Genomic DNA, 417954 nt, shown 5'->3' on the forward strand with positions numbered 1-417954 from the left:
CGTCAAGCGTTATTTTCAAAGGCTTTTCCGAGTGTCGAATTGTTGCTCAGTGCTTAACGAAGTAAGCCGCTGTGCCCCGTCGACAGGAAGCGCATTATAGGGGCCAAAAAGGAAAGCGCAACCCCAAAATCATCAAACCTCACCAAGCGCGCATTTATTAACCAGCGATACTCAATTCGATGTCTTTCATGCCACATTGGAGCAGCTTATTGCTGTGATAAAATCCATTCAGCGGCTTGCCGAAGATCATCAACCACGACATCGGCTCCCTCGATGCGCTCCAGCGGTTTACCGCTTCGAACCAAAACACAGGCGCGGACATCCGCCCGGCGGCCAGCTGCCATATCACTATTCTTGTCGCCAATCATAAAAGAACGAGCCAGATCCAGCTCATAGGCTTTTGCCGCCGCCGCCAACATACCCGGCTCCGGTTTGCGGCAATCACAATCACGAACATATGGCGCGTTGCCTTTATCTGGGTGATGAGGGCAATAGTAGACTGCCGTTAATGGAGCACCAGCGGTACTGAATTGCTCCTTCATCCATTGAGTCAAATGCGCAAACTGGGCTTCATCATAATAACCCCGAGCAATACCGGATTGATTGGTCACGACCACCAGAGCATATCCCGCATCATGCAATTGGCGGCATGCGTCCAGAACACCGGGAAGAAACTCGAACTGATCGATCTGGTGCACATAGCCATGGTCCACATTGATCACTCCATCCCGGTCTAAGAACACCGTTTTACGCATGCTTATTATCCTGTTTTTATCTTTATCACTAATGCTTTGCTCATTATCGTCATTTAGAATACCAGCACAAGGCAATGACAGCCGGTTACCCCATTCACCAAGCTGAATTTGACTTGCCACTGAGGCGGCTGTCCGGGCTTTCTGCTACACTGCGCCGCAGTTTTACATTCCCAAGAACGGCTATGACTTTCTCTTCACTTTCTCTCCATCCCGCGTTGCTAAAAGCCCTGGCGGATCTTAATTATCAGGCCCCTACTCCGATTCAGGCTCAAGCCATTCCAGAGATCCTGGCAGGCAAGGACCTGATGGCCGGCGCCCAGACCGGCACCGGCAAGACCGCAGCTTTTACACTCCCTTTGCTGCACCAACTGCTCAATCAGGCACATCAAGGCCCCAGCTTACGCACCTTAGTCTTAGTGCCCACTCGAGAACTGGCTCAACAGGTATACCGCAATGTCTGTCACTACGCCCGCCACACTCCACTAACTGCCGTTGCCGTCTATGGCGGCACTAGCTTGCGTCCACAGATGGAAGCCTTGCAGGGCGGCGTCGACCTGCTGGTCGCCACACCGGGCCGGTTACTGGACCTGCTCTCCAAGCAAGCATTGTCCTTATCTCAGGTACAACACCTGGTGTTTGATGAAGCAGACCGCATTCTGGATCTGGGCTTTAAAGAGGAGATCACTCAGATTCTGGCTCAGCTTCCCAAACAGCGACAGACTCTGCTGTTCTCAGCCACCTTTGATGACAGTATCTTCAAGATGAGCCATCGCTGGCTTACTGATCCGGTTCATGTCGAAGTCGATAGTCGCAATAGCGCCGCCGTCAGCATTGACCAGCACGTCTATGTGGTGGACGCGGACCGCAAACGAGAACTGGTGTCTTACCTCATCGGCAGTAAAAACTGGCATCAGGTGCTGTTATTCACCAAAACCCGCCAAGGTGCAGATGCTTTGGCTAAAGAGATGGTTAAGGACGGCATCAGCGCCGACGCCATCCATGGCGATAAGTCTCAAGGCGCTCGCGACCGGGCATTAGAAGGGTTTAAACAAGGGACTGTGCGAGCATTGGTTGCTACCGATGTCGCCGCCCGCGGCATCGACATAACGTCATTAGCCTACGTCATCAACGTGGATCTGCCTTTTATTGCCGAAGATTATGTGCATCGCATCGGCCGCTGTGGCCGAGCTGGCGCCACAGGCCTGGCCATCTCCCTGCTGAGCCCGGGAGAAGAGTACCTGCTGGAAGAGATCGAGGCAGTCCTGGATCAACGACTGCCGCAGCAATGGCTACCTGGGTTCGAGCCTGATTTCAGCAAGCCGGTAGAAGACCATCGCAAAAACAGCCGCACTGCCCAGCGTCGCCGCGTCAAGAAGCGCGCTCAAGGCGGCCGAACGGGGAACCGTCGCCGTTAAAAAGATAAAAAAAAGCCCGCTGAATCAGCGGGCAAAAACACTACTGGAGGGATGATCAGTCCTGCGTTTGAGCAGTCTGAGGGGAAGCCGACTCCGACGTCTCAGTGTTCTCCTTGGCTACAGGAGCCACCGTCCGCCATAAAGCACTCACCCACAAACCTTGATACGAACTCATCTCTCTTCTCCAAACGTGCTCTCATACGGGAGGAGAATTTACCTGCCGCGGCTAAATGAGTAAAATGAATAAATACCATAAATTGAATTCCATTTAGGCATGAACACATCCATCAAAGCACTGCACTGTTTCCTGATCCTGGTGAAATGCGGTAATTACACTCGGGCGGCCCAGGAGTTGTATCTGACCCAGCCAACCCTCAGCAAACTCATCCAACGGCTGGAAGAAAGCCTCGGCACACCGCTGTTATTGAGGAACAATCAAGGCATTCGCCTGACCCAGGCCGGCCAGCGCCTGCAACAATCAGCCACCGCCATCATTGGTCAATGGCATCGATTACAGGAAGATCTCAACAGCCTCGACAGCTTGAAGTCCGGCACGTTGCGCCTGGGCATCTGCCCGATGATGAGCAGCCTGGTGATCGAACTGCTGTCGCAGTTCCGGCAACGTTATCCGGGCATTGAACTGACCATGTCCGAACATGGCGGTTTTGGCTGTGAGCAGGCGCTGTTATCCGACAGTCTGGACATCGCTTTCACCGCGCTGCCGGTAACCCATGCTGAACAGCTTTGCAGCCAACCCTTGACTCAATACCCTCTGTGGGCCTGCCTGCCCAAGCGCCACCCTCTGGCACAAAAGACCACCCTGCAATGGCGGGATTTTCAAGATCAACCGTTTGTGCTGTATAACGAGGACTTCTCTCTGGCCCAATTGATTACCAGCCTAAGCCAGAAGGCGGGCATCAATCTGAACGTGGCCTTTCGTAGCGGCCAGTGGGACTTTCTCGCCACTATGGTGGAAAATAACATGGGCATCACCCTGCTTCCGGCCCCCATCTGCCATCGACTGCCGTCCAGTCAATTTGAGTTCCGGCCCATGGCTCCGGCGCTCAGCTGGGATCTGGCACTGATTTGGCGACAGTCTTTACCATTGACCCCTGCCGCTCAAGCTCTGCTTGCACTCACTAAAGAGCTGTCCTTCTCTGCCACCCCAAAAGACGGCGCCTGACTCAGTGTGTCAGCTGCAATAAAATTTTGGCTATCATTTGCCCCTGAGTGCCGCTAGCGGTCTTTCGCAGGCAGCTTTTTATCTGCTGGCGCACGGTGGTCACAGAGACACTTCGCTCAGTGGCAATGATATCGACGGTCCTGCCCACGCATAAGCCGCTGCAAATTTCAGCCTCGGCCAGAGTCAAGCCAAACAGTTGCGCAATCCAGTCAGGCTGTGGCTTCGAACTCGAGGCACAAGGCTCGAAACTGACCAACACCCCGCAGTTTTCTTGCAGCCCCCACACGCCAGTGCTGGACCAGGTCCAGGGCTTAACCGTCAGCCAGACAACCTTGCCGTTATAGCTCAACAGACTGCGCTTAGGTGTGGTTTGCCGCTTACCATCCACAAAGGCTACCGCTTCATGCAACAGGCGGTTGAAGGTCAACTGGTGATCGGTATTACGAAACCACAACTGCCCTTCCAGTCCCCGGAACAACCCGGAACGCTGTAAAAATTCGCCAGCGCCGGAGTTCTGATAGTGAATCGCCCCTTTTGCCGAACACAAAAATGACGGCGATGACTGTGAATCAAACACCGCGGTCATCTGATCGCACCGCGTCAGCAACGATTGCCGACGTTCGGCCATGTTCATCGCCTGCTCTATATGAGGCACATAATGGTTGGAAGCACGAATGTGCGCATCACTGTAATGGCTCTGGCCCTGGCTACGCATGAAGCCAAGTTCAGTGATCAATTGATTATCATGATGAATCAGGCAGCCGATGGAATGGCGAATGCCCCGAGGCCGCGCAAAGTCGCAGTAAATTTCTGACTGTAAAAACTGCTGGTCATCGTACACCTGATGACTGGGATGGAATCGGTTGTCCTTGTGAGGTAACAACGCCTGACTCCAGACATCCACCTGATAGAAATGATTTTGATAATCTTCGAAATGATTACCCTGAAACCCGTATTCAAAAAAGCCCAATGGCTGACTGTCCAGCGTATGTCTGGACATCAGGAAACAGTGACTCGAGTCGCTATGGCGGGCGATACGTCGTAGAACTTCCTGCCACAAGCGTGGCTCTTCGACAGCATGATAGATAAGTCTGATCAATTCCGTTTGCATTGAGTAGTTCAAACGATCTAGTTCATCTGTATGATTTTTATACCAGATGGTAGATGACAGTGAAAGAGTACAGAACTAAATTCAATCCATGGTTCAAAGGAAACGCCCACCATACCTTGAACGGCCCTTAGGGAAGCCACCGTGCTTCCTTTTTTTTCATTTTGCTTTTTCCCGTGACTTACCCCATCAGTAGCAGTACCCTATAAAAAAAGGATATTGTATACAAAATAAGTTATGGACACTCTTTCAGCCACCACCGTCAACCGAGCCCTCCCCTATTCGAGCCTGATTCCGGCGCTGCAGCAGGCATTTTGTCAAGCCATCACCGCGCCCATGCGCCATCATCACGACATGGACAACCCCGGACACCGGGAAACTACCCTGCTGCTGATGCCGGCCTGGCAGGCTGGAGATAAGGTCGGCGTCAAACTGGTTACCGTCGCGCCGGATCACAGCCCCGCCATTCAGGGGATCTATCTGCTGATGGATCTTGCCAGCGGCAGACCGGAACTGATGATGGATGCGCCAGCCCTGACCGCCCGCCGCACCGCCGCAGCCTCGGCGCTGGCCGCCAGCTTTCTGGCTCCCACTCAGGCCCGCACGCTATTAATGGTTGGCACCGGAACCTTATCCAAGCAGTTGATACAGGCCCACTGCGCCGTACGTCCCATCGAACGAGTGCTGATCTGGGGCCGGGATTTCAACAAAGCGCAATGCCTAGCGCAGTCACTGCCACAGATTCACTGTCAGCCCATCCGCCATCTGGAAACCGGCTGCCGGGAGGCCGACGTCATCTCGGTGGCCACCCTGGCCCGCACCCCGTTAATTGATGGGCACTGGTTAAGGCCAGGGCAACATCTGGACCTGGTGGGCGCCTACCGACCGGACATGAGAGAGGCTAACGACGAAGCCGTGCGCCGCTGCCAACTCTTTGTCGATACTCGCCAGGGGGCATTGAAGGAAACCGGCGAGCTGGTAATCCCCCTGCAGCAAGGACTGATTTCAGACTCCGACATTGTGGCCGACCTGTTCGACCTATGCCGGAAAACGCACCCCGGCCGAACCGATGAACACCAACTCACCCTGTTCAAATCCGTCGGCCATGCTTTAGAAGATCTGGCTGCCGCCAAATTGGTAGCCAGCTATTGGAGACAACACCATGATCAATGAGGCTCATAACATGGTTCACCTGCACCGACGTCAGCAGTTAATGGCGAGCATTGGCCCCACTGGCGCCATCGTTTTGGTGGCCTACCCGGAGCGACCACGATCCAAGAACATCAACTATCGCTTTGTGCAGGATAAGGATTTTTTCTACCTGACCGGTTTCGAAGAGCCCGATGCCGTAGCCCTGCTTCGACCCGAGCACCCATTGCCTTTCATTCTGTTCAGCCGCCCCAAGGATCCCTACCAGGAGACCAGCTACGGTGCCCGAGCCGGTATTGAAGGCTGCATCAACCAGTACGGAGCCGACGCCGCCTACAGCCTAGATGAGCTGGCACAGCGGTTGCCTGAGTTGCTGGAGGAGAGAACCGACATTCTCGTCAGCGATGAACTGGATCAATACAGTGACTCGCTGTGGAAATGGTGTAACCAGCAGCGACGTAACGCCCGCTTTGATGAGGTCAAACACTGCCGCAGCCTACGGCCACTGGCCGGTGTACTTCACCCGATGCGGGTCATCAAAGATGGCCATGAAATCCAGAAACTGCGCACTGCCATCAATGCCAGCTGCTCGGCCCATCGCCAGGTGATCGCTCATTTGAGGCCGGGAATCAATGAAGCCGAATTGTCGGCCCAGTTTAATCTGGAGCTGGCTCGACATGGCTGCGTCAGTGATCCTTATCCCAACATCGTAGCCGGAGGCGAACGCGCCATGTGTCTGCACTACGATCATAATAATCATCGCCTGGAGGCCGGCTCCCTGCTGCTCATCGATGCCGGCGGAGAGTTTGGCCATTACAGCGCCGACATCACCCGAACCTACCCGGTGTCCGGCCACTTTAGTGACGCCCAACGCACCTTATACCAGCTGGTGCTCAGCGCCATTGACGCTGCCATTGCCCAGGCCTGCCCCGGGGCAACCTGGAACACGCTCTACGACACCGCCATGACCGTGCTCACCCGTGGCCTGATTGAACTGGGCATACTCAGCGGCTCAGAAGAACATGCCCTGACGCAGGAAACCCACAAAGCCTATACGGTGCACAAAACCGGCCACTGGCTTGGCCTGGACGTGCATGATGTCGGCCCCTATCGCGACCCTCAGGGGCAGTGGCGACAACTGGAGCCCGGCATGGTGCTCACCATCGAACCCGGACTCTATTTTTCCAGTCAGGATTTAAGCGTAGAGGCCAAATGGCGTGGCATCGCCATCCGCATCGAGGATGACATCCTGATCACTGCAACCGGATGCGAAGTCCTGTCCGCCAATGCCCCGCGCACCATCGATGAGATTGAAACCCTGATGGCCTGAGCCCTGGGCCCGACCCTAAAGTCGGGCCTTAAGTCGCTCTTAAGACTATTCCAAAAAACCAGTGCATTGAATCGAATTTCCCTACCCAAATTTCGCCGATTGTGTCAACCATGTAAATGAGAATGGTTATCAGCCCCCATTCCAGTGATCCCAGTCACAACTCCTCTTCAATGCTCGCGAGGCCAATACCTTTAAAAATCATTCTCATTTACATTCCTTTGCAGATTTCAGGCGCCCATGCCTATGTGTTGACCGACAGGAGATCGGAATGTTCGTTGCTAAAACCCCACTCTTTTTTGCCATTGCCTCAGCCTTGGGCACCCTGCCTGCCCTGGCCGAGAGCGCAGAGCCGGTGGATGAAAACATGGTGGTTACCGGGGTGACTTTCGATAACTACAAAGCCGACACGGCCAAGGGCGCCATGCGCGCTGATGTGTCGCTGCTTGAGACTCCGCAGTCGGTTACCGTGATTCCAGAGATCATCGTCGACGAACAACTGGCCACCACCCTGGGCGAAGTGCTGATCAACGATGCCAGTGTGACCGCCGGCTCTAAAAAGTGGAACCGTGAGGTCTTCAGCCTGCGAGGCTTCGAGCTGGACTCAGGCAGCGGTTATCTGCGAAATGGCCAGCAAGCCTGGTCTCACTATGTGCACCCCATAGAGACGCTGGAGCGCATCGAAGTGCTCAAGGGGCCTTCCTCCATGCTTTACGGCCAATCGGCTCCCGGAGGCCTAATCAACATGGTCACCAAGAAACCCACCGTCGAGCCGATGTACGAATTTGGCTTCGATGTGGACGAGTATGGATCCACCCGGTTTCAAGCCGATGCCGGCGGCGCTCTCAATGAAGCTCAAACACTGAGATACCGGGCAACACTGGTGAAACAGGACGCCGAATACTGGCGCGAATATCAGGATGGCAGCAGTCAGGAACGCGACCGCTTCCTCGGCGCATTAGCGCTGGAGTACGATCTATCGGACTGGGGCATGCTGTCGGTTCATTACGACCTGACTAAAGACAAGACCGGCATCGACCGCGGCGCCTGGCTGGATGACGACGGCAGTGTTATCGGTGACGACAGCACCATCTGGGATATGCCCTGGGCCTTCACCGACAACGAAGTCGAAAACTATGGCCTGGATTTGGATCTGTACCTGAGTATGAACTGGACCGCCACTCTGGGGTTCAATCATCAGATGTTCTCCCGCCAGCGACTGGACTCCTCTCCCAGCTACGATTCGTACATGCGCCTTCGAGACCAGGGCTATGACGACGGTCGCTATGAATACACCGCCTTCGATCGCTACGACGACTGGCAGTACAAAACCTATTACGCCGATTTCAACGGCACCGTAACCGCACTGGGAGCCGAGCATCAACTGCTGATTGGTGCCAATATGCTCGACTACTACTATGGCCAACTGCGAGACAAGGGCGACACCGAAACCTACATTCCCGGTCAATCATTGCCGCCACGCCCGGATCTGGACTACAACAATGACAGCACCAAATCTGAATCGGAATACAAGTACTACGGCTTCTATCTTCAAGACCTGATTACCCTCAATGAAAACTGGCAATTGTTGTTAGGCGGCCGTTACGACATTCAGCGCAAAGAGGGCAGCGGCAACGACAGCGAATCGTTCGTTCCTAAAGTGAGTGCCATCTACCACCCAGCAGAAAACGGTACCATCTACCTAAGCTACTCGGAGAGCTTCCAAACGCAGGGCGAAGTGTCCGACCCCAGAGACGCCAACGACGGCATGAACCTGGATCCGGAAACCGGTGAGTCATGGGAACTGGGCACCAAGTGGGAGCTCGCTGACGGACGCCTGCTGCTGGACGGCGCCCTGTTTGACATCACCAAAACCAATGTCACCACCACCGAAACTCTGGAAGGCAATCCGGAGTTCGACACTCGAACCACTCAAGGCGGTAAGCAGCAACATCGCGGCGCCGAATTCTCTGCGCAGGGGCAGCTGTCACAGCAGTGGTTTGTAATGACTTCGGTGATGTATCTGGATGCCCAGTACAAGAACATCACCACAGAAGACGGCGTCGATCTATCAGGCAACACGCCAGTGGATGCGCCCGAGTGGTCGGCGTCGGCCTGGACCCGATACAAGCTGAATGACCAATGGGCCTTTAATCTGGGTGCCTTCTACGAGGGCGAACGCTTTGCCACCCTCGACAACAGCATCACCAAGGATGCCTACGTTCGCATCGATGCCGGGGCCTCGTACAAGCTGACCGTCAAAGACGTAGAGATGAACCTGCGCCTCAACGTTGAAAACCTGTTTGATGAAAACTACATCGCCGGCGGCACCAACACCGATGCCACCATCGGCGATGGTCGGAACTTCCGCTTGTCGGCCCAGTTCGCCTTTTAACCCTACCCCAGCGACTCAGCAGGCCCCGGAAACGGTGGCCTGCTTTTGTGCCATAGAAAGGAGCCCCCATGCTGGCCAAGCTTCATCGATATCTCGCCGCACTGCTGGCCCTGCCGCTACTGCTGGTGATTCTCTCCGGGCTGTTACTGGCGTTGGTGCCACTGCTCACGCCACCTGCCACATATCCGGTCACACCACAGCAGATGCAAAATACTGTGGAACGCCTGCAACAGGATGGCCCCCTGAGGTTTGCCGTCGCCTTGCCGGACCATAACCTCGTCATGGTCAGCTATCAGGGTCAGAAAAGCCGCCAGTTCCGGGATCTGACCACCGGTGAACCCACACAGCGTCCCTGGCAGTTCCAGCTTTTGGGCTTTGCCAAGGGGCTGCACAAACACCTGCTTATCGACGCTGGCTGGTTAGTGGAAGCCAGCACCTGGGCGATGTTAGCGCTCACTCTCAGCGGACTGTTTTTGAGCCGCCCCAAATGGTCCAACAGTGCCATGGGATGGCACAACAGCCTGGGCTGGTACAGCGCCCCCTTGATGTTAGTCGTCGTCATTACCGGCCTGCTAATGCTGTATCAGGGCCATGGCCCCAAAGGCGAGTCGCCTCAGGTCAACCCGGATAAACTTAGCCTGGCGGAAGCATTCGCCCGGCTGGAAACGCAACCGATAGACAGTATGCGCATGGTTAGAGACGCCGCCGACGGTTACACCCTGGCCTGGCAGGACCCGCAGGGCACGCGCTGGCAATGGCATCCGGACAGCGAATCACAGCCCAGTCAACAACCTACCCGCTGGGTACGGGTGCTGCATGATGGCAGCTTTGGTGGCCGACCCGCCTCACTGCTGTACGCCCTGCTGTCGCTGGCGGCACTGACAATGCTGATTAGCGGCTTCTACAACTGGCTGCGTCGCTGGCGGATGGCCAGACCGGGACCAACGGCCCACGGTCCCAACCACCTGGTGGCCTTTGCCAGTCAGACAGGCACCACCGCAGAACTGGCTCGCCATACCGCAGAGGCCATGACAGCCCGCGGCCTCAATGTACAACTGGCCTCACTGGCCAACCTGAGGCCAGTGGATCTTAAAGGTCGGCAGTCGGTACGGTTGATGGTGGCCACCAGTGGCGATGGTGACATGCCGGTGCAGGGGCAGGCTTTTCTAAAAGCCCTGTCGGGAGTTAATCTCAGCGAGGTTGCCTACTCTTTGCTGGGGCTCGGTGACAGCCGTTATCCGCAGTTTTGCCAAGCCGCCAAATCGATAAACCAATCCCTTCAGCAATGCGGCGCCCACCTGGTACAGCCCATGCAGTTGGCCGATGGCGACCCGTCGGAAAGTTGGGGTAAGTGGATGGGAGAGAGCCACAGCGCACCGATGCCGACGGCTCAGACACACCCATTGACACTCATCCGCAAACAGCGGCTGGATAAGCAGTTGGGCGATACCCGAGAAACCTGGCTACTGCAGTTCTCAGTACCGCCGTCCGTCTCCTATCAATGCGGCGATCTACTTAAACTGCGTCCACCCGGCTGTAGTCAGGAGCGAGCCTACTCCATCGCTTCGGCGCCCGAACAAGGACCGCTCTCTCTGTGCGTCACCCTGCATCAGTGGCAGCAGGACTCTGAAACCCACTATGGCACCATGTCCTATGAGTTGTGTCGCCAACTGGATGTCGGCCAACAGATTCAGGGGCGTATTAGCGACAATCCCGGCTTTCATCTGCCCCGCGAGGACACTCCGGTGATCATGGTGGCCACCGGCTGTGGCATTGCGCCCTTTCTCGGTTTCCTGCAACAGCGCCCCCAGGGAGACAACTGGCTGCTGTTTGGCAATCGTCATCAAAACGGTGATTTCTTATGCCAGGAGCAGATAGAGCAGAGCCTCACCCGTGGCGAACTCGACCGCCTGGATCTGGCATTCTCTCGGGATCAGGGTAACAAGGTTTACATTCAGGACCGGCTCCTCAGCGAAGGAGAGACCCTGTTGCACTGGCTTGAAGAGAAACACGCCGTGATCTACGTCTGTGGCCACCTGGCGCTTAGCGGCGGGGTCGACGCCACCCTGATCCAGCTGTATCAGGGCCAGGGCTTGTCCCAACGCCAGGCACAAACCAAGTTGTCACAACTGAAAGCCCAGGGGCGCTATCGGCAAGACGTGTTCTGAATCAGCCGGCGCCGATAAACTGCACCGACTCGGCCAATGTTGCCCGCACTGTGCGGGTAGCATTGGCCTGGGCCTCGGCAACCTCGTAACCAAAGGCGACGCCGAGCAAGATGCCCAACTCCGGATCCGGCGTAGCCCCCCTCACCGAGCGACGCTGCCGAACCAGAGCATCAAAGTCCGTCCCCCATCGCCTCCCGTGGCACCCCTACCCAGGCTTCACCGATGACGGTCTGAGTACCAGACTGAGTCACCACCACTAACTTGCAGCGAGCTTGCCACTCTTCTCCCACCTGAGACAACTCCACCACCTCGCCGCGACAACTGACGACGTCGTAAAGGTGGGTCATGGCGGTAAACCGGGCTTTGAAGCGTCGAAGCTGCGCCTGAGGCTGCCAATTGGTCAGCATTCTGCCCAGGTAGGCCATGGACAGCATGCCGTGGGCAAAAACATCGGCCTGCCCCGCTTGTTGAGCGAAATCACTGTCGATATGGATGGGGTTGTGATCGCCACTGGCGCCAGCATACAGCGCCAATGTGCTTCGGCGGATGGCGGGCAGGGTCAATTCTGGCAACGCGGTGCCCACCGCGATGGAATCTGGCATGACGCTCTCCTTACTCATTGCAGTACACCAGGGTGACCTTGGCTCGGGCCACCGTTTCTCCGGCCCGATCCAGATAATGGTTTTGCAGCTCCACCAACTCCAGTCGGCCCCCTTTGCGGGCAACAATGTTCTCAATTTGAGAATGCACTTCGATGCTATCGCCACTGTATACCGGCTTCTGGTAGTCAAACTCCTGGCCACCATGCAGCACTTTAGCGATGTCCATATCCAGCAGGGTCAACACTGGCCACGCCTGCGGCGACTCCAGGTCCAGTGAAAACAGGAAAGTCGGTGGCATCATGATGCCGGGCAAGCCCGCCTCGCGGGCCACCTGCAGATCGAAATACAGAGGGTTGGTTTCACCGATGGTGCGGCTGAAAAATGCCAGTCTTCCCGCTTCCAGAGACACCCGAAAAGGGGCGAAGCGGTGTCCTATATGAGTGCTATCGAGCATCCATTGCTCCTTTTTTTGCCTAAACTTTACATAGTGCTGAACTTTAAACAAAAATCAAATGACCAATTTGCGCACCTAAGCCGCCATATTGCGCATCGATTTTCCTCAGCCCGCTCAAATAGGCAAGCAATGCCTTAGCGAATCACGTAAAATATCGCCCTTTCTAAACAGCAAAGAGCATTTCTACCATGGCAATTAACTGGTTCCCAGGCCACATGCATAAGGCGAGAAAAGAGATCGCCGAACTGATGCCACAGATTGACCTGATCATCGAAGTGCTGGATGCTCGAATTCCCTTCAGCAGTGAAAACCCCTTGGTTCCCAAACTGCGAGGCGATACTCCCTGCATTAAGATCCTCAACAAAAGTGACCTGGCAGATCCTGAGCTGACGCTGAAATGGCAGGCGTATCTGGAGCAGGAGAATGGCGTAAAAACCATCGCCCTGACCCAGAAAAACAAGGCTCAGGTTCGCAGCCTGTTAGACCTGTGCAAAACCACGGTACCGAAAACCCCGCTCCGAACCCTGATTCTGGGGATTCCCAATGTGGGCAAATCCACCCTGATCAACACATTGGCCGGACGTACCATTGCCAAAACCGGTAACGAGCCCGCGGTGACCAAGGCACAGCAGCGCATTCGATTGCCGGAGCACATCGTGCTGCACGACACCCCCGGGTTTCTGTGGCCAAAACTCAGCCCGGCGGCGTGTGGCTTCCGCCTGGCCACCACCGGTGCCATCAAGGACACCGTGGTCGAGTACGAAGAGGTTGCCCTGTTTGCCGCCGACTACCTGCGCAAAGCCTACCCGGAGCAACTGTGCCAGCGTTACAACCTGGACGAACTGCCCCATGACGACATTGCCGTTCTCGATGCCATCGCAGCCAAACGCGGTTGCATGCGCCGCGGCGGCGTGGCCGACCTGCATAAAGTCTCGGAGATCCTGCTGCACGAACTGCGGGCCGGCTCTCTGGGTCCCCTGACCCTGGAAACCCCGGAGATGGTGGAAAAAGAACAGGCGGAAGAACTGATTCGGGCCGAGCAGGAAGCGATTGAAAAAGAGAAAAAAGAGGAACTCAGGCAAGCCAAGAAGCGCAAACGCCGCAAATAGTACCGGTGCCGAAAGGAATATAACAAAACCCGCACAGTGCGGGTTTTGTCTTTCTACCGGCCATTTAGGACAGCGGCTGCTCCATTTCGTACACGACTTCGGTCGCCAACTCCATCCGCGCCAGAATGGCCACTCTGGCATCCTCCAGGCCCTGGTTATAAAACCTTGCGCCAAGCGCCTTTATCATCAGATCCAGTAAGAACTCGGCTTCAAACTGTCCCAGCTCCAGATCCAACTCGTCAGTCAGATAATCCTGCAACTGGGCCAGTACCGGCGCGCGCTCTTCAGAGGAAAGGGAAAGCGGTTTCATCGAACACCTTCAACACATCGAAAACACCCACTCTACCATCGGCGCATTGCCAAAATCACTCCGGTTGCACATAACTGATGGCGGCGATCATCGCCCCTTGCGGATCCTTGAGCCAACAGAAACGGCCAATGTTGGGAATGTCCTCAGGGCCATACACCAGCTCCCCCCCCAACTTAGCCACATTGGCCGCCACCTCATCCACATCGCTGACCGTCACGTATCCGGTCCAGGCCGTGGGCATCTGTACATCTGCGGCGGCCATGATGCCGCCTATTCCCTGCCCATCAACCTCAATCACATGATAAGTGCCTTGTCCCATCTCCATCGCCTTAAATTGCCAGCCAAACAACTGACCGTAGAAACGAACCGCGTCACCGGGGTCACTGGTGGTCAACTCATGCCAACTGACGGCACCGTGAGTCTCAAATGCGGAACCCATACTGCTCTCCTTTCTGTGATGAATATCGGCTAAAGTGTAGCCAGTCGACATTGAAATGACTGAATATCCAGCTGAGGCACCCAATTCTGCTCAGGAGTTAATCAAACGAACCCATTCCCCCTTTACAGGCTCAACAGGATTTTCTATGATTCGCGCCGTTGGAGAGATGGCTGAGTGGTTGAAAGCACCGGTCTTGAAAACCGGCAAGGGTTTATAGCCCTTCTAGGGTTCAAATCCCTATCTCTCCGCCATATAAAGAAAAGCCCGCCTAGTGCGGGCTTTTTGCTGTTCTGGATTCGAAGAAAGTGAGATAGGTTCGAGGTGCTTAGGAATTCTGACGACCAAGCCCGATACAGCGGTCAGATCCAACCGCTACCCTCATTAACCTCAAACACCCTTCCGTCGTGCCCGCGCACGCGGGTACCCAGTGGCTTTACTGTACTACGCCCAAAGACTCTGGGCCCTCGCGTTCGCAAGGGCGACCGTGCGAGTTGGGTGGGCTTGCAGTAAACCGGCCGTAAACGCGGTATCGGCAGACCTCGGTGCTGGTCGTTACCACACCACCCTCAAACACCCTTCCGTCGTGCCCGCGCACGCGGGTACCCAGTGGCTTTTGTTGCACCCAACCAAAACCGAAGACTCTGGGCCCTCGCGTTCGCAAGGGCGACACGTTTGGAGTGCAGTGCTAGCTGGGGGCTCAGGTCGCCGCCAGGTTATGAGGCTTTCAGGCTGAAGGTTCGTGGGACATTTCGATTGCGACTGTGGTTTAACCCATCCCTCCGTCGTGCCCGCGCACGCGGGTACCCAGTGGCTTTACTGTACTACGCCCAAAGACTCTGGGCCCTCGCGTTCGCAATGAGCGACCGTGCGAGTTGGGTGGGCTTACAGTAAACCGGCCGGAAATACGGTATCGGCACAGCTCGGTGCAGTTAATTACCACACCAACCTCAAACACCCTTCCGTCGTGCCCGCGCACGCGGGTACCCAGTGGCTTTTGTTGCACCCAACCAAAACCGCAGACTCTGGGCCCTCGCGTTCGCAATGAGCGACCGTGCGATGAGAGATGATCAGTCGAAAACGAACAGCGATTTCGGTTTCAGCAGACCTCGGTGCTCATCGTTACCACACCAACCTCAAACACCCTTCCCGTCGTGCCCGCGCACGCGGGTACCCAGTGACTTTTGTTGCTCCCAACCAGAACCGAAGACACTGAGCCCTCGCGTTCGCAAGGGCGACCGTGCAAGTTGGGTGGGCTTACAGTAAACCGGCCGGAAATACGGTATCGGCACAGCTCGGTGCAGTTAATTACCACACCAACCTCAAACACCCTTCCGTCGTGCCCGCGCACGCGGGTACCCAGTGGCTTTGCTGCACTAAGCCCAAAGACTCTGGGCCCTGGCGTTCGCAATGAGCGACCGTGCTAACTGTTTTCATTCAGCTTTAAGCACTCCGCCCCTACGCAACTATGTGGACGAAAAACTCTGCAGCAGAAAGTCCAGAAACAGACGCATCCGTTTAGGCTGATAGCGGCGATCCATATAAACCACATTGAGGTTGGCACTGGACACCGACGTCGACGCACTGAAGTTCTTCATGTAGCCATCAAGCACCGTCACCAGTCGCCCGGCATTCAAGTCGGCTTGCACGTCAACGATGGATTTCAGCGCTATGCCCGCCCCCTCCAGTGCCCAGCGACGAATCACCTCGCCGTCATCAGAAAAACGTGTCGGCATCAGGGTAACCGCATCGCGCTGGCCTTGGTTCTGAAAATGCCAGGTCTTGAGCTCCTCTTGGCTACGCATCATCGCCAGGCAGTCGTGATGGGCAAGGTCCTGGGGAGTTTCAGGTATGCCCCTTTTGGCCAAATACTCGGGAGAGACGCACAGCACACGGCGACTGGGAGCAAGGCGCCGACAGATCAGGTTGCTGTCCGGCAATTCACCGTAGCGGATCACCACATCGATGCCGGACTCGGCAATGTTGGACAGATGGTCATTCAGATACAGGTACGGCACCACCCCCGGATACTGTTGGCAAAATTCTGATATCAGCGGCAGGATGTATTGCTTGCCAACATCTTTAGGAGCGGCGACTTTAAGCGCACCGCTGACCTCTGTGTGGCTATTTTGCAGCAGCGCTTCGGTTTCCCGGACATTGTCCAGAATCTCGACACAAGCCTGGTGATACAACCGGCCGGACTCGGTCAAAGACAGGTGCCGGGTGCTTCGATTCAGCAGCTTGACGCCATAGTGTTTTTCAAGCCCCTGCAACCTGGCGGTTACCGATGCCGGTGATAGCCCCAGCTCCCGTCCTGCCGCCGCCAGCCCCTGGTGTTTAACAATGCTGACAAACAGCGCCATGTCTGAGAATTTTTCCATTTCGCCGATAATTCACAAATACCAAATACTGGATTCATATCTTACCCAATTATCAATCAAGACCAAACAAATATACTGAGCGACCTGGGCCTCTGCAGAGCGCCGTCGCCCACCACAGCGTCTGAGTTCTGGATTGCCAGTACAGGACGCTCAAACCATCGAATTCTTGCCACTCCACTCAGGTAACACCATGAATAAATCAGCCATGCCGTTTCAGGTCTGGATCCTCACACTGGCCGCCTTTGCCATCGGCACCGCCGAGTTTGTCATCGCCGGCATCCTGCCTCAGATCGCCACATCGCTCTCGATCAGTGAGGGACAAGCGGGTCACCTCATCACCGCCTATGCATTGGCCATCGTCATCGGTGGTCCCTTGCTAACGCTCTACCTCGCTCGTTTTAACAAAAAGGCGGTATTGGCCGGATTACTGGTGCTGTTCATCGCCGGCAATCTGCTGTCGGCCATGGCACCCAGTTACCCTTTACTGCTTGTCAGTCGAGTGATCGCCGGCCTGGCTCAGGGGCCATTTTTCGGTATCGGTTCGGTCGTCGCCGCTGGCCTGGTCGCAGACAGCATGGCCGGCCGCGCCGTTGGCCAGATGTTTGCCGGACTGACGCTGGCCAATGTACTGGGGGTGCCCGGGGGCACCTGGCTGGGCCTCCAATACGGCTGGCACACGACCTTTATCGCAGTCTCTACGTTCGGCTTTATTGCCCTGATTTTCATTGTGATGACCATCAAATCCAATGACCATACCGACGCCAAGCCCATCCAAACTCAGTTGAAAGCCTTTAAAAACCCGATGTTGCTGTCGAGCCTGGTCATCACCGTCTTTGCATGGTCTGGCTTTATGACCTTGTATGGTTACCTGGCCCCGGTGGCAATCCATACCACTGGCTTTAGTGAGCAGGCCGTTACCTGGCTTCTGGTCAGCGTCGGTTTCGGCCTGATCATCGGCAACACCCTGGGCAGCCACTCGTCGGATAACAATTTGCAGCGCGCTTCATTGCTGTGGTCGGTGGCGATGATCGCCTCACTGCTGCTGGTAGGGCGCTCCCTTGGCAATCAGCCGCTGTTTATCGCATCGACCTTTGTGTTCGGCATCGCCGCCTTTGCCAATGTACCGGCCATGCAACTTAGGGTCATGAATCACGGCGGTGAAGGCCAGGAGCTCGCCGCCACAGCCAACATTTCAGCATTCAACCTGGCCAATGCCTTTGGCGGCTTCCTCGGAGGAACGGTACTGGATGGCCCATTAGGGGCCGATGGTATCCCCTATATCGCCACCCTGCTGCCACTGCTGGGCGTGATGCTTATCTGGAGAATGAACCAGCGTGAACGACCACAGTCTGTCCTCGATGCTCCGCTGTGCCGCTGAGTGGTGATGCAAAAATCGCCGCCTGTGGTGTTAATCCCGCTCCGGTTCACCTATCTTGTCTGAAACGGCTCACCAGCAAGGATGCTTATGACTGCACGCTGCCTATTATTGGCCCTGTTAGCCTGCTCACCCGGCTCACAAGCCATCTCCTTTTTCGACCCCATGGACGGCCAATTCGACATGGGGGAGTACCTGGCCAACAACGCCTATGGCTTTCTGCCGGTGCCCATCCTGGTCACCGAGCCTGCGGTGGGCTACGGCGGCGGACTGGCGGGATTATTTCTGCATGAGTCTGAGGCACAAAAAGAGCAGCGCCGACAACTGGCCGAGACATCGGTGGAGGGGGGCGCGCAACTGCTCACCCCGGCACTGACCGTGGTGGGCGGCCTGGCTACCGACAACGACACCTGGATCACTTTTGCTGGCCATCGCCGCAGTTGGCAACAAGATGCCATCCGCTACACCCTGATGGGCGGTTATGGTGATGTGCATATGACGTTTTACGGTCCCAAGGACAGTGATAAGAACCGAGGAGTAACACTGGCGATGGAGGGACCGGGACTGGTGCAAAAACTGCAGTTCCGCGTGGGTGAGTCAGCACTGCTGCTGGGGCTGTCACAAAAGCTGTTTGCCGCCGACTTCACTCTCGACGTGGCACCGGGCCAGGTTGTCGGAGATTTCATCAACCTGTCCCCCACCGTTTCCTCGCTCGGCCTACTGGCTGAACTGGATACCAAGAACAGTTTTCTGTTCCCCACCGACGGTTATCAGTACACCGCCGAGTACCTGCTGTTTCGCCAAGCGCTGGGGGGCGATTATGACTTCGATGCCTTGACGCTAAGCGCCATTCACTATTGGCCCCTAGACAAACGCTGGACTCTGGGCTTCAAAGGCGTCTATAAATCCGTCACCACCGATGAGGTTCGTTTACCCGCGCCAGCATACCCGGACATCGATCTTAGGGGCATTGCCCGCAACCGCTATCAAGGCAACTACACCGCCGCCATTGAAACCCAGATGATGTGGGAGGTCACGCCTCGCTGGCTGACCTCGGCATTTGCGGGATTGGGCTCCGCCACGGCCAAGGGACAGGATCTGTTCCGTGAGGACAACGCCTTCGCCTATGGAGTGGGGTTTCGCTATTTGATTGCCCGTCGCTACGGCCTGCGTACCGGTATCGATGTGGCATTCAGTGAGTTTGATGACGCATTTTACTTTACCGTGGGCACCGGCTTCTGAGTTCTCAGCGCTTAATTTATCAAGATTTGCATGCCTTAGCTCCGGCTCCAATGCTTTGCTCTCTAATCAATTACCTTGGCATCACCCGCTAAACGAACATATTTTCGAGGCTATTTTTTCGACGCCGCGCCCAATAAACACCCAAACAATCTAATTTAACTAGAGTTTTAGTACCCTCCTGTTAGGATGAGTCGCCCTGCGTGCCTTATCAGAAACCGAAATCCCAACATGAATTCGGCCAATTGGCTGAGCAACTGCTTTGAATTCAAATCATAATTAAGCCATCGTCAGGCACCCAGAGGCTCCTGAAGCAACCCGGGCTGAGGCCCAGAAGTGAGGATGAATGACCAAAGGCATCGATAAATACAGCATCGACAGTACCGACTACACCGTCGGTCAGGACAATGTCCAAAAATGGGGCTTTGATGTCCATAACCCAGTATTTGGCATCAGCGCTGGCCTGATTGGCCTGTTCCTGCTGGCGACCTTCATCAGTGACGCCGCCACCGCCAAGGCCGCGCTGGACGGAATCAAATGGAAGATCATCAATAACTTTGACGGCCTGTTCCTGTGGTCCGGCAATGTATTTGTGATTTTCTGTTTGGCTCTGATCGTGTCTCCATTCGGTCGAATCCGTCTGGGAGGCACCGACGCTAAAGCCGACTACTCTTTCCTGTCCTGGCTGGCCATGCTGTTTGCCGCCGGCATGGGGATCGGTCTGATGTTCTGGAGCGTGGCCGAACCGGTAGCCTACCTGACGGGCTGGTACGAAACCCCGCTGGGCGTCGAAGCCAACACGCCTGAAGCCGCACGACTGGCCTTAGGGGCCACCATGTTCCACTGGGGCCTGCACCCCTGGGCCATCTATGGTGTGGTGGCGCTGTCACTGGCGTTCTTTACCTATAACAAGGGCCTGCCACTGTCCATGCGGTCCATTTTCTATCCCATCCTCGGCGACCGAGCCTGGGGCTGGGCCGGTCACATCGTCGATATCCTGGCGGTATTAGCCACCCTGTTTGGTCTGGCCACCTCGTTGGGGCTGGGGGCGCAGCAAGCCGCCAGCGGCATCAACCACGTGTTTGGCACCGATGGCGGCATCGGCCTGCAGATCGCGGTGATCGTACTGGTTACCCTGCTGGCCGTGGTATCGGTATACCGTGGCATTGATGGCGGCGTAAAAGTGATCAGTAACATCAATATGATCATCGCCTTCGTGCTATTGATTGCGGTGGCCCTGATCGGATTCGCGGTGACCTTTGGTACCGTGCCGACCACCCTGATGGCGTATCTGGAGAACCTGATTCCCCTGAGTAACCCTCACGGTCGCCCCGACGAAGCCTGGATGCACGGCTGGACGGTATTCTACTGGGCCTGGTGGATCTCCTGGTCACCTTTTGTCGGCATGTTTATCGCCCGGGTGTCCCGCGGCCGCACCGTGCGTGAATTCATTACTGCGGTACTGATTGTTCCGACCGTGGTCACCCTGTTGTGGATGTCCGTCTTTGGCGGCATGGCCATCGATCAGGTGATGAACGATGTGGGTATTCTGGGCAGTCAGGGACTGACCGAAGTGCCTCTGGCGATGTTCCAGATGTTTGAAGCCCTGCCATTCAGCACCCTGCTGTCGGTCATCGCCATTATCCTGGTGCTGGTGTTCTTCATCACCTCTTCCGATTCCGGCTCTCTGGTGATCGACAGCATCACCGCCGGTGGTAAGGTGGATGCGCCGGTACTGCAGCGCATCTTCTGGGCCGCAATGGAAGGCGCCATCGCCGCCGCCTTGTTATGGGTCGGTGGCACCGAATCCATTCAAGCGCTGCAGGCAGGAGCCATCTCCACCGCATTGCCATTTACCGTGGTGCTGCTGTTGATGTGTGTCAGCCTGATCCTGGGCATGCGCACCGAACGCCGTTAATCGCGTTCACTGACTGAGCGTACCAATAAAAAAGGTTGGCCTGAGCCAACCTTTTTTTATTCAACGCCACAACTGACCAATGGCCAGATCGGGACTAAAGTGGTGGGCCACCTGAGCCTGAAACAGCTCGGCGGTGGCAATGGCATCGGTCAGCGCATGGTGCGGCTGGTACACCGGCAGGCCATAACGACTGCGGGAGCTGCCGAGGCGAACCGATTCATTCTGTTCTCTGCCTAACAACCGGCGCCAGTTCCACTGCCGCTTGTTGTGCTGCAAGTCCCACTCGATCTGCAGGGTATCGACCATAGGAAAGACAATCCCCTCCCCCAGTCGGGTCATCAGTGCCTTATCCAGGAACTGGCGCTCGATATTGCGGTAGTGAACCACCACCACCTTTCCAGCCAACGCATCCAGCACCTGATGCAGAATACGCCGTAAATCCGGAGCATCAGACAGGTCGGAGTGAGTAATGCCATGAATCACCACCGAATCCTCCTGCAGCGGACTGCGAGGGCTAACCAGCCAATGACAGGCCTGGCGACAATAGATCCGCTGCAGATCAAACGGCACCAGACCGATGCTGATGATGCTGTCATTCTCCGCATCCAACCCGGTGGTTTCGAAATCCAACGCCACAAAAGGCACCTCGGAGAGCTGAGTGTCGGCCGCTACCAGTCCCGCTCGAAAATAGTTACGCAAACGACCATCACGGGCGGTCTTGGCCTGCTCGGCAAAGCGCGCCTCCCAATCCTGTGTCGGGGTCGCCTCGCTGGCACGTCCAAACAGACGTCGAATCATTACGACTCCTTACTTGAAGGTATTGGCTTGATAGCGGAACTTGAGGAAGTTCTGAGCATTACTCAAAATCTGAAACGCGTCCTTCAAGTTTCTTCGTTCAAACTCCGACATGTTTTCCGGCTCAATATTATTATCGGCTTCAGTCTCGGCCTGAATATCCAGAGCCTGGTGGCGGATACGTACCATAGAGATGTACTCCATGGCGTCTCGTAGATCCTCCGCCTTACCTTTCGGCAAAATGCCGGCGTCGATGATGTCGTCCAGACGCTCAAACGAATTTTGCGACCGTGACCCCACTGCCAGTGCATGCACACGAATCAAATCCGCCAACGGCGCAGTGCCCCGCCGCTTCAAGTTAATGGAGTTGTTATGGCGGCCGTCTTTCTCCATCACGAACCCCTTAAAGAAGCCCAGAGGCGGCGTACGATTCAGGGCGTTGCGGGCCAGGCACGCCAGAAAACGATTGTTTTTCCGCGCCCGGCGCACAATGAAGCCGTTAAGTTGTTCGGCCCACTTCACCTTGCCATAGACGCCATCCAGGTCGAAGAAAATGGAACTGTTAAGCAGCGCTTTGGGGTTGGGGTTGTCAATCCAGTCGGCAAAACACTCCTCCCACTCCTTCTGGGTCATACGCCAGTCGGGATTGGTCGCCATAATGTCACCCGTGCAGTAAGCGTAGCCACAGCGAGCCAGAGCATCACAGACAAAGGTGGCCAATTGCTCGAAGTAGGCGCTGTGTTTGTCCGCGTCGTAATCGTCATCGAGGATGATGGCATTGTCCTGATCGGTGACGATCAGCTGCTCGTCCCGGGCCATGGAACCCAGCGCCAGAAAACAGTAAGGCACAGGCGGAGGGCCCAGCAGTTCCTCAGCCAACTCCAGTATCCGCTGCTTAAAACTGCGGCCGATCACCGCCATGGCGCTGCCGACCATGTGGGAGTTGGCGTCTTCGTTGACCATGCGCACGAAACAGTCCTTGACCTGCTCAGACACGGTCTCCAGCTCATCGACACTTTGTTGCTGAAAGATACTGCTGACCAGAAGCAAGCTGTTTTGCGACTCGTAGCGAACGATGTCGGTCACGTCGATGATCCCCAGCGGGGTGTTGTTTTTCAGCACCGGCAGATGATGGACGTTGTAGCGCAGCATGTACAACATCGCCTCATACACGTAGGCATTGCTGTCCAGGGAGATGATGTCACTGCTCATCACCTCGGAGACCGGAACACTGGCTTGCAGCCCCTGGGCCAAGACCCGGTGGCACAGGTCTCGCTCGGTGATGATCCCAACCACACCACTCTCATCCTCGTCGGCCACGGTATCCGGATCAAACACCAGCAGCGACGACACGTTTTCATCGGCCATCTTGGCGGCGGCAGTCTGCACCGACTCCCCCATGAAGATCCAGGCAGGATCGCCGGTCAACAGCGTCTTGACCTTAGAAGTGGTCAAGTCATTGGCGTCCACCGTATTGGAGACGGTCTGCCGCAGGCGCGCCGCGTCCTCCACCTCGACAAAATCGGCGAAACTGTCGTGGGCTTCATACAGCTCGTGAAACAGGGCTTCGGGAATGCAGTACAGTAAGCCGTCTTCCAGCGCCGTTGCCGGAAAACGCACCTTGTTGTTGGTCATCAGCCCCAGTTGACCGAACAGCGCCCCTTCGGCCAGGCGGTTGTACAGCTCACCGTTACGACGGTACACCTCCACCACGCCGCTGCGCACCATATACAGATCGTGTATCGCATCACCGAACTGCACAATTTCCTGCTTTTCGCGCACGTAAGCGATCTCGGTCTGGCGGGCCACCTGGGCCACCACCTCTTCGGGCAGGGCATCAAAAGGGGGGTATTGGGATAGAAATCCCTGTATCTCAAATAGTTCAGCTTCCATGGCCTGCACTCAAGCGGGTTTTTATCAATCCTAATTGAAGTTGGAACAATCAACCAGTGCCCTCGAGGTTACGACACGGGGAACGGGATCCGACCGAGGTTGTTAAGGCGATAAAAATCAGGCAGGTTAACTGCATACCCCAGCAGAGGAGACAGGCCGTGAGCCACAGCGTAATTCAAAAAGGCATGGTTGCAGCCGGCATCATCAACATCGGTGGCGTACTGCTGTTTTCAAAAGGCTTCAGCAACGACGCCCTGACCCAGGCCGACCCGATGCTGTTTTCTTCCTTTGGCCTACTGTCCATCATGCTGTGGGGCGCAGCCTATCTGGCGGTTTCCGGCAGTTATCGGCAAGTGCCCTGGATCATGGCGGTATTTGCGCTGGAAAAACTGCTGTATACCCTGGCCTGGGGACACTGGATGATCAACTACAGCCATGACCTGCCAGCCCTGTATCAGCAAGACTGGCTGGCCGGGACTTTCTTCAGCATCTATGGCCTCAATGATGCCCTGTTCATGCTGCTGTTCTTCTACGCCTTCATCAAGACGCGTCACTCCGACGTGCGCCCCTCTCAGATCACCTGAAGATCAAAGCGCCCCGCTGAGCGGGGCGCGTGAGATTACAGTGAGTAGAAGTAGTAGATTTGCGACTTCATGCGAATGATGATGCCGCGAATGACGTCCAGAAACGACATAAAGGCGATGGGCTTTTCACCACTGATCCAGGCCAGCCCCACCGAACCCACAGGCACGGTATAGCCCTCGGGCTCCTCAATCTTCAATCGTACAAAGTGGTGCTTATTCTGCACATTGGCACCAGTGGTCTGGCGCACCGCCTCTTCACGACCGATGAGGTTCCCCTGAGATTCACCGGTCGCCTTCACGATGCCGGTCACTTCGGCCTTGAAGATGGTGCCCGGGTAGATGGCCGAAGCAAATTCCGCGGTCTGCCCCACCTTAATGTTGCGCATCGCCTGATGATTGATCCTCATCAACACGTACTTTTCATCGGTAAACATGTTGATGCGGGCCACCGCCCCCACGTACTGACCGGGGCGTAAAATGAAGTTGGTCATAAAGCCGTCATCCGGGGCATACACCTTGGTGGACTCCAGGTTCCAGCGATCCTGAGCCAGGGTCTGAATCGCTACATCCACATCCGCCTGGGCACTGGCCACCGACAACTGCGCCTGATCCACCGCCAGCAACGCTTTATCGGCACTGACTCTGGCTTTCGCCAGCTTCGCCTGCAACGCCACCTGCTGAGCCTGTGCGGCGGCCACTTTGTTGTGCTGCTCGTCCAGCAAACTCTCGGTCACCGACTGAGGTACCACCCGGTTCTGCTCGATGAAGCGGGTCAATTGCGCCTGTTTCCAGTTCAGATCTTCATCGGCAGCCTTGAGTTCATTGTCGATGATCTCTATGTCTTTGACCGCTTCCTGGTGTTGAGCCTGGCTGATGGCCACCTCTTCGCCAGCCATCTTCAGCGCCACTTGCTCGGACGCCAGATTGGCCTCGGAGCGCTCGACCGCAATTCGATAGGGTTCATCATCCAACTCGTAGATCAGCTGCCCCTGAGTAACGTAATCGTTCGGGGCCACATGCAAGGCTTTCACCTTGCCTTTAATCGCAGTGTTGCCGGGGCGGAGCTGCACATGGGGTGCCTGCACCACTGAACCACCGGACATGTCCATCGGGGTGTAGTTGAGCAAGCCCACCCAGACAAACAACAACCAGCCGCTGCCGCCCAGGTAGGCAAAGCTCTTGGTGTAGGTATTCCAGGGCATGCCGATCATTCTCAGCAGGTAGATAAACAGTGCCCAAACCGCCAATCCCTCAAGCATGGTCGCCCTCCTTTAGCGGAGATTCACGCCAGATATCACGCACCCGACGCAGGGCACTTTCACCGTCGACAAATGCCAGAATGACCGCCAGGACCCACACCCAATGCCACACAAAGCCTATCCAGGTCAGTATGGTGATCAACCCAGTCTGATGATGTTTGCGATTATGGGCCTTACTGATAGGTAACTCGTGCAGCTTCCAGAACCCATACAGGGCCGCCGCAATACTGCCAACCAACACCACCGCCGCCACGACGTGCAAGGTGGTATCGGCGCCGGTTCCGACAAAAGGTGAACTCAATAAACTCATTGTGGTGCCAAACTCCCGAGTGTGTACTGTGCCCTGGCGCAACGCCGTTTCCCGCCGACTCAAGTCGAAGAAAACTGAGCAACACAGACAAAAAAGCGAAGAGGTTCAATCGGCCATGATCATGACCAATGATCTAACATGCTGAATACAAAGGTATTTTCGCCATCTCGAACCATCCTCTGTATCGATGGCAGACAATGTTACATTTTGTTACTGAACCAAGACTTAACTCAGGCGGGGAAATCATTAATGTCGGCTTAATCAACCGAAAGGTTGTCTGGTTCCGGCCATCCGCCAGTACGGCGGACGGCCGCGTTGCGGCTCAATCCAACTCAGACTCGGCCGCTTGGAGTTTGTCGGCATAGCCCTTGGGCGGTGGGGTCCAGCTGCGCTCGGCTCGAGAATGGCGCTCACTGTCCTCTTCCTGCATCGCTTCAACCAACAGCTCCTCCAGTTGCATAAACAGCTCACGATAATGAACACCGAAGCGATCCTCGTCGCTGGACTGCAACCAGGATTCGTACAACAGCTTATCGTGCTCACGATCCAGCTGTTCGTAGAATGCCCGCCGCTGCCGCACCCGGAATGGGTGCCCGCCCAGAGCAATCATCGCATCGGAGGCTAAAGTTAACGCCGACTGCATGGTCTCCTTGATGACGTAATCCACGCCGACACTTCGCAGTGCATAGACATGGCCACGGTCATAGCCGCGGGCAAACACTTTCACCTTGGGGTAGTGACGCTTCACGTACTCCACCAACTCAACCGATCGCTCCTTTTCATCCAGAGCCACCACCAGCATCGAGGCTTGTTCAATGCCGGCGGTATGCAGCAAGTCTGGCCGGGTGGCGTCGCCAAAGTAGCTCTTCACATTGACACTTCGAAGAATTTCCACCTGAGCTGCATTGTGATCCAGCACCACGGTTTTGATGCCGTGGGCGATAAACATACGGTTGATGATCTGGCCAAAACGACCAATGCCAGCAATGATGACCGTCCCCGGCTCGTCGATTTCATCCGCCTCGCGATCGTTACTGCGCTTCTGATATCTGGGCAAAATCACCTTGTCATACAGGATAAACAGCCCGGGAGTCAGGAACATCGACAGCGCCACCACCAAAGACAGCATCTGCCCTAAGGCCGGTGCAATCACGTGCTGCTGCTGGGTATAGCCCAACAACACGAAACCAAACTCACCGGCCTGGGCCAGGCTTAAGGCAAACAGCCAGCGATCGCTGCCGCGAATCCGGAATACCAGCCCCAATAGGTACAACACCACCAGCTTTATCAGGATCACCGCCGCCGTCAGTGCCAATACGGTGCCTAACTGCTCCACCAGTACCGAAAAGTTGATGCCGGCACCGACAGTGATGAAAAACAGGCCCAGCAACAACCCCTTAAACGGTTCGATGTTGGACTCCAGCTCATGGCGAAACTCACTGTTGGCCAACACCACCCCCGCCAGGAAGGCCCCCAGAGCCGGCGATAGCCCCACCAGCCCCATCAGTGCCGCGATGCCAATCACCAACAGCAGAGCGGTGGCGGTAAAGATCTCACGCAAACCGGAGTCGGCCACAAAGCGAAACAGCGGCCGACTGAAGTAGTGCCCGGCGGCCACCAACCCAATGATGGTCGCCATTACCACCAGCGCATAGGCCCAGCCGGGCAATCCGGCCACCAGAGACAGGTCATGATGCTCAACCGCCTGAGCCAGCCCTTGAGCCGCCTGCTGCAGTTCCAGCAGTGCCAGCAATGGGATGAAAGCCAGCATGGGAATGACGGCAATATCCTGAAACAGCAACACCGAAAAGGCCGAGCGGCCACCATCGGTTCGTCCCAAGCCTTTCTCGTTAAAGGTCTGCAACACAATGGCGGTGGAAGAGAGAGAGAAAATGAAGCCGATGGCCACAGCCGTCTGCCAGGCCAGTTGAAAATACAACCCCAGCGCCGTCATCGCCGCCGCCGTGAGGGCCACCTGCAGCCCGCCAAGTCCCAGCAGCCGGTGGCGCATCTCCCACAGCATTCGCGGTTCCAGCTCCAGCCCCACCACGAACAGCATCATTACCACCCCAAACTCGGCGAAATGCTGAATGGTGGCGGTCTCTTCGCCAACTAAACCCCAGAGGGGGCCGATCACCACCCCGGCAATCAGATAACCCAGTACCGACCCCAATCCCAACTTCTTAGCGATGGGCACCGCAATCACGGCGGCCAGCAAGTAGATAAATGCCTGCAAAAAATAGGCGGTCATGAACGCGGCTCCCCATCGTCAAAGCAAGAGTTACAGGTTTCCAGATCCAACAATGGCCGCCAATCAGTATCGTCTCTGACCAGGCTGGTGAGCAGCCGCTTCCAGCGCTCGATGTGCTGCCCAACCCGCAACTCCTCCACCGCGGTTCTGGCACCGAACAGCACCAACGGCGGCAGATATTGCATGCCAATCAGGCGCGCGGTCTGTTCCAGCGGCCGCAACAACTCCCGAATTGAAAAGTGATTGTAGCCCTGTTCCTGATAAGCGCTCTGAGCGCCTCCGGCGCTGACAACACACACCAATCGCTTACCATGCAGCGCGTCTCCGCCCTGGCCATAGGCAAAGCCATATTCCAGTACCAGGTCCTGCCACTCTTTGAGGATCGACGGAGTCGAGTACCAGAACAGCGGGAACAGAAACACCACCACATCGTGCTCTTTCAGCCGTTGCTGCTCTCGTTCAACATCGATGCGGTAATCCGGGTAGTCCCGGTACAGATCCACCAAGGTGACGCCATCAAGGCCATTGGCAGCCTGGAATAGCGGCGCATTGATCTCAGATCGGTGTGATGACGGATGGGCATAGAGAATCAAAACGGATTGTTGGTTTTGCATCAGTGCTTCCATGGCAGTGGGAATCAAACTCACACAAACGGTCGCCCTTCAGAGAGAGGCGGCGGCTTGCTCCCTATAACTATAATCGTGATATAAGAAGCATACCAATAACTTAGAATGAGGCGATCACAGTGAGCACAATAAGAAAAGCCTGCCGCGCCTATGGCAGTTGCGCATCGATGCCATTCTCAGCGGCTGTCGCGGCCACTACCCGGAGTCGCTGCTCAAACGCTGGACTGAAGGCGAACTCACCACCGAGTTTGTGAATCACGTCCGCGATCATTTCTGGGTGATTGAACAGTCTCAGCGGATCATCGCCTCTGGCACCATCGACCTTGACTCCGGTAAGCTCGATGCCATCTTTGTCTGTCCTTCGGCCATGGGAACCGGCGCAGGCCGCAAAATGGTCACCCACCTGCAGCAGCTGGCTGTCGACGCGGGACTGGCTCAGATCAGCCTTGAAGCGACCCTCAATGCCGCGCCGTTTTATCGTCGGTTGGGATTTAAGGGCGAGACCACCAGCCTGTACCACAGCCCCCGGGGATTCAGCCTGGAGTGTATGGTCATGCACAAGCTCATAAGGAAAGCCGCGGGCACTTGCAGCCCGAGCATGAATGTACTCTAATGCCCTACCCGCATTTTCCAGCTCCAGATTATGACCCAGACTACCCGCGTTGATTTTCACAACTGGCACCCTCAACTCTCTAGCGCCCTGAAATACGTTGTCATCATGGCTCGTTACCAGCAACAGTGGCTGTTGGTGCGCCATCACCAACGTCAGACTCTGGAGATCCCCGGAGGTAAAATCGAGGCGGGCGAAACGCCCATCGAGGCCGCCCGGCGGGAGTTGTATGAAGAAACCGGCGCCACTGATTTCACCCTGACGCCGATGGAGGTCTACCGGGTGAGTAGCGGCAACTCGGAGCCGAGTTTCGGGCTGCTGCTGACTGCAGAGATTCGCAGCTTGTCGTCGTTGCCCAAGGGCTCGGAGATTGCCGAGGTTCACCCGGTAACCCACCGCCCCGAGGACTGCGACATGACCTGGGCCGCTATTCAACCGGTGTTATTCGATCACGTCACTCGCCGGCAGCAACTGCTTGAACAGCTTGGGGCCTATCAGCACGTCATCTGGGACTGGAACGGCACTCTGGTGGACGATGCGCCGCTGGCCACCGACATTGTAAACCGCCTGATGGCCAGCCAGAGCCTCGGCAGTATCAGCCTGGAACAGTATCGAAACGACTTCTGTCACCCGGTCATCGATTACTACCAGGGGTTAGGGTTCGATTTTAACCGTCTGCCTTTTGATCAGCTGTGTCAGCAGTTTGGGCAACAATATCGCGCCGGTCGAGACCAGCTGAAACTGCACAGAGGCAGCCGCTTTCTGTTGCGCTCCCTCAGTCGGAGTCATACCCAGTCGCTGCTGTCCGCCAGTGCTCAACACAGCCTGGAACAGTGCATCAGCCATCATCGCCTGGAGGGGCTGTTCGATTACCTCTACGGCCTGGATAACCACCATGCCGCCAGCAAGATCGATCGCGGGCGTGAACTGCTGCAGGTCAGTGGTATCGCTCCGGAACGGACGTTAATCATCGGCGATACCGATCATGACTGGGAGGTGGCCGACGCGCTGGGCACTCGACTCTGGCTCATTGCCGACGGTCATCAAAGTGAGGCCAAACTCAGCGCATTGCACGATACCGTCTTCAGCAACTGGCAACAGCTCAACCCCGGTGCAGCGTGACCATTGCCGTTAGAATAACGCCAGGCGCAGATTCTCTACAATCAATATCAGGATCACAATCCAACTGAGCAGCGTGCCCCAAAAGCGGCCTAAATGATAGCCGCCATTGCCGCCGGTCAACCCCCAGGGATGAAGTATCCGGGCTACCAGCCAGATAAGGCCACAGCCGTGCAGTAGCCAGCCACTGGCGCCATTGGACTCGGCCGCGATGAGCATCAACAACATCAGAGGCGCGTACTCCAACAGGTTGGCGTGGCTGCGGATCCGTATCTCCAGCGAGCGGTTGTCGCCGCAGCCGACGCCTATGCCGCAGGCACGGCGCATGGCCACCACTCGATAAGCCAGCACCATCATAATGGCGGCGGTGGCTGCGATATAAATTCCACTAATCATCAATGACATAAACTCTCTCCCTAAACCAATTACCCTATCACCATCACCGCGTACTGCCCAGCCTCTGCCGAAACATAAAAAAAGCGCCCAATGGCGCTTTTAAGGGGCATAAAACCGACTCAGTAGGACTCGGGTGAGTAATACGGCTTAAACAGGGTCAATTTAAACACACCGACCCCCAAGCGGAACATCAGCCACAGCCAGCTGAAAAACAGCAGGTGCCACGCCTCTAGGGCCCATACCAATAGCGCCCCTCCGCCAATGAGTACCACCGAAACCTGAAACACGTTAATGACATTGGTGTAATGATCCTCGATAACGGTTTGGTAGGCTTCGGGCTTTTTCATCAAGGTCCAAACACCACCGCAGACCCAGAACAGGGCACACAATGACCAGAACCAGGGGCTGACCAACCCGAGAGGACTGATCAGCAGGCTGACGCACATCAGGATGTATGAAATTTGCGCATCGAGGCGCGCCATTTCGTTGCGCTGGGGAAATGGCAACAACCCAGGAACCGAATGGGTGTGGCGAGCTGACATCATACCTCCTTGTATAAACTGTCAGTGTTGCAACGGCATGGGTCGAAGATAGGCGGCATTGATTATCAAATCAACAGATAAAATCACGGTTTTACAATATCTTGAGAAACTAAAGTGAGGCTAAATCGCCAAGATTGTCGACCTAGAGCGAACGGGAATCCGAGCTATCGGCATGTCGATGAAAGTCGACGCCATTGATGTAGGCAGTGATCACCTGTTCCATCGCCTGCTCTTTGGGCCCAGCCAAAGGCATGCGAGTAACCGCCAAAGCCGCGTAGCAGAGGCCGTCTTTAGTCTGAATGCCGCGATCCACGATCTGCTGCAACAACTGCACTTTGTGGGCATCACTGATGCCTCGGTCGGCGGCAAGCAATGCCATGTTGAAATCGCCCTCCTGCAGCGCTGCACTCACCAGTTGCTGCAGTGCCTGGGCCTGCCGGTCGACCAGTTTATGAGCCAGGGCCGTCTGATACATGGCATACAGCCATTTCCGTTCACCGCTGTACTCGGGTTTATCCAGGCTGACATCGATGGGGTCGCGCCCCGCCATGACCAGGGCTTCCATCGCCTGTGCAGAGCCGCCAACGCTGCCTTGTTTGACCACCGTCGTTGCCCGCATCGCCGAGATGCCCAGCGCCATCACCGCCACTACGGCCAGCACATGATGTAGTTTCAAGCCAATTCCTTGTTGTTCATGCCACCGCGACCACTGCCGCCGGCTGTCACCTTCATCCCTGAAACTGATCGCCGAGCAACCCGCTAAAACATGCATTGCTAATTTAAGTCAGTCTACAAAGCCGTCGATGAGGATGCAAACGGCGAAACGAAATCGACCGCCTTTAGGGTATGAATGGCTTCAAGCTCTTCAAGGACAAAACGAGTCTGCCGATTGACAACGCTCTGCTTTGCGCAAAATTAAATCGCCCCGCTATCCCCGATTATCTCGAAACTCCGCCGGAGTCTTACCGACCCACTTTTTAAAATTTCGATAGAAGACCGAGGGCTCGGAGTAACCCAACTGCTCGGCGATGTCGCTGATGGGCAATTCAGATCCAAGCAGTAACTTGACCGCCCTTCCCCGACGTACCTTATCTTTCAACTCCAGAAACTGGTGCCCTTCTCGCTTCAGTCGCCGGCCCAAAGTGGCTACGCTGATATTAAAGTGACTGGCCACCATCTCCTGGCTCAGAGCTTCCAGCTCCTGCTGGCCATCAATGAAGTCGCGTACCCGGGCACTGAGCGAGTCGTCTTTGCGGTAATGTGTCAGCAGTTGTTCCGGGCTGTTGGCCAAAAACGGTGACAAGGTGTCTGGGCTTTGCTGAATCGGCGCCTGCAGGTAGCGCACCGGCATCACCAGTTCGGTGACCGAGGCATCAAAACGAACCGGGGCCTGTAACAGGGCCGACAAGTCGGTATCAAAGCTATGACGGGAAAAAGAGAACTGAACCCGGCTGAGCAGCAGTGGCGAGTCAATCATCCAGGCAGACCAACGGTGCAGGATAATGCACAGGCTCAGCAGTAAAAAACTGATGTTACTGTCATCCTGCCCGTTGACCATTCGTAACTGAAACCGAGCCTCTTCCCCCTGCTCCAGTAACTGCCACTGGTATTCATCGGACATCAGCCGAAAGTACTCGATCACCCGCAGCAGCGCCCGGCGCAGGTTGCGACAGCCAATGCTGGCATGACACATCATTCGAAAACTGCCCAGGCGCATCGGCCTTTGTGCATAGCCGGAGGACTCATCATTCAGCCGCTGCCACAACTGCCTCAGCAGCGCCGCATAGTCGCGGGCGTTCAACCCTCGGCCCTGCTGAAGCGCCGGCCAATCCAGTGCGTAATCCGCAAGTAATCGGTCGACATCCAGGCCTTGGCGCCTGGCGGCGGTGAGCGCACCAATGATAAAGGCGCTGTCGATCATCCCTTCCCTGGGGTGTGCACCGTGTCTGCTCTGGGTCATCTCCCTACCCCGGTTGTCCATACCCGCTCAGAGTATCACAACTCAATTGGGCCCAGGCAACTCACCCTTCAACCAGGGCAATGGACACCTCAAGGCCTCAAGTCAGCAGCCCAAACACCGCCGCCAGTTTATCGGGCGCCGACAACTCCAGACATTTTTCCAGATTATCGACATATGAGGCATTGTGCTGCCGTTTCTTAGCGTAGGCCGAGATGACATCCACCACCGTCCTTTTATCCATTTCACCAGACTCAACGGCAATGCCTGCCAGATACGCTTCGATCACCAACAGGTCCACCATCAACACCTGAAAGAACTGAGTCGGTGTTCGTTCGATAGCCAATAAAAATTGATTGTTGTACAACTGATAAAGCAGGAAATTGAGCAACATGTGAGGATGCTCTGCCAAAAATGGTCCCATTACGGCATGGGATTCTTTTAGCAAAGCATCAAAGATGTCCGGTACACCAAATATCACCATAGCGCTGGCAGATAAGGAAGGTAAGTCACTGCCATTTCCCCCCCTACCTACTCGCTGTTCCATCTGCCGCATCAACGGCAACTGAAACTGCAACAACCTCTTTTCAGAAGGGCTCACCCTAAAGTTGTTTGCTCCCTCTTTGGTGACTTCCGAGCCAATCTGCACCAGTTGAGAGGAAAGTATCTTCCATTTGTGACCTTTAAGTTCCGGTAGCGTGGAAAACGACTTCCTCATTGAGCCATCTTTCATCCATTGAAGGTTTCTTTGCAAAATGGTCTCAATCTTCAACGGATTTTCTAAATGATCATCGATTTGGTGGTAGGTAATTCCCAGTATAAACAGTCGCTCAGGAAGACTCAGTTGATGATTCAACAACACCTGAAAACTGAACTCTCTCACGATATTGGCCCAATGGGGCAAGACATGAGAAGGCAGTCCTAACTTTTTGTAATGCTCTTTAAAAGAATCACTTTCCTCCACCTGACTCAATATCATAGCCTCGGGGTTAAACAGGATCTCCTCTGCCGCAGCCGGACAGGATAGTGATAAACTCAGCTCCAGACGGTCGCCGAAATACTGAGGCAACCGCGGGTATTGCTGACAAGTGATGGATAACGCTTTCTCTCCCAGACGTTTATGTACCTCGCACCAGCCCTGATCGTCCAGCATGGGGCAGTGGCCCTGGCTGTCCAAACGGATGTAGCCATAGCTAAGATCGCTGCTTCTTTCCTTCGGCATTCTTTTGTAGTGCTGCTTAGACAACACCTTTATCACCGTATCTGCGGATTTCCGCGTCTCTTTAAAGGCCTTCTTATCCAAGGAGATCGTCCAGGAATGACAACAGTTGGACGGACACTGGTCACCGATACAGCGAAAATTGCGTACAAAAGTAGGCTCAAAGACCTTAAGAGGTTGTTCGGGGGACATCTTCGACTCAATTAGAAATGCACATATCAAAATGAATGCAATTTCTTTGCCAATGGCACTAAAAAGCGTGGATCAAAAAAGCCGGGCAAATGCCCGGCTCTGGTTGGGATAGATAACGCTTGGGTAATTAACCCAACAGGCCCATCACCAGGTTGGTGTTCTGGTTGGCACGGGACAGGATATTGGTGCCAGACTGAACCAACAACTGGTTCTTGGTCATCGCCGCACTCTCTGCAGCAAAGTCGGCATCCATAATACGACCTGAGGCCGCCTGGGTGTTCTGGCTCACGTTAGCCAGGTTGTTGGAGGTGTGCTCCAGACGGTTGATGTTGGCACCCAAAGAAGAGCGAGCCTTACCAACGTTATCAATCAACTTATCGACTTCACCCAGGGTAGTGGTGGAATCGGCTGCTGATTTAAGGTTTTTGGTAAAGATAGTCTCGTCAATCTTGTCGGTGGAAACGTCCAGCTTAACGGTCAGTGTTTCAGTGGTACCGGCACCAATCTGGAATTTAACACCATTGGTTTTGTCGGTCAGAGAGTTTGCGCTTTGATCAAACAGTTTGTTACCGGCAAATTCCGTGTTATCGACAATACGCTCGACTTCAGCTTTAAGTTCGGTGAATTCGGCATCCAGAGCATTGCGATCGTCTGCTGAGTTCACGCCGTTGGCAGACTGAGTCGCCAACTCCTTCATGCGCATGGCGATGTTGTTAATTTCGTCCAGGGCACCGTCGGCAGTTTGCAGCATAGAGGTGGCATCGCCGATGTTACGCTGGGCGGTGTTCATGCCGGTGACGTTGGCGTTCAGACGGTTAGCAATCTGCAGGCCAGCCGCATCGTCGGCAGCAGAGTTGATGCGAAAACCGGTGGACAGACGCTCCATGGCGGTGTTGAGGCCATTGTTGCTCTGACCCACAGAGTTTTGAGCAACCAAGGATGGGAAGTTAGTTTGTACTGAAAGCATTGGGTTATCTCCGTGAGATGTGTTTTCTAAGTTCAATAATCAAAAGCGCCACTAATTCAAAGATCTTTAAATTTTTTTCCATCCTTATGAACACACTCGCTTTGAGTGCTGGCCTGTCGCGCACTGACGCCCGGCCACAGATACTCAATACTCCTTTCGCACTGGCTAAGGTGCATAAAAAAACACCCCTAAACCAACCAGTCTAGGGGTGTTAATCACCATCACTTCTATAGAGGGACCCCCTCTTTTAGAGGCGACTCAGCTACCAAAGAGGATTAGCCCAGCAGGCCCATCACCAGGTTGGTGTTCTGGTTGGCACGGGACAGGATGTTGGTGCCAGATTGAACCAACAGCTGGTTCTTGGTCATCGCCGCACTTTCTGAGGCAAAGTCGGCATCCATGATACGGCCAGCAGCCGCTTGGGTATTCTGACTGACATTGGCCAGGTTGTTTGAAGTGTGCTCCAAACGGTTGATGTTAGCACCCAAAGCAGAGCGGGAAGTGCCAACAACGTCAATCAAGGCGTCTACAACGGCGATAGCGCCGTTTGCATCAGCAGTCAAATCAACAGCCGTCAGATCTTCACCACCACCTTTTAAGTCGGAAGTATCAATAGCAGCAACGGTCACGGCCAGAGTTTCGGTAGAAGATGCACCAATCTGGAAAGTAGTACCACCGTCCAGTGCTGCGAACAAGTCGTTGCCAGCATACTCGGTCTTACCCAAGATACGGTCAACCTCTGCTTCCAGCTCTGTGAATTCAGCGTCCAGCGCTTTCAGGTCGTCGGCCGAGTTCACGCCGTTGGCGCCCTGAGTCGCCAGCTCTTTCATGCGCATGGCGATGTTGTTGACTTCATCCAGAGCACCGTCGGCAGTCTGCAGCATAGAGGTGGCATCGCCGATGTTACGCTGGGCGGTGTTCATGCCGGTAACGTTGGCGTTCAGACGGTTAGCAATCTGCAGCCCAGCCGCATCGTCGGCAGCAGAGTTGATGCGCAGGCCGGTGGACAGACGCTCCATGGCGGTATTGAGGCTATTGTTACTCTGACCCACAGAGTTTTGAGCAACCAAAGATGGGAAGTTAGTTTGTACTGAAAGCATAGGGTATCTCCATGAGAAAAATCTGACTATCAATACCCAAAAGCGCCTGTTTATTGCGAATCTTTAATTTTCCTTGCTGCCTGACAAAAATCTATCCCCCTCTAAAGCGACAGAATAAAAAAAGCCCCGCCAATGGCAGGGCCAAACCCGAACCGCTAAGGGTTACAACACGTACTTCAGGGAGAACATAAACCGACTCAGATCGGCGTCGCTGCCGTCGGTGCGTTCGTTCAGCGCGTACAGGTACTCTACGCCGACCGTGATCGGCTTCACCGGCGAATACAGCAGGTTGATGTTGCCGCTGTAGGAGGTTTCATTGACCGCCACCATGGGCGAGGTATCGTAATCCGCTTCCAATGCCGAGGCGGTAATGTTGGAACGCCACTTCTCATCCCACCAATGCTGGTAGGAGGCAAAACCGGAATAGGTGGTGATCGCTTCTACTTCGCCATTTCCCAGTACCGCGCCATTGACGAAGTTCAGTGCCATGTATCGGCCCGCCCCTTCGCCGTAGTTAGCCATGAATTTAATGGTATCCTTGCCGGAACCCACCGGAATCACCCCGGAGCCGCTCAGCGCCCAACCAAAGGTGCTTTCATCCATGTTGTCCTCTTCGTACTCCAACTCCCTCAGCAGCGCCGCCAGCATGAACTTGCTGTTTCCGGTTTTGAAGTTGTAGCGGGCAATCAGGTCCGGGATCAGATCCGAGCTGCTGGTCTTTCGAACGCCGGTGGTGTAATCGGTAAAGGTGCTACTGGGGTTTTCCAGAGCAAACTGCCAACCGCCGTTGGTGTAACGAATCTGCCCCTGGCGGGCGAAGGTGGTGCCTTCAGCGGCCCCAACAAAATCCAGCGCCTCGGGCAAAGCCCCCACATCTTGGAACGTGGTCCAGGTCTGTCCCACTAACCAGTTGTCGACACTGACAAACGCGTGCCTGAGCCGGGGTGAGTAACTATTGGACACCCGCTCATTGCCATCCGCATGGGTCAGAAAGTCCATCTCTACGAAGAATTTCAGCTTATGACCATCGAGGTCGTTAGTGGCGGCAAAGTTAAAACGGGTCTCCCTGGCATGGAAGTCGGTGACACTGGTGCCCCGAGCACTGTCACCATAAATGGCACCGGGTACATAGAACTGGCGCGAAATGTTGTTGTCATCCGGCGCCCCCTCGCTGTAGTTGCTCACCATCAGATCCGCCTTAACATAGCCACCAAAAGCAAACTCGGTGTCACTGAGGGATTGCAGGGATATGGCCGCCTGAGTGGCCGCAACGGGGGTCAGCAATGCCGCGACCGCCAGGGCCGTGCGATTAAGCAGTTTCATCGTCATCTCCATGATTTTTTTGTAGTCCAACCCACTATCATCCATAGATAAACGGTTGAAAATTAGCCAAAGGTCGAAGATGATTCGACAACATTTTCCTGAAAGTTAAACTACGCCCTGATGACAATTGCCGTTTCAACCCCAACCTCAGGCCGCAACTCAGCCACCGTCGTCCGCCTTTCAGGCACAAAAAAGCCCCTGACGAGCAGGGGCTGTTTACAGTCTTTGGTTTCAGAGCCTAGTTGGCGCTGCCGTCCTGAGGCGCCATGGTAAAGCGCTTCATCCAGCCGAGGACATTGTCGTACCACTGCACCAGGTTGTCCTGATTCAGAATCCAGTGGTTTTCCTTTTCAAATACCAGCAGCTCCGACGGAATATTCTTACGCTGCAACACGGTAAAGGCCGCCAGTCCCTGCTCCAGGGGTACGCGGTAGTCTTTGGCACCATGGACCACCAACATCGGCGTACGCCAGTTGTTGATGTGATTGACCGGATTGAACTTCTCATAGTTGTCGGTGGCGTCCCAATAGCTGCCGCCAAACTCATGCTCGGGGAACCACAGCTCTTCGGTCACCATCGAGAAGCTGCGCATGTCGAACAGGCCGGCATGGTTCACCAGGCATTTGAAGCCATCGGGCCAGTTTCCGGCAATCCAGTTCATCATGTAACCGCCGTAAGAGCCGCCGGCGGCGCAGGCGTTCTGGGTGTCCAGCCAGGGTTGCTGCTGCCCTACGGCAGCCAGGCCTTTCTGAAGATCTTCCAGTGGCTTACCGCCCCAATCCAGAGAGATGGAGTCGGTGAACGCCTGGCCGTAACCGGTCGACCCGTGGAAATCCACCATCACCACCCCAAAACCGGCGGCGGCCCACAACTGCGCATTCCAGCGGCTGTGCCAGCGGTTACCAAACGAACCCTGGGGGCCGCCATGAACCAGGAAGGCCACCGGGTATTTGCCACCCTTTTCGAAGTTCGCTGGTTTGATCCAGTAACCGTAGACGGTCTCGTTGTTCCAGCCTTTGAAGTTAAACTGTTGGAATTCACCCAGTCCCTGCTGGTTCAACAGGTCCTGATTCAAGTGAGTCAGTCGCGTCGGCTCACTGCCATTGAGACCCACCACATACAGATCGTTAGGTGACTTGAGGCTGTTGTGGGTATAGAACAGTTTGCCCCCCACCACTTTCACCAGGGCGTTGCTGCCCTCCTCCACCAGTGGCCGCTTGTCGCCAAAGCGCACGTCCATGGCATAGATGGCCACCTGACCCAGGTTCTGGGCGGTCACGTACAGGGTGTGGCTCTCCTCGGCAAACGCGATACCGGAGGCGCTGCGATCCCACAGTGGCGACACCTCACGGGTTTCGCCACTGCGAAGATCTTTCAGCATCACCCGGAATCGATCGGCTTCAAAACCCGGCTTGCTCATGGCCAGGTAGGCCAGATAACGGCCATCATCGGAAAACACCGGGTTGGCGTCCCAGGCCAGGTTAGACTCGGTCAGATTGACGGGCTCGCCGCCGGTGACTGGCACCTGCCACAGGTCATAGTTGGTCTGCCAGGCCTGATCGCGGCTGGGGGCCTTGGCACTGAACACCACATGCTTCCCGTCCGGAGTAAAGCTAACCTCCTCCATACCGGAGAAAGGCTTAGGCGGCGTTTCGGTATCCAGGCCCGAGGTCACGTCCACCGGGTTAGACAGGCTCTCGCCCTCGATCTTGGCCACAAACAGATGATTGCGCAGTCCGTCGCCCCAGGTATCCCAGTGGCGCACCATCAGCTGATCGTAGTGGCGGCCCTTCTGTTTGTTCTTCTTTTGGGCATCCTGTTTGTCCTTACTGCAGGCCAGGGTGTCGCACTCCACATTGACCCGAATCTGCATCACCACCTGGCTGTTGTCGTTAGACAGCTTAAAGCCGTCCACGTCCAGAGGCAGGTTCGACAGCTGCACCGCTTCACCGCCGTCCAGAGCGATGGACCAGATTTGGCTGCTGCCGCTGCGACCACTGAGGAAAAACAGCCGTTTTCCATCTTTGGACACCACCAGGTTGTGTTCGGTGGATTTGTTGTTGGTCAGGCGACGCGGTTCGCCATCCAGAGTCTGCAAATACAGATCGGAACGGGCACCCTCGGCGGTCTTCTTCTTGACGCCATACACCACGGTGTTGCCATCCGGCAGCACCACGGTGGAGTGCAACTTACTCAGCCCGTTGAGTTGGTGGATATCAAATGGGGCCGTTGTCGGCGCCGCCACCACAGAGGCCGACAGCGCCAGCGCGCTGCTCAGCACAATACCGTGTTTCATTTTTGCTTTTCCCTTCGATGCGAAGTCCGGTCTATTGCCGGACTAAAAAGACGCCCACTGGGGTGGGCGTCATTGTTGTTATCCCTGCCTGGCAGGATTATTGACTCAATTTGGTGTCCATCTCTTCAATCTTGGCATGCCAGATGGCCGGCCCGGTCTGATGGACGTTATTGCCACTGGAATCCACGGCGACGGTGACCGGCATGTCTTTCACGTCAAACTCGTAGATCGCCTCCATACCCAGCTCTTCAAAGGCGACTACCCGCGACTGTTTAATGGCCTTCGCCACCAGGTACGCGGCACCGCCAACGGCCATCAGGTAGGTTGCCTTGTGCTTGGCGATGCTGTCGACGGTGGCCGGTCCACGCTCGGCTTTGCCGATCATGCCCATCAGGCCGGTCTGTTCCAGCATCAGATCGGTGAACTTGTCCATTCTGGTGGCCGTGGTCGGCCCCGCCGGGCCCACCACTTCATCGCCCACGGCATCCACCGGGCCGACGTAGTAGATAAAGCGGCCTTTGAAGTCGACCCCGTCCGGCAGCCCCTGGCCGGAATCCAGCAGGTCCTTGATCCGTTTGTGGGCCGCGTCCCGGCCGGTGAGGATTTTGCCATTCAGCAACAGGGTGTCACCCGCTTGCCATTGCAGCATCTCCTCCTGGGTAATGCTGTCCAGGTTCACCCGCTTAACGCTCTCACCCACCTCCCAGGTCACTTCCGGCCAGTCAGCCAGATCCGGTACCGGCAATTCCGCCGGGCCGCTGCCATTCAGAGTAAAGTGGACATGGCGGGTGGCGGCGCAGTTGGGAATCATCACCACAGGTTTTGAGGCGGCATGGGTCGGTGCCGACATGATCTTCACATCCAACACCGTGGTCAGCCCCCCAAGCCCCTGGGCACCAATCCCCAGCTTGTTGGCTCGCTCGAAGATCTCCAGGCGCAACTTCTCTTCGGTGGTCTCGGCACCGCGAGCTTTCAGCTCGTGAATGTCGATGTGCTCCATCAACGACTCTTTGGCCATCACTCCGGCTTTCTCGGCGGTACCGCCGATGCCAATGCCCAGAACCCCGGGAGGGCACCAGCCCGCGCCCATGGTGGGCAGAGTCTTCTCGACCCAGGCGGCAATGTCATCGGAAGGATTCAACATCACCATCTTGGATTTGTTCTCAGAGCCACCGCCTTTGGCAGCCACAAACACCTCGACGGTGTCACCGGCGACCATCTCTACGTGCACCACAGAGGGGGTGTTGTCGCGGGTGTTTTTGCGCGCGCCTGCCGGATCGGCGACGATGGAGGCCCGCAGAGGGTTGTCGGTATTGGTATAGGCCTGACGCACGCCTTCGTCCACCATTTGTTGAACGGTCAGGTCGCTGTCCCACTGCACCTGCATGCCAATTTTGACAAAGCAGGTGACGATGCCGGTGTCCTGACACAGTGGCCGATGGCCCTGGGCGGACATGCGGGAATTAATCAGAATCTGGGCAATGGCGTCCTTGGCTGCCGGGTTGGCTTCCCGCTCGTAGGCAGCGTTCATTGCGTCGACGAAATCTTTCGGATGGTAGTATGAGATGTACTGAAGAGCATCAGCCACGGAGCTGATGAAATCCTGCTTGCTGATCACGGCCATTAATCTACTCCACTGAGGCATCCAGCCCCATTTCACTATGCCTGTGTTTTTATTGTGGTTATCAAATCCGATTAATCATACCCCGAGGCAGCGGTAACGCGCCAGTGCTGTGCTCAGTCCGACAGCAAAACGGCAAAAAGCCATCCGACAACGGCAATGACCTGATGGCTTGCCGTTATACCGCGGCCGCCCGTGCCTCGGCGATGCCGCTGGCCAGTGTCGCCAGGGTGACCGGCTTGGTGAGAAACCCATCCATGCCGCAGTCCAGACAGCGCTGCTTGTCCTCGGTAGTGGCGTTGGCCGTCAGCGCCACTATCAGGGTGTCGCCTCCCCGGCCCAAACGGATCTGTCGGGTGGCGCGATAGCCGTCCATCACCGGCATCTGACAGTCCATCAGAATCAGGTCGAACGAGTGCTGCTGGCTGGCATCCACCGCCTGTTGACCATTGGCCGCAATCTGCAACTGCTCACAGCCCAGTTTTTTCAACATAATCTGCATCAGCTTCTGATTACTCAGGTTGTCTTCCGCCAGCAAAATCGACAGCCCCTTCAATGGCTGGGGGTTGGCGGCGTCTTCGGTTTCAACACCACCACCAGGTACCGACTGCACCAGAGGTAGCGTCAGGGTCAGGGTAAAGCGGCTGCCTTTACCCACCTCAGACTGCACCTGCAACTCGCCGTCCATCAGCGCGCTAAGCCGCTTACAGATGGCCAGTCCCAGCCCGGTGCCACCGAAGCGTCGGGTTACCGAACCGTCCGCCTGGGTATAGGCATCGAAGATGTACGGCAGTTTGTCACTGTCGATGCCGATGCCGGTGTCGGTCACCGCCAGTGCCAGGGTGCACAAAGCATCCTTTTGGCTGATAACCTCGGCCGACAACTGCACCTGGCCAGAGGGGGAAAACTTGATGGCATTACTGAGCAAGTTGCCAAGAATCTGTTCCATTCGGCCTTCATCCAGAGCCACGCACGGCGGCAGGTCGTCGGCCAGATCCAGCCCCAGCAACACCTTGTGCAATCGCGCCGTACCCTGGCAATGCGCATGTACCCGCTGCAGAAAATCCACCAACGCCGTTGGCTGAGGGTCCAGACTCAACTTTCCCGACTCCAGGCGGGAGAAATCCAGCACATCATTGACGATGTGCAACAGGCTCTGTGACGCGCCCTGCAACAGCAACAGTTGCTGTTGCCCCTCAGTATTTAAGCGACTGCGCTGAGCCCCCAGACACTCGACAAAACCGATAACCGCATTGAGCGGGGTCCGAATCTCATGGCTGGCGTTGGCCAGAAAGTCACTCTTCGCCTGCAGTGAATGGCTGAGGCGGGTATTCAGATCTTCCGCCTGAATCTGCTTGTCGTGCAGGGCCTGATCCGACCGTTCCAGCACTCGAGCCAACTCCGCCAGTTCACTTTTCTGCATGCCTGTGCGAGGGAAGCGCACCGCACCACTGCCCATGGCTGGCAACTGACTCACCAGCTCCGCCATGGGCCGACTGAGCCAGCGGTTAAGAATTCGGTAGATGGCCGCGAACGCCAGCAAGGAGAACAGCAAGGTCATCGATACCTGGCGGGCAACCTGCCATTGCAGATCCTCGGTATCCACCTCCATGGTGTAACTCAGCCAGGGCGAGGACTCGTACTCCAGTTGCTGACTGATGTACATGCACCCGTTGAGCAAGGGTGACAACCAATTCTGCTGCTGCGGACAGGCCACCGCCATCGGCTGACGGCGGTATTCGTAGCGACGCTCGCCATCCAGGCTGAACAGGGTCACCCCGTTCAGGTGCGGGAAATTTCGCAAGCGTCGATTAAACTCGATGCCAGCCTCGGCCTGATCCAGCATGACCACTTCGATCATGGTCGGCGCCACACTGCTGGCCACGCCGACAAACTGAGTTTCCAATGTCTGCCGATCCACCCGGTAGGTCCAGGCACTGCTGGCCAGCGCCAGCAGCACGAAACTCAGGAAGATCGCCGCGTTGAGCCTGACCGTCAGAGAGTTAAACATAAGGCCTCATCGCTCTACCGGCAGGTCGCGCGCCGACCAGTCCAGCCAGGAGCCATCATAGTGCATCACATCCAATCCAGCTTGGCGCATCAGGAAATACCCCAGTGTTGAGGCTTTGCCGGAGTAGCAATAGGTAATGTAACGTTGGTTTTTATTCAGCTTTGAAAACAGCAGCGCCAACTGCTCGGCACTTTTTATCCTCGGCTGACCGTCATCGCCCGGCTCATAGAAGGCGGTCATGGGGATGTTCACCGCCCCCGGAATGTGACCAAATTTGTCGGTTTCGGAGCGTTGTCCCAGATAGTCTGGCTCCGGCCGGTTGTCGATGACGGTAAAGTCCGGGTTGAAGCCAGCCAGTTGCGTCATCCTGGCGTTGGCCAGCACGTCGGGATTCAATGAGGGCAGATAGCGAGACGGCGACACTTGAGTCGCCTCGGTGGACAACGCCGTCTTGGGCAGCGGCGCATTCAGTAGGTAAATCTGCGGCAGGCCATAGAGCTCCAGTACCCAGGCCAGACGCGCCGCATCCAGCAGTTGACCGTCATCATAAACCACGATGGCCACATCCGCCCGCGCTCCGGCCTGGCGCAGCCGTTCGGTCATGACCGAAATGGTTTGCGCCAACAACACCCCGTCGACCTCACGATAGGTGCTGCTGACCGGAAAGCTGATGGCACCCGGTCGATGTCCCGAACCATAGGCCTGAGGTTCGCGGGCGTCATACAGCAACACCGGCAGTCGCTGTTGCTGCCAACGCTGCCACTCGGCCAGAGACAGGGATTCGGCGGCCCGCACAGGCCCCGCCAGCAACAGCAGCAATGCGACCGTCAGCACTCTCCCCATGCCAATCTCCTTGTGGCTGATCTTCAACAGATTTCATCCTGAATCTTGAGTATAGTAGCCAAAAGTTCGCCAGGGTGTCACGCCACAATCATGCCCGCCGGCGCCACACAGTTTGTTCACCTTTTGCTTTCACAGTGGTGGCCTTCTGTGTGACTCTATCAATAAGAACTCATCTGCCTTCAAGGAAAGAGTATGCGCAGTTTGTTGCTGTTTGTGTGTGTCTGCCTGTTCAGCGTCGGAGCCTGGGCGGCACCGGCACAGGATTTTGACATTCCGGTCGGAGACCAGACTCGATCGATGCTGGCACTGAGCCACAACGGCCCGGTGTATGTGGACTTCTGGGCCAGTTGGTGTGGCCCATGCCGACGGTCGTTTCCCTTTATGAATCAACTGGTACAGGATTTTGGCGACAAAGGGCTGACCGTAGTGGCCATCAACCTGGATGTCGACAAACAGGATGCCAATCGATTCCTGACCGAGTTTCCCGCCAATTTTGCCATCGTCTACGATCCGGACTTCGCCCTGGCCGAAGCCTATCAGGTGGGGGGCATGCCCAGCAGTTACCTGATCCACCGGGGTGAGATCATTGAGACTCATGTGGGGTTCAGACCCAAGGATGCCGAACAGACCCGCAAGACGCTGACGCGATTGCTGCCATAGACACCGGGAAAAGGGGCCGTCATGAAGACCACCACAACCCTGTTCATGTTACTGCTGCCAGTGCTACTGGGCGGATGCACCAATCTGGGGGTGAAGCCCTACGAGCGGGATCTGCTGGCTCACCCAGCCATGGCGCTGGAGGCCGATGCCATGGACAAGGCCTTTGACGATCACGTCTATTTCAGCAAAGAAGCCAGCAGCGGGGGTCGCAGCAGCGCCGGAGGGGGCTGCGGATGCAATTGACGCCGTTCAGCAACATCACCGCCGCCCTGGCCGTCGCCACCGTGCCGCTGGTGCAGGCCGACGGCCGCGTTGCCGGACTGGAACCGGAGTGGAACTTTGATGCCGCCTTCCTCTACTACAGTGAAGGCGCCAACCGGGTCGATGCCTACGAAGGGGTATTGCAAGCCACCCGTACCAATGCCGAGGATCAGGTACTGGGGCTCACCGGCACCCTGGACGTGCTGACCGGCGCCTCCCCCAATGGCGCGGTTCCGCAAAATCAGCTGCAGACCTTCACCCGGCCGTCAGGCAAAGGAGAGTATCAGATTCAGCCCGGCATACTGCCGCTGGATGACAGCTTCAAAGACACTCGGGCCCAACTGAACCTGCAATGGACCAGCCCGCTGAACCGGGCCATGGGCTACACCAGTGGCCTGCACATCTCCAAGGAGTATGACTACCTGTCGCTGGGCCTCAACGGCGGTCTTAGCCGCGACTTCAATCAGAAAAACACCACCCTGTCCCTGTCTGGATCCGCCTTTTTCGACACCATTGAGCCCGAGGGGGGGACCCCAATCGGCTTATCGACCATGGCGATTCGCAAAGACTTCCCCAGTGAAGAGGCGTTCCAGGCCGCCTTCAATGCCACCCGCAGTGGCAGCGACGACCGCAAAACCACCTGGGATCTGCGTGTGGGCGTCACCCAGGTGTTCAGCCGGCGATGGGTCATGCAGGCCAACGTCAGCTACGCCGAGGTCCACGGTTATCAGAATGACTTTTTAAAACTGCTGAGCGTGGTGGATGCCAACGGTACCGCTCAGCACTACCTGTATGAACGGCGCCCGGACAGCCGCAGTAAGGTGGCGTTTTTCTGGCAAAGTAAGTACCACTTCGGCCCCATTGCCGATATCAGCTACCGCTACATGAGCGACGACTGGGACATCGACTCCCACACGCTGGACGGACGACTGCGGTTTGAGTTTGGCCGCCACAGCCTGGAGCCCCACCTGCGTTATTACACCCAGACCGCCGCCGAGTTCTACCAACCGTTCCTGACCACCGCTACCGCGTTGCCACACTACGCCAGTGCCGACTACCGCATCGGTGAACTGGATACCTATACCCTGGGGATAAAATACGGCTACCGGCTGGACGACGGCCACCGAATGGCACTGCGATTGTCCTGGTACCATCAAGCCCCGGTGGATGGCGGCACCTCGAAACCCGGCCAACTGCAACAGCAGGATCTGTATCCAAGCCTGGACACCTTGATGCTGCAATCGAGTTACCACTTCTGATGTCGGCGGCCGAAAAGATCCCTCTGGGCCTGAACTGGCAACCTCAGGCTGGCCACTTCAGAGGCCATTTCGAAGCCATGGCGTGTCGCTGTGAGCTGCTGATTCGCACCAAAGACCCCTCACGGGCCCGGGCGGTGCTGGCAATGGCAGCATCGGAAGCCCTGCGGATACAGCACAAATTCAGTCGCTACAATCAACAAGGCGTGTGTCACCGCATCAATCACAGTCAAGGCCAGGCCGTCGCCATCGACGCCGAAACCCACGCGCTGTTGACGCTGGCCGACACCGCCTATCACCTCAGCCAGGGGCGGTTTGATATCAGCAGCGGTATCCTCGGACGCCTGTGGCGATTTAACCCTGACCAGACCATCCCCTCGCCGCAGCAGATTGCCCGCCTACTGCCTTTGATTGGCTGGCACCAGGTTCAGTTTGACACCGACTCCATTACCCTGCCTTCTGGCATGCAACTGGATTTTGGCGGCCTGGGCAAAGAGTATGCCGTCGATCGCTGCGTTGCCCTTATCCAACAGGCCTACGCAGACATTGAGGTGCTGGTCAATTTCGGTGGCGATCTCGCCACTACCGTCAATCCGGCCATGCCCTGGGAGGTGGGAGTCAGTCATCAGGCCCATGCTGGCGCGCCGTTTACCCGCCTGTCCCTGAGTCAGGGTGCGATCGCCACCAGTGGCGACAGCGAACGCTTCCTGATCCATAAGGGCCAGCGCTTGAGCCACATCCTCGATCCCAACACCGGCTGGCCAATCAGCGACGCGGCGGCCAGCGTGACGGTACAGGCCGATCGCTGCATCGACGCCGGCTTGTTGGCCACCCTGGCAATGCTGCAGGGCGAGCATGCAGAAGCCTTTCTCGGCGCCCAGCAAGTCCGCCACTGGGTGCAACGACGCTGAGCCTCGGCGCCCGCGATCGTCGCCTCCCGCTGGCTGAACTGGTATCATCGGGCAAACACTAACCCTGCACCGCCGATAACCATGCCTCAGTTTGTCCGCCGCACCCTGGATTGGGCCTGCGACGCCCCGACCCTGTTCGCCCCCCTGCAACATCGCCCCTGGGCCATGTTACTGGACTCCTGCTGCTCCGATGGCGAGGGCCACCACCCCGATGCCCGTTATGACATTCTGGTGGCCGATCCGCTGGCCACCCTGGTCACCCGTGGCGCCCACACCGACATCGACAGCCCGGACGGCCACCAACGCAGTAATGACGATCCGCTGCGACTGCTGCAACGCGCACTGAGCCGACACCTGCCCTCACTGACCGACGCCCAGGACCTGCCCTTTATTGGCGGCGCACTGGGCCACTTCAGTTACGACCTCGGCCGCCGGTTTGAGCGCCTGCCGGTGGCCGCCGACGACGACATCAACCTGCCGGAGATGGCCGTCGGCCTGTACGACTGGGCCCTGGTGTTGGATCAGCAGCAGCAGCGAGTCGAACTGATCGTCATCGGCGACGAATTGCACTGGCAGCGACGCTACCTGTGGCTGCAACAGTGCCAGCAGCAGCCTTCGGCCCCGTTCCGGCTGCAGCAACGCTGGCACCATGACAGCAGTCGCCAGCAGTACCTGGCCGCCTTTGAGCAAGTTCAAGCGTATTTAAGCAGTGGCGACTGCTATCAAATCAACCTGACCCAGCGGTTTCAGGCGCCCTACAGTGGCAGCGAATGGCAGGCCTATCTGACCCTGAGACAACATAACCAGGCACCGTTTTCCGCCTTTATCCGTCTACCGGAGGCAACCCTGCTGTCGGTATCACCGGAGCGGTTTCTGCAGGTTCAGGGGAATCAGGTACAGACCAAGCCCATTAAAGGCACCCAGCCTCGAAGCCATGACCCGCTCATCGACAATCACAACGCCCTGACGTTGGCCCACTCCGAAAAAGACCGGGCCGAAAACCTGATGATTGTCGACCTGCTGCGCAACGATCTGGGCCGGGTCAGCGCGCCGGGGTCGGTGCAGGTGCCCTCTCTGTTTGCCATCGAGAGTTTTCCGGCGGTGCACCACCTGGTCAGTACGGTGACCTCAACGCTGGCAGACGGCATCAGCCACTGCGACCTGCTGCGGGGGGCATTCCCCGGCGGCTCCATCACCGGCGCCCCCAAGATTCGCGCCATGCAGATCATCGAGGAGCTGGAGCCCTGGCGCCGCAGTCTGTACTGCGGCAGCATCGGCTACCTCAGTTGTCATGCCAAGATGGACACCAGCATCACCATCCGCTCGTTGGTGGCCACCGGTCAACGCCTGTATTGCTGGGCCGGGGGCGGCATCGTTGCCGACTCCCGCGCCGACGCCGAGTACCAGGAGTGCTTCGACAAACTGGCCCGCATCCTGCCCGTGCTTGAGCCCGAAGGGGACTGATGCCAGCGGCGGCCACCGACCAAAGGCGGATTCCCAAGCGGGTCCGCCTTTGTTATGTTGAAGACTGAGCAGCCACAAGGAGCAGCCTGCCCGTGAACCGTCAGCAGTTTCTGTCCCAATTTGCCCTGCAGCCCATGGTCGCAGGCGAGAACCCGCTTCGCCGTCATCCGCTGGCACCCAGCTTCAAAGACGCCTCGGTTCTGCTGGCCCTGTGCGACAGCGACGATGGCCTGCAACTGCTGCTGACCAAACGCGCCAGCCACCTGCGTCACCACGCCAATCAAATCAGCTTTCCCGGTGGCAAGATGGACGCCGAGGATCGATCGCCCTGGCATACCGCCACTCGGGAAGCCTGGGAAGAGGTCGGCCTGAGCCCCAACGCACTGACCCAGGTCGGCGCCCTGCCAGAGTTTCACACCATCTCCCGGTTTCGAATGCAGCCCCAGATCGCCTTTATCGAGCAGGATTTCATTCCCCGCCTGAGCCAGGACGAAGTCAGTGAGTGCTTCTTTGTGCCCCTGGCCCACCTGATTGAACCGGACAACCGCCGCACCGTCACCATTGAGCGCCATAATGGCAGCCATCCTGTGTACTTTATGTTCTACCAGCATCATCGAATCTGGGGCGCCACCGCCGCGGTGATCGAGCAGCTTATCCGCCACCTCGGCTACCCCAGGGCGCCAAACTGAGGCCAATGCACCACTTTTCTTGCAACCGCAGTGGGAATTCTCCCTTAAGCCCTTGAGAATCGAAGTCAGCAAGGTAAGATTAACGGTTCGAAGTCCGTCGGCCAGAGCGCCGACCCTAGACTAGTTTTTTATCTCGCTGGAGAGACAACCGAGAATGAGTGTGGCAACTATCGCTGACGTCTTAAAGGGCGTTCACGCCGTCGGTAGCGAAGTCACGGTACAGGGGTGGATCCGCACCCGCCGTGATTCCAAAGCCGGTATTTCCTTCCTGGCCGTTTACGACGGTTCCTGTTTTGATCCCATTCAGGGCGTGGTGCCCAATACCCTGAATAATTACCAGGAAGATGTGCTGCGCCTGACTGCGGGTTGTTCCGTAAAAATGACCGGTGAAGTGGTTGAGTCCCCTGGAAAAGGCCAGCAGTTTGAGATTGCGGTTACCGGCGTTGAAGTCATCGGCCTGGTGGAAGATCCAGACACCTACCCAATGGCGGCCAAACGCCACTCCATCGAGTACCTGCGTGAAGTGGCTCACCTGCGCCCCCGTACCAACCTGATTGGCGCGGTAATGCGAGTGCGTAACTGCCTGTCTCAGGCCATTCACCGCTTCTACCACGAGCAGGGATTCCTGTGGGCCTCGACCCCGATTCTGACCGCCTCCGACTGTGAAGGTGCCGGTGAGATGTTCCGGGTGTCGACGCTGGACATGAACAACCTGCCTCGCACCGACAAGGGTGACGTGGACTACGACAAGGATTTCTTCGGCAAAGAGACCTTCCTGACCGTATCTGGCCAGTTGAATGCCGAAACCTACGCCTGCGCCCTGTCAAAGGTGTACACCTTCGGACCGACTTTCCGTGCCGAAAACTCCAACACCAGTCGTCACCTGGCCGAGTTCTGGATGGTGGAGCCTGAAGTGGCTTTCGCCGACCTGGAAGACGCCGCCAAGCTGGCCGAAGATATGCTGAAGTACTGCTTCAATGCAGTACTGGAAGAGCGTATGGACGATCTGAAGTTCTTTGAGCAACGGGTGAACAAAGAGGTGATCACCCGCCTGCAGGACTTCGTCAAGGCCGATTTCGCTCAGGTGGATTACACCGACGCCATTCAGATCCTCAAGGACTGTGGTAAGAAGTTCGAGTTCGACGTGGAGTGGGGCATCGACATGTCCTCCGAACACGAACGCTACCTGGCGGAAGAGCACTTCAAGGCCCCGGTGGTTGTGAAGAACTACCCGAAAGACATCAAAGCCTTCTACATGCGCATGAACGACGACGGCAAAACCGTGGCCGCCATGGACGTTCTGGCTCCGGGAATTGGCGAGATCATCGGTGGCTCTCAGCGTGAAGAGCGCCTGGACGTTCTGGACAAGCGTATGGAAGAGATGGGCTTGCCTAAAGACGAGATGTACTGGTACCGCGACCTGCGTCGTTACGGCACCGTGCCTCACGCCGGCTTTGGCCTGGGCTTCGAACGACTGGTGAGCTACGTCTCCGGCGTGGCCAACATTCGCGACGTGATTCCTTTCCCTCGCGCCCCTCGCAGTGCCAACTTCTAAGTTGCCACGCGGCCAAAGATGAAAAAACCAGCCGATTGGCTGGTTTTTTTTGTTCGACACCCGGTGCTACTGAGTGCCACTGGCCACCTTGAGGTAAACCCATGCAAACAACGCCGCAAACAGCAATGCCGTTGCAAGCAGCTTTACCCATAACCACCTCATCCTTCCCAGCCTCCGCTGCAGTTCCTGATTGAAGTCAGCCTACCACATCGACAGCGACAGTAAGTGTTGCGGTATCACCCACACCGCGGCCCCGTCCAGTTACACTTGATTACAGATCCGCTAACAATGGCCTTTCCGTTTCGCAACCCTTTCCGGTATGGTATCCGCTGACCCTCTGTGGGTAACACAGAAAACCAACACAATAATAACGAATCAACCACCCGCCTCCGCGGTTCTTCCGGCGGGTGCTGCAACCAGCAAATTTCAAAAGGACGAAATCATGCTTCGACAAACTCTGGTGGCTTCGGCGATCCTGTTTTCTTTAGCCGCCTGCTCCTCCATGGAAACCAACCAAGACGTGACTTCCCAGACTCAGGCAGTGGCCCAGTTGGCCGACAGTAACCCACTGAAGCACAAAAGCACCCTGCAATACCAGGCTCCGGATTTCAGTGTTATCGACGACAGCCACTTCAAACCCGCCTTTGAAGCCGGCATGGCCAGCCACATGGCCGAAATTAATGCCATCGCCAATAACCCGGAAGCGCCAACGTTCGACAACACCATTGTTGCCATGGAGCGCAGCGGCGATCTGCTGAATCGCACCGCCAGTGTATTTTACAACCTGGTCGGCTCCACCGGTAACGATGCCCGCCAGGCACTGCAGACCGAAATGAGCCCCAAGCTGTCCGAGCACCAGGACAACGTCTACCTCAACAGCAAGCTGTTTAAGCGAGTGGAAGCGGTCTATAACCAGCGAAATGAACTGAATCTGAACCCAGAGCAGATGCGCCTGGTTGAGATCAGCTACGACGGCTTTGTGCTGGCCGGCGCCAAGCTCAGCGATGAGCAGAAGACTCAGGTTCGAGCACTCAACAAACGCCTGTCGGAACTGACCAACACCTTTGGCCAGAACCTGCTGAACGCCAGCCAGGACGCCGCCATTCTGGTTGATGATGTTAACCGTCTCGACGGCATGGCTCAGTCTGACATTCAAGCCGCCAAGCTGGCCGCCGACAAAGCCGGCAAATCCGGTTACCTGTTGACCCTGACCAACACCACCCGTCAGAGTGCGTTGGCAACACTGAACGACCGCGACCTGCGTGAACAGTTGTGGCGTGCGTCTGCGTACCGTGCCACCAGCGGCAAGACCGACAACCGCCCAGTGCTGCTGGAGATGGTGAAACTGCGGGCCGAGAAAGCCAAACTGTTTGGCTACGACAACTGGGCCGAGTACCAGCTGCAAACCAACATGGCCAAATCCCCCACCGAAGTGATGGACCTGCTGGGCTCCATGGCACCGAAAGTGGTAGCCAACGCCAGCAAGGAAGCCGCCGACATTCAAGCCATGGCCAGTAAAGATCACCCGGGCTTTGAAGTGAAGCCCTGGGACTGGCTCTACTACGCCGAGAAAGTGCGCCAGCAAAAATTCAACCTGGATCCGGCCGAAGTGTCTCAGTACTTCGAGTTCAACCGGGTACTGGAAGACGGCGTGTTCTTCACCATGGATCGCCTGTTCGGCATCAGCCTGAAGCCGCGCCCGGATCTGCCGGTTTATCACCCGGACGTTAAGGTGTACGAGATCTTCGATAAGGACGGCAGCAGTATCGGCCTGTTCTATGCGGATTACTTCGCCCGCGAAGGCAAGCGTGGTGGCGCCTGGATGAATGTGTTCACCGGCCAGTCGCACATGAACGGCACCAAGCCCACCATCATCAACGTCATGAACATCAACAAGGCACCGGAAGGTCAGCCGCAACTGGTGAACTGGGACGAAGTCACCACCATGTTCCATGAGTTCGGTCATGGCGTTCACGGCCTGTTCTCCGACGTCTACTACCCGAGCCTGGCAGGCACCAACGTCTCCCGCGACTTCGTTGAATTCCCGTCCACCTTCCAGGAAGACTGGGCCGCCAATCCGGAAGTGATTGCCAACTACGCCAAGCACTACCAGACCGGTGAAGCCATTCCTGCACCGCTGCTGAAAAAAGTGCTGGCCGCCGGTAAGTTCAACCAGGGGTACGACACCCTAGAGTACTTGTCTGCCGCCCTGGTCGACATGGAGTGGCATGCGCTGGATGTGGAGCACGCCGAAGTCGCCGATGTGGAAGCGTTTGAAGCCGCCGCGCTGAAAAAACACGGCGTCGATGTGGCAGCCATTCCACCTCGTTACAAATCCACCTATTTCGCCCACATCTTTGCCGGTGGCTATTCCGCAGGCTACTACGCCTACATGTGGAGTGAAATCCTGGCAGCGGATGCCTTTGCCTACATCCGCGACCACGGTGGCCTGACCCGTGAGCAGGGTCAGCACTTCCGCGACACCATCCTGTCCAAAGGCAACAGCCAGGACCTGATGAAAACCTACGTCGGCTTTAAGGGCGAGAAACCCAGCACAGAAGCTCTGCTGCAGCGCCGCGGCATCTCTCTGGCTAAGTAAGCGGTCACCCCCTAACAAACCGGCCCATGTGGCCGGTTTTTTTGTGGCTGAACGTCGAGATTGTGCATCGGGGTTTTGCCCAGGTTCAGGCACCTCTGCTATTCTGGGCCGCACAGGGTCACGGTCGACCCCATAACGGAGGAACTTTTAATGATTGTAATCACCCCCAACCGGGCAGCGGTTTCCTAACCACAGACTCCCTTGCCCGGACACGTTCCGGGGCACACGCCCCCGATTTCTCTAAAATCATGACGCCATGGCGTCAGGGGTACCATTATCATGAACCAAACACTGTCTTTGTCCCAACTGGGATGGCGACCCTATTTCCAACAACAACTGACTCTCGAAGAGCTGGAATGGCTGACACCGGTGCGCATCAGCAGCCACCACCGCAGCCAGGTTACGGCACTGGGAGAGCACGGTGAGCTGACCTTACCACTATCGGCGCAGGGAGACCCCCTCACCGTCGGCGACTGGGTGCTGATTGATCCCCAGCACCGCATACAGCGACGGCTGAACCGGCAATCCCGGTTTCAGCGCCGAGCGCCCGGCAGCAAACTTGAGACGCAATTGATCGCCGCCAACATCGACACGGTGTTTGTGGTGTGTTCGCTCAATCACGACTTTAACCTGAATCGCATCGAACGGTTTCTGGCCCTGGCGAATGACGCCAATGTCCAACCTGTGGTGGTGCTCACCAAGGCGGATCTCTGTTCAGAGGTTCAGTTGCACCTGGCTCAGGTACAGCAACTGGATCCACTGCTGATGGTCGAGGCGATCAATGCGCTGGCACCCGACCACCTGGCTCGATTGAGCAGTTGGTGCGGTCAAGGTCAAAGCGTGGCACTGCTGGGTTCATCCGGGGTTGGTAAGTCCACCATCATCAATGGCTTGTTGCAACATCAGGGGCAACAGACTGGCACCATTCGCGAACAGGACAGCAAGGGGCGGCACACCACCACCCGTCGCTCGCTGCACTTGATGAGCCAGGGTGGCCTGCTGATGGATACCCCGGGCATGCGAGAGCTGCAGATCAGCGATTGCGAGCAAGGGGTTAACGACACCTTTGCCGATCTGCACTCTCTGGCTCGAGACTGCCGCTTTAGCGACTGCCAACATCAGCAAGAACCCGGATGCGCGGTTCAGGCCGCCATTGCCGGCGGAGAACTGCCGCTGCGGCGACTGAAAAGCTATCAGAAACTGATGCGCGAACAGGCTCTCAATGGCGCGACGTTGGCGCAAAAGCGGGCTAAGGACAAAGCGTTAGGAAAGTACTACCAGCGCGTTCAATCGGCGAGCCGACAACAAAAGAAAGGCTATTGAGCCTGGGGATCGCCACGACGATCCCGTCAACAAAGAGCCGCCCAATGGGCGGCTCTGTTTGACCTTAATAGTAGTTGAGGTACTTCTTAGCGTACTTGCGCAACTTCTTGTTCGGTGCCGAAGCCGCAATCTCTTCAACCACCGGCCGATAGGCACTCTCTGCCGAACCTGCCAGGGCCTTGGCCATCCAGGCGTAAGTGTCGATGGTCAGCTTACCATCGTCCATCTCCGGTACCCGACGCTGCAACTGCTGCGCCAGAGTCTGCAGCAGGTAATCCGGATACAGGTGTTCAAAATGCACCCGCTTGGCGGCGATGCGCTGCAACTCCAGCTCATCACTCTTCATCATGTTCGCCAGCCGGTTTACCTTCAGCGGTTGCGTCGGATCAAAACCGGAAACATCATTGATAATGGGATTCCACTTCTGATGCTGAGTCAGCAGGGTCAGCCCCTGCTTAGCGTATTTACGCAACTTTTTCGGATACGGCTTCTGACTGTACTTCTCCAGCAGCGGCCGGTATTTGTCGTTACCGGAAAAGCCCAGCGCCTTGAGTAGCCAGGCACCATGTTCTTGATTAGCCTTTGAGTTTGACTCGGACGTTACTCGCTCCAGTTGCTCAGCGACGCTGTCGAACAACACCTCGTCACCGAGCCCGGCCCACTCCAGGCTGCCCGCCGCCTGAATCTGCTGCTGGCGATTGCCGGAATCAAACTGCGCCTGGTAGTAGGCCAGGTCAAACTCCTCGGCCGCCAGCAGTGGGCTCAGCAGCAGCACCATCAACCCCAGCCATTTCCCCAATCTGTTCATGCTTATCTCCGATTTGATTGCATCTACTGCGCACAGGGTAAACCAAAGCCAGCCCGAGTTGCATGGGAATACCGAAACATAATGTTCCAAATCAATAATTTCGACAGCCTTAACGGCTTAATGTACGATGTTCACCACAGTCACTGCCGATACCAATTCGAGATGGCCCCTGCACGTTCGTTGACACTGTTACTACTGATATTCTGGCTGCCGTTGTCGGCCACTGCGGTGCCCGCTCTGTGGCTCAGCGGCGGCTATGGCCCCCAGCCTGGAGACCGCCACCAGAGTAACAGCGCCATTGGCCTCGATTGGGTACCCTACCACTACGCCCGTTCGAACCGTCAATGGCTCTCAGTCGGCGCCTCGGTCGCAAGGCTGCACGCCCATGGCCAGCAAGGCAATGAGGCCTTATGGGCCCTGTCGCTGTTTCCACAGCTGACCTTGAACGGTCCTCTATGGGGCAATCATCAGGCATTTTTCCAGGTTCGGGCCCTGGGGCCCACCTACCTGTCCGACACCTCTCTGGGCAGTCGCCATCAGGCCAACCACTTCGCCTTTCAGGCCCAGATTCTCGCCGGAATCCATTTCGGCACACGGCAACAACACGCCGTCGCCATTGCCTACCGGCACTATTCCAACGCTAACCTTAACCAACCCAATGACGGACTGGATGTTCCGTTCATGCTGTCGGTTGGTCTCACTCTTTAATCAAAGGACCCAACAATGAAGAACATGCTCTGCACCGCTGCCCTGCTGGCCTCCACTGTACTGGTGGCTCCGGCCACCATGGCCCGCGATGACCTGGTTCAGTTTGATATTCAGACCGCCATGGAACATGGCAAAGAAAAGCAGGTACTCAATGACAGCATCAAGATGGTGTTTGGTGAGGAGCACCAACTGACTCCGGTGCAGGAGTTCGGCGAATTCACCTCCAATAAGAAGACCAATGCCTTTGCCAAGTCGGATCAGACCGCCTGCAACTGGGCATTTTTGTCGGCGGTGAAATCCCTGCAGGAGCGAGCCGTCAAAAGCGGTGGCAATGCGGTGATCAACATCCGCTCCTACTACAAGAAAAATGACTTCCGCTCCGCCACCGAGTTTCAGTGTGGTGCCGGCACCATTATGGCCGGAGTCACCTTAGTGGGTGACGTGGTCAAACTGTAACACGCCCGGCGGGTGCCGGACGGTGCCCGCTTTGCCTACAAGATGTATTCCCACAGCGGTCCGCGTTTGCCGGCGGCGCGCAACATCGAAATGCTGTCACTTTGATCTTCATCCGGCAGCACCCAGCGCTGTTTCACCCCATGCAGTTGTTGCTGCAACACCGATTCATCAAACTCCGGGCTCAAATAGTAGCGCGGATGCAGTAGGTCGTCCCCGGGCTTAAGCTCTCCCGCCGCCAGCATCTGTTGCTGCAACAGGGTATCCGGATACACCCGCATGCCATAGAAGGGAAACAGCACCGTCGACGGCAATCGCTCGGCGTTGGCGATGGTGTCACTCAATGTCTGCCGAGTCTCGCCCCAGCCTCCCAGAATCAGAAAATGAGCCTGGTGAATGCCCAGATCTGCGGCCACTTCGGCGGTCTTCAATACCTGTTTAAACCGAAACGGCTTGCCGTAGCTGGCCAGGGTCTGATCCGACATCGCCTCGGTGCCAAACTCCAGGTGGGTCAACCCCGCCTGCTGATACAACGCCAGTTGTTGCCGACTGAGACGATGGGGGGCAAAGTAGGCCCCCCAACGGGTCGGCAGCCCCTCTTTAATCAGGGCACGGGCCAGAGCCTCGTTAAACTGCGGTTCGAGATTGAACACCGAATCGGTAAAGAACACATAATCGATACCATGCTGCTCCCAGGCCTGGCGCAGTGTCGATACGATCTGCTCCACCTTCAGAGTACGAACCCGGCGGCCATCGATGATCGGATAGCTGCAATAGACGCAGCGATGGGGGCAGCCCCGCTTAGTCTGAATGTTCAGCATGCCGCTGTAACGCCAATAATGCGCCACCAGATCCGGCTCAAACTCCAGAGTAGGATCGTCGATGTGATGCTGGCGCGGCGTCAGGCGACAACCTTGCCCTTCAGGGATCACCAGCCCGCCGATGCCGGACACCGCACCGCCCCGCTCCAGCCCTTGCAGCAGTTGCAACAGGGTCTGCTCTCCTTCGCCAACAATGCCGTAGTCGGCCCCAAGGGCCTTGAGAATCCGCTCGGGAAACAGCGAATAGCCCGCCCCGCCCAGAATCACCGGTGCCCGGGTTCCACCGCGAATGGCGGCGACCACCTGAGCGTAGCCGTCGATGAAACTGCGCTGCTGTGTCAGGTCCACATCATCGACATTACGCAGTGATACCGCCACATAATCCGGTGCCAGCGCCGCCACGCGCTGCTGCAGCTCGGCTTCATTGAGCTGGTTCATGTCCAGCAGGGTAACGGTCAACTCGGGCCACTCACGGTTGAGGTAGCTTTTCAGGTAACTCAACCCCAAGGGGTAGACAGGGTAAGGGTTGGTAAATCGATTGGCGGATACCAGAAGCAGATGGGGCACAACAAAATCCCTAAATGGTGGGCAAAACCGGGGGCATAGCCCCCGGAAAAAGGTGGGTCAGGGGCGTTTGAATATCAGAGACGTATTGATGCCACCGAAGGCAAAATTATTAGACATCACCGCCTGGCACTGAATGTCACGGCCGCTGCCGGTGATGTAATCCAGATCACCACATTCGGGATCCAGTTGCTCCAGGTTGATGGTAGGGGCGAACCAGCCATCACGCATCATCTCAATGCTCCACCAGGCCTCCAACGCACCACAGGCACCCAGGGTATGGCCGACGTAGCTTTTCAGGGAGCTGATGGCCGCTCGGCCCATCACCGCCACGGTGGCCTGAGTCTCGGCCACATCGCCGCGATCGGTGGCGGTACCGTGGGCGCACACGTATCCGATGTCGGCGGCACTCATGCCGGCGTCATCCAGGGCCTGTTGCATGGCGATGGCCATGGTGTCACGATTTGGCTGGGTAACGTGCATGCCGTCGGAGTTGGTGCCAAAGCCCACCACTTCGGCGTAGATGGTGGCGCCCCTGGCCAGGGCATGCTCACGCTCCTCCAGAATCAAGGTACCGGCGCCCTCACCAATCACCAGACCATCCCGATCGCGGTCAAACGGTCTAGGGGTGCGCTCTGGGGCGTCATTGCGGGTACTGGTGGCAAACAGGGTATCAAACACCGCCGCTTCAGAGACGCACAACTCCTCGGCGCCTCCGGCCACCATCAGCGTCTGGCGGCCAGCCCGAATCGCCTCAAAAGCATAGCCAATGGCCTGGCTGCCGGAGGTGCAGGCGCTGGAGGTGGTATGGACCCGGCCCTTAATGCCGAAGAACACCCCCACGTTCACCGCGGTGGTGTGGGCCATCATCTGGATGTAGCTGGTGGCCGTCACCCCGTTCATCTCGCCGGTTTCCAGCATCCGCCCGAAAGGGATAATGGGGTCGGTAGACCCTGTGGAGGAGCCGTAGGCCACGCCCATGGCGCCGCTTTGCACCACGGGATCGTTCGCCAGCCCGGCATCTTCCAGCGCCAACTCGGTGGCTCGAGTGGCCATCAGCGACACCCGCCCCATGGAGCGCACCATCTTACGTTTGTAATGCGCCGGTTTTTCAAAGTCCATGACCGGCGCCGCCAGACGGGTATTCATCTGTGCCACCCGATCCCAGTCCGCCTGATAAACGACGGCATTCTTACCGGCACGCAGACGCGCCTGAACGCTGGCCCAATCCTGCCCCAAAGGCGAAATACCGGCCATACCGGTGACCACGACCCGCTTCACAGCATGCCTCCGTTGACCGACAGCACCTGCCGGGTAATGTAGCTGGCATCGTCGCTCATCAGGAAATCGACGGCGGCGGCCACCTCTTGGGGCTGACCGAAGCGACGCACCGGCACCATCTCTTTCAACTGAGCCTGGGGCAAGTCGTCGGTCATGTCGGTCTCGATCAACCCGGGGGCCACGCAGTTAACGGTGATTTTGCGTTTTGCCAACTCCAGCGCCAGCGCCTTAGTGGCGCCAATGATGCCCGCTTTGGCGGCGCTGTAATTGACCTGACCTCGATTGCCCGCCACGCCGGACAGCGACGACAGGGTCACAATCCGCCCCCCTTTGCGCGCTTGCACCATCGGCATCACACAGGGGTGAACCACATGGTAAAACCCGTCCAGGTTAGTGCGCAGCACCTTGTCCCAACTGGCTTCGGTCATCGCCGGGAAGGCACTGTCATCACTGATGCCGGCGTTACATACCACGCCATAATAGGCACCATGGCTTTCAATATCGGCCTCGAGTACGCTTCGACAAGCCTCGCCATCGGCCAGGTCAAATTGCACCAAACGGCACTCGGCCCCCTTTTGGCGACAGGCCTCAGCCACCGACTCGGCCGCCGCCTGGTTGCTGTGATAATGAAGCACCAGCTCCACGCCATCATTGGCCAGGCGCTCGGCAATGGCGCGGCCGATCCCCCGGCTGGCACCGGTAATGAGTATGCGTCGTGTCATCAGGGTGTTCCTAAAAATTCATTAACGTTATTGGGTTGAAAGACATTGATTTTCGCACTGGCTATGGCGATCTCATCCTGATGGATGTCACACTGAAACGACGCCATGCCGTCCGAGTCCTGATACAGCCTTTCTACCGTAATTCGATAGGGTTTTCCCAACTCAAAAGCGGGATTGTGAACCGTGTAACGACGGGTGCCCAGCAGAAAACCGATGCGCACTGGCCGACCTTGTTGATGCGCCTCGATGCCGGCCAGCGCCGCCACCGTCTGAGCCATGTACTCCATCCCGACCCACTCTGGGACCCGTTGCAGTTTGGCATCATAGAATGGCGATGTCTCACTCAGTTGCAACTGGCAACACAGCCGGTTGTCCTGATGACACACCAGTTCATCAATAAGGATCATCGGCTCATCATGCGGCAGGTACGCCGCCAGAGGGTGACTCATCAATTACCTCTCACAAGAAAAAATCAGGGCGATGTTACTGCCGCCAAACGCAAAAGAGTTGCTCAACAAATAGGCACCAGAGCGCGGCAACCGGTGAGATTCCTGGGCCAGCGACACCGGAGCCAGGGCACTGTCCCACTCCCCCCACAGTCGCTGCGGAGGCAGTTTGAGTTCGCTATTGCTGTCACTGAGCAACGCCCAGCACATGGCGGCTTCTAATGCGCCGGCGGCACCCAGTGTATGGCCGGTCATCCCTTTGGTGCTGCTGACTGGCACCCGATCACCAAATATTCGAAACACCGCATCGCACTCCATGGCATCATTGAGCGGCGTGCCGGTACCATGAAGGTTGATGTAGCTGATGGCCTGCGGAGAGATCCGTGCCATGGCCAGCGCAGCGCGCATCGCCGCTTCGGCGCCGTGTCCCTGTGGGTGGGGGGCCGACACATGATGCGCATCGCTGCTCTCACCCGCGCCGCACAGGCGCACACCACCGGCTTCCCGAGTCATCACAAACAATACCGACGCCTCGCCGATATTGATGCCATCACGCCCCTGGGTCAGGGGGGCCCCCTGCCCCTTTGAGTAAGACTCCAGGGCATCGAAGCCATTGATGGTCAGCCTGCACAGGCTGTCACTGCCACCACAGATCACCGCGTCCACCTTGCCTTGCTGCAGCAGTCTGGCGGCCGCCGCCAGCGCTTTGGCCGCCGAGGAGCACGCCGTTGAAATGGTGTAGGCAATGCCTGGCAGGTTAAACCGCTCGGCCACAAACAGGGCACAGGTCCCCATCTCCTGTTTACGATAGTCATAGCTGCGCGCCTCGGGCGCCCGGTCATCATCGGCCCACAACGTGTTCTCATAGGCCTCGATGCCCGACGTTGAGGTGCCCAGAATCACCGCCAGCCGATCACGGCCATAGCGGTTGACGGCCTCCTGAACCTGGCCATCGATCTGCTCACAGCAATTGGCCAACATTCGGTTGTTGCGACAATCCCAATGAGCCAGCGATTCCGGCAACGGCTGGCTTAGGGCAGCGGCCTGCCCCACGACGGTAGCACGGTTCAGATGGAAGGCGTCGCTGCTGGCAATGGCACCGGCCTCGGCGGCAAGGATTCCCCGCAACAACTGCTCGGGAGTCTTGCCCAAAGGGCTGAATACCCCCGGTTGCCCCAGTTTTACCCCGTTCATAATGACTCCTGGATCAGGGTGCTAAGGGTCATGCTAACCCCGTACAGATGGTGTTCAAACCGGCGCTGATCCGCCGGCCCGGTGATGGTCACCAGCGGCACGCCTTCGCTGCTGAGTTGGCGGCAATTCAGACCGTCGCACTGCGACGTTAATTGAGCCGGTCCATTCAGGCGCGATGCCAACTCGGCCAGTGGCCGCTCCGACAGTTGCACCATCGCCAGCAACCAGGCCGGATCTAACCCTCCAGGCAACCCGTGAACCTCGGACTCAAGCTGGTTGTCACTCCACTGAATCACCAGACTGATCTGCCCCAGCCCACCGGTGGCGGCCAGCACTCGCCGGCCAGGCAGACGCTCATCCACGCCCTGCAACGCCAATGCCGGCAGCGTTGGATCGTCAAACGCCAACTGCACCCGCTGCACAACCCGCGTCGGGGCAATGTCGGTTGCCGCCGGCAACAGGCAGTAAGACACCGACGGACTCAAGCGGGCACACTCGCCGCCCGGTAATCGCATCGCACACCCGGATAACGCCAACAGCAACACCAGACTCAACCACCGCATCACTGGCATACCTCTACCAGGGCCGCCAACCGCCGGGCACTGTCCTTCACAAAGGGGTTATCTCGGTCCCAGGCGTAACCAGCCAGGATTGAGCACACCATCTGCCGAATCTTAGGGTTGGCGTTTTCATGGAACACCACGCTCTGAAAGCGGCCGTCGTACCAGGCTTTGACGTAGGTTTTAAAGGTGTCCACCCCCTCCTGAAGCGGGCGGCTGTACTCCTGCTGCCAGTCCACCGCTTGCCCCTGAAGTTGCCGATGCAAAACGTCGGCAGCCAGCACCGCCGATTTCATGGCAATGGTGACGCCGGAGGAAAACACCGGATCGAGAAACTCGCCGGCGTTGCCCAGCAGGGCAAAGCGAGGCCCCGCCAGACGACTGACGTTGGCTGAATAGCCTTGCAACTGATTGACCGGCTGATCGAAACGGGCATCAGCCAACACCGCCGCCAGGCTGGGAGTATCGGCAACCCAGCGCTTCAGCGTCTCGGCGCAGTCCTGATCCTCCTGCCCGTCAAAATACTCTGCCGATGCCACCACTCCTAACGACGCCCTGCCATCGGAAAAGGGGATCAGCCAAAACCACACATCTTCATAGTCCGGATGGACGGTGATCAGAATTTTGTTGCGATCGAAACCGCCCTGGGCGCGATCTTCGATATGGGTAAACAGCGCCTTGCGGTTGGGAAAATCCGACGGCGACTCCAGTGATAACAATCTGGGCAACACTCGGGCAAACCCGGACGCATCCAGCACAAACTGACAATCGATTCGGTAATGACCACCGTCGTCGGTCTCCACCTCCAGCACGGCTCCGTGCTCCTGCATCTGCACCGATGTCAGTGAGTGGCCGTAACGAATCTCCACGCCCTGAGCGGCGGCCCCGTCCGCCAGCAGTTGATCAAACCTGCCCCGTTGCACCTGATAGGTGGTGCCAGGGCCCGGAGAGAATTTATCGGTAAAATCAAACTCCGCATAACGTTGACCACGACAAAAAGCGGCACCATTTTTAAACTGAAATCCCGCCTGCTCCACCGCCTCGGCAAGCCCAGCCTGCTGCAGGTACTCCATGCACTGGGGCAACAGGCTTTCGCCGATGGAAAAACGCGGAAAATGCGCCCGTTCCAGCACCAACACCTGATGGCCCTTGCGCTGCAACAAGGCACTGGCGACCGCACCGGAGGGACCAGCCCCGATAATCACAACGGTGCGGCTTTCTTGTTCTGTCATTTTGATTCCTTTCTAATTTGTCGTTCGACAACCGGTGCCAACACCGCTGCCGTTAATAACCCCATACTCAGGCTCTGGCCAAAGGCAGCCAGAGGCGGGGTGCTCGACAACCCCAGCATGCCAAAGGCAGCCACCGTCGACAGCACACTGAGCAAGATAGCCAGGCTGCAATGCCCCCACTCCGATTTCGGGGTCGAAGCCAGGAACAGAGTCTGATCCAATGCAATGCCCAGCATCAATAACAATCCCAGCATATGAAACAGAGTCATGGGGATGCCGGCCAGCCCCCAAACGGCCGCCACCAGCAGCATGGCCGCCACCGGTGGTAACACCACCAACAGCGCCAGTTTCCATGGATGCACACGAGAGATCAGCAGCAGCGCCATAACCAGAATCAGCAGGGTGATCGCCATCAAAGCCAGTCGATAATGGGCCATGACCCGCCCGAGATCTTCAACGCGATCCAGGTAACGAACGCCCTCCCTCTGCGCCAGCGCCTTAAGCGGTGCCACATTCTGCACTCCGGTCAGCAGCACCACGCTGCGCCACCCCGACGGGCCTTCGCCCAGCCACTGCAGTTTCAGCGGCGAGTTTCCAGGCTGGGCCAGCCATTGCGCCGGCGTCAGCACCGGCGCCTCGGCCAATTGCTGACTCAGGCCCGGCATGAACCCGGCCGCGAAACCGAGTTGCTGCAGCCCCTGGGCCAGTGACGGTGAAGCGTAAGCCCGGGCCAGCACCTGACGGCTGGCCTGTTGCCGGGCCAGCGATGGCAGGGTATCGGTCAGCAACGATGCGCCCTGCAACTGCTGCGAGGCGATCAAGGCCTGTAGCGGCGCTCGCAACGACTCTTCCAGTTGCAACAAGTGCTGCTCACTGTCGGCGCTCAGCAACAACATTCGGTGCTGCTCCGGCAGTGGCAACAACTGATTCAGGTGACGCTGCTGTTGCAGCAGCGATTCCGAGCTCTGCTGGAAATGACGCACGTCATCGTCGAAGCTCAAGCGCCCTAAGCCGAACAGGGTCACCAGTGTGAGCAACAACCACAGCCAGGGCGAACGGGTTAAGCGAGCGCCCAGCTGTGACCCGCGAGCGGCGACTCTGACACAGTAAGGATCGGCCGAAGGCTTGATAAACCCCATGACTGGCATCCACTGCACGGTCAAGAACGCCCACAGCAATCCGGCAATGGAAAACACCGCCATCTGCTTAAGCCCGGGAAACGGCATAAAAATCATCACCAGATACGCCAGGCAGGAACTCAGCAGCGCCAGCAGCATCGGCAACCTCAGGGCACGAGCCGACCGGCGGGCACTGTCACCAGGCTGGCAACTGAGGTGCAAGGTATAGTCCACCGCCACGCCCACCAAGGTGGTACCAAACACCAAGGTAATGGCATGAAGTTGCCCCAGCACCAGCAAACAGGCCGAAGCCCCCACCAGCAGGGCACTGCCAATGACCAGCAACAGCCAACCCAGCGGTGCCAGGCGCCGGAATACCACCAGGGTAAACAGCACCACCAACAGCAGCGAAGCGGAGCCAAGCCAGGTCATCTCCCGCTTGGCCTGAGTCGTGGCTTCGGCGGCGTGAAACACCACCCCCGCCCGAGTCAGAGTCACCTCGGGCCACTGTTCGGCCTCACCCTCGATGGCCTGCAGTAACCGCTGCTGTGCCCCGGGTTCAAACGCGGACTGCTGCAGTTGCCATTGAGTCAGCAGCAGTTGTCGCTGCTTCCAACTGCGGCTCAACCCCCGCGCCTCGGGCTGCCAACCCTCAACCCCCTGTGCCAGGGATTGCAGGTAGTCGGGGAACAGCAGCAAAGGGTCGCCCGCAATCAAGCCGGCGGCCGGGGTCACTCCCGGCGTCGACAAGGCGCGATACAGGCGGCTAAGCCACTGTTGTGGTTCCTGTTGTTGCAGCTCTCGCTGCTGGTCCGCCGTCAACAATCCAAACCGGTAGGGATAAAGAAACTGCCCCAACGATGCCATTCCGGACTCGGACGCCGATTGCAACACCGCACCACTGTGGCTCAGTCGTTGGCCGAGGCTGTCCGCCATGGCCGCAGCCATGTCACTGTCCGGGGCATCCAGCAACAGAAAGAACGTCTGTCCGCCGACACTGGCAAACCGATTCACCACTTCCGAGGCCGCCTCATCCTGATCCGAGGGCAGCAACGTGGTGATGTCAGTACTCATGGCCGGCCAGGAAAACCCCAACCGAACGGCGGTAACCAGCAGCAACAACAGCAACACTGCCAACCAGCCAGCTATCCCTTGCGCCGGTGTCCAGCGGCGAACCGAATCAGAATTGGGCAAGCTCGCTCTCCAGCAGGGGCCCATCCTGGCGATCGCCGAACCGGATCACCGTTGGCTGGCCAGCAGAATCCGTCAGGGTCAAGGTGCCGATGGCCTGATGTTCGCCGGTCAGTTCAATCTGCCGGAACAAGGTGGATAACAGGCTGTCCGTCGGGGTCAGGTGCAGTTGCCAGGCGTCCAGATCGCCGCTGGCGTGCATCTCAAAATGGCGCGCCAGGGCATCGATATCGCCCCGCATCAGGGCGGTCATCACCGGCAGCATTGACGCCATTCCCGGCTGCTGCAGGCGCTCACCATCCAACACCAGCTCGCCCTGACTGATTACCATGGTCTGAGGCCAGGGCGTGTGCTGTTTCCACACCACGCCGTGATCCGGCGCGATCAGGTACTCGCCTTCACTAAGCATCGGCGCACTCAAAAACGGCAGGGTTTTACTCTGGCTGAAACTGCCCCGCACCGGCTCAGGTTGCCCCAGCGCCTGCGCCAGGATCGTCAGGTCCAGGGCCTGACAGGAAAACGCCAGCGCGGTGAGCAGCAGGATTAGGCATCGAGCCATGGCAACAACCTCTGTTTCAATACCGGCGGCGACGCCAGGCACATCTCGCCAGTGGCGCCGCTGACTGCGACCTGAACCGTCTCGCCTTTGACCAGACGGCGGCCGCTGGCGGCATCGCATACCCGATAACGAATCCGCAGCCGCTGTTCCCACTCGATAAGCTCGGCGTAAACGTGCAGCTGTTGCTCAAATTCGGTCGGCTGTGGGTAACGAATCTTAACGTCGATGATCGGCCAACGGTAGCCGGACGCTTCCATCTGTCGATAGTTGTAATCCAGCTTGTCCAGCAACTCACACCGTGCCAACTCAAAGTAGCGCAGATAGTTGCCATGCCAGGTAATGCCCATGGGATCGCAATCGTGAAACGGCACCTTTACCTCGACTCTGGCAGAGACGATTACGGCCATTGTGGTACCTCCCAACGACGTCGCTGAATGTCCGCCATTGTCTGGCGCAACGATTGCTCCAGCGGCCGGTCTTCGATCACCAGGTCGAACTCGGACGCCACCTGAGTGGTCAATTCGGCGATGCCGGTCGTCAGGGGAAGGCCGCCCTCCTGGCGTTGTCTCAAGGTCAGAGCCTGATAGGACGCCAGTAACAACGCCGCCGCCACCTGCTCGGTCAGGGTCAGCACCCGCAATGCATCGCGGGCAGAGATGGTTCCCATGCTGACCTTGTCCTGGTTATGACACTCGGTGGAGCGGCTGAAGACCGACGCGGGCATGGTCTGTTTCAGCGCTTCGGCGGTCCAGGCCGAGGCCCCAATCTGAACCGCCTTGAATCCGTGGTTGATCGCCGCACGCTCTCCGGTCGACGCCGACAGGTTTCTCGGCAGACCGTTGTTAAACTTGGTGTCGACCAGGTGCGCAAGCTGCCTGTCCATCAAGTCAGCCAGGTTGGCCACCGCATTTTTGAGGCTGTCCATGGCGAAGGCGATGTGCCCGCCATAGAAGTGGCCGCCATGAAGGATACGGCCGGCGTCGCCATCGATAATGGGGTTGTCGTTGGCGCTGTTGAGTTCGGTCTCGATGGTCTGACGGAAAAACGGCAGTGCATCGGCCAACACGCCGATAACATGAGGGGCACAGCGCAGCGAATAACGGTCCTGCAAGCGCGGCGGGTTGGGATTACCGTCATTGCCCCCGAGATCCTGATAGATCCAATCGGCAACCTGAGCCTGACCGGGATGCGGTTTGGCTTCAAACAGCAGCGGGTCGAAATGGTAAGGGTTGCCCTTCAGGGCCAGAGAGCACAGGGCGGTCAACCGGGCGCAAAGACGGGCCAGGTAGTCGGCGCGGGAATAGGCTTCGCAGGCCACCGCCGTCATCACCGCGGTGCCATTCATCAATGCCAGCCCCTCTTTGGGTCGGAGTACCAGAGGTTGCCATCCCAGTTCGGCGTAGACATCCTGAGTCTCTCGAACCTGGCCCTGGTAATAGACCTCTCGTTCGCCAACCAGCGCCGCGGCGATGTAGGACAATGGCGTCAGATCGCCACTGGCGCCGACCGACCCCTCTTCGGGAATGCGCGGAATCACGCCCTGATTGAGCATCTCCACCATCCGTTCCAGCAGCGCAATGCTGACGCCGGAACGACCGATGCACAAGGAAGCCAGACGCGCAGCCAGAATCGCTCGGCCCTGAGTCTCATCGAAACAGCGCCCCATGCCACAACCATGGAAGCGGGTCAGGTGCAGCGGCAACTCCTGAACCAGTTCGTCTGGGATGGTAACCGTGCAGGAGTCGCCATAGCCTGTGGTGACCCCGTAGATCTCACCATCTTGCTGCAACAGGGTGTCAAGCAGATCGGCACTGCGCTGCAACCGTTGCCGCACCTCGGGACTGTCGCTGAGACTGACCCGGGCTCCTGCAGCGATGGCGTTAACCTGATTGATGGTCAACGGGCCCGCACCAAATTCAATCGGGGCGGACTGGGACAGTTGGCTTAACTGCGATTCCATCTGTTATTCCTTATCTACTAACTGGCCATCATCACGCAGCCAAAAATCATAAAAGTTGAACCAGTGCAACGGGTGTCGTATCACCTGTTGCTCCAGCTTACGGGCATAATGGTCGATGCATTCGCCAATACGCTGCTGGCGGGTTTTGCGCGGCCCGCTGAGGGGAGCCGCCAGTTTTTCAAAGTGCAGCTCCGGGGTCGGATCGCCGGGTAAGCCCAGCATTAGATACAGCGGGCAATCGAGCACCGACGCCAACACGTAAGGACCGATGGAAAAAGCCGCCGCTTGACCGAGAAAATCGCTGTAATGCACCCGACCGAAATTGGTGGCCGAAGTGCGGTCACCGGCAATGATCACCAGTTCGCCAGCCGCCACCCGCTCCTGCAGGACAATGGCGGTTTCCGGTCCCAGCTCATCCACCTGCAGCAACTCGACCTGAGATCGAGGGTTCAATTCAGCCAATATGGCATTGAACTTCGCCGCATGGCGGGTCAGGGCCAGTACATTGATGCGCTTGCGAAACTCGGACTCAGCGGCGGCCCTGAAAATCTCTATATTGCCAAAATGCGCGGTCAGGATCATCGCTCCCTGCCCCCGCTCAAACAGATCGACCATCAACTGCCGGTTGGGGAACTGGGCCGGGCCGACATTCAGTTTGCCACTCCAGGCATCCAGTTTGGTCAAGGCAGCCTGCCCAAATGTCAGGAAGTGGCGGTAACTGGCCCAGTTGCCCGAGCCGATGCTCGGCAAGCCCTGGGCCTCACGGGCCGCGTTGGCCCGGGTCAGGTAGGCTTTGGATGCCTGTCTGGCCTCTGTGCCGGTCACAAAGAAATAGCCGATGATGAACGGCAGCACCGCCCGGCAAAGCCAGCGGCCACCATGGCGGTAGAGCCACAGCAGGGTTTTCAGTCCCCACATGGCACCGCGCTCTGACACCGAGCTCCAGTGCTTACGACGGCGCTTTCTGAACAGCAGTGACGGCAGACGCCACAACATGCCAAAGACCAGACGGGTGTGCATGCAACTGATTAGCCAGTTGTCTTCCAGGGCTCGAAAATGAGACCGTCCCTGTTCGGGGTAGATCACCGACGTTGGCTGCTGGATGATCGGCGTCCCCTGCCAGAACAATCGCACCAGTATCTCCGGGTCGAAGTCCATGCGGTCACCGACCCGCTGCTGTTCGATGACGTTAGCCACCGCGGCAACCGGGTAGACCCGAAAACCGCACATGGTGTCTTTCAGTTCCAGACTCAGGGTTTCCACCCATACCCAGACATGGGTCAGGTAGCGCGCCAGGTAGCGGTGCCGGGGCACCGACTCGTCGTAGCGGGGAATGCCGGTAACCACGGCGTCGGGCTGCCGTTTCGACAATGACAACAACTGCGGCAGATCATCGAGATCATGCTGACCATCGGCATCGACTTGAACCGCATGGCTGAATCCCTGCTGACGCGCCCACAGGATGCCGGTCTTCACCGCCGCCCCTTTACCGCCGTTGACCGGACGCCGAACCAGAGTCACCCAGTCGTGACGCGCGGCCAGCGCCTCTACCGCCGCCAGCTCTTCGGCACTGGAGCCATCGTCCACCACCACACAGGGCAACGCCATGGCCGCAAGCCGTTCAAGCACCGGCGCCAACTGCTGGCCATGGTTGTAGTGAGGAATCAGCAAGCAGGCGGTCATACCGACTCCGGCTCAAACACGATCCGACCACTGGAATAACGCTTTTCCGTGCAGAAGAAAGCAAACCGCACCCGACCCTCGTCGAGCCGTTCCAACTCCAGGGTCAGCTGTTGCCCGGGTCGCTGAAGCTGCTGAAACTTCACCACCTCGAGTCGGGCACAGCGCTCAGGCATGCCGTAGCAGGCCTGAGCCTGAGTGATGGCCCACTGCAACTGAACCACCCCTGGCAATACCGGCGCACCATTAAAGTGGCCGTTAAAATAATCCAGGTCTTCAGGAATCATCAGCGTGAATCGCGTCACACCGTCGACCTGGCGCTGTTGCAGCCACACAGGGTCAATCTTGGTCATCATGGAATAACTCCAGCAAAGCCGCCCTCGTCAGCTTACCTTGATGGTTAAATGGCAGGCGCTCAGGATAGCGCCAGCGTCTGGGCAAAGTCACCCGTTCAAAATGCCCAAGCAGGTGATCTTTCCAGCAAAGTGCCAACTGCCTGCCACCGAGATTGGCACGGGCCACCAGGCCGGCCTCGGTTAACTGCACCACAGCGCCAATTTGCGCACGCGCCGAGGGCAGCAACACCAAGGCCACCTGGGCGACCCATGGATGGCGCTCAAGCTCCTTTTCCATGCTCACCAGGCAGACCCGCTTTTCGGCGATTTTGACGGTGCGATCGGCACGCCCAAGCAGCTGCATCCCGTCGGCACTGAGGCTAACCCGGTCGTCGGTGCGATACCAGCGATCACCGTCGAGGTAGGGGGAACGAATCCACAACCGTTGCTGCTCACTCTTGACCTGGACACAGTCAAACGGCTGCCACAGCGGGTCCGGATGCTGTTCGCTGGCCCGGCGATGGGCAATGCCGCCGGTTTCGGTGCTGCCATAGATCTCCACCACCCCTTGTTGCCAGTGCCGGCAGCGCTCCAGCGCCGCATCGCGACGCAGGGGGCCGCCAGAACTGAACGCCATCACCGGCGCCACCCCCTCCTGCAACTGCCAATGTTGCAGCAGTGACGGGCTGGCGACCAGGGCGGCAGGGGCGTGGTGGGCCAGCGCCGCAGTCAGCGTTTCCGGGTACAGCAGGGTCTCAATAACAAAGGGACGCCCGGCGCAAAATGGCCACAACAGCCGAAACAGCAATCCGTAGATGTGCTGATGGGACACACTGGCCACCATCGTCGATCGCGCCAAGGCCTCACCGAACTGTTGCTCCAGCTCATTGATTTCGGCTTCCAGCTGCGACAGGGACTTGTCCACCGCTTTGGCTTCACCGCTGCTGCCGGAAGTAAACAAGCGCAAGCGCCCGCCAGGGCGCCATACGACCTCCTCGAAGTCGCAGTCTGCGGCCTGCCAGTGGTCGTCCATCTGCAACTGGTGGTGGTCCTCCAAGCGCTGCAAGGTCGATGCCTGGCCGTTGGCAGGCAGTATCACCTCAACGCCCAGCCCCAACAGCGCCAATAGGCGGATCAGGAAAGTCTGGGCATTGTCGCTGAACAGCAGCACCGACGCCGGAGGCTCGGTGCCGAGACTGGCCTGCACCCTGGCCACCTGCCGGCGCACATCGCTCAGCAGGATCTGGCCGTCCTCGGCGCCGCGACAGACCACGGAGTCATCGGCAAACAGTCGCGCCGTCAGCGACAGGGTCATACCGCCTCCTGGTACTTTGGCCGAATCAGCAACTCTGCAACCACCATCAGCCCCATCAGCCCGTAAGAGATCAGGCCGTTGTAAAGTGTCCAACACTCCATATCCCCGTAGATCACCGTGGCCGTTGCAATGCTGCCATTGACCACAAAAAACACGCACCAGGCCAAGGTGACCCGGCGCAGATAGGGCTGCGCCTGCGCCGGCAGATTCGGGTGCCGAAGGCGAGCAAACTGCTCCACCATCGACGGTGGGCGCCGCAACGACCAGCCAAAGGCAAGCAACATCAGGCCGTTGACCAGCACCGGATACCACAGCAGCACCCTTTCATCCCGGGTAAGCAGGTACAAACCAACCAGGCCTGCGCCCACCATGGGGATCGCCCGGCTTGAGCGGGGAACCATGGCGGCACGGATCAACAGCAGTGCCAATAGTAGAAAAGCAAAAGTCGGCCCCAATTGTTGCTGGACCGACACATACACTAATCCCGGGTACGCCACCAACAGCAGCGTCACCGTGATGGCAAACAGGGGCTTCATCAGGCGGGAATCAATTTTTCCAGTGCATCCAGAACGTCATTGACACTGCGAACGGCCTTAAACTCCTCAGGCTGAATCTTTACCCCTGTGGTTTGCTGCAGCTTGATCACCAGATCAACCGCATCGATGCTGTCCAGATCCAGGTCTTCATACAGGCTGGCCTCTGCGGTGATATCAGCGGCTTCAATTTCAAACTCTTCGACCAGAATGGCCGACAGTTCGGCAAACAGCTCTTCACGACGGCTCATGACTGCTCCCCTTGTTCAGTTTGGCTGCGAATAAAACCGGCCAGGGCCTCAACACTGGCAAAATGCGAACGGGTGTCTTCGGCATTGGGATCCAGTTTCACCCCATAGCGTTTCTTGATGGCCACCCCCAGTTCCAGGGCGTCGATGGAATCCAGACCCAGCCCTTCAATAAACAACGGGGCTTCGGTTTCAATGTCATCTACCGTAATCTCTTCCAGCTCCAGCGCGTCAATGATCAGCTGCTTTAACTCGGTAATTAATGGGTTCATTCTTTTTCTAACTCCGTATTAAATCTTTGTTCCATCTCGCGGGTCAGTCGCCTGACTTGCAACGACTCAGGCGCCCCCTCATCCGCGGGGCAGTCGATCGGGTCACCGACGTTCATGCTGATCACGAACCTCGATGGCGAGACCCTATACCAAGGCGTGCCCTTGGTCAGGGTCGTCGGGGTACAACGCAGGGTGATGGGCAATACCGTTGCCCGGCTCCCTAATACAATTCGGGCAGCGCCTCGCTGCATCTTGATGGGGGCGCCTGGGGTGGTTCTGGTGCCTTCGGGAAACACAATAATATTGTCGCCCTGCTGCAACTTCTGCCGGCTCAATCTTACCACGTCATCCGGACAATCATTGGCGATATAACCCGCGGCTTTGATCACCCATCGCATAAACGGGTTTCGCAATAACGATTGCTTGACGATGCAGTTGGTATGGGGAATCGCCGAAATCAACACCACCACATCCAGCAAGCAGGGATGGTTGGCGATGATCACCATTCCTTTGGCTTGCTGAAGCCGTTGCGGCTGGTCTATGACCACCCGAGTCACCCACAGCAACTCCATAAACCGCACGAAGAAACGAAACAACCAATGGACACAGCGCTGAGCACGCCGTTGCTTCTGCGCCGGGGCACCTGGCAGCAGCGACAGCAGCGGAAACAGACCGATGCCGGCGATAAGCCCACCCAAGCCAAACACGGCAAAACTCAAGCCGGTGGCGAGTATTCGATAGCCGTGATAGAGGGCCCGTATCACCGCAGCAGGCTCCAACGGTAACGCAGCCGCTCCTGTTGCATAACCGCACCACCATCGGCACCACTGAGCAGTCTCAGCACTTGCCAGGGCACCGAGGTCAGTCGCGGGTGATCGGCCGGGTCGTCGGTGACCTCGGCCTGCAACCGCATCGAGGCAGACAGTGACAAGCGCAGCGACAGGGCCATGGCGGGTTGTTGCGGTTCGGACGCCGTCAGGAATCGGTCCGGTACCGGTTCATCCACATACACCACCAACACGTCGCGGTCGGCACTTAACTGACTCTGGCCCTCAATCAGGGCCATCAGCAGAGTATCGCTGCCTGCGGCAATGGAGGTGGAGGGCTGGGTATTGGAAAAATGGATGCCATAACTGCCAGAGGCAAAGTTATGCACCGACTGACTAAAGCGAGTTGGCGATACCGCCTCACCGGCCAGCAGACCATCGAGCATGCCAACGGTCTGGCCGACTTCACCATGCTGGGACGCAAACACCGTCGGCAATGACTCCTCCCCGTTCAGCGGCTCTGCCACATACAGCGCCATCTTTGCCAGTCGGGTCAGGCGACGACGCTTCATCGCCGGTACAAACGGCAATGCCGGAGTTGATTCATCATCAGCACCGGGATAAATGGGCAGTTCGTTGGCAGAATTCCGGGTTGTCGATGTCCACCCCTGCCAACCCAGAACAGGGAAAGTATGTTTCATATCTCGTTGTAATTATGATTAAAGTCGTTATTCTGATTTACGCGAGCGCTACAATATCGTTTTTCGTCTACCCACACAAGAATGAGTAAACAAACCGAGCCAGAAATGACGCTTCCTACTCAGATTCATTCATTATTTTCATATAACGATCAACAGCTGCGAATTATTATCGGGGAATTTTTCGGCAGTCCAAATCGAAAGCAATTAAAACAAGCTCAGCGGGTCGCGGTGTTAAATCTATATAACCAACTCAATATTGACGGAAAATTCCCCGATAGCTGGTCAAAAGATATCAATGGCAAACCCTACTTTCGTGATCACTCCTGGCAATTGTCCATCAGTCACAGCGATCACTTCGTCGCCCTGGCCGTGGCCAGCCACGGCCCCCTGGGTATTGATTTGCAAACCCATGGCCGCCGGCGTCAATCACAACTGGCCCACTACCTGAACTGGCCCAAGCCACAGTTTTTCCATCGCTGGTGCCTGTACGAAGCGGCCTACAAAGCGGGGCTGGCTGGGCCGCGTCCGCTACAGGAACTGATTGCGGACACCGAGTTGTCGCCGTCCCCCTTTGCCGTTCTCAATGCCAGTGGCCACTGCTGGTCACCCCGTCCCAAGTTGTCTGCCGCTTTGATCACCGCGCCGGACTTGTCGACACCAGCTCTCTGTACTAGTTTGATAACAACGTAAAAAATTCAATTCTGCTCGGACGCATCCCACTTCGATGAGGGCGCCATACCCATGCCGACGTTGTTTTTTTATTGTCTGCTGCTGCTCCTCAGCGGTTGTAATAACCTGTATTTTTACTCGCCTAAGACCCAGGAATCACCGCTTCTGGCCTCACAAGATCCAGGCTACCAGGATCACTGGCTATCGTCGCAGTCCGGCAACCGGCTTCATCTTCAATACCACTTTGCCGACACTCGCAGCGATCGGTTAGTGATCCATTTTCATGGCAATGCAGGCAATCTCAGTGAAACCGGAGAAAAGGTGCTGTGGTTGCTCGAGCACGGGTTCGACGTGCTGATGTTCGACTACTCCGGTTATGGCCATTCCACTGGCCGAGCGACCTCAGAAGCGTTGGCGCAGGATGCCGAAACGCTGCTGCGCTTTGTCAGCCGCAATCCCATGACCCGTCACAAAGAGATCACCATCATTGCTACCTCCATGGGCAGCGCCATCGCCCTGGAGGGGTTAGCCTTAACCGGGCTGGAAAACCACTTTAATCAACTTCTGGTGGACAGCTCGTTTGATCTTTACTCACTGCTCGCCCGGGATGTGGTGGCTGACTACCCAGGAGGCCGACTTTGGCGCCACCTGATTCCCTGGTTTGTGGATGACCGCGCGTCACCCGTGCATACCGCCACCCAACTCAAGCAACTGCCGGTCATCATCTCCCACTGCCGCGACGACCGCCTCATCCCTTACCAGCGAGCCACTGGGCTCTATGACTCTCTGCATACCAATAAGCAGTGGTGGTTACTGGAGAATTGCCAGCACGCCAGAGGCTTTACCAACGACTACCCTGGCTATCAACAGCAATTACTGTTTCGACTTAATATGGGCAATACCGATCTTTTCGCCGACTCCGAATCGAAATCAAGCGAAACCACACGAACAACATCGGATAATTCGACGTCGATGGGGAATGACTCTTTTAGTAGTTCCCAGGCTAAATAATGCTGCGGGAACTGATGCTAAATATGCAGATTAAGTCTAAAAAGTATCGCTCAACCTAAATATCCTGCCAAAAATAAGAAATAAAAAGCGCAGCCATTAGCCGCGCTTTTTTTCATCTTATTCGGGTTAACATGATTGGCTTACGACACTATTCTCATGTTTTCAGACTGATCCGCGTGATATCCGGGACTCTACCGCCTCATCGAGGCGGGCATTGCACCACCTTTTAAGATGAGCCTGATGCTGCCACCGGTATCAAGCGCGCCCAGATCTGCGTCGATGGGCTGGCCTTATCTCGGTTCGCGCTGGCTATTCACGCTCATCCACGGCCACGCGAGCCGGATCCGGCGCCACCCATTGGCGTCGCTGGCCGGGTTCGGAGATCACATAACCCAGCATGACACCGATGCAACTCAGGCCGATGGCGATGCCCACCGCTTCCAGAGCCCGGCTGGCAAACAGGGCCACCGCCGCACTGGCTGCGAAACTGATGCTAATTTGAATGCTGTTTTGTAACCCTGCGGCGGTCGCCGGACACTCTTTGGCGCAACGCAGGGCTCGGTTGACCACGATGGGGTACAGGGCGCCGTTGGCGGCGGCCAGCAAGCAGAACGGCGCAATCAAAGGCCAGATCACCGGAATCGACAGCTGAGACACCACCAGCAGAATCAACGACGCCAGAGCAAACACCAACAGCAGCTGTTTCAGTACCCAGGCATCACCACACTTCTCGACCGCCCGCTTGCCCAGATAACCGCCGGCCATAAAGGCCAGTGTCTGGGGAATGAATACCCCGGCAATGTCACCGGCACCGTAGCCCAGGGAAGTCATCACCTTAGGCAGGCCGGTCAGAAACGCAAAGAAAGCCGCCGATCCAGCACTGTAGATCAGCACATTTCCCAAATAATTAGGCCGGCGCAGCAGCAAACCGAAATCGGCGGCGATGCCGGTGCTGACCGGCTGAGGCCGATCCGCAGGGCGCATCAAAGTTACGCCAAAACAGAGCGCCCCCATAACCGCCAGGGCAACAAAAATGGCTTGCCAATCAAAGCTATGCATCAGCACCACACCAAGTTGGGGTGCCAATGCCGGTGTCAGCGCCACCAGTGGCATGATGGTGGCAAACAACCGCTGGGCATCGGACTCGCTTTTCTCCGCGATCACCATCGCCTGCCAGATCACCGCTGCCGCCGACACGCCCAAGGCCTGTAACGCCCGCAGCAACAGCAGTTGCCAGATGCTGTCCACCACCAGAACCGCCAGCGACGACAGCACAAACAGACCTAAGCCCAACAACAAGGCATTGCGGCGACCGAAGCGGTCGGAGATCACGCCCCACAGCAACTGCCCCAACGCCAGTCCGGCCAGAAACACCGACAGGCTCAGTGCCACCGCTTCGGCGCCGCTACCAAAATAATCCTGCATCCGCTCAAAGGCAGGCAGGTACATATCGGTGGCCACAAATCCCAGCATCGACAAGGCTGCCAGGTATATCATTTCCAATCGAGCCATCTTCATAACATTTCCAATCAAAATTATTAATCAATGGGGCGGCGCCTACCCCATACATATCAAGGGCTGCGATTGTAGAGTTCGTAATGAAGAAAATTAAACGATATAATCCACCACTATCGTTCAAAAAATTTGAATCGTATGTTTTCCAAACACACCTTGGTGATGCTGGACACCGTCGCCCGGCTAGGGAGCTTTACCCAGGCCGCCCAGCAGTTGCACAAAGTGCCGTCCGCCATCAGTTATAACGTCAAGCAGGTTGAGCAGGACCTTGGCGTCACCCTGTTTCAGCGGCTTCCCCGTCGAGTCGAGCTCACGGAGGCGGGCCATCACTTCATGGCAGAAGCCCGCGTGATGCTGAGGCAGATGGAGGAGCTTCGGCAACAGACTCAGCGAGTCGCCAATGGCTGGCAACATACGCTTCGGCTGGCGCTGGATAATGTGGTCAAGCCGCTGCGAATCACCGCGCTGGTGCGCGATTTCTACCGTCAATTTGACGATGCGGAACTGGTGATCAGCATGGAAGTGTTTAACGGCGTATGGGATGCTCTGGCAGACGGTCGAGCCGACATCGCCATTGGTGCCACGTCGGCCATTCCAGTCGGCGGCGACTTTGGTTTTCGGGACATGGGAGAGTTACACTGGCGCTTTGTCATGGCCCCCCACCACCCGTGCGCCCAAGAGGCGGTGTTGACCCATCAGCAGCTGGAGCGCTACCCGGTGATCTGCCTGGAAGACAGCGCCCGCACCCTACCCAAACGCAGTAACTGGCAACTGGATAATCAGCGCCGACTGATGGTACCGGACTGGCCCAACGCCATTGCCTGTTTCATCGAAGGGCTGGGGCTGGGCTGCATGCCCAGCCACTATGCCGACCCCCTTATCAACCGGGGGTTGCTGGTGGAACGCTCGCTGCCGGATCCGCGCCGACCCAGCGCCTGCTGCCTGGCCTGGCGCAACGACGACAGCAACGCGTTGCTGGCCTGGGTCCTGGACTATCTGGGAGACAGCGAGCAACTGAACCGGGAGTGGCTCAGTTAAAGACCCGCCTCAACCAAAGGCCGGGTGATAGGCAACCTCACCCGTTGGGACGCTTCCCTTCAGGCTTCGAGCCATAAAGTACTCGGGCGGAACCCCTGGGTAGGTCAGCGACGATTCCGCCACGAAGCCAAAACGGCCGTAATAGGCCGGATCGCCCACCAGCACCACGCCGTTGACGCCTTGAGTGCTAAGCCGCAAAATCGCCTCATTGACCAGCGCCGAGCCAATACCCTGGCCCTGGCTGTCTGGCGTCACCGACACCGGCGCCAACCCGACCCAACCCAGGTTCTCACCATCAATGGTCACCGGCGACACGGCGATATGCCCGACCACTCGTTCCTGCTCCACTGCCACCAAGGACAACACCAACGCCCCCTGCTGGCGCAGCTTTTCCACGATCAGGTGCTCAGTCGGTTTCTCGCCCGGTTGGTGATGCGGATGGTCGACAAATGCCTCATAGGTAATGCGGCCGATGGCCTCGCTGTCGCCCCTGTGTTCAACTCGTATCTGCATAGCCCACCTCGCCAATGTTATTTTCCCCAAAGTGTACCTGAGTGGCCCTCGCAAACAATCACTTACACAGTTTTATCCGTTGCCTGGCCTTCGCTTTTACAGCGCCAGTCGCTTTTCCCTGGCCACCGAACAGCAGGGTCTGGTGTCGAACCCAGTTCAGGCCATCATGGATACGCCCTCTGTCGCAAACCGGTTTAGAAACCGTAAACAAGCTGTGGTATTTTTGCCGCTCCTCTGCGTCTATCCGCAACAATAAATTACAACAGGAACACCGCGTGTCATTTCGATCTCTTTTGCTAGGGCTGTCTCTGGTCGGTTCAGTCGCCATGGCGGCCGATCCATTGTCGGTTGCCTCCGACCCTTTCCGTCAACTGGATGAACTGCTGCCCACCCCGACGGTCTATCGAACCGCATCCGGCCAGCCCGGCCACCAGTACTGGCAACAGCAGGCCGACTACCGCATTCAGGTCACTCTGGACGATGCCAACCAGTCGTTGTCGGGTAAAGAGACCATCCACTATCAAAACCACTCCCCGGACCGATTGCGCTATCTGTGGGTTGCACTGGATCAAAATAAATTCCGCCAGGATTCTCTGGCCAACCGCATGCGAACGGTCGATGTTGCCCGCGAAGGCGACCAAGCCAATCGCATCGACATGGGCAGTTACCGCCGTGCCCTGAAGACCCAGACTCACCCGGCCGGCGTGACCCTGTCCCTGGTGGCCGATGGCCAGGGCCAGCCATTGCCCTATACCGTGGTTGATACCATGATGCGGGTCGATCTCGCCGCGCCGCTGGAACCGGGTCAGAGCACCGACCTCACCATCCACTGGCAATATCAGATTCATGAGCAAAAGGCCCTCGGGGGTCGCTCGGGCTACGAGTATTTTGAGCGGGACGACAACTACCTGTACGAAGTGGCTCAGTGGTTCCCCCGCATGGCGGTGTACAGCGATGCCCATGGCTGGCATAACAAGCCCTTCCTGCGTCACGGAGAGTTCACCCTGGAGTTTGGCGACTACGACGTCAGCATTACCGTGCCCGCCGACCACATCGTCAGCGCCACCGGCCAGCTTACCAACCCACAGCAGGTATTGACCGAGACTCAACGGCAGCGGTTACAGCGGGCAAAAACAGCCGACAAACCGATCAAGATCATTACCCTGGATGAAGCGCTGGCCAATGAAAAACGCCGGGCAACCGCCAATAAAACCTGGCGTTTCAAGGCCGAGAACGTGCGCGATTTCGCCTGGGCATCATCACGCAAGTTCCTCTGGGATGCACAGGGTTTCAAACAGGGTGGCACCGATACCCTGGCGATGTCGTTCTACCCCGAGGAAGCGACCCCTTTATGGGACCAGTATTCCACCGCTGCCATCATCCACACGCTTGGGGTCTACAACCGCTACAGCTTCGACTACCCCTATCCGGTCGCCATCTCGGTTAACGGCCCGGTGGGTGGCATGGAATACCCGATGATCTCCTTTAACGGCCCCAGACCGGAGATCAATAAAGAGGATCGCAGCGACCGTACCTGGTCCAGGCGCACCAAGTACGGCCTGATCACGGTGATCATTCACGAAGTCGGCCACAATTACTTCCCGATGATCGTCAACTCCGACGAGCGTCAGTGGACCTGGATGGATGAAGGCATCAACACCTTTGTCCAGTATCTGGCGGAACAAAGCTGGGAGGCCGACTACCCTTCCAAAGGCGGCGAACCCCGCCACATCACCGGCTACATGAAGAGCGACGGCCAGGTACCGATCATGTCCAACTCAGAATCGATTCTGCAGTTTGGCAATAATGCCTACTCCAAGCCGGCCACCGCCCTCAACATTTTACGCGAAACCATCCTCGGCCGAGACTTGTTTGACTTCGCGTTTCGCGAGTATGCCGAACGCTGGAAATTCAAACGCCCCATGCCGGCGGACTTCTTCCGCACCATGGAAGACGCCTCCGGCGTGGATCTGGACTGGTTCTGGCGCGGCTGGTTCTACACCACGGATCACGTCGACATCAGCATCGACGACGTACGCCAGTTCAGCGTCAACACTCAGGATCCCGACATCGAGTCTCAGTGGCAACGTCAACAGGAACAGGACAAGCCGGAAACCATCACCGATCGCCGCAATCAGGGCATGAGCCGCTTTACTGACGGCAAACCGGAACTGTTCGACTTCTACAACGAGCACGACAAGTTCACCGCCACCAATGCGGATCGCAACACCTATCGCGAAGATCTCGACAAGCTGGAGCCTTTTGAGCGCGAGTTGCTGAAAGACGATCACACCGTGTACCTGCTGGATTTCAGCAACCGAGGCGGGCTGGTGATGCCGATCCTGCTTGAGCTCAGCTACGACGATGGCAGCCGCGAGCATCTGACTCTGCCCGCCGAGATTTGGGTAAAGAATGCCAGCCAGGTCACCAGTATGCTGATTCGCCCTAAGGACAAACAACTGACTCAGGTGGTGGTGGATCCCCATTGGCAAACCGCCGATGTGGATACCAGCAACAACCACTTTCCGCGCCAAATTCAGCCATCTCGATTGCAGCTGTTTAAGGAGAAGAAAAAGAAAAACATGATGCAGAAACATCGGGAAGCCTTAAAGGATGCCACTGAAGATAAAGGCCACTCATGAGACGGCTTATAGCGACACTGTTGCTGGCGGTGCTGGCTCTGCCCTGCTGGAGCCACCGCTACCACTTCGGCATGACCCAGATGACTCTAAGTGCCGATGGTGCCAGCCTGGAGATCGTCCACCGATACAGTGCCCATGACATGAGTGCGGCGCTGGCCCTGCAGGCCGATGAGGAGTTCGAGGGCAACGAGGCTCGGCTGCAGGCCTACCTGAAACAGCACTACGTGCTGCTCGACGGCGATGATCAGGTCATTGCCCCTCAGTGGGTTGGTCAGGAGTCGGACGTTCGGGATCTGTGGCTCTATCAGGAGCTGCCGCTCACCGACCGGTTGCGCGCGCAGATCAGCCAGGGGGTTCGCGTCGGCGTCACCCTGCTGTTCGAACTGGAGCCCTCTCAGGTCAACACCCTGACACTGCAGGGGCAAAATTCGCTGCAGACATGGCAACTGGATCGCCGCCAACCGGCGGCCACCCTGCGCCTGAATCTGCAATGATCATTGGCCCGGAGTGCGAACCCGGGCCATTATCAGCGCATCCACGTAGTGGCCGTCCCTGAAGGCGTAATCCCGGGCACGGCCCTCCAGCTCAAATCCCTGTTTGCGATACAGTGCCTGCGCCACGGGATTGTCCGCATACACCTCCAGCTCGATGCGCCGCAAGGCCAGCCAGTTGTCGGCCAGATCCAGCAGGGCCATCAACAGCGCGGTGCCTATCCCCTGCCCTTGCACCTCCGGCGCCACCGACATCCCCAGATTGGCCACATGGCGCCGCCGCGGTGCCGTGCACTGCTCCAGCGCACCGCTGGCTACCACCCGGCCATCCAGCTCCACCACCAGAAAGTGCACATGCTCCGGCGAATCCGTGATTCGCTTTTGCCACATCTCCTCGGTTGGGTAAGGCAGCTGCAGAGTATTGCCATAGCAACTGGGGGCCGACATGGCCTGGGCGATGTCGGCGGCATCGGCGGGTCTGGGGGCTCGAATCAGCATGCAGCGTTCCTCAATTGGCGCATCTCTTTGGGTTTAAGACCTCTCTTTCTCTCACGATTTCAAAGGCTTTACAACCACAGGCTGGGGTAACCCCTGCCTCTAAAGCAAAGGCAGGGGCAGTCGCCGGACGACTGTGCCAACGTCAACGGCTAGCCCTCGTCATAGGGGTTGGCCATGCTGGCCTTAAGCGAGTAGCCAGCGGCAAACGTCTCCATGTCGTAAGTCACGGCACTGAGAGTCCCGGTTACCCAGATGGCATCCCAGACGATGTCCTGAGGCAACCCCTGCGGGTAACTGACGTAGACGATCTGGTTGGTGGGCGGTGGCGGCACATGAATGCAGGCGCCGTAGTAAGGCACCAGCAAGAACTCAGTCACCAGTTCACCGTCCCCTTCCAGGGGCACCACAAACCCTGCCAGGCGTACCTCTTTGCCATTGAGTTCGCTAACCACCTTGCCGTAGGTCTGAACCCAATCGATGGGTGCCGACTCATCAGCAAACATCGGATGAATGGCCGCCGAGGGCGGCGGCGGCGGATTGTCTCGCTCCTCCTGAGGAATCAATGCGTCCCACTCCAGTACTCGGGGTTCCGCCTGAGCCAGCTGGCTCAGCAAGGCCAAAAAAGCCACTGCCAGATATCGTGCTTTCATCTACTCTCCTTACAACCTTTGAGTCAGGCCATCATTCAGGGTTTGACGATATGCCCGCCAGGCGGGCAACACCCCTGCCAGGCTGCCTGCTATCTGCACCGCCACCATCATCCACAGGACAGAGTTTGCAGGCAGACCCAAACTTAACTCCAACCCGTAATTGGACCGAGCCCACGGCGACAGAGCCAACACCCCGAGCTGAGCCAGCAGGTAGCCCAGTAGCGTACCCACCAGACTGAGCAAGGCCGCCTCGCCCCACAACAACAGGAAAATGTGCCTGGGCCCGGCGCCCATCGCCCGCAGAATCGCAATTTCTCGCCGCCGCTCACCCAGGCTGGCCAGCAGTGTAGTCAGCATGCCAATCAGCCCCACCGCCACCACAAAGCCGGAAACAATCGCCAGCGCCCGCTCCCCTTGTGATAACAGCGCCCACAGTTGCGACAGCGCCAGTCCCGGCAAAATCGCCGACAGCGGCTCGCTGCGATTGGTGTTGATGGCACGTTGTACGCCAAGCAGTTGCAGTTTGCTGTCCAGTCCGACCAGAAATGCCGTCAGGGTTTTGGGGGTCAAATCGTACTCAGCCGCTTGTTCGCCACTCACCGCATAGCGGCGACTGCCCCCCTGCCAACCAAGGTGAATCGCCTCAATCGCCTCCAGGGAAACATGCAGGCTGCGGTCCACCGGTGTGCCCGTCGGCGCCAGCACGCCGACGACACGAAATGGCATCTCGTCGTGTTTGGAAAAACTGACCGATCCGCCGGCGCCGTGGGCCAACACCAGCTCATCTTCGAGCTGATAGCCGAGTTTAGCGGCCACTTCAGACCCCAGCACCACCTCGAACAAGCCGCTGAAAGGCACTCCCTTTGCCAGGCTCAACGATTGCCCCTGGCCAAAGCGGTAGTAACGGAAATAGTCCAGGTTCGTCCCCACCACCCGGTAGCCTCGGTGTGAGTCTCCCAGGGACAAGGGAATGGTCCAGGCGATCCCTTTGGTGGAAGCCAGGCGCCGATAGGTGTCATAACCAATGTTGTTGGTGGCATCCCCAAGACGAAACACAGAATAGAGCAACAGGTTAATACTGCCGCTGCGGGCACCGACCACCAGATCGGTCCCGGAGATGGTGTTGGCAAAGCTCTGTCTGGCCTGAGTGCGGACCATCTCTACGCCAATGAACAGGGCCACAGACAAGGTGATCACCAGCAAAGTCAGGCCGACACTGGTGCGTCGGTTGGACAGGCTACGAGCCATCAAGGTCAGCATGGCAGTACCTCTGTGCCCAGGGCACCCTCGACAAGCCGATAACTTCGGTCGACCACTCGGCTTACGGCCGGGTCATGACTGACCAGCAACAGCGCCGAGCCGCAAAGCGCGCATTGCTCGGTCAGCAGCGCCAGGAATCGATCCCTGGCGGTCGGATCCAGGGCCGACGTCGGCTCATCCGCCAAAATCAGGCCTGGCGCACCGATCAGCGCGCGGGCGGCGGCCACCCGCTGTTGCTGCCCCACCGACAACCGGGTCACTGGCTGTGACAGCAGTGATTTATCCAGCTCCATCGCCTGCAGCAGTCGCGCCGTCTCCCCTTCGGCATTACCGGCGCGGTGACGCCGCGGCTTAGAAAATCGCAATGGCAGCAACACATTTTCTGCCACACTCAGGTAAGGCAACAGGTTAAATTGTTGAAAAATAATGCCCATGGATTCGGCCCGCAACCGATCCCGGGCAACGGCCGACAACGACCCAAGCGAGGTGCCGTCCACATCCAGTCGCCCCTGGTAGCCGGGCAGCACCCCGCTCACCAGATTGAGCAGGGTGGACTTGCCACTGCCTGAGGCCCCCTGCAGCAACACCCGCTCTCCCGGCTGCAGTGACATCTGCGCCACCTTCAGGCTGCGCTCGCTACCGGCCCAGCGGTAACTGAGTCCTTCAATGACCAATCGAGTCATGCCCCCCCCTACCAGTCGAGAGTGACATGCTGGCGATCCAACTGCCCGCCACCACTGCCCGTTGGCGTCAACCGTTGCACCGTCAACTGACTCAGCTCGGGAAACTGGTCAAACAGCCGCACCGTCACCTGGGTCAACGCCGCCGGGGAAGCACAGCGCCACTGCCATTGCACCTGCAGGTCCATATGATCCTGCGCCGATGGCTCATCCAGGCCCAGGGGGCGCTCGACAGACACGCCATCAGGCTGGCACTGGGCGTCCGGGGACAGGCTAAACAGCCGGTGTCCCGCCTCCAGGTTCGACAGCGCCTGAGCGACTCTCTGCTGCTCGTCAGCATTGGTCGGGGCGTGTTCAAAGCCCCACAGCGAGTGGGTGTCCACCTCCAGGCTCAGCTGCAGCAATTGCTGATCCTGAACCAGGGTTAATAAGCCTGCGCCATGAACATGGGCCTGATGGGATTCGAAATCATGGTGGTGCTCATGGTGGTGGTGCTCATGCTCCGATGCCCAACTGGACAGCGACATGGGGGCCAGGCACAGCACCAGGGCCATACGGCCGAATACAACTTGGGTTTGCATAAATAACTCCGTCTTGGGATTTGAAGATTAGGTTCAATCAGGACGGAGTGGCAGGAGGGTCGCGATTACCGCTGTTGCACTGAAACAGGTGCAGGGTTGGCCAAGACTCATTCGCGGTGACTGTCGCCACCATTGGCAGGGCCGGCCAGTGGCAAGACGGCGTTGCCGCAGCCTGAAACCAGTGATCGATCAGCAGCGCATGGGCACAAGGCACGCCGGCCTCATGATGGTGCAGCGACTCCTCCAGCCCCTGGCTGGCCAGCATCGACAGGCTGACTGTCCACAGCAGCAGCAACAGGGCGACCGCCCTGATGGGGAGTCGGGTCATCGGCACAGGCATGCACACATAATCAGGCTAAAAAGTTCTTAAAATAGTAGACGACTTATACCATTAGCGGCAGATCGGCAACAGCCCTGAGTTGTAAGCGGACGCGTCACCAGACGCCTCGACACGGGCGCCACAATGCAAAAAGCCCGGCTCGATGCCGGGCTTTTGACAGGCAACTCGCTGCCGTTTAACCGATGTGGGTCAAACCGCCCATGTAAGGGCGCAATACTTCTGGAATCTCAATGCGACCGTCAGCCTGCTGGTTGTTTTCCAGGATGGCCACCAGGGTGCGTCCCACCGCCAGGCCTGAGCCATTCAGGGTGTGCAGCAGCTCTGGCTTACCGGTGTCCGGGTTACGCCAGCGCGCCTTCATGCGACGAGCCTGGAAATCGCCCATGTTGGAACAGGAGGAGATCTCACGGTACTTGTCCTGGCTGGGTACCCACACTTCCAGATCGTAGGTTTTGGTGGAGCCAAAGCCCATGTCACCGGTGCACAGCACCACCTTACGGTAAGGCAGGTTCAGATTCTTCAGGATCTGCTCGGCATGACCGGTCAGCTGTTCCAGGGCGGCCATCGATTCGGACGGCTTGCTCAACTGAACCAGCTCAACCTTGTCGAACTGGTGCTGGCGGATCAGGCCGCGGGTATCACGACCGGACGCACCGGCTTCACTGCGGAAGCAAGGTGTATGAGCCGTCAGTTTGACCGGCATATCTTTGGCTTCGATGATCTCATCGCGAGCCATGTTGGTCAGTGGCACCTCGGCGGTTGGGATCAGGCTCAGGCGACGATCGGTGTCCTCTTCCAGCTGCTCGGTATGGAACAGGTCTTCACCAAACTTTGGCAACTGACCGGTGCCGCGCAGGCTGTCCGGGTTCACCAACAGCGGTACGTACATCTCGGTGTAACCGTGCTCCTGGGTATGCAGATCCAGCATGTACTGGGCCAGGGCGCGATGCATGCGGGCCACCTGCCCTTTCATCACGATAAAACGGGCACCAGACAACTTGGCGGCGGCACCAAAGTCCAGGCCGTTGACGCCTTCACCGACATCGACATGATCCTTGATGTCAAAATCAAACTGGCGCGGCTCGCCCCAGCGGCTGACTTCGACGTTTTCATCTTCATCGGCACCGATGGGGCAAGAGGCGTCCGGCAGGTTAGGAATGCCAGCAACGATGCTGTCCCACTCCTCCAGCAGTTTGTCTTGTTCCGCCTTGGTGGCGGCCAGCTTATCGCCCATGGAAGCCACTTCGGCCAGCAATGGCTCGATGTCTTCACCGCGGGCCTTGGCCTGTCCGATCGACTTCGAGCGACTGTTACGTTCAGCTTGCAGTTCCTGAGTTTCGACCTGCAGCGCTTTACGCTGTTCATCCAGTTTGGTCAAACGAGCCACATCCAGGATGTAGCCACGAGTTGCCAGACGCTCGGCGGTTTGCTCGAGGTCGGCACGTAGGTATTTGCTGTCTAACATATCGCTCTTATTTTAAATTCGTGCATAAACCAGTTGCTGACCGCACAGCACCATCAACAGACAGAGGCCGACGTTCAGCAACACATTCAACATGGCTTTAATCCAGAATCCTTCCTGCATTAACAGAATGGACTCATTGGAGAAGGTCGAGAAGGTGGTTAACGCACCTAACATGCCAACCCCAATGAAGGCTTTCAAGGCCGGAGGCAGATCGGAAACGTCGCCCCACGCATAAAGCGCCCCCATGATCAGAGAGCCGATGCAATTTACCATCAGTGTACCAAAGGGAAAGCCAGTTCCGAATAGCTTTATGGCCATTAGTGATATGCCATAACGTGCGCTCGCTCCCACTGCGCCACCAAAAGCCACAGCGATCAGGTTATTCATAGCGTTTGTTCTCGCTTAGACGGTCTAAATCCGCCAAATGAGCCAATTTTTCCTTAATTTTCCTCTCCAGCCCACGATCCGTTGGCTGATAAAATTGTTGCTGCGCCAGTTCCGGCGGCAGGTAGGCCTCGCCGGCGGCATAGGCTCCGGGTTCATCGTGGGCATAACGGTACTCGGCACCATAGCCCAGATTCGCCATCAACTTGGTCGGGGCGTTTCTCAGGTGCACCGGCACCTCCAGATGCCCAGTTTCCCTGGCGGCCACCCGCGCAGCTTTGAAGGCGGTATAGACGGCATTGCTCTTAGGTGCGGCGGCCAGATAGACGATCGCCTGGGCGATGGCCCGCTCCCCTTCGGCCGGCCCCACCCGATGGAAACAATCCCAGGCGTTTAAGGCGATCTCCATGGCGCGAGGATCGGCATTACCGACGTCTTCTGAGGCGATGGCCAGCAAACGTCGAGCCACGTACAGCGGATCACCGCCACCCTCCAGGATGCGGCAGAACCAATACAAGGCGCCATCGGGATTGCTGCCCCGTACGGATTTGTGCACCGCCGAAATCAAGTCGTAATACTGATCGCCCTTATTGTCGTAGCGGGCGATGGGTTCACCGGCCACGTCCGCCAAATGCGACAGGGTCAGCGGCGCACCGTCGCTCATGTCCACCATCAGTTCCAGCAGATTCAGCGCTCGGCGGGCATCGCCATCCACCAGTTCGGCCAACGCCTGAGCCACCTCTTGTGGCAGCACCACCTGTTGCTTACCCAGCCCGCGTTCTTCATCCGCCACCGCCTCACAGACAATGCGCTTAATGGCGTCGGTGGAGAGCTTTTTGATCACATACACCCGGGCTCGCGACAACAGTGCACTGTTGACCTCAAACGACGGGTTCTCGGTGGTGGCACCAACGAAGATCACCGTGCCGTCTTCGATAAAGGGCAGGAAGGCGTCCTGTTGGCTCTTGTTGAAGCGATGCACTTCGTCCACAAACAGCAAGGTTCGGCGGCCATGGGCCTGAGCGATGTCCTTGGCTTTGGCAATGGCATCGCGGATCTCTTTCACCCCGGAGGTTACCGCCGAGATGCGCTCGACGTGCGCGTTGCTGTACTCGGCCACCAACTCGGCCAGGGTGGTCTTGCCGGTGCCTGGCGGGCCCCATAGAATCATCGAGTGAGCCTTGCCGGCCTCCAGTGCCTGTCGCAGCGGCTTTCCCTTGGCAAACAGGTGCTCCTGACCGATGTAATGCTCCAGCTTGCTGGGACGCATCCGCGCCGCCAGTGGCCGAAAATCGGGGCTGAAGTCCAGATTCAGAGTACTCATTGCCCGCGCTGATCGTCGATCTCGGTCCCCTCGGGGGCGTCAAAAACAAACATCGTATCCGCCAGAGGGGCAGTAGAGAAGTTGGTCAGTGCAAACTCACTGCGCACCGCCTGGCTGTCGGTCATGGCCAACGAGGTGATGGTCTCACCGGCAAAACACACCGACATCTTGCGCACATGACTGTCCTCGTCCTTGGGCTCGGCATCAAAACAATCGCCACGCTGGCTAAACTGGTAGCGTTGCCAGGCTTGCTCATCGGTACGGGTCAATATGGTCAACGGGGTCTGGGCAATGGCGTCGTCCTGACGGTACACCGACACCGATTCCATCAGCGGCTCATACACCCACACCGCCTCGCCGTCGGCCACCAACAGGCTCTCTTCCGGTGCGGTCAACTGCCACAAAAACCGGTCCGGCGCCCGCAGCGCCAATTTGCCCTGGCCGGTTTGAATCAGGTTACTGTCCTCGTCGAAGACCTGCTGCTGAAATTCGGCCTGAAACTGACTCAGGTTATCCAGTTTCTGCTTCAGGTTCTGCTGAGCATCGGCGTGGGCCAGCAGTGGCAACAATGCCACCGCGATTGCAATTCGTTTCATTCAACCTCTCACTGTCGTGCTGGTACCAGCACTTCTCGGTTTCCGTTGTGCCCCGGCGCGCTCACCAGGCCACTTTGCTCCATCTCCTCCACCATTCTGGCAGCGCGGTTATAGCCAATCTTCAGCTTGCGCTGAACACTGGAGATGGACGCCCGGCGTGACTCAATCACAAAAGCCACCGCCTCGTCGTAAAGTGCGTCTTTCTCAGCCTCGGAATCGGAACTCTCTCCCGGCAGCAGCACCTGTTCACCGCCGCTTTCTCCGGCCAGAATCTCTTCGATGTAATTGGGCTTGCCCCGGGCGCACCAATCTGCCACCACCCGATGCACTTCGTGATCATCCACAAAGGCGCCGTGAACCCGCACCGGCACACCGGTACCGGGCGGCAGGTACAGCATGTCACCCTGGCCCAGCAACTGCTCGGCACCCTGCTGATCCAAAATGGTCCGTGAATCCACCCGGCTGGACACCTGGAAGGCGATCCGAGTCGGTATGTTGGCCTTAATCAGGCCGGTAATCACATCCACCGACGGACGCTGGGTCGCCAGAATCAAGTGAATCCCGGCAGCCCGGGCCTTTTGGGCGATTCGAGCAATCAGCTCTTCCACCTTCTTGCCGACGATCATCATCATGTCGGCAAACTCATCCACCACCACCACAATCGACGGCAACTTCTCCAACTCCGGCGGTTGCAGATCCATGCTGTCGGTGGGTTGCCAGAACGGATCCGTCAACGGCTGCCCCTGCTGCTGGGCTTCCAGAATCTTGGCGTTGTAGCCCTTGAGGTTTCGCACCCCCATGGCCGACATCAATTTATACCGGCGCTCCATCTCCCCTACACACCAGCGCAGGGCATTGGCCGCCTCTTTCATGTCGGTCACCACTTCGCACAACAGGTGTGGAATGCCTTCGTACACCGACAACTCCAGCATCTTGGGATCGATCATGATCAGGCGCACGTCTTCCGGAGTCGACTTGTACAGCAGGCTGACGATCATCGCGTTCACGCCCACCGACTTACCCGAGCCGGTGGTACCCGCCACCAGCAAGTGCGGCATCTTGCCCAGATCGACCACCACCGGATAACCGGAGATGTCCTGCCCCAGCACCATGGCCAGGTTCGACTTGGACTGCTCAAACTGTTCGCAGCCGAGCACGTCTCGCATAAACACGGTTTCACGGCTCTTGTTGGGCAGCTCCAGGCCGATCACCGACTTGCCGGGAATCACCTCCACCACCCGTACGCTCACCGCGGACAACGCCCGCGCCAAGTCCTTAGCCAGGTTGGTGATTTTAGACACTTTGACACCGGGAGCCAGATCCAGTTCAAACCGGGTGATCACCGGGCCGGGGTGAACATCCACCACCTTGGCCACCACATTGAAATCGGCCAGTTTCAGCTCCACCAAACGGGCAATCTGATCCAGCTCCTCCTGGGAGATGGGATTCTGCGCCTTATGGGGCCGGTCCAACAGTTCCAGCGTCGGCATCAGGGTCTGGGCTTCCATCTGCGCCGGAGTTAGCGCTTGCTGGTCCGCTGACGCCGCTTTCGGCGCCGGTGCGGGTTTCGGCGCCGGTTCCACCGCCCCGGCCTGCGGCTCAGGCGACAGTGCCGGGGCCTCGTCCGGGAAGGGTTCAGTCAGGGTCTCGGGCAGCAAGGGTTCCAGCGGGCTTAGCTTTGGTTCGGCCCTAGGGCCGTCCATCGCCTGTTTCAACGCTTCGGGCAAGGGCACCGACTCATCGGTGGCCGTCAGCGCTTCGTCCTGCTCCTCTTGGGGGCCGTACACCCGTTCGTCGTACCATTCGACAAAGCGTTTAAACCAGGCAAAACGATGCAGCAGCGGCACCTTATCCAGCCAGTCGGAGAGCTCGTCGTCGGTCGCCGCCGACTCCGGTGCCTCTTCGGCCAATACCGGCCCGGCTCGGCCCGGCTTAGGCTGAGATGACGTGCGCTGCTTATGAGACTCGGCCACCTGCAGCAGCTCATCGGCATCACCGTCATCATTGCGGTCTCGGTTCATCAACCTCGACGGCAGTCGCCACAACCAGGTCACTGCGGTAATCACCCCGAAGCCGACTGCTTCCACCACGGTTGCCCAACTTAAGCCGGTAAACAGGGTAAAGCCGGCGCCGACAAAGCACAGCAGCAGCAGGGTGGTGCCCAGCAGGTTGAAATAGGGCAACATGGCATCGCGAATCACATCACCAATGACGCCGCCGGCAGAAAAGTAGTAAATGTCATCGGCATTCATCGACGCCAGGGTAGAAAACCCCAGTAACATCAACAATAAACCAACTATTCGAAGGGCCACCGAGAAGTAATCGATCTCGTCGATGCGGTAGCTGCGGCGAAACATCAGCCAGCCGGTTACCGCGGTCAGCAGCGGCACGGACCAGGCGCTGAGGCCAAAAGAGAAGTACAGCAGATCGGCAAGCCAGGCGCCCACCCGTCCCATGAGGTTATGTATCTGCCCGTCCCAGGCGGTTTGACTCCAGCCGGGATCCGCCGGATGGAAGCTGCCCAAGGCGGCCAACAGATACAGGGCCAGGGCGCAACAGACTATCAGCCCACCTTCCAGCAACCGCTGAATCCCATTGAGGGTACGGGGCTGAATCGCTTGGTCACTCAAGCTCGTTACCTTTTATGCACTTAACTAAATTACGATAAAGAATACCATATCAGACAACGGTCGCTGATGCATGGTTATCTATACAGTTATCTGGGGGCGGCGACGCCGGCCGTCCCACCGGCAAAACTCGAACGGCTAAAACGAAAAAATGCCTCATAAAGAGGCACTTTTTGGGTAAACCAGAGCGGGACCGGGCTTAGGCTGGCACGCTGTGCTGGGCAATAAGTACCCGGCTGGTCTGTTTTACCTCTTCCATCACCACGTAGGTGCGAGTGTCTTTTACACCGGGCAGTTTCAACAGCGTTTCCGACAACAGCTGACGATAGGCGGACATGTCGCTAACACGAGTCTTCAGAAGGTAATCGAAGTCACCGGAGACCAGGTGACACTCTTGGATGTCATCCAGCGCCATCACGGAATGGTTGAATTTATCGAACACTTCTGGGGAATCGCGGTTCAGGGTGATTTCGACATAAACCAACAAAGAGGCGCCAAGATAATGAGGATTTACCAGTGCGGTGTAGCCCTGGATAAAGCCTTGACGCTCAAGACGTTTCACCCGTTCCAGGCAGGGTGTTGGGCTAAGGCCAACGCGCTTGGAGAGTTCAACATTGGAGATACGACCATCCTTTTGCAGTTCATTCAGGATGTTGCGGTCGATTCTATCCAACTCTTTGAGTGGCTTTTTCTTATTATATGCCATTATGTGCTTCCTTTTCCCTTCTTGGTTGGGATTTTATCCTAATAATGCCCAAATATATCGGAAGAAAAACTTCCGACTGAATAATATACTGATTCGCACCCGATAGCCACGAAAAAATCATATTCAGGCGCATAAATTCACTACATACGCCTATGGATTAGTATAAAACAACAAAAGGGGAAAATATGATCATCGGTGTGCCAAAGGAGATTAAGAACCACGAATATCGCGTCGGCATGGTACCGGCCAGTGTGCGGGAACTGACCCGTCGCGGCCATAAAGTACTGGTGCAAACCCAGGCGGGTAGCGGTATCGGCTTCGACGATCAAGACTACATCAACGCCGGCGCCGAGATCCTTGACAGCGCCGCTGCCGTCTTCGCCAGCGCGGAGATGATTGTAAAGGTAAAAGAGCCTCAGGCAGTGGAACGCGCTATGCTGCGTCCAGGTCAGATTCTGTTTACCTACCTCCACCTGGCACCGGATCTGCCGCAAACCCAGGATCTGGTGAACAGCGGTGCCGTCTGCATCGCCTATGAAACCGTTACCGACAACAAAGGTGGCCTGCCTCTGCTGGCGCCGATGTCGGAAGTGGCCGGTCGCATGTCGATTCAGGCCGGTGCCCAGGCACTGGAGAAATCCAACATGGGACGTGGCATGTTGCTGGGCGGCGTGCCCGGTGTCGAGCCCGCCAAGGTGGTGGTCATCGGCGGCGGCATGGTCGGCCGCAACGCGGCCCTAATGGCCGTCGGCCTGGGCGCCGACGTCACCATACTGGATCGTAACGTCAACGTACTTCGGGATCTCAACCATCAATTCGAAAACCGCGCCAAGGTGATCTACTCTACCGCCGAAGCGCTGGAAAAACACGTGCTGGAAGCAGACTTGGTGATTGGCGGGGTGCTGATTCCGGGCGCGGCGGCACCGAAACTGGTGACCCGTGACCACATCAGCAAGATGAAACCCGGTGCTGCCATTGTCGATGTGGCCATCGATCAGGGCGGCTGTGTCGAGACCTCCAAGGCCACCACCCACCAGGATCCGGTGTTCATCGTCGACGATGTGGTGCATTACTGTGTGGCCAACATGCCTGGCGCCGTGCCCCGCACCTCCACCTTTGCCCTGAACAACGCCACCCTGCCTTACATCATTGCGCTGGCAGAAAAAGGCTATAAGCAAGCGCTGCTGGACGACGAGCACTTGCTGAACGGCCTCAATGTCATCAACGGTAAGATCACCTGCGAAGAGGTCGCCGAAGCGCTGAACTTTGAGTTCTTCGACCCCCGCAGCGAACTGACTGGATAAAAAACCTGACAGGGCAATCGAAAAAAGGGGGCAAAGGCCCCCTTTTCTTTTGCCCGTCAGCCCCATAAAATCCGGACAATTCCGTATAAAAGGATGGAGACCCTAATGAGCCAGGTAAAACACTGTGGCCTTTTAATTCTAGGTTCCGGCCCCGCCGGCTACACCGCTGCGGTGTACGCCGCCCGTGCCAACCTGAACCCGGTGCTGATCACCGGCATGCAGCAAGGCGGACAGCTGACCACCACCACCGAGGTGGAGAACTGGCCTGGTGACGCCAGCGACCTGACCGGTCCGGCACTGATGCAACGGATGCAACAGCACGCGGAGAAATTTGATACCGAGATCCTGTTCGACCACATCAACGAAGTGGATCTGAGCAATCGACCGTTCCGCCTCAAGGGCGACAGCGCCGAGTACACCTGCGATGCCCTGATCATCTCTACCGGTGCCTCCGCCAAATACCTGGGTCTGGACTCGGAAGAGGCATTTAAGGGCCGCGGCGTGTCTGCCTGTGCCACCTGCGACGGCTTCTTCTATCGCAATAAACCGGTGGCGGTGATCGGCGGCGGCAACACCGCTGTCGAAGAGGCACTGTACCTGTCTAACATCGCCTCGGAAGTGCACCTGGTGCATCGCCGCGAGGGCTTCCGGGCCGAGAAGATTCTGATGAAACGACTGATGGACAAGGTCGAGAACGGCAACATTGTCCTGCACACCGATCGCACCCTGGATGAAGTCCTGGGTGATGAGATGGGTGTCACCGGCGCCCGCATCAAAGACACTCGCTCCGAGGCCACCGAAGAGCTGAGCGTGGATGGCGTGTTTGTGGCCATCGGTCACCAGCCCAATACCGGCATCTTCGACGGTCAACTGGCGATGAAAGACGGCTACATTCTGGTACAGAGCGGCCTGGAAGGCAATGCCACTGCCACCTCCGTGGCCGGTGTCTTTGCCGCCGGTGACGTGATGGATCACAGCTATCGACAGGCGATCACCTCCGCCGGCACCGGCTGCATGGCCGCCCTGGATGCCGAGCGCTATCTGGATGCCCTGGCGGACCAATAAGGCCGCCCCTATCCACCTGAATCAAGAGGGAGCCGGTCTCCCTCTTGTTGTTTGTCAAAGAAGATTCTATGGACAAAGCGTTACAGCGCCAACTAAGCGGCTGGCTGCGTGGAGCCGCCAGGCCCGCCCGCAGCTGGCTGCTGCTTACCATCGGTTTCGGCATGCTGGCCGGCCTCTGCATCATCGGTCAGGCCTGGGTACTGGCCAACTTGCTGCACCAACTGGTGATTGAGCAGGTCGACAAAGCCACACTCATTCCCGAGTTCCTGCTGCTGGCGGCACTGATCGCCGCCAAATCCCTGGCCCTGGCCGGCCGGGAAGTGGCCAGTTTCCGCATCGGATCGCTGGTCCGTCACAACACCCGCCAGGCGATTCTGGACAAACTCGACCGTCTCGGCCCAGCCTTTACCGCCAGCAAAAGTGGCGGCGCCTGGACCACCATGTTGCTGGAACAGACCGAGCAGATGCAGGACTTCTTCTCCAAGTACCTGCCACAGATGATGCTGGCCGGACTGATTCCACTGATGATTCTGGTGCTGCTGTTTCCCATCAACTGGATCGCCGGCCTGATTCTGCTGGGTACCGCGCCATTGACGGTACTGTTTATGGCCATCATCGGCATGGGTGCCGCCGACGCCAACAAACGCAACTTCCAGGCCCTGGCACGCCTGTCCGGCACCTTCCTAGACCGGTTGCGCGGCATGAGTACCATCCGTCAGTTTGCCGCCGCCCAGTCTCAGGCCGACACCCTACGTGATGCCTCCGACGAATTCCGCCAACGCACCATGGAGGTGCTGAGGATGGCATTTCTGTCATCGGCGGTGCTGGAGTTTTTTGCCGCCATCTCCATCGCCCTGATCGCGGTCTATTTTGGTTTCAGCTATCTGGGCCATTTGGATTTTGGTCATTATGGCGCCGGCATCACCCTGTTTACCGGCTTCCTGGTGTTACTGCTGGCACCGGAGTTTTACCAGCCGCTGCGGGATCTGGGGGCGTTTTATCACGCTAAGGCTCAGGCACTGGGAGCCGCCGAGTCCATCGTTGCCTTCCTGGATCATCAGTCCGAGGTCAATCAGGGTGACCGCGACCTGAAGGCCGGCTCGCCACTGCACGTCCGCGCGTCACAGTTGGTGGTCTGTGCCCATGATCATACGCCACTCACTCAGCCGCTGGACTTTGAGCTCGCCCCGGGACACAAGCTGGCGCTGGTCGGCCCTTCCGGGGCCGGAAAAAGCTCGGTATTGAAAGCCCTGATGGGGCTGCTGCCCTACCAGGGCAGCCTCACCGTCGACGGTATTGAAGTTCGGGACCTCGACCGCGACCCCTGGATGGGTCACTACAGCTGGTTGGGCCAAAATCCGGCCCTGGTGCACGGCAGCGTTCGCGACAACCTGTTGATGGGGCGCAGCGACATCGATGACGCCCGCCTGCAGCAAGCCTGTGAACGGGCCCATCTGGATCAGGCGCTGGCGCAGTTTGATCAGGGCCTGGAGCACAGGGTCGGCGATCGCAACAGCGGCCTGTCTGTTGGCCAGGCCCAGCGCATCGCTCTGACCCGCGCTCTGCTCAAGGATGCGCCCTTACTGCTGCTGGATGAGCCCACCGCCAGTCTGGATCAGCGCAGTGAACAACTGGTCATGGACGGGTTGAGACAACACTGGGCCGACAAGAGCGTGGTGATGATCAGTCATCGCAATGACAGCCTCAATGAGATGGACACCGTGGTCACCCTGATGCCTAAGGAGCGCACCGATGCGTGATTTGCTGCCGTTCGTGGCCCTGTTCCGCCCGCATTGGAAACCGATGCTGCTGGGCGTGTTTCTGGCCATTGTTACCCTGTGTGCCAGCATCGGCCTGCTGTCGCTGTCGGGGTGGTTCCTGGCCGCCTCGGCCAGTGCCGGCCTGGTGGTTGCCACCCGGGGCCAGTTCAACTACATGTACCCTTCCGGCGGCGTTCGAGGCCTGTCCATTCTGCGTACCGCCGCCCGCTGGGCCGAACGGGTCGTCAGCCACGACGCCACCTTTCGGCTGCTAACGGATCTTCGCGACCGGTTCTTTCGGGTTCTGGCTCCCCTGACCCCGGCGGACCGCAGCGATCTGCGCGATGGCGATCTGCTCAACCGCATGGTGGCCGACGTTGATACCCTGGACCACCTGTACCTGAGGCTGATCTCCCCCCTGGTTGCCGCCCTGGCAGCCATTGCACTGGTGTGCTTGCTGGTGGCCAGCTTTGATCCACAGTTGGCGCTGACTCTTGGCGCCGTGCTGTTGAGCCTGCTGGTACTGCTGCCGCTGTTGTTCTACCGCCTGGGCCGCCGTCCCGGCCAGCAACTCGGTGACAGCACCCGCCTGCTGCGGCAGCAATTGGTGGATCTGATCAGCGCTCAGACCGAACTCAGTGTCTACGCCGCCACCACCAACCAGCGGCGAAAGATTCTCTGCGCCGAAAACCAGTTGATTGGTGCCCAGGCCCGCCTGACCCGGGTGACGGCCCTGTCCCAGGCCCTGTTGCAACTGCTCAACGGCTGGACTCTGGTGCTGATGCTGTACCTGGCCGCCGATCAAGTGGGCAGCGCCGCGCCTCCGGGGCCGCTGCTGGCGCTGATCGCCTTTGTGACCCTGGCCAGCTTTGAAGCCCTGATTCCCGTCGCCGGCGCCTTTCAGCACCTGAGCCACACCGTCAATGCCGCCCAGCGACTGAAACCGGTACTGGAGCAGCGTTCCAGCGTCCGCTTCGGCGATGCCCCCTGGCAGCAAGGTAGCATCACTCTGGACAATCTCCATTTCAGCTACCCAAACAGCCCCAACCCAGCCCTAAATGGCGTGTCGCTGACCCTGGCTCCAGGCGAAAAGATTGCCCTGGTGGGCAAAACCGGCTGCGGCAAATCCACCCTGCTCAGCCTGCTTAGCCGCGAATGGCAACCCCAGTCCGGTCAGATTCGCCTCAATGACACCCCGTGGGAATCGCTGTCCGAAACCGCCCTGAGGCAACAACTCTGCGTGGTGGAGCAGCGGGTGCACGTCTTTAATGGCAGCCTGAGAGACAACCTGCTACTGGCCAGCCCCGGAGCCGACGATGCCCGGCTGATTCAAGCGCTGAGCCAGGTCGGACTGACTGCGCTGTTGGACGGAGATGGCCTGAATCAGTGGCTGGGAGAGGGTGGCCGTCAACTTTCCGGTGGTGAAGCCCGGCGCATCGGTCTGGCCCGCGCACTGCTGCATCCGGCTCAGGTGTTGTTGATGGATGAGCCTACCGAAGGCCTGGACGATGCCACCGAGGCCGAGGTGCTCAAACAGTTGTTGCAAGGAGAACGCAGCGTCATCTACGTCACCCATAAACAGGCGGGACTGGCGCAGATGGATCGGATACTGAACATGGAGCAAGGGCAACTTCGGCCCTGAAGAAGAAACAACGAGGGCGCCGACAGGCGCCCTTCGCTTTGGCGGCGGATTACATCGCCTTATCCACCCGGACACTGCCCCCTTGAAGGTACACCAGTCGCACCTCGTCCCCGGCCTGGAACAACATACTGGGATCCCGGTCCTGCAGCACCATCAGTTGGTCACCGGCCTCGGTCTTAACCATCAACTCCACCAGCCGAACCTGCCGCACCTGATAGGCCGGGTTGTTGTTGTGTACCATACCGGCCCCCAACAGCGCGCCGACCACGGTTGCCACGTCCTTGCCCGAACCTCCGCCAAACTGGTTGCCAATCAGGCCGCCCACCAGGGCTCCGCCAAAGGTCTTCCAGCCCCGGTTGCGATCCTCGATCAATTCATCCTGCGTCACCTGGCGTACCGACTCTACTGTGGCATAATCCACCTTCTGAACGGGCACCGCCTGATTGCGATTGTAAACCTGAGCCTGGGCCTGAACCGTAAACAACAGCACCAAAGCCAGTAATCCTCGTTTCACCCACATGATTTTTTCGCTAACTTTAATAGATACACGGTTTAATAGTACGCCTTATGGTTAAAGTTGTCCGCTACCTGAATACTGAAAGTCATTGGTTTCCTACTCCGCAGGAGGCCCTCAATGACCCCAATGGCCTGCTGGCCATTGGCGGCGATCTGTCACCGGAGCGTTTGATCCAGGCCTATCACAGCGGCATCTTTCCCTGGTTCAATCCCGACGAACCCATTTTATGGTGGTCGCCGGATCCCAGGGCGGTATTCCGGGTGGCGGATCACTGCCCCGGCAAAAGCCTCAAGAAGAGCCTGCGCCGGGCGGGGTGGCGGATGAGTCTCAACCGGGACTTTGCTGCTGTCATCGATGGCTGCGCCGCCCCCAGGGCCAAACAGGACGGCACCTGGATCAGCCCGGCCATGCGTCAAAGCTACCTGACCCTGCACCAGATGGGGGTGGCCCACTCCATCGAAGTCTGGGATGGCGACGCACTGGCTGGCGGGCTGTATGGCCTGCGTGTCGGCGGCCTGTTTTGCGGCGAATCGATGTTTCACCGCCAGACCGACGCTTCAAAAGTGGCCTTCTGGGCCCTGAACCATCACCTGCGCCAGTGTGGCATCCACTGGATTGACGCCCAGGTTCCCAACGCCCACCTGGCTAACCTGGGAGCCCAAACCCTGTCGCGGGATCGATTCCTCAACCTGTTGGCCAGACACCGGGATCAACCGGTCAACGCCAGTCAGTGGCAACCTCAGGAGATTGAGCTAGATGTCTGAAGTCAGCCGCCTGCCCCTGGGGCTCAGCCAGCCGTTCGACTGCAGCTACCGACCGGAGAAGAAGGAGCAACTGCTCATTGTCCAGAGCAAGATGACGCCAGCTCACTTCGAGGGACTGATGCGACTGGGGTTTCGCCGCAGTGGCAGCGACGTGTATCGGCCTCACTGCCCGGAATGCCGCTCCTGCCAGCCAGTCAGGGTCGACGCGGCTCGCTTTCGTCCCAGTCGTTCACAAAAGCGGGTTCTGGCCAGAAACCGTGATCTGACCTGGACTGAAGTGGCCGCTCCCACCGAAGAGCAGCGGCGCCTGTATCACGACTACATTCGTCTGCGCCACCACGACGGCCCCATGTATCCGCCCACCGATGAGCAGTTCAACCGATTTCTGCCGTGCCCCTGGTTGCCACAACGTTACCTCGAAGCACGACTGGACGGACGGCTGGTGCTGGTGGCGGTCACCGATGAACTGGAACATGCCCTGTCGGCGGTCTACACCTTTTTTGCCCCCGAGCTGGCCCGGCGCTCCCTCGGGGTACTGGGCATCCTCAAACAGCTGGAGCTGGCGCAGCAGCAGCACAAAGCCTTCCTGTACCTGGGATACCAGATCGATGAATGCCGAAAAATGGCCTATAAAACCCACTATCACCCCTATCAGGTGCTGGTTACTGGGGGCTGGCAAGCCATTGATTAATAAAACATCATCACCGGTGTCTGTGCCACTTTCCAGGGCTGCAACCAAAATCTTTGCCCGCCATCGGGGCAAACCGGGCACAGGCTAGCGTTGTGGCGTATAGTTGGGGCAGGTGTAAGCGTTTGACCATTGCTGACCAAAGCCGCTGAAGAGGCTGATGAAGCGCGCATTTCGCCACTGATGGGTATATCTTTACAGTGGCCGGTTTTTACGGCATGATACGCCCGATTTTTGTTTCGTAACAGGATAACCATTTAATGGCAAAAGAAGACAGTATTGAGATGCAGGGGACCATTTTGGAAACCCTACCTAACACTATGTTCCGTGTTGAGTTGGAAAATGGTCACGTTGTTACCGCCCACATCTCTGGTAAAATGCGTAAGAACTACATCCGTATCCTGACTGGTGATACCGTTACCGTAGCTCTGACTCCTTACGACCTGACCAAGGGCCGCATCGTCTTCCGCTCCCGTTAATCGTCCGTTTCGACTGCGCGATTCACTCGCGCCACCGACCGATTAAAATAAAAGCCCAGCACAACGCTGGGCTTTTTCGTGTCGGAACAGCACGCCAATCAGGCTTCGGTAACGGCGCTGTCCTCGCTGGAGTAATCGAAGCACAGTTCGTCCGCTTTAACGCTGACGCTGACCTCGCCGCCCTGCTGCAGTCGACCAAACAAAATCTCGTTGGCCAAAGGCTTTTTCAGTTGCTCCTGCACCAATCGGCTCATGGGGCGGGCCCCCATGTTCTGATCGTAGCCCTTCTCTGCCATCCAGACCCGAGCGTCCTCGTCCACGGTCAGGGTCACGCCCTTGTCGTCCAGTTGCGCCTGCAGCTCCACCAGGAACTTATCCACCACCTTGGCGATTACCTGCATATCCAGATGATTGAACCAGACAATGGAATCGAGGCGATTGCGGAATTCAGGGGTGAACACCCGATTGATTTCACTCATGGCATCCAGGCTGTGATCCTGCTGCCGGAAGCCGATGGACTTGCGCACCGTCTCCTGCACCCCGGCATTGGTGGTCATCACCAGAATCACATTGCGAAAGTCCGCCTTGCGACCGTTGTTGTCGGTCAGGGTACCGTGATCCATCACCTGCAACAGCAGGTTATAAACATCCGGGTGAGCTTTCTCAATCTCATCCAGCAACACCACACTGTGGGGTTGCTTGAGCACCGCATCGGTCAGCAGTCCACCCTGGTCGTAACCGACGTAGCCAGGAGGCGCACCCACCAGGCGACTGACACTGTGGCGCTCCATGTATTCGGACATATCAAACCGAATCAACTCAATCCCCAGCAATCGGGCCAGCTGGGCGGTAATCTCCGTTTTCCCCACCCCGGTCGGTCCGGCCAGCAGGAAGTTACCCACGGGCCGATCTTCGTTGCCCAGACCACTGCGCGACAGTCGAATGGCGGCCGTCAATGAATCGATGGCCTGATCCTGGCCGAACACCACCAACTTGAGGTTACGATCCAGGTTGGCCAGCAAATCCTTGTCCGAGGCCGACACCGATTTTTCGGGAATACGGGCGATTTTGGCGATGATGGTCTCGATGTCGGTCACCGACACCGTCTTCTTGCGCTTTGACGGCGGCAACAACGCCATCCGGGCCCCGGCCTCGTCAATGACATCGATGGCCTTATCCGGCAGATGACGCTCATTGATGTGCTTGGCCGACAACTCGGTGGCAGCGGTCAACGCCGACTGGGTGTAACGTACGCCATGGTGCTGCTCATAGCGCTCTTTCAGGCCCTGCAGAATGCGAATGGTCTCCGGCACGCTGGGTTCGACCACGTCAATTTTCTGGAATCGGCGCGCCAGGGCACGATCTTTCTCAAAGATCCCCTGAAACTCCTGATAGGTGGTGGAACCAACACAGCGCAGTTTGCCGCTGGACAACAGTGGCTTCAGCAGGTTGGAGGCATCCATCATGCCGCCGCTGGCAGCACCGGCACCGATGATGGTGTGAATCTCATCAATGAACAGGATGGCGTTTTTACGCCGCTGCAGTTGCCGCAGCACCGCTTTGAAGCGTTTCTCAAAGTCGCCGCGGTACTTGGTGCCCGCCAGCAGCGAGCCCATGTCCAGGCTGAAGATGATGCAGTCTTTCATCACCTCCGGCACCTGCTCATTCACAATCCGATAGGCCATGCCTTCGGCAATGGCGGTTTTACCGACGCCAGCCTCCCCCACCAGCAACGGGTTGTTTTTACGGCGCCGACACAGCACCTGAATCGCCCGTTCCAGCTCAGAATCCCGGCCAATCAGCGGATCAATCAGGCCCGCCTGAGCCTGCTCATTCAGGTTGGTGGCAAAATTCTCCAGCTTCTCGCTGCCCTCGGCGGACTCCTCGCCCTGAATCTCGTCCTGAGGGCCGTCATTACTGGCATCGAGTTCGTCGCTGCCGCCTTTGACCACGCCATGGGCGATAAAATTGACCACATCGAGGCGGGTCACATCGGATTTGCGCAGCAGGTACACCGCCTGGGACTCCTGCTCGCTGAAAATGGCCACCAATACATTGGCACCGGACACCTCATTGCGGCCGCTGCTCTGGACGTGGAACACCGCCCGCTGCAGCACCCGCTGAAAACCGAGCGTAGGCTGAGTCTCACGCTCCTCATCGTCCTCGGGGATCAGTGGCGTTGTCTGCTCAATGAAGCCCTCTATCTCCTGCTTGAGGGTCACCAACTTGGCGCCGCAGGCTTCCAGGGCTTCTTTGGCTGCCGGGTTATCCAGCAGGGCAAGCAGCAGATGCTCCACGGTCATAAACTCATGGCGGCTGCTTTTGGCCCTTTGAAACGCGTTATTCAAGGTCAATTCGAGATCTTTGTTCAACATATAGATTTCCCCTGAGTTACGTTGCACATGCCTGTTAGACGCGCTCTGTTGAGCACAACAGAGGGTGGTCGTTTTCACGAGCGTAGCGATTCACCTGGGCAGCCTTAGTCTCGGCCACGTCCAGAGTATACAAACCACATACGCCTTTTCCCTGATAGTGGATCGCAAGCATTATTTCCGTTGCTTGTTCAACTGTTTTCGAAAAATACTTCTGCAGGACCAGTACCACAAAATCCATGGGGGTGTAGTCGTCGTTGTTCAGTATCACTTTGTACTGAGGGGGTGGCTCTACCGCCTGTTGTTGAGATTCCTTTTCAACAACAAAATCCGTTTGGCTCTCTCTGCTCATAGTAAAAGCGTAGTCACTCTGGGTCGATTTGTTGAAGATTGTGCGGTAATAAAGTCTTGACTCCGATGTTATCCATTTGTTAATAGATAGGGAGTCAACATCATAGTTGGCCGCTATGTTTCATTCCTATCTCTGTTATATGGGTGAAACCAGACGATTACAAGACGATTCAAGACAATGGAAGGAAGTCGAGGTATGGCTAACGGAACGGTTAAGTGGTTTAACAACGCCAAAGGATTCGGATTTATCTGCCCTGAGACTGGCGGCGAGGACGTGTTCGCGCACTACTCCACCATCCAGATGGAAGGGTATCGCACGCTGAAAGCTGGCCAAACTGTGGAATTTGAAATGGAGCAGGGTCCGAAAGGCATGCACGCTTCAAACATCACTCCCGCCAAGTAACACCTGGCCGGAGGCCGAAAAAAAGCAGACCCGAGGGTCTGCTTTTTTTATGTAAGCGGGTTTATCAGCCTCGATCACATGTTATCGATGATGGCATCGCCAAACTCGGAACAGCTCAGCAACGTGGCATCGTCCATCAAGCGGTCGAAGTCATAGGTCACGGTTTTGGCGGCAATCGCCCCTTCCATGCCGTTGACGATCAGATCCGCCGCTTCGATCCAGCCCATGTGGCGCAACATCATCTCACCGGACAGAATCAGAGAACCCGGGTTCACCTTATCCTGACCAGCGTACTTAGGTGCGGTACCATGGGTGGCTTCAAACAGTGCCACACCATCGCCGATGTTGGCGCCAGGCGCGATGCCGATGCCACCCACTTGCGCCGCCAGGGCATCGGAGATGTAGTCGCCATTGAGGTTCATGGTGGCGATGACGTCGTACTCTGCCGGACGCAACAGAATTTGCTGTAGGAAGGCATCGGCGATCACGTCTTTAATGATGATCTCTTTACCGGTCTTGGGGTTGGTCATCTTGCACCAGGGGCCGCCATCAAGCAGTTCGGCGCCAAACTCGCGCTGGGCCAGCTCATAGCCGAAGTCCTTGAAGGCCCCCTCGGTGAACTTCATGATGTTGCCTTTGTGCACCAGGGTCAGCGAATCGCGGTCGTTGTCGATGGTATACTGAATGGCCGCTCGCACCAGGCGCTCGGTACCGGCCTTGGAGATCGGCTTGATGCCAATGCCACAGTTGTCTTCGAAACGAATCTTGGTGGCGCCCATCTCTTCGGTCAGGAACTTGATCACCTTGTTGGCATCGGCGGTACCCGCCTGCCACTCGACGCCGGCGTAGATGTCTTCACTGTTCTCGCGAAAGATCACCATGTCGGTCAGCTCAGGCTGCTTCAGCGGGCTTGGGGTGCCGCTGTAATAGCGAACCGGACGCAGGCACACGTACAGATCCAGCTCCTGACGCAGGGCCACGTTCAGGGAACGGATTCCGCCGCCCACCGGGGTGGTCAGCGGGCCCTTGATGGCCACTGCGTAGTCCTTAACCGCCGCCAGCGTCTCCTCAGGCAGCCAGGTATCGGCGCCGTACACCTGAGTGGATTTTTCGCCGCAGTAGATCTCCATCCAGTGAATCTTACGCTCGCCGCCATAGGCTTTTTCGATGGCAGCATCCAGGACTTTTCGCATTGGCGGGGTCACATCCACACCGATGCCGTCACCTTCGATAAATGGAATGATGGGTTCATTGGGAACGTTCAGCGCACCGTTGTCGGTAACCGTGATCTTCTGACCTTCGGCAGGAACGACAATCTTTGACTCCATGTTATTCTCCTTTTTCCTTGCGCTTGATGTGCGGCCGACTCGGCGACCGGCAGTTTGAGCTTTGTCACAATTCGCCGTCATCATAAAACATTCCGCTTGGTTTAGAAACGGCCAGCCGGTGAACTGTCCGCCAGTATTCATCAGCCCCGCGTCCGACTCCATTGCACCTTGGTCTAGTCCCCGGACGCAAAGCCCGGTACACTGTTCCCATGCAAAAACAACGCCCAGTCAGAGCCGCCAAGCGGCCTGGACAGCGACCTGCGCCACGACCGAAACGACCTCGTGGCCCCCGACAGGTTCTGCTGTTCAACAAACCTTTCGACGTCTTGACCCAATTTACCGATGACGCCAATCGAGCCACCCTCAAAGATTACATTCCCGTCGAGGGGGTGTACGCCGCCGGCCGCCTGGACCGGGACAGCGAAGGCCTGCTGGTACTGACCAACGACGGTCAGCTGCAGGCAAAACTGACCCAGCCGGGCAGAAAAACCAGTAAAACTTACTGGGTCCAGGTGGAAGGGATTCCCAGCGATGATGCCCTGACCCAGCTGAGCCAGGGGGTCACCCTCAATGACGGTCCGACCCTGCCGGCCAAAGTGGAGCGCATCGACGAGCCCGCCATGCTGTGGCCCCGCACTCCCCCCATTCGGGAGCGCAAATCGATTCCAACCTGCTGGCTGGCCATCACCCTTATCGAGGGACGCAACCGCCAGGTGAGGCGCATGACCGCCCACATTGGTCACCCCACTCTGAGGCTGATTCGCTATCGAATGGGCAACTGGACCCTGGACGGTCTCGACAGCGGCGACTATCGCCAGGTGTAAACAACAGCGACTCGACGCCAACGGACATTTTTTGATTGGCCCCTTGAAGCCATTCGCCAATAGCCCCATATGGCCAATTCATGGTAAAATCTGCGCCCGCGCACCAAAGGGCGCATTTTTCTTTTTGCACTTACTCTATTCGGAAATAGCGTGTCTATGTCAGATAACCGTTCCAAGAAGGTGATCGTCGGCATGTCCGGCGGCGTTGATTCCTCCGTGTCTGCCTACCTGCTGATGCAGCAGGGCTATCAGGTCGAAGGCCTGTTTATGAAAAACTGGGAAGAGGACGATACCGATGAGTATTGTGCCGCCGCCCAGGATCTGGCCGATGCCCAGGCGGTGTGTGACAAGCTGGGAATCACTCTGCACAGCATCAACTTTGCTGCCGAATACTGGGACAACGTGTTCGAGTACTTCCTCGAGGAGTACAAGGCGGGTCGTACCCCCAACCCAGACATCATGTGCAACAAAGAGATCAAATTTAAGGCGTTCCTGGAGTTCTCTGCCGAGGCGCTGGGGGCCGATTACATCGCCATGGGTCACTACGTCCGCCGCCGTCAAGCCGCCGACGGCCGCTTTGAAATGCTGCGGGGCCTGGACGGCAACAAAGATCAAAGCTACTTCCTGTATACCCTGAGTAGCGAGCAGGTCGGGCAAACCCTGTTCCCCGTCGGCGATCTCGAAAAACCGGAAGTGCGCCGCATCGCCGAAGAACAAGGGCTGGTCACCGCCGGTAAAAAAGACAGCACCGGCATCTGCTTTATTGGCGAGCGCAAATTCACCGACTTCCTGGCCCAGTACCTGCCCGCCCAGCCCGGCGACATCGAAACCGTGGACGGCGAGTGCATCGGTACCCACCAGGGGTTGATGTACCACACCCTGGGCCAACGCAAAGGGCTGGGCATCGGCGGCATGAAAGAGTCTGGCGCCGAGCCCTGGTATGTGGTCGACAAAGACCTGAAACGCAACGTGTTGGTGGTGGCTCAAGGTGCCGATCATCCAAGGCTGTTCTCCACCGGCCTGGTGGCCAACCAGCTGCACTGGGTCGACCGCCTCGGTCCCGCCGACGGCAGCAAATTAAGCGTTAAAACCCGTTATCGCCAACAAGATATTCCTTGTTCCATCAAGGTATTGGATAATGGCGATCTTGAAGTCCTGTTTGACGAGCCGGTCTCCTCCGTGACTCCGGGCCAGTCTGCCGTGTTCTACGACGGCGACGTGTGCCTGGGCGGTGGCATTATCGACGCAGTCATTCGTTAACGGAAACTGAGATGCAAGAGAACCTGCAAGCACGCACCATGGCTTTTGCCGCCCTGACCCAGGCCATCTGGCAGGTGCAACAGCTGTCCCGCTATGGCCGGGTGGACGACGACGCCATGGCCATGAGCCTGAACGCCATCCTGATCACCGATCCGGACAACCCGGAGGACGTGTACGATCGCGACCGCCTCAACGCCGGCTATCGCACCCTGGTGGACCAGATTGGCGACGGCAACCGCAAAGACGTCGATTTGACTCGCTACATCGTTGGCATCATGGCGCTGGAACGCAAGCTGGCCAAGAATCCGTCGGCCCTGAGCATGCTGAGCGAGCGCCTGTCCCAGGTAAAACGTCAGCTGCACCACTTTGAGATTACCGATCCCCAGGTGCTGGCCAACCTGTCCTCCATCTACAGTGACGTCATCAGCCCTCTGGGGGCCAAGATTCAGGTGGTCGGCAACCCGGAGCAGCTGCAGCAGACAGTCAATCAGAACCGCATTCGAGCCCTGTTGCTCGGCGCGATTCGAGCGGCGGTGTTATGGCGACAACTGGGCGGAAAACGGCGGCAGCTGATGTTTGCCCGCAGCGCCATGGTCAAGACCGCCATGCAGGCGATTAAATAGAATACTCATAAGATGCGCCGGGCTCCCTCGGCGCATCTTCATTATAACGAACCGTTGCCCGAGCAATGGTCACACTCTCTGACTTTGTACCCAAGGAGATTTACATGGAGCTGTCCAGCCTTACTGCCATCTCGCCCGTTGATGGCCGTTATGGAAGCAAAACCGCCCCTCTTCGTTCCATCTTCAGCGAATTCGGCCTGGTAAAATACCGGGTTCAAGTGGAGATCAGCTGGCTGAAACTGCTGGCCGCCTGCCCGGACATCGCCGAAGTGCCCTGCTTCTCCGAACAGGCTCTGGCGACACTGGATGCCATCACCGCCAACTTCAGCGAAGCGGATGCCGCCCGAGTCAAAGAGATCGAGCGCACCACCAACCACGACGTCAAAGCGGTAGAGTACTTCATCAAGGAGCGCATCGCCGACTGCGCCGAACTGCATGCCATTAACGAATTCGTCCACTTTGCCTGCACCAGTGAAGACATCAACAACCTGTCCCACGGCCTGATGCTGACCGAAGCCCGGGATCAGGTGCTGCTGCCTTATTGTCAGCAACTGGTGGACGCCATCAAGGATTTGGCCCGTCGTTACGCCACCATCCCGATGATGGCCCGTACCCACGGTCAACCCGCCTCCCCCACCACCATGGGCAAGGAGATGGCCAACGTCGCCATTCGTCTGGAGCGCCAGGTAAAACAAATCGCTGAGGTAGAGATCCTCGGTAAACTGAACGGTGCCGTAGGCAACTACAACGCCCACCTGTCTGCCTACCCGAATGTGGACTGGCACCACCTGTCCGAGCGCTTTGTGTCTGGTCTGGGCCTGACCTGGAACCCCTGGACCACTCAGATCGAACCCCACGACTACATCGCCGAGCTGTTCGATGCTTTCGCCCGTTTCAACACCATCCTGCTGGACTTCGACCGCGACCTGTGGGGCTACATCGCCCTGGGTCACTTCAAGCAGAAAACCGTCGCCGGCGAAATTGGCTCCTCCACCATGCCACACAAGGTCAACCCCATCGACTTCGAAAACTCCGAAGGCAACCTGGGCCTGGCCAATGCCCTGTTCAGCCATCTGGCCGCCAAGCTACCGGTGTCCCGCTGGCAGCGCGACCTGACCGACTCCACCGTGTTGCGTAACCTGGGTGTCGGCGCCGGCTACAGCCTGATCGCCTACCAGTCCACCCTCAAGGGGATCAGCAAACTGGAAGTGAACGAGCAGAGCCTGCTGGATGAGCTGAACAGCAACTGGGAGTTATTGGCCGAGCCGATTCAGACCGTCATGCGTCGTTACGGCATCGAAAAGCCGTACGAGAAGCTCAAGGAGCTGACCCGGGGTAAGCGGGTCAACCAGCAGATCATGGCCGAGTTCATCGATGGCCTGCAACTGCCGGACGGCGTCAAGGCGGAGCTGAAGCAGTTGACGCCGGCCAACTACATTGGCCGCGCGCACGCCTTCATTGAGCAGTTGTAACCTGCCGCACTGCCGTCAACGCCACCGCTAAGGTGGCGTTTTTCTTTCCTCATTCCATTAAAAACTTCGTCTAGGCTAAACAGAACGCTTTTTTTCATCGGAGCCCCAGATGAACTCCCTGAAGCCTCTGCTGTTTAGCCTGCCGCTACTGCTCGCCTGCTCCCCGGAACCGCAACCACAACGCGCCGCCGCCGTCAGGCCGGTAAAGCTGTTCACCATCACCGACGCCCAGCGCAACCAAGTCTATGAATTTCCTGCCGTGGTGGACGCTTCCCGGGACGCCGCCCTGAGTTTTCAGGTCAGTGGCCTGCTCAAGGAGCTCAACATCATCGAGGCTCAACAGGTTCAGGAAGGTGAACTGCTGGCCAAGCTGGACCAGCGGGATTTCCTCAATAAGCTGGCGTCGGCTCAGGCGGAGTATGACAACGCCGAGCGGGAATACCGACGACTGGAGCAAGTGGCCTCCAAGGGACTGATCTCCCAAAGTGATCTCACCAAGCAGCTCTCCGCCCGCGACATAGCCAAAGCCAACCTGGGGATCGCACAGAAGGCCCTGGATGACAGCGTACTGCACGCGCCCTTCTCTGGCACCATCGCCCAGGTGCCGGTAATCAACCTACAGAACATCACTGCCGGAGAGCTGGTGGCTAAATTAATCGACACCCAGGAACTTGAGGTAAATTTCAATGTTCCCTCCAGGCTGATTAAGTCCGGCCAGCCACCCAAAGTTGAGGTGATCATCAATGCCGACCCGGAGCGACGCTACACCGCCCGATTCAAGGAAATTGGCCTGATTGCCGACCCCAGTTCCCAGACCTATCCGGTTACCTGGCTGTTCACCCCACCGAAGGGCAAACTGATACTGCCTGGCATGCTGGCCACGGTCGAAGCCTCGCCCCCCGGAGCTGGCAGCACTACTCTGGCCATCCCGCTGGAGGCGGTTCAGCAGCAGGGAACCCAAACCTATGTGTGGCTCTACCAGCAGCAGAGCGGCTCCGTCATCCGCCGGGATATCCAGGTCTCCGATGGTGTGGGTGACCTGGTGCCAGTCAGTGCGGGACTGGCCATCGGCGATACCATAGTTGCTGCCGGCGGCGCCTATCTGGCGGAGGGGATGGAGGTGAAACCATGGCAGGATTGAACCTGGCAGAGTTCAGCATTCGCAACAAGGTCTTCAGCGTTATCCTGATTATCCTGGTGTGCATGGGAGGCTGGAACGCCTACCAGGAGATGCCCCGGCTGGAGGACCCCGACTTCACCATTCGAGAAGCACCGGTGATCACACTTTACCCCGGCGCCAGCCCCGAGGAGGTGGCCGAAGAGGTCACCGATCCTCTGGAGCAGGCGATTCAGGAGATGCAGGAAGTGGACTACCTGGAGTCCACCTCATCGGACGGGGTATCGGAGATCAAGGTCAACATCAAATATGAATTCTCCAAGAGCAAAGACGCCCTGAGTCTGGTGTGGACCAAGCTGCGCAACAAGGTGCGCGATGCCCAAACCGACCTGCCCCCTGGCACCTACGAATCTGTAGTGGTGGATGACTTTGGCGACGTCTACGGCCTCTATTACCTGATCACTGGCCAGGGATTTTCCGATGCGGAATTGCGTCGCTACGCCAAGCAGTTGCAGAGCGAACTGCTGCAAGTGGAGGATGTGGCCAAGGTGAGCCTGGGCGGGGAACGCAGTGAGGGAATCTATGTGGAGATCTCCCGGGCCCATGCCACCGCCCTGGGACTTAATATCAACAATATCTACGCCACTCTGGAGAGCCAGAATACCGTCAGCAGCGCCGGTGACGTCAAGATTGGCGATAAACGGGTAATCATCTACCCCAGTGGCAACATCGATTCGGTGGAGTCCATTCGCAACCTTCAGGTCTCCTCCACCGCAGATGGCCAGGTGGTCTACCTCAAGGACATCGCCAATGTCTGGCGCGGCTATCAGACCCCCAGGGATCACAGCTACCGCTTCAATGGCCAGCCTGCCGTCGCCATGGGGATCTCAGCGGTTCAGGGTAGCAACATCGTCAAGGTGGGCCAAGCGATAGACGCCAAGCTGGCGGATGCGGAAAGCCGCCGCCCCTGGGGCATGGAGGTCAACCAGTTCTACCATCAAGGGCAAGAGGTGGCGGCTTCTGTGCAGGGGTTTGTGGCCAACGTGCTTATCGCACTGGTGATTGTGGTGGTGACCCTGCTGCTGTTTATGGGCCTGAAGTCCGCTGCGGTGATCGGCGCCATCTTGCTGCTGACCATCGCCGCCACCCTGGCCACCATGCACATCAGCGGCATCCCCATGCACCGCATCTCATTGGGGGCATTGATCATCGCCCTGGGAATGATGGTCGACAATGCCATTGTGGTCACCGAAGGAATACTGGTGGGGATGCAGCGAGGCACAAAAAAACTGGCCATAGCCAAAAACATCGTTACCCAGACCCAGTGGCCATTGCTGGGAGGCACCCTGGTGGGCATCATCGCCTTTGCCCCCATCGGCTTCGCGCCCGGCGACACCGCCGAGTACACCGGCCACCTGTTCTGGGTGATCCTCATCTCCCTGCTCTACAGCTGGCTGTTTGCCCTGACCCTGACGCCCCTGTTTTGCTACTGGCTGTTTAAAGAGCAATCACCGGACAGTGATGCCAATGCTGGCGACGGTGCCTTTACCCGAGCCTATAAGTCCAGCCTGACACTGGCCCTGAAGCTACGTCTGTTGGTGTGTGCCGGAGTGGTGGCGCTGTTCATCGCATCGGTATGGGGCTTTCAGTTCGTCAAGGACGGCTTCTTCCCCGCCTCCACCACGCCTCAGATGGTGGTGGATTACTGGCTGCCCCAGGGGAGTGACATCGAACGCACTTACCAAGACTTGGCCGCGGTCGAAACCTTTATTCTGCAACAGCAAGGGGTGAAGTCGGTCAACGCCACCATAGGTGCAGGAGGCCTTCGCTACATGCTGGTGTACTCGCCGGAATCGGAAAACAGCGCCTACGGCCAGCTGCTGGTGCGCCTGGATGACTATCGGCGCAACGATACCCTGATCCCCAGGATTCAGAATTACATTGACCAAAACTTCCCCAATGCTCAGGCCAAGGTGTGGCGCTTTGTACTGGGGCCAGGAGGTGGCTCCAAGATCGAAGCCACCTTCAAGGGACCTGACCGGGCCGTACTCAGGCAACTGGCGGATCGAGCCAAGGCCATCATGATTGCCGATGGCGGCGCCATCGCCATCAAGGATGACTGGCGCCAACCGGTTAGCGTCATTGAACCCATCTACTCAGAATCGGAAGCCCGGCGAGCCGGCATCAATCGGGAAGACCTGGCCATGGCGCTGTTGACTAACTTCTCCGGCCGGCAGATCGGCACCTTTCGAGAATTTGATGATCTTATCCCCATCTTCGCCCGGGCGCCGGCACTGGAACGAGTCGGCATCAAGGGCATCCAAAATATTCAGGTACTGAGTGCCAGCACCGGCCAGACCGTACCCATTGCTCAAGTGGTTGAAGAGTTTCGCACTATCTGGCGTGACGGGCAGATAAAGCGAGAAGACAGGCTGTGGACCATCAAGGCCCAGAGCGACCCACTCCCCGGGGAGCTGGCATCGGATCTGCTTACTCGCATCAGGGCTCAGGTGGAGGCGATCCCCCTGCCCAACGGCTACAGTCTGGAGTGGGATGGAGAATTTGGCGATTCCACAGAATCTCAGCAGGACCTGGCCTCAGTGATTCCTCTCGGGGTGATGTTTATGGTCGTCATCGTGTTTGTGCTGTTCGGCACCGTTCGCCAACCGGTGATCATCTGGCTGGTGGTGCCACTGTCCCTGATCGGGGTGGTGGCCGGCCTGCTTGCCACCTCTACACCCATGGAGTTCATGGGGATCCTGGGGCTGCTCTCCCTCTCCGGTTTGCTGATCAAAAACGCCATCGTCCTGGTGGATCAAATTGATCTGGAGATTGCGGAGGGCAAAGCCCCCTATCAAGCGGTCATCGACGCCTCCGCCAGCCGGGTCCGGCCGGTGATGATGGGGGCCCTGACCACGGTACTCGGGGTACTGCCGCTGTTTTTTGACGCCTTCTTTCGCTCCATGTCTGTGGTCCTGGTCGGCGGACTGTCGTTTGCGACCCTGCTGACGCTAATCCTGATTCCCGTGTTGTACGCCCTGTTTTTCAACATTCGAACCCCCGCCCCCTGAGCGTGTATAATCCGGGCCTGCCAAGCTGGCCCGGACTCTTTCTCAAGGACACCTATGTACTCGCTGCAACCTGACGCCCTCGACGCCATTCGCCACCATTGGCAACAGCGGCCGCTGTATATCCCCGCCGCCTTTGCCGATTTCATCGACCCGCTGGAGCCGGATGAACTGGCCGGCGTGGCTCTGGAGGAAACCGCCAGCAGCCGCGTCATCATTCAACAGCAGGGTCAGTGGCGCGCCGAACCCGGACCGATTGAGGATTTCAGCCGCTTCGGCGACCAAGGCTGGCAACTGCTGGTGCAGGCCGTGAACCACTTTGTTCCCGCCGCCGCCGAGCTGGCCAGCGCATTTCGCTTCCTGCCGGACTGGCGCTTTGACGACCTGATGGTTTCTTTTGCCGCCCCCGGAGGCGGCGTCGGCCCCCATGTCGATAACTACGACGTCTTCATCATTCAGGGCCAGGGCCGGCGCCGTTGGCAGGTGGGCAACCGTGGCCCCCATCGCCCCAGAGCGGGACACAGCACCATGGCACTGGTGGAGGATTTTGACGCCATCATCGATGTGGAGATGGCTCCGGGCGACCTGCTGTATATTCCGCCGGGCTACCCCCACTGCGGTCAGACTCTGGTGCCCTCCCTCTCCTACTCGGTGGGGTTTCGGGCTCCCAGTCAACAGGAGCTCATCAGCCAATTGGCTGACTGCCTGCAGGACCAGGACCTGGGCAAGCGCCGATTTATCTCCAACAGCGAGCCGGCCCAACCGCAGCGCATCAGCCAGGCGCACCAACAGGGTATGGCCAAGCTGATCAGCCAACTGGTGGCCGATACGGCCACCCTGGGGCCGATGCTCGGCACCCTGCTCAGCCAAAACCGCTTCGAGCTGGATCTGCAGCCACTCCAACCCCCATTGTCACTGTCGCAGCTGCAACACGCGCTGCAACAAGGCCAGCACCTGCAGCGGGTAGGCGGATTAAAGTGCCTGCAACTGGAGGGCGATGACACCAGCCTGTTTCTGGACGGCCAGCGTTGGTGCCTGCCCAACGGCCTTGCCGATGCCATCACCGATCTGGCCCGGCATCATAAGCTGGAGTTCCCCATGCTAACGCCCCTGCTTAGCAATCCACAGAGCGCCGCCGAATTGCTGCAGTGGGTCAACCAGGGTTACTGGTATCTGCAAGACAACCACTGAGCACAAAAAAAGGGAGCCGCTGGCTCCCGTTTTTATCAACCCTGATGGGCTAGTCTGCCAGTAGCGCCACGGCAATGGCGCCGGTGTTGCTGTAGCGCTTTGACGGTACCGCCTGGCCGTTTTGCTCAACCTGGAATTTCAGGTCATGGCCGTACGCCTCGTAAGTGCGACGGTCTTTTAACGCTATCCGGTACTCCCCTTGATCGGCGTTGAACACCAGATGGATGGGGGCAGAGGTGTAGTGATCATTGGCCTCAGGATGGCTAATGAAAGGATTGATGTAACGCAGGGTCACCACCTGCTTGCCCTGCCCCAACTCAATGGTTTGTTGCTGCCGAGATACCGCTTCGCCGTTGACGTTCATCGCCTCAAATCCCAGTGGCAACTGCAATGTTGCGGCCGAAGTGGTCGCCGAAGCCAGCAGCAGTGCCGCACCAAGCATAAGTTTGTTCATGTTATCGTCTCCCTGATACCGGTTTGCGGGCCCGGTGTCCGATGCCATCAGGCCCAGTCCCTATTAGATCTAACAGAAAATGTGACATTGATCACATTTTGATTTGCAATTAACAGCAGAATCTGAGGCAAATCGCCCCAGTCATGACCATGACTGACTGCCAGCAACCGCAATCTCTGCCTTGATACCCATTAGATTGACTAACAAACACAGTTCATTCTGAATGAATATGGTAGGAGGTGCAGAGGCGGGATCGATGACGTGGCCATCGGAAAGGAAAGGATAAAAAAAGGGGAGAGCCCAAAGGCTCTCCCAAATCGTGCAGGAATTGATTGTTTCAGAGCTTACTTGGCGTACTTAGCCGCTTGCTCACCGGCCAGGCGACCGAAGGTGACGATGTCAGAGATGGCGTTACCACCCAGACGGTTAGCACCGTGAACACCGCCAGTCACTTCACCGGCACCGTACAGGCCAGGAATCACCTTGCCTTCAGCGTTCAGAATCTCAGACTTGTTGTCGATCTTGACGCCGCCCATGGTGTGGTGAACACCTGGAGTCACTTCGATGGCGTAGTAGCTGCCTTCGTTCAGTGCGCGAGGCAGTTGAGGACGCTCGAAGTCACTGTCTTTACCGGCTGCAACCAGCTCGTTGTAACGGGCAATGGTCTTCTCCAGGTTGTTACCGTTGATGCCCTGAGAATCTCCCAGCGCTACGGCAGATGCGTTGCTAGGAACCACACCCAGACCGATGTACTTCTCAATCTTCTTCAGAGAGTGACGTACAGAGTCATCGAAGATCAGGAAGGCAGTACCGCCGGTTTGCTTCAGAATCGCCGCCGCCGCTTTATCACGGGTGGTGATTTCATTGACGAAACGCTTACCTTCACGGTTAACCAGGATGGCACCGTTACCGCGAACCGCTTCGGTTACCATCACACCACCGGCCACAGACAGAGTTGGGTGAGCCTGGATGTACTTCAGGTCAACCATGTCCGCACCCGCTTCGGCCGCCACGTCCAGACCGTCACCGGTGGCACCAGGTTGGTTGGTGGCTTTAAAGCCTTTCAGCTTAGGATCCAGCTTGGACACGCGTTCGTTGTTCTTACCGAAACCACCGGTTGCCAGTACCACGGCGTCGGCTTTCACCCAGTAGTAACCGGTGTACTTACCTTTCACCAGCATGCCTTTCACTTTACCGGCGTCGTCTTTCAGTACTTCAACACCGCGGCTGTTCATGCGCATGTCGATGCCACGCTTAACGGCGTTATCGTACAGAACCTGAACCACGTGAGCGCCGACACCAGCACCACCGGTAGGACGGTGAGTACGGTTTACAGACGCGCCACCCATGCGGCCCACATCGCTCAGGTCGGCACCCATGTTGGTCATCCAGTCAATGGAGCCGGCAGAGTGCTCTACCAGTACCTTAACAAGGGCAGGATCGTTGATGTTACGGCCACCTTTCATGGTGTCTTTGGTCATCAGCTCGATGCTGTCTTTGATGCCCTTAGCCGCTTGCTGCTTAGTTTCTGCAGCGTTCATGCCGCCGGCGGCCAGTTTAGCGTTACCACCGATAACCGGCTCTTTCTCAATCAGCATTACCTTGGCGCCATTATCAAACGCCGATACCGCCGCGGAGAAGCCAGCGCCACCGGAGCCAACAACCAGCACATCGACGGTGTCACGAGGGGCTGCAGCCAGTGCTGCCTGACGATCGGCCTTGTCTTTGTGCAGCTCGGCGATGCTAGGCTCGTGACGCTCCCACTTGCCGCGGTACGGCATGTCGAAGTCGAAGCTGTGGCAGGAATCACAGTAGTTCAGAGATTGCTGGTGACCGCTGTGGCAAGAGGTACAGGCTGGCTCACCCGGGAAGTGAGAGTCGTGAGCATTGTAGTGCTCATGCTTGGTGGTTTCAGCAACCTCTTTCAGGTCACCGTGGCAGGACACACACTGGGCATTTTCATGGCTCAGGTTGTCATCGGACAACTCCATGCTTTCGGTGTGACAGGCATCACACTCCATGTTTTCACCATGAAAATCGGCCAGATTATCGGCAGCGAAGGCGCCGGTAGATAGCAGGCCGGACACCAATACCGCACCAATGGAAAGTGCATATTTGCGAGCGTTCATCAATATCTCCTAAGTGTATTTAGCAATCCGATAATTAACGAGTAACACGGACAACCAATAAAGTGCTTAAAATAAAGGCTGTGACCAAACATTCAGTACGCAATTTATTTCAGCTTTCTTTTGATACCTATAATTGAGTACTCAAAACTCAGATTCAAGTGCCTTGAACAGAACTGGAGATCGGGTCACAACCGGCCGTCAAGGCCATGCACAACTGCATGATACACAAGGGCGCTATGCAGTTTTGCATAGCGCCGCGCCAAGCCGATCAAACAAAAGGGTAAAAATTGGAAGACGGGCAAAAAATACGAAATGAGATAGATTCAAAAAACAAATTTGGTAATGGATCACATAACAACATTGAATCTTTCCTTAATCTAGCCAGCAAATAATCCCCACTCTAAATAAAAAGGGTTTTAAGATGAAAAAAAGCATTATTGCTTCTTCAATGCTGCTGGCACTGATGGGTTCCGCTGCTGCTCAAGCTGAAATGCCAACCTTCTACGGCGCCATGCGTATGGCCGTAACCAACGCCGACACCGGCTTCGCCTCCAACCCTGGCGGCGGTGAAGGAACCACCATCGAAAACGATTTCTCCCTGGTGGGCATTAAAGGCACCGTTGGCCTGAACGACGCCCTGGATTTGGTCTACAAAGCCGAAGTCATGGTAAAAGGCGATGACGAAGCCAATGGCTCCAACCCATTCTCCTCTCGTGACACCTACCTGGGTCTGAAAGGCGGCTTCGGTGAGATGACCTTCGGTCGCATGGGCCAGGCGTTCTGGAAAGCGGAAGGCGGCGTGGATCAGTTCAACGTCACCAACACCGATATCAACCGTCTGTTCTCCGGTAACAGCCGTCACGGTGACATGATCAGCTTCACCACCCCTTCTCTGGGTGGCGTTACCGTTATCGGTACCTACCAGCTGGAAGATGACGCTAAATCAGATAATTTCGACGAGACTTGGGATAAACAAGGCGATCTGTACTCCGTTGCCGCCCTGTACGGCGACAAGAAACTGGCCAAGAAAAACTACTTCGTGGCCGTGGCCTACAACGCCGGCATCGGCGGCGACGAAGCCTACCGTGTAACCGGTCAGGTAAAACTGGGTCAGGTAAAACTGGGCGCCATGTTCCAGGATACTCAGGATCTCGAGCACAGTAACCTGGATGGCAACGGCTTTGCCATCGACGCCAGCTACCCGCTGACTGAAAAACTGAGCCTGAAGGCCCGTTACGGCCAGGACGATTCCGGTAACGGTAAGTACGCTGGCAACGTCATCAAGAGCCTGTCCGGTCTGGATAAAGCCGACATCACCACCGCCGAAGTGACCAACTACGCCGTGGGTGCGGACTACAAACTGAGCAAAGCTGCCAAGGTTTACGCTCACTACAGCCGCTTCGACGCCGAGATTGCCACCGCCGGTGCCAAACTGTACGACGAAGGCGACAACATCTTCTCCATGGGTCTGCACTACAAGTTCTAAAACCACTTGCACTGACTCACAAAAAGGGGCCATACGGCCCCTTTTTTTCATCCCTGACTGAGTCAAATTCGCGACCTCGAGCACACCCCTGCCGACCGGCCTTAGGTATCATTCCGGGCTATGAAATATTGTCTGCTTTTGCTTATTGCGTTTTCGGGCTTCGTCAGCGCCAATGCCGACCCCGTCATCTTCGGTGTGCACTCCAATACCGCGCCATTGGAGTGGCGCAACAACGGTGTCGACCAGGGATTTCACGTTGAGCTGATGTCCCGCATCGGCCAGTTGACCCACCGTCAAATCCGGGTGCGACGAAAATCGTTCCAGCAGCTGGTACGGGACGTCCAGAACCCCGACAGTGACATCGACGTCATCGCCGTAGTCAGTCCGGTCAGCATCAACCGCACCCTGCAACAATCCGACCCCATCTACGCCACCCACGCTAAGGCTTACACCTTGCAGGGAAAGAGCTTCATCAACAACTGGCAAGATCTGGCCAGCAAGCGGGTTGCGATAAAGGTTGGCTCATTTGTGGATGTCTACCTGCAGGGCCACCCACAGAACTTCATCCGTATCGATGTCGACCTCTATGAAACCGGCTTTAAGATGCTGCTGCAGAAACGGGTCGACGTGGTTCTAGCAGAGAACTTTGTGGCACGGCGACTGCAACCCCACTACCCTTCGGTTCGAAGTGCCAGTGATCCGTTGATTTTCGGCGCCTTTAACTTTGTCAGCAACGACAAAAATGCCGAACTCATGGGGCAGATCAATTCGGCCCTGAGACAACTGAAACTGTCTGGCGAGTACGATCGGCTGGTCAACAAGTGGTTTGGTACCGGGCGAGAGAAGGTGGATCTGATCTCCACCCAGGAGAAGGTGATGTGGTGGGCGCTGTTCGTGGCGACCCTGGCTGCCACCGGCATGGTATTTACCTGGTCCATGAGCCGACGACTGCACAAGCGCACCCTGGATCTGGACAGCGAACTGGCCCAGCGCCGCGCCGCCGAAAAGCAGATTTCCCAGCTGTCGGAACAATTCCAGTCGGTGCTGGACGGCATTCCCCATGGCGTCATCCTCTACGACCGCCAACAAACGCGGCTGTGGAGCAATGGCAAAAACATCGAACTGCTGGAGTCCAGTGCCCTGCTCAATGCCAGCGGCTTGCACTTTCAACTGGCGCCGCTGCTGCGGCTGGTGCTGAACACTCAGAAACCTCAGGTGCGCGAACTGCATCAGGAACAGCGCTACTGGCAGTTGCAGGTCCACCCCATCGGTGGTGAACAGGTGGTGGTGCTGCTTGAAGAAACCACCGAACAGCATCAGCTGCGCCAGGCCAACGATCAGGCCAGCCGCCTGGCCTCACTGGGGGAGTTGTCCGCCGGCATCGCCCATGAAATCAACAACCCCACCGGGCTGATTGTGCATGCCATCGCCCTGTTCAGTGAGGCGATGCAGGATCTGAAACCGGCCATCGAGCACTACCAGCACCAGGACCCCTTCTGGCTGATCGCCGGCCTGGAGCCACAGCGGGCGGTGCTGGAGCTGGATCACGGCAGCCAGACCATCGAAGAGGGGGCCCGGCGCATTAGCCGCATCGTCAATGACCTTAAACAGTATGCCCAGCCCGAACAACATCGCAATCACCAGGCCCTGAACGTCAATGACGTCATTCAGGTGTCGCTGCGACTGACCGCCAACCAGGTCAAACGCTTCAGTATTGAAACCCACCTGACCGAGCCCGGCCCGCGGATCTATGGCGACGCCCAGCAGCTGCAACAGGTGGTGATTAACCTGATTCAAAACGCCTGCCATGCGATGACTCGGGACAGCGGCAAACTGATTCTCAGCAGTGGCATCGAAGAGGAGATGGTTTACATTCGCGTGGCCGACAACGGCTGCGGCATGGACCATGCCACCCTGCAACGCATTAAAGAGCCTTTCTTCACCACCCGCCGCGCCATTGGCGGCAGCGGACTGGGACTGTCGGTGTGCAGCCGCATCGTCAATGAACACCACGGCGACTGGCAGGTTCAGTCCAGTCCGGGGAAAGGCACCACCATGACTCTGCTGTTTTCCGAGGAGCCCAGTCAATGAAACTGGCAAGAAATCTGCTTTTGGTCGATGACGAGTCGCAGTGGCTCAGAACCCTGTCCATGACTCTGAATCGACTGGTACCGGAAGCCAATGTGGACACCTGTGTCGACAGCCGCCAGGTCATGAACCGCCTCGACACCAAGGACTACGCCCTGGTGCTGCTGGATCTGACCATGCCATTTCACTCCGGTGAGGAGTTGCTGGAATCGATTCGCAACCAGTACCCCAATACCCGGGTCATCATCGTCACCGGAGTCAATGAGGTGGACACCGCCGTGCGCTGCATGAAACGAGGCGCCTACGATTACTTCATTAAAACCGGCGATGTGGACGACCTGGCGATCTCGGTTCGCCGGGCACTGGAAGTGGTGGGGCTGGAGCGTAGCTATCAGCACGTCAAAGACAGCTTCCTCACCAAGGAGCTGAGCCAACCTCAGGCCTTCAACCACATCCTGACCTGTGAGCCGGCCATGCTGGATCGGCTGCGCTACCTGGAGGCGTTGGCCATCAGCCCCGAGCCGATACTGATCACCGGCGAGAGCGGCAGTGGCAAAGATCAATTCGCTAAAGCACTGCACCTGTTGAGCTGTGCCGATGCGCCCTTTGTGTCCATCAACCTGGCCGGCCTGAACCTGTCCACCATCGAGGCCACCCTGTTTGGTCAGATTCGCGGTGCCCTGGGTGCCGATGAACCCGCCCGGGCCGGATTGGTGCACAGCGCCGCCGATGGCGTGCTCTACCTGGATGAGATTGGCGATCTGCCGCTGGAGGCCCAGAGTAAATTGCTGGACCTGCTGCAGCACCGTCAATACTACCCGCTGGGCAGCGATCGACCTCAGCCGGTGCGGTGCCGAATAGTCGCCTCGACCCAACACGATCTGCTGGCGCTGAAGCAGGCGGGTAAATTCCGCAACGATCTGCTGTACCGGCTAAGGTCCCACCGCATCAACCTGCCGCCACTGCGGGATCGCCCCCTGGACCTGACCATGCTGATCAATCACTTTATTGAGATGGCGGCCAACGAGATGCAGCGGACGGCGCCGTTGCAGCCTAGGGATCTGGCCGACAAGCTGCGTGGCTACCAGTTCCCTGGCAACCTGCAGGAGCTGAAAGGGATGGTGTTTGATGCGGTCAGCCGCAGCGACGACACCCACCTCAATGTGGCCCCGTTTCTGGAAGCCATCAACGAACTCAATGGCTCGGCGGCGCCCATCGACCAGCAGTTGCGCTTTCCCGATAAGCTCCCCACCCTGGCCGAGGCAGGGAAGGCGCTTATCGACGAAGCCATGAGCCGCACCGCCAACAATCAAACCGCCGCGGCCCAGATGCTGGGAATCAGTCAAAGCGCCCTGAGCCGGCGCATCGCCAAGGGGGAGTGACCCCCGAGGCAAAAAAAGGGAGCCACTGGCTCCCTGTCTGGTTGCTGTGCACTCAGCCTTGCTGCTGCCAGTAGCGGTCGGTCATGTGCATGGTGGCCATCGACTCGGCTCTGGCGATCATCAGGTTGGCAAACTCCACCTGCGTCTTGTCTTGGGTGGTGCGCAGAATGTTCTCCGCCTTCAACTGCCAGTTCAGGGCAAAGTGACGCAGCGCCTCTCTGGCGTCCGGAATGTTCTGAGCATCCAGCAGATCCGTCGGCAGGTCGCCACTGATCACCCAGAAACGACGGCTGGCACTGCCATTTTCCTGAATTTTCCAAAGCGTCACGAACGGGGGCAGAATGCGGCTGTCCTTATCCAGCACCTTACCGGGAATCAAGCCCTTCTCTGCCATATGGCGATTGGCCTTTTGAAACTGCTCACGAATCCAACGCTGTTCCTCGGTGCCTTGTTGTTCTGTCATTACCTCTTCCTTATTTATTTCAGCGCTTACCAGTCAAGCCTTAGGCTGATGCCTTCAGAGTGTGATCTATGTCAACTTTGCTTGCCATCTTTGCCACTAAGGTACCGTGGTTCGACTTGGCGCACCCGGTCGTCACTGGTATGGTTGCGTCCATAATCACATATAAGAAGGCCTGAGACCAAGGCCAAACTGCACAGGGAGCAAGCTAGTGGCTATTTTTGAGCACATCTCTTTTGACGGGCACGAGCACGTCATGTTCTGTCATGACCAGGCCTCAGGCCTGAAAGCGATCATCGCTGTCCATGACACCACTCTGGGCCCTGCAGTCGGCGGATGCCGTATGTGGCCCTATGACAGCGAAGCGGACGCGGTCAACGACGTTCTGCGTCTGTCCCGGGGAATGACCTATAAAAACGCCCTGGCCGGACTGGAGTTTGGCGGCGGCAAATCGGTGATCATCGGCGATCCCAAGTCCGACAAATCCGAGGCCCTGTTTCACGCCTTCGGCCGCGCCGTGGACTCTCTGGGCGGACGGTATTACTCCGCCGAAGACGTGGGCATCAACACCTCCGACATCATGACCGCCCACGAAGTCACCCCCTATATGTGCGGCCTGGAAGGCCAGAGCGGCGATCCCTCGCCGTTCACGGCGCTGGGTACCTTCCTGGGCATCAAGGCTGCGGTAAAACACCAACGCGGCCTCGACAGCCTGGAGGGGATCAAAGTGGCGGTTCAGGGACTGGGGCACGTCGGCTTCGATACCTGCCGTTACCTGCACGAAGCCGGGGCCGAACTGGTGGTCTGCGATCTCAGCGCCGAGCAACTGGACCGCGCCGCCACCGAATTTGGTGCCACCATCGTTGGTCTGGACGAGATCTACAGCCAGGCGGTCGACGTCTATTGCCCATGCGCTTTGGGTGCCACCATCAATGACGCCACCATCCCCCAGCTTAAGGCCACCATCGTCGCCGGCTGCGCCAACAACCAACTGGCCGAGCCTCGCCACGGCGAAGTGCTAAAGCAGAAAGGGATTCTGTACGCGCCGGATTACGTCATCAACGCCGGTGGCATCATCAACGTCTCCTTTGAGAAGGACTATGACGCTGCCAAATCAGACGCCAAGGTGCGTAAAATCTACGATACCCTGCTGACCATCTTCCGCAGCGCCGAAGAACAGGATCGGACCACCGGCGACGTGGCCGATGTCATGGCCCGGGAGATCATTGCCAAGGCCAGAGCCGCCAAAGCCTGATTCTCTGACCCAGCCTGCACAAACCCCGCCCTGCGGGGTTTTTTTCTGCCTCCAGCCCGGCCTTCACGGATCCTGTTTTGTGATCCTGCGCCTTGAACCAAGCCAGACGGGCTCATACACTCACTCGAGACTTAAATACAAGATGTTGATGAAAAAGACATTTACTCATAACGATAGCCCCATATGGCGGCCGAATCGCTAAGGCGTCGGACGCAAAATTTAAGGATGAATGGATGAAACCAGCCCTGCTGCTGTGCGTGGCCCTGCTGCCGCTGCACGCCGTTGCCAACACCTCCTCCCACAGCGTCGAGTACCAGATGGATTTTTCCGTCATGGACAGCGATCGCAGCGACATCACCCATGAGCTGAATGATGTCGGCAGTGCCCACAATACGCTGTCCTACCGCTACGCCGTCACCGATTGGATGTCGGTGGGCGTCGGCTACCTGTGGGGCGACAGTGACGACTTTGCCCTGTTCCCCGTCGACGCGTTCACCGATTCCAAACTGGAGTACCAGGGCATTCAGTACAGCGTCCGCCTGCAACTGCCACTCTCACAGCGCAACCGCTTGTACCTGCAGGCCAATGGCCTGGATTTCGACTACGACGTCTTTGATGACGGTGAGGTCGTTGGCAGCGACGACGGCTTTGATTTCGGCCTGTCGGCGGGTTGGCGCTACGAATGGGACATCGGCCTGGGCCTGAAAGTCGGCTACGACTATCAGAAGCTCGGCGACCACATCGATATTAAGGGGATCAGCGTCGCCCTCAGCTACCGCTTCTGACCATTTCCTCTCCCGGACGCCGTGCCCGCCTGGGCACGGCCCCCATTCACTCCCGCAGCTAACCGTTTATCGCCGATAACGGCCCTTGGTCGCATCGGCCGGCAGCGCGGCCCTGACCCGGCTAATCTGCTCCTGACCCTGTTTAATGGATTAAGGAGCCGACCATGAACCCCCTCATTACCACCCTCACTGCCGCCCTGCTGACGTTCAGCCTGTCTGTCGCCGCCACCCCCGGCGTCGAACTGATTCACCTCTATAACCAGGCCGCCCAGGGGGATGAAGACAAGGTAGATCAGGCCTATGACCAATTCAATGAGCTTATCCGCAGCGAAGGCGAGACCCCGCTGACCCTGGTGTATCTGGGCGCCAGCGAAACCCTGAAAGGTCGCGACACCTGGCTGCCCTGGAAGGCGATGGGCTACGTCGAGTCCGGCCTGAGCCACATCGATCGCGGCTTGAACCTGCTCAATGAGCAATCGCTGCCGCTGGCTCAGCAGCCTCGAATCCAGGGGCTGCCCGAGAACTATCTGGCCCGGGCCACCGCCGCCGTCACCTATACCCAACTGCCAGGCATGTTCAATCAGTTTGACAAGGGCTATGACCTTTACCTGGTGTTGCTGGAAGAGCCGCAGTTTCAACAGCAGCCCTTTGCCGCCGTCAGTTGGATCTACCACTATGCCATCGCCGCCGCCCTCAAAGCCGACGACGACTACCAGGCCAGATTGTGGCTCAAGCGGATGCAGCAACAGGCACCACAGCACCCGGACACCCTGGCCGCCCATGCCTTGCTGGCTAAGGGGTAATCCGATGCTGCGTTTCGATGAACTGCACAAAACCTATGGCCATGGCCAGCAACGGGTGCACGCCCTGCGCGGGGTCAGCGGTCAGATTGACGCGTCAGAGATGGTGGCCCTGTGCGGCCCCTCCGGCTCTGGCAAAAGCACGCTGCTGAACCTACTCGGCCTGCTGGACCGTCACGACGCCGGCGAGATTCGCTTTAATGATCAGACTCTGCCTTCAGACGCCAGGGCGGCGGCCCTGTTTCGCCGCCAGCAGATGGGCTTTGTGTTCCAACGCTTCAACCTGGTGCCGGTGATGACCGCCGAAGAGAATGTCGCCTACCCCCTCTATCTGGCTGGACTAAGCCGAGCCGAACAGCGCCGCCAGGCCCGCAGCATGCTCACCGAGGTGGGACTGAAATCGGTACTGGATCATCGCCCCGATCATCTCTCCGGCGGCCAGCAACAGCGAGTCGCCATCGCCCGGGCCTTGGTGCACCAACCGGCGCTGGTGATCGCCGACGAACCCACCGCCAGCCTGGACAGCGACAACGCCAACCTGATCATCGATATCATGAAACGGCTGGGACACCAACGGGGCACCACCTTCATCATCGCCACTCACGACTCAAGAATGGCCGGCCGTTGCGATCGTACCCTGTCGCTGCTGGACGGCCAGATGCACAGGGAGGCCAGACAATGGGCCAGCTGACAGCACCTCTTTTCCCCTACTCATTCAAACTGGCGGCTCTGAATCTGCTGAGAAATGGCCGCCGCAGCAGCCTGGCGGTGATCATTATCGCCATCGCCGTCTTTGCCCTGACCAGCGCCGGCGGCTTTGGCCTGTTTACCTACCGGGCCCTGCAGGAAGCCACAGCCCGGGACAGCGGCCACCTGACCCTCAGCCAACCGGGTTACTTTGAACAGGATGAGGAGATGCCACTGAGCAATGGCATCGACAACAGCCAGGCGCTCATCCAGGCGCTGTCTGACAACCCGGAGATCAAGGCGATTCAGCCTCGCATCTACTTTACCGGTTTGATCTCCAACGGCACCACCTCCACCATCTTTATGGGGATCGGGGTGACCGCCCGAGAGTTTGAACTCAAAGGCCCTTTCCTGGATATCCGCCAGGGCCACGCCCTGACCGCCATCGACTCGCCCCGCTATGATGCCGATGCGCCCCAGGTCATGCTGGGTCAGCAACTGGCCAGCAGCCTCAGAGTTGAGCCCGGAGACTGGATCACCTTGCTGTCCACCACCAGCGAAGGCGCCCTGAACGCCCTGGACTTTCAGGTCCATGGTATCTACTCCACCGGGGTGCCGGATCTGGACAAACGCCAGTTGTATCTGCAACTGAATTCGGCCGCAGAGCTGCTGGCCAGTGATCGCATCAGTACCCTGTCGCTGTTTCTTCACCACACCGACGCCACCGAATCGGTGCGCCATCAGGTGCAACAGAGCCTGGCTGAGCAGCAGCGCACCCTGGAGGTGACCCCCTGGCAGGAGCGGGCCTTTTTCTACCGCGGCGTCAAAAACCTGTATGACCGCATTTTTGGCATCATGGGGCTGGTCATGGCGCTGGTGGTGTTCGCGTCCCTGTTCAATACCCTGACCATGTCCGTCAGCGAACGCACTCGTGAGATTGGCACCCTAGCGGCCATGGGCACCCTGCCAATGGAGATCGTCAACGGCTTTGTCCGTGAAGCCGGCTTACTGGCGCTGCTGGGCAGCATCGCCGGCGCCCTGGCCACCGCCTTGGTCAGCGTGTTTCTGCTGCTGGTTGAGGTGCAGATGCCGCCACCACCGGGACGCAGCAATGGCTACCCGCTGCACATCCAGTTCTCCTGGGAGCTGGTGCTGATGGCCACCGTCGGCGTCACCCTAATCTGCCTGCTGGCCGCCTTTCTGGCCGCCCGTAAAGGCGTCCGCACGCCCATTACCGAGGCCCTGACCCATGTATAAACTCCTGTGCTCATTGACCCACTCTCTGCGGTGGCTGGCGATGCTTCTGCCTCTGGCTGCCATGGCGACTCCGGACCGCACTCCCGCCGAACAACTGCGCATCGCCGACGGCTATCGCCTCGATGAACAGGCCTCCAAAGTGGTCACCACCGTGAGCCTGTTTGAGAATGACGTGCTCAGCAAGACCCGCCGCTATCACGTCTATACCCGGGCCAACCATCAGTCTCTGGTGCTGTTCAAATCCAAGGCTGAAGCCGGCCAGAAGATGTTGATGCTGGAGGACAACTATTGGCTGCTGATGCCTAAAAGCCGCCGCCCCATTCGCATCACTCCGATGCAAAAATTGCTGGGTGAAGCCTCGGTGGGCGATCTGTCCACCTTGACCTGGAGCGACAGCTACCAGGGACAGTGGGTCAGTGCTGAACGGATCACGCCGCCTCACGGCGCCGCCATCGACTGTAACCGGCTCAGCCTGACCGCCCGCTACCCGGGTGCCAGCTACCGCCACATCGACCTGTGGCTAGCGAAAGACAGCGACTTCCCGGTGCGGGCGGATCTGTATCTGCACTCCGGTAAACTGGCGAAACAAGCCTGGTTTGAACCAGGGACTCGAGCGCAGAAACCGGCGGTGATCGCCATGACTCTGCTGGACCGCATTCAGCCCCACAAACGGACCCGGGTGGAGTATCTGCAGATCACTCCCGCCTCATTACCAGACAAGTACTACAACCCGGCCTACTTGTCCCGCAACAGCCTGTCGGAGCTCTGATGCGCGCTCTGCCACTGATCCTGTTGGGCACCGCCCTGTCGGCCCAGGCCGATTCGCTGCGACTGGACTGGGACTGGCAACTCAGTGCCGCAGGACAGCAACCGCGAAACAGCGTGCTGTTTGCCGAACCGCAACAGGATCACCGCCACTCCGTGGACGCGCTGCTGGAGCTGGAATTTCAGCATTCTCAATGGCTCGGCAGCCTGGCTCTGCGCACCAACAACCTGGTCGCCAGTGACGACGCCGAGTTGGATGCCGATCTGCTGGTGCGGGAGCTGACCTGGCAAGGCAGCCTGAGCAGTGGCGACCTGACGCTGGACCTGACGCTGGGAAAATCCCGCATCGACTGGGGCGTCGGCTACGGCTATCGCCCCCTGGACATCTTCAAAGGTTATCGCCGTAACCCCATCGGCATTCAGGTTGAAGAGGGCGTCGGTACCGCTCTGCTGTCCCATTTCGACCTGAATGGCGAATGGACCCTGCTCTACACCGACTCCTCCTGGGTGTCGCAAACCGGCACCCCACTGGAGCAGGCGAGCGAGCAGCAGGGCGTGGGCCTGCGCCGTTACTGGCTCGACGGCGATCAGGAGTACCAGCTGATTGGCTATTATGACGATGTCCGCCATGGCCTGCTTGGCGCCAGCTGGGTCAACGTGCTCGGCCTGGCCTGGGAGCTGCACGCCAGCGCCCTCATCCAACGCCACTACTATGGCTATCAGCTTCCCGACGACCCCCACCAACCCGCCATTCTCAACCATCAGCAAGGGGCGGGGCAGGCGCTTGTTGGCTTCACCTGGGCCAACGAAACCGGCCACAACGTCATCATGGAATACTGGTACGACAGCCGCAGCTGGAGCCAGTCACAATGGCAACTGGCCCGGCAACGGGCCGTCGACCACCAGGGCACGCCTTGGCAGCCCCTGAGTTACAGCTACGCTCAGGGCTACTGGCACGCCAACATTGTCCGCCACAACCTGCTGGCGCACTGGAGCCTGGACAGCAGCGGCTGGCACCACTGGGACTGGAGTCACTCTTACCCTTGGTTGCAGCAGCTCACTCCGACTCTGGATCTGCTCTACGCCCCGGAGGATCACGGCCTGATCGCCACACAATGGCTTAGTTGGCAGGCCATCGACGACGGCGATAGCAGCCTGGTCGTCGAGCTGGCCGCTCGCTTTAGCTGCGGTGCCAGTGACTCGGCCTACCACAATCTCCCGGATAAGCGTATGATTTTGCTAAATCTGAAAGGACGATTTTAATGAACGACGTGCACATCGGACGCTTTCATCGCGACAATTTGAAATCCTTTGGTTTCACCGCGCTGTTTTGCTTTGTCATCGCCATAGCCACCTATCAGCTGTGGCCCAGTGCCTTTACCGTGCACCTGCTGATCAGCTATGGCTATGGCCTCAGCGGCTTTGCCGGTAGCCGGCTGATCATGACTCTGTGGCCCAGCCTGAATCAACGCTGGACCGTTCTGGGTGCCGTTTCCGGAGCCATGAGTATCGGCTCTGTCAACGCCTGGTTCTGGCTCAGCGATGCCCCTGGCTTTGACTCATTTGACGGCATGAAACCGGTGCTGATGCTGGCTCTGCTGTTCACCGTCACCTGCTATTACTACTACTACGCCAAGGCTCAGAAGGCGATCATCGAGCAACAGATGGAAGCGGCCCGCCGACGCCAAAGCGAACAGGAGCGGGCCCTGGCCCTGAGCCAACTGGCACAACTGCAAAGCCAGATTGAGCCACACTTCCTGTTCAATACCCTGGCCAATATCATGGTACTTATCGACACCGATGCCGACAAAGCCAAGCGAATGTTGGAACGCCTGACCCAACTGCTGCGCACGACCTTGAAAAGCAATCGGGCTCAGCAAATCGGCGTCGACGAAGAGATCAGCCTGATCCGGGCCTACCTGGAACTGCAACAGATTCGATTGGGACAGCGGCTGAGTTTTGATATTCACTGCGACCCGGCGCTGATGGGCCACTCATTGCCACCGCTGTTACTGCAGCCATTGGTGGAAAATGCCCTCTACCACGGCCTGGAGCCCCAGGAGGACGGCGGCCACATTCAGGTATGCCTGAGCCAGCAACAGGACCGGGTACAGTTGTTGGTCAGCGACAACGGCGGTGGCCTGCAACATTCTGGCAAAACCCATCAAGGGCAAGGGCTGGGCCTGAGCAATCTCCGAGCCCGACTCAAGGCCCTGTTCGACGGCAAGGCCTCTTTGTCCATTGTCGAAAACGCCAGCGGCGGCGTCGACAGCCGGGTGTCCCTGCCCCTTACTGAACTGTCCTCACTGCCGGAGCCCAGCCATGACTGAGATTGTCACTGCCGTCATTGCCGATGACGAACCCCTGCTTCGCCACCATCTCGATCGGGCCCTGGCCCAGATCTGGCCGCAACTGCAGATCGTCGCCAGTGCCGCCAATGGCCAGCAGGCTTTAGAGGCCATCCACCGCCATCAGCCGGACGTGGTGTTTCTGGACATTCGCATGCCCAAGCTCGATGGCATGGCACTGGCCGGGCAATTGGCCCGCCTCAGCACTCCGCCTCTGGTGGTGTTCACCACCGCCTATGACGAGTATGCCCTGCGCGCATTTGACAACAACGCCGTGGACTACCTGCTAAAACCGCTGTCGGACGAGCGCCTCCAGCAGGCCTGTCACAAGCTGCAGCAACGGCTGGCCAGTCAGGCCGCACCTGCGCACGACCACGCCCGCCTGCAGCAACTGATGACGCAACTCAGTCAACTGGCACCGGCGATGGCCAAGCCGTTTCTGTCGTGGATAAAAGCCAGCCGTCAGGAGGAGATCCACCTGATCGCCATCGACGATGTGCTCTATTTTAAGGCCGACGACAAATACGTGTCGCTGTTCACCCGTGTCGCCGGTGAAGCCCCGGTCGAGTACCTGATCCGCAGTTCGCTAAAAGAGCTTTTGCCGCAACTGGATCCGGACTGCTTCTGGCAGATTCACCGCTCCACCATCGTCAATGTGGCCGCCATCGACCGAGTAACCAAGGAGTTCGGTGGCAAACTCAAGGTACAGATCGGGCCTCACTCCCTGGCCGTAAGCCGCAGTGCCCAGTCGTTATTCAAAGAGATGTGAGGCTGCAACGACTGCGATAAAATTCCGCGGTTGGCCGCTTATGGTCACGGCCCCTGTGACAGCACCCGGTGGCAATGGTATCCTAGCGCCCTCACAGCAACCGACTTAGCTCTTATATGCCTCAACTGACACAACCTGGACACGCCGATCTGCACCGCTGGCTAGAAGCCTTGCAGGTGGAATTTTACCTGTGTGGCGCCTGCGACGGCTTTCACCTGACCCGCCTTCAGGAGTGCCCCGGAGTATTTGACAGCAAGCTGGAACTGGCTGAAGACCAAAGCCTGATCCAGTTCAGTACCTCGATGGAGCTGCGTCCGGCGGCGCTGTTTAAGCTACACAGTGAGTTGGGCGAGCTTAACCAACGCTTCGGTGATCTGAAACTGTTTATCGAACTGCTGGATGATACCCTGCCGAAACTGATCATCAGCGCCCAGGTGCGTACCGCCGCCGGCCTGAGCGAAGCCCAGTTCAACGATTTTGTCAGCCATCACAGCCAGCAACTCCAGACCCTGCTGGCCTGGGTGCATGAGCAAGGCTATGCGCTGCTGGAGGGGGACGACGACGAGTTGCCGGCCGAGATCGAGATTGAACTGGGTCAACAGCATCAGCTTCACTAACCCGGCGTTCAACCACAAAAAAAGGCTCCCCAGGGAGCCTTTTTTGGTTGCCGGCAGAGTTAGCTGATCTTCGCTGCCACCAGCGCCTTGCCGGCGTCGTTGGCCAACCGCAAACCCTCGCCATCGCGCTCGATGGTGCCAGTGCAGGGCATCAGCACCGGACGCTGAAACTGGAAACTGGCCTGAGTCAACGGCTCGTTAACGCTGGCCAGCATCTTGGCCACCAGGTACATGCCGTGAGCGATAGGGGCGTCAAAACCGAACGGCTTGGCGGTCAGACGATGCAGGTGGATAGGGTTGTAATCGCCGGAGATCGACGCATATCGTCGAGCATCAGCCTCTTCCAGCGCAATCTGGCCAATCGCCTTCCAATCGTAAGCGATCTTGGGTTCACGGGCAGGGCGTCCGCGTTTACGCGGCCCATCCAGCTTCAACAGGCAGCGGCTGACGTAACGGGCAACGCACTGACCGGCCACATAAAATTCGCCAATCAACTCAAACTCCAGTCCCTTGATGGTTTCCTGCTGATCACCGACCTTCAGGGTGAAGTCGTAGTCCTGATCCAGGCTCAGGGGCTGCAACAGCTCGAAGCTGACGCCGAGGTGAATCATGCCGAGGGGTTTCACCGGCACATCTCGCTGAATCAATAGCATCAACTGCACCGGCTGAGTGGCCACAAACAGGTAGCTCAGCGGCAGGCTGCCCGAGGCGAACCCACAAAAGGCGTTGTACTTCTCCAGCTTGCTTTGATCGAATCGAAACCCGGTAATCTCGATGGCCTTTTCAGGCAATTCTGCAGGCACGGCGCGCTTCATAATGGCGCGGGCAATCAGGGGGATCGAAGCAGGGATCTGGTTAGCATGGTATTGAAGCACGGCGTTTCCTTGAGGGGGCATAACAATGCCTGACAGTTGAATCTACAACCCACTAGGATACCGATTTTCCCGGACCACATGGACAGACCAGTATGAATTCAGGGGCTAACGCCCCGTCAAAATGCGCGATGAGCCGCTAAATTCTTCAGCTTGGCCATGCTGGCTTCATTCAGGGACAAACGGTCTTCCGCCTGCTCCTGCATCCAGTCAAACATCGCCTTCACCGCAGGGGTGTCTTTGCGATCCGGATGACAGACCATGTAATAGCGTTGGCCTGCGGGCACGAACGACTCTATCGGCACCACCAGATTACCGGCCTCCACCTGAGGGGCGACCATGTTCCAGCGACCGATGGCGACCCCCTGTCCGGACATGGCCGCCCGGTACGACAGATCGGCCCGGTTAAACACGAAACCGCGATCCACCGACAATCCGTCAATCTCTGCCAGGCGAGCCCAGTACTGCCATTCGGTATAAAAACCGGAGCCCTGCCAGGCGGTCTCATCGTGCAACAGCAAACAGTCGGCCAGCTTGCCCGGGTTGTTCCACAGGTCGTGGTTGTCGGCGTACTCCTTGCTGCACACCGGAACCAGGCTCTCCTCCATCAAATCTTTACCGAACAGACCGGCACTGAGGTGATCGGAGTAGTAGACGGCAATGTCCACCGACTCGTGCTGAAAATCCGTGGCCCGAGACTGGGCGCGCACCTGCAGCGTCAGACGGGGGTATTTACTGTGCAAATCCCCCAGTCGCTCTGCCAGCCAACAGCGGGCGAAGCTGTGGGGCACGGCAATGCTCAGAGTGGAGGAAAAATCCTGCTGCTTCAGGTCCCGAATGGCGATCTCCAGCCCCCCCAGAGACTGATCCAGCTCCGCCAGCAGCCCGGCGCCCTGCTCGGTCAATTGCAGCCGACGGTTAAAGCGCAGGAACAGCTTGAATCCCAGCTGCTCTTCCAGTTTCTTGATGCGATGACTGACCGCAGATTGGGTCAGGTACAGCTCTTCCGCCGCTTTGGTGAAGCTCAGGTGGCGAGCCGCACACTCGAAACAGTGCAAAGATGACAATATGGCGCCGTTCAGCATACCGACCTCGGATTAATACGATTAATTCGAGGATAATAATAATTCGTTGGTCGACATTGGCAAGGCTAAGTAGTATCAACCCATCGACAGCGGGACAGGGCTCACAAAACAAGTGTGTGTGCCCATCGAGTTAGCGCTTAGACATCCCAGTCGAATGCGGCCTTTCGATGCTCCCTTACCTTTCGAAAGGCCGTAACATATTGCACTCTGAGCGGCAATGGAATGCCAGCAGAGTCGCAATAACCTCGCCCCGCCTTACCCCTTGCTGTTTACTAAATCATCAAAACAACCTAAGCCAGATTAAATCCATTCACCTCAAGATGTGATGGTGATCGATTTTTCATCAGCGCCAACCCCGGCATGGTCACCTTTTAACCGGTCAAAATCTGATGCAGGGCTTCCAACGGATGCCGTGGCCGCTGCTGTTGATAACGTTTAACCTGGGAACGGCAAGAGTAGCCTGATACCAACACCTCTTCGCTGGAGGCCTCAATGGCCGGCTGCCACGACAAGCGGTACAAATCCTGGGAAATCTGCAGATTTGACTGCTCATGGCCAAAGGTACCTGCCATACCACAACAGCCGCTGTTCTGGTTGTGTAACCGCGCACCGAAATGGGCAAACACCTGTTGCCACTGGGCCACCGCCTGCGGCCGCAGACTGTTCTCGGTACAGTGGGTCATCAACCTGAAACTCAGGCCACTGCTGGCCCGCTCCGGCCAGCGCTGCAACTGGGTCACCAGAAACTCATTGAGCAGCCAGACTTTAAAGTCACCCCTGGCCTCCCCCAGCACCTGATCGTACTCATCCCGGTAAGTCAGCACCAACGCCGGGTCCACCCCCAGCAGAGTCACACCGTAGCTGGCTACCCGGTTTAAACAACGGGCACCCCGAGCGGCGGTAACCGCAAACCGATCCATAAAGCCTTTGATGTGCTGTGGCTTGCCATTGGCAATAAAGTCCATCACCCGCACCCGGTAGCCTAACTGCTGCAGCAACTCGGCGGCCTTGACCACCACCTCGGCATCGTAATAACTGGTGAAGGGATCCTGCACCAGCACCACGGTGTCGGTCCGCTCCTGCTCCGACAGTTGAGCCAGCTCTGTCTCATCCAGACGCAGCGACGGTGGCAGACGCTGTGCCAGCGGTGGTACCGACAGCGCCGGCGTATCGACATAGCCAAACAGGCGTTGCGCCATCCAGGCAGACAGCGGGTTCTGGGTCAGGCGATTCACCAGTCTCGGCGCCTTGGCCATCCACACCAGGGCCCCTTCGATGCCAGCTACCAGGTGGTCCTTGGCCGGACGCAGGTAACGCTTGTGATACAGATGCAAAAACTCGGCCCGAAAACTGGGCACATCCACCTTAACCGGACAGCCGCCAGAGCAGGCTTTACAGGCCAGGCAGGTTTGCATCGCCTCATACACCTCCACCGAGAAGTCGTCTTGCTTATGACGGCTCAGGGTCGCCTTAATCCGTGACCGCAGTGACGCCATCGGCACCGATTTCAGGTTGGCGGTATCCACCCCGTCGTTGGCCAGCAGCCGCAACCATTCACGCATCAGGGTGGCCCGCCCCTTAGGCGACCACACCCGGTTGCCGGTGACCTTATAGGAGGGGCACATGGGGCTGTTGCGGTTGTAGTCGAAACACAGGCCATTGCCGTTGCAACTGATGGCTTTATCAAACTGAGCCCGCCCCTCGACCGCGATCTGGCGGTCAAAGCTGCCCCGTTTGATCTCGTCGATGCTGTACAGATTCGACTCGCTCTGCAGCGGCGCACAGATCTTGCCAGGATTGAGTTTATTGTCGGGATCGAACCAGCCTTTTATCCGGCGCAGGTCATCAAACAACTCGCCAAACACCGCCGGGCCATATTCGGAGCGCACTCCTCGCCCATGCTCGCCCCACATCAGGCCACCGTACTTTCGAGTCAGGGCTGCCACTTCATCGGAGACCTGACGCAACAGGACTTCGTCGGCGGGATCGCACATGTCCAGCGCCGGGCGCACATGCAGCACCCCGGCATCCACATGCCCAAACATGCCATAGCGAAGCTGGTGACCGTCCAGCAGCGCCCGAAACTCCATGATAAAGTCGGCCAACTGCTCCGGCGGCACCGCGGTATCCTCGGCAAAGGCGATGGGTTTACGGGCCCCCTTGGCGTTGCCCAAAAGTCCCACCGCTTTTTTACGCATCTGGTACACCCGGGCGATCTCGGCCGCCTGATCGCACAGGCGATAGCCCAGCACGCCATTGCCTTTAGCGGACAACGCCGCGATCAACTGCTGCACCTTGGCGTCGACCTCATCGGCACTGCCGGCAAACTCCACCATGTTGATGCCGGCCATGGCGGCGTCAAAGGCGTTGGGCACCAACTCGCCCACCGAGTGCCAGATGACGTCCTCCTTGGCCAGTCCCAGTACCGTGGAATCGATGGTTTCCACCGCCGTGGCCTCAGCCTGAACCAGGCTGGGCGCATGCCGCAGCGCCGACTCGAAGCTGTCGTAACTGATGTTCACCAGCCGGCGCTGGGCCGGAATCGGAGTCAGATCAACCTTGGCACTGACGACAAAGGCCAGGGTGCCTTCACTGCCGCACAACAGTCGGGTCAGATCCAGCACGTCGGTGTCGGCATCATAGGCGTGGCGCAGATCATAGCCGGTCAGGAAGCGGTTAAGCTCGGGAAAGGTATCGCGGATCTGGGATTGCTTCTGCTGGCACAGTGCCAACACCGCCTCCGCCAGGTGGCGGGCGCGCCCCCCGAGGGCAGCCCGCGCCTCGGCATCCCAGGGTCCAGTCTCCAGCAGCGAACCATCGTCCAGCACGGCGGTGATCCCCAGCACATGATCCGAAGTTTTGCCGTATACCAACGAGCCCGCGCCGGAGGCGTCGGTGCTGATCATTCCCCCCAAGGTGGCGCGGTTGGAGGTAGACAGATCCGGAGAGAAAAACAGACCGTGAGGCCGCAGGGCATCGTTGAGCGCGTCTTTGACCACCCCGCTTTCCACCACGGCGGTGCGGCCGCTGGGGTCGATATGCCGAACCTGGTCGAAATAGCGGCTGGTATCCACCACCACCCCAAAGTTCAGGCTCTGGCCATTGGTGCCGGTGCCGCCGCCACGGGGGGCAAAATGGATCTGCCGAAACGCCGGCGCCTGAGCCAGGGTCATGAGCAGTTGCAGATCGCCGCAATCTTTGGGGAAGACCACCGCCTGCGGTAGGAATTGGTAGACGCTGTTGTCCACCGCCATGCTCAGGCGGGTGCCATAGCGGGCGTCAATATCGCCTTTGAATCCCTGTTGGAAAAGCTGCTCTAAGTAATTTTTATAATGCGCATCGAGTCCTTGCGCCGTCAGCAATGCTGGGATCATTCGACTGCCTGTCCCTGTGGTGCGAAAGTGTCCCCCATGATAATAAAAAAGGGGCCGCTTTAGCAGCGGCCCCTTAAGTTATCTTAGAATTTACCAGACTTATTTCTTAGGCAAGGTCTTGCCCAGGTACAGCCAGGTTTCGATAACGGTGTCTGGGTTCAGGGACACCGAGTCGATGCCCTCCTCCGCCAGCCAGGCGGCGAAGTCTTCGTGATCCGAAGGACCCTGACCGCAGATGCCCACGTACTTGCCACGGGCCTTGGCCGCTTGAATGGCCATGGACAGCAGTTTCTTGATCGACGGGTCACGCTCATCGAACAGGTGGCTGATGATACCGGAGTCGCGATCCAGACCCAGACCCAACTGAGTCATGTCGTTGGAACCGATGGAGAAGCCATCGAAGTGATCCAGGAACTGGTCTGCCAACAGGGCGTTGGAAGGCAGTTCGCACATCATCTGCACCTTCAAACCCTCTTCGCCACGTACCAGGCCGTTTTTACCCAGCTCGGCAATTACGCCCTCGGCTTCACCCAGAGTCCGGACGAATGGAATCATGATTTCTACGTTGGTCAGGCCCATCTCACCGCGAACCCGCTTAATCGCTTCGCACTCGAGGGCGAAACAATCGCGGAAGCTGTCATCGATGTAACGGGACGCGCCGCGGAAGCCCAGCATTGGGTTTTCTTCTTCAGGCTCGTAACGCTCACCGCCGACCAGGTTGGCGTATTCGTTAGACTTAAAGTCAGACAGGCGCACAATCACCCGCTTCGGGAACACCGAGGCGGCGATGCAGGCCACGCCTTCCGCCAGACGCGCGGTGTAGAACTCAACCGGGTTGTCGTAACCGGCCATCAGTTCGTCGATTTCCGCCTTCACCTCGGCTTCCTGAACGTCGTAGTTCAGCAGCGCCTTCGGGTGCACGCCGATCATGCGGTTAATGATGAACTCCAGACGCGCCAGGCCAATGCCTTCGTTAGGCAGGCGACCGAAATCGAAGGCACGATCCGGGTTACCCACGTTCATCATGATCTTCATGGGCAGTTCAGGCAGGTCGTCCACCCGAGAGGAGGTCAGGGAGAAGTCCAGTTTGCCGGTGTAGATGAAGCCGGTGTCGCCTTCGGCGCAGGACACGGTCACTTCACTGCCGTTTTCAATCTTATCGGTCGCATCGCCACAGCCTACAACCGCAGGAATGCCCAGCTCACGGGCGATGATTGCCGCGTGACAGGTACGGCCGCCACGGTTGGTCACGATGGCACTGGCACGCTTCATGATCGGCTCCCAATCCGGGTCGGTCATGTCGGTAACCAGTACGTCACCCGGTTGAATCTTGTCCATCTCTTCGATGGAGTCCAGTACCTTGGCGGTACCGGCGCCGATCTTATGCCCAATGGCACGGCCTTCACAGACCACGTCACTGCTGCCTTCCAGGGTGTAGCGCTCCATCACCTGAGCGTCTTCATTGGAGCGAACGGTTTCAGGACGGGCCTGTACGATGTACAGCTTGCCATCGATGCCGTCTTTGGCCCACTCGATGTCCATTGGACGACCGTAGTGCTTCTCGATGATCACCGCCTGCTTGGCCAGTTCCAGCACCTCTTCATCGGTAACGGAAAACTGCTTCTGCAGACCGGCGTCCACATCGACAATCTCAACCTGCTTACCGTGAGCCTCGTCGCCAGAGTAGATCATCTGCACCAGTTTGGAGCCCAGGTTGCGACGCAACACGGCTTTGTGACCGGACAACAGCGTTGGCTTATGCACGTAAAATTCATCAGGGTTAACCGCACCCTGCACCACCATCTCGCCCAGACCGTAAGCAGAGGTCACGAAGACCACATCTTCATGGCCGGACTCGGTGTCGATGGAGAACATCACACCGGATGAGGCTTTATCGGAGCGAACCATGCGCTGAATACCGGCAGACAGCGCCACACCACGATGGTCGTAACCCTGGTGTACACGGTAGGAGATGGCTCGGTCATTAAACAGTGATGCGAATACGTGTTTGATGGCGACCATGATCGCATCGATGCCACGTACGTTCAGGAAGGTTTCCTGCTGGCCGGCGAATGACGCGTCCGGCATGTCTTCGGCGGTTGCAGAGGAGCGTACGGCGAAAGACGCATCTTCGCTGCCACCCTGATTCAGTTCTGTGTAAGCCTCAGTGATGGCCGCTTCCAGGGCAGGCTGGAACGGGGTATCAATAATCCACTGACGAATCTCCGCACCGGCTTTTGCCAGGGCATTCACGTCGTCCACGTCGAGGGTGTCCAGAACGGTATGAATCTTCTCGTTCAGGCCACTTTGCTCCAGGAATTCGTCATAGGCTTCAGCCGTGGTCGCATAACCACCTGGAACCTGCACACCCGCGTTCGCTAGGTTGCTGATCATCTCGCCGAGAGAGGCATTCTTACCGCCAACTCGGTTGACGTCGTTCATGCCAAGTTCCTGATACCAGAGTACGTATTGGGTCACTGTTCTGTCCTCACAACCTCAGATTTATTATATGCCCCTTCCTAAGGGGTCGCTGGCATCATACACTTCCCCCCAAGTAGCGCAAAAGCCTAATTATTCTGTAATTTTATTACTACAAGAGGCCTGTATGACCCGCAAAGTATTCTACATTTCTGATGGCACAGCGATTACTGCTGAGATATTTGGACATGCTGTTTTATCGCAATTTCCAGTTGATTTTGAGCAGAAGACCATCCCTTTTGTTGAAACTCTAGTGAAAGCTGAGGAAGTCAGAAACTTAATTAATGATTGTTTTATTACAACGGGCGAACGGCCATTAATCTTCCATTCCATTGTTAATCCAGAGATTCGTGCCATCATCTACTCCTCCGAGGGCCTGGACTACGACTTTCTCAATACCTTCGTGGCACCACTGGAACAGCAACTGGGGATCAAGGCCGAGCCCAAGGCGCACCGAACCCACAGCATCGCCAACGACTCCTACGATGCCCGTATCGACGCCATTCACTACGCCATGGATAACGATGACGGTGTCACCCTGAAGAATCTGGAGGAAGCGGATGTGATTCTGGTGGGCGTCTCTCGCTGCGGCAAGACCCCATCCAGCCTCTACCTGTCGATGCAGTTTGGCATCAAGGCGGCTAACTACCCCTTCATTGCCGAAGACATGGAGAACCTGAAACTGCCGACTGAGCTGAAAAAACACAAGAAGAAGCTGTTTGGCCTAACCATCAACCCTCAGCGTCTGCAGGAGATTCGTCAGTCACGGCTGGCCGACTCCAAATACGCCTCGGCACGTCAGTGCCGCATGGAGGTCAAAGAGGTGGAGTTTCTGTTTAAGAAAGAGCGCATTCCCTTCCTCAATACCACCAATAACTCGGTGGAAGAGATTGCGACGAAAATCCTGTCAAAGACCGGATTGGAAAGAAGTATGTTCTGAACCATCAAACCGCCACCGGAGCCAACGGGCTCCGGTGGCGAATTCCATTAATGCTTATGTTCCGGATAGTAACCGGCCAAGCCTTCGATGGCACTGGTCAGCGACTTGGCAAACTTAGGGTCGGCGTTCTGCTTGGCCTTCATGGCGGCCACAATCACCGCATGATGATCCATTAACCGCTTCTGGTAATCCTTCTGGCTCGTCTTGACCCGTTGAGTCAAAAAATAATCGCTAATGGTCTCGATCACCTTCTGGGCGTGTTGTTCTTTATTCATCACCCAACGCACCATCTGATTCTGCGACTGGGCATCGCTCTTGCCACTGAGCTCGGCCATCATGGCGGTGGCTTTGGCCACCGTCGCCGCATCCTCCAACATCTGTTTTACCCGGGCATGATCATCGTAAATACCACAAGGCACCTGACAATGAGACCAGGCCAGCGGTGACATCAGCCCCAGGCACAGGCTCAGCAACACCATCATCTTTTTCATCGTTCGTCTCCTTTTTCCATGCAGTGAGAGAGCCAGGCACCAAAGAGCAACCTCTTCAAACCCGTGCCTTTTTACTCTCCCGAAACCGAATTCCCTTTGCAGTATGGCTTGCCAGCGCCGGGTCTGCCGAAAAAACACCCTCATTCCCGCTGTCCTGCTCATGTCGGCATTACCACGGCACCAGCCCGGCTCAATTCAGCTCCACCACACCGTGAATGTCACCCGTCTGAGCTTCGACCAGCTAGCCTAGCACGTCGCCACTGAGACTGGCCGCGTCACTGACAGGCAGAGCGACAGGGTCAAGCCGCATCAGCTTGTCGCTGCTCCCGACCAGTGGCATCAAACCCAGGCCGATCAAAAGCCGTCTTGCCAATGACACATCAACACTCCTCTGTTGGTTCATAGCTCATTGGCGAGACACCGCTCATCCGTGCATTTGTTTGCCGAATCTACTGCGACCCCTTTTCACAACCGTTGGCTGCTTTGCTTTCATATCAATTTAATAGAACTACAAAGCGCACACAAATCAGACGAAAACCTCCCGAGACTGTACATTCTGCCACCACCGCGACAGACACTAACGTTCCCCGGGCCAGCTGCGACGGTCGTCTTTGCCAATAAGGCGGTCTCCCCAGGCCTGGGAGCCTTTGCATCAACGAATGAAAATCAGTACCATCCGCCGAAATGAAAATAGTTATCACTCAAGAGCTCGTGTGCCTAAGACCAACGCCTCGTCCGGCAAGCTAATCGCTTACCGAATTTTCCTCGCTTTCATCGTCGGCTTTGCCGTGATTAACAGCATCGGCATCCTGTTATCGCTGCTGCTCCCCGGCGACCGCCTGACCAACATCAGTTGGATTAACCTGCTGGCGTTTTTGGCCTTTACCGCCCTCATCATGTGGGTGTTTCATGAACCGTCACTGAAACGCATCACTCGGGTACTGGTGTCGCTGCTGGTCTCCAGCGCCCTGATTTCTGCGGCGGTGGTGCTATGAACGGCTTCAGAAAGTCCATGGGCGGGCTGCACACCTGGGCTGGAATACTCTTCTGCTGGGTCATGTACTTTATGTTTGTTACCGGCACCCTGGGCTACTTCGATGATGAGATCGACCTGTGGATGCAACCCGAACGCAGTGCTCACATCGATGCCCCGTTTGAGCGACGTGTCGAAACCAGTTACCGCTACCTCAATGAGCACGCACAAGGGGCCGAGTATTGGTACCTGTTCCCCGCTGGCGGGCGCCACGCCACCGCTCCAGAAGTCTCCTGGCGCCTGCCCCAATCGGAGCAGCCTCAGCCCCGGCGGTTTCGAAAACAGATCGACGCCATTGACGGTGGCGAGTTGCATCAGCCGGCCCGAGAGACCGGTGGCGGCCAACTGCTGTATAAGATGCACTACAAGTTGCATTATCTGGACAGAACCATCGCCTTCTACTTTATCGGCGTGGTCACCGTGGTGATGTTTCTGACGGTGGTGACCGGCGTGGTCATTCATCGTAAGTTCTTTGCCGAGATGTTCACCTTTCGTCCCCATAAAGGCCTGCGTTCCACTCTGGATCTGCACAATCTGCTCAGCGTGTCGTCACTGCCGTTTCACCTGATGATCTCCTACAGCGGTCTGGTATTTATGATCAGCTCACTTCTGCCGCTGATCGGCTTCGGCGGCCTCGGTTTCGATAGAGACATCAGCAAACAGGAGCTGGCCAAACTGCGGTTCCGACCGCAGATCGAACGCAGTGGCCAGGCCGCCCCCCTGCTGCCTGCCGAGCGGCTCACACAATTGATTGCCCGCTACGGCGATGCCGACCGAATTCGCAGCATTCAGATTCAGGCCCCTGGAGATGCCAATGCCCGCATCTACGTGCGTCAATTTGACGGCATTGCCACCCGCTCGGCAACGCTACTGGAGTTTGACGGTGTCAGTGGTGAGCTGTTATCCCAGCGCTCCCCTGCCCATAATTCGGCGGTCGAAGCCGGCCAGATCCTGCTGTCTCTGCACGAAGGTCAGTTTGCCGGACCACTGCTGCGTTGGCTCTACTTTATCGCCGGCCTGGCGGGCGCCGGCATGATCGCTACCGGCGCACTCCATTTCGTGCAAAAACGACGCCTGAAGCAGCGCCAAGCCGGCCCGGCAGCCGGAATACGCCTGGTGGAAAGACTGAATGTCGGCATCCTGGTTGGGTTGCCGATGGCCATCGGCGCTTACTTGATTGCCAACCGGTTATTGCCGCTGGGCCTACCGGAAAGGGCGGACTGGGAGGCCCACAGCCTGTTTATGGTCTGGGGCCTGGCCCTGATTCATGGCCTGATTCGCTCGCCAAGCAAATCCTGGTCCGAACAACTGGGGCTGGCCGCCGTCACCTGGCTGGCGGTGCCCATCATCAATGCCATGACCACCTCGAAGCACCTGGGTCATACCCTGGCCAGCGGCCAGTGGTTGTACGCCAGCATCGACCTGGGCGCCCTGACGCTGGCGGCAGCCTGCCTGTTCGCCGCCGTACGGCTGCAGCGACGGTCACTCTCTAATTCTCGACTGACGGTACACGCTTGATGATCTCCCTGTCGCTGTTCTTACTGATGTTCATCGCCGTCTCGGCCCTGGCGCTGGCCATGCCCAAACACCATCGACAACTCGGGTGGCGCTGGTCGTTGACTCCCCGGCGCCAACGGGCATTGCGGGTTGTGGCAACCGCCGCATTGGGACTGACCCTCGCCGGTCTCACTTCGGTATACGGCGTTGGCATTGGCCTGACCCTGTTCATGGGGCTGTTGGCGATCGCCATCAAGGCGGTGGCGCTGCTGCTCAGCCTTGGTCCTCCCCGCGGCCGTTCCACTTAAGCCAATGATATTGCGGCGTCCCGCTTAGCCACTCTGCCAACCAAAGCCAGTCATCGAGACTGGCTCGCCTTCATCGACAGCGGCGGGACATCGCTAACCAACCCGGTAGCCAACTTCAAAGACCGGGGATGCCATCAACCACTTCCCGCGCACCGCCTCAACTGCCAACACCAAATAAATCAAGGCAAACCCAAAAATAATTCGGGAAAACCGAATCGAAATGCGATTAGAAACGGGTGATTATCACCGCCGACTTTATTTACAGCGTTATAACTAAATAATATTATTGAGCCATGGATAACAAAAACCAATTACTCAATAAATAAAAGGAATGATGATTATGAATCAATTAGTTAATAAGCGGATTTCGGGCAAAACCATGGCCGGTGCGGCGGTGGCCGTGGCCCTTGGCATACTGTCGCTGTCGACGTTTTACACCGTCGACGAAGGCCATGTCGGCATTGTGAAGCGCTTCGGTGAAGCCCAGCAACAGGTCAATCCAGGGTTGCACTTTAAAATTCCACTGGCCGATCAGGTACAAAAACTGGAGATTCGGACTCGCAAGAACGTCGAAAAGCTCAAAGCCGCCACCCATGAGCAGATGCCGGTGGACATCGATGTCTCCATCAACTGGACGGTGATCCGCTCGGAAGCCTTTGAGCTGTATCGCAACTACGGTGGTCTGGATCAGTTCGAAAACCGCATTCTCGACCCGCGCCTGCGCTCGGCAGCCAAAGATGCCATCGCCCGCTACAAGGCGGAAGAGATTGTTCAGAATCGCGGTCAGGTGATCGGTAAGATCGAAGAGATCGTCATCCAAACCATGAAGGAATTTCCGGTCAAACTGGACAGCGTTCAAATAGAGAACCTGGGGTTACCGCAGAAATACCTGCAGAGCATCGAAACCAAACAGACCGAAAAAAACCTGGCGGCGGCGGAAAAACACCGCCTGGAGCGCCAAAAACTGGAAGCGATGCGGGAAGTCAACACCGCCGAAGCCAAGCGCGATGCGGAAAAGGCTCGAGCCGACGGTAATGCCTACGCCATCACCACCGAAGCCCAGGCAGAATCGGAGGCGATTCGCATCAAGGGTCTGGCAGAGGCGGAAGCGATGCAAAAGAAGGCCGAAGCCATCAACCAAAGCCCACTGCTGGTGGAGTACGTCCGCGCCCAAAACTGGGACGGCAAGATGCCCTCGACCATGATGGGCGCCGATCAAAACGTGCTGTGGAACATGCAGAGCGTTAAACGCAACCCATAACTCACCCCAACACCGCCGAACCGGCTAGGCCCACCGGCCCGGTTCGGCGGCCATTTTGGTCCATTTATTAACCAACTTGTCGCCCAATGGGTATTGTGCCTTACCTAACGGCCAAGATTCGGTATAATCCGTCAGATTAGTTGCAAACGGTGACCTGTACTCACCCCGTTGTAGGCACGCATGACATTTAAGACCGATGAATTACGGACCACGCTTCTGTGCAAGGTGATTTCCCCTGCCGAGCTGGCCAAAGAGTTTCCCTTATCCGATCCAGCCGCCGAAGCACTGCTCAGTGCCCGTCGCCAGGTTGAGGCCATTCTCAGTGGTGAAGATTCCCGCCTGCTGGTCATTATCGGCCCCTGCTCCATTCACGACGCCGACGCCGCGCTGGATTACGCCAAGCGCCTGGCCGTGTTGCAGAAAGAGCTGGCCGATGACCTGATGATCGTCATGCGTGTGTATTTCGAAAAACCCCGCACCATCGTCGGTTGGAAAGGCCTGATCTCCGATCCGGATCTGGACGGCAGCTTCAGCGCCAACAAGGGCCTGCGTCAGGCACGAAAACTGCTCACCGACATCACCGAATTGAAACTGCCCATCGCCACCGAGTTCCTCGATATGGTCAATGGCCAGTACATCTCCGATCTGATCACCTGGGGCGCCATCGGCGCCCGCACCACCGAAAGTCAGATTCACCGCGAAATGGCATCGGCGTTGTCCTGTCCGGTTGGCTTTAAAAACGGCACCGACGGCGGCATGCAGATCGCCATCGACGCCGTCCGCGCCGCCCGAGTGCCGCACATCTTCTACTCGCCGGACAAAGACGGTCAGATGTCGGTGTACCGCACTCACGGCAACCCCTTCGGACACATCATCCTGCGCGGCGGCAAGTGCCCCAACTACGACGCCGAACACGTCATCGCTGCCAGCAACAAATTGTCTGAAGCGGGCATCAGCCCTCGATTGGTGGTGGACTTTTCCCACGGCAACAGTCAGAAAGATCACCGTCGCCAACTGGATGTGGCCGCCGATGTCATGGCCCAGATGGCACAGCCGCACGGTGGCATGATTGCCGGTATCATGGCGGAGAGTTTCATCAATGAAGGCAACCAGAAAGTGGTCGCCGGCCAACCGCTGACCTATGGTCAGAGCATTACCGACGCTTGCCTGAACTGGCAGGACAGTGAAATCCTGCTCAAAGATTTGGCCAAAGCCAGCCGCGCCAGACGGCGCCGTTGTCCCTGAGGCTGACGCACTCAGATCCGATCAGAAGGGGCCACCACGCGTGCCCCTTTGTTTTTGATTAAAATTTGCATAAAGTAGTGGCACTATAATTACAAGGACCTACGCCACCATGGATCAGCCTGACCGCTCAATCATCATCGCCGACGATCACCCCCTTTTTCGCCAGGCGCTGAAACAGTCATTGAGTCTGTTCATGGCAGACACCCGCTGGCTGGAAGCCGACAGTGCCGACACCCTGGAGCACTGCCTCAACCATCACCCCGACGTTGACCTGATCCTGCTGGATCTGCAGATGCCCGGCAGTCACGGCTACTCGACCCTGATCCACCTGCGCAGCCACCACCCGGCGATTCCGATCATGGTGATCTCTGCCCATGAAGACAGCCAAACGGTCGCCAAGGCGATGCACTATGGCGCCCAGGGCTTCATTCCCAAATCGGCCCAGCCTCAACAACTGGCCGATGCTCTGCAGCGGGTTCTGGAGGGCGACATCTACCTGCCTCAAGGTATGGAAAACCTTAACGAAGCACAGCGAGACGACGACGACATCGGCGCCCGCCTGGCCGAGTTAACCCCGCAGCAGTACCGAGTATTGCAGATGTTTGCCGAAGGCCTGCTCAACAAGCAGATCGCCTATGAACTGGCGGTCTCCGAGGCCACCATCAAAGCCCACGCTACTGCCATCTTTAAAAAGCTCGGCGTGCGCAACCGCACCCAGGCCGTCATCGCCCTGCAGGGACTGGATATGGACAACCGTCCGGTCTGAATCCAACAGCCAGCACCGCGGGCCCGCCGATTGCGGGCCTTTTTGTTTCCCTCAAAAAGCGCAACCAGTAAATACAACACCGACAAAACCAAAGCTATAACAAGCATTGACAATAGAAGTTATGATTAAATTTCAAATAGTTAAAATGAATCAGCGTTCAAATTGAGATCACACAAAATCAAAAGTGTAAGATTTAATTGCGACTATTTGATCGAGGTCATTCTTTTTTCAGCCTGACTGAGTCCATCATACAGCCATGGTGAATCCGGTGACTCAATCACCCGCAGCACCATAGCTATCCAAGGACATCAGGAAGGCAATGAACCCAGGGGTTTTCTCTCTCCCACCCCCAAGAGCAACGGCTCATCCCCTTCCTGTTCGGCCAGGTCACCGTGCCCGGCCCAACTCGTACAGAGATCAGGAAACACGATATGAGACAACAATTTTTCGCCTGCACCGCCCTGACACTGGCATTTTCCGTTCAGGCCAGCCCCGACCTCGACCGGCTGTACGGCCCGGTAATGCCACCGGCCTACATCAAAGCCTACGAAGTGGACAATCACCACAACATCGCCCTCAACCCCTATCTGCAGGTCGGCAACGATCAGCAACCGCTGATTCTGGATGAGGGGGAAGGCTACGTCTGGGTTATCGACGAAGCGGGCAACTTCATCATTGCACCGGAAGTCACCACCCCTTGGGGCACCAAGTACCCGCAGGGCATGATGCGCATCGAAGATGGAAAACCCAAAAAGTGGGGCTACAAGGAAAAATATGGCCACACGGCACTGACCGGCGGGGCCAAGGCCCGCATTGGCGGTGAGCTGGAGATGGAAAACGGCCAGTGGTACCTCAATAACAAATCTGGCCGCTACAACAAACTGCGCCCGGGACGGACCGAAACGGCACTGCACAACGCCGGCGAAATGCTGATTCGCATCGCACCGCAGATCGACTCGCTCAACTACGAATACCTCAAGGACTACGGTCCGGCCAAACCGGTCTCCATGGCACAGATGGAGGACATCGAATGGCATTACCTCATCGATACCGACTTCTTGTGGGACGGCGAAAGCAAACAGTTAGGACAACGATTTGTCGACAAAACCCCGTTCATCGACTGGCGTGCCAAGGTGAAATTCAAAGAGGGTTTCTACATGGACACCGAGGACCGGTTCCTCAAAAGCCGTGACGAAATCTTTCGGGTTCGCATGGACGTCAGCAAGGTGCGTAAGTCCAAATTCACCCACAAGCTGCGGGCCGATAGCCTGGATAATCTGCGACCAATGATCAAAGGCGAAGGCGAAGTGGATGTCTCCCTGGGAGGCGATCAGTACAGCCTGTCTACCGACGTCGGCTTTAACATCTTCGAGTTCGATTTCTATGGCGCCAGCAATCAGGAGATCTTCGACTACCTGATGTTTGCCAACCCGAAAGCCTACAAGCAATTGACGCCACTGATGCGCCACGGTGCCAGTAAGGTGCTGAAAACCGACATCATGCGTCAATCCAAGTACAAGGGCTGGATCAACAGCGGTCCGTTCAAAGGCCAGGAAGTAGAGATTCAGATCTGGAAAGCCATCAAGGACCCCGGCCAGTTCGGCAAAAACGGTCAGTATGGCAAACCCCTGCTGCTGGAGATCGGCTTCGAAGGCAAAACCGCGAACCGGGCCGAGCTAGACAAACTCAATGACTGGCTGTACGCCAAGCTGAAAGCCGCCGGCCTGCTGGCCAAAGACCAGTCCCTGTCAAAAACTGAAATCGCCTTTCAGGTCAGCAACCGCTTTCACGCCAAAGCCAACCCCGCCAAGCCCGCGACCAGCAAGCCCATCGGCATCGCCCAACTGGATGGCACCAAGGTACGCAACCTCGATGGCAGTGTGAACGTTCGTACCGGCAACGACAGCCTGGTGATTGCCGGCAACAGCGCCATCGCCGCCACCGTGTATCAGACCCGCCATCAAGATCACCCTCTGAAGGTCGCCGTCATTGGTGCTAACAAGAACCAGACCCTCGCCAAAGCGACCCTGGTCGGGGCTAAGGATGGACTGTTGGTGGCCGTTGCCACAGGCTCCCGCTATGACACCGCCAAAGAGCGTCAAAAACTGGCCGCCCGCCTCGACGGTGGTAACGCCCTCAAAGGCTATGAGCTGTTGGGCGACAGTGCGGTGAATTACCTCAAACCGGTGATCAAACAACACATCGACACTCAGGCACGCAGCAACCACCTGTACTACTGGGCCGGAACCGAACTTTAACACTCTCATGGACAGGAAGGTGCCCCGCCGGGCACCTTCCGCCAACACAAGGATCTCATTATGACCACACGCACCCTTAGCCTGGCCGCCCTGAGCCTGGTAACGGCCATCGCCTGGCCGGCGTTCAGTGCCGACTTGGACCTGACGCTCAACGACCACCCCATTGACCAGAACACGCTGTGGTTTGGCCACATCAATCCAGACACCGACACCATCGTCTCCGCCATGATGGCGGCCAAAATCTACGGTGGCCAGGCCCGCAGCACCGGCAAGCTCAATAAAGAAACCCAGTACGTGCTCGACACCCTGAAGCTGGACACGCCGCCCCTGGCCACCAACCTGGCCGCAGCCAACGTCGCGCTGGTGGACTTTAATCAAACCACGCAACTGATGCCCGGCGTCAATCAAAACAACATCCAGGCGGTGATTGATCATCACGCCCTCAGAGACAACCCCATCGCCCTGTCCTCGCCCATCAGCATCAACATCAAGCCCTGGGGTTCCGCCGCCACCATCATTGCCGATGACGCCGAACGCCACGGCATTGCCCTGTCAAAGAGTGACGCCGGACTGCTGCTGGCCGGCATCCTGTCCGACACCCTGAACCTGAGCTCGGCCACTACCACCGAACGGGATCGGCAACTGGTGGCCAGCCTGTCTGCCACCGCCGGTCTTGATGCCGATGAGTTTGCCGCCAACATGTTTAAAGCCAAATCGGATCTGTCCGACGTCAGCGCTTACGACATCGTGGTCGGGGACTACAAAAACTACAGCATCAACGGCAAGAATGTCGGCTTTGGGGTTGCGGAAGTACTGAGTTCCGACGAACTGCTGGGGCGGGTCGAGGAGTTGCGCCAGGCGCTGGGTAAGGCCCGAACCAGCCAGAAACGCGACCACATCTTCTTTGCCATTGTGGATATGCAGAAGAAAACCGCCTACGTGATCACCGAAAATCGCGCCGATGAAAAACTGGCCAACAAAGCCTACGGGGTCAAAATGGATAAACGGGGACTGTTCGTTCTCAGCGACACCCTGTCACGCAAACGGCAGATGATGCCTGCCATTAAAGGCGCCTTGTCGAAGTAACTACAATGACAGCAGGAGGCTGGCTCCGGCCTCCTGCCCTGCCGATCTGCACCGGGGTCAGCGTTTAGACTCGGTGAAGGTTACACCACCGCCAGTACGTCCTCGGCCAACAACCGAGCCTTGGGCAGTCCATGGTTATAGTCTTCCCCCTGTTTGTGATAGCCCATTGCCAGTGCCACTTCGCAGACATGGCCATCCAGTTCTGGGGCGAACTCCTTGCCGATCAGTTCGGCATCCACCCCTTCCATTGGCGTCGAGGCGATCCCCAACCGGGCCAGTACGTGCAACAAGTTGCCCAGAGCCAGGTACACCTGGGCCTTGGTCCAGCCACCATTGAAGCCCTGGGCGTCGGTGTTGGCTTCGGCAAAGGCGTAGGCCCCCATAAAGGCATCGTACCGCTCCGCCGGCAGGTGACCAGAGCGCACTTCCGCATCGACCCGCTTGCTGTACTTTTCTTTAGTGAATTTCGGATCATAGGCCAACAGGATGGTGTGCGACGCCTCTTTGGCATGGGGCTGATTAAATTGGTGCTTATTAACAAAGGTGTTGTGGAATCGCTGTTTGGCCTCGTCACTTTCCAGCACAACAAACTTCCACGGCTGAGAGTTGATGGAGGACGCCGACAGGCGCAGCGCTTCTTTGATAATGGCCATGTCGTTGGCCGAGATGCGCTTGGATGGATCGTATTTTTTGGCGGTATAGCGGGCGTTTAGATCGGCAATAATCTGCTGAGACATGGTCTGCTCCGTAACTGGGTGAATTCATACATCAATCAATGACGGAGAGTATATTGGTCAGCCCGGCGAACAATAAACCGGCCGCCACCATAAACAGTTTTCGTTTTGAATTGATAATGGCCCAGGCCGTGGCCGTGGTTACCGCAAACCAAGGCGCCGGTCGCCCTGGTGACCCGGCACGCGTTGGTAACCGACACGCCCCGGCCCGCCTCACTGGGGGGTAGTGCCAAACCACTGCTGCAGCTGCTGCGATGCCCGCTGCCAATGGGCACTAGTAACGTGAGCCGCCACCGTCGCCAATGCCACCGTCAAAGCGCCTAAATCATCACTGAATCCCACTCCTGGCGTTAAATCCGGAATCACGTCCATGGGCAGAATCAGGTAACCCAACGCCGCCACGATTACCGTCTTGGCCTGGGTCGGCGTTTGCGGGTCGGTCAGGCAGAAATAGAGCACCAACGCCTTTTCCACCGCTTCCCGGCCAATGCGAACGGCATAACGGCGCAGGGTGTCCCAGAACGAGTCTTCGCTGAAGTACTTTGCATAATCGTCCATCACTTGCCTCGAGGTTCACACGTTGTTGTCAATACAAGGTATACTACGCTATTGCGACGGAAGGTGGCAGCGCCCGCGCCCTTTCTCCGGCCCACAATCTAAGGTAACACCATGAATTTGAAACAAGAGCTCCAGCAACTGAATAACCGGCTGGATAAAGTCCGTCGTAAACTGAATGCCGCCCACGAGCGCGGTGACGTGGCGATGATCGACAAGTTCTTTGAAGAAAGCCAGGCTCTGACCAAACAGATCGACAACGTCAAGAAGACCCAGACCCGTCAAATCAGCCAAAAAGGGAATAAGGTCAGTAACCTGCCTTTTAAACGCGTGCTGACCAAAGAGGAGCAGGCGGACATGGGCAAACTGAAAAAATCGGTCCGTGGACTGGAGGTGGTTCACCCGATGACCGCCCTGGGCCGCGAAATGGGCATCAGCGAAGTCACCGGCTTTGCCCCGAAGAAGTTCTGACCCCAGGCCATCGCCTCCAAACCCACGCCGGCTCAATGCCGGCGTGGTTGTTTCTGAGCCCAGGCCCGTTTTTGAGCCAACAACGCCTGAGGATGCCGTTGGACTTTCGCGCGCCAATGCCACACTCTGAGCCCCTGCCCTGAATCTGTGAGACCCCGCCATGTGGATCGCCTTTACCCTGCTCGCCGCCTTTGCCCAGTCGTGGCGCAATGCCCTGCAGAGCCAGCTCAGCAAAGAGGTCAAGGTCGCTGGCGTCACCCTAGCGCGTTTTCTGTACGCCGGACCGCTGGCGCTGCTGTACCTGGGGACACTGCACCTGTGGCGCCCGGCTCCGTTGCCACAGCTGTCTTTGCCGTTAACCGGCTTCATTGTCGGGGCGGCGGTGATGCAGATAGTGGCAACGGGCCTGATGGTGCGGCTGTTCCAGATGAAGAACTTCTCCGTCGGCGCCGGACTAGCAAAAACCGAAGCCCTGATGGCCGCCATTCTCGGCACCCTGCTGTTTGGTACGCCCCTGTCTGCACTGGGCTGGCTTGGGGTCTGCGTCGGCGCCGTCGCCGTGGTGCTGCTCAGTGGCCGCGGTCACTGGCGCCAGTTGTCGGGGACGACCCTGGTGATCGGCCTGGCCTGTGGTACTGCGTTTGCACTGACTTCACTGTGGATTCGGGAAGCCAGCCTGGTGCTGCCGCTGCCCTTCCCCCACCGTGCCGCCTGGGTGCTGGTACTGGTGATCGGCCTGCAAACCCTATTGCTGCTGGGCTACCTTGGCCTGCGGGACAGGACGACTCTGTTAGCGCTGTGGCAACGCCCCAAAGCCACGTTTCTGGTCAGCCTGTGCAGCTGCATCGGTTCCATTGGCTGGTTTTCCGCCATGGCCCTGAACGCGGTCCCTTACGTCAAGACCCTGGGTCAGATCGAGGTGTTTTTTACTCTGGCCATCGCCGCCTTGTGGCTAAAGCAACGGGTGCAACTGAAAGAAGCGGCCGGGCTGGTGCTGATCGCGGTGGCTGCCATCATCGTCATGTGGAGCTAGGCTGTCGCCGCCCTTACAGCGCCCCTTTCAGCTCCTGAGCCAACCAATCAATAAACTGCTGCACGCCTCCCGAGCGGGCCGGATCAGTCAATGATAACGCCACATACTCGACCCGAGTTTCCACAAAGCCAAAGGGCGCAATCAGGTGGCCCCGCTCCATATCATCCACCACCAGAGAACGCGGCCCTACGGCCAGGCCGAGCCCGGCGACGGCGGCCTGAAGGCTGAAATAGAAGTGATCGAAATAGCGCTCGGACTCCGCCAGCAAGGGTTGGCCGGCCAACGCCTGCCAATCTTCCCAGGCATGAGGTCGGGTACGACTGTGGAGTAAGGTTGTTGCCCCATCACGGTGTCGCAACCAATAGTCGGGGTGGCACACCAAACCGATGCTCTCCCTGCCAAGTGGACTGACCCAATAATCCTGGGGCCACTTAAAGTCAGAGCGCCGAATGGCCAGATCCAGCCCCTGGGCCACCATGTCCACCGGTCCTCCCGCCGTAGAGAGGTGCACATCTGCAACCTGAGACTGCTGATAAAAGCCACTCAGGCGGGGCATCAGCCAACGCATGGCCAACGACGGTTCGCAGGACACCGCCAGGCTGGCGCCTTCCGGCTGCCGCATGCGTTCATTCAGCCCCTGCAACTGGGTCAACATCACCGAAGCATGCTCGGCCAGATAGCGCCCCTTATCGGTCAGAAATACGCGCCGATTCCGACGCTGAAACAGCGCCGCCCCATAGTAGTCTTCCAGCTGTTTTACGGCGCGACTGATGGCCCCATGGGTGAGATTCAACTCCTGAGCAGCCCTGGTAAAACTCTGGTGTTTGGCGGCAGTACAAAATCCGATAAGGGGTGCCAGAGGTGGAAGGTTTCTAAGCGTCATATTCGTGAGATTTATTCACAGTATTTGCGTGTATTATTCGCTTTTATCAGCCGCTTTTCCAGCCAATAATCATCAGCCCAAACCCTACAAGAGACCGACATCATGATCATTGACCCTCAACTGGCCCTGGTGACCGCCATCATCGCCCTGGCCATCATCAGTCCCGGGCCGGATTTCGCCGTCACGGTGCGCAACAGCCTCGCCCAGGGACGAAGCGCCGGCCTGGCCACGGCCGCCGGCATCGCCGCCGGCGTATCGGTGCACATCGGCTATACCGTGATGGGGCTGGGTTACCTGATGTCTCAGGCCATCTGGATGCTGGAGCTGATTCGCTACCTTGGCGCCGGTTACCTGATCTGGCTCGGCATCACCGCCCTATTGAGCCAGCGCCCCGCACATGGCGGCGCCACATCAACCGACGAGTCCGTCTCGATTGCTCACTGGACCATGGCCAAACAGGGGTTTCTGTGCAATGCCCTCAATCCTAAGACCGCCCTGTTCTTCGTGGCGCTCTTTACTCAAGTCGCCGATGCCGAGGCCGGACCGAATCAGCAATTGCTGCTTGGACTGGTTATCGCTCTGGGCCACCTGCTGTGGTTCTCCGCGGTGGCGATGCTGCTGACCACTGCCGGCGCTCAAAAGCGTCTGAGCCGCATCGAGACCGGACTCAATCGTATCATCGGCGTGGCGATGATCGGCCTGGGCACTCGACTGGCCCTGGCCGATTAACCGAGCACGTTCGCGACAACGACGCCAATGCGGCGCCGTTACAGCAACAGTCGCACCTCTACCCGCCGGTTACAGCCCAGCTGGTCATTGTCAGCACGGCTGCACACCGGGCTGCCTTCTCCGTAACCCACGGATTCCAGGTGCAGGTCCGGGCGCACCTGGGCGATAAACTCTGCCACGGCTTTGGAACGGCGCCGGGACAAGCCGAGGTTGTAGTCCGTGCTCCCCAAGCGATCGGCGTGGCCGGCCACGCCGATGCCCAACTGGCCCTCCCGTTCCACCATCACCAGCAACTCCAGCAACGCCTGCTTATGCTCCACCGACAACCGATAGTGATCCAGTGGATAGTGCAGCAACAAGGTCAGCCGCTGCGGATCAAAGGCGCAGGCTTGAGTCAGGGACTGCTGCTCGGTGGACTCGGCCTCCGTCGCCACCGCTGTTACCGTCAGCAACCGGCCACGATCATGATGGCTGAGTTGGTAGGCCGCTCGTTCACGGCTGCTCTGCTTATACAGCGCCTGGCTGTCCATGCAACCAGCTAACGCCGGGGCGGCAGAGACGGCGGCCATCAGCACGCCGACAGCCCAAAAGTGCGTCGATATTGTCATTCCAATCGTCCCGTTTCTTCGTTCAGCATCTGCAAAATGTACTTGTACACGTCCGGCCCCTGACTGGCGTGATAGATGTTGCGTTCACCCACGCAGTTGTAGAAACCGTTACTCTCTTTATCCAACAGAAAGTCCACGCCGATGACCCCGGCCTTGACCGAAATCGCCTCGCCATGGCGACCGGTTTTGCCGCGCATGTTGTCAAACAGTTGTTGGCATAACCCCGCCCCCACCAACATCTTCAGATAGCGGTTGGTTTTAATCCCATTGTAAGTTTTGGTGTTGTCATGGCCGTCGGAGAGCACAATAAACACCTGGTCCGGATTGAGGTTGGTGGCCTCATCGGACACCACCGCCGCCCTCAGCATTCCCTGCCAGGAGTAGGTACCGGCATTGCGGGCATTGGCGGTCATGGTATTGAGCTCTGAGAGGAAGTGGTCGTAATCCTCGGTCAGGGGAATGTCATGAAAGTTCTTTGGGTAGTAATAGCTGTAAGACTGGTAGTAACTGGATGCCGCCGGCTTGTCCTCAAACATATGCGCCACGGTGTCGGTGACGTTGTCGTAGATGTCCATGTTGTACAGCGTCCGCGAACCGCCGACCTTACGCACACTGAAGCGGTTAAAACCGATCAGGGCGATGCGGCTCTTGTCCTGATTGTACTTATTGTACAGCTTAAGCTGATCCACCACCCGCGACAGGGTGTCTTTGACTATGGTGTATTTCTTCTGGCCATCGGTCCAGGTCCAGTTCATCGAGTAACTGAAGTCAACAATCAGGTACACGTCCACCGGCTTAGGCAGGTAGCGCTTGGACAGGGAACCGCCCTTGAGCTCAAACTGCTCTTTGATGCCGATGGAATCAAAACTGAGCCAGCTGTCGTAGCGGGAATGCACCTGCACATCGGTTTGCATCGACGGCGCCAACTCCCCCGCCTCCTGCATACAGCCACTGGCGTAGGTGCAGGCATCCTGACCGACGCTGACACTGAGGGCACCGACGTTGTCCTTGATGTAGAAATCGACAATCTGCTGTGCCAGCTGTTCCGACTGGGTCTGGGTGGCCTCATGCTGGGCCGCCACCGCCAGGCTGGCCACCTCGGCCGCCTCCAGCAGACGCGCATGGGCCAGCATCTGCTGAGCCAGGTGCATGGCAAAGGCAAACAGCATCATCATCACCGGCAGCATGCCGACAAAGACGATCATCGCCGCCCCTCGCTGTCTGGGTAATGCTGAACGTTTCATCAGAACCTCGCGTAGGAGATGGAGCTGGCGACGATGTTAAACGGGTCGCCCTGAGACACACCGATGAGATTAAAATCGGTTCGGTAACACAGCGACACCTGGTAGATTGGCAACTTCCGAGCCTTGGAAGTCAGCGGCGACAATGGATCCATGCCACTGTGATTGATGGAAGCAAAGCCACAGCCCTGCCGGTTGCCACTGCTGCGCACCGCATAGGACGCCGCTGGCGGTGCCGGAATGTACTCCTCCACCACCACCACCAGGGCACTGGCATCAAAACTGGCCATGGATCGCGCCAGGCCGGCGGCGACGATGGCCTCAATGTCACTGACCAGGCTGGCGCACTTGCTGGCGTCATTGCCGTTGGTGCCACACATCTGGCCCTCATCATCGAAGAATTGCCGCCGCTCCGACACCAGGGTCACCGCCGAGAAGGCCGCCCGGTCCAGAGCTCCCTTTTTCGCGACCGCAATCATGTAATTGACCTGCATGGCGAAGAAGCCAGACAGCACCAGCAACACCATCGCCAGCTCAACGGTAAATACCCCTTTGCTGTTAGCCATCGCATCCCCCCCAGTACTTGAACTTACAGCGCTGATACTCCTGCACCGCCACCACCTCGCGGTGCACCCGCAGCTCGGGCAGGTAGACGTTAAACATCGGCTGGTAACGGTAATCCACCTGGTACACCGCCACCGAGGCATTAAGGCCGGAGCTGGAGGCCTGGGCGCAGCTTTGCAGCTCAGCGCCGCCCTGACTGCACTGAGCCAGCGCCGACAGATCGGAGAAATAGACCACCTCTGCCCGTACCGCACCCAACTCCTCACTGCTCATCCACCATTGGATGCCGTTCTCCCGCAACGCCTGCAGCAAGGCATACTCGTAATCCGCCACCACGGTAGAGCTAAGACTCCCCTGTCGTTTGGCGGCATTCACCGCCGTCGCCAACGCATGATCGGTGGCGGCCATGGCGTAGGTCAGGACACAAAACTCCAACCAGGCCAGCACCATCAGGATCAGCAGCGGCAGGCCCAGCGCGGCCTCCACCGCCACGGTTCCCCGCTGACGTTTCACAGCGCGACCTGCTGATGACAGCTGGACTGGGTCACCACAAAGGCACGGGGCTCGCGCACCTGAGCCAGAAACTCGCTGGCCTCGCCGACGGTATCGAAATCACCGACACAGTAGCGATACCTGGCCTGGACTTGCTGTTCAAACAGTGAGCCGTAACGCTGAATAAAGTCGCGGCGCATGCCCCGGCTCAGCGGCCGGTCCCAGGAGGTCACCTGAACGCAGAATCGCTTGTCCTGGCCGTCAGCGGGCACGGCGCAGGCAGCCGGGCCCTCGCCGGACTGAGGCCGCGGCGCGGGTTCAAAAGGTTGAGAGCGTGGCGGCGCCGGGGCGGTGGTCCCTGGGGAACTCGAGGCCGGTGACGGCGGCGACTTGCGCCACAGCACCGGCTGGCTGTCGGCGGGCAGCACCCCGGCCATCAGCGCCTGCAACTGGCGTTTGGCCTGCTGCTCGTCATCGCGGTGACGCAACACCTCCAGCGCCAGCAGCGGCCGCTGCGCCTGAATCGCCGCCACAATCAAATTGGCGCGAATGCCGCCATCCTCCGGGTGGCTGAGGTACAGGGGCTGCAACAATGCCAGCGCCTGCTGCGGGCGCTGCTGCATCAGGTACACCACCGCCTGATTATTCTGCACCTGCAGGTCGCTGGCCCCGAGGCGACGGGCCTCCTCAAACTGGTCGATGGCCTGTTCAAACTGCTGCTGGGCGGCACTGGCCCGCCCCAGCAGCAGCAGGGTCTGCACCGAATCGCCACCGGCCTGGCGATACTGCTGCAACTGCGACTCACACTGCGACCACCGTTGCTGCAGACACTGTATTCGGGCCAGTGCCAGCCGCACCTGTGGTTGCCGTCGCTCCTGCTCGCTGAGCAGGGTGGTGTACAGCTGGGCCGAACGCAGATCCTGCTGATCCAGGTACAGGCTGATCAGCCGCTGTTTATACTCGGGCCGCTGGTTCAAGTTGGCCTTGTAGTGGGCCACCAGGCCAACCTGATTGCCCGACGCCAGCAGCAGCGCTTCCCGGGTCGCCAACGGATCCTCGACAGGGCGACTGGCGCAGCCGACCAGGATCAGGGCCAGAAACAGCCCGGTTACAACGTTATGCATGGCTCCACCTCAGGGTTAACTCATCATTCGGACGATGCCCGGCGCGGCGATCAGCACCACGATGGGCACCATGATGAACAGGATCAGCGGAATCGACATCTTGGCGCCCAACTTGCCGATTTTCTCCTCCAGGTTCATCATGTTGATCTCGCGAATGTCCGTCGCCAAAGACGACAATACCGGCCCCACCGATGAGCCATACTGCAGGCTCTGCACTATGGTCATCACGAAACTCTGAGTTTCACTGGTGGGCACCAGCTCGTAAAATTCATTAATGGCTTTCTCGATGCCGACCACCTTGGAGCGCTCCACCGTCACCCGCACCACCCGGGCCAGGTGCGGATCCACCATCACCAGCTCACCGGCCAGGTGCGCCAACGAGGCTTCGATGGTCATGCCGGTGTGGACACAGACGTTCATCAAGTCCAGCAGGAAGGGCAAACGGCCGCTGATCTGACGAATCAGCCGCTTGGCCCGCATCTCCAGGTACAGATCCGGCACGACCAGAAACCCCACTGCCGACAGGCTGATCAACAACACAAACCGAGTCGAACTCAAATGGCCCCGCAACAGCAGATACAGGGCAACCGCCAGTAGCACCACAAACGGAATGAACTTCAGAAAGTAGTAACTCTGCGCCACCCAACGCGGATAGATGCCGGCGGCATGGAGCTTTTTCTCTACCTCGCCCTGATTGAAACTGAAGGGGGACACCAACCGGTCCCACCACTGGCCTCGCACCGGCTCTGAACCAGCGTTGCCCAGCAGCGAATTGACACTCCAGCGAATGGCAAACCGCTCCCAGACTCGAACCCCGACCCAAGCCAGCAACAGCGCACACAGCAGCGCCACCAGATAGAACCCATAGGGAGGCAGGCCAGTCATCTATTCCACCCCCCGCAAAATCCAGGCGATGCAGGCAAAACCGATCAGTTCACTGATCAGCACGTAGTAGAAGATCGGCTTGCCGCCCTCTTCGAACATCACGAAATGGTAGTTTTCCGGGCTGGTGTACTTGAGGATCAGCAGGAAGATCAGCGGCAGCGCCGCCACAATTTTGGCCGACGCCCGCGCCTCGGAGGTCAGGGCGCTCTTTTTCTTATCCAGGCTGCGGGCATCGAACATCAGCCGGTTGATGCGATTGATCACCTCTTTAAGCTGGCCACCCCGGCTCAGGTTCAGGCGAATGGTGGAGACAAAGAAAAAGTACTCGACATAGGGAAACGACGCACCACTGCGTCGCAGAACGTCATCGGGATCCTCACCAATCAACAGCCGCTCCGACATCAGTTTAAACTCACGGCCCACCTCATTATCCAGCTGCTCCCCCACATACTCGAAGGCGTGCACCACGCTCTGGCCTGCCGACAACGCACCGGAGAGGATGTTGAGGGCATCGGGGAAATCGTCCTGGAACCGCGCTTCGCGACGCCGTTTCAGTTGCAGCACAAACACCACAAATGCCAGCGGATACCCCCAGCCCAACACCGGCATCAGGCTTTGATGCAGCAACATCTCGTTGAGGGCCACCAGCCCCCCGGTGGCAACGCCGGCAAACAGCAGCAACTTGGCTCCAGGCTTGGGAGCCATCAGTTTCAGCAACGCCTGCCAGTGCAGCCGCAACCGGGTCTTCAGGCTGGCATCGAAGCGGGAGGCATCGATCACCATCCGCGCCACCGCCATCGGCTCGCCGCCCCGCTCCAGGCCAATCAACTGGTTGAGCCGGCGCTCACTGCAGCGGCGGCGCCACCACAGCCACAACAAGGCCAGCAGCAACACCACCATGCCCAGGCTGATCATTCAAAGATCTCCCGCAACTCATTCTCCAGCCCAAAGAAGCGAGCCCGCTCATAGATCACCGAGCGGGTGGACAGACCCGGAGTGCGAAAATCGCCCTTGATCCGGTTGCCAGAGAAGCCATCGATGCCGGTCTCAAAACGGAAAATGTCCTCGAGCACCACGCTCTCCCCTTCCAGCCCCACCACCTCGGAGATGTACATCACCTTACGGCTGCCATCGTGCAGGCGCTTAACCTGGACAATGAGGTCGACGGCGCTGACGATGGAACGACGAATGGCAGCCAGTGGCAGGCTGGCGGTGGCCATCATCACCATGCTTTCCACCCGGGCAATGGCATCGCGGGGGCTGTTGGCATGCAGGGTCGACATCGAGCCATCGTGGCCGGTATTCATCGCCTGCAGCATCTCAAACGCTTCGGCGCCGCGGCACTCACCGACGATGATGCGATCCGGGCGCATCCTCAGGGCGTTGATCACCAGTTCACGCGCATCCACGGCGCCGGTGCCCTCGACACTGGCCTGGCGAGTTTCCAGGCGCACAATATGGGGCTGCTGCAGCTGCAGCTCGGCGGCATCCTCGATGGTCACCACCCGCTCCCGCTCGCCAATGAAGGCCGACAACGCGTTCAACAGCGTGGTTTTGCCCGAACCCGTGCCACCGGAGATCAGCACATTGCACTTGCAGTGCGAGGCGATGGACAGCAGTTTGGCCATCTCCATGGTCAGGGCGCCAAACTCCACCAGGTTCTCCATCTTGATCTTCTGCTGCTTAAACTTGCGAATGGAGATGGAGGTGCCGTCGATGGCCAGCGGCGGAATCACGATGTTGACCCGGCTGCCGTCTTCAAGGCGGGCATCGCACAACGGCTTGGCTTCATCGATGCGCCGACCGACGTTGGAGGCGATGCGCTTGGCGATGGTGTTCAGCTGCTTCTCGTTGACGAACTGCACCTCGGAGCGCTCGACCTGACCACCAATCTCGATAAACACATCGTTGGGACCGTTGATCATGATGTCGGAGATGTCGTCGTTCTCCAGCAGTACCTGCAGTGGCCCCAGGCCTTTGAGTTCGGCGAACAATGCCCGCACCAACTCCATGCGCTGAATGTTGGTGACCTGCAACTGACGCTGATCCACCAACAGATCCACCGACAACCGCAACTGCTCCTGCAGCTCCTCGTGGCTGACGTCGGCGATACTGGCGGCGTCGATGGCATCGAAGATCTCATCCCGCAGATCGATGTAGATTTTCTTCAGCACACTCATCGTGACAACCACCTCAGGCCACGACCGCCATACAGCCGCTTACCCGCCAGCTCATCGACGATCACCGCCAGAGTGCGGAGCAACTTGCGTGAACTCCAGAAGCCGTCGCCTTTCTGAATCAAGCCCTTTTCCAGCCCCGGCTCATAGGCCAGCACCAAGGCCGACTCCATCTTAAGCTTGTCGCGAGCGTCGGCCAGTGACAACGCATAATCGCCGTTGGGGCGGGACTGATTGAGGATCACCTGATGCGGCACCTTGTCCAGCTTGCGCTTCATCTGCTGATACGCCCGCAGCGCCGACACCGACGGGTCCAGCACCAGGAAGATGCGGTGATACCGCTCCACAAAGCCCGGATCGTTGATCTCATCAAACAAGGTGGCCGGTACCGAATCGACGATGAAATTGTAATCCTGAGCCAGCTGCCGCGACAGCTCCAGCAGGTTGGCACCGTGAAACCCGACACAGCTGTTGACGCTCTCCAGCATCAGGCTGTCGGCACGGTCGTTGACCCGGTTGAGGTAGGTGCGAGCGATGGAGGCGTCAATCTCTTTGTGGCTGAGGTCGGCACTGTTCTGGCGCACCTTCAGCCCCTCGATCCCCAGGTAAAGATCGCTGCTGATGGCACCGTTATCGTGTTCCACCAGCAAGGTGGGCAAACCGGCCTTGGCCGAAAACAGATGCACCAGGGCACTGCTGACGCAGCTGACACCAACGCCCCCCTTGCACCCCAGAACCAGAATCCGCTTGGCGGTACGGGCCCGCACTCCGGAAGCCGTCGTCCCCGGACGACGAAGCTCACCAATGCAGTGAATCAGGCCATTGAGGTTGCCCTCCCACAACAGGTAACGGGCCCCTTGAGACTCCACCCAATTTTTGAGCCTGATGGAATCCATCAGCCCCAGAATCACCACGTTAATCTGCACATCCAGCTGAGTGGTGTTGGCTTCCACCACCAACCGCAGTTCATCCTCATCGCAATGACGCAGATCCAGCACCAGGTTGCGGCTGCCGTTGTCTTTGTCGGCCCAGCTTCGTATCGACGCCAGCACCGCCTGAGTCAGCGGTTTTCCAAAGCCCTCGATGGCGTAGATTTCAGTGACTTTCTCCAGCAATTCACTGTCGGCAGAGATCACCAGATCCCCGCATTGGCGCACGGTTTTTTTCTCGGTGGCGCCGGCCTTAAAGATACTGCTCAGGTTCATGGTTGCAGCCTCCTTGGCAAGGGGTTAACCAGGGTATGGACCCGGTTGTGCTCCAGCGAACAGCCAAAGCGGTAATCCTGAGCCGATTTGAGGCTGACCACGCCACACTGCTGGCCCTCGATCAACAGGTAGTCGGCGTCGATGGTCAGGGCATCGGTCCCAGTGGACGCCGCTGGCTTCAGGGTCACCGACCGGGGTGACAGGCCCGCATCGATGGCCGCCTGTTTCAGGGCCAGAGCCAGAGGCCGAGCGCCGGGTCCAAAAGTCAGGGTCAACTCCAGACGATCGCTGTGCTGGCGCAACGGGGTCAGAAACGCGTGTGCTCGCTGATGAGCACCGGGTAAGCGTGCCGAAACTATCTGCAACTGGCTTTCCATCTGCCGAACCGTCACCCGGTTGGGCTCCGACATGGGCACCGAACAGCCGCCCAGAAGCAGTACCAGAATCAGTATCATGGGCTTCATCTGAACCCTCCTTCGGTCAACAGCGGTTGCAGGGCCTGGCGCTCAGAGCCATTGAACTCCAGCCCCAGCAAACGCTCGATGTCGCTGCTCCGTTGCATCATCGGCAACCGAATCTGCTCCGGCGAGGTGGGTTGCACCAGGTTGACGGTGGCGACGATGATCAGCTCAGTTTTGCTGTAATCAGACTCGGTTCGGCTGAACAGGCTTCCCAGCACCGGAATGTCTCCCAGCAACGGAACCCGTGACAGCAGCTCGCGCTCCTCGGAGGTCAACAGCCCCGCCAGCACGAAGCTCTGGCCGTCTTTCAGCTGCACCGTGGTGTGGGCGCGGCGGGTTTTCAGGGCCGGAATGTTGGCCAGGGTGCCTTCGTAAGAGTTCTTGGCATCGACGGAGCTGACTTCAGGCATTAACGACAGACGAATGTTGTCCGAGTCCATCACCTTGGCAACGATGTTGAGTTTGATGCCGTACTCCTTGTAGGTAATGGAAACGGTATCATCGGTCCGAACGGCGATGGGGATCTCGCCCCCCACCAGGAAGCTGGCTGACTCACCGGAGATCACCGACAAGTTGGGCTCGGCCAGTACCTGGCCCAGGGTCTCGTCCTTCTTGGCATCGATCACCGAGATGATGTCTTCGGCGGAGAAATCCAGCAGGTAATCCACAAACTGGCCGGTATCGGCGCCGGCGGAGCCATAACTGACCCCCAGCTGGCTAAGCAGGCCACTGGAGACTTCGGCCACGGTCAGCTTGACGTTGATCTGTTCGGTGGCCAGTACCTTGAGATTGTTGATCACACCGCGAAACACGCTGATGCGGCCAAATTCCAGGTTGGCCAACTCATGCCCATTGCTGTCGTTGACCACCACTTCGTTGACCTGCACCTCTTTACTGAGCATCTCCCCAACCAGCTCGTACACCGACTGCTTGACCGTCTCGCTGGAGACCGTGCCTTCGAGCACCACCTGTTCCAGCACGTTACGGATGGTGATTTTTTCATCCGGATAATGGGCCGAGATCAGCTGCTCCAATACCACCGGATTGAGATTGACCACCAGAGTGTGGTTAGCCAGTTCATTGCCGGATTCGTCGTACAGGATGATGGTAGACAGACCAGGACTGACACCAAACACCACCACTCTGGAGTTATCCACCACCTTGTAGTCGGCCACCTTGGCGTTGGACACAAACACCGTATCGATGGCGGTGGTCGATCGCAGCGTCGTGGCTGCCCCCTGATCCAGGTTGAGAGAGCCCGCCAGCACCTGCCAGGACAGCAGGGTGGCAAGGATCGCCATTGTGCACATGTGCCAGCTGAGTCTCATTGTGCCTCCCCGGCCCGCATCTCGCGCACGCCACTTAACCGCTCAATGATGTCGCTGCTTTTCACCGACAGTGTTTTGCCAGTCAGGTGGGATGGCACCAGAGTGATGTCTCCCAGTTTGCCGGCCATCTCCAGATGCAGAATCTGCTCTACCGTCAGGGCAATCAGCAGGCTGGCACTGGATTGTTCCGATTCACCGGCCTCGACCGGAGTGCTGAGCACCTGAATCACCTTGGCGTCATCGACAATCACTCGACTGGTGATGTCCGCCATCTCGGCGTAACCGGCTTCCTTAATGTTATGGGTCGATGAGGTAGTGGACACAAAACTGACGCGATCACCCACGGCAATGGGCACAGTTTCGATTATTTGGTTGTCGTTAGACGAATAGAAATAGGGAACGTACTTATCCCCGATGGACAGAACCAGATAACCGGCGTCTCCTGGGTTGGACACCATTTCCGCCGACAAGAACTGTCCTGATTTGAAATCACCAGCAAACACACTTCCCTTGGTAAGATTCAACGACTTTGCGGTTGGAATGTTTTTACTCAGCACCTCATTTTCATTCAGTGAAAAAAACTCTACCGATGCTGGCGAGATCGATTCCGCTCTCGACACATCGCGGCTTAACCTCGCCACCTCAACCACTTTTATTGGCGATTCCGTCGCATTAAGTTTCGGTGCTGGAGTAATTAACATCCCCTCCAGGGAGAAGATGGTAAACAGTACCACTCCAAATATCATCAAAAAAATTAATAACCTAGTCATGGCATCTACTAAAAAGGAGGGGTGGCCTCCTCTCTGCTCTTATTCGATATTTGGTTCGGCTGCCGGCAGGCTGATTGAATGACCAAGCAGACTGCCGGAACCACCTGTGCCGAAATGATGGTCGGACGATACTTTTTTGACAACGTTAATTAGTTGGCAGTGCCTGCCGAAGTCATGTTGCCCTGAATCGAAGTGATGGCGCTGGTCAGTGCGGTTTTCAGGGAGCCGTCATTGAATACGACCAGAATAATCGCCGACATGGCAACCGCAATAATTGCGTATTCCACCGCCGTCACACCGCGCTCGTCCTTAATATATTGACCAAATGAAAGGTAAAATTTAGATTTGATAAAATCGAACATAATCAGGTTTCCCGAATTTAATTTGGCTACAGTGAGTTAGTATTGCTTTGCCGTTCCAATACTAGGGTTTTATCTCAAACCTGACATAGCGTTTTCTGCTTATATTTTTATAAGAAAAAATGAAAAGAATTTGTTAAAGCCTGGTTTCATCTTGCCGATACCGTATTGAATGCCATGGTACTTAATGGGGTGGAAAAATGTCGTTACTTGTATTAGGGGCACTCAGCCTGATAGTGATGATGTCTGACATCAGGAAAAGAAAAATATCAAATATAACAGTGGTTTTAATTGGAGTAATTACTGTAATTATTACCCTTATGTCCGATTCCAAAACGATAGACCAGCAGCTATTCCAGGCAGCAATTACAATTGCTGTCGGCTTCTTATTAACCATGCTAAATATATTCGGAGCCGGAGACAGTAAATTACTGGCCGCTTACTCCCTTGGCATTAGCCCGGCACTCTACCCTGGCGTGCTGTTTGTGGTCTGTGTGCTCGGCGCACTGATTGCCATCGCATTGTGGCTGAGCAATCGACAGCAGCTACGCCAACGTGGCGTCCCCTATGGGCTGGCCATCGCCCCGGCCGGGTTGGCCGCAGTGGCACTGTCTGCCATCGGCTAGCCCGACAACTGAGCAAAAGCGAAATTATCACTCTAGAATCAAAAGGAGACTCAGGAAGGGTAATGACAACGGGTAGGGAAAACACAGCCATCAGTACTGGTCTTGGCACCGACGACCGTCAACGGGGCGAAAGATGAAACACTCTATCGATGTTAAGTTCCTGAAAACCTTTGCTTGTGTCGCCGACAAGCGCAGCTACAGCGACGCCGCGGCCACCCTGTTTATGACTCAGCCGGCAGTATCACAACACGTCAAAAAGGTCGAACAACACTTCGGGAAACGGCTACTGGAAAAAAGTGCCGGTCTGCGACTGACCCGCGAAGGGCAACTGGTGTTCCTCTATTCCCAGAAAGCGCTGCGACTGCAGGACGAGATGATGAGTGAGTTCGCCAAGCTGAACCAGCAGCAGTCCCTGAGTATCGCCTTCGATGACGGCCTGAGCCCGGATCTGGTGGTGGCCATCGCTCGCGTGCTGTCTGAATTGAGCAGCCTCAATTTGACCATTAGCCGTTTCAGTGGCCCGCTTGCCGCCGGCCCTGAGGAGCGGGACCTGCTGCTGGGGATTGGTCGCACAGCGGATCAGATACCGGCCCGGGACATCATGCTGGAGCGGCCACTGCTGATGCAACACGGCAGTGCCGCCGAAGGCAATGACACCATCAAACGGGTCTTCTATTCCAGTACCCTGGAGCAGAAAGACGTCAGCGCCATCGCCGCCGATCACGGCCTCAACATTGGCGATGACTGCCTGTGGGTGCAGGCTGCGGCGGCCCCCCTGCTGCAAGACGGCGGCAATCAATCGGGGCAGTTGCTGATCGCCCCGCCTTGGTCGCTGCCGGCGCCGCAAACGGCCACCGAGCTCAGCGATCATCGGGTCAACTTCTATCTGCGGGCGTCACAGCAGTTTCGCAAGCATTTCGACATGTACGATCTCACCGACCGAATCCTGACGGTGGTGACCCAACACAGCCACAGAGAATGACCGCCAGGTTCAGCGCAGCCCCCCTCGAGCGGCCATGGCTCGGGCATAGAGGTACAACAGCAAGGCAACAATAAAAATCACTGCGATGAACCCCAACGAAAATGGATCCCCCATCACCGCCATGCCATCGCTGATGCCATAGTTGTGCACCGTGGTCACCATCATCGCCAACCAGGACACCAGCAACACTCCCACGGCACGACGGGAGCGCAGCAACAGCAGCAGAGCCCCGAGCACGCCCCCCCACACCGCCAGCGCCCAGCAGGCGACTACCCAGGACGGCAAAGCATAGAAAAATGCCAGTTGTTCCTGGGTAAACTGGGCCATGTAGTCCTGATGCCGGGTCTGGGTCATCAGATAGTCGAAGGCCCCAGCAGCATTCCACAGCAAGGCCAGTATTGCCACCAGCCACAGGTGCCAGGGGGTCGATGCGGTTGTTGGTGTCATCACGCACTCTCCTTAGTGGTATCACTCGGGCGTCGACGGCCGTCAGCGTGCCAGCCAGTCGCTGGCCAACGCCGCCATCATCACCTTGTCCAGAAAGCGGCCATGCCGAAACCCCGCCTGGCGAAGCACCCCTTCGTGGACATAGCCGGCTTTTTCATAAGCCCTGACTGCGGCGGGGTTGCTGGCAAAGGCGGTCAACTCAATGCGGTTCAGACCCAGCTGCCGGAATCCGTATTCGGTCACCAACCGGGTCACCTCAGTCCCCAGTCCCCGCCCCCAGTAACGCTTGTCACCGATCAGAATAAAATACTCGCCACAACGGTTAAGCTGACTGATGCCAACGATTCCAGCATAGCCAATCAACGCACCGCTGTCCGGGCACTCAATCGCCAACGACACGCTGCCGCGCTCATCATTAACCTGAGCCAGCCACTGGGCATACTGGGCCTGGGACTTGGGCAGGGAGAAACTGGACAGGCTGTACTGCACCACCTCCGGGTCACAAGACCAGAGGTAAAACTCGGCCGCATCCTCTACTCGCAGGCTGCGCAGACGTACCCCATTACCTTGAATCATCATACTAGTCGGTGACTCCCAATCGATTATCGCCCACCGAGCAGGCCACCACCCGCGACAAGCTGGCCAGGGGCAAGCCACTCTCATCCAGCCAGCGATTGAAGACGGCCTGAGCCTGACTCTGGCCCCGTTTTGAGGTGGGTGACGCATCCAGTAACTCATGAGCCTTGAGGTAGGCGATGATGTCTCCGGTCATCAGAAAGGTGTCGATGCCGACACTGCGCAAAAAATAGGGGCCGGTGTTACCGCCAAGTCGGCTCCCCCTCCGCTTCAGCTCCGCCCACAGGCCGATGACATCGCGGCTGTCCCACTGACGCAGCCAATGGCCGAAGCTGCCATGCTCCTCCGCCAACGCCTGCACCATCTGGGCATTGTCCATGATCGCCTGCATCTTCTTGCCATGGCGAATCAAGGCCGGATCGCTGGCTCGCTGATCCAACTGCTCCGGTGACATCAGCAGCAGTTTCTGTGGGTCAAAGCCCCAGAATGCCTGCTCAAACGCGGGCCATTTGTTGTCGACCACCCGCCACACAAATCCGGATTTAAAGATCTGGGCACTCATGGCCGACAGCAGTTGGGCATCGCTTAGGGACGCCGCCCCATCGCCGGTCAGGGGCAACAAGGCGGTCAAGGCCGCATCGCCCCCTTTACGTTCGGCGGCCCGCTGCCAGAGCGCCTTAAAGGGTTCCTGTTTACTCATTCTGTTTCACGATTTCCTGATTGAGCCCCGCCTTCGATCGGGGACGACTTAATCTTGCTCCGACACCAGCGCCGACACCATGGCCCGAAGCGCCGCCGGTTTGACCATTTTAGCCATGTAACGGTAGCCGCGCTGAGCCACCTCCTGCTTGAGCTCCTCACGGGTATCGGCAGTGATCAGCACTCCGGGCACCTCGGCACCGTAGCGGCGACGAATCTCATCCATGGCGTCCAGGCCATTGCGATGGTCATCCAGATGGTAATCCGCCAGCATGATGTCCGGTTTGAATCCCTTAAGCCCCATCTCGATGATCGCTTCTTCCAGGCTTTCCGCCAAGGCCACCTCGCATTGCCAACGCTCCAGCAATGTGGACAAGGCTGCCAGAATCGCCGACTCATTGTCGATGCACAGCACCCGAACCCCCTGCAGCGGACTCAAAGACACCAGCTTGGGCGCACTGCGGGCCGGTACTGGAGCCGAGGTCACTGGCAAGGTTACCGAAAACATTGACCCCTCCCCCAACGAGGAGCGGACTTTCAGGGTATGACCCAGTACCTTGCTGATGCGATCCACAATCGCCAGTCCCAGGCCAATGCCCCCCACCCGGGCATGCAGGTTCAGTTGTTTGAATTCGTAGAAGATCTCCCCCAGCTTATTGTCGGCAATGCCACAGCCATTATCCCACACCTGGATCTCCAGCTGTCCGCCATGCAAGCGGGTCCCCATCACCACCCGCCCCTTGGGGGCGTATTTCAGGGCGTTGGTCAGAAAGTTCTGCACAATTCGCCGCAACAGGTTGGGGTCGGTGTTGATGCTGCAGGAACGCAGGTGGGCGGAAAAGCGCTGACCGTTGCTGCTGGCCAGGGCCGAAAACTCGGTCACCAAGGGCTCGAGGATGTCCATCACATTGACGTCACTGCGGTTGACCTCCATGGTGCCGGACTCCAGCTTGGAGATGTCCAGCAGATCCGCCAGCAGATCGCCGGCGGTATGCAGAGAACCAGACACGTTCTCCACCGTCGGCAACAGCGCCCGGTCCAGCTTCTGGTGCTGTGCCAAGGCCGCCGTGAACAGCCGGGCGGCATTCAATGGTTGCATCAAATCGTGGCCAATGGCCGCTAGGAATCGACTCTTACTCTGGTTGGCCTCCGCTTCCGCTTCCTTGGCCAGCCGCAATTTCTGGTTCAGGCTGGCCAGCTCCCGGGTGCGCTCCTCCACCCGGGCTTCCAGGGTCACGTTCAGCGCCTGCAACTGCGCCTCCTGCTGCCGAAATTCGGTGATGTCGGTGAAGGTCATCACGAAGCCACCACCGGGCATGGGATTGCCCCGAATGCTGATCACCCGGCCATCCTGACGACGGCGTTCAGAACTGTGGGCGCTGCCCTGACGCATAAAGTGCACCCGTCGATTGACGTGCTCCTCGATGCTGCCGGGGCCGCAATAGCCTCGCTGGGCGTTGAACTCGATGATCTGCTCCACCGACATCCCCAGTTGCAGGAAGCCGTCCGGGTAGTGGTACAGCTCCTGGTAGCGCTTGTTCCAGGCCACCAGCTTCAGATCCTGGTCCACCACACTCATCCCCTCATAAGCGTGTTCGATGGCACCGCGAAGCATGTCCTGGGACAATAAGATCTTGGCGCTGGCTTCGTCCATCAGCGAGAACACTTCGTCCAGGGCCAGATCCCGGCCCCGCAACACGCTGTCCATCACCAGGTCCGCCGACGATGCCCCCAGCACGCTGGAGAGCAGGCGCTCGGTATGGGCGATCAGCTCCAGGGGGGCACTGCGTCCCCAAGAGCGGGAATCGACGCTGGAGGGACTGAAATCGGAAAAGCTCTGATAGGCCCGGGTCGGCCCCACAAACCGCGATGCCAACAGCAACAGATCGTGCTGAGTGACCACCCCCAGTAACTTGCTGGTGACCCGGCGCTCCTCCGGCAACTGCACAAAGGCACTGGTCTGAATCCGCTCCGCCACCCCGGCCCGGAACACCATCGACCCCACCACGTAAAACAGGCCATTGGCCAACAGGGCCAGGAACAGGTCCACCACCGTCTGGCTGACTCCAAACACACTGGTCTGCTGCCCCAGTTCCGGCTGCAGCATCACCACAAACCACAGGATGAAACCGATGGTGAGGCCGCTAAGAACACCATTGCGGTTGCCACCTTTCCAGTACAGTCCCCCTACCAGCCCCGGGGCCAGCTGAGCGAAAGCCCCGAAGGCCAGCATTCCCAACCGTGCCAGCGACTCCTGCGAAGTGATGCTCTGGTAGGCCAGCAGCCCCGCCAGCAGCAATAAAATGATGGTGATGCGGCGAGTGTTGAGCAGCAGGTTGGAAAACTGAGAAAAGTTTTGACTGCGAATGCGCCCGGAACGCAGCAGCAGCGGCACCAGCCACTCGTTGGACACCATGATGGAGATGGTCACCACCGCCACGATCACCATGCCGGTGGCGGCCGAGATGGTCCCCAGCAGCGCCACCACCGCAGTCCAGAAGTGACCGGTGGCCAGCGGCAGACTGATCACCATGGTGTCGGCAGCGGCACCGTCGGGCAGCAATAGGCCGCCAGCCAACGCCAATGGCACCACAAACAGGCTGAAAATGACCAGGTAACTCGGGAATAGCCAGCGTGAACGTTCCACCGCCCTGGGCTTATCGCACTCCACCACCATGACATGGAACATTCGTGGCAGGCACAAAAATGCCGCCATGGATAACACCGTTTCCGGTAACAGTCGCTGCAGGTGCAGGTTGTGGGACGTCTCGGTCATCAGCCCCTGGGCCCGAGCCTGCCCCAACAGGTCCCCCAGGCCATCAAACAGGCCAAATACCACCAACAGGCCGACGCCCACGAAAGCGGCCAGCTTCACCAGCGACTCAAAGGCGATGGCCAGCATCAGCCCGGGATTGTGTTCGGTGGCGTCCAGCTTGCGAGTGCCAAACAGGATGGCAAACACCGCCAGCACCGCCGAGATCAGCAACGCCAGGATGTCCCCTTCGATGGCACTGGTACCAGGCTGAAACAGGCTAAAGCTGAGCACCATCGCCTTCAGTTGCAAGGCGATGTAAGGCATGATGCCGAACACCGCAATCAGGGTCACCAGGGCCGCCAGTAGCTGAGATTTGCCGTAACGGGCGGCAATGAAATCCGCCACCGAGGTGATGCTTTGCTGTTTGGAGACGGTTACCAGTTTTCGAATCACCCCGAAACCGACGGTAAACAGCAAAATGGGGCCGATGTAGATGGGAATGAACCCCCAGGGATCGGTGGTGGCCTGACCGACGGTACCCAGAAAACTCCAACTGGAGCAATACACCGCCAGCGATAGGCCATACACCCAACGCTTGACCCGACCCGGAATCTGGCGGATATAGCGGTCGCCTCCCCAGGCGATCAAAAACAGCAGACTCAGGTAGCACAGGGCGGCAATGCCGATCAGCAGGGTCGAATTCATGTTGTTATTCTCGTTATTCCTTCAACGCTTATCATGCCAGCTCAACCAGTTAGCGCAAAGTCACCGCAGGCAACTATGCTCAATTAGCTAGACCAATGTCTAATGGTTGAACTCCGGCCATCTTGCAAAACTCACAGTCAACACGACATGAATCAAGAGAAGGATTCCTCGATGAGCACGCAGTCTCTCTATCCGGTGAATGCCGACTTCGCCGCCGGCGCAAAAGTGAACGAAGAACAATACCGCCGCATGTATCAGGAATCGGTGGTCAATCCCGAGGGCTTTTGGCGTGAACACGGTCAACGCATCAGCTGGTTCAAAGACTACACCAAGATCCGCAAAGTCTCCTTTGATGACCACAACCTGTACATCAAGTGGTTCTACGACGGTACCCTTAACGCCTCCTACAACTGCCTGGACCGTCACCTGGACAGCCGCGGCGACCAGCCGGCGATTATCTGGGAAGGGGACGACGCGTCCGAACAGTTAACCCTGACCTACAGCCAGTTGCATCAGCAGGTCTGTGCCTTTGCCAACGCCCTGCGCGGCCAAGGCGTCCAGCGCGGCGACGTGGTCACCATCTACATGCCCATGGTGCCGGAAGCCGCAGTGGCGATGCTGGCCTGTGCCCGCATCGGCGCCATCCATTCGGTGATTTTCGGCGGTTTCTCCCCCGACTCCATCGCCAGCCGCATCATCGACGGCAAGTCCAAGGTGGTGATCACCGCCGATCAAGGGGTTCGCGGTGGCCGGATTATTCCGTTGAAAGCCAACGTCGATGCCGCCCTGGACAACCCGGACGTCACCACGGTCGAGCGGGTGATCTGCCTGAAGCGCACCGGAGGGGACATTCAATGGCAGCAGGGACGCGATATCTGGTGGCACGAACTGATGGCCGTCAGCTCTCCCTATTGCCCCGCCGAAGAGATGGGCGCCGAAGATCCGCTGTTTATCCTGTACACCTCCGGCTCCACCGGTACCCCCAAGGGCGTGCTGCACAGCACCGGCGGCTACATGGTGTACGCCTCCATGACCCACGAATACGTGTTTGATTACCGCGATGGCGAGATCTACTGGTGCACCGCCGACGTAGGCTGGATCACCGGTCACTCCTACATGGTGTACGGGCCGCTGGCCAATGGCGCCACCCTGCTGATGCACGAAGGGGTGCCCAACTGGCCCAGCCCGGCCCGAATGGGCGAGATCATCGATCGCCACAAGGTCAACATCGTCTACACCGCGCCGACACTGATTCGGGCCCTGATGGCCGAAGGCGAAGCGCACTTCGACGGTTTTGACGGCAGCAGCCTGCGGGTGCTGGGCTCGGTGGGGGAACCCATCAACCCGGAAGCCTGGCGCTGGTACTACGACGTCATCGGCAAAGAGCAGAACCCCATCGTCGACACCTGGTGGCAGACCGAAACCGGCGGCATCCTGATTTCGCCGCTGCCCGGAGCCACGGATCTGAAACCCGGCAGCGCCACCCGGCCCTTCTTCGGTGTGCAGCCGGCATTGGTAGACAACATGGGCAACCTCATTGATGGCGCCGGTGAAGGCAATCTGGTGCTGCTGGATTCCTGGCCCGGGCAGATGCGCAGTGTCTACGGCGATCACGACCGTTTTGTTCTGACCTACTTCAAGACCTTCCGCGGCATGTACTTCACCGGTGACGGTGCCCGCCGCGACGAGGATGGCTACTACTGGATTACCGGACGAGTGGACGACGTCATCAATGTCTCCGGCCACCGTCTCGGCACCGCCGAAGTGGAAAGCGCTCTGGTGGCCCACCCGGATGTGGCCGAAGCGGCCGTAGTGGGCTACCCCCATGACATCAAGGGCCAGGGGATCTACGCCTACGTCACCCTCAACAAGGGCACCGAGGAAACCGAAGCCCTGCGGCAAACCCTGCGCCAGTGGGTGCGCTCCGAGATTGGCGCCCTGGCCACGCCGGACCTGATTCAGTGGGCTCCCGGACTGCCCAAGACCCGTTCCGGTAAGATCATGCGCCGCTTCCTGCGTAAGATTGCTGCCAACGAGGTAGGCAGCCTGGGTGATTCCTCGACCCTGGCGGATCCAACGGTCATCGATAGCCTTATCGAAGCCCGTCTGAATCGCAACGAATCCTGATAACCACCTATCGTTACCCTTGCCCGGCCCCACCTCGGTGGGGCTTTTTTCTGTCTGGTCGCCCGCCCCTGGTCATAAAAGTGTCACAACGCTCGCCTACCCTTGCCAAGACTCCTTCAGGTAACCGGCTATGTTTGCTGTTTTTAAAACTTTTTTTCTTCTTGGCTGCATCAGTTTTGGCGGCCCGGCAGCCCACATCGGCTACTTCAGGCGTGCCTTTGTAAGCCAACGCCGCTGGCTCAGCGACCAGCAGTTTGCCCAATTCGTGGCCTTAAGCCAGTTCCTTCCCGGCCCAGGCTCCAGTCAACTGGGGTTCGCCATTGGCTATCAGCGCCGGCGGTTACCCGGGGCCATCGCGGCCTTCGTCGGCTTTACCCTGCCCTCGGTGCTGCTGATGTTGATGCTGGCCATGGCCAGCCACCAATGGCAGGACAGCCACAGTTTTGTCGCAGTGGTTCACGGACTCAAACTGCTGGCCGTGGTGGTGGTGGCAGACGCAGCCCTGGGGATGTTCAATAACTTCTGTCGCCATCGGGTCACCGCCTCCGTGGCCATCCTCAGTGCCGCGGTACTGCTGATGGCTCCGACTCTGGCAACCCAGATGCTGGTGCTGCTGATGGCGGCGCTGCTGGGGGCCCGGCGGGGGCGAGCGACTCCGGCCTACGAAGCAGTCGACGGGCACTGGCGCTGGAGGCCATTGCTGCTGTTTGCCGCCCTGATGCTGTTGCCACTGGCGCTTCCCGGCCAACCACTGGCACAGCTGTTTGGCCAGTTCTATCAGGCCGGCACCCTGGTCTTTGGCGGTGGCCACGTGGTATTGCCACTGTTACAGCAGCTCGTTGGAGACACCCTGAGCCCTGAGCAGTTCCTCGGCGGTTACGCGGCCGCCCAGGCGATGCCCGGCCCCATGTTCACCCTGGCCACATTTCTGGGGTTTCAGTTGTCACCGACAACCCCGCTCATCGGAGCCCTGCTGGCCACCATCGCCATCTTTCTGCCGGGGTTTCTGTTGCTGCTGACGGTGTTGGGGCGCTGGCAATCCCTGGCCTGCCATCCCCGTTGTGCCGGAGCCATTGAAGCGGTCAATGCCAGTGTGGTTGGCATCCTGATCGCCGCCCTGTACGACCCGGTGTTTGTGTCCTCAGTCGCGTCCGGGCAGGATATGGCCCAGGTGCTGCTGGGGTTGGCGCTGCTCAGGGGCATGAAAATGCCCATTGTGGCGCTGGTGGCTGGCTTTTTGCTCATCGGCGTGGTGCCAACCCTGGTGTGATCGCCCCGTCACTCCGGCTGCGGGTAGATTTTGCACTTGCGACAGGGGGCGTCGGCATAACCCAGGGTGAACTTACACCGCGGACAGGGGCGCTGCTGAGGCGGCTGCACCACCAGTTGCGGCTTCGGTGGCGCCAGCACCCGCTTCAACACAGCCCCCAGCACCAGGGCTATGACCGCCAGGCCGGCTCCCATCATCCAATTCATACTGCGTCACTCATCATCTTGGTGGCCATGGCCGCTTCTCTGTGCGGCTCAGGTTAGCCCCATTGGGCCCCAGCTGTCTGTGACCGGTGGCTAACGGCCATAAAAAACCCCGCCGAAGCGGGGCAAGGACGGAAGGAGCCATTAACTGAGGCTGGCACCGGACGCCAGTACCACCCGGTTGCGCCCTTGCTCCTTGGCGCGGTACAACGACTGGTCCACTCGTTTGATCAGTTGGTTGAGACGCTCGCCCGGCAACGTCTGCGCCACCCCGAAACTGGCGGTTACCGAGGTTGCCATCGGCATCTGCTCGATCAATGCACGCAGTTTTTCTGCCAACAGACCGGCGCTGGCTTCGTCGGTGCCCGAACAGATCACCAGGAACTCCTCGCCGCCCCAGCGCCCCAGGTGATCCACCTTACGCACGTTCTCCTTCATGCTCTGGGCAACCTGCACCAGCACCTCATCCCCGATCTGGTGACCCAAGCTGTCGTTGATGGCCTTAAAGTGGTCCAGATCCATCAGAATCACAGAGAAAAACTGCTGATAACGCTGATAACGCTCCATCTCCGCCAGCATCAGCTGATCGAGGCGACGACGGTTGTGAACATTGGTCAGCACGTCGGTAACCGACATCTTTTCGATGGCTTTACGATCGGTGATGTCGGTGGCCACCTGCGAGAAACCGATCACCTGACCTTTACTGTCCAGTTCCGGAGTGATCACCGTATCCACCCAGTACTCCTGGCCCTCTTTGTGCAAGTTCCTCAGTTCTCCGCGCCAACTCAGGCCGTTGGACAGCGCCTGTCGAATCTCCTGGTGCTGCTGCAGCGGGTTCTCTGGGTGGCGAACCACGGCGTGGGTTTTGCCCTTGAGCTCCCACAGCTTGTATCCGGAGGTCTCGCAAAACGCACTGCTGGCCTGAGTGATTCTGCCCTGGGCGTCGGCGCTGCTGGTAATCACATGCTGATCCAGACGCTCGGTGGTTCGCCTCAACTCCCCGAGAGTATCCTGTAATCGGTTCTGCAAGTGCGCCGGAACCACTGCTGCCACCCAGGACAACGGAAAGGAGATCAAAATAACGCTGCCGGCAATCAACAGTGCCGCCAGCGTATTGGCTTCCATCATCTGGGTCAGCGACTCGCGGGTGGGCGTCATGATCACCTTGAGCTTTTCGCCGTTATCAAACAACTCATCGATGCTGAAGCTGTGCACCTGAGTATTGCGACTGTCACTGCCTGCCAGTATTGCCGGCGCCAATGCCGGCATCATATCGAACAGGGTGCTGCGATTGGGCAGATAGCGACTCCAGGATTGAGCCGAATTCGGGCTGACCAGCACCTCCCCATCGCCATCCACCAGCAGCACTTCGAAATCCACCGCCCGGGTTAACTCCTTGAGCATCAGCTTGGCTTCGGTATTGATGATCACCATTCCGGCAAAGCGGTTGTCCACATAGATCGGGGTCGCCACCCGGAACGTCGGCCGAATCGGCTGCTCCAGGGCACCGTTTTCCCTGTTCAGATCCAGTTTGGAGTGCCAGTGCTGTCGCGCCGGCAGATGACGGGTCTCGGCAAAATAGTAGCGCTGACTCTTATTCTGCAACCGATCCGGGCTGACCAGAGCCGGGTTGATGTCGCCGCGCCGACGATCCACTCGAACCCGTTCCATGCCGGAACGATCCAGATAACGGACCTGCATGTACTCTGGTTGCGACCGAGCCGACATCAGGAACAGATTGTTCATGGCCTGCAACCGCTCCTCAGAGGGGGCATCGATGTACGCCAGTGTTAGCGGGTTCTCCGCCAGAGCGGTCACCATTGACTCCAATGACGCCACCGAGGTACGCAGCTTTTCCAGTTTCAGGTTTTTTTCCGCATCAAACCTGTGCTCTACCGACTGGTCGATGTTGGTAGACTGCAACCGATAGTTGATCAGTGACGACAACAAGGCCACGGCAATGCCGAACACGATAAAACACACCGACAACAGCAGGTAACTGTTACGGTTGCTCAGCGACCGCTTGCTCAGCCACCGGTTGATAAAGCTCTCTCTACTCATGAATCGAAACCAGTCCGCTGCACCCAATAAGGAGGCATGCTACCGCAAACGCCGCTAACTGACAGTGGTCCGCGCTGTGGTCGTTTCGGCCCGGGCCACGGCCCTCCTTCGACGCCCTACCGCATTTGCGGTCAACGCAACAGTCCCATTTTGGGGGATTCCTGGCCCCATTTCGCCCCATATTGGCCTCTCGGTGGTCCCACCTCGAAGGCGTTGACCGAGGAATTCATAAAAAGTTAAAACGCGATCACAGTCAGACTTCACCCCCATGCCGACGACTGGCGGCCAATTGTTGGTCATTTGAGTCATCAAAGCGATCCCCGACGAGGACCCCGATTGATAATTGCCTGCTGGAGGTGTAGAAAGAGAAACACGATTCTTCGAAGGCGAATTCGCAATGTCCAAGATCAAAAACGAAAAAGCGTTACTGAAGAAAGCGATGCAGATAGGTGAAGCCTACGCCGTCAAGGCAGGCTACCACTCTTTCAGTGGCACCGATTCGGCGGATCAGAAGGTAGAGTGCATCTACCGTTTGCTGGTGCACGACAAGCTGCTGACGCCCCTGCCTCAGGAGCAGGAAAACGGTGTCAACATGAAGCACCGACTGGTGAAATGGATCGCCGGCAAACTGCCCAAAGACCACCCCCTACTGCAATAATTTCCCCGGGTGCGGCTTGCCGCACCGTCTTCACTGTCCAGCGTACGGCCAACAGATTGATGCAACTTCGTCCATACCAACACGCCTCGGTTCAGGCGGTGATTCGTCACTTTCGTCTGCACCAGAGCCCGGCGCTACTGGTGCTGCCCACCGGTGCCGGAAAAAGCGTCATCATCGCCGAACTGGCGCGATTGGCCCGGGGGCGGGTGTTGGTCTTGACCCATGTACAGGAGTTGGTGGAACAGAATCACAGCAAGCTGGTGGCCATGGGCCAGAATGCCGACATCTTCTCCGCCGGCCTGGGTAAGAAGCAAGCCGATGGAAAGGTGGTATTTGCCTCGATTCAATCCCTGGCCGCCGCTCCTAAGGCCTGTGACCAGGCCTTCTCCATGGTGATCATCGACGAGTGCCACCGGGTCAACCTCAGTGGCGACAGCCAGTATAAACAGGTGATTGATGCCCTGAATCACGCCAATCCGTCGCTGAAAATACTGGGGCTGACGGCCACCCCTTATCGGTTGGACCAGGGCTGGATCTACCAACAGCACAGCAACGGCACCCTGCGTAGTGCCGATCCTAAGCCCTTTAAAACCTGCCTGTTCGAGCTGCCCATCGGTCAGTTGATCAAGGAAAAGTTCCTGACTCCGGCTCGCATCATCGACGGCGCCGTGGCCTCGTTGCTGCTGCCCAGCGACAACGACGATCCGGACACCATGCTGATCAACCAGGGCCGAGCCACCAGCCTGATCTGTGATCAGCTGGTAAAGCTGGGGCCGCAGCATCAAGGGGTGCTGGTGTTTGCCGCCTCGGTACGCCATGGCGAGGAGATTGTCGGCAAACTGCCTGCCGGGGACAGCGCCCTGATCACCGGCGCCACCCCGGGGCCGGAGCGGGACACCATCCTCCATCAATTCAAGCAGCAGAAACTCAAGTACCTGGTCAATGTCTCGGTGTTAACCACCGGTTTTGATGCCCCGCACATCGACCTGATCGCCATCCTGAGGCGTACCGATTCGGTGGCGCTGTTCCAGCAGATGGTGGGGCGGGGACTGAGGCTGCATCCGGGAAAGACCGAGTGCCTGGTGCTGGATTTTGCCGGCAATGGCTATTCGCTGTTCTCTCCGGAGGTGGGCGAACCCAAGCCCAAAGCCGACGCCAGTGTCGTCGAGGTTCCCTGCCCCAAATGCGGTCACCACAACCATTTCTGGGGCAAGGTGGATGACAACGGCTGCATTCTCGAGCACTTTGGCCGCCGCTGCCAGGCATTGATCGAAGACGGTAACACTCAACAGCAGTGCGATTTTCGATTTCGATTCAAAGAGTGCCCTAACTGCCTGGCCGAAAATGACATCGCCGCTCGCCACTGCCACCAGTGTGATACCGCCCTGGTGGACCCGGATAAACGCCTCAAAGAGGTATTGAAACTCAAGGATTACCTGGTTCTGCGCTGCGCCGGCATCGCCTTTAGCCCGGTCCAGCTCAAATCCGGCCAGGCGGGCGTCAAGGTCAGTTGGTTCGACGAAGACGGCACCGAGGTCAGCCAACACTTTGGCTTTACCACTGCGGGTCAAAAAGGCGCCTTTTACCACAACTTTGCTCGCATGCACCTGCGTGCCCCGGGCACGCCTCTGCGACTGCCGAACGTGGAGGCGATTCTGGCCTCGGCGTCACTGTTTCGCCACCCCGACTTTGTGGTGGCCCGCAAAGAAAAATACGGCTGGAAGGTGATCGAGACCCTGTTTGACTATCGAGGTCGCTACCGGAAAGCCGATAGTGCTTATTAGTGATACCGATTGAACTGTGATAACCCCATATAAAATAAAGAAAATTCGTTTTACAGTATAAAAAACCCAATTTAGCGTTAGCCGCAATGTATGGTATAAATTAGTCAGAATTTTGATGGAGAACCCCATGTTTGTTGTCATTTTTGGCCGTCCCGGCTGCCCTTACTGCGTTCGTGCCAAACAGATCGCCGAATCCCTGACCGAATCCCGCGAGGACTTTAAGTTCCGCTATGTGGACATGCACGCCGAAAGCATCAGCAAGGAAGATCTGGAAAAGACCGTCGGTAAACCGGTTGCTACCGTGCCTCAGATCTTCATCGATCAGGAACACGTTGGCGGTTGCACCGAATTTGAAGCCTACGCCAAAGAAAATCTGGGCCTGTACGCCTAACCGCACCAAGGGCGGAAACAGGACGTTTCCGCAATGCCCCTTCAACACCGAGATCCCTCTCACACCTTCACAAATAGAAACGATTATCATTTGCAATTAATGGCAATTCAAGCGACACTGACCACTCTCATCCCATTCCAAGGAATCGACCGCTGTGCCCCACATCGCCACCCAAGCCAGTTCAGAGCGATTACTGATCCTTAAACAGGCGTTTTTCAACGGCATCGTGGCGACACTGGCCAGCATCGGCCTGGGATTTGGCTTTAAACTGTGGCTGGCTCAGTGGGTAGCCAAGTCGGACCTCGCTCTCTATAACACCGTCATCGACGTCATCTCGCTGTCGCTGATCCTGTTGACCGGATTCCGTTCCTCGATGGTGGTCAGCTACAGCCAGACCCGCAAAGACCGCGATATCATCAACATCTTTCGCATCAGCTTAATCCTGATGGTGCTGCTGACTTGGGGCTTGGTCATCCCTTACATCAAGCACCGCCTCCACATCGATGTGGGCTATTTCGAGCTGGTGGGGGTCATCATGGCCATGGGACTGAAGGTCTACGCCAGTAATCTTCTGGGAATGTACCGCCTGTACCACCTCAGCAACCGTTTTACCTGGATAGAACCGCTGGCCAACATCGGCTTCTTCCTGGTGTTGTGGTTTGGGCTGCAACTGGGCGCCATGCAGGCCCTGTTTTACAGCATGATTCTCTCCAGCGGCAGCACCGCCATCTACATGTTGCGTCAGCGGCGCAAGGTGATCGCCACTCAACCCATTGGCAAAGTGCAGATGGAACCGGCGATGGTGGCCTATGTGAAGAAGAGCTTTACCGCCGCCCTTGAGGCCGGTGCCAGTATCCTGATGATCTACATCACGGTGCTGCTGACCATTCGCGACTTCAGCATCAGCGAATTGGGGGACTTTCAGGTGGTGATACGGCCGATCCTGACCTACATGACGCTGCTGTTCGTCTTCCCCATCTACCGCTTCGTGTTGCCGGAGTTAACCCATTGTCTTCGCGATGGCGCTCATCATCAGGTCGAGGCGATCAAGCGCTGGGTTTTTCGATTGTCAGGAACGGTCGGAGTCACGTTCTTTGCTATCACCGCCCTGTTTGGTGACACCCTGATTGGCTGGCTGTTTCCCGAAGAGTACGCCCAGGCGGCGCCGGTGCTCACCCACCTGGCCCTGTTCTTTGTCTTTATGATGCTGAACGCCTACCAACTGGCTTACATTAAGGCCAACGGCCGTTTTACCCTGAGCCTGGCCATTCGACTGACCGGCATTGTGACCCTGCTGATCAGCTACAGCATCCTAACCCTGCTCACCGACAACGTGGTGGCGGTGGTGATTGCCCAAGGCTGCGGCTACGTGATGATGTTCGTTCTGTCGATGTTCGCCGAACACCAGCTGCAGCGGCGCCACCCTGGTTCCGGGCTGCAAACCGCTTAGGCGACCAAGGCGCAGCGGCTCCCGGACTCAACTGCGTTTAATGCGAACCACCTTCATCACCTCGACCTCAAATCCGGCGACACTCTCCACATCGGCGTAGTAAGTCAGATTGACCCGGGCCCCTTTCAAACTTTGGTAACGCTGTTTGCGCTTATATTTGAAGGCCACAGAGTGGCCCTCCAGCATCAGGGTATTGCTGATCCAGTCGCCGCTGTCCCGCTGCACGTGAGACACCACTTTCATAAACTCGGAGTGAACCAGTTGCCGATGCCGCTGAGTCAGGGCCGTGGGGTCGGAGGCTTTCATCAGCATACCCTGGTCAGTTGATCGGCCAGGGTCAGGCAATGACGGCGCAGGGTATCGATCACTTCAGGGTCGATGTCGGTTTTTTGCTCCAGCTCAGTCTTCAGTGCCGCCGCCTGTTGTTGAAGCGCCTGGCCAGTTTCGGTCAGGGCAATCACCTTGCGGCGTTCATCCTCACTGCTGACGGTACGGGTCAACATCCCTTTTCCTTCCAGGCGCTTAACCACCGGGGTCAGGCTACCGGGGTCGAGCCGGGTTTGTCGGGACAGTTCGGTCAGGCTGACCCTGTCCTCCAGCCACAGCGCCTGCATCACCAGATACTGACCATAGGTCAGATCAAATCGCTCCAGCAGAGGCCGGTACGCTCGAGTCAGCGCATTACTGGCGGTATAGAGGGCAAAACACAGGTTGTCTGACAATTGCGGTTTCATAAATTCTCCCGAGTGAAGCTGCATCATACCCGTCCGCAAGCATTTCTCAAATAATTAGCGCGCAAAACATTTGTGCTCAAACAGTTCATGCGCTACAGTGGCGACATTAGTTAGCGCGCAAACCAATTGCACAACAGTCATTAAGGATAAACCATGAACAGCCACATGATTACTCTGGCCAGTCGCCCGGTAGGCCTGCCTACCGCTGACAATTTTCAACTGCAGTCCCAGGAGCTGGCGCCGCTTCAACCCGGGCAGGTACTGATTAAAAACCTGTGGATGTCGGTCGACCCTTACATGCGTGGCCGTATGATTGACCGCAAGAGTTACATCGCCCCCTTTCAGCTGGGCGAGCCACTGGAGGGCGGTGCCATCGGCGAAGTGATTGAGTCCCAACACCCGGATTTTTCCGTCGGCAGTCATGTCAGCAGCATGCTGGGCTGGCGCAGCCACTTCATCAGTAATGGCGACGAATTGACCCGCCTGCCTGACACTCCGCTGCCGCTGCAGAGTTTCCTCGGCATTATGGGCATGCCCGGCATGACCGCCTGGGTCGGACTCAATCGCATTGCATCGCTCAAAGCCGGCGACACCGTCTTTGTGTCGGCGGCATCGGGTGCTGTCGGCAGCGCCGCCTGTCAGATCGCCAAACTGGCAGGCTGCACCGTCATCGGCTCCACCGGCTCGGCCGAAAAAGTAGCCCAGTTGAAACAGCTGGGTGTGGATGAGGTGATCAACTACAAGCAGGTGGCCTCCCTCAGCGACGCCATCGCCACCGCCGCACCACAGGGCATCGATGTCTATTTTGAAAATGTCGGCGGCGATCATCTCGAAGCGGTGTTGAACCACATGAACGATCATGGCCGCATCGCAGTGTGTGGCATGATAGCCCAGTACAACGACACCGAGGCTCAACCCGGGCCGGCCAACCTGGCCAACCTGATCATCAAGAAGCTGAAGATGGAAGGCTTTATCGTGTTTGATCACTGGGATCATTATGGCGAATTCGCCGCCCAGATGGGCCAGTGGCTTGCCGAAGGAAAAATTCAGGCTCAGGAAACCGTTTATCACGGACTGGAGCAGGCAGCCAATGCCTTCATTGGCCTGTTTGAAGGCAAAAACAACGGCAAGATGCTGGTGAAACTGGCCGACTAACCGCCGTTTGCCCGGGGTTGGCGCCACTCCCTTCCGGCGCCAACCCCAACTCAGTGTTATGCTTACTGGTACGGGTCAGGGAATGTCGCGCCAGTGGAGGAAGGAATAGTGCATCACCATGCGTTGATCAATGCCTTAAAGGCCAGCCAAAACTGGATTAACCAGTTCAATCACGGCAATCTCGACTACTGCGTCGCCAGCTACACCGAAGAAGCCCAACTCGAAGTGATTCCCATGGGGCGCTTCGAGGGACGCGATGCCATTCGCGAGTTCTGGCAGGGCATCATGCAATCGGGCGCCGCCGACCTCTGTTACCGCAAAACCTGGCTGAAACTCATCGATGACAACAATGTCCAGCTGGGCAGCGAGTGGTCAATGAACATCGGCCATGGCATCATCACCTTGGAACAGTGGCAACGTCAGGCCGACGGCCACTGGAAACTGACCCACGATGCGTTTGAAATACTGGAGCAATACTAATTCCCCCTCTGCCCCACAGTTGCAACTTGCTTCAGCTGCCGCTAATTTAAAGGGCTGACGCTTCGACCAAGGATCGACATGGACAGTTTGCAATTCACGCAGGTCGCCCCACCCAACGACAACGAGATCGCGGCACTAAAGCAAGGACTGACCGGCTTTAACGATGCGGTCAGTGGCAGCCTGCAACATGAAAAAATTGCCTGCTTCATTAAAAACAGCTGTGATGACATCGTTGGTGGCATCGCCGGTGAGGTAAAGCTTGGCTGGCTCCATGTCGACGGCATCTGGGTTCAGGAGTGCCAGCGACGACAGGGAGCCGGCTCGCGGCTGCTTGCTCAACTGGAGGGGTACGCCCACGCCAAAGGCGCTCACGGCATCCACATCAAAACCACCAACTTCATGGCACTGGAGTTCTACCAGCAACACAGCTACGAAGTCTTTGCCAAGCTGGAAGACATGCCTCCGGGGTATGTCAGCTTTTTCCTAAAGAAAGAACTCAACGCCCAGATGTAAGTCATCGCTGCTGCGACAGGCCACCATCAACGTCGTCCTGGCTGGGCGTCAAAGAACCGGTACCCAGCAACCAATCAGTGAGCGGCCAGGTAATGTTAAAGTTGACTCGATTCATTCGTTTCGGGTGATGATGCAGTCGATGGCGCTCGCGCATTCTGGCCAAGCACCCTATTCGGAACAACCGGTGAGTCGCCGGCAGATGCCAGCAGAAGTGGCTGACCTCGTACCACAGGTAGGCGGCCACCGTCGTCGCCAGCCACAACCAACCACTGTTGGCCCCCAACCATGCTGACAACAACAGTCCAACCGCCGCATTGCTTAGGCTGATCACCACAATCAGATACAGCGGAAACAGCACCACCCGCCAATCGCGACTGTCCCGACACAGCAGATCCTGGTGAGTGAAAAAACGATGATGATCGCCACTGTGACGTTGATAAAACAACGGCAGAATTCGGGTCCGCCGGTGCCCGAGCCAGCGATGAGCGACGTACTCAAGCACATTGGCGATCAACAGGGCCACCGCCACTGTCCACCATTGCCACCCCGACACCGACTCCAGTTGTCCCAGAGCCAGGGCGATCACTCCGCTTCCCAGCAGCGCCACAGCCGCCGCATGCCAAGGCCCGCGGTAATTGGCCGATACCCCCTGCCGGTAGTGTCGCTGAAAAGCCCGTTGCTGCTCCATCGTATCCATGCTGGCGATTCCCTTTGCTATGCCCGATCGCTCAAGCTAACGGCATTGCCACCAAACTACAACCGCCGGAAAAATCATCAATGAACAAAACTAAAATAAAACAGGCACTCACTATCGACGACCGCGCAAACTCCAATGCCCATTGCCACGACGCATTCACTCATAAGACCTTTCCATGGCACAATCTGTTCAAAACACCCCAACAAAGTGACATAATACCCCACCAAAATGGCATCAGATTTACAAATAAAACCATTAACAACAGATGTTTAGAGTAATTCGCTAAGGCGTAAATGGCAGGTGGCGCGGAGTCATAATGGATTATCAACAAGTTGAGCTGTCAAAGGTACAAGACACAGCCAAACAGTGGCTGCCCGGCCTGCAGCTGCTGGAACGCTCCCTGGGAGCCCACGCCCTCATCGCCTTCCTGGACCACGACGATGCCCTGCAGCCTCTGCTCGCGTCCCCGGCCCTGACTGAGGACGAACAGCGTCAACTGATGCAGGAAGTCACCGCCAAGCGGATCACCGAGACGGCCTTTACCACGAGCATGACTCCGACCGACGCGGCGCCTGCACCGCAACTGATGATTGAGCTGTTCTTTCCCACTCAGGCCCTGTTCGGAATTCTGTGCCTGTGCACCGGCAATGACTCCCTGCTCTGCGACGATGCGCTTATCTTTGCCGACAACCTGGCGGGCCGCATTCAGCGGGACCTGGCCCGGTTGCAGCAGCACAGCCTCAGCCAACTCAATCAGCAACGAAGCCAGTCTACGCCTCCCTCATTGCCGACACTGCAGGCATTCATCAACAGCATCGAAGGCCATATCTGGATCAAGAATCTGCAGGGCGTCTATGTCTGTGCCAACCACAACGTCAGCCGTGACTGGGGCACCTCCCCCATCGGCAAAAACGACTTGCAGCTGTTTGGGCCCGAACGCAGTGCCATTTTTGATGCCGCCGACCGCAACGCCATCCGCAGTGGCAAGCCCATCGTCACCGAAGAGTGTGCCGATGCCGATGACTCGGATCAGAGCCGCTGGCTGGAAACCACCAAGAGTCCGGTGATTTCCGAGTCCGGTGAGGTGGTGGGCGTCATCGGCATGACCCGTAACATCAGCCAGAGAAAGGCGTTTCAGGATCAGTTGTCCCTGGCAGCCACGGTGTTTGCCAACTCGGTCGAAGGGGTCCTGATTACCGATCGCCACGGCACCATTATCGAAGTCAATAACGCCTTTACTGATATTACCGGCTACCGACGTGAGGAGGCGCTCAGCCTCAACCCCCGCATTCTCAAATCCGGCCGTTACGACACTGGCTTCTACGAAGCGATGTGGCAATCCCTCACTCAGGAGGGCCAATGGCAAGGTGAGTTGTGGAACCGCCGCAAGGACGGCAGCCTCTACCCTCAGATGACCACCCTCAGCGCGGTGTACGACGACCACCAACGCATTCGATATTACGTGGCGGTGTTTGCCGACATCTCGGAGCAAAAGCAGGCCGAGGAGCGCCTGGCCCACATGGCCTACCACGATCCGCTCACCGGACTGCCCAACCGGGCCAAGATGCAAGCGGAACTCAAGTTGGCCATCGAGCGGGCCGAAGAACACCATCAGCAGATGGCGGTGGTGTTTGTCGACGTCGACCATTTCAAACTGATCAACGACAGTGCCGGCCACCTGGTGGGAGACGAAGTGTTGTGCGAAGTCGCCAAGCGGCTGAAACAACAGGTTCGCCAGGTCGATACCGTCGCCCGGATCGGAGGGGACGAATTTGTGGTGCTGCTGTCGGGCATTTCCGATAGCCAGGCGGCCACGGCGGTGGTCAGCAAACTGATGGCCCTGTTTGAGCGCCCGATAGTTCTGGGCAGTGGCGATCAGTTACGCCTGACCTCCAGCCTGGGCATCGCCCTGTACCCCCAGGACGGCCACGACAGTGACACCCTGCTGAAACACGCCGACAACGCCATGTATCGTGCTAAACAGCAGGGACGCAACAGCTTCTCGTTTTTCACTCAGGCACAGAATGAGCGTTCATTGGAGCACCTGAAGCTGCAGAGTGATCTCCACGATGCCGTCGCCAACCACGAGTTGCGCCTGAACTATCAGCCGCAATACGAACTGGCATCAAACCGCATCGTCGGCATCGAAGCGCTGATCCGCTGGCACCACCCCAGACTGGGGGTGCTGGCGCCGGCCCGGTTTATCAGTATTGCCGAGCGCATGGGGCTGATCACCGACATTGGCCTGTGGGTGTTGACTCAAGCCTGTCATCAGGCCAGCCAATGGCTGTCTCAGGGGTTAGAGTTTGGCCGAATTGCGGTGAATGTCGCGGGCCCGCAACTGTTACGGCGGAACTTTACCAGCGAGGTTCAGGCGGTACTCAAGCAAACCGGCTGTCCGGCCAGTGCTCTGGAGTTGGAAGTCACAGAAAACTTCCTGATTCAGAACCCCGATGACGCTATCCGCAACCTGGATCAGCTTAGAGCGTTGGGAATCCACATCGCCATCGACGACTTCGGGACCGGCTACTCCTCCCTCAGCTACCTGAAGCGATTGCCACTGACCACGCTGAAGATCGATCAGAGCTTTGTTCATGGCATCAGCGTCGACAATGACAATCAGGTCATCGCCAAAGCGATCATCTCCATGGGCAACTCTCTGGCTCTGAATGTCATTGCCGAAGGGGTGGAGACCAGGGAGCAGGCGCAATTCCTGGCTCAAAATGGCTGTCGCCAGGCCCAGGGCTTTCTGCTCAGCAGGCCGGTCGGAGAATCGGTCATGCAGAAGCTGTTGACACAACAGCAGACCTCGCCGCTGGTGTAACGACTTAGTCGAAAGCGGCATGGCGTCCAACATCGTCCTGCCGGTCGAAGCCCATACCCGGTGAGGATCAGGCCCCTCAGGCTAGATCATGATGCCAATGCTGCCTAAGGCAATAAACAACACCGACAGAATGAAGCACTCTCGAATCACTATCTTCATCATCTCTCCTCACGCCAAATGGGTACCCCCCAGCCCCTGATGAGCCAAAGTCTGCAGCCGAAGGCCGTGCCTCCGCGCCCGTTCTCTTAGACAGAAGCCCGGCTTAACTGAACCGCAAAGCGCCAAAGCCTGACACCCGCGGTGGCAAAGCTGACTGACCCTGGCAGGCCAAAATTCGATGGCACGACTCAGGGAGTGGGGTCTCAAAGTTCGCCAGAGCGCATGGGTTACCATCGTCTGAGAACCAAGGACTCCATAATGACACAAAAATTGATTAGACATCAAATTAAAACGAGGGTGGGAGTGCATATAAATGCAAGTAGCAACGGTGATTTTTGGTAAAATTGCGTTCGAAACGACTCAGCAATGAATAGATACAGAAGTCTTCGTTTGACCTCAAATTAAAACATCAACACAGGTCGCTGCGGACTCTGTGAACCTAAAGCGACAAATTACGGTTGGAGAACGCCAACACCCTGCTGGCGGCTGCTCAGCTGATCGAGAGGATTGAAGTGACGGTTAAACACCGCCCATCGAGGAAAAGAGCTCGGAGTGAATGAGCGCGGGGCGACGGCCCTGGCGCGGCGACTGTGGCCGCTAACGGACACTGCGGCTATACACCTCCAGTCCCCGGTCCAAAGACGACAACCAGACGGTCAGAGACTGATGACCTCGCATCAATTCCACTTCGACACTGGTCCCCTCAGAAGCCAGTCCGGCCAACTTTAGGTCTTCGCGATTAAAGGCACGCTGGCCATCTATGGCCAGGATCACATCACCAGGCTTAACGCCCTGGCGACTGGCTTCGCTGTTGGAATAGACACTGCCCACATACAATTGATTCGGCAAACCAGCCCTGGCCAAGGCACTGCCATAAGCCTCACTGGACACCGACCGCCGCGCCTGCTGCCAGATCGCCAGTCGTTGACGCTTCAAAGAGCCGTCGAAGGCCCAGCCTTCGGACAGCGCCTGGTGCTGTAACGCCTGATCCAGCGCCATTGCTTGCTGAATCTGAGCCAGTGCCTGCTCGGCCATGCCCACTTCATCACTATCGGGAGTCGGGGTCTCGGTGGCCAGGGGGGCGTCCACAGCAACGCTCGCAGCCGTCCGATCGGGACCACGCTCCGACGGGGCAAGGCCGGCCAGTGGAATATCATGACGCTCGGCGATGTGGTACACCACCGCCATCAACAGCGCCAACTCCTGATTCAACAGCCGGTTTTCCTCCTGCAGCAACTTTAACGCCGCAGGCTCGGGAGCCGGGAGTTCAACCACCGGCGCTACGGAAATCGTCGATTCAAGCACGGTGGCGCCAAGCGCCCCCAGCAACACTCCGGCCACTCCCCAGCTCAGTGACTTCTGCACCATCCCCTCCTTCACCCTCGGGCAATTAACCCCAGTAAAACAAAGGCTGAGTCACATTACAAACGGGATATAAACAAGATTTTTCGAAGGGAAATCAACCGCAGTCACGACTCAATCAGATGAGACAGCCTGGCTTGATCGCCGGACTCATCCAACATCACCTTACAAATTCTAAGGCGATAATGACGAATCAGGTCTCGGTGGTGGGGGTCTTCAGCGACGATGCGCTTCAGGTGCTGATGCCAATGATCGACGTCCTGAGTGCTTTGCCAAAACGACAGGCTTAACAACCGATGCTCATCCATCATGCTCTGGAAGCGCTCGATGGAGATCAGCCCCGGATGCTCATTGATCAGCTCCAGCAGTTGACTGGCTAGGGCCATTAACGCGCCCTTACCGGTTTCGGTGGGATACACCTCAAGAATTACCGTTATCATCATCGCTCCCTGCTCGGGGTCACCCATAGGTGACCCCTGCTCCTCGAGGCCGCTTCTGTTTGCCCGAGGCCAAAATCAGCGCTGCGCCGTCAATTGGCACAGCTTGACGATCACCTCGACCGCCTGCTCCATTCCCTCTAAGGTAATGAATTCGTGCTTACCATGAAAGTTAAATCCTCCTGTGAACACATTGGGGCACGGCAGTCCCTTGTAGGACAACACTGCCCCATCGGTGCCACCACGAATCGGCTTGATGTCGGGCTCGATACCGCAACTGCGCATGGCATCTTCCGCCAGCTCGATGATGTGCGGATGGGGCAGCACCTGCTCTTTCATATTGCGATAGCCCTCCTGCCACTCCAGTACACAAGGCATTCCCTGAGCGGTAAAAGCCTGAGCCTGGGCCTCCAGGTAGGCTTTACGCAGATCCAGGGAGGTCAGGCAGAAGTCCCGCACAATGTAACTCAGGCTGGCTTCGGCAGTACCACCGTTGATGGCGACCAGGTGGTAGAAACCCTGATAACCGTCGGTGTGCTCTGGCGTTTCGCTGATGGGCATCTGCTGATGAAAACGAGTCGCCAAAGTCAGGGCATTGACCAACTTGCCTTTGGCAGTCCCCGGGTGAACCGAGTTACCGGTAAATCGCAACGTGGCACTGGCGGCGTTGAAATTTTCGTACTCCAACTCCCCCACCGGACCACCATCGATGGTATAGGCCCACTGGGCGCCAAATTTGGCTACATCAAACTCACTGGCTCCACGGCCAATCTCCTCGTCGGGAGTGAATCCAATGCGAATGTCACCATGAGGGATCTGCGGGTTGGCCTTAAGCACCATCATGGCGGTGATGATCTCGGCAATACCCGCTTTGTTGTCGGCCCCCAACAGCGTCGAGCCGTCGGTGGTGATTAAGGTCTGCCCCTTAAGGCTGGACAGTACCGGGTACTGAGCCGGGTCCAGGCGATCACCCTGCTCGCCAAGCGCGATAATGCCGCCATCGTAATCTCGAACAATCTGAGGCTTAACGTCTTTACCCGAGGCATCCGGGGCGGTATCCATGTGCGCCACAAAGCCGATGCAGGGCACCGGAGTGTCGATGTTGGCCGGCAGGGTCGCCATCACATAGCCGTTGTCATCCAGGCTGACGTCCGTCAGGCCCAGAGTCAGCAACTCGTCATGCAGCGCTCGGGCCAGAACCCACTGTCCCTCAGTACTGGGCAGCGACTCACTGGTGGCGTTGGACTGGGTGTCGAAGGTAACGTAATGCAGGAATCGATCTAACAGCTTTTCCATAAGGACTCTAATCTGGCTAGGGGCAAACGCCCATTATGCCAGCGCTCAAGAGCCACTGGGGGTGCGTCAGATCACGTCTGTGCCAACGCAACCTAGTCTGAGTGCGCTCGAACCTGCCTCAGACAGTGCGCCATGACCTCGTTGTTGTACTGGTGGACCACATTCTGAGCATTAAATAACTGGGGTAACTCCAGTAGCAGCACCAGGGCGATCAATCCCAAGCCCCAGGGCTGCGGCAATACCAACAGCAATAGGAGGCCCAGCAACATCATCGCCAGATTGAACATGCCACGACCAAAACGCCTCAGGTAGAAGTGGTGCAACCCGGCAACAAAACACCAGTTCAGGGCGGCATAGGTATCCGGATCTTTTACCAACTGCCGCTCCATGGCGTAGTATCGCTGCCGCTGAGGGTCACTCAGCGTCCGAATCTCCTGCCTCAATTGCTCTTCCTGTTGGCGCAGCTGTTCACTTTGCTGAGTCATGGGTACTCCCTGGGAATCGGGTCATGAATAATATGGGGACAATCCGGGTCACTGCAGCGACGAATCCGCTGCCAACCGAGCACAATGCCACGGCGGGCACCGAAACGCGCAATCGCCTGACGGGTGTATTCCGAACAGCTGGGCTCAAAGTTACAGCTGAGATTAAAATAACGCCGGGCACCGCCGCCGCGCTGATAGCGACCAATCAGGGCAAGGCACAGCCGTTGCCCCAAGCCTAGCGGCTGTTTCAACGAGTGCGCCCCAGAGTCACGATCACCGCTTCCCGCTCCCAAAACAGCAAAAAGCGCTTACGCTCGATGACCTGAAACACCAATTGCCAGCCGGCGGCGGCTTCCTCGTTGAGGGTCGCTTCCACTTTTTTCAACGGCAGGCCACTGGAACCCAGCAACAGGGTTCCGCAGCCGCCTTCGGCGATGTGAATCACTTTGTATTCGCTAAACTGAGACATTGTATTTCCAGACTAAACCACGATGATGGTTTAAATTACTCGGTTCAAAATACAAAAATCAACTGCGATAACAAATAATTACACATCAAGAAACCAAGGTCACATTCGCCACGGTCCAACCAGGGCCAGGACCGAGGCTCTCCGTTCAGATTCGGCCTACAATAACAGCTGTGGCGCGGCCGCCAGCAGTTGGGAGGTGGACAGGGTCTGACTGGCAGCGCTGAAGCTGACCTGATGCATTCGCGCCGACCACTCATTAATGGCATCGGCGCCACCGAGAGCCCAGGAATCGGCAGAGGCGGTCGTCACATCCACAACCTGCTGCCACTCCTTGGCCACCTGCGACAGGGCAAACAGCGTCACCCCCTGTTTATCGATCACCGCCTGCAGTTGCGCCACCACCATCTTCATCTGCGCCAGGGCCAGGCTGGCCTCATCCAGCTTGGCCCAGGCCGATTGCAACTGTTTGAGCAGCGACATCGCCGTTGCCGACAACACCACCTCATGAACCGTGTCCTTGGCAATCTGGGTGCTGCCCTTGGCAAAAGGCTTGATGGGATCCTGCTCGGTGGCCAGTGCCACACTGACATCAATGGCGGTGGCCACCACGGTGGTGCCCATGGACAGCGCCGACTCCGTCAGCTTTTGTTCGCTCTGATCGAAGGCATCGTTCAATTGCGCCACCAAGGCCATCAGCCGAGTCACCTCGGCCTCGTCGGCGCCTTCGATGGCTGTGGCAATCGCCGCCAGTTGCCTGACCAGCCCCTCACCGTCGGCAATGTAGGACACCACCTCATCCACCACAGAAATCACTTTGGGAACCGGATTGTCGGGTTCACACAGGATGCCAACCACCTCCTGCTGGGTCTCGATGTGCTTACTGAACAAGTTGTGAATCTCATCGGCCTGAGCCACCACTTGTCCATTGAGCAGCCCCTCGTAATAGGCCTGCCACAGCAGCTGTTGCCACTCCTCAAACCGGGTCACCAGGGTGCGGTTTTCCGGCTGAGTGCTAATGGCAGGCGGCAAACGCGCCTGCTGTACGGCGATCAGAAAATCATTCACGCTGATCAGGTGATTCAAAATTGGAATAACCGGTAATAACTGGGCCATTGGAACCTCCGTCATCTCAGGCTGGTGAACCGCCGGGCGATCCACCAGACCTGATAGGGATTAACTGTGAAAGGGAATTAGCTCGCTGGCAGCGAGGCGATCTGAATCCAGTTGTTGTCCTGAAGGGTCTGGCCCTGATGCATCCACAATTGACCGATATTGTCGGTGTAATAGACCTTATCGGTGTTGCTGCTGAAGACGCCAGTCGCGATGTGGTTGAAATTGGTGGCCTGCGGCGGCTGAGCCTGAGCATCGACGAACCACAGAGACTGATCGTCGGCACTGATGATGAACTGGCTGCCGTTGCTCAACTGGGCTCCGTTGGAGACCTTATCGGCACAGAAGCGCGGTGCCCCGTCAGCGGAGGCATCCAGGACGTAAGACTTCTGGTCAATATCGATGAGTCCCAGCTGATTGCCGTTACTGGTAACACTGGCGTACTGCGTTTCTGACACCAGGCTCCAGCTGTCGTTAAGGTACACATACAGCAGCTGGGAGTTGTTGGCCAGGGCGTACACCTTACCGGCGGCCACCGCAATCTGGGTCGCGGCATCGGGCCCCGGCAGGGCTGCCAATTTACGCCAGTCGGTGCCACTGCCGCTGTATTGGTACACCTGGCGATCCTCCTGAGCCTGGTTGATGCAAATCAGCGTCTCCCCTTCAACAGCAATGGCGGCCACCGCAAACTCTGAGATAAAGGTCCAGCGACCAATGTCAGGGTTGTAGGTTTTCACCAGGTAGGTGGGCGGCTTAGGGTCCGGGTTGACCGAGGCCCCGTCGATGGGCGCCCCGTCAATGGCGGCAATCATCTTCGGGCTGGCGACACAGCTCAGCACCGAACCCGGCAGAGACGTCCAACGGTTATCCGCATCCTGATACTGGAACAGCTGCCCGGACAGGCTGACACAATAGGCGGTGTTATCCACCGCACTGAAGCTGGTGGGGCTGGTCAGTTGAATGGCATTGGGCCAGATGTAAGCGGTCAACCCCTGCAACACCGAGGCGGCGCCGACAATCTCGTTCCACTCCTGCTGGGCCTGTTCCAGTTCACCGGCATCCAGATCCGCCAGCGCCACGCCGATGTCATCGGCCAGGGTCTGGTACAGATTTTCCAGGGTGGTCAGTTCCCGCTGGGCCGCGGTATTCATGGAAGAGAACCCCTGCACCTGAGTGCTGAAGGCATTGATCCCCGCCGCCACGGCCGAGTCCTCTTTTTGCCACAGTTCGTCGTTTTTTATCTTGCTTTTCATCACCGCAATCTGGCCTTTCAGGGTCAGGATCTCCGAGATGGCAAAATAGGCACCGACGGCACCGGCGCCCATGGCAAACCAGCCAAAGGGGTTCCAGAAGTTGGCGACTCCCACCAGACCCAGCGCAATGGCGGCGGCCGCCGCAAAGCCCAGGCCGATGATCTTACTGTTGTCTTTGCTGATCTGCTTGTTGAGATCCTTGATCTCCTGCACCAGGCCGTCAATCTCCTTGGCATAGGCGTCACTGAGCTTCTTCAACACACCGGTGTTGGCCGCTTCCACTATGGTGACTGCCGCATTCTGAAGGTTGCTGCCCAGAGTTTCCATCTGGGTTTTAAGGGTGTTGATGTCTGGTAACTCGGCTCCGATCAACGCTTTGAGCTGAGCTAAAGTTTGCTCGTACGCCGGCGTGCCCGGCTCCTGAGCAGACAAGATGGTGAACTTGGCCGCCACCGATCCACTGATGGTCTGAAAGGTATTGGGCACCGACACCAGTTGGGAGAAGATGCTGGCAGACCCGGAGCTGGGATCGGTATTGATCCAGGCCCCCGCCTGCCCCTGGAACGTGGCCACCTGACTCCTGAACAGGTCATAGGACTGTTGCAGCTCTGGATTATGAATGCCGGGGCCGGGATCCGGCCCGCGGAAAGTCACGGTGGGCAACTGTGCTTCGGTTAGCGAGTACACATAGGCTGAGATGGCGGCAACACTGAGTACCGACGCCGACGATTGAGCGGCAACCGCCATGGCCACCTGACCCAAGCGAGTTTTAGGCTGACTGGAGACCAGAGTCAGGGTCGCCGAGGTCAGCATCGCCTGGCTGGTTTGTGCCATGCCTTTGGCAGCAGAGATCTCTTGTAGATTTGACATAAAAATGGACGTCCTTATCAATCAGAAAAACACTTCGACCGGCACCACAACCACCAAGCCATACTCCCTGTGCTCGGTGCGCCGGCCAAAACCCAATAGAGTGTAGTTAATCCTGTTTGCGGCACGACCGTGCCGGTGCCAACACGGAACCACGACCGGGCAAACGCTTCCGTGGCTGCCTAGGCGGCAATAGCGCTCAGTGTATTGATAAGGCGATGTTTATTATTTAACTTTGCCGATGTGCAAACTGGAAAGAGACGGGGTAAGGGGCCCGGAACGAGCGCATCTCTTTCGTGAATCAGGGCGATTGTCTGACAGTCTCCATCCCAGCGTGAAACACCAAGCCGATGGCATCATCGCCACCGGCTTCCTCGACGATTAGCTCACCAGTTGCAGATCCGCCAACTGCTTATACAAGGCGTTTTTCGCCACCAACTCCCGATGGGTTCCCACGGCAGCGATGCGGCCCTGCTCCATCACCACAATGCGGTCGGCGTTAACCACTGTGGCCAGGCGGTGGGCAATGATCAAGGTCGTTTTGCCCTTCATCAACTCATCCAGCGCCAGTTTCACCTGCTGTTCACTGGCCGCGTCCAGGGCACTGGTGGCTTCATCCAGCAACAGCACCGGCCGGTCGGCCAGTAGCGCCCGGGCAATGGCAATACGTTGCTTCTGACCACCGGACAGGCGCACGCCCCGCTCTCCGAGATCGGTGTCATAGCCGTTAGGCAGAGCCTGAATAAACTCATGGGCCCGGGCCGCGCGACAGGCCGCTTGCACCTCTGCCAGGGTCGCTTCGGGACGACCATAACGAACGTTCTCCAGGGCACTGGTGGCAAAAATCACCGACTCCTGAGGCACCAGGGCAAACTGTTGTCTCAGTTCGGTAGGCGCCAACTGCTGAATGTCGATGCCATCCAGCAAAATCCGTCCTTGCTGGGGCAGATAGAAGTGCTGCAATAGCTGAAACAGCGTCGACTTACCCGCACCACTTGGGCCCACCAACGCCACCCGCTCACCGGGCTCAATGGTCAACGCCAGATCCGACAACACCGGTAGGTTTGGGGCACTGGGGTAGGCAAACCCCAATCCCTGCAAAGCCAGTTGCCCCCGAACCGGCGAAGGCAGCGACCGCGGCGACGCCGGAGCCACAATCGAGGGCTGGGTATTGAGCAACTCCATCAACCGCTCGGTCGCCCCCGCCGCCCGCTGAACCTCACCGATCACCTCACTGATGGTGGCCACCGCTCCGGCAACCATCACCGCATAAAACAGAAACGCGGTCAGTTCGCCGGCGCTAAGGCCACCGCTGAGCACCTGAAGTGCGCCCAGCCAGGCCACCACGGTGATGGCGCCGATGCTCAGGCTCATCACCAATGCAATCAGCAGTCCGCGGTAGTAAATCCGCGAGGCGGCGGCATCGATCACCGCCTCAACCCGGCTCTGGAAGTGAGTGCGATCCACCTGCTCATGGGTATAAGCCTGAACGGTATGAATCTCGTGCAGGGTTTCATCGACGTAGGCACCGATGTCCGCCACCCGATCCTGACTGTCCCGGGCAAAGGTGCGAACCTTGGCCCCAAGCACTTTGATGGGCACCAGCACCACCGGTACGGCAATGGTCACGTACAGCGTCATCAACGGGCTGGTCACCAGCATCATCAGCAGCCCCCCCACCAGAGTCACCGACGAGCGCAGCGCCATCGACAGGCTCATTCCCACCACGGTCTGAATCACGGTGGTATCGCTGGTAAAGCGGGAGATCACCTCTCCGGTACGGGTCGATTCGTAGAAGTCCGGCGACAAGGTCAGCAGATGCTGGTAAACCTTGGAGCGAATGTCGGCACTGACCCGCTCCCCCAGCCACGACATCAGGTAAAAACGGAAAAACGCCGCCGCCCCGCCCACCAGGTTGATGCCCAACACCACTAACATGATCTGGTTGAGACGTTCACCGTTGTCGCTGAGGAAACCTTCGTCCACCAGCAATTTGACTCCTTGCCCCAAGGCCAGCCAACTCAGGGACCCCAGAGCCAGGGCAACGCAGGCCGCCGCCACCCGGCGGCGATAGGGTTTTAACAGCGTACCCAGCCAGGGCAACACCGCGGTCACGCGACTTTTCTTCATGCAATTCCAATCTATTCAAAGGCATTCAATACAGATGCGATTGAACCATCATAAACAAAAACCGGCCCCTGTTGGGGCCGATATCCTAGTCGTTCAGTAACGGGCTGTGTCTGTCGGTGTCGTCAGGCACTGCGGGCATGCCCATGGCCTTTGCCATCGCCGGTCATCCAACTGACGCTGTTCAGATCCTTGCCACCAATGGCAAAAGCCTGACCAAATCCCTTCACAAACAGGCCCTTACTGGGCTTAAGACAGTAGAGGTTAAAATCCGCCAGTTGAGCCAGATTGTCGGCAATCTCACCGAAACGTTGCGCCAACGCCGCTGCCCCTTGGCGAAACACCGGGGTGTCGCGCTCAATCAGTTCGGCAGTAACGTCAAAGGTCAGGCGTTTACGACCATAAATGGACTTAGCACTGGCCTCGTCCTGCACCATCATTACCGACAGTTGCTTGTTCACCTTAAGGTTCATGCCATGGCGAGCGATGTCACTGACCATGATAAAAAAGCCCTGTTCGCCTTGAGCAAAAGGCGCATAGCTGACATTGGGCTGTCCATCCGCCCCCAGAGTTGCCAGCATCAGGGTCTGGCAGGCCGCTTTAAACTCTTCCATCTCCGGCAGCAGACGTTCCTGCAACCGCTGTTGTTTCTGATTATCCATAACAGGTCATTTCCTATAGTTATACGGCCTTTGGTCACTCATAAGGCAGCGACAACCGCCGCTGCCCCAGTGCTCAGGCAGCAGAAACAATCTGCTGCTTCAATGCGGTAAATCGTTGTACCTGATCCGCCAGCAACAACCGTTTTTTGTCTCTGCCCAAGTAGATCTTGAAGATAATGGCTCCAGAGGCATCGAACATCTGAATGCTGTGACTGTCACTGCCCATAAAGGGTTTGCTCACCAGCGCCACCTGGGCCACCGCGTCCAGCTTCAAATGACCGTGAAGCCCCTCCCCTTTGGTCACCAGGTTGTAGTAACCGTGGCCAGGCTTGCCTTTTGGAAAACTGCCTTTAAATTCGAAAATGCTGCCGGCAACGCTGACAATGGTGGTCATCGGTCCCCACTCCGGCAGGTCCGCCATCAGCGCATCCAGCTGCTCACGCGGCAACACCGTGCCCATGTCATCCGGCAGGGAGGCCACGACCTCAAATTCAGACACGCCCAGTTGGGTGGCAATCTGACCCGGCATGGTGCTGGGATTCTCATTAATGATATCGGCAACAGACTGAGCTATATCACTCATGCACTTTTCTCCATAGAAAGGGGGTTGGTATCAAGGTAACTGAGCAGGCCATTGCACAGGTTGAGCTGCCAAAAACGGCCCGCCAATGTAAAGGCCACCGCAGTGTCTGACACCCTGGCCAGCCCACGCTGCTGCCACTGGGCAAACAGTGGCCGGGCATGCTCATAAAGATCGTGTCCAAGCAACCGCTGCGAAATAACGCCCTTGTCGCAGGCGCCAACCAGCTGGCTCTTGAGATGAGTTTCAGATTTCGGCAACAACACCATGATCGGCCATTGCTGCTGTTCAATACTCGATTGGTAGCGCTCCAGATCCCTGGGCTGCATCAGGGCAAAGCCCCCCAGGTTGCCGCCGGCCCCTGCCCCCAGAGGCAGAATTTCAGCACCGGCCTTGACCATGGAGTTGTACAAACTGCGCTCGCGGTTGTCCTGAGACCAGTGGCAGCAACTGAGCCGCTGAAAATGATGCCTTTCCATGAACTCATTGCCGTATCGGTACATCTGCGACTTGGTGGCCGTGTCTGCGGGTGGCGGCGCCGTGCCTTTTTCGCACTGCTCCAGCATCGGCGTCCCTTTCAGGTCTATCAACTGATACAGGTCGACACCGCTGACGTTAGTGGCCAGCATGTCGTCCAGATCCTGTCGCCAGATGCGGTCGCTTTGATGCGGCAATCCAAACAACAGATCGATGACGATAGGGGCCAGCCCGGACTGGCTCAACTCGGTCAGGCGAGCCATCACGGATTCTCGGTCGTCCAGGCGCTTGGCCGCCTTACGCACCTGAGTATTGAAACTCTGCACCCCAAAGGAGAAGCGGTTAAAGCCCCCCTCCAACGCCCCGTTAAACTTGGCATCATCAAACTTGTTGATGCGCCCCTCCAACGTCAGCTCACAGTCACTGGTCAGAGGAAAGTTCGCCCGCAGTGCCTGCCCAAGCTGTTTCAATTGCGATGCCGACAGATCGGTCGGTGTGCCACCGCCGATATAGACCGCATGAAAAGGCGCACTCTGGGCATACTGAGTCCGGCCTTTACGTTCAATCTCCTGCAGCAAAAAACCGAAATACTGATCCACCAGTTTGCGACTGGAGGCGTACTGAAAAAAACTGCAGAAGGTACAACGGACCCGGCAAAACGGAACGTGCACATACAGGGCCCGGCGCTTATCCGGGGTGGCACCGGCACTCAACAATGACGACAAACGCTGCTGGGCCTGCTCTGGCGCCAAGGGTGGCATACCCGGCCCACCGGCATGGGCACCGCGTTTTTGCTCAAACGCGAATTTCAACGGCTCCGGCGTATCCTTGCCGGTCATCAAGTCATCCATGGTAGGGGTGAAAGGCATCTCAACTCCAACGAATTCAACCAATTACCACCAGGGCCAAACTCCTACCGCTCGTGAGAGTAAGTGACTGACACCAATGCTATTTCTTGGTTTTGGTAACTCAATGACCACGGACTCTACCGGAGATTGAGATTTAGATCAAATGCGAATCATTTTTATTTGCACTAGCAATGTCATCCATTCTATTATCTGTGCATCGTTTGTATAAGGATCCCTGGTTGTGACTCCCAATCGTTATCTACTGTCTGCCGTTACCGCTGTGCTGATTCAAGGCTCGGTTATTGCTGCTATGCCTGTGGAAGCCCCCTTGGTGATGCAGTCGGGTCAGGTCACCACGCAGATCAGCCTGTCATTGGCAAAAGCGGTAAATACCGCCGACGCCCAACCGGAGTCAAAACCTGAGCCGAAAACCAAACCTGAGCCCAAGCCCAAACCGGAGCCCAAGCCCAAACCTGAGCCCAAGCCCAAGCCCGAGCCAAAACCGGAGCCCAAACCGGAACCGAAGCCAGAGCCCAAACCGGAACCGAAGCCAGAGCCCAAGCCACAACCGGAGCCCAAGCCTCAATCCGAGGCGACAGCCCCTCAGGTTGCCGCCAAGCAAGGGGTGATGGATCTGCCGGAACTGGTGAATCAACCCTCATTTTTAACGCCACCGAAGCCGCCACACTACCCAAAATCCGCCCGCAAGCGCGGCCAGCAGGGGGTCACCCTGGTGGAGGTGTGGCTCGACAGTCTGGGGGAGCAGGTCAAGCTGGAGATCATCCAGAGCAGTGGTCATAACAGCCTGGATCGGGCGGCACTGGCAGCCGTTCAAAACTGGCAGTTCGCCCCGCTGTCTCATGGCTCGACCGCAAAGGCTTCTCGAATCCAGATCCCAGTACGCTTTGCCTTGAATTAACAATAATCCCTTAGGAGTTCGCCCCCATGGCGCCGTTCGAAACCTACCTCAACCACCTGGGCGTCATGGCCTGGCCTCTGCTGTGCTGCCTGACCCTGACACTGATCATCCTGATTGAACGACTGGCCAATGTGGCCATTAACGCCCCCTGGCGGGACCGCTGGCTTAAACGACTCGACTGCCAGAATCCACTGGACTGCCCGGCACTGGAACAACAACTCAGCGGCCGCCGCAGCCTGTTGTCCCGAGGCACTCAGATGCTACTGGGCCACGCCAGTCAGGATAAGGCGTTACGTGAAGAGATCGCCGGCCTGTGGCTGCTGAAACAGAAACGGCAACTGATGGCCGGCCTCAAAGTCCTGATGGTGATCGGCATCATCAGCCCGATGATGGGATTGTTGGGCACCGTACTGGGCCTGATCCAGATGTTTCAGGAGATCGGTGCCAGCAACGGTCCGGTGACACCGGCTCAACTGGCGGATGGCCTGGGGCTGGCCATGTACACCACCGCCGCCGGGTTGATCATCGCCCTGCCAGCCGTCGGCGGGGCTCACCTGCTGACCCTGTGGGCCGAACGCCAGTTGGGGAAAACCGAGCACGTGCTCAACCGCATCAACCTGTGGCTGTCCGGCATCGCACCGCGTTCGCAACAGGAGATTGCGGCATGATTCGGGTTCCTGAGTCTGCCGCCGACAGCGCTGGCGCAAGCGTCGACTTAACCCCGCTGATCGACATCATTTTTATCGTGCTGGTGTTTTTGCTGTTAACCGCCAATACCCGCCTGCTGGCATTGCCAGTGGACGTCCCCGAACAGGCGGAGTCGGCCCTGGGCCCGGTCAGCGAAGACAAAACCCTGGCAGTCAATGTTCTGGCCGCCGCCCCTCATTACGCACTCAACCAAACCCCTTACCGAGGCTGGGAGGAGTTTAAATCTGCGTTTCTGGCCGCCCACAGCCAACACCCGGACTACACCGTGGTCGTGGCCGCTGACAAACACGCACCCATCCAACCCTTGATGCAACTGCTGGCGTTAATGCAGGCCCGGCAGATTGACCAGACCCAGATTCTGATGGAGGAATAACCATGAATCGTCACTTTCCCCTTACTGCGGTTTCCCTGATATTCGGCGCCAGCCTGAGCCTGTCTGCCCTGGCCGCCGAACGTGTCGTCAGTGCCGGCGCCGCAGTCACCGAGCTGGTGGTGGCACTGCAGGGCGCCGACAAATTGGTGGCCGTTGACGTCACCAGCAAGGTCCCGGAAGGGATGGAGATTCCCATGCTCGGCTATCACCGAACCCTGTCTGCGGAAGGCATTTTGTCCATGAACCCGGATCTGCTGGTGGGCAGCGACGAGATGGGACCGGATGCCACCCTGAATATCATCCGCCAAGCGGATGTGGAAGTCGCCAGCCTACCGGCGGCTGAAACCCCGGAGCAACTGCTGACCAACATCGACACTTTGGCCGGGCTGCTGAACTCCCAAGCCACGGCGCCCACGCTGAAGGCCAAAATCAAGCAACAGGTTACCCGCATTGACGCAGCAAAAAACCAATTGGGTCGCTCCCCCCGAGTGGTGTTTGTGTTGCTCCGGGGCGATCGAGGTGCTCGACTGGGTGGCAACCACACCCCAGCCGACATGCTGATCAACCTGGCCGGGGGCACCAACGTGGCTGGCTTTGACGGCTACAAATCTGCCAACGAGGAAACCCTGTTGGCCCTGGAGCCGGAGATGATTCTGGTCACCAAACCCAGCATGGACGATGACGATGCCGCTAAGGAGCTGATCGAGTCGCTGCCACTGCTGGCGCACACTCCAGCAGGCAAAAATGGTCACATCGTCAACCTGCCCGCCAAGGCCCTGCTCGGTGGCCTGGGTCCCAGCGCCCTTGATGCCGCAGAGCACCTGGCTCAGCAAATGGTGGAGATCCACTGATGGACCAAGCCCGACTGTTGTGGCCGCCACTCATCGCGTCATTGATGGTGGCCAGCCTGTTGTCAATTACCACCGGGCCCCTGGCCATTGACCCTCTGGACAGCCTGAGGGCGCTGTGGGCCACCATAGCCAATACCGAGGTCACCTCACTCAAACCTCATGAACAACTGGTCATCAGTAACGTGCGCCTGCCACGCACCCTGCTGGCCATCGTCATTGGCGCTTTATTGGCGCAATGTGGCGCGGTGATGCAGGGACTGTTTCGAAACCCGCTGGCGGATCCCGGCATCATCGGCGTGGCCTCGGGGGCGGCACTGGGCGCCGCCATCTCCATCGTCATGTTTCCGTTTGCCGGCGACTACCTGGTGCCGGTGGCCGCGTTCCTGGGCGGGCTGGCCACCACCCTGGCGGTGTATCGTCTGGCCCACAGTCGCAACGGCACCTCGGTGACCCTGCTGCTGCTGTCCGGGGTGGCCATTGGCGCCCTGACCGGTTCCGGCATCGGCTTTCTGACCTTCGTCGCCGACGAAACGGCCCTACGGGATCTGACCCTGTGGCAGATGGGGTCTCTGGCTTCGGCCCAGTGGCACAGCATTGGACTGTGTCTGGTGGCCTTTGTCATCCTGGCCTGGCAATTTCAAAAGCACGCACAATCCCTCAATGCCCTGCTATTGGGTGAGGCGGAAGCCCGTCACCTGGGTGTGGAGGTGGAGAAACTGAAAATCAAACTGATCATGCTCACCGCGTTAGGCGTAGGCGTCAGTGTGGCCGCCGCCGGCATGATTGGCTTTATTGGATTGGTGGTTCCCCACCTGATTCGCATGATCATCGGACCGGATCATCGCACCCTGCTGCCACTGTCCGCCGGTCTGGGCGCCGCCATTTTGTTGCTGGCGGATCTTGGCGCCCGCACCTGGATGGCACCGGCAGAGATGCCTGTGGGCCTGGTCACCGCCATTCTCGGCGCGCCGTTTTTCCTGGCGCTGCTGCTTAATCAACGCAACCGGTTGGGGTAAACATGGATTTTCTGCACATTCAGGGGCTGGACGTGGCCGTGGGCGGCAAGCCACTGCTGCAAGGCATTACCCTTGCAACCCAACCTGGGCAATTCACCGCCCTGCTCGGCCCCAACGGGGCCGGTAAAAGCACCCTGCTCAAAGCCGTCTGTGGCGAAATCGGTCATCAGGCCGGTCAGATTCAATTTCTGGGCCGCCCCATGGAGCAGTGGCCTCGAATCGAACTGGCCCGTCACCTGGGGGTGTTGCCTCAGCACAACAGCCTCAGCTTCCCGTTCCGGGTCAGAGAGGTGGTCGAGATGGGGTTGTTTCCACTGAGTGCCGGTGCCAGTGAGTCCCGAATGATCGTCAATCACGCCCTGGAACAGGTGGACGTTTGCCATCTGGCCGAGCGTCGCTACCCGACCCTGTCCGGCGGTGAAAAACAGCGGGTGCAACTGGCTCGGGTACTGACCCAGCTGGCCCAAGCCAGTGAACCGCCACTGCTGCTGCTGGACGAACCCACCTCGGCGCTGGATCTGTCACAGCAACACCGGGTATTGGCGTTAGCCAAGGCACTGGCAAAAGAGCAGGGATTTGGAGTCATCGCGGTACTGCATGATCTCAACCAGGCGGGGCGCTATGCCGACCACTTGGTGGTATTGGACAACGGCGGCATTCGCTACCAGGGCAGCGCCAATGAGGTACTGACCGGTGATCAGGTAGAGTCGGTATGGCACTACCGTCCCACCATCGTCAACGACCCCAAATGGGGGACTCCTGTGGTGCTTTGAAGCGCCCCGGTTCCTCTCCCCTCAGGGCGAACGGCGCACGTCGGTCGCCCTTTTTGATCCCGCTCTGCCGCGACAACATCGCTTCGACCGGGCCCGATTCGGCGCCAATCCAGCAACCTCGAATATCAACAAAGACCCAGGCCCACTCCGCGCCGCCAGAATGGTGGCATAAAAAAGCCGACCCCGGATTACGAGGTCGGCAAGCGTACCCAGGGGTACTGATGAACTCCAGCCGTTGCGGCCCTGCCTATTCGAAAAAAAGCCGGTTCTGGCAGCGAACCGGCAAAGCACCTAAGGGAAGGCAGAAACGGTTAAGGGGTCTTAATTTTAAACAACATGGCGTACAACACCGGCACCACCACCAGAGTCAGTACCGTCGCAAAGCCCAGGCCAAACATGATGGTCACCGCCAGCGAGGCAAAGAAGGCATCAAACACCAACGGGATCATTCCCAAAATGGTGGTCAAGGCGGCATTGCTCACCGGTCGTACCCGGCTGATGGCACTGTCGACGATGGCCTGATAGGGCTCCTTGCCACTTTCAAGCTCCAGATTGATCTGGTCCAGCAACACGATGCCGTTTTTCAACACCATGCCGCTGAGGCTGAGCAGCCCCAGCAACGCCGTAAAGGTGAAAGGCTGATTGGTGACCAGCAGACCGATGGTGACCCCGATCAGTGACAAGGGTACCGTCAACCAGATCACTGCCGGTTTGCGGAAGGAGTTAAACAACACCACGGTAATGATGAACATAAACAGGTAGCCCATCGGCAGAGAGCCGAACAGCGACGACTGCGCATCCAGGGTCGACTCGTATTCACCGCCCCACTCCAGCTCATACCCGGCCGGCAGCACCAGAGCTTCCACCTGAGGACGAATCCGTTTAAACAGCACATCGGCGGTCTCGTCGCCCAGCACATTGTGATCGGCCATCACCGTGATGGTGCGCTTGCGGTCTTTGCGCTGAATCAGCGAGTCGGTCCACACCAGATCGATGCTGCGCACCACCTGTTGAATCGGCACATAATGCTGCAGGGTCGGGCTCCAGACCTTCAAATTATCCAGGGTGGCATAATCATCGCGGTACTGCTGCTCCAGCCGGCTGACGATGGGCAGCATACGGGTACCGTCCCGGAACATGCCCACGGTGCTGCCACCAAAGGCCATCTTCAGTGTCTGGGCCACGGCTTCATTGCTGATCCCTAAACGACGGGCCTGAGAGTCGTCCAGCACGGGCACCAGCTCCTTGGTGCGTTCGCGCCAGTTATGGCGAACCCCGCGGGCGCCGCCATCCTGATTGAGAATGTCCTCAACCTGGGCCGCCAGCTGTCGCAGCACGTCGGGATCGGCACCGGAGAGACGGGCCTCAATCTTCGACTTCGGTGACGGCCCGAACTCCATCAGTTTCATCTGAAATTGCGGCTCGACAAACTCCTTGGGCAGTTGCTCATCCAGTACCCGAGCCAGTGCCATCATGTTGTCCTGATTGTCGCTGCGAATCGCCAACTGCGCATAGGAGGCATAAGACTGCTCCGGCGCATAGGTCAGGGTGAATCGAGGCAAGCCCTGGCCGATGGTGGACGCCACAAACTCCGCTTCCGGTCGCAACAAAATGTACTGTTCAACCTGCTTGACCATCGCTTCGGTTTCACGAATGTCGGTTCCTTCGGGCAACCACATGTCCAGGTAGAACATCGGCGTGTTGGAAGGCGGGAAGAACGCTTGTTTGACCAAGCCAAAACCCGCCACGGAACCTGCCAGCAGCAGCACCATCGCCACCATGGTGGTCTTGCGGAATTTCAGCGACCAGCGTAACAGGCCGCCAAAGATCAGGAATACCCGACCTTGATAGGGGTCCTTACTGTCCTCCTGAGTCGACGGCGCAGATAACAAGATGTCCGCCAGGAACGGTGTCAAAGTCAAGGCGGTTACCCAGCTCAGAAACAGGGAGAACAGCAGGACGTAAAACAGAGAATTCATGAATTCACCGGTGGCATCCGGTGACAGCCCGATGGGGGCAAAGGCCACAATGGCAATAATAGTGGCACCCAGCAGTGGCCACTGAGTCTGGGACACGATGTCCTTACACGCCTCGAGCTTGCTCTTGCCCCGCTGCATGCCAACCAGTATCCCTTCCACCACCACGATGGCGTTATCCACCAGCATCCCCAGGGCGATGATCAAGGCGCCCAGAGAGATTCGCTGCAACTCAATGTCGGCGTTTTCCATCAGGATAAAGGTACCGAGCATGGTCAGCAGCAACACCGACCCGATGATCAGGCCACTGCGAAGCCCCATGGTAAACAGCAGAATCACGATGACGATGGCCACCGCTTCCGCCAGGCTTAGCAGGAATCCGTTGACCGAATTCTCCACCTCCTGAGATTGGTGATAAAGCGGATGCAACTCGATGCCAACCGGCCGGTCCTGCATCAGTTCCGCCATTCGCTGGTCCACCGCCTGGCCCACCTCCACCACATTGACGCCGTCGGAAAAGGCAATGCCCAGACTCAGGGCCTGCTGACCGTTGTAACGCATCAGGTGAGTGGGGATCTCCTGGAAGCCCCGGTGCAGGGTCGATACGTCACTCAGGCGCACCAATTGACCAGAGTCACGGCCATGAATGATGGGATCGATGCTGCTGCCCACCGAGCTTGGCCGCAGGAACAGCGATTCGCCATTGATGGTCATCTGGCCGGCATCCAAAACGGCGTTTTCCTGGGTCAGCAGATTCACCACCTGACTCATGTCCAGGTTCAGCGCCGCCAGCCGGGTCAGGGACATCTCGATGAACACCTGCTCCTGCTGCTCGCCATCGATGCTGACCTTGCCGACGCCCTCCACCAGCTCCAACTCCCGGCGCAGGGTATCGACGTACTGCTTCAGGTCATCGAATTCATAGCTGGGACCGGTCACCATATACAGCACACCGTACACGTCACCAAAATCATCGATCACCGCCGGGGTGCGGGCCCCCGAAGGCAACGACGGCGCCAGATCATTGACCTTACGACGCACCTCATCCCAAATTTGCGGCAGTTCGCTCTCATCGTATTCCATCTTCATGGACACGGTGATCTGTGACAGGCCCGGCGCCGACGTAGAGACAATCTTGTCCACATAAGGCAAACGACGAATCGCCTTTTCAATGGGGTAGGTCAGTTCCTCCTCCACCTCTTCGGCGCTGGCGCCCGGATAGGTGGTGACCACCATGGCATCTTTAATGGTAAATGCAGGGTCTTCCAGACGACCCAGGTTCAGAAAAGAGTTGGCGCCGCCAATGGCCAGTATCAACAAGAATAGCCAGCTGATGACTCGGTTTTTAATGGTGTATTGGGCGATATTCATGTATCGGATCAGTCCTTGTTGACGACGGTAACAGCTTTACTGGGGCGCAGTTTCGCCAAGCCGGAGGTAATAATGCGGTCGCCTCCGGACAGGGCGCCCATCACCAGCGCGCCCTCCTGAGACATCTGGGCCACTTCAACGGTCGTCGGCTCGGCGGCCTCTCCCCGGACCCGCCAAATCTGAAATCGATTGGCTGAATCCGTGGCCTGCAACGCCGTCAGTGGCAAACGATAGCCACTGGTCACCGGCAGTCCGGCCGCCTTCAGGTCGATGCTCACTTCAGCGGCTTCACCAGGCAACATCTGCCACTGCGGGTGATCCAGGGCCAATTTGGCCACATAGGCTCCGGTCTGCGGATCCAACCGTAACGAGTGCTCCAGATAGCGCATGGCAATGGACTCCGTCTGGCCTTTCAAGGTGACTTGAGGCTGATAGGTCATGGTCGGAGCGATGCTGACCGCATGGCTTAACAAGGTATCGGGAACCTGTATCTCAACGTCGATACGATCACGGCGATACAGGGTCAGCACGGTTTCTCCCGGAGCGGTGGTTTCGTGGGCCTGCTGTTCCAGGGTGTCAACAATGCCATTAAACGGCGCCCGCAACTCGGTGTAGCTCAGTTGTGCCTTCGCCGAATCCAGGCTGACCCTGGCCAGACGCAAGTTGGCGTCGATCTCATCAAAGTCAGACTGAGCCATCAGCCCCTTGTCCAACAGTTTAGAGGCTCGCTCCCACTGCTTTTGCAGCAACTGCTGCTGAGCAGTGGCATCCTGCAGTTGTTGGCGCTGAATGGTGTCATCCAGCCGAGCCAGAATCTGCCCCTGCTGCACCTCCTGGCCGGGCAATACCGCCAGACTGACCATTTTGCCTTCGATTCGAAACGCCATTCTGGTCAGTTCCGCCACTGCGACCTGGCCATTGAAACGACGTTCCAACAGGTGTTGAGGGGTATCCAGGGTAATGGTCTGAACCAGTTGCGGCGCCTGAGACTGGTGCTGCTGATCCGATCCACAGGCGGTCAGTGCCACGATAGACGACGCCACCAGGGCCCACTTGAATGCTGTTGTCATGTTAAATCCCCCGCTCTCTTTCCCACACCCGTACCGTCTGCCCCGAATGCAACCGGTTGGCGCCGGCGGTGACAATGCGGTCACCGGATTGCAGCCCGGACTTGAGAGTACCGTCGTGGTTGAGCTCTACCTGGATCGCCTCCAAGGTGCTGTGCTGCGGATCGATGCGCCAAACCTTGGCCTGCTGACCAAGTTGGCTGATGAACGCCCCTTGGGGCAGAGTGACCGGTGTCATGGTGTTATTGAAACGATTCAGCTCCACCCACGCGGTCATCCCGGTGAGGGCATTAACCACTTTGGGGCGCGGCATAATCAAGGTGATGCGGTAGCTATTGGTATCGGGATCCGGCTGAGAGGCAAACTCCTTGATGCGGGCATTGGCGTACCGCCCCGGGTGGCCACTGAACACCACACTGGCATTGACTTCGCCACCCTGACGCAGATCCTGACCGTACTGCAGCGGCAGGTTAAAGCTGACGTCAACCTGATCGTTGTTCTCGACACTCATCACCACCTGATTGGCGGCCATCACTTCGTTGGCGCGCGCGAAGGTCATCGACACGTAGCCACTGAATGGCGCCCGAATTCGAGTGTCATCGAGATCGCTCTGAGCTTGGACCAGGCGGGCCTTGGCCACCACCCGATCGGTCTGGCTGCGGTCGAACTGGTCCTCGCTGATCAGTTTTTGTGCAAACAGGCGCTGATCCCGCTCGGCACGAATGGTGGCCAGATCAAACTCCGCCTGTCGCGACTGAACCGCCAACCGATAATCGGTGGGATCCAACTCCGCCAGCAATTGGCCCTCAAACACCCGCTCGCCCATGCGCACATACACCCCGCGCAGCTCACCGGGAATTCGAAATCCCATCTGTGCATGCCGGCTGGCCTCGATTTCGGCGGCAAACGGCAACGATTGCACCTGTTTGCCAATCACCATCGCCTTTACCGGCTGCACCAGCGCCGATGGCGACGGCTCATCATTCGACTGACTCTGAGCCTGAGAGTAGGCATAACCGGCCCAGGCCATTACAATAACGGTCAGCAGCGCCAGGCGCCGATGCCGTTTCCCGAGAGGATTAACTGCAGTTTTAAACATTGAAACCACGCAACACCATAAAGACTAATTTACTATCCACGCGTATAGCCTATATACTGCACAAGCGGATAGCAACACTTACTATACAAATGTATAGTAAATAAAGTATGGCTAATTCGCCAAGTTAGATGAGGCTAATAAGTGAGAAGCAATGACAGCTAAACGATCCGGTAGACAGAGTGCCAACTCGGCGCAGCAAACCCGTAAGCAGATTCTGTGTGTTGCAGGTGATCTCTTTGTCGAAAAAGGGTTTGATCGGGTGTCGGTCCGTGAGATAGCCGACAGTGCCGGGGTATCTCATGGTCTAATCCGCCATCATTTTGGCAGCAAGCAGCAGATCTGGGAGCAGATTTGTGACCTGGTGCTGCAAGACGTACTGATGCAGATTAAGACCATCCTATCCGAGCTGGATCCCAACCTACCGGCCAATGAACGCTATTTTTCGCTGATTACTCGATTTCTGGCCACCCAACTGTGCGACCCCCGACCAATGCGGCTGATGGTCGATGCCGTCCGTGACAACGAAATGTTGTTTAACTACTTTCAGGAAGCGCCGGCCGACATTGAGGAGTTATTTGACTCAGAACTCAGAGCGGTGCAGGCACAAGGTTACCTGGAAGGGATGAAGGTCAAAGAGATGAAGTGGCTGATCTGCATGTTCACCGACGCACCGGCCACCCTGGCACCACTGCTGATTGACGTATACGACACCAGCCTCGACAAGGCCAGGGTCCAGCACTGGATGCTCGCCTGCCAACTGCTGGCTACCCCTCTGGGCATCGCCAATGACAAACTCCCCAAGCCGGACAGTCTGGAAGAGGTGGCCTTGCCCTGGAGCCGCTGCATCACCGACGGCCGCTGCGATCCGTGATCCCCTCCTGGGCCCCGACGTGCGGGGCCCGGCGGTCACCACTGACCGCGATCAATCCAGGCTCTTCTTAAACCGGGAGGACGCCAGTACCAGGCCGAGAACGGTAAAGCCCGCCAGCCACAGGGTGTCCTGCCACATGGCACCGAGATCCGATCCCCGCAGCACCACACCGCGAATGATGCGCATGAAGTGGGTCGCCGGCAGCACTTCGGCAATCCACTGGGCCGCATTGGGCATCGCTTCGTAAGGGAACATAAACCCGGACAGCAGAATGGAAGGCAGCAGCACAAACACCGTCATCTGCATCGCCTGCAACTGAGTGGTTGCAATGGTGGAGATCACCAACCCCAGGGTCAGGCTGGCTGCAATAAACAGCAGGGTGCCCCACAGAATCTGGCTCACTTCACCATTGATTGGCACCCCAAATACCAGCACGCCCAAGCCGAGAATGATGGCGACCTGCAACAAACCAATGAAGATATAAGGGATGATCTTAGCCACCATCAGCTCCAGGGAGTGCACCGGCGTAGTGATCAACAGCTCAAGATTGCCCCGTTCCCGTTCGCGAACGATGGCCGCCGAGGTAAACAGGATCATGGTCATGGTCAATATGACCCCCAACAACCCCGGCACAATATTGACGGCTGACCGCCTCGAGGGATTGTAAAACAGTGCCACCTCAAAGGTTTTCTCCTGCACTCCGGAGAAGTTGGCCATCTCGGCAATGGGCATAGACTGGAACTGCAAGATCGCCGAGCTGACCATGGTGTCGCTGCCGTCCACCAGCCACTGTCCTAACTGGCGCCCCTGGGCAGCCCGTTGATTCAGATCCGCTGGCAACACCAGCGCCGCCCGAATACTCCCGGCACCGATGGCGTCCTCCGCTTCGGCTACCGTCGCCAACCGCTGTTTCACCTCCACCACCTGAGTCGCTTTCACTGACTCGGTCACCACCCGCCCCAGCGCCGACTGGCTTTGATCCACCACCGCCACCGGAATGTTACGCACGTCAGTGTTGATGGCAAAACCAAACAGCAGCAGCTGAATCAAGGGAATCATCACCACCATACCAAAGGTGATTCTGTCCCGGGACAATTGGCGCAGTTCTTTAAAAACAATGGCTTTAATTCTAAAAACGCTGTTCACTGCCGCCCCTCCCCGGTGCAGGTAACAAACACATCCTCCAGGCTGGGACGGGCCAGAGTCAGCAGCCCCTGACGCAGGGCCGGCTGCTGCTGTCGCAACCACTCGATAGGGTCTTCAATGGCCTTATCCACCAGCACCCGCAATCGAATGCCCAACTGGGCGGCGGATCGTACCTGGGGCAACGGCAACAGCTGCTCTTTTAACTGTCGTAAGCCTGCCGCTTCCACCTCCACCACCGACACCCCCATGTCGTTCATCAGGGTTTCCGGGGCGCCGTCGGCGCGAACGATGCCGGCCTCCATGATCGCCAGGGCGTGACAGCGCTCCGCCTCATCCATGTAGTGAGTGGTCACCAGAATGGTGGTGCCGGCATCGGACAGATCAAACAACTGCTCCCAGAATTCACGGCGATTCTCCGGATCCACCGCCGAGGTCGGCTCATCCAGAAACAGCAGATCCGGCTTATGCATCGTGGCTGCCGCCAGCCCCAGCCGCTGCTTCTGGCCTCCACTCATGCCGCCGGCCCGTTGCGCTGCCAGCCGGGTCAGGCCATAGGTGGTCAGTTGCTCATCGATTCGTCGACGCAACTGCCGATCGGGCATGCCATAGATCTGACCGATAAACTGCAGGTTCTCCCTGGCGGTCAGATCCTCGTACAGGGAAAATTTCTGGGTCATGTAGCCGATGCGTAGCCGCAACGCCTCCGCCTGTTTGGGAATGGACAGTCCCAACACCTCGACACTGCCTTCACTGGGGCTCAACAGGCCGGTCAACATGCGAATGGTGGTCGACTTGCCGCACCCATTGGGGCCAAGAAACCCATAAATGCTGCCGGTAGGCACATTCAGATTCAAACCATCGACGGCTTTGAAGTCGCCAAATTTACGCACCAAGCCGTCAGCCCTAATGGCGTAATCACTCATGGGGCATCTCCACCTGGGCGGGAACGCCAGACGGCAGATGGCGGGCTGACTCGGGCAGACTCACCTCGGCCAGGTACACCAGCCGGGCCCGATCCTGCTCATTCAACGCGTAATAAGGGGTAAAGGCTGGCTCGGTGGCAATCCAACGAATCTGGCCTTGATAGCTCTGGTCATCGCCGTCTACATGCACCGTCAACCGGGTACCGGCACTGAGCTGAACCCGATAAGGCTCGGGCACATACACGCGGGCAAAGGGGGTCATGTCAGCCTGAATGGCGGCAACGATGCCATTGGTGGGCACCCGCTCACCGATGTTGTAAGGCAGGCTGTCCAGAATGCCGTCCCGGGTTGCGACAACGGTCAAATCGCTGAGAATCTGCTCCTGCAACGCCACCTCCGCTTCACTGGCCTGCAGCGCCGCCTGAGCCTGAGTAATGTCCTCGACCCGGCTGCCACGGGTCAGTTTCGCCAGGGTTTCTCTGGCCGAGTCCTGATCCGCCTTGGCCGCATCCCGGTTGGCCCGGGCGCTGTCCAACGTTGCCATGCTGGCGAGCTTCTTTTCCACCAGGGTCAATGCCCGCTCCAGGCTCTTCTCCGCCTCCAGCAGGGTTGCATCCGTCCTCTCCAGAGTGGCTTGTGCGGCCGCAATGTCTTCCGGGCGCTCGCCGTTGGTCAGTCGCAGCAGGTAGGCTTCGGCTTTGGCTTGCTCGGCCTTGGCTCTGGCCACCACCGCCAGCTGCTGTTTATCGTCCAGCACCACCAGAATGTCGCCGCGACGGACAAACTCCCCCTCTTTAATTGGCCGCTGACGCACGATTTGATTGGCAGTCGCCGTCAGGATCACCCGATCCCTTTCCAGAGTTCCCAGCGCCTGTGACGGCACCGAGTCGGTGCAGCCTGTCAGCACGACGGCCATCATTACTGCAAACAGTTTCCATTTCATAGGGGTACGCTTCTCCGAACAGGGGTTGACTACCAGTCTACGAAAACCGGTTCAATACACCACAACGTCAATTCTCACTGTGAGTACAATTTGATGAATTTTCAAGCGTGACAATGAGTAAAGCCTTTGCTCGCGCGACCGACACCCCGTCCGTCCGCGTTGAGCTCAGGCGCCGCGATCGGACAGAGTGGGGGGGCGTGCATCAGGCTGGCGACAGAATGAAGGAAGAGGTCGTGCTGAGGACCCGGCGATGGCCGGCCTCGATGGGCCCGAGAATACAACACCAACAGGCGTCAGCACATCGATGCCCATCGGCTCAGAGCTCGGCATCGTCGGGTCGGCTGCGGCTGTGAGCCTCCTGCAACCATACCCTCAGGTTGTTGCCGGTCAGCAACAGCAACACCACCGCCACCATAAACACCAGCAGGCTGCCTTTCCAGAGCGAGACTATCGCCAACCCCAGGCCAAAAACGAGAATAAAAAACTGACTGAACAAACCCCCTCCTTGCGCCCCATGAGGCTAGCGTGTCGTCCCACCCTGACCGACGCACGGCCGCTCCCCGGCTCACTCCGTTAGACCGGACTAACCCATAATAATTTCATCGCCCGGCCTGTTTTCTTGAGAAACCAGGCCGCAACGAATTGGGCCTCAGCCATACCGCAGTCAGGGGGCCTGATTCACACTTTCACACTGTTTATTCGACTCTCGTGCAATAACCCGGGCAGATCACAACGTGGAATCAGGTTCTTACCTAATATCAGCGGCACTATCACTCCTTATTTAGCAACAGTCATGACCATTATTGAAGCCCTGACCATCGGGCTGGGGTTGAGTTATGCCGCGGCGCTGCTTTACGCCAGTCAGCAACGTTACGGTGCCTTGGCCCTACTGGGGACTCTGGTCCTCGCGGTGCTGATCGCCAACCAGGCCAGCCTATGGCTGGCCGTCGCCCTGTCGGTGGCGATCGCGGCCGCCCTGCATCGCAGCCGCTGGGGCCAACAATGGCTCACCGAGATCGATGCAGAGCGCCTACGACTGCTGTGCCAACACACATTGGCACTGTCGATGCTTATTGCCGCCATTCAGTACGGAGGTCATCTGTGGTTTCTCGAACAGGGCCAGACACCGCCCCTGCCCCGTCCGGATGTGGTGGATGCCTTTTTGCCCGTCGCCGGCGGGCTGGGGCTTAGGGGCGCCATGGAAACCGGTCAGCTGGATCAGCACCATCCGGCCGCCATGGTGATGCTGGCTTTGGTATTACTGACCGGGCTACTGCTGAAACGGGCGTTCTGCGGCTGGGTGTGCCCACTGGGACTGGCAGGAGACTATCTGCACCGACTCGGTAACCGGCTGTTTCCCGCCCATCGCGGTGTCCCGTTATGGCTGGACTGGCCTCTGCGAATGATCAAATACCTGCTGGCATCGGCACTGGTGTATCTGGTGGTCGTGGCGCTGCCGGCTGCGGCGCTGCCTGGCTACCTGAAAAGTTCGTACCACATCATGGCCGACGTCAAGATGGCACAGTTTTTCGTCGCACCAGGGCCGCTGACTGTGGCAGCGATGTCGATCCTGATTCTGGCGTCAATGTGGCGCCGACAGGCGTTTTGCCGCTACCTGTGCCCTTACGGTGCCCTGATGGGATTGCTCAGCTTGCTGAGCCCTATGAAGATTCAGCGTCAACCGAATCGATGTCTGAACCACAGCAAGGGCTTGGCCTGTGACAAATGCAGTCGGGCCTGTCCTGCTGGCATTGCCGTGCATCAACAGCGTCGAATTCACAGTGATGAGTGCCAGGCGTGTCTGCGTTGCGTCAGTGCCTGCCCCAAGCGAGCTCAGGCGCTGGCCCTGACCCTTGCCAACCAACGACCAGTGGAGGCCACCAGCCTGTTTGCGCTGCTGGTCGTCACCCTGTTGCTGCTGCCTCTGGTCGCACAGCTGTTTGGTTTATGGCACAGCAACACCGATCCGATGATTCGAATGCAACTGATGCAGATGCTGGATCGGCTTGGCATGTCATGACTCAGGACTAACGGGATCCGCAACGGCTCTGGCACAGAGCCGCGTACACCCGCGCGATCCCCTGTTCATCGAGGCGGTGCAGATAACGGTCCCAGGCCAACTCTGCCATCACCTGAGAATCACCGGTCATCGAGTCTTTCCACTGAACCAGCTCGACGATCTGCTCTCGACTCAGATCGCGTTGCCCCAGACAGCGTAACCCCTCTTCCAGACTTAACATCGCACCCTCTCCTTTTGTTCCGTCACTACGAGGCCATGGCGCATTCGGATCACCGGCTGCGATGATGACCACTGTATTGAGCATAGCCTCTGTTTGAGAACTCAGGGCGCCGGGCGGCGGGGCCAATGCGGCTGGCACGCCCTGTCGCCTGACCCGATAGGGGAGTTTTTTTGCTCAACCTTGTAACTCATTGCTAAAATTATCATTTTCAAGCACTCCCGAGCATACCCATGACCTTCGCTGCACGAACACTGTTGCTGGCATTACCCCTGGTTATTGCGGGCTGCGCCACGCCCCTGCCCCAGGTAAGCCAAACCGAGTCCTACGCCCTCGCACCGGATACCAACCAACAGGCTTGGGAGGCCATTCGAACCCTGCAACAGGCTCATCCCGGCCAATCCGGGGTCTACCCAATCAGTGATGGCCGTGAAGCCTTCATCGCCCGACTGCACGCCGCCACCGATGCCCAGGCCAGCATCGACCTGCAAACCTACATCTATCGGGACGATGATACCGGCCGTGCGGTGCTGTGGAGCCTGTGGCAAGCCGCCGAACGCGGAGTCCGAATACGGCTATTGCTGGACGACATGCAGACCTCAGGCAACGATGAAGCTCTGGTATTGCTGCATCAGCACCCCAACATTCAGGTTCGGCTATTCAACCCGTTTACCAAGCGCCAATGGCGAGGCCTGGAGTTGATTGGCAGTTTTGACCGCACCAACCGGCGCATGCACAACAAGGCCTTTATTGTCGACAACAGTGTCGCCATCACCGGCGGCCGCAACATTGGCGACGAGTACTTCGATGCCAGCCATGACGTCGCGTTCGGCGATTTCGATGTGCTGCTGATCGGTCCGGCGGTCATCGACATCAGCACCCAATTCGATGACTACTGGAACAGCGACTACGCCATTGCGGTCGATGCCCTGCTCGACGCTCAGCCGATTGCCAACCGGGACGACATCACTCGCACCTTTGAGCAACGCATCGAAACCGATAAAAAACAGCAACAAGCCTACATCAACAGTCTCTACCAAACCGAGCTGGTCGCTCACCTGGAGCGCGGGGAGCTGCCGCTGTACTGGTCTGATGCCCGGGTCATTGCCGACTCCCCCCACAAAGCCAACAGTGGCGGAACCGAATCCAGCCTGATGGTGGACGCGCTGGAGAAAGAGTTTCGCCATTCCAGCGACTCGCTGTTGCTGGTTTCGCCCTATTTTGTTCCAGGTCAGGCCGGGGCCGACAACCTGGTGGCCATGGCGGAACGCGGGTTGTCGATCAGCATCATCACCAACTCTCTGGCGGCCACCGATGTGGTGGCGGTACACTCCGGCTATCAAGGGTACCGTCGGCAACTGCTGAAGGCCGGCATCACGCTGTACGAAACCAAGCGTCGTCCCGGGGTCAAACCTGGCAGCTGGGCGGCCTCGTCACGGGCCAGTCTGCATGCCAAAACCATGGTGTTTGATCACCGCACCCTGTTTGTCGGCTCCTTCAACCTGGATCCCCGTTCTGCCCAGATCAACACCGAAATGGGGGTGCTGTTCGACTCACCACAACTGGCTGAGCTGATGACCCAATCGCTGTTACAACAGCTTCCAAAGTTCACCTACCGCCTGAGCCTCGAGGATGACGAGCTGCGCTGGCACGACGACCAAAACGGCACCGTGCTCACCACTGAGCCCGACGCCAGCGTGTGGCGACGGATGGGCGCCTGGTTGATGACCTGGCTGCCCATAGAGGATCAGCTTTAACGCCTGTCGAAGGCTAAAACTCGGCACTCCTGGCCATTTTTTTCGCCCTCGCCGGCGCTGGTGATGGCGGCGCAGAACTTTTATTTTGACCCCCATCACGCTTTGGCTGTGACCCCGGTCTCCGTGCCACAACACAGCTCCCCCCACTTTTGTGAGATGACTCCGATTCATCGCCACTCAACCCTTAGTTTTCATTTCCCGACGACAAATATTTTCATTTAATACCCTGCGGTTGAGAAAGTTTTGTCTGTGAAGCCATCACGGTGGTCCGGTTCTGTTTTCCCTACTCTGTGCCCATCAAAACACGCAGTAGCACTTGGAGAAACCATGTCGAACAGACGCTCATTCCTCAAACTGGGGGCTGGCATTGCCGCAGGAAGCCTGACCGCCAGCATGCCGGCACTGGCCGCTCGGGGAGAGGCACAACACTGGGACGAAGAGGTAGACGTTCTGGTGATCGGCTCAGGCTTTGCAGGCCTGTCCTGCGCCCTGAACGCTCAGCGTCAGGGCCTGGGAAAAGTACTGGTACTGGAAAAAATGCAAGTCATCGGCGGCAACTCCGCCATCAACGGCGGCTGGTTTGCGGTACCCAAAAACCCGATTCAGTTAGCTCAGGGCATCAATGACGACAGCCCGGCCGAATTGGTCAAAGATCAGATGATCTCCGGCCGCGGCATGGCCAGCGAACCGATGCTAACCAAAATTGCCGAGCACGCCCTGGACGCGTACCACATGTGCATCGATGCCGGCGTCGAGTTTCGCAACAACTTCAACATTCAGGTAGGCGGCCACAACAAGGCCCGCGCCATCCGCACCAAGCACGGCACCGGCGGTGACATCACCACCAAGCTGTACGAAGCCGGTGTCAAAGAAGGGGTCGACTACCGACTGCAGCACTACATTGAAGACTTCATTCGAGTCGGCGATGAAGTTCAGGGTGTGGTCGTACGCCGGGGCTATCGATTCCCGGATCAGAAAACCGGGTCACTGCTGCGCATTAAGGCCAACAAGGCGGTCATCTGCGCCTCCGGGGGCTTTACCCGCAACATGGCCCTGCGCGCCGCCGTGGATCCCTCTCTGGATCCCACCCTGGACGGCACCAACCATCTCGGTGCCACCGGTGAAGTGATGCTGTCCGCCATGGCTCACGGCGCCCTGCCGGTGCACCTGAACATGATCCAGACCGGTCACTGGGGCTCACCGGACGAAGGCGGATTTGGCTGGTCCAACGCCCTGCTGTCCATCGGTTGGCACCAAGGCATGTCCGTCAGTGTCCTTAGCGGCAAGCGCTACATGAACGAACGCGCCGACCGTCTGACCTGCTCCACCGCCATCATGAAAAACCGCTATCAGGACGGCACCCCGGCCTACCCGCTGGTGTTCTTCAACTATCAGGATCATCCCGATGACGATCGTGTGGTTCGAGCCCTGCGCGACAAGATGGCCTGGAAGGTCGATAGTCTCGAGCAGCTGGCCCAGCAGTTCAATGTGCCGCTGGCCGAGCTCAAGCAGACCGTGGCCGAATACAACCGTCATGTTGAGCAGCGCACCGACCCCGACTTTGGCCGCAAGATGGACACCGCCCGGGTACTCAAAGCCCCCTTCGTGGTCTCCCGCATCTGGCCCAAAGTGCACTACTGCATGGGTGGCCTGAAAACTGACCTGGATGGCCGGGTTTTGGATGGGCGCACCATGAGTCCCATCAAGAAACTGTACGCCGCCGGCGAAGTCACCGGCGGGGTTCATGGCCACGCCCGTCTGAGCTCAACCTCCTGCCTGGAGTGTCTGACCATGGGGCTGATCGTACCCACCACCATCACCGCTGACGCCTAAGGACAACAGCATGAAAACAGTACTGTTAACCCTGGCTCTGGGTTTGGGAATCGCCGTCACCGCTAACGCCGGCGACCTGGTCGCCGTCAAGGGCAGCATCAAGGGACGCGACAACCATCAATTCCTGTATGAAGACGGCTGTAAAGCCTGCCACTCAGGATCGGCAAAGAAATACGTCGACGACAGCGCCTGCCAGGATTGCCACGGCAGCATCAACGACATTGAAATTACCCGCGAGTTGGTGCTGGAAGAGGCCAACCCGCACAACAGCATTCACTTTAATCAGGGCGCCAGCTGCCTGGCGTGTCACGCAGAGCACCAGAAAAAAGCCCCTGTGTGCTCCGAGTGTCACCGCACCTGGTTTGACGTGATGTAACACCCCTGGCACCGGAGTGACTCCGGTGCCATCCAAAACAAAAAAGTACCATTCCAATAGGATGAAGATGATGAAAAAACTTGCTTTGCTAATCGGCGTATTCTGCTCCGGCTCTGTCCTGGCCAACGCCCACCTGGAGCACGCCCAGCTGCCTTACCAGCAAGCGACTGCCATCCCGTATGACAGCACCCCGTACTCGCCACAGGACACCATGCCTGAGCAGTGTAAAGATCCGATGGTGATGCAGTACATCGCCGACTGGGAAGCCGGTCGCGTCGACTTCAACACCATTCAGTCCAACGACTCCATTGCCAAGGATCAACGCTTCTGTAAGACCATGGACGACGACGGCAACATCATGGAAGCCAAAGACTGCAAGCTGGAAAATGCCCCCGTCGGCTACCTGTGGAAGGAGCTGTCCGACGCCCCAGTGGTTATCGGCATCACCAACGGCGGCCGCTCTGATCATGCCCCCCATTTCCACGGTCAACCCGAGTGTTACTACGCGGTATCCGGTCGTGCCCGCACTCTGGCCGACGGTCAGTACAAGTGGATGGAAAAGGGCCAGTACTTCTACATTCCTGGCAACACCATCCACAACACCCCGATCACCGATGAGCAAGGCTTTGGCGTGATGTACTGGTATCCGAAAAACGCCCACTTCGACGGTTTCAAATACTACTGGCGCAAAGACGTGAAGAACCTGCGCGTGGCCGAAGAAGCCTTTGACCGGGTTGACGCCCTGCGTAAAGCCGCCATGGATCTGGGGCCTTACGGCACCAACCAGGACAAATTCGAAAAATAAACAACCCGAACCATGTTTTGGAGCCGGTATTGCCGGCTCCCTTTAAGGCAGTGAAATAATGAACAAGCTAACCAAACTTTCTCTGGTGGCAGCGGCGGTCATGCCCCTGCTGACCACGCCGGCTCAGGCTCAGGAACAAGACGGCATCAGCGTCGGCGGCGCAGTCCGGGTCAACTACGGCATGAAATTCTACAGCGATGCCTCCAAAGACAAAGGCGGCGACCTGAGCTTTGACATGGCCGCCATCAAGTTTAACGGCAAGCATGGCGACTGGGGCCTGGCGTCCGAGTACCGCTTCACCTCCAGCACCGATTACATCAAGTACGGCTACGGCTACTACGACGTCAGCCCGGAATGGCAGCTGCAGTTCGGTATTAACAAAGTCCCCTTTGGCAACCGTGAATTCATCTCCAACAGTTGGTGGTTCGGTATCCCTTACTACCTGGGCTTTGAAGACGATCATGATGTGGGTCTGAAAGCCACTTTTGATGACGGTCAGTGGCACACCGACCTGGGCTTCTACAAGAACCCGGAATACGGCGCCTCAGAAAACAAGCGCTACGCCACCGATCTGTACACCGGCACCATCAACGGCACCGACTACGCCAACGAAGAAACCAATCAGCTGAACCTGCGCCAGACCTATACCCTGAGCCATGACGGCGGCAGCACCACCATTGGTGGTTCGGTTCAATGGGGCCAGATCTACAACAGCAAGACCGAGAAAAATGGCGATCGCTATGCCATCGCCGCGCACCTGGACTCCAGCTTTAACGGCTGGAACATTCAACTGCAGGCCATGCAGTACGAATACGATGCCGAAAATCAAGCCGGCGTCGACGGCAATAAAATCGGTGTATCGGTGGTCAGCTGGCAATATGAGATCGCCTCCAAAGGCCAGGCCTACAACTTCAACATCGCCAAAACCATCCCAACCAGCTGGGGCAGCGTCAAGGTATACAACGACTTTGGCATCATGACTCCGGATACGGATGACGACAGCTTTGACAACAGCTACCAGAACGTGACCGGTGCCGCCATCGCCGCCGGCCCGCTGTACATCATGGCTGACTTTGTCATGGGCCGTAACATGACCTTCTCTACCGAGATGGACGACCACGTGGGCCTGGAAGAGGCTGGCGACGGCTGGGATCAACGCATCAACATCAACTTCGGCTACTACTTCTAAGCCAAAACACCGTCATCAACCACATCGCAAAACGGCACCTCAGGGTGCCGTTTTTTTACCGTGCCACAACTAAAGCAAGCGACGCTAGGGACGCTGCTGCATCTGCTGGCAGTTACGACAGCTGTTAAAGCTGTCGCGATGATTCTGATAGTACAGATGCACCCTCATGCCAATGCGCTCAAACGCTGCCAGTGTCAGCGGCTCCCGCCACTGATAGGGGCTGAACACCTTTTTCAGTTGCCGGAACAACGTCTGCCGCTGTTCCTGCAGATAACCTTCGTCAATAAGCCGACTTTCAAAGGCCGACAACGCGCCACTGAGATAGAAGGTGATCGCTTGAGCAAATTCGCGAATCTCATCCTCGCTGGCCACCAGTTCCCCTTCGGCCACCGCCTGCCCCAAAAAGCCGGTAATGCTTTGCCAGAACTGATTGATCCTTTGCTCAAACACCTTCACTTTCTCCGGGCTGGCCAGCCGCCAGACCATGGAGTTCACCGCCACCTGACGCACCAGGTTAAAGGTGGGAGAAAAGTGCGTCGCTTCAAAGGTGAAGATAATCGGCATCAACACCTTCTCGATGGGGGTCAGATCAGGATACTGACGCTCAAAGGCCGCAAAATGATTGGTGGTGGAGTTACGCAGAAAACAGCACACCAACAGATCTTCCTTACTTTCAAACAACTTGTAGAAAGTGCTGTTAGACAGCTCTGATTCTTTGCTGACCTGTGACAACTTAAAGGAGATCAGGCCCTGCTTTTCGATCAGGGACTCTGTCGAATCAAGCAAGCGCTGACAACGCTCAAGCTGAGCCTCGGAATGGGGGCATTGCATACGTTCACTACCTATAGAGACGGCATCAAACAGCCGCCGCCATTGTACTAAAAACCGGGTTAACCCAGACCGCAGCAGGTCACATTTGCCACATTAACCAGCCATTTCCCATTCACTTGAGATCACAAATAAACCCAATTCAGTCATCGAAGCGGCAAACCTCTGGCAACCCAGGGGCGCTGAATCAACAACTCAAACAAAATCACCCCATAGCACGCCGACTGAATGGTCCACCAGGCCGTCACCGACACCGGTAGGCTCAACACCAACGCCAAGGTCACCGGGCCATGAACCGGCAATCGCCACCACAGGCCACGACTCTCGGTGGCCAGAGGCAACGACGGGATCAGGGCAATCAGCCCCAGCACCAGCACTCGCGCGCCTAGACAGGCGCCAATGGCCATCGCCATGACCCAATAACGCTCGGTAAACATCGACAGGGTCAGACTGAACCCCAGCACCAGCACCAGGACATCGGCCCACAACCGGGCCCCCTCGGTGATAAAGTCGCGACTGCCGGCGTCGATACGAGGAGACAGCAGCAACACCGCCACTGCCGCGGTCACCACCCCAGACAAACCCAGGCCCCATTCCGCCCCCCAGAACAGCAGGTAGCTCAAGGGTAAGAGCAACCGGGGAAAGCGCGCAAGCAGCGGTCGCATCAGCCAGTGCGCGCACCAGGCCAGTATCAGGCTAGCCAGCATCAGCCGAATGAAGTCCCAACTCAATGACAACGGCTGCAGTTGCGATAACGACCCCGCGGCGATCAACAGCATCAGTCCCACCACCGCCAGCATCTCTCCCCACAACCCTTCGCCCTCCAGCAGCACCAGTAACCCCCGTTTGTGCGGAATCAGCAACGAGCTCCAACTGGGATCCGCCGCCGCCAGTAATACCCCGGCGATCAGTGCCGACAGCAGCGGAAATCCGGGATGATCTATGCTCAGGTACAACACCATTGCCACCGTCATTGCCGTCACCGCAAACACCAGGCTGGATGGAATCACCACCCAGGGCCACAAGCGGGACAATCGCCGCCGGGAGATGTGCAGCGCCCCCTGAACCATCAGCCAGGGCAGCAACAGGAAATAGATCCCCTTAGCCAGACCCGCGGCCGTCACCCCGGTTTGCCAACCAAAACCGGAAACCGCTTGCCCTGCCAGCAGCCCCAGCAACAGCAGCAGCGGGTGACGCGCCAACAGCTCCAGTCGGGCCGTCGCCACCACCGCCATAATGGCAGCCAGGCCCAGTAACCAACTCGGCTCCAAAATCGCACCTGAACCTTAATTAGATAATTGATTTACCTAAGCATAGTAGGCATTTTCACCGCTGCACGGCGGTGGCATTGCCCGGTCCCCGCCCCGCACGTCCAGCCGATATCCCGCCCGAATCCATGGCTCACAGTCCGACAAAGTTGCCTGAAGCCTCTCTGCTGGCAATGACGCGGTCGAATTCAGCTCCTAAAACCAGCACAAACTGGGAGCCAGCGCTCACTTTGCCGCCAACCCCGGCAGTTGTGAGCATTTTGAGGGTCGAGTCGTGACCGCCAGGTTAACGAAATGGGTCGAGTCCACCCAAACCACAACCAAACCATCGGCGATACGCCCGGCCAGCACCGGCTTTTGGCCCTTCTGGCGGGCTCAAAACCGGCCTCAAATCATGATGACATTAGAATTACCAAAGTAATCCAACCGCTTGAAGCAGTAATTGACGAAGATTATCGAAACATAAATTGGTGTTTTCAGCCGAGTTTGATTGTGTAATTCAAATTCAATAAAGGCCAATATTTTGCCTTTAATTGGCATTATGTTCGTAATTTTCCTACACATTTCAAGACGACAAAACAAAATAGCCTTCGGCAAATGAGTTTTTAGATTAAAGAGGTTCTAATCAGGTTCAAAAAGTAAAATTCACTTTATTGAGCGATATTCAACCCGCAGTCTGGATAATGACAACCATTCACATTAAGAACCGCTAAAAACGAAACATTATAGATTCCGAATGTATAGCCAAGCCATTGATTATAAAGAATAAAAATAAGTTGTGAATTTTTCGTTTCAAAAGTCAGAAAAAAAGTGTGATCGCCATCACTAGCTATGGTCGCGCAAAAATGGCATGGATCACAAAAAATCATCAATTGGGATGAGAAACTCATTCCCGATTGCTACTAAAATGTGAAGTTCATCAACATTGATTTGGATCAATTTTCTTTCCCGCTTTCCGCTATTGAATACGCTACCAATTACTAGCGTTCAGCTGTGGATTAATAATTTTCAGTTGACGTAGTGAAAGTGAAAGAAAGTAATCATTCCTCAATAGAAGGGAAAACGGCGTGAATCTCATACAGACCATCGCAACGCTCACACCGATTATTTCGGTACTTGTATTCTTGGTGCTATTGCGCATGCCTGCTTCAAAGGCAATGCCAATCTCTGCAGTATTAACCGGTTTAGCAGCTGCCTTCATCTGGCAGATGGATACCACCATTCTTGGTGCATCCGTCGTCCAGGGTATGCTTGATGCGATAACCCCGCTGACCATCATCTTCGGTGCAATCTTCCTGCTGAAGACTCTGGCAGCTTCCGGCGCCATGGATACCATCCGTGCGGGCTTCACCAACATCAGTGCCGATGCCCGTGTTCAGGTCATCATCATCTGCTGGCTGTTCGGCGCCTTCATTGAAGGTTCTGCAGGCTTCGGTACTCCAGCTGCCATTGGCGCTCCACTCCTGGTACTTCTGGGTGTTCCGCCACTGGCTGCTGCCGTTGTTGCGCTGATTGCTGACTCCACTTCAGTTTCCTTCGGTGCCATCGGCCTGCCGGTACTGTTCGGTATGGACAAAGGTCTGGACGCCGGTGGCGTTTCCATGGCCGCTGAGCAGATCGCTGCACTGGGTGCCAACGCAACCTTCGCTGACTACGCTCAGCAGATTGCCATGCACATGATCACCATCGATCTGGTGACCGGTTCACTGATTCCTGTGGTACTGGTTTGTGTACTGACTGGCTTCTTTGGCCGCAACAAGTCCTTCGCTGAAGGCCTGGCCATTTGGAAGTTCGCCCTGTTTGCCGGTCTGGCCTTCACCATCCCAGCCTGGCTGATCAACTACTTCGCCGGTCCTGAGTTCCCATCCGTTATCGGTGCTCTGGTTGGTATGGCTGTGGTTATCCCTGCGGCTAAGAAAGGCTTCCTGCTGCCAGCCAAGCCTTGGAATGACTTCGCTGAAAACGACGGCAAAGCCGCGTCTGCTACTGCGGGCCAACCACAGGCTGCTGGCGCCGACGTCACCAAGGCCCAGTTTTCCCAAGCCGCTGCCTGGACCCCATACCTGGTAATGGCCGGTCTGCTGGTACTGTCTCGTGTTGTTGCCCCTCTGAAGAGCTTCCTGCTGAGCTTTAACATCAGCTGGCCTGGCCTGATGGGCACCTCCCTGAGCTCCGGCTTCAAGACCCTGTACGCACCAGGCGCCTTCTTTGTGGCCGTGTGTATCCTGGGCTTCTTCATCTTCAAGATGAAGCCAAAGGCCTTCACCGGTGCGTTCACAGACTCTTGCAAGTCCATGATCCCAACCATCATCTCCCTGGGCGCCTCGGTTCCTATGGTGAAGATCTTCCTGAACTCCGGTGAAAACGCCGCAGGCCTGATGTCCATGCCTAAGGCACTGGCTGACCTGCTGGCCAACACCATGGGTGCCGTTTGGGAATGGACCGCGCCAATCGTTGGTATCTTCGGTGCCTTCCTGTCTGGCTCCGCCACCTTCTCCAACATGATGTTCTCCGGCCTGCAGTTTTCTGTTGCCGATAACATCGGCATGAACCACGCATTGGTACTGGCCCTGCAGGGTATCGGTGCTAACGCCGGTAACATGATGTGCGTAATGAACGTGGTTGCCGCCGCTACCGTTGTGGGTATGGCTGGCCGCGAATCTGAAATTATTCGTAAGACCATGCCTGTTGCCCTGGCCTACGCCTTCGTAGCGGGTACCATCGCCTTCTTCTGGGGCGGGTTCTAACACCTTCACCAGAAATGAAAAAAGCCGGACTAAAGAGTCCGGCTTTTTTATTGCGAACCATAACCATATCACTTCATCCCCGGCGCCCTGATTAACACTTTTTACATTTACAAAAATAAGAAAATTCGAAATTCAATTTATATAACAATACGTAGGTGGTCGAATTTATCGACTGTTGCATAAAAAGCTCACCCCCACACCCACAAATAACCCCTCCCGGTTTCACCCCCCCCTAACCGCCTCATGGTGCCAAAATCAGATTTTGTGCACACATCCAATCAGCGCAGCGCGACGAACCTCAAACCCAACGTACCATCCCTGCCGATGAAGGGCATTCCATTTTCCATTTCAGAAAGCAAGGCGGCAGGCATGCTCATCAAGTCGAAGCTCGCTTGGTGATTCAATCAGGCAGGCTTGCAACCATGGGCAACAAGCGTGCTCTGAAAACCGACACTGCCTCGACGGCCAGTGGCAAAGGACCACTCGCACACCGGATGCTGCCGAGTCTATTTCAGGGAAGACCGGCGTTATCACAGATCTCTCAGGCAAGCGTTATCAGGCAGTAAGCAGCGGTAACCCGGCGAAGGCTCCCCCCAGACCAGGGTCAATCAAGCGGCGCTGATAAGGCAAACCCAGTGCAACAAAAATCACCATGGTGAGCCGCGCCGGCATCTGCAGCGCTGGCGAATACCCCTGTGCCGTTCCCCAGCAACGGCACGCCCCTGTGATGGACTCGGTCGCTGGGCCACGCTCGACCATCGGCCGCCTTGTTGAGCAACTGCTCTGTTGCACCTTTAAGAGAGACCGCAACCAACCCCGGCAGCCATCAGGAATTATTTTCGATGATTTTGTTCACTTGCACAAAAACCAGGGTCTTTTTTAACTCTATATTCGGTCATTCGTCCAAAGATGTAGAAATGCCCTTATGGCATAGTATTGATGTTGAATAAATGTGATCCAGGTGCGGGCTATACCAAGTGCAATAAATATTTGTTCAAATATTTAACTCCCTTGGTACACAATATAAGGGTATAAAAAAGTGCTAACTGCTAACTACAGTGAACTGGCTAACAAACTTAACCAGATTCTAGACCAGGACCGCGTTCACACCGACTACCTTCGCCGGGTAGCCTGGGGTACCGACGCTTCTTTTTATCAAAAACGTCCACAGATCGTTGTTCACCCGAAGACCGAAGCTGAAGTGGCGGCCTCCCTGGCGGAGTGTCATGCCAATAAGACTCCGGTTACCTTCCGTGCTGCCGGTACCGCCTTGTGCGGTCAGGCCATCTCCGACTCCATCCTGATGGTTGCCGGCAGTGGCTGGGACAAGTACGAAGTACTCGATGGTGGTGCCCGCATGAAACTGCAGGCCGGTGTGATCGGTGCCAAGGTCAACCAGGTGCTCAACCCGCTGGGGTGGAAGTTTGGTCCCGATCCAGCCACCATCGCTTCAGCCATGGTGTCCGGTATTGTGGCCAACAACGCCTCAGGCATGAACTGCGGTACCCACCACAACGCCTACCGCCTGATTGAATCGGCCCGCATCGTTATGGCCAACGGTTTCGTACTCGATACCGCCAGTGAAGCCAGCCGCAAAGAGTTCGCCGCCAAGCACCCTGAGGTGATCAAAGGCATCGAGCAGATCCGCGACGAGATCGCCGCCGACGAAGAGATGACTGCGCGCATTAAGCGTAAGTATTCCATCAAGAACGTGACCGGTTTCGGCATGAACTCCTTCGTTGATTTCCATGACCCGTTCGACATCATGCTGCGCCTGATGGTGGGGTCAGAGGGAACCCTGGGCTTCCTGTCTGAGGTGACCATGAAGAGCGTGGTGAAATCCTCCCACTCCGCCTCTGCCATGGTGTACTTCGACTCCCTGCGTGGCGCCTGTGAAGCGATTGTGGAACTGCGTAAAGACGCCTTTGACGAGACCAACGCCGCCGAGTTGCTGGATAACTTCGCCCTGAAAGCGGTCGCGGCCTCCAAGTACCAAACCCCAGACTTCCTGAACGACATCCACAAGGACGTCACAGCGGTACTGTTCGAAACCTTCGGCATGAGCCAGGAAGAGATCGACGCCAACATCGCCAAGATGACCGCCATCATGGCCAAACACGGTCTGTACAAGCCGGCCGAGTTTACTCAGGTAGGCTCTGAAATCGCCAATATGTGGGCCATCCGCAAGGCGGTATTCCCTCTGGCGGGCTCCATGCGTCCGGCGGGCACCTCCTGCATCATCGAAGACATCGCCTTCCCTATCGAAGTGCTGCCTCAGGCCACCATCGATCTGCAGAACCTGTCTTTCGAACACGGCTACAACGATGCGGTGATCTACGGTCACGCCCTGGAAGGCAACTACCACGTTATCTTCTCTCAGGACTTCAGCACCCAAGCCGAAATTGATCGTTTCGATAACTTCATGGCAGCGGTCGTTGAACTGGTTGCCACCAAGTACGATGGCTCCCTGAAAGCGGAACACGGTACCGGCTTCGGTATGGCCGCCTTCGTTGAGAAGGAGTGGGGCAGCAACATCTATGGCATGATGAAGCGGGTTAAGAAGGTGATGGATCCGTCCGGCATCCTCAACCCGGGCGTCATCATCAACGATGACCCACACTGCCACTCTAAAGGGTTTAAGCCACTGCCTAAGGTGCACGATCTCATCGACAAGTGCATCGAGTGTGGTTTCTGCGAGCAGCACTGTGTCGCCCACAGCCTGACCATGTCACCCCGTCAGCGCACCGCCGTTGCCCGAGTGATGAAAACCTTGGAAACCACCGGCAAAGAGCCGGAAGTACTGGCGGATCTGCAAGCCAACTACCGTTACTACGCCATGGACACCTGTGCCGCCGACGGCCTGTGTAAGCTGGGCTGTCCCATGGGCATCGACACCGGTAAGTTCATCAAGAAGCAACGTGCCAAGTACGCCACTTCCATGGACAAGAAGATCGCCAACTTCACTGCCAACCAGTACGACAACCTGGAAGGGGTAGCCCGCTTTGCGCTGGGTGCCACCGACATTGCCCGTGCCGTGATTGGCGAAGGTGGTATGGGCGCGGTCACCGGTCTGGCGCGCAAGATCATGCCTGGCATGCCGATTCCTCAATGGACTGAAGGTATGCCTAAACGTGGTAAGGCCCTGCCTGAAATGTCCACGAAGGGTGACACCAAAGCGGTGTACTTCCCTGCCTGTCTGAACCGCATGCTAGGCACCGCGCCAAGCAACAAGGATCAACGTTCGATTCCTGAGACGATTAAGTCTCTGTTCGAAAAAGCCAACATCGAGATGCTGTGCGGTGAGAAACCTCAGGGTCTGTGCTGTGGCCAGTCCTGGGAGTCTTACGGTCACGACGAACAGGCGGATCGCAAGTCTGACGAGCTGTCCAAATGGCTGCTGGAAGTCTCCAACAACGGTGAGCACCCGATTCTGGTGGAAACCACCGCCTGTCTGGAGCGGATGCGTCGTGCCTGTGACAAGCGCCTGAACATGCTCGGTCCAGAGGAGTTTGCCATGCAGTTTATGGTCGACAAGCTGGACATCACCAAGATCGAAGAGAAGATCGCGGTGCACCCAACCTGTACCTGTCGCAAGATGGGCATCGTCGATGACCTGGTTGGCCTGGCCAAGCTGTGCGCATCCGACGTTGTGGTACCAGAGCGTGACAAGGTTGGCTGTTGTGGTATGGCCGGTAACCGCGGCATGAACTACCCAGAGCTGAACGCCCACGGCCTGCGTAACCTGAAAGCGGAAACCAAAGACAAGGGTTGCACCAGTGGCTACTCGGTGTCGGCCACCTGTGAGATCGGCCTGACCACTCACTCCGGCATTCCGTACAAAAACATCCTGACCCTGCTGGACAAAGCATCCAAGGCCAAAGCCTAAGCGGTCCTGAGATGACAAAGGCCACCCTCACGGGTGGCCTTTTTTTTCGGATAACCGTTCGCTGAAGGGCTCATATCGACGTCACACTGCTCAAGTCTCTTCAGGCCCTTACCATTGGCTTACAACGCCGTTATCTCCCTCTTATGGCCGCGTATTGGCCCTGTGTCAGAGACACGAGCTCGTCGGGAGCCAACTCAATCTCCAATCCCCGTCGTCCCCCAGAGACAAAAATCGTGGCATGGGCCTGTGCCGATTCGTCCAGCAATAGCGGCAGTCGCTTTTTTTGCCCCAGGGGGCTGATGCCGCCGACCACGTAGCCGGTGGCTTTCTCTGCCATCTTAGGATCGGCCATGGCCAAGCGTTTGGCTTTCACGGCCTTAGCCAGGGCTTTTAGATCCAACGACCCGGTTACCGGCACCACTGCCACATACAGTTTGCCACCGTCGTCTGCAGCCAGCAGGGTCTTAAACACCCGCGCCGAGTCCTGCTGCAGTGCATCGGCGGCCTCCAGGCCATAGGAGGGACTGGCGGGATCGTGGTGGTATTGATGAAGTTGATACGCCACCTTGGCTTTCTTGGCGGCATTTACGGCTGGGGTCATAGTGGATCGCTGTTGAGTCAATCAGAACCTCCCAGTATGCCACACTCACGGTCTTCCTCGGTCAGAGTGGATCACAAATCTGCTGCCTTTGATGACCCGGGCAGCATAAGACGACCTATTTTTGTTGCTAAAATAGGCTTTACGCCCTCATAAAGATTAACAGAACGTTATATTATCTTTATATTCAAAGTTCGAAAACAATAAAGATAATTCAATATTGAAATACTGAAACTTCCCCATTGAAATTGTGACCCACAGTCAGGAAAAAAGACAAAATAGAATATAGGATTTGCTCATTCTCTCTCCCAGGCAATATCAATGAATAGCAAGCTCAATAAGCTGGATTATTTTACGCTGAGTGTGTTTGTCGAGTTGTATGAACAGCGCAGTGGCATCGCGGTGGCGCGTCAACTCAATAGCACCCAACCTAAAGTCAGTCGCGCCCTGACCTGCCTTCGCGAAGTGTTCGAGGATGAACTGTTTGTCCGCCAACAATACGGCATGATCCCGAATCAACGAGCCGAGTTTTTTTACCCGATGGCCAAGGAACTGGCCCGCCAGTACCAGCAGTTGTCCCAGGCCCTGGCCCACGATTATACCCAGAGATGGGAGGTCAACATCGCCGCCCAGGAGCACCTGTTCCGACTGATGGTGGATTGCCTGAACCAAACCCGCGCCGAACTGGGCAACGGCTTCGGCTACAACCTGCACCCCTGGACCCCTGATTCACACAAGCAGATCAATCTGGGCCAACTGGACTACTGCATCTCGATCAACCCCAAACACTCGGATTCCGTGGACTTACACCACATTGGCACCGTGAAAAACTACTTCCTGGTCGCCCGTAAAGGCCACCCGGTGTTTGAACAAACGGTGTCGCTGCCTAACCTGCTGCAACACCCGATGGTGTTGTTTAACTATGCCTTGAGCAGCCTCAAACATCACCGCATCGAAGTGGCGGCCCAGGAGCTCGGTTGTGCCATCGAGGTGGCCATGAAAACCTCCAGCATGTCGCTGCTGCTGGAACAGCTGGCCCGGACCGATCACATCAGCATTCTGGCGTCGGTGTTCGCTCTGGAAGCGGTCAAGGAACGCAGCGAACTGGCGTACGTCAACATTACCGACTACTGGAGCAAACAGGTGTTGTCACCTCACAGCACCAACGAGTTCCAATTCTATCTGGAAAGCAAAGGCAGCGCCGACAGTCGTTTAACCGAAATATTTGCCAGAAACCTTCGGGATAAAATTTTTACCTTGCAATCAAAGCAAGATAGTGAACAAACTTATTAAAAACCCATTTTCAATATACCTTTTACCTTATTGAATACTGAGTTGTTCATTTTTAATAAAACAGCAAGCTCGGAAGTGTAAATTTATATTTCAGGTGAAGGAATCGATAATTATTATTATCTTCATCTTTCTACACCGTCTCAACCCCCATAAAAACGCCACCCGAAAAGGTGGCGTTTCCTTCCATCGGCTCACTAATACTGATAAGCAAACGTCAGTGTGTACTCACTGCCGGCATTCTTCCAGAACACGCGGTGATTCTCCTGCTCATATTCACTCTCTTCGCCCAACAGGTTTTTCACCTTCAACTTGGCCGACAGCGAGTCGGTAGGATAGAAGCTGTAGGTGAAATCCAGCGAGTGAAACGGCTGCTCATAGACATCATCCAGCCCCCCGGTACCGGCATAGGCGATGCGCTCACCAAAGACGTTGTACACCAGGGTTGCCGAGTGCATGGACCCCGGAGAATCAAAACTCAGCTGCAGGTTGGCCACGTACTCGGAGTGACCGGTCATTCGGCGGGCCGTGTTGGTGGGATCGATGTTGCCTGAAGGCGTGATCTTGATCTCTGAGTCGCTCAGGGTCAGGTTACCGGCCACAAACAGGCCATCGAGAATTTCACTGCCTTCATTAAACACCCCAAGACGCTGAAAGAACTCGGTTTCAATTCCATAGATCCAGCCATCTTCGGCGTTTTGGAAGGTCAGCAAGGTGTCCTGTTCGGTCACCACCTGCACCGACTCAATCGGGGCATCGAAACGCTTGTAGAAGCCACCTACGCTGAGGTTGCTGCCCGACTCCAGGTACCACTCCCAACGCAGGTCAAGGTTCTGAATGTCCGAGCTCTGCAAGTCGGCATTACCGATCATATCGAAACCAGTGACCGGGTCCTGAAATCGCACCGGCGCCACTTCACGCAAATCCGGGCGCACCAGGGTCATGCTGTAGGCCAGTCGCAACTGCATCTCGTCACTGAGGGTCCAGGTTGCCGCCAATGACGGAAACCAGTCATCTTCACTGGTAGCGTAATCGGTGATCGCGTTACGGCCCCCCTCATCGGACACCTGCCCCTCCTGAGTCAGTGGCAGCACCAGCTGACGGAAATCCTCATAACGAACCCCACCAGTGATTCGGAACACCTCATCGAAGTTCCAATCGAAGCCAAAGAAGGCGGCATCGTTCATCTGAGCGGCAATGTAATCGTCGGTCTCAGAGGTGGTATCCAGCAGGGCAAAACCGTTGTCTGGATTAAACAGGTTGTCATCGCCGAACACCTGTCCGAACTCGCCGGTCAGATTCTCACTCTTGTAACGGGATGCATCAAAAGACAGACGCGTGGAATACGAGGTTCGAGCCCGCTCAAAGTACTCATAGCCACCGGACAAGCGCAATACCGACTCCCCCAGGTCAATGGGCAGGGTCAGCTCGAAACCGTAGTTCTCGGTATCGTCATCCAATCGGCTATAACGATACACTGCGGCATCTGAGCGGCGGGCCATGGAACGACTGGCAAAACTGCCGTCGTCATTTTGTACCACCGAGTATTTGTAGTTCAGCTCATTGGGCGCATCACGCTCGGCACGGGCGTCGGTATACTGCCAGCTGGCCTCCAGATCCCACAGAGTTGGGAAATAATGCTGGCCACGAATCTGGTTGCTGATCAGCGTTCGTTCTTCATAGTCAATGGCATAGCGCTGCAACGCCTGATCTTCACTGATGGTATCCAGGGTTTCATCAATGGAGACTCGAACATCGTCAGAGGTATCCCTGAGGTAGGTGCTGAACGTTTCCAGCTTATGATCCTCGGTCAGCTCCAATCCCATGTTCCACATCGCCGACCACTGCACGATGTCATCGGTGCCTTTGGCGATCGAACTGGCGTTCAGCTCCCCCTCCTTGTTGACCAGCTCATACTCTTCCTGCTCATAGTTCTCGGTCTGTTGCTTGTAATAACCAGCGCCGACAAAGCCAAGGATATAGTCACTGCCGGCATCCAGATCAAAGCTGTCACCAAAGGCCAGGCTACCCCGAAAGCCGGGACTGCTATCCTTGGCCTGCACCGTCATGTCGCGATTCATGTCCTGAGCCAGTTGCCGGTTTATGGCGATGGACTGTTCCGCATCGCCAGTGACCCGAAAAATGTCAGTCACCGACACGCCACCATAGGTGTTAAACGCATCACTGATGCTCTGCGGCATCGCTCGAGTGCCGTCGTCCTTGCCTTGCCAGTCGTCACCGCCGCCGGAATAGGTCAGGCGATCGTTGGAGTGCAGGGAGTTGTACTGGCCACCAACCGACACTTTAAAGAAGGTGTCCGCCGGAATCGATTTGGTTCGAATGTCCACATGCCCGCCGCCAAAGGTGGCTGGCGTGTCCGGTGACGCCGATTTTTGCACCGACAACGACTGAATGATGGCCGCGGGAAACATGTCCAGCGGAATCACACTGCGGGTCGGGTCCGGCGAGGGCACCTGGGCACCGTTCAATGAGGTGCTGGAGTAACGCTCTCCCAGACCGCGTACGTAGATAAACTTGCCGTCTTTCAGAGTCAGACCGGTGACCCGACGCAGCGCTGCGGCGGCATCGCTGTCGCCGGTACGGGCGATCTGATCGGCGCCCATCAGGTCCGCGACCTGGGGCGATTCCCGGCGCTCTTCGGTCACCTCAGAAGCGGTGCGCTGGAGGCGGCCGGTAATGACGATCCGCTCAATGGGGAAGTCGTCGGCACCACTGGCCTCCTGTTCGGCCCAGGCCGGCGCTGCCGCCAGGGCTGCCAGTACCGCCAAAGACGCCTGGCTGATGTTGAATGTTGATTGGGTTTTCATTGTCAGACTGTCCTGTGTCCTGATCGGCCAGGTTGCCCCGCAGCCCTTGGCAGCGGGACAACCCAGAGTGGATTGGGTATGCATGATGGCGGTCAGGCCGCCCCGGCATTACGGCTTAAATGCCCACCCTTCAGTCCAGTCGGTGACACCATCAAAGGCGCCGATGTAATCGGTGGCATCAAAGAAGGCATCACCACTCATGTCTTTCCCCGCCCCCAGTGCCGGCGAGCCGACGGCAGGCATGCCCTTGGTCAGCATCGCATCGGTCAGGCTGTTGCCTTGCTGAGCCGTCCACCAGGCCGTGGTGTCATAGCCGTCGTCCTTGATGGCCTCGACACAGTCGATGATGCTGTGGGTAAAGGTGATGTCGCCACTCTGGGTGTTGGCCCAGGTGTCGTCGCCGTCGATCTCCAGGCACTCACCGGTATTGGCGCCGCCCTGGATAATCAGGTTGGCCAGGTGCGCTCCGGTCGCCACCCGCAGAATCATCCCTTCGGCATCATCGGAGCCGTTGTTGCCTTGGGCAGGCAGAATGGTGACGTTAGACAGGGTCGGCTGTGACATCGGCAGCCCCAGCGGGTCCGACTTGCTGCTGTCCGCTTCGATCCCCCGGTTGGCATTGTTGTCTTCCTGAGTGATGAACACGTACTGAGCCTTACCGGTCCAGCCATTGGTCCAATCCAGAGAGTCATCGAAGTTGTCGGTCAGGTACACGTACTTCAGGTTTACCGAGCCGCCCCAGAACTCGACCCCATCATCGCCATTGGCATGAATCTGAATGTGGTCTACCTGGGTGTTGGCCCCCACACCGGCAAAGCTGATGCCGTTCATCTCTTGAGTGTCATTGATTTTAAAGCCGGCGTACTTCACCACCACGTAGCTAAGCTGACCGCTGCTGTCGCTGCTGTCGTTGCCGCCAAAGCTGTGATTGCCGACCTCAAAGCCCTGATCGCAGTTGTCCAGATCCGGGCACTTGTTGGTCGGTGCATTGCCCAGCAGTACCAGACCGCCCCATTGACCGCGGTCGGTCGCCAGCCCGGTCACATCCTGTTCGGAGGTAAACACGATGGGTTCCTCGGCGGTTCCCTGGGCCATGATCTTAGCGCCGCGGCTGATGACCAGGTAGCTGTTGCTGGTGCCGTACAGCTCCACCCCCGCCTCAATGGCCAGGGTGGCGGAGTTGGTGTTGTCACCACCAATGACCACCGCGCCGCCGTCCAGTTTGTATTTGACGTTGGTGCCCGCCAGCAGGGTCAGGCTGCTGGTATAGTTGCCTTGCAGGGTGCACACCAGGTCGATGCCCTGTATCAACGCTGCCGATGCGGCATCATTGCTGGTACCCGCCGGGCAGGACGTCAGTGGCTGTTGAGTCACCGGCGCATCGACCTCATCGTGAATGTCGGTGGTCCACCCGAGCGTCCAGTCGGTGCTGCCATCAAAGGCCCCAATGTAATCGGCGTCCACCAGGCGCGAGTCCAGGTTCGCCAGCTCGGTCTTACCACCGGACAGGGCCGGAGACGACGGATTAGGCTGGTAATCGTTCAGGTCTGCCGCCACCGCCAGGTTGCCCTCCTGCCCCAGGAACCAGGCCTGGGTGTCGAGGATAACCACATCGCTGTCGTCCTTGCTGCTCTTGAACGGCTCGACACAATCGATAAGGCTGTGACTGATGCTCAGATCGCCGCTGTTGGCGTTGGCCACGGTCGAGGCATCATTCACCTCCAGACACTCGCCAGTATCGACGCCGCCCTTGACCAGAGCGTTGTAGACGCTGCCGCCGGTGCCAACCCGGAACAAAATCCCTTCGGCATCGTCATCGGAACCATTAGTGCCCCCCGCCAATTGCAGAGTCAGGTTAGACAACACCGGCATGGATACCGGCGTGTCGGTGCCGCTCTTGGAGCTGTCAGCTTCAATGCCTCGGTTGGCGTTGTTGTCTTGCTGACGAATAAACACATGCTGCGCCGAACCACTCCAGCCGTTGGTCCAATCAAAGGAATCATCCAGGTTGTTGGTCAGCACCAGGTGATTGACTGAGACGTTACCGCCCCAGAACTCGACCCCATCGTCATCGTTCATGTGAACCTGAAGATAATCGACGCTGGTCCCGGAACCCACACCGGCAAAGCTGACGCCATTGAGTTCCTGGGTGTCGTTGATTTTGAATCCCGCAAACTCTACTCGTACGTACTTAAGCGTACCGGAATTGTCTTCGGTGTCATCGCCACCAAAGGCATGGTTGCCCACTTCAAAACTCTGATCACAGCTGCTGAGATCCGGACATTTATTGGTCGGCGCATTGCCCAGCAGCACCAGCCCACCCCATTGACCGCGGCCGGTTTCCAACCCCAGGCCAGACTGCAGGGAAGTAAAGATAATGGGCGCATCAACGCTGCCCTGGGCGTTGATTTGAGAACCGCGACTGATCACCAGGTAGGCGTCACTGTTACCCAGGATCTTGGTGCCGGCTTGCACATTCAGCGTGGTCTGATTCTCATTGTCTCCGCCGACAACCACGGCCCCGGACAACTCCCAGACCACGTCGTTGCCCAGAGTCAACTGGCCATTGGCAGCCCCCTCGGGACCAATCAACGTCCCCTCCAGGCGCCAGACCTGCTTGCCATCGACCGCGCCGATGCTGTCGCTGCGGCTGGCGAAACCACTGTACTTGTCGGCGATAGGGTCGCTCGGGTCAACCGGATCCGGGTTGGTGACCGGTGGCTGAGCGGTATCACCACCGGTATTCAGGTTGATGTCTCCACCACAGCCCGCCAACAGCAGCGAGGTCGTCAATGCTCCAACAGCAAAACGCTTATTCCATTCCATCTTTTTCTTCCCCAAGAACTCAGAGTCCTGTTTACGGTTCTGTTTACATAGTGCTTTGGGAAGCTAGACAGAAATTGTGACAATCCCGGTACGATTTCATGTCACTAAGGCTGCAGCTTTGTTGCCCATTTGTGTCACAACGAAACGGCCGCCAGAAACAAAAAAGACACAAAAATGCAGCATCGGGCTGCTAGAAATAGCTCAAGTCAAAGGCTTGCGGCCCCAACAACGGTACGTCGCAGCCCCGGCCGGTGGCCGCTCAAGGTCATCACCGAGCATCACTTTGATGACTGCCTTTTCGATGTCTCGGTCCGTCGCGGATTTCTTCTCAGGTTTCGAGTCGGCGGCTCGAGTGAATGATCATCAAGGATCGCCTTGAACCGGTGCCTGGCACCGGTTCCTTTTTTCTCACTGCGGGACATTTTGTCCCAGCCTGATGGTTATTCCTTGTAATCCTTGTTCTATAAAGGTTTTTTATGTTGATCCACATCCCATCACTTCGAATTCACATTTGCTGAAAACCCATCACAGATCAACCATGCCCGCAGACGTTCCCTTGGGCGCTGCGGCCCGACTGTGCATCCATCGCCGCAGCGCCATTTTTTTCGGAGTTTCCCATGGCGTATCGTGCCCTGATTACCGGCCTGCTGTGTTTTGCGACCCTGTCGGCTCATGCCATCGAATGCAAAGCCAGTTATGGCGATGGCCAGGTTGAGTTCAAATTGGCAACCGGCAGCCCTGGCGAGCTGGGCCTGCTCAAAGCCCTGGCGGAAGACTTTAATCAACGGCATGACAGCCGTCTGTGCTGGGTCAAAGCCGGCTCCGGCAAGTCCCTGTCCCTGCTGAAATCCGGCGACGTCGATATGGTTATGGTGCATGCCCCCGCCGCCGAAAAACAGGCCGTCGAACAAGGCTGGGCCACACAGCGCACCCTGATTGGCAGCAACGAATTCTACCTGGTGGGACCCAGCTCGGATCCCGCCGAGGTTCGTCATGCACGCAGCATCACCCAAGCCTATCAGCAGATAGCCGATAGCTCGGCGCTGTTCCTGTCCCGGGGCGACAACTCTGGCACTCACAAGAAAGAGCGGATGATTTGGGAGAAGGCCCAGCGTTCGCCTCAGGGTCAGTGGTACCGGGTCACCGGCAAGTTTATGCGCGCCACCTTACGTCAGGCCAATCAGCAGCAGGGCTATTTTATGACCGACAGTTCCACCTGGGTGGCAGAAAAAGCCAACCTGTCAAAATTAAAGGTGCTATTTGCCGGCGACCCCATCCTGGTCAATACCTACCACGCCCTGCGTGGCAGCCAGGGAGACGCCGCCGCGATCACACTGTCCCAGCACTTTATCGATTTTGTCGGCTCCGAGGCCGGCCAGTCGATTCTTACCCAGTACGGTAAAGCCGATCACGGCGCCGCCATGTACACCGGCATCGCCGATACCACTATCAGCCACTAAGCGGCTGCACCCCTTCGCTCCGGCGGGTTGTCAGGTTTCTAATCACCTCCTGCGCATCCCGCCCTCTCTTGCCAAAGCTGGTGGATCACTGAACCCAGCCCAAAAACTGAATTTTATTTTCATAACATTGCGCCAGAGCATTAAAATGTCAGAGTACAACTGGCATTATCTGCCCAAACTTATAGGGTTCCCCTGATCAGGCTCGAGTGTTAATGAACGAAAAATTGACCAAATCAGAAGAGAAACAACTAACTCAGGTTTTGGACGAAGCGGCCCAGTTCGGCGGCATGACGCTGATGCAAAGTCGCGGCTATCTGGCCCACATCCACTGTTTTCCACGGACCATCGATCCGGGCGTGTGGAGTGCTCACATCGCCAACATGAAACCGGAAAAAGAACTCTGGCCTTTTGAGAACAAGACCATGGAGATGCTGTTCACCCTCTACAACCAGCTGCATAATGAAGTGGTGGAAAAGGGCCAAGTACTCTCCCCCCGCTGCCAGCCACTGCTGGAACAGGTGAAGGCACGCACCATTCCCCAGGATTTGCGCCACTGGTGCGCCGGCTTTATGACCGGCTACATGGTGCTGCGTGAAAACTGGCAGGAGATCTGCGACTCGGAGCAGTTACAAGAGGTCGAATCCTGCAGCCACATGATGGGGTACCTGGCCACTCTGGGCAGCGAAGAGGAGCATGCGCTGGCCTGGCGCAACGAGCAGGCCGAGCCAGAGCCACAAATGCTGCTGGAGGCCATCGCCGAAGCCATGGACTACATGCACGGCTGGTCGCAAATGGAGCTGGATGACAACAACCAGCCGGTCAACGCCATGATCAATCCAGACTCCGCCAGTCACTGATCGACCTCACAACGCAAACAGGCTGCCAATGGCAGCCTGTTTCGTTTCCAGCACGACTCGATTACACCGGCATTCGCTTCAGAGGGTTGCGTTTCAGGTAATCACACAAAAACTGCATCAGCGCCCGCTGTACCTCGGGCAGAAACCGCTGTGCCGGATGCAGCAGCCACACCGGCACTGCTGGTGGTTCATAGTCACTGAGGACAGGACGCAGGGCGCCGGTATCAAATGCCCGCCACAACTGAAAATCCGCCAGTTGCACCACCCCGCGGTCCGCCTGCGCCTGGGCGCGAATGCACAGGCTGTCGTTACTTTCGAAGTCGCCATCCACCTTGACCGGAATCCGGTGGCCCCCCTCCTGGTACAGCCAGGAGCGCGGCGTACGGTGAACGTTATTGATCAAACAGTTATGATCTGCCAGATCCGCAGGATGCTTAGGAGTGCTGTTTAACGCCAGGTACCCCGGCGAGGCCCCGGTCAACATCCGCATGGTAGTTAACTTGGTGGCCACCACATCCGCATCCGGCTGTTTACCGGTTCGAATGGCAAAGTCATAGCCCTCCTGAACCAAATCGCATTGCCGGTTCAGCAGCCTCAGTTCGATGGCGACCCCGGGGTTTTCCCGACCAAACTCCGCCAACGCCGTTGGCAGGATCGACTGACCGAAGAGCACCGGCGCCACCAGTCGAATGGTGCCGGCCAGACCATCGCCGGTCTGAGTGCTACCGTACAGCCCATCCACCTCTTTACAGATGGACTCCATCTTAGCCAGGTAGCGCTGCCCTTCGTCGGTCAGCCGCACCGAGCGGGTGGTCCGCTGCAGCAACTGCACCCCGAGATGGCGCTCCAGCTCGCTGACCTGCCGGCTGACCGCCGACGGCACCAGGTTTAACGAGGATGCGGCGGCGGAGAAACTCTGTTGCTCCAGCACCGCTCTGAATATCCGTATCGATTTTAATAGATCCATCGTTGCCAGAATTAGAACAATTGATTGTTTAATAGATGTCTATTCACATTTTGGACTCAATCAAGCGGCCATAGCAATAGACAAATGAAAATATCTGCCCGGCCACTACCAATGGGCCGAACTGAACACATTGTGGCTGGCCAGCGAATGTTGCTGCAGGAACGTGCGCAGTTGCGCCGCCGGCATGGGTCGACCATGCAGATAACCCTGGGTATAGTCGACACCGACGCTGTGCAGATACTGCAGTTGATGGCGGGTTTCCACCCCCTCCGCCACCACCTTCAATGCCAGCGTGTCTGCCAACTGACAGATGTGCTCAACCAGAGAGCGCTTCAACGACGGGGCTTCCACCCCGCAGACAAAGGAGCGATCAATCTTCAGAATGTCGACCTTGAGGTTCTGCAGCGACTCCAGGTTGGAAAACCCAGTCCCAAAATCATCGATGGCGACCTGGAACCCCAGGTTCCGCAGTCGTTTAACCTGCTCAACCAGGTTGTCCATATCGTCAATGCGCTTCTCGGTCAGTTCGATGGTGATCCAGCCATACAGGTGCGGCGGTAACAACCGGGTCAGCAACCGCTCCATATGGCCGGTGGCGATATCCTGGGGAAACACATTGATGGCAACGCGCATTCTGCCCAACAGCCCCAGTTGCTCCAACTCCAGCAGGCAGCCTCGGGTCACCTGTTCGGTCAGATGGGCCGTCAGGCCACACTGCTCCACCACAGGAATGAAGTCATCCGGCGGCACTGGTTGGCCATCGCTTCGCTGCCAACGACACAGTACCTCACAACCACTGACGAGGCCGCTGCCGGTGTCCAGTATCGGCTGGTAGTGAAGACTCAACTGCTGCGGATTGAGGCCCTTGCGAACCTGCCTGGACAAACCGTACAGATGATCATGGCAGGCGGCCCCCAGCAGGTAGAACAGCACCACGCTGCCCGCCAATAAGGCGATGATGAGCAGCGTCGCCAGCCACTGGCCACGAAAGTAGCCCCGAATGTCCACCGCCGCCACGATGCATTGCAACTGCTGAAAACAGAGGCTTTTCACCCAAAATCCCTGCTCCATCCAAGAACGGGGCGCCAGATCAAACTCCAGCCGCTGCAACCGGGTCTCGTCCTCTCCATAGACCCGCACCTGGCGGCCGCTGCCATAGTCGTAGCTGGAATAGTGCAGCCACGGCAACGAGCCCTCCAACTCCGTGTCCGGATAATCTAAAAAGACCAGGAAATTATCCACCCTTACGGTTCGCCCAAACACCACAGAGGAGAACAGTGGTACCCGCTCGTTGATGGTGAACGAGGCCCCGCTTCGAAACTCGACGTCCGGCTTGGACAAGGGCACGGGCACCTCGAGATGCCCCTCGAAGGAGTTGCAGACAATGTGGTCCTTGTTCACCAAAGAAAAGTAGGTCAGGTACTTAGCCTGGTAGTCGGCCTGGCGCATCGCCAGAATCAGCGCCTCATTGCACTCGGGAGTAGGAAACTGGGCATTGAGGGTCATTACCGACTGCAACACATCGGCACGAATGCCCTGGCTGACCCCTTGCATATTTTGCATCACGGCGGTTTGATGGGCGCTCCACGACTGCAACAGGCACCACAGGATCACTGGCAAGGTCAACAGCAGCGAAGTAACCGCCATCAGCGCCGACAACTGGCGCCTGCTCAAACGGGCTTGCATATTAGTACTGCTGTTCCTTAAGCTCTGCCGGCGCCTGCGAGGAAGCGGGCGAGGAAGCGGGCAACCCACCGTCATCGGAGACCCAACCGTCCCGCCCATTGCGCTTGGCCGCAAACAGCGCCTGATCCGCCCTTCGAAACAGGGTTTGCTGAGTGTCACCCGCCCGCCACTGCGCCACGCCAACGCTGACACTGACTCTGTGGGAAACCGGCGAGGCCGGATGGGGAATGTTGTCACGTCTCAGGGCGGCAATCATCGCCGTTACCACCTGCTCGGCCGCTCGCAGATCACAGCCGCCAAGCAGCACCGCAAACTCCTCGCCTCCAATACGACACAGGCTGTCGTTGTTGCGGTCGACCACGCTTTGCAACAGTTGAGCCACCTTGCGCAGGCAATGATCGCCATAATCGTGGCCGAGGTTGTCGTTGTAGAGTTTAAAGTAGTCAATATCGATAAGCACCAGACAGAATCGGTTACCATGGCGACCGGGTTGAGTCACCGCTTCAGTCAACACCTTATCGAAGCCACGGCGGTTGGCGACGTTGGTCAGTGGATCGAGATAGGTTTCCTGTTTGAAACGGGCAATCAGTTTCAAGTTTTCGGTGTAGCGATCCATTCCGAAGAAGTACCATTTGCGCAGGAAATGGGCACTGAGCAGCACCAGTACCGGAAACTTCAGCACCGACAGATAGGTGGTCACCGACTGAAAACCACTGTAGAGGTAGGTCAGGTAGACGAAGGACAGCATGATCATCGAGGTGCCGATGGCCAGCATGGTGCGACTGGTGTACCAGCCAATCACCATCGACAGGCATCCCAGCACAAAGATCTGCTTGGTAGACTGAAACTCCATCCAGCTTTCAACAATATTGATGGACAGAGTGCTCCAGGCCAGGCCGCAACAGGCGGCCAGGCCAACCCGAACCCAGCGACAGGCCGGTCTCACCTCACTCACCTGAGTCTTGAACAGCAGAATCAGCATCAAACAGGCCAACAACTGTGTGGCGGCCAGCCCTTGCGACCTGGCCGAGTAGCTGTTCAGGTGCAAACAGTAATTGGCAAAAAACAGTGCCTGGGTAATGAAGGTCGCCAACAACACCCACTGAGTTCCCTGGCGAAAATTACGGGCCTGAATCGCCTCGACAACCTCTTGGTAACGCCGTTCAGGCATCGCTGTTCACCGGTACTCACCCCATCTGGTCTCTGCTGGCCCCGAAAGGGCGTTGATTGGGCCGCAGTGTACCCCAGAGGAATTTCAGTGTGCCTTGTTTGGACTTTGACTGAATCTTAATCAAAATGACGATTCTGGTCGCCATTCCAAACCAAAGTGAATTTTTTTATTTTTAATCAATACGTTGATTCTTTGGGCTAGGGCAACTCCGTTCTGACGCTGGCGCAGTAACGTCAGGCAGCGACGGCAGTGGCTACCATGACCCCGTACTTCGGCCATGGCAACCGCCCTAGTCGGACGAATCAGACTGCTGAGCTTTGGCTGACTGAATCATGCCGGTGATGCTGGACCCCTGAACCAGAATCGAGAACACCACCACCGAATAGGTCATCACCAATATGATCTCTTTGATGTCTATGCCCTTCTGAGGTACCACCATCACCCCGGCGGGCACCGACATCGCCATCGCCAACGCCAGGCCGCCCCGCAGCCCGCCCCAGGTCAGAATCCGCTCCGACAGCGGGTTGTAGTGCCGAAAACGCCGAAAGCCCAGATAGCAGGCCTTGACACTCAGGTAGCGCCCTGCCAGCACCACGGGAATCGCGATGACCATCAATATCCAGTCCTCATGATGAAACTGATACTGCAGCATCACCATGCCTATCAGCAGAAACAGTACGCTGTTGAGAAACTCATCCACCAGCTCCCAGAAATGATCCAGATTACGCTGACTCTCGGCGGAGAAGCCGGTATGGCGAGTCCAATTGCCGATCATGATACCGGAGACCACCATCGCCAACGGACCGGACACATGGATCGCGTCCGCCAGCACATAGCCGCCGGTGGGAATGCCCAGGGTCAGCAGCAACTCCATGGAGTGATCGTCGGTGGCGCTGATCAGCAGATGAAACACCCATCCCAGCACCAGGCCATAGAGGATGCCGCCGCCGGCCTCCTGTAAAAACAAGCCGGCGACCCCTGCGACCGTCGGGGCCTGGTTGTCAAAAGCGACAGTAAACAAGGTGACGAACAACACCAGGCCAAAACCATCGTTGAACAGGGACTCGCCCTCGATTTGAGTGGCGATCCGTTTAGGGGCATCCAGCTTCTTGACGATGGCCAGTACCGCGATGGGGTCCGTGGGAGAAATCAGGGCACCAAACAACAAGCAATACACAAAATCGATGGGGATCTGCAGCAGAGCAAACAGCCCGTACAAGGCCACGCCAATGAACAAGGTCGATATCAGGGTCGCCGCCAGCGCCAGTGAGGCGATCTCCCACTTCTGATCTTCCAAGTTCGGCAGCTTGATCCCCAAGCCACCGGCAAACAGCAGGAAGCCCAACATCCCCTTGAGCAGAAAGTCTTCGAAGTTTAACTGGCCAAGATAGGTACCGGCCACATCGCGCAGGTAAAACCAGTTCTGGTTACCCGCCACCACAATCAGCAGTGACAGCAGCAACGCGCCCGCGGTAATGGCAATGGTGGGTTGCAGATGGCCAATTTTGCTGTTGATAAACGCAATCAGCATCGCCAACGCCGCGATGGCACACAGGGTGACGTACACCGTCATAACCGTTCCTTTTTTCTGTCGATGACCGGCGTGCCGCAGGCGACCGCCTCATCGCTGTCCATATTGAGGCCGCAGTGTAGTGCACTGGCGGGCAATTTACAGTCAGGTACTAAAGTAAACCGAATCAACGGCGTAAAGCCAACGGCACAAACCTCACCTTCGACTTGCCCTGGCTAGCGAAACCAACCAGCGGCCGCACCGTAAAAAACGACATTCGCGATCCAGATCCGCGCTGACCACGGCCGCTGTGATCCAGCCCTCGGAATTCACCGGCTTAATCCTGCATTTTATTAATGGATATTCGCATATAGGAATATATTAATGAAAAGAACTGACACACTGGATGTTTCCCGCCGCCAGTTGCTCCGCACTGGCGCCGCCGGCACCCTGCTCACCGGGCTCACCGGTGGCTTCGCGTTTGCTCCGGTTATGGATGCCATTGCCGCCGAATTGCCCAAAGTGGATCTGCGTACCAACACCGGCACCTGGGTGCCCACCACCTGTCAGGGCTGCACCTCCTGGTGCGCCAAACAGGTGTACATCATGGATGGCCGTGCCATCAAGGTTCGCGGCAACCCTTACTCCAAGATTCACGATACCGCGGGTTGTCCACGCCAACACCTGGGATTGCAGATGGTCTATGACCAGGACCGTCTGAAAACGCCGATGATGCGCACCAACCCGAAAAAGGGCCGCCACGAGGATCCCAAGTTTGTGCCCATCAGTTGGGACAAGGCCCTGGATATGCTGGCCGATCGCATTCTGGCACTGCGAGAACGTGGTGACAGCCACAAATACGCCCTGCTTCGCGGCCGCTACTCCCTGGCCCGAGACCTGCTGTACGACAAGATGACCAAGATCATTGGTTCGCCCAACAACATCTCTCACAGCGCCATCTGTGCCGAAGCCCATAAGATGGGCCCCTTCTTTCAAGACGGCAACTGGGGCTACAATCAGTACGACGTCAAGAGCACCAAGTACATTCTCTCCTTTGGCGCCGATCCCATCGCCTCCAACCGTCAGGTGAGTTTCTACTCCAGTGAATGGGGCAACACTCTGGATCGCGCCAAGGTGGTGGTGGTCGACCCTCGCCTGTCAGCCTCCGCGGCCAAAGCCCACAAGTGGATCCCCATCGAAACCGGCCAGGATTCGGCTCTGGCACTGGCCATCGCCCACGAATCCCTGGTTGCCGGGCTGTGGTACAAACCCTTTGTCGGTGACTTCAAAGATGGCAACAACCACTTCGTCGCCGGCAAGCAGATTGAAGAATCCCTGTTCGACGATCGCTACAGCCACGGCCTGGTGAAGTGGTGGAACCTGGCCCTCAAAGACTACAGTGCCGAATGGGGTGAGAGCATCACCGGGGTCAAGGCCGCAGAGATTCGTACCATGGCCAAAGAGATGGGGGCCGCCGCACCCGCGGTGCAGGTTTGGACCGCTCGAGGCGCCATCATGCAGACCCGCGGCACCTACACCTCCATGGCCTGTCATGCCCTCAACGGCCTGTTCGGTGCCATCGACAATGAAGGTGGCCTGTTCCCGTACAACAAGGCACCGCTCAACAAGTCCTTCCCCGACGCCGATGACTATCTGGATGACATCGCCAGAAAGGGCAAGAAGCACGAAAAAATTGACCAGCGCGGGCGTCTGCAATTCCCGGCCATGAAGAAAGGCAAATCCGGTAAGGGCGTGGTCACCAACAACGCCGCCGACGGCATCATCAACGCCGACCCCTATGAGATCGAGGTGATGCTGGCCTACTTCAACAACTTTGCGTTTTCCGCGCCGGAAACCGAGCGTTGGGAACACGCCCTGAGCCGAGTGCCCTTCATGGCGCACGTGACCACCAACATTTCCGAATTCAGCTGGTTTGCCGATCTGCTGCTGCCCGCCAGTCACCACATGTTTGAAAAGTGGGGGGTGCTGGCGGCGGCAGGAAACGGCGTCAGCCATGTCTCGCTGCAACGACCCAGTATAGAGCGGATGTACGACACCCGTCAGGATGAGACCGAGGTGCCCTACCTGCTGGCGAAAAAGCTGGCGGATAAAGGCTTCGACAATGCCTGGCGCTACATCAATGAGCAGATCGTCGATCCTGAGACAGGCAAGCCCGCCGAGGACTCGGAAGAGTTCGCCGAAATTGCGGTGAAATACGTCACCGCCCCGCTCTGGCACAACGATGCCTCCAAATATGGCGAAACCCTGTCCGGCTGGAAAGAGTTTGTGGAGCGCGGCGTCTGGAACTCTCACCCCTATGAATACCGCAAGCGCTGGGGCAAATTTAAGACCGAGACGCACAAGTTTGAGTTTTACAGCGTCACGCTCGAGCACGCTCTGGCCAAACACGCCAAGCGCCACCACGTGTCCATTGACGAGGTGGTCAAAGCCTGCGAATACACCGGCTTCGGTGAAAAAGCCTTCGTGCCTCACTATCAGCAGCCGGTTCGCGACGGCGATGCCACCACCTTCCCGCTGCTGCTGGTGGATCACAAGTCCCGACTCAGCCATGAGGGACGCTCGCAGAACAGCCCCTGGTTTTATGAGTTTGGCGATCTGACCCCAGGGGATGAAGCCCACCAAGACGTGGCCAAAATCAACCCGGTGGACGCCAAGACTCTGGGCATTAAGGATGGCGATAAGATCCGCCTCATCAGCACCGTCGGCGAGTTGACCTGCGTTGCCAAACTGTGGGAAGGCGTGCGCCCCGGCAGCGTCGCCAAGGCCTTTGGTCAGGGCCACTGGGCATACGGCCGCCACGCGTCGAAGGAGTTTGGCATCACCCCGCGCGGTGGCAGCAACAACGCCATTATCCCCGCCCGTTATGATCGTTTCAGCGGCGCCTCGGCCTTCTATGGCCACACCCGTATCCGTATCGAAAAAGCGTGAGGTAACAACAGATGAAATTTGGAATGGTTATCGACCTGCAAAAATGCGTAGGTTGCGGCGGCTGTGACCTCGCCTGCAAGACGGAAAACAACACGGCAGATGGCATCCAATGGTCCCATCACATCACCAGGACCGAGGGAACCTTCCCCGACGTTCGCTACAGCTATATCCCTACTTTGTGCAACCATTGTGAGGACGCCGCCTGTGTCAAAGTGTGCCCCAAGGGTGCCATGTACAAAGCGGACAACGGTCTAACCCTGCAGGATAACGACAAATGCATCGGCTGTCGTCGCTGTGAGCGAGCCTGCCCTTATGGCGTCATCAGTTTCAACAAGCAGACCCCGCACCGCTACTGGCAGGACGACCATGCTCTGGTGGCTGGCGGCACCGTCTCTCCCAAAGAGGTGCTGATGACCTCCGGCGCCCACCGGTCTCCCCACGAAAACCCGGAGCGCGGTGATACCTACCCGGTAACCCGTCCACGCCGAACCGTGGAGAAGTGCACCGGCTGTGATCACCGCCAGGCCGTCGGTCTGCAGCCCGCCTGTGTCGACGCCTGCCCGGCCGGTGCCCGGGTCATCGGCGATTTGGACGATCCCAACAGCGATGTCTCACGGCTTATCAAGCTGCACACGCCGATGCAGCTGAAACCGGAAGCGGGTACCAAACCCAGGGTGTATTACATTCGCAGCTTTAACGTGCACACAGTTTAGGCCGCCAATACCGGCAGCGGCCCCGGCCGCTGCCCTTTCTCCTCGCAACCCACGGTCTTGCCACCATGCCACTTGTAACCCACTTGCTGTCTCAGCCGCACTCGCAGCAGACGCCTCAGCACCGTGCCATTTGCCGCCAATTGCAAGCCCAGGGCCTGGATCTCATCACCACCACGGACGATGACCCTGCTCCGGGCAAGCCACTGTTGCGACAATTGCAACGGGCACAGATGGTGATCGCCGCTCCGTCGGCACCATTGCTGCAGATCGCCGTTGCCGCCGGTTACTGTGCCCGCGCCGGTATCCCCTTGATTGTGCTGCAATCCGGCAACCTCTCTCTGGATCCAAGTCTGACGGCACTGGCCAGCCGAGTGATTGTGTTCCGCCAGCCCCATGAGATACGGCTGTTTGATTGACCATCTTCCATAGATTTCGAAGTAAAAAATTTCCCCCAACAATCAACGATCATAAAGGAATGAGTAACTGAACATTTCACTGACCTATAGCAAGAAGGACGAACCCAACAGCGGGTACCGCTCTATCACCGACCAGATCCGCCTCACTTCTGGATAAAGTCCCAATAATTCAGTAATCTGCAAAATCTGGCATCTTACAAAAAACTCATGCTTGATGATGCTTACAGTGGGTTTACCCTGTTCATATAGTGCTTTCCCCTTATAAAAATGTATCCCTAAAGGGGCAGGCATAGCGCACAACATTGCATCTAGAGGTATCTGATTTGGATTTTCAAACAACAGGGCTGCTAGTGCTGCTCCCGCTTCTTACTGTCATCGCGGTTCAAGGTTATTTCAGGTACCGAGACAAATCCGCATTAAATTCACTTCAAGAAGAACTGGATAAGATCAAAGATAAAACCAGCCACCTTTGGCAATACGAAGCCATTGTGGACGCCGATGAAGAAGCCAAGAGCATTAGAGAAGAGGTTGCAGCCTGGGAGAAACAGAAAAAAAGAGCAGTAGAAAAGGAATCAGAAGATGCTCTGGCAAAAGGAAAAGCGGACGTCGCCCGCATTATCGCAAATGCCAAAAGCGACGCATTGGACATAGAACGATACGCCCAACAAGACAGACAAAGCCTCCTAGACGAAGCAAAGAAAATCCGACAAGAAGCCAAAGAGGTTCGAGAGAAAGCCACTGCCAGAAATAAGGTTGCAGCTGAAAAGGCGGCCGAAATCGTATCCGAAGCACACACTACCGCAACCGGCATCGTCGAGCAGGCTCGAACTCAGGCAGAGAACATAGCCGGGAGTGCTATTGAAGCCAAAGAACACGCTGAAAGCTACGAAGCAACCGCCAGTGCAATGCGCAACCTCATAGATGGCTATGGAGATGAGTACATCATTCCAAACCACCACGTTCTTGATGACCTAGCCGAAGAATTCGAGCATAAAGACGCCGGGAAAAAACTTAAAGAGTGCAGACAAGTAACCAAATCCATGGTCGTCGCAGGTAAAGCGGCTGACTGCGACTACGTTGAACCAAAGAGAAAGAAAACCGCCGTTCACTTTGTTCTGGATGCTTTCAATGGAAAAGTAGACACCACCATGACCAAAGTTAAAAAGGACAATTTTGGAAAACTAACGCAAGAGATAAAAGATGCTAACGCTTTGGTCAATCATCATGGCGCAGCCTTCAGAAACGCTCGCATCACCGACACCTATTTACAAGCCAGAATCAACGAACTGAAGTGGGCTGTCGCAACCGAAGAACTGCGATTGAAAGAGCGCGAAGAGCAACAGGCAATCAAAGCAAAAATCAGGGAAGAAGAGCGGGCTCAGAAGGAATTTGAGAAAGCTCAACGAGAAGCAGAAAAAGAAGAACGAATGCTAGAAAAGGCGATGGAAAAAGCTCGGAAAGAACTGGCTAAAGCCAGTGAGGAAGAAAAAGCTCGCTATGAAGAGCAACTCGCCGAACTACAAACGAAATGGGAAGAAGCAGAAAGCCGCAACCAGAGGGCCATGTCGATGGCTCAGCAAACCCGTACTGGGCACGTTTACGTGATATCGAATATTGGCTCATTTGGTGAAAATGTGTTTAAAGTCGGAATGACACGACGATTGGAACCGATGGATCGAGTCAAAGAGCTCGGCGATGCTAGCGTGCCTTTCAATTTTGATGTCCACGCAATGATATACAGTGAAGACGCGCCTCGCTTGGAAAATGAACTTCACCGTAGATTTGGCTACTGTCGCATGAACCGGGTCAACCTTCGGAGAGAGTTCTTCAAAGTGACCCTTTCTGAGCTTCGACAGGTAGTTGAAGAGCTTAATATTGAAGCACACTGGACAATGAAAGCTGAGGCTGCACAGTATCGCGAATCCTTGGTTATCGCGAAGGAAGAGCAAGAAGCGCTTCAGGCTGCCGTCATTGCCTAAGTTTTTTTGAAACCCCTCTTTCCCAACTGATCATCCTGCCCCCGCATTATCGGGGGCATGCTCCCCCGGCACCAACTCCCTCTTAGCGCACCGATTTGCCGGTTATCCATTTCAGCCGCCATATTTTCAGGATATCGACTATGACAGCGAGCTGGGGGTGTACCGCATTCGCGAGCAGGTCTCCAGCTCGACCACCTACAACGACAGTTCAACCAGCACCAGCAACTTCCAGTACCGGCTGCAAGTGACCAGCCACACCCGCTTTCACGCCACCGCCCAGGTGAGCAAGCAGGTACTGGGGATCATCTCAACCGAAGCCTAACCGTTTAAGGAGAATTTAAATGGCGTTAACCATTCCGAGTATTGAACTGGCCTCCGGCATTACCCTGACCAATGCCTGCCTGGCCATCACCCAGTTAAACACCAACAACACCACCAGCCTGACCCAGACCCTGGACGACCACAACCAGGTGCAGGAAACCCCCGGCGGCCAGTACAGCTGCGCCTTTCAGGTCGGCATCTTCGCCAGCGAACAGGCCATCAGCGACCAGTTGCCGCCGGTCGACCTGCTGCGCGACGGCCGCACCATCCGGGTCTTCCAGCTCAACCTCAACGACCCCGAGTACCAGCAGATGACCCCAAGACAAGCCGCCTACCAGTACCTGCAAGGCCTGCAGGAGTTCAGCGGCAGCTCGCCAGTAATAGAATTAGAAGCATGAAAAAGCCCGGGTACTAACCCGGGCTATCATCAATCTTTCCGTGATTTACTAGTAAACTTCCCAATGTAAATAGTGATGTTGCCAGTTTTCAGATTATTCCCGACAAAAATCTTGGCTAACGCACTTACAGCACCAAAAATCAAAACAATCTGTATGGCTAATTCACCGCTTTGGCTCATAAACCTTCCTTAAAAAAGGCGAGCTAGAGCTAGGTATAAAGAGGCTCTAAGCTCGCTAGTGACAAATATAAGGGAGTGAGAGATTCCCTCGGTTTTTCCGTGCTTTTGAGCGAAACGCTCGCCACATAATGTAACTCCGAAAAATGATTGGCGCAACATATGAAAAACATACAATATAGAGCACAGGAAGTTAGCGACCACTAACGAGAGCTGGTTGACTTTCGGCTGACACACCTGTATATGCACCCAGTGGAAATAGTTGTTACTATCGTAATAACCGAATTAAGTGAGATGTTATAACACTGGTGTCTCACATTGCCTCTGAAACCCGCAGCACAGCTAGGATAGAAAAGGTTGCAACAAAAATAAATCTACACTAAGGTGGAGCCGAGCTAGGTATAAAGATGCTCTTTTCGTTAGGAATCGAACGAAAGCTGTCACTTCATTATTGGGGTGACTAGAACCCCGGGGTGAGAGCCGGGGTTTTTCTTTATCTGCGACATACGCACCTGCTCAGCCCCCCAAAGCAATCGCGTAGAGAATCACGCAACACACCCCATCAGGATCAAAAAAAGGCGAGACCATCACGATCTCACCTTCATCAGCAGGCAGCCACCCTACCCCGAATTTCTCATTTTATCCGACGCCGTTTCTCATTCTTGGCGGCGCGCTACAGAAATTCAGGCACAAAAAAAGCGCCCCTCGGGGCGCCTTTTTCAAGCCAACGCGACATTAAGCGCGTTTAAAGTCCAAGTGGGTAACTTTAGGCTTGTAGGGGTGACGCTGCATGTCCTGCACCTTCACCTTCACTTCTTTACCGTCAACGTTCAGAGTCAACTCGGAAGTGTAGAAAGACTCACTTTCTTGAGCTTTCAGAATAACGTTGTGATCCAGCTCGATGGATACAGCGGCTTCTTCGCCACCGTAGATGATGGCTGGGATCTTGTCCGCGTGACGCAGGCGGCGGCTCGCACCTTTGCCCTGGTCTGCGCGTACTTTAGCTTCGAATACGAAAGACATGGTAATACCTTATTTTCAGATAAAATAATGCCACTGCTTGCGACCAGCAGTGGCACTTTGCAAAAAGCGGACGGAGTTTATCACGGGGCCGCGGTTTCTCCAACGACTTTCGGGAGCAAAGCGGATTGGTTACCAGCGCCGCACTCGACCGGTATCCACATGGACAAAGCCCGAGCGGGGATAGAAGCCCACTCCGCCACGCTTAAGCTCCAGCGCCGCATTGCGCAGATCCTTCAGTTCGACCCCGGGGATGGCGATATCAATGGCCATGCCACGAGTGTGGTAGCTCTTCTTAGCCACCCCTGACGACTTCCCCGCCAGCATGGCATTGGTTTTCGGGCTGCGATAGCCGGAAATGATCTCGATGCGATTATCGGTACCCAAGCTTCGTTGCAGATCATACAACAGGTTAAACAGATCCTGATCCATCTGAGTGACTTCGCCGGTACGGTGATCGCGCAGCACCTGATTAAAGCTCTGCAACGCCTGAGGGTCATACTCTCCCCCCATCCAGAAGGTATGATTGCTGGTCTCACCGGTATGGCGATTATAGAAGCTCAGACTTTTCGGAGTGGAGCGGCTGGCCAGGGCGACCTGGGGCAGTTGGCACAGTACGGCCGATGCCCCCAAGCCCAACATCAGGCGGCGGCGCAAAAGATCACAATGCGTCATTATAATACTATCCAGTGCAGCGAAGACTCGAAGAGGCAAGGCCCCCTTCCCTCAGTTGGTCGACACGCTAACGGTTATTTTTTGCACTGGCAAGTTGGTAAATCTTCTGCTACCGCTTACAGATTTGGGGTAAACATCGGATTCAAAACGGGGTTATCGGCTGAGCTGGTGGCCCATGGCGATGGTCATTTTGTGATCGAGATCACCCTCCTGATGATACAGGTCCCGTCGATAGCGGGGTTTGTGGTCCTGGCCCATCCAGGCACTCCAATACACCAGATACACCGGTAGCGGTCGCTGCATCTTAAACCACTGGGTGGCATTACTGCGGCGGGAGCGAACAAACCTGGCCTCACTGATGTCGCCGTACTGCACCAGTTGCCGGGCCAGCAAATCCGCATCCTGAACCCGGACACACCCGGAAGAGAATGCTCGGGAGGGCTTGTCGAACAGGCTTTTTTTCGGAGTGTCGTGCAGATAGATGGCTTGATTGTTGGTCAGGTGGAACTTGTAACGACCCAGAGCATTGCGGTTGCCCGGGCGCTGGCTGAGCCGAAACGGGAACCGGCCATAGCTGGCCTGTTGCCACTGCTGCGGCGTTTTCTCGACCGGGCTCCCTTGCCAGTCATAGGCGTCGAAATGCTGCTGGGCCAGATAGTCGCCGTTGCGGCGAATCTTAGGAATCAGGTCCTTGCGCACAATCGAGCGCGGCACGTTCCAGCTGGGATTGACCACCACACTGACCATCTCGGTGGCCATTCTCGGGGTTCGGCGGCTGTTGCGACCGACAATGACCCGGCTCTGAAACCGCTGGCCCTCGGGGGTGACCCAACGCAGAGAGAAATCGGGAATGTTAACCAGCAGGTACTCTTGGGCAAACCAGCGACGGTCGTGACTCTGCCGCAGAATGTTTCGAGCTAATCGTTGGGCCCGCACCGCCGGAGACATGGACAGCCACGAGCGGGTCTTTGGCCCGATCACCCCATCGGCAGCCAATCCATGTCGACGCTGAAACCGCTGCACCGCCGCCACCAAGTCGGCATCGTACTCCTGCCCCAACACCGGCCCCTGATAATCGTTTAACAGCTTCAGCACCACCCGGATTTGCTCCACCTCCACATGGCGCTGGTGTGGCTCAATCAGGCGGGTGGCGGTAAAACGAGGCCAATTAAGATGCACCATCTGCTGCAACTGTTCCACCCAATGGCGAGCCGCCAGATAGTCGCTGCCTCTGGGTTCGAGATCGATCACCAGTTGAATCAGGCGCTGCTGGCTGACGGCAGTGGCCAGTTCAAAGGCGCTGCCTTCCGGGCTGGTAAGGTGAAGGGGCATCTGGCCGAGTTGATCGGCGCCGATGGGACGGGAAGCCATCGTTTGGTTGAACCCCTGAATCAACAGGTAAGCCTCGGTCAGCAGCTCGCTCTGTTGCCTCAGTGTCAACGCCTCCTGATTCAGCAATCGCTGCAGCTCGTTGAACTGATGAGAAACATTGGCCGCCGCCATGAAATTCACCTGCTTACGCAGCTCCTGGCCCGCCTGACGCTGAGCCGGATTGTCGAACCACAACGGCGCCGCAGTGATGCCGGAAGACACCAAGACCAACGCCAGTACTAACCACCACACTCGTCCCACTGCTACCCCCTTAGAGCCGGTCATCACTCCACCTTGACCGTCGGGCCTGAATCCCATCCTGGGGGCGCCAATTATGTCGCTGTTATCGAAATCGGTGTTGCCGGCGGCGACGCTGATTTCTCGCATTCAGCAGTAAGTATGGCAACAGACTGGGGAAATCATCGGAAAAAATCACAAAGCTCAGGATAGAGCACTGAAAAAAAAGGCCCTTTGGCATGAACGCCTGAGGGCCCGGGATTTCAAGGTCAAAACAATAACAAGGGAGCGTTCAAACGCATGCGGGCCACTGTAACGGCAGCAGGTTGCAGTTTCATGACATTCAGCCTGACACCTGTCCCAACTTGCCATTAAGGAAGGTCAACCAGGACTCGCCTCGCTGCGACTGCCCATGTTCAGTGGCGTTGACCGCCGCCTCACGGGCCCGGTGATACTGTTTTAACTGATAGTGAGCATTCACCTGCGCCAGATACAGTTCCCCACGACGATCTGCCAGAGACTCCACCAACAGCGCCTGATCCAGCACCACCAAAGCCCGTCGATGCTGACGCTGTTGCATCAGCAACTGGATCTGTGGCCATAACAGCGCCGGACGCTGCGCCGCCGCGGTTTCCCAGGCCTCAATGGCCAGTTGCCACTCCCGCGCGGATTGCCAGTAACGAGCCAGTTGCTGCAGCTGCTCCGCCGACGTCGCGATCAGGCCCAGCTCCAGGTAGTGCTGCAGATGACGGGCGGCCAACTCCGGCAACCCCTGGCTGGCAAACAGCTGCACCAGGGTCAGATGATCGGCGTCACTCTTTAGCACGCCGCTGCGCTGTGCCAACGCCGAAGTCACCAGGGCGGCCTCCACCCGGTTTTGCTGCAGCTGAGCACTGATGCTCTGGCGCCACCAAGCCAGGCGCGTTGGCTGCAACGCCAGCAGCGCCTCCAGCGTCTGCTCCGCCGCCGCCCATTGCTTCAGGTTCCACTGGGCGGTCAGGCTCAACTGCCGGGCCACCAGCACTGGGTTGCGAGAAGCCTCATCGTCGCCAAGCAGTGCCAACGCCTGCGCTGCCGCAGTCTGCACTTGCGGCCACTGCGCCAGCCGGGCCTGAGCTCTCGCCAGCCCGAAATGCCATTGGGCGACTCGAGCATCCTCATCGACCTCGCTGCGGCTGGCAATCAAGGCCCGATACTGGACGATGGCTTCATCGAAACGTTCCTGACTCAGCAGCAATTGCGCCAGCTCATGTTGAGTCTGGCGTTCGCTGAGCGGATCCAGCCCGCCGCTGTCCAGCGCCCGTTGCATCTGCGCAATCGCTTCCGGGTAGCGCTGCGCCGCCGAGTACAGCCCCGCCAGCATGCGGCCAACGTAGGCCGAGGCATCCGCCGACGAAGGTGTCAACGACTCCAGCAGTTCAATGGCCTGCTGCGACTGGTCCTGCTCATACAACTCATAGGCTTTTTGTAATTTGGCGGCCACAAAGGGACTGATGGCCGCCTGCAGCGGCAAGCTGCAGAGGCAGATCAGAACCAGGCACAATCGTCGTATCACTGTAATCGAAACTCCAGTTTAAGGGTTTGCCCCGGTTGTGGCACCGCGTTGCCATCCACCATCTTGGGTTGGTACTTCCAGCGCGCCAAGGCCTTAACCGCCGCCTGATCGAACACCCGCACCGGTTGCGATTCCATCACCGCTATCTCGGTCGGACGGCCGTCGGCAGCGATGGTAAACTTCATCACCACAAAGCCTTCGGCCCGCATCCGTTTCGCCCGTGGCGGATACGCCGGCTCGACTCGATACAGCGGCATCGCCTGACGATCCGATTGGCTAAACCCGGGCTTACCCGGCATGGATACCGTCAGGCTGCCAACGTCAGACAACGCCATCGGCGCCAGGCTCGGAGGCATGGGCCGGGTCACGTCACTGCTGTTTGTCACCGTCGCGGTGGGCAGAGGTGGCAGCGGCGGCGGCGGTTCAGGCAGAGTGCGCTGCCGTCGTTCCAGCCGCTGCGGCCGTTCAACCATGGCAATAGTGATAGGCTCCCTGGTCGTCGCCGTGGGCGCCTGAAACCCACTGCCCCCCACCATCCAGGCCATCAGACTAAACAGCCCGGCCGTAACCGCCAGAGCAATGACACCATAGGCCAGCAACGACTTCATGGTGCCGACTCCGTTGCCAGGGCGATATCATCAATGCCCGCCGCCTTGGCCGCGTCCATCACCTTGACCACCATGCCATTAAACGCCCGCTCATCGGCCTGAATCACCAGAGGCGAGTCCGGTTGATCCACCTTCAGCCGTTCCAAATTGGCCTGCACCCGTTCCACATCCACCTGACGGGAATCGATGAAGATCTGATTGTGATCATTAATGGCCACGAACAGGCCGGCGCCGGCCTGGGAGGCTCCCTGGCTGGCCTGAGGGCGGTTGACGTCGATGCCAGACTCCCGCACAAAGGAGGTGGTGACAATAAAGAAGATCAGCATGATGAACACCACATCCAGCATGGGAGTAAGATCCACTTCCGCGTCTTCTTGAGTGTCGGTTTGTCGTAACAGTCGCATCCTACTCTACCTCTTGCATGTTGATCGCCAGTCGCTGCAGAGTGCGTTGACAGCTTTTCGTCAGTCGGGCATGGACAAACAGGCCCGCCAATGCCGCCACCATGCCGGCCATGGTCGGCAGCGTCGCCATGGCGATGCCCGCCGACATCATCTTAGGATCGCCGGTGCCGTTGGCGGCCATCACCTCAAACACCGAGATCATGCCGGTCACCGTGCCCATCAACCCCAACATGGGACAGATGGCCACCAGCGCCTTTATCAGACTCAGGTAGCGATGCAGGCCCCGTTCGGCCCGGGCCAACAGCCCCTGACGCTGCGCCTTGGCATACCAGGACAGGTGCTCCTTGCGCTGCTGCCACGCCCGCAATGCCTGCCGCTGCTGGCGAGGAAAGCCCAGCAGCAGGTAGCCGATGCGTTCGGCGATCAGAAACCAGGTCAACAACACGCACCCGGCCAACCCCCACAACACCGGCCCGCCCTGAGCCATAAACCGGCTCAGCCACTCCCACCAGGCGATCATCAGGCGGACTCCACCGGGCTTTGTTGCTCGGCATGGTGCGCCACCAGCGCCAGACTCTCTTTCTCCAGGATGCTGCGAAGGGTTCGCACTCGAGACGACAGCAGGTTATGGGCCAACAACAACGGAATCGCCGCCATCAGGCCAAGCACCGTGGTCACCAGTGCCATGGAGATGCCTCCGGCCATGATCTTGGGGTCGCCATTGCCAAACTGAGTAATGGTCTGAAAGGTACCGATCATCCCGGTCACCGTACCGAGCAGCCCCATCATCGGTGCGATGGCGGCCATCAACTTCAACATCGACAGGCCTTTTTCCAGACCCTGCTGCTGGGTGACGATCGCCTCGGTCAACTTCAGCTCCAGAGTGTCCAGCGGTTGATGACGATGTTGCTGATACACCGACAATATCCGTCCAAGCGGGTTGTCCGACGGCCGCTGCGGCTGCGCCAACTGACGATTAATGCTCAGCTGAATCCGCACCAGTGTCTGTGCACGAAACAGGGCGATGCCGCCGCCGATGGCGAGCAACAAAGCGATGGCCTTGCCAACCAATCCCCCTTGCTCAAATCGCTGCGCCAGGGTCGGGGTGGTCTGCATCTGAGTCAGCAGCTCGCCCTTAGCCGGATCCAGCAGCAACGGCTGCCAACCGGTCGGCGTGGGCATTGCCGCCCCCTTCGGCTGACGCGGATACACCGATACCAGGCCACGCTCACGGTTCAGTTGCAGGTAACCTTGCTCGGACACCAGGTTAAAATGGCCCAGGCGCCATACCTGCTGGTCGTGGATCTGGCCCTGCCTATCCGCCACGGCCAAGGTCACCGGTCCAACCCGTTTCGACGCCTCGATATCGGCGTTGATTACGGCCATCATCTGCTGCAGTTGTGGCAACGACGGCAGACGGTCGGTGTTCGACAATCGCAGCGCCAATTGCCGCTGTTCAGGTTGTAATAGGCTACCCGGTCCCTGGGAGAGCTGCCGCTGAAGCTCGCCCCCCGCCTGACGAACCACCCCGTAAAGCTCCCCGAGGCTGCTGCTGGCCAGGGCCAGCTGTTTCTCGGTATCGGCCAGCGCCCGCTCGTTGCTGGCAAAGGCCTGGCTCAGCGACTCGACCCGGGCCTGAAGCTCACTCAACGCCTGCTGCTGGTGCTGCAACGACTGCTCAGCCTGCTGATGCTCGGCCAAAAAACGCGCCTGGCGCTGCTGGTTATGCTGCTGCTCCTGAGCCAGCGCCTGCTGACTGGACAGGTTCAGCTCAGTCAGTGGTTGCGCCGAAACCGTCGCCGAAATCAGTAAGGTCAATCCAATCAGAGTCACCTTCATTGTTGCTCCTCCCCGACAAACACCGGCACACTCATGAGCTGGGGCACCTGTTGCCCCCCGGCCACCCGGTAAGCCTGCTCTAATTCACTGAGCGGGTGATCCTCAATCACCTGCCAACGCCGCTGCTGTGGATGCCAGCGCCAATAGAGGCTGCCATCCAAATTTCTGGCCAGCAGGGTCAGTCGCCCAAGGTGCAACAGTTCCACCTCTCTGGGGCCCTCCCCGTTGAAGCTGATGCTGTCGCGATACACCGCCACCTTGCGGCCATACTCCAGCTCAATTTGATAGGCTTCGAGGAGACGACGAAACTTCTCGGCGTCGGCGACATCGGCGCGAGACATCAGGGCGCGGAGCTCAGCCAATCGCTGCTGACGCAATGCCACCTTGATGGGCAGGTCGTCGGCGATTCTCAATTCGAGATCCGTCAGCATCTGATACATCAGCGGCACCAGCCCAGTACGGGTGGTATCGATGCCGTCGATCTGCGCTTGCTTGTCCGTCAGCTCCCGCTGCTGATCCTGCACCAGCGCCTGCAGGTGGTCATGGTAGACCTGAAGGTTCTCCAGCTCCTGAGCCAGCCGCTCGGTTTCCGCGCGCATCTCCAGGGTGTCATCGGCGAGGCGCTCCACCTGCTGCTGAGTCGCTCTGCCTTGTTGCTGGAGTGCGGACTGGGTCTGGCGGGCCTGCTCAAGGGACTCGCCGGCCTGGGCACTGGCAACCAACGCCAGCCAAGCCAATGTAAATAGGGTGTGAATGGGCTTCATACTCTCTCTCTGGGGTTCCCCGATCGGCATCGGATGGTGACAGAGACCCCCTAGCATCTCAATGAAAATCATTCTCATTTTAATGACCCGGATCACAGTTCAAATAAGATCGGCTAAATCGCATATTAAGCACGGTTTTACCGACCCTGATTCGAACCGCATAATGCTTCAATAAGTAAATGATTTTAAATGGAATGTACTATTTGATGGCGGAAGTTATCTTTCCTGTCTGGTTTCTGAAGGCCCGTGAGCCAACTCACAGTCAGCATTAACAAAACCGCATACACTTCAAAACGCTTAATGTTCCCAAAGCATGTCATGTTGCGCCAGCTCCCCTTAGTTGGCGCTTTCTTTTGCCCGTCGAATCGACCAAGTATCCAGCAGTCAGCCGAACAGAGTTCGATTTTCTCCTATGTTTCAGGTATAAAGCCGCTCCTTAGCGACAATCCGAGACTAGTATGAATCGCCAACAACTGATCCAATTGATGGCTGAACGTAGCGGCCTGAGCAACAGCGATTGCCAGAAAAGCCTGAAAGCGCTACAGGAGAGCATTACCCGAGCCCTGCATGAGGGCGAGAAGGTGTATCTGCCAAAGATGGGGGTGTTTGAGATTCGCCATCATCTGCCCAAGACCGGTCGTAACCCGCAAACCGGCGAGCCGATGGAAATCCCCTTTCGAACCAGCGCGGCGTTTCGCCCCAACGACAGCTTTAAAGCCGCCATTCAATAACCAACGGTCACAAAAAAGCCGTCTGAAACAGACGGCTTCAACCCTTGCTTGCGGCCAGGTTACTGCATCAGCTCGCGGATGTACTTCACCGGCGCCGAGCCGTAGCTCAGGAAGGTTTCATGGAAACGCTGCAGGTCAAACTGCTGCCCCAGTTGCGCCTTATTGTCTTCACGCCAGTCGTAAATCTCACGGAAGCCGGAATAGTATGAGGTCAGTTGTACCTGACTCAGGGTCGCCCGACGCCACTTCTGCGCCGCTTCCTCCTGCTGCTGGAAGGCCCCGTCCACCATCAGTGACATCGCCCGCTGCCGATCGATGCCCTTCACCTGAATCTCGTAGTCGATGATGGTGTTGGTGATCACCCGCAGGTTCCATTTCCAGTACATCAACCACAGCTCCGGCTCGTAGCCGCCATAGCCCTGCTCCAGCATCACCCGCTCGGCGTACACCGCCCAGCCTTCGATCATGGCGCCGTTGCCAAACAGGCTCTTGATCAGGCTGGGGGATTCATTGGAGTACACCAACTGAGTGTAGTGACCGGGAATCGCTTCATGGATATTGAGGATCTGCAGGATCCAGTGGTTGTACTCGCGCAAGTAGCTCTCTGCCTGCTCATCACTCATGCCATCAAGCGGCGTGACATTGTAGTAGGTGTTAGCGTGCTTATCGTACGGACCCGGTGCAGAAATCGAGGCACCGGCAAACCCGCGCATGTAGGCCGGGGTTTCCCTGACCACCAGCGGCTTCTCCGGATCCAGGGTCACCAGTTTGCTGTCGTTAACAAACTGCACCAGCTCCGGAATCTGTTTGCGCACTTCGCTGACAAACTCATCACGCTGAACATGATGAGCCGACAGGTGATCGATCATCTGCCGCACCGCCACCAACTCATCGGCAGGCATGGCGGTATTGGGGAAATACTTGGGCCACAACTGCTCGGTGATGGTCACCATCTGCTTCTGAGCTTGAGACTTGTCCGCCAGCGCCTTCTGATACAACTGCTTGGCGGTCATGCCCGCCTGAATGTCGAGGGCAAACTTCTCTTCATACAGGGCTTCACCGATGCGAAACGAGCGGGCCCCGTCCTTCTTGAGCTGGGCCACCTTGGCTTCCAGCCAGCCGATGTGGCTCTGAATCGCCTGCTTGGCGACGTAGAAACGCTGCTCAAACAAGGCCTTTTCCTGGGCAGACAGGCCGGAGTCCTGCGCCATGGTCAGCATGGCATCTGAGAACACCGTCAGGGCCCCCTGATTCTGCAGCAACGCCAGTTCGGTGTGTTCCAGAGTCGGATGACTGATGTTGGCCCGGGCGGCGCTGTAATAGTCTGGCACCAACTCCATACGAGCGAGGATCGCCCGCAAACGCACCTCGTCGGCGGCGTAGGGCTCATTCATCAGCCGGGCAAAGGGACCGGCCACATTGTAGTTGGCCGGATTCCACTGCCAGGATTTAAAACGGGTATTTTCCCATTCCATCTTATCGAGCACATTGGTGATCAGTGCCAGGTCGATGCGGGCACCACTGGTCAGGGATTGCTGGGCAAACGGCGCCAGCCTGGCCCGCCAACGGGCCACAAACTGAGCCTCGGAGGCCCGGCTCATGGCATCGGGAATCTCCAGTTGATCGGCATAATCGTAGAAGCCACTGTACAGTGCCCAAGTCGGCGACTGACGCCACAGATCCTGAACAAACTCCTGGCCCACCCTATCGAACTTTGCCGATTGGCACTCGGCCAGACAGGGAGCGGGAGTGGTAACTTCGGCAGTAGGAGACTGGCAGCCCGCCAGGCCGACGGCGGTTAGCAGCGCCAGGGCGGCGATTTTCAATTTCATTATTATGACTTCCCTGAGTCTGATGGGGGATTCTCAGGGGTCAGTAAACCATGAATCCGGGGTCGATGTTAGCCCCGGTTAAAGTTGGTAACAATTTGTTGAAATGACTTGATGTTCCATAACTTAGACCGCAGCGCCAACAGACCCAGACACAACAGAAGATACAGCGCCGGCTCATACCAGCCGGACTTCACCGACCACCAAAAGTGCACCGGTGCCAGCAGTGCCACCAGGTAGACCCAGTTATGCAGTCGCTGCCAGCGACGACCCAGCCGACGCTGCATGCCCTGAGTCGACGTCAATGCCAGCGCCGTCAGAATCACAAGCGCCAGCATGCCCACCACGATGTAGGGACGCCGAACCACTTCGGCCAACAGCAGCCCCCAGTCCCCCAGCAGATCCAGTGCCAGGAAGGCCCCCAGGTGCAGCAGCGCGTAGGCAAAGCTCCACAACCCGATCAGCCGCCGCACCCGAACCAGCGCTCCCAGCTTCCACCACCGCGCCAGCGGCGACACCAGCAAGCTGGCCATCAGGCCATGCAGGGCCCCCATGCCCAGGAAGTGGATCACATACTGTACCGGATCACCGCCGGCGGCCCCCGCTTGCACTGCCACCACCAAATACAGAAGCGGTAGCAGGAAACACAGGTGCAACAGGGATTTCAGCGCCAGCAGCCGGCCTTTAGTGAGCCTCATCAATACCACTGCCTCATGTCCAGATCGCCATACATGCCCGCCACCTGTTCGCCGTAGCCATTGAACAGTTCGGTGGGAATGCGCTTGGCCGACAGCAGGCCACCGGCACCGATGCGACGCTCACTGGCTTGAGACCAGCGGGGATGATCCACCTGGGGGTTCACATTGGCGTAAAAGCCATACTCATGGCTGGCCAGCAGGTTCCAGGTGGTGGGTGGCATGGTTTCCACCAGGCGTATGCGAACAATGGATTTAATTGACTTAAAGCCATACTTCCATGGCACCACCAGCCGAATCGGTGCGCCGTTCTGCGGCGGCAGGGTCTGGCCGTAGAGGCCGACGGAGATCAGGGTCAGCGGATTCATCGCCTCATCCATTCTGAGCCCCTCCACATAGGGGTACTCGATGCCTCCCCCCACAAACCGCGACGCCTGCCCCGGCATCTGTTTCGGGTCGTACAGGGTCTCGAAGGCCACGTACTTGGCCCGGCTGGTGGGGTTGGCCTTCTTCAGCAACGCCGACAACGGAAACCCCAACCAGGGGATCACCATCGACCAGGCTTCGACGCAGCGTAAGCGGTAGATGCGCTCCTCAATGGGCAGGGATTTGATGAGCTCGTCCACGTCCAGAGTCAGTGGCGTGTCGACCTCGCCTTCAATGGACAAGCTCCAGGGCTGGGTTTTCAGTCCCTGGGCATGTTTGTAGGGGTCGGTCTTGGCGGTGCCGAATTCATAGAAGTTGTTGTGGGTAAGGATCTTATCCTCGGGCGTCAACTCATCGCTGATGCCGTAGTTGTTGCTGGATACCGATGTCAACGGTCGCCGCGGCGCCATGGCATCCTTGTCACTGCCCTGGCTAAACCAGTCCAGCAACCCCGCCTGCACATTCAGTGGCACACTGGCACTGATGGCCCCCAACCCCAGCGCTTTGGCGATCTGACGCCGGGCCCGAAATACCTCTTCGGGGGTCACGTCGTTGTCTTTGAATCTGTCCCACTGTGGCTTGCGAAAGAATGTCATTGCGCTGTCCCTATTTGCTACTTACCCCTGTTAGACCTTGATAACGGCTAAAGCATTTCAACAGCTTCTCAATTAATTGAAGCATCGGTGAGGGGGCGAGACCAGGGGCGACACTCAGTTCAGCAGGTCTTCCACCTCCACACACTCCAAAATATAGCGACGCAACGCCTCCAACAGCCAGGCCGGGCAGGACTGTCGCTCTTTGTAGGTCAAATAATACCCGGGCTCGCGAGCGCCATTACCGATGCCCTGATGAAGACGACGGCGGATTTGGCTGGGTACCAGCCGCACCTTCAAGTTGTCGTTGGCCCTTAAAAACTCCACAGTGCGGCGGCCACCGGTAAAACTGAAGCTGTCCCGGTGCCCCAACATGCTCACCAGCTCATCCAGCGTATTGACCCGGGCACGAATGTTCAGTATGCGGCCATTGAGCTTGGCAAAATCCTCCATGGGGTCCTGATTATCGTTAAAGGAGGCGCACTCGGTCACCACAAAGGGGTAATCAAAGATCACCTCTTCGAACCGGTCAAACTGCTGCCACAGAGGGTGCGTTTTATCCGCCACCACGCAGGTGTTTTTTGAAAAAGCAATGAACTCGGACTCCGCGCCCTTAACCGGTACGGCACTGAGATAGATCCCGAGATCGATGGCATCGGAGTTGGTGTCAGTGTTGAGACTGCCACTCCAGATTCGCAGGCTGATGTCGATCTCTTCACCTTGGCTGCGCGCCGCCTCCAGCAGGTAATTGGTCAAGCCGTTACTCAGGGTCGCCGGCACCGCCAGATTGACCTTCTGCCGCTCTTGCTTAGCCCGTCCCTGATTGCCCATCACCACCGGCACCATACGATCCAGATTGGCTTTCACCGACTCCATCAATGGGTACAGCTGCACCGCCAGTGGCGACGGTTCAAAATTGTACTGCCGCCGAATAAACAGCTTGTCGTTGAACACTAAGCGCATGGCACTCAGGCTGCGACTGACCTTGGAGGGCAGCACCTCCAATTCGCTGGCCACCGCCTTAGAGTTCAGATATTTCCCCAGATAGACAAACACCTGAACATCGAAGAACGACAGACCTCGAACCTGTTTATGCAACTGTTCCAACGTTTCCATTTTCACCTCTGAGCACCCTCTTTTGGGGTTTATCAAGCCGCTCCAGGCTCTGTTAACAGAGTTTCGGATTTGGAGTCGGCGAGTTCCAATTCCTGCATCATCACAACATCTTGCCGGCTTCTCAATGCCATCCGCCAGCAAAATACCGAACTGTGAACCACACGCCCACCTGATGACGATATCACGATCGCAAAATGCGCAATTGGCATTTCCACCCAGTAGAATCCCACAGTTCGATCTTGCCGTCGGCTTTGGGCTGGACAGCGGCATGTCGGCGGCGTAGGTTTAACCACATGGATCGCCCACGGCTCGCCACTGACGGGGAGCGGATTAAGGATGACACGCTTATGGCTTATCACCCCCGAACCATTGCTCCCGGCCCTTTGATGTCCCTGCGCCACGTATCAATGAAAACCTACCGGGTCAGTTTTGATGCCACCATGCCAGAGCCTGACCAACTGAACGAAGCGATGGCTTGGATCACCCCGTTCATCATCAAAAAGCCCCCGTTTCAGCATGCCCATGTTGGCTTTGCCATCCTGCACCGCGGCGTCGAGCGGGACTACCTGGTGGTGTGCTACTGGGCCAATCACAACGAATGCCTGACTCAGGTTGCGGTGCGTGATCGCGACGCCGATGGCCACTGGCGTCTGGCCGACAACGAGTCCTTCTGTGTCTGGGACATGCAAATCATGGCGTTTGAGCGTGACCAGATGGTGAAACATGTATTGACCCCGGCTCAACCGGCGTTGACGGGCTACCTGGGACTGCACCTGAGCATTGATGGCAAAACCGACGGCCACTGAGGCGAAAACCAGCAGTTGCATCAGTGCCGCTTGCGGGCCCTGGCTGTCAATGACACTCTAGTCACTCACTGATTTAATGTTGCTGCAGGTGCCATGTTTACCGACCCTCTCGTGTTAGCCGCTCTGGGCGTTACCTTTCTCATCGCTGTGGCCATTGGCTGGCTGGGGCAGTCCAGCGGCCGGCGACAAGCCGAACACCGGTCGGTAACCCTGGAAGCCACCAACGAACAACTGGCGGAACAACTGGAACGACACGACAACCGCCTGCAGCATAAAGAACAGGAGCTAAATCAACTGCACAGTGCCCTGGCGGACAGCCGCGCCCGGGAGGAATCCCTGCGTCATCAAGTGCAGCAGGCTCTGGACAGCGAAAAGCGCCTCACTCTGCAGTTTGAAAACCTGGCCAACCGAATTTTCGACAACAAAAGCCAACAATTGAGTGAGCAAAGCCAGTCTCAACTCAGTGCCGTACTGACCCCGTTGCAGCAACAACTGGATGGCTTTCGCAAACAGGTTCAGGACAGCTACACCTCGGAAGCCAAAGAGCGTTTCGCCCTCAAGCATCAGTTGGACGATCTCAAGGCCATGAACCTGAAGATGAGTGAAGATGCCCTCAACCTGACCAAAGCCCTCAAGGGCGACAATAAGGCCATGGGCAACTGGGGCGAAGTGGTGCTGGCACGATTGCTGACTCAGAGTGGCCTGAGGGAAGGCCACGAATACGACACTCAGGCCGCGCTGAAACAGGACGACGGCAAACGCTACCAACCCGATGTCATTGTGCACCTGCCCGACGACAAAGATGTGGTGATCGATTCCAAGGTGTCGCTGGTGGGGTACGAGCGTTTCTTCAACGCCGAGGACGACGACGATCGTCAGCGCGGCCTGAGAGACCACCTGGCATCAGTACGGGCCCATATCAAAGGCCTGTCCGACAAGGACTACCAGCAGCTTAACGGCATTCGAACCCTGGACTACGTATTGATGTTCATTCCGGTTGAACCGGCCTTCCTGGCCGCCATTGAATCGGATCCAGAATTGGTAAATTTTGCCTTGGAGCGGAACATTTTGCTCACCAGCCCCACTAATCTGATGGTGGCCCTGAGAACCATCAACAACCTGTGGCGGTTTGAGTACCAGAGTCGCAATGCCCAGGAGATCGCCGCTCAGGCGGGAAAAATCTACGACAAGCTGGTGGGCTTTTCCGATGACCTGCTCAAAGTGGGGCGGGCACTGGATACGGCTCAGGGCAGTTACCAGAAAGCCCTGGGCAAGTTCTCCTCCGGTCGCGGCAACCTGCTTCGTCAGGCGGAGCAGATGAAGCAACTGGGGGCCACCACCAGCAAACAGCCGCAGGCGGCCCTGGTGGACGACGCCCTCAACCCGATGCTGGATCACAGGGACGCGGTTGACACAAAAGAGTAACCCTACCTGGACTACACTGAGTCCTGGTGGCAGCAGAAGGACGAACTATGGCCCGGATTGGCTGGATGATCATCACACTGTTTTGGGCTGGCTTACTGTCGGCCCAGCCGGTCTTATCGCCGCAGCAACAGCACTATCAACAGGCGCTGGCGGCACTGAAACAGGGTGACAACGACGAGTTCCGCCGGTTACGAAACCAGCTCAAAGACTACCCGCTGCAGCCTTACCTGGACTTTGAACACCGCTCCGGCCAGATGCATAAGCTGACCGCCCAGCAGGCGGTGGAAATTCTCTCCTCCCTGACCGATACGCCGCTGTATGACCGCTTTAAACACCGCTACCTGGTTCAGGCGGGCAAACAGAAGCGCTGGTCGATCTTCCTCAGCATCAGTCCTCAACCTCCCCGTAACACCGATCTACGCTGCTACTATTACCGAGCCCGGCTGGCTGAAGGGGACATCGACACCGCCTGGTCTGGCGCCCATGATCTGTGGCTGACCGACCGCAGCCTGCCGGATGCCTGTACGCCACTGCTGCGTGCCTGGCAAAAAGCCGGCCAGCGCAACAACGCCATCATCTGGCAGCGAATGCTGCTGACCTTTGAAGGCAATCAAGGCCAGCGACTGGCGTACCTGAACACCCTGCTGTCCCGCAGCTGGCGCGAGCGCGGCGACCTGCTGGTTCGCCTGTATCAACACCCGAAAGAGATTCGCCAGCGCACCACCATCAAACGCCAGCATAAACAGGCCCAGCAGATCGCCGCCGTGACCCTGTACCGACTGGCGCGTCGTGCTCCGGAATACGCCCTCAAGCATTACCTGCGCTGGCAGGGGCAGCTCGGTGAGCATGAAAGCAAGGTTCGGACCCGAATCGTACGTTTTGCCCTGGCCGATAACCTGTGGACCCCGGAGCTGGCGCAACTGATGGAGTCCTTCCCACAAGACGAGTTGATCGTGCTTCGCACCCGCCAGCTGATCGCCCGCGGCGACTGGCAGGCCATCAACCACTGGCTGGCCCGAATTCAGAACACCGAAGCCGACGACTGGCAATACTGGCGTGCCCGAGCCATGGAGGAACTGGCCCTGACCGAGGAGGCCGATGCCGCCTACCGAGCCCTGGCCAAACGCCGCAGCTACTATGGCTTCCTGGCAGCGCAGCGGCTGGGGCTGCCCTACCGCATGAACCAAACCCTGCCTGAGGATGATCCGCAACTGACCGCCAGGGTGTCGACACTGGCGTCGGTACAACGCATTGGCGAGTTGCTCGCCCTTGACGATCACCGCGCCGCCCGCAGTGAGTGGCGCTGGCAACTGCTGCGAGCCAACAAGACGCAGCAGTGGGCCCTGACCCGACTGGCGTATACGCAGGGCTGGCACTACCTGAGTGTCCAGGGCACCATCACCGCCAAGAGCTGGGACGCGGTCCCCTGGCGTTTTCCCGACGCCTACGGCGATGACTTTTCCCACTTTGCCCGCCAGCAACAACTGGACGACACCCTGCTCAGGGCCGTTGCCCGAAGGGAGAGTGCCCTCTACCCGCTGGCCCGCTCCGGTGCCAATGCCTATGGCCTGATGCAACTGCTGCCCACCACCGCCAAACAGGTGGCTCGCCAGCAAAAGCTGCGCTATTCCGGCGCCCGATCGCTGTATCAGCCCAGATTCAATATTCAGCTTGGCAGTGCCTACCTGAAACAACTGATGGATCAATACCAGGACAACCGCATCCTGACGGCTGCCGCTTACAACGCCGGTCCAAGCCGGGTTAAGCGCTGGCTAAAGAATAGCGATGGCAAGTTGGCCATGGATCAGTTCGTGGACACCATCCCCTACCGGGAGACCCGGGACTACGTCAAAGCCATCCTTAGCTACCAGTTAATCTATCGAACCCTGCAACAACGGCCCTCGGACCTGGTGAGCCAAGCGGAATGGCAGCGGCGCTACTAAAGCCTCCCACGCCGATAAAGCTGAACTATTCTTGTTGAAGCTGAATCAACAAGGAGTGTTCGATGCCGCAATCTCTGGAACCGGTGATTCACCAGTTACAACAGGTGCTGCTGGACAAACCCGTCGCCATTCGGCTGGCCCTCACCTGCCTGATTGCCCGAGGGCACCTGCTGATTGAAGACCTCCCCGGCATGGGCAAAACCACCCTGTCCTACGCCCTGGCTCGTACCCTGGGTCTGAGCCACCAGCGGGTGCAGTTCACCGCCGACATGCTGCCGGCGGATCTCATCGGCGTGTCCATTTATACCACGCCAAAGCAGCAGTTTGAGTTTCATCCCGGCCCCCTGTTCAGTCAGTTGGTGCTGGCCGACGAGGTCAACCGAGCCAGCCCCAAGACTCAGAGTGCCCTGCTGGAAGCGATGGCCGAAGGTCAGGTCTCCACCGACGGCATTACCCGGGCATTGCCGCAACCCTTCTTTGTCATCGCCACCCAAAACCCCATGGAGCAATCCGGTACCTTTCCCCTGCCGGAATCGCAGCTGGATCGCTTTATGATGAAACTGAGCCTGGGCTACCCCAGCCTGGAAGCGGAAAAGCAGCTGCTAACCGGTCAGCATCTGGCCGACAGTGGTGACCGCCTCAGCGCCCTGATGGGGCCGGCGCAGCTGCAGCAGCTGCAGCAACAGGCCGACCAAGTCGGTGTCGCCGATATGGTGCTGGATTACCTGCTTGAGTTGATTCAGGCCAGCCGCAATGGCCATCAGGGCACGACGCCACTGTCCCCGCGCTGCAGCCGGGCACTGTTGGCTGCCACCAAGGCCTGGGCCCTGCTGCACGGTCGCAGCTTTGCCGTGCCGGATGACGTGCAGGCGGTGTTTACCGCGGTCACCGAACACCGGCTCGAAGCCGGTCATCATCGCGGCAACGGCCGGGCCCAATCCCTGCTGGAGGCGGTTAACCCGATACGCTGATGACTCTGTCGTTCTGGCGGCGGCCGCCGCTGCAAGCCTGCCCGCAACGGACCCTGAGCCACAATGACATCCTGATTGTGCCCACCCGTTTCGGGGTGCTGTTTCTGGCGCTATCGCTGGTGCTGTTCCTGTTTGGCTCCAACTACCAGAACAATTTGATACTGATGTTGGCATTTCTGATGTTCAGCCTGTTCAGCTCCTGCCTGCTGATCTGTTACCGCAACCTGGCCGGAGTCACCCTTCGCCCTCAACCTGCCTCCGGCGTCCACGCCGGTGATCCGGTGCACTTTCCCATTAACTTGTCCGGCAGTGGCCACAACTACCACCTGCAGCTGAGGTTTGTGCAAGGGGACAAACAACAGTTGCACGCCCTGTCCGCCACCCCCTCCCGACTGGACGTGCCCTGGCCCTCCAGCCAACGAGGGCCGCTGACTCCGCCTCCGCTGATCATCAGCAGCCGTTACCCCCTTGGCCTATGCCGAGTCTGGAGCCGCCTGACCCTGAATCAGACGGCCTGGATCTGGCCGCGCCCCCTGACCGAGGGCACCCCGGCGCCGCCCCAATCCCGGCCGAACCAGGGAGAGGACCGCCAATCAACAGGCGACGAGTTCGAGGGGCTCAAACCCTGGCAACGGGGCCACAGCCTCAGTCGAGTTGCCTGGAAGCAGCTGGCCCAGCAGCGAGGAATGCTGATCAAGCAGTTCGACGGCCCCAGCCCTAACCCGCAGTTGCTGACGGTGGACAGCCAGCACCCGCAACTGGAGCAACATCTCAGCGAACTGACCGGACGGCTACAGCAACTGCACCAACAGGGGATCCCCGTTGGCCTGTCCACCCCTACCGAGACCCTGATGCCGAAACTGGGCCGGTCGCACCTGCATCACTGCCTGACCCTACTGGCCCGAGTGGAACCCCATGATCCCTGAGCCAACCCTGACCACCGTTGCCCTGCGCCAGACTCAAGGCTGGCTGCTGATGACTCAGCAGATGCTGGTGATTCACCTGATCGGTATGGTGCCGAATTGGGCGCTGGCCATCGTCAACCTGTCACTGCTATGGAGCCTGGCCATCTTTCTTGGCAAGGTTCGGCGCCCTCCAACCTGGCTGCTGTTTACCCTGACCCTGACGGTTCTGCTGGCGCTGATCCCCATCTATCTTCAGCAGGGCATCGCTGTCACCCTGGGGATCATGATCGCCCTGAGTTACTGCCTCAAATCTCTGGAGGTACGCAGCCGCCGGGATATCCTGACCCTGGTGTTGGTGGGCTTTTTCCTCATCACCCTCAGCCTGATTGAGCAGCAGTCCTGGCTAAAACTGATGTCAGCCCTGGCGCTGTTTATCCTCAACGCCACCATACTGCTGAGCCTGCATCGCCCCATGAGTGCCCCCCACAACCTGAGAATGAGCCTGAAGCTGGTGCTGGGCAGCCTGCCAATGGCTGTGATTCTGTACCTGCTACTGCCACGATTAGAACCGCTGTGGCAACAACCTGTGGGTGGCCGCGCCAGCACCGGTTTAAGTGCCGAGCTGGCCTTGGGGGAGATTGCGCTGCTGACTCAATCCAATGAACCGGCCTTCAGCGCTCGCTTTACCCGGCCGCCTCAAGACCGTGACCTGTACTGGCGGGTGTGGATTCAGTCTCACTTTGACGGCCAGGTATGGCGGGCACAACCCACGCTGCCCCGCCGCTCACCGAATCACGAACAGGGGGACAGTCACCACGGCTACCAACTGCTCGGCTGGCCACAGACGGAGTTACGAATCCCCAGCCTGGCAGGCAGTCACAGTCGGGATGCCTCTCTGGGGCAAATCAGCGGCGATCTCTGGCAAAGGCTGTATCAATCCGGCTCACCGCAACTGACCTTTCGCTGGCAGCCGGGTCTCGCCCCCACGCCGGCCAAGGCCGGCCTGGACTACCTGCAGCTTCCCGAACACAGCAATCCCAGGACCCTGGCCTGGGGCCAACGGCTGCGCTCAGAGGGCCTGCCCCCCAGAGCCGTGCTGCAACGACTGCTGCTCTACTTCCAGCAGCAACCCTTTGTCTACACCCTCAGGCCGCCCGCCACCGGCCGCCACCAGGTGGATGACTTCCTGTTCACAACCCAAGCGGGATTCTGTGGCCACTACGCCAGCGCCACCGTGACCCTGTTGAGGGCGGCCGGAATTCCCGCTCGCCTGATCAGTGGCTATCAAGGGGGACGCTGGTTGCCGGACGGCCGGCTGATGGTGCGCCAGCTCAATGCCCACGCCTGGGTGGAGTTCTGGGTCGAGGGAGCGGGCTGGCTGCGCAGTGACCCCACCCAGCAGGTATCACCGGACCGCATCGAGCAGTTGGGGCAGCAACGGCTGTTCCAGGCGTTGTCCTGGCCGACGTGGCTGCAAAACCCTGCCCTCACCGATTCCATGAACGCCCTGCTGGACCGCCTCGATTACCAGTGGCAACGCAGTGTGCTGGAGTTTGATAAACAGCAACAGCGGCAATGGCTGGCAGAACTGCTGGCCCACAGTGGCAGCCACCACATCCTGCTGCTGACCGCCGCGGTGCTGGCGACGCTGGCACTGATTCAACTGGGGCTGGCCGGCATGCTGCCTCGCTGGCGGCCGCCGGCATGGGAGCTGCTGCTGTGGCGACAACTGCGCCACCTATTGACTCGGCGGGGCCTGAGGGTAACGGCCAACGCCTCCATGACCTCGATCATCCACGACGCTGCCATTCGCTGGCCCGGCGCCGCCGCCGACCTGGGGGCCTTTCAGCGCCGATTTGAGCAGTTACGCTATAACCCGAACCCGGCTGGCGTCCCCCGGGGCCGGCGGCTTCTGTGGCACCGACTGCTGCGGATTCGACGCCACCTGGCCCGCGCCGCTGCCCACGAGCGAAGGTAGCCATGGCGACTCAGTGGTGATGCAGGTCGGCATCAATGTCTTTGTCGGTGAGTGATTCCGGCACGTCAAAGCGCCACTTTGCAAACCAGAGCCAAGCCGAAACGGCAACCAGTACAAACGTCAGTGTCAGGGTGAAATGAATTAATCCGGTAGTTGCGGTTGAAAATGCTGACATAAACACCTCCCTTTTGCCCGAGGATTACGGAACAAAACCCAGTGACTTCAATCATGTTGGCGCTTTCCAATTCGATAACGGCAACCCGTTGGTTGCGATTGCAACGGCATCAGCCGGGCTCTGACAAGCACACTGTCCATAAACACAGCCCTTGTTCTACCTCGACGTTAAACCAAATAATTAGGCGATGCTGCCTAAATTTTAACCAATGAAGACACCGGCGGACCGGAGCGAGCGGCAGTCACCAGCTAACCACTGATGAGTAGGGCTTAGTTAATTGGCGTATTGCACGCCGCTTCAGGCATGGAAATCCGTCATACCTCGCTGTAAGGCCACCGGTTTTGGAGACCGTCGCATAGGCTCGGCCACTCAATGGGTTAACGGTTATCTGTAAAAAAACAGTGCATCGCAACGGCCGTTTCCGATGGTTTCAACGCCGATTTACGCAGTGACACTGCCACCCGAGACTGACCTGTGCCCGCTTAGGCCGGCGACGCCTGTGGCAGCGGCTGCTGCGAATTCGCCGCCATCTGACCCGCCCCCTGCCGACGGGCGGGAATAGTGGTGTATACTCAGCGCAAACCCTTTAAAAGAAAACAGATTGATGACTGACGGCCCAACTCTGCTGTGGCACGACTATGAAACTTGGGGCGCCAATCCAGCCCAGGATCGCCCGGCGCAATTCGCCGCCATCCGCACTGACCTGGATCTGAACCCCATTGGCGACCCGATTGAACTGTTCTGCCAACTGCCGGCTGACTACCTGCCCAGCCCAGAGGCGATGTTCATTACCGGTATTACTCCACAGCGAGCCAACCGCCTCGGCGACGTCGAAGCCCAGTTTATCGCCAAAGTTGAAGCCCAGATGGCCCAGCCAGGCACCTGCACCGTGGGATACAACTCCATCCGCTTCGACGATGAAGTGACCCGCTACACCCTGTATCGCAACTTCTTCGACCCCTACGCCCGCGAATGGCAGAACGGCAACAGCCGCTGGGACATCATCGACCTGGTCCGCGCTTGTTACGCCCTGCGTCCCGAAGGCATCGAGTGGCCACTGCGCGAAGACGGCAACCCCAGCTTCAAGTTGGAGCACCTGACCGCGGCCAATGGCCTGGACCACGGCAACGCCCACGATGCGGTGTCCGACGTGGAAGCCACCATCGCCCTAGCCCGACTGATCAAAACCCATCAGCCCAAGCTGTACGACTGGTTTTTCTCCCTGCGCCGCAAACAAGCGGTCTCCAAGTTGGTGGACGTACTGGCGATGAAGCCGTTGCTGCACGTATCGTCACGTTTTCCCGCCAGCCAGGGCTGCGCCACTCTGGTGATGCCGATGGCCTGGCACCCGGACAACCGCAATGCGGTGGTGGTGGTGGATTTGCACCAGGACATCACCCCGCTGCTGGAGTGGGACGCAGCGCGACTGAAACAGCGACTGTACACCCCCAGCCGGGAACTGGAACCGGGGGAACCTCGAGTGCCGGTGAAGCTGCTGCATTTCAATAAGAGCCCCTTTATCGCGCCGGCGGCCACTCTGGAAGATCAGCAGGCCGAACGCCTGGGCCTGGACAAACAACGCTGTCGCGACAACTTCGCCCTGCTGCGTCGCCACCATCAGCAGGTTCGTGAAAAACTTACCGCCCTGTACAGTGACGACCGCGACGGTCGTGACGACCGCGACGTCGATCAGCAGTTGTACGGCGGCTTCTTCTCCGACGCCGATCGCAGCCAGATGGAACTGATACGCGCCACCGCTCCGGAGCACCTGGCGGCACTGAACCCGCAATTCAGCGACGCGCGCCTGGCGCCGCTGCTGTTCCGCTACCGCGCCCGCAACTACCCCTACACCCTGTCGGAGCAGGAGCAAAAGCGTTGGCAACTGCACTGTCAGGAAAGAATCAATGATCCGGAATACGCCATGAAGCTGGAGCAGTTAGTGGAGACCCATCAACAAGATGAGACCAAAATGGCGTTGCTGAAATCCCTCTACCACCATCTTCAGTCACTGTAAATCTGAGAAATGTCGCCCACTTCCCCTATATTTGGAAGTGGGCGTGATCGTGATCACATCAGATTGATCAACAACTCCCTAAACTGTAATTCAGTTCCATAAATTGAGGATTGAGGATGAACAACCGTTTTAACGACGCGTTAACTCAATTGCCCAAAGCGCTGGCCGACGCGGTGTCGCCAATGCTGACGGACCATTTTGCCGGACACCTGTCCGCTGAGCAGTTAAAGGAATTAAGCGATCAATCCGGCCTGTCTGGTACCGAGCTGTATCTGGCACTGCTACCCATTGCCGCGACGCTTTCATACGCGCCCATCTCCAATTTCTTCGTTGGTGCCATCGCCCACGGTGAGTCCGGAGACATCTACATGGGAGCCAATATGGAGTTGGTGGGCGAAGCCCTGTTCCACTCCGTACACGCCGAACAGTCTGCCATCAGCCACGCCTGGCTGGCGGGGGAACAAAAGCTGGTTGGCATCACCGTCAACTACTCACCGTGCGGGCATTGTCGTCAGTTTATGACTGAACTGAATAACAATGACAATCTCACCATCCGTCTGCCGGAGCAACCGCCTCAACCCTTGACCCACTACCTGCCTTACGCCTTCGGGCCAAAAGATCTGGGCATGGAAGATGGCCTGCTTGATGGCAATGACCACGAGATGACTCTGGACAGCGACGATCCGCTGGTACAACGTGCGTTGCGGGAAGCCAATGCTTCCTATGCCCCTTACAGCAACACCCCGGCCGCCATCGTGCTGGCCACGGAATCGGGCCAGGTGTTCGTCGGCCGTTACGCCGAAAACGCCGCCTTCAACCCCAGCCTGCCCCCGATGCAGATGGCCATCAATGCCATGGCCCGTCAGGGCATCGGCTTTGACCGCATTCATCGCGCCATTTTGGTGGAAGGTGACAAGGGTCAGATCAGCTTCCTTCACAGTGGCAGCGACGCCCTGGGCACCATCAGTCAGGTCCAACTTGAAACCTACAAAGCACAGAGTTAAAACTCGCAAACTTCAGGTGGCCCACCGCCGTCTGAGGTTTCTGCGAGCCGCTTCGGCGAAACCATCAACAAACAGCGCTGCCTAGGGGCAGCGCTTTTTTATTGCGGTTGGCACTGTCAAAAGACGCTCAGGCGTATCCCAGTGCCTGAGCCGCCACCACCACCACGCTGGAGATCACGAACAGCATCAACATAAAACGCCAGATAAAACGAAGCCAATCGGTCCAATCGATGCGACACACCCCCAGCGTGGCCATCAGCGATGCCGAGGTCGGCACCAACACATTGGTAAAGCCATCCCCAAGCTGAAACGCCAATACCGCCACCTGACGACTGACACCAACAATGTCCGCCAGCGGTGCCATCAGTGGCATGGTCAGCGCCGCCTGCCCCGACCCTGAGGTCACAAAGAAATTAAACACCGACTGAAATACCAGCATAAACCAGGCGGACAGCATCTCTGGCATGCCACCGATGGCAGTACCGGCACTGTGCAGAATGGAGTTAAGCACCGACGCTTCGGCCGGGTCACTGCCGCCAAGAAGCAATAAGATACCCTTGGCTGCGCCCACCAGCAGTGCCGGTGGCAACATCAGCCCGGCGCCCTCTTTAAAGGCATCGGCGGCGTCGTTCATGGTCATGTTGTTGAGTTTAAACAGCACCGCGATGAGGGCGGTCACCACCCCCATGGTGAAAAACTGCGATGCAATTTCCGGGATATACCAGGCGTGCACGACTACCCCCCAGATCACCCAGATGACGGTCGCGACCACGGTGAGCATCACCAGGCCATCGCCCAGATTCCAACGGCTGTCTTTCAGGTCCGGCTGCGGTGCGTCCCGCAGCGGTTGATCGGAGGCATAGCTGTACGAACGGCGCGGATCGGCCTTTACCCCTTTGGCGTACCACAGGGTAAACGCGATGCCCAGCAGGGTGAAACCGAGCCACAGCGCCATGCGAAGATCCGCACCGGACAGCACCGGCACGCCGCTGACTCCCTGGGCGATGGCCACCGAAAACGGATTCATCCAGGATGCGGCAAATCCCACCTGAGTCGCCACATAGGTCACCATCACCGTGGTGATGCCGTCGTAGCCAAGACGGATCATCAAAGGCGAAATGATGATGGCAAAGGCCACCGCCTCCTCGCCCATACCAAACACAGCACCGCCTAACGAGAACAACGCAAACATCACTGGAATAAACAGCGACTCATTGCCCTTGGTCTTAGCGATGATGCGCAGAATGCCATTATCGATGGTTCCGGTTCGCATCACGATGCCAAAGGCACCGCCGATGATCAGCATAAACATGATCACGCCGATGGCACTGCCCCATTTCGAGCCAGAAACCAAGCCTTCAAAGGCGAAGTTAAGCAGGCCGACACCGCCGCCCCCTTCAAACAAGCCGACGCGGTTGTAGACAATCTCGCCATTGTCATCGGTGGCATAGGCAAAGGACGCCGGGTCAATGACGGTTCGGGTCTTCTCAACCCCGTCCATGGCATAGGTGGCCGTTTGAGTATCAAAACTGCCTGCCGGAATCAGATAGGTGGCGGCAGCGGCCAGCACACCAATCACAAAAATCAGAATCAGGGTGTCCGGCATCTGCCAGGTTTTGCTGCCCGGCGTGGTTACGGCGGTGGCTTGAGTATCGCTCATGATGGTATCGCTATGGCGTGATGGTCACTGTGGGTAATGGCAGCGATGATAGAGGAATCTTGGACAATGAACACCCTTTAACCGGTAAAATCGTGACCATCGCGAATTTTAACCCAGATTGAGTGCATAACCATTTACCTGCATTGCTCAAATCTTGGCCGCATTCCAGAGTTGAGGCAAACGCCGCTGAGCACGGATGGAGGGTTCTGGTCATCAGCAAGACGACTGCCACCGCCCCTCTCGATGGCGTCCTCCTGGCCAAAGAACAAGGGTCAAAAGGGGCAGAATACCGGGAAAGCGGCAACGCCCTGTGAGCGTAACGGGCCACGGTTCCCGGTAATGGCTGACGCCGCGTTGTGATGTGGTTTGCGACTTTATTTGCGCTTGGGAAGGCGCATCTTCAGCGACGACGTATCGAAGCGACTGCCACCCAGACGCTGCACATCGGCGTAAAATTGATCCACCAATGCCGTCAACGGCAACTGAGCGCCATTGCGCCGCGCCTCATCCAGGGTAATGCCCAGATCCTTACGCATCCAGTCCACGGCAAAACCAAAGTCATACTCATCTTTGAGCATGGTGGCGCCGCGGTTGTCCATCTGCCAGGATTGCGCCGCCCCCTTTCCGATCACCTCCAGCACCTTGTCGCCATCCAAACCGGCTTGCTGAGCGAAATGCATCCCCTCGGCCAACCCCTGCACCACCCCGGCAATGCAGATCTGATTGACCATCTTGCACAGCTGGCCGCTGCCCACCGGGCCTAACAACTCGGCACAGCGGGCGTAGGCCTCCATAACGACACGGGCACGCTCAAACGGTTGTGGCTCGCCACCGGCCATCACCGTCAGCACCCCATTCTCTGCCCCAGCCTGGCCACCGGACACCGGTGCATCCACAAAGCTCACCGAGCGCTGGCGCGCCACCGCAGCCAACTCACGGGCAACATCGGCCGAGGCGGTGGTGTGATCCACCAACACCGCGCCCGCCGCCATGGCTCCCAAGGCACCGTCGTCCCCGAGCACCACTTGGCGCAGATCGTCGTCATTGCCAACACACACAAACACCAACTCACACTCTTTGGCTGCCTCGGCCGGCGTCATGGCGTACTCACCGCCATAATGCTGTTGCCATTGCTGAGCCTTGGCGGTGGTGCGGTTAAATACCGTCACCTCGTGCCCGGCTACCTGAAGATGCCCGGCCATGGGGTACCCCATGACGCCCAATCCGATAAAGGCCACCTTAGCCATCGCTGTCCCTCTTTGATCAAGTGCTTAACAAGACTCCCATTGTGGGTCAGCGGCAAAGAGAATGCGAGGCCTTCAGCCCCAACATTCATCCATTTGATCTGGTGATGCTTTATATGCTCCATTCCACCGGTTGGCTCGACACCGGGAACACCTTTTGCAATGGCGCTTTGTCCACGTCGTAGAACCACACCTCCACCAGGATCTGCGCCTGGTCCACTGCGGCCATGACCTCGGCTTCAAAGCGGCCATTATGAACACCGCCACTGGCCAACCGGCGTTGATAGTCGGGCTGATACCCCTGGCCATTCGCTTCAAAATGGGTGTAGAGCGACACAAAAGCCCGCTCCTCTGCTGCCAGAGACACCACCACCTTCAGGCTGCTGGCCCCTTCAAAACTCATCTGCGGCGACGCCACCAGATCGGCGGTGAGCATCGGCCCCGGCTCCGCCGCCGGGTCGTCACCGGGCTCGGCTTCCGGCTCCTCTTCCGGCTCATCTTGGGGTTCATCCACCGGTGTGGTCGGAGGCTGTGGCGCTGGCGTCTCGCTGCCACCACCACCGCCGCCGCCACACCCAGCCAGCAACACACTCACAAACAGCACGGACAACAAGTTGATGATTTTCATAATTCAGTCCTCGTCTCAGAATCAGTTAAACAGCTTGACGGCATTGGCATTGTCGCGATGGTACCAATCCAGATACTGGCCACCGTCATACTCGATGTACTGCTGAAACTGGGGATAGGTTTGCAGCAGATCCTGCTTCTCCGCCGGGTAATGCCAGCTCTGCGGGAACTGCAATCCCCAGGGCAAACTGTTGCTGTTGCGGTAATAACGATTGCTGCCCGGGTTACTGTCGTCATCAAAGGTGCCAAAATAACTGCTGCTGCCCAGATCCGTGGGTGGAAAATCCGCCAGATGAATCTCTAACTGCCGCCCCGGAGGGGTGTCGAAGCCGGTGCGGTAGCGGTTCGGGCTGGCAAAGATGAAAGGATCGTACGGTGCCGCTGGCATCGCGTTGGGGTCAACCCCTTCGGCAAACACCAGGGTCAGCTGAAACTGGAACTGCAGGCCATCATCACAGCCCGCCTGGGTCCGGTAAAAGCCACACCCCACCGTCACCTCATCGAACAGATCTTCACTGATGATCAGCACCGCGTTGCTCTGGCCAGTTTCCAGCACCGTGCTGGTATCAGCGGCCACGCCGTTTTTCAGGTATTCCAGTTGAGCCACATCGATGTTGCTGCGGCTGATTTGCGGCAGATGAATGGCAAAGCCGCTGTGCATCTCCGCCCCCAGCGCCTGCAACTTGCCATTGATCACCACCTTGGTGACCTTGGCCAGCTGGGTGTATTCGGTGATCTGCAGATCCATCACCACGTCGTTCATGTCGTAATCGGCCTCGAATGGCCAGCGATCCTCAAAGGCGATGCTGGCGAACTCGCCCTCATTGGGGTAGGTCTGAGTGGTCGAACCCGGGGTGCTTATCGCCACCGCGTAGTCTTCCACCTCGCCGTCTGCCGCCCCGCCTTTGGGGCCCAAACCGGTGTCCGAGGCGATGCGGAATCGGGCCTGGGTGACGCCGCCCAAGGCGGTTGCCGGCACGGCGATGGCAATGCTGGTACTGCCCAGTTGCAGTTCCCTGTCGGTGATCACCTGCTCATCGGCCCCGGCAAACACCCCGTCCTGGTTCCAATCGATGAACCCCTGCAAATAGCCGACCTGTTGAGTGACCTCAACCTGAATCACGGCGCTGGTTCCGGCTTCAAAGGCGGTGACAAACGCCACCCCGTCTTCATCGTCCAGGCCATTGAGGTCATCGCTCCAGGGCGCACTGAAACCGTCGCTGTCCGCATCCGCGTTCGCCCCCAGTATCGGCCCCTGGCTACCCAGGGCATGGCGAGCGCCGTTGTCTTCCATACGGGTGCCATAGCTGGCCGGGGCATCGCCGAAGTCGACGTTAACGGGGATCACGTCGGCACTGGCGCAGCGGGCACCGTCGTTGGAGGAGGACGCCGGGCCATAGGCGAAGAACTCGGCGCTGGCATCCAACTGCTCCGGATTACGCAAGTCAATACGGAAGATATGGCCATCCTGATTTCGGCTCAGATAGTAGTAGCCGCTTTTCTCAAAATAGCCGGCGCCAAAGGTACCGGTAATGCCACTGTTGCCCAACACCTGGCGGGAACCATCCGTGATATCAATCTGATACAGGTCGCCGCTGCTGTTATCCACCGCGTACAATTTTTGGTTACTGGGGTGAAAAGCAAAATCGGTCAACACCATGCTGGTATCGGCGCCCACCACCTTCTGTGCCTGTAAATACTGCGGCGAGGTCTCATCCAGGGACACCGAGAACAAGCCGTGGTTCCTGTGATAAATCCAATAGGTATCGTCATGCACATCGCCGACGAAAAAGTGCACCCCGGAAGGCAGACCGGTCACATTCAGGGCGCTGGCCTGATAGTCCGAGTCCACCTGAACCACATCTTTCAGGTGTTTGCTGAAGCCATAGATATAGCGATCGGTTTCATTAAAACCGATGCCATTGACGTTACCGGGAATCCCCAGATCATCACTGAGTTCCTCGTAGGCGCCGGTCACCAAATCCACCCCGTACACCACCGTGTCTTTCTGAAACAGATACGCCTCGGTCGGGCAACTGGTAAACGCCGCCCCCTGAGCCTGGCTGGCGAGCATCGCCCCTAGCAACCACCATTGATTTCCCATTAGCACTCTCCCGTTAGCAACATGACAGTGCTTAAGGAAAAATCATGCCAAACTTATAAGGCCATGTTATTCATCATGAAAAAATTGAAAGAATGAATTGAATTGCATTCTGCAATAGCGTCTCAGAGGCCATGGCATGACAATTCGCAAACCGAAGCGGTTGATTTATGCCTTGAAAAATCAAACAATAATAAAAACTAATATATCAACAGCGATAAAATACCGTTCAGTATTATTATCGAGCCGATTACACCTCAGGGAAAGAGTATGAAACTGCAAATTGAAGCGGTGCGTGCGTTTGTCGCGGCTGCCGAAAATGGTTCATTTACCGCCGCAGGAAGGGAATTAAAAAAGACCCAGGCTGCCATCAGCCAGCAAGTTCAGAACTTAGAAATTGATCTCGGCTTTGACCTATTTAGCCGCGTCGGAAAATACCCGGTATTAACCCCCAAAGGCACCCGATTGTTGAAAGACGCCCGCGTCATGCTATCCCAGGTAGAGCACTTCTCCGAACAGGCGAGGGCCATGGAGGGCAATGTCGAGCCCAGCCTGAGACTGGGCGTGGATCCCCTGGTCTGTGCCCCGGAATTGGTCAACCTGGTGTCGGAGTTTGCCAACACCTTTCCCCACATCGAACTGTCGCTGTTTCAACAAAACAGTCTGTCGCTATCACAGAAACTCAAAGATAATCAACTAGATGCTGTGTTGGGGTTGTTTCCTGAGCGGGACAACATCGGTTACTCGGCCGTCGATGCCTTCCAGGTTGCCTGCCATTGGGTCGCCTCGCCACAACTGGCAGAGTCACTGGGCGACCCCATCAGTTATGGCGCATTGTGCCACTCGCGATTGCTGCTGCCCACCAATCTACCGGACCGAAGTCTGGACCCGATGACCGACCAGATCCAGGTATGGGAGGTGGAAGACATCAATACTCTACTCAGCTTTTGTCGCAGTGGAATAGGTATTTCATGCCTTCCAGACTTTGTGGTTCAGCATGACCTTAATGCCGACATTCTGCGTCAGGTGCGCTTCGATTTCGACCGGATTTCTAAATTCAACTGGCGCGCGACCATGCTGTGGCATAAAGGCTACAAATTCCACGAAGCCGGCGAGTGGATATTTAAAAAGCTTACCGAATTAAAAATCAAATAATCGTCTCATCAAATTTGATGATTTAGGGTTACCCCTGAATCCCCCACCGTGATATGACTGCCCTTCAACTCACCATCGCAAGGAAAAATCACCCCGGTTTCCTACCCCAGCCGGCATAGGAAACCGGAAAACACACCCAAGGCGACAAAAAATGCCATCAACGCCGACTTAGCCCCGCGATACCCGCAGCCACCCAACCATAAGCCTTGCTAATAGTATCCATTTTTCTGCTGCCACAACAATCAAATAACATTGCTGCCGTGTACCTATCACAACTCATTTAAAGTTATAAGGAGATGACCATGATTAAGTCTATTGCCAACCTGCAAGCCCTGATGCACAGCCTGAAACAGGACCAGCGCGGTGTTACCGCCATCGAATACGGCCTGATCGGCGTGGCCATGGCTGCCGCCCTGGCGACTGTGCTGGGCACCACCGACGGCCAGTTCCTGAAAGAGCTGACCGACGCCTTCACTGGCATTGCAACAAAACTCAGCAACGCTAACACCTAATCAGTAAGGCGAGATGGAATGCTATCTGTGGTCATCGGCCTCAACTCGGTGTGGATAGCGTTGACGGACGTCCGCCTGCGGCGGATCTCCAACCTGCAGACTGGCCTGATGTTGCTGGTCTGCGGGACTCTGGCCCTGAGTAGCGGGCAGGGATGGGTCGGCCTGCAAAGCCTGGCTCTGGCCTCTGCCATCGGCGTGGTGCTGTTTGTTTTGGGCGTCTGGGGCGGCGGCGATACCAAGTTGTATGCGGCCATGGCCCCCTTGTTTAGCCCCACTGAACTGTTGTACGCCAGTGTGTGGATGATGGGATTTGGCGGCCTGCTGGCCGTGTTTTACCTGATTAAATATCGATTGATCAACCGGAGCAAGGAAGACCCCGGCTTACCCTATGGCCTGGCCATACTGCTTGGCATGGGATTCCAGCTTCTGATCTCTGCGCTAACCTCTTAACCCAGCTGCGGCGAACAGATTATGAGTTCAAAAGTCACTTTTGCCATTGCCTTTCTGGCGGTGGTGTTCGGCCTCTATGGCATCCTGGATCGGATCGGCGGCAACGACGCCCCGGCCACCCCGCCGGAGCCGGTGATCAAGATGATCACCCTGTGGCAAGCCACTGTGCCCCTGGTGGCGGGACAACACCTCAACCAGGGCGACCTGAAGCGCCTGAGTTTACCCGAAGCCGACGCTCGTCAACTCGGTGTCGACGGCGATGTCACCCTGACCCTGACCCCAAGTACTCTGGTCAGCACGGCGCGACACGCCAACGACTGGGTGTTTCCCGAGCACCTGAGTCAGCCGGACAATCCCGGCTACCTGGATCTGCTTACCAGCGACGGTATGACCCTGTATCCGTTAAGTATCTCGGCCAAAAACTTGATTGATAACTACATTCGTCCCGGTGATTACATCGACATTCTGGCGGTGGGCTCCCCCCACACCAACCTGTCCAACGCCACCGTGGAGCTGACCAATTTCGACGGCGTCCACGCCGGCCTGCTGCTGCAGCGGGTCAAGGTGCTGGCCCTGGACAACCAATCCGATGCCCCCATTAATCCCAGAGTCGACAGCGCCGGCGATCTGGAGGCCATCGTGGTGATCGAAGTGGCGCCGGAATCCCTGGCCAAGCTGTCGTTGGCACAACGGACCATGTTCATCGAAATCTACCGCAGCCAGCAACAACACCCAATCCCCGACGCCGATGTCAGCGACGTGATCGTCAATTACACCGGCGTCAAAGAGCTGCGTGGCAGCCAGAGCCAAACCAGTCTGCCGGAGATATTCTGATGTTGATTTCCCCCCGCTCCCTGCGCCTGTTGCTGAGCCTGATGCTGCTGCCCTGGATCACTCTGGCCGCCGACCGCGCCCTGCCCCTCAATGACGCCGTCAGCCTCGGCTTTGACAGCGACGTCGGCACCGTGTTCATCAGTCAACCCAGCATCGCCGACTACAAGGTGCTCGATAACCGCCAGGTGGTGGTATTTGGCCAGGCGCTGGGCCAGGCCCGGCTGATCGTCTACGGCAAGCAGGGGCAGATACTGCTATCCGAACTGCTGCACGTCGATCTGGATCTGGCGCCGATTCAGCGTCAGCTGTCGCTGCGCTACCCGGAATTGTCGATTCAGCTGGATGCCGTCGGCGAACAGGTGGCCATTCGAGGCACGGTATTTACCACCCAACAACGGGATGAGATCTACGCCCTGGTGGCCGGCCTGCTCGGCCGCGAGCGCATCGACCGCTTCAGCGAAACCGAAGTGCTGGAGTTCGATAACGGCATGAAGGAGAGTGGCCTGGCCACCTTCCATCGCCTGTATACCTATCAGGGCATTGTCGAAGGCCTAACTCTGGATCGCCCCCAGCAGGTGAACGTTAAGATTTCGGTGGCCCAGGTCACCGACGAATTCAACGAAACCATCGGCGTCGACTGGTCCTCGGTAGGCCAGTTGCCGGGCACCTTTACCTTTGACGACTTCAAGGCCGCCGATCTGTCCACCATCATTACCGCCCTGGGAGACGATTCTCTGGCCGAAGTGCTGGCGGAGCCAAACCTGACGGTGATCTCTGGCGAGTCCGCCAGTTTCCTGGTGGGGGGCGAAGTCCCCATCATCGTGACCAACAGCAACTCCACCACGGTAACCTTCAAGGAGTTTGGCATCGGCCTGGATCTGACCGCCAAGGTGCTCAGCGATGAACAGATTCGACTGCAGCTGGCGCCCGAGGTCAGTGCCATCGAAGGCTACGTGCGCTCGGTTGGCATCGAAGTGCCGCAGCTGAGTTCTCGCCGCGCCATGACCACCATTGAGCTGGGGGACGGCGACAGCTTTATGCTCGGCGGCCTGATGAACAGTGAAGAGATTGAAGAGCTGAGCCGAGTGCCACTGCTGGGAGACATTCCCTATCTGGGCAGCGTATTCCGCAAAAGCACCACCACCCGGCGCAAAACCGAACTGGTGATCATTGCCACCGTCAACCTGGTCAAACCCAGCTCGCCAGACAGCCTGATGCTGCCGCACATTCAGCGCTCCAGCACCCTGAGCCGCTGGTTCAACATCAAAAACCCCACCAATGGCAACGACACTCAGCAACAGGCGTTGACTCTGGATCTGCTGCAGCGCGGAGGCTTTATCCAATGACCCATCCATCCTTGCTTGTGCCCCTGGCGCTGCTGGCAACCCTAATGCTGTCGTCCTGTGCCGATCACGCCTACGACGCGCCGGGCAGCGAAGCGCTGGTGTACGCCGAAACTCACAGCTTTGCCATCGACGTCGATGCCCAGCCGGCGAACGGGCTGTCGCAAAAGCTGGTGGCTCTCAGCCATCAGTTTGATGCCGATGCCAGCGACTTTACTCTGGCCCACCAACCGGGCTGGCAAGGTCAGGCGAAGCGACTGCGCCAAGCCCTGATCGACGGCGGCCTCAACCCACAGCGCGTTCAGGTTCGGTCCGACACTCACCTGCCTACGCCGCTGCAACTGACGGTGCAACTGTGGCGCACGGCGGTTGAACCCTGCCGGCCGCATCGATTGGATCAGCCCTACCCCAGGCTCGGCTGCGCCACCAACGCCAACCGCATCACCCAAACCATGAATCCGGCCAACCTGACTCAGGGAGAACACTAGTCATGTTTGATCTCGCCAAAGCGGTCAGCGCATCGACCAAGAAAGAACAGCAGGATACCGGCCCCGGTGGCTGCAGCCTGTTCTATCAAAGCCCGGAAGTTCATGAGTTGATCGAGGAGATCTGTCGCTTTGAGGGCTGGCCGGCGCCGGAGTGCCAGCGGGAGTCCCACTCCAGGATTGCGGTGGACAAGTTGCAGGATCTGGTGATTCTGGAGCTGAACCAATCCAATGATGTGGTGGCCGATGCCCGCCGCTTTGCCAGCCAGATGCCCAACAAGAGCGGCATCGTGGTGGTGGGCAAGGAGAACGCCATTACCACCTTGCGCGAACTGAAGGCGATGGGCTTCTACTACCTGTTCTGGCCGGTAGACAAAAAAGAGTTCACCGATTTCCTGCGCCACGTGCACAGCAATCAGAAAAAATTCTCCGGGGTCAGCCAGAACCGCAAAGCCAAGCGCATCTCGGTGATCGGCACTCGTGGCGGCACCGGCACCACCCTGATCGCCACCGAGCTGGCCTCGGCCCTGGCCGGCTCCGGCGCCGAAACCCTGTTGGTGGATCACAAATACCTCAACAGCAACATCGACATCATTTTGTGCCGCAAGGACATCATCAAGACCGATGTCAAGAACATCGCCGTGCAACTGCACGAGCTGGACGAGGATGCCGCCTTCAGCTACCTGACGCCCATCAGCAAACGGCTGCACCTGCTGGGCCTGACCGGCAACCGGCCACAGAAAGATCTGATGGAGTTCAGTCACTCCATCGGCGACCTGCTGCTGCGCCGCACCAATTTCATCGTCGAAGACTATTCCGCCTCGGTCGACTTCCCTCTGGATGTGGCGGTACTGGCCAAGCGCAGCGACATGGTGGTACTGGTGCTGGAGCCCTCGGTGACCTCGCTGCGCAATGCCCAGCGAATCATGGAGCAGCTCGGCAAAATCACTCTGCCCAATGGCGCCGAAACCCGGCTGCTGACGGTGGTCAATTATCATCGACCCGACGGTGCCTTCTCCCTCAACCTGCAAGAGATGCAGCAGTTTCTGGAGGCGGAGATCGACATCGTCATTCCGTTTAACAAGCAGTTCGCTCACATGGTGCTGGAGGGGCGGCGATTGCATAAACAGGAGAGTGGCAAACAGAAACCGCTCACCGCCCTGTATCAACTGATCAATGGCCAACTGGCCCCCTCAAGGACCTCGCCCCTGAGCCTGTTCAAAGAGGTGTTTAAACGATGAGCACCAGCAAGGCGATCTACGCCGATTTTCGCACCCGCATCTTCGAGGTTCTGGACGCCAGTGCCATCTCCGGCATGGACCGCCAACAACTGACCGGCCAGATAGAGGGCGCCGTCGGCGTGCTGGCCAACAACTACCCCAGCCCGGTTCCGGCGGTGATGCGGGCCGGCCTGGTCAAGAACCTGGTGGACGAACTGGTGGGACTGGGGCCGCTGCAGCCACTGATGGAAGACGACAGCATCACCGACATCATGGTCAACGGCGTCAACGACATCTTCTTTGAGCGCGGCGGCCGCCTGCACCGCTCCGAGTTGTCGTTCGTCAACGACCAGCAGTTGGTGGAGATTGCCCAGCGCATCGCCTCCCGGGTCGGCCGGCGGGTGGATGAGTCCTCGCCGATGGTGGACGCCCGCCTGGATGACGGCAGCCGGGTCAACATCGTCCTGAAACCCATCGCCCTGGACGGCACCACCATCTCCATTCGCAAATTCCGCGAGCAGAAGATTGGCCTGGAAGACATGGTGAAGTACGGCACCCTGTCCGAGCCGATGGCCCGAGTGCTGATGATCGCCGCCCGCTGCCGTCTCAACGTAGTGATTTCCGGTGGTACCGGCTCGGGGAAAACCACCCTGCTCAATGCCCTGTCCCAGTACATCGCCGAAGATGAGCGCATCCTCACCATCGAGGACGCCGCCGAACTGCGGATGATGCAGCCTCATGTGGTGCGACTGGAAACCCGGGCTCCCAGCGTCGAGAACACCGGTGCCATCACCCAGCGTTCTCTGGTGATCAACGCTCTGAGGATGCGGCCCGACCGCATCATCCTCGGCGAGTGCCGCGGCCCGGAAGCCTTTGAGATGCTGCAGGCCATGAACACCGGCCACGACGGCTCCATGTCGACCCTGCACGCCAACTCGCCGCGGGATGCCCTGGCCCGAATTGAATCGATGGTGATGATGGCCAACCTCAACCTGCCGCTGACCGCCATTCGCCGCACCATCGTCTCTGCCGTTCATCTGATTGTCCAGGTCAGCCGCATGCGTGACGGTTCTCGAAAAATCACCAGCATCTCCGAAGTGGTGGGGTTGGAAGGCGACAACGCGGTGATGGAGGAGCTGTTCCAATTCCACTCCGATGAACACCAGGCCAAGGACAAAATCAGCGGAGAGTTCGTCTCCTCCGGCCTGATGCAACGTTCGGTATTGATGAAACAAGCCTCCTACTACGGTCTGCAGGAGGAGTTGATGGAAGCCTTCCATAGCGGGGTGCCGGCATGAGTCTGTACATCGCCTGCCTGCTAGGTGGCCTCGCCCTGTTGCTGTATGGCAAGACCAGACCCGATCCCAAAGCGGCGTTCCTGAAGCCGGAGCAACAGGTGCAGGAAAAAACCCCTTTGGCGGTCAATCTGAAAAACTTGGGAAAATCCCGCCTCTACCTGAAACTCAAAGAACTGGCCGATCCCGCCCTGGATCTGCTCGGCGACGGAGCCTGGATCAAGATTGGCGCCTTCCTGACTCTGGTGTTCTCCGGCGCCACCTTTGCCAATCAGAAGTGGCTGCAACTGCACCCACTGCTGCTGCCGGCGCTGATCACCCTGGCGGCCTTCATCTGGGGCTGGAGCTTTATGCTGCGGCGCCGTAAAACCAAGTTTGAAGAAACCTTCCCCGATGCCCTCAACATTATGATGAGTGCGGTCACCGCCGGTGACAGTGTCACTCAGTCCATCACCTACGTCGGTAAGACCCTGGACAACACCATCGGCCGCGAATTCAAGCACGTCGGCGAGCGACTGAAACTGGGCGAACCCCCGGAATCGGTGTTCAAACGCTCCTGCAAGCGCTTTCCCTATCCCGCCTACCTGTTCTTCGTGGTGACCATCCGCGCCAACATGACCCGGGGTGGTCAACTTAAAAACGTCATGGCTCGCCTGATTCGGGTACTGGTGGACTCCCGCGCCATGGAGAAGAAAAAGATGGCCCTGACCTCGGAAGCCAGACTGTCGGCCAAAATCGTCGCCGCCCTGCCGCTGGCGTTCATGGGGATCATGCACCTGATGAACCCCGATGACCTGCAGTTTGTGCTGTTCCACCCCGATGGCCGCTGGATTCTGTTTTACGTGCTCGGCAGCGAAGCCCTGGGCCTGACCATTATCTGGCTGCTGGTACGGGGAGTGCGCTGATGGTGTATCTGACCCTGTTCATAGCCTTCAGCCTGGCCCTGGCACTGCTCGCCACCCGGGCCATCAACCAGCGGGCCCGGGAAGCCCGCATTCGCCAATACCTGACACCAAAGGACGGCAGCGCCATCAGTTGGCTAAACCAGTTCCTCGGCACCCTTGGGCAAAACCAGCAAAAAGAGGTACAGCAAAAGCTGATCGAAGCCGGCATCTACCAAGGCTCACTGGCACGCTACTTCATGCCTGCCAAGTACGTGCTGCTGGCATTGGCGCTGTTGACCGTGGTGCTGGTCGACCTCAGCCAGACCAACAAAATCCTGCTGTCCGCCCTGTCGCTGATCACCATCATCGTGATGCCGGACCTGCTCCTGGGGCTGAGAAAAAAGTGGCTGATCACCAAAACCGCCCGCCAGTTGCCCTACATGCTCGACATGATGGCGGTGTGCATTCAGACCGGCATGACCATCGAAGCTTCATTCCGCTATCTGGGCGAGGAACTGCAGGCTTTCGACAAGGATCTGTGCTACCAGATTCGCCGCACCTCCGATGCCGCCAGCATCAAGGGACTGGAGAAGGCCCTGCACGATCTGAGCGAACGTCTGCCCACCCCGGAGGTGCGCAGTTTCGCCTTTACCCTGATTCAAAACCTGCAGTACGGCACCTCCATCGCCAAGGTGCTGGGCGACCTGTCGGAAGACATGCGTCGAATGCAGGTTCTGAGCATGGAGGAGAAGATTGGCAAACTGTCGGCAAAGATGAGCATTCCGCTGATCCTGCTGATCATGTTTCCCATCGTCATTCTGATTCTGGCACCGGGTATCTCCCAGTTAATGATGGAGTTTGGTCAATGATGCGCGTAACCCTTCTGGCGCTGTGCGTCGCCCTCGGCGGCTGCGCCGCCACCGACGTCCGCAAAGACCCCGAAGCTCAGCTGACCGCCGCCGCCAACTACGGCGGCCTGATTCAGCTGTACAAATCTCAACTCAGTCAGCAACCGGATCAGCCTCAGCTGCTACTGAAACTGGCACGCAGCTACTACCTGAATCACGACCTGGAATCGGCCCAGTTCTACCTCTCCCACTTAAGCGACCTCGGCAGCGACCTGCCCGAGCAATACTTGCTGCAGGGGAAAATTCACAGCGATCGTCAACAGTATCAGGCTGCCTACCTTAACTACCAGAAGGCCGAACAACGGGGACTGACAGAGTCCGAGCTGGCCTTGCGTCAAGGGGTTGCCCTGGCACAGCTTAAGCGCTTCGACGAGGCCGAACGGGCCTTCAATCTGGCCCGGCTCCGTGGTCACGATGAAGTGGCGGTGAAAAACAACCTAGCGATGTTGCAGATGCAGCAAGGGCACTACCAACAGGCGGTAGCACTGCTGGAGCCGGTGTACCGCGCCCATCCGGACGTCCCCCAGGTGCAAGCCAATCTGGCGCTATCGCTGGTAAAAAATCATCAACTGGAACAGGCACGGCGACTGTTGGCCAGCCTGTATCCGCAACAGCCACTGGCGCCGCTGATTCAGCAGCTGCAACAGTTGTGAAGGTGACTCCATGATTCGGCGACCCAACAAGCAAAGAGGCGTGCTGAGCATCGAGTTTGCCCTGGGCGCCTTCGTGCTGTTTCTAACCACCTTTGCCATCTTTGAGATGAGCCGGTTTATCTACATCATCAACCTCACCGAGGCGGCACTGTCGGAGTCGGTGCGCGACACCAAGGTGTTCGAATCCGAACGCATGAACCTGTCCTACAGCCAGCGCCTGTCGGCCATGTTCAGTCAACAGGGACAAGTGTGGCACAGCCTGGTTGAAGTGAATCGCTATCACTTCAGTCGCCATGAATACCCCAGCCTGCAAGCACTGGAAGACAACACTCCCAGCGTCAATTGTCCACGCTGTCCCATCGTTCAAATCGAACTGAGTTACGACTATCAACCGGTGTATTTCGTCGGCGCCGTGGGCAACCGCACCATTCGCCGCTCGCTGCTGTCGGTTCAGGAACATGAGGGCTGGCAAGATGCACAATAATCACCAACGAGGCGCCTTTGCCATTGAGATGGCCTTTGTGCTGGCGTTTCTGGCGATGCTGTTCCTGTTCAGTACCGACCTGTCACAGCAGTTGCTCAACCGCACCCGCCTCGACCGGGTCAGCTATTCCCTGGTCAATGTGGTCAAAGAACGCACCCGTTTCTACGCCGGCCGAGAGCCGGTCAGTCAGCAGGATTTCGATCAACTGACCCAGATCGCCGCCCGACTGCTGGCACGGGAAAGCGTTGAACTTTCGGACAGCTTTGGCATCGCTCTGCAATCCCTGGTGGATGGCCAACCGGTGCGCTTCAGCAAGAGCTACCTCGACGCCCTCCCCTGTCTTCCAGAGCAGGACATTCAGGCCCTCACCGAACTGGTGCCGGAAAACGATGCCGGCAAGCGCTACCCCCTGTACCAGGTGACGCTGTGCCTGAACTCACAAGCCTGGTTCGATAAGGCCGCTGGCGACCACCTGCTGGCTTCCAGCTCAACCATGGTGGGCCGCTGATGAAGACCCGGATAACGCGACAACGGGGCGTGGCAGCCATCTATCTGGTATTCCTGTTGATCCCTCTGTTTGGCATGGTATTTCTGGCCATCGAGGGCACCCGCTACATTCAGAAGAAAAACCGGTTGGCGGACGCCGCCGAGGCGGCAGCACTGGCGGTGTCCATCGCCAACCGCAGCGCTCCCGGTGCCGGCGGCCAGACACCTCAGGCCTACGCCAACCACCTGGCCGAGCAATACGTTCGCGCCTACGTGCGTCACATCGACGCCGTCGACCAGCTGCAGGTGCAAAAAACCGAAGGCACCGAGGTGATCGAAGAGGAGGAGATGGAATACATCCAGTACCGGGTCACCGCCACCACCCAACACCAGTCCTGGTTCGCCAGCGACGCCATTCCCAGCTTTGCAGCCAAAGAGCAGATTGCCAACCGGGCGGTGGCCAAGAACTACCCCATCAAGCAGGAGCGCAATCTGGACATCGTGTTTGTGGCGGACTTCTCCAACTCCATGAACCGCGGCTGGAACAGCTACAAAACCAAGATTCAGGTACTGAAAGAGGAGATCAACGCCATCACTGCCAGCCTGCTGTCCTCCCAGGCTAAGGCCGATGGCTTCGATCACCGAGTCGGCTTTGTGCCCTTTAACATGCGCACCAGCGAGCGCATCGGTAACAGTCAGCGCTGCATTACCCAACTAAGATACCGAAACAAGAGTAACACCAGTACCGAGGTCAACTACGAGTCAGTCCACTGGCAGCACTGGGGCAACTACTCCTACAACGACGCCTACTACTGCGCCAACAACTACAACAGCTACTACTGCCATGGCCGCTCCCGGGCCGAGGCCCGCACCGTACTCAAGGTATTCGATGCCGCCAAAACCGAAACCGGCAACTCAGACGCCTACTATCTGGACCCCTTTGATTTCATCGCCTTCCAGAAATCGGTCAATAAGGTGTTTGAGAAAAAGACCAGCCGCGCTCATCTGCACCCCAATCAATATCAGAACCTGTACGGCTGGGGCCTGTGCGAAACCGACTTTACTACCCTGGAGCTGGCTAAAACCCCACCCAAAATCAATAGCATGGATGCCAACGGTTATACTGCGGTATTTCAGGGGCTGATGCGCGGCGCCCAGGTGCTGGCGGATGGCATCCCCTCGGCAGCCGCATCCGAAGCAGTCCAGGAGGAGTACAAACGCCGGGCCAAGATGATCATCATCCTCTCCGACGGCTCCGAGCAACCGTTTCACGACACTTTCGGCAAGCTGGTGGACAAGGGCTTGTGCACCACCATCCGTGACAAATTCAAAGGCAGCGATCTGCCGTTGTACATCGGCGTGCTCGGCATCGCCTATCAGGCCACCGAACAGCGGGCGTTTGAGCGCTGCGCCAATGAAGTAATCGACGTCAGCCGCTCCGGTGATCTCAAGAAGAAAATTGAAGAGCTGATCGCCAAGGGTGCCCGCACCGATGGCATCAGCCGTCTCTACTACCGACATTCAGGGTAACGGACTATGAAAATCCCTCTGTATCTGCTCTCTGTGGCCCTGCTGGCCGCCCCGACCCTGGCCAGCCAGGATCCGAACTCCCGCCTGCAACAACTGTGTGCGCTCGACGACTATCAGATTCAACACCGGGTACAGATTGAGCAAGCCAACATCATCGGCAGCAACCGCGACACCCGCCTGCAGATCAGAGAACCGCTGGCATCAGACCCGGCGTTGTCGGTCCCCAGCCAGCCCATCGACCTGGGCCAGGACTGCCTGGAGTTTCTGGGCGCCGAAGGCCTGCTTAACACCGATCCCCTGGCCCGCATCTACTTTGATTTCGACCGCAGCGATCTGACTCCGGCGTCGGTGGCAATTCTGAAAGAGGTGGCCCAGAGATTAAAACACCCCCCCCGGGCCATCGCGGTTACCGGCCACACCGACGACCGTGGCAGCGCCAGTTACAACCAACAGTTGGGTCTGGCCCGGGCCGATACCGCCAGCCGTGCGCTGGTAGAGATGGGGGTCGACGAATCCAACCTGGACAGCACTAGCGCCGGCGAAAGTCAGCCCTGGAAAAGCAACGACAGCAGCGAAGGCCGAGCCGCCAATCGCCGAGTGGAGATTCACCGCGACTGACCCGCCCCAAACACAAAAAACGGCACCAATAGGCGCCGTTTTTTTTCATCACTGTGCCATTTAGCAACCGCTATGGGTAATGGCCTGAGCCAGCTTAACGGCGCCACTGGAGCGAGTCAGCGACAGATAACACTGAGTCGCCTTGGCTTTGGTCAACATGTCATTGGACATCGCGCCGTCCACCAACGAGTCGAACCCGGCCGGTACCACCACCAACTCAGTTAGAAGGCCATTGCTCACCACCACAAAGCCATCAATCTCCATCATGCCACGAAGGTTATGGGGAGTGAGTTTAATGGTGCCATGGGCAGAGGACACCAACTCAACGTTGTTGTCGTCGTACAGAGTCTGGCCGGTGGCCGAATTTATATCCAGCCCCTCCAGCGCAAACTTGGTAATCACCAGCCGCTCCGCTTCGGTAAAGGCGCCGGCAAAAGCGTTCAGACTCTGTTGTCTGGCTTCAGAGGAGGGGGCAATCAATGATGGCGCCGCCACCACGGCCAACACCGCCAGCACCACGATAACGATAATCAGTTCAACCAGGGTAAAGCCCCGGGGCTTAGCAACCACGTATGCCATCTAAGAACTCACATTGGAAAGAACAAACAGGGGGCACCGGGCGGTGCCCCTTTGAATCAGGCTTTCTTAAACAACAGAGAGCCGTTGGTACCACCAAAGCCGAAGGAGTTACACAGGGCGTACTCCAACTCGGCCTGACGCGCAACCGGACCGACGAAGTCCAGATCGCAGCCTTCATCCGGGTTGTCCAGATTGATGGTCGGTGGCACCTGCTGATCACGCAGGGCCAGGATGGTGAAGATCGATTCAACCGCACCGGCGGCCCCCAACAGGTGACCGGTCATGGATTTGGTGGAACCCATCATCAACTTGTAGGCATGTTCGCCGAACACCGACTTAACGCCGTTAACTTCGGCGATATCACCGGCAGGCGTAGAGGTGCCGTGGGCGTTGATGTAACCCACCGATTCTGGCGCCACACCGGCGTCACTCAGGGCATTGGTCATCGCCGCCGCCCCACCGCGACCGTCACTCGGTGGTGACGTCATGTGGTGGGCATCGCCACTCATGCCAAAACCCACCAGTTCGGCGTAGATCTTGGCACCACGGGCCTTGGCGTGCTCGTACTCTTCCAGCACGATCATGCCGGCACCGTCACCAATCACGAAGCCATCGCGGTCTTTATCCCAGGGACGGCTGGCCTTGGTGGGCTCGTCGTTGCGGGTCGACAATGCCTTGGCTGACGCGAAACCGCCCACCCCCAGTTCGGTGGTGGCCATCTCGGCACCGCCGGCAATCATCACGTCGGCATCGCCATAGGCAATCATCCGCGCCGCGTGACCGATGTTGTGTACACCGGTGGTACAGGCGGTGGTGATGGCGATGTTCGGGCCAGTAAAGCCGTACATGATCGACAGGTGACCGGCAATCATGTTGATGATGGTGGATGGCACAAAGAACGGTGAGATGCGGCGCGGGCCGGATTTAACAAACTGGCTGTGATTGGCTTCAATCAACTGCAGTCCGCCCATGCCGGCACCGATGGCAGCACCGATGCGATGGGCATTAGTGTCGTTCACTTCCAGTCCGGAATCCTTGAACGCCTGCATGGACGCGGCCATTCCGTACTGAATAAACAGGTCCATCTTGCGGGCATCTTTCTTGGAAAGATAAGCCTCAATATCAAAATCCTTGACCGAGGCAGAGAAGCGGACAGCGAATTCGCTGGCATCGAAGTGGCTAATGGGCGTGACACCACTCTGACCGGCCAGTACGTTGGCCCAGGTAGTATCAACGTCATGGCCAACTGGGGTAACCGCCCCAAGGCCTGTGACCACAATGCGGCGCTTGGTCATTTTTATTCTCCGTCAGAAACAAAAACAGGCGGCCCAAGCCGCCTGTTTTAAAATTCGTCGGCTTACTGGTTAGCCGTTACGTAGTCGATCGCTGCCTGAACGGTAGTGATCTTTTCTGCTTCTTCGTCAGGAATCTCAGTATCGAACTCTTCTTCCAGAGCCATTACCAGCTCAACGGTGTCCAGAGAGTCAGCACCCAGGTCATCAACGAAAGAAGCTTCAGCTTTTACGTCGTCTTCTTTCACGCCCAGCTGTTCGATAATGATCTTCTTAACGCGTTCTTCGATGTTGCTCATAGTCTTCGCTTTCCTATTAATTTTACGCCATTGCGTAGAGTTGCGAGTAGTTTATTCGATTCGTCTGACAATGCAAGTCACGCTTTTGTGGTCAAACCACGGAGATGACTTCATTTAGCCGAATTTCGCTTCAAATTAGCTACTGGATCACGGTTTCAGCCTAAATTAGGCCATTACCATTCCGCCGTTGACGTGCAGGGTTTCGCCTGTGATATAGCTTGCACGATCTGACGCCAGAAATACAACCGCATCAGCAATTTCTTTGGCCTGACCCAAACGGGCCACCGGCACCTGGCTCATGATGGCTTGTTTCTGGTCATCATTAAGCTCTTCGGTCATGTCGGTCTGGATGAAACCCGGAGCCACCGCGTTGACGGTAATGCCACGGCTGGCAACCTCTTTGGCCAGCGACTTGGTAAAGCCCAGCAGACCGGCTTTAGCGGCACAATAGTTGGCCTGGCCGGGGTTGCCCATGGTACCCACCACGGAACCAATGTTGATGATTCGACCGGCGCGCTTTTTCATCATCGCCCGCAATACCGCCTTGGAAGTGCGGAACAGGGAAGTCAGGTTGGTGTCGATGATGTCGCACCACTCCTCTTCCTTCATCCGCATCATCAGGTTGTCACGGGTAATACCGGCGTTGTTCACCAGAATATCGATATCACCATGTTCGGCCTTAATCGCCGCAAAAAGTTCCTCAACGGAGCTCTGTTCGGTCACATTAAGGACCATACCCTGGCCATGAGTCCCCAGGTACTCGCTGATGGCGGCGGCGCCGCGCTCGCTGGTGGCGGTGCCGATCACCTTGGCGCCGGCAGCCACCAGAGTTTCGGCAACCGCGCGACCGATGCCACGGCTGGCGCCGGTTACCAGGGCCACTTTTCCGGTCAAATCGATGCTAATGGTCATGAGAAGTTTATTCCTTATTATAACGCCGCAGCTAAAGTTGCAGGACAGTTCAGCGCCGCAGCGGAGATCGTCTTGTTAATTCGTTTCGCCAGGCCGGTCAGGACCTTGCCTGGCCCGCATTCGTAGGTAGTTTCAATCCCTTGCTCAGCCATGGCGTTGATGGTTTCGGTCCAGCGAACCGGGCTGTACAGCTGTCGAATCAGTGCCTGACGAATGGCATCGGCATCGGTTTCGGCGGTCACATCAACGTTGTTGATCACCGGCACCTCTGGGGCACTCAGGGTCAGATCATTCAACGCCAGTGCCAGCTTGTCGGCAGCAGGCTTCATCAGGGCACAGTGAGACGGCACGCTGACCGGCAGCGGCAGCGCACGCTTGGCGCCGGCTTCCTTACACAGGGCACCGGCACGTTCCACGGCGTCTTTTTCACCGGCAATCACCACCTGACCCGGGCTGTTGTAGTTCACCGGCGACACCACCTGCCCTTGAGCGGCCTGCTCACAGGCGGCAGCAATGGCGTCGTCATCCAGACCGATAATGGCATACATGGCACCGGTTCCGGCAGGAACGGCATCCTGCATCGCCAGGCCACGCAGTTCCACCAGTTTAATGGCGTCTTTAAAATCCAGTACACCGGCACACACCAGGGCGGAGTATTCACCCAGGCTATGGCCCGCCATGGCCGCTGGAACCGCGCCACCGGCCTGACGGTAAGCGCGGTACAGCGCCACACTGGCGGCCAGCAACGCAGGCTGAGTACGCTGGGTCTGATTCAGATCCTCGGCCGGGCCCTGGCTAACCAGGTTCCACAGGTCATAGCCCAGCACCTCTGAGGCCTCGACAAAAGTCTGACTGACGACCTCGTTTTCTGCGGCCAGTTCGGCCAGCATGCCAACGGTTTGGCTTCCCTGACCGGGAAATACGAATGCAAATTTAGACATGATGAATCCTTAGAATTTAACCAGGGCCGAGCCCCAGGCAAAGCCGGCACCAAAGGCTTCCAGCAACAACACCTGACCGCGTTGAATGCGGCCATCACGGACCGCCACATCCAGGGCGATCGGCACCGAAGCCGCCGAAGTGTTGCCGTGTTCGGCCAGGGTCAGTACCACCTGGTCCATGCCCATGCCCAGCTTTTTGGCCGTGGCCTTGATGATGCGATAGTTGGCATTGTGGGGAACCAGCCAGTCGATCTCCGACTTGTCCATCTGGTTGTCCACCAGAGTCTCTTCCACCACTTGGGCCAAGCGGGTAACGGCGTGCTTAAACACGTCATTGCCCTTCATAAACATGTATTCCTCTTCGCTGGTTGCGCGAGGGGTCTTGCTGCGAACCGGGTTGGCCGCTTTTAGCAGTGGGCCATGGCGACCATCCGCATGGATGTGGGTCGACATCACGCCGGGCTGCTCAGAAGCACCGACCACGGCGGCACCGGCGCCGTCACCAAACAGGATGATGGTGGAGCGGTCATCCGGATCGCACAGGTCTGCCAGGGCATCGGCACCGATCACCAGCACCTTCTGACAGGCACCGGATTTCACGAACTGATCCGCCACCGCCAGGGCATAGATAAAGCCACTGCAGGCCGCCGCCACATCAAAGGCAGGAATGCCCTGAATGCCCAGCATCGCCTGCACTTCACAGGCCGCAGACGGGAACGCATTGGCGGCACTGCAGGTGCCACAGATGATCATGTCGATCTCGGACGCGTCCACCCCGGCCATTTCCAGCGCCTTTACCGAAGCCTGATGGCTCATGTAGGACACCGTCTCTTCGCCGGTGGCGATATGACGCTGGCGAATGCCGGTGCGCTCCAGGATCCACTCGTCGGTGGTGTCCACCATTTGTTCCAGATCGGCATTGGTGCGGATCTGGGTGGGCAAGTAGCTCCCAGTACCTAAAATTTTTGTATGCATAGGAATATCAACAGGATTTTTCTAGTAGCACCGACTCGAGTCGAGCTTTGATTTTGCCAGGCACCTGCCTTTGAACCTCCGTTATGGCCTCTTCGATGGCACGCAAATAGGCCATCTCATCGGCGTTCCCGTGGCTCTTTACCACAATATGGCGCAATCCTAACAGACTAGCACCGTTATAGTGGTCGGGGTTCATTTGCAAAAAAAGCTTTTTTAATCGCCCTTTCAGCAGCCAGCTCAAGCAGCGGGCCACCAGATTCTGATTCACCGACTGTGCAATCTGGTGCATCAGCAGGCGGGCGATCCCTTCGGTGGTTTTAAGAGTGACATTGCCGACAAAGCCATCGCAGACGATCACGTCCGCGTCACCGGTAAAGATTCGGTCGCCTTCGACAAAGCCAGTGTAATTGATGTGGGGAGTACTCTGCAGCAACCTTGCTGCTTGCTGAACCTGATCGTTACCTTTGATCTCTTCGGTACCGATGTTAAGCAGGGCCACTCTCGGATTGGGGTTGCCCGCGACCTGTTCCGCCAATACGGCCCCCATGACCGCAAATTGAAACAGGGCTTCCGAGTCGCAACAGGCGTTGGCGCCCAGGTCCAGCAGGTAAACCGGCTGTCCATGCATGCTGGGTAGTGCGCTGACTAAAGCCGGTCTGTCCACCCCGGGCAGGGTTTTGAGTACCACCTTAGCCATGGTCATCAGTGCACCGGTATTACCGGCACTGACGCAGGCGTTGGCCTGGCCATTGGCCACCAGGTCCAGCGCCAACCGCATCGAACTCTGCTTCAGTCGCCGCAGGGCATGCAGAGGCTTGTCGCCCATCTGCACCACCTGATCGGCATGCAAAATCTGCAACCGAACGGATTCGGACGCATGATGCTGACGTAATACAGAGAGAATCTCGGGGCGATCGCCCACCAGAATAAGATGCAGGTCGGAATAAACCGACAGCGCCTGCAAAGCTGCAGGCACTGTCACATGGGGGCCGTGATCGCCCCCCATGGTATCTAACGCTAGGGTTAGATGAGTCAAGATGGCATCAACTTACTTGTTGATTACCTTCTTGCCACGGTAGTAACCGTCGGCAGTCACGTGGTGACGACGATGAGTCTCACCAGAAGTCGCGTCTACAGACAGTTGACACTCAGACAGAGCATCGTGTGAACGACGCATACCGCGACGTGAACGAGTCACTTTACTTTTTTGTACGGCCATGGCCCCAATCTCCTAATTACTTACTTTTAAGGTTTTGTAACACCGCAAAGGGATTCGGACGCTCTTCTTCAGGACTGACGGGTGGCAATTCACCCACGACGATCTCAGTTTCAGGGCGGTTGCAATCAGCCAGATCATGCATAGGCATCATCGGTACGGCCAACAACAACTCGTCTTCCACCAATTCCTGTAGTCTAATCTCGCCGTGCTCATTGAGTTCGACGGGATCGTAAGCATCCGGGAGCTCTTCGACCTGTGAATCGTCGGTCACAGGACTGTATGCGAATTCAACTGCGATAGGATGCTGAAAAGTTTCCATACAGCGCTGACACGTCAGAGTGAGCTCCGTCACAGCCTTCCCCTTGAGGTAGACTATCCCCTGGATGTCAGTGCCGCATTCAACGGACACTTCAGCATCAGTGCAATCGCCGGAACTCACACCAATCAAACGCTTCAGGTGCTTGGCTCGAAGGATACCTTCATAGCTAAGACCCCGTTGAGCAGCTCGTTTTGGGTCGAGCGATACCGGAATTTGAACATTCTGCATAGGGCGCGCAGTTTATAGATTGAGTTCCACAGAGTCAAAGAATATTTTAGACCCTGAGTTCCCATTCGGACACGCTGTAATCAGCGCCCCGCCTTAGTTTACTCGCCACATCAACATCACCACAACCCGGTCGATTCCACTGATCGCCTCTTTTGTCCCTATTCAGTACCCCGCTCTCACTCCTGCCCCTGTTGCCGAGGCTGATCACAAAGCGGGTAAAATGGCCCCTCAGAATCCAATTCGGCCGAATCTGTGACCATTTTCTATCGAAGTTTGCCCCGGCATTGAACCAGATCAAAAACCCACCATTCGCCCTTATGGTGATTTCGAATCTCATCTGCTAGTCTTGCGGCCTGAAAATTTGTATCAACTTTTGAAGTGTCATCATGAAAAAGCCGCTTATCCTTGGCTCCACCTCACCTTTTCGACGCCAGATTCTCGAAAAACTGAATCTTCCTTTCCGTTGTGAAAAGCCTGAGGTCGATGAAACCCCACTGGACGATGAAACCGCCTACCAACTGGTGATGCGCCTGGCCGAAGCGAAAGCCCGCGCCGCCGGCCAGAGCCACAACGATGCCTGGGTCATCGGTTCCGACCAAGTTGCCGTCATCGACGATGAGATTCTGGGTAAACCCGGAACCCACGACAACGCCGTCGAACAACTGCAAGCCGCCAGTGGTAAGAAAGTCACCTTCTATACCAGCTTGTGCCTGCTGAACACCGACACCGGTGAGAGCCAGGTGGATGTGGAAACCTTCAAGGTCTACTTCAAAAACCTCAGCCTGAAGCAGATTGACGCCTACCTCAATGCCGAGCAGCCTTATAACTGTGCCGGCAGCTTTAAGAGCGAAGGACTGGGCATCGCCCTGTTCGACCGTCTCAGCGGCCGCGATCCCAATACGTTAATGGGGCTGCCACTGATTCGCCTGACCGAAATGCTGCAAGCGGAAGGGTTCGACGTGCTGCGTGCCCAGGCGGACCTTGCCTCCTGAATGCAGTCATGATAAACCTGTTCTGATTAACTTTTAGTCAGAACGGGTTTATGGAACAGCGATTCACCTCATTTCAGGAATTTTACCCCTTCTATTTAGGGGAGCACCAAGATCGCCGCTGCCGCGTGTTGCACTACATCGGCTCGACACTGGTGTTGTTGACCGCCGGCATTGCCGTTGCCTCGGGTCAATGGCTGCTGCTGTTGCTACTGCCGCTGATTGGCTATGGTTTTGCCTGGGCGGGCCACTTTGGTTTTGAAAAAAACCGTCCGGCCACCTTTAGCTACCCCTTCTACAGTTTGCTGGCCGACTGGGTGATGCTCAAAGACGCCATCACCGGCGAACTGGAACCCAAACTCAAACAACTGCAGGCCCTTAAACACAAGCCAATTCGGTGAAACCTGAGTCATTGGTCCCTGAGCCGAAAACCGGGTTCGCGAGTCGGCTCGCAACGGCATCAATGACGCTACCCTCATTCACCAGCAATAAGATACACTGGCGCCCTTCCCGAACTGCACGTATCTGAAATCACCATGAGCCAAGCCCGGACTGGCAATGCCTTGGCGGCATTGTCTTTTGTTCTATGGGGCATTTTGCCTCTGTACTACCACTTTCTGCCCCAGGCCAACATGAATGAGCTGCTGGCGATCCGCATCATTACCTCGGTGCCGGTGATGCTGCTGCTGATTCGATTGCTGAGTCGCAAGCCGATGCCACTGACGGCGGTGGTGGCAGATCGTCGCTCCCTGGGGTTATGCCTGCTGGCTTCCCTGTTGATGTGCGTCTCCTGGTACAGCTTTACCTACGCCCTCACTCACGGACAGGTACTGGCTGCCAGCCTGGGGTTTTTCATCAACCCCCTGGTTGCCATCGCCCTGGGGGTGATCTTTCTGAGCGACCGGCTGTCGCCGGCACAATGTATTGCGGTGGTACTGGCCACCCTGGGCATCGGCTATCAGGTCTATCAATATGGCGAATTGCCGTGGATCTCTCTGCTCATGGGCTGCTTTTTTGCTCTGTATGGACTGGTAAAAAAGTACATCCGCTATGACTCCCTAACCTCGGTGGCGGTGGAGGCGGTACTGTTAACCCCGCCGGCACTGGCGTTTCTGCTGTACGCTCAGGCCACCTCAGGCTTATCGTCCCTTGGCGGCGGCACCAGCACCCTGCTGCTGTATCTTGGCGCGGGTCCCATCACTCTGGCGCCGCTCATTTTGTTCACTCTGGCCATCAACCGCACCTCGCTGACCATGGTAGGGCTGATGCAATACATCGAACCCAGCCTGCAGTTCTTGCTGGCCACCGTGCTGTTTGCCGAGGTGTTTGATCAAGTTAAAGCCGTCACCTTTGGCCTGATCTGGCTGGGGCTGTTGCTGTGCTCGGTAGAAGCCCTGACTCAGCAGCGGCGGAAACGACGGCTGCACCCTTAGACCCTGGTCACACTAAATCCGCCGATGAGGTTCAAAGTTTTTCCATTGCACCCCCCTTACCAGCGACAGGGGTGATAGGGTTTACCGATTGCTATTCAAGGAGTGGATGTCATGATCCCCAAGCTGGCACTGCTGGTGGCCTTCAGCATCTTCGGCCTGATGCCCCTGTATCTGCCGCTGATGCCCGGTGCCGACGTGGTTGAACTTATCAGTCTGCGCATCGTATTGAGTGCCGTACTGCTGTTGTCACTAATGCAGTGGCAAGGACAAAGCCAGCGAATCCTGGACGCCTGTCGCCATCATCGGCCGGCACTGCTGCGCTGCGCTCTGGCGGCCCCGTTACTGGGAGCCGGAGGCATGCTCTCCACTTGGGCCTTTAGCCACAACCAGATTCTGGCCGCCAGCATGGGGCAGTTTTTATCACCGCTACTGTCGATGGTGCTGGCTGTGGTGGTATTTCGCGACTGCCTCAGCCGCATACAGTTGCTGGCACTGATGCTGGCAACGGTGGCCGTGGTGATCCAGTTCCACAGTCATGCCGACAGCGTGGTACTGGCATTGGTGCTCGGCGGTTTGTTTGCCGCCTACGGCGCCTTAAAAAAACAGGTACAACTGGATACCCTGACGTCATTGTCTTTAGAACAGCTGGTGGTGCTACCGCCGGCACTGCTGTATCTGGGCTACCTGTGGCTCAACGGCGACTCGGTGCTGCAGCAAGGGGACGGTGCCCAGATTGCCTATCATCTCGGCTTTGGTGGCCTGATTCTGACCGCGGTGACTCTGGTCAACTACGCAGTGAAACGGATCAGTTTCTGTCATTTCAGTTTGATGCAGTATTACGACCCCAGCCTGCAGTTCCTGGTGGCAGTGTGGATCTTTGACGAGACCTGCCACCCCAATCGTCTGCTCGGCTTTGTACTCATATGGGGAGGGCTGGCTGCCGTTATCGGCACCGAGTTGTGGCGGCGGCACCGGCGCCCGTCATTGGCCAGTGCACCAACCAGTTAGCAAACTCACCAACAGTTAGTCAATTGCCGCAACATCTTGTTAACCCCACCAGTATCCTGGCATCCTCATCGGCTAACCCATTGATTTAAAAAGCCTCATAACTTTGGCACAGAGCCTGCATTTCCGACGCTAACGTTCGACTTCAGCAACCAAGGAACCGTGCTATGAATTGCCGCCTGTCTGTGACTGCCCTGTCTCTGATCCTCACCCTGACCGCCTGCGGCCAGGCTCCTGCCAACGACACCGGCGCCGACACCACCGAAACGGCCCAGACCAGCGAAACCGACCAGAACATCGTCACCCTGCCGGTGGAGACCCGGGATGTGGTCACCGGCACCGTCGCTTCCTACTACAGCTCTACCGCCATCTTAGAAGCGCCGGAAGAGGCGATGGTGGTCAGTCGGGTCCCCGGCATCATTACCCACATCGCCGTCGAAGAGGGCGACAAGGTGGTCGCCGGCCAATTGCTGGCCAGCATTGAGTCCGAGCGCTACCGCTACAACCTCAATAAGGCTCAGGCCGAACTGGACGTCATCGATCAAGAACTGAACCGTTTGAAAAAAATCGCCAACAAGCAACTGGTGAGCGAAGAGACCATGGCCAAACTGGAGTTCCGTCGCCTATCGGCCATCGCCGATAGGGATCTGGCGGCACTGCAATTGAAAGAGTCCAGGGCGGTGGCCCCCTTCGATGGCGTGGTGGCCAAGCGACTGGTCAAGCGCGGCAACATGGCCGAGCAATACAAAGAGCTGTTTTACGTGGTGCGTCAGGATGAACTGCACGGCATCCTGTACTTGCCGGAACAGGAGCTGAGCCAGGTGCGCAAAGGCCAGTTGGCCCAGTTGATCCTCGGGGCCAACGATCAGCGTTTTGAGGCGCAGGTGGAACGCATCAGTCCCATCGTCGACAGCGACACCGGCACCTTCAAGGTAACCCTGACGGTGCCCAATGATAAAGGACAGCTAAAAGCCGGCATGTTTGCCAAGGCCAAGCTCAAATACGACAGCCACGACAATGCTCTGGTGATTCCCAGGACCGCGCTGCTGCGTCAGGATCAGGGCCATGCGGTGTACGTCGTGGAAGAAGGCAAAGCCCATCGACGCCAGGTTGAGCTGGGATTTGAAGACGAAGGCCGCATCGAGATCCTGTCCGGCCTGAGCCTGCAGGACAAAGTGGTGGTCCGCGGTCAGCATCAACTGAAAGAGGACGCCCACGTCGAAGTGATCGAGCCTCTGCAACTGGCCCAGCGCTAAGGGTTCGGCATTATGGGAATCATTAATACCTCAGTAAAACGGCCGGTTACCGTTTGGATGTTCATTTTGGCGGTGGTGATGTTCGGACTGGTGGGCTTCAGCCGCCTGGCGGTCAACCTGCTGCCTGACATGAGCTACCCCACCCTCACCGTGCGCACCCAATACGCCGGCGCCGCCCCCGCCGAAGTGGAGCAGTTGGTCAGCAAGCCCATCGAGGAAGCCATCGGCGTCGTCAAAGGGCTGCGCAAGGTCTCCTCCACCTCCCGGGCCGGGTTATCCGACGTGCTGCTGGAGTTTGAATGGGGCACCGACATGGACCTGGCGGCCCTGGACAGCCGGGAAAAACTCGATGCCATTCAACTGCCGCTGGACGTCGACAAACCCCTGATCCTGCGCTTTAACCCCAACCTGGATCCCATCGTCCGGCTGGCGGTCACCGCCGAGGACAGCGCCCAGGCCAACCTGGTGGCGCTGCGCACCTGGGTCGAAGAGGAGCTCAAACGCACCCTGGAAACCGTTCCCGGTGTGGCCTCGGTGCGCCCCTCCGGAGGCCTGGAGCAGCAGGTACAGATCCTCATCGACCAGCAGAAAATGGCCCAGCTTGGCCTCAGTGTCGAGCAGCTGATTGAACGTATCCGCAATGAAAACATCAACCTGTCCGCCGGCAAACTCACCGAGGGCGATCAGGAACTGCTGATCCGCACCCTCAATCAGTTCCAGAACCTGGACGAGCTGCGGCAACTGATCGTCTACCGCGACGGCCAGCGCCAGGTGCGGCTGTTTGAGATTGCCGAGGTTCAGGACAGTTTCAAGGAGCGCGACAACATCAGCCGCTCTGCCGGCCAGGAAGCGGTGGAACTGGCCATCTACAAAGAGGGCGATGCCAACACCGTGGCGGTGGCCCAGGCCCTGAAACGCAAGCTCGAGCAACTGCAGCCCGACAGCCGTTACCCCATCACTCTGCTGTACGATCAATCTCGCTTTATCGAAAGTGCCGTCAGCGAGGTGACCAGTGCCGCCCTGATCGGGTCGGTGCTGGCCATGGTAGTGATCTTCCTGTTCCTGGGCGAACTCAAACCCACGTTGATCATCTCGCTGTCGATCCCGGTGTCGGTGATCGCCACCTTTAACCTGATGTACTTCGCCGGCATCAGCCTCAACATCATGTCTCTGGGCGGCATCGCCCTGGCGGTAGGGCTGCTGGTGGACAACGCCATCGTGGTGCTGGAAAACATCGACCGCCGCCGAGCCCTGGGGGACGACCTGCAGCAAGCCGCCCGCACCGGTACCGAAGAGGTCAGCGGTGCCATTATCGCCTCCACCCTGACCACTCTGGCGGTGTTTGTGCCGCTGATTTTCGTCGACGGCATCGCCGGCCAGTTGTTTGCGGATCAGGCCATGACCGTGGCCTTCGCCCTGATCGCCTCACTGCTGGTGGCCCTGTCCGCCATTCCGATGCTCTCTTCCCGCAAGGGCATTACCCTGCGCCCGCCAGCACCGACCGCCCCCAAACCCCGAGCTGATACTCGGCTGGGGCTGGTGCGCCAGCGCGCCGCCACGGTATTCAGCTTTCCGTTTGTGCTGCTGTTCTCCTACCTGCCGAACCTGCTGATCGCCCTGGTCCTGATGCTAAGCCGGCTGCTGCGCCGAGTCGCACGACTGCTGTTCACGCCAATCCTGTGGGCCTTTAATGCCCTCTACGCCGGCCTGACCTGGTGCTACCCGAGAATGCTGAGGCTGGCGATGTCCGCCCGCTGGCTGACCCTGGCCCTGGCCATTGCCATCACCGGATTTGCCGTCACCCTGGTGCCGAAACTGGGCATGGAGCTGATTCCGCCAATGAATCAGGGCGAGTTCTATCTGGAGGTGCAGCTGCCACCGGGCACCGAAGTCGGCCACACCGACCGGGTGCTCGACCATCTGGCCACGGCCATTGTCGACGATGCCGATGTGGAGCAAGTCTACTCCCAGGCTGGCAGCGGCGGCCTGCTCAGCTCCGCCTCTCAGATCGGCGGCGAAAACTGGGGCCGCCTGCAGGTGGTGCTGGCCAATGCCGGCGCTCAGCCCAGAATCATGGCCCAGCTTCGCGCCGTCGCCAGTCGCATTCCGGATCTGGAGTACACCGCCCAGTCGCCGGAGTTATTCAGCTTTAAAACCCCCATGGAACTTGAGATCAGCGGCTACGACCTGCAGCAGCTGAAACAGGCCAGCCTGATGGTGGCTCGAGTATTGGGTCAGTCCGGCCGCTTCAAAGACGTGCAAAACAGCCTCAAAGAGGGGCAACCGGAGCTGACGGTGCGTTTTGACCACAGCAAGTTAGCCACTCTGGGACTGACCGCACCAGACGTCGCCAACCGGGTGGCATCGGTGATCGGCGGCAGCGTGGCCTCCCGCTACACCGTGCGCGATCGCAAAATTGACATCCTGGTGCGAGCCCTGCCCAACCAGCGGGATCAAATGGACGACCTGGCCAGCCTGATCGTCAACCCGGGCTCGGAACACCCCATTGCCCTCAGCGCGGTCGCCAACATCAGCGAAGAGATTGGCCCGGCGGCCATCAACCGCATCGCTCAGCAGCGGGTGGCCATCGTCTCGGCTAACCTCAGCTTTGGTTCCCTCAAGGAAGCGGTAGCCGATGCCACCGCTTTGCTGCAACAGCTGCAACTGCCCGCCGGCACCAGCATTCAGTTTGGCGGCCAGAACGAGGAGATGGAGCATTCGGTCAACTCGCTGTACATCGCCTTGGCCCTGGCCGTGTTTCTGGTGTACCTGGTGATGGCCAGCCAATTTGAATCCCTGCTGCATCCCCTGCTGATTCTGGTGGCAGTGCCCATGGCCCTGGCCGGCAGCGTCTACGGCCTGTGGCTCACCGGCACCCACATCTCGGTCATCGTCTTTATCGGCCTGATCATGCTGGCGGGTATCGTGGTCAACAACGCCATCGTGCTGGTGGATCGCATCAACCAACTGCGCGGCAGCGGCCTGGATAAAGCGCAGGCGATTCAGGATGCCGCCCACTCTCGACTGCGACCGATCCTGATGACCACCCTGACCACCACCTTGGGACTGGCACCGATGATGATTGGCCTCGGCGACGGCGCCGAGATGCGCGCACCGATGGCAATCACCGTCATCGCCGGCTTGCTGCTATCGACCCTGCTGACGCTGGTGGTGCTGCCGGTGCTCTACAGCCTGTTCGACAACAAACACTTTGCCACGGAGGCTGCTCATGACCAGTAACCTGACCGCCCTGGCCCTGAGGCGACCGGTAACCGTGTCCATGGCCTTCATCGCCATGCTGCTGATGGGCATCGTCTCCAGCCGGTTGCTGCCGCTGGAGATGTTTCCCGGTCTCGACATTCCAGAAATCATGGTAGAGGTGCCCTATCAGGGGGCGTCGCCACAGGAGGTGGAGCGCAGCATCACCTCGGTGCTGGAGGAGTCGCTGGCCACCCTCAGCGACGTCAAGGCGATGCGCTCCACCTCGACCGAGAACGGCGCCTTCATTGAGCTGGAGTTTGACTGGGGCAGCAGCCTGGCCACCAAAACCGTGGAAGCCCGCGAGCGGCTGGACTCGGTGCGCCACCTGTTGCCCGAGGACGTAGAGCGGGTGCTATTGCGTCAGTTTTCCACCGCCGACATGCCCATCTACACCCTGAGGATCTCTTCCGAACGGGATCTCAGCGGTGCCTACGACCTGTTGGAGAAACAACTGAAACGGCCACTGGAACGCCTGCCCGGCGTGTCTCAGGTGACCCTGTACGGCGTCGACAAACAGCGCATCGAGATTCGCATCGATCCGGATCGGCTTACCGCCAGTGGCGTGCCGGCCTCGCTGCTGCAACAACGATTGAATCAGGAGAACTTTGTCATCAGCGGCGGTAACCTGCGTACCCAGCAAACCCTGTGGCAGCTGTCGCCCAAGGGGGAGTTTCGCAGCCTCGACGAGATCAAGCAGTTGATTCTGGCGCCCAACATTCGCCTCGGGGATGTGGCCAGCATCGACTACACCCTGCCGGAGCGTATCGATGGCCGCCACCTCAACCGGGCCTATGCCATCGGCCTGGACATCTTTAAGGAGTCCGGCGCCAACCTGGTGGAGGTCGCGGCCCGGGTGACCAAGGTTATCGATGCCACCAACGCCAATCCGCAGTTTCGCGGCATCGAACTGTTCTCCATGGACGATCAGGCCAAGGGGGTCAAAAGCTCGCTGCATGATCTGCTGATGGCGGGCCTGGTGGGGGCGGCACTGTCGTTCGGTGTGCTGTTTCTGTTCCTGCGCAACGTGGCCATGACCCTGGTGATCGTGGTGTCGGTACCGATCTCCATCGCCATCACCCTGGCTGCCATGTACCTGATGGGCTATACCCTCAACATCCTGTCGATGATGGGGCTGCTGCTGGCGGTGGGCATGCTCATCGACAACTCGGTGGTGGTCACCGAGTCGGTATTGCAAGCCCAGGAACACCGCGACGATGGCGATCGCCATCAGGCGATACTTGATGGCGTCAACAAGGTGGCCCTGGCGGTACTGGCCGGCACCCTGACCACCATCATCGTGTTCCTGCCCAATATCTTTGGCATCAAGGTGCAGATGACCATGTTCCTGGAACACGTCGCCATCGCCATCTGCATCTCACTGCTGGCATCACTGCTGCTGGCCAAGACCCTGCTGCCGCTGCTGTTGTCCCGGCTTGGCCGCATTCGTCTCGGCTCCCACAATGCCCCCAAGGGCCAACGCCATTATCAACGCGCCCTAAGCTGGTGTCTGAACTGGCCAAAAACCACCGGCCTTATCACCCTGGTGATCCTGGCCAGCACCGCCCTGCCCGTCAGCCAGGTCAACATGGCCGACGACGACGACGCCGAAGATCGGCTTTATCTGCGTTACCACCTGGAAGGCCAGCACGCCCTGGCCGTCACCGAAGGGATGGTCAACCGGGTGGAAGAGTACCTGTATGCCAATCAGCAACAGTTGGGGTTTGACAGTGTCTACAGCTACTACGCCACCGATAACGTCGCCACCACCCTGATCATGAAGGAAACCCTGCCAGCGGACATCGAAACCATTAAGCAGACCATTCGCGACAACATGCCGAGGCTGACCGACGCCAACCCGGAATTTGGCTGGAATGGCGGCAACAACGCCGGCATGCGGGTCACCCTCACCGGACGCTCTACCACGGTGCTGATGGAGTTGGCCGACCAACTGGTGCCGCTGTTTCAGGACATCGACGGCCTCGAGGACGTTCGCTCCGACATCAACAGTGGTCAGTATGAACTTCAGGTACAGTTCGACCGCCAACAACTGTCGCGGCTCGGCATTGACATGGCCGGTGCGGCTCAGACCGTGGCGCTGGCCGTCAGAGGCGACAACCTGCGATCCTTCCGCCACGATCCCAGTGGTGAAGTGCAGATTTTCCTGGCCTGGGACCGGCAGTGGCGCCAGTCACTGCAACGACTGAAGCAGCTGCCGCTGGCTCGACATAATAACCGGGTCTATACCCTGGAGATGCTGGCCAGCATCACTCTGGAACCCAGGTTGCAAGAGATCAAACACTACAATCGCCAGACGGCCCTGACCATCGGCGGCAACGTCGAGGACAGCTCGATGGATGAAGCCAAGGCGGCCCTGACTCAGGTGCTGGACTCATTGCACTGGCCAGAGGGCTACGACTACCAGTTTGGCGGCGGATTCCGCCAGCAAGAGGACGACCAGGCGGTAATGATCACCAACATGCTGCTGGCCATCGCCATGATCTACATTGTAATGGCGGCGCTGTTTGAGTCGCTGTTGCTGCCCACGGCGGTGATCTCCTCAATCCTGTTCTCCATCACCGGGGTCTTCTGGACCTTCTTTATTCTCGGTCAGGACATGTCGATGATGGCGATGATCGGCATCCTGATCTTGATGGGGGTGGTGGTCAACAACGGCATCGTGCTGGTGGATCAGATCAATCAGCGGGAACCGGACATCGACAAGCTGAAGCAAGCCATTGTCGATGCTGCCGGATCGAGGCTACGGCCGGTGCTTATGACGGTAGCCACCACGGTGCTGGGTCTGGTGCCGTTGGCGCTGAACGATACCCGACTGGCCGGCGGCGGCCCCTCCTACACCCCGATGGCGCTGGCGATCATCGGCGGGCTGCTGTTCTCCACCGTTACCAGCCTGTTTCTGGTGCCTTACTGCTACCTGTTGCTGACCCGAATGCGCCATTTCTACGCCCAGAAAAGCGCCCGCATCAAACAATGGAGCGACGGCGCCCTACCCAGGTGGCTGTAAGCCATTGCCGTGTTGTTGTATCCCGATGGCCAGTTGTTCCCCTGGCCAGTTTGGAGAGGCCTGTGCCTCTCCTTTTTTTCCACCATGGCATTAACAACCCTAAAAACCAATTTTAAGTACTTGTTTGGGCAATAAAAATTACAGCTGTCGTTAGAACAGTCCGCGCTGATTTATCGCGTTTGATTCTAATTCCATAAAAATGGAAATGTTAACCTTGCCACCAATCAATATTACTAATAGTTATAAAAAGGCATTTCCTTATGCGCGCAAACCTTGTTGCGTTGGCTGTCGCAGCGAGCATTACAGCCCCCCAGACCCTGGCCTCACAGGACAAGGTCGAAACCATCGAGGTGATCGGCTCCCGCATCGCCCTGCGCACCGCCACCGACAGTGCGGCCCCCATCGACATCATCAGCGGTGAGCAACTGCAGGCCACCGGCATGACCGAAACCGCTCAGGCACTGCAGTTCGCCGCGCCCAGCTATGCCTTTCCGTTCTCGTCGGTTACCGACGGCACCGACGCCGTGCGCCCGGCCAATCTGCGCGGCATGTCACCGGACCACACCCTGGTGCTGGTGAACGGCAAGCGTCGCCACGGCTCGGCGCTGGTGCACACCAGCGGCACCGTCGGCAAGGGCTCCTCCAACGTCGACCTGAATGCCATCCCCATGGCTGCCATCAAGCGGATTGAGATTCTTCGCGATGGCGCCGCCGCCCAGTACGGCTCCGACGCCATTGCCGGGGTCATCAATGTGGTGCTGAACGATGCGGATCAGGGCGGCAGCATCGCCACCCAGATAGGTCAGACCTACGAGGGGGATGGCGAGCAGGTTCGAGTTGGCCTTAACCATGGCCTGAGCCTCGGCGACGACGGCTTCCTCAACCTGTCATTGGAGGCCCAACAGAAAAACGCCACCAACCGGGCCGGTGCCGATCCCCGTCAGCAATACCCAACCCTGGCCGATGGCAGCCCGGATCCCCGCGAGGCGAGCTTTGATCGCAACAGCCACCACATCGGCAACAGCGACTACGACAACTACGGCCTGTTCGCCAATGCCGGCTACTCCCTCGATGGCGAGGACAACCTGTATGCCTTTGGCGGCATCAGCCAGCGCGAATCCAAATCCGGCGCCTTTTACCGCCGCGCCCTGGATGGCCGCAATCTGCCCGAGATCTATCCGGACGGCTTCCTGCCTCAGATTAACCCGGAAATCATCGATTACTCGCTGGTGCTGGGCTATGAGTTTGCCCTTGGTCAGTGGCAACTGGACGCCTCCGCCGGCTACGGCAGCAACAGCTTTGAATACCGGGTGGTCAACAGCCTCAACGCCTCACTGGGACCAAGCAGCCCCACCGAGTTTGATGCCGGCACCCTGTCCACCGAAGAGCTGAACCTGAACCTGGACGCCTCTCGCTACTACGAGTTTTACAACGACTCCGAGCTGGTGGTGGCCCTGGGCCTGAGCTGGCGCAACAGTGGTTACCAGATAGAAGCTGGCGACGAGGCGTCCTACCTCAAGGGCGACTACCAGAATAAATCCGGCGGCAGCCAGGGCTTTAGTGGTTTTACGCCGCAATCGGAAGTGGACGAGGATCGCCACAACCTGGGGCTGTACCTGGAACTGGAAAATCAGTACAGCGAACAATGGTACTGGGCCGCGGCGGTGCGTTTCGAGGATTACTCCGACTTTGGCACCAACACCAGCTGGAAACTGGCCGGGCGCTACGACATCACCGACAACCTGGCCCTGCGGGCCACCACCAATACCGGATTCCGCGCCCCCAGTGTGCAGCAACTGTACTACACCAGCATCTCCACCTTTTTCGACCCGGATCCGGACACCGGCGAGTTTGTTCCCAGGGAGTCGGGCACCTTTAATACCCTGTCCCCCATCACCCAGGCTCTGGGCATCGATGAACTGGAGCCGGAGATCTCCCACTCCTACAGCCTGGGACTGGTGTACCTGACCGACTTTGGCCTCACCGTCACCGTCGACGCCTATCAGATTGATGTCGATGACCGCATCATCCTGTCCGGCTCGCTGGATAAGGACGCCTCGCCCGCCATCGCCGCCCTGTTCGAGGGCACCAATGCCGAGTCCGGACGTTTCTTCCTCAATGGCCTCGACACCCGCACCCGGGGTATTGATGTGGTGGCATCTCAAGACATCGATCTGGGCCGCTGGGGCGATCTGGAGGCCAACCTGGCCTACGCCTATAACAGCACCGACATCGAACAGGTGAATCTGCCGGCCATCCTCGACGCCCAGGAAGCGGCACTGTTCGATCGTCGCGAGGAGATTCGACGTACCGATGCCAACCTGCATCATAAAGGCAATCTGGGCTTTAGCCACCGCTACGGCGATTTCACCAGCCACCTGAGGTTTAACTATTTTGGCACCTACACCGTGGGTTACTCCCAAAGTGAGGTCAAATACGACGCCAGCTGGACCACGGATCTCAGCGTTCGCTATCAGGCCACCGACGCCATCAGCCTTACTGCCGGCGCCCAGAACCTGTTTGACACCTACCCGGAGAAGCGTCCCGACGACAATAACTTCAACGGCATCTTCCAGTATCCGGTCACCAATACGCCCTATGGCTTCAACGGCGGCTACTACTTCGTCGATCTGACTTACAGGTACTAAGTCGAAGACAAAAAACAGCCCGGCAGTTGCCGGGCTGAATTGTTAAGGAAGGATACCCAGCTCATAGGCCTTGGCCGTCAAATGAATCCGGTTTCTGGCATTGAGGCAGGATTTCAGATTGTCCAGGTGATAATCCACTCCACGACTGGAGAGGTTTTTCAGCTCGGCAATCTCCTTGGTGATGTACCCCTGAGACAGCAGCCTGAGTATCTCCAGCGCCTGCTCCGGAATCAGCCCTGAATCAAACCAGGGGTTGAGCTCCTTGAAGTAGCGCCCACACATCTGGTGATGAAACCGCTCCAACTCGCAACGAATCTCACTTTTCCTGTTCAGGGCAGAGCGTTCAAACGGTTCCGACTGCTGGGCCGAGGTCAGAAAAAAGAAACCAAAAAAGCCCCGCCTGACCCTGTCCAGCACACCGGTTCCCATCTCGGCATTCACATGGTGGCTGGCCATCAGCTTTAACAGCGCCTGATTTTTGCGCTCGCCGCAGCGAGGCTGATAAAACTCAAACTCCTCAGACGCCTCGTAGTGATAGCATTTATCCTGTTCTGCATAACGTTTGAGGTACTGCTCGATGTAGGGCAGTGTTGCCTGATCCCCTCCTAATACATAACTCTTTCTCAGCATCCTGGCTGGCGAGTAGGTTTTGAAATCCACTTTGTTGGCAAACTCCATATCCAACTCATCTTCACTTTCGGGAAGATAAAACAGGGTGTAGTAGAAGGAACTGATGCCGAAATCAGCCAGAGCAGTCACGAACGTCTGCTCCTCCTCCACCCTTAATCTGCCTCGCTTCATAATGCCCCCTTGACTCGAGCTGCGACTGCCCCGAGCGACCTCGAGGCAGTCGATTTTTTTAGGGCTATTTTCCGCCTACCAGCACATCCTGCTCGTTGTTATGACAACTGACGCAAGAGTAAGGATCGGGGAAGGTGGCACTCTGACCTTTACCCAACTTTTCGAAGGGATGAGCCGTGAAATTCGCCTCGATGGCATCGCCATGGCCAACCATGTCAAAGTGACAACGGTAACAGCCGGCTTTCTGATCGTGGCCCTTGGGCGCACCGTTGTTGCCATGACACTCGGCACACTTAGCCGGTTCAATCAGCCTATCGTCCGCCAACGTCGGGTGTTTGCCGTAGTCCATGTCCTTGGCAGTATGACACATGCCGCAGTTTGCCACCTTCCAGCCGAAATGCGACTCGGACAATGGCGCCACAGGCTCAAGAACACTGCCTCGGGTCAGGCGATAGGGATCACGCTCATCCCCCTGCACAAACTCCTGTACTTCGTAGTAGGAGCGATAGAAGTCGCCGTACTGGAATACCATCACGTCCGGATTGGCCAGCACCGCCATGTCACCGACAATGTGCGGCGAATAGTCAAACGGCGTCTGATTCAATTTCTGATAGGGCGCCCCCTCGCTTTCAAACAGCATCTTATGGCTCCAGTTGTAGTTCCAGCCATAGAAGCCACTGGAGTAGAGACCATCGATGTCATTAATGGCGTAGGTCTCCACCGTGGTATTGGTATCCAGAGACGGCCACAGGATCAGGCTGCCGGAATGACCGGGGACGTCGTTGAGGGACAGGGCCACATCCGCCATGGTCACCACACCATCGTAGTAGTAATCCGGGCGCAGATTATGCGGCGTCACTTCCACGTCACGAATCACGTAATCCGGTTTGTAGTCCCAGCAGATGAAGCCTTCGATACCGCAACTGATGAACATCCCTTCCATCACAAAACCGGTGTGATACATCGGCTGGCCATTATCATCCAGTTGCGCTTCGGAGCGCTCTTCGGTGAACTCCGACTCGTAAGGGTTGGCGCGGTTGTACTCCTTGATATAGCGGGTCTCAAACTCCATGTCACTATTCAGACGCATGCGGGTCTGCACCTGAATTTCAGAGACGATCACCTTGCCGTCGTTGTCGTTCAGGCGGCTGATCTCCTCCTGCTGCGCCTGGTGATAGAAGTCCACCTCGTCCTGGGGATAGGGGGCAAAGCCAATGTTCATTTTGTGCTTCACCAGGGTCTCATCCGGCCTGAAATAACCGATGTGTTCCAGCCCCCAGTTGTTGGCTGCGGTTTCATCACCGCCATCGTAGTCCTGGGCGGCCATCCAGTTACCTTCACCATTAACGGTGATGTCGAAACTGCGCCGCTGCGGGTCCCACTGGTACTCCAGGTTGACCTCACAGTCCGCCGGCTTGCCCCAGCGGTCGCAGATCTCCTGCTTGCGGTTCTCGGCGGCATAAACCAGGGCATCCAACTCGGTAAAGTTGCCCGGTTTGAACATCTTCACGTACTCGTTTTTGATCGACTCACCACCATGGTGCTGATCCAACCACTGCAACACCTCGTCGCCGCTGATCACGATGGGCCGAGTCGCCGGTGGCGTTATTACCATCCCTCCCGGGTAGAAGTAAAAACCGCTGCCCTCATTCCAATACAGATTGAAATTTTTGCCGGCCATGGTGTGGGTGGGCCGGGGGCCAAATACCCGCTCGGCGGGACGGTCGGGATCCACCACCGGCGGTTTCGGTGGCTCGGGAGCATCATCGTCGCTGCCACCACAGCCGGTCAGCACCGATGCCACCGCGGCGCACAGTAGCCATTTTTGCGTTTCTCTCATCATCATTATCACCTTTTTATAAATGGCCTTGCGGCCTTGAGGCGATAATAGGAGGCAAAAATATGCAAATAACCCGGCATTTACATATTGACTTTTCTTCACAGAGACGGATTGAGGGCCAACTCACATCGAATGCTGCGGAAGCTCACAGAATTCCCGTGCCGATGGCCACAATCATTGAGTACCAACGACAAAGCGACGCATGCCCTTGCCCGAATGGACCATTGCGGCGTGCAGTCAGCCAACAACAGCAGTGAACCCTAGCCCGAGCCTACCCAGCACTGAAAAACGATGCTATTTTCAACAATCCCCCCTCAATCTGGATGAGTCACTATGCGCAAGCTGCTGCTGTTCGCCCTGATCTGTGCCCTGCCCGCCAGCGGCGACGATCGGTTTAAAGATGTCGAAATTCAGGCGCTCGAACTGGCCCAGGGCGTCTACATGCTCACCGGCAGTGGTGGCAACATCGGTGTCAGCGCCGGCGAGGATGGCGTGTTGATCATCGACGACCAGTTTGCTCCCTTGGCGGATCGCATCGCCGCGGCCCTGAAAGCCATCAACCCCAGGCCGGTCAAGTACCTGTTGAATACTCATTATCATGGCGATCACACCGGCGGCAACGCCGAGTTTGCCGACCAGGCCACCATCTTCGCCCACCACAACGTGCGGCTGAGACTGGCTCAGGACAGCCAACTGACAGACGCCCACCTACCGGTAGTCACCTATGGCGACGGCATCACCATCCATTTCAATGGCGAACGCCTGCGAGTGGTGCACCTGCCCTCCGGCCACACCGATGGCGACAGCCTGGTGCGCTTTGATCAGGCCAACGTGGTACACATGGGGGACCTGTTCTTTAAAGACACCTTTCCCTATGTGGATCTGAAAGGCGGCGGCAGCGTCGAGGGCTACCTGAATAACGTCACCACCGCACTGAGCTGGATGGACGACGACACCCGGGTCATTCCCGGCCACGGCGGCCTGGCGACCAAGGCGGATTTACAGAACTTTCAAAAAATGCTGCTAGACTCAATAAGATGGGCTAGAAAGCAACCGATGGACGCGTCTTTGCAGCAGTGGCAGGCAGCCTTTCCCGAATCCCTCCACTCCTGGAGCTGGCGCTTCATCACCACCGAACGTTGGGTAACCACGCTGTACGAGGACAAAGCGCGCATCCATGATTGAACTGCTGCTGTTGATCGTTGGCATTTTGATGGTGGCCATGGTACCGGTGTACCTGGCCGCCATTCTGATCCGATCGCCCACACCAGGCATGTTCATCGGCATCATTACGGTGGCGGTGGCGTTAACCCTGATCGAGTTGTCACTGCGACAGGTCGAGGGCCAATGGGGATGGGTGGTGGGGGGCGCCTTCGCGGCGGTCAGTTTCAGTCTGCTGTTTGCCACCAAAACCTGGCGCGGAATGCTGTTGGCAGCGGTATTATGCGCCACTTACGCCTACGGCACCGAGCACCTGTTGCACGGCAAAAGCCTGGGGGCCAAATTGACCGCCCAGGCCAGCATCGCTCAACAACAGTTGTGGCCGAAATGATGACTCAGCGGCTCAGAATGGCCTGAACCCGAGCCAGATCTTCCGGTGTATCCACCCCGGCCGGCGGCGTTTCCAGCGCCCGGGCCACGTGAATTGACTCACCGTAATACAACACCCGCAACTGCTCCAGCGACTCAATCGCCTCCAGCGGGCTTGGTGCCCAGTTCACATAGCGACGAATGAAGCCGGCTCGATAACCGTAGATCCCCACATGCCGCAATGCGCCCGGGCTGACTGCCGGCCCCTGAGCAAAGGCATCACGATCGTGAGGGATGGCGGCGCGGGAGAAGTACAGCGCTTTGCCATCCTCGGCGCACACCACCTTGACCGCATTGGGATTGAACATCTCATCGCAGTCGTCAATGGCCACCCCCAAGGTGGACATCGGGGTACCACTGGCCACCAGGTTATCCGCCACCTGACGAATGTTTGCCGCCGGGATCAGCGGCTCATCGCCCTGAACGTTGACCACGACCTGATCGTCGTCCAGTTTCAGCAGCGTCACTACCTCCGCCAGCCGTTCGGTACCGGAGTTGTGATCGGCGGAGGTCATGATCACCTCGCCACCGAAGGCGGTCACCGCCTGCTGCACCCGAATGTCATCGGTAGCCACCACCACCCGCTCGGCACCGGATTGCTGAGCTTTTTCGCACACCCATTGAATCATCGGCTTGCCGGCAATGTCAGCCAGCGGCTTACCAGGAAGACGGCTGGATGCATAACGCGCCGGAATCACCACCACAAAGGACATGGGTTATTCGCCTTTCATCTCGGTGGCGCGGTTTTCCAGCAACACCGGAATGCCGTCGTCGATGGGGTAGACCAAGCGATCGCCCTTACAGGTGAGGGTTTGCTCGGCTGCGTTAAACTCCAGTTTGCCTTTGCAGACCGGGCAGGCAATGATTTCCAGCAATTTTGTATCAAACGCCATGTTGTTATTCCTTCAGTCGTGACAGCAACGCGCCGTCAAAATCTTTCGACAAGCTAGCAGCAACCGGCAAGTAAAACCAGTTGGGCTGCGCAAAAGCGCGGCATTTAACCGCATCTTTTTCAGTCATTAATAGGGTTTCAGCCGCCGGGGTCAATTGCCTCAGCTCGGGGGCGGTATAGGGGTGGTGATCGTCAAAAGGCACGCAGCGTACCGGCATCAGTCCCTGGCTTTCCAGCGAGGTAAAGAAGCGTGGCGGATGGCCGATGCCGGCCATGGCAACGATGTCCCGATCCGCATCGAACGCGCGATCACTGCCGTCCACCGCCCTCAGCGGCAGCGGCTGCAACTGCATCGAATACTCACCGGGCCTGGCGGTGCCGCCGTTGCAGATCACCAGATCCACGCTGGCTAACCGACTGACCGGCTCCCGCAACGGGCCCATAGGCAGTCGATAACCATTGCCAAAGCGGCGTTCGCCGTCCACCACCACCAGCTCAACCTTGCGGCCCAGACGGTAGTGCTGCAGGCCGTCGTCAGACAGAATCACGTCGACCTCGGTACGCTCCAGCAGCATCTGGGCAGCGGCGATGCGATCTGGCCCTACGGCCATGGGCACTCCCGTTCGCTGAACGATCAATCTGGGCTCGTCTCCCACCAGCGCCGCGGGTGTGTCACTGGCGACCCACTGTGGCCAGTTGTCCGCTTCACCGCCATAGCCTCGGGAGATAACCCCGACCCGCTTGCCCTGCCCCTGCAGTAGCTCAATCAGGTACAGCACCACCGGTGTCTTGCCATTACCGCCAACACTGAGGTTGCCCACCACAATCACCGGTACTGGCAATGTGACGGATTTCAGCAGCCCCACCGAGTAAGCCCAGCGCCGCAAGCCGCTGATCACGATGAACAGCAGGGTAAAGGGCGCCAGGACCCACAGCAGCAGACTGCCCTGCTGCCAGGCGCGCTCGAGCCAGTTACTCATTGTCACCAAACTGCATCTGATGCAATTGACTGTAGACGCCGCCTTTGGCCAGCAGTTCGGCGTGGCTGCCGCGTTCGATCACTTCGCCCTTATCCACCACCATGATCACATCGGCGTTTTCGATGGTCGACAGGCGATGGGCGATCACCAGCGAAGTTCGGCCCCGCTGCAGGTTATCCAGTGCCGCCTGAATGGCGCGCTCAGACTCGGTATCCAGCGCCGAGGTGGCCTCATCCAGGATCAGCACCGGTGCATCGCGCAAAATGGCCCGGGCAATGGCGATGCGTTGACGCTGGCCCCCGGACAGCAGGATGCCGTTTTCACCGACCATGGTATCCAGTCCCTCGGGCAGATCCCGAACGAACTCCATCAGATACGCCGCTTCGGCGGCGGCTTCAATCTGCTCACGGCTGCAGTTGTCGCAGGCGTAAGCAATGTTGTTGGCGATGGAGTCGTTAAACAGGGTCACCTGCTGCGACACCATGGCAATCTGGCTACGCAAGTTACTCAGGGAATACTCATTCACATTGACGCCATCGAGCAGCACCTCGCCCTCGGTCACATCATAGAAGCGTGGCAGCAAGTTGGAGATGGTGCTCTTACCAGAGCCGGAGCGCCCCACCAGCGCCAGGGTCTGACCGGCCCCCACCTGCAACGACACATTGCGCAGGGCCGGCTCCTCTTTGTTGGTGTTGGGATAACTGAACGTCACATTGTTCAGTGTCAGCTGGCCCTGTACCCGCTCCACCTGATGAGTACCGCTGTCGGCGGCATCGGGCTTGTCCAGTACCGCAAACACGGTGTGGGCGGCGGTAATGCCTCGCTGGAAGTCGGCATTGACCTTGGTCAGGTGCTTCATCGGCTGCATCAGCCCCATCATGGAGCCAATGATGGTGACGAAGGTGCCCGGAGTCAGGGTCTGCAACACCGAATCAAAACTGGCCACAAACAACACCACACCGATGGCACCGGAGCCAATAATCTGAATGATGGGCTGGCTGATGGCCTGGGCGGCAGACAACTTCATGTTCTGACGCCGGTTGAGGTTGTTGATGCGGGCAAAACGCTCGGCTTCGACCTCTTGACCACCAAAGGCAATTACGTTTTTGTGGCCTTTGATCATCTGTTCCGATGCCGTCGTTACCCCGCCCATAGCCAGCTGAATCGCCTTGGAGACCTTACGGAAACGGCGGCTGACAATGGTAATCACCCAGGCCACAATCGGGCCTACCATGAAGAAGATCAGCGACAACTGCCAGCTCTGATAGAACATGATAAACAGCAAGCCGATGACGGTGGCACCGTCTCGCACCATGCTGACCAGGGCACTGCTGGAGGCTCGGGCGACCTGCTCGGTATCAAAGGTAATGCGGCTGATGAGATCACCGGTGCTCTGAGTATCGAAATAACTCACTGGCAAACTCAGGTATTTATTGAACACCATCTGGCGCATGTTCTGCACCACCTTCTGGCTGACCCAGGCCAGGCAGTAAGTCGACACAAAGTTGGCACTGCCGCGAATCAGGAACATGCCCACCACAATCAGCGGTGCCATTCGCAGCACCTCGCTGCGCCCCTCGTTGAGGCCACTGTCGATCAGCGGTTGCACCAACCAGATCATGCCGGCATCGACCCCACCGTAGATCAACATGCCGACGATGGAGATGATAAAGGCGGTGCGGTATGGCAGCACATAGGGCCACAAGCGTTTAAACGTGGCCCAGGTTTGGCCTTTCTCTGCGCGTTGGGGTTTGGCGCTCATATCATTAACCATTCACAAACTGAATCAGACATTCTACCGACTCCCCTGTGGGATACCAATATTAACTCGTCAACCGCTTATTTATCGGCCATTTACCAAGGGCGGTGATTGTACCAATAGGGGGCCAGTTGCTCCCGAAAACTCATCATGGTTGCCCCGTCGGCCCCGAAGTGAGCGCTCACCTGACCGTGGTCACCGGTTACCCACTGCTGCGCCCCAAGGTTGTGGTAGCGCGCGACCACCTCGGGATGGGGAAACGCCCAGCGATTGCGCCACCCTGATGGGTGCACCACCCATCGCGGCCGCACCTGCGCCAACCATTCTGGACTGCTGGAGCTGCGACTGCCGTGGTGGGGCGACACCAACAGATCCACCGGAGCCACCGTCATTCGGCGCTCCGCTTCATGCTCGATATCGCCAGGCAGCATTACCCGATGGCGGCCATCGTCGATCACCAGCACACAGGAACCGTTGTTGCCGGCCATGGACTGTCGATGCCAGCTCAGGCTCAGTCCCTGCCACCGCTCGGGGGCCGACAAACACCCCGCCCCCTCGATCACTGCCACCTCGGGCCAGTAAGCCTGAATGACCCGACGACCGCCAGCATGATCATTGTCACCGTGACTGAGCACCAGGTGATCCACCGCAACGATGCTGTGGCCAAGCAAAAACGGCTGCAACACCCGCTCGGCGTAACTGAACCCGGAGGGATAAGCGGCGCCGGTATCAAACACCAGCGCCCGCCGGTTACGCTCCACCACCACACTCAGTCCCTGACGCACGTCCAACACATGCACCCGCCAGGGGGCGTCCCTGGTCGGAAGGGCCGACAGCAACAGCGGCAACAACAGCAGCAGCGCCCAGGTGCCACTGTATGGCAGCGGCCTTCGCCACAGCAGCAGTGACGCCGACAGCGCCAACGCCGCCGCGACCGGAGACAGGCTCCAGCCCAATGACGCCCCCGGCAACGACGCCGCCAGGGTGGCGATGTTATCCAGCGGCCACAGCGCCGCGTCGGCCAACCACAGCACCTCATCGCCGGCGGGGCCGCCCAGCCACAACCACAACGCCGCCGCCAGTGTCAGCGGCAGGGCCAGCAACGACACCCAGGGCACCATCAACAGGTTGGCCCACAGGGCATGGACCGTGACGCTGCCGAACCAGCCCAGTTGCACCACCCCCAGCATCAACGTCAGACCACACTGAATCCACACCAGGGTGGCGACCTTGCTGCGTATTCCCAGCGGTTTTAACCACAGCAGCAATAGAATGCTGGCCACCGCGGCACAGGAAAGCCAATAGCCCGGCGCCAGCACCGCCAGCGGGTCGAACAACAGCAGCAGCGCCATCGCCCGCAACAAAATCTCCCATGGTCGCGCCTGGCGGCCGGTTGCCAGCAGGGCCATGCCGGCCAGGGTCATTATCAGGGCGCGCTGAGTGGCCAACCCCAGTCCCGCCAGCAGGGCGTAACCGATCACCACCGTTGCCGCCAGCATCAGAATGACACCGCGGCCCCTGCCCGAAGGACTGGGCAACAACCGCCGGCTGGCCCAGGCCAGCCCCGACACCACCAGCGCCGCCACCAGGGTCAGGTGCAGCCCTGAGATGGCCACCAGATGAGTCAATCCGGATTGGCGCAACTGCCGCCAGCGCTGATCACTCAAGCCAGTGCGATCGGCCATGGCCAGGGCCCGAATCAGGTCCCCTCTAGGCAAGGATGCGGTGGCCTGTTGCAACTTATCCGCCAGGTGCTGGCGCCAATGAACGCTCCCCTCAAGCGGTTCAAAACCTTGAATCCGGCCGGTGGCCACAATTCTTCGGGAAAGATAATGGCGACGACTATTCCAGCTAAACTGGTTTAATGTGCCTGAGGGCGGTCGTAATGTAACATCCAGTCGATAACGTTCACCCAGTAGCCAGGGAGCCGGTCCCTGATGGGTCAGAGAAACACGATTCGGATGCTGTATCTGCAAAGGGGTGCCATCAATCTGCTCGACCTGCCATAAAGTTCGCTGGTATAGTGCGGCGCGGGTTGGCAAAGACAACAGGGTGGCCTCCACCTGATGCCGGCCCGTTTGCAAGGGTTGTTTCGGGTCAATCAACGCACTGGCTTGCCAGCTAAACCAGCAGACCCCCATCAGGACTCCGGCCCACAGCGGCTGGCGTCGCACCAGCACCAACGCTGCGACGATGAGGATTATCCGTTCCAGAGCAGGTAGCAACTCTGGCCATATCAGCCCGGAACTGATGGCCGCTACCCAACCGATTAGAAAACTGTTCACCTGACACTGTTTAGGCGATTGTGGACCGCTATGCCAAAAAAAACGATTAAACGGCTGATGCCGAACCCAGAGAAACTGAGACATCATAAACACCTGAGAGTGTTTGGTGATGTCATCGATCGACCGGGGCTGTGGCACCTGAACCGCCGCTCCGCTGCCGGCGCGCTGGCGGCGGGGATGTTTGTTGCCTGGGTTCCGGTGCCGTTTCAGATGATTCTGGCGGCGGCCGCCGCCATTCTGCTTGGGGTCAACCTGCCGTTGGCGGTTGCCACGGTCTGGTTCACCAACCCGGTGACCATGCCATTTATGTTCTACCTGGCCTACCTGGTTGGTGCCTCGATGCTTGGCATGGAAGCGGGCCATTTTCAATTCGAGCTTAGCTGGGAGTGGCTGGAAACCAGCCTGGGGCAGATCGGCGAGCCCTTCCTGCTCGGCTGCCTGATTCTCGGCATCGGCAGTTCGCTGTTCACCTATCTGGTGATCAACAGCCTGTGGCGTTACTCCATTCTGTTCAGCTGGAAGAAGCGCCAGAAGAAACGCAACGGCAACGGCAACGGCAACGGCAACGGCAACGGCAAACGCTAATCCGATTCCGAAAATAAAAAAAGGCCGCAATCGCGGCCTTTTTTTGTCGAGCTGTCACCGTTAACCCAGCGCCTGAGCCGGCTCCTGTTTGGCCGCCTTCCAGGCCGGGTACAGCGACGCCAGCACCGTGACCACGAAGGCCACACAGGTGACCGACACCACGTCAGACAGCATCAATTGCGATGGCAGAAAGTCGATAAAGTAGACGTCTCCGGACAGCAGTTTAACGCCCAGGGCCTGCTCCAGAGCAGCAATCAGATCAGACAGGCGCCACGCCAGCGCGCTCCCCAAAGTCGCACCGATAATACAGCCGGTCAGCCCGGTCAGTGCCCCCTGAATCACGAAAGCCCCCATCACCGCTTTGCGGCTCAGCCCCATGGTTCGCAGGATGGCGATCTCCGCCTGCTTGTCCTGCACCGCCATCACCAAGGAGCAGATGATGTTAAAGCTGGCCACCGCCACCATCAGCACCAACACCAGGTACATCAGGGTTCGAATCAGCTGAATATCGGAATACAAGTGTCCCTGAGTGCGGGTCCAATCGTTCAGGTACAGGTAATGGCTCTGCTCATAGCCCACGGCACGAATCACCGCCGGTGCCGCAAACAGGTCTTCGAGCTTCAGTCGCAGCCCACCGACGCCATCGCCAAATCCACGAATCTCCGACGCCACCGCCAGGCTGGTGAAGGCCATGGTACGGTCAATCTCTCCCCCCAGGTCGAACAGACCGGTCACGGTAAACACCACCCGCTGCGGCGGCCGGCGCCCCTGAGACTGGGGCCTGGGCACCATCAAGGTCACGCGTTGCCCCACCTCCAGCTTAAGCTGCTGCGCCAGTGCCTTGCCCAGCACCAACGGCTTGCCTGGAGCCGACAGCGACTGCCAGGCTTCGGGACTCATGTAGTGGTCGGCTTCAGAAACCTGTTGCTCCCACTCTGGCACCACTCCGCGTACCGACACCCCTTTGAGTTTGTCGCCCTTTTGCAACAAACCCTCGACCAGGGTAAAGGGCGCACTCGCCACTACTTCAGGGTGGGTTGCCGCCTCGGCGGCCATGGTGTGCCAGTCCATGATCGGGTCCTCGACCGCGATCATCTCCGCATGGGGCACCACCGCCAACAACCGCTCCTTCAGCTCGCGCTCAAAGCCGTTCATGGCCGACAGCACCAGGATCAGTACCGTCACGCCCAGTGCCACCCCGACAATGGACGACACCGAAATGAAGGAGATAAAACGGTTGCTGTGACGGGTACGCAGAAAACGCCATCCCAAGCCCCACACCAAGCTGATGCGGTTCATGAGCCCTGAACCTGCTGCAGACGGCCACCGTGCATCGCCACCTGCCGATCCAGCCTGGCGGCCAGGGCGGTATCATGGGTCACCACCACAAACGCCGTGCCCTCCTCCCGTGCCAACTGCCGAATCAGCTCGTACACCTCTTCGGCGGTGGTTTCGTCCAGGTTGCCGGTGGGTTCATCCGCCAACACCAGCGCCGGCCGGTTAACCAGGGCCCGGGCAATGGCCACCCGCTGACGCTCACCGCCAGACAACTCCGACGGCTTGTGTCCGAGTCGGTGACTGAGTCCCACCTTCTCCAGCAAGGCTTCACCGCGTTGGCGCGCCGCGGCTTTCGATTGACCGGCAATCAATAATGGCATGATCACGTTTTCCAGAGCACTGAACTCCGGCAGCAAATGGTGGAACTGATACACAAAACCCAGCTGCTGATTGCGCAACTGAGTGCGAGCGCCGTCACTCAGGGCAAACAGATTCTGCCCCTGAAACACCACCTCCCCTTCCGTGGGGGTGTCCAGAGTACCGATGATGTGCAGCAAGGTGCTTTTTCCAGAGCCTGAGCTGCCGATGATCGCCAGCAACTCGCCCGCCGCCACCTGCAGGTCCAGATTTGACAGCACCCGGGTGTCGAGTTTGCCTTCGCGGTAGACTTTTCCCAGCTGCGTGCAGCGCAGCAATGGCTCACTCATATCTCAATGCCTCTGCGGGTTTAATCAGGGAAGCCCGCCATGCGGGGTACAGGGTGGCCAGGTAACTGAGTAACAGTGCCCCGGCCACAATCAGGCCAATTTGGCCGTAGTTCAAAATCACCGGCAGCGGCTGACCCGGAGGCAATAACCAAATGCCCAAGGCCGCCATCAATGGTTGCAGGTTAAAGGCCAGCAACAGTCCCGCCAGGGTACCGATGGCCACCCCCAGCACCGTACTGGTCATTCCCTGCACCGAAAACACCCCCATCACCGCCATCGGTCCCAGTCCCATGGTTTTAAGGATGGCGATGTCCGAGGTTTTATCGGTCACCATCATCACCAGCGCCGACACCACGTTGAATGCGGCGATGGCGATGATCAGCGCCAGTAGCATCGCCATCATGTTCTTCTCCATCTTCACCGCGCCGAACAGCTGCCCATACTGGCTGCGCCAGTCGTCGACCCGGTAGCTCCCATCGAGCTTAGCGGCCAGATCCGCCGCCACCAATGGCGCCGCAAAGGCATCGTCCAGGTACAGGCGAATGGACTGCACCTTGTGTTTGCCCATTCGAGTCAGCTTGGAGGCGTCATCGATATGAATGTAAGCCAGGCTGGCATCCACCTCCGCCCCCAGCTCAAACACGCCGGAAACGGTGAAATTCCGTTGACTGGGCAGGCGCCCCACCGGGGTATACACCGCCCCGGTGGCCGACAGCACCCTGACCTTGTCGCCCACCATCACCCCGAGACGATTGGCCAACTGGCTGCCGAGAAAAATTTGATATTCGCCGCCCTGCAAGGTGTCCCAACTGCCAGTGCGAAGATGGCGACTGACCGCCGACAGCGGCGCCTCCAGCAGCGGATCGACCCCCAGCACCTGGGCGCCTGCCAACTCCTGACCCGATTGAATCATCGCTTCGGTACTGATCAGCGGCACCGCCCCAATCACATGGGGCTCCTGGGCCAACTGATTGGCCAGCAGCGTCGGTTTATTAAGCGGCGCGTCGGCACTGACCACCACCTGGGGTACCGCCCCCAGTAAACGGGTCTTCAGTCGCCCCTCCAACCCGTTCATCACTGCGCTGACCACAATCAGAGCGGCCACCCCCAGGGCGATGCCGGCGACGGAAAAAAAGGTAATAAAAGAGACGAACTGGGTGTCTTTACGGGAGCGCCAGTAGCGAAGACCGATGAATAGGGATACTGACGGTGACATTTAACCATTTGCCAAATAGATAAGTTATCGGATAATAAAGTTATTCACCCCCATTACACAAGCGCCGGTCATGACTAACGAGCAACAAAGCTTTTTCAGCGTCCCCTGTGACTTTCTGCTGCTTGCGGATCCCCTGGAACCGAGCCAGCGATTGACCGACAAAGAGGCCTTGCTGGCCATGATGCCAAAAGCGTTCCGCTTAATGGCGCAGGTCAACGACGTCGAACAACGCTGTCTGCCCCTAATGAACAGCCTGGCACAGCACGCGGCCGAACTGGCGGAGTACCTGAGCCTGCAGAACAAGAAGATTGACCTGGTGCTGCAGATGCAACTGGCCCAGAGCAGCGACGCCCACTATCGCTGTGATGGCGTCCGCTTTGGTGGCAGCGGCCTGGTGGCTCGCCACACCAGTGCCATCGAGGTCGGTAGCATTGTCGAAACCCGGGTGTTACTGTTGGAACAGAGCGTTGCCATCTACGCCATCGCCGAAATCACCGACTGCCAGGCCGACGACGATCAGTTCTTGTGGACCATGGACTTCACCAGCATCATGGATGCGGATCAGGAGCAACTGGTGCACGCCAGCCTGCAGATCGAACAGCGGCAACTGCGCGCACGGGCCCAGGCCCGTCGCCAAAATGACGCCTCTTAACCCCCACAGTCGCAGCCTTGGCTGCGGTTGTCTACACTAGCCCCAAACCAATCAGTAAGCTTGATTTATGAGTAGTTTCTCTCCCCTTGCCCCGGCCAGCGCCGGTGCAGGCACCAAACGTCGCCTTACCGGACTGATCGGCAGTGCCCAGTCTCTGACCATCAGCCGCCTCGCCGGCCAGCACGCCGGCATCAGCTTACTGATTACGCAGGACACCCCCAGCGCCCTGCATCTGGAGCAGGAGTTGCGCTACCTGTGCCCGCACTTGCCGGTGACCCTGTTTCCGGATCGGGAGGTACTGCCCTACGACAGCTTCTCGCCCCATCAGGACATCGTTTCACAGCGGCTGGAAGCCCTGTACCGCCTGCCGACCATGACGCGGGGGCTGGTGATCGTCCCCATCAGTACCGCCCTGGTGCGGCTGCCGCCGGTGGACTACGTCGGCAGCAACGTGCTGTTGCTGGAGCCTGGGCAGACCATCCACATCGACACCCTGCGCCAAAACCTGACACAGGCTGGCTACCACCACGTGGAGCAAGTATTCGAGCACGGTGAGTTCGCGGTAAGAGGCTCAATCATCGACCTGTTCCCCATGGGCAGTGACCAGCCTCTGCGGCTGGATCTGTTCGACGACGAACTGGAGGCGATCCGCACCTTCGACGTCGACACTCAGCGCAGCGGCGGCTCTTTAGAGCAGGTGCGGCTGCTGCCGGCGCGGGAGTTTCCCACCCACGCCAAAGCCATCGAGCGATTCCGCAGTCAGTGGGGACAGCACTTTACCCGCATCAGCAATGAGAGCGAGTCGGTGTATCAGCAGATCAGCAAAGGATTGATGCCCGCCGGAGTGGAGAGCTACCTGCCGCTGTTTTTCGAGTCCACCGCCACCCTGTTTGATTACCTGCCAGAACAAGTGCAACTGCTCACCAGCGGCGACATTCAACAGGCCTGCGAGCAGTTCCTCAAAGACGCTCACAGCCGCTATGACAACTATGGGGTCGATCCCCTGCGACCGCTGCTGGCGCCGCCGCAACTGTTCCTGCAAACCGAAGAGCTGTTTGCCCGCATCAAGCCCCATGGCCGCATTCAACTGAGCCGGGCAGTCAGTGAGATTGCCCGCGAGCCCAAAGCCGCGGTGGCCGCCATCGGTGACATCGCCGTCAATCACCAACTCAAGCAGCCGACCCAGGCGCTGAGCGCCCGCATGGGCGAGGTCAAACGCACCTTGTTCAGTGTCGAATCCGACGGTCGTCGCGAAGCGCTGCTGGAGCTGCTGCGACCGCTGAAACTGAACATCGAATCGTTCGCCCACCTGGATGACTTCATCGCCGCAAGCGCTCCGGTGGGACTGATTGTCAGCCCACTGGAACAGAGCGTGGTGCTGGAGAAAGAGAAGCTGGCGCTGATCTGCGAAGAGGAACTGCTCGGCGGTCGGGTTCGCCAACGGCGCCGCCAGCGCAAAACCGTCAGCTCCGACACCCTGATCCGCAACCTGGCCGAACTCAAGGTCGGCCAGCCGGTGGTGCACCTGAAGCACGGGGTCGGCAGTTACCAGGGGCTGCAAACCCTGGACGCCGGCGGCATGAGCACCGAATTTCTGGTGCTGGAATACAAAGACCAGGCCAAACTGTACGTGCCGGTCAGCGCCCTGCACCTGATCAGTCGCTACAGCGCCGGCGAAGACAGCGAGGTTCAACTCAACCGTCTGGGGAGCGAGGCCTGGGACAAGGCTCGGCGCAAAGCCGCCGAGAAGGTGCGCGATGTGGCCGCCGAACTGCTGGATGTGTATGCCCGCCGCGAAGCCAAACCCGGGTTTGCCTTTAAACTGGATCAGGCCGACTACCAGAAGTTTTCCGCCTCATTCCCGTTTGAGGAGACCGCCGATCAGGAAGCCGCCATCGACGCGGTGGTGCGCGACATGCGCACCAGCAATGCCATGGATCGACTGGTGTGTGGCGACGTAGGCTTCGGCAAGACCGAAGTGGCCATGCGCGCCGCTTTTGTGGCCGTCAACGAGGGCAAACAGGTGGCGGTGCTGGTGCCAACCACCCTGCTGGCGCAGCAGCATTACGAGAATTTCAGGGATCGCTTCGCCGACTGGGCAGTGCGCACCGAGGTGATGTCCCGCTTCAACACCGCCGCCGAACAGCGCCAAGTGTTGAAACAGCTCAGTGAGGGCAAGGTCGACATCGTCATCGGCACCCACAAGTTGCTGCAGTCCGACATCAAGTTTACCGACCTCGGCTTGCTGATTGTGGATGAAGAGCACCGTTTCGGCGTCCGTCAAAAAGAGCAGATCAAATCGCTGCGGGCCGAGGTGGACATCCTGACCCTGACCGCCACCCCAATTCCGCGAACCCTGAACATGGCCATGTCCGGCATGCGCGATCTCTCCATCATCGCCACCCCGCCGGCACGACGGCTGTCGGTCAAGACCTTTGTCCGTCCCAAGCAGGGGGATCTGATCCGCGAAGCCCTGATGCGGGAGATTCTGCGTGGCGGTCAGGTGTACTTCCTGCACAACAGTGTTGAAACCATCGATGATTGTGCCAAAGAGCTGGCCGAACTGGTTCCCGAAGCCCGTTTTGCCATCGCCCACGGCCAGATGCGCGAGCGGGAACTGGAAAAGGTGATGAGCGATTTTCATCACCAGCGTTTCAATGTGCTGGTGTGCACCACCATCATCGAAACCGGCATCGACATCCCCAGCGCCAATACCATCATCATCGAACGGGCCGATCGATTCGGCCTGGCTCAGCTGCACCAATTGCGAGGCCGGGTCGGCCGCTCCCACCACCAGGCCTACGCCTACCTGCTGACCGCCGGTAAGAAGATGACCAAGGACGCCAAAAAGCGCCTTGAAGCCATTGAGCAACTGGAAGATCTGGGCGCCGGGTTCATGCTGGCCACTCAGGATCTGGAGATTCGGGGTGCCGGTGAGCTGCTGGGGGACGAACAGAGCGGTCACATCGCCAAGATCGGCTTCAGCCTGTACATGGAGATGCTGGAGCAAACCGTGGCCGCCCTCAAGGCAGGCAAAGAACCGTCATTGGATCAGATCCTGGCGGAGCAAACCGAGCTGGAACTGAAGATCCCCGCGCTGCTGCCGGAAGAGTACATTCCCCACGTCAATACTCGCCTGGCCCTCTACAAGCGAGTCGCCTCCTGTCAGAATGACGACGAACTGATGGAGACCCGGGTTGAGCTGGTGGATCGCTTTGGCACCCTGCCTGCCGCCACCGAGAACCTGCTCAAACTGACCCGGTTCAAATTATGGGCCATGGCCCTGGGGCTGCGTCGCATCGATGCCCACGCCAAAGGCGGCAGCATTGAATTCAATCAAGACACAATCGTCACTCCGGAAACCCTGATAGGTTTGCTACAATCGGATCCGGGACGCTATCGAATGGATGGGCCCACCAAATTACGTTTTCAAGGCGACCTGCAGGATGCGGCGTCTCGCCTTGATGCAGTGGAGCAGTTGCTCAAGCTATTGGACAAACGATGATCAACCTGAAAGCACTCACCGCCGGCCTGATGCTGACTTTGGCGTGTTCGGCCCCACAGGCCGAAGAAGCCACCTGGTTTGAGGTCGAAATTGCGGTATTCCAGCGCCCGCAGACGACCACCGAAACCTGGTCTCAGGAAACCACACCGGTTAAAACGGCCGATACCCTGGATCTGCTGGGGCCGGCCATGATGCCGGATCTCAGCGCACTGGAAGAGGCCCTGAACCCCTGCGACAGCAGTGATTGGCTGAGCCAGCCAGAGAACTGCCAGCCGCAACCGACCGAGCCGGCAACGATACCAAGTCAGCTGCCCGCAACCGTTACCGCTCTGGAAACCGGCTCCCCCCTGTCTGGTGCGCCATTCCTGCTGCCGGCAGAGTCACTGCAGTTCAACGACGCCCTGGCGAAGCTGCGCCACAAAGGGGCTCGGGTTCTGCTGCACAGCGCCTGGCAACAGCCGGTATTCAGCCGCGGCAACAGCCAGGCCTACCGGCTCTACAACGGCCGAAATTTCAGCGACCGCTTCTACGCCGACGGTCGCCTGCGCCCACTCAACACCCCCCTGGGGTCGGTATTTGACTTCAACTTCTCAATGACGCCGCCCACCGCTCAGGCCGAGCCGGTGTGGGAACTCGATGGTTGGTTACGCATCTATCTGAACCATTTTTTGTTTATCGATACGTCATTGCAGCTGCGTGAAGAGGGAGAGCGGCCGGTGCCTGGCCTGGAATCGATGACAGTCGCGACCCCAGAGGCTGATCAATCGACACTCGATGCAGCCGACGATGGCGCCACTTCGGCGGCCACTGAGCCGTTTCTGAACACCATCGAACTGCGCCAAACCCGCCGGGTTCGCAGCCGTGAGATTCACTACTTCGATCACCCCAAAATGGGGGTGGTTATTCAGATTCGACGCATGACTCAACCCAGCGAGATGGAGCCGGCAACCGCAGCCGCCCCCCTGGTCACTCGGTAACCTCGAAATCCAGGTACAGGTCGGTGCCGTCATAATCGGACACCAGCACATCGGTCACCTCTGCCTGAGGTGGCCCCTGATGGGCCCAGTCCAACATGGCGTCCACCGCCCTGTCAGCCCCCTGGGCCAGCATCTCAACGCTGCCATCATCCAGGTTACGAACGTAGCCGGTAACCCCGAGACGCAGCGCCGCTTCCTGGGCCGACGCCCGGTACCACACTCCCTGAACCCGGCCACTGACCTTCACCATCAAACGCTTCATAGCATCGCCCACCCTCAAGTCGATAACTTCACTATAGCAGCTATCCCGGCGGTTAGAATTTTCCCACCCAAACCACAATAACGTCTTGATCGGCGTCGTTTTCAGCCAAGCACAGTCCAACCCGGCATCCGCAGACACCGAGTTCGACACGACCGTACAGAGGAAGGTGCAGACACGCTCCGCCCAGACTCAAGCGCTCTTAAATTCTGCCAGCGCTTTCAGTTGACGGGAGATGTCCTTAAATTTGTGGGTTTGAGTGGTGTCCCAGATGACGGGGTAGAAGGGCTTCATCTCCGCTTCAATACGGGAAGTGTCGAGCACCTCATCATGGCGAGCCAACACACACAGACAATGATCGCGGTTCTTTTTACGGAACTCGGTGACGCACTTTTCCTTAATGTCGCGGTACTCTTCCGGGCGATCAATCCGCCCCTCCATGTTCTCTTCCGGCCACAAATTGGGGTTGAACACCACCGATTTCATGCCGGTCAGGAAGGCAATGCGCTCGGCCCAGAAGCCTCCCAGGCCGACGCCGACAATCAGCGGACTGGGGTCATCGCTGTAGCGCCTCTGTTTATCCACCTCTTTCAGCAGGTGCTGCATATCATGGCGAGGATGAAGGGTGGAGTAACTTATAAAACGCACGTCTTCGTCAGCAAACTGAAGTTGCAGAACTTTTTCGTGGTTTCCAGGGCTGGTGGCGTCAAACCCGTGCAGGTAAATTATCATAGTAAAACCATTCCATTAGCTTGGATCCACTATAGCCATTGGCAAACCGCAAGCAAAGCACTCAAGATGATCTGGATCACGGTCGAGCCCATTTTGCCAACTCGAACGGCCGTCGATAGTGATAAAGATGCCATAACATCAGCGTCTTGCTTCATATGCCCGATGAAAACCATTCAAAGACGGAATTGCCGCCCACCCCATAAGGGGGTTTGCGCTGGTGAAACCGGCTCAGGTTGACCACCATCTTGTCGGCAGCGGCGCAGGCAACATTTTATACTGTATCAGGCAGGTCCGATTTTGCTTTTCCTCCTGCTGGGGTACCATCAGGGCATTCGCCACAACGCACCATTCAACAGGGATACCGTTATGATTAGCGTGTTCGATATGTTCAGTATCGGCATTGGCCCATCCAGCTCCCACACCGTCGGGCCGATGCGCGCCGCCAATCGCTTTATCGAAGCGCTCAGGGCGCACCATCAGTTTGAGCACACCACCGAGCTGCAATGCGAACTGTTTGGCTCTCTGGGCCAGACTGGCAAAGGCCACGGCACCGGAAAAGCCGTGGTTCTGGGGCTGTTGGGGGACCAACCGGAGACGGTTGACACCGATTCTGTGGAACAGAAATTGGAGCAGGTCGCCAGCGGTCAGCGTCTGTCTCTGGACGGCGAGCGCGAGGTGGCCTTTACCCGCAATCAGGGCATTACCTACCACCGCCGCAAAACCCTGCCTCAGCACGCCAATGCCATGACCCTGCGGGCCCTGGATCAGGGCCAGGTGCTGTATGAACAGACCTACTTCTCCGTCGGTGGCGGCTTTGTACTGGACAAAAGCGAGATCGCCCAGCCGCTGGCCGTCAGCAGCGGCCCGGCACTGCCCTACCCCTTTGATACCGCAGCCCAGTTGCTGCAACACTGCAACGACAAAGGCCTGTCCATCGCCTCCTTGATGATGGCCAATGAGAAAGTGGTCTGCGATGAAGCCGAGATTCGCCGTCAACTGTGGCAGATCTGGCAAACCATGAAGGGCTGCGTCGAGCGCGGTTGCCGGGAAGAGGGCATACTGCCCGGCGGACTCAAGCTGCGCCGCCGCGCCTCTACCCTGTATCGGCGCCTGGCCGCCGAAGGCAACAACAGCCGCGATCCGCTCAATGCCATGGACTGGGTGGATCTGTTTGCCCTGGCGGTTAACGAAGAAAACGCCGCCGGGGGCCGGGTGGTGACTGCCCCCACCAACGGCGCTGCCGGCATTCTGCCTGCGGTGCTGTGCTACTACGACAAGTTCATACAGCCGGTGGACGAAGAGATCGCCTGTCGCTACCTGCTGACCGCCGCCGCCATCGGCATTCTGTACAAGAAGAACGCCTCCATCTCCGGCGCCGAAGTGGGCTGTCAAGGTGAGGTGGGCGTGGCCTGCTCCATGGCCGCCGGCGCCCTGACCGAGATCATGGGCGCCACACCGGCAGTGGTGGAGTGTGCCGCCGAGATCGGCATGGAACACAACCTGGGACTGACCTGCGATCCCGTCGGCGGCCTGGTGCAGGTGCCCTGCATCGAACGCAACGCCATGGGCGCGGTCAAGGCGATCAACGCCTCGCGACTGGCCTGCCGTGGCGATGGCCAGCACAAGGTCTCACTGGATAAGGTCATTAAAACCATGTGGGAAACCGGTCAGGACATGCGCACCAAGTACAAAGAAACCGCCAAAGGCGGCCTGGCGGTTAACATCGTCGAATGCTGATGGCCTAAGCCACAGACCTACCAACACAAAAGACCGCCTGCGCGGTCTTTTTTCATCCCCATCTCATCCAAAGACACCCAATTTATCTCCTCCCCTCTTTCTTTAGACACCCAAACTAAGCTGCAACGCTCCACGGCATGACTAAGGCGTTAACTGGAGTGATGTACGGACTCGGTTTGCAGTCACCGCCCTCGAGTGAAGCAGATTTTTCAGGCCAGGTGAGAAAATGGGCCATAGAAGGCCCCCCTCTGAGCAGCATCAAAGGTCTACAGAATTGTTAGGTTTCTGATTGAAGTTCGGCTAAGCGCCAAAAAGGCGCTGGGCGTTTCCAGTCCCCCTAATTCGGTGCATGCCGTCGGTTTGCCGACAATGTCGCAGACTATGCAATCGGCCTGCTAGGTGACAGAATTGATACTCGAACCCTTCAGTTAGCTCCATCCAACTATCGAAATCAATCTCTAGCCGTTGAAGTAACGTTCCACTGGAGACGGGAATGATACCGTCTTTCCCCTGTTTGATGACTCGGCCGGTAAACTCCACAAGCTCCAGATAATCATTGAGGTGACAAGGCAAGGAATGTGAATTTAACTCTTTGGTATCAAAAGGTTTTAACCGCTCAGGTTGCTTACCTTTCAGGGCCGCCCGAATGCGCATTTGAACACTGGTAAAATCCGACTGTTCCGGTGTTTTTGCGATACCAGAACGGATGGGATTAAGATCAACATAAGCCATGCAAGCCAGCAGCGCTTGTTCATCGAGCAGTGCCTGAGACTTAAAACGCCCCTCCCAGAATCGGCCGCTGCATTCGTCCTCTTTATTAGCCTCCCGAGCAATGTATTCGTTGAGTGAACGCATAAACCAACTTAAGTCTGCCAAGCGACTGCGATAGAGCTCAGCCTTACGCTCCAGCAGATTAAGGTCGGCAGAAGAAAGAGCTTCCTGCTGCTCGTCATTACAATAGCGCCGAGTGAGCTCAGTTCCGGCAAACAGTCGATGCCAACGGCTGAACACTTCACGCATGCTCCAGACTGTGGCTTTCTGTGTCTCCACGTGCAGTACCACATGAGTATGGTTGCTCATCACGGCAAAGGCACACACCTCAATAGCAAATGACTGAGTTAATTGAAGTAGTCTATTTTCAACCCAATCACGGCGGTGTTCATAACTGACACCAGTGTAGGCATCAACGCCACAAAGAAAACTGCGGCGGACACAGCGACTAACACAGTGGTAAAAGGGGGTATCCTGCAGCGACACCTGCTGCTTTCTGGCTGTAGGCATGGTTTCATCCTTGAAACGAACAAAAACACAGTGTAGTTGATGTCAATCGGGGCAATGCTTAGAGTGGGTGTCTGTCTTTGAAGAAGTTAAAGCTGAATGTCTAAACAGGCCGCTACAGAACAACAGTTGGCGCAACTGCTGTTGCCACTGATACTGCAACCCAGTACTGATAGCGTGGGTAAACTTAACCGCACAGGCGTGTTGGTATTTTTGGCTATTTTGCTGGTCGCAGGCTGGTTCACATCTCATGTTGGGGTTAATTGGGGCTATCTGAGTATCTTCCTCTTCTTCTGGTCGCTAGGCGTGTTGCCCATGCTACTGAATGCGATGGCTCTGCGTCGCCTTTCCGGAGCCTGGCACATCACCTTGGATGAGCAAGGCTTGCAGTGGCAATCCCCAAATGAGCACTTTGATGATTCCTTTTTTCTTCCTCTGGAACAGATCGATTGCATTGGTACTGAGTTGACCCCTGGTGCTAAAAATAACCTGCATTATCAAAAGGTCATCGTCTTGACCAACGGTCATCGCCTGCACCTTGCCAACAGAGCAGCCATTGATATGGAGCTTATCCATATCGGCCTGGAGAAACTGGGAAAGCCATTTCGTCTTACTCATATTGATGAGGTTCTGCCAATCACCAACAACGTCCCCAGCTTTAATTCCGCTGCACCAGCGCCCAAAAAAACGACACAAGCTGCCCTCTAAATATGAACCACCAGAGCCTTTTCTCCCTCAGAAGGACCGCTTTAACCTGGGTGTCTTTTTATAGCCTTTTTAAAGCCCTCCCAGAAGGGTCGCTTTAACCTGGGTGTCTTTTTAAAGCCTTTTTAAAGCCCTCCCAGAAGGGTCGCTTTAACCTGGGTGTCTTTTTTAAAGCCAGCCCCTGGAACCAAAATGCCGCTCAGGTGAAGTGAGCGGCATTTTAGTCATTCGGGTCTGTTGTTCTGAGGCTTGAGGCTCAGTCGATGTTCAGATATTTGTGGGTTTGTACCGATAAGCGCCAGTTGCGTTCAATGCACACTCGAATCGCCATCTCGGTTGCCCGTTTCTGAGTCGAGATGGGTTGCAGGCAGATCTGTGGCTGACGCGGCAAGGCCACGCCCTGCAGCAATTGATCCAGCTCCTCGATGTGCTTCTCCAGCGCCACCGGGTGCTTAATTTCGTCGGCCCGCTGCAACGCCGACGTTAGCACCGGCAATCCGCCTTTCATATTGATTTTCGGCGATACCGTCACCCAGGTATGCTCATCGACCTTGACTTCGGCACAGCCGGAGGTCTCAATCTGACAGCGCCACCCGGCCTGATGCATCTGCTCGGTGAGTGCCCGAAGGTCATACAGGCAGGGTTCACCACCGGTAATCACCAGGTGGCGGGCCTGAAAGCGGCCATCGGTAAGCAGAGCCACTAACTGCGCCACTTCATAGCTCGCCCAACGTGGTGCATCGCCACTGATACCGATGACTCCTTCCCGAGCCACCTCATCGGCGTCCTTTAACTCCCAGGTATGGCGGGTATCGCACCAGGGACAGCCTACCGGGCAGCCCTGCAGTCGCACAAATACCGCCGGCACCCCGGTAAACTGGCCTTCGCCCTGGATGGTCTCAAACAGCTCATTGACCGGTAAACTCATCGCCCTCTCCTACTCCAGCTCAGCGGCAGGCGCAGGCAGTTCGGTGCTCGGCCAGGCATTCACCACCGCTTTGACCAGGGTCGCCAGTGGAATGGCAAAAAACACCCCCCAAAAGCCCCACAGTCCACCGAAGATCAGCACCGACACAATAATGGCCACCGGATGTAGGTTTACTGCTTCAGAAAACAGAAGCGGTACCAGCACGTTACCATCCAGTGCCTGAATGATGCCGTAGGCCAGCAGCAGGTAACCAAACTGCGGCGTCCAGCCCCACTGGAACAAGCCCACCATCGCCACCGGAATGGTCACCACGGTTGCACCGATGTAGGGGATCAACACCGACAGGCCGACCACCAACCCCAACAGGGCCGCGTAGCGCAGATCCATGAACAGGAACGTCAGGTAACTGGTCACACCGATGATCAAAATCTCTATCGCCTTACCACGAATGTAGTTAACGATTTGGCCATTCATCTCTGTCCAGACTTTCTTAGCCAGTTCACGGTTGTCCGGCACGAAACGGCTGAAGCCCCGCAGCAACTCACGCTTATCTTTGAGGAAGAAAAACACCAGCAGCGGCACCAAAATGGCGTACACCGCCAACGCCACCAGATCGATCAGCGACCCCAAAGACACCTGCAAAACCTGCTGCCCCCAGGCCAGCAAGCGGCCGTTGAGGGTTTGCATCAAGTCATGAATCTGCGATTCGCTGATGAATTCCGGATACAACTGCGGCAGGGTCAGCACCTGCCCCTGAGCCCAGGAGAACATCTCCGGCAGTTCACGGGCCAGACTGATCCCCTGATTCCAGATTTGCGGCAACGCCACCAGGCAAAACAGGGCCATGGCGCCGACAAAAGTCAGTAACACCAGCGAGGCCGCCAGCACTCTGGGCATGCCGCGATTGGCCATCTGCGCCACCGGCCACTCCAGCATGTACGCCAATACAATGGCCACCAGCAACGGGGTGATCAGTTGACCGTAAAAATAGATAACGGCAAACCCCACCACCAGAATCATCGCCAGGGTCACCGCCTGGGGATCAGAAAACTTCTCCTGGTACCAGCTACGGACCAAATTCCACATTATGCTAACAACCTTATCGTTTCATCATCTGTCAGGAGCACGTAACTGCACCAGAACCCTGGTACCATCAAGCCGCGTCACCGTAGTTTCAAAGCCCTGCTTTTGTGCATATTTTGGCACATCCTGCACGGCGCCGGGGTCGGACAACATCATCAACAGTTGCTGTCCCGGTGCCAGACTCATCAACGCCTGCTTGGCTTTAACAAACGCCAGCGGACAGCGGTGCATGGTTAAATCCAGCGGCAACATGGTCTCTCCCGTTATTTTGGCGGCCATTATCCCGTGCCCCGAGGCAAGTTACAAACACCCATCACAATTAAATGATGCAACACTGTGAGCCGGGTCCTGTCACTTCTAAATCCGCAGCCACCATTGCCCCTGGCGACACTTACCGCTCATCAACTGCCTCTGTTTGCTGGTAAAAAATGTTAAAGCCCGTGGAACCTGCGGGCCGATGTGGCAGACTAACCCTTAATGGACAGTGCCTAGCCGAACGCCGGCGCTTACAGGTACACTTTCGAGATTGTCATAAGGGGAACCAGGCACACGTGACCAAAAAGCTAAAAACTCTCTGCGCTGCCGCTTTGCTAATGGCCGGCCTGGGCACCACCGCCACCAGCATGGCCCAGCCGGAACTGCCGGAACTGGGTACCGTCGCTGCCAGCACGCTGTCTATTGATAAAGAAAACCAGATTGGCGATTTCTACATGCGGATGCTGCGTGGTCAGTTGCCGGTGATTCACGATCCGGTGATGACCGAGTACCTGAACGACATCGGCAATCGCCTGGTCGCTCAGGCCGACAACGTCAAAACGCCGTTTACCTTCTTCGTGATCAACAGCACCGAATTGAACGCCTTCGCCTTTTTCGGGGGCCACGTTGGGGTACATACCGCCATCATCGAAGCTGCCGACAACGAAAGCGAACTGGCCTCGGTGCTTGGACACGAAATCTCCCACGTCACTCAGCGCCACCTGGCACGCTCCATTGAGGCCCAGAAGAAAACCGCCCCGGCCACGCTGGTGGGGGTCATCGGCTCCATCATTCTGGCCATGGCGTCTCCGGAGGCGGGAATTGCCGCCCTGCAGTCGACCCTGGCCCTGAGTCAGCAGGCGTCCATCAACTACACCCGCAGCAACGAAAAAGAGGCGGACCGCATCGGCATCAAGACCATGGTGGCCGCCGGGTTCGATCCCAATGCCGTTCCCAGCTTCTTCGGTAAGATGGCCGCCAAGTACCGTTTTGCCAGCAAGCCGCCACAGATGCTACTCACTCACCCCTTACCGGAATCCCGGATTGCCGATGCTCGGGCCCGGGCGGCGCTGTACCCCTATCGGCCGGTGCCGGAAAGTCTGCTGTTCCATCTGGCCAAGTCCCGGGTTCAGGTCCGTTACAGTAACCTCAACAAGGATCATGCCCTGTATCTGTTCGAAAAGCAGACCAGCAACGGCGATCCTGTACTACGCGATGCCGCCCTGTACGGTAAAGCCCTGGCGTTACTGGCAAAAGACCAGCCGAAACAGGCCGAAGCGGTGATTCGTCCCCTGCTCGACGGCGCCCCCAATAACCTGTTTTACCTGGACACCACTACCGATGCCCTGATGGCACAAGGCCGGGCCAAAGAGGCGGCCGAGATCCTAAGAAAGGCGCAGAAGATTCGCCCTAACAACGCCGTCATTGAGCTCAACCTGGCCAACGCCCTGATCGAGAACGGTGACTACGAGCAGGCCCGCACTATCCTCGAGCGTCAGGTGGTTCTGGATAAGGACAGCGTGGTGGCCTACGACCTGCTGTCCACCACCTACCGTCAGCTGAACATGGTGGCCAACCGGCATATGGCTCAGGCGGAACTGATGGCCTTGTCTGGCGGCTTCAGTCAAGCCATCGAGCAACTGCAGTTTGCCTACCGACAAACCCGAAACAACCCGTTGCAGAAAGCCCGCATCGATGCCCGCATCAAAGAACTTCGTCAAGCGGAGCAGGAGCTGAAATCACTTTAACTCACTGTCATGGGCCCGTAGAATGGGCCCATTGAGATCCAGATCACAGGACGATCCCCATGAGCAACCCTACCCAAATTTGGCACAACCCCCGCTGCTCCAAGAGTCGCCAGACTCTGGCACTGCTGGAACAGCAAGGCATCACCCCTGAAATATTCGAATACCTGAAGACCCCGCCAACACAAGCCCAGCTTGAGCAGGTCCTGGCGTTACTGAAGCTCTCTCCTCGCGCGCTGATGCGCACCAAGGAGGCAGAATACAAGGCTCAGGGTCTGGCCGACGCCAACGATGCGCAGTTAATACAGGCAATGCTGACCACCCCCAAACTCATTGAGCGCCCCATTGTGGTTCACCAGCAACGAGCCGCCATTGGCCGCCCTCCTGAGCAGGTACTGGAGATTCTGGACTAGATGGCACTGTCAACTTCCACCCTGCAACGCATCGCTCTGAGCAGTTACCTGGCCAGCCTGGTGTTCATTCCTCTGTGGCAACTGGGTCTGAGCCCGGACTTAGGTTATTCGCTGGGTTTCAGCCTGTTGATGCTGCTGCCGCTGATACTGCCACTGCCCGGTATGCTAAAAGGAAAGCCCTATACCCATGCCTGGTCGGGCTTTATTGCCTGCTTGTACCTGCTCTCCAGCCTCACCCAGTTGTGGGTGGGCGACAGTCACCGCCTGTGGCCACTGATCGCCACGCTGCTGTTGCTGACCTGGCTGATGGCGAGCAGTTTTTTTGCCAGATCACGCGGTAGGGAGTTAGGCTTAGGACTTAAGAAAAAGAACGCCAGCGACTGAAGGCTGGCAAGGAGGCAAGATGATACGGAGTTCGATCCCGGCGGTACTGCTGATCCTGATCACGGGTTGCGGCGGCAGCGGTGGCAGCAGCCCCGAACCCTCCCCCTTGCCTCCGCAAGCGGCGATAGAATTTACCCAATCCGAATCGGACGACGGCTCGGTGGCGATCATTGCCAGCGTGGATGGCGTCCTAAGCCGCGATCTCAGTTACCAGTGGCAGCAACTGGCCGGCCCCGCCATCGACATCAGTAATCCTCGCTCGGCACTGGCAGCATTCGATGCGCCAACGGCCGGTGATTATCAGCTTAAGGTAACGGTGACCGACCGCGCCGGCAGCCAGCTCAGCAACACCCTGACCCTGGGTGTACCGGCCTTTAACCCAGTGCGAATTCGCGGCGATCAGGTGGTCTCCCGCGGCGGAAGGGTCTCCCTGCGCCTGGGCCGAAGCGGCGACAAGAGCCAGCCACTGACCCAGATTCAGTGGTCTCAGGTGGGCGGCCCACCCATTGCCGATATGAACAGCGACGATCCTGAGCTGCTTACTTTTACCGCCCCTTCGACTCCAAACAAAGACTCGCTGCTGACCCTGAAGGTGATCGCCAATGATGCCGGCACCGTCATCACCGATCACGCTTACGTCTGGGTTACGGACCAACCCAGTCCTGTGAAGGATGCCCTGTTTGACACCCCGCTAGCTCAAGTTCAGGCCTGGAACCCCTCCTCGCCATGGCAGTCGGCTCTGGAGCGCTGCGTCTATAGCACTCAGTTGGCCGGCAACAACACCTGCCAGGTGTCGGAGCTGCCGCTGATTGGCCAGCAGACGCGCCAACCGTCGGTGTCCGATGTCATGAACCGGGTCGTAGTGTCCCACCCCTGGATGGGCGATGCCTTTCAGGCCTTCCTCCAGCAGCGCGACCCACATGGCGATTTCCGCCAGCTGCTGGCATCGGTGTCGGCGGTCGTCATCAGCTACGACATTCGACCGTCATTTTACTGGGTCGCCACCGGTGCCATCTACCTGGACCCCAGCGACTTGTGGCGCCAGCCCTGGCAGCAGGCCAGCATTAACGAAGACCCCGACTACCGCAGCGGTTTTGGCAATGAGCTGAAGTACTTGCTGCCGTGGCGATACGTCAAAGACAACCAATACGCCAGCACCTATTACCCGCCGTATCTGGAACAGAGCCGCAGTTTCGATCAACTGGAAGGGGATCTGGCCAGCCTGCTTTACCACGAACTGGCCCACGCCAACGACTTCTTCCCGGTCGATACCCTGGATGCCATCAATGCCGACACCCTGCTGCAGGAGTATTACTCTCGCAGCGCCGACGGACAACTGGTGTCGGATCAGCTCACCAACAGCCTGCCGCTGTCCAGCAGCCAGATGTTTGAGCTGGCGAAAGTGCAGTTTCAGGGACAACCGGCCAACGCCATCCAGAAAGCCTATCGACCCACGGACGTCAGCGGCTTTTTCAGTCAGGACCGTGCCAGCGACGACTACAGCTATTTCACTCCAAGGGAGGATCTGGCCATGCTGTTCGAGGAGGCGATGATGAGCCACCGCTACGGCATTCTCCGGGACGTGGCAGTCACCGACAAGCCCAGCGCCATCAATGGCGATACCATCATCGTCGACTGGGGTCAGCGGGGCCGCATCGGCGAAGCAAGCCTGCTGCCAAGACTGGATCTGGTGCTGCGGCAGATTTTGCCCTCGCTGGACCCAGACCGCCTGATCGAATCGCTGCCCACCACACAACCCATGGCGGCAGGACAAAGCTGGAACGCCAACCTGGTGCTGGGACCGGCCGCCAAAGTGCAGCGCATCGGCGCCACTGCCGCCGAAGAGAGGCCGCCACTGACCGGGCGCCGCCACTTAGGAAAAGGGCCAGACTGGAAGCTGTCCGAACGCTGAGTATCGGGATCAAAAAAGGCCGCCAAAGCGGCCTTTCTTACCAGACGCGGCTACAGGTGCAGCGTCTCTTTGACAAAGGGAATGGTCAATCGGCGCTGCGCTCGCATCGACGCCTTATCCAGGCGATCCAGCACATCGAACAGGGTGCGAAGATCCCGCGCCAGTCGCGTCAGCAGGAAACGGCCAACGTCTTCGGGCAACTCCAGGCCACGGGCCTTGGCCCGCCGCTGCAAGGCGGTCAGCTTCTCTTTGTCGCTAAGAGACTGTACCTGATAGTGCACCCCCCAGTTCAGGCGCGACACCAGGTCCGGCAGCAGGAAGCCCGCCTGCGACGCCGGCGCACTGGCAGAGACGATCAACCGGCAGTCTCCCTGTTCGTTGATGCGGTTGTACAGATCGAAGATCGCTTCTTCCCAGAACGGGTTTCTCGCCAACTGGTCGATGTCATCCAGACACACCAATGACAGGTTTTCCAACCCTTCCAGCACCGCCGGCGACATGCTGGCATGGATCCCCAGTGGCAGATAGAACGCCTGCCGATTCAATTCACGGGCGTGGGCACAGGCCGCATGCAACAGGTGAGTGCGGCCGGACTTGGCCTGCCCCCAAAGATAGGTGACCGTTTCCCCCTCCCCTTCAGCGACTTGGCGAATCGCCTCGAGCAGCTGTTGATTGGCGGCAGGGTAATAGCTGCCGAAGGTCTCATCATCGGGCAGGTAAACGGGTAACGACAATTGAATGGGTGAACTCGCTTTCACGTACGGCTTGGCTTCCTATCGATTAACTGTAACCAGTGTAACACGACCGGGTTATGCACCCAATTTCACTGGTCACCTAACCAGCGATATCGAACCTGATTGACCAAATCATCATCAACCGGCAACCGTTCTACCTTGGGCTCCAGATTCAACATCTCTTCCAGCGCCTGCTCCGAGCCCACCACCTCCAGCGAAAAGCTGACCTGGCGGCCCTGAAGGGCACTCACTTTGACATTGGACACCGCGCTCAACCCTTTCAGGTATCGCTCGACCGCCACCAGCTCCGACATCTCGCCGCGAATCTCAAACACCAGCGTCTGTTGCTCCTGCTCACCGCTGGCAACGGTGGCGTAGCGGCGGGCAAAGTAGCGTGCCAATTCCTGTTGCAGTGCCTCGAGGCCATCATCCAGACTCGCGGCTCGACCATTTTTCTGCATCACGCTGCGACGCACACTGGCATAGCCATAGCGGTCCTGCGACTGGCTGGCCTGGTAAGGGTACAAGGCCAGGTTGTACTGCCAGCCCTCCTCGTCGGGCCACACTTGAGCCAGCATAAAGAAATCGGCCGGGTAGCGCTCACTGGCCAGGGCCACCGGATCGACAAAGAAGCCCCAAACGTCGTTGATGCCCACATTGATGGCATCTTCCAGATCCATCAACGGCAATGACAGTGGCAATCCCCGCAGCCCCGCCTGCTGTTGCCAGCGCTGCAGTCGCTGTGGGTCCCCTTGCTCAGACAGCAGTTGCCGCTCGGCCTCCTCATCTTCGATGGCAATCCAGGACAAAGTCAGTGGCCGCTGTTTGCCCCAGATCGGCAGTTGCCTGGCCTGCATCTCTTTAAGCAACAAAGACGCATCAAAGCTGTACTGCAGCATCAGTGGCTCGCCCTGATAGCCAAACTGAGTCACGTACCGGGTCGGATTGGTCAGCATCCCCTTCAACCTGGGGTCGGACTCAATCTGTGCCTCTCCGGTCAGTTTCACCAGAGTCTGAACCAACGCCTCATTGATCTTGCTTTGCCGCTCCGCCCGAGTGCGCGTCTCCACCTGCACTTCGGCCTGGTAGAGGTTGGTCACCTCCACCGCCTGAACCAGGGTCGATAGCATCAGTAAGGGCAGCAAAAAAAGCAGTCGTTTCACGTAGGTTCCAAAATCCATGCATAAGTGTCGCAAAGTGTACCACAGCCTTCGGCAATGCAAATACGTCTGTGGCACTGGCACCGAGACAAAACCGCCGTCAGAAACCCATGCAGACCAATCCGGCCTAAACCGGTCTACTGCAGCAGCGACAACATACTGCTGGGCAGATTGATGGCCTGGGTCAACATCGCCGTGGCGGACTGCTGCAACACCTGTCGCTTGGCCAGCGACGCCGACTCTTTGGCCATGTCCACATCCTGAATGCGAGAACGACTGGCAGAGACGTTCTCATTGATGTTGGTCAGGTTAGAAATCGTGTGGCCGAGTCGGTTCATGGTGGCACCGAGGGACGCCCGAGAACTGTCCACCGCTTTCAAGGCGTCATCGATGGCCACAATGGCCCCCTGAGGGTCTTTGGTCAGGTCGATGTTACTGATGCCCAGGTTGGCCGAGCCAAAGGTCCCCAAGTTGAACACCACCTCCTCATGGGCGTTGGCACCAACTTGAGCCGAAACCTCATGCCCGCCCTCGCCAATCTCTGCCGAGTAATTCTCGATGGCCACTTCAGTAATGCTGGGGTCGCCACTGGTGTCCCAATTGGCGGAGTTAAAGTCTGCCTGCGTGGTGTCGTCGTCACCGGAAACGTAATACTCCTGAAACGAAGTCGCCCCATCACCGCCGCCGGTCTTCCCCTGCATGGCGTTCTTCAGCTCCGGTCCCACACCGGTGGCATCGAATCCGGCCAGTGAGCCGTTGTCGGCGTTGGTCAGATCCATATTGGTATTGATGAACTCCTCGAACTTGGTGGCCGCGCCGCCGCCCCCGGCGGCCCCCAACTCGGTAAACAACGCATTCACATCGGCCCAGCGACCGGCCGAGGCCGTATTCAGGGCCGCATTCAGGGTTGCTCCTCCGGCTAACTCGTTGTTGATGGATTTGTAACCGGCCTCCCCCAATTCACTGTGTATGTAACGCTGGATCACATAGCCACCGGAATACGCTCCGGCGTTTTCCAGTGCCGTGCCCGGGTTGGCGTTGCTGTTGCGCTTGGCATTGACTTCACCCCAGATGCCGTTAATGCCGAAGCTGGCGATGTCATTCTTGAGTCGATCGTCGGCGCCTCGCATCGCTTCGGCGCTGCCCTCAGAGAACCAGGCAGGCATGTTGCCCCACTCGGCAAAATTCACCCCCTGAATGGCGTGAGTCATTTCATGCAAAATCACCTCATCCAGCTCCAGGGATCCCCCACCACCGGAGGCGCCGAAGTCGTCCAGATCGATCACCATGGTGAGATTGTAGGCCGGCCCGCCGCCACCAGGAACCTGTGACTGAACATAGGCCGCGGTGCCACCGGCACCGTCCACATTTTCCAAATCAATTTTCAGGGTTGCCCCTTTGCCATCCAGGCCAAGATGGTCTTTGATCAACTGCTCCGATTCATACAACCAACTGGTCGCCAGGCTGTTGACGATGTCTCGCTCCTTGGTATCGATACGACTGGCACCGGTAGACTTAAACAGCCGCTTACCCCCAAAGGTGGTGGTCTCATTGGTGCGGTCGATCTCCGACAACAATGCCTTGGCTTCTTTCTGCATGGCACCGCGATCCTGATCGGTGTTGGAACCGTTGGCCGCCTGCAGGCTAAGGTCTCGCAGCCGAAACAGCATATTGGTGACCTCTTCCACCGCGCCTTCGGCAGTTTGCGCCATGGAGATGGCATCGGTGGCGTTTTTTATCGCCACCGTGGTGCCATTAATTTGCGAACTCAACCGGTTGCTGATCTGCAACCCGGCGGCATCGTCTTTGGCACTGTTAATTCGCATTCCCGAAGACAACCGCTCCATGGAATCGGCAACCCCGCCGCTGTTGCGCCGCAGCAGATCCGCGGTAAACATCGCCGTAGTATTCGTTGCAATCCGCACACTTCCCTCACTTGCCATCAACAACTATTGGCTCAAACTGCTATCGGCTGCGAGTTGATCTTCTTTATAAAAAACAGGCACCAAGAAGCTGAAATGACCAGGCGATCAAACTCTCAAGCGAGTGAGAGAAAACAATTTCACCACACTCCGGTCACAACCCTCCCGCGCACGCAAATTTAAATAAAACAAATCAATTAGTTAAAGATGACGTGACCCATGCCGATAACCGAACATCAGGCCGGCATCAGCAAGGAGTTCCCATGAATGTTACCCAATCAGGTCCACACACCCCGTTTATCAGCGCCACCCAGGGCGATCAACGGGTCAACATCGGACCGGAGACGGACACTGCCGTCACCAAATCCACCGGCAGCAATCGGGATATGGTCACCATCTCCGATGAGGCCCGGCAAAAACTGCGCAATGAAAAGAGCGAAGAGAGCGACAACAGCGGCGACTCTCCGGCCATCATGAAGATCAAACAAACCATCGAGATGCTCAAAGAGAAGATCAAGGCGGCGCAGGAGCAGTTGGAAGCACTGAAGCAAACCGATATGGATGAAGAGCAGAAACAGAAGCTGCTGGATGGAAAACGTCAGGAGATCATGATGCTCAACAGTGCCCTGTCAGAAGCCAATGCGGCACTGACCGAAGCCAGAGAGAAAGAAGCCAAGCAGGGGGGCTAGCTCGGCCAACAATAAAACAACGGGCCGGTCATCGACCGGCCCGTTTCAGTCGTCACACCATTAATGTTGCAGGTGGCCCAGATCCTTGGGCAACAGCAGGTTGAGCAGGATGGACACCACCGCACACAGGGCGATGCCCTGCAGGGTAAATTCGCCCATGTTGATGGTCATGCCACCGATACCAAACACCAGGGTCACGGCCACGATCACCAGGTTGCGAGGTTCGGCCACGTCCACCTTGTTGGTGATCAAGCTGCTCATGCCAACCGCCGCAATGGAACCAAACAGCAAAATCATGATGCCGCCCATCACCACGGTGGGGATGGTTGCCAGTATGGCACCGAACTTGCCGACCAGAGACAGTACCACCGCCGAGACCGCCGCCCAGGTCATCACCTTGGGATCGTAGTTGCGGGTCAGCATCACCGCGCCGGTCACCTCAGAATAGGTGGTGTTTGGTGGCCCGCCAAAGCTGGCTGCGGCCATAGTAGCCACGCCATCCCCTAGCAGAGTGCGATGCAAGCCAGGTTTCTTGACGTAATCCTTACCGGTCACGTTGCTGATGGCCAGCATGTCGCCGATGTGCTCCACCGCTGGCGCCACTGCCACCGGAATCAGAAACAGGATCGCTTCCCAGTGGAAACTGGGGGCGGTAAAGCTGGGCAAGGCAAACCAGGGGGCGGCCGCCACGGCACTGAAATCCAGGATGCCGGCAAAATAGGACAGGGTGTAGCCCACCAGCACCGCCGACATGATTGGCAGCAACCGCAGCATCCCCTTGCCCATAACCGCCACAATCAGGGCGGTGAACAGGGTCGGCAGGGCGATCATCAGCGCCAGGCTGGTATCGTAGGCCTGAACGTCCCCCTGCTTGCCCAGGGCCATGTTGACCGCAACCGGGGCCAGGGTCAGACCGATCACCATGATCACCGGTCCCACCACCACGGGCGGCAACAGCTTCTGAATCGCTTTCATGCCCCCCACTCGCGCCACCTGAGACAGCAGCACGTACACCAGACCGGCCGCCATCAGGCCGCCCATGGTCGCCGACACCCCCCACTGGCTGACGCCGTAAGAGATGGGCGCAATAAAGGCAAACGACGATGCCAGAAACACCGGAACCTGGCGCTTGGTCACCAATTGAAACAACAGGGTACCAATGCCCGCGGTAAACAGGGCGACGTTCACGTCCAGTCCGGTTAACAGGGGCACCAATACCAGGGCGCCGAACGCCACGAATAGCATCTGAGTACCCGCCACCACCTGTCGCCAGGTTGCCGGTACCGGGGTCTCTCCCGAAGAAACAGCCTGCTGCTGCATACAAACCTCATTATTATCATGTTATTACCCGCACTTCATCGCCCCATCTAGCGAGCAGATGGGTGGATGTGATGTCGGGTTGTTAGGGTACGCTTTGGTACTACCGCCAGGTGGCAGCCCAAAATCGATGTTGTTCTGGGTCTAAAAAAACGGCGCCATCGGCGCCGTCATTGGAATTACTTGGTACCGAAGATCTTGTCTCCGGCGTCTCCCAGTCCCGGGAGAATGTAGCCCTTTTCGTTGAGGCAGTCGTCCACAGATGCGGTGTACAACTCAATCTCAGGGTGCGCTTCTTCAACGGCTTTCAGGCCTTCAGGGGCCGCCACCAGGACCAGCACTTTAATCTGCTGACAACCACGCTTCTTCAGCAGATCCAGAGTGGCATTCATGGAGCCACCGGTCGCCAGCATCGGATCCACCACCAGGGCAATACGCTCCTCGATGTTGGACACCAGCTTCTCGAAGTAAGGAACCGGCTCCAGCGTCTCTTCGTCACGGTAGATGCCTACCACAGACACCTTGGCCGCAGGGATGTGCTCCAGCACACCGTCCATCATTCCCAGACCGGCACGCAAAATAGGCACCACGGTCACTTTCTTACCCTTAATCTGGTTAACGCTGATAGGGCCATTCCAACCGTCAATTTCGACGGTTTCCATCTCAAACCCGGAAGTCGCTTCGTAGGTCAGCAGAGCGGCAACCTCTTTCGCCAGCTCGCGGAAACGCTTGGTGCTTACATCAGCAGCGCGCATCAAACCCAATTTATGTTGAATCAGCGGGTGCTTGACCTCAGTGACTTTCATTCTTTTCTCCGGACAGTGATCGACAGGTAAACAGCGGAATCATAGCGGCAAAACTCCAACCTGAAAAGCCCCACCTCAACCCGCATGACAAATCCGTGACATTCGGCACAATTAACCCGAAAAATACCGCGTTTTTTTTTGCCTGCGGCCACCGACGTGACTGGGATCATAAAAACTTGGGCACAAAGGCAGCAGCTGGTAAAATGCGCGCCAGAACATCAAACGTCGACAACGGCGATAGCTATAAAAAACCTACAAAAAAACAATGAGGCCTCTGTGAATAACCCCGATTCCCTGAGTTATAAAGATGCTGGTGTTGATATTGACGCCGGTAACGCCCTGGTTGATAACATCAAATCCGCAGTAAAACGCACCCATCGTCCGGAAGTCCGTGGTGGCCTGGGCGGCTTCGGCGCCCTGTGCAGCCTGCCGGAAAAATACAAAAAACCCCTGCTGGTCTCAGGCACCGACGGCGTCGGCACCAAGCTGCGTCTGGCCATGGATTATCAAGGACACGGTACTGTCGGTATTGATCTGGTGGCCATGTGCGTCAATGACCTGATCGTTCAGGGTGCCGAACCGCTGTTTTTCCTGGATTACTACGCCACCGGCAAGCTGTCGGTCGATACCGCCACTCAGGTGGTCAGTGGCATTGCCGACGGTTGTGAGTTGGCCGGTTGCGCCCTGATTGGCGGCGAAACCGCCGAAATGCCGGGCATGTACGACGGCGAAGACTACGATCTGGCCGGATTCTGTGTCGGCGTGGTCGAGGAAGCCGATGTCATCGACGGCAGCAAAGTGGCCCCCGGTGACGCACTGATTGCCCTGGGCTCCAGCGGCCCCCACTCCAATGGCTACTCACTGATTCGAAAGGTGCTGGAACGCATTGACGATCCCCGCGGTGAAACCCTGGACGGCGCCCCGCTGATCGACGCCCTGCTGGCGCCCACCCGCATCTACGTCAAATCCACCTTGGCCTTGCTGGAATCCCACTCGGTTCATGCCATCTCGCACATCACCGGCGGTGGCTTCTGGGAAAACATTCCCCGAGTGCTGCCCGACGATGCCAAAGCGGTGATCGACGGCAACAGCTGGCAGTGGCCGTCGGTGTTCAACTGGTTGCAGCAGGTGGGCAACATCGAACAGCACGAAATGTACCGCACCTTCAACTGTGGTGTCGGACTGGTCATCGCCCTACCGGCGGAGCAGGCCGACGCCGCTGTGGCCCTACTGAACCAGCACGGCGAAACCGCCTGGGTCATCGGTTCCATCGCCGCCCGTGATGGCGACGAGCCACAAGTCATCATTGAGTAAGGCCCGATCATGACCCAACGAATCGTAGTGGTGATCTCCGGCAGCGGCAGCAACCTGCAGGCGATCATCGACGCCTGCGCCACTGCCCCCTTCCCCGGCCAGGTGGTGGGCGTACTCAGCAACAAGGCCGATGCCTTCGGCCTGACCCGTGCCCGTAACGCCGGCATCGAGGCGGTGGCGCTGACGCCAGAGCCCGGTGAAGCCCGAGCCGATTACGACCGGCGACTGGCGGCGGAAGTGGAACGGATGCAAGCGGATTTGGTGGTACTGGCGGGATACATGCGCATTCTGAGCCCGGGCTTCGTGCAACAGTTTCAGGGCAGGATGGTCAACATCCATCCGTCCCTGTTGCCACGCTACCCGGGCCTGAACACCCACCAGCGGGCACTGGACAACGGTGACCAAGAACACGGCTGCAGCGTCCATTTCGTTACCGAGGAACTCGATGGCGGACCGGTGATCCTGCAAGCCAAGGTACCGGTGTTCGAGGATGATTCCGAGTCCACCCTGGCGGAGCGAGTGCACACCCAGGAGCACCGCATCTACCCGTTGGTGGTAAAATGGTTTTGCGAAGGCCGGCTGTCCATGAGCGACAACCAAGCCTGTCTGGATGGAACAGCGTTGCCCCTGCAAGGGTACGCAAGCGAGGAGTAAGCCCACACCATGGCGACCCACCTGAAAAGCGTTATCTGTGATATCGATGGCGTGCTGATGCACGACAACCAGTTGATCCCCGGCTCCGACCGCTTCATTAAGCGACTGGAAGAGCAAGGCAATCCGCTGGTGCTGTTGACCAACAACCCGGCCCAGACCGCCAAGGACCTGGCCAACCGCCTGGGCTCCGCCGGCATCACACTGCCAGAGAGCGCGTTTTTCACCTCCGCCATGGCCACCGCTCACTTTCTGCGCCACCAACAGGGCAACAAAGCCTACGTCATCGGCGAAGGGGCGCTGACCCACGAGCTGTATCAGGCCGGCTTCACCATCACCGACATCAATCCGGATTTCGTGGTGGTCGGAGAGACCCGCTCGTTTAACTGGGACATGATTCACCGCGCCGCCAGCTTCATTGCCAACGGCGCCCGTTTCATTGCCACCAACCCGGACACCCACGGCCCCTCCTACAGCCCGGCGTGTGCCGCTCTGTGTGCCCCCATCGAACGGATTACCGGCAAACGGCCGTTCTATGTGGGCAAACCTTCGTCCTGGATCATCCGCAGCGCCCTGGATCACCTCGGCAGTCACTCCGGCGATACGGTGATCATCGGTGACAACCTCAACACCGACATTTTGGCCGGAGTACAGGCGGGACTGGAAACCATTCTGGTGCTGTCCGGCGTCACCCACATCGAAGAGCTCGACAAGCACCCGTTCCGCCCCAACCACATCTTCCCCTGTGTGGAAGAGATCGACGTGCTGTAACCTGGAACACCATCACAACAGGGTGGCCATGCCACCCTTTTTTTACGCCTCGAATACCCGCTTACAATTCGCGCTTGCCTGAGCTGGAACGACAGGCAATGATGGCATCGGGACGCATTCCATGCCCCGAAAACTGAACAGAAGATTCAGCCTCAATACACAAGGACTCACAATGAAACTGCTTCCATGGCTTGCCACCGCCCTGCTCTGTGCCGGCTGCGCTCCGATGCCACCCACACCACATGGTATCGATGAAACCCGCTTTCGCGCCGACATCAAAGAGCTGTCTTCGGATCGCTACCAGGGGCGACTGCCCACCACCGAGGGGGAAACCCTGACCCTGGCCTACCTGGAGAAACAATTCAAGGCCATGGGCCTGAAGCCGGGCAATGGCGACTCCTACCTTCAGCCTGTGCCTATGGTGACCTACACCGCCGGCACCGGCACCGAACTGAGCCTTGGCAATCAGGCGCTGTCGATTCCAGAAGATGCAGTACTCAACAGCTTTCACGACGCGCCGTCCCAGACTCTGGATGCCAGCCAGTTGGTGTTTGTCGGCTACGGCATCAATGCGCCGGAATACGGCTGGAACGACTATCAGGATGTCGATGTCCGTGGCAAAACCGTGCTGATTCTGGTCAACGACCCTGGCTTTGCCACCCAGGATCCGGCCCGATTTAAGGGCAGCACCATGACCTATTACGGTCGCTGGGATTACAAATTTGCCGAAGCCGGACGTCAAGGGGCCAAGGCCGCCCTGATCATTCACGATACCGAACCGGCCTCCTACCCCTGGCGCGTAGTGGCCAACAGCTGGACCGGCCCCCAGCTGGATCTGGCCGACAGCCGCGATCCCCACCCCAACCTGGAGGGGTGGATTCAAAAGTCGGTGGCACAACAGCTGCTCGAGGCCGAGGGCTACGACCTGGATGCCCTCTCCGCCCGCGCCACTCAGCAACCCGGACACCTGAGCCTAAATGCCGTGGCCCACGCCCGCTACCAGCAAAGCGTGGCCTACGCCACCAGCCACAATGTGGTCGCGGTGCTGCCCGGTAGCCAACGGCCGCAAGAGACCGTCAGCTACACCGCCCACTGGGATCACATCGGCATGCACAATGGCGAGATCTACAACGGCGCCCTGGACAACGCCACCGGCGTGGCCGGCATCCTCGAGATTGCCCGCCAGTTTGCCAGCGCACCGACGCCCCCCAAGCGCAGTGTCCAGTTTATTGCCGTCACCGGTGAGGAGCAGGGCCTGCTGGGATCCCGTTACTACGTCGACAACCCCACCACCGCTCTGGACAAAACTGCCGGTGTGTTCAACCTGGACTCCACCAACGTCTATGGTGCTGTTAAGGAATTCACCGTCATCGGCCTGGGCCAGTCGCAACTGGACGACTATCTGGGTGACGCCGCGCGGGTTCAACAGCGAACCCTGACTGCCGAGTCCCACCCCGGTGCCGGCGGTTTTTTCCGCTCGGATCACTTCTCCTTCGTTAAGCGCGGCGTGCCGGCGGTGTTTGCCGGTGGTGGCAGCACCCCCAAAACCGAGGCACTGGCAGCCTACCGCAAGCAGATGAAGCAGGAGATGAAAGGTTGCTACCACAACAGCTGCGACATCTACCGAGACAACTGGAACCTGTCTGGTGCCCTCGAGGACATCGAGGTGTTCTATCGGGCGGGAGCGGCCCTGGCCAACAGCGACCAATGGCCAGGCTTCAAACCAGAAAGCGAATTTTACTCATTGCGACCAGCCAGTTAGGCTATCTACCACAGCCTGCTCAGGGCGGCGCCTGCGCAGCTTGAGCATCTGCGGTCGATGAACGGCTCACGATAAGGACACATTATGTTTAAAAAACTCCTGGCCTCCGTCGGCATTGGCGCGGCCAAAGTCGACACCCAACTGGACGATGCGGTGCTGATGCCCGGCCAGCCCTTCTCCGCCACCATCGTGATTCAGGGGGGCGACGTCGACCAGCAGATCTCCGGCCTGACCCTGACGCTGATGACCGAAGTCAAAACCGAAGTGGACGATCACACCACCTATCAACATATGGCGCTGGACAGCTGGTCACTCAGTGACACCATGACCATCGAAGCCGGTGCCACCTATGAACTGCCATTCCAGGCCAACCTGCACCCGGAAACGCCGCTGACGGGCATCGGCGGCCGCCGCAACCGCAGCCGAGTATGGTTGCAGACCGGACTGGAAGTGGACATGGCCATCGATCCCAGCGACAAAGACATGCTGCTGGTGGAGCCCGTGCCGGCAATGCAAACCCTGCTGGATGCCATGGAGCAGAGTGGCTACCGGCTGCAAAAAGTCGACGTAGAGCGGGGCCATCTCAACGGTCAGGGCTTCAGCAGCGTCAGCGGCGCCTATCAAGAGCTGGAGTTCGTGCCTTCCGGCCTCAGCCTGTTCGGGGTTAAAGAGGTAGAGATCTCCTTTGTGCCTCAGGGCCAACAGATGCACGCCCTGATCGAAGTGGATCGCAGTTTCCGCGGCGACAGCTACCGCAGTCTGTCCTGGGACGCCGCCACGCCGGTCGCCAGTCTGATGGAGCAGCTGAAACGCGCCATCGGCTAAACCCAGTCCAGCTGCCACAACGCCCGCTTAAGCGGGCGTTTTTTTTGGTTATCTATTCATCTGCGAATGCTATGGCGGTTGCCGGTTGGCAAACTCCGCAATTGCTGGCAATGTGAACAGACTGTCCCCAATCCCGCCGCAGAAGGAGTGACCCTCACCATGTGCAGTATTTTCGGCATCCTGGACCTAAAGTCCCCCGCCAGCGAGCTTCGCGCCCTGGCCCTGACCCAATCCAAGAAGATGCGCCACCGCGGCCCGGATTGGTCTGGCATCTATTGCGACGATCAGGCGATCCTGGTTCACGAACGGCTGGCCATTGTCGACATCGATAACGGCGCCCAACCGCTGTACAGCAAAGACGGTAACCTGGTGCTGGCAGTCAATGGGGAGATCTACAACCACCGCGAGCTTCGCCAACAGCTGGCCGACGAGTACGAGTTTCAAACCGGCTCCGACTGCGAAGTGATCCTGGCCCTGTATCAGAAATACGGAGAGCAGTTTCTGGATCGCCTCAATGGCATCTTTGCCTTTGTATTGTGGGACAAAGCCCAGCAGCGCTACCTGATTGGCCGCGACCACATCGGCATCATTCCGCTGTACACCGGCTTCGACGCCTCAGGCAACTTCTATGTGGCTTCAGAGATGAAAGCCCTGGTACCCCAGTGCCGCCAGATTGACGAGTTTCTTCCCGGTCGCTACCTGGCCAGTTGGCTGACAGGCCCCCGCGACTATTATCAGCGCGACTGGAAGGCCTTTGCCGAAGTGGCCGACAACCCCGCCGACGTCACCGCCCTGCGACAGGGGCTGGAGGACTCGGTCAAACGTCAGCTGATGTCGGACGTGCCCTACGGGGTGCTGCTGTCCGGTGGCCTCGACTCCTCCATCACCTCGGCGCTGGCAAAAAAGTACGCCGCCCGTCGCATCGAAGAGGATGAATCCAGCCCCGCCTGGTGGCCGCAGCTGCACTCCTTCGCCGTTGGCCTGGAGGGCTCGCCGGATCTCAAGGCCGCCGCCGAAGTGGCGGCTCACATTGGCACCGTCCATCACCAGGTGACCTTTACCATTCAGGATGGCATCGATGCCCTGACCGACGTCATCTACCACCTGGAAACCTACGACGTCACCACCATCCGCGCTTCCACGCCCATGTACCTGATGGCCAGGAAAATTAAAGCGATGGGCATCAAAATGGTGCTGTCCGGCGAAGGTGCCGACGAACTGTTTGGTGGTTATCTCTATTTCCACAAGGCGCCGAACGCCCAGGCCTTCCACGAAGAGCTGGTGCGCAAAGTGGGAAAACTGCACCAGTTTGACTGCCTGCGGGCCAACAAGGCCATGGCCGCCTGGGGCATCGAAGCCCGGGTGCCGTTCCTGGACAAGGAGTTTGTCGACGTAGCGATGCGCATGAATCCGGCAATCAAAACCATTACCGAGGGTCGCATCGAAAAGCAGGTACTCAGGGAGGCGTTTGCCCACTACCTGCCGGAATCGGTGGCCTGGCGCCAGAAAGAGCAGTTCAGCGACGGTGTTGGCTACTCCTGGATCGACACCCTCAAAGCCTATGCCGCCGAGCAGGTCAGCGATCAGGAGTTGGACAACGCCCACTACCGCTTCCCCATCAATACCCCGGACACCAAAGAGGGCTACTTCTACCGCACCCTGTTTGAACAGCACTTCCCCGGCGACGCCTGTGCCAACTGTGTGCCCGGCGGTAAATCGGTGGCCTGCTCCACTCCAGAAGCGCTGGCCTGGGACAAGAGCCTGCAGGGCTTGGCCGACCCCTCCGGGCGCGCCGTGGCCAATGTCCACAACGACGCCTATTGATTCCCACACACCGAAAGCCGCCACGGCTTTCGGTTTTTTTTAAGTAAAACCAAACCGATAACTTCGAAGCCCTCCCACAGCGCCGCAGCACAGCCTCAGGCGCAGCAATAAATCGGGTTCGAACAATTCTCTTTCGATGTCATTTTTGTTACCTTTTCGACACATTTTGGGTCCTTACCACCAGTGCGCGCCAGTAACAACAATGATTCAACGACTATGGCAGCTGGGACGCTACATTCGCCACGGATGGCAATGGTTTATTCTGATACAAATTTTGAGCCTGCTCGGCATCAGCCTGGCATGCTGGCATTCGATCTCCAACGGGCTGGACACTCGACTGGAGAGCATAGTGCTGTCCACTCAGGACTACTACCGCCGCGCCTCTGGCGAGCTCGACACCCTCAGCCGGGAGATCGTCCCCAACCGCTGTGATAAAGACGCCCAGTACCGCCTGACCCAGGCCGCCATCCGCTCCAATGCCTTCGACTACCTGGCCTACCTCAGCGACGAAGCCGGCTATTGCCGCGCCGCCAATAACCCGCTGTCACCGATGTTCATCGGCGAACTCCTCGACAGCCAGAGCGGGCCGATCTGGATCGGCAGCGACGACCGCGCCCTGGTGCCTCACCAGGTGTTTATCGCCCAGCTGGCGCCGGGAACCTACCTGATCGGAGTGGCCAAAACCGTCCACCTGCTTGAGCGGCTGTTCTCCTACCACTACCAACGGCTTCAGGCGCAACTGTCCCTGTACGTGGACAACCGATTGCTGTATCAGCAAGACAGCATCGATGGTCAGCCCCTGCTGACCATGCAGCGCCAGTTGAGCATTGGTAATGTCCGCGCCGACATCAACTATGTGCCCCAGCCCCTGCACGCCATCTGGATGGAGTGGGTCATCTACGGGGTTCCCCTGATGCTGCTGCTGGGGATGAGCATGCCGGCGATGTTGGTGTATCGACGCAGTCACAAGGGAGTGTTTCTGGACGATTTGAACCTCGCCTATCGTCGCAATGAAATCTATCCGGTGCTGCAACCCATTGTCGACGCCGGCACCCGCCAGCCTGTGGGCTATGAATTGATGGCCCGCTGGCAGCACCCCACCATGGGCCCTATCACCCCGGACACCTTCATTCCGATGATGGAGCGCTTCGGGCGCCTGGATCAATTGCTGCAAGAACTCACCAGCCAGGTGCAACGACAGCTCCCCAGCGATTGCTACCTGAGCATCAACCTGTCGGCCAACCAACTGACCCACAGCCTCAGGGATCCCGCCAGTTTCATTCTCGAATTAACCAACCGGCTCGGCATCCTGCCACAGCAACTGATGATTGAGATCACCGAACGTGAGGCGCTGGACTACGACAACCCCAGCCTGCTGGCCACCCTGATGGAACTCAAGCAGGCGGGGATCAAGCTGGCCTTCGACGATTTTGGTACCGGCCATAACGGCATCGCCTGCCTGAAGCTGTTTGCCCCGGATTACATCAAGATCGACAAGAGCTACGTGCATACCATTCACAGCGACGCCATTCAGGGCCCGGTGCTGGACTCCATCATTCAGCTGGCCAACACCATGGGCATCGGCATCATCGCCGAAGGGGTGGAGACCGAGCAGCAACGCCAGTACCTGCTCAGCCGTGGCGTCATCCATCAACAAGGGTTCCTGTACTCCAAACCAAAGCGCACTGGTCACATTTTCGCCGCCGAAGACTAAGCCATTGCCGTAACTGTCAATCCGGCAACTGCTGCAGCACAAAGTCAATGAACTGACGGACACACTGGCTTAAGTAGCGGTGAGACTGATACACCACGTACATATTGCCTGAGGGGATCTCAAACTCGGGAAACAACACCCTCAGTTGCTGCCGTTCAACATAAGGCTCAACCAGAGGCCTTGGCAGCTTGGCGATCCCCACTCCGGCCACGGCGGCTTCAATCAGAAGCTGAGTGGCGTCCGCGGCGTACCGCCCTCGAACCGGCACATCCAACTGTTGCTGTTCCGATCGAAAGTGCCAGCTTTGCCCCTGAACGGCATTGCCCCATAACACACATTGATGATCCGTCAGTTGCCGGGGATGGACAGGAGCACCATGGCGAGCCAGATAATCGTGGCTGGCACAACACACACTGATCTTAGGGAGCAGCCGTCTGGCCACCAAACTGGAGTCACTCAGTACACCGGACCGAAACGCCACATCAATCCGCTCTTCAATCAAGTCCACCTGATGGTCGGTAAGTTTCAGCTCAATATCAACCTCGGGGTATCTCATCAGGAACGCGTTGATCCAGGGTTGAACATACATAACGGCAAAATCCAGCGGTGCGGTTATTCGCAACCGGCCCTTGGGGTATGTCTGTGCCTGACTGACCCATTGGTTGGCCTCCTCAATGCCCAGCATGTGCTGATGACAATGACAAAAATACTGCTCTCCGGCATCGGTTAGCGACAACTTCCGGGTGCTACGATTCAGCAGACGCACGCCCAAATTGGCCTCCAACTGCTGTACTTTGCGGCTTACCGTGGTAGGCGGCATGGACAGCAGTTTTCCGGCCCCCACAAAGCTGCCCGCTTCAACCACCCGCACAAACACATTCACATCATTGAGGTTCACCACATTTACCTTCAAATATGGGATAGAGAAGTTCAATTATACCATCTAATCATATAATCATTTGCTCTCTACACTGTGGTCATTACCCGTACAAAGAGCTACCTCCATGAGCCGTCAACTGCAACAGATTCGTTCAGGCCAGACTCATCCTCCGGTCGCCCATTACATCTCGCCCAGCACCCTCACCCAGTTGAATCCCTTCGTGTTGTGGGATCATTTCATGATTACCAATACCATCGAAACCGCAGAGTTTGGGTTTCACGGCCACTCCGGTGTTGCCGCCATCAGCTACCCACTGGTAGGTGACATCGAGCACACCGACAGCAGTGGTCACAGCGGCCATCTGTTTGCCGGTGGCATCCAGATCATGAGTGCAGGAAAAGGCGTGATTCATAAAGAGGTCGTGCATCCACAGCAAGGCCACGCAGAAGCATTCCAGCTTTGGACCCTGCTGCCACAACAGAGTGCCGAGATGGGTTCCGTGACCTACGCAACGGCTCAAAAATCGGCCTTACCCGTGGTCACTGATTCAGGCTCCACCACTCGAGTGCTGATAGGAGAGCATCAACGGCAGCGCAGCCCAATTCAGCACTGCATCGATATGACCTACCTTCATATCGCCATTGACGCAGGCGCCCGCTGGACACACCAAAGTCCGGAGCTACACGCCACCGCGTTTGTGTTTTGCCGATCCGGCCGTCTGTTGGTCGGCGATGCGCAACTCAAGTCCGGTCAACTGGGCGTATTCCGCGCAGGCAGTGAGCACATTGAAATCGAGGCCACCGACGTGGCCGCCGAGTTTCTGTTGATCAGCGGGCAACCGCTGACACAGCCGATAATCAGCAGCGGCGCCTCAATTCACTCCAGTCAGGAAAACCTGCTGGCTGGCACCAATGAAGTACAACGCTTACTACAGGCTTTGCGCCACAACACACCACCCACAGAGAGGTAATCCCATGACAAATAACACATTTTCCCCAAGCAATGCGACGCTGTTGCTGATCGATCATCAAGTGGGCACCCTAGGTTGGGTCAAGTCCAACTCCCTGGATGAGATTAAGCGGCATACCGTCGCCCTGGCCCGATCGGCCATCGTCACCGGCATGCCGCTCATTCTGACCTCCAGCCAAGAGGATCAAGTTCAAGGGCCACTGTTTGACGAACTGATTGACACCGCCCCAGAGGCTTACGCCAATCGAGTTCAACGTGCTGGCATCGTCGACGCCATGAAGGACGCCAATTTCGCCAATGCCGTTTCCGCCACCGGTCGCAACAACCTGATCATTGCCGGCATCACCACCGACGTCTGTGTGGTCTACCCGGCGATCACCGCAGTACAGGCGGGGTATAACGTCCAGGTCGTCGTCGACGGTTCCGGCTCTCCGACCACTCTTGCCGACGAAACGGCGTTAAGGAGGATGGAATCCCACGGCATCACCCTGACCACCACCAATCAGTTGATCGCCGAACTGGCTCAGGACTGGAGCAGCGACAACGGTCAAAAGCTGATGCAAGTGCTGTTTGAAGAGGTGTTGTCCAAACAGGGGGGATAGGTTAACCGCTCAGCGGTGAACGTGATCAAAAAAGCACCGCCGAAGCGGTGCTTTGTCTTTACAGGGTATTGCAGGATGTTGAATCCGAACCTGGCAGCCACAGTGGCTGCCAGCCAGGATTTAGAAGCTGGCGCTGGCCCACAGCCACAGCTTATCGGTATCGACTTTGATGTCACCGGCATCGTACATGGCGTACTTCACACCCAGGGTGTAGTGCTTAGCCACCTTGGTGGTGTAGCTCAAATCGATTTCGCTACCGAAGTCATCGGCAGAGGTACCTTCATCGGCAGTGAAGTCGTGGTAGATCACCGCGAACTTGCCGCCCAGTGCCTTACCGGACACGCCACCGTACAAGTCCACCAGACCCTCTTTCGGGGTGGTCAGGAACATGTCAGCCCAGCCGTTAAACTTGTGCAGCGTCGCCAGAGGCGTGCTGAAGCCGTAGTCACCGCTGTCGGAACCCAGCACTTCGTAACCCAGCTTGGCGGTCAGGCCGGCAAAGGTCGCCGCGCCTTCAATCAGGTAGTAGTCGGCTTCGTAACCGGACGCATCGTCTTCCTGAGTGGCGTATTCCAACTGGTACTTAACCGGCAGATCACCCAGCTTGGTGCCACCGGCAAAACGCACACCGTAGGTGTCCAGACCGTTGTCGGTGTTGTTGTCCACTTCCAGCAGGTAGGCGTAGGCGCTCAGTTTACCGAAGGCGGTGTTGTAGCCGATGTTAACCAGGTGATCCTGGGAATCGACGTCTTTCTCTTCGGCGAAGATGCGGTTGCGCTGATTGATGTAGACGTAGTTCAGGGTCAGGTCTTTGGCCGGAGTCAACAACAGGTTGACGCCATCAAAGGTCTGACGATCCTGACGCCAGCCAACGTGGCCAACGAAGCGGTGGTTATCCAGAGTCACAACCTGACGACCCAGGGTACCCTTGAACATGCCACGCTGATAGCGCAGGAACGCCTGGTCCAGCTCGGTGGTGTTTGGATCGGCAATCACCGAGTACTCCGGCTTGTTGCCAATCTTGTCGTTGTAGTCGTTGACACCGAAGGCATCGCGGGAGTCTTCAAACTCAACCAGGGCAGAGAATCCCTGGTAAGCGGCCGTTTCCATGGTCAGGCGGGTACGCAGGGTCAGGGCATCGGCGTCTTTGAGCGCGTTGTCCTGGCTGACGTTTTCATAACGCAGGCGGGCATCCAGCTTGACCGTGCTCTGGGCAACCGCGTCGGCGAGGGACGCCGGCTCAGCGGCAACGGCAGCGGTGGACAGAGCCAGCATAGGCAGAGTTGCCAGGTAGCGTAGTTTCATTTTCATCTCCTGTTGTGACATTCCCAGGGGGCAGTCTCTGCTGCCCCTCTTGTGGGGTGTAATTAGCGTGCGGCGACGTTATCGGCCTGCGGCAGGTGGCAAACGCGGCATTGGTACAGATTGCCTTTCACCTTGCCTTCGACGGTGTGGCTCACCGGCAGCGTGTTCTTCTTCGGCTTGTGGCAGCTCATGCAGCCATTGCGCTTGAGGTTAATGGGGTAAGTCGCCTTGTGCGGAATCAGCGGCGGCTGGCCGGCAAACACATCGGCAACCACGGCCTTTTTCGGGTAGTTGGCGATCTCGGCTGCAGCAACCTGAGTATTCACTACCGTGTCACCACGACGGGATTTGGCCTCATTCTGAGGGGCGTCGGCGGCGTTCATCTGACAGCCAGCCACGATGAAGGCCGCTGCTACCATTATGATTTTTGCTTTCATTGGTCTCTCCAGAGGTGCCGCTCGGCGGCACCTTCCCTATTCGATTAAGCCTTGACGATTTGAACCGGACACTTCTTAAAGTCGGTCTCTTTCGACATCGGATCCGTGGCATCCAGCAGCAGTTTGTTGACCAGCTGCTTGGCATCGCAGAACGGCATGAACACCACCCCTTCAGGCATGTCGTAGCGGCCCTTGGTTTCGATGCGGGTGCGCAGTGAACCGCGAGGGCTGGACACCAGCACTTCGTCGCCACGCTTGAGGCCACGCTTGGCGGCGTCTTCGCTGCTCATGTACACCTTGGCATTGGGGTAAGCGGCATTGAGCTCATCCACACGCCCGGTCATGGTGCCGGTGTGCCAATGCTCCAACACTCGACCGGTACACAACCACAGGTCGTAGTCGGCACTCAGGTCTTCCGCCGGTCCCTCATAGGGGTTGGCAATGATCATCGCCTTGCCATCTGGCTTACCGTAGAACTCGAAGCCGCTGCCTGGCTTAACGTAAGGGTCCAGGCCCTCTTTGAAGCGCCACAGAGTCTCTTTGCCATCAATCACCGGCCAGCGCAGACCTTCACCGAAGTAGTCATCGAAGGCACCCAAATCATGCTGGTGACCGCGAGTAAAGTCGGCGTACTCTTCAAACAGGCCTTTCTGCAGGTAGAAGCCCAGAGACTTGGACTCGTCGTTGTACTTGCCTTTGCAGTCAGAGACCGGGAACTTGTCCACCACGCCGTTACCAAACAGCACGTCGAACATGGTCTTGCCGCGGTATTCCGGCTTGGCAGCCAGCAACTCTTCCGGCCATACCTCTTCCATCTTGAAGTACTTGGAGAACTCCACCACCTGCAGGACGTCGGAGCGGGCTCCGGGCACCGGCTTCACCAGCTGATGCCAGTACTGGCCACGACGCTCGGCGTTACCGTAGGCGCCCTCTTTCTCCACCCACATGGCGGTGGGCAGTACCAGGTCGGCCATGGAAGCGGTCACGGTCATGTAGGAGTCGGACACCACAATGAAGTTTTCCGGATTCAGGAACCCTGGCAGGGTCTCTTCATTGATGTTGGGGCCGGCCTGCAGGTTGTTGGTGACCTGGGTCCAGTAGCAGTTCAACTTGCCATCTTTGAGCATGCGGCTCTGCAGCACCGCGTGGTAACCCGGCTTTGGCGGAATGGTGCCTTCCGGCAACTGCCAACGCTTCTCGGTAATGTCGCGATGGGGCTTCTTCATTACCACCATGTCGGCAGGCAGACGGTGGGCGAAGGTGCCGACTTCACGGGCGGTACCACAGGCAGACGGCTGACCGGTCAGGGAGAACGGGCTGTTGCCGGGCTCGGAGATCTTGCCGGTCAGCAGGTGAATGTTGTAGATGGAGTTGTTCACCCAAACACCACGCACGTGCTGGTTGGCGCCCATGCACCACATGCTCATCACCTTACGCTTAGGATCGGCGTAGGCCTTGGCGATTTTCACCAGCGCATCGGCGTCGACACCGGTCTTTTCAACGGTGTAATCCAGGGTGTAGGTGCTGAGGAACTTGGCGTATTCCTCAAAGCTCATCGGCGTCATCTTCTTAGCCGACTTCTGATTCTTGGCCGCCTTTTCACGAGGGTGATCCGGACGCAGGCCGTAACCGATGTCGGTGGTCGCCATGGCAAACTTGGTGTGCTTGTTGACGAACTCTTTGTTTACCGCATCGTTTTCGATGATGTAGTTGGCAATGTAGTTCAGCAGAATCAAGTCGGTCTGAGGCTTGAAGATCAGGCCGGTATCGGCGATGTCAAAACAGCGGTTCTTATAAGTGGAGATGGCGTGAATCTGCGCGCCAGGATGACCCAGGCGACGCTCGGTGACGCGATTCCACAATACCGGGTGCGCTTCGGCGGCATTCGAGCCCCACAGCACGAAATCATCGGCATGCTCGATGTCATCGTAACAGCCCATGGGCTCATCGATGCCAAAGGCACGCAGGAAGCCGACCACCGCCGACGCCATACAGTGGCGGGCGTTAGGGTCGATGTTGTTGGAGCGGAAGCCTGCCTTCATCATCTTAACGGCGGCATAGCCTTCCCATACGGTCCATTGACCGGAACCAAACATACCGATGGAGCTGGGGCCCTTTTTCTTCAGGGCCGCTTTCCATTTGTCCGCCATGGTTTCGTAGGCGCGATCCCAGCTTACCGGAGTCAGTTCGCCGTCTTTGGCGTATTGGCCATTTTTCATCCGCAGCAGTGGCGTAGTCAGACGATCCTTGCCGTACATGATCTTGGACAGGTAATAGCCTTTCGCACAGGCCATGCCTTTGTTGACCGGGCTGTCCGGGTTGCCTCGGGTCGCCATGACCTTGTTATCGCGGGTACCCACCATAATGGAGCAGCCCACACCGCAGAAGCGGCAGGGCGCCTTGCCCCACTCCAGGTCATCCTTGCCTTCGGCCGCATTCACCGTGGTGACCGGCAAGATGGCGCCGGCAGCGGTAGCGGCTGCCACCGCCGCATTGGCTTTAATAAACTCGCGTCTGTTCAAGCTCATATCATCCTCTTGATAATTATTAGAGTTGTTCTACACGGTGATAGGCCAAGCCGGTGTTAATCACTCCGTCTATGGCGCCTATCGCTTCAATTGCTGCATTGGTGCTTTGCTGGCTGTCGCTTTCCAGAGTGACGACCAGCTTGCCGTCCTCTGTCTGAGAGTGCAGTTCACAGCCAGAGATCTGCGCCAGGGCCGGTACGACCTCAGGCTGTGCCTCTTTATGGCAGTGGACCACCAGGCCGCTTATGTGAATAGATTCTGTCAAGGTGTTCACCAACTCGGTTCCAACAAGTTAATAGTGATGGTGTTTTTTTGACCCTGGAGTAACCATACCCCTTAGGGGGTATTCCTTAAGAGATAGGGGACAGGTCGAATTTCTGGCCAAAAAGAGAAAGGTTATTTTTTTAACATTTGATTAATATGAGAACTGGGCCCGAACCTTATTCGTGAACAAGTGCGCAGAAATGAGGTTCTGTGGCCGGGATCACAGCCGTCTGGGTGGCCAGCTTTGTGGCTAAAACGAGTTTGGGGTTGTCGTGTTGGCAGCGCAGCCAGAAATGTCCTGCCACTGCGATGGACTTGAAAAGCAATCAGGACGGGCCGTGCCGGGTAACAAAGCCAAATAGGCGAGACGGAAAGTCTGTCAATTCAAGCATATGGACATTCAAATTGGCGGTTACATTTTTTTCACAACATCAACGCGAGTGGATTTTTTTCGACAACAAATATGATAAGTTGAGCCTCACAGTGGAGGTTCCCAAAGGACGATGAACCTGAGATGAGCAAACTGAGGTGGCAACTTGGACGCTTGATTCGATTGGGATGGCGCTACTTCTCGATCACTCTGGCCGTGGGCTTGATCTTCAGCATTGCCCTGGGTCTGATGAACCACTCCAACACCATCAACTCCCGCCTGTCTCTGGGCCTGTCCCTGTTTGAAGCCTATTACAATCACAGTCACAATGAACTCAGCCAATTGGCTCAAACGGTGCCCTGGGGCATCTGTAATGCCAACTCCGAACGGGAACTGAAGCGGGCAGCCAAGCGCTCCCACTACTTTGACTATCTGGCCACCATGAGCGACGAACAGGGGTTTTGCCGCGATCAGGACCTGATCATCGCCCCCTCCACCGCCTTTGATGTGGTGGCCTCCGGAGCCGGCCCCATCTGGATGAAGAACGACAGTCATCACCTGCAGTCCTATCAGCTGATGGCCATTCGGCTCGAAGGCAACCGCTACCTGTTCGGCATCAGCAAGAGCCGCCGACTGATGAAACTGCTGTTTCCGGAAGAGCAGTTTTTGAGCCACTCGCTGATCACCCTCAACTACAAACAGGAAACCATCATCACTCTGGGCAGCAGCGTCCGCACCTGGTTGTCACAAGAATACCGGGATGGCCGCGGCGACCTGGAGATCAGCCTCTACCTGCACCCCGAACACCTGTTGATGGCCATGAAACAGAACCTTGCCATTGGCGTGCCGGTATCGCTGTTTGTCGCCCTGACCACCACGCTGTTGCTGCTGTATTGGCGCAGCTACCATGGCCTGCACCCGGAAGACTTGCTGGACACCTTCAGCAATCGTGAAATCTACCCGGTGTTTCAGCCCATCGTCGATGGCCGCGACAAGCGGGTACTGGGGCACGAACTGCTGGCCCGATGGCAACACCCACAGCTCGGCACCATCCCCCCCGATGAGTTCATTCCACTGCTGGAATTCCACCATCAGCTGGACAGGTTGTTGTATGAATTGGCCCCTCAATGCCAATATCAGCCCGAACAGCACGGCTACCTGAGCATCAACCTGGCCGGCCAGCAATTGCTGAGCGAGAACCGCAACCTGGGGGATTTTCTGGAGCACCTGAGTCGACAGATCGGCATCGAGCCCAGGCAACTGGTGGTGGAGATCACCGAACGTGAAGTGCTGGACTTTCAATCCGCCCATTTTCAGAGAACCCTGTACGACATTCGGCAGCGGGGCTTTAAGGTGGCCATTGACGACTTTGGTACCGGCCATAACGGCCTGGCCAGTCTGAAGGTATTTCAGCCAGACTTCCTTAAGGTGGATAAAAGTTTCGTGCAGATGGTTCAGCATCAGAGCGACACTCAGCCGGTACTGGACTCGATTCTGCAACTGGCACACCGGCTCGACATCACCCTCATTGCCGAAGGGGTGGAAACCGAAGCCCAGCGCCAGTACCTGTTGGCCCGAGGCGTCACCCGCATGCAAGGCTATTTGTTTGCCAGACCCGGTCCGCTGGACATTTCTCAGCCAAAAGAGCAGCAAAACCGCCATCGTCCCTCCCGCCCGCAGCCGGATTCCACTATACTAGCCGGCGATCTGGCCACCAGGCAGACCTGAATTAGGTGAAAAAATGAAAATTTGTGCGGTTGAATTAAAAAGTAACGAAGCCATTGTCTGCATCCTTGGCTTGGATCGGGGTCTGTTTAATGTGGCCGAATGCCGCGCCCGAAAGCTGACCTTGAATGACGGCACTGCGGTCAAGCCGCTGAAAGCGTTTCAGGCGGAGTTCGCCAAGCTGGTCAGCGACTACAAGGTCGATAAAGTGGTCATTCGCGAGCGACCAATGAAAGGCAAATTTGCCGGCAGTGCCATCGGCTTTAAGATGGAAGCGGCCATGCAACTGGCGGAAGGCATCGATGTGGAAGTGGTCTCCGGCACCGCCATCAAAGAGAGCCTCAAGCGTCAGCCGGTGGACATTGGCATGAAAGAGGTGGGCCTGAAGCAGTTCCAGGAAAACGCCTTCGCCACCGGCTATGCCTACCTGAACATGAAGCGCTAACCCCTTTTAGCGTTGCTGACTCTCCGCCCGGCCTGTGCCGGGCGGCGTCGTTTCAGGGCAGGCTCAGAGGCGCTCGCCGCGGCCAAAGCGGTAGATCAGCTGAGTTGCCAACAGGTCGTCAGTGGTAGAAAAACGGGTACTGTGGAAATGGCGCCAGTCTGCCTGTAACGCCCAGTTCGGGTGCAGCTGCCAATGCAGTCCAAGACCACCGTTGACCTGAAACGTCTTCTTATCCCGGTCCTGATCCCGCAGAGTTTCCCCTATCCCCGCCGTCACAAACGGCCGCAGGCGGCTGTCGCCATTAAAGTAGTACTGCACATCGGCGCTGTAGTTTTCATAGGTGAGCTCCTTGCCGGTACCCTTTTCATTGAGATCGGTCCTGGCGTAGCTCAATCGGGTCGACCAGCGCGACGAGAAGTACAGCCCCAGGCTCACCACCGGTACGCTGCCACTCTCGACGGCCCAGAAGTCATCCGGGTTCAGCTGCGCCATCCCAACCCCCAATCCGACAATGCCAAAATCCACCGGGTCTTCGGCGTGACGACTGGCGGAGCCTCTGGAAGAGGAAAGCTCTCCGGCCTCGCCACTGCTGCCACCAAAGCGGTACCTGAGCCCCAGTTGCACCTGAGTATCGCTGCGGCTGTTGCCCATGGGCACCTCGCTGACGGTCATGTAACCGGTACCCGCCTTGATCACCTGCCGCTCAAACAGGCTATTGATGCCCCGCCCCAGCGCATCCACGGGGTCAAGGAAGAACAGCGCGGTGTCCCCCAGAGTCTGAGACCCCCACACCTTGCCCCCCTGGGCCCAGATCGCCTGCTCGGTCTGAAACGCCCATTCCCCATACACCCAGCCCAACACCGGTGTAACGACGATATCCTGAATGGAGGGCACCTCGGCAAAGGCCTCCAACCCATATTCCCAATAGAAGGTCGACATCAGGAAGGAGTACATAAAAGCGTCCCACTGCCGGTAACCGGACTTGCGTGCCACCTGGTAATAGACACCACCAAAATAGGTATGGCCCACGTAGTTAATCTGCCAGTTATCCCGATCCCACACCGGTCCCTGAGAGACGTTATCCCACCACTTGCTGAACGGCTTGGCGTTGTCTTTGTCCCAGTTGGAGATATCCTCCGGCAGCAGCGCAATCACCCCCGCCACCCCAACGCCATACCAGGCCAGGGACTTGGTTTGTGACCACAGCCGCGCCTGGTCTTCCCCATGGGGAGCATCAAACAGCGACACCCGATAGGGATCGTCGTACGCCGACGGTGACACCGCCTTCTGCTCCCAACTGCTGTTGGTGACCTGCGGCCGGTACAACTCCTCGGACTCGGCCAACACCAAGCCACTCCACAACACCCCAATCATCGCCACGGCCAGCCATCGACATCCTGTCCCTGCCATCACCTTAACTCCCTGAAATTCAGCGTTGATTTCATTATAACCAGCCACAACAAAGTGGTAACGTTTTTCTCTGACTCCAGCAACACCGATTCGGCCATCACAAGCAGACCCTGGCAGAAGCGGGTATACTGTCAGCAACGTCGCCAGATTGAGTAACACATTGAATATCCTGATTATCGAAGACGAGCCCGCCATCGCCGATACCCTAATCCACGTCCTGGAGATGGACGGCTACGACAGCCATTGGGTTGCCAGCGGCGGTGAAGGGCTGACCTACCTGCGTCAGCAGCACGCCGACCTTGTGGTTCTGGATGTCGGTCTGCCGGACGTCAGCGGCTTCGAGTTGTGTAAAACCATCCGTGGCTTTTCCGACATTCCGATCATCTTCCTCACCGCCCGCGACGACGTCATCGACCGTGTGGTGGGGCTGGAGATCGGTGCCGACGACTACGTCACCAAGCCCTTCAGTCCCAGAGAGGTGCTGGCCCGAATCAAATTGCGCATTCGCCCCCGCGCCGCCGAGGCACACAGCACCACAACCACCGACGGCGAACTGATCAGCCACAATTTCGATTTCAACTGCAATGGCCAGCCTCTGGGCCTGACGGCGGTGGAGTTCAAGATACTCAGCAAGCTGATCGAGGCTGGCCCCAGAGTGTTGAGCCGCGAGCAGTTGATGATCGCCGCCGACATGGCTGCCGATGCGGTGTACGAGCGCAACATCGACTCCCACATCAAAGCGATTCGACAAAAACTGAAACCCGCTGGGCACGACGCCCGGCTACACACCAAGCGCGGGTTCGGCTACTACTACCAGAGGACGGCACCATGAGCCGCTGGCCCCGTATTCCTCTTGGGCTGCGCCTGTTTCTGCTGTTTTTTGTCCTGGTGGCAATGACCGCCTACTTTGTCAGCAAAACCGTGATTCAGGAGGTCAAACCGGCCGTACGTCAGGCCACCGAAGAGACCCTGGTGGACGTGGCCAACCTGCTGGCCGTGCTGGCACAGCAACCGATGGCCGCCGGTAACCTCAACCAGAGCCGGTTTGCCGAGCTGCTGAGCACCTATGGCCAACGACAGCCACAGGGACGACTGTGGGAGTTTGGCCACAAGACCATCAATCACCGCATCTACATCACCGACCGCAATGGCATAGTGGTAGCCGACTCCTGGCAACAGGACATTGGCCAGGACTTTTCCCGCTGGAACGACGTCTACCTGACCCTACGGGGCCAATACGGCGCCCGCAGTACCGCGCTGGATCCCGATGACCCGCTGTCCACGGTGATGCACGTCGCCGCTCCTATCATGGATAATGGTGCCATCATCGGCAGTGTCACCGTCGCCAAGGCCAACCGCTCTGTTCAGCCGTTTATCGACCTGTCGAAACAAAAAGTGGCGTTTTGGATGCTGATGATGACCCTGCTGGTTCTGCTGGCCGGCGCCCTGGTCGCCTGGCGTATCAACACCGCCCTGAGCCGGCTGATCCATTACGCCAATCATATGGGACAGGGAAAGCCGGTGACCAAACCCCGTTTTCGCATCTTCTACGAGTACGGAGCACTGAGCGATGCCCTGGAGCAGATGCGCAACCAGCTGGACGGCAAGCAGTACGTAGAGGACTATGTTCAGACCCTGACCCATGAACTGAAAAGCCCGCTGTCCGCCATCCGTGGGGCCAGCGAGATCTTGCAGGCACCGCTGCCAGCGGACAAGCAAAACCGCTTCGCCGGCAATATTGAACGTGAAGCCCGCAGGATGCAGTCGCTGATCGATCAATTGCTGCAACTGGCTCGACTGGAAAAGCGGCCTCAGTTGGAACAGGTTGAGCCGGTAATGCTGGCGTCACTGGTGGAGGAGGTGATTGCCTCCGCCGCCCCAAGGCTGACCCTGAAACAGCTCCAGTGCCAAGCGTCGCTGCCCGGCTCGCTGCAGATTCAGGCAAACCGGTTCTTGCTGCGCCAGGCCCTGTTTAATTTGATGGACAACGCCCTCGACTTTGCCCCTTCGGGCGCCAGCCTCAGCTGGCAGGCCCAGTGCGACCATGGCAGCATTGCGCTGTCCCTGTTCAATCAGGGGCCGGCCATTCCCGACTACGCTCTGCCTCGAGTCCGAGAGCGGTTCTTCTCCCTGGCACGCCCTGATGGCGCCAAGAGCAGCGGACTTGGGCTTCACTTTGTGGAACAGGTTGCCACTCTCCATGGCGGAGAGTTGCAGCTAAAGAATCATCAGGATGGCGTTCTGGCGACCCTGCGGCTACCGTCTCCATAAACTCTCCACACAGGCTCCATACGCGCTCCACACAAGGGTTTTACTCTGCCTGTACCCCACCAGGAGAGTGAATATGAAACCCATAATACGCAATGAGATGGCCATTAAATTTGGCGTGGTGATACTGCTGTTCCTGATGCTGCAGATACCACTGATGATGATCGACAGCCTGATTGCTGAGCGCAACCTGCGGCAGCAGGAGGTCAAGCAGGAGATCGCCCGCAGCAGCAGTGGCCCCCAGCAGTTCATCGGCCCGCTGCTCGTCGCCCGCTATCAGGAAACCGTCACCCTCGAAGGCCAATCCCACCAGGTCAGTCGGCAGGCCATCGTGTTACCGGAACGCTATCAGTTCCAGGCCAATCTCAATAGTTTCGAGAAATACCGCGGCATCTACACTGCCCGCCTGTATCGGGCCGACAGCCAGGTACAGGGAAGCCTGAACCTCTCCACGCTTAGCGACCTGCCCAAGGACAGCATCGAGTCGCTGGCTTTGGTGGTGGCAGTCAGCGACAGCCGCGGCATCGGCGCCATCGACACCCTGACCCTCGACGGCCAAGCCTATGAGGTGGAACCCGGCACCGAGTTGCGCCAATGGCCACAAGGGTTTCATGCCCCCTTGCCGCTGTCGCTGCTGCAGCAACAGACACCGCTCGCGTTCGAGTTGGCGCTGCAACTGCAGGGAATGGGGCAACTGGAGGTAATGCCGGTGGGAAATGCCACCGAGGTCACACTGTCCTCACCCTGGCCACACCCCAGCTTTATCGGTGACTACCTGCCGGTGAGCTCTGACATCGACCACTCCGGTTTTCGCGCCCACTGGGTAACCAACAACTTCTCCACCAACATTCGCCAGCTGTTCACCCTGTGCCTGCAGAGCTCGTCCAACTGCGGTCAGCTGAATGCCAGGCAGATGGGTGTCAGCCTGATCGACCCGGTGGATCACTATCTGAAGTCCCACCGGACGGTAAACTACTCACTGCTGGTGATCACCCTCATATTCGCCAGTTTCTTTCTGTTGGAGCTGTTTCAAGCGCGGCCGATTCACCCGATCCAATATGGCTTCGTCGGTCTGGCGCTGGCGCTGTTCTATCTGCTGCTGATTTCACTCAGCGAACACATTGGCTTCAACCCCGCGTACCTGATCTCGGCACTGGCTTCCACAACCTTGCTGGGGGTGTACGTTAGCGGAATGCTGCCGGGACGGCGTCAGGGAGGGGTGTTCTCGGCCTGTCTGTTGGCGCTGTACGCCATGCTGTTTGGCCTGCTTCAGGCGGAGAGTTACGCGCTGTTAATGGGCAGCCTGCTGTGTTTTGCGATATTGAGCCTGGTGATGGTGATCACCCGCCATGTCAATTGGTACCAGAGGCAATCGACCTCTGCGAATGCTTCCGCGAAGCTTACCCCTGATATTCAGGACTGACTTCACCCTGAACCCAATCGTCACTCAAACCACCGGGAGCTGGCGCTCCCGGTGGCAGCAACCTAGAGGATCGGGGTCATCTCCAAACCAACACCGATGCGGTTGGTCTTAACGTTGTAGTCGATCAAACTTTCTCCATAGCCATAGAAGTACTGCACATAGCCACGGACCTTGTTCCCCAACGGAAAGGTCCACCCCAGCTCCGCCGAGCCACGGTTGTCTTTCACATCCAGGTTATTTCGGAACTGGCCCATGAAGGTGTGCTCTTGATACTTGTACAGCACCCCTAACTCGCCATAGCCCAGGTAGTCGGTGATGTCCGGGTTATCATCGCCGCGGCTATCCTCGGGAGAGGTCTTTTCGTCCTCTGGCAAGCGATACCATCCCGTGGCCGCCACGGTCCAATCGCCGCGTTCGAACACCGCCGTCCCCACCAGACGATTCCAACTGCGACTCTTGTCGCCGTTTTGACCATTGGACTGATGGTTGATGCCAAAGCCCACGACCGGCAACCGCCAGTCTCCCAGTTGCCAATCCACTTTTTGTGCCCAGAACAGCTCCGGCTCGTGGTTGGTCTCCCGAAACGGCGCCGAGTGGTCGGTGTTGTATGCCTGCCACCAACTTTGGTTGGTGTAGGCAAAAAACAGCCGACCGGAGTCAGAGAACAGTGGTACCGTCAGCGGCAACTTGAAACTGAACTGAAATTTGATCTCCGAACGCTGCAACGGCAACTCTTCAGGGTCAAACGGCGCCTGATTCGGTGTGTCGTTATAGGTAAAAGGCAGGATGTAATTGTGTCGGTGCGCTGTGAGGCTGAAATCGGATCCAGCCACCTTTTCCTCATCCTCGATGCGCTGTTCCAGTGCCGACTCCTGAGGCTCGCTGACGTCAGTGTCGCGACGCTGTGCCGCCAGGGTATCGGTCTCGATCGGCTCAGCGCACTGGGCGCGCAGCTCAGCCACGGTAGTGTGTTCCGTCGCCGTTTCAAGCGCCTGCAGCAGGCACTGCTGCTGTTGCGTCGCCAGCGGCGCAGCCGCCATCATCGCCAGAGTTAAGCCCATTGCCCATCCTTAGCATTGTAAAAATTTGATATCAGAGTATCAAAAACTCGATTCAAACATAACAGTCACTTAAGCCAAACTCCGACGAACAGACACAAAAAAACCGGCCAGCGGCCGGTTTCATCACTCTCAAGTGCATTACGCCCTGAGATCCTTTACCAGCCGTTCGATGACCTGTGCCTGCTGGCTGATGCGCTCCACATTGCCGGCGGAATCGCGAATCATCCCCACCACGTCATGGGACTGGCTGCGCACTCGCTCCAGGCTGGAGGCGATCTCCGCCGCCACACTGCCCTGCTGGGTCGCCGCGGCGGCAATTTCGGCGCTGCGATCGGAAATCGACAGGTTCAGGGCACTGACCCGCTCAATCTCATCGTGGACGCCGCTCATCAGGGTCTGGCTCTGATGGGCGTTGTCCACCGTGCTGTCGGTGACCCGCTTCAATCCCAGGCTGTGTCCTTGCAGCCCCTCGACCATCCCCTGAATCTCCACCGTCGCCTGCTGAGTCCGGCTGGCCAGGGTTCGCACCTCATCGGCAACCACCGCAAACCCGCGCCCCTGCTCACCGGCCCGGGCCGCTTCAATGGCCGCGTTCAGCGCCAGCAGGTTGGTTTGCTCGGAGATGGCGTTGATGGTGGTCAGCACCTTGCCAATCTCGACGCTGCTGGCATCCAGCTCCGCCACCGCCTGACGCGCCTGCTCAATCTCCTGTGCCAGGGTACCGATGGCACCTCGAGTATGATCCACCTTGCGCTGGCCCTCGTTAGAGGCCTCGGCGGCGTCCTGGGTTTGCGTGGAGGAGTCTTCGGCATGCGCCGCCACCTCCCGAATGGAGGCCTCCATCTGCACGCTGGCGCCAGCCAGACCGTCGATCTGCGATTGTTGGTCCGCCGCCAGCAACTCGGACTGCTGGCTCATGCTGGCCAGCTCCTCACCAATGCTGGACAGCAGCGATGAGGCGTTGCGCATCTCCAACACCAACTGTTGCTCACGCTCGGTAACCCGATCGATGGTCACCGCCAGCAGGCTGAACTCATCCCGAACCGGAATGTAATTCAGTCGTTGCTGCAGATCGCCATCGGCCAGGTTCTGCAGGGCCCGATAGGTACTGAACATCGCCCCGCCAATAAAGGTCATAACGTAATACGCCACCATTGCCGCCACCACCACCAGCAGTGCCAACAGCGTCCATTGCCAGGCCGCCAGCTGTGACAACAGGCCGGGCTGTGGACTGGCCACCACCCGGTATCCCTTGGCGGAGCGGTCTGGCTCCAGAGTCAGACCGCTGCCCTGCAACCGTTCGGCCACCTCAGCCCGACTCAGGTCGGCAGCGGCTAACAGCCCCTGCACCAGTTGCTGTTGCTGAGCCAGAGCCTGGTCGGCACGATGGTCTGCCTGCCGTATCAGCACCGAGGAAAAGAACAGGAAAGCCACTAAAGGCAACAGGAAAATGAGGTAGAATTTTTCTCTCAAACTGAGGTGGATCAGCCATTTGTCCACCCAGCGAAATGCGACTTCTTTCATTCTGAGACCCACAGAATCTGCATGAATAACCGGGCCAACTGCGCTTATGGATGCGCATATGCCAACCCATGTAGAACACAGCCAGTATAATCATCCATAAAGATATTAAAAGGATGTTATCACCTGGTCTTATGGGTTGGCGATTTAACGCTCAATTGTTAAAAGACCGCCCCAGTCGCTCCACCCACCAATCGATGGCGTCTTTGACATCATCGGTGGAATCGATGATCGCCCCCAGCCCCTTGCCCCCCTGACGACGATCGATGGCCGCGATCAGCGGTTGGCCGGTTTTGCCGTCTCTGACCAGCAGTTCAATGGTGCCGCCCCCGACGTTGGTGTATTCACCGGTGACCACTTTGGACAGGGTGGAGATCCCCAGTCCCACGGGTAACACAGTGCTGGTCACCGCCAAAATTGGATTCGGCGTCTCGATGTTGGTCAGGGCGATGCTCATCCTCAGGGTCGAGTCATCCACCTCGTCCACCAGCGTGAAACGGCCATCGAGCTTTGCCACGATCGCCTCGGTGATGTAACCGGTCAGCTCATCCACTTGCTCGGTGGTGATGCCGGTGTCCTCGTCCACCACCACCCACACCTGCTCCAGAGCCAGCTTATCGTAGCCATTCAACCGCTGTTGCAATTCGGCCACCGAGGTGATGGTCGGTGCCGCCCACACCAGATCCACGCCCCCTTGCGGGCCGGGACGAAAATCCTCAAAAGAGCTAAACAGGGCATCATGCTGAACCAGCCTCTGGGCACAAGCGGTTACCAACAACACCGGCAGCAGCAACAAAAAACGTTTCATCGAATTCTCAGTGAATCAACCATCAGTGGCGGCAGTTTAACAGGAGTAAATCCAAAATAAAGCAAGAGTTAAGCCGGGTTAGAACACGCCACTATCCCGCCACTGCTGAAGAAAAAACAACAGGATAACCACAAGCGTCAGGAGGATGATCAGGGTGGTACACAGAGCCTCGCGGGTGGTCGCCTCGCGACTGCGACGCCCGGCTTTGTTGCGCTGCCCACTCATGAGCGCCTCCCAATGATCCGAGCCCCGGACAGAAAACGGCGCCCCTTGGCCCGAAGCTCCAGCATCAGGGTCAAGAACCGCCCCAGCGGGCAAAACAGCCGGCACCAGAAATCGCTGACCACAAAGGCCCCCAGCAGACTCAGGGGCAGCAGATACCATTGAACGCCCAGGCCATCGAGAGAAAACAGCATCGAAAATGGCTCGTAGGCGCCCATGGCCGGAGTCCGTGACAAGAAAATCAGCATCAGTGACAACCACAGCAAGCCGTTGGCCAGCCATTTGGCCCGACGCTTCAATGCCGGATGCAGCGCCAGATTCAAGCCACTGATGCGCTGTAGCCACTTCTGAATCTGGTGAAACGGGCACAACTGGCTGCAATACAGATTTCGTCCCAGCAACAGGATCGCGCCTAAGGTACCCGCCAACATGATGTACCACAGCGGCTGCTGAGCCGGAGATGGGAAGTAGCCCAGCAGCATCGAGCCGATCAGGCCGATGGACAGTGCCGAGTTCAACCAGTAGCCAATCAGCACCACCGATGCCGCCGACAGCACCCGGTTGTAGCGCCCCTGATAAGCTCGAGGGACCCGACGACTCAGGGCCGCCGCCACAAACAACAACACCGCCAGTAACTCCTTCAGGCCAAAGTGCAATTCAGGCTCGGCCCAGGATCGCGTCAACCCCAGCCCGGCTGCGGCCTGATGGGCTCCCTGACGAATGCTCGACGTCAGCCCCCGGGAAGTCAGGGTCGCACCGCTGAGCGCATCCACCCCCTGCCCCAACAAAAAATCACTGTTGGCCATGTGGCCGCGAAACTGGCGCAAAAACTTACCGTCGGCAAAACGAAACAGGTACCCCGGCGTCTCTTTATGCGACACCAGTCGAGTATCCTGTACTCGCCCCCGCTCATCCAGAATCACCGCACTCACCAGAGGCCCGCCGTAGCCCTGCCCCTGCCCCAGGCTCACCGTCATCACCTGGTTCCCTAACGTTACTCGATACTGCTCGCCAGAGGCCTCCGCCAGCCGCTGAATCTCGGCACCAGGAAATACCCCTTGCAACGGCAAACGGTGATCCGGCTGGCGCCACACCAACCCCACCACCAAGGCGGCCAGCAGAGACAGCCAACACAGGCGCTGTAACCATGGCAGCCTATTGGTATCCGCCCGCGACGCGTTGCTGCCGCGGTTGTTCGATTGCTTCATCGTCTTCTCTTATGAAAACGGCCCCCATGGCCGGCATGGAGACCGCACAGGCTCACTTTCTCGCCGGCAGGACCCAATGGCGCACGGTTAATACCGTGACCATCAGTGAGGACAAGCCAAAGCACAACAAGCCCATGGCGCCGGACTGGGGCTCCCCTTCGGCAAAGGACCCCCAGGACCAGCCCACACACACCCACAGCAGCACAAAAGCCAGCCAAAGACCCAGGTTGGCTTTCCAGTCCAGGGCAAAGGTGCACCGCAGCCTCAGGTAGCCCCACAGCGCCGCCGTGGTGCCCATTCCCATCAAGTACCACATCAATCCCATCATCGCTTGTTCCCCTTAACTAAAGTCGCCACTGAATCCGCTGACCCAGAACTTCTCAATCGCCTTTTCATCGTTGACGTTGCCATAACCGAACAGGATGTCCGCCTGGGTCATCATGCTGTGCACCATGCCACCGGTGAAGGTGTTGGAGGCATCGATCAGGCGGTGATGCCAGAAGTCCGGCTTATTCCAGGGACAGGCGGCGATACAGATGCCGCAGTCACCGCCATTCTCGGCCCAGAACTTGAAGCACTTCTTGGAGTCGCTGTAGAACTTCAGCACGCCCTTGTGGTTTTCCCAGCAGTACTCTGGGTTATCGGAGCCGTCGTAGGCGGGCGCCATGGTGGGTTTGTCATCCATGCAGATGGCACCGGAGGGACAGGCGTCACCGCAACGCTTGCAGTGCTCACAGAACGAGATGATGCCGAAGTCACGGGGCTTGTCGTAGGCCACTTCATCCAGCTCCAGATCGGTATACACCTTGCAGATGCGCACCCGAGGACCCAGATTGGGCGCCACCAGGGCGCCATTGCGAGCGCCTTCACCGAGACCGGCTGAGATGGCGTAGGCCACCGAGTTGCCCAGGTCGTTGCCGGAGCCCACCGCTTGATAGCCCAACTTGCGCAGGAAGTGGGCCATGGAACCGGCGATCAGGCAACTGTTGCTGTAGCCCATACCAGCGGTGGAGGAGGCGGGGATTGCCGGTGCGGTAGCCATCGCCTCGTAGTCCATCTCTACCAGCATCACGATCACGCTCTTGGGCTCGAACGGGAAATCCTCCTCCCAGGTGAGCGCCTGCTCCGAGCGCACGTCGTAGATGGGATCGTAATCCCAGCGCTTGTCGCGCTTACAGATCCCTACCCGCACCGCCCCAAAGGTCTTGGCGGCAGTCTTAATGGCACTGATCTTCTCGACCGATCCCTTGAAGGGATAGCGATGCTCATCCACCCCGGACTGATCCCAGCCCAACACACCGCTATTGGGAATGCCGGCAGACTGCAACGGCGCCATGACATCCTGGCCATGCCAGCACGCCTGCTCCAGGGCGAAGTCCAGCTGGGTGTAGCCCGGCTTGCTGTTATCCGCCCGCTGGTGGGCGGTGGCAAAACGGAACATCCCCTGCTGGAAGTTAAACGGGGTCTCACCATTGCGGGTGGGGCCGCCACTGTCCTGACTGAAATTGAGGTTGCGCTCCGGATGCGCTTCCACTAGCGCCTTGCTGCAGGCGTAGGTCAGCAGCACATTGCGCTGGTCAAACGGCTTGAAGTCAGCAGCCAGCGGACGGGGATAGCCATCCAGCTCCACCCCCTCCATCTTGTGCTTCAGCCAGGCCCCGGCACCGGCCACTGCGCCCACTCCGGCAACGGCGCCGGCGCCCAGTTTCAGAACCTGGCGACGACTCTCATCGACACCGACTTCCGGTTTATCACTCATGGTTACCCCTGTATTGAATAAACAACATGTAAATACGTTGGCAAACACTCTACACCCAATATCTAACCCTATTTAAAAGTTCGCTTGAAAAACACCTTTGCAAATTAAGCAAAAAAGAATCACCGCAGATAAAGATCAAACTCACATAAAGCATTAATGCTGACCAATAGAATGAGCACCGAATAGAAACGCTCACCAAAAGAGTAAGCCAAACATATTCAAAGCCGAATTAAGTTTATGAGTTAATTCAAAACTCGGCATCAGCAACAAAATAAATTAAAAAATAACTCGACCTAATTCATTTATATCAGTATCGAGGAACCAATGATGAAAACGCTTCCCCTTTCTTTCGCTCTGACTGCCATCATGGCCAGCTCAGCCTTTGCCGCCACTTCCGGTTCTCACTATCCCATTGGTGGTGAAGGGGTCATGGCCGGCACCCCGCCGCCTCCCGGTGTCCATTACCGTATGTACAACACCTGGTACAGTGCCGATAAACTCACCGACAACAATGGCGATGACACCGGGCTGGACGTCGACATTGACGCTTACGTGCAACTGCACCGGCTGGTGCATGTCACCGACAAAAAGTTATTCGGCGCCAACTGGGCCTACAACGTGATCGTGCCAATGGTGCATGAGAAATTCAGTTCCAATGCCTTGGGAATCCACGACAACACCAGCTTCAGCCTCGGCGACGTGGTTCTGGAACCGCTGGCGCTGTTCTGGTACGGCGAGGAGTTCGACGCCTGCCTAGGTCTGGCGGCGATCGCCCCGACTGGCGACTACGACGCTCACGACGCCGCCTCTGCCGGCATGGGATTCTGGAGCGGCATGCTGACCCTGGGCGGCACCTACTACATGGGCGACAACCGCTCCTGGAGCGCCAGCATCCTGACCCGCACCATCTACAACGGCAAGCAGGATGACACCAACATCCGCCCCGGCGCCGAGTTTGCAGTTGAGGGGGGCATCGGCAAGCAATTTGCCCTCAATGACCGCTGGCTGGCTCGCCCCGGCATCAGCTACGGCGCCAGTTGGCAGATCAGCGATGACAGCAAAGACGCACCCGGCGTGGTAGCCGACCATCACAAGGAGAGCTACAGTGTCGGCGCCGAGCTGAATCTGATGTACCTGCCCTGGCATCTGCAGGGCAACCTGCGTTACGCCACCGAGTTCGGGGCAAAGAACACCAGCGAAGGCAGCTCGGTGGTGTTTACCCTGACCAAATCATTCTGATTCAGGACTCAGGGGAAGTGCGCTTCCCCTGAGCCTCGATATCCAGCCCCTCTGGCGCCATCTGCTCAACTTGTTGCTGCAACCGCTGATACTCCCGTTGAACGAAATCAAGAGCCAGACTCACCTTGTGAGACAAAAAGCGGCGGTAGGAGTACAAGCCCCAGGTGTTGACCTCGCAACAATAACGGCCAGCAAACAGCAACTGCAGCCGACCACTGTGAATCTCCTCCATGCACATCACCAACGGCGCCCAGACCACCCCCATGCCCGCCACCGCCGCCGAGATGCACAAGCCATTATTCTCCGACTCGATGGGTCCATCCACTTCGATGCAATGGTCATTGCTGCCATCGTTCCACATCCACAGGTTGCCCGGCTTTACGCCCTTGGGTGACATCAGGCAAGGATAATCCACCAGTTGCCGCGGATGAGTCAGGTGCGGATGAGCGGCAATAAACTCCGGGCTGGCGAGAAAACCACGCTGAAATGAGGCCAGCTTTCGCCCCACCAATGACGAGTCCGGCGGACTGAACTGACTGATAAAGATGGTAATGTCGGCTTGAATGTCCATGGGGTTTTGTCGGCTTTGATAGGAGAGGAATTTCAGCCTTAATTTGGGGTACTGGTCATAAAACTGCCGCAGTGACGGCACCATTAACTTGTTCACAAAATCGATTGGCGCCGCAATAACCACGTCGCCCTCGGGCTCCTCCTGCATTCTGCCGACCGTCAACTCCAGAGTATCGATCTCCGCCAAAATGACATTGGCCCGCTCGAGCAGCGCCTCACCCGCCTCAGTTAATGCCAGGCTTCGAGTGGTTCTTTCCAATAAACGGCTGCCGAGTTTTTCTTCCAATAAAGCTATTCTGCGGCAGACTTTTGATACCGGAATCCCCAATACTCTGGCCGCTTCACTCTGGCTGCCATATTCAATGACAGCAATAAACAAGGCAAGATCATCTGTATTCATCACGCTCTCAATACGTCACTGTGTGAATAATGAATTATCGGAAGTTGCAGAGCGGACTTTCGTGATCAAGTCCCGGCTTTTACTTTTCCTTGGCTCAATCCATTGCGCTTCGCCTCACCGCTGAAATTTACTAGGACAAACCACACATCTCGATCTGTATCCGCCCTCCCAAAATAAGCAAAAACCCATCAACAACCGTTGTTTTATGAGTATTTTAAGTCTCCCTATAAATGGGAAAGATCACAGTTTTCTTCTAAGGGCAGATTTTTATCATTCAGGGTCCGGTTTTCACCTTTTGACCATTCAAAAAAACAACAAAGATCCTCTCCATTAACCATTCCATTACGGCGAGGCCCAAGTGTTGGAAACCAAGTGGTTCACCCTGCTTCAGCAAATTCATCGAATCTATGACGCTGAAGAACGCTATCCGCAAACCGAAGCCCGGTTGATTGATACCTTTCAGTCAACGCAGCAACGGCTCACCGACATCAATAATCGCGACCACAGCGACGACTGGATCGCCCATGAAACCTTCACATTGGTTGTCAGTGAACTGCTGACCAGCGGCGAGCTCGCCCTCCCCGCCCTCAATGAGCTGTTTGAGCTGTTGATGAGCGTGAAATTACCTCGTCTGGCGCTGATTCTGGTCAACCATTCGCCATCCCAGCTGTCGGCAGGGGACGTGCAGCTCAAGCGTGCTTTAGCACTGTTTCAACTGGGGGAGCGTGAGTCGGCCCGCCAATGCCTGCAAGACGCGTTGAGGCTGATGCCGGATAACCACCTGTGCCACTTCCACCTTGGCTACCTGGAGGTGTGGAGCGGCGAGATGGAGCAGGCGGTGGCCGCATTCAATCGCTGCCTCGAGCTGGCACCGGACTATGCCGGCGCCCATCAGAACCTGGCGGGCTGCCACTACCAGTCCTCGGAGTTTCAACTGGCCATCGACAGCTGCCAGCGAGCCCACCAGCTGCAACCCGGCATTGCCGCCACTTACATCACCGCCACCAGTGCCTGCATCGCCCTGGAGCGATTCGACGACGCCGACCAATGGCTGCAACGGGCCCAGGCCTTCAACTTCTCCTCGGCGGAATTTGTGCGCCTTGACGGACTGGTGGCTCACTTCCAGTCTCGGCATCAGCAGGCCTGCGAGTCTCTGAGTCAGTACCTGCAGCTGCATCCCACCAGCTATGACCTGATGGCCATTCGCGCCCGCTCACTGCTGGAGCTCAAACAGTGGCACGCCCTCATCGACGACACTCAGGCGTTGCTCAAGCTGGATCCCTTCGATGAATGGTGCCTGGAGAAGCTGTTCCTGGCTCATTTCAACACCGGCCAGTACGCCGACGCCGAGCGCGCCATGGCCGAACTGGGCAAGCTGTTCCCGGCCTACAAACTGCGTCACCAGCAGCTTGTCGATGAGATTCGCCAACAGCAGGCGATTCCGGTTCAACTCAAATAACAACCACCAAAATAGGGGAAACTCAATGACCAAAAAACGGCTGAGCGAGGGTGTTAACGACGCATCTCGCCGGACTTTCCTGAAGATGGGCGGCCTGGCTGCGACCGGCGCCACCTTAGGCGGTGCCGCCGCCGCCGGCTTCGTACTCGGTCGCGACCCCGACGCCAATGTCGGCTGGGGACGCACCGAGGCCGGGGCCGACATGTTTATTAATCGCCAGCCCTTCCAGGTGGACATCGCCCCGTCCCTGAAACCGGTCGGCGACGTCATTCGCCCTGACTGGGGGGACTTTCTGTTTAATCGGGCCGGGGCCATTGCCCATGCCATTAAGGAGGGCTGGGATCCAGCCCAGGGATGGCAGAACTTTCCCGACAGCCGGGTTCGCGCCTACTACGCCCAGTACCCGGATCGCTGGCAGGAGATGCTGCAGTCCTTTAGCGCCCACAAGATTCACGATGACAACAAAGAGAAGCACCGGGATCGCTTTGCCCTGGCCTGGGCGTACGACGCGTCCTGGCACAAGGGGTTGATGACCAGCAATTTTCCCCCTAAGCCCCAGGGCCATCCGGATCAGGATGACTTCAAGTGGGTAAAACGTGAGCCGGTGGAGTTCCAGTCCCCAGCCCATGCCTCGAAATTGATCAAGCAGATGGCCAACAAGTACGGCATGACCCACGTGGGCATCGCCAAACTGGACCCCGCCTTTGTGTTTAAAGGAATGATGCGGGGCATGAAGGAGTGGGGCGATGAGATTCCGGCCCACTGGAAAAACGTCATTGTGTTTGGGGTACCCATGAACTGGGATCCCATGTACGCCGCCGTGGGCTACTCCACCTCCAAGGAGGCGTATTTCCGCGCCTCCACAGCCGCCGGCCTGATGTCGGCCTTTCTGGGTGAACTGGGCTACGCCGCCCGGCCACAATGGCCTGGCATCGACTATGAAATCATTCTGCCCCCCATTGCCATTCAGGCCGGGCTGGGCGAAAACGCCCGAAACGGCATTTTGATGACCCCGGAAGTGGGACCCAATATTCGCCTGGCGGCGGTGATCACCAACCTGGATCTGGAAGCAGACAAGCCGGTGGATTTGAAGATGAGCCACTTCTGCGAAGACTGCAAAATCTGCGCCGATTCCTGCCCCAGTGGCTCCATCACCGACGCCGACGCCCCGGACACGGTGGAACGCGGCTTTCGTAAGTGGGACTTTAATCAGGACAGCTGCTGGCGCTTCTGGAACCAGGGCCCCAGCGAAGGCGCCAAGGGCTGTCGCGTCTGTATCGCGGTGTGTCCTTACACCCGCAAGAACAACTGGATTCATGCGCTGGTGAAAAATCTGGAGCCCCGGGACCCCACCAGTATCACCCGCACCACCCTGTTGGCGATGCAGCACAACTTCTTCTATTACCCGGACGCGGAGAACTATCACGCCGACTGGTCCGGCGGCAACTTTGCCAGCTATCACGAGCCACCGGAATGGATGCGCTCTGAAAACTACCTCAAGGTTGAGAAAACCTGGGATTACGACGGCAACTGGGAGGCCTTCTGATGTTTCCACAATCCACACTGCTCGACCCTCTGTTCTGGATGCTGATGGGCGCCACCCAGGTGCTGGTGTTTGCCGGCGCCAACCAGTGGTTTAAAGAGTTGAAATTAGGTATGAACGCCTGGAAATGGGGGCTGGTGGCCGGTTACTGGCTGTCGCTGGTATTGACCCTTGCCGGCGCCTTTACCCTGATGGGAGAAAACGAGGGCAATGCCGGCTGGTACCTGCTGGGTACCGTTGGTCTGGCCCTGGTGGTTGCTGGTGTCGGCCTCGGTAAATGGCTGCTGTACATCCGCCCCGATCAGCGCTGATTCCTTTCACTTTGCGGGGCTGGCTGCCAGCCCCGATAAGGCCCATTATGAAACCCGGATCCCCCCTCTCCTACTCCATCGAACGACTGGCCAGCGTGGCCTCGCTGCTGATCCTGCTGGCCGCCTGGTTCTTAGGCGGCCTGCGCATCGCCGACCAGCAACATCAGCAACTGGCCAGCCTGCTGCCCGCCTCCCTCAGCCTGCAACAAACCGCAGCCGACCGCTTCGCCGTTGTTACCAAGGACGGGCAGCAGCATGGCTGGTTAACCCTGGGGCGCGGCAATGGCTATGGCGGCACCACCACCCTCGCCAGCCAGGTGTCCATGAGCGGACAGGTTCAACAACTGGCGGTGCTCGGCATCAAAGACACCCGCTCCTACGTGGATAAGGTGGTCGACGCCCAGCTGATACAGCCGCTGCTGGGACAACCGCTGTCCGCAGCCATCAACATCGATGCCATCAGTGGCGCCACCATCACCTCCAATGCGCTGCTGCATGCCGTAGCAGCGGCCCACGACAATGCCCGGGCCGCCCTCGACGGCCGGCCGGCCCCCAAGGTGGCGAGCTCAAGCATGACTCTGGGCTGGGTCGACCTGCTGGCCGTCGGCCTGTTTGTCGCCGCCATCGGCATCAACCGCTCCCGCCATCGCCACAAGACGCGCTGGCAATGGGCACTGATGCTCACCGCCTTGATCAGTCTCGGGTTTCTCTCTGCAGCACTGTTCTCTTCATCGACTCTGGGGATGCTGATCGCCGCCGACTGGCTGCACGGACTGGGCAGTTACACCCCGCTGCTGTTACTGACTCTAACTTTGGGGTACCTGCTGTGTTTTAACCGCAACCTCTACTGTCAGAGCCTGTGTCCCTTCGGCACCGCCCAGCAATGCCTGGGCAAACTCGGGGGCGCCAAAGCCGCCAGCCCCAAACACAGCCTGTACCGCTGGTTTCCGCGACTGTTGCTGTTGACCGCCCTGAGCCTGGGCCTCTACTACCGCAACCCGGCCGGTTTCAGCTACGAGCCGTTCGCCATCCTGTTTGGCTTCACCGGTTCCTTGACCCTGTTTGCCCTGACGGTGGTGGTGTTGCTGACCTCGCTGCTGATTCAGCGCCCCTGGTGCAAGACGCTGTGCCCCATTGGGCCGCTGACGGAATACCTGATGTTCAACAAAAACTGGATTCGCAAAACCCTCAAGAGCCGCCGTCGTCCAGCCCGGCGCATCGTCAGCCGAACCCTGGAGTAACCCCATGAGACAAAAAGCCATCACCGTGTTTTATCTGTTATCGGCACTGCTGATTATGGCCAACCTCAGCGCTCAGGTGCAGCGGCAACACGCCTCCAGTGCAGCCACTACACCAGAGCTGCGATTTGTCTACAGCGCCGCCGAGACGCCGAAACAGCACCAACAAAACGAGGCTCTGAAGCACACGGTCAGCGACTTCCTCGACCGCGAGTCTGAACTGCTGGAGTACTACCACCAAGGGCAGCAATAACCTGCCCCTTCCTAGCCATCACCGTGACACCGACAAAGGGAGCCAAACCATGAGCCAAGCCTTACGCCCATACTCACCCCAGTCCCCTGAGCCCACTGCCGAGTTAAGCTCAGTGCCAGCCGCCGCCGGCATCGGTCCGCGTCTGGCCAGGCTGCGCAACCAGTTCGGCTTTGCCGACCTGTGCTACTACTATGACCTGACCACACTGGATCAATGGAGCGTCGGAGGGCTGGAGAAAGCGAAACTCATCAAGAAGATGACCAAAAGGCGCAACCTGTTCACCAGTTCGGTGGCCGCCCGCAAGCTGTGGCAGGATCAGAGCCGCTGTTACCACAGCGCCGAAGAGGATCTGCAGGCGATGTTTGACCGTCCCTGTCATCACTGGAATCTGGGCCCCAGCCAGGGCCCGCTGCGAAAGTCCCTCTACCGCCACGGTTATCAACACAAGCTGACGCTGTCGATTCCCTGCCCGCTGGCAACGGCCATGACCGGTCGCTTTACCCTGCTGTTTGCCAATGGCGACGAGCATCAGCAAACGCTGGACAGCCTGGAAGCGCTGACGGCCGAACTTAGATTGACCAACCTGCAGCTGTCTCTGGACTATTCCCGCGACATTAACCCACTGGTGGATTACAACATCATCAGCCCGGTCTCCGCCTACGTCCTGAAGTTACTGGCACAGGGCCACAGCCGCGACAGCATGGCTCAGACCATGAACCTGACTCTGCGGGGCATCGATTATCACATCGGGGTGCTAAAACAATCGCTTCAAGCCAGCAACATCGCCAATCTAATCGACAAGGGCAACAAGGTCCGACTGCTGTAGGTTACTTGGGGATCGCCACCGCGTGGCGACTCATGCTGCGAAATTCGCTGGGGGTCATGTTGGTGTGATGGCGGAAAAACTTGGTCATATTCGTGGCTTCGACAAAACCGGTGTTGGTGGCGATGGTGCAAATAGACAGGTCGCTGTACGCCAGCAGTCGCTTCAACTCCAGCAAGGTGCGTGAATCCAGCATCTGCTTGGCCGACAAGCCGGCATTGTCCTTGGCCACCTTATTCAACTGTTTGACGCTTTTCCCCATTCTCTGGGCGTAATCGCCGACACTGCGGCTGATCTTAAACCGGGTTTCAATCAGCTCGATGAACTGCCTGAAGGCGGCATCGGCGCTCAATGAGTCCGAGCGGTTGGCTGCCTGGCGCTGATGGCGAACGACGGTTTTCAGCAACACAATCCGCAACAAGCCACGCACAATCTCGGCCTCAAATTCAGGCACCGGCAGCGAGTACTCTCGAAACAACTCCTCAAACAAGGCATCGACGCTGGGGTCGCAATGCTCAATACAGGAGACCTGAGAGTAAGCGTTCACCAACTCCTGCTCGTAGCCGTCATTGACACCATTACCAAACAGATCGTCATCAAAGGTAATCAGATAACCATCGATGTGTTCATTCAGTTCAAAATAATGAACCTGATACTTGGACAGACACAGCAGGGTGCCAGGCTGCAGCTTATACAGCTTGTAATCAATGAAGTGCTCGCCCTCGCCCTCGGTGATGTAGACCAGGGCATTGAACTGAATCCGGTGCGGTAACCGGAACGCATCCCGTTCCCAGGTCTCCAGAAAATTCCGGACTTTGTAGATAGAGAAGTTGATCGGCTTAGGGCCAAACTCTGAACTTACCGATTTAATCTCTGCATCAGCCATTGGAAGGGTCTTTAGCAATAATCACGACCTGAATTATAACAAAAATTCACCAGCGTCAGGACTCAGGCCCCGGTTCTGAGAGCCCGGTCGCGTCCCCACAGACCGCGATCGCCATCAGAGATGGTGGCGTCCTGAGCGCTGCCCGGACAACCCAGATGCCGGCATCGATGACGCCAACCTGGCCACGTCGCCCGCGGTCAATTGATGGCCATAATGACAGGACAATGCCTCGAGATAATGTGCAGGAATACGGCGAGCCTGGCGCAGGCCATACAGGTGACTTAAACGGGTCTGCGTCTTTAGCGCCAATGAAGAGCAAGGAATCCCCCGCCTGGCCAACAACCTGAAAAATGCCCGTCCGTCCATAATGATTCCTGAATTCGCCAAAACACGCCGGCATTATCACCATCGATGATGACAATCCGGTCTCAGAAATACGTCGCGTTTGTCATAATTTACCAGCCATCAAAAAGGCCGCCTTGCGGCGGCCTTGAGGTTAGTACGGTAAGGGCGTTACAGTACCGGCAGGTAGGTCAGAACCTGGCGGTCGCGGCTCACCTGACCGTTCAGCAGTTCTCCAATGGTGGTGCCAGGGAACGGCTCAGTCGCCAGCGAATCCGGATTGGCAACCATCCATGCGTCGATCTCATTGATGCGCCGAATCAGCGCCAGAGCCAGCACGTTCTCTGAAGTGGCTACGTAGTTACGGCCGTTCAGCACGATGCTGGCCTCGGTGGCCAGTGCCGGACCATCCAAATGGATGCCCACGTGTTCACGCCACAGACGGGCTTTCTGCTCGCCGCGATAATCGCTGTCCCAGGAAGCATCCACCACTTGATACAACATCATCTCCAACAGATTACTTCGACCTTTAGGAGCGCCTTGAGACGTTGCAAAACCAAAGAACGATGCCACCGAGTTGGGGTAGCTTGGCAAAGCCTCAATACTGCTGTTAACAAAGTCCGCACCCTGAGGCAGGAACTTCTCCAAGTCATCATTTTGATGACAAGCATCCACTAAGGTCAGTGCATCATTGGCACCAAATCCGATTCCATCGCCCACGGTCATTTCACACAGCATGTCAGTAAACAGAGTATGAACTTCAGGCAAGTCAACAAGCGCATTGTAGGACCGGCCTGAAGTGCTGCGGTTCGTCGTCCGGCTGACCAAGGCACGAACGGCCAACAACTTGTCCGGCCACACTCCCAGCACATCACGCTCGTTGACATAGGGATGATCCGGCGAACTGACCGGTGCCTTTAAACCGTTCAGCAATCGGCCACCCACAACTGCCTCAACAGTCAACTGCGACTGAAACTCAGGCTTGAGTCCACTCCAAACCGCTTGTCCCATCTCGGCAGTCTTGTTGCTCAGATGAGTCAATACTTCTCCGGGTTCCAGCCCCAAAGAGGATCCATACCGTTCTTGGAACTTTGACAAAGACATTGAATCAAAACGTTGCCGACGGCCGTCCTTCCAGTTCAGGAATAGGTCAACGGTTGCGTCTTTTTCTCCCATCAAGGTCAAGAAAAACTCGGCGGCACGTTGCTCAGCCCGACTTGCGGCACAATACCAGGCATCTTCACCTTGAGAAGCCAGTTCCTCGCAATTTTTTACCCAAAAATCGGACGGCAAGTTAAATTTTTCTTCAAGCTCCCCTCGCCGTGCCGAATCTTCGATAAACTGACGAATGTCATTGAACAGCGCTTTTCTCGACAATGCATAGCTTATCGCCTGATCTTCAAACAGAACCTGCCTGTTATGGCGCAAGTTCATGGTTTCGTAGCTGTCCTGATAACGATCAATGTAAAACTGAGCGATCTCATCCAGATCCGCCCCCGCATCACCACGGTTGCAGTTGGAGTTCAGTGACACATGGCCATCAGTACAGAAGGCGTAGGAGCGCAATTCGTTATCCTGAGCCACATTGTAGAGGGCACCAAAACGGGTTTCGCCGTTGACGATGCCGTTTCGCAGTTCCTCGCGACGCTTGTCGTCTTGCACTTTCAGAGACACAAACTCACCAGTTTCAGTTTCCACCTCACGGGCATAACCGAAGCGCAGTGCGGCCAGATCATAGGGTTCAAAGGTGGTGGCGAAGCGGTTGACGTTGTAATCCATCTGGCTGGAGAACTCGGCATTGGCCGTCAGCCCGGGATAACCGGCATCGGCAAACGCTGTTGCCATTGCGGCCAACTGCTCTTTCGTGAAGGCATTATGGCGATCAGTGCTGCCGGAGAAGTTATGCCGCAAGCCAAAGGTATGCCCCAGCTCGTGAGTCAGAGTCCCGGCGAACGCCTGGGCCGCCAGCTTGGTGGTCAGCTCATCCTGCAGCGACACCGGCATCTTCTCAAACGCAATCAGCTTGCCACCGACGCTGCCATCGACCCACAGTTCTGGAGTTTGCCAGTCAATCTCATGCCCTTTGATACCCGCCGGCAATTGCCGAGTAGATCCCCCGGTGGCATAAACGTTATCCACGTGCATCATGGAATGTTCGGACCAATAATCTTGTGTGCTCTGCTCAAACTCCGCCAGCGCGGTAAAGGAGTTGTCCTTTGGCCGGACAGGTAGGGCGGGCGCGCTAACCAGCAAAGCATGTTGTGGCTGCTCGTAAGCCGCTTCTGCTTCGGCAGACACCACCAATTTAGGACTGTCACTGACCTCAGCCGCCTTCTGGTATTCCACTCCTGTTAGCGCTGAGGTGGTATCAGCATCCAGCTTGCCACGGTTGTAGTCCAGGCGTACCTGACGGTAATAACGCACCGCCCCTTGCTTAAGGTTGGAGCTGTATTGGTTCACCCGGGCACTGACGATCTCACCAGTTAGGGGGTTGGCGGCAGACGGGCCGTAGCCGGCCAGACCATTGTCCAGTGGCTCATCAAACAGGGTGATGTTGCTGTATCGCAAGTCACCATGGCGCTTATCGTTTGCCTGCGCCAGCTTCACTTCCGGGAAGCCGGTCTTGAACATAGCGTTTTGCAAGTTGATGGCGGTCACCGACTCATAGGCGGCGTCCAGGAACGGCTTGTTCTTCGGCTCAAAGAAGTTGTTACTCAGATGGTAAGTGACACTCTCCTTGGCCGGATTGAAGCGGTTCATGTAGGTGCGCACGTAACCGTCGACACCGTCGCTGTCGGTGGCATCCCGATAGTTGTGGCTCGAGGTGAAGAAGCCGTAGGTGCCTTTCTCATCTTCACTGTAGGGCAGCGCCTTATAGTCGGCGCTGGCCAACTGATCCACCGCCACGATGGAGATAAACTCGGTGGTGGAGAAGGACAGGTTATCCAGACTGCCACGGTAGAACTGATTGATGCAGCTCATGCTGGCCTGATAGGTGTGTTCAATCTCGAGGTTGAGCACCCCTTTGTCCAGATCCATCTCATAACCCCTCCAGCTGGCATCTTCCAGCAGATGGGGCGTTCCAACCTCCTCGACGCACTCACCAAAGGTAAACAGATCACTGATGTTGAGCTCGGTTATCGTGGTTCCTTCGAACTCTGGCACAAAATAGCGCTTCTGATCCCAGGTCAGGTTGGCGTCCTTGTTCTCCTCCTCGACGTTGATGCACTCCTGCCATTTATCTTCGGTGCACTTAAAGTCGATGTAATTACCAGGAATGGTCAGAACCGGGGCCAAGTTCATGTCGGCATCCCAACGGGTGTCGTGCCCCAAGCCGATGGTATCGCGGTCAATCTGACGAACCTCGATGCCACTGGCATTTCTTCTCAGGGTCACCAGTTTCGGGTCACCCTGAGTGAAGCCCCGAATCGCTGCCGCATAACGGGGCGCCTTGCCGACGCTGCGAATATACAGGTACTGACGCTCCGAGGCCTTATCCAGATCGGCGGTGGCAACCTGCCTTATATCCTTCTCTAACTTATCATAGGGTTCTTCCCCTGCACCACAACCTGACAGCGCAAATACGCTGGTGATGGCCAGGGATAATACTGACTTTCTCATCTTTGCCTCATGCTCATCTGTATTTATAAATATTTGGTAACGGATATATAAAAGGTGGAACTTTTCTTGTTGTAGAGTTCGAACCCTTGATAAGGCCCAATTTCCGGGTTATAGAATCTGCCGCTGTTGTTATGACCGATGGCCACTACGGTCGATGGCATAAACTCCCACCCCAGTTCCTGGGCAAAAGTAAAGGAGTCATCCAAACCTTTGCCATAGTAATTTTGGGCCCAGCGGTAGCGACCGTTGACTTCGATGTACCAGTGTTTCGAGAACTGCCACAGGCCATCGGCCACCAGGTCAAACTGGTGCTCCGTCAATACCTCTTTGCCGGCGGTTTTGTATTTATAGCTGTTGTATTGATACCGGGGAGACAGATAGAAATTCCACGCCTCATCCGGGGTCCAAAACAGGTAAGACGCCAGCCTCGGCGCGTATTCGAGTCGCTGCTTATCGGATAGGCGACTGCCGGGCAGATACACCCCGACACTGCCCTTAACCGACCAGGTATCGTTTATCTGGTGCAGCGGTGTGCGAAACTCAAAGAATGGGTCGTAAAAGCTCGACTCCTGCCCATGCAGGGTTTCCTGCTCACCGCCAACCGTCAGTAGCCATTGGCCAAAGTCGGTTTTATAGCTGACGCGAGCGTCGAAGTTAAACGCCTCAAATGAGTTGATACTCTCTGAGCTGTAGCTGTTTCTGGCGTAACCGGCGCTGACATAGCCCGACCAGCTGGACTGCTGATCCTGCGAGATGTCGTACTCGATGGCCGCCTGGGATCCCCCAGACAGACACAGAGCACTGAGCGCCAGCCACGCCCTGGCCCGACCAGTACAGTTACGTCGACGCAACTGGGCCGGGGACGGTGCTGATTGCATATCATCCAACCTAAAAATTAATTCGAATTATGATTGCTGTATTGGAGAGTTAGTTTTCCAGTCAAAACTGGATAACTAAGAAGGACAGCCTTTTACTGGCTTAATCCAGTCCAAAAGAATGGAGTGTGGATTTTTCGCAGAAAGAGTCGGCTTATTGCAGTGATAAAAATAGCTAACCAAGCCATAAGCAAGGAATATGAAGAGATAAATGGGAACGTCGATTTCCACACTTTGAGACTCATACTCATTGCTCAAGCCTGAACTTGAATACAATACACTTTTTGAAGGTGCATTGGGTTTATTGCATTGAGCCGAAAATCTCTGAGCCCCTTTGAGTTGACCTGATTCTATATCTAAATTACAGGCAGCTAATTTAGCCGTGCCTTGGTCTGCATAATCCGAATAAATAGACAGGCCGGTGAAACTCAAAAGAGTCACCATCAGCACCGCTATAATTATTCGGACGTTTAACAACACCAACACCAACATGTAAATATTTATTGCCACATTTTACTGATGACAATAAAAAGTAAAGGGACCCGAATTCTAATCATGTAAAAAATGACAGATCAAGTAAGCAAAAGTAAGAATTCCGAGAATTGTATACAACAAACTGAAATTTGTGGCTCAGCCTACACTTTTGCCATTAGCAATTTACACCCACCGCCACGCAAACCAACACCGACATCACCAACAGCTCACCAAACCCCAACAATTAACCTTTGTCTTTCTCAGTGTAAACTCACTTTCACCGACCCGATCACGATAACCCCACCAGGCAGGAACACTTTCTTCCAACTCGTTCAGCTTGGCTTCAGCTCTTTCCATCCCCCCAATTCCCACTTACCACTTATGAATAGAACCGAATCATTTGCGCATAAAAAAACGCCTCAAGCAGAACTTGAGGCGTCTTAGGGTCTGTGGGTGTTCTGAGTGGCGTTTAGCGCTCCCAGTACGCCTCTTCCAGGCTGTCCTCACGCTCGGGCAGTGCCCGGGACAAGCGAGGTGAGTGCTGAGCCAGCACTTCGTAACTGACCCGGTTGGCATATTTGCAGATCTGAGCAAACGAGGAGTAGCACAGGCCATCGAAGCGGTGCTTGCTGGAGGTCGGCAGGTTGGTTCTGTGATAGAAGTTGGCCGCCATGTCATGCAGCAGTGCCGACAAGGCGCCGTCACCGGCACCGTTGGTGTTACGAATCTTCTCCGGCCCGCCCATGAACGGGGCGATGTGCGAGAACACCTTCAGTGGCTCGGCGCAATCGCTCTTACGCATCGGACGAGAGAACTCGTAGTGATTGAACTCCGGAATGGAGCCTGGCAGCAGGGTGTGCGACGTCTCGCGCTTGGTCTCTTCGCTGGTGTAACCCGCCATATACAGCCCCGCCGGTCCGGCGGTGCACAGCACCAGATCACACCAGTCCAGCGCCTTCTCACACGCCAGCAAAATGTCTTTTTCGCCGGTCAGCGCTTCTGCCTCTTCCTCGTTCATGGCCAGCACCGTAACGTGCTCGGCAATGAAGGACTGCCACCACTGCGGATCCTCCTCGATCAGGAAGCGGGTTCCCAGCGTCAGCACCACCGGTACGCCCGCCGACTTGGCGTACTCGATGGCCGCCATAGCCGCATCGGTGATGGGATCGCCGCCGGCCCGCATCAGGTAGGCGGTCAACACCAGCGCCGCACCGGACTGAACCAGAGCCTTATCGATGTAATTCGGGGTCAGCTTATCCATGGCACCTTTGGAGATGGCAAAGGTGCGCTCACCACAGTCGGAGATCAGGGTAAAGCAACGGCCGATGGGGCCTTCTACCGGCTCCAGATGGTCCAGATCTACCCGTGAAGAGGTGTTGCACAGATAGCGGTAGGCGTAGCTACCAATCAGAATATTGCGACTCATCACCCCAAACAGCACCGAACGGTCGTCGGCCAGGGTGGAGTAGTTGTGCAGGGTGTTGCCGATGGTGCCACCAGCAAATTCATTGGAGATCAGCGCCCGCTGCTTCAACTCGTCGTACAGAGCATGAGCAGTGGCGTCGTCGATCAGCATCGAGTTGCCCTTTCGCAAACCATGGCGGGCGATGAAGTCATCGTCGACCTTGGCCTCAATGTCCACCAGAGTCTGGTCAATACCGGTGATGTGGGTATGTTTAGGACGAATTACCGGGTTCAATTCATTGGTGAGGGGGTCCCGAGCATCTACCGGAAAGTAGTGCTTGGACTTGCGTTGGCCAGGGAATTTCATTGCGCGTCAACCGTGCTGATAGCGAATCATCCATGCAGTGTAGACCCCGCCTCGCGCCTGCGCGCGCCTTGGCAGGACTGCCCGAATCCGAGACGCAAAGTGCGCCCCGGAATGGCGGGCGATTCTAGCAGTTGACCGTGGCAATTACCAGTTCTGCATCTCCTTCTGAACCAGTTCACTCATCATCGCGATGTGATCCGGCGCCGCATTCAGGCAGGGAATAAAGTGATACGCCTCGCCTCCGGCGGCCAGGAACTCACTCTTACCCTCGATGGCGATCTCCTCCAGAGTTTCCAAGCAGTCCACCGAGAACGCCGGGGTAATGATGTCGATGGCCTTGACGCCCTGCTCAGGTAAGGCTTCCAGGGTCTCATCGGTATAGGGCGTCAGCCACTCCTCTTTGCCAAAGCGGCTCTGGAAACACACCATCCATTGGCCTTCAGACAGGCCCAGCTTGGCCGCCACCAGTTCACCGGTGCGCAGACACTGAGACTGGTAGATGTCCCCTTCCTCTACGAAGCGTTTTGGCACCCCGTGAAACGACATCAGCAGTTTCTGGCCGCGGCCATGCTGATTCCAGTGTGTCTGAATGCTGTTGGCCAGCGCCTCGATGTAGGCGGGGTTATCGTGGTAGTCACGTACCATCCGCAGGTGAGGGAAGGTCCGCATGCCAGCAAACTCGCTGGCAATGGCGTCAAACACGGCGCCAGAGGTGGAACAGGAGTACTGAGGGAACAACGGCAGCAGCACCACTTTGTCGCAGCCCTGCTCCAGCAACTCATCCAGGCCCTGGCGCATCGACGGCGCCCCATAGGTCATTCCCAGAGCAACCGGCACCGCCTGCCCCAAATCTTGTTGCAGGCGCGTTTGCAGTGCCTGCTGCTGTTCACGGGAGATCACCATCAACGGTGAGCCGCCCTCCTGCCACACCGATTGATAGGCCTTGGCCACCTTCTTCGGTCGAAACCGCAGCACAATGCCATTGAGAATCGGCTGCCACTGCCAGCGCGGCAGATCGACTACGCGCGGATCACTGAGAAACTGCTTCAAGAAAGCACGCACGGCGGGGGCGGTCGGGGCCTCAGGCGTGCCGAGGTTAACCAGCAGTACGCCGGTCTTGGTGTTTTGCATATCCCTGATGTCCATCTAGCTGAGAGTGAGTTCGCTGTTATACGAAAGGCATTCAATTCCGTTCAGATTATCACTCTCATATATAACAAAAAAAGCCCGCAAAAGCGGGCTTTTTATCTTAATCACACTTCGCGGCCGACCCCAGTCGACGGCGACTGCAGCTGTTTAAGCCAGCAGGTCCGCAATCTTGGCAGACACATCGGCAACCGCTTCGGTGCCGTCCAGGCGATGGTACTTGTTCAGGCCCGCTTTGGCGGCATCCTGGTAGTAGTCCACCAGTGGTTTGGTCTGCTCGTGGTACACCGCCAGACGCTTACGTACGGTGGTCTCTTCGTCGTCGGCACGGATCACCAGGTCTTCACCAGTGACATCGTCCTTGCCTTCGGTTTTCGGTGGGTTGTACACCACGTGATACACACGGCCGGAACCCGGGTGAACACGACGACCGCTCATGCGCTTCACGATCTCTTCGTCAGCCACATCGATCTCAACCACGTGATCCACCGCCACGCCATTTTCTTTCATTGCATCCGCTTGAGGCAGAGTGCGAGGGAAACCATCCAAAAGGAAACCTTTTGCACAATCGTCCTGAGCGATACGCTCCTTCACCAGACCGATGATGATCTCATCGGAAACCAGCTGACCGGCGTCCATCACCTTTTTGGCTTCCAGACCCAGTGGCGTACCCGCCTTGATGGCGGCTCGCAGCATGTCACCGGTGGAGATCTGCGGAATTCCGTATTTCTCCATCATAAACTGGGCTTGAGTTCCCTTACCGGCGCCCGGCGCTCCCAACAGGATAATGCGCATTGACTGTCCTCTCTTAGTTTCGTTTACCTCTGATCCGGCGATCTTGGCACAGCCATGGCGAGATGTGAAGGGCAGTTAAGGTAGACTTTCGGTTAATTCAGGGCTGAATCAGGCACTAACAAGCGAAAATGATTGAGTTTTATACCTTTACGGTAATTAGGCTCAGTGGCAGGCAGGCATTCAATGGCGCTAAAAACAGGCAAGCCGGTGAATCACCGGCTTGCCGCAGCATGACGTTTTCACGCCATTAATACAACAAGCTGTACAACTTTTTGCGGTATTGATTGGCGATGGGATCGCCCTGCCCCAGGGCATTCACGATGTCCATAAACACTTTGCGAGCCTCACCGTCGGCAACGCTCAGATCCCGTTTCAAAATCACAAACAGAGCAGACAACGCCTCCTCCTGCCGACCGGCTTGATTGTAAGCCACCGCCAGAGCCACCACGGCATTGACGTCGTCCGGGTTTGCATCCAATTTAGCCTGCAAAGCCCGAATTTCTGGCGTATCCGCCGCTTCCAGCGCCAACTCCAGCTGGGCCATCAATGAGGTGTACTGGCCATCCTGATCCGCCAGGGCCACCGTTGCCAGCAACGGCTCGGCATCCGATGCCCGCCCCAGTTGCAGGTAGGTCTCGGCCAAAGCCAGTTTCACTGGCCCGTTGTCCTCCTCCGCCTGAGCCTCGCGCAACAACGGCAGTGCCTCGGCAAACTGCTGCTGCGCCATCAACTGCTGCGCCTGCTCCAACTTGAGTTGCCACAGCTTCGGCAGGTATTTCTCCAGCAGTTGATCCACCATGGCATCGGGTTGAGGCCCGGCAAAACCGTCCACGGTCTGCCCCTGGTTCAGTACCAGCACCGTTGGCAACGCCTGAATGCGGAAGTACTGAGCCAGCTCCATCTGCGCATCGCAATCGACATTGGCCAGCACAAATTGCCCCTGGCGTTCATTGGCTAACTGAGTCAGACGCGCATTGGTGGGGTCACACTCAGGAGCCTGACGGGAGAAGAAATTCAGTACCACTGGCCGGCTCTGAGACGCCTCGACCAATTGCTGAATATTTTGGGCATTCGCTTCGATGATGGATGCTTCCATGTACGGATCCTAAATGGCCGGAGCAGCGCTCCGGCTGTGACTGTCAATATCGGTTATTTGGAGAGTTCCAACCACAGGCTGTTCAGCTGAGTGACGAACTCGGACGGATCGTCCAGGCTGCCACGCTCGGCCAACATTGCCTGAGACAACAGCAGTTCCGCCCACTTACCAAAGCGAGCCTCATCCTGCTCCTGCTCTAACTTAGCGACCAGCGGATGGTCCATATTAAGCTCAAATACCGGTTTTACCTCAGGTACCGGCTGTCCCATGGCCTTCATCATCTTCACCATCTGGCTCGACATGTCGTGCTCGGAGGTGACAATGCAGGACGGAGAGTCGGTCAGGCGTTGAGACAACTTCACCTCTTTCACCTTCTCACCCAGGGCGTCTTTAAAGCGGCTCAGCAGACCTTCATGCTCCTGAGTGGCTTTTTCCAGTTCGGCTTTCTCCTCATCGGAATCGCCCAATTGCAGGTCGCCCTGAGTCACGGAGATGAACTGCTTACCGTCAAACTCGGTCAGGTGGCTCATCAGCCACTCATCGATGCGCTCGGACATCAGCAACACTTCGATGCCTTTCTTGCGCAACAACTCCAGGTGTGGGCTGTTCTTGGCCGCCTGATAACTGTCGGCCACGATGTAGTAGATCTTGTCCTGGCCCTCTTTGGCCCGCTCCAGGTAATCGGTCAGGGACACGGTCTGGGCATCGCTGTCGGTATGGGTAGAGGCAAAACGCAGCAGTTTGGCGATCGCCTCGCGGTTGCTGTAATCCTCTGCCGGCCCCTCTTTCAGGACATTACCGAATTCGTTCCAGAACTTCTGGTACTTGTCGGCGTCGTTCTTGGCCATCCGCTCCAGCATGGTCAGTACCCGCTTGGTCATGGCGGTGCGCAGGCTCTGGGTCACCTTGTTGTCCTGCAGAATCTCACGGGACACGTTCAATGGCAGATCATTGGAATCGAGCAAGCCGCGAACAAAGCGCAGATACTGAGGCATAAACTGCTCGGCATCGTCCATGATAAAGACCCGTTGTACGTACAGCTTGAGGCCGTGCTGGCGATCGCGGTTGAACATATCAAACGGCGCCCGTGACGGGATGTACAGCAAAGAGGTGTACTCCTGCTTGCCTTCAACCTTGTTGTGTACCCAGGTCAGCGGATCTTCAAAATCGTGGGCGATGTGTTTGTAGAACTCCTGATACTCCTGCTCGGAGATGTCAGACTTACCCCGGGTCCACAGCGCCGTGGCCTTGTTGACCGCCTGCCACTGGCCTTCGGTAGCCGCAATGGTCTCGCCATCCTGCTCACGCTCGGGCTCGCCTTCCTGCCACATCTCTACCGGAATGGAGATGTGATCGGAGTACTTACCGATGATGGACTGCAGGCGATGGCCGTCCAGAAACTCTTTTTCGTCATCGCGCAGATGCAGGATGATGTCGGTACCGCGCTGAGGCTTGTCGATGGTGGCCACGGTGAAGTCGCCTTCACCCTGAGATTGCCATTCGACCCCGTCGCTGGCGGCCTGTGATGCGCCTCGAGAGCGCACGGTCACCTTGTCGGCCACAATAAAGGCGGAGTAGAAGCCTACCCCGAACTGTCCGATCAGCTGGGAATCTTTGGCAGAATCACCGGACAATTGGGAGAAAAAGTCAGCGGTGCCAGACTTGGCGATGGTGCCGAGATGCTCAATCACCTCGTCCCGGCTCATGCCGATGCCGTTGTCACTGATGGTCAGGGTTCCGGCGCTGATATCGACGCTCAGGCGAACCTTGAGTTCACCGTCGCCATCGTAGAGGCCGGCATCGGACAAGGCTTTGTAGCGCAGTTTATCGGCGGCGTCGGCGGCGTTAGACACCAGCTCGCGCAAGAAGATTTCCTTGTTGGAATACAGAGAGTGGGTCATCAGCTTCAGCAGCTGAGAGACTTCCGTCTGAAAGCCATGGGTTTCCTGTTGCACGGACATTCTGTTGTTCTCCTAGGGTTCGCTCAATCAATGTCGTCTTACAATCAGATGGGGACGACCAGAGCGAATTCAAGCAATTCCCGGAAGAAATTAGGAGATCAGCCACAGACTGGCGTTTTCATAGACAGCCCGAGACAATGGCACCACCTGCAGTCGCTGGCTGCCGACAGCGATGGAGGTTCCCAGCCGCGAGCATACGGCACCGTTGATGGCCTGATCATGGGCTTTCAACAAACGACAATCGTGCCAACTGTCCTGCAGCTGCAAGCGGCCACGGCTCCAGCAAAACGGCCCACAGGATTCCACCATCCGCTCCATCGCCGCGCTCATGTACACCGGGCTGCGGTCACGACGAACAATGGCCAGGGCGCTGTCGTTGTCGATGTGTTCCGATTGCCATTGACTCAGGCGTTCATGAACCAGATCGGCGATACTCAGGGCCGATTTCATCGCCATTTTCATGTGATCCGACAGCACCCCGAATGCCTGCTGCTCCTGGGCGGTATATTGCCGACAACGGGCGGGCCGGTTCATGGCAAACACCGCCCGGCTTAGGCTGGCATTAAACACCTGGCCAATGGCAAAATCCGCTTCCATCTCGGTGTACCACTTCTTGACCGGGCTCTGTTCCAGCTTTTGGCGCAGACTCATGTCCATGCAGATGCTGGTGTCCGGCAAGGCCCTCGCCTTCTGATAGCAAGGGTCACATTCGATCTGCTCCAGATACTGAAACGCCAAATCATCAATGCCATGAGTGCCGCACAACATATGCAAACCCTGACCGTTTTGACGGGCACTGGATAACAGGACTTTTGAGTTACCAAAGGTGGGAGAGATCTGCTCCAGCAGCGCGCTCCATTGGCCGTCCACAGCACAATCGTACGCTCGCTCGATCAGATCGAAGAGTTTTTCGTCATCCATAACGTCGTCCCCAAACACGCCTCAATCTCAGGGCGCAAACTTCACCAATATTTTTTACATTTATTAACACTCTGTCACAAACAGTGTAGGCAGACAAAAAAAATCCCGCCAGTAACAGCGGGATTTTTTATACGAAAGGTGCGACCTAAGCTTACAGTTCTCGGCGTCCGCTCAGTGACAGTGCCAAGGTGGTACCATCGACGTACTCCAGTTCGCCGCCCACCGGAACCCCGTGGGCAATGCGGCTGACGCGCACCGAGGTGTCTCGGCACATATCGGCAATGTACTGGGCCGTCGCATCCCCCTCGACCGTCGGATTGGTGGCCAGAATCAGCTCCTGAGGGCGTTCTTCCAGCAACAGTTGCTCCAATCGATCCAGACCGATCTCGTCTGGCCCGAGGCCGTCCAAAGGCGACAGGTGTCCCATCAGCACAAAGTAACGGCCGTCGTACTGACCACTGGTCTCAATCGCCAGCACGTCCGCCGGCGATTCCACCACGCAGATCTGCCCGGACTGGGCGCGCTTGGGGTTGTCGCAGACTGGGCACAGCGGCTGCTCGGTGAAGGTTCGGCAACGTTGGCAGTGGCCAACGTCGGCCATCGCTTCCGACAACGCCTGCCCCAGCTTATGGCCGGCGGCGCGATCCCGCTCCAACAACTGAAACGTCATCCGCTGCGCCGAACGCGGCCCAACCCCTGGTAGACACTGCAGGCTTTTGATCAGCTCATCAACGAGTGGACTGAACTTCATTAGAACGGCATTTTGAAGCCAGGAGGCAGGCTCATGCCGCCGGTCAGAGCGCCCATTTTCTCTTTGGAGGTCTCTTCAACGCGGCGGGCTGCATCGTTACAGGCCGCGGCAATCAGGTCTTCCAGCATCTCTTTGTCGTCTTCCATCAGGGAAGGATCGATCTCAACACGGCGAACGCTGTGGCTGCCGGTCATGGTGATTTTAACCATGCCCGCACCGGACTCGCCGGTCACTTCCATGTTGGCGATTTCAGCCTGTGCCTGCTGCATCTTTTCCTGCATCTGCTGGGCCTGCTTCATCAGGTTGCCCATTCCACCTTTACCAAACATATTCGGTTCTCTCTATACTTACTGAGCCACAAAGGGGCTATGTTAACGGATTCAGCTCCGTTGGCGAATACTATTTGTTACTCCGTCCGCTCAGAAACTCAGACTGGATCACTTATTCTCAGCCTGAGTGTAGCTGATGGACTCATCGATTAACTCGGCATCCAGCTCTGCCATCATCCAACTGACGTGGGGATCATCCAGCAGGTTCACCTTGGCCTCGGCCAGGCGCTCTTTATGCAGACGGCGACGAATCTCCAATGGCGTCTCCCGCTGCCGATCCTCACCGACCTCAATCTTAAGCTCGATGGGTGCCTGCCACACCGCCACCATTTTATCGCGGATCTGGCTGACCACAGACTCATGCATTAAATGACGCTGTTCAGGCTTAAGCAACAGGCGAATGGTGTCCCCTTGTCGATCCATCAGCGAGTTAATGGCCAACTGCCTGGCACGGGCCATCACCCCAAGCTCAAAAATCGCCTGGTACCACTGTTGATCGTCGGCGCGGCCGCTGACATCCGCAGCAGCAACGGTGGCGGCCGTCGGTTCGACTTCCGGCTGAGGCACTTCCGACTGAGGCGCTTCCGACTGTGGCACTGAAGGCGGTGGTGCCAATGGCGACACCTCGGTACCGGACTCAACCACAGGCGCCGTGGCAGCCTCAGGGGCCTGAATCGCCGCTGCCGGCGTCGATTCGTTATCCCAGGGCGGCGCCGAATCGGCATTCGACTCCGAAGGCGCCGCCACCGGCTCTGTCACAGGCTCTGGCACCGCATCCATTGGCGGTTGCGACCGGCTGACAGAGGGCTTTGGCGGAATCGGTCTCTGGCTTCGGGGTTCAGCCCCCGCCTGGGGGCTTGGCTTTTTTGACGGGTTATCCTCGGCAGGTCGAGACCGGGCCGCCAGCCGCTCGCGATTGGCCATGGCCCGTTCCAAAAGGCTCATAGGCGATTCGGCGGCCGCTGCCGGTTGCGCTGGTGGCGAGTTCGGCGCATCGTCCCCTACCACTGCGGGCTGTGGCGGCGTCGGGCTCAATGCCTGGGCCTGTAACTCTTCCATCTGTTGCGCCGCCGACATCGGCGCCTCGGCATCGTCATAATCCAAATTGCCATGCAGCTGTTGCGCCTGCATCATCAGCATCTGCTGTTCGGCGGCCAACACCTGCGGATCATCACTGCCCGGCGCCTGCGGCGACGTCGCCGCCGTCCTCAGCTCTGGCTCTGACTCTGGCTCTTGCGCCTGCACGGCGGGCTGGGGGACGGTTTGCGGTGCCGGTTCAACCGACTGCGCCGCAGCAGGTTCAGACTTCGCCTGAGCCTGTGGTGCCTGGGGCTCTGGCCGAGCCGCAGGCGTAACCGGCAATCCGGGCTCCAGAGGTTCAATCTCGGTTACCGGTGAAAATGCCAGTGTGCGCAGCAAGGTCATCTCCAGCCCACTGCGTGGCTCCGGTGCCAAAGGCAGATCCCGGCGACCTTCCGCCAGCATCTGATACCACAGCTGAACCTGCTCCCGGCTCAGGCGGGTAGCCAACTGCAACAACGCCTGCGAATGGGGCTGCAGTTTACTGGCGGTAACCGAAAACTGGGTCATGGCGACGTTGTGCAGCAACTCCAGCAACTGTTTGAGCAGCTCATCGTAATCCGGTGCAAACTGGTCGATCTCGGCCAGAGTCGACATCACCCCCTGCAGATCGCCGGCGACCAAAGCATGCAACAGGTTCAAGCTGTAACTGCTATCCAAAGTGCCGAGCATCGCCTGCACTTCCGCCAGGGCAATACCACCATTGCCATGCGCAATGGCTTGATCGGTGAGGCTCATGGCATCTCGAACACTGCCATCGGCGGCTTGTGCCAACAGGTTCAGCGCCTGAGGTTCAAACGCCACCCCTTCCCCTTTAAGGACGGTCTCCAGGTGAGCGGCGATTTTTTCGCTGGACAGGCTTTTCAGATTGAACTGCAAACAACGGGACAGCACCGTGACCGGCAGCTTTTGCGGATCCGTGGTGGCCAGCAGGAATTTAACGTGCGGTGGCGGCTCTTCCAGTGTCTTCAGCAGGGCATTGAAACTGTGACGAGACAACATGTGTACTTCATCGATCAGGTACACCTTGAAGCGGCCACGGGTCGGTTGGTACTGGACGTTATCCAGAATTTCGCGGGTGTCGTCTACCTTGGTGCGCGATGCCGCATCGATTTCCATCAGGTCGACAAACCGCCCCTGACTGATCTCCTGGCAGGCACTGCAGGTACCACAGGGCGTGGCGGTGATCCCCTGTTCGCAGTTCAACCCCTTGGCAAACAGCCGGGCGATACTGGTTTTCCCCACCCCTCGGGTGCCGGTAAACAGATAGGCATGATGCAGACGATCATGCTCAAGGGCGTTGGTGAGGGCGCGCAACACGTGTTGCTGCCCCACCACCTGCTCGAAATTGGCCGGGCGCCACTTACGCGCCAGAACCTGATATGCCATGGTGATTCCCGTAATCCAGTGGAGGCGGATCGCCTCATCAAGACAGAGAGGTTACCACGGGAGAGCAGGCACAAAAAAGCCGGGCATCAAACCCGGCTTAGCTGACAGACTGTTAATCGCCTTCAAACTCACAGAGTTTGGTAATTGTCAGTCCCAGCGCTTCCAGCTTCTTCTCACCGCCCAGATCCGGCAGAGAGATAACAAAAGCGGAGTGATCAACTTCGCCGCCCAAGGAGCGGATCAGCTTCACGGTTGCTTCGATGGTGCCACCGGTTGCCAGCAGGTCATCGACAACCAACACCTTGTCACCCGGTACGATGGCGTCAACGTGCAGTTCCAGCGTGTCCTGGCCATACTCGAGTTCGTATGACTGGCCGATGGTTTTGCGTGGCAGTTTACCCGGCTTACGTACCGGAACAAAACCCACGCCCAGAGCGATGGCCAAAGGCGCACCGAACAGGAAACCGCGAGCTTCAGTACCGACGATTTTAGTGATACCGGCGTCGCGGAACTCTTCAGCGAACAGTTCAATGGACGCGGTAAAAGCCTCGGCACTCTCCATCATGGAGGTGACGTCACGGAACATGATTCCTGGCTTCGGGTAATCCGGTACGGTTTTGATGCTGTCTTTGATCAGCGTCAGTTTATCTTGGTTCATGGTTACGGCTTTACCATTTCGCCACAATTGTGGCGGCAAAAACACAATAAAAAAGCCCACTTGCTGAAATAAGGTTCAGCAGATGAGCCTTTATGACTACTACCTTTTTCGGCTATAGCTTAAGCAGCTTTCGTTTTGGTTGCAACAGACGGATGTAACATTTCCGCCGCAATTAGTGCTAACTTTTGTTCTGTAAGTGGTTTTTCCAACCATACCGGCACACCACAATCATCCAACTGCTCCATAAAGTCACGGCCACTCTCGGTGGTGAGCAGAACGATGGGAATGCGTTTGTAAGCGGGAATCTCTCTTAACATTCGGGTCAAATGCGCTCCGTCCATCATCGGCATCACCTGATCCGTCACCACGCCGTCGATGGCTTCATTTTTCGCCAGCAACAGCGCCTGCATGCCATTTTCGGCGGTCATTACCATCATCCCGGCCTCGATCAGCGCCTGCTCAATCTTCGCTCGACTGGCGGCGTTGTCGTCCACTACCATGATTCGCTTGGTCATCCTTCGCACCCAACATCAATTATCATGGGCGCATGGTACGAAACCCCATCCAAGGGTGATGTGCTGCCGATCACAGCGGTTGCAGAGATTTCGGCGAAATCTGATTAAGTTTGAAACAACTTCACCGCCAATTCAGCCTAGATTCAGTAGCGGTCGCAAATTACCCCAAGGGTTTGACCACCACCCCACAACGGGCCAACTGCCCCAGCATCTGGATCACACCCTGCTCAATCACGTCGGCAGCAAACTGATCAAACTGCTGCTGCATAGCCTCGATGATCGCCGCCAGAGTCGTCGGTTTGTCCACCGACAACTGAGCCAGCAACGCTACGGTCATGGCATTGACCGCCATAAAGGCAATCTCCAGCTCCGGATTGCGATACACCAGCAGCAGAGTCTCAACCGGTTCCAGCTCACGCTGATGCGCGGCCGCATGTTGAACCGGATAACGGTATTGACCGATTTCGGCGACTTGATTCAACAGCAGCGGTGTGGTCACCAGGTCGTCCTGCACCGATAGCGGTTGCTGATGCTCTGCCTCCGGCATCACATCCAGTTTCAACTCCAGATACTCGTAATGCGCCAGCTCTCTCATATAAGGAGGATCATTCGGCTGCAGTTGTTTCAGCCCATCCAGATAAACCAGGAATTCGGCCGCTATGTCCACAAACAGCGGCGAGTGACTGTCATGGTGAGCGAAAAAACGTTCCCGCAGCGCCTGCCAATCGGACTCGCTGTACAACGACTTCAAAACCGGAAACCCACTGTCGATGAAGCTGCCGACGTTGTTCAGCATCAGCTCCCGGTAGACCGCCATCCGCGGAGCCGGAACCCGCTGCGGCGCCGGTTGCTGGGGATCACGAATGTGGGCCATAAACTCCTGCTGCAACGCTTTAAAATCGATCATGCGCTCTGTTTCACTCCTTTAACGTCGGCGGCAATCTCGTGGATGCGATCAATTTCACCCACCAACTCCGAGGTTTTCGGCAGGTTAAAGTCCCGCTCAAGCAGGGTGGGGTGAATGCCGTGAAGCTGGTAGGCCCTCTGCAACAGTCCCCACACCGGGTCATTCACCGGCGCCCCATGGGTGTCCACCAGAAAATCATCCGCCTCCTTATAATGCCCCGCCACATGATAATACGCGGTACGACTGCCATCGATCCCTTGCAGAAACTCATCGGCATCGTAATTGTGGTTAATGCTATTCACATAGATGTTGTTCACGTCCAGCAGCAGTTTGCAGTCTGCTCGTTTGAGCACTTCATTGATGAAGGTCACCTCCTCCATCTCAGCCCCGGGCTCGGCGTAGTAGGAGACATTTTCGATGATCAACGGCCGCTCGATGATCTCTTGCACGGTCCGAATGCGGGCCGCAACGTGATCCACCGCCTCTTCGGTGAAAGGGATCGGCATCAGATCGTACATGTGAGCATTGCCTGAGCAGTAACTCAAATGCTCGGAATACAGGTCGATGCCATGGGTATCGAGAAAGCGCTTCACCTGTTTGACAAACTCGATGTCCAAAGGCGCCGGGGCACCGATGGACAACGACAGGCCGTGACACACAAAGGGGTACTGCTCGGTCAGCGAACGAAACTTGCGTGCCAACCTGGGAGGCACCTTGAGCCAGTTCTCTGGAGCCACCTCCAAAAAATTGATGGATGACGGCAGGCCCTCGGTCACAAACTCCTCAACCATCTCTCGCTTTAATCCAAGCCCGGCCCCTGAGATCATCGCCTTTCTCCTCATTGCTGTTCACGTTACTGCGGTGTGATTGTTTGAGATTGCTCGCCATTGCGCACTGAAGTTTTCTCGGCTCCAATCTTCAATGGCGATGAATCTGATTCTGGACACCGGATAGCAGTGAGGCTGACTCACGCCAGCCTCACTCGGTGTGTCAGAGCATCTGTATGGCGTTAGGCTGCGCCACCGCACTTGCCTTCACCACACTTACCTTCGCCGGCTTTCTTTTCGCCGCCGCACTTGCCTTCACCACACTTACCTTCGCCGGCTTTCTTTTCACCGCCGCACTTACCTTCACCACATTTCCCTTCGCCGGCTTTCTTTTCGCCGCCGCACTTGCCTTCACCGCATTTCCCTTCGCCGGCTTTCTTTTCGCCGCCGCATTTGCCTTCGCCGCATTTCCCTTCGCCGGCTTTCTTTTCACCGCCGCACTTACCTTCGCCACACTTACCCTCTTTGTGCTTGTCACCATCCAACTGGTAACCAGAGGTCAGTTCTTGAGCGGCAAACGGGTTCGCATCGGCGGCATTCGCGGCCATGGCAGTACCAGCAACACACAGGCCCAACGCTGCTGCAACAGTGGTTTTTTTCATTGAATTCATCTTAATACCCTTCCTTTCATATCTCGGATGCTTAAACCATTGTTAACCCAGCGTCGTATTTCGCTGGCTTACGATAAGAGACCCAGCCACATCAGGATCTATTTCACAATATAACAACTTTTTTTGATCTTGCTGCTTTATTAATCAAGAAACTCCTGTTAGGGATGCTGAAAATGGCCATAACTGCTACACTCCCGCGCCTGAGTTTTAATCCGTTTTGATGGTCATGAGAGTCGTATTAGCACCAATGGAAGGGGTCATGGACCCATTGATGCGCCAGGTTTTCACCGAGATTGGTGGCTATGACCTGTGCGTCACCGAATTTGTCCGGGTGGTAAATCAATGCCTTCCTGAAAAAGTGTATCGTCGACTGTGCCCTGAACTGGCCCAGGGGGGCGCCACACTGGCCGGCACCCCGGTGCGGGTTCAGTTGCTGGGGCAATCCCCTGAGTGGATGGCGGAAAATGCCGCCTTTGCCTCAGAACTGGGCTCTCCGGGCATTGATCTTAATTTTGGCTGTCCAGCTAAATCCGTGAATCGCTCCAATGGCGGCGCGGTAATGCTGAAAACTCCGGAACAGCTGCACCAGGTAGTGAAAGCGGTGCGCGCCGCGGTACCGACCCACTTGCCCGTTACCGCGAAAGTACGCCTCGGCTGGGACAGTTGCGACAACGCCATGGAAATTGCCGATGCCGCTGCCAGCGGCGGCGCCGACGAATTGGCCATTCACGCCCGCACCAAGGCCGACGGCTATCGGGCCGAGCGAATCAACTGGGCACGGATTAAGCCCATCGCCCAGGCCCTGTCGATTCCTGTGGTCGCTAATGGTGAGATCTGGAACCGACAAGATGCCCTCAACTGCCTCGACCAGAGTGGCTGCCAGGACATCATGCTGGGTCGCGGCGCCCTGGCGGTGCCCAACCTGGCGAAAGTGGTCCGGGGAGAACAGGCTCGGTACGACTGGCACCAGGTGGTGGCGTTGATGGCCAATTACGCTCAACGGGAAATCGATGGCGAGAAATGGATCTATTTCCCCAATCGAATCAAGCAGTGGCTGCGTTATATCATCATGCAGTACCCGGAAGCCGAACCCTTTTTCTGCCAGTTACGGGTACTAAGGGACGTTGATGAGATCATCGCCACCCTATATAAAGAGGAAGAACGGGCTCAGCGCGCCCTCGCCTGAGTCCCGTCACCAAACTCAATAACGCCTCTATATATAGAGGCGTTTTTTTATCTTTCCTCAAACCCGTCGCCCTTGCGAACGCGAGGGCCACCTCCTCCATCCAGTCACCCTTACAAACGCGAGGGTCCAGTGGCTTTGGGTTGATTGTGAAAAAAAGACACTGGGTACCCGCCTACGCGGGCACGACAGAGGGATGATTAAAGTGCGAAGGTAACGAACGA

378 protein-coding genes, 1 tRNA gene and 1 pseudogene are annotated in these 417954 nt (G+C 57.7%); 174 read left to right on the forward strand and 206 right to left on the reverse strand.

The genetic code is table 11. The annotated features are described in order from the left end of the window. Positions 1-206: 206 nt before the first annotated feature. Positions 207-875: a D-glycero-beta-D-manno-heptose 1,7-bisphosphate 7-phosphatase gene (gmhB, locus tag H598_RS0113495; protein WP_342663235.1), complete on the reverse strand. Its 669-nt coding sequence runs from the start codon at positions 873-875 to the stop codon at positions 207-209. A gap of 62 nt (positions 876-937) precedes the next feature. On the opposite strand from gmhB, the gene H598_RS0113500 reads away from it, so the two are divergent. Together H598_RS0113500 and H598_RS0113505 are read left to right on the forward strand one after the other, a co-directional pair. Next, complete coding sequence (locus H598_RS0113500) at positions 938-2170, forward strand: DEAD/DEAH box helicase (protein ID WP_028113474.1); 1233 nt, start codon at positions 938-940, stop codon at positions 2168-2170. Between the two features lie 274 nt (positions 2171-2444). After that, positions 2445-3353 (forward strand): LysR family transcriptional regulator, encoded by a 909-nt coding sequence (locus H598_RS0113505; RefSeq protein ID WP_028113475.1) that lies wholly within the window; start codon positions 2445-2447, stop codon positions 3351-3353. Between the two features lies 1 nt (position 3354). Here the strand turns inward: H598_RS0113505 and H598_RS0113510 are convergent, their stop codons facing one another. Further along, complete coding sequence (locus H598_RS0113510; RefSeq protein WP_028113476.1) at positions 3355-4353, reverse strand: helix-turn-helix transcriptional regulator; 999 nt, start codon at positions 4351-4353, stop codon at positions 3355-3357. A 345-nt stretch (positions 4354-4698) separates the two neighbouring features. Between H598_RS0113510 and lhpI the strand changes: the two genes are divergently transcribed. The 4 genes from lhpI to H598_RS0113530 all read left to right on the forward strand — a co-directional run bounded on the left by lhpI (position 4699) and on the right by H598_RS0113530 (position 11500). Then, positions 4699-5634, forward strand: a complete 936-nt coding sequence (gene lhpI / locus H598_RS0113515; protein WP_028113477.1) for a bifunctional Delta(1)-pyrroline-2-carboxylate/Delta(1)-piperideine-2-carboxylate reductase — start codon at positions 4699-4701, stop codon at positions 5632-5634. Continuing rightward, positions 5624-6940: an aminopeptidase P N-terminal domain-containing protein gene (locus H598_RS0113520; protein ID WP_035415926.1), complete on the forward strand. Its 1317-nt coding sequence runs from the start codon at positions 5624-5626 to the stop codon at positions 6938-6940. Before lhpI ends, H598_RS0113520 begins: the two co-directional genes overlap by 11 nt. Positions 6941-7208: 268 nt before the next feature. Beyond that, positions 7209-9332, forward strand: a complete 2124-nt coding sequence (locus H598_RS0113525) for a TonB-dependent siderophore receptor (RefSeq protein WP_028113479.1) — start codon at positions 7209-7211, stop codon at positions 9330-9332. A gap of 68 nt (positions 9333-9400) precedes the next feature. Continuing rightward, complete coding sequence (locus tag H598_RS0113530) at positions 9401-11500, forward strand: PepSY domain-containing protein (protein WP_028113480.1); 2100 nt, start codon at positions 9401-9403, stop codon at positions 11498-11500. A 170-nt stretch (positions 11501-11670) separates the two neighbouring features. Here the strand turns inward: H598_RS0113530 and H598_RS0113540 are convergent, their stop codons facing one another. Both H598_RS0113540 and H598_RS0113545 read right to left on the reverse strand, forming a co-directional pair. Then, positions 11671-12102: a MaoC/PaaZ C-terminal domain-containing protein gene (locus H598_RS0113540; RefSeq protein WP_035415929.1), complete on the reverse strand. Its 432-nt coding sequence runs from the start codon at positions 12100-12102 to the stop codon at positions 11671-11673. Between the two features lie 10 nt (positions 12103-12112). Next, entirely contained in the window at positions 12113-12556 is a 444-nt protein-coding gene (locus H598_RS0113545) for a MaoC family dehydratase N-terminal domain-containing protein (RefSeq protein WP_028113482.1), read from the reverse strand. Positions 12557-12744: 188 nt separating this feature from the next. Here H598_RS0113545 and ylqF point away from each other — a divergent pair, with 188 nt between their 5' ends. After that, on the forward strand, positions 12745-13665 hold the full coding sequence (gene ylqF / locus H598_RS0113550) for a ribosome biogenesis GTPase YlqF (protein ID WP_028113483.1): 921 nt from the start codon (positions 12745-12747) through the stop codon (positions 13663-13665). 64 nt (positions 13666-13729) lie between these two features. Here ylqF and H598_RS0113555 read toward each other — a convergent pair whose 3' ends face one another. Continuing rightward, positions 13730-13975 carry a DUF2164 domain-containing protein gene (locus tag H598_RS0113555; protein ID WP_028113484.1) on the reverse strand — a complete coding sequence of 82 codons (246 nt, stop codon included), beginning with the start codon at positions 13973-13975 and terminating at the stop codon, positions 13730-13732. A gap of 55 nt (positions 13976-14030) precedes the next feature. Then, positions 14031-14414: a VOC family protein gene (locus H598_RS0113560; protein ID WP_028113485.1), complete on the reverse strand. Its 384-nt coding sequence runs from the start codon at positions 14412-14414 to the stop codon at positions 14031-14033. 160 nt (positions 14415-14574) lie between these two features. On the opposite strand from H598_RS0113560, the gene H598_RS0113565 reads away from it, so the two are divergent. Then, positions 14575-14665 (forward strand) — tRNA-Ser (locus H598_RS0113565). Between the two features lie 1212 nt (positions 14666-15877). On the opposite strand, the gene H598_RS0113570 is transcribed toward H598_RS0113565, so the two are convergent. Continuing rightward, entirely contained in the window at positions 15878-16792 is a 915-nt protein-coding gene (locus H598_RS0113570; RefSeq protein WP_028113486.1) for a LysR family transcriptional regulator, read from the reverse strand. A gap of 190 nt (positions 16793-16982) precedes the next feature. Here H598_RS0113570 and H598_RS0113575 point away from each other — a divergent pair, with 190 nt between their 5' ends. The 3 genes from H598_RS0113575 (at position 16983) to H598_RS0113585 (ending at position 21324) form a co-directional block, all read left to right on the forward strand. Beyond that, complete coding sequence (locus H598_RS0113575; protein WP_028113487.1) at positions 16983-18170, forward strand: MFS transporter; 1188 nt, start codon at positions 16983-16985, stop codon at positions 18168-18170. Positions 18171-18257: 87 nt separating this feature from the next. Further along, on the forward strand, positions 18258-19409 hold the full coding sequence (locus H598_RS0113580) for a BamA/TamA family outer membrane protein (protein WP_028113488.1): 1152 nt from the start codon (positions 18258-18260) through the stop codon (positions 19407-19409). A gap of 343 nt (positions 19410-19752) precedes the next feature. Further along, the gene (locus H598_RS0113585) at positions 19753-21324 is read left to right on the forward strand and encodes a BCCT family transporter (RefSeq protein WP_028113489.1); all 1572 of its coding nucleotides are present in this window, start codon (positions 19753-19755) and stop codon (positions 21322-21324) included. A 60-nt stretch (positions 21325-21384) separates the two neighbouring features. Here the strand turns inward: H598_RS0113585 and H598_RS0113590 are convergent, their stop codons facing one another. Beyond that, positions 21385-22122, reverse strand: coding sequence for a 3'-5' exonuclease (locus H598_RS0113590; protein ID WP_028113490.1), 738 nt, complete (start codon positions 22120-22122; stop codon positions 21385-21387). A 9-nt stretch (positions 22123-22131) separates the two neighbouring features. Next, positions 22132-24012, reverse strand: a complete 1881-nt coding sequence (locus H598_RS0113595) for a DUF294 nucleotidyltransferase-like domain-containing protein (RefSeq protein WP_028113491.1) — start codon at positions 24010-24012, stop codon at positions 22132-22134. Between the two features lie 158 nt (positions 24013-24170). On the opposite strand from H598_RS0113595, the gene H598_RS0113600 reads away from it, so the two are divergent. Continuing rightward, positions 24171-24596 carry a hypothetical protein gene (locus H598_RS0113600; protein ID WP_028113492.1) on the forward strand — a complete coding sequence of 142 codons (426 nt, stop codon included), beginning with the start codon at positions 24171-24173 and terminating at the stop codon, positions 24594-24596. Positions 24597-24631: 35 nt separating this feature from the next. Here the strand turns inward: H598_RS0113600 and H598_RS0113605 are convergent, their stop codons facing one another. The 4 genes from H598_RS0113605 to H598_RS24365 form a co-directional block, all read right to left on the reverse strand. Further along, positions 24632-25855 carry an HlyD family secretion protein gene (locus H598_RS0113605; protein WP_028113493.1) on the reverse strand — a complete coding sequence of 408 codons (1224 nt, stop codon included), beginning with the start codon at positions 25853-25855 and terminating at the stop codon, positions 24632-24634. Next, entirely contained in the window at positions 25848-26165 is a 318-nt protein-coding gene (locus H598_RS0113610; RefSeq protein ID WP_028113494.1) for an MFS transporter, read from the reverse strand. The genes H598_RS0113605 and H598_RS0113610 overlap by 8 nt, the downstream gene beginning before the upstream one ends. A 322-nt stretch (positions 26166-26487) precedes the next feature. Next, positions 26488-28416, reverse strand: coding sequence for a monovalent cation:proton antiporter-2 (CPA2) family protein (locus H598_RS0113615; RefSeq protein ID WP_028113495.1), 1929 nt, complete (start codon positions 28414-28416; stop codon positions 26488-26490). After that, the gene (locus tag H598_RS24365) at positions 28413-29030 is read right to left on the reverse strand and encodes an NAD(P)H-dependent oxidoreductase (protein WP_051252721.1); all 618 of its coding nucleotides are present in this window, start codon (positions 29028-29030) and stop codon (positions 28413-28415) included. The genes H598_RS0113615 and H598_RS24365 overlap by 4 nt, the downstream gene beginning before the upstream one ends. A 169-nt stretch (positions 29031-29199) precedes the next feature. Here H598_RS24365 and H598_RS24370 point away from each other — a divergent pair, with 169 nt between their 5' ends. Both H598_RS24370 and H598_RS25635 read left to right on the forward strand, forming a co-directional pair. Next, entirely contained in the window at positions 29200-29655 is a 456-nt protein-coding gene (locus tag H598_RS24370; RefSeq protein ID WP_211227303.1) for a GNAT family N-acetyltransferase, read from the forward strand. A gap of 30 nt (positions 29656-29685) precedes the next feature. Continuing rightward, positions 29686-30774 carry an HAD hydrolase-like protein gene (locus tag H598_RS25635; RefSeq protein ID WP_051252723.1) on the forward strand — a complete coding sequence of 363 codons (1089 nt, stop codon included), beginning with the start codon at positions 29686-29688 and terminating at the stop codon, positions 30772-30774. A 9-nt stretch (positions 30775-30783) separates the two neighbouring features. On the opposite strand, the gene H598_RS0113635 is transcribed toward H598_RS25635, so the two are convergent. From H598_RS0113635 to H598_RS24390, 12 genes are all read right to left on the reverse strand, one after another. Continuing rightward, a complete protein-coding gene (locus H598_RS0113635; protein WP_028113496.1) occupies positions 30784-31176 on the reverse strand; it encodes an MAPEG family protein in 393 nt (130 codons plus the stop codon). A 110-nt stretch (positions 31177-31286) separates the two neighbouring features. Then, positions 31287-31712 carry a hypothetical protein gene (locus H598_RS0113640; RefSeq protein ID WP_156897051.1) on the reverse strand — a complete coding sequence of 142 codons (426 nt, stop codon included), beginning with the start codon at positions 31710-31712 and terminating at the stop codon, positions 31287-31289. A gap of 139 nt (positions 31713-31851) precedes the next feature. Continuing rightward, the gene (locus tag H598_RS0113645) at positions 31852-32385 is read right to left on the reverse strand and encodes a hypothetical protein (protein ID WP_028113498.1); all 534 of its coding nucleotides are present in this window, start codon (positions 32383-32385) and stop codon (positions 31852-31854) included. Between the two features lie 252 nt (positions 32386-32637). Beyond that, positions 32638-33669: an AraC family transcriptional regulator gene (locus tag H598_RS0113650; RefSeq protein WP_028113499.1), complete on the reverse strand. Its 1032-nt coding sequence runs from the start codon at positions 33667-33669 to the stop codon at positions 32638-32640. 97 nt (positions 33670-33766) lie between these two features. Continuing rightward, the gene (fliB, locus tag H598_RS25640; RefSeq protein WP_051252725.1) at positions 33767-35077 is read right to left on the reverse strand and encodes a flagellin lysine-N-methylase; all 1311 of its coding nucleotides are present in this window, start codon (positions 35075-35077) and stop codon (positions 33767-33769) included. Positions 35078-35204: 127 nt separating this feature from the next. Beyond that, the gene (locus tag H598_RS0113660; protein WP_028113500.1) at positions 35205-36044 is read right to left on the reverse strand and encodes a flagellin N-terminal helical domain-containing protein; all 840 of its coding nucleotides are present in this window, start codon (positions 36042-36044) and stop codon (positions 35205-35207) included. Between the two features lie 275 nt (positions 36045-36319). Continuing rightward, positions 36320-37144 (reverse strand): flagellin N-terminal helical domain-containing protein, encoded by an 825-nt coding sequence (locus H598_RS0113665; RefSeq protein ID WP_028113501.1) that lies wholly within the window; start codon positions 37142-37144, stop codon positions 36320-36322. Between the two features lie 162 nt (positions 37145-37306). Then, positions 37307-38467 (reverse strand): DcaP family trimeric outer membrane transporter, encoded by a 1161-nt coding sequence (locus H598_RS0113670; protein WP_028113502.1) that lies wholly within the window; start codon positions 38465-38467, stop codon positions 37307-37309. A gap of 238 nt (positions 38468-38705) precedes the next feature. Continuing rightward, the gene (locus tag H598_RS0113675; RefSeq protein WP_028113503.1) at positions 38706-40763 is read right to left on the reverse strand and encodes a S9 family peptidase; all 2058 of its coding nucleotides are present in this window, start codon (positions 40761-40763) and stop codon (positions 38706-38708) included. A 97-nt stretch (positions 40764-40860) separates the two neighbouring features. After that, the gene (locus H598_RS0113680) at positions 40861-42387 is read right to left on the reverse strand and encodes a fumarate hydratase (protein WP_028113504.1); all 1527 of its coding nucleotides are present in this window, start codon (positions 42385-42387) and stop codon (positions 40861-40863) included. Between the two features lie 175 nt (positions 42388-42562). Then, on the reverse strand, positions 42563-44395 hold the full coding sequence (locus H598_RS25645; protein ID WP_051252726.1) for an ATP-binding protein: 1833 nt from the start codon (positions 44393-44395) through the stop codon (positions 42563-42565). 6 nt (positions 44396-44401) lie between these two features. After that, positions 44402-45265 carry a sulfurtransferase gene (locus H598_RS24390; protein ID WP_156897052.1) on the reverse strand — a complete coding sequence of 288 codons (864 nt, stop codon included), beginning with the start codon at positions 45263-45265 and terminating at the stop codon, positions 44402-44404. A 165-nt stretch (positions 45266-45430) separates the two neighbouring features. On the opposite strand from H598_RS24390, the gene H598_RS24395 reads away from it, so the two are divergent. The 9 genes from H598_RS24395 (at position 45431) to rsgA (ending at position 55956) form a co-directional block, all read left to right on the forward strand. Continuing rightward, entirely contained in the window at positions 45431-45898 is a 468-nt protein-coding gene (locus H598_RS24395; RefSeq protein WP_035415932.1) for a TlpA family protein disulfide reductase, read from the forward strand. A gap of 21 nt (positions 45899-45919) precedes the next feature. Beyond that, a complete protein-coding gene (locus H598_RS0113700; RefSeq protein WP_028113505.1) occupies positions 45920-46141 on the forward strand; it encodes a DUF4266 domain-containing protein in 222 nt (73 codons plus the stop codon). Then, complete coding sequence (locus tag H598_RS0113705) at positions 46132-47418, forward strand: DUF3570 domain-containing protein (protein ID WP_028113506.1); 1287 nt, start codon at positions 46132-46134, stop codon at positions 47416-47418. The genes H598_RS0113700 and H598_RS0113705 overlap by 10 nt, the downstream gene beginning before the upstream one ends. After that, entirely contained in the window at positions 47418-48326 is a 909-nt protein-coding gene (locus H598_RS0113710) for an FAD:protein FMN transferase (RefSeq protein WP_028113507.1), read from the forward strand. The genes H598_RS0113705 and H598_RS0113710 overlap by 1 nt, the downstream gene beginning before the upstream one ends. An 81-nt stretch (positions 48327-48407) precedes the next feature. Then, a complete protein-coding gene (gene pabB, locus H598_RS0113715; RefSeq protein WP_028113508.1) occupies positions 48408-49790 on the forward strand; it encodes an aminodeoxychorismate synthase component I in 1383 nt (460 codons plus the stop codon). A gap of 92 nt (positions 49791-49882) precedes the next feature. Next, a complete protein-coding gene (locus H598_RS0113720) occupies positions 49883-50479 on the forward strand; it encodes a CoA pyrophosphatase (RefSeq protein ID WP_028113509.1) in 597 nt (198 codons plus the stop codon). Between the two features lie 154 nt (positions 50480-50633). Next, positions 50634-52034 carry an asparagine--tRNA ligase gene (gene asnS, locus H598_RS0113725; protein WP_028113510.1) on the forward strand — a complete coding sequence of 467 codons (1401 nt, stop codon included), beginning with the start codon at positions 50634-50636 and terminating at the stop codon, positions 52032-52034. Between the two features lie 442 nt (positions 52035-52476). Beyond that, the gene (locus H598_RS0113730) at positions 52477-54633 is read left to right on the forward strand and encodes a M3 family metallopeptidase (RefSeq protein WP_028113511.1); all 2157 of its coding nucleotides are present in this window, start codon (positions 52477-52479) and stop codon (positions 54631-54633) included. Positions 54634-54912: 279 nt separating this feature from the next. Next, the gene (gene rsgA / locus H598_RS0113735; RefSeq protein WP_028113512.1) at positions 54913-55956 is read left to right on the forward strand and encodes a ribosome small subunit-dependent GTPase A; all 1044 of its coding nucleotides are present in this window, start codon (positions 54913-54915) and stop codon (positions 55954-55956) included. A gap of 64 nt (positions 55957-56020) precedes the next feature. Here rsgA and H598_RS0113740 read toward each other — a convergent pair whose 3' ends face one another. Then, the gene (locus H598_RS0113740; protein ID WP_028113513.1) at positions 56021-56764 is read right to left on the reverse strand and encodes a hypothetical protein; all 744 of its coding nucleotides are present in this window, start codon (positions 56762-56764) and stop codon (positions 56021-56023) included. 180 nt (positions 56765-56944) lie between these two features. Between H598_RS0113740 and H598_RS0113745 the strand changes: the two genes are divergently transcribed. After that, positions 56945-57472, forward strand: coding sequence for an acyloxyacyl hydrolase (locus H598_RS0113745; protein WP_169629280.1), 528 nt, complete (start codon positions 56945-56947; stop codon positions 57470-57472). Positions 57473-57487: 15 nt separating this feature from the next. Continuing rightward, positions 57488-57928 carry a hypothetical protein gene (locus tag H598_RS0113750; RefSeq protein WP_028113515.1) on the forward strand — a complete coding sequence of 147 codons (441 nt, stop codon included), beginning with the start codon at positions 57488-57490 and terminating at the stop codon, positions 57926-57928. Between the two features lie 35 nt (positions 57929-57963). Here H598_RS0113750 and H598_RS0113755 read toward each other — a convergent pair whose 3' ends face one another. Genes H598_RS0113755 through H598_RS25650 form a run of 19 tightly spaced genes read right to left on the reverse strand, consistent with a single transcriptional unit; the run spans position 57964 to position 75424 of the window. After that, positions 57964-59313, reverse strand: a complete 1350-nt coding sequence (locus H598_RS0113755) for a lipid biosynthesis B12-binding/radical SAM protein (protein ID WP_028113516.1) — start codon at positions 59311-59313, stop codon at positions 57964-57966. Between the two features lie 57 nt (positions 59314-59370). Beyond that, a complete protein-coding gene (locus H598_RS0113760; protein WP_028113517.1) occupies positions 59371-60591 on the reverse strand; it encodes a beta-ketoacyl-ACP synthase in 1221 nt (406 codons plus the stop codon). Beyond that, a complete protein-coding gene (locus H598_RS0113765) occupies positions 60588-61313 on the reverse strand; it encodes a 3-ketoacyl-ACP reductase FabG2 (RefSeq protein ID WP_028113518.1) in 726 nt (241 codons plus the stop codon). The genes H598_RS0113760 and H598_RS0113765 overlap by 4 nt, the downstream gene beginning before the upstream one ends. Next, on the reverse strand, positions 61313-61762 hold the full coding sequence (locus H598_RS0113770) for a hotdog family protein (RefSeq protein ID WP_051252728.1): 450 nt from the start codon (positions 61760-61762) through the stop codon (positions 61313-61315). The genes H598_RS0113765 and H598_RS0113770 overlap by 1 nt, the downstream gene beginning before the upstream one ends. Positions 61763-61765: 3 nt before the next feature. Next, complete coding sequence (locus tag H598_RS0113775) at positions 61766-62953, reverse strand: beta-ketoacyl-ACP synthase (RefSeq protein WP_035415933.1); 1188 nt, start codon at positions 62951-62953, stop codon at positions 61766-61768. Next, entirely contained in the window at positions 62950-63516 is a 567-nt protein-coding gene (locus tag H598_RS0113780; protein ID WP_169629282.1) for a DUF3261 domain-containing protein, read from the reverse strand. The genes H598_RS0113775 and H598_RS0113780 overlap by 4 nt, the downstream gene beginning before the upstream one ends. Continuing rightward, positions 63516-64745 carry an NAD(P)/FAD-dependent oxidoreductase gene (locus H598_RS0113785; RefSeq protein ID WP_035415934.1) on the reverse strand — a complete coding sequence of 410 codons (1230 nt, stop codon included), beginning with the start codon at positions 64743-64745 and terminating at the stop codon, positions 63516-63518. Before H598_RS0113785 ends, H598_RS0113780 begins: the two co-directional genes overlap by 1 nt. After that, on the reverse strand, positions 64742-67057 hold the full coding sequence (locus tag H598_RS0113790) for an MMPL family transporter (RefSeq protein ID WP_156897053.1): 2316 nt from the start codon (positions 67055-67057) through the stop codon (positions 64742-64744). The genes H598_RS0113785 and H598_RS0113790 overlap by 4 nt, the downstream gene beginning before the upstream one ends. Next, complete coding sequence (locus tag H598_RS0113795; RefSeq protein WP_028113524.1) at positions 67044-67613, reverse strand: outer membrane lipoprotein carrier protein LolA; 570 nt, start codon at positions 67611-67613, stop codon at positions 67044-67046. Before H598_RS0113795 ends, H598_RS0113790 begins: the two co-directional genes overlap by 14 nt. After that, positions 67598-68020 (reverse strand): acyl-CoA thioesterase, encoded by a 423-nt coding sequence (locus H598_RS0113800; RefSeq protein ID WP_028113525.1) that lies wholly within the window; start codon positions 68018-68020, stop codon positions 67598-67600. Before H598_RS0113800 ends, H598_RS0113795 begins: the two co-directional genes overlap by 16 nt. Then, positions 68011-69573: an HAL/PAL/TAL family ammonia-lyase gene (locus tag H598_RS0113805; protein ID WP_035415936.1), complete on the reverse strand. Its 1563-nt coding sequence runs from the start codon at positions 69571-69573 to the stop codon at positions 68011-68013. Before H598_RS0113805 ends, H598_RS0113800 begins: the two co-directional genes overlap by 10 nt. Before the next feature lie 3 nt (positions 69574-69576). Beyond that, positions 69577-71256 (reverse strand): glycosyltransferase family 2 protein, encoded by a 1680-nt coding sequence (locus H598_RS0113810; RefSeq protein WP_028113527.1) that lies wholly within the window; start codon positions 71254-71256, stop codon positions 69577-69579. After that, the gene (locus tag H598_RS0113815; protein WP_028113528.1) at positions 71253-71609 is read right to left on the reverse strand and encodes an ApeI family dehydratase; all 357 of its coding nucleotides are present in this window, start codon (positions 71607-71609) and stop codon (positions 71253-71255) included. The genes H598_RS0113810 and H598_RS0113815 overlap by 4 nt, the downstream gene beginning before the upstream one ends. Next, the gene (locus H598_RS24400; protein ID WP_051252729.1) at positions 71593-72903 is read right to left on the reverse strand and encodes an AMP-binding protein; all 1311 of its coding nucleotides are present in this window, start codon (positions 72901-72903) and stop codon (positions 71593-71595) included. Before H598_RS24400 ends, H598_RS0113815 begins: the two co-directional genes overlap by 17 nt. Then, entirely contained in the window at positions 72900-73439 is a 540-nt protein-coding gene (locus H598_RS0113825; RefSeq protein WP_028113529.1) for a COG4648 family protein, read from the reverse strand. Before H598_RS0113825 ends, H598_RS24400 begins: the two co-directional genes overlap by 4 nt. After that, positions 73439-73687, reverse strand: coding sequence for an acyl carrier protein (locus H598_RS0113830; RefSeq protein WP_028113530.1), 249 nt, complete (start codon positions 73685-73687; stop codon positions 73439-73441). Before H598_RS0113830 ends, H598_RS0113825 begins: the two co-directional genes overlap by 1 nt. After that, positions 73684-73956: a phosphopantetheine-binding protein gene (locus tag H598_RS0113835; protein ID WP_028113531.1), complete on the reverse strand. Its 273-nt coding sequence runs from the start codon at positions 73954-73956 to the stop codon at positions 73684-73686. Before H598_RS0113835 ends, H598_RS0113830 begins: the two co-directional genes overlap by 4 nt. Then, positions 73953-74720 (reverse strand): lysophospholipid acyltransferase family protein, encoded by a 768-nt coding sequence (locus H598_RS0113840; RefSeq protein ID WP_028113532.1) that lies wholly within the window; start codon positions 74718-74720, stop codon positions 73953-73955. The genes H598_RS0113835 and H598_RS0113840 overlap by 4 nt, the downstream gene beginning before the upstream one ends. Beyond that, complete coding sequence (locus H598_RS25650; RefSeq protein WP_084144473.1) at positions 74717-75424, reverse strand: beta-ketoacyl synthase chain length factor; 708 nt, start codon at positions 75422-75424, stop codon at positions 74717-74719. The genes H598_RS0113840 and H598_RS25650 overlap by 4 nt, the downstream gene beginning before the upstream one ends. Before the next feature lie 228 nt (positions 75425-75652). Between H598_RS25650 and H598_RS0113850 the strand changes: the two genes are divergently transcribed. After that, entirely contained in the window at positions 75653-76114 is a 462-nt protein-coding gene (locus H598_RS0113850; protein ID WP_156897054.1) for a 4'-phosphopantetheinyl transferase family protein, read from the forward strand. Between the two features lie 51 nt (positions 76115-76165). Then, entirely contained in the window at positions 76166-77104 is a 939-nt protein-coding gene (locus tag H598_RS0113855; protein ID WP_028113534.1) for an alpha/beta hydrolase, read from the forward strand. 309 nt (positions 77105-77413) lie between these two features. On the opposite strand, the gene punC is transcribed toward H598_RS0113855, so the two are convergent. After that, complete coding sequence (gene punC / locus H598_RS0113860; protein WP_245595600.1) at positions 77414-78616, reverse strand: purine nucleoside transporter PunC; 1203 nt, start codon at positions 78614-78616, stop codon at positions 77414-77416. Positions 78617-78757: 141 nt separating this feature from the next. On the opposite strand from punC, the gene punR reads away from it, so the two are divergent. Continuing rightward, positions 78758-79657 (forward strand): DNA-binding transcriptional activator PunR, encoded by a 900-nt coding sequence (punR, locus tag H598_RS0113865; RefSeq protein WP_028113536.1) that lies wholly within the window; start codon positions 78758-78760, stop codon positions 79655-79657. A 9-nt stretch (positions 79658-79666) separates the two neighbouring features. On the opposite strand, the gene H598_RS0113870 is transcribed toward punR, so the two are convergent. Then, positions 79667-80170 (reverse strand): GNAT family N-acetyltransferase, encoded by a 504-nt coding sequence (locus H598_RS0113870; RefSeq protein ID WP_028113537.1) that lies wholly within the window; start codon positions 80168-80170, stop codon positions 79667-79669. 326 nt (positions 80171-80496) lie between these two features. Here H598_RS0113870 and H598_RS0113875 point away from each other — a divergent pair, with 326 nt between their 5' ends. After that, positions 80497-82812, forward strand: coding sequence for a M1 family metallopeptidase (locus H598_RS0113875; protein ID WP_051252779.1), 2316 nt, complete (start codon positions 80497-80499; stop codon positions 82810-82812). Further along, the gene (locus H598_RS0113880) at positions 82809-83306 is read left to right on the forward strand and encodes a DUF6702 family protein (protein WP_156897055.1); all 498 of its coding nucleotides are present in this window, start codon (positions 82809-82811) and stop codon (positions 83304-83306) included. Before H598_RS0113875 ends, H598_RS0113880 begins: the two co-directional genes overlap by 4 nt. On the opposite strand, the gene H598_RS0113885 is transcribed toward H598_RS0113880, so the two are convergent. The 12 genes from H598_RS0113885 to lrp all read right to left on the reverse strand — a co-directional run bounded on the left by H598_RS0113885 (position 83307) and on the right by lrp (position 94414). Beyond that, positions 83307-83801 (reverse strand): GNAT family N-acetyltransferase, encoded by a 495-nt coding sequence (locus H598_RS0113885; protein ID WP_028113540.1) that lies wholly within the window; start codon positions 83799-83801, stop codon positions 83307-83309. 149 nt (positions 83802-83950) lie between these two features. After that, on the reverse strand, positions 83951-84451 hold the full coding sequence (locus H598_RS0113890) for a DUF3299 domain-containing protein (RefSeq protein ID WP_028113541.1): 501 nt from the start codon (positions 84449-84451) through the stop codon (positions 83951-83953). A 9-nt stretch (positions 84452-84460) separates the two neighbouring features. Then, positions 84461-85711, reverse strand: a complete 1251-nt coding sequence (locus H598_RS0113895) for an ABC transporter permease (RefSeq protein ID WP_028113542.1) — start codon at positions 85709-85711, stop codon at positions 84461-84463. After that, a complete protein-coding gene (locus tag H598_RS0113900; protein WP_028113543.1) occupies positions 85705-86394 on the reverse strand; it encodes an ATP-binding cassette domain-containing protein in 690 nt (229 codons plus the stop codon). The genes H598_RS0113895 and H598_RS0113900 overlap by 7 nt, the downstream gene beginning before the upstream one ends. An 8-nt stretch (positions 86395-86402) precedes the next feature. Continuing rightward, complete coding sequence (locus H598_RS0113905) at positions 86403-86972, reverse strand: ZrgA family zinc uptake protein (RefSeq protein WP_028113544.1); 570 nt, start codon at positions 86970-86972, stop codon at positions 86403-86405. Between the two features lie 37 nt (positions 86973-87009). Beyond that, entirely contained in the window at positions 87010-87300 is a 291-nt protein-coding gene (locus H598_RS0113910) for a hypothetical protein (protein WP_156897056.1), read from the reverse strand. A 187-nt stretch (positions 87301-87487) separates the two neighbouring features. Then, a complete protein-coding gene (gene serS / locus H598_RS0113915) occupies positions 87488-88777 on the reverse strand; it encodes a serine--tRNA ligase (protein WP_028113546.1) in 1290 nt (429 codons plus the stop codon). Positions 88778-88789: 12 nt separating this feature from the next. Next, positions 88790-89164 (reverse strand): fluoride efflux transporter CrcB, encoded by a 375-nt coding sequence (crcB, locus tag H598_RS0113920; RefSeq protein WP_028113547.1) that lies wholly within the window; start codon positions 89162-89164, stop codon positions 88790-88792. Continuing rightward, the gene (locus H598_RS0113925; protein ID WP_028113548.1) at positions 89157-90485 is read right to left on the reverse strand and encodes a replication-associated recombination protein A; all 1329 of its coding nucleotides are present in this window, start codon (positions 90483-90485) and stop codon (positions 89157-89159) included. Before H598_RS0113925 ends, crcB begins: the two co-directional genes overlap by 8 nt. Next, entirely contained in the window at positions 90482-91081 is a 600-nt protein-coding gene (gene lolA / locus H598_RS0113930) for an outer membrane lipoprotein periplasmic chaperone LolA (RefSeq protein ID WP_028113549.1), read from the reverse strand. The genes H598_RS0113925 and lolA overlap by 4 nt, the downstream gene beginning before the upstream one ends. 8 nt (positions 91082-91089) lie before the next feature. Continuing rightward, positions 91090-93711: a DNA translocase FtsK gene (locus H598_RS0113935; protein WP_028113550.1), complete on the reverse strand. Its 2622-nt coding sequence runs from the start codon at positions 93709-93711 to the stop codon at positions 91090-91092. A 196-nt stretch (positions 93712-93907) separates the two neighbouring features. Beyond that, positions 93908-94414 (reverse strand): leucine-responsive transcriptional regulator Lrp, encoded by a 507-nt coding sequence (lrp, locus tag H598_RS0113940; RefSeq protein WP_028113551.1) that lies wholly within the window; start codon positions 94412-94414, stop codon positions 93908-93910. A gap of 185 nt (positions 94415-94599) precedes the next feature. Here lrp and ald point away from each other — a divergent pair, with 185 nt between their 5' ends. The 4 genes from ald (at position 94600) to cydC (ending at position 100185) form a co-directional block, all read left to right on the forward strand. Beyond that, positions 94600-95718: an alanine dehydrogenase gene (ald, locus tag H598_RS0113945; protein ID WP_028113552.1), complete on the forward strand. Its 1119-nt coding sequence runs from the start codon at positions 94600-94602 to the stop codon at positions 95716-95718. A gap of 105 nt (positions 95719-95823) precedes the next feature. After that, positions 95824-96783: a thioredoxin-disulfide reductase gene (trxB, locus tag H598_RS0113950; protein WP_028113553.1), complete on the forward strand. Its 960-nt coding sequence runs from the start codon at positions 95824-95826 to the stop codon at positions 96781-96783. Between the two features lie 68 nt (positions 96784-96851). Beyond that, complete coding sequence (cydD, locus tag H598_RS24410; protein ID WP_035415937.1) at positions 96852-98543, forward strand: heme ABC transporter permease/ATP-binding protein CydD; 1692 nt, start codon at positions 96852-96854, stop codon at positions 98541-98543. After that, the gene (gene cydC, locus H598_RS24415) at positions 98536-100185 is read left to right on the forward strand and encodes a heme ABC transporter ATP-binding protein/permease CydC (protein WP_035415938.1); all 1650 of its coding nucleotides are present in this window, start codon (positions 98536-98538) and stop codon (positions 100183-100185) included. The genes cydD and cydC overlap by 8 nt, the downstream gene beginning before the upstream one ends. Positions 100186-100234: 49 nt before the next feature. On the opposite strand, the gene H598_RS0113965 is transcribed toward cydC, so the two are convergent. Next, entirely contained in the window at positions 100235-100705 is a 471-nt protein-coding gene (locus H598_RS0113965; protein WP_028113554.1) for an outer membrane lipoprotein, read from the reverse strand. Positions 100706-100752: 47 nt separating this feature from the next. Between H598_RS0113965 and aat the strand changes: the two genes are divergently transcribed. The 3 genes from aat (at position 100753) to infA (ending at position 102633) form a co-directional block, all read left to right on the forward strand. Continuing rightward, on the forward strand, positions 100753-101466 hold the full coding sequence (gene aat / locus H598_RS0113970) for a leucyl/phenylalanyl-tRNA--protein transferase (protein ID WP_028113555.1): 714 nt from the start codon (positions 100753-100755) through the stop codon (positions 101464-101466). Continuing rightward, entirely contained in the window at positions 101459-102157 is a 699-nt protein-coding gene (locus H598_RS0113975) for an arginyltransferase (protein WP_028113556.1), read from the forward strand. Before aat ends, H598_RS0113975 begins: the two co-directional genes overlap by 8 nt. A 257-nt stretch (positions 102158-102414) precedes the next feature. After that, entirely contained in the window at positions 102415-102633 is a 219-nt protein-coding gene (gene infA, locus H598_RS0113980; RefSeq protein ID WP_028113557.1) for a translation initiation factor IF-1, read from the forward strand. 98 nt (positions 102634-102731) lie between these two features. Here infA and clpA read toward each other — a convergent pair whose 3' ends face one another. Next, complete coding sequence (gene clpA, locus H598_RS0113985; protein WP_028113558.1) at positions 102732-105008, reverse strand: ATP-dependent Clp protease ATP-binding subunit ClpA; 2277 nt, start codon at positions 105006-105008, stop codon at positions 102732-102734. A gap of 34 nt (positions 105009-105042) precedes the next feature. Next, the gene (clpS, locus tag H598_RS0113990; RefSeq protein ID WP_028113559.1) at positions 105043-105357 is read right to left on the reverse strand and encodes an ATP-dependent Clp protease adapter ClpS; all 315 of its coding nucleotides are present in this window, start codon (positions 105355-105357) and stop codon (positions 105043-105045) included. 195 nt (positions 105358-105552) lie between these two features. Here clpS and cspD point away from each other — a divergent pair, with 195 nt between their 5' ends. Next, positions 105553-105759 (forward strand): cold shock domain-containing protein CspD, encoded by a 207-nt coding sequence (gene cspD / locus H598_RS0113995; RefSeq protein WP_028113560.1) that lies wholly within the window; start codon positions 105553-105555, stop codon positions 105757-105759. A gap of 74 nt (positions 105760-105833) precedes the next feature. Here cspD and icd read toward each other — a convergent pair whose 3' ends face one another. Then, a complete protein-coding gene (icd, locus tag H598_RS0114000; protein WP_028113561.1) occupies positions 105834-107087 on the reverse strand; it encodes an NADP-dependent isocitrate dehydrogenase in 1254 nt (417 codons plus the stop codon). Between the two features lie 209 nt (positions 107088-107296). On the opposite strand from icd, the gene rluE reads away from it, so the two are divergent. The 7 genes from rluE to H598_RS0114035 all read left to right on the forward strand — a co-directional run bounded on the left by rluE (position 107297) and on the right by H598_RS0114035 (position 116642). Then, positions 107297-107911, forward strand: coding sequence for a 23S rRNA pseudouridine(2457) synthase RluE (rluE, locus tag H598_RS0114005; RefSeq protein WP_028113562.1), 615 nt, complete (start codon positions 107297-107299; stop codon positions 107909-107911). 156 nt (positions 107912-108067) lie between these two features. Then, positions 108068-109171 carry a tRNA 2-thiouridine(34) synthase MnmA gene (mnmA, locus tag H598_RS0114010; RefSeq protein WP_028113563.1) on the forward strand — a complete coding sequence of 368 codons (1104 nt, stop codon included), beginning with the start codon at positions 108068-108070 and terminating at the stop codon, positions 109169-109171. An 11-nt stretch (positions 109172-109182) separates the two neighbouring features. After that, positions 109183-109794 (forward strand): high frequency lysogenization protein HflD, encoded by a 612-nt coding sequence (hflD, locus tag H598_RS0114015; protein ID WP_028113564.1) that lies wholly within the window; start codon positions 109183-109185, stop codon positions 109792-109794. A 104-nt stretch (positions 109795-109898) separates the two neighbouring features. Then, entirely contained in the window at positions 109899-111266 is a 1368-nt protein-coding gene (gene purB / locus H598_RS0114020; protein ID WP_028113565.1) for an adenylosuccinate lyase, read from the forward strand. 109 nt (positions 111267-111375) lie between these two features. Then, positions 111376-112407: an efflux RND transporter periplasmic adaptor subunit gene (locus H598_RS0114025; protein WP_028113566.1), complete on the forward strand. Its 1032-nt coding sequence runs from the start codon at positions 111376-111378 to the stop codon at positions 112405-112407. Beyond that, complete coding sequence (locus tag H598_RS0114030; RefSeq protein WP_245595602.1) at positions 112395-115454, forward strand: efflux RND transporter permease subunit; 3060 nt, start codon at positions 112395-112397, stop codon at positions 115452-115454. Before H598_RS0114025 ends, H598_RS0114030 begins: the two co-directional genes overlap by 13 nt. Before the next feature lie 54 nt (positions 115455-115508). Then, positions 115509-116642: a cupin domain-containing protein gene (locus H598_RS0114035; protein WP_028113568.1), complete on the forward strand. Its 1134-nt coding sequence runs from the start codon at positions 115509-115511 to the stop codon at positions 116640-116642. Between the two features lie 49 nt (positions 116643-116691). On the opposite strand, the gene H598_RS0114040 is transcribed toward H598_RS0114035, so the two are convergent. Together H598_RS0114040 and H598_RS0114045 are read right to left on the reverse strand one after the other, a co-directional pair. Then, positions 116692-117096, reverse strand: a complete 405-nt coding sequence (locus H598_RS0114040; RefSeq protein WP_028113569.1) for a DUF2057 family protein — start codon at positions 117094-117096, stop codon at positions 116692-116694. A gap of 344 nt (positions 117097-117440) precedes the next feature. Next, on the reverse strand, positions 117441-119225 hold the full coding sequence (locus H598_RS0114045; RefSeq protein WP_028113570.1) for a flavocytochrome c: 1785 nt from the start codon (positions 119223-119225) through the stop codon (positions 117441-117443). 421 nt (positions 119226-119646) lie between these two features. Here H598_RS0114045 and H598_RS0114050 point away from each other — a divergent pair, with 421 nt between their 5' ends. The 3 genes from H598_RS0114050 to H598_RS0114060 all read left to right on the forward strand — a co-directional run bounded on the left by H598_RS0114050 (position 119647) and on the right by H598_RS0114060 (position 124181). After that, on the forward strand, positions 119647-120711 hold the full coding sequence (locus H598_RS0114050; RefSeq protein WP_028113571.1) for a porin: 1065 nt from the start codon (positions 119647-119649) through the stop codon (positions 120709-120711). 120 nt (positions 120712-120831) lie between these two features. After that, the gene (locus H598_RS0114055; protein WP_028113572.1) at positions 120832-122802 is read left to right on the forward strand and encodes an ATP-binding protein; all 1971 of its coding nucleotides are present in this window, start codon (positions 120832-120834) and stop codon (positions 122800-122802) included. Continuing rightward, positions 122799-124181, forward strand: coding sequence for a sigma-54-dependent transcriptional regulator (locus H598_RS0114060; protein ID WP_028113573.1), 1383 nt, complete (start codon positions 122799-122801; stop codon positions 124179-124181). The genes H598_RS0114055 and H598_RS0114060 overlap by 4 nt, the downstream gene beginning before the upstream one ends. Positions 124182-124233: 52 nt before the next feature. On the opposite strand, the gene H598_RS0114065 is transcribed toward H598_RS0114060, so the two are convergent. Then, the gene (locus H598_RS0114065) at positions 124234-124644 is read right to left on the reverse strand and encodes a DUF4826 family protein (protein ID WP_028113574.1); all 411 of its coding nucleotides are present in this window, start codon (positions 124642-124644) and stop codon (positions 124234-124236) included. Positions 124645-124852: 208 nt separating this feature from the next. On the opposite strand from H598_RS0114065, the gene H598_RS0114070 reads away from it, so the two are divergent. The 10 genes from H598_RS0114070 to H598_RS24420 all read left to right on the forward strand — a co-directional run bounded on the left by H598_RS0114070 (position 124853) and on the right by H598_RS24420 (position 133924). After that, positions 124853-125896, forward strand: coding sequence for a Glu/Leu/Phe/Val dehydrogenase dimerization domain-containing protein (locus H598_RS0114070; protein WP_028113575.1), 1044 nt, complete (start codon positions 124853-124855; stop codon positions 125894-125896). A gap of 233 nt (positions 125897-126129) precedes the next feature. Continuing rightward, positions 126130-126681: a porin family protein gene (locus H598_RS0114075; protein WP_028113576.1), complete on the forward strand. Its 552-nt coding sequence runs from the start codon at positions 126130-126132 to the stop codon at positions 126679-126681. Positions 126682-126845: 164 nt separating this feature from the next. Further along, on the forward strand, positions 126846-127484 hold the full coding sequence (locus H598_RS0114080) for a hypothetical protein (RefSeq protein WP_035415939.1): 639 nt from the start codon (positions 126846-126848) through the stop codon (positions 127482-127484). Positions 127485-127488: 4 nt separating this feature from the next. After that, positions 127489-128172: an ABC transporter ATP-binding protein gene (locus tag H598_RS0114085; protein ID WP_028113578.1), complete on the forward strand. Its 684-nt coding sequence runs from the start codon at positions 127489-127491 to the stop codon at positions 128170-128172. After that, positions 128160-129425: an ABC transporter permease gene (locus tag H598_RS0114090; protein WP_028113579.1), complete on the forward strand. Its 1266-nt coding sequence runs from the start codon at positions 128160-128162 to the stop codon at positions 129423-129425. Before H598_RS0114085 ends, H598_RS0114090 begins: the two co-directional genes overlap by 13 nt. Then, a complete protein-coding gene (locus tag H598_RS0114095; protein ID WP_084144475.1) occupies positions 129418-130194 on the forward strand; it encodes an outer membrane lipoprotein-sorting protein in 777 nt (258 codons plus the stop codon). The genes H598_RS0114090 and H598_RS0114095 overlap by 8 nt, the downstream gene beginning before the upstream one ends. Continuing rightward, the gene (locus H598_RS0114100) at positions 130194-131453 is read left to right on the forward strand and encodes a hypothetical protein (RefSeq protein WP_028113581.1); all 1260 of its coding nucleotides are present in this window, start codon (positions 130194-130196) and stop codon (positions 131451-131453) included. The genes H598_RS0114095 and H598_RS0114100 overlap by 1 nt, the downstream gene beginning before the upstream one ends. Continuing rightward, entirely contained in the window at positions 131453-132520 is a 1068-nt protein-coding gene (locus H598_RS0114105) for a sensor histidine kinase (RefSeq protein WP_028113582.1), read from the forward strand. Before H598_RS0114100 ends, H598_RS0114105 begins: the two co-directional genes overlap by 1 nt. Next, positions 132513-133307: a LytR/AlgR family response regulator transcription factor gene (locus tag H598_RS0114110; RefSeq protein ID WP_028113583.1), complete on the forward strand. Its 795-nt coding sequence runs from the start codon at positions 132513-132515 to the stop codon at positions 133305-133307. Before H598_RS0114105 ends, H598_RS0114110 begins: the two co-directional genes overlap by 8 nt. A gap of 116 nt (positions 133308-133423) precedes the next feature. Then, positions 133424-133924: a YbjN domain-containing protein gene (locus H598_RS24420; protein ID WP_051252733.1), complete on the forward strand. Its 501-nt coding sequence runs from the start codon at positions 133424-133426 to the stop codon at positions 133922-133924. 59 nt (positions 133925-133983) lie between these two features. Here H598_RS24420 and H598_RS0114120 read toward each other — a convergent pair whose 3' ends face one another. The 4 genes from H598_RS0114120 to ppsA form a co-directional block, all read right to left on the reverse strand. Beyond that, positions 133984-134799, reverse strand: a complete 816-nt coding sequence (locus H598_RS0114120; protein ID WP_028113584.1) for a MaoC family dehydratase — start codon at positions 134797-134799, stop codon at positions 133984-133986. Positions 134800-134915: 116 nt separating this feature from the next. Further along, positions 134916-135881 (reverse strand): DNA-binding transcriptional regulator DsdC, encoded by a 966-nt coding sequence (dsdC, locus tag H598_RS24425; protein WP_051252734.1) that lies wholly within the window; start codon positions 135879-135881, stop codon positions 134916-134918. Positions 135882-136252: 371 nt separating this feature from the next. Further along, positions 136253-139255 carry a D-2-hydroxyglutarate dehydrogenase YdiJ gene (ydiJ, locus tag H598_RS0114130; RefSeq protein WP_028113585.1) on the reverse strand — a complete coding sequence of 1001 codons (3003 nt, stop codon included), beginning with the start codon at positions 139253-139255 and terminating at the stop codon, positions 136253-136255. Between the two features lie 99 nt (positions 139256-139354). Next, a complete protein-coding gene (ppsA, locus tag H598_RS0114135; protein ID WP_028113586.1) occupies positions 139355-141733 on the reverse strand; it encodes a phosphoenolpyruvate synthase in 2379 nt (792 codons plus the stop codon). A 127-nt stretch (positions 141734-141860) separates the two neighbouring features. Here ppsA and ppsR point away from each other — a divergent pair, with 127 nt between their 5' ends. Further along, the gene (ppsR, locus tag H598_RS0114140; RefSeq protein WP_028113587.1) at positions 141861-142673 is read left to right on the forward strand and encodes a posphoenolpyruvate synthetase regulatory kinase/phosphorylase PpsR; all 813 of its coding nucleotides are present in this window, start codon (positions 141861-141863) and stop codon (positions 142671-142673) included. A gap of 47 nt (positions 142674-142720) precedes the next feature. Here ppsR and H598_RS0114145 read toward each other — a convergent pair whose 3' ends face one another. Next, positions 142721-143164 carry a superoxide dismutase, Ni gene (locus H598_RS0114145; protein ID WP_051252735.1) on the reverse strand — a complete coding sequence of 148 codons (444 nt, stop codon included), beginning with the start codon at positions 143162-143164 and terminating at the stop codon, positions 142721-142723. 713 nt (positions 143165-143877) lie between these two features. On the opposite strand from H598_RS0114145, the gene H598_RS24430 reads away from it, so the two are divergent. The 8 genes from H598_RS24430 to H598_RS0114190 all read left to right on the forward strand — a co-directional run bounded on the left by H598_RS24430 (position 143878) and on the right by H598_RS0114190 (position 152618). After that, positions 143878-144159, forward strand: a complete 282-nt coding sequence (locus H598_RS24430) for a hypothetical protein (protein WP_035415940.1) — start codon at positions 143878-143880, stop codon at positions 144157-144159. After that, positions 144156-145715, forward strand: a complete 1560-nt coding sequence (locus H598_RS0114160; protein ID WP_028113589.1) for a PepSY-associated TM helix domain-containing protein — start codon at positions 144156-144158, stop codon at positions 145713-145715. The genes H598_RS24430 and H598_RS0114160 overlap by 4 nt, the downstream gene beginning before the upstream one ends. Further along, positions 145715-146002 carry a DUF3325 domain-containing protein gene (locus H598_RS24435; RefSeq protein ID WP_035415941.1) on the forward strand — a complete coding sequence of 96 codons (288 nt, stop codon included), beginning with the start codon at positions 145715-145717 and terminating at the stop codon, positions 146000-146002. Before H598_RS0114160 ends, H598_RS24435 begins: the two co-directional genes overlap by 1 nt. Before the next feature lie 340 nt (positions 146003-146342). Next, positions 146343-147263: an SPFH domain-containing protein gene (locus H598_RS0114170; RefSeq protein ID WP_425402363.1), complete on the forward strand. Its 921-nt coding sequence runs from the start codon at positions 146343-146345 to the stop codon at positions 147261-147263. Between the two features lie 180 nt (positions 147264-147443). After that, a complete protein-coding gene (locus tag H598_RS0114175; RefSeq protein ID WP_028113591.1) occupies positions 147444-148508 on the forward strand; it encodes a 3-deoxy-7-phosphoheptulonate synthase in 1065 nt (354 codons plus the stop codon). Positions 148509-148617: 109 nt separating this feature from the next. Beyond that, positions 148618-149274, forward strand: coding sequence for a response regulator (locus H598_RS0114180; RefSeq protein ID WP_028113592.1), 657 nt, complete (start codon positions 148618-148620; stop codon positions 149272-149274). Positions 149275-149705: 431 nt separating this feature from the next. Next, positions 149706-151532 (forward strand): hypothetical protein, encoded by a 1827-nt coding sequence (locus H598_RS0114185; protein ID WP_028113593.1) that lies wholly within the window; start codon positions 149706-149708, stop codon positions 151530-151532. A 60-nt stretch (positions 151533-151592) separates the two neighbouring features. Next, the gene (locus tag H598_RS0114190; RefSeq protein ID WP_028113594.1) at positions 151593-152618 is read left to right on the forward strand and encodes a manganese-dependent inorganic pyrophosphatase; all 1026 of its coding nucleotides are present in this window, start codon (positions 151593-151595) and stop codon (positions 152616-152618) included. An 80-nt stretch (positions 152619-152698) separates the two neighbouring features. On the opposite strand, the gene H598_RS0114195 is transcribed toward H598_RS0114190, so the two are convergent. Beyond that, the gene (locus H598_RS0114195) at positions 152699-153355 is read right to left on the reverse strand and encodes a nitroreductase family protein (protein ID WP_028113595.1); all 657 of its coding nucleotides are present in this window, start codon (positions 153353-153355) and stop codon (positions 152699-152701) included. 210 nt (positions 153356-153565) lie between these two features. Next, positions 153566-153910 carry a YkvA family protein gene (locus H598_RS0114205; protein ID WP_028113596.1) on the reverse strand — a complete coding sequence of 115 codons (345 nt, stop codon included), beginning with the start codon at positions 153908-153910 and terminating at the stop codon, positions 153566-153568. A 111-nt stretch (positions 153911-154021) separates the two neighbouring features. Here H598_RS0114205 and H598_RS0114210 point away from each other — a divergent pair, with 111 nt between their 5' ends. After that, entirely contained in the window at positions 154022-154378 is a 357-nt protein-coding gene (locus H598_RS0114210) for a YibL family ribosome-associated protein (RefSeq protein WP_028113597.1), read from the forward strand. Between the two features lie 160 nt (positions 154379-154538). Next, positions 154539-155411 (forward strand): DMT family transporter, encoded by an 873-nt coding sequence (locus tag H598_RS0114215; protein WP_028113598.1) that lies wholly within the window; start codon positions 154539-154541, stop codon positions 155409-155411. A 13-nt stretch (positions 155412-155424) separates the two neighbouring features. On the opposite strand, the gene H598_RS0114220 is transcribed toward H598_RS0114215, so the two are convergent. Then, on the reverse strand, positions 155425-156294 hold the full coding sequence (locus tag H598_RS0114220; protein ID WP_051252737.1) for a LysR substrate-binding domain-containing protein: 870 nt from the start codon (positions 156292-156294) through the stop codon (positions 155425-155427). A gap of 102 nt (positions 156295-156396) precedes the next feature. On the opposite strand from H598_RS0114220, the gene H598_RS0114225 reads away from it, so the two are divergent. Then, the gene (locus H598_RS0114225) at positions 156397-157023 is read left to right on the forward strand and encodes a LysE family transporter (protein ID WP_035415943.1); all 627 of its coding nucleotides are present in this window, start codon (positions 156397-156399) and stop codon (positions 157021-157023) included. 38 nt (positions 157024-157061) lie between these two features. Here H598_RS0114225 and H598_RS25660 read toward each other — a convergent pair whose 3' ends face one another. Genes H598_RS25660 through H598_RS24450 form a run of 12 tightly spaced genes read right to left on the reverse strand, consistent with a single transcriptional unit; the run spans position 157062 to position 167578 of the window. Beyond that, the gene (locus H598_RS25660; RefSeq protein WP_084144477.1) at positions 157062-157631 is read right to left on the reverse strand and encodes an OmpA family protein; all 570 of its coding nucleotides are present in this window, start codon (positions 157629-157631) and stop codon (positions 157062-157064) included. Continuing rightward, the gene (locus H598_RS0114235) at positions 157628-158875 is read right to left on the reverse strand and encodes a TadE/TadG family type IV pilus assembly protein (protein WP_156897058.1); all 1248 of its coding nucleotides are present in this window, start codon (positions 158873-158875) and stop codon (positions 157628-157630) included. Before H598_RS0114235 ends, H598_RS25660 begins: the two co-directional genes overlap by 4 nt. Continuing rightward, positions 158875-159438, reverse strand: a complete 564-nt coding sequence (gene tadF, locus H598_RS0114240) for a tight adherence pilus pseudopilin TadF (RefSeq protein WP_028113602.1) — start codon at positions 159436-159438, stop codon at positions 158875-158877. The genes H598_RS0114235 and tadF (H598_RS0114240) overlap by 1 nt, the downstream gene beginning before the upstream one ends. Then, positions 159431-159949, reverse strand: a complete 519-nt coding sequence (locus H598_RS0114245; RefSeq protein WP_035415944.1) for a TadE/TadG family type IV pilus assembly protein — start codon at positions 159947-159949, stop codon at positions 159431-159433. The genes tadF (H598_RS0114240) and H598_RS0114245 overlap by 8 nt, the downstream gene beginning before the upstream one ends. Continuing rightward, positions 159946-161052 carry a tetratricopeptide repeat protein gene (locus H598_RS0114250; protein ID WP_028113604.1) on the reverse strand — a complete coding sequence of 369 codons (1107 nt, stop codon included), beginning with the start codon at positions 161050-161052 and terminating at the stop codon, positions 159946-159948. The genes H598_RS0114245 and H598_RS0114250 overlap by 4 nt, the downstream gene beginning before the upstream one ends. A gap of 15 nt (positions 161053-161067) precedes the next feature. Next, positions 161068-161937, reverse strand: a complete 870-nt coding sequence (locus H598_RS0114255; RefSeq protein WP_028113605.1) for a type II secretion system F family protein — start codon at positions 161935-161937, stop codon at positions 161068-161070. After that, positions 161938-162852 carry a type II secretion system F family protein gene (locus tag H598_RS0114260; protein ID WP_035415945.1) on the reverse strand — a complete coding sequence of 305 codons (915 nt, stop codon included), beginning with the start codon at positions 162850-162852 and terminating at the stop codon, positions 161938-161940. Beyond that, positions 162849-164117: a TadA family conjugal transfer-associated ATPase gene (locus H598_RS0114265; RefSeq protein WP_028113607.1), complete on the reverse strand. Its 1269-nt coding sequence runs from the start codon at positions 164115-164117 to the stop codon at positions 162849-162851. The genes H598_RS0114260 and H598_RS0114265 overlap by 4 nt, the downstream gene beginning before the upstream one ends. Continuing rightward, positions 164114-165319 carry a CpaE/TadZ family protein gene (locus H598_RS0114270; protein WP_028113608.1) on the reverse strand — a complete coding sequence of 402 codons (1206 nt, stop codon included), beginning with the start codon at positions 165317-165319 and terminating at the stop codon, positions 164114-164116. Before H598_RS0114270 ends, H598_RS0114265 begins: the two co-directional genes overlap by 4 nt. Next, positions 165316-165783, reverse strand: a complete 468-nt coding sequence (locus tag H598_RS24445; RefSeq protein ID WP_035415946.1) for a hypothetical protein — start codon at positions 165781-165783, stop codon at positions 165316-165318. The genes H598_RS0114270 and H598_RS24445 overlap by 4 nt, the downstream gene beginning before the upstream one ends. Beyond that, positions 165780-167108: a type II and III secretion system protein family protein gene (locus H598_RS0114280; protein WP_211227304.1), complete on the reverse strand. Its 1329-nt coding sequence runs from the start codon at positions 167106-167108 to the stop codon at positions 165780-165782. Before H598_RS0114280 ends, H598_RS24445 begins: the two co-directional genes overlap by 4 nt. After that, a complete protein-coding gene (locus H598_RS24450) occupies positions 167105-167578 on the reverse strand; it encodes a hypothetical protein (protein ID WP_156897059.1) in 474 nt (157 codons plus the stop codon). Before H598_RS24450 ends, H598_RS0114280 begins: the two co-directional genes overlap by 4 nt. On the opposite strand from H598_RS24450, the gene H598_RS26600 reads away from it, so the two are divergent. Further along, positions 167556-167960 carry a hypothetical protein gene (locus H598_RS26600; protein WP_156897060.1) on the forward strand — a complete coding sequence of 135 codons (405 nt, stop codon included), beginning with the start codon at positions 167556-167558 and terminating at the stop codon, positions 167958-167960. The genes H598_RS24450 and H598_RS26600 overlap by 23 nt on opposite strands. Positions 167961-168027: 67 nt before the next feature. On the opposite strand, the gene H598_RS0114290 is transcribed toward H598_RS26600, so the two are convergent. Continuing rightward, a complete protein-coding gene (locus H598_RS0114290) occupies positions 168028-168240 on the reverse strand; it encodes a Flp family type IVb pilin (RefSeq protein ID WP_028113610.1) in 213 nt (70 codons plus the stop codon). Positions 168241-168437: 197 nt separating this feature from the next. Between H598_RS0114290 and H598_RS0114295 the strand changes: the two genes are divergently transcribed. Both H598_RS0114295 and H598_RS0114300 read left to right on the forward strand, forming a co-directional pair. Next, on the forward strand, positions 168438-168863 hold the full coding sequence (locus tag H598_RS0114295) for an A24 family peptidase (protein ID WP_028113611.1): 426 nt from the start codon (positions 168438-168440) through the stop codon (positions 168861-168863). Positions 168864-168996: 133 nt separating this feature from the next. Beyond that, the gene (locus tag H598_RS0114300; protein ID WP_028113612.1) at positions 168997-169845 is read left to right on the forward strand and encodes a LysR family transcriptional regulator; all 849 of its coding nucleotides are present in this window, start codon (positions 168997-168999) and stop codon (positions 169843-169845) included. Positions 169846-169854: 9 nt separating this feature from the next. Here the strand turns inward: H598_RS0114300 and H598_RS0114305 are convergent, their stop codons facing one another. From H598_RS0114305 to H598_RS0114320, 4 genes are read right to left on the reverse strand one after another with little or no spacing between them, the layout of a single operon-like run. Further along, complete coding sequence (locus H598_RS0114305; protein WP_028113613.1) at positions 169855-170292, reverse strand: hypothetical protein; 438 nt, start codon at positions 170290-170292, stop codon at positions 169855-169857. 42 nt (positions 170293-170334) lie between these two features. Continuing rightward, positions 170335-170871 (reverse strand): GNAT family N-acetyltransferase, encoded by a 537-nt coding sequence (locus tag H598_RS0114310; protein WP_028113614.1) that lies wholly within the window; start codon positions 170869-170871, stop codon positions 170335-170337. Between the two features lies 1 nt (position 170872). Continuing rightward, positions 170873-171568, reverse strand: a complete 696-nt coding sequence (locus H598_RS0114315; protein ID WP_028113615.1) for a DNA-3-methyladenine glycosylase I — start codon at positions 171566-171568, stop codon at positions 170873-170875. A gap of 48 nt (positions 171569-171616) precedes the next feature. Continuing rightward, on the reverse strand, positions 171617-175027 hold the full coding sequence (locus tag H598_RS0114320; RefSeq protein WP_028113616.1) for a hybrid sensor histidine kinase/response regulator: 3411 nt from the start codon (positions 175025-175027) through the stop codon (positions 171617-171619). 171 nt (positions 175028-175198) lie between these two features. Here H598_RS0114320 and acs point away from each other — a divergent pair, with 171 nt between their 5' ends. Both acs and chrA read left to right on the forward strand, forming a co-directional pair. Continuing rightward, positions 175199-177154 (forward strand): acetate--CoA ligase, encoded by a 1956-nt coding sequence (acs, locus tag H598_RS0114325; RefSeq protein ID WP_028113617.1) that lies wholly within the window; start codon positions 175199-175201, stop codon positions 177152-177154. A 130-nt stretch (positions 177155-177284) separates the two neighbouring features. Next, positions 177285-178424 carry a chromate efflux transporter gene (gene chrA / locus H598_RS0114330; RefSeq protein ID WP_028113618.1) on the forward strand — a complete coding sequence of 380 codons (1140 nt, stop codon included), beginning with the start codon at positions 177285-177287 and terminating at the stop codon, positions 178422-178424. 8 nt (positions 178425-178432) lie between these two features. Here chrA and H598_RS0114335 read toward each other — a convergent pair whose 3' ends face one another. Together H598_RS0114335 and H598_RS25665 are read right to left on the reverse strand one after the other, a co-directional pair. Then, a complete protein-coding gene (locus H598_RS0114335; RefSeq protein WP_156897061.1) occupies positions 178433-178630 on the reverse strand; it encodes a hypothetical protein in 198 nt (65 codons plus the stop codon). A gap of 141 nt (positions 178631-178771) precedes the next feature. Beyond that, complete coding sequence (locus H598_RS25665) at positions 178772-180688, reverse strand: sensor domain-containing diguanylate cyclase (RefSeq protein ID WP_051252740.1); 1917 nt, start codon at positions 180686-180688, stop codon at positions 178772-178774. Positions 180689-181085: 397 nt separating this feature from the next. Between H598_RS25665 and H598_RS0114345 the strand changes: the two genes are divergently transcribed. The 4 genes from H598_RS0114345 to H598_RS24460 all read left to right on the forward strand — a co-directional run bounded on the left by H598_RS0114345 (position 181086) and on the right by H598_RS24460 (position 184971). Then, the gene (locus tag H598_RS0114345) at positions 181086-181346 is read left to right on the forward strand and encodes a DUF5062 family protein (RefSeq protein ID WP_028113620.1); all 261 of its coding nucleotides are present in this window, start codon (positions 181086-181088) and stop codon (positions 181344-181346) included. A 59-nt stretch (positions 181347-181405) separates the two neighbouring features. Beyond that, positions 181406-183130 carry a DNA repair helicase RadD gene (radD, locus tag H598_RS0114350; RefSeq protein ID WP_035415948.1) on the forward strand — a complete coding sequence of 575 codons (1725 nt, stop codon included), beginning with the start codon at positions 181406-181408 and terminating at the stop codon, positions 183128-183130. Positions 183131-183257: 127 nt separating this feature from the next. Then, positions 183258-183521, forward strand: a complete 264-nt coding sequence (locus tag H598_RS0114355) for a GrxA family glutaredoxin (RefSeq protein ID WP_028113622.1) — start codon at positions 183258-183260, stop codon at positions 183519-183521. A 154-nt stretch (positions 183522-183675) separates the two neighbouring features. After that, complete coding sequence (locus tag H598_RS24460; RefSeq protein WP_425402364.1) at positions 183676-184971, forward strand: lipopolysaccharide biosynthesis protein; 1296 nt, start codon at positions 183676-183678, stop codon at positions 184969-184971. A 27-nt stretch (positions 184972-184998) separates the two neighbouring features. Here H598_RS24460 and H598_RS0114365 read toward each other — a convergent pair whose 3' ends face one another. Together H598_RS0114365 and H598_RS0114370 are read right to left on the reverse strand one after the other, a co-directional pair. After that, positions 184999-185277, reverse strand: a complete 279-nt coding sequence (locus H598_RS0114365) for a hypothetical protein (RefSeq protein ID WP_028113623.1) — start codon at positions 185275-185277, stop codon at positions 184999-185001. Further along, positions 185277-185705, reverse strand: coding sequence for a MarR family winged helix-turn-helix transcriptional regulator (locus H598_RS0114370; RefSeq protein ID WP_028113624.1), 429 nt, complete (start codon positions 185703-185705; stop codon positions 185277-185279). Before H598_RS0114370 ends, H598_RS0114365 begins: the two co-directional genes overlap by 1 nt. 153 nt (positions 185706-185858) lie before the next feature. On the opposite strand from H598_RS0114370, the gene H598_RS0114375 reads away from it, so the two are divergent. The 3 genes from H598_RS0114375 (at position 185859) to H598_RS0114385 (ending at position 187853) form a co-directional block, all read left to right on the forward strand. Continuing rightward, entirely contained in the window at positions 185859-186860 is a 1002-nt protein-coding gene (locus tag H598_RS0114375; protein ID WP_028113625.1) for an NADP-dependent oxidoreductase, read from the forward strand. A gap of 93 nt (positions 186861-186953) precedes the next feature. Beyond that, on the forward strand, positions 186954-187340 hold the full coding sequence (locus tag H598_RS24465) for a YybH family protein (protein ID WP_156897062.1): 387 nt from the start codon (positions 186954-186956) through the stop codon (positions 187338-187340). 78 nt (positions 187341-187418) lie between these two features. After that, positions 187419-187853: a GNAT family N-acetyltransferase gene (locus H598_RS0114385; RefSeq protein WP_156897063.1), complete on the forward strand. Its 435-nt coding sequence runs from the start codon at positions 187419-187421 to the stop codon at positions 187851-187853. 1 nt (position 187854) lies between these two features. Here the strand turns inward: H598_RS0114385 and H598_RS24470 are convergent, their stop codons facing one another. Beyond that, positions 187855-188550 (reverse strand): sterol desaturase family protein, encoded by a 696-nt coding sequence (locus H598_RS24470; RefSeq protein ID WP_084144479.1) that lies wholly within the window; start codon positions 188548-188550, stop codon positions 187855-187857. 316 nt (positions 188551-188866) lie between these two features. Between H598_RS24470 and H598_RS24475 the strand changes: the two genes are divergently transcribed. Beyond that, positions 188867-191374 (forward strand): sensor domain-containing protein, encoded by a 2508-nt coding sequence (locus H598_RS24475; RefSeq protein WP_051252743.1) that lies wholly within the window; start codon positions 188867-188869, stop codon positions 191372-191374. Positions 191375-192130: 756 nt separating this feature from the next. Here the strand turns inward: H598_RS24475 and H598_RS0114405 are convergent. From H598_RS0114405 to hutW, 12 genes are all read right to left on the reverse strand, one after another. Then, complete coding sequence (locus H598_RS0114405) at positions 192131-192901, reverse strand: PDZ domain-containing protein (RefSeq protein ID WP_028113627.1); 771 nt, start codon at positions 192899-192901, stop codon at positions 192131-192133. A gap of 101 nt (positions 192902-193002) precedes the next feature. Then, complete coding sequence (locus tag H598_RS25670; RefSeq protein WP_169629285.1) at positions 193003-193338, reverse strand: antibiotic biosynthesis monooxygenase family protein; 336 nt, start codon at positions 193336-193338, stop codon at positions 193003-193005. A gap of 72 nt (positions 193339-193410) precedes the next feature. Further along, entirely contained in the window at positions 193411-194628 is a 1218-nt protein-coding gene (gene pepT / locus H598_RS0114415) for a peptidase T (protein WP_028113628.1), read from the reverse strand. Between the two features lie 92 nt (positions 194629-194720). Beyond that, positions 194721-195113 carry a hypothetical protein gene (locus H598_RS0114420; protein ID WP_028113629.1) on the reverse strand — a complete coding sequence of 131 codons (393 nt, stop codon included), beginning with the start codon at positions 195111-195113 and terminating at the stop codon, positions 194721-194723. Continuing rightward, entirely contained in the window at positions 195110-195364 is a 255-nt protein-coding gene (gene yidD / locus H598_RS26110; RefSeq protein ID WP_245595604.1) for a membrane protein insertion efficiency factor YidD, read from the reverse strand. Before yidD ends, H598_RS0114420 begins: the two co-directional genes overlap by 4 nt. Continuing rightward, positions 195361-195582 carry a DUF4177 domain-containing protein gene (locus H598_RS0114430; protein ID WP_028113631.1) on the reverse strand — a complete coding sequence of 74 codons (222 nt, stop codon included), beginning with the start codon at positions 195580-195582 and terminating at the stop codon, positions 195361-195363. Before H598_RS0114430 ends, yidD begins: the two co-directional genes overlap by 4 nt. Positions 195583-195738: 156 nt before the next feature. Next, positions 195739-196695 (reverse strand): hypothetical protein, encoded by a 957-nt coding sequence (locus tag H598_RS0114435; RefSeq protein WP_028113632.1) that lies wholly within the window; start codon positions 196693-196695, stop codon positions 195739-195741. A gap of 77 nt (positions 196696-196772) precedes the next feature. Continuing rightward, positions 196773-198815: a hypothetical protein gene (locus H598_RS0114440; protein WP_028113633.1), complete on the reverse strand. Its 2043-nt coding sequence runs from the start codon at positions 198813-198815 to the stop codon at positions 196773-196775. A gap of 378 nt (positions 198816-199193) precedes the next feature. After that, positions 199194-200942, reverse strand: coding sequence for an ABC transporter transmembrane domain-containing protein (locus H598_RS0114445; RefSeq protein ID WP_028113634.1), 1749 nt, complete (start codon positions 200940-200942; stop codon positions 199194-199196). Positions 200943-201064: 122 nt separating this feature from the next. After that, a complete protein-coding gene (gene hutZ, locus H598_RS0114450; RefSeq protein ID WP_028113635.1) occupies positions 201065-201601 on the reverse strand; it encodes a heme utilization protein HutZ in 537 nt (178 codons plus the stop codon). Positions 201602-201674: 73 nt separating this feature from the next. Then, entirely contained in the window at positions 201675-202184 is a 510-nt protein-coding gene (gene hutX / locus H598_RS0114455) for a heme utilization cystosolic carrier protein HutX (protein ID WP_028113636.1), read from the reverse strand. Then, positions 202181-203527 (reverse strand): heme anaerobic degradation radical SAM methyltransferase ChuW/HutW, encoded by a 1347-nt coding sequence (gene hutW / locus H598_RS0114460; protein WP_028113637.1) that lies wholly within the window; start codon positions 203525-203527, stop codon positions 202181-202183. The genes hutX and hutW overlap by 4 nt, the downstream gene beginning before the upstream one ends. A gap of 220 nt (positions 203528-203747) precedes the next feature. Here hutW and H598_RS0114465 point away from each other — a divergent pair, with 220 nt between their 5' ends. Genes H598_RS0114465 through H598_RS0114490 form a run of 6 tightly spaced genes read left to right on the forward strand, consistent with a single transcriptional unit; the run spans position 203748 to position 208146 of the window. Continuing rightward, entirely contained in the window at positions 203748-204425 is a 678-nt protein-coding gene (locus H598_RS0114465; protein ID WP_051252745.1) for an energy transducer TonB, read from the forward strand. 26 nt (positions 204426-204451) lie between these two features. Continuing rightward, on the forward strand, positions 204452-205093 hold the full coding sequence (locus tag H598_RS0114470; RefSeq protein ID WP_028113639.1) for a MotA/TolQ/ExbB proton channel family protein: 642 nt from the start codon (positions 204452-204454) through the stop codon (positions 205091-205093). Next, on the forward strand, positions 205090-205506 hold the full coding sequence (locus H598_RS0114475; RefSeq protein WP_028113640.1) for an ExbD/TolR family protein: 417 nt from the start codon (positions 205090-205092) through the stop codon (positions 205504-205506). The genes H598_RS0114470 and H598_RS0114475 overlap by 4 nt, the downstream gene beginning before the upstream one ends. Positions 205507-205508: 2 nt before the next feature. After that, positions 205509-206357: a heme/hemin ABC transporter substrate-binding protein gene (locus H598_RS24485; protein WP_035415949.1), complete on the forward strand. Its 849-nt coding sequence runs from the start codon at positions 205509-205511 to the stop codon at positions 206355-206357. Beyond that, the gene (locus tag H598_RS0114485; RefSeq protein ID WP_028113641.1) at positions 206357-207373 is read left to right on the forward strand and encodes a FecCD family ABC transporter permease; all 1017 of its coding nucleotides are present in this window, start codon (positions 206357-206359) and stop codon (positions 207371-207373) included. The genes H598_RS24485 and H598_RS0114485 overlap by 1 nt, the downstream gene beginning before the upstream one ends. A gap of 2 nt (positions 207374-207375) precedes the next feature. Further along, positions 207376-208146 carry a heme ABC transporter ATP-binding protein gene (locus H598_RS0114490; protein ID WP_028113642.1) on the forward strand — a complete coding sequence of 257 codons (771 nt, stop codon included), beginning with the start codon at positions 207376-207378 and terminating at the stop codon, positions 208144-208146. A gap of 311 nt (positions 208147-208457) precedes the next feature. On the opposite strand, the gene H598_RS0114495 is transcribed toward H598_RS0114490, so the two are convergent. Genes H598_RS0114495 through H598_RS0114505 form a run of 3 tightly spaced genes read right to left on the reverse strand, consistent with a single transcriptional unit; the run spans position 208458 to position 213659 of the window. Beyond that, entirely contained in the window at positions 208458-211493 is a 3036-nt protein-coding gene (locus tag H598_RS0114495) for an efflux RND transporter permease subunit (RefSeq protein ID WP_028113643.1), read from the reverse strand. An 8-nt stretch (positions 211494-211501) separates the two neighbouring features. Further along, positions 211502-212563 (reverse strand): efflux RND transporter periplasmic adaptor subunit, encoded by a 1062-nt coding sequence (locus H598_RS0114500; protein ID WP_028113644.1) that lies wholly within the window; start codon positions 212561-212563, stop codon positions 211502-211504. Position 212564: 1 nt separating this feature from the next. Beyond that, a complete protein-coding gene (locus H598_RS0114505; RefSeq protein ID WP_028113645.1) occupies positions 212565-213659 on the reverse strand; it encodes an efflux RND transporter periplasmic adaptor subunit in 1095 nt (364 codons plus the stop codon). 151 nt (positions 213660-213810) lie between these two features. Between H598_RS0114505 and H598_RS24490 the strand changes: the two genes are divergently transcribed. After that, entirely contained in the window at positions 213811-214530 is a 720-nt protein-coding gene (locus H598_RS24490) for a TetR/AcrR family transcriptional regulator (RefSeq protein ID WP_051252746.1), read from the forward strand. A 51-nt stretch (positions 214531-214581) separates the two neighbouring features. Here the strand turns inward: H598_RS24490 and H598_RS0114515 are convergent, their stop codons facing one another. The 4 genes from H598_RS0114515 to H598_RS0114530 all read right to left on the reverse strand — a co-directional run bounded on the left by H598_RS0114515 (position 214582) and on the right by H598_RS0114530 (position 218038). Beyond that, positions 214582-215676 (reverse strand): ABC transporter permease, encoded by a 1095-nt coding sequence (locus H598_RS0114515; RefSeq protein WP_028113646.1) that lies wholly within the window; start codon positions 215674-215676, stop codon positions 214582-214584. Next, the gene (locus H598_RS0114520) at positions 215673-216599 is read right to left on the reverse strand and encodes an ABC transporter ATP-binding protein (RefSeq protein WP_028113647.1); all 927 of its coding nucleotides are present in this window, start codon (positions 216597-216599) and stop codon (positions 215673-215675) included. The genes H598_RS0114515 and H598_RS0114520 overlap by 4 nt, the downstream gene beginning before the upstream one ends. Then, a complete protein-coding gene (locus H598_RS0114525; protein ID WP_028113648.1) occupies positions 216592-217542 on the reverse strand; it encodes an HlyD family secretion protein in 951 nt (316 codons plus the stop codon). The genes H598_RS0114520 and H598_RS0114525 overlap by 8 nt, the downstream gene beginning before the upstream one ends. 316 nt (positions 217543-217858) lie before the next feature. Beyond that, positions 217859-218038 (reverse strand): hypothetical protein, encoded by a 180-nt coding sequence (locus tag H598_RS0114530; protein WP_028113649.1) that lies wholly within the window; start codon positions 218036-218038, stop codon positions 217859-217861. Positions 218039-218335: 297 nt separating this feature from the next. Between H598_RS0114530 and H598_RS0114535 the strand changes: the two genes are divergently transcribed. After that, positions 218336-219562 carry a 4Fe-4S binding protein gene (locus tag H598_RS0114535; RefSeq protein ID WP_028113650.1) on the forward strand — a complete coding sequence of 409 codons (1227 nt, stop codon included), beginning with the start codon at positions 218336-218338 and terminating at the stop codon, positions 219560-219562. 7 nt (positions 219563-219569) lie between these two features. Here the strand turns inward: H598_RS0114535 and H598_RS0114540 are convergent, their stop codons facing one another. Further along, positions 219570-219782, reverse strand: a complete 213-nt coding sequence (locus tag H598_RS0114540) for a hypothetical protein (RefSeq protein ID WP_028113651.1) — start codon at positions 219780-219782, stop codon at positions 219570-219572. 230 nt (positions 219783-220012) lie between these two features. On the opposite strand from H598_RS0114540, the gene H598_RS0114545 reads away from it, so the two are divergent. From H598_RS0114545 to H598_RS0114565, 5 genes are all read left to right on the forward strand, one after another. Next, positions 220013-221536, forward strand: coding sequence for a phospholipase D family protein (locus H598_RS0114545; RefSeq protein WP_035415950.1), 1524 nt, complete (start codon positions 220013-220015; stop codon positions 221534-221536). Between the two features lie 327 nt (positions 221537-221863). Continuing rightward, positions 221864-223369, forward strand: coding sequence for a flavocytochrome c (locus tag H598_RS0114550; protein ID WP_028113653.1), 1506 nt, complete (start codon positions 221864-221866; stop codon positions 223367-223369). A 10-nt stretch (positions 223370-223379) separates the two neighbouring features. Beyond that, on the forward strand, positions 223380-223745 hold the full coding sequence (locus H598_RS0114555) for a cytochrome c3 family protein (RefSeq protein WP_028113654.1): 366 nt from the start codon (positions 223380-223382) through the stop codon (positions 223743-223745). Between the two features lie 70 nt (positions 223746-223815). Then, a complete protein-coding gene (locus H598_RS0114560) occupies positions 223816-224550 on the forward strand; it encodes a cupin domain-containing protein (RefSeq protein WP_028113655.1) in 735 nt (244 codons plus the stop codon). A gap of 58 nt (positions 224551-224608) precedes the next feature. Next, positions 224609-225739: a hypothetical protein gene (locus H598_RS0114565; protein WP_371878111.1), complete on the forward strand. Its 1131-nt coding sequence runs from the start codon at positions 224609-224611 to the stop codon at positions 225737-225739. Positions 225740-225823: 84 nt separating this feature from the next. Here H598_RS0114565 and H598_RS24495 read toward each other — a convergent pair whose 3' ends face one another. Continuing rightward, the gene (locus H598_RS24495) at positions 225824-226570 is read right to left on the reverse strand and encodes a TetR/AcrR family transcriptional regulator (RefSeq protein WP_051252747.1); all 747 of its coding nucleotides are present in this window, start codon (positions 226568-226570) and stop codon (positions 225824-225826) included. 143 nt (positions 226571-226713) lie between these two features. Next, positions 226714-227838: a cation:proton antiporter gene (locus tag H598_RS0114575; protein ID WP_156897064.1), complete on the reverse strand. Its 1125-nt coding sequence runs from the start codon at positions 227836-227838 to the stop codon at positions 226714-226716. Positions 227839-228902: 1064 nt separating this feature from the next. Here H598_RS0114575 and H598_RS24500 point away from each other — a divergent pair. Together H598_RS24500 and H598_RS0114590 are read left to right on the forward strand one after the other, a co-directional pair. Continuing rightward, positions 228903-230582, forward strand: coding sequence for an L-lactate permease (locus tag H598_RS24500; protein ID WP_035415951.1), 1680 nt, complete (start codon positions 228903-228905; stop codon positions 230580-230582). 1039 nt (positions 230583-231621) lie between these two features. Then, the gene (locus H598_RS0114590; protein WP_051252750.1) at positions 231622-234468 is read left to right on the forward strand and encodes an FAD-binding and (Fe-S)-binding domain-containing protein; all 2847 of its coding nucleotides are present in this window, start codon (positions 231622-231624) and stop codon (positions 234466-234468) included. 130 nt (positions 234469-234598) lie between these two features. Here H598_RS0114590 and ybaK read toward each other — a convergent pair whose 3' ends face one another. Next, the gene (ybaK, locus tag H598_RS0114595) at positions 234599-235069 is read right to left on the reverse strand and encodes a Cys-tRNA(Pro) deacylase (RefSeq protein WP_028113659.1); all 471 of its coding nucleotides are present in this window, start codon (positions 235067-235069) and stop codon (positions 234599-234601) included. A gap of 318 nt (positions 235070-235387) precedes the next feature. Between ybaK and H598_RS25680 the strand changes: the two genes are divergently transcribed. Next, a complete protein-coding gene (locus H598_RS25680; RefSeq protein ID WP_028113660.1) occupies positions 235388-236359 on the forward strand; it encodes a LysR family transcriptional regulator in 972 nt (323 codons plus the stop codon). 194 nt (positions 236360-236553) lie between these two features. Here the strand turns inward: H598_RS25680 and H598_RS0114605 are convergent, their stop codons facing one another. Together H598_RS0114605 and H598_RS0114610 are read right to left on the reverse strand one after the other, a co-directional pair. Then, positions 236554-239184 (reverse strand): TonB-dependent receptor domain-containing protein, encoded by a 2631-nt coding sequence (locus H598_RS0114605; protein ID WP_028113661.1) that lies wholly within the window; start codon positions 239182-239184, stop codon positions 236554-236556. 108 nt (positions 239185-239292) lie between these two features. Next, complete coding sequence (locus tag H598_RS0114610; RefSeq protein WP_028113662.1) at positions 239293-242010, reverse strand: hypothetical protein; 2718 nt, start codon at positions 242008-242010, stop codon at positions 239293-239295. A gap of 617 nt (positions 242011-242627) precedes the next feature. Between H598_RS0114610 and H598_RS0114615 the strand changes: the two genes are divergently transcribed. Continuing rightward, positions 242628-243470 (forward strand): ABC transporter substrate-binding protein, encoded by an 843-nt coding sequence (locus H598_RS0114615; RefSeq protein ID WP_035415952.1) that lies wholly within the window; start codon positions 242628-242630, stop codon positions 243468-243470. A gap of 212 nt (positions 243471-243682) precedes the next feature. Then, positions 243683-244327: a UPF0149 family protein gene (locus tag H598_RS0114620; protein ID WP_028113664.1), complete on the forward strand. Its 645-nt coding sequence runs from the start codon at positions 243683-243685 to the stop codon at positions 244325-244327. 61 nt (positions 244328-244388) lie between these two features. Here the strand turns inward: H598_RS0114620 and H598_RS0114625 are convergent, their stop codons facing one another. The 4 genes from H598_RS0114625 to H598_RS0114640 form a co-directional block, all read right to left on the reverse strand. Further along, the gene (locus tag H598_RS0114625; RefSeq protein WP_028113665.1) at positions 244389-245294 is read right to left on the reverse strand and encodes a LysR family transcriptional regulator; all 906 of its coding nucleotides are present in this window, start codon (positions 245292-245294) and stop codon (positions 244389-244391) included. Positions 245295-245399: 105 nt separating this feature from the next. Then, positions 245400-246980 carry an EAL domain-containing protein gene (locus tag H598_RS25685; protein WP_051252752.1) on the reverse strand — a complete coding sequence of 527 codons (1581 nt, stop codon included), beginning with the start codon at positions 246978-246980 and terminating at the stop codon, positions 245400-245402. Between the two features lies 1 nt (position 246981). Further along, on the reverse strand, positions 246982-248151 hold the full coding sequence (locus H598_RS25690; RefSeq protein ID WP_051252753.1) for a GGDEF domain-containing protein: 1170 nt from the start codon (positions 248149-248151) through the stop codon (positions 246982-246984). 289 nt (positions 248152-248440) lie between these two features. Continuing rightward, positions 248441-249724, reverse strand: a complete 1284-nt coding sequence (locus tag H598_RS0114640; RefSeq protein ID WP_028113666.1) for a cation:proton antiporter — start codon at positions 249722-249724, stop codon at positions 248441-248443. Between the two features lie 321 nt (positions 249725-250045). Between H598_RS0114640 and arrA the strand changes: the two genes are divergently transcribed. From arrA to H598_RS0114675, 6 genes are all read left to right on the forward strand, one after another. Beyond that, positions 250046-252610, forward strand: a complete 2565-nt coding sequence (arrA, locus tag H598_RS0114645; protein WP_028113667.1) for an arsenate respiratory reductase molybdopterin-containing subunit ArrA — start codon at positions 250046-250048, stop codon at positions 252608-252610. Positions 252611-252621: 11 nt separating this feature from the next. After that, positions 252622-253323, forward strand: a complete 702-nt coding sequence (arrB, locus tag H598_RS0114650; protein ID WP_028113668.1) for an arsenate respiratory reductase iron-sulfur subunit ArrB — start codon at positions 252622-252624, stop codon at positions 253321-253323. A 65-nt stretch (positions 253324-253388) separates the two neighbouring features. Continuing rightward, a complete protein-coding gene (locus H598_RS0114655) occupies positions 253389-253739 on the forward strand; it encodes a hypothetical protein (protein ID WP_028113669.1) in 351 nt (116 codons plus the stop codon). Positions 253740-254062: 323 nt separating this feature from the next. Next, positions 254063-255718 carry a GIY-YIG nuclease family protein gene (locus tag H598_RS0114665; protein WP_035416010.1) on the forward strand — a complete coding sequence of 552 codons (1656 nt, stop codon included), beginning with the start codon at positions 254063-254065 and terminating at the stop codon, positions 255716-255718. Between the two features lie 157 nt (positions 255719-255875). Then, positions 255876-256040 carry a hypothetical protein gene (locus H598_RS26605; RefSeq protein ID WP_156897065.1) on the forward strand — a complete coding sequence of 55 codons (165 nt, stop codon included), beginning with the start codon at positions 255876-255878 and terminating at the stop codon, positions 256038-256040. 19 nt (positions 256041-256059) lie between these two features. Then, positions 256060-256437, forward strand: a complete 378-nt coding sequence (locus H598_RS0114675) for a hypothetical protein (RefSeq protein ID WP_028113672.1) — start codon at positions 256060-256062, stop codon at positions 256435-256437. Positions 256438-256466: 29 nt separating this feature from the next. Here H598_RS0114675 and H598_RS26610 read toward each other — a convergent pair whose 3' ends face one another. From H598_RS26610 to H598_RS0114725, 10 genes and pseudogenes are all read right to left on the reverse strand, one after another. Continuing rightward, positions 256467-256616 carry a hypothetical protein gene (locus tag H598_RS26610; RefSeq protein ID WP_156897066.1) on the reverse strand — a complete coding sequence of 50 codons (150 nt, stop codon included), beginning with the start codon at positions 256614-256616 and terminating at the stop codon, positions 256467-256469. 738 nt (positions 256617-257354) lie between these two features. After that, positions 257355-257636: pseudogene (gene rplY, locus H598_RS0114685) on the reverse strand (50S ribosomal protein L25); the annotation flags it as partial. Between the two features lie 129 nt (positions 257637-257765). Then, a complete protein-coding gene (gene mepK, locus H598_RS0114690) occupies positions 257766-258308 on the reverse strand; it encodes a peptidoglycan L,D-endopeptidase MepK (protein ID WP_028113674.1) in 543 nt (180 codons plus the stop codon). 153 nt (positions 258309-258461) lie between these two features. Next, on the reverse strand, positions 258462-259964 hold the full coding sequence (locus H598_RS24520) for a L,D-transpeptidase family protein (RefSeq protein WP_169629287.1): 1503 nt from the start codon (positions 259962-259964) through the stop codon (positions 258462-258464). Positions 259965-260259: 295 nt separating this feature from the next. Further along, positions 260260-261471: a tetratricopeptide repeat protein gene (locus H598_RS0114700; protein ID WP_169629289.1), complete on the reverse strand. Its 1212-nt coding sequence runs from the start codon at positions 261469-261471 to the stop codon at positions 260260-260262. Beyond that, entirely contained in the window at positions 261468-262079 is a 612-nt protein-coding gene (locus tag H598_RS0114705) for an energy transducer TonB (RefSeq protein ID WP_028113676.1), read from the reverse strand. Before H598_RS0114705 ends, H598_RS0114700 begins: the two co-directional genes overlap by 4 nt. Further along, positions 262076-262483, reverse strand: a complete 408-nt coding sequence (locus H598_RS0114710) for an ExbD/TolR family protein (RefSeq protein ID WP_028113677.1) — start codon at positions 262481-262483, stop codon at positions 262076-262078. The genes H598_RS0114705 and H598_RS0114710 overlap by 4 nt, the downstream gene beginning before the upstream one ends. A 1-nt stretch (position 262484) precedes the next feature. Next, positions 262485-263003, reverse strand: a complete 519-nt coding sequence (locus H598_RS0114715) for a MotA/TolQ/ExbB proton channel family protein (RefSeq protein ID WP_028113678.1) — start codon at positions 263001-263003, stop codon at positions 262485-262487. Then, on the reverse strand, positions 263003-264322 hold the full coding sequence (locus tag H598_RS0114720) for a MotA/TolQ/ExbB proton channel family protein (protein ID WP_028113679.1): 1320 nt from the start codon (positions 264320-264322) through the stop codon (positions 263003-263005). The genes H598_RS0114715 and H598_RS0114720 overlap by 1 nt, the downstream gene beginning before the upstream one ends. Next, complete coding sequence (locus H598_RS0114725) at positions 264319-265086, reverse strand: DUF3450 domain-containing protein (protein WP_028113680.1); 768 nt, start codon at positions 265084-265086, stop codon at positions 264319-264321. Before H598_RS0114725 ends, H598_RS0114720 begins: the two co-directional genes overlap by 4 nt. A 458-nt stretch (positions 265087-265544) precedes the next feature. On the opposite strand from H598_RS0114725, the gene H598_RS0114730 reads away from it, so the two are divergent. Then, positions 265545-265817 carry an HU family DNA-binding protein gene (locus tag H598_RS0114730; protein ID WP_028113681.1) on the forward strand — a complete coding sequence of 91 codons (273 nt, stop codon included), beginning with the start codon at positions 265545-265547 and terminating at the stop codon, positions 265815-265817. A 59-nt stretch (positions 265818-265876) separates the two neighbouring features. On the opposite strand, the gene H598_RS0114735 is transcribed toward H598_RS0114730, so the two are convergent. From H598_RS0114735 to H598_RS0114750, 4 genes are all read right to left on the reverse strand, one after another. Beyond that, positions 265877-267649, reverse strand: coding sequence for a DUF885 domain-containing protein (locus H598_RS0114735; RefSeq protein ID WP_028113682.1), 1773 nt, complete (start codon positions 267647-267649; stop codon positions 265877-265879). Between the two features lie 68 nt (positions 267650-267717). Beyond that, positions 267718-268344 carry a protein-methionine-sulfoxide reductase heme-binding subunit MsrQ gene (gene msrQ, locus H598_RS0114740; RefSeq protein ID WP_028113683.1) on the reverse strand — a complete coding sequence of 209 codons (627 nt, stop codon included), beginning with the start codon at positions 268342-268344 and terminating at the stop codon, positions 267718-267720. After that, the gene (gene msrP / locus H598_RS0114745) at positions 268344-269363 is read right to left on the reverse strand and encodes a protein-methionine-sulfoxide reductase catalytic subunit MsrP (RefSeq protein WP_028113684.1); all 1020 of its coding nucleotides are present in this window, start codon (positions 269361-269363) and stop codon (positions 268344-268346) included. Before msrP ends, msrQ begins: the two co-directional genes overlap by 1 nt. Positions 269364-269477: 114 nt before the next feature. Then, positions 269478-270476: a LysR family transcriptional regulator gene (locus tag H598_RS0114750; protein ID WP_028113685.1), complete on the reverse strand. Its 999-nt coding sequence runs from the start codon at positions 270474-270476 to the stop codon at positions 269478-269480. Positions 270477-270823: 347 nt separating this feature from the next. Here H598_RS0114750 and H598_RS0114755 point away from each other — a divergent pair, with 347 nt between their 5' ends. The 6 genes from H598_RS0114755 to H598_RS0114780 all read left to right on the forward strand — a co-directional run bounded on the left by H598_RS0114755 (position 270824) and on the right by H598_RS0114780 (position 278504). Next, complete coding sequence (locus H598_RS0114755) at positions 270824-271282, forward strand: hypothetical protein (RefSeq protein WP_028113686.1); 459 nt, start codon at positions 270824-270826, stop codon at positions 271280-271282. A 111-nt stretch (positions 271283-271393) separates the two neighbouring features. Next, complete coding sequence (gene rmuC, locus H598_RS24525) at positions 271394-272707, forward strand: DNA recombination protein RmuC (RefSeq protein ID WP_425402365.1); 1314 nt, start codon at positions 271394-271396, stop codon at positions 272705-272707. Between the two features lie 47 nt (positions 272708-272754). Then, complete coding sequence (locus H598_RS0114765) at positions 272755-274650, forward strand: transglycosylase SLT domain-containing protein (protein WP_028113687.1); 1896 nt, start codon at positions 272755-272757, stop codon at positions 274648-274650. Between the two features lie 62 nt (positions 274651-274712). Then, on the forward strand, positions 274713-275621 hold the full coding sequence (locus tag H598_RS0114770) for an AAA family ATPase (protein ID WP_028113688.1): 909 nt from the start codon (positions 274713-274715) through the stop codon (positions 275619-275621). Then, a complete protein-coding gene (locus H598_RS24530) occupies positions 275621-276547 on the forward strand; it encodes a DUF58 domain-containing protein (RefSeq protein WP_051252755.1) in 927 nt (308 codons plus the stop codon). Before H598_RS0114770 ends, H598_RS24530 begins: the two co-directional genes overlap by 1 nt. Beyond that, positions 276537-278504 carry a transglutaminase TgpA family protein gene (locus tag H598_RS0114780; protein WP_028113689.1) on the forward strand — a complete coding sequence of 656 codons (1968 nt, stop codon included), beginning with the start codon at positions 276537-276539 and terminating at the stop codon, positions 278502-278504. The genes H598_RS24530 and H598_RS0114780 overlap by 11 nt, the downstream gene beginning before the upstream one ends. A gap of 10 nt (positions 278505-278514) precedes the next feature. Here the strand turns inward: H598_RS0114780 and H598_RS26615 are convergent, their stop codons facing one another. Next, positions 278515-278679 carry a hypothetical protein gene (locus H598_RS26615; protein WP_156897068.1) on the reverse strand — a complete coding sequence of 55 codons (165 nt, stop codon included), beginning with the start codon at positions 278677-278679 and terminating at the stop codon, positions 278515-278517. Between the two features lie 604 nt (positions 278680-279283). On the opposite strand from H598_RS26615, the gene sbcB reads away from it, so the two are divergent. Next, positions 279284-280693, forward strand: a complete 1410-nt coding sequence (sbcB, locus tag H598_RS0114790; protein WP_028113690.1) for an exodeoxyribonuclease I — start codon at positions 279284-279286, stop codon at positions 280691-280693. Positions 280694-280809: 116 nt separating this feature from the next. Then, complete coding sequence (gene cdd, locus H598_RS0114795; RefSeq protein ID WP_028113691.1) at positions 280810-281697, forward strand: cytidine deaminase; 888 nt, start codon at positions 280810-280812, stop codon at positions 281695-281697. Between the two features lie 127 nt (positions 281698-281824). On the opposite strand, the gene yfcC is transcribed toward cdd, so the two are convergent. From yfcC to H598_RS0114815, 4 genes are all read right to left on the reverse strand, one after another. After that, complete coding sequence (gene yfcC, locus H598_RS0114800) at positions 281825-283357, reverse strand: putative basic amino acid antiporter YfcC (RefSeq protein ID WP_084144485.1); 1533 nt, start codon at positions 283355-283357, stop codon at positions 281825-281827. A 374-nt stretch (positions 283358-283731) separates the two neighbouring features. After that, positions 283732-284604, reverse strand: coding sequence for an NAD(P)-dependent oxidoreductase (locus H598_RS0114805; protein ID WP_028113693.1), 873 nt, complete (start codon positions 284602-284604; stop codon positions 283732-283734). 109 nt (positions 284605-284713) lie between these two features. Continuing rightward, positions 284714-285229: a hypothetical protein gene (locus tag H598_RS0114810; RefSeq protein WP_028113694.1), complete on the reverse strand. Its 516-nt coding sequence runs from the start codon at positions 285227-285229 to the stop codon at positions 284714-284716. Between the two features lie 21 nt (positions 285230-285250). Beyond that, positions 285251-287332, reverse strand: coding sequence for an LruC domain-containing protein (locus H598_RS0114815; RefSeq protein WP_028113695.1), 2082 nt, complete (start codon positions 287330-287332; stop codon positions 285251-285253). Positions 287333-287599: 267 nt separating this feature from the next. Between H598_RS0114815 and H598_RS0114820 the strand changes: the two genes are divergently transcribed. From H598_RS0114820 to H598_RS25700, 15 genes are all read left to right on the forward strand, one after another. Continuing rightward, entirely contained in the window at positions 287600-288484 is an 885-nt protein-coding gene (locus H598_RS0114820; RefSeq protein ID WP_028113696.1) for a LysR family transcriptional regulator, read from the forward strand. A 302-nt stretch (positions 288485-288786) separates the two neighbouring features. Continuing rightward, positions 288787-288996: a Flp family type IVb pilin gene (locus tag H598_RS0114825; protein WP_051252780.1), complete on the forward strand. Its 210-nt coding sequence runs from the start codon at positions 288787-288789 to the stop codon at positions 288994-288996. 18 nt (positions 288997-289014) lie between these two features. After that, on the forward strand, positions 289015-289446 hold the full coding sequence (locus H598_RS25695; protein ID WP_051252757.1) for an A24 family peptidase: 432 nt from the start codon (positions 289015-289017) through the stop codon (positions 289444-289446). Positions 289447-289467: 21 nt separating this feature from the next. Then, on the forward strand, positions 289468-290280 hold the full coding sequence (cpaB, locus tag H598_RS0114835) for a Flp pilus assembly protein CpaB (RefSeq protein ID WP_028113698.1): 813 nt from the start codon (positions 289468-289470) through the stop codon (positions 290278-290280). Then, complete coding sequence (locus H598_RS0114840) at positions 290280-291626, forward strand: type II and III secretion system protein family protein (RefSeq protein ID WP_028113699.1); 1347 nt, start codon at positions 290280-290282, stop codon at positions 291624-291626. The genes cpaB and H598_RS0114840 overlap by 1 nt, the downstream gene beginning before the upstream one ends. Continuing rightward, a complete protein-coding gene (locus tag H598_RS0114845) occupies positions 291623-292111 on the forward strand; it encodes a hypothetical protein (RefSeq protein WP_028113700.1) in 489 nt (162 codons plus the stop codon). The genes H598_RS0114840 and H598_RS0114845 overlap by 4 nt, the downstream gene beginning before the upstream one ends. Before the next feature lie 2 nt (positions 292112-292113). Further along, a complete protein-coding gene (locus tag H598_RS0114850; RefSeq protein WP_028113701.1) occupies positions 292114-293349 on the forward strand; it encodes a CpaE/TadZ family protein in 1236 nt (411 codons plus the stop codon). Beyond that, entirely contained in the window at positions 293346-294626 is a 1281-nt protein-coding gene (locus H598_RS0114855) for a TadA family conjugal transfer-associated ATPase (protein WP_028113702.1), read from the forward strand. Before H598_RS0114850 ends, H598_RS0114855 begins: the two co-directional genes overlap by 4 nt. Then, positions 294623-295528: a type II secretion system F family protein gene (locus H598_RS0114860; protein WP_028113703.1), complete on the forward strand. Its 906-nt coding sequence runs from the start codon at positions 294623-294625 to the stop codon at positions 295526-295528. The genes H598_RS0114855 and H598_RS0114860 overlap by 4 nt, the downstream gene beginning before the upstream one ends. Continuing rightward, positions 295528-296376, forward strand: a complete 849-nt coding sequence (locus H598_RS0114865; protein ID WP_028113704.1) for a type II secretion system F family protein — start codon at positions 295528-295530, stop codon at positions 296374-296376. The genes H598_RS0114860 and H598_RS0114865 overlap by 1 nt, the downstream gene beginning before the upstream one ends. Beyond that, entirely contained in the window at positions 296373-297068 is a 696-nt protein-coding gene (locus tag H598_RS0114870) for a tetratricopeptide repeat protein (RefSeq protein ID WP_028113705.1), read from the forward strand. The genes H598_RS0114865 and H598_RS0114870 overlap by 4 nt, the downstream gene beginning before the upstream one ends. A 10-nt stretch (positions 297069-297078) precedes the next feature. Further along, positions 297079-297552 carry a TadE/TadG family type IV pilus assembly protein gene (locus H598_RS0114875; RefSeq protein ID WP_028113706.1) on the forward strand — a complete coding sequence of 158 codons (474 nt, stop codon included), beginning with the start codon at positions 297079-297081 and terminating at the stop codon, positions 297550-297552. Next, a complete protein-coding gene (tadF, locus tag H598_RS0114880) occupies positions 297542-298060 on the forward strand; it encodes a tight adherence pilus pseudopilin TadF (RefSeq protein ID WP_035415954.1) in 519 nt (172 codons plus the stop codon). Before H598_RS0114875 ends, tadF (H598_RS0114880) begins: the two co-directional genes overlap by 11 nt. Next, positions 298060-299568: a TadE/TadG family type IV pilus assembly protein gene (locus tag H598_RS0114885; RefSeq protein ID WP_028113708.1), complete on the forward strand. Its 1509-nt coding sequence runs from the start codon at positions 298060-298062 to the stop codon at positions 299566-299568. The genes tadF (H598_RS0114880) and H598_RS0114885 overlap by 1 nt, the downstream gene beginning before the upstream one ends. A 6-nt stretch (positions 299569-299574) precedes the next feature. After that, positions 299575-300186 carry an OmpA family protein gene (locus H598_RS25700; RefSeq protein ID WP_051252758.1) on the forward strand — a complete coding sequence of 204 codons (612 nt, stop codon included), beginning with the start codon at positions 299575-299577 and terminating at the stop codon, positions 300184-300186. Positions 300187-300246: 60 nt separating this feature from the next. Here the strand turns inward: H598_RS25700 and H598_RS25705 are convergent, their stop codons facing one another. The 9 genes from H598_RS25705 to yceD form a co-directional block, all read right to left on the reverse strand. Continuing rightward, on the reverse strand, positions 300247-300765 hold the full coding sequence (locus H598_RS25705; protein ID WP_051252759.1) for a prepilin-type N-terminal cleavage/methylation domain-containing protein: 519 nt from the start codon (positions 300763-300765) through the stop codon (positions 300247-300249). A gap of 56 nt (positions 300766-300821) precedes the next feature. Further along, the gene (fabF, locus tag H598_RS0114900) at positions 300822-302060 is read right to left on the reverse strand and encodes a beta-ketoacyl-ACP synthase II (protein WP_028113709.1); all 1239 of its coding nucleotides are present in this window, start codon (positions 302058-302060) and stop codon (positions 300822-300824) included. A gap of 62 nt (positions 302061-302122) precedes the next feature. Further along, positions 302123-302356: an acyl carrier protein gene (acpP, locus tag H598_RS0114905; RefSeq protein WP_028113710.1), complete on the reverse strand. Its 234-nt coding sequence runs from the start codon at positions 302354-302356 to the stop codon at positions 302123-302125. A gap of 165 nt (positions 302357-302521) precedes the next feature. Beyond that, positions 302522-303268, reverse strand: coding sequence for a 3-oxoacyl-ACP reductase FabG (fabG, locus tag H598_RS0114910; protein ID WP_028113711.1), 747 nt, complete (start codon positions 303266-303268; stop codon positions 302522-302524). Positions 303269-303285: 17 nt separating this feature from the next. After that, positions 303286-304209: an ACP S-malonyltransferase gene (gene fabD / locus H598_RS0114915; RefSeq protein ID WP_028113712.1), complete on the reverse strand. Its 924-nt coding sequence runs from the start codon at positions 304207-304209 to the stop codon at positions 303286-303288. A gap of 9 nt (positions 304210-304218) precedes the next feature. Then, positions 304219-305184, reverse strand: a complete 966-nt coding sequence (locus H598_RS0114920) for a beta-ketoacyl-ACP synthase III (RefSeq protein ID WP_028113713.1) — start codon at positions 305182-305184, stop codon at positions 304219-304221. Between the two features lie 7 nt (positions 305185-305191). After that, positions 305192-306220, reverse strand: a complete 1029-nt coding sequence (plsX, locus tag H598_RS0114925) for a phosphate acyltransferase PlsX (protein ID WP_028113714.1) — start codon at positions 306218-306220, stop codon at positions 305192-305194. A gap of 12 nt (positions 306221-306232) precedes the next feature. Continuing rightward, on the reverse strand, positions 306233-306403 hold the full coding sequence (rpmF, locus tag H598_RS26120; RefSeq protein ID WP_084144486.1) for a 50S ribosomal protein L32: 171 nt from the start codon (positions 306401-306403) through the stop codon (positions 306233-306235). A gap of 16 nt (positions 306404-306419) precedes the next feature. Beyond that, on the reverse strand, positions 306420-306950 hold the full coding sequence (gene yceD, locus H598_RS0114930; RefSeq protein ID WP_028113715.1) for a 23S rRNA accumulation protein YceD: 531 nt from the start codon (positions 306948-306950) through the stop codon (positions 306420-306422). 386 nt (positions 306951-307336) lie between these two features. Here yceD and H598_RS0114940 point away from each other — a divergent pair, with 386 nt between their 5' ends. The 8 genes from H598_RS0114940 (at position 307337) to H598_RS0114975 (ending at position 320564) form a co-directional block, all read left to right on the forward strand. Then, entirely contained in the window at positions 307337-307942 is a 606-nt protein-coding gene (locus tag H598_RS0114940) for a Maf family protein (protein ID WP_028113717.1), read from the forward strand. Positions 307943-307992: 50 nt separating this feature from the next. Beyond that, entirely contained in the window at positions 307993-308340 is a 348-nt protein-coding gene (locus H598_RS24550) for an Mpo1-like protein (RefSeq protein ID WP_051252760.1), read from the forward strand. Between the two features lie 135 nt (positions 308341-308475). Continuing rightward, on the forward strand, positions 308476-309372 hold the full coding sequence (gene rarD, locus H598_RS0114950) for an EamA family transporter RarD (protein WP_028113718.1): 897 nt from the start codon (positions 308476-308478) through the stop codon (positions 309370-309372). A 111-nt stretch (positions 309373-309483) separates the two neighbouring features. Next, the gene (locus tag H598_RS0114955) at positions 309484-310380 is read left to right on the forward strand and encodes an EamA family transporter (protein WP_028113719.1); all 897 of its coding nucleotides are present in this window, start codon (positions 309484-309486) and stop codon (positions 310378-310380) included. Between the two features lie 164 nt (positions 310381-310544). Then, the gene (locus H598_RS24555) at positions 310545-311633 is read left to right on the forward strand and encodes an efflux RND transporter periplasmic adaptor subunit (RefSeq protein ID WP_035415955.1); all 1089 of its coding nucleotides are present in this window, start codon (positions 310545-310547) and stop codon (positions 311631-311633) included. A gap of 12 nt (positions 311634-311645) precedes the next feature. Beyond that, the gene (locus H598_RS0114965) at positions 311646-314873 is read left to right on the forward strand and encodes an efflux RND transporter permease subunit (RefSeq protein WP_028113720.1); all 3228 of its coding nucleotides are present in this window, start codon (positions 311646-311648) and stop codon (positions 314871-314873) included. Next, positions 314863-317916 (forward strand): efflux RND transporter permease subunit, encoded by a 3054-nt coding sequence (locus tag H598_RS0114970; protein WP_035415956.1) that lies wholly within the window; start codon positions 314863-314865, stop codon positions 317914-317916. The genes H598_RS0114965 and H598_RS0114970 overlap by 11 nt, the downstream gene beginning before the upstream one ends. Positions 317917-318176: 260 nt before the next feature. Further along, on the forward strand, positions 318177-320564 hold the full coding sequence (locus H598_RS0114975) for a TonB-dependent receptor plug domain-containing protein (protein WP_028113722.1): 2388 nt from the start codon (positions 318177-318179) through the stop codon (positions 320562-320564). A 42-nt stretch (positions 320565-320606) separates the two neighbouring features. Here the strand turns inward: H598_RS0114975 and H598_RS25710 are convergent, their stop codons facing one another. Then, entirely contained in the window at positions 320607-321365 is a 759-nt protein-coding gene (locus H598_RS25710; protein WP_028113723.1) for a response regulator transcription factor, read from the reverse strand. Between the two features lie 64 nt (positions 321366-321429). After that, positions 321430-323211 (reverse strand): cytochrome c3 family protein, encoded by a 1782-nt coding sequence (locus tag H598_RS0114985; protein ID WP_169629290.1) that lies wholly within the window; start codon positions 323209-323211, stop codon positions 321430-321432. A 327-nt stretch (positions 323212-323538) separates the two neighbouring features. On the opposite strand from H598_RS0114985, the gene H598_RS0114990 reads away from it, so the two are divergent. Together H598_RS0114990 and H598_RS0114995 are read left to right on the forward strand one after the other, a co-directional pair. Further along, on the forward strand, positions 323539-324390 hold the full coding sequence (locus H598_RS0114990; protein WP_028113725.1) for an MBL fold metallo-hydrolase: 852 nt from the start codon (positions 323539-323541) through the stop codon (positions 324388-324390). After that, a complete protein-coding gene (locus H598_RS0114995) occupies positions 324383-324757 on the forward strand; it encodes a hypothetical protein (protein ID WP_028113726.1) in 375 nt (124 codons plus the stop codon). Before H598_RS0114990 ends, H598_RS0114995 begins: the two co-directional genes overlap by 8 nt. A gap of 4 nt (positions 324758-324761) precedes the next feature. Here the strand turns inward: H598_RS0114995 and kdsB are convergent, their stop codons facing one another. From kdsB to H598_RS0115020, 5 genes are all read right to left on the reverse strand, one after another. Next, positions 324762-325508: a 3-deoxy-manno-octulosonate cytidylyltransferase gene (kdsB, locus tag H598_RS0115000; RefSeq protein ID WP_028113727.1), complete on the reverse strand. Its 747-nt coding sequence runs from the start codon at positions 325506-325508 to the stop codon at positions 324762-324764. A gap of 3 nt (positions 325509-325511) precedes the next feature. Beyond that, complete coding sequence (locus H598_RS26125; RefSeq protein ID WP_084144487.1) at positions 325512-325688, reverse strand: Trm112 family protein; 177 nt, start codon at positions 325686-325688, stop codon at positions 325512-325514. Between the two features lie 4 nt (positions 325689-325692). Then, positions 325693-326667 carry a tetraacyldisaccharide 4'-kinase gene (gene lpxK / locus H598_RS0115010; RefSeq protein WP_035415957.1) on the reverse strand — a complete coding sequence of 325 codons (975 nt, stop codon included), beginning with the start codon at positions 326665-326667 and terminating at the stop codon, positions 325693-325695. Then, positions 326660-328429: a lipid A ABC transporter ATP-binding protein/permease MsbA gene (gene msbA, locus H598_RS0115015; RefSeq protein WP_028113729.1), complete on the reverse strand. Its 1770-nt coding sequence runs from the start codon at positions 328427-328429 to the stop codon at positions 326660-326662. The genes lpxK and msbA overlap by 8 nt, the downstream gene beginning before the upstream one ends. Positions 328430-328521: 92 nt before the next feature. Continuing rightward, the gene (locus H598_RS0115020) at positions 328522-330711 is read right to left on the reverse strand and encodes a DNA internalization-related competence protein ComEC/Rec2 (protein WP_169629292.1); all 2190 of its coding nucleotides are present in this window, start codon (positions 330709-330711) and stop codon (positions 328522-328524) included. Between the two features lie 30 nt (positions 330712-330741). Between H598_RS0115020 and H598_RS24565 the strand changes: the two genes are divergently transcribed. Continuing rightward, the gene (locus H598_RS24565; RefSeq protein WP_051252761.1) at positions 330742-331296 is read left to right on the forward strand and encodes a DUF2062 domain-containing protein; all 555 of its coding nucleotides are present in this window, start codon (positions 330742-330744) and stop codon (positions 331294-331296) included. A 60-nt stretch (positions 331297-331356) separates the two neighbouring features. On the opposite strand, the gene lolE is transcribed toward H598_RS24565, so the two are convergent. The 3 genes from lolE to H598_RS0115040 are packed head-to-tail and all read right to left on the reverse strand — an operon-like array spanning position 331357 to position 334497. Beyond that, the gene (gene lolE, locus H598_RS0115030; RefSeq protein ID WP_028113731.1) at positions 331357-332595 is read right to left on the reverse strand and encodes a lipoprotein-releasing ABC transporter permease subunit LolE; all 1239 of its coding nucleotides are present in this window, start codon (positions 332593-332595) and stop codon (positions 331357-331359) included. Beyond that, a complete protein-coding gene (lolD, locus tag H598_RS0115035; RefSeq protein WP_028113732.1) occupies positions 332592-333281 on the reverse strand; it encodes a lipoprotein-releasing ABC transporter ATP-binding protein LolD in 690 nt (229 codons plus the stop codon). The genes lolE and lolD overlap by 4 nt, the downstream gene beginning before the upstream one ends. Further along, positions 333274-334497: a lipoprotein-releasing ABC transporter permease subunit gene (locus tag H598_RS0115040; RefSeq protein WP_028113733.1), complete on the reverse strand. Its 1224-nt coding sequence runs from the start codon at positions 334495-334497 to the stop codon at positions 333274-333276. Before H598_RS0115040 ends, lolD begins: the two co-directional genes overlap by 8 nt. A gap of 70 nt (positions 334498-334567) precedes the next feature. Here H598_RS0115040 and H598_RS0115045 point away from each other — a divergent pair, with 70 nt between their 5' ends. The 3 genes from H598_RS0115045 to H598_RS25715 all read left to right on the forward strand — a co-directional run bounded on the left by H598_RS0115045 (position 334568) and on the right by H598_RS25715 (position 339631). Beyond that, positions 334568-335149: a hypothetical protein gene (locus H598_RS0115045; RefSeq protein WP_028113734.1), complete on the forward strand. Its 582-nt coding sequence runs from the start codon at positions 334568-334570 to the stop codon at positions 335147-335149. 67 nt (positions 335150-335216) lie between these two features. Continuing rightward, positions 335217-338654, forward strand: a complete 3438-nt coding sequence (gene mfd / locus H598_RS0115050) for a transcription-repair coupling factor (protein WP_028113735.1) — start codon at positions 335217-335219, stop codon at positions 338652-338654. Then, a complete protein-coding gene (locus tag H598_RS25715) occupies positions 338651-339631 on the forward strand; it encodes a peptidoglycan binding protein CsiV (RefSeq protein ID WP_051252762.1) in 981 nt (326 codons plus the stop codon). The genes mfd and H598_RS25715 overlap by 4 nt, the downstream gene beginning before the upstream one ends. Here H598_RS25715 and H598_RS0115060 read toward each other — a convergent pair. Then, positions 339621-339893, reverse strand: a complete 273-nt coding sequence (locus tag H598_RS0115060; RefSeq protein WP_028113736.1) for an acylphosphatase — start codon at positions 339891-339893, stop codon at positions 339621-339623. The genes H598_RS25715 and H598_RS0115060 overlap by 11 nt on opposite strands. A 189-nt stretch (positions 339894-340082) precedes the next feature. Beyond that, the gene (ycfP, locus tag H598_RS0115065) at positions 340083-340622 is read right to left on the reverse strand and encodes an alpha/beta hydrolase YcfP (protein WP_028113737.1); all 540 of its coding nucleotides are present in this window, start codon (positions 340620-340622) and stop codon (positions 340083-340085) included. Between the two features lie 366 nt (positions 340623-340988). Here ycfP and H598_RS0115070 point away from each other — a divergent pair, with 366 nt between their 5' ends. Beyond that, positions 340989-342359 carry an L-serine ammonia-lyase gene (locus H598_RS0115070; RefSeq protein ID WP_028113738.1) on the forward strand — a complete coding sequence of 457 codons (1371 nt, stop codon included), beginning with the start codon at positions 340989-340991 and terminating at the stop codon, positions 342357-342359. A 300-nt stretch (positions 342360-342659) separates the two neighbouring features. Here the strand turns inward: H598_RS0115070 and H598_RS0115075 are convergent, their stop codons facing one another. Next, entirely contained in the window at positions 342660-343640 is a 981-nt protein-coding gene (locus H598_RS0115075) for a hypothetical protein (RefSeq protein WP_028113739.1), read from the reverse strand. Positions 343641-343736: 96 nt separating this feature from the next. On the opposite strand from H598_RS0115075, the gene H598_RS0115080 reads away from it, so the two are divergent. After that, positions 343737-344345, forward strand: coding sequence for a hypothetical protein (locus H598_RS0115080; protein ID WP_028113740.1), 609 nt, complete (start codon positions 343737-343739; stop codon positions 344343-344345). A gap of 253 nt (positions 344346-344598) precedes the next feature. On the opposite strand, the gene queE is transcribed toward H598_RS0115080, so the two are convergent. From queE to H598_RS0115095, 3 genes are read right to left on the reverse strand one after another with little or no spacing between them, the layout of a single operon-like run. Beyond that, positions 344599-345270, reverse strand: coding sequence for a 7-carboxy-7-deazaguanine synthase QueE (gene queE / locus H598_RS0115085; RefSeq protein WP_028113741.1), 672 nt, complete (start codon positions 345268-345270; stop codon positions 344599-344601). Positions 345271-345279: 9 nt separating this feature from the next. Further along, positions 345280-346356: an AI-2E family transporter gene (locus tag H598_RS0115090; RefSeq protein ID WP_028113742.1), complete on the reverse strand. Its 1077-nt coding sequence runs from the start codon at positions 346354-346356 to the stop codon at positions 345280-345282. A gap of 24 nt (positions 346357-346380) precedes the next feature. Further along, positions 346381-346605 carry a sulfurtransferase TusA family protein gene (locus tag H598_RS0115095; RefSeq protein WP_028113743.1) on the reverse strand — a complete coding sequence of 75 codons (225 nt, stop codon included), beginning with the start codon at positions 346603-346605 and terminating at the stop codon, positions 346381-346383. A gap of 299 nt (positions 346606-346904) precedes the next feature. On the opposite strand from H598_RS0115095, the gene bepA reads away from it, so the two are divergent. Genes bepA through H598_RS24575 form a run of 4 tightly spaced genes read left to right on the forward strand, consistent with a single transcriptional unit; the run spans position 346905 to position 351062 of the window. Beyond that, on the forward strand, positions 346905-348356 hold the full coding sequence (gene bepA, locus H598_RS0115100) for a beta-barrel assembly-enhancing protease (RefSeq protein WP_028113744.1): 1452 nt from the start codon (positions 346905-346907) through the stop codon (positions 348354-348356). Positions 348357-348415: 59 nt separating this feature from the next. Next, positions 348416-348766: an arsenate reductase (glutaredoxin) gene (gene arsC / locus H598_RS0115105; protein ID WP_028113745.1), complete on the forward strand. Its 351-nt coding sequence runs from the start codon at positions 348416-348418 to the stop codon at positions 348764-348766. Next, a complete protein-coding gene (locus H598_RS0115110) occupies positions 348767-349150 on the forward strand; it encodes a DUF2069 domain-containing protein (RefSeq protein ID WP_051252764.1) in 384 nt (127 codons plus the stop codon). It begins immediately after the preceding gene. 19 nt (positions 349151-349169) lie between these two features. Beyond that, on the forward strand, positions 349170-351062 hold the full coding sequence (locus H598_RS24575) for a PKD domain-containing protein (RefSeq protein ID WP_035415960.1): 1893 nt from the start codon (positions 349170-349172) through the stop codon (positions 351060-351062). A gap of 50 nt (positions 351063-351112) precedes the next feature. Here H598_RS24575 and hda read toward each other — a convergent pair whose 3' ends face one another. From hda to H598_RS0115130, 3 genes are all read right to left on the reverse strand, one after another. Next, on the reverse strand, positions 351113-351820 hold the full coding sequence (hda, locus tag H598_RS0115120) for a DnaA inactivator Hda (protein ID WP_028113747.1): 708 nt from the start codon (positions 351818-351820) through the stop codon (positions 351113-351115). Between the two features lie 65 nt (positions 351821-351885). After that, the gene (locus tag H598_RS0115125) at positions 351886-352959 is read right to left on the reverse strand and encodes a DUF2066 domain-containing protein (RefSeq protein ID WP_169629293.1); all 1074 of its coding nucleotides are present in this window, start codon (positions 352957-352959) and stop codon (positions 351886-351888) included. A gap of 134 nt (positions 352960-353093) precedes the next feature. Further along, positions 353094-354881: a flagellinolysin gene (locus H598_RS0115130; protein WP_169629295.1), complete on the reverse strand. Its 1788-nt coding sequence runs from the start codon at positions 354879-354881 to the stop codon at positions 353094-353096. Positions 354882-355141: 260 nt separating this feature from the next. On the opposite strand from H598_RS0115130, the gene H598_RS0115135 reads away from it, so the two are divergent. Further along, positions 355142-355567: a hypothetical protein gene (locus H598_RS0115135; RefSeq protein ID WP_028113750.1), complete on the forward strand. Its 426-nt coding sequence runs from the start codon at positions 355142-355144 to the stop codon at positions 355565-355567. 60 nt (positions 355568-355627) lie between these two features. Here the strand turns inward: H598_RS0115135 and H598_RS0115140 are convergent, their stop codons facing one another. Then, positions 355628-356887: a uracil-xanthine permease family protein gene (locus tag H598_RS0115140; protein ID WP_051252765.1), complete on the reverse strand. Its 1260-nt coding sequence runs from the start codon at positions 356885-356887 to the stop codon at positions 355628-355630. Between the two features lie 176 nt (positions 356888-357063). Next, complete coding sequence (upp, locus tag H598_RS0115145) at positions 357064-357690, reverse strand: uracil phosphoribosyltransferase (protein WP_028113752.1); 627 nt, start codon at positions 357688-357690, stop codon at positions 357064-357066. A gap of 276 nt (positions 357691-357966) precedes the next feature. Here upp and purM point away from each other — a divergent pair, with 276 nt between their 5' ends. The 7 genes from purM (at position 357967) to H598_RS25720 (ending at position 366551) form a co-directional block, all read left to right on the forward strand. Then, positions 357967-359004 carry a phosphoribosylformylglycinamidine cyclo-ligase gene (purM, locus tag H598_RS0115150; RefSeq protein ID WP_028113753.1) on the forward strand — a complete coding sequence of 346 codons (1038 nt, stop codon included), beginning with the start codon at positions 357967-357969 and terminating at the stop codon, positions 359002-359004. 9 nt (positions 359005-359013) lie between these two features. Next, positions 359014-359658: a phosphoribosylglycinamide formyltransferase gene (purN, locus tag H598_RS0115155; RefSeq protein WP_028113754.1), complete on the forward strand. Its 645-nt coding sequence runs from the start codon at positions 359014-359016 to the stop codon at positions 359656-359658. 21 nt (positions 359659-359679) lie between these two features. Beyond that, the gene (locus H598_RS0115160; protein WP_028113755.1) at positions 359680-360426 is read left to right on the forward strand and encodes an HAD-IIA family hydrolase; all 747 of its coding nucleotides are present in this window, start codon (positions 359680-359682) and stop codon (positions 360424-360426) included. A 172-nt stretch (positions 360427-360598) separates the two neighbouring features. Then, positions 360599-362188, forward strand: coding sequence for a M28 family metallopeptidase (locus H598_RS0115165; protein WP_035415962.1), 1590 nt, complete (start codon positions 360599-360601; stop codon positions 362186-362188). A gap of 84 nt (positions 362189-362272) precedes the next feature. Then, positions 362273-363013, forward strand: a complete 741-nt coding sequence (locus H598_RS0115170; RefSeq protein ID WP_028113757.1) for a sporulation protein — start codon at positions 362273-362275, stop codon at positions 363011-363013. A gap of 159 nt (positions 363014-363172) precedes the next feature. Then, positions 363173-364837 (forward strand): asparagine synthase B, encoded by a 1665-nt coding sequence (asnB, locus tag H598_RS0115175; protein WP_028113758.1) that lies wholly within the window; start codon positions 363173-363175, stop codon positions 364835-364837. A gap of 202 nt (positions 364838-365039) precedes the next feature. Then, a complete protein-coding gene (locus H598_RS25720; RefSeq protein ID WP_051252766.1) occupies positions 365040-366551 on the forward strand; it encodes an EAL domain-containing protein in 1512 nt (503 codons plus the stop codon). Between the two features lie 16 nt (positions 366552-366567). Here H598_RS25720 and H598_RS0115185 read toward each other — a convergent pair whose 3' ends face one another. Continuing rightward, positions 366568-367449, reverse strand: a complete 882-nt coding sequence (locus tag H598_RS0115185; RefSeq protein ID WP_051252781.1) for a LysR family transcriptional regulator — start codon at positions 367447-367449, stop codon at positions 366568-366570. 106 nt (positions 367450-367555) lie between these two features. Between H598_RS0115185 and H598_RS0115190 the strand changes: the two genes are divergently transcribed. Further along, complete coding sequence (locus H598_RS0115190) at positions 367556-368401, forward strand: pirin family protein (RefSeq protein WP_028113760.1); 846 nt, start codon at positions 367556-367558, stop codon at positions 368399-368401. Between the two features lie 4 nt (positions 368402-368405). Continuing rightward, positions 368406-369002, forward strand: a complete 597-nt coding sequence (locus H598_RS0115195) for an isochorismatase family protein (protein WP_028113761.1) — start codon at positions 368406-368408, stop codon at positions 369000-369002. A 120-nt stretch (positions 369003-369122) separates the two neighbouring features. On the opposite strand, the gene H598_RS0115200 is transcribed toward H598_RS0115195, so the two are convergent. The 4 genes from H598_RS0115200 to H598_RS0115215 all read right to left on the reverse strand — a co-directional run bounded on the left by H598_RS0115200 (position 369123) and on the right by H598_RS0115215 (position 373537). Continuing rightward, on the reverse strand, positions 369123-370307 hold the full coding sequence (locus H598_RS0115200) for an alginate export family protein (protein ID WP_028113762.1): 1185 nt from the start codon (positions 370305-370307) through the stop codon (positions 369123-369125). A 62-nt stretch (positions 370308-370369) separates the two neighbouring features. Continuing rightward, positions 370370-370744, reverse strand: a complete 375-nt coding sequence (locus H598_RS24585) for a nitrate reductase cytochrome c-type subunit (protein WP_051252768.1) — start codon at positions 370742-370744, stop codon at positions 370370-370372. Between the two features lie 44 nt (positions 370745-370788). Continuing rightward, a complete protein-coding gene (napA, locus tag H598_RS0115210; RefSeq protein ID WP_028113763.1) occupies positions 370789-373272 on the reverse strand; it encodes a nitrate reductase catalytic subunit NapA in 2484 nt (827 codons plus the stop codon). 19 nt (positions 373273-373291) lie between these two features. Then, the gene (locus tag H598_RS0115215) at positions 373292-373537 is read right to left on the reverse strand and encodes a chaperone NapD (RefSeq protein WP_028113764.1); all 246 of its coding nucleotides are present in this window, start codon (positions 373535-373537) and stop codon (positions 373292-373294) included. 513 nt (positions 373538-374050) lie between these two features. On the opposite strand from H598_RS0115215, the gene H598_RS25725 reads away from it, so the two are divergent. Beyond that, positions 374051-375634 carry an EAL domain-containing protein gene (locus H598_RS25725; RefSeq protein WP_051252769.1) on the forward strand — a complete coding sequence of 528 codons (1584 nt, stop codon included), beginning with the start codon at positions 374051-374053 and terminating at the stop codon, positions 375632-375634. 13 nt (positions 375635-375647) lie between these two features. Further along, positions 375648-376076 carry a DUF3010 family protein gene (locus H598_RS0115225; RefSeq protein WP_028113765.1) on the forward strand — a complete coding sequence of 143 codons (429 nt, stop codon included), beginning with the start codon at positions 375648-375650 and terminating at the stop codon, positions 376074-376076. A 63-nt stretch (positions 376077-376139) separates the two neighbouring features. Here H598_RS0115225 and H598_RS0115230 read toward each other — a convergent pair whose 3' ends face one another. Next, the gene (locus tag H598_RS0115230) at positions 376140-377486 is read right to left on the reverse strand and encodes a DUF3943 domain-containing protein (RefSeq protein WP_028113766.1); all 1347 of its coding nucleotides are present in this window, start codon (positions 377484-377486) and stop codon (positions 376140-376142) included. 160 nt (positions 377487-377646) lie between these two features. Between H598_RS0115230 and H598_RS0115235 the strand changes: the two genes are divergently transcribed. From H598_RS0115235 to creD, 3 genes are all read left to right on the forward strand, one after another. Further along, the gene (locus tag H598_RS0115235) at positions 377647-378318 is read left to right on the forward strand and encodes a response regulator (RefSeq protein ID WP_211227307.1); all 672 of its coding nucleotides are present in this window, start codon (positions 377647-377649) and stop codon (positions 378316-378318) included. After that, positions 378315-379757, forward strand: coding sequence for a two-component system sensor histidine kinase CreC (gene creC / locus H598_RS0115240; RefSeq protein ID WP_028113768.1), 1443 nt, complete (start codon positions 378315-378317; stop codon positions 379755-379757). Before H598_RS0115235 ends, creC begins: the two co-directional genes overlap by 4 nt. A 73-nt stretch (positions 379758-379830) precedes the next feature. Beyond that, entirely contained in the window at positions 379831-381177 is a 1347-nt protein-coding gene (gene creD, locus H598_RS24595; RefSeq protein ID WP_035415964.1) for a cell envelope integrity protein CreD, read from the forward strand. Between the two features lie 62 nt (positions 381178-381239). Here the strand turns inward: creD and H598_RS24600 are convergent, their stop codons facing one another. The 7 genes from H598_RS24600 to H598_RS0115280 all read right to left on the reverse strand — a co-directional run bounded on the left by H598_RS24600 (position 381240) and on the right by H598_RS0115280 (position 387756). Next, positions 381240-382238, reverse strand: a complete 999-nt coding sequence (locus H598_RS24600) for a phospholipase A (RefSeq protein WP_035415965.1) — start codon at positions 382236-382238, stop codon at positions 381240-381242. A 138-nt stretch (positions 382239-382376) separates the two neighbouring features. Next, positions 382377-383762: a methyl-accepting chemotaxis protein gene (locus tag H598_RS0115255; protein WP_028113769.1), complete on the reverse strand. Its 1386-nt coding sequence runs from the start codon at positions 383760-383762 to the stop codon at positions 382377-382379. Between the two features lie 151 nt (positions 383763-383913). Beyond that, positions 383914-384567: a DUF3313 domain-containing protein gene (locus H598_RS0115260; protein WP_028113770.1), complete on the reverse strand. Its 654-nt coding sequence runs from the start codon at positions 384565-384567 to the stop codon at positions 383914-383916. 78 nt (positions 384568-384645) lie between these two features. Continuing rightward, a complete protein-coding gene (locus H598_RS26620; protein ID WP_156897070.1) occupies positions 384646-384792 on the reverse strand; it encodes a hypothetical protein in 147 nt (48 codons plus the stop codon). Further along, positions 384789-385997, reverse strand: coding sequence for an FMN-binding protein (locus H598_RS24605; protein WP_051252770.1), 1209 nt, complete (start codon positions 385995-385997; stop codon positions 384789-384791). The genes H598_RS26620 and H598_RS24605 overlap by 4 nt, the downstream gene beginning before the upstream one ends. Positions 385998-386049: 52 nt before the next feature. Continuing rightward, complete coding sequence (locus H598_RS0115275) at positions 386050-386325, reverse strand: hypothetical protein (protein ID WP_035415967.1); 276 nt, start codon at positions 386323-386325, stop codon at positions 386050-386052. 12 nt (positions 386326-386337) lie between these two features. Beyond that, a complete protein-coding gene (locus tag H598_RS0115280; protein WP_028113772.1) occupies positions 386338-387756 on the reverse strand; it encodes a reductive dehalogenase in 1419 nt (472 codons plus the stop codon). A 324-nt stretch (positions 387757-388080) separates the two neighbouring features. Between H598_RS0115280 and H598_RS0115285 the strand changes: the two genes are divergently transcribed. Further along, entirely contained in the window at positions 388081-388995 is a 915-nt protein-coding gene (locus H598_RS0115285) for a SphA family protein (RefSeq protein WP_245595605.1), read from the forward strand. 1 nt (position 388996) lies between these two features. Here H598_RS0115285 and H598_RS0115290 read toward each other — a convergent pair whose 3' ends face one another. Then, complete coding sequence (locus H598_RS0115290; protein WP_028113774.1) at positions 388997-389965, reverse strand: LysR family transcriptional regulator; 969 nt, start codon at positions 389963-389965, stop codon at positions 388997-388999. A 358-nt stretch (positions 389966-390323) separates the two neighbouring features. On the opposite strand from H598_RS0115290, the gene H598_RS0115295 reads away from it, so the two are divergent. Genes H598_RS0115295 through H598_RS0115320 form a run of 6 tightly spaced genes read left to right on the forward strand, consistent with a single transcriptional unit; the run spans position 390324 to position 395595 of the window. Next, positions 390324-391424 (forward strand): tetratricopeptide repeat protein, encoded by a 1101-nt coding sequence (locus tag H598_RS0115295; protein ID WP_028113775.1) that lies wholly within the window; start codon positions 390324-390326, stop codon positions 391422-391424. A gap of 25 nt (positions 391425-391449) precedes the next feature. Then, positions 391450-392970, forward strand: a complete 1521-nt coding sequence (locus H598_RS0115300) for a 4Fe-4S dicluster domain-containing protein (RefSeq protein ID WP_028113776.1) — start codon at positions 391450-391452, stop codon at positions 392968-392970. Beyond that, complete coding sequence (locus H598_RS0115305) at positions 392970-393278, forward strand: hypothetical protein (RefSeq protein ID WP_028113777.1); 309 nt, start codon at positions 392970-392972, stop codon at positions 393276-393278. Before H598_RS0115300 ends, H598_RS0115305 begins: the two co-directional genes overlap by 1 nt. 47 nt (positions 393279-393325) lie before the next feature. After that, on the forward strand, positions 393326-394519 hold the full coding sequence (locus H598_RS24610; RefSeq protein WP_035415970.1) for an FMN-binding protein: 1194 nt from the start codon (positions 393326-393328) through the stop codon (positions 394517-394519). Between the two features lie 4 nt (positions 394520-394523). After that, positions 394524-394769: a hypothetical protein gene (locus H598_RS0115315; protein WP_028113778.1), complete on the forward strand. Its 246-nt coding sequence runs from the start codon at positions 394524-394526 to the stop codon at positions 394767-394769. Between the two features lie 49 nt (positions 394770-394818). Next, complete coding sequence (locus tag H598_RS0115320) at positions 394819-395595, forward strand: helix-turn-helix transcriptional regulator (RefSeq protein WP_028113779.1); 777 nt, start codon at positions 394819-394821, stop codon at positions 395593-395595. A gap of 1 nt (position 395596) precedes the next feature. Here the strand turns inward: H598_RS0115320 and H598_RS0115325 are convergent, their stop codons facing one another. From H598_RS0115325 to H598_RS0115405, 18 genes are all read right to left on the reverse strand, one after another. Continuing rightward, positions 395597-396478: an AraC family transcriptional regulator gene (locus H598_RS0115325; RefSeq protein WP_035415971.1), complete on the reverse strand. Its 882-nt coding sequence runs from the start codon at positions 396476-396478 to the stop codon at positions 395597-395599. 513 nt (positions 396479-396991) lie between these two features. Next, positions 396992-400441, reverse strand: coding sequence for a zinc-dependent metalloprotease (locus H598_RS0115330; protein WP_028113781.1), 3450 nt, complete (start codon positions 400439-400441; stop codon positions 396992-396994). Between the two features lie 23 nt (positions 400442-400464). Beyond that, positions 400465-401319 (reverse strand): hypothetical protein, encoded by an 855-nt coding sequence (locus H598_RS24615; RefSeq protein ID WP_051252771.1) that lies wholly within the window; start codon positions 401317-401319, stop codon positions 400465-400467. A gap of 75 nt (positions 401320-401394) precedes the next feature. Continuing rightward, positions 401395-401826, reverse strand: a complete 432-nt coding sequence (locus tag H598_RS26625; protein ID WP_156897071.1) for a hypothetical protein — start codon at positions 401824-401826, stop codon at positions 401395-401397. Between the two features lie 433 nt (positions 401827-402259). Further along, complete coding sequence (locus H598_RS0115340; protein WP_028113782.1) at positions 402260-403561, reverse strand: inosine/guanosine kinase; 1302 nt, start codon at positions 403559-403561, stop codon at positions 402260-402262. Between the two features lie 144 nt (positions 403562-403705). Continuing rightward, a complete protein-coding gene (hemH, locus tag H598_RS0115345) occupies positions 403706-404692 on the reverse strand; it encodes a ferrochelatase (RefSeq protein ID WP_028113783.1) in 987 nt (328 codons plus the stop codon). Between the two features lie 165 nt (positions 404693-404857). Next, complete coding sequence (gene adk, locus H598_RS0115350) at positions 404858-405502, reverse strand: adenylate kinase (RefSeq protein ID WP_028113784.1); 645 nt, start codon at positions 405500-405502, stop codon at positions 404858-404860. A gap of 247 nt (positions 405503-405749) precedes the next feature. Next, positions 405750-406598: a co-chaperone YbbN gene (locus H598_RS0115355; protein ID WP_028113785.1), complete on the reverse strand. Its 849-nt coding sequence runs from the start codon at positions 406596-406598 to the stop codon at positions 405750-405752. Between the two features lie 53 nt (positions 406599-406651). Next, positions 406652-408559 (reverse strand): molecular chaperone HtpG, encoded by a 1908-nt coding sequence (gene htpG / locus H598_RS0115360; RefSeq protein WP_028113786.1) that lies wholly within the window; start codon positions 408557-408559, stop codon positions 406652-406654. A gap of 90 nt (positions 408560-408649) precedes the next feature. Next, entirely contained in the window at positions 408650-409480 is an 831-nt protein-coding gene (locus H598_RS0115365; RefSeq protein ID WP_028113787.1) for a hypothetical protein, read from the reverse strand. 151 nt (positions 409481-409631) lie between these two features. Further along, on the reverse strand, positions 409632-410231 hold the full coding sequence (gene recR / locus H598_RS0115370) for a recombination mediator RecR (protein ID WP_028113788.1): 600 nt from the start codon (positions 410229-410231) through the stop codon (positions 409632-409634). Further along, positions 410231-410560 carry a YbaB/EbfC family nucleoid-associated protein gene (locus tag H598_RS0115375; RefSeq protein ID WP_028113789.1) on the reverse strand — a complete coding sequence of 110 codons (330 nt, stop codon included), beginning with the start codon at positions 410558-410560 and terminating at the stop codon, positions 410231-410233. Before H598_RS0115375 ends, recR begins: the two co-directional genes overlap by 1 nt. Before the next feature lie 108 nt (positions 410561-410668). Beyond that, on the reverse strand, positions 410669-413029 hold the full coding sequence (gene dnaX / locus H598_RS0115380) for a DNA polymerase III subunit gamma/tau (protein WP_028113790.1): 2361 nt from the start codon (positions 413027-413029) through the stop codon (positions 410669-410671). 112 nt (positions 413030-413141) lie between these two features. Then, positions 413142-413687, reverse strand: a complete 546-nt coding sequence (apt, locus tag H598_RS0115385) for an adenine phosphoribosyltransferase (RefSeq protein ID WP_028113791.1) — start codon at positions 413685-413687, stop codon at positions 413142-413144. Positions 413688-413806: 119 nt separating this feature from the next. Further along, entirely contained in the window at positions 413807-414202 is a 396-nt protein-coding gene (locus tag H598_RS24620; protein WP_051252772.1) for a response regulator, read from the reverse strand. Positions 414203-414362: 160 nt separating this feature from the next. Next, on the reverse strand, positions 414363-415109 hold the full coding sequence (locus H598_RS0115395; RefSeq protein WP_051252773.1) for an HvfC family RiPP maturation protein: 747 nt from the start codon (positions 415107-415109) through the stop codon (positions 414363-414365). Then, positions 415106-415936, reverse strand: a complete 831-nt coding sequence (locus tag H598_RS0115400; RefSeq protein ID WP_245595606.1) for an HvfB family MNIO-type RiPP peptide maturase — start codon at positions 415934-415936, stop codon at positions 415106-415108. The genes H598_RS0115395 and H598_RS0115400 overlap by 4 nt, the downstream gene beginning before the upstream one ends. Positions 415937-416118: 182 nt before the next feature. Continuing rightward, positions 416119-416547, reverse strand: a complete 429-nt coding sequence (locus tag H598_RS0115405; protein ID WP_028113794.1) for an HvfA family oxazolone/thioamide-modified RiPP metallophore — start codon at positions 416545-416547, stop codon at positions 416119-416121. A 226-nt stretch (positions 416548-416773) separates the two neighbouring features. Between H598_RS0115405 and dusC the strand changes: the two genes are divergently transcribed. Next, positions 416774-417733, forward strand: coding sequence for a tRNA dihydrouridine(16) synthase DusC (gene dusC / locus H598_RS0115410; protein WP_028113795.1), 960 nt, complete (start codon positions 416774-416776; stop codon positions 417731-417733). Positions 417734-417954: the final 221 nt, after the last annotated feature.

Source organism: Ferrimonas kyonanensis DSM 18153, assembly GCF_000425405.1.
Classification (GTDB): Bacteria; Pseudomonadota; Gammaproteobacteria; order Enterobacterales; family Shewanellaceae; genus Ferrimonas; species Ferrimonas kyonanensis.

Coding starts and splice junctions, on each gene's coding strand:
- H598_RS0113500 (WP_028113474.1), top strand. CDS start 938: ATGACTTTCTCTTCACTTTCTCTCCATCCCGCGTTGCTAAAAGCCCTG.
- H598_RS0113505 (WP_028113475.1), top strand. CDS start 2,445: ATGAACACATCCATCAAAGCACTGCACTGTTTCCTGATCCTGGTGAAA.
- H598_RS0113510 (WP_028113476.1), bottom strand. CDS start 4,353: ATGTCCAGACATACGCTGGACAGTCAGCCATTGGGCTTTTTTGAATAC.
- lhpI (WP_028113477.1), top strand. CDS start 4,699: ATGGACACTCTTTCAGCCACCACCGTCAACCGAGCCCTCCCCTATTCG.
- H598_RS0113520 (WP_035415926.1), top strand. CDS start 5,624: ATGATCAATGAGGCTCATAACATGGTTCACCTGCACCGACGTCAGCAG.
- H598_RS0113525 (WP_028113479.1), top strand. CDS start 7,209: ATGTTCGTTGCTAAAACCCCACTCTTTTTTGCCATTGCCTCAGCCTTG.
- H598_RS0113530 (WP_028113480.1), top strand. CDS start 9,401: ATGCTGGCCAAGCTTCATCGATATCTCGCCGCACTGCTGGCCCTGCCG.
- H598_RS0113540 (WP_035415929.1), bottom strand. CDS start 12,102: ATGCCAGATTCCATCGCGGTGGGCACCGCGTTGCCAGAATTGACCCTG.
- H598_RS0113545 (WP_028113482.1), bottom strand. CDS start 12,556: ATGCTCGATAGCACTCATATAGGACACCGCTTCGCCCCTTTTCGGGTG.
- ylqF (WP_028113483.1), top strand. CDS start 12,745: ATGGCAATTAACTGGTTCCCAGGCCACATGCATAAGGCGAGAAAAGAG.
- H598_RS0113555 (WP_028113484.1), bottom strand. CDS start 13,975: ATGAAACCGCTTTCCCTTTCCTCTGAAGAGCGCGCGCCGGTACTGGCC.
- H598_RS0113560 (WP_028113485.1), bottom strand. CDS start 14,414: ATGGGTTCCGCATTTGAGACTCACGGTGCCGTCAGTTGGCATGAGTTG.
- H598_RS0113570 (WP_028113486.1), bottom strand. CDS start 16,792: ATGGAAAAATTCTCAGACATGGCGCTGTTTGTCAGCATTGTTAAACAC.
- H598_RS0113575 (WP_028113487.1), top strand. CDS start 16,983: ATGAATAAATCAGCCATGCCGTTTCAGGTCTGGATCCTCACACTGGCC.
- H598_RS0113580 (WP_028113488.1), top strand. CDS start 18,258: ATGACTGCACGCTGCCTATTATTGGCCCTGTTAGCCTGCTCACCCGGC.
- H598_RS0113585 (WP_028113489.1), top strand. CDS start 19,753: ATGACCAAAGGCATCGATAAATACAGCATCGACAGTACCGACTACACC.
- H598_RS0113590 (WP_028113490.1), bottom strand. CDS start 22,122: ATGATTCGACGTCTGTTTGGACGTGCCAGCGAGGCGACCCCGACACAG.
- H598_RS0113595 (WP_028113491.1), bottom strand. CDS start 24,012: ATGGAAGCTGAACTATTTGAGATACAGGGATTTCTATCCCAATACCCC.
- H598_RS0113605 (WP_028113493.1), bottom strand. CDS start 25,855: ATGCTTGAGGGATTGGCGGTTTGGGCACTGTTTATCTACCTGCTGAGA.
- H598_RS0113610 (WP_028113494.1), bottom strand. CDS start 26,165: ATGAGTTTATTGAGTTCACCTTTTGTCGGAACCGGCGCCGATACCACC.
- H598_RS0113615 (WP_028113495.1), bottom strand. CDS start 28,416: ATGACCGCCTATTTTTTGCAGGCATTTATCTACTTGCTGGCCGCCGTG.
- H598_RS24365 (WP_051252721.1), bottom strand. CDS start 29,030: ATGCAAAACCAACAATCCGTTTTGATTCTCTATGCCCATCCGTCATCA.
- H598_RS25635 (WP_051252723.1), top strand. CDS start 29,686: ATGACCCAGACTACCCGCGTTGATTTTCACAACTGGCACCCTCAACTC.
- H598_RS0113635 (WP_028113496.1), bottom strand. CDS start 31,176: ATGTCATTGATGATTAGTGGAATTTATATCGCAGCCACCGCCGCCATT.
- H598_RS0113640 (WP_156897051.1), bottom strand. CDS start 31,712: ATGATGTCAGCTCGCCACACCCATTCGGTTCCTGGGTTGTTGCCATTT.
- H598_RS0113650 (WP_028113499.1), bottom strand. CDS start 33,669: ATGACCCAGAGCAGACACGGTGCACACCCCAGGGAAGGGATGATCGAC.
- fliB (WP_051252725.1), bottom strand. CDS start 35,077: ATGTCCCCCGAACAACCTCTTAAGGTCTTTGAGCCTACTTTTGTACGC.
- H598_RS0113660 (WP_028113500.1), bottom strand. CDS start 36,044: ATGCTTTCAGTACAAACTAACTTCCCATCCTTGGTTGCTCAAAACTCT.
- H598_RS0113665 (WP_028113501.1), bottom strand. CDS start 37,144: ATGCTTTCAGTACAAACTAACTTCCCATCTTTGGTTGCTCAAAACTCT.
- H598_RS0113670 (WP_028113502.1), bottom strand. CDS start 38,467: ATGAAACTGCTTAATCGCACGGCCCTGGCGGTCGCGGCATTGCTGACC.
- H598_RS0113675 (WP_028113503.1), bottom strand. CDS start 40,763: ATGAAACACGGTATTGTGCTGAGCAGCGCGCTGGCGCTGTCGGCCTCT.
- H598_RS0113680 (WP_028113504.1), bottom strand. CDS start 42,387: ATGGCCGTGATCAGCAAGCAGGATTTCATCAGCTCCGTGGCTGATGCT.
- H598_RS25645 (WP_051252726.1), bottom strand. CDS start 44,395: ATGTTTAACTCTCTGACGGTCAGGCTCAACGCGGCGATCTTCCTGAGT.
- H598_RS24395 (WP_035415932.1), top strand. CDS start 45,431: ATGCGCAGTTTGTTGCTGTTTGTGTGTGTCTGCCTGTTCAGCGTCGGA.
- H598_RS0113700 (WP_028113505.1), top strand. CDS start 45,920: ATGAAGACCACCACAACCCTGTTCATGTTACTGCTGCCAGTGCTACTG.
- H598_RS0113705 (WP_028113506.1), top strand. CDS start 46,132: ATGCAATTGACGCCGTTCAGCAACATCACCGCCGCCCTGGCCGTCGCC.
- H598_RS0113710 (WP_028113507.1), top strand. CDS start 47,418: ATGTCGGCGGCCGAAAAGATCCCTCTGGGCCTGAACTGGCAACCTCAG.
- pabB (WP_028113508.1), top strand. CDS start 48,408: ATGCCTCAGTTTGTCCGCCGCACCCTGGATTGGGCCTGCGACGCCCCG.
- asnS (WP_028113510.1), top strand. CDS start 50,634: ATGAGTGTGGCAACTATCGCTGACGTCTTAAAGGGCGTTCACGCCGTC.
- H598_RS0113730 (WP_028113511.1), top strand. CDS start 52,477: ATGCTTCGACAAACTCTGGTGGCTTCGGCGATCCTGTTTTCTTTAGCC.
- rsgA (WP_028113512.1), top strand. CDS start 54,913: ATGAACCAAACACTGTCTTTGTCCCAACTGGGATGGCGACCCTATTTC.
- H598_RS0113740 (WP_028113513.1), bottom strand. CDS start 56,764: ATGAACAGATTGGGGAAATGGCTGGGGTTGATGGTGCTGCTGCTGAGC.
- H598_RS0113750 (WP_028113515.1), top strand. CDS start 57,488: ATGAAGAACATGCTCTGCACCGCTGCCCTGCTGGCCTCCACTGTACTG.
- H598_RS0113765 (WP_028113518.1), bottom strand. CDS start 61,313: ATGACACGACGCATACTCATTACCGGTGCCAGCCGGGGGATCGGCCGC.
- H598_RS0113770 (WP_051252728.1), bottom strand. CDS start 61,762: ATGAGTCACCCTCTGGCGGCGTACCTGCCGCATGATGAGCCGATGATC.
- H598_RS0113775 (WP_035415933.1), bottom strand. CDS start 62,953: ATGAACGGGGTAAAACTGGGGCAACCGGGGGTATTCAGCCCTTTGGGC.
- H598_RS0113780 (WP_169629282.1), bottom strand. CDS start 63,516: ATGCGGTGGTTGAGTCTGGTGTTGCTGTTGGCGTTATCCGGGTGTGCG.
- H598_RS0113785 (WP_035415934.1), bottom strand. CDS start 64,745: ATGACAGAACAAGAAAGCCGCACCGTTGTGATTATCGGGGCTGGTCCC.
- H598_RS0113795 (WP_028113524.1), bottom strand. CDS start 67,613: ATGGCTCGATGCCTAATCCTGCTGCTCACCGCGCTGGCGTTTTCCTGT.
- H598_RS0113800 (WP_028113525.1), bottom strand. CDS start 68,020: ATGGCCGTAATCGTCTCTGCCAGAGTCGAGGTAAAGGTGCCGTTTCAC.
- H598_RS0113805 (WP_035415936.1), bottom strand. CDS start 69,573: ATGGAATCGCAGTTAAGCCAACTGTCCCAGTCCGCCCCGATTGAATTT.
- H598_RS0113810 (WP_028113527.1), bottom strand. CDS start 71,256: ATGACCGCCTGCTTGCTGATTCCTCACTACAACCATGGCCAGCAGTTG.
- H598_RS0113815 (WP_028113528.1), bottom strand. CDS start 71,609: ATGATGACCAAGATTGACCCTGTGTGGCTGCAACAGCGCCAGGTCGAC.
- H598_RS24400 (WP_051252729.1), bottom strand. CDS start 72,903: ATGACCCTGTCGCTGACGGCGCGACTGTTTGCCGATGACTCCGTGGTC.
- H598_RS0113825 (WP_028113529.1), bottom strand. CDS start 73,439: ATGAAGCCCCTGTTTGCCATCACGGTGACGCTGCTGTTGGTGGCGTAC.
- H598_RS0113830 (WP_028113530.1), bottom strand. CDS start 73,687: ATGAGCCGTCGTGAAGAGCTGTTTGCCGAACTGTCGGCCATTCTGGTC.
- H598_RS0113835 (WP_028113531.1), bottom strand. CDS start 73,956: ATGAACCCATTAATTACCGAGTTAAAGCAGCTGATCATTGACGCGCTG.
- H598_RS25650 (WP_084144473.1), bottom strand. CDS start 75,424: ATGAAACATACTTTCCCTGTTCTGGGTTGGCAGGGGTGGACATCGACA.
- H598_RS0113855 (WP_028113534.1), top strand. CDS start 76,166: ATGCCGACGTTGTTTTTTTATTGTCTGCTGCTGCTCCTCAGCGGTTGT.
- punC (WP_245595600.1), bottom strand. CDS start 78,616: ATGGCTCGATTGGAAATGATATACCTGGCAGCCTTGTCGATGCTGGGA.
- punR (WP_028113536.1), top strand. CDS start 78,758: ATGTTTTCCAAACACACCTTGGTGATGCTGGACACCGTCGCCCGGCTA.
- H598_RS0113870 (WP_028113537.1), bottom strand. CDS start 80,170: ATGCAGATACGAGTTGAACACAGGGGCGACAGCGAGGCCATCGGCCGC.
- H598_RS0113875 (WP_051252779.1), top strand. CDS start 80,497: ATGGCGGCCGATCCATTGTCGGTTGCCTCCGACCCTTTCCGTCAACTG.
- H598_RS0113880 (WP_156897055.1), top strand. CDS start 82,809: ATGAGACGGCTTATAGCGACACTGTTGCTGGCGGTGCTGGCTCTGCCC.
- H598_RS0113885 (WP_028113540.1), bottom strand. CDS start 83,801: ATGCTGATTCGAGCCCCCAGACCCGCCGATGCCGCCGACATCGCCCAG.
- H598_RS0113890 (WP_028113541.1), bottom strand. CDS start 84,451: ATGAAAGCACGATATCTGGCAGTGGCTTTTTTGGCCTTGCTGAGCCAG.
- H598_RS0113895 (WP_028113542.1), bottom strand. CDS start 85,711: ATGCTGACCTTGATGGCTCGTAGCCTGTCCAACCGACGCACCAGTGTC.
- H598_RS0113900 (WP_028113543.1), bottom strand. CDS start 86,394: ATGACTCGATTGGTCATTGAAGGACTCAGTTACCGCTGGGCCGGTAGC.
- H598_RS0113905 (WP_028113544.1), bottom strand. CDS start 86,972: ATGCAAACCCAAGTTGTATTCGGCCGTATGGCCCTGGTGCTGTGCCTG.
- H598_RS0113910 (WP_156897056.1), bottom strand. CDS start 87,300: ATGACCCGACTCCCCATCAGGGCGGTCGCCCTGTTGCTGCTGCTGTGG.
- serS (WP_028113546.1), bottom strand. CDS start 88,777: ATGTTAGACAGCAAATACCTACGTGCCGACCTCGAGCAAACCGCCGAG.
- crcB (WP_028113547.1), bottom strand. CDS start 89,164: ATGAATAACCTGATCGCTGTGGCTTTTGGTGGCGCAGTGGGAGCGAGC.
- H598_RS0113925 (WP_028113548.1), bottom strand. CDS start 90,485: ATGAGTACTCTGAATCTGGACTTCAGCCCCGATTTTCGGCCACTGGCG.
- lolA (WP_028113549.1), bottom strand. CDS start 91,081: ATGAAACGAATTGCAATCGCGGTGGCATTGTTGCCACTGCTGGCCCAC.
- lrp (WP_028113551.1), bottom strand. CDS start 94,414: ATGGCATATAATAAGAAAAAGCCACTCAAAGAGTTGGATAGAATCGAC.
- ald (WP_028113552.1), top strand. CDS start 94,600: ATGATCATCGGTGTGCCAAAGGAGATTAAGAACCACGAATATCGCGTC.
- trxB (WP_028113553.1), top strand. CDS start 95,824: ATGAGCCAGGTAAAACACTGTGGCCTTTTAATTCTAGGTTCCGGCCCC.
- cydD (WP_035415937.1), top strand. CDS start 96,852: ATGGACAAAGCGTTACAGCGCCAACTAAGCGGCTGGCTGCGTGGAGCC.
- cydC (WP_035415938.1), top strand. CDS start 98,536: ATGCGTGATTTGCTGCCGTTCGTGGCCCTGTTCCGCCCGCATTGGAAA.
- H598_RS0113965 (WP_028113554.1), bottom strand. CDS start 100,705: ATGTGGGTGAAACGAGGATTACTGGCTTTGGTGCTGTTGTTTACGGTT.
- aat (WP_028113555.1), top strand. CDS start 100,753: ATGGTTAAAGTTGTCCGCTACCTGAATACTGAAAGTCATTGGTTTCCT.
- H598_RS0113975 (WP_028113556.1), top strand. CDS start 101,459: ATGTCTGAAGTCAGCCGCCTGCCCCTGGGGCTCAGCCAGCCGTTCGAC.
- infA (WP_028113557.1), top strand. CDS start 102,415: ATGGCAAAAGAAGACAGTATTGAGATGCAGGGGACCATTTTGGAAACC.
- clpA (WP_028113558.1), bottom strand. CDS start 105,008: ATGTTGAACAAAGATCTCGAATTGACCTTGAATAACGCGTTTCAAAGG.
- clpS (WP_028113559.1), bottom strand. CDS start 105,357: ATGAGCAGAGAGAGCCAAACGGATTTTGTTGTTGAAAAGGAATCTCAA.
- cspD (WP_028113560.1), top strand. CDS start 105,553: ATGGCTAACGGAACGGTTAAGTGGTTTAACAACGCCAAAGGATTCGGA.
- icd (WP_028113561.1), bottom strand. CDS start 107,087: ATGGAGTCAAAGATTGTCGTTCCTGCCGAAGGTCAGAAGATCACGGTT.
- rluE (WP_028113562.1), top strand. CDS start 107,297: ATGCAAAAACAACGCCCAGTCAGAGCCGCCAAGCGGCCTGGACAGCGA.
- mnmA (WP_028113563.1), top strand. CDS start 108,068: ATGTCAGATAACCGTTCCAAGAAGGTGATCGTCGGCATGTCCGGCGGC.
- hflD (WP_028113564.1), top strand. CDS start 109,183: ATGCAAGAGAACCTGCAAGCACGCACCATGGCTTTTGCCGCCCTGACC.
- purB (WP_028113565.1), top strand. CDS start 109,899: ATGGAGCTGTCCAGCCTTACTGCCATCTCGCCCGTTGATGGCCGTTAT.
- H598_RS0114025 (WP_028113566.1), top strand. CDS start 111,376: ATGAACTCCCTGAAGCCTCTGCTGTTTAGCCTGCCGCTACTGCTCGCC.
- H598_RS0114030 (WP_245595602.1), top strand. CDS start 112,395: ATGGCAGGATTGAACCTGGCAGAGTTCAGCATTCGCAACAAGGTCTTC.
- H598_RS0114035 (WP_028113568.1), top strand. CDS start 115,509: ATGTACTCGCTGCAACCTGACGCCCTCGACGCCATTCGCCACCATTGG.
- H598_RS0114040 (WP_028113569.1), bottom strand. CDS start 117,096: ATGAACAAACTTATGCTTGGTGCGGCACTGCTGCTGGCTTCGGCGACC.
- H598_RS0114045 (WP_028113570.1), bottom strand. CDS start 119,225: ATGAACGCTCGCAAATATGCACTTTCCATTGGTGCGGTATTGGTGTCC.
- H598_RS0114050 (WP_028113571.1), top strand. CDS start 119,647: ATGAAAAAAAGCATTATTGCTTCTTCAATGCTGCTGGCACTGATGGGT.
- H598_RS0114055 (WP_028113572.1), top strand. CDS start 120,832: ATGAAATATTGTCTGCTTTTGCTTATTGCGTTTTCGGGCTTCGTCAGC.
- H598_RS0114060 (WP_028113573.1), top strand. CDS start 122,799: ATGAAACTGGCAAGAAATCTGCTTTTGGTCGATGACGAGTCGCAGTGG.
- H598_RS0114065 (WP_028113574.1), bottom strand. CDS start 124,644: ATGACAGAACAACAAGGCACCGAGGAACAGCGTTGGATTCGTGAGCAG.
- H598_RS0114075 (WP_028113576.1), top strand. CDS start 126,130: ATGAAACCAGCCCTGCTGCTGTGCGTGGCCCTGCTGCCGCTGCACGCC.
- H598_RS0114080 (WP_035415939.1), top strand. CDS start 126,846: ATGAACCCCCTCATTACCACCCTCACTGCCGCCCTGCTGACGTTCAGC.
- H598_RS0114085 (WP_028113578.1), top strand. CDS start 127,489: ATGCTGCGTTTCGATGAACTGCACAAAACCTATGGCCATGGCCAGCAA.
- H598_RS0114090 (WP_028113579.1), top strand. CDS start 128,160: ATGGGCCAGCTGACAGCACCTCTTTTCCCCTACTCATTCAAACTGGCG.
- H598_RS0114095 (WP_084144475.1), top strand. CDS start 129,418: ATGTATAAACTCCTGTGCTCATTGACCCACTCTCTGCGGTGGCTGGCG.
- H598_RS0114100 (WP_028113581.1), top strand. CDS start 130,194: ATGCGCGCTCTGCCACTGATCCTGTTGGGCACCGCCCTGTCGGCCCAG.
- H598_RS0114105 (WP_028113582.1), top strand. CDS start 131,453: ATGAACGACGTGCACATCGGACGCTTTCATCGCGACAATTTGAAATCC.
- H598_RS0114110 (WP_028113583.1), top strand. CDS start 132,513: ATGACTGAGATTGTCACTGCCGTCATTGCCGATGACGAACCCCTGCTT.
- H598_RS24420 (WP_051252733.1), top strand. CDS start 133,424: ATGCCTCAACTGACACAACCTGGACACGCCGATCTGCACCGCTGGCTA.
- dsdC (WP_051252734.1), bottom strand. CDS start 135,881: ATGCTGAACGGCGCCATATTGTCATCTTTGCACTGTTTCGAGTGTGCG.
- ydiJ (WP_028113585.1), bottom strand. CDS start 139,255: ATGATCCCAGCATTGCTGACGGCGCAAGGACTCGATGCGCATTATAAA.
- ppsR (WP_028113587.1), top strand. CDS start 141,861: ATGACCCGCAAAGTATTCTACATTTCTGATGGCACAGCGATTACTGCT.
- H598_RS0114145 (WP_051252735.1), bottom strand. CDS start 143,164: ATGAAAAAGATGATGGTGTTGCTGAGCCTGTGCCTGGGGCTGATGTCA.
- H598_RS0114160 (WP_028113589.1), top strand. CDS start 144,156: ATGAACGGCTTCAGAAAGTCCATGGGCGGGCTGCACACCTGGGCTGGA.
- H598_RS24435 (WP_035415941.1), top strand. CDS start 145,715: ATGATCTCCCTGTCGCTGTTCTTACTGATGTTCATCGCCGTCTCGGCC.
- H598_RS0114170 (WP_425402363.1), top strand. CDS start 146,343: ATGAATCAATTAGTTAATAAGCGGATTTCGGGCAAAACCATGGCCGGT.
- H598_RS0114175 (WP_028113591.1), top strand. CDS start 147,444: ATGACATTTAAGACCGATGAATTACGGACCACGCTTCTGTGCAAGGTG.
- H598_RS0114180 (WP_028113592.1), top strand. CDS start 148,618: ATGGATCAGCCTGACCGCTCAATCATCATCGCCGACGATCACCCCCTT.
- H598_RS0114185 (WP_028113593.1), top strand. CDS start 149,706: ATGAGACAACAATTTTTCGCCTGCACCGCCCTGACACTGGCATTTTCC.
- H598_RS0114190 (WP_028113594.1), top strand. CDS start 151,593: ATGACCACACGCACCCTTAGCCTGGCCGCCCTGAGCCTGGTAACGGCC.
- H598_RS0114195 (WP_028113595.1), bottom strand. CDS start 153,355: ATGTCTCAGCAGATTATTGCCGATCTAAACGCCCGCTATACCGCCAAA.
- H598_RS0114205 (WP_028113596.1), bottom strand. CDS start 153,910: ATGGACGATTATGCAAAGTACTTCAGCGAAGACTCGTTCTGGGACACC.
- H598_RS0114210 (WP_028113597.1), top strand. CDS start 154,022: ATGAATTTGAAACAAGAGCTCCAGCAACTGAATAACCGGCTGGATAAA.
- H598_RS0114215 (WP_028113598.1), top strand. CDS start 154,539: ATGTGGATCGCCTTTACCCTGCTCGCCGCCTTTGCCCAGTCGTGGCGC.
- H598_RS0114220 (WP_051252737.1), bottom strand. CDS start 156,294: ATGACGCTTAGAAACCTTCCACCTCTGGCACCCCTTATCGGATTTTGT.
- H598_RS0114225 (WP_035415943.1), top strand. CDS start 156,397: ATGATCATTGACCCTCAACTGGCCCTGGTGACCGCCATCATCGCCCTG.
- H598_RS25660 (WP_084144477.1), bottom strand. CDS start 157,631: ATGACAATATCGACGCACTTTTGGGCTGTCGGCGTGCTGATGGCCGCC.
- H598_RS0114235 (WP_156897058.1), bottom strand. CDS start 158,875: ATGAAACGTTCAGCATTACCCAGACAGCGAGGGGCGGCGATGATCGTC.
- tadF (WP_028113602.1), bottom strand. CDS start 159,438: ATGGCTAACAGCAAAGGGGTATTTACCGTTGAGCTGGCGATGGTGTTG.
- H598_RS0114250 (WP_028113604.1), bottom strand. CDS start 161,052: ATGCATAACGTTGTAACCGGGCTGTTTCTGGCCCTGATCCTGGTCGGC.
- H598_RS0114255 (WP_028113605.1), bottom strand. CDS start 161,937: ATGACTGGCCTGCCTCCCTATGGGTTCTATCTGGTGGCGCTGCTGTGT.
- H598_RS0114260 (WP_035415945.1), bottom strand. CDS start 162,852: ATGATCAGCCTGGGCATGGTGGTGTTGCTGCTGGCCTTGTTGTGGCTG.
- H598_RS0114265 (WP_028113607.1), bottom strand. CDS start 164,117: ATGAGTGTGCTGAAGAAAATCTACATCGATCTGCGGGATGAGATCTTC.
- H598_RS0114270 (WP_028113608.1), bottom strand. CDS start 165,319: ATGAACCTGAGCAGTATCTTTAAGGCCGGCGCCACCGAGAAAAAAACC.
- H598_RS24445 (WP_035415946.1), bottom strand. CDS start 165,783: ATGAAGCCCATGATACTGATTCTGGTACTGCTTCTGGGCGGCTGTTCG.
- H598_RS0114280 (WP_211227304.1), bottom strand. CDS start 167,108: ATGAGACTCAGCTGGCACATGTGCACAATGGCGATCCTTGCCACCCTG.
- H598_RS0114290 (WP_028113610.1), bottom strand. CDS start 168,240: ATGTTCGATTTTATCAAATCTAAATTTTACCTTTCATTTGGTCAATAT.
- H598_RS0114295 (WP_028113611.1), top strand. CDS start 168,438: ATGTCGTTACTTGTATTAGGGGCACTCAGCCTGATAGTGATGATGTCT.
- H598_RS0114300 (WP_028113612.1), top strand. CDS start 168,997: ATGAAACACTCTATCGATGTTAAGTTCCTGAAAACCTTTGCTTGTGTC.
- H598_RS0114305 (WP_028113613.1), bottom strand. CDS start 170,292: ATGACACCAACAACCGCATCGACCCCCTGGCACCTGTGGCTGGTGGCA.
- H598_RS0114310 (WP_028113614.1), bottom strand. CDS start 170,871: ATGATGATTCAAGGTAATGGGGTACGTCTGCGCAGCCTGCGAGTAGAG.
- H598_RS0114315 (WP_028113615.1), bottom strand. CDS start 171,568: ATGAGTAAACAGGAACCCTTTAAGGCGCTCTGGCAGCGGGCCGCCGAA.
- H598_RS0114320 (WP_028113616.1), bottom strand. CDS start 175,027: ATGAATTCGACCCTGCTGATCGGCATTGCCGCCCTGTGCTACCTGAGT.
- acs (WP_028113617.1), top strand. CDS start 175,199: ATGAGCACGCAGTCTCTCTATCCGGTGAATGCCGACTTCGCCGCCGGC.
- chrA (WP_028113618.1), top strand. CDS start 177,285: ATGTTTGCTGTTTTTAAAACTTTTTTTCTTCTTGGCTGCATCAGTTTT.
- H598_RS0114335 (WP_156897061.1), bottom strand. CDS start 178,630: ATGAATTGGATGATGGGAGCCGGCCTGGCGGTCATAGCCCTGGTGCTG.
- H598_RS25665 (WP_051252740.1), bottom strand. CDS start 180,688: ATGAGTAGAGAGAGCTTTATCAACCGGTGGCTGAGCAAGCGGTCGCTG.
- H598_RS0114345 (WP_028113620.1), top strand. CDS start 181,086: ATGTCCAAGATCAAAAACGAAAAAGCGTTACTGAAGAAAGCGATGCAG.
- radD (WP_035415948.1), top strand. CDS start 181,406: ATGCAACTTCGTCCATACCAACACGCCTCGGTTCAGGCGGTGATTCGT.
- H598_RS0114355 (WP_028113622.1), top strand. CDS start 183,258: ATGTTTGTTGTCATTTTTGGCCGTCCCGGCTGCCCTTACTGCGTTCGT.
- H598_RS0114365 (WP_028113623.1), bottom strand. CDS start 185,277: ATGAAAGCCTCCGACCCCACGGCCCTGACTCAGCGGCATCGGCAACTG.
- H598_RS0114370 (WP_028113624.1), bottom strand. CDS start 185,705: ATGAAACCGCAATTGTCAGACAACCTGTGTTTTGCCCTCTATACCGCC.
- H598_RS0114375 (WP_028113625.1), top strand. CDS start 185,859: ATGAACAGCCACATGATTACTCTGGCCAGTCGCCCGGTAGGCCTGCCT.
- H598_RS0114385 (WP_156897063.1), top strand. CDS start 187,419: ATGGACAGTTTGCAATTCACGCAGGTCGCCCCACCCAACGACAACGAG.
- H598_RS24470 (WP_084144479.1), bottom strand. CDS start 188,550: ATGGATACGATGGAGCAGCAACGGGCTTTTCAGCGACACTACCGGCAG.
- H598_RS24475 (WP_051252743.1), top strand. CDS start 188,867: ATGGATTATCAACAAGTTGAGCTGTCAAAGGTACAAGACACAGCCAAA.
- H598_RS0114405 (WP_028113627.1), bottom strand. CDS start 192,901: ATGGTGCAGAAGTCACTGAGCTGGGGAGTGGCCGGAGTGTTGCTGGGG.
- H598_RS25670 (WP_169629285.1), bottom strand. CDS start 193,338: ATGATGATAACGGTAATTCTTGAGGTGTATCCCACCGAAACCGGTAAG.
- pepT (WP_028113628.1), bottom strand. CDS start 194,628: ATGGAAAAGCTGTTAGATCGATTCCTGCATTACGTTACCTTCGACACC.
- H598_RS0114420 (WP_028113629.1), bottom strand. CDS start 195,113: ATGACTCAGCAAAGTGAACAGCTGCGCCAACAGGAAGAGCAATTGAGG.
- H598_RS0114430 (WP_028113631.1), bottom strand. CDS start 195,582: ATGTCTCAGTTTAGCGAATACAAAGTGATTCACATCGCCGAAGGCGGC.
- H598_RS0114435 (WP_028113632.1), bottom strand. CDS start 196,695: ATGGCCCAGTTATTACCGGTTATTCCAATTTTGAATCACCTGATCAGC.
- H598_RS0114440 (WP_028113633.1), bottom strand. CDS start 198,815: ATGTCAAATCTACAAGAGATCTCTGCTGCCAAAGGCATGGCACAAACC.
- H598_RS0114445 (WP_028113634.1), bottom strand. CDS start 200,942: ATGAAGAAAAGTCGCGTGACCGCGGTGTTGCCCTGGCTGGGTACGCTG.
- hutZ (WP_028113635.1), bottom strand. CDS start 201,601: ATGGATAATCAGAAACAACAGCGGTTGCAGGAACGTCTGCTGCCGGAG.
- hutX (WP_028113636.1), bottom strand. CDS start 202,184: ATGAGTGATATAGCTCAGTCTGTTGCCGATATCATTAATGAGAATCCC.
- hutW (WP_028113637.1), bottom strand. CDS start 203,527: ATGCCTTTCACCCCTACCATGGATGACTTGATGACCGGCAAGGATACG.
- H598_RS0114470 (WP_028113639.1), top strand. CDS start 204,452: ATGGCGCCGTTCGAAACCTACCTCAACCACCTGGGCGTCATGGCCTGG.
- H598_RS0114475 (WP_028113640.1), top strand. CDS start 205,090: ATGATTCGGGTTCCTGAGTCTGCCGCCGACAGCGCTGGCGCAAGCGTC.
- H598_RS24485 (WP_035415949.1), top strand. CDS start 205,509: ATGAATCGTCACTTTCCCCTTACTGCGGTTTCCCTGATATTCGGCGCC.
- H598_RS0114485 (WP_028113641.1), top strand. CDS start 206,357: ATGGACCAAGCCCGACTGTTGTGGCCGCCACTCATCGCGTCATTGATG.
- H598_RS0114490 (WP_028113642.1), top strand. CDS start 207,376: ATGGATTTTCTGCACATTCAGGGGCTGGACGTGGCCGTGGGCGGCAAG.
- H598_RS0114495 (WP_028113643.1), bottom strand. CDS start 211,493: ATGAATATCGCCCAATACACCATTAAAAACCGAGTCATCAGCTGGCTA.
- H598_RS0114500 (WP_028113644.1), bottom strand. CDS start 212,563: ATGACAACAGCATTCAAGTGGGCCCTGGTGGCGTCGTCTATCGTGGCA.
- H598_RS0114505 (WP_028113645.1), bottom strand. CDS start 213,659: ATGTTTAAAACTGCAGTTAATCCTCTCGGGAAACGGCATCGGCGCCTG.
- H598_RS24490 (WP_051252746.1), top strand. CDS start 213,811: ATGACAGCTAAACGATCCGGTAGACAGAGTGCCAACTCGGCGCAGCAA.
- H598_RS0114520 (WP_028113647.1), bottom strand. CDS start 216,599: ATGAGTGATTACGCCATTAGGGCTGACGGCTTGGTGCGTAAATTTGGC.
- H598_RS0114525 (WP_028113648.1), bottom strand. CDS start 217,542: ATGAAATGGAAACTGTTTGCAGTAATGATGGCCGTCGTGCTGACAGGC.
- H598_RS0114535 (WP_028113650.1), top strand. CDS start 218,336: ATGACCATTATTGAAGCCCTGACCATCGGGCTGGGGTTGAGTTATGCC.
- H598_RS0114540 (WP_028113651.1), bottom strand. CDS start 219,782: ATGTTAAGTCTGGAAGAGGGGTTACGCTGTCTGGGGCAACGCGATCTG.
- H598_RS0114545 (WP_035415950.1), top strand. CDS start 220,013: ATGACCTTCGCTGCACGAACACTGTTGCTGGCATTACCCCTGGTTATT.
- H598_RS0114550 (WP_028113653.1), top strand. CDS start 221,864: ATGTCGAACAGACGCTCATTCCTCAAACTGGGGGCTGGCATTGCCGCA.
- H598_RS0114555 (WP_028113654.1), top strand. CDS start 223,380: ATGAAAACAGTACTGTTAACCCTGGCTCTGGGTTTGGGAATCGCCGTC.
- H598_RS0114560 (WP_028113655.1), top strand. CDS start 223,816: ATGAAAAAACTTGCTTTGCTAATCGGCGTATTCTGCTCCGGCTCTGTC.
- H598_RS0114565 (WP_371878111.1), top strand. CDS start 224,609: ATGAACAAGCTAACCAAACTTTCTCTGGTGGCAGCGGCGGTCATGCCC.
- H598_RS24495 (WP_051252747.1), bottom strand. CDS start 226,570: ATGCAATGCCCCCATTCCGAGGCTCAGCTTGAGCGTTGTCAGCGCTTG.
- ybaK (WP_028113659.1), bottom strand. CDS start 235,069: ATGACCCCAGCCGTAAATGCCGCCAAGAAAGCCAAGGTGGCGTATCAA.
- H598_RS25680 (WP_028113660.1), top strand. CDS start 235,388: ATGAATAGCAAGCTCAATAAGCTGGATTATTTTACGCTGAGTGTGTTT.
- H598_RS0114605 (WP_028113661.1), bottom strand. CDS start 239,184: ATGAAAACCCAATCAACATTCAACATCAGCCAGGCGTCTTTGGCGGTA.
- H598_RS0114610 (WP_028113662.1), bottom strand. CDS start 242,010: ATGGAATGGAATAAGCGTTTTGCTGTTGGAGCATTGACGACCTCGCTG.
- H598_RS0114615 (WP_035415952.1), top strand. CDS start 242,628: ATGGCGTATCGTGCCCTGATTACCGGCCTGCTGTGTTTTGCGACCCTG.
- H598_RS0114620 (WP_028113664.1), top strand. CDS start 243,683: ATGAACGAAAAATTGACCAAATCAGAAGAGAAACAACTAACTCAGGTT.
- H598_RS0114625 (WP_028113665.1), bottom strand. CDS start 245,294: ATGGATCTATTAAAATCGATACGGATATTCAGAGCGGTGCTGGAGCAA.
- H598_RS25685 (WP_051252752.1), bottom strand. CDS start 246,980: ATGCAAGCCCGTTTGAGCAGGCGCCAGTTGTCGGCGCTGATGGCGGTT.
- H598_RS25690 (WP_051252753.1), bottom strand. CDS start 248,151: ATGCCTGAACGGCGTTACCAAGAGGTTGTCGAGGCGATTCAGGCCCGT.
- H598_RS0114640 (WP_028113666.1), bottom strand. CDS start 249,724: ATGACGGTGTACGTCACCCTGTGTGCCATCGCGGCGTTGGCGATGCTG.
- arrA (WP_028113667.1), top strand. CDS start 250,046: ATGAAAAGAACTGACACACTGGATGTTTCCCGCCGCCAGTTGCTCCGC.
- arrB (WP_028113668.1), top strand. CDS start 252,622: ATGAAATTTGGAATGGTTATCGACCTGCAAAAATGCGTAGGTTGCGGC.
- H598_RS0114655 (WP_028113669.1), top strand. CDS start 253,389: ATGCCACTTGTAACCCACTTGCTGTCTCAGCCGCACTCGCAGCAGACG.
- H598_RS0114675 (WP_028113672.1), top strand. CDS start 256,060: ATGGCGTTAACCATTCCGAGTATTGAACTGGCCTCCGGCATTACCCTG.
- H598_RS26610 (WP_156897066.1), bottom strand. CDS start 256,616: ATGAGCCAAAGCGGTGAATTAGCCATACAGATTGTTTTGATTTTTGGT.
- mepK (WP_028113674.1), bottom strand. CDS start 258,308: ATGACGCATTGTGATCTTTTGCGCCGCCGCCTGATGTTGGGCTTGGGG.
- H598_RS24520 (WP_169629287.1), bottom strand. CDS start 259,964: ATGACCGGCTCTAAGGGGGTAGCAGTGGGACGAGTGTGGTGGTTAGTA.
- H598_RS0114705 (WP_028113676.1), bottom strand. CDS start 262,079: ATGAAGTCGTTGCTGGCCTATGGTGTCATTGCTCTGGCGGTTACGGCC.
- H598_RS0114710 (WP_028113677.1), bottom strand. CDS start 262,483: ATGCGACTGTTACGACAAACCGACACTCAAGAAGACGCGGAAGTGGAT.
- H598_RS0114715 (WP_028113678.1), bottom strand. CDS start 263,003: ATGATCGCCTGGTGGGAGTGGCTGAGCCGGTTTATGGCTCAGGGCGGG.
- H598_RS0114720 (WP_028113679.1), bottom strand. CDS start 264,322: ATGAAGGTGACTCTGATTGGATTGACCTTACTGATTTCGGCGACGGTT.
- H598_RS0114725 (WP_028113680.1), bottom strand. CDS start 265,086: ATGAAGCCCATTCACACCCTATTTACATTGGCTTGGCTGGCGTTGGTT.
- H598_RS0114730 (WP_028113681.1), top strand. CDS start 265,545: ATGAATCGCCAACAACTGATCCAATTGATGGCTGAACGTAGCGGCCTG.
- H598_RS0114735 (WP_028113682.1), bottom strand. CDS start 267,649: ATGAAATTGAAAATCGCCGCCCTGGCGCTGCTAACCGCCGTCGGCCTG.
- msrQ (WP_028113683.1), bottom strand. CDS start 268,344: ATGAGGCTCACTAAAGGCCGGCTGCTGGCGCTGAAATCCCTGTTGCAC.
- msrP (WP_028113684.1), bottom strand. CDS start 269,363: ATGACATTCTTTCGCAAGCCACAGTGGGACAGATTCAAAGACAACGAC.
- H598_RS0114750 (WP_028113685.1), bottom strand. CDS start 270,476: ATGGAAACGTTGGAACAGTTGCATAAACAGGTTCGAGGTCTGTCGTTC.
- H598_RS0114755 (WP_028113686.1), top strand. CDS start 270,824: ATGGCTTATCACCCCCGAACCATTGCTCCCGGCCCTTTGATGTCCCTG.
- H598_RS0114765 (WP_028113687.1), top strand. CDS start 272,755: ATGGCCCGGATTGGCTGGATGATCATCACACTGTTTTGGGCTGGCTTA.
- H598_RS0114770 (WP_028113688.1), top strand. CDS start 274,713: ATGCCGCAATCTCTGGAACCGGTGATTCACCAGTTACAACAGGTGCTG.
- H598_RS24530 (WP_051252755.1), top strand. CDS start 275,621: ATGACTCTGTCGTTCTGGCGGCGGCCGCCGCTGCAAGCCTGCCCGCAA.
- H598_RS0114780 (WP_028113689.1), top strand. CDS start 276,537: ATGATCCCTGAGCCAACCCTGACCACCGTTGCCCTGCGCCAGACTCAA.
- H598_RS26615 (WP_156897068.1), bottom strand. CDS start 278,679: ATGTCAGCATTTTCAACCGCAACTACCGGATTAATTCATTTCACCCTG.
- sbcB (WP_028113690.1), top strand. CDS start 279,284: ATGACTGACGGCCCAACTCTGCTGTGGCACGACTATGAAACTTGGGGC.
- cdd (WP_028113691.1), top strand. CDS start 280,810: ATGAACAACCGTTTTAACGACGCGTTAACTCAATTGCCCAAAGCGCTG.
- yfcC (WP_084144485.1), bottom strand. CDS start 283,357: ATGAGCGATACTCAAGCCACCGCCGTAACCACGCCGGGCAGCAAAACC.
- H598_RS0114805 (WP_028113693.1), bottom strand. CDS start 284,604: ATGGCTAAGGTGGCCTTTATCGGATTGGGCGTCATGGGGTACCCCATG.
- H598_RS0114810 (WP_028113694.1), bottom strand. CDS start 285,229: ATGAAAATCATCAACTTGTTGTCCGTGCTGTTTGTGAGTGTGTTGCTG.
- H598_RS0114815 (WP_028113695.1), bottom strand. CDS start 287,332: ATGGGAAATCAATGGTGGTTGCTAGGGGCGATGCTCGCCAGCCAGGCT.
- H598_RS0114820 (WP_028113696.1), top strand. CDS start 287,600: ATGAAACTGCAAATTGAAGCGGTGCGTGCGTTTGTCGCGGCTGCCGAA.
- H598_RS0114825 (WP_051252780.1), top strand. CDS start 288,787: ATGATTAAGTCTATTGCCAACCTGCAAGCCCTGATGCACAGCCTGAAA.
- H598_RS25695 (WP_051252757.1), top strand. CDS start 289,015: ATGCTATCTGTGGTCATCGGCCTCAACTCGGTGTGGATAGCGTTGACG.
- cpaB (WP_028113698.1), top strand. CDS start 289,468: ATGAGTTCAAAAGTCACTTTTGCCATTGCCTTTCTGGCGGTGGTGTTC.
- H598_RS0114840 (WP_028113699.1), top strand. CDS start 290,280: ATGTTGATTTCCCCCCGCTCCCTGCGCCTGTTGCTGAGCCTGATGCTG.
- H598_RS0114845 (WP_028113700.1), top strand. CDS start 291,623: ATGACCCATCCATCCTTGCTTGTGCCCCTGGCGCTGCTGGCAACCCTA.
- H598_RS0114850 (WP_028113701.1), top strand. CDS start 292,114: ATGTTTGATCTCGCCAAAGCGGTCAGCGCATCGACCAAGAAAGAACAG.
- H598_RS0114855 (WP_028113702.1), top strand. CDS start 293,346: ATGAGCACCAGCAAGGCGATCTACGCCGATTTTCGCACCCGCATCTTC.
- H598_RS0114860 (WP_028113703.1), top strand. CDS start 294,623: ATGAGTCTGTACATCGCCTGCCTGCTAGGTGGCCTCGCCCTGTTGCTG.
- H598_RS0114865 (WP_028113704.1), top strand. CDS start 295,528: ATGGTGTATCTGACCCTGTTCATAGCCTTCAGCCTGGCCCTGGCACTG.
- H598_RS0114870 (WP_028113705.1), top strand. CDS start 296,373: ATGATGCGCGTAACCCTTCTGGCGCTGTGCGTCGCCCTCGGCGGCTGC.
- H598_RS0114875 (WP_028113706.1), top strand. CDS start 297,079: ATGATTCGGCGACCCAACAAGCAAAGAGGCGTGCTGAGCATCGAGTTT.
- tadF (WP_035415954.1), top strand. CDS start 297,542: ATGCACAATAATCACCAACGAGGCGCCTTTGCCATTGAGATGGCCTTT.
- H598_RS0114885 (WP_028113708.1), top strand. CDS start 298,060: ATGAAGACCCGGATAACGCGACAACGGGGCGTGGCAGCCATCTATCTG.
- H598_RS25700 (WP_051252758.1), top strand. CDS start 299,575: ATGAAAATCCCTCTGTATCTGCTCTCTGTGGCCCTGCTGGCCGCCCCG.
- H598_RS25705 (WP_051252759.1), bottom strand. CDS start 300,765: ATGGCATACGTGGTTGCTAAGCCCCGGGGCTTTACCCTGGTTGAACTG.
- fabF (WP_028113709.1), bottom strand. CDS start 302,060: ATGACCAAGCGCCGCATTGTGGTCACAGGCCTTGGGGCGGTTACCCCA.
- acpP (WP_028113710.1), bottom strand. CDS start 302,356: ATGAGCAACATCGAAGAACGCGTTAAGAAGATCATTATCGAACAGCTG.
- fabG (WP_028113711.1), bottom strand. CDS start 303,268: ATGACCATTAGCATCGATTTGACCGGAAAAGTGGCCCTGGTAACCGGC.
- fabD (WP_028113712.1), bottom strand. CDS start 304,209: ATGTCTAAATTTGCATTCGTATTTCCCGGTCAGGGAAGCCAAACCGTT.
- H598_RS0114920 (WP_028113713.1), bottom strand. CDS start 305,184: ATGCATACAAAAATTTTAGGTACTGGGAGCTACTTGCCCACCCAGATC.
- rpmF (WP_084144486.1), bottom strand. CDS start 306,403: ATGGCCGTACAAAAAAGTAAAGTGACTCGTTCACGTCGCGGTATGCGT.
- yceD (WP_028113715.1), bottom strand. CDS start 306,950: ATGCAGAATGTTCAAATTCCGGTATCGCTCGACCCAAAACGAGCTGCT.
- H598_RS0114940 (WP_028113717.1), top strand. CDS start 307,337: ATGAAAAAGCCGCTTATCCTTGGCTCCACCTCACCTTTTCGACGCCAG.
- H598_RS24550 (WP_051252760.1), top strand. CDS start 307,993: ATGGAACAGCGATTCACCTCATTTCAGGAATTTTACCCCTTCTATTTA.
- rarD (WP_028113718.1), top strand. CDS start 308,476: ATGAGCCAAGCCCGGACTGGCAATGCCTTGGCGGCATTGTCTTTTGTT.
- H598_RS0114955 (WP_028113719.1), top strand. CDS start 309,484: ATGATCCCCAAGCTGGCACTGCTGGTGGCCTTCAGCATCTTCGGCCTG.
- H598_RS24555 (WP_035415955.1), top strand. CDS start 310,545: ATGAATTGCCGCCTGTCTGTGACTGCCCTGTCTCTGATCCTCACCCTG.
- H598_RS0114965 (WP_028113720.1), top strand. CDS start 311,646: ATGGGAATCATTAATACCTCAGTAAAACGGCCGGTTACCGTTTGGATG.
- H598_RS0114970 (WP_035415956.1), top strand. CDS start 314,863: ATGACCAGTAACCTGACCGCCCTGGCCCTGAGGCGACCGGTAACCGTG.
- H598_RS0114975 (WP_028113722.1), top strand. CDS start 318,177: ATGCGCGCAAACCTTGTTGCGTTGGCTGTCGCAGCGAGCATTACAGCC.
- H598_RS25710 (WP_028113723.1), bottom strand. CDS start 321,365: ATGAAGCGAGGCAGATTAAGGGTGGAGGAGGAGCAGACGTTCGTGACT.
- H598_RS0114985 (WP_169629290.1), bottom strand. CDS start 323,211: ATGATGATGAGAGAAACGCAAAAATGGCTACTGTGCGCCGCGGTGGCA.
- H598_RS0114990 (WP_028113725.1), top strand. CDS start 323,539: ATGCGCAAGCTGCTGCTGTTCGCCCTGATCTGTGCCCTGCCCGCCAGC.
- H598_RS0114995 (WP_028113726.1), top strand. CDS start 324,383: ATGATTGAACTGCTGCTGTTGATCGTTGGCATTTTGATGGTGGCCATG.
- kdsB (WP_028113727.1), bottom strand. CDS start 325,508: ATGTCCTTTGTGGTGGTGATTCCGGCGCGTTATGCATCCAGCCGTCTT.
- H598_RS26125 (WP_084144487.1), bottom strand. CDS start 325,688: ATGGCGTTTGATACAAAATTGCTGGAAATCATTGCCTGCCCGGTCTGC.
- lpxK (WP_035415957.1), bottom strand. CDS start 326,667: ATGAGTAACTGGCTCGAGCGCGCCTGGCAGCAGGGCAGTCTGCTGCTG.
- msbA (WP_028113729.1), bottom strand. CDS start 328,429: ATGAGCGCCAAACCCCAACGCGCAGAGAAAGGCCAAACCTGGGCCACG.
- H598_RS24565 (WP_051252761.1), top strand. CDS start 330,742: ATGCCAAAAAAAACGATTAAACGGCTGATGCCGAACCCAGAGAAACTG.
- lolE (WP_028113731.1), bottom strand. CDS start 332,595: ATGAACCGCATCAGCTTGGTGTGGGGCTTGGGATGGCGTTTTCTGCGT.
- lolD (WP_028113732.1), bottom strand. CDS start 333,281: ATGAGTGAGCCATTGCTGCGCTGCACGCAGCTGGGAAAAGTCTACCGC.
- H598_RS0115040 (WP_028113733.1), bottom strand. CDS start 334,497: ATGTCACCGTCAGTATCCCTATTCATCGGTCTTCGCTACTGGCGCTCC.
- H598_RS0115045 (WP_028113734.1), top strand. CDS start 334,568: ATGACTAACGAGCAACAAAGCTTTTTCAGCGTCCCCTGTGACTTTCTG.
- mfd (WP_028113735.1), top strand. CDS start 335,217: ATGAGTAGTTTCTCTCCCCTTGCCCCGGCCAGCGCCGGTGCAGGCACC.
- H598_RS25715 (WP_051252762.1), top strand. CDS start 338,651: ATGATCAACCTGAAAGCACTCACCGCCGGCCTGATGCTGACTTTGGCG.
- H598_RS0115060 (WP_028113736.1), bottom strand. CDS start 339,893: ATGAAGCGTTTGATGGTGAAGGTCAGTGGCCGGGTTCAGGGAGTGTGG.
- ycfP (WP_028113737.1), bottom strand. CDS start 340,622: ATGATAATTTACCTGCACGGGTTTGACGCCACCAGCCCTGGAAACCAC.
- H598_RS0115070 (WP_028113738.1), top strand. CDS start 340,989: ATGATTAGCGTGTTCGATATGTTCAGTATCGGCATTGGCCCATCCAGC.
- H598_RS0115075 (WP_028113739.1), bottom strand. CDS start 343,640: ATGCCTACAGCCAGAAAGCAGCAGGTGTCGCTGCAGGATACCCCCTTT.
- H598_RS0115080 (WP_028113740.1), top strand. CDS start 343,737: ATGTCTAAACAGGCCGCTACAGAACAACAGTTGGCGCAACTGCTGTTG.
- queE (WP_028113741.1), bottom strand. CDS start 345,270: ATGAGTTTACCGGTCAATGAGCTGTTTGAGACCATCCAGGGCGAAGGC.
- H598_RS0115090 (WP_028113742.1), bottom strand. CDS start 346,356: ATGTGGAATTTGGTCCGTAGCTGGTACCAGGAGAAGTTTTCTGATCCC.
- H598_RS0115095 (WP_028113743.1), bottom strand. CDS start 346,605: ATGTTGCCGCTGGATTTAACCATGCACCGCTGTCCGCTGGCGTTTGTT.
- arsC (WP_028113745.1), top strand. CDS start 348,416: ATGAGCAACCCTACCCAAATTTGGCACAACCCCCGCTGCTCCAAGAGT.
- H598_RS0115110 (WP_051252764.1), top strand. CDS start 348,767: ATGGCACTGTCAACTTCCACCCTGCAACGCATCGCTCTGAGCAGTTAC.
- H598_RS24575 (WP_035415960.1), top strand. CDS start 349,170: ATGATACGGAGTTCGATCCCGGCGGTACTGCTGATCCTGATCACGGGT.
- H598_RS0115135 (WP_028113750.1), top strand. CDS start 355,142: ATGAATGTTACCCAATCAGGTCCACACACCCCGTTTATCAGCGCCACC.
- H598_RS0115140 (WP_051252765.1), bottom strand. CDS start 356,887: ATGCAGCAGCAGGCTGTTTCTTCGGGAGAGACCCCGGTACCGGCAACC.
- upp (WP_028113752.1), bottom strand. CDS start 357,690: ATGAAAGTCACTGAGGTCAAGCACCCGCTGATTCAACATAAATTGGGT.
- purN (WP_028113754.1), top strand. CDS start 359,014: ATGACCCAACGAATCGTAGTGGTGATCTCCGGCAGCGGCAGCAACCTG.
- H598_RS0115165 (WP_035415962.1), top strand. CDS start 360,599: ATGAAACTGCTTCCATGGCTTGCCACCGCCCTGCTCTGTGCCGGCTGC.
- H598_RS0115170 (WP_028113757.1), top strand. CDS start 362,273: ATGTTTAAAAAACTCCTGGCCTCCGTCGGCATTGGCGCGGCCAAAGTC.
- asnB (WP_028113758.1), top strand. CDS start 363,173: ATGTGCAGTATTTTCGGCATCCTGGACCTAAAGTCCCCCGCCAGCGAG.
- H598_RS25720 (WP_051252766.1), top strand. CDS start 365,040: ATGATTCAACGACTATGGCAGCTGGGACGCTACATTCGCCACGGATGG.
- H598_RS0115190 (WP_028113760.1), top strand. CDS start 367,556: ATGAGCCGTCAACTGCAACAGATTCGTTCAGGCCAGACTCATCCTCCG.
- H598_RS0115195 (WP_028113761.1), top strand. CDS start 368,406: ATGACAAATAACACATTTTCCCCAAGCAATGCGACGCTGTTGCTGATC.
- H598_RS0115200 (WP_028113762.1), bottom strand. CDS start 370,307: ATGAAACTACGCTACCTGGCAACTCTGCCTATGCTGGCTCTGTCCACC.
- H598_RS24585 (WP_051252768.1), bottom strand. CDS start 370,744: ATGAAAGCAAAAATCATAATGGTAGCAGCGGCCTTCATCGTGGCTGGC.
- napA (WP_028113763.1), bottom strand. CDS start 373,272: ATGAGCTTGAACAGACGCGAGTTTATTAAAGCCAATGCGGCGGTGGCA.
- H598_RS25725 (WP_051252769.1), top strand. CDS start 374,051: ATGAGCAAACTGAGGTGGCAACTTGGACGCTTGATTCGATTGGGATGG.
- H598_RS0115225 (WP_028113765.1), top strand. CDS start 375,648: ATGAAAATTTGTGCGGTTGAATTAAAAAGTAACGAAGCCATTGTCTGC.
- H598_RS0115230 (WP_028113766.1), bottom strand. CDS start 377,486: ATGGCAGGGACAGGATGTCGATGGCTGGCCGTGGCGATGATTGGGGTG.
- creC (WP_028113768.1), top strand. CDS start 378,315: ATGAGCCGCTGGCCCCGTATTCCTCTTGGGCTGCGCCTGTTTCTGCTG.
- creD (WP_035415964.1), top strand. CDS start 379,831: ATGAAACCCATAATACGCAATGAGATGGCCATTAAATTTGGCGTGGTG.
- H598_RS24600 (WP_035415965.1), bottom strand. CDS start 382,238: ATGGGCTTAACTCTGGCGATGATGGCGGCTGCGCCGCTGGCGACGCAA.
- H598_RS0115255 (WP_028113769.1), bottom strand. CDS start 383,762: ATGAAAGAAGTCGCATTTCGCTGGGTGGACAAATGGCTGATCCACCTC.
- H598_RS0115260 (WP_028113770.1), bottom strand. CDS start 384,567: ATGAAACGTTTTTTGTTGCTGCTGCCGGTGTTGTTGGTAACCGCTTGT.
- H598_RS26620 (WP_156897070.1), bottom strand. CDS start 384,792: ATGAGTGGGCAGCGCAACAAAGCCGGGCGTCGCAGTCGCGAGGCGACC.
- H598_RS24605 (WP_051252770.1), bottom strand. CDS start 385,997: ATGAAGCAATCGAACAACCGCGGCAGCAACGCGTCGCGGGCGGATACC.
- H598_RS0115275 (WP_035415967.1), bottom strand. CDS start 386,325: ATGATGGGATTGATGTGGTACTTGATGGGAATGGGCACCACGGCGGCG.
- H598_RS0115280 (WP_028113772.1), bottom strand. CDS start 387,756: ATGAGTGATAAACCGGAAGTCGGTGTCGATGAGAGTCGTCGCCAGGTT.
- H598_RS0115285 (WP_245595605.1), top strand. CDS start 388,081: ATGATGAAAACGCTTCCCCTTTCTTTCGCTCTGACTGCCATCATGGCC.
- H598_RS0115290 (WP_028113774.1), bottom strand. CDS start 389,965: ATGAATACAGATGATCTTGCCTTGTTTATTGCTGTCATTGAATATGGC.
- H598_RS0115300 (WP_028113776.1), top strand. CDS start 391,450: ATGACCAAAAAACGGCTGAGCGAGGGTGTTAACGACGCATCTCGCCGG.
- H598_RS0115305 (WP_028113777.1), top strand. CDS start 392,970: ATGTTTCCACAATCCACACTGCTCGACCCTCTGTTCTGGATGCTGATG.
- H598_RS24610 (WP_035415970.1), top strand. CDS start 393,326: ATGAAACCCGGATCCCCCCTCTCCTACTCCATCGAACGACTGGCCAGC.
- H598_RS0115315 (WP_028113778.1), top strand. CDS start 394,524: ATGAGACAAAAAGCCATCACCGTGTTTTATCTGTTATCGGCACTGCTG.
- H598_RS0115320 (WP_028113779.1), top strand. CDS start 394,819: ATGAGCCAAGCCTTACGCCCATACTCACCCCAGTCCCCTGAGCCCACT.
- H598_RS0115325 (WP_035415971.1), bottom strand. CDS start 396,478: ATGGCTGATGCAGAGATTAAATCGGTAAGTTCAGAGTTTGGCCCTAAG.
- H598_RS0115330 (WP_028113781.1), bottom strand. CDS start 400,441: ATGAGAAAGTCAGTATTATCCCTGGCCATCACCAGCGTATTTGCGCTG.
- H598_RS24615 (WP_051252771.1), bottom strand. CDS start 401,319: ATGCAATCAGCACCGTCCCCGGCCCAGTTGCGTCGACGTAACTGTACT.
- H598_RS0115340 (WP_028113782.1), bottom strand. CDS start 403,561: ATGAAATTCCCTGGCCAACGCAAGTCCAAGCACTACTTTCCGGTAGAT.
- hemH (WP_028113783.1), bottom strand. CDS start 404,692: ATGCAAAACACCAAGACCGGCGTACTGCTGGTTAACCTCGGCACGCCT.
- adk (WP_028113784.1), bottom strand. CDS start 405,502: ATGCGCATTATCCTGTTGGGAGCGCCGGGCGCCGGTAAGGGAACTCAA.
- H598_RS0115355 (WP_028113785.1), bottom strand. CDS start 406,598: ATGGAAGCATCCATCATCGAAGCGAATGCCCAAAATATTCAGCAATTG.
- htpG (WP_028113786.1), bottom strand. CDS start 408,559: ATGTCCGTGCAACAGGAAACCCATGGCTTTCAGACGGAAGTCTCTCAG.
- H598_RS0115365 (WP_028113787.1), bottom strand. CDS start 409,480: ATGGATGACGAAAAACTCTTCGATCTGATCGAGCGAGCGTACGATTGT.
- recR (WP_028113788.1), bottom strand. CDS start 410,231: ATGAAGTTCAGTCCACTCGTTGATGAGCTGATCAAAAGCCTGCAGTGT.
- H598_RS0115375 (WP_028113789.1), bottom strand. CDS start 410,560: ATGTTTGGTAAAGGTGGAATGGGCAACCTGATGAAGCAGGCCCAGCAG.
- dnaX (WP_028113790.1), bottom strand. CDS start 413,029: ATGGCATATCAGGTTCTGGCGCGTAAGTGGCGCCCGGCCAATTTCGAG.
- apt (WP_028113791.1), bottom strand. CDS start 413,687: ATGAACCAAGATAAACTGACGCTGATCAAAGACAGCATCAAAACCGTA.
- H598_RS24620 (WP_051252772.1), bottom strand. CDS start 414,202: ATGACCAAGCGAATCATGGTAGTGGACGACAACGCCGCCAGTCGAGCG.
- H598_RS0115395 (WP_051252773.1), bottom strand. CDS start 415,109: ATGATCGATTTTAAAGCGTTGCAGCAGGAGTTTATGGCCCACATTCGT.
- H598_RS0115400 (WP_245595606.1), bottom strand. CDS start 415,936: ATGATCTCAGGGGCCGGGCTTGGATTAAAGCGAGAGATGGTTGAGGAG.
- H598_RS0115405 (WP_028113794.1), bottom strand. CDS start 416,547: ATGAATTCAATGAAAAAAACCACTGTTGCAGCAGCGTTGGGCCTGTGT.
- dusC (WP_028113795.1), top strand. CDS start 416,774: ATGAGAGTCGTATTAGCACCAATGGAAGGGGTCATGGACCCATTGATG.